446 protein-coding genes, 37 tRNA genes, 5 rRNA genes, 1 other RNA gene, 4 pseudogenes, 4 riboswitches and 3 other annotated features (2 of these 500 cut by a window edge) are annotated in these 461,373 nt (G+C 34.1%); of the genes and pseudogenes, 402 read left to right on the top strand and 91 right to left on the bottom strand.

Features of this window, described 5'->3' with window-relative positions:
- The 27 genes from DYE31_RS04215 to fabZ all read left to right on the top strand — a co-directional run.
- Positions 1 to 968 carry the 3' portion of a UDP-N-acetylglucosamine 1-carboxyvinyltransferase gene (locus DYE31_RS04215; protein ID WP_015900873.1) on the top strand. The gene continues 292 nt to the left of window position 1, outside the view, so 968 of the gene's 1,260 nt are visible here — the last part of the coding sequence; its start codon lies off the left edge, out of view; it ends in the stop codon at positions 966 to 968.
- Positions 969 to 1,032: 64 nt separating this feature from the next.
- Positions 1,033 to 1,368, top strand: coding sequence for a winged helix-turn-helix transcriptional regulator (locus DYE31_RS04220; RefSeq protein WP_015900872.1), 336 nt, complete (start codon positions 1,033 to 1,035; stop codon positions 1,366 to 1,368).
- A gap of 124 nt (positions 1,369 to 1,492) precedes the next feature.
- Positions 1,493 to 2,920, top strand: coding sequence for an aldehyde dehydrogenase family protein (locus tag DYE31_RS04225; RefSeq protein WP_015900871.1), 1,428 nt, complete (start codon positions 1,493 to 1,495; stop codon positions 2,918 to 2,920).
- A 216-nt stretch (positions 2,921 to 3,136) separates the two neighbouring features.
- Positions 3,137 to 4,453 carry a transcription termination factor Rho gene (gene rho, locus DYE31_RS04230; protein ID WP_015900870.1) on the top strand — a complete coding sequence of 439 codons (1,317 nt, stop codon included), beginning with the start codon at positions 3,137 to 3,139 and terminating at the stop codon, positions 4,451 to 4,453.
- A gap of 131 nt (positions 4,454 to 4,584) precedes the next feature.
- Positions 4,585 to 4,848, top strand: coding sequence for a type B 50S ribosomal protein L31 (locus DYE31_RS04235; RefSeq protein ID WP_015900869.1), 264 nt, complete (start codon positions 4,585 to 4,587; stop codon positions 4,846 to 4,848).
- A gap of 135 nt (positions 4,849 to 4,983) precedes the next feature.
- Entirely contained in the window at positions 4,984 to 5,583 is a 600-nt protein-coding gene (locus tag DYE31_RS04240) for a thymidine kinase (protein ID WP_015900868.1), read from the top strand.
- Positions 5,583 to 6,659 (top strand): peptide chain release factor 1, encoded by a 1,077-nt coding sequence (gene prfA / locus DYE31_RS04245; protein ID WP_053464695.1) that lies wholly within the window; start codon positions 5,583 to 5,585, stop codon positions 6,657 to 6,659. Before DYE31_RS04240 ends, prfA begins: the two co-directional genes overlap by 1 nt.
- The gene (prmC, locus tag DYE31_RS04250; protein ID WP_041613002.1) at positions 6,649 to 7,491 is read left to right on the top strand and encodes a peptide chain release factor N(5)-glutamine methyltransferase; all 843 of its coding nucleotides are present in this window, start codon (positions 6,649 to 6,651) and stop codon (positions 7,489 to 7,491) included. Before prfA ends, prmC begins: the two co-directional genes overlap by 11 nt.
- A gap of 94 nt (positions 7,492 to 7,585) precedes the next feature.
- Positions 7,586 to 8,629: an L-threonylcarbamoyladenylate synthase gene (locus DYE31_RS04255; protein WP_041613126.1), complete on the top strand. Its 1,044-nt coding sequence runs from the start codon at positions 7,586 to 7,588 to the stop codon at positions 8,627 to 8,629.
- On the top strand, positions 8,626 to 9,051 hold the full coding sequence (locus tag DYE31_RS04260) for a low molecular weight protein arginine phosphatase (protein WP_015900864.1): 426 nt from the start codon (positions 8,626 to 8,628) through the stop codon (positions 9,049 to 9,051). The genes DYE31_RS04255 and DYE31_RS04260 overlap by 4 nt, the downstream gene beginning before the upstream one ends.
- Before the next feature lie 144 nt (positions 9,052 to 9,195).
- Positions 9,196 to 9,723, top strand: coding sequence for a TIGR01440 family protein (locus DYE31_RS04265; protein ID WP_015900863.1), 528 nt, complete (start codon positions 9,196 to 9,198; stop codon positions 9,721 to 9,723).
- A 25-nt stretch (positions 9,724 to 9,748) separates the two neighbouring features.
- Positions 9,749 to 10,987: a serine hydroxymethyltransferase gene (glyA, locus tag DYE31_RS04270; RefSeq protein WP_015900862.1), complete on the top strand. Its 1,239-nt coding sequence runs from the start codon at positions 9,749 to 9,751 to the stop codon at positions 10,985 to 10,987.
- A 24-nt stretch (positions 10,988 to 11,011) separates the two neighbouring features.
- Positions 11,012 to 11,641 (top strand): uracil phosphoribosyltransferase, encoded by a 630-nt coding sequence (gene upp, locus DYE31_RS04275; RefSeq protein ID WP_015900861.1) that lies wholly within the window; start codon positions 11,012 to 11,014, stop codon positions 11,639 to 11,641.
- Between the two features lie 181 nt (positions 11,642 to 11,822).
- A complete protein-coding gene (gene wecB / locus DYE31_RS04280; RefSeq protein ID WP_015900860.1) occupies positions 11,823 to 12,974 on the top strand; it encodes a non-hydrolyzing UDP-N-acetylglucosamine 2-epimerase in 1,152 nt (383 codons plus the stop codon).
- A 160-nt stretch (positions 12,975 to 13,134) separates the two neighbouring features.
- Positions 13,135 to 13,485: an ATP synthase subunit I gene (locus DYE31_RS04285; protein WP_041613001.1), complete on the top strand. Its 351-nt coding sequence runs from the start codon at positions 13,135 to 13,137 to the stop codon at positions 13,483 to 13,485.
- Between the two features lie 33 nt (positions 13,486 to 13,518).
- Positions 13,519 to 14,244 (top strand): F0F1 ATP synthase subunit A, encoded by a 726-nt coding sequence (atpB, locus tag DYE31_RS04290; protein ID WP_015900859.1) that lies wholly within the window; start codon positions 13,519 to 13,521, stop codon positions 14,242 to 14,244.
- Between the two features lie 43 nt (positions 14,245 to 14,287).
- A complete protein-coding gene (atpE, locus tag DYE31_RS04295) occupies positions 14,288 to 14,500 on the top strand; it encodes a F0F1 ATP synthase subunit C (RefSeq protein ID WP_015900858.1) in 213 nt (70 codons plus the stop codon).
- 115 nt (positions 14,501 to 14,615) lie between these two features.
- Positions 14,616 to 15,140 carry a F0F1 ATP synthase subunit B gene (locus DYE31_RS04300; RefSeq protein WP_015900857.1) on the top strand — a complete coding sequence of 175 codons (525 nt, stop codon included), beginning with the start codon at positions 14,616 to 14,618 and terminating at the stop codon, positions 15,138 to 15,140.
- Positions 15,140 to 15,679, top strand: a complete 540-nt coding sequence (locus tag DYE31_RS04305; protein ID WP_015900856.1) for a F0F1 ATP synthase subunit delta — start codon at positions 15,140 to 15,142, stop codon at positions 15,677 to 15,679. Before DYE31_RS04300 ends, DYE31_RS04305 begins: the two co-directional genes overlap by 1 nt.
- Positions 15,680 to 15,702: 23 nt before the next feature.
- Complete coding sequence (atpA, locus tag DYE31_RS04310; RefSeq protein ID WP_053464692.1) at positions 15,703 to 17,211, top strand: F0F1 ATP synthase subunit alpha; 1,509 nt, start codon at positions 15,703 to 15,705, stop codon at positions 17,209 to 17,211.
- 35 nt (positions 17,212 to 17,246) lie between these two features.
- The gene (gene atpG, locus DYE31_RS04315) at positions 17,247 to 18,110 is read left to right on the top strand and encodes an ATP synthase F1 subunit gamma (protein ID WP_015900853.1); all 864 of its coding nucleotides are present in this window, start codon (positions 17,247 to 17,249) and stop codon (positions 18,108 to 18,110) included.
- A gap of 22 nt (positions 18,111 to 18,132) precedes the next feature.
- A complete protein-coding gene (gene atpD, locus DYE31_RS04320; protein WP_015900852.1) occupies positions 18,133 to 19,548 on the top strand; it encodes a F0F1 ATP synthase subunit beta in 1,416 nt (471 codons plus the stop codon).
- A gap of 20 nt (positions 19,549 to 19,568) precedes the next feature.
- A complete protein-coding gene (locus tag DYE31_RS04325) occupies positions 19,569 to 19,976 on the top strand; it encodes a F0F1 ATP synthase subunit epsilon (RefSeq protein ID WP_015900851.1) in 408 nt (135 codons plus the stop codon).
- 180 nt (positions 19,977 to 20,156) lie between these two features.
- Positions 20,157 to 20,390, top strand: coding sequence for a DUF1146 family protein (locus tag DYE31_RS04330; RefSeq protein WP_015900850.1), 234 nt, complete (start codon positions 20,157 to 20,159; stop codon positions 20,388 to 20,390).
- Positions 20,391 to 20,500: 110 nt separating this feature from the next.
- A complete protein-coding gene (murA, locus tag DYE31_RS04335; protein WP_015900849.1) occupies positions 20,501 to 21,772 on the top strand; it encodes a UDP-N-acetylglucosamine 1-carboxyvinyltransferase in 1,272 nt (423 codons plus the stop codon).
- A 34-nt stretch (positions 21,773 to 21,806) separates the two neighbouring features.
- Positions 21,807 to 21,971 (top strand): DNA-directed RNA polymerase subunit beta, encoded by a 165-nt coding sequence (locus DYE31_RS13030; RefSeq protein WP_366515868.1) that lies wholly within the window; start codon positions 21,807 to 21,809, stop codon positions 21,969 to 21,971.
- A gap of 5 nt (positions 21,972 to 21,976) precedes the next feature.
- Positions 21,977 to 22,414: a 3-hydroxyacyl-ACP dehydratase FabZ gene (fabZ, locus tag DYE31_RS04345; RefSeq protein WP_015900848.1), complete on the top strand. Its 438-nt coding sequence runs from the start codon at positions 21,977 to 21,979 to the stop codon at positions 22,412 to 22,414.
- 50 nt (positions 22,415 to 22,464) lie between these two features.
- On the opposite strand, the gene DYE31_RS04350 is transcribed toward fabZ, so the two are convergent.
- Positions 22,465 to 22,914 carry a YwpF family protein gene (locus DYE31_RS04350; protein ID WP_015900847.1) on the bottom strand — a complete coding sequence of 150 codons (450 nt, stop codon included), beginning with the start codon at positions 22,912 to 22,914 and terminating at the stop codon, positions 22,465 to 22,467.
- A 188-nt stretch (positions 22,915 to 23,102) separates the two neighbouring features.
- On the opposite strand from DYE31_RS04350, the gene DYE31_RS04355 reads away from it, so the two are divergent.
- The 11 genes from DYE31_RS04355 to DYE31_RS04400 all read left to right on the top strand — a co-directional run bounded on the left by DYE31_RS04355 (position 23,103) and on the right by DYE31_RS04400 (position 31,326).
- A complete protein-coding gene (locus DYE31_RS04355) occupies positions 23,103 to 23,540 on the top strand; it encodes a single-stranded DNA-binding protein (RefSeq protein ID WP_015900846.1) in 438 nt (145 codons plus the stop codon).
- A gap of 530 nt (positions 23,541 to 24,070) precedes the next feature.
- Positions 24,071 to 24,769: a transglycosylase family protein gene (locus DYE31_RS04360; protein WP_015900845.1), complete on the top strand. Its 699-nt coding sequence runs from the start codon at positions 24,071 to 24,073 to the stop codon at positions 24,767 to 24,769.
- 212 nt (positions 24,770 to 24,981) lie between these two features.
- A complete protein-coding gene (locus tag DYE31_RS04365) occupies positions 24,982 to 25,695 on the top strand; it encodes an aggregation-promoting factor C-terminal-like domain-containing protein (protein WP_015900844.1) in 714 nt (237 codons plus the stop codon).
- Between the two features lie 218 nt (positions 25,696 to 25,913).
- Positions 25,914 to 26,132, top strand: a complete 219-nt coding sequence (locus tag DYE31_RS12885) for a hypothetical protein (RefSeq protein ID WP_015900843.1) — start codon at positions 25,914 to 25,916, stop codon at positions 26,130 to 26,132.
- Between the two features lie 229 nt (positions 26,133 to 26,361).
- Positions 26,362 to 26,538 (top strand): transglycosylase family protein, encoded by a 177-nt coding sequence (locus tag DYE31_RS12890; protein ID WP_231635413.1) that lies wholly within the window; start codon positions 26,362 to 26,364, stop codon positions 26,536 to 26,538.
- A gap of 112 nt (positions 26,539 to 26,650) precedes the next feature.
- Positions 26,651 to 26,748, top strand: a riboswitch (TPP riboswitch).
- 66 nt (positions 26,749 to 26,814) lie between these two features.
- Positions 26,815 to 27,501, top strand: coding sequence for a thiaminase II (tenA, locus tag DYE31_RS04375; RefSeq protein WP_015900841.1), 687 nt, complete (start codon positions 26,815 to 26,817; stop codon positions 27,499 to 27,501).
- The gene (gene thiD, locus DYE31_RS04380; protein ID WP_015900840.1) at positions 27,498 to 28,319 is read left to right on the top strand and encodes a bifunctional hydroxymethylpyrimidine kinase/phosphomethylpyrimidine kinase; all 822 of its coding nucleotides are present in this window, start codon (positions 27,498 to 27,500) and stop codon (positions 28,317 to 28,319) included. The genes tenA and thiD overlap by 4 nt, the downstream gene beginning before the upstream one ends.
- Positions 28,312 to 29,106 (top strand): hydroxyethylthiazole kinase, encoded by a 795-nt coding sequence (gene thiM / locus DYE31_RS04385; RefSeq protein ID WP_015900839.1) that lies wholly within the window; start codon positions 28,312 to 28,314, stop codon positions 29,104 to 29,106. The genes thiD and thiM overlap by 8 nt, the downstream gene beginning before the upstream one ends.
- Positions 29,107 to 29,745, top strand: a complete 639-nt coding sequence (gene thiE / locus DYE31_RS04390) for a thiamine phosphate synthase (protein ID WP_015900838.1) — start codon at positions 29,107 to 29,109, stop codon at positions 29,743 to 29,745.
- 88 nt (positions 29,746 to 29,833) lie between these two features.
- Entirely contained in the window at positions 29,834 to 30,703 is an 870-nt protein-coding gene (gene yidC, locus DYE31_RS04395) for a membrane protein insertase YidC (protein ID WP_015900837.1), read from the top strand.
- Between the two features lie 110 nt (positions 30,704 to 30,813).
- Positions 30,814 to 31,326, top strand: coding sequence for a GNAT family N-acetyltransferase (locus DYE31_RS04400; protein ID WP_015900836.1), 513 nt, complete (start codon positions 30,814 to 30,816; stop codon positions 31,324 to 31,326).
- Between the two features lie 90 nt (positions 31,327 to 31,416).
- On the opposite strand, the gene DYE31_RS04405 is transcribed toward DYE31_RS04400, so the two are convergent.
- A complete protein-coding gene (locus tag DYE31_RS04405; protein ID WP_015900835.1) occupies positions 31,417 to 32,064 on the bottom strand; it encodes an HD domain-containing protein in 648 nt (215 codons plus the stop codon).
- 24 nt (positions 32,065 to 32,088) lie between these two features.
- Positions 32,089 to 33,570, bottom strand: a complete 1,482-nt coding sequence (gene cls / locus DYE31_RS04410) for a cardiolipin synthase (RefSeq protein ID WP_015900834.1) — start codon at positions 33,568 to 33,570, stop codon at positions 32,089 to 32,091.
- Positions 33,571 to 33,734: 164 nt separating this feature from the next.
- Between cls and csoR the strand changes: the two genes are divergently transcribed.
- The 5 genes from csoR to DYE31_RS12735 all read left to right on the top strand — a co-directional run bounded on the left by csoR (position 33,735) and on the right by DYE31_RS12735 (position 36,984).
- Positions 33,735 to 34,028 carry a copper-sensing transcriptional repressor CsoR gene (csoR, locus tag DYE31_RS04415; protein WP_015900833.1) on the top strand — a complete coding sequence of 98 codons (294 nt, stop codon included), beginning with the start codon at positions 33,735 to 33,737 and terminating at the stop codon, positions 34,026 to 34,028.
- A gap of 11 nt (positions 34,029 to 34,039) precedes the next feature.
- A complete protein-coding gene (gene csoZ, locus DYE31_RS04420; RefSeq protein WP_015900832.1) occupies positions 34,040 to 34,246 on the top strand; it encodes a putative copper chaperone CsoZ in 207 nt (68 codons plus the stop codon).
- A 14-nt stretch (positions 34,247 to 34,260) separates the two neighbouring features.
- The gene (locus tag DYE31_RS04425; RefSeq protein ID WP_015900831.1) at positions 34,261 to 34,470 is read left to right on the top strand and encodes a copper ion binding protein; all 210 of its coding nucleotides are present in this window, start codon (positions 34,261 to 34,263) and stop codon (positions 34,468 to 34,470) included.
- Positions 34,471 to 34,566: 96 nt separating this feature from the next.
- Positions 34,567 to 36,768, top strand: a complete 2,202-nt coding sequence (locus DYE31_RS04430) for a heavy metal translocating P-type ATPase (RefSeq protein ID WP_015900830.1) — start codon at positions 34,567 to 34,569, stop codon at positions 36,766 to 36,768.
- Between the two features lie 75 nt (positions 36,769 to 36,843).
- Positions 36,844 to 36,984, top strand: coding sequence for an Lmo0850 family protein (locus tag DYE31_RS12735; protein WP_167313208.1), 141 nt, complete (start codon positions 36,844 to 36,846; stop codon positions 36,982 to 36,984).
- Between the two features lie 71 nt (positions 36,985 to 37,055).
- Here the strand turns inward: DYE31_RS12735 and DYE31_RS04435 are convergent, their stop codons facing one another.
- The gene (locus DYE31_RS04435; RefSeq protein WP_015900829.1) at positions 37,056 to 38,273 is read right to left on the bottom strand and encodes an FtsW/RodA/SpoVE family cell cycle protein; all 1,218 of its coding nucleotides are present in this window, start codon (positions 38,271 to 38,273) and stop codon (positions 37,056 to 37,058) included.
- A 257-nt stretch (positions 38,274 to 38,530) separates the two neighbouring features.
- Here DYE31_RS04435 and DYE31_RS04440 point away from each other — a divergent pair, with 257 nt between their 5' ends.
- From DYE31_RS04440 to DYE31_RS04535, 20 genes are all read left to right on the top strand, one after another.
- On the top strand, positions 38,531 to 39,601 hold the full coding sequence (locus DYE31_RS04440; RefSeq protein ID WP_015900828.1) for a D-alanine--D-alanine ligase: 1,071 nt from the start codon (positions 38,531 to 38,533) through the stop codon (positions 39,599 to 39,601).
- 12 nt (positions 39,602 to 39,613) lie between these two features.
- Positions 39,614 to 40,978, top strand: coding sequence for a UDP-N-acetylmuramoyl-tripeptide--D-alanyl-D-alanine ligase (locus DYE31_RS04445; RefSeq protein WP_015900827.1), 1,365 nt, complete (start codon positions 39,614 to 39,616; stop codon positions 40,976 to 40,978).
- Between the two features lie 339 nt (positions 40,979 to 41,317).
- On the top strand, positions 41,318 to 42,841 hold the full coding sequence (cshA, locus tag DYE31_RS04450) for a degradosome RNA helicase CshA (protein WP_015900826.1): 1,524 nt from the start codon (positions 41,318 to 41,320) through the stop codon (positions 42,839 to 42,841).
- Between the two features lie 159 nt (positions 42,842 to 43,000).
- A complete protein-coding gene (locus DYE31_RS04455; RefSeq protein WP_015900825.1) occupies positions 43,001 to 43,471 on the top strand; it encodes a PH domain-containing protein in 471 nt (156 codons plus the stop codon).
- Complete coding sequence (locus DYE31_RS04460; protein ID WP_015900824.1) at positions 43,464 to 44,951, top strand: PH domain-containing protein; 1,488 nt, start codon at positions 43,464 to 43,466, stop codon at positions 44,949 to 44,951. The genes DYE31_RS04455 and DYE31_RS04460 overlap by 8 nt, the downstream gene beginning before the upstream one ends.
- Positions 44,941 to 45,441, top strand: coding sequence for a PH domain-containing protein (locus tag DYE31_RS04465; RefSeq protein ID WP_115314364.1), 501 nt, complete (start codon positions 44,941 to 44,943; stop codon positions 45,439 to 45,441). The genes DYE31_RS04460 and DYE31_RS04465 overlap by 11 nt, the downstream gene beginning before the upstream one ends.
- Before the next feature lies 1 nt (position 45,442).
- Positions 45,443 to 45,796: a holo-ACP synthase gene (gene acpS, locus DYE31_RS04470; protein WP_015900822.1), complete on the top strand. Its 354-nt coding sequence runs from the start codon at positions 45,443 to 45,445 to the stop codon at positions 45,794 to 45,796.
- Positions 45,797 to 45,859: 63 nt separating this feature from the next.
- Positions 45,860 to 47,014 carry an alanine racemase gene (alr, locus tag DYE31_RS04475; protein WP_015900821.1) on the top strand — a complete coding sequence of 385 codons (1,155 nt, stop codon included), beginning with the start codon at positions 45,860 to 45,862 and terminating at the stop codon, positions 47,012 to 47,014.
- An 80-nt stretch (positions 47,015 to 47,094) separates the two neighbouring features.
- A complete protein-coding gene (mazE, locus tag DYE31_RS04480; RefSeq protein WP_015900820.1) occupies positions 47,095 to 47,262 on the top strand; it encodes a type II toxin-antitoxin system antitoxin MazE in 168 nt (55 codons plus the stop codon).
- Positions 47,259 to 47,609, top strand: coding sequence for a type II toxin-antitoxin system PemK/MazF family toxin (locus tag DYE31_RS04485; RefSeq protein ID WP_075140914.1), 351 nt, complete (start codon positions 47,259 to 47,261; stop codon positions 47,607 to 47,609). The genes mazE and DYE31_RS04485 overlap by 4 nt, the downstream gene beginning before the upstream one ends.
- 343 nt (positions 47,610 to 47,952) lie before the next feature.
- Positions 47,953 to 48,954: a PP2C family protein-serine/threonine phosphatase gene (locus DYE31_RS04490; protein WP_015900818.1), complete on the top strand. Its 1,002-nt coding sequence runs from the start codon at positions 47,953 to 47,955 to the stop codon at positions 48,952 to 48,954.
- A gap of 75 nt (positions 48,955 to 49,029) precedes the next feature.
- The gene (locus DYE31_RS04495) at positions 49,030 to 49,356 is read left to right on the top strand and encodes an anti-sigma factor antagonist (RefSeq protein WP_015900817.1); all 327 of its coding nucleotides are present in this window, start codon (positions 49,030 to 49,032) and stop codon (positions 49,354 to 49,356) included.
- A 1-nt stretch (position 49,357) separates the two neighbouring features.
- Positions 49,358 to 49,837, top strand: a complete 480-nt coding sequence (gene rsbW / locus DYE31_RS04500; RefSeq protein ID WP_015900816.1) for an anti-sigma B factor RsbW — start codon at positions 49,358 to 49,360, stop codon at positions 49,835 to 49,837.
- Positions 49,812 to 50,582, top strand: a complete 771-nt coding sequence (gene sigB, locus DYE31_RS04505; RefSeq protein WP_015900815.1) for an RNA polymerase sigma factor SigB — start codon at positions 49,812 to 49,814, stop codon at positions 50,580 to 50,582. Before rsbW ends, sigB begins: the two co-directional genes overlap by 26 nt.
- A 108-nt stretch (positions 50,583 to 50,690) precedes the next feature.
- Positions 50,691 to 52,841: a Tex family protein gene (locus DYE31_RS04510; RefSeq protein ID WP_015900814.1), complete on the top strand. Its 2,151-nt coding sequence runs from the start codon at positions 50,691 to 50,693 to the stop codon at positions 52,839 to 52,841.
- 7 nt (positions 52,842 to 52,848) lie between these two features.
- Entirely contained in the window at positions 52,849 to 53,304 is a 456-nt protein-coding gene (locus DYE31_RS04515; RefSeq protein WP_015900813.1) for a SprT family protein, read from the top strand.
- Positions 53,305 to 53,606: 302 nt separating this feature from the next.
- Positions 53,607 to 53,689: transfer RNA gene (locus tag DYE31_RS04520), tRNA-Leu, on the top strand.
- Positions 53,690 to 53,716: 27 nt separating this feature from the next.
- Positions 53,717 to 53,790, top strand: a tRNA-Gly gene (locus DYE31_RS04525).
- A 126-nt stretch (positions 53,791 to 53,916) separates the two neighbouring features.
- A 16S ribosomal RNA gene (locus tag DYE31_RS04530) occupies positions 53,917 to 55,468 on the top strand.
- 244 nt (positions 55,469 to 55,712) lie between these two features.
- Positions 55,713 to 58,638, top strand: a 23S ribosomal RNA gene (locus DYE31_RS04535).
- The 16S and 23S rRNA genes sit together here with 2 tRNA genes alongside, the layout of an rRNA operon.
- A 222-nt stretch (positions 58,639 to 58,860) precedes the next feature.
- Here the strand turns inward: DYE31_RS04535 and ilvA are convergent.
- The 9 genes from ilvA to ilvD are packed head-to-tail and all read right to left on the bottom strand — an operon-like array spanning position 58,861 to position 69,701.
- Positions 58,861 to 60,129 carry a threonine ammonia-lyase IlvA gene (gene ilvA, locus DYE31_RS04540; protein WP_015900812.1) on the bottom strand — a complete coding sequence of 423 codons (1,269 nt, stop codon included), beginning with the start codon at positions 60,127 to 60,129 and terminating at the stop codon, positions 58,861 to 58,863.
- Positions 60,130 to 60,147: 18 nt separating this feature from the next.
- Entirely contained in the window at positions 60,148 to 60,723 is a 576-nt protein-coding gene (leuD, locus tag DYE31_RS04545) for a 3-isopropylmalate dehydratase small subunit (RefSeq protein ID WP_015900811.1), read from the bottom strand.
- Positions 60,716 to 62,098, bottom strand: coding sequence for a 3-isopropylmalate dehydratase large subunit (gene leuC / locus DYE31_RS04550; RefSeq protein WP_015900810.1), 1,383 nt, complete (start codon positions 62,096 to 62,098; stop codon positions 60,716 to 60,718). Before leuC ends, leuD begins: the two co-directional genes overlap by 8 nt.
- A 15-nt stretch (positions 62,099 to 62,113) precedes the next feature.
- Entirely contained in the window at positions 62,114 to 63,154 is a 1,041-nt protein-coding gene (leuB, locus tag DYE31_RS04555) for a 3-isopropylmalate dehydrogenase (RefSeq protein WP_015900809.1), read from the bottom strand.
- On the bottom strand, positions 63,151 to 64,686 hold the full coding sequence (locus tag DYE31_RS04560) for a 2-isopropylmalate synthase (RefSeq protein ID WP_041613124.1): 1,536 nt from the start codon (positions 64,684 to 64,686) through the stop codon (positions 63,151 to 63,153). Before DYE31_RS04560 ends, leuB begins: the two co-directional genes overlap by 4 nt.
- Positions 64,687 to 64,708: 22 nt before the next feature.
- Positions 64,709 to 65,713 (bottom strand): ketol-acid reductoisomerase, encoded by a 1,005-nt coding sequence (gene ilvC, locus DYE31_RS04565; protein ID WP_015900807.1) that lies wholly within the window; start codon positions 65,711 to 65,713, stop codon positions 64,709 to 64,711.
- A 56-nt stretch (positions 65,714 to 65,769) separates the two neighbouring features.
- Positions 65,770 to 66,243, bottom strand: a complete 474-nt coding sequence (gene ilvN, locus DYE31_RS04570) for an acetolactate synthase small subunit (RefSeq protein WP_015900806.1) — start codon at positions 66,241 to 66,243, stop codon at positions 65,770 to 65,772.
- The gene (gene ilvB / locus DYE31_RS04575) at positions 66,240 to 68,000 is read right to left on the bottom strand and encodes a biosynthetic-type acetolactate synthase large subunit (RefSeq protein WP_015900805.1); all 1,761 of its coding nucleotides are present in this window, start codon (positions 67,998 to 68,000) and stop codon (positions 66,240 to 66,242) included. The genes ilvN and ilvB overlap by 4 nt, the downstream gene beginning before the upstream one ends.
- Before the next feature lie 6 nt (positions 68,001 to 68,006).
- A complete protein-coding gene (gene ilvD, locus DYE31_RS04580; protein WP_015900804.1) occupies positions 68,007 to 69,701 on the bottom strand; it encodes a dihydroxy-acid dehydratase in 1,695 nt (564 codons plus the stop codon).
- Positions 69,702 to 70,165: 464 nt separating this feature from the next.
- On the opposite strand from ilvD, the gene tsaE reads away from it, so the two are divergent.
- Genes tsaE through tsaD form a run of 4 tightly spaced genes read left to right on the top strand, consistent with a single transcriptional unit; the run spans position 70,166 to position 72,744 of the window.
- Positions 70,166 to 70,639: a tRNA (adenosine(37)-N6)-threonylcarbamoyltransferase complex ATPase subunit type 1 TsaE gene (gene tsaE / locus DYE31_RS04585; protein ID WP_015900803.1), complete on the top strand. Its 474-nt coding sequence runs from the start codon at positions 70,166 to 70,168 to the stop codon at positions 70,637 to 70,639.
- On the top strand, positions 70,608 to 71,273 hold the full coding sequence (gene tsaB, locus DYE31_RS04590; protein ID WP_041612999.1) for a tRNA (adenosine(37)-N6)-threonylcarbamoyltransferase complex dimerization subunit type 1 TsaB: 666 nt from the start codon (positions 70,608 to 70,610) through the stop codon (positions 71,271 to 71,273). The genes tsaE and tsaB overlap by 32 nt, the downstream gene beginning before the upstream one ends.
- On the top strand, positions 71,249 to 71,716 hold the full coding sequence (gene rimI / locus DYE31_RS04595) for a ribosomal protein S18-alanine N-acetyltransferase (protein ID WP_015900801.1): 468 nt from the start codon (positions 71,249 to 71,251) through the stop codon (positions 71,714 to 71,716). The genes tsaB and rimI overlap by 25 nt, the downstream gene beginning before the upstream one ends.
- The gene (gene tsaD, locus DYE31_RS04600) at positions 71,713 to 72,744 is read left to right on the top strand and encodes a tRNA (adenosine(37)-N6)-threonylcarbamoyltransferase complex transferase subunit TsaD (protein WP_015900800.1); all 1,032 of its coding nucleotides are present in this window, start codon (positions 71,713 to 71,715) and stop codon (positions 72,742 to 72,744) included. The genes rimI and tsaD overlap by 4 nt, the downstream gene beginning before the upstream one ends.
- Positions 72,745 to 73,091: 347 nt before the next feature.
- On the opposite strand, the gene DYE31_RS04605 is transcribed toward tsaD, so the two are convergent.
- The gene (locus tag DYE31_RS04605; protein ID WP_015900799.1) at positions 73,092 to 75,020 is read right to left on the bottom strand and encodes an ABC-F family ATP-binding cassette domain-containing protein; all 1,929 of its coding nucleotides are present in this window, start codon (positions 75,018 to 75,020) and stop codon (positions 73,092 to 73,094) included.
- A 596-nt stretch (positions 75,021 to 75,616) separates the two neighbouring features.
- On the opposite strand from DYE31_RS04605, the gene DYE31_RS04610 reads away from it, so the two are divergent.
- On the top strand, positions 75,617 to 76,261 hold the full coding sequence (locus tag DYE31_RS04610; RefSeq protein WP_015900798.1) for a redox-sensing transcriptional repressor Rex: 645 nt from the start codon (positions 75,617 to 75,619) through the stop codon (positions 76,259 to 76,261).
- Positions 76,262 to 76,310: 49 nt separating this feature from the next.
- Here DYE31_RS04610 and DYE31_RS04615 read toward each other — a convergent pair whose 3' ends face one another.
- Both DYE31_RS04615 and DYE31_RS04620 read right to left on the bottom strand, forming a co-directional pair.
- Positions 76,311 to 76,535 carry a sulfurtransferase TusA family protein gene (locus tag DYE31_RS04615; RefSeq protein WP_015900797.1) on the bottom strand — a complete coding sequence of 75 codons (225 nt, stop codon included), beginning with the start codon at positions 76,533 to 76,535 and terminating at the stop codon, positions 76,311 to 76,313.
- Positions 76,536 to 76,561: 26 nt separating this feature from the next.
- Positions 76,562 to 77,647 carry a YeeE/YedE family protein gene (locus DYE31_RS04620; RefSeq protein ID WP_015900796.1) on the bottom strand — a complete coding sequence of 362 codons (1,086 nt, stop codon included), beginning with the start codon at positions 77,645 to 77,647 and terminating at the stop codon, positions 76,562 to 76,564.
- A gap of 211 nt (positions 77,648 to 77,858) precedes the next feature.
- On the opposite strand from DYE31_RS04620, the gene DYE31_RS04625 reads away from it, so the two are divergent.
- A complete protein-coding gene (locus tag DYE31_RS04625) occupies positions 77,859 to 79,331 on the top strand; it encodes a GH32 C-terminal domain-containing protein (protein ID WP_015900795.1) in 1,473 nt (490 codons plus the stop codon).
- Between the two features lie 46 nt (positions 79,332 to 79,377).
- Here the strand turns inward: DYE31_RS04625 and agrA are convergent, their stop codons facing one another.
- From agrA to DYE31_RS04645, 4 genes and pseudogenes are all read right to left on the bottom strand, one after another.
- Positions 79,378 to 80,094 carry a quorum-sensing response regulator AgrA gene (gene agrA, locus DYE31_RS04630; protein WP_015900794.1) on the bottom strand — a complete coding sequence of 239 codons (717 nt, stop codon included), beginning with the start codon at positions 80,092 to 80,094 and terminating at the stop codon, positions 79,378 to 79,380.
- Between the two features lie 4 nt (positions 80,095 to 80,098).
- Positions 80,099 to 81,394: pseudogene (gene agrC / locus DYE31_RS04635) on the bottom strand (quorum-sensing sensor histidine kinase AgrC).
- 31 nt (positions 81,395 to 81,425) lie between these two features.
- On the bottom strand, positions 81,426 to 81,563 hold the full coding sequence (agrD, locus tag DYE31_RS04640) for a cyclic lactone autoinducer peptide AgrD (protein ID WP_015900791.1): 138 nt from the start codon (positions 81,561 to 81,563) through the stop codon (positions 81,426 to 81,428).
- Positions 81,564 to 81,571: 8 nt separating this feature from the next.
- Complete coding sequence (locus DYE31_RS04645; RefSeq protein ID WP_015900790.1) at positions 81,572 to 82,147, bottom strand: accessory gene regulator AgrB; 576 nt, start codon at positions 82,145 to 82,147, stop codon at positions 81,572 to 81,574.
- Positions 82,148 to 82,644: 497 nt separating this feature from the next.
- On the opposite strand from DYE31_RS04645, the gene DYE31_RS13035 reads away from it, so the two are divergent.
- The gene (locus tag DYE31_RS13035; RefSeq protein ID WP_041612998.1) at positions 82,645 to 82,725 is read left to right on the top strand and encodes a delta-lysin family phenol-soluble modulin; all 81 of its coding nucleotides are present in this window, start codon (positions 82,645 to 82,647) and stop codon (positions 82,723 to 82,725) included.
- Positions 82,726 to 83,037: 312 nt separating this feature from the next.
- On the opposite strand, the gene DYE31_RS04655 is transcribed toward DYE31_RS13035, so the two are convergent.
- A complete protein-coding gene (locus tag DYE31_RS04655) occupies positions 83,038 to 83,838 on the bottom strand; it encodes a carbon-nitrogen family hydrolase (protein WP_015900789.1) in 801 nt (266 codons plus the stop codon).
- A gap of 223 nt (positions 83,839 to 84,061) precedes the next feature.
- On the opposite strand from DYE31_RS04655, the gene DYE31_RS04660 reads away from it, so the two are divergent.
- Entirely contained in the window at positions 84,062 to 85,915 is a 1,854-nt protein-coding gene (locus DYE31_RS04660; RefSeq protein WP_015900788.1) for an SdrH family protein, read from the top strand.
- A gap of 89 nt (positions 85,916 to 86,004) precedes the next feature.
- Here DYE31_RS04660 and mroQ read toward each other — a convergent pair whose 3' ends face one another.
- Positions 86,005 to 86,751 carry an intramembrane glutamic endopeptidase MroQ gene (gene mroQ / locus DYE31_RS04665; RefSeq protein ID WP_015900787.1) on the bottom strand — a complete coding sequence of 249 codons (747 nt, stop codon included), beginning with the start codon at positions 86,749 to 86,751 and terminating at the stop codon, positions 86,005 to 86,007.
- 218 nt (positions 86,752 to 86,969) lie between these two features.
- On the opposite strand from mroQ, the gene groES reads away from it, so the two are divergent.
- Positions 86,970 to 87,254: a co-chaperone GroES gene (gene groES / locus DYE31_RS04670; protein ID WP_015900786.1), complete on the top strand. Its 285-nt coding sequence runs from the start codon at positions 86,970 to 86,972 to the stop codon at positions 87,252 to 87,254.
- Positions 87,255 to 87,295: 41 nt separating this feature from the next.
- Complete coding sequence (gene groL / locus DYE31_RS04675; protein WP_015900785.1) at positions 87,296 to 88,918, top strand: chaperonin GroEL; 1,623 nt, start codon at positions 87,296 to 87,298, stop codon at positions 88,916 to 88,918.
- 68 nt (positions 88,919 to 88,986) lie between these two features.
- On the opposite strand, the gene DYE31_RS04680 is transcribed toward groL, so the two are convergent.
- Together DYE31_RS04680 and DYE31_RS04685 are read right to left on the bottom strand one after the other, a co-directional pair.
- Entirely contained in the window at positions 88,987 to 90,159 is a 1,173-nt protein-coding gene (locus DYE31_RS04680; protein WP_015900784.1) for a tyrosine-type recombinase/integrase, read from the bottom strand.
- An 8-nt stretch (positions 90,160 to 90,167) separates the two neighbouring features.
- Positions 90,168 to 90,800 carry a helix-turn-helix domain-containing protein gene (locus DYE31_RS04685; RefSeq protein WP_115314365.1) on the bottom strand — a complete coding sequence of 211 codons (633 nt, stop codon included), beginning with the start codon at positions 90,798 to 90,800 and terminating at the stop codon, positions 90,168 to 90,170.
- Between the two features lie 172 nt (positions 90,801 to 90,972).
- Here DYE31_RS04685 and DYE31_RS04690 point away from each other — a divergent pair, with 172 nt between their 5' ends.
- The 20 genes from DYE31_RS04690 (at position 90,973) to DYE31_RS04790 (ending at position 103,510) form a co-directional block, all read left to right on the top strand.
- Positions 90,973 to 91,185: a helix-turn-helix domain-containing protein gene (locus DYE31_RS04690; RefSeq protein ID WP_015900781.1), complete on the top strand. Its 213-nt coding sequence runs from the start codon at positions 90,973 to 90,975 to the stop codon at positions 91,183 to 91,185.
- A 3-nt stretch (positions 91,186 to 91,188) separates the two neighbouring features.
- A complete protein-coding gene (locus tag DYE31_RS04695) occupies positions 91,189 to 91,818 on the top strand; it encodes a BRO-N domain-containing protein (RefSeq protein WP_015900780.1) in 630 nt (209 codons plus the stop codon).
- Positions 91,819 to 92,121 (top strand): helix-turn-helix domain-containing protein, encoded by a 303-nt coding sequence (locus tag DYE31_RS04700; protein ID WP_015900779.1) that lies wholly within the window; start codon positions 91,819 to 91,821, stop codon positions 92,119 to 92,121.
- The gene (locus tag DYE31_RS04705; protein ID WP_115314366.1) at positions 92,118 to 92,297 is read left to right on the top strand and encodes a hypothetical protein; all 180 of its coding nucleotides are present in this window, start codon (positions 92,118 to 92,120) and stop codon (positions 92,295 to 92,297) included. The genes DYE31_RS04700 and DYE31_RS04705 overlap by 4 nt, the downstream gene beginning before the upstream one ends.
- 1 nt (position 92,298) lies before the next feature.
- Positions 92,299 to 92,613, top strand: coding sequence for a hypothetical protein (locus DYE31_RS04710; RefSeq protein WP_015900777.1), 315 nt, complete (start codon positions 92,299 to 92,301; stop codon positions 92,611 to 92,613).
- Positions 92,614 to 92,715: 102 nt separating this feature from the next.
- A complete protein-coding gene (locus DYE31_RS04715) occupies positions 92,716 to 93,603 on the top strand; it encodes a primase alpha helix C-terminal domain-containing protein (protein ID WP_015900776.1) in 888 nt (295 codons plus the stop codon).
- A gap of 12 nt (positions 93,604 to 93,615) precedes the next feature.
- Positions 93,616 to 95,136, top strand: coding sequence for a phage/plasmid primase, P4 family (locus DYE31_RS04720; protein WP_015900775.1), 1,521 nt, complete (start codon positions 93,616 to 93,618; stop codon positions 95,134 to 95,136).
- A gap of 511 nt (positions 95,137 to 95,647) precedes the next feature.
- Complete coding sequence (locus DYE31_RS04725) at positions 95,648 to 96,112, top strand: hypothetical protein (RefSeq protein ID WP_015900774.1); 465 nt, start codon at positions 95,648 to 95,650, stop codon at positions 96,110 to 96,112.
- A 193-nt stretch (positions 96,113 to 96,305) separates the two neighbouring features.
- A complete protein-coding gene (locus DYE31_RS04735) occupies positions 96,306 to 96,941 on the top strand; it encodes a hypothetical protein (protein ID WP_015900773.1) in 636 nt (211 codons plus the stop codon).
- Positions 96,942 to 96,953: 12 nt separating this feature from the next.
- Positions 96,954 to 97,412 (top strand): hypothetical protein, encoded by a 459-nt coding sequence (locus DYE31_RS04740; protein ID WP_015900772.1) that lies wholly within the window; start codon positions 96,954 to 96,956, stop codon positions 97,410 to 97,412.
- Between the two features lie 1,181 nt (positions 97,413 to 98,593).
- Positions 98,594 to 98,680, top strand: a complete 87-nt coding sequence (locus DYE31_RS04745; RefSeq protein ID WP_235851284.1) for an HNH endonuclease — start codon at positions 98,594 to 98,596, stop codon at positions 98,678 to 98,680.
- A gap of 262 nt (positions 98,681 to 98,942) precedes the next feature.
- Positions 98,943 to 99,416, top strand: coding sequence for a phage terminase small subunit P27 family (locus DYE31_RS04750; protein ID WP_041612996.1), 474 nt, complete (start codon positions 98,943 to 98,945; stop codon positions 99,414 to 99,416).
- A 27-nt stretch (positions 99,417 to 99,443) separates the two neighbouring features.
- The gene (locus DYE31_RS04755; RefSeq protein WP_015900769.1) at positions 99,444 to 99,980 is read left to right on the top strand and encodes a hypothetical protein; all 537 of its coding nucleotides are present in this window, start codon (positions 99,444 to 99,446) and stop codon (positions 99,978 to 99,980) included.
- Between the two features lie 292 nt (positions 99,981 to 100,272).
- Positions 100,273 to 100,587 carry a hypothetical protein gene (locus DYE31_RS04760; RefSeq protein WP_015900768.1) on the top strand — a complete coding sequence of 105 codons (315 nt, stop codon included), beginning with the start codon at positions 100,273 to 100,275 and terminating at the stop codon, positions 100,585 to 100,587.
- Positions 100,584 to 100,922: a hypothetical protein gene (locus tag DYE31_RS04765; protein ID WP_015900767.1), complete on the top strand. Its 339-nt coding sequence runs from the start codon at positions 100,584 to 100,586 to the stop codon at positions 100,920 to 100,922. The genes DYE31_RS04760 and DYE31_RS04765 overlap by 4 nt, the downstream gene beginning before the upstream one ends.
- Positions 100,923 to 101,043: 121 nt before the next feature.
- On the top strand, positions 101,044 to 101,499 hold the full coding sequence (locus DYE31_RS04770) for a Panacea domain-containing protein (RefSeq protein ID WP_015900766.1): 456 nt from the start codon (positions 101,044 to 101,046) through the stop codon (positions 101,497 to 101,499).
- The gene (locus tag DYE31_RS04775; RefSeq protein ID WP_015900765.1) at positions 101,499 to 102,047 is read left to right on the top strand and encodes a hypothetical protein; all 549 of its coding nucleotides are present in this window, start codon (positions 101,499 to 101,501) and stop codon (positions 102,045 to 102,047) included. Before DYE31_RS04770 ends, DYE31_RS04775 begins: the two co-directional genes overlap by 1 nt.
- A gap of 80 nt (positions 102,048 to 102,127) precedes the next feature.
- Positions 102,128 to 102,856 (top strand): hypothetical protein, encoded by a 729-nt coding sequence (locus DYE31_RS04780; protein ID WP_015900764.1) that lies wholly within the window; start codon positions 102,128 to 102,130, stop codon positions 102,854 to 102,856.
- 48 nt (positions 102,857 to 102,904) lie between these two features.
- Positions 102,905 to 103,096, top strand: a complete 192-nt coding sequence (locus DYE31_RS04785; protein WP_015900763.1) for a hypothetical protein — start codon at positions 102,905 to 102,907, stop codon at positions 103,094 to 103,096.
- 54 nt (positions 103,097 to 103,150) lie between these two features.
- Positions 103,151 to 103,510 carry a YbgA family protein gene (locus tag DYE31_RS04790; RefSeq protein WP_206170642.1) on the top strand — a complete coding sequence of 120 codons (360 nt, stop codon included), beginning with the start codon at positions 103,151 to 103,153 and terminating at the stop codon, positions 103,508 to 103,510.
- Positions 103,511 to 103,560: 50 nt separating this feature from the next.
- Here the strand turns inward: DYE31_RS04790 and DYE31_RS04795 are convergent, their stop codons facing one another.
- The gene (locus tag DYE31_RS04795; protein ID WP_015900761.1) at positions 103,561 to 104,139 is read right to left on the bottom strand and encodes a hypothetical protein; all 579 of its coding nucleotides are present in this window, start codon (positions 104,137 to 104,139) and stop codon (positions 103,561 to 103,563) included.
- A 593-nt stretch (positions 104,140 to 104,732) separates the two neighbouring features.
- On the opposite strand from DYE31_RS04795, the gene DYE31_RS04800 reads away from it, so the two are divergent.
- Entirely contained in the window at positions 104,733 to 105,452 is a 720-nt protein-coding gene (locus tag DYE31_RS04800) for a hypothetical protein (protein WP_015900760.1), read from the top strand.
- 875 nt (positions 105,453 to 106,327) lie between these two features.
- Here the strand turns inward: DYE31_RS04800 and DYE31_RS04805 are convergent.
- Complete coding sequence (locus DYE31_RS04805) at positions 106,328 to 107,353, bottom strand: threonine aldolase family protein (protein WP_015900759.1); 1,026 nt, start codon at positions 107,351 to 107,353, stop codon at positions 106,328 to 106,330.
- 229 nt (positions 107,354 to 107,582) lie between these two features.
- On the opposite strand from DYE31_RS04805, the gene DYE31_RS04810 reads away from it, so the two are divergent.
- Complete coding sequence (locus DYE31_RS04810; RefSeq protein WP_065865283.1) at positions 107,583 to 108,404, top strand: MetQ/NlpA family ABC transporter substrate-binding protein; 822 nt, start codon at positions 107,583 to 107,585, stop codon at positions 108,402 to 108,404.
- A 61-nt stretch (positions 108,405 to 108,465) separates the two neighbouring features.
- Here the strand turns inward: DYE31_RS04810 and DYE31_RS04815 are convergent, their stop codons facing one another.
- Together DYE31_RS04815 and DYE31_RS04820 are read right to left on the bottom strand one after the other, a co-directional pair.
- On the bottom strand, positions 108,466 to 109,764 hold the full coding sequence (locus tag DYE31_RS04815) for a B domain-containing protein (RefSeq protein ID WP_015900756.1): 1,299 nt from the start codon (positions 109,762 to 109,764) through the stop codon (positions 108,466 to 108,468).
- A gap of 241 nt (positions 109,765 to 110,005) precedes the next feature.
- A complete protein-coding gene (locus tag DYE31_RS04820) occupies positions 110,006 to 111,301 on the bottom strand; it encodes an aminotransferase class I/II-fold pyridoxal phosphate-dependent enzyme (protein ID WP_015900754.1) in 1,296 nt (431 codons plus the stop codon).
- Between the two features lie 204 nt (positions 111,302 to 111,505).
- Between DYE31_RS04820 and DYE31_RS04825 the strand changes: the two genes are divergently transcribed.
- The 6 genes from DYE31_RS04825 (at position 111,506) to pmtD (ending at position 115,449) form a co-directional block, all read left to right on the top strand.
- The gene (locus DYE31_RS04825) at positions 111,506 to 111,703 is read left to right on the top strand and encodes an SE1626 family protein (RefSeq protein ID WP_041612993.1); all 198 of its coding nucleotides are present in this window, start codon (positions 111,506 to 111,508) and stop codon (positions 111,701 to 111,703) included.
- A 168-nt stretch (positions 111,704 to 111,871) separates the two neighbouring features.
- Positions 111,872 to 112,252, top strand: a complete 381-nt coding sequence (gene pmtR, locus DYE31_RS04830; protein ID WP_015900753.1) for a PSM export ABC transporter transcriptional regulator PmtR — start codon at positions 111,872 to 111,874, stop codon at positions 112,250 to 112,252.
- Positions 112,249 to 113,139, top strand: coding sequence for a phenol-soluble modulin export ABC transporter ATP-binding protein PmtA (pmtA, locus tag DYE31_RS04835; protein WP_015900752.1), 891 nt, complete (start codon positions 112,249 to 112,251; stop codon positions 113,137 to 113,139). The genes pmtR and pmtA overlap by 4 nt, the downstream gene beginning before the upstream one ends.
- Positions 113,136 to 113,822, top strand: coding sequence for a phenol-soluble modulin export ABC transporter permease subunit PmtB (gene pmtB / locus DYE31_RS04840; RefSeq protein ID WP_015900751.1), 687 nt, complete (start codon positions 113,136 to 113,138; stop codon positions 113,820 to 113,822). The genes pmtA and pmtB overlap by 4 nt, the downstream gene beginning before the upstream one ends.
- A gap of 14 nt (positions 113,823 to 113,836) precedes the next feature.
- The gene (gene pmtC / locus DYE31_RS04845) at positions 113,837 to 114,724 is read left to right on the top strand and encodes a phenol-soluble modulin export ABC transporter ATP-binding protein PmtC (RefSeq protein WP_015900750.1); all 888 of its coding nucleotides are present in this window, start codon (positions 113,837 to 113,839) and stop codon (positions 114,722 to 114,724) included.
- Entirely contained in the window at positions 114,721 to 115,449 is a 729-nt protein-coding gene (gene pmtD, locus DYE31_RS04850; protein ID WP_015900749.1) for a phenol-soluble modulin export ABC transporter permease subunit PmtD, read from the top strand. Before pmtC ends, pmtD begins: the two co-directional genes overlap by 4 nt.
- A gap of 58 nt (positions 115,450 to 115,507) precedes the next feature.
- Here the strand turns inward: pmtD and DYE31_RS04855 are convergent, their stop codons facing one another.
- Positions 115,508 to 116,071: a thioredoxin family protein gene (locus DYE31_RS04855; RefSeq protein WP_015900748.1), complete on the bottom strand. Its 564-nt coding sequence runs from the start codon at positions 116,069 to 116,071 to the stop codon at positions 115,508 to 115,510.
- Positions 116,072 to 116,300: 229 nt separating this feature from the next.
- Between DYE31_RS04855 and DYE31_RS04860 the strand changes: the two genes are divergently transcribed.
- The 4 genes from DYE31_RS04860 (at position 116,301) to DYE31_RS04875 (ending at position 118,345) form a co-directional block, all read left to right on the top strand.
- Positions 116,301 to 116,780, top strand: a complete 480-nt coding sequence (locus DYE31_RS04860) for a hypothetical protein (RefSeq protein WP_015900747.1) — start codon at positions 116,301 to 116,303, stop codon at positions 116,778 to 116,780.
- A gap of 172 nt (positions 116,781 to 116,952) precedes the next feature.
- Positions 116,953 to 117,513 carry an HAAS signaling domain-containing protein gene (locus DYE31_RS04865; protein ID WP_015900746.1) on the top strand — a complete coding sequence of 187 codons (561 nt, stop codon included), beginning with the start codon at positions 116,953 to 116,955 and terminating at the stop codon, positions 117,511 to 117,513.
- Positions 117,510 to 117,704, top strand: coding sequence for a hypothetical protein (locus DYE31_RS04870; RefSeq protein ID WP_041612992.1), 195 nt, complete (start codon positions 117,510 to 117,512; stop codon positions 117,702 to 117,704). Before DYE31_RS04865 ends, DYE31_RS04870 begins: the two co-directional genes overlap by 4 nt.
- Before the next feature lie 26 nt (positions 117,705 to 117,730).
- On the top strand, positions 117,731 to 118,345 hold the full coding sequence (locus tag DYE31_RS04875; protein WP_231839071.1) for a DUF4097 family beta strand repeat-containing protein: 615 nt from the start codon (positions 117,731 to 117,733) through the stop codon (positions 118,343 to 118,345).
- 44 nt (positions 118,346 to 118,389) lie between these two features.
- Here DYE31_RS04875 and DYE31_RS04880 read toward each other — a convergent pair whose 3' ends face one another.
- Positions 118,390 to 119,433 (bottom strand): C45 family autoproteolytic acyltransferase/hydolase, encoded by a 1,044-nt coding sequence (locus tag DYE31_RS04880; RefSeq protein ID WP_015900744.1) that lies wholly within the window; start codon positions 119,431 to 119,433, stop codon positions 118,390 to 118,392.
- 439 nt (positions 119,434 to 119,872) lie between these two features.
- On the opposite strand from DYE31_RS04880, the gene DYE31_RS12740 reads away from it, so the two are divergent.
- Positions 119,873 to 120,046, top strand: coding sequence for a hypothetical protein (locus DYE31_RS12740; protein ID WP_165380052.1), 174 nt, complete (start codon positions 119,873 to 119,875; stop codon positions 120,044 to 120,046).
- A 47-nt stretch (positions 120,047 to 120,093) separates the two neighbouring features.
- On the opposite strand, the gene DYE31_RS04890 is transcribed toward DYE31_RS12740, so the two are convergent.
- Positions 120,094 to 120,504 (bottom strand): YolD-like family protein, encoded by a 411-nt coding sequence (locus tag DYE31_RS04890; protein WP_041612991.1) that lies wholly within the window; start codon positions 120,502 to 120,504, stop codon positions 120,094 to 120,096.
- 165 nt (positions 120,505 to 120,669) lie between these two features.
- On the opposite strand from DYE31_RS04890, the gene pglS reads away from it, so the two are divergent.
- Both pglS and DYE31_RS04900 read left to right on the top strand, forming a co-directional pair.
- Positions 120,670 to 121,704, top strand: coding sequence for a 6-phosphogluconolactonase (gene pglS / locus DYE31_RS04895; RefSeq protein WP_015900741.1), 1,035 nt, complete (start codon positions 120,670 to 120,672; stop codon positions 121,702 to 121,704).
- 232 nt (positions 121,705 to 121,936) lie between these two features.
- Positions 121,937 to 123,499: pseudogene (locus DYE31_RS04900) on the top strand (SLC13 family permease).
- 52 nt (positions 123,500 to 123,551) lie between these two features.
- Here DYE31_RS04900 and DYE31_RS04905 read toward each other — a convergent pair.
- A complete protein-coding gene (locus DYE31_RS04905) occupies positions 123,552 to 124,664 on the bottom strand; it encodes a glycosyl hydrolase family 28-related protein (protein WP_015900738.1) in 1,113 nt (370 codons plus the stop codon).
- A 135-nt stretch (positions 124,665 to 124,799) separates the two neighbouring features.
- On the opposite strand from DYE31_RS04905, the gene DYE31_RS04910 reads away from it, so the two are divergent.
- The 3 genes from DYE31_RS04910 (at position 124,800) to DYE31_RS04920 (ending at position 127,972) form a co-directional block, all read left to right on the top strand.
- Positions 124,800 to 125,351: a cysteine hydrolase family protein gene (locus DYE31_RS04910; protein ID WP_015900737.1), complete on the top strand. Its 552-nt coding sequence runs from the start codon at positions 124,800 to 124,802 to the stop codon at positions 125,349 to 125,351.
- 75 nt (positions 125,352 to 125,426) lie between these two features.
- Entirely contained in the window at positions 125,427 to 126,353 is a 927-nt protein-coding gene (locus DYE31_RS04915; protein ID WP_015900736.1) for a manganese-dependent inorganic pyrophosphatase, read from the top strand.
- A gap of 242 nt (positions 126,354 to 126,595) precedes the next feature.
- Positions 126,596 to 127,972, top strand: coding sequence for an aldehyde dehydrogenase (locus DYE31_RS04920; RefSeq protein ID WP_015900735.1), 1,377 nt, complete (start codon positions 126,596 to 126,598; stop codon positions 127,970 to 127,972).
- A gap of 59 nt (positions 127,973 to 128,031) precedes the next feature.
- Here DYE31_RS04920 and DYE31_RS04925 read toward each other — a convergent pair whose 3' ends face one another.
- From DYE31_RS04925 to DYE31_RS04935, 3 genes are all read right to left on the bottom strand, one after another.
- Complete coding sequence (locus DYE31_RS04925; protein WP_015900734.1) at positions 128,032 to 130,305, bottom strand: ATP-binding cassette domain-containing protein; 2,274 nt, start codon at positions 130,303 to 130,305, stop codon at positions 128,032 to 128,034.
- A 103-nt stretch (positions 130,306 to 130,408) separates the two neighbouring features.
- Positions 130,409 to 131,218 (bottom strand): prephenate dehydratase, encoded by an 810-nt coding sequence (locus tag DYE31_RS04930; RefSeq protein WP_015900733.1) that lies wholly within the window; start codon positions 131,216 to 131,218, stop codon positions 130,409 to 130,411.
- A gap of 33 nt (positions 131,219 to 131,251) precedes the next feature.
- A complete protein-coding gene (locus DYE31_RS04935; RefSeq protein WP_015900732.1) occupies positions 131,252 to 132,325 on the bottom strand; it encodes a nitric oxide synthase oxygenase in 1,074 nt (357 codons plus the stop codon).
- 248 nt (positions 132,326 to 132,573) lie between these two features.
- Here DYE31_RS04935 and DYE31_RS04940 point away from each other — a divergent pair, with 248 nt between their 5' ends.
- The 11 genes from DYE31_RS04940 (at position 132,574) to DYE31_RS04990 (ending at position 145,150) form a co-directional block, all read left to right on the top strand.
- The gene (locus tag DYE31_RS04940) at positions 132,574 to 134,043 is read left to right on the top strand and encodes a nicotinate phosphoribosyltransferase (protein WP_015900731.1); all 1,470 of its coding nucleotides are present in this window, start codon (positions 132,574 to 132,576) and stop codon (positions 134,041 to 134,043) included.
- Positions 134,036 to 134,878 (top strand): ammonia-dependent NAD(+) synthetase, encoded by an 843-nt coding sequence (gene nadE / locus DYE31_RS04945; protein ID WP_041612990.1) that lies wholly within the window; start codon positions 134,036 to 134,038, stop codon positions 134,876 to 134,878. Before DYE31_RS04940 ends, nadE begins: the two co-directional genes overlap by 8 nt.
- 60 nt (positions 134,879 to 134,938) lie before the next feature.
- The gene (locus DYE31_RS04950; RefSeq protein WP_015900729.1) at positions 134,939 to 135,508 is read left to right on the top strand and encodes a DUF2179 domain-containing protein; all 570 of its coding nucleotides are present in this window, start codon (positions 134,939 to 134,941) and stop codon (positions 135,506 to 135,508) included.
- On the top strand, positions 135,498 to 135,674 hold the full coding sequence (locus DYE31_RS04955) for an NETI motif-containing protein (RefSeq protein WP_015900728.1): 177 nt from the start codon (positions 135,498 to 135,500) through the stop codon (positions 135,672 to 135,674). The genes DYE31_RS04950 and DYE31_RS04955 overlap by 11 nt, the downstream gene beginning before the upstream one ends.
- 210 nt (positions 135,675 to 135,884) lie before the next feature.
- Positions 135,885 to 137,183 (top strand): adenylosuccinate lyase, encoded by a 1,299-nt coding sequence (gene purB, locus DYE31_RS04960; protein WP_015900727.1) that lies wholly within the window; start codon positions 135,885 to 135,887, stop codon positions 137,181 to 137,183.
- 120 nt (positions 137,184 to 137,303) lie between these two features.
- On the top strand, positions 137,304 to 137,606 hold the full coding sequence (locus DYE31_RS04965) for a YerC/YecD family TrpR-related protein (protein ID WP_015900726.1): 303 nt from the start codon (positions 137,304 to 137,306) through the stop codon (positions 137,604 to 137,606).
- A gap of 216 nt (positions 137,607 to 137,822) precedes the next feature.
- On the top strand, positions 137,823 to 138,512 hold the full coding sequence (pcrB, locus tag DYE31_RS04970; RefSeq protein ID WP_015900724.1) for a heptaprenylglyceryl phosphate synthase: 690 nt from the start codon (positions 137,823 to 137,825) through the stop codon (positions 138,510 to 138,512).
- Positions 138,513 to 140,708, top strand: coding sequence for a DNA helicase PcrA (gene pcrA / locus DYE31_RS04975; protein ID WP_015900723.1), 2,196 nt, complete (start codon positions 138,513 to 138,515; stop codon positions 140,706 to 140,708).
- 3 nt (positions 140,709 to 140,711) lie between these two features.
- The gene (gene ligA, locus DYE31_RS04980) at positions 140,712 to 142,718 is read left to right on the top strand and encodes an NAD-dependent DNA ligase LigA (protein WP_015900722.1); all 2,007 of its coding nucleotides are present in this window, start codon (positions 140,712 to 140,714) and stop codon (positions 142,716 to 142,718) included.
- A 20-nt stretch (positions 142,719 to 142,738) separates the two neighbouring features.
- Positions 142,739 to 143,941, top strand: a complete 1,203-nt coding sequence (locus DYE31_RS04985; RefSeq protein ID WP_015900721.1) for a CamS family sex pheromone protein — start codon at positions 142,739 to 142,741, stop codon at positions 143,939 to 143,941.
- A 171-nt stretch (positions 143,942 to 144,112) separates the two neighbouring features.
- Positions 144,113 to 145,150 (top strand): NAD-dependent formate dehydrogenase, encoded by a 1,038-nt coding sequence (locus tag DYE31_RS04990; RefSeq protein ID WP_015900720.1) that lies wholly within the window; start codon positions 144,113 to 144,115, stop codon positions 145,148 to 145,150.
- Between the two features lie 62 nt (positions 145,151 to 145,212).
- Here DYE31_RS04990 and putP read toward each other — a convergent pair whose 3' ends face one another.
- Positions 145,213 to 146,754, bottom strand: a complete 1,542-nt coding sequence (putP, locus tag DYE31_RS04995) for a sodium/proline symporter PutP (RefSeq protein ID WP_015900719.1) — start codon at positions 146,752 to 146,754, stop codon at positions 145,213 to 145,215.
- A gap of 388 nt (positions 146,755 to 147,142) precedes the next feature.
- Here putP and gatC point away from each other — a divergent pair, with 388 nt between their 5' ends.
- The 5 genes from gatC to rlmD all read left to right on the top strand — a co-directional run bounded on the left by gatC (position 147,143) and on the right by rlmD (position 152,939).
- Positions 147,143 to 147,445, top strand: coding sequence for an Asp-tRNA(Asn)/Glu-tRNA(Gln) amidotransferase subunit GatC (gatC, locus tag DYE31_RS05005; protein ID WP_015900718.1), 303 nt, complete (start codon positions 147,143 to 147,145; stop codon positions 147,443 to 147,445).
- Positions 147,445 to 148,902: an Asp-tRNA(Asn)/Glu-tRNA(Gln) amidotransferase subunit GatA gene (gatA, locus tag DYE31_RS05010; protein WP_015900717.1), complete on the top strand. Its 1,458-nt coding sequence runs from the start codon at positions 147,445 to 147,447 to the stop codon at positions 148,900 to 148,902. The genes gatC and gatA overlap by 1 nt, the downstream gene beginning before the upstream one ends.
- Positions 148,903 to 148,918: 16 nt before the next feature.
- On the top strand, positions 148,919 to 150,346 hold the full coding sequence (gene gatB / locus DYE31_RS05015) for an Asp-tRNA(Asn)/Glu-tRNA(Gln) amidotransferase subunit GatB (protein ID WP_015900716.1): 1,428 nt from the start codon (positions 148,919 to 148,921) through the stop codon (positions 150,344 to 150,346).
- A 250-nt stretch (positions 150,347 to 150,596) separates the two neighbouring features.
- On the top strand, positions 150,597 to 151,517 hold the full coding sequence (locus DYE31_RS05020; RefSeq protein WP_015900715.1) for a diacylglycerol kinase: 921 nt from the start codon (positions 150,597 to 150,599) through the stop codon (positions 151,515 to 151,517).
- Positions 151,518 to 151,577: 60 nt separating this feature from the next.
- A complete protein-coding gene (rlmD, locus tag DYE31_RS05025) occupies positions 151,578 to 152,939 on the top strand; it encodes a 23S rRNA (uracil(1939)-C(5))-methyltransferase RlmD (protein WP_015900714.1) in 1,362 nt (453 codons plus the stop codon).
- A gap of 80 nt (positions 152,940 to 153,019) precedes the next feature.
- On the opposite strand, the gene DYE31_RS05030 is transcribed toward rlmD, so the two are convergent.
- Positions 153,020 to 153,340 carry a general stress protein gene (locus DYE31_RS05030; RefSeq protein ID WP_015900713.1) on the bottom strand — a complete coding sequence of 107 codons (321 nt, stop codon included), beginning with the start codon at positions 153,338 to 153,340 and terminating at the stop codon, positions 153,020 to 153,022.
- A gap of 275 nt (positions 153,341 to 153,615) precedes the next feature.
- Between DYE31_RS05030 and dinB the strand changes: the two genes are divergently transcribed.
- Positions 153,616 to 154,686: a DNA polymerase IV gene (gene dinB / locus DYE31_RS05035; RefSeq protein WP_015900712.1), complete on the top strand. Its 1,071-nt coding sequence runs from the start codon at positions 153,616 to 153,618 to the stop codon at positions 154,684 to 154,686.
- A gap of 35 nt (positions 154,687 to 154,721) precedes the next feature.
- Here dinB and DYE31_RS05040 read toward each other — a convergent pair whose 3' ends face one another.
- Complete coding sequence (locus DYE31_RS05040; RefSeq protein ID WP_015900711.1) at positions 154,722 to 155,279, bottom strand: 3'-5' exonuclease; 558 nt, start codon at positions 155,277 to 155,279, stop codon at positions 154,722 to 154,724.
- A 168-nt stretch (positions 155,280 to 155,447) separates the two neighbouring features.
- On the opposite strand from DYE31_RS05040, the gene murT reads away from it, so the two are divergent.
- Both murT and gatD read left to right on the top strand, forming a co-directional pair.
- Positions 155,448 to 156,764 carry a lipid II isoglutaminyl synthase subunit MurT gene (gene murT / locus DYE31_RS05045; protein ID WP_015900710.1) on the top strand — a complete coding sequence of 439 codons (1,317 nt, stop codon included), beginning with the start codon at positions 155,448 to 155,450 and terminating at the stop codon, positions 156,762 to 156,764.
- Entirely contained in the window at positions 156,761 to 157,486 is a 726-nt protein-coding gene (gene gatD, locus DYE31_RS05050) for a lipid II isoglutaminyl synthase subunit GatD (protein ID WP_015900709.1), read from the top strand. The genes murT and gatD overlap by 4 nt, the downstream gene beginning before the upstream one ends.
- 49 nt (positions 157,487 to 157,535) lie before the next feature.
- Here gatD and DYE31_RS05055 read toward each other — a convergent pair whose 3' ends face one another.
- On the bottom strand, positions 157,536 to 158,522 hold the full coding sequence (locus DYE31_RS05055; protein ID WP_015900708.1) for an FUSC family protein: 987 nt from the start codon (positions 158,520 to 158,522) through the stop codon (positions 157,536 to 157,538).
- A 251-nt stretch (positions 158,523 to 158,773) separates the two neighbouring features.
- Here DYE31_RS05055 and map point away from each other — a divergent pair, with 251 nt between their 5' ends.
- The 5 genes from map (at position 158,774) to vraR (ending at position 162,446) form a co-directional block, all read left to right on the top strand.
- Positions 158,774 to 159,541: a type I methionyl aminopeptidase gene (gene map / locus DYE31_RS05060; RefSeq protein WP_015900707.1), complete on the top strand. Its 768-nt coding sequence runs from the start codon at positions 158,774 to 158,776 to the stop codon at positions 159,539 to 159,541.
- 133 nt (positions 159,542 to 159,674) lie between these two features.
- Entirely contained in the window at positions 159,675 to 160,070 is a 396-nt protein-coding gene (locus DYE31_RS05065; protein WP_015900706.1) for a hypothetical protein, read from the top strand.
- Positions 160,071 to 160,085: 15 nt separating this feature from the next.
- Positions 160,086 to 160,787, top strand: a complete 702-nt coding sequence (gene vraT, locus DYE31_RS05070) for a cell wall-active antibiotics response protein VraT (protein ID WP_015900705.1) — start codon at positions 160,086 to 160,088, stop codon at positions 160,785 to 160,787.
- Complete coding sequence (vraS, locus tag DYE31_RS05075) at positions 160,784 to 161,827, top strand: sensor histidine kinase VraS (protein WP_015900704.1); 1,044 nt, start codon at positions 160,784 to 160,786, stop codon at positions 161,825 to 161,827. The genes vraT and vraS overlap by 4 nt, the downstream gene beginning before the upstream one ends.
- Positions 161,817 to 162,446, top strand: a complete 630-nt coding sequence (gene vraR, locus DYE31_RS05080; protein WP_041612989.1) for a response regulator transcription factor VraR — start codon at positions 161,817 to 161,819, stop codon at positions 162,444 to 162,446. Before vraS ends, vraR begins: the two co-directional genes overlap by 11 nt.
- Before the next feature lie 49 nt (positions 162,447 to 162,495).
- Here vraR and DYE31_RS05085 read toward each other — a convergent pair whose 3' ends face one another.
- The 4 genes from DYE31_RS05085 to DYE31_RS05100 form a co-directional block, all read right to left on the bottom strand.
- Complete coding sequence (locus DYE31_RS05085; protein ID WP_015900702.1) at positions 162,496 to 163,074, bottom strand: beta-class carbonic anhydrase; 579 nt, start codon at positions 163,072 to 163,074, stop codon at positions 162,496 to 162,498.
- Between the two features lie 209 nt (positions 163,075 to 163,283).
- Complete coding sequence (locus tag DYE31_RS05090; RefSeq protein WP_015900701.1) at positions 163,284 to 164,360, bottom strand: YihY/virulence factor BrkB family protein; 1,077 nt, start codon at positions 164,358 to 164,360, stop codon at positions 163,284 to 163,286.
- 118 nt (positions 164,361 to 164,478) lie between these two features.
- A complete protein-coding gene (locus DYE31_RS05095) occupies positions 164,479 to 164,775 on the bottom strand; it encodes a hypothetical protein (RefSeq protein ID WP_015900700.1) in 297 nt (98 codons plus the stop codon).
- 7 nt (positions 164,776 to 164,782) lie between these two features.
- On the bottom strand, positions 164,783 to 165,247 hold the full coding sequence (locus DYE31_RS05100) for a low molecular weight protein-tyrosine-phosphatase (RefSeq protein WP_015900699.1): 465 nt from the start codon (positions 165,245 to 165,247) through the stop codon (positions 164,783 to 164,785).
- A gap of 235 nt (positions 165,248 to 165,482) precedes the next feature.
- Between DYE31_RS05100 and DYE31_RS05105 the strand changes: the two genes are divergently transcribed.
- From DYE31_RS05105 to DYE31_RS05115, 3 genes are read left to right on the top strand one after another with little or no spacing between them, the layout of a single operon-like run.
- Positions 165,483 to 165,689, top strand: a complete 207-nt coding sequence (locus tag DYE31_RS05105; RefSeq protein WP_015900698.1) for a DUF1128 family protein — start codon at positions 165,483 to 165,485, stop codon at positions 165,687 to 165,689.
- Between the two features lie 38 nt (positions 165,690 to 165,727).
- Entirely contained in the window at positions 165,728 to 166,966 is a 1,239-nt protein-coding gene (locus DYE31_RS05110; protein WP_015900697.1) for an aminopeptidase, read from the top strand.
- Positions 166,967 to 167,020: 54 nt separating this feature from the next.
- Positions 167,021 to 167,518: an acyl-CoA thioesterase gene (locus DYE31_RS05115; RefSeq protein ID WP_103211756.1), complete on the top strand. Its 498-nt coding sequence runs from the start codon at positions 167,021 to 167,023 to the stop codon at positions 167,516 to 167,518.
- Positions 167,519 to 167,568: 50 nt separating this feature from the next.
- On the opposite strand, the gene yfkAB is transcribed toward DYE31_RS05115, so the two are convergent.
- Positions 167,569 to 168,717, bottom strand: coding sequence for a radical SAM/CxCxxxxC motif protein YfkAB (gene yfkAB, locus DYE31_RS05120; protein WP_015900695.1), 1,149 nt, complete (start codon positions 168,715 to 168,717; stop codon positions 167,569 to 167,571).
- A gap of 228 nt (positions 168,718 to 168,945) precedes the next feature.
- Here yfkAB and DYE31_RS12675 point away from each other — a divergent pair, with 228 nt between their 5' ends.
- The 7 genes from DYE31_RS12675 (at position 168,946) to DYE31_RS05150 (ending at position 174,466) form a co-directional block, all read left to right on the top strand.
- Complete coding sequence (locus tag DYE31_RS12675) at positions 168,946 to 169,113, top strand: SE1561 family protein (protein WP_231635415.1); 168 nt, start codon at positions 168,946 to 168,948, stop codon at positions 169,111 to 169,113.
- 124 nt (positions 169,114 to 169,237) lie between these two features.
- Complete coding sequence (locus DYE31_RS05125; protein WP_115314368.1) at positions 169,238 to 169,765, top strand: type 1 glutamine amidotransferase domain-containing protein; 528 nt, start codon at positions 169,238 to 169,240, stop codon at positions 169,763 to 169,765.
- Between the two features lie 192 nt (positions 169,766 to 169,957).
- Positions 169,958 to 170,770: a monofunctional peptidoglycan glycosyltransferase SgtB gene (gene sgtB / locus DYE31_RS05130; protein ID WP_015900692.1), complete on the top strand. Its 813-nt coding sequence runs from the start codon at positions 169,958 to 169,960 to the stop codon at positions 170,768 to 170,770.
- Positions 170,771 to 170,950: 180 nt separating this feature from the next.
- On the top strand, positions 170,951 to 171,754 hold the full coding sequence (gene recX, locus DYE31_RS05135; protein WP_015900691.1) for a recombination regulator RecX: 804 nt from the start codon (positions 170,951 to 170,953) through the stop codon (positions 171,752 to 171,754).
- The gene (locus DYE31_RS05140; protein WP_041612988.1) at positions 171,747 to 172,061 is read left to right on the top strand and encodes a YfhH family protein; all 315 of its coding nucleotides are present in this window, start codon (positions 171,747 to 171,749) and stop codon (positions 172,059 to 172,061) included. The genes recX and DYE31_RS05140 overlap by 8 nt, the downstream gene beginning before the upstream one ends.
- 16 nt (positions 172,062 to 172,077) lie before the next feature.
- Positions 172,078 to 173,604, top strand: coding sequence for an ATP-binding cassette domain-containing protein (locus DYE31_RS05145; protein ID WP_015900689.1), 1,527 nt, complete (start codon positions 172,078 to 172,080; stop codon positions 173,602 to 173,604).
- A 10-nt stretch (positions 173,605 to 173,614) separates the two neighbouring features.
- Complete coding sequence (locus tag DYE31_RS05150) at positions 173,615 to 174,466, top strand: hypothetical protein (protein ID WP_015900688.1); 852 nt, start codon at positions 173,615 to 173,617, stop codon at positions 174,464 to 174,466.
- 38 nt (positions 174,467 to 174,504) lie between these two features.
- Here DYE31_RS05150 and DYE31_RS05155 read toward each other — a convergent pair.
- Positions 174,505 to 175,489, bottom strand: a pseudogene (locus DYE31_RS05155) (metal-dependent hydrolase).
- Positions 175,490 to 175,593: 104 nt separating this feature from the next.
- Here DYE31_RS05155 and mutY point away from each other — a divergent pair.
- The 3 genes from mutY (at position 175,594) to DYE31_RS05170 (ending at position 179,170) form a co-directional block, all read left to right on the top strand.
- The gene (gene mutY, locus DYE31_RS05160; RefSeq protein WP_015900686.1) at positions 175,594 to 176,652 is read left to right on the top strand and encodes an A/G-specific adenine glycosylase; all 1,059 of its coding nucleotides are present in this window, start codon (positions 175,594 to 175,596) and stop codon (positions 176,650 to 176,652) included.
- A gap of 63 nt (positions 176,653 to 176,715) precedes the next feature.
- Complete coding sequence (gene ntdP / locus DYE31_RS05165; RefSeq protein WP_015900685.1) at positions 176,716 to 177,261, top strand: nucleoside tri-diphosphate phosphatase; 546 nt, start codon at positions 176,716 to 176,718, stop codon at positions 177,259 to 177,261.
- A gap of 172 nt (positions 177,262 to 177,433) precedes the next feature.
- Positions 177,434 to 179,170, top strand: a complete 1,737-nt coding sequence (locus tag DYE31_RS05170) for an ABC transporter ATP-binding protein (protein ID WP_015900684.1) — start codon at positions 177,434 to 177,436, stop codon at positions 179,168 to 179,170.
- Between the two features lie 47 nt (positions 179,171 to 179,217).
- On the opposite strand, the gene DYE31_RS05175 is transcribed toward DYE31_RS05170, so the two are convergent.
- Positions 179,218 to 180,318: an FUSC family protein gene (locus DYE31_RS05175; protein WP_015900683.1), complete on the bottom strand. Its 1,101-nt coding sequence runs from the start codon at positions 180,316 to 180,318 to the stop codon at positions 179,218 to 179,220.
- 109 nt (positions 180,319 to 180,427) lie between these two features.
- Entirely contained in the window at positions 180,428 to 181,717 is a 1,290-nt protein-coding gene (locus DYE31_RS05180) for a glutamate-1-semialdehyde 2,1-aminomutase (protein ID WP_015900682.1), read from the bottom strand.
- An 82-nt stretch (positions 181,718 to 181,799) separates the two neighbouring features.
- Here DYE31_RS05180 and bcp point away from each other — a divergent pair, with 82 nt between their 5' ends.
- From bcp to fumC, 41 genes are all read left to right on the top strand, one after another.
- Positions 181,800 to 182,255, top strand: a complete 456-nt coding sequence (gene bcp, locus DYE31_RS05185; protein ID WP_015900681.1) for a thioredoxin-dependent thiol peroxidase — start codon at positions 181,800 to 181,802, stop codon at positions 182,253 to 182,255.
- Between the two features lie 5 nt (positions 182,256 to 182,260).
- Positions 182,261 to 183,211: a phosphoglycerate dehydrogenase gene (locus DYE31_RS05190; RefSeq protein WP_015900680.1), complete on the top strand. Its 951-nt coding sequence runs from the start codon at positions 182,261 to 182,263 to the stop codon at positions 183,209 to 183,211.
- A gap of 94 nt (positions 183,212 to 183,305) precedes the next feature.
- Complete coding sequence (gene perR, locus DYE31_RS05195; RefSeq protein ID WP_015900679.1) at positions 183,306 to 183,761, top strand: peroxide-responsive transcriptional repressor PerR; 456 nt, start codon at positions 183,306 to 183,308, stop codon at positions 183,759 to 183,761.
- Between the two features lie 645 nt (positions 183,762 to 184,406).
- A 16S ribosomal RNA gene (locus tag DYE31_RS05200) occupies positions 184,407 to 185,958 on the top strand.
- Positions 185,959 to 186,051: 93 nt separating this feature from the next.
- A tRNA-Ile gene (locus tag DYE31_RS05205) sits at positions 186,052 to 186,128 on the top strand.
- A gap of 20 nt (positions 186,129 to 186,148) precedes the next feature.
- Positions 186,149 to 186,224: transfer RNA gene (locus DYE31_RS05210), tRNA-Ala, on the top strand.
- Between the two features lie 165 nt (positions 186,225 to 186,389).
- Positions 186,390 to 189,314, top strand: a 23S ribosomal RNA gene (locus tag DYE31_RS05215).
- Positions 189,315 to 189,384: 70 nt separating this feature from the next.
- A 5S ribosomal RNA gene (rrf, locus tag DYE31_RS05220) occupies positions 189,385 to 189,499 on the top strand.
- Between the two features lie 12 nt (positions 189,500 to 189,511).
- Positions 189,512 to 189,587, top strand: a tRNA-Val gene (locus tag DYE31_RS05225).
- Between the two features lie 9 nt (positions 189,588 to 189,596).
- Positions 189,597 to 189,672, top strand: a tRNA-Thr gene (locus tag DYE31_RS05230).
- A gap of 5 nt (positions 189,673 to 189,677) precedes the next feature.
- Positions 189,678 to 189,753 (top strand) — tRNA-Lys (locus tag DYE31_RS05235).
- A gap of 8 nt (positions 189,754 to 189,761) precedes the next feature.
- Positions 189,762 to 189,843, top strand: a tRNA-Leu gene (locus DYE31_RS05240).
- Positions 189,844 to 189,846: 3 nt separating this feature from the next.
- Positions 189,847 to 189,921, top strand: a tRNA-Gly gene (locus tag DYE31_RS05245).
- An 8-nt stretch (positions 189,922 to 189,929) separates the two neighbouring features.
- Positions 189,930 to 190,018 (top strand) — tRNA-Leu (locus DYE31_RS05250).
- Positions 190,019 to 190,028: 10 nt separating this feature from the next.
- A tRNA-Arg gene (locus tag DYE31_RS05255) sits at positions 190,029 to 190,102 on the top strand.
- A gap of 11 nt (positions 190,103 to 190,113) precedes the next feature.
- Positions 190,114 to 190,187: transfer RNA gene (locus DYE31_RS05260), tRNA-Pro, on the top strand.
- A 17-nt stretch (positions 190,188 to 190,204) separates the two neighbouring features.
- A tRNA-Ala gene (locus tag DYE31_RS05265) sits at positions 190,205 to 190,280 on the top strand.
- A 30-nt stretch (positions 190,281 to 190,310) separates the two neighbouring features.
- Positions 190,311 to 190,384: transfer RNA gene (locus DYE31_RS05270), tRNA-Met, on the top strand.
- Positions 190,385 to 190,412: 28 nt separating this feature from the next.
- Positions 190,413 to 190,486: transfer RNA gene (locus DYE31_RS05275), tRNA-Ile, on the top strand.
- 11 nt (positions 190,487 to 190,497) lie between these two features.
- Positions 190,498 to 190,590 (top strand) — tRNA-Ser (locus DYE31_RS05280).
- Positions 190,591 to 190,605: 15 nt separating this feature from the next.
- Positions 190,606 to 190,679: transfer RNA gene (locus DYE31_RS05285), tRNA-Met, on the top strand.
- A gap of 13 nt (positions 190,680 to 190,692) precedes the next feature.
- A tRNA-Asp gene (locus DYE31_RS05290) sits at positions 190,693 to 190,768 on the top strand.
- Positions 190,769 to 190,786: 18 nt separating this feature from the next.
- A tRNA-Phe gene (locus DYE31_RS05295) sits at positions 190,787 to 190,862 on the top strand.
- Positions 190,863 to 190,868: 6 nt separating this feature from the next.
- Positions 190,869 to 190,944, top strand: a tRNA-Thr gene (locus tag DYE31_RS05300).
- 5 nt (positions 190,945 to 190,949) lie between these two features.
- Positions 190,950 to 191,033, top strand: a tRNA-Tyr gene (locus DYE31_RS05305).
- A 17-nt stretch (positions 191,034 to 191,050) separates the two neighbouring features.
- Positions 191,051 to 191,124, top strand: a tRNA-Trp gene (locus DYE31_RS05310).
- A 2-nt stretch (positions 191,125 to 191,126) separates the two neighbouring features.
- Positions 191,127 to 191,199: transfer RNA gene (locus tag DYE31_RS05315), tRNA-His, on the top strand.
- A gap of 12 nt (positions 191,200 to 191,211) precedes the next feature.
- Positions 191,212 to 191,283, top strand: a tRNA-Gln gene (locus tag DYE31_RS05320).
- 7 nt (positions 191,284 to 191,290) lie between these two features.
- Positions 191,291 to 191,365, top strand: a tRNA-Cys gene (locus tag DYE31_RS05325).
- A gap of 8 nt (positions 191,366 to 191,373) precedes the next feature.
- Positions 191,374 to 191,448, top strand: a tRNA-Gly gene (locus tag DYE31_RS12680).
- 8 nt (positions 191,449 to 191,456) lie between these two features.
- Positions 191,457 to 191,531, top strand: a tRNA-Gly gene (locus DYE31_RS12685).
- A gap of 8 nt (positions 191,532 to 191,539) precedes the next feature.
- A tRNA-Gly gene (locus tag DYE31_RS12690) sits at positions 191,540 to 191,614 on the top strand.
- Positions 191,615 to 191,620: 6 nt separating this feature from the next.
- A tRNA-Leu gene (locus DYE31_RS05330) sits at positions 191,621 to 191,705 on the top strand.
- Between the two features lie 169 nt (positions 191,706 to 191,874).
- The gene (locus DYE31_RS05335) at positions 191,875 to 192,921 is read left to right on the top strand and encodes a PTS transporter subunit IIC (RefSeq protein ID WP_015900678.1); all 1,047 of its coding nucleotides are present in this window, start codon (positions 191,875 to 191,877) and stop codon (positions 192,919 to 192,921) included.
- A 145-nt stretch (positions 192,922 to 193,066) separates the two neighbouring features.
- The gene (locus DYE31_RS05340; RefSeq protein WP_015900677.1) at positions 193,067 to 194,542 is read left to right on the top strand and encodes an ABC transporter substrate-binding protein/permease; all 1,476 of its coding nucleotides are present in this window, start codon (positions 193,067 to 193,069) and stop codon (positions 194,540 to 194,542) included.
- The gene (locus DYE31_RS05345) at positions 194,535 to 195,260 is read left to right on the top strand and encodes an amino acid ABC transporter ATP-binding protein (RefSeq protein ID WP_015900676.1); all 726 of its coding nucleotides are present in this window, start codon (positions 194,535 to 194,537) and stop codon (positions 195,258 to 195,260) included. The genes DYE31_RS05340 and DYE31_RS05345 overlap by 8 nt, the downstream gene beginning before the upstream one ends.
- 70 nt (positions 195,261 to 195,330) lie before the next feature.
- Complete coding sequence (gene queG / locus DYE31_RS05350) at positions 195,331 to 196,455, top strand: tRNA epoxyqueuosine(34) reductase QueG (protein WP_041612987.1); 1,125 nt, start codon at positions 195,331 to 195,333, stop codon at positions 196,453 to 196,455.
- A gap of 6 nt (positions 196,456 to 196,461) precedes the next feature.
- Positions 196,462 to 196,932 carry a tRNA (uridine(34)/cytosine(34)/5-carboxymethylaminomethyluridine(34)-2'-O)-methyltransferase TrmL gene (gene trmL, locus DYE31_RS05355; protein WP_015900674.1) on the top strand — a complete coding sequence of 157 codons (471 nt, stop codon included), beginning with the start codon at positions 196,462 to 196,464 and terminating at the stop codon, positions 196,930 to 196,932.
- A 246-nt stretch (positions 196,933 to 197,178) separates the two neighbouring features.
- The gene (locus tag DYE31_RS05360) at positions 197,179 to 197,778 is read left to right on the top strand and encodes a 6-phosphogluconolactonase (protein WP_015900673.1); all 600 of its coding nucleotides are present in this window, start codon (positions 197,179 to 197,181) and stop codon (positions 197,776 to 197,778) included.
- A 145-nt stretch (positions 197,779 to 197,923) separates the two neighbouring features.
- A complete protein-coding gene (locus tag DYE31_RS05365) occupies positions 197,924 to 198,340 on the top strand; it encodes a hypothetical protein (protein WP_015900672.1) in 417 nt (138 codons plus the stop codon).
- A 173-nt stretch (positions 198,341 to 198,513) separates the two neighbouring features.
- A complete protein-coding gene (gene fumC, locus DYE31_RS05370; RefSeq protein WP_015900671.1) occupies positions 198,514 to 199,902 on the top strand; it encodes a class II fumarate hydratase in 1,389 nt (462 codons plus the stop codon).
- A gap of 49 nt (positions 199,903 to 199,951) precedes the next feature.
- On the opposite strand, the gene DYE31_RS05375 is transcribed toward fumC, so the two are convergent.
- On the bottom strand, positions 199,952 to 200,779 hold the full coding sequence (locus tag DYE31_RS05375) for an RluA family pseudouridine synthase (protein ID WP_015900670.1): 828 nt from the start codon (positions 200,777 to 200,779) through the stop codon (positions 199,952 to 199,954).
- Positions 200,780 to 200,916: 137 nt separating this feature from the next.
- On the opposite strand from DYE31_RS05375, the gene DYE31_RS05380 reads away from it, so the two are divergent.
- From DYE31_RS05380 to yhaM, 9 genes are all read left to right on the top strand, one after another.
- On the top strand, positions 200,917 to 202,041 hold the full coding sequence (locus tag DYE31_RS05380) for a GAF domain-containing sensor histidine kinase (RefSeq protein WP_015900669.1): 1,125 nt from the start codon (positions 200,917 to 200,919) through the stop codon (positions 202,039 to 202,041).
- 5 nt (positions 202,042 to 202,046) lie between these two features.
- Positions 202,047 to 202,676, top strand: a complete 630-nt coding sequence (locus tag DYE31_RS05385) for a response regulator (protein ID WP_015900668.1) — start codon at positions 202,047 to 202,049, stop codon at positions 202,674 to 202,676.
- A gap of 148 nt (positions 202,677 to 202,824) precedes the next feature.
- Positions 202,825 to 204,105: a dicarboxylate/amino acid:cation symporter gene (locus DYE31_RS05390; protein WP_015900667.1), complete on the top strand. Its 1,281-nt coding sequence runs from the start codon at positions 202,825 to 202,827 to the stop codon at positions 204,103 to 204,105.
- A gap of 400 nt (positions 204,106 to 204,505) precedes the next feature.
- Positions 204,506 to 204,970 carry an XRE family transcriptional regulator XdrA gene (gene xdrA / locus DYE31_RS05395; protein ID WP_015900666.1) on the top strand — a complete coding sequence of 155 codons (465 nt, stop codon included), beginning with the start codon at positions 204,506 to 204,508 and terminating at the stop codon, positions 204,968 to 204,970.
- A gap of 192 nt (positions 204,971 to 205,162) precedes the next feature.
- Positions 205,163 to 206,293: a DUF445 domain-containing protein gene (locus DYE31_RS05400; protein WP_015900665.1), complete on the top strand. Its 1,131-nt coding sequence runs from the start codon at positions 205,163 to 205,165 to the stop codon at positions 206,291 to 206,293.
- Between the two features lie 157 nt (positions 206,294 to 206,450).
- Positions 206,451 to 206,795 (top strand): YlbF/YmcA family competence regulator, encoded by a 345-nt coding sequence (locus tag DYE31_RS05405; protein ID WP_015900664.1) that lies wholly within the window; start codon positions 206,451 to 206,453, stop codon positions 206,793 to 206,795.
- A gap of 200 nt (positions 206,796 to 206,995) precedes the next feature.
- Positions 206,996 to 208,183 carry a metallophosphoesterase family protein gene (locus DYE31_RS05410; protein ID WP_015900663.1) on the top strand — a complete coding sequence of 396 codons (1,188 nt, stop codon included), beginning with the start codon at positions 206,996 to 206,998 and terminating at the stop codon, positions 208,181 to 208,183.
- On the top strand, positions 208,183 to 211,116 hold the full coding sequence (locus DYE31_RS05415; protein ID WP_015900662.1) for an AAA family ATPase: 2,934 nt from the start codon (positions 208,183 to 208,185) through the stop codon (positions 211,114 to 211,116). Before DYE31_RS05410 ends, DYE31_RS05415 begins: the two co-directional genes overlap by 1 nt.
- Positions 211,116 to 212,057: a 3'-5' exoribonuclease YhaM gene (gene yhaM / locus DYE31_RS05420; protein ID WP_015900661.1), complete on the top strand. Its 942-nt coding sequence runs from the start codon at positions 211,116 to 211,118 to the stop codon at positions 212,055 to 212,057. The genes DYE31_RS05415 and yhaM overlap by 1 nt, the downstream gene beginning before the upstream one ends.
- Positions 212,058 to 212,134: 77 nt before the next feature.
- Here yhaM and prsA read toward each other — a convergent pair whose 3' ends face one another.
- The 4 genes from prsA to DYE31_RS05440 form a co-directional block, all read right to left on the bottom strand.
- Positions 212,135 to 213,127 carry a peptidylprolyl isomerase PrsA gene (gene prsA / locus DYE31_RS05425; protein ID WP_015900660.1) on the bottom strand — a complete coding sequence of 331 codons (993 nt, stop codon included), beginning with the start codon at positions 213,125 to 213,127 and terminating at the stop codon, positions 212,135 to 212,137.
- Positions 213,128 to 213,334: 207 nt separating this feature from the next.
- On the bottom strand, positions 213,335 to 213,901 hold the full coding sequence (locus DYE31_RS05430; RefSeq protein ID WP_015900659.1) for a DUF3267 domain-containing protein: 567 nt from the start codon (positions 213,899 to 213,901) through the stop codon (positions 213,335 to 213,337).
- Positions 213,902 to 214,130: 229 nt separating this feature from the next.
- The gene (locus DYE31_RS05435) at positions 214,131 to 214,607 is read right to left on the bottom strand and encodes a hypothetical protein (protein ID WP_015900658.1); all 477 of its coding nucleotides are present in this window, start codon (positions 214,605 to 214,607) and stop codon (positions 214,131 to 214,133) included.
- Positions 214,608 to 214,676: 69 nt separating this feature from the next.
- Positions 214,677 to 215,102, bottom strand: a complete 426-nt coding sequence (locus DYE31_RS05440; protein ID WP_015900657.1) for an HIT family protein — start codon at positions 215,100 to 215,102, stop codon at positions 214,677 to 214,679.
- 136 nt (positions 215,103 to 215,238) lie between these two features.
- On the opposite strand from DYE31_RS05440, the gene ecsA reads away from it, so the two are divergent.
- Positions 215,239 to 215,976: an ABC transporter ATP-binding protein EcsA gene (gene ecsA, locus DYE31_RS05445; RefSeq protein WP_015900656.1), complete on the top strand. Its 738-nt coding sequence runs from the start codon at positions 215,239 to 215,241 to the stop codon at positions 215,974 to 215,976.
- Complete coding sequence (gene ecsB, locus DYE31_RS05450; protein WP_015900655.1) at positions 215,973 to 217,199, top strand: ABC transporter permease EcsB; 1,227 nt, start codon at positions 215,973 to 215,975, stop codon at positions 217,197 to 217,199. Before ecsA ends, ecsB begins: the two co-directional genes overlap by 4 nt.
- 61 nt (positions 217,200 to 217,260) lie before the next feature.
- On the opposite strand, the gene DYE31_RS05455 is transcribed toward ecsB, so the two are convergent.
- Complete coding sequence (locus tag DYE31_RS05455) at positions 217,261 to 217,764, bottom strand: hypothetical protein (RefSeq protein WP_015900654.1); 504 nt, start codon at positions 217,762 to 217,764, stop codon at positions 217,261 to 217,263.
- A gap of 281 nt (positions 217,765 to 218,045) precedes the next feature.
- On the opposite strand from DYE31_RS05455, the gene hemE reads away from it, so the two are divergent.
- From hemE to DYE31_RS05475, 4 genes are all read left to right on the top strand, one after another.
- The gene (hemE, locus tag DYE31_RS05460) at positions 218,046 to 219,110 is read left to right on the top strand and encodes a uroporphyrinogen decarboxylase (protein WP_115314369.1); all 1,065 of its coding nucleotides are present in this window, start codon (positions 218,046 to 218,048) and stop codon (positions 219,108 to 219,110) included.
- 30 nt (positions 219,111 to 219,140) lie between these two features.
- On the top strand, positions 219,141 to 220,097 hold the full coding sequence (gene hemH / locus DYE31_RS05465; protein ID WP_015900652.1) for a ferrochelatase: 957 nt from the start codon (positions 219,141 to 219,143) through the stop codon (positions 220,095 to 220,097).
- The gene (hemY, locus tag DYE31_RS05470) at positions 220,090 to 221,490 is read left to right on the top strand and encodes a protoporphyrinogen oxidase (RefSeq protein ID WP_015900651.1); all 1,401 of its coding nucleotides are present in this window, start codon (positions 220,090 to 220,092) and stop codon (positions 221,488 to 221,490) included. Before hemH ends, hemY begins: the two co-directional genes overlap by 8 nt.
- Positions 221,491 to 221,709: 219 nt before the next feature.
- The gene (locus tag DYE31_RS05475; RefSeq protein WP_015900650.1) at positions 221,710 to 222,267 is read left to right on the top strand and encodes an RBBP9/YdeN family alpha/beta hydrolase; all 558 of its coding nucleotides are present in this window, start codon (positions 221,710 to 221,712) and stop codon (positions 222,265 to 222,267) included.
- 68 nt (positions 222,268 to 222,335) lie between these two features.
- Here the strand turns inward: DYE31_RS05475 and nadA are convergent, their stop codons facing one another.
- Genes nadA through DYE31_RS05490 form a run of 4 tightly spaced genes read right to left on the bottom strand, consistent with a single transcriptional unit; the run spans position 222,336 to position 225,793 of the window.
- Positions 222,336 to 223,436, bottom strand: a complete 1,101-nt coding sequence (nadA, locus tag DYE31_RS05480; protein WP_015900649.1) for a quinolinate synthase NadA — start codon at positions 223,434 to 223,436, stop codon at positions 222,336 to 222,338.
- Entirely contained in the window at positions 223,436 to 224,269 is an 834-nt protein-coding gene (nadC, locus tag DYE31_RS05485; protein WP_015900648.1) for a carboxylating nicotinate-nucleotide diphosphorylase, read from the bottom strand. Before nadC ends, nadA begins: the two co-directional genes overlap by 1 nt.
- Complete coding sequence (locus tag DYE31_RS12990) at positions 224,220 to 224,453, bottom strand: hypothetical protein (protein ID WP_253718839.1); 234 nt, start codon at positions 224,451 to 224,453, stop codon at positions 224,220 to 224,222. The genes nadC and DYE31_RS12990 overlap by 50 nt, the downstream gene beginning before the upstream one ends.
- Positions 224,450 to 225,793: an L-aspartate oxidase gene (locus DYE31_RS05490; RefSeq protein WP_015900647.1), complete on the bottom strand. Its 1,344-nt coding sequence runs from the start codon at positions 225,791 to 225,793 to the stop codon at positions 224,450 to 224,452. Before DYE31_RS05490 ends, DYE31_RS12990 begins: the two co-directional genes overlap by 4 nt.
- A gap of 101 nt (positions 225,794 to 225,894) precedes the next feature.
- Here DYE31_RS05490 and DYE31_RS05495 point away from each other — a divergent pair, with 101 nt between their 5' ends.
- The 11 genes from DYE31_RS05495 (at position 225,895) to DYE31_RS05550 (ending at position 229,453) form a co-directional block, all read left to right on the top strand.
- Complete coding sequence (locus DYE31_RS05495) at positions 225,895 to 226,998, top strand: cysteine desulfurase family protein (RefSeq protein WP_015900646.1); 1,104 nt, start codon at positions 225,895 to 225,897, stop codon at positions 226,996 to 226,998.
- Positions 226,985 to 227,521: a transcription repressor NadR gene (locus DYE31_RS05500; RefSeq protein ID WP_015900645.1), complete on the top strand. Its 537-nt coding sequence runs from the start codon at positions 226,985 to 226,987 to the stop codon at positions 227,519 to 227,521. The genes DYE31_RS05495 and DYE31_RS05500 overlap by 14 nt, the downstream gene beginning before the upstream one ends.
- Before the next feature lie 171 nt (positions 227,522 to 227,692).
- On the top strand, positions 227,693 to 228,316 hold the full coding sequence (locus DYE31_RS05505; RefSeq protein ID WP_015900644.1) for a class I SAM-dependent methyltransferase: 624 nt from the start codon (positions 227,693 to 227,695) through the stop codon (positions 228,314 to 228,316).
- 397 nt (positions 228,317 to 228,713) lie between these two features.
- A tRNA-Met gene (locus DYE31_RS05515) sits at positions 228,714 to 228,787 on the top strand.
- A gap of 16 nt (positions 228,788 to 228,803) precedes the next feature.
- Positions 228,804 to 228,879 (top strand) — tRNA-Asp (locus DYE31_RS05520).
- A gap of 12 nt (positions 228,880 to 228,891) precedes the next feature.
- Positions 228,892 to 228,964, top strand: a tRNA-Phe gene (locus tag DYE31_RS05525).
- Between the two features lie 19 nt (positions 228,965 to 228,983).
- Positions 228,984 to 229,059, top strand: a tRNA-His gene (locus tag DYE31_RS05530).
- An 11-nt stretch (positions 229,060 to 229,070) separates the two neighbouring features.
- Positions 229,071 to 229,144, top strand: a tRNA-Gly gene (locus DYE31_RS05535).
- Between the two features lie 11 nt (positions 229,145 to 229,155).
- Positions 229,156 to 229,230: transfer RNA gene (locus tag DYE31_RS05540), tRNA-Asn, on the top strand.
- A gap of 1 nt (position 229,231) precedes the next feature.
- Positions 229,232 to 229,303, top strand: a tRNA-Glu gene (locus DYE31_RS05545).
- Between the two features lie 61 nt (positions 229,304 to 229,364).
- Positions 229,365 to 229,453: transfer RNA gene (locus tag DYE31_RS05550), tRNA-Ser, on the top strand.
- Positions 229,454 to 229,554: 101 nt separating this feature from the next.
- Here the strand turns inward: DYE31_RS05550 and DYE31_RS05555 are convergent.
- Together DYE31_RS05555 and DYE31_RS05560 are read right to left on the bottom strand one after the other, a co-directional pair.
- Entirely contained in the window at positions 229,555 to 230,193 is a 639-nt protein-coding gene (locus DYE31_RS05555) for an LptM family lipoprotein (RefSeq protein WP_015900643.1), read from the bottom strand.
- Between the two features lie 267 nt (positions 230,194 to 230,460).
- On the bottom strand, positions 230,461 to 230,985 hold the full coding sequence (locus DYE31_RS05560) for a hypothetical protein (RefSeq protein WP_015900642.1): 525 nt from the start codon (positions 230,983 to 230,985) through the stop codon (positions 230,461 to 230,463).
- A 183-nt stretch (positions 230,986 to 231,168) separates the two neighbouring features.
- On the opposite strand from DYE31_RS05560, the gene DYE31_RS05565 reads away from it, so the two are divergent.
- The 3 genes from DYE31_RS05565 to menC all read left to right on the top strand — a co-directional run bounded on the left by DYE31_RS05565 (position 231,169) and on the right by menC (position 234,406).
- Positions 231,169 to 231,891 carry a hypothetical protein gene (locus DYE31_RS05565; protein ID WP_015900641.1) on the top strand — a complete coding sequence of 241 codons (723 nt, stop codon included), beginning with the start codon at positions 231,169 to 231,171 and terminating at the stop codon, positions 231,889 to 231,891.
- Positions 231,892 to 232,006: 115 nt separating this feature from the next.
- Positions 232,007 to 233,395: an o-succinylbenzoate--CoA ligase gene (menE, locus tag DYE31_RS05570; RefSeq protein WP_015900640.1), complete on the top strand. Its 1,389-nt coding sequence runs from the start codon at positions 232,007 to 232,009 to the stop codon at positions 233,393 to 233,395.
- Between the two features lie 3 nt (positions 233,396 to 233,398).
- Positions 233,399 to 234,406 (top strand): o-succinylbenzoate synthase, encoded by a 1,008-nt coding sequence (gene menC, locus DYE31_RS05575; protein ID WP_015900639.1) that lies wholly within the window; start codon positions 233,399 to 233,401, stop codon positions 234,404 to 234,406.
- On the opposite strand, the gene yidD is transcribed toward menC, so the two are convergent.
- Positions 234,403 to 234,657 (bottom strand): membrane protein insertion efficiency factor YidD, encoded by a 255-nt coding sequence (yidD, locus tag DYE31_RS05580; protein WP_015900638.1) that lies wholly within the window; start codon positions 234,655 to 234,657, stop codon positions 234,403 to 234,405. The genes menC and yidD overlap by 4 nt on opposite strands.
- An 88-nt stretch (positions 234,658 to 234,745) precedes the next feature.
- Between yidD and ytkD the strand changes: the two genes are divergently transcribed.
- Together ytkD and DYE31_RS05590 are read left to right on the top strand one after the other, a co-directional pair.
- Complete coding sequence (gene ytkD / locus DYE31_RS05585) at positions 234,746 to 235,219, top strand: RNA deprotection pyrophosphohydrolase (protein WP_015900637.1); 474 nt, start codon at positions 234,746 to 234,748, stop codon at positions 235,217 to 235,219.
- Positions 235,203 to 235,982 carry an alpha/beta hydrolase family protein gene (locus DYE31_RS05590; RefSeq protein WP_065865379.1) on the top strand — a complete coding sequence of 260 codons (780 nt, stop codon included), beginning with the start codon at positions 235,203 to 235,205 and terminating at the stop codon, positions 235,980 to 235,982. Before ytkD ends, DYE31_RS05590 begins: the two co-directional genes overlap by 17 nt.
- Before the next feature lie 49 nt (positions 235,983 to 236,031).
- On the opposite strand, the gene pckA is transcribed toward DYE31_RS05590, so the two are convergent.
- The gene (gene pckA / locus DYE31_RS05595; RefSeq protein ID WP_015900635.1) at positions 236,032 to 237,624 is read right to left on the bottom strand and encodes a phosphoenolpyruvate carboxykinase (ATP); all 1,593 of its coding nucleotides are present in this window, start codon (positions 237,622 to 237,624) and stop codon (positions 236,032 to 236,034) included.
- A gap of 162 nt (positions 237,625 to 237,786) precedes the next feature.
- Positions 237,787 to 237,902, top strand: a riboswitch (SAM riboswitch).
- A 108-nt stretch (positions 237,903 to 238,010) separates the two neighbouring features.
- Here pckA and metK point away from each other — a divergent pair.
- Together metK and DYE31_RS05605 are read left to right on the top strand one after the other, a co-directional pair.
- Positions 238,011 to 239,207: a methionine adenosyltransferase gene (gene metK, locus DYE31_RS05600; protein ID WP_015900634.1), complete on the top strand. Its 1,197-nt coding sequence runs from the start codon at positions 238,011 to 238,013 to the stop codon at positions 239,205 to 239,207.
- 91 nt (positions 239,208 to 239,298) lie between these two features.
- A complete protein-coding gene (locus DYE31_RS05605; RefSeq protein WP_015900633.1) occupies positions 239,299 to 240,204 on the top strand; it encodes an NERD domain-containing protein in 906 nt (301 codons plus the stop codon).
- Between the two features lie 99 nt (positions 240,205 to 240,303).
- On the opposite strand, the pseudogene DYE31_RS05610 reads toward DYE31_RS05605, so the two are convergent.
- Positions 240,304 to 241,620: pseudogene (locus tag DYE31_RS05610) on the bottom strand (ISL3 family transposase).
- Between the two features lie 197 nt (positions 241,621 to 241,817).
- On the opposite strand from DYE31_RS05610, the gene DYE31_RS05615 reads away from it, so the two are divergent.
- Positions 241,818 to 242,660: an aldo/keto reductase gene (locus DYE31_RS05615; protein ID WP_115314370.1), complete on the top strand. Its 843-nt coding sequence runs from the start codon at positions 241,818 to 241,820 to the stop codon at positions 242,658 to 242,660.
- Positions 242,661 to 242,670: 10 nt separating this feature from the next.
- Positions 242,671 to 243,594, top strand: coding sequence for an ADP-ribosylglycohydrolase family protein (locus DYE31_RS05620; RefSeq protein ID WP_015900629.1), 924 nt, complete (start codon positions 242,671 to 242,673; stop codon positions 243,592 to 243,594).
- A 46-nt stretch (positions 243,595 to 243,640) separates the two neighbouring features.
- Here the strand turns inward: DYE31_RS05620 and DYE31_RS05625 are convergent, their stop codons facing one another.
- The 3 genes from DYE31_RS05625 to DYE31_RS05635 form a co-directional block, all read right to left on the bottom strand.
- The gene (locus DYE31_RS05625) at positions 243,641 to 243,997 is read right to left on the bottom strand and encodes a fluoride efflux transporter FluC (RefSeq protein WP_041612985.1); all 357 of its coding nucleotides are present in this window, start codon (positions 243,995 to 243,997) and stop codon (positions 243,641 to 243,643) included.
- On the bottom strand, positions 243,990 to 244,361 hold the full coding sequence (crcB, locus tag DYE31_RS05630; protein WP_015900627.1) for a fluoride efflux transporter CrcB: 372 nt from the start codon (positions 244,359 to 244,361) through the stop codon (positions 243,990 to 243,992). Before crcB ends, DYE31_RS05625 begins: the two co-directional genes overlap by 8 nt.
- A gap of 70 nt (positions 244,362 to 244,431) precedes the next feature.
- Positions 244,432 to 244,737, bottom strand: coding sequence for a hypothetical protein (locus DYE31_RS05635; RefSeq protein ID WP_015900626.1), 306 nt, complete (start codon positions 244,735 to 244,737; stop codon positions 244,432 to 244,434).
- Positions 244,738 to 244,921: 184 nt separating this feature from the next.
- Here DYE31_RS05635 and DYE31_RS05640 point away from each other — a divergent pair, with 184 nt between their 5' ends.
- Both DYE31_RS05640 and DYE31_RS05645 read left to right on the top strand, forming a co-directional pair.
- The gene (locus tag DYE31_RS05640; RefSeq protein ID WP_015900625.1) at positions 244,922 to 245,638 is read left to right on the top strand and encodes a transaldolase; all 717 of its coding nucleotides are present in this window, start codon (positions 244,922 to 244,924) and stop codon (positions 245,636 to 245,638) included.
- A 127-nt stretch (positions 245,639 to 245,765) separates the two neighbouring features.
- A complete protein-coding gene (locus tag DYE31_RS05645) occupies positions 245,766 to 246,218 on the top strand; it encodes a hypothetical protein (protein ID WP_015900624.1) in 453 nt (150 codons plus the stop codon).
- On the opposite strand, the gene DYE31_RS05650 is transcribed toward DYE31_RS05645, so the two are convergent.
- A complete protein-coding gene (locus DYE31_RS05650) occupies positions 246,202 to 247,137 on the bottom strand; it encodes a sigma-70 family RNA polymerase sigma factor (protein WP_015900623.1) in 936 nt (311 codons plus the stop codon). The genes DYE31_RS05645 and DYE31_RS05650 overlap by 17 nt on opposite strands.
- 202 nt (positions 247,138 to 247,339) lie before the next feature.
- Between DYE31_RS05650 and DYE31_RS05655 the strand changes: the two genes are divergently transcribed.
- The 7 genes from DYE31_RS05655 (at position 247,340) to ribH (ending at position 254,127) form a co-directional block, all read left to right on the top strand.
- The gene (locus DYE31_RS05655) at positions 247,340 to 247,561 is read left to right on the top strand and encodes a hypothetical protein (protein ID WP_015900622.1); all 222 of its coding nucleotides are present in this window, start codon (positions 247,340 to 247,342) and stop codon (positions 247,559 to 247,561) included.
- 319 nt (positions 247,562 to 247,880) lie between these two features.
- Entirely contained in the window at positions 247,881 to 248,726 is an 846-nt protein-coding gene (sagB, locus tag DYE31_RS05660) for a peptidoglycan release complex glucosaminidase SagB (RefSeq protein WP_015900621.1), read from the top strand.
- 137 nt (positions 248,727 to 248,863) lie between these two features.
- On the top strand, positions 248,864 to 250,345 hold the full coding sequence (locus tag DYE31_RS05665) for an FAD/NAD(P)-binding protein (protein WP_015900620.1): 1,482 nt from the start codon (positions 248,864 to 248,866) through the stop codon (positions 250,343 to 250,345).
- Between the two features lie 99 nt (positions 250,346 to 250,444).
- A riboswitch (FMN riboswitch) is annotated at positions 250,445 to 250,576 on the top strand.
- A 174-nt stretch (positions 250,577 to 250,750) separates the two neighbouring features.
- On the top strand, positions 250,751 to 251,800 hold the full coding sequence (gene ribD, locus DYE31_RS05670; RefSeq protein WP_015900619.1) for a bifunctional diaminohydroxyphosphoribosylaminopyrimidine deaminase/5-amino-6-(5-phosphoribosylamino)uracil reductase RibD: 1,050 nt from the start codon (positions 250,751 to 250,753) through the stop codon (positions 251,798 to 251,800).
- Positions 251,801 to 251,806: 6 nt separating this feature from the next.
- Positions 251,807 to 252,439, top strand: coding sequence for a riboflavin synthase (locus tag DYE31_RS05675; RefSeq protein ID WP_015900618.1), 633 nt, complete (start codon positions 251,807 to 251,809; stop codon positions 252,437 to 252,439).
- Positions 252,440 to 252,454: 15 nt separating this feature from the next.
- Positions 252,455 to 253,636, top strand: a complete 1,182-nt coding sequence (locus DYE31_RS05680) for a bifunctional 3,4-dihydroxy-2-butanone-4-phosphate synthase/GTP cyclohydrolase II (protein ID WP_041613118.1) — start codon at positions 252,455 to 252,457, stop codon at positions 253,634 to 253,636.
- A gap of 32 nt (positions 253,637 to 253,668) precedes the next feature.
- On the top strand, positions 253,669 to 254,127 hold the full coding sequence (gene ribH / locus DYE31_RS05685; protein ID WP_015900616.1) for a 6,7-dimethyl-8-ribityllumazine synthase: 459 nt from the start codon (positions 253,669 to 253,671) through the stop codon (positions 254,125 to 254,127).
- 68 nt (positions 254,128 to 254,195) lie between these two features.
- Here the strand turns inward: ribH and DYE31_RS05690 are convergent, their stop codons facing one another.
- Positions 254,196 to 255,191, bottom strand: coding sequence for a proline dehydrogenase family protein (locus tag DYE31_RS05690; protein ID WP_015900615.1), 996 nt, complete (start codon positions 255,189 to 255,191; stop codon positions 254,196 to 254,198).
- A 255-nt stretch (positions 255,192 to 255,446) separates the two neighbouring features.
- Here DYE31_RS05690 and DYE31_RS05695 point away from each other — a divergent pair, with 255 nt between their 5' ends.
- A complete protein-coding gene (locus DYE31_RS05695) occupies positions 255,447 to 256,277 on the top strand; it encodes an alpha/beta fold hydrolase (protein ID WP_015900614.1) in 831 nt (276 codons plus the stop codon).
- 192 nt (positions 256,278 to 256,469) lie between these two features.
- A complete protein-coding gene (locus tag DYE31_RS05700) occupies positions 256,470 to 257,426 on the top strand; it encodes an L-lactate dehydrogenase (RefSeq protein ID WP_015900613.1) in 957 nt (318 codons plus the stop codon).
- A 62-nt stretch (positions 257,427 to 257,488) separates the two neighbouring features.
- Here the strand turns inward: DYE31_RS05700 and mnmM are convergent, their stop codons facing one another.
- The gene (gene mnmM / locus DYE31_RS05705; protein WP_015900612.1) at positions 257,489 to 258,046 is read right to left on the bottom strand and encodes a tRNA 5-(aminomethyl)-2-thiouridylate-methyltransferase MnmM; all 558 of its coding nucleotides are present in this window, start codon (positions 258,044 to 258,046) and stop codon (positions 257,489 to 257,491) included.
- Positions 258,047 to 258,050: 4 nt separating this feature from the next.
- Positions 258,051 to 259,007, bottom strand: coding sequence for a tRNA modification radical SAM protein MnmL/YtqA (gene mnmL / locus DYE31_RS05710; RefSeq protein WP_015900611.1), 957 nt, complete (start codon positions 259,005 to 259,007; stop codon positions 258,051 to 258,053).
- Positions 259,008 to 259,275: 268 nt separating this feature from the next.
- Between mnmL and DYE31_RS05715 the strand changes: the two genes are divergently transcribed.
- From DYE31_RS05715 to DYE31_RS05725, 3 genes are all read left to right on the top strand, one after another.
- On the top strand, positions 259,276 to 260,454 hold the full coding sequence (locus DYE31_RS05715) for an MDR family MFS transporter (RefSeq protein ID WP_015900610.1): 1,179 nt from the start codon (positions 259,276 to 259,278) through the stop codon (positions 260,452 to 260,454).
- 494 nt (positions 260,455 to 260,948) lie between these two features.
- The gene (gene leuS / locus DYE31_RS05720) at positions 260,949 to 263,363 is read left to right on the top strand and encodes a leucine--tRNA ligase (RefSeq protein WP_065865389.1); all 2,415 of its coding nucleotides are present in this window, start codon (positions 260,949 to 260,951) and stop codon (positions 263,361 to 263,363) included.
- A 20-nt stretch (positions 263,364 to 263,383) separates the two neighbouring features.
- Positions 263,384 to 263,701, top strand: coding sequence for a rhodanese-like domain-containing protein (locus tag DYE31_RS05725; protein ID WP_015900607.1), 318 nt, complete (start codon positions 263,384 to 263,386; stop codon positions 263,699 to 263,701).
- 56 nt (positions 263,702 to 263,757) lie between these two features.
- On the opposite strand, the gene DYE31_RS05730 is transcribed toward DYE31_RS05725, so the two are convergent.
- Positions 263,758 to 265,014, bottom strand: a complete 1,257-nt coding sequence (locus DYE31_RS05730) for a BaiN/RdsA family NAD(P)/FAD-dependent oxidoreductase (protein WP_065866053.1) — start codon at positions 265,012 to 265,014, stop codon at positions 263,758 to 263,760.
- Positions 265,015 to 265,295: 281 nt separating this feature from the next.
- On the opposite strand from DYE31_RS05730, the gene DYE31_RS05735 reads away from it, so the two are divergent.
- From DYE31_RS05735 to DYE31_RS05770, 8 genes are all read left to right on the top strand, one after another.
- A complete protein-coding gene (locus tag DYE31_RS05735; RefSeq protein ID WP_015900605.1) occupies positions 265,296 to 266,930 on the top strand; it encodes a putative polysaccharide biosynthesis protein in 1,635 nt (544 codons plus the stop codon).
- Positions 266,930 to 267,625, top strand: a complete 696-nt coding sequence (locus DYE31_RS05740; protein ID WP_046099167.1) for a pseudouridine synthase — start codon at positions 266,930 to 266,932, stop codon at positions 267,623 to 267,625. Before DYE31_RS05735 ends, DYE31_RS05740 begins: the two co-directional genes overlap by 1 nt.
- A gap of 18 nt (positions 267,626 to 267,643) precedes the next feature.
- Complete coding sequence (locus DYE31_RS05745) at positions 267,644 to 268,066, top strand: YtxH domain-containing protein (RefSeq protein ID WP_015900603.1); 423 nt, start codon at positions 267,644 to 267,646, stop codon at positions 268,064 to 268,066.
- 205 nt (positions 268,067 to 268,271) lie between these two features.
- Positions 268,272 to 269,681: a dipeptidase PepV gene (gene pepV, locus DYE31_RS05750; RefSeq protein WP_015900602.1), complete on the top strand. Its 1,410-nt coding sequence runs from the start codon at positions 268,272 to 268,274 to the stop codon at positions 269,679 to 269,681.
- Positions 269,682 to 269,685: 4 nt separating this feature from the next.
- A complete protein-coding gene (dat, locus tag DYE31_RS05755) occupies positions 269,686 to 270,540 on the top strand; it encodes a D-amino-acid transaminase (RefSeq protein ID WP_015900601.1) in 855 nt (284 codons plus the stop codon).
- A gap of 335 nt (positions 270,541 to 270,875) precedes the next feature.
- Positions 270,876 to 271,667, top strand: coding sequence for a phosphotransferase family protein (locus DYE31_RS05760; RefSeq protein WP_046099168.1), 792 nt, complete (start codon positions 270,876 to 270,878; stop codon positions 271,665 to 271,667).
- Between the two features lie 13 nt (positions 271,668 to 271,680).
- Positions 271,681 to 272,316 (top strand): tRNA (guanosine(46)-N7)-methyltransferase TrmB, encoded by a 636-nt coding sequence (trmB, locus tag DYE31_RS05765; RefSeq protein WP_015900599.1) that lies wholly within the window; start codon positions 271,681 to 271,683, stop codon positions 272,314 to 272,316.
- Positions 272,317 to 272,423: 107 nt separating this feature from the next.
- A complete protein-coding gene (locus tag DYE31_RS05770; protein WP_015900598.1) occupies positions 272,424 to 273,248 on the top strand; it encodes a YtnP family quorum-quenching lactonase in 825 nt (274 codons plus the stop codon).
- A 61-nt stretch (positions 273,249 to 273,309) separates the two neighbouring features.
- Here the strand turns inward: DYE31_RS05770 and DYE31_RS05775 are convergent, their stop codons facing one another.
- On the bottom strand, positions 273,310 to 273,621 hold the full coding sequence (locus DYE31_RS05775; RefSeq protein WP_015900597.1) for a hypothetical protein: 312 nt from the start codon (positions 273,619 to 273,621) through the stop codon (positions 273,310 to 273,312).
- 84 nt (positions 273,622 to 273,705) lie between these two features.
- Between DYE31_RS05775 and DYE31_RS05780 the strand changes: the two genes are divergently transcribed.
- From DYE31_RS05780 to ccpA, 10 genes are all read left to right on the top strand, one after another.
- Positions 273,706 to 274,782 (top strand): M42 family metallopeptidase, encoded by a 1,077-nt coding sequence (locus tag DYE31_RS05780; RefSeq protein ID WP_015900596.1) that lies wholly within the window; start codon positions 273,706 to 273,708, stop codon positions 274,780 to 274,782.
- A gap of 21 nt (positions 274,783 to 274,803) precedes the next feature.
- Positions 274,804 to 275,112 (top strand): thioredoxin family protein, encoded by a 309-nt coding sequence (locus DYE31_RS05785; protein ID WP_015900595.1) that lies wholly within the window; start codon positions 274,804 to 274,806, stop codon positions 275,110 to 275,112.
- A gap of 95 nt (positions 275,113 to 275,207) precedes the next feature.
- Positions 275,208 to 276,086 (top strand): DUF1444 domain-containing protein, encoded by an 879-nt coding sequence (locus DYE31_RS05790; RefSeq protein WP_015900594.1) that lies wholly within the window; start codon positions 275,208 to 275,210, stop codon positions 276,084 to 276,086.
- Positions 276,087 to 276,101: 15 nt separating this feature from the next.
- Positions 276,102 to 276,701: a YtpR family tRNA-binding protein gene (ytpR, locus tag DYE31_RS05795; protein WP_015900593.1), complete on the top strand. Its 600-nt coding sequence runs from the start codon at positions 276,102 to 276,104 to the stop codon at positions 276,699 to 276,701.
- Between the two features lie 25 nt (positions 276,702 to 276,726).
- A complete protein-coding gene (locus DYE31_RS05800; RefSeq protein ID WP_015900592.1) occupies positions 276,727 to 280,395 on the top strand; it encodes a DNA translocase FtsK in 3,669 nt (1,222 codons plus the stop codon).
- 18 nt (positions 280,396 to 280,413) lie between these two features.
- The gene (gene murC, locus DYE31_RS05805) at positions 280,414 to 281,727 is read left to right on the top strand and encodes a UDP-N-acetylmuramate--L-alanine ligase (RefSeq protein ID WP_015900591.1); all 1,314 of its coding nucleotides are present in this window, start codon (positions 280,414 to 280,416) and stop codon (positions 281,725 to 281,727) included.
- Positions 281,728 to 281,797: 70 nt separating this feature from the next.
- Positions 281,798 to 282,238 (top strand): DUF948 domain-containing protein, encoded by a 441-nt coding sequence (locus DYE31_RS05810; protein WP_015900590.1) that lies wholly within the window; start codon positions 281,798 to 281,800, stop codon positions 282,236 to 282,238.
- A 136-nt stretch (positions 282,239 to 282,374) separates the two neighbouring features.
- The gene (locus tag DYE31_RS05815) at positions 282,375 to 283,751 is read left to right on the top strand and encodes a hypothetical protein (protein WP_015900589.1); all 1,377 of its coding nucleotides are present in this window, start codon (positions 282,375 to 282,377) and stop codon (positions 283,749 to 283,751) included.
- Positions 283,752 to 284,010: 259 nt separating this feature from the next.
- Positions 284,011 to 285,099 (top strand): bifunctional 3-deoxy-7-phosphoheptulonate synthase/chorismate mutase, encoded by a 1,089-nt coding sequence (locus tag DYE31_RS05820; RefSeq protein WP_015900588.1) that lies wholly within the window; start codon positions 284,011 to 284,013, stop codon positions 285,097 to 285,099.
- Positions 285,100 to 285,383: 284 nt separating this feature from the next.
- On the top strand, positions 285,384 to 286,373 hold the full coding sequence (ccpA, locus tag DYE31_RS05825) for a catabolite control protein A (RefSeq protein WP_015900586.1): 990 nt from the start codon (positions 285,384 to 285,386) through the stop codon (positions 286,371 to 286,373).
- Positions 286,374 to 286,447: 74 nt separating this feature from the next.
- Here the strand turns inward: ccpA and DYE31_RS05830 are convergent, their stop codons facing one another.
- A complete protein-coding gene (locus tag DYE31_RS05830) occupies positions 286,448 to 287,602 on the bottom strand; it encodes an acetoin utilization protein AcuC (RefSeq protein ID WP_046099175.1) in 1,155 nt (384 codons plus the stop codon).
- 12 nt (positions 287,603 to 287,614) lie between these two features.
- Positions 287,615 to 288,247, bottom strand: a complete 633-nt coding sequence (locus tag DYE31_RS05835) for a GNAT family N-acetyltransferase (RefSeq protein WP_015900584.1) — start codon at positions 288,245 to 288,247, stop codon at positions 287,615 to 287,617.
- Between the two features lie 231 nt (positions 288,248 to 288,478).
- Here DYE31_RS05835 and acsA point away from each other — a divergent pair, with 231 nt between their 5' ends.
- Complete coding sequence (gene acsA / locus DYE31_RS05840) at positions 288,479 to 290,191, top strand: acetate--CoA ligase (protein ID WP_046099176.1); 1,713 nt, start codon at positions 288,479 to 288,481, stop codon at positions 290,189 to 290,191.
- 393 nt (positions 290,192 to 290,584) lie between these two features.
- Positions 290,585 to 292,252, top strand: a complete 1,668-nt coding sequence (locus DYE31_RS05845) for a formate--tetrahydrofolate ligase (protein ID WP_115314371.1) — start codon at positions 290,585 to 290,587, stop codon at positions 292,250 to 292,252.
- A gap of 56 nt (positions 292,253 to 292,308) precedes the next feature.
- Here DYE31_RS05845 and DYE31_RS05850 read toward each other — a convergent pair whose 3' ends face one another.
- Entirely contained in the window at positions 292,309 to 293,214 is a 906-nt protein-coding gene (locus DYE31_RS05850) for a biosynthetic peptidoglycan transglycosylase (protein WP_015900581.1), read from the bottom strand.
- A 374-nt stretch (positions 293,215 to 293,588) separates the two neighbouring features.
- On the opposite strand from DYE31_RS05850, the gene tyrS reads away from it, so the two are divergent.
- The gene (tyrS, locus tag DYE31_RS05855) at positions 293,589 to 294,851 is read left to right on the top strand and encodes a tyrosine--tRNA ligase (protein WP_015900580.1); all 1,263 of its coding nucleotides are present in this window, start codon (positions 293,589 to 293,591) and stop codon (positions 294,849 to 294,851) included.
- A 69-nt stretch (positions 294,852 to 294,920) separates the two neighbouring features.
- On the opposite strand, the gene DYE31_RS05860 is transcribed toward tyrS, so the two are convergent.
- Complete coding sequence (locus tag DYE31_RS05860) at positions 294,921 to 296,111, bottom strand: S1C family serine protease (RefSeq protein WP_015900579.1); 1,191 nt, start codon at positions 296,109 to 296,111, stop codon at positions 294,921 to 294,923.
- A 204-nt stretch (positions 296,112 to 296,315) separates the two neighbouring features.
- Between DYE31_RS05860 and DYE31_RS05865 the strand changes: the two genes are divergently transcribed.
- From DYE31_RS05865 to DYE31_RS05875, 3 genes are all read left to right on the top strand, one after another.
- Positions 296,316 to 296,924 (top strand): lysophospholipid acyltransferase family protein, encoded by a 609-nt coding sequence (locus DYE31_RS05865; RefSeq protein WP_015900578.1) that lies wholly within the window; start codon positions 296,316 to 296,318, stop codon positions 296,922 to 296,924.
- Positions 296,925 to 297,055: 131 nt separating this feature from the next.
- Positions 297,056 to 298,540: an N-acetylglucosamine-specific PTS transporter subunit IIBC gene (gene nagE / locus DYE31_RS05870; protein WP_015900577.1), complete on the top strand. Its 1,485-nt coding sequence runs from the start codon at positions 297,056 to 297,058 to the stop codon at positions 298,538 to 298,540.
- A gap of 123 nt (positions 298,541 to 298,663) precedes the next feature.
- Complete coding sequence (locus tag DYE31_RS05875; RefSeq protein ID WP_015900576.1) at positions 298,664 to 299,785, top strand: HAD family hydrolase; 1,122 nt, start codon at positions 298,664 to 298,666, stop codon at positions 299,783 to 299,785.
- A 51-nt stretch (positions 299,786 to 299,836) separates the two neighbouring features.
- Here DYE31_RS05875 and serA read toward each other — a convergent pair whose 3' ends face one another.
- The 3 genes from serA to DYE31_RS05890 form a co-directional block, all read right to left on the bottom strand.
- On the bottom strand, positions 299,837 to 301,429 hold the full coding sequence (gene serA / locus DYE31_RS05880) for a phosphoglycerate dehydrogenase (protein ID WP_015900575.1): 1,593 nt from the start codon (positions 301,427 to 301,429) through the stop codon (positions 299,837 to 299,839).
- Positions 301,422 to 302,579, bottom strand: coding sequence for a pyridoxal-phosphate-dependent aminotransferase family protein (locus DYE31_RS05885; protein WP_015900574.1), 1,158 nt, complete (start codon positions 302,577 to 302,579; stop codon positions 301,422 to 301,424). Before DYE31_RS05885 ends, serA begins: the two co-directional genes overlap by 8 nt.
- A gap of 244 nt (positions 302,580 to 302,823) precedes the next feature.
- Positions 302,824 to 303,264 carry an SACOL1771 family peroxiredoxin gene (locus DYE31_RS05890; RefSeq protein WP_015900573.1) on the bottom strand — a complete coding sequence of 147 codons (441 nt, stop codon included), beginning with the start codon at positions 303,262 to 303,264 and terminating at the stop codon, positions 302,824 to 302,826.
- A 71-nt stretch (positions 303,265 to 303,335) separates the two neighbouring features.
- Here DYE31_RS05890 and DYE31_RS05895 point away from each other — a divergent pair, with 71 nt between their 5' ends.
- Positions 303,336 to 304,085, top strand: coding sequence for a glycerophosphodiester phosphodiesterase (locus DYE31_RS05895; protein ID WP_015900572.1), 750 nt, complete (start codon positions 303,336 to 303,338; stop codon positions 304,083 to 304,085).
- Between the two features lie 317 nt (positions 304,086 to 304,402).
- Here the strand turns inward: DYE31_RS05895 and rpsD are convergent, their stop codons facing one another.
- Positions 304,403 to 305,008: a 30S ribosomal protein S4 gene (rpsD, locus tag DYE31_RS05900; RefSeq protein ID WP_015900571.1), complete on the bottom strand. Its 606-nt coding sequence runs from the start codon at positions 305,006 to 305,008 to the stop codon at positions 304,403 to 304,405.
- A gap of 249 nt (positions 305,009 to 305,257) precedes the next feature.
- A complete protein-coding gene (locus DYE31_RS05905; RefSeq protein WP_046099185.1) occupies positions 305,258 to 305,731 on the bottom strand; it encodes a GAF domain-containing protein in 474 nt (157 codons plus the stop codon).
- A gap of 182 nt (positions 305,732 to 305,913) precedes the next feature.
- Here DYE31_RS05905 and ezrA point away from each other — a divergent pair, with 182 nt between their 5' ends.
- From ezrA to DYE31_RS05940, 7 genes are all read left to right on the top strand, one after another.
- Positions 305,914 to 307,614, top strand: a complete 1,701-nt coding sequence (ezrA, locus tag DYE31_RS05910; protein WP_015900568.1) for a septation ring formation regulator EzrA — start codon at positions 305,914 to 305,916, stop codon at positions 307,612 to 307,614.
- A gap of 139 nt (positions 307,615 to 307,753) precedes the next feature.
- The gene (locus tag DYE31_RS05915; RefSeq protein WP_015900567.1) at positions 307,754 to 308,893 is read left to right on the top strand and encodes a cysteine desulfurase family protein; all 1,140 of its coding nucleotides are present in this window, start codon (positions 307,754 to 307,756) and stop codon (positions 308,891 to 308,893) included.
- Positions 308,890 to 310,113: a tRNA uracil 4-sulfurtransferase ThiI gene (thiI, locus tag DYE31_RS05920; protein ID WP_053463886.1), complete on the top strand. Its 1,224-nt coding sequence runs from the start codon at positions 308,890 to 308,892 to the stop codon at positions 310,111 to 310,113. The genes DYE31_RS05915 and thiI overlap by 4 nt, the downstream gene beginning before the upstream one ends.
- Before the next feature lie 33 nt (positions 310,114 to 310,146).
- Entirely contained in the window at positions 310,147 to 310,920 is a 774-nt protein-coding gene (locus DYE31_RS05925; protein WP_015900564.1) for a TSUP family transporter, read from the top strand.
- A gap of 218 nt (positions 310,921 to 311,138) precedes the next feature.
- Positions 311,139 to 311,639 (top strand): thiol peroxidase, encoded by a 501-nt coding sequence (gene tpx / locus DYE31_RS05930; protein WP_015900563.1) that lies wholly within the window; start codon positions 311,139 to 311,141, stop codon positions 311,637 to 311,639.
- Between the two features lie 107 nt (positions 311,640 to 311,746).
- The gene (locus DYE31_RS05935; RefSeq protein ID WP_015900562.1) at positions 311,747 to 312,694 is read left to right on the top strand and encodes a class I SAM-dependent methyltransferase; all 948 of its coding nucleotides are present in this window, start codon (positions 311,747 to 311,749) and stop codon (positions 312,692 to 312,694) included.
- An 82-nt stretch (positions 312,695 to 312,776) separates the two neighbouring features.
- Positions 312,777 to 313,973 (top strand): acetate kinase, encoded by a 1,197-nt coding sequence (locus DYE31_RS05940; RefSeq protein ID WP_015900561.1) that lies wholly within the window; start codon positions 312,777 to 312,779, stop codon positions 313,971 to 313,973.
- 174 nt (positions 313,974 to 314,147) lie between these two features.
- Here DYE31_RS05940 and DYE31_RS05945 read toward each other — a convergent pair whose 3' ends face one another.
- Positions 314,148 to 314,651 (bottom strand): universal stress protein, encoded by a 504-nt coding sequence (locus DYE31_RS05945; protein WP_015900560.1) that lies wholly within the window; start codon positions 314,649 to 314,651, stop codon positions 314,148 to 314,150.
- Between the two features lie 208 nt (positions 314,652 to 314,859).
- On the opposite strand from DYE31_RS05945, the gene ald reads away from it, so the two are divergent.
- Entirely contained in the window at positions 314,860 to 315,975 is a 1,116-nt protein-coding gene (ald, locus tag DYE31_RS05950) for an alanine dehydrogenase (protein ID WP_015900559.1), read from the top strand.
- Between the two features lie 168 nt (positions 315,976 to 316,143).
- Here the strand turns inward: ald and DYE31_RS05955 are convergent, their stop codons facing one another.
- Positions 316,144 to 317,199, bottom strand: coding sequence for a M24 family metallopeptidase (locus DYE31_RS05955; RefSeq protein WP_015900558.1), 1,056 nt, complete (start codon positions 317,197 to 317,199; stop codon positions 316,144 to 316,146).
- Between the two features lie 140 nt (positions 317,200 to 317,339).
- Between DYE31_RS05955 and DYE31_RS05960 the strand changes: the two genes are divergently transcribed.
- The gene (locus tag DYE31_RS05960; protein ID WP_015900557.1) at positions 317,340 to 318,032 is read left to right on the top strand and encodes a metal-dependent hydrolase; all 693 of its coding nucleotides are present in this window, start codon (positions 317,340 to 317,342) and stop codon (positions 318,030 to 318,032) included.
- 52 nt (positions 318,033 to 318,084) lie between these two features.
- On the opposite strand, the gene DYE31_RS05965 is transcribed toward DYE31_RS05960, so the two are convergent.
- Complete coding sequence (locus DYE31_RS05965) at positions 318,085 to 318,498, bottom strand: universal stress protein (protein WP_015900556.1); 414 nt, start codon at positions 318,496 to 318,498, stop codon at positions 318,085 to 318,087.
- Positions 318,499 to 318,716: 218 nt separating this feature from the next.
- Here DYE31_RS05965 and DYE31_RS05970 point away from each other — a divergent pair, with 218 nt between their 5' ends.
- The 8 genes from DYE31_RS05970 to pyk all read left to right on the top strand — a co-directional run bounded on the left by DYE31_RS05970 (position 318,717) and on the right by pyk (position 330,650).
- Positions 318,717 to 320,012 carry a DRTGG domain-containing protein gene (locus DYE31_RS05970; protein WP_015900555.1) on the top strand — a complete coding sequence of 432 codons (1,296 nt, stop codon included), beginning with the start codon at positions 318,717 to 318,719 and terminating at the stop codon, positions 320,010 to 320,012.
- A gap of 23 nt (positions 320,013 to 320,035) precedes the next feature.
- Positions 320,036 to 320,977, top strand: a complete 942-nt coding sequence (locus DYE31_RS05975) for a DHH family phosphoesterase (RefSeq protein ID WP_015900554.1) — start codon at positions 320,036 to 320,038, stop codon at positions 320,975 to 320,977.
- 25 nt (positions 320,978 to 321,002) lie between these two features.
- Entirely contained in the window at positions 321,003 to 324,206 is a 3,204-nt protein-coding gene (locus DYE31_RS05980) for a DNA polymerase III subunit alpha (RefSeq protein WP_015900553.1), read from the top strand.
- A gap of 255 nt (positions 324,207 to 324,461) precedes the next feature.
- Entirely contained in the window at positions 324,462 to 325,688 is a 1,227-nt protein-coding gene (ystJ, locus tag DYE31_RS05985) for an NADP-dependent malic enzyme (RefSeq protein WP_015900552.1), read from the top strand.
- 71 nt (positions 325,689 to 325,759) lie between these two features.
- A complete protein-coding gene (gene accD / locus DYE31_RS05990; protein WP_015900551.1) occupies positions 325,760 to 326,632 on the top strand; it encodes an acetyl-CoA carboxylase, carboxyltransferase subunit beta in 873 nt (290 codons plus the stop codon).
- Positions 326,625 to 327,572, top strand: coding sequence for an acetyl-CoA carboxylase carboxyltransferase subunit alpha (locus DYE31_RS05995; RefSeq protein WP_015900550.1), 948 nt, complete (start codon positions 326,625 to 326,627; stop codon positions 327,570 to 327,572). The genes accD and DYE31_RS05995 overlap by 8 nt, the downstream gene beginning before the upstream one ends.
- 317 nt (positions 327,573 to 327,889) lie before the next feature.
- A complete protein-coding gene (gene pfkA / locus DYE31_RS06000) occupies positions 327,890 to 328,858 on the top strand; it encodes a 6-phosphofructokinase (protein WP_015900549.1) in 969 nt (322 codons plus the stop codon).
- Between the two features lie 31 nt (positions 328,859 to 328,889).
- Positions 328,890 to 330,650: a pyruvate kinase gene (gene pyk / locus DYE31_RS06005; protein ID WP_015900548.1), complete on the top strand. Its 1,761-nt coding sequence runs from the start codon at positions 328,890 to 328,892 to the stop codon at positions 330,648 to 330,650.
- A gap of 333 nt (positions 330,651 to 330,983) precedes the next feature.
- Here pyk and DYE31_RS06010 read toward each other — a convergent pair whose 3' ends face one another.
- Entirely contained in the window at positions 330,984 to 332,348 is a 1,365-nt protein-coding gene (locus DYE31_RS06010) for an amino acid permease (RefSeq protein WP_041612983.1), read from the bottom strand.
- Between the two features lie 361 nt (positions 332,349 to 332,709).
- Between DYE31_RS06010 and DYE31_RS06015 the strand changes: the two genes are divergently transcribed.
- The 28 genes from DYE31_RS06015 to DYE31_RS06150 all read left to right on the top strand — a co-directional run bounded on the left by DYE31_RS06015 (position 332,710) and on the right by DYE31_RS06150 (position 364,897).
- The gene (locus tag DYE31_RS06015) at positions 332,710 to 333,828 is read left to right on the top strand and encodes a citrate synthase (protein ID WP_046099201.1); all 1,119 of its coding nucleotides are present in this window, start codon (positions 332,710 to 332,712) and stop codon (positions 333,826 to 333,828) included.
- Between the two features lie 63 nt (positions 333,829 to 333,891).
- The gene (gene icd, locus DYE31_RS06020; protein WP_015900545.1) at positions 333,892 to 335,157 is read left to right on the top strand and encodes an NADP-dependent isocitrate dehydrogenase; all 1,266 of its coding nucleotides are present in this window, start codon (positions 333,892 to 333,894) and stop codon (positions 335,155 to 335,157) included.
- A 179-nt stretch (positions 335,158 to 335,336) separates the two neighbouring features.
- Entirely contained in the window at positions 335,337 to 336,053 is a 717-nt protein-coding gene (locus DYE31_RS06025) for a response regulator transcription factor (protein ID WP_015900544.1), read from the top strand.
- Positions 336,050 to 337,759, top strand: coding sequence for a two-component system histidine kinase PnpS (gene pnpS, locus DYE31_RS06030; protein ID WP_015900543.1), 1,710 nt, complete (start codon positions 336,050 to 336,052; stop codon positions 337,757 to 337,759). Before DYE31_RS06025 ends, pnpS begins: the two co-directional genes overlap by 4 nt.
- A gap of 95 nt (positions 337,760 to 337,854) precedes the next feature.
- Entirely contained in the window at positions 337,855 to 340,485 is a 2,631-nt protein-coding gene (gene polA, locus DYE31_RS06035) for a DNA polymerase I (protein WP_015900542.1), read from the top strand.
- Between the two features lie 15 nt (positions 340,486 to 340,500).
- Positions 340,501 to 341,373: a bifunctional DNA-formamidopyrimidine glycosylase/DNA-(apurinic or apyrimidinic site) lyase gene (gene mutM, locus DYE31_RS06040; RefSeq protein WP_015900541.1), complete on the top strand. Its 873-nt coding sequence runs from the start codon at positions 340,501 to 340,503 to the stop codon at positions 341,371 to 341,373.
- A 17-nt stretch (positions 341,374 to 341,390) separates the two neighbouring features.
- On the top strand, positions 341,391 to 342,017 hold the full coding sequence (coaE, locus tag DYE31_RS06045) for a dephospho-CoA kinase (RefSeq protein WP_015900540.1): 627 nt from the start codon (positions 341,391 to 341,393) through the stop codon (positions 342,015 to 342,017).
- Positions 342,018 to 342,173: 156 nt separating this feature from the next.
- Positions 342,174 to 343,196, top strand: a complete 1,023-nt coding sequence (locus DYE31_RS06050) for a glyceraldehyde-3-phosphate dehydrogenase (protein ID WP_046099205.1) — start codon at positions 342,174 to 342,176, stop codon at positions 343,194 to 343,196.
- A gap of 153 nt (positions 343,197 to 343,349) precedes the next feature.
- Positions 343,350 to 343,823 (top strand): transcriptional regulator NrdR, encoded by a 474-nt coding sequence (nrdR, locus tag DYE31_RS06055; RefSeq protein ID WP_015900538.1) that lies wholly within the window; start codon positions 343,350 to 343,352, stop codon positions 343,821 to 343,823.
- A gap of 2 nt (positions 343,824 to 343,825) precedes the next feature.
- Positions 343,826 to 345,247 carry a replication initiation and membrane attachment family protein gene (locus DYE31_RS06060; protein ID WP_015900537.1) on the top strand — a complete coding sequence of 474 codons (1,422 nt, stop codon included), beginning with the start codon at positions 343,826 to 343,828 and terminating at the stop codon, positions 345,245 to 345,247.
- Positions 345,244 to 346,167, top strand: a complete 924-nt coding sequence (dnaI, locus tag DYE31_RS06065; protein WP_015900536.1) for a primosomal protein DnaI — start codon at positions 345,244 to 345,246, stop codon at positions 346,165 to 346,167. The genes DYE31_RS06060 and dnaI overlap by 4 nt, the downstream gene beginning before the upstream one ends.
- A 322-nt stretch (positions 346,168 to 346,489) precedes the next feature.
- Complete coding sequence (thrS, locus tag DYE31_RS06070; protein WP_015900535.1) at positions 346,490 to 348,433, top strand: threonine--tRNA ligase; 1,944 nt, start codon at positions 346,490 to 346,492, stop codon at positions 348,431 to 348,433.
- Between the two features lie 59 nt (positions 348,434 to 348,492).
- Positions 348,493 to 348,667: riboswitch (Lysine riboswitch) on the top strand.
- 93 nt (positions 348,668 to 348,760) lie between these two features.
- Positions 348,761 to 350,248 (top strand): amino acid permease, encoded by a 1,488-nt coding sequence (locus tag DYE31_RS06075; protein WP_015900533.1) that lies wholly within the window; start codon positions 348,761 to 348,763, stop codon positions 350,246 to 350,248.
- A 58-nt stretch (positions 350,249 to 350,306) separates the two neighbouring features.
- Positions 350,307 to 350,446, top strand: a sequence feature (ribosomal protein L20 leader region).
- A gap of 22 nt (positions 350,447 to 350,468) precedes the next feature.
- Complete coding sequence (infC, locus tag DYE31_RS06080; RefSeq protein ID WP_015900532.1) at positions 350,469 to 350,996, top strand: translation initiation factor IF-3; 528 nt, start codon at positions 350,469 to 350,471, stop codon at positions 350,994 to 350,996.
- A gap of 30 nt (positions 350,997 to 351,026) precedes the next feature.
- The gene (rpmI, locus tag DYE31_RS06085; RefSeq protein ID WP_015900531.1) at positions 351,027 to 351,227 is read left to right on the top strand and encodes a 50S ribosomal protein L35; all 201 of its coding nucleotides are present in this window, start codon (positions 351,027 to 351,029) and stop codon (positions 351,225 to 351,227) included.
- A gap of 107 nt (positions 351,228 to 351,334) precedes the next feature.
- A complete protein-coding gene (gene rplT, locus DYE31_RS06090; protein ID WP_015900530.1) occupies positions 351,335 to 351,691 on the top strand; it encodes a 50S ribosomal protein L20 in 357 nt (118 codons plus the stop codon).
- Between the two features lie 147 nt (positions 351,692 to 351,838).
- Positions 351,839 to 352,450 (top strand): NUDIX domain-containing protein, encoded by a 612-nt coding sequence (locus DYE31_RS06095; protein WP_015900529.1) that lies wholly within the window; start codon positions 351,839 to 351,841, stop codon positions 352,448 to 352,450.
- A gap of 15 nt (positions 352,451 to 352,465) precedes the next feature.
- Positions 352,466 to 353,404 (top strand): hypothetical protein, encoded by a 939-nt coding sequence (locus tag DYE31_RS06100; protein WP_015900528.1) that lies wholly within the window; start codon positions 352,466 to 352,468, stop codon positions 353,402 to 353,404.
- Positions 353,405 to 353,568: 164 nt separating this feature from the next.
- Positions 353,569 to 354,891 (top strand): trigger factor, encoded by a 1,323-nt coding sequence (tig, locus tag DYE31_RS06105; protein WP_015900527.1) that lies wholly within the window; start codon positions 353,569 to 353,571, stop codon positions 354,889 to 354,891.
- Between the two features lie 370 nt (positions 354,892 to 355,261).
- A complete protein-coding gene (clpX, locus tag DYE31_RS06110) occupies positions 355,262 to 356,524 on the top strand; it encodes an ATP-dependent Clp protease ATP-binding subunit ClpX (RefSeq protein WP_015900526.1) in 1,263 nt (420 codons plus the stop codon).
- Between the two features lie 150 nt (positions 356,525 to 356,674).
- The gene (yihA, locus tag DYE31_RS06115) at positions 356,675 to 357,262 is read left to right on the top strand and encodes a ribosome biogenesis GTP-binding protein YihA/YsxC (protein WP_015900525.1); all 588 of its coding nucleotides are present in this window, start codon (positions 356,675 to 356,677) and stop codon (positions 357,260 to 357,262) included.
- A 281-nt stretch (positions 357,263 to 357,543) separates the two neighbouring features.
- Positions 357,544 to 358,881: a glutamyl-tRNA reductase gene (hemA, locus tag DYE31_RS06120; RefSeq protein ID WP_015900524.1), complete on the top strand. Its 1,338-nt coding sequence runs from the start codon at positions 357,544 to 357,546 to the stop codon at positions 358,879 to 358,881.
- Between the two features lie 22 nt (positions 358,882 to 358,903).
- Positions 358,904 to 359,728, top strand: a complete 825-nt coding sequence (locus DYE31_RS06125; RefSeq protein ID WP_015900523.1) for a cytochrome C assembly family protein — start codon at positions 358,904 to 358,906, stop codon at positions 359,726 to 359,728.
- A gap of 31 nt (positions 359,729 to 359,759) precedes the next feature.
- Positions 359,760 to 360,686, top strand: coding sequence for a hydroxymethylbilane synthase (hemC, locus tag DYE31_RS06130; RefSeq protein WP_015900522.1), 927 nt, complete (start codon positions 359,760 to 359,762; stop codon positions 360,684 to 360,686).
- Positions 360,687 to 360,712: 26 nt separating this feature from the next.
- Complete coding sequence (locus tag DYE31_RS06135; RefSeq protein ID WP_015900521.1) at positions 360,713 to 361,402, top strand: uroporphyrinogen-III synthase; 690 nt, start codon at positions 360,713 to 360,715, stop codon at positions 361,400 to 361,402.
- The gene (hemB, locus tag DYE31_RS06140; protein ID WP_015900520.1) at positions 361,399 to 362,382 is read left to right on the top strand and encodes a porphobilinogen synthase; all 984 of its coding nucleotides are present in this window, start codon (positions 361,399 to 361,401) and stop codon (positions 362,380 to 362,382) included. Before DYE31_RS06135 ends, hemB begins: the two co-directional genes overlap by 4 nt.
- A 1-nt stretch (position 362,383) precedes the next feature.
- Positions 362,384 to 363,673, top strand: a complete 1,290-nt coding sequence (gene hemL, locus DYE31_RS06145; RefSeq protein ID WP_015900519.1) for a glutamate-1-semialdehyde 2,1-aminomutase — start codon at positions 362,384 to 362,386, stop codon at positions 363,671 to 363,673.
- 147 nt (positions 363,674 to 363,820) lie between these two features.
- On the top strand, positions 363,821 to 364,897 hold the full coding sequence (locus DYE31_RS06150) for an AbrB family transcriptional regulator (RefSeq protein ID WP_015900518.1): 1,077 nt from the start codon (positions 363,821 to 363,823) through the stop codon (positions 364,895 to 364,897).
- Between the two features lie 41 nt (positions 364,898 to 364,938).
- On the opposite strand, the gene pcp is transcribed toward DYE31_RS06150, so the two are convergent.
- Positions 364,939 to 365,580, bottom strand: a complete 642-nt coding sequence (gene pcp / locus DYE31_RS06155; protein WP_015900517.1) for a pyroglutamyl-peptidase I — start codon at positions 365,578 to 365,580, stop codon at positions 364,939 to 364,941.
- A gap of 37 nt (positions 365,581 to 365,617) precedes the next feature.
- Entirely contained in the window at positions 365,618 to 366,178 is a 561-nt protein-coding gene (locus DYE31_RS06160; protein WP_053463905.1) for a DNA-3-methyladenine glycosylase I, read from the bottom strand.
- A gap of 58 nt (positions 366,179 to 366,236) precedes the next feature.
- Positions 366,237 to 366,450 (top strand) — a binding site (T-box leader).
- Between the two features lie 38 nt (positions 366,451 to 366,488).
- On the opposite strand from DYE31_RS06160, the gene DYE31_RS06165 reads away from it, so the two are divergent.
- The 4 genes from DYE31_RS06165 to radC all read left to right on the top strand — a co-directional run bounded on the left by DYE31_RS06165 (position 366,489) and on the right by radC (position 372,008).
- A complete protein-coding gene (locus DYE31_RS06165) occupies positions 366,489 to 369,119 on the top strand; it encodes a valine--tRNA ligase (RefSeq protein ID WP_115314372.1) in 2,631 nt (876 codons plus the stop codon).
- 11 nt (positions 369,120 to 369,130) lie between these two features.
- Positions 369,131 to 370,399, top strand: coding sequence for a bifunctional folylpolyglutamate synthase/dihydrofolate synthase (locus DYE31_RS06170; protein ID WP_046099219.1), 1,269 nt, complete (start codon positions 369,131 to 369,133; stop codon positions 370,397 to 370,399).
- Between the two features lie 238 nt (positions 370,400 to 370,637).
- Positions 370,638 to 371,315, top strand: coding sequence for a prepilin peptidase (locus tag DYE31_RS06175; protein ID WP_050731407.1), 678 nt, complete (start codon positions 370,638 to 370,640; stop codon positions 371,313 to 371,315).
- Positions 371,316 to 371,327: 12 nt separating this feature from the next.
- Positions 371,328 to 372,008, top strand: coding sequence for a RadC family protein (gene radC / locus DYE31_RS06180; protein WP_015900511.1), 681 nt, complete (start codon positions 371,328 to 371,330; stop codon positions 372,006 to 372,008).
- Positions 372,009 to 372,063: 55 nt separating this feature from the next.
- On the opposite strand, the gene DYE31_RS12745 is transcribed toward radC, so the two are convergent.
- Positions 372,064 to 372,234, bottom strand: coding sequence for a hypothetical protein (locus tag DYE31_RS12745; RefSeq protein WP_015900510.1), 171 nt, complete (start codon positions 372,232 to 372,234; stop codon positions 372,064 to 372,066).
- A gap of 148 nt (positions 372,235 to 372,382) precedes the next feature.
- Between DYE31_RS12745 and DYE31_RS06185 the strand changes: the two genes are divergently transcribed.
- The 24 genes from DYE31_RS06185 to DYE31_RS06295 all read left to right on the top strand — a co-directional run bounded on the left by DYE31_RS06185 (position 372,383) and on the right by DYE31_RS06295 (position 395,833).
- The gene (locus DYE31_RS06185; protein WP_015900509.1) at positions 372,383 to 372,847 is read left to right on the top strand and encodes a DUF4930 family protein; all 465 of its coding nucleotides are present in this window, start codon (positions 372,383 to 372,385) and stop codon (positions 372,845 to 372,847) included.
- Positions 372,848 to 372,937: 90 nt separating this feature from the next.
- Complete coding sequence (locus DYE31_RS12750; RefSeq protein ID WP_015900508.1) at positions 372,938 to 373,078, top strand: hypothetical protein; 141 nt, start codon at positions 372,938 to 372,940, stop codon at positions 373,076 to 373,078.
- Positions 373,079 to 373,295: 217 nt separating this feature from the next.
- Positions 373,296 to 374,135, top strand: a complete 840-nt coding sequence (gene mreC, locus DYE31_RS06190) for a rod shape-determining protein MreC (RefSeq protein WP_041612981.1) — start codon at positions 373,296 to 373,298, stop codon at positions 374,133 to 374,135.
- A complete protein-coding gene (mreD, locus tag DYE31_RS06195; RefSeq protein WP_015900506.1) occupies positions 374,135 to 374,656 on the top strand; it encodes a rod shape-determining protein MreD in 522 nt (173 codons plus the stop codon). Before mreC ends, mreD begins: the two co-directional genes overlap by 1 nt.
- Before the next feature lie 32 nt (positions 374,657 to 374,688).
- Positions 374,689 to 374,767: a sequence feature (ribosomal protein L21 leader region), on the top strand.
- 12 nt (positions 374,768 to 374,779) lie between these two features.
- On the top strand, positions 374,780 to 375,088 hold the full coding sequence (gene rplU, locus DYE31_RS06200) for a 50S ribosomal protein L21 (protein ID WP_015900505.1): 309 nt from the start codon (positions 374,780 to 374,782) through the stop codon (positions 375,086 to 375,088).
- A gap of 2 nt (positions 375,089 to 375,090) precedes the next feature.
- Positions 375,091 to 375,411: a ribosomal-processing cysteine protease Prp gene (locus tag DYE31_RS06205; protein WP_015900504.1), complete on the top strand. Its 321-nt coding sequence runs from the start codon at positions 375,091 to 375,093 to the stop codon at positions 375,409 to 375,411.
- Positions 375,412 to 375,422: 11 nt separating this feature from the next.
- Positions 375,423 to 375,707, top strand: a complete 285-nt coding sequence (rpmA, locus tag DYE31_RS06210; RefSeq protein WP_015900503.1) for a 50S ribosomal protein L27 — start codon at positions 375,423 to 375,425, stop codon at positions 375,705 to 375,707.
- Positions 375,708 to 375,838: 131 nt separating this feature from the next.
- On the top strand, positions 375,839 to 377,131 hold the full coding sequence (gene obgE / locus DYE31_RS06215) for a GTPase ObgE (protein WP_015900502.1): 1,293 nt from the start codon (positions 375,839 to 375,841) through the stop codon (positions 377,129 to 377,131).
- Between the two features lie 10 nt (positions 377,132 to 377,141).
- Positions 377,142 to 377,597: an ACT domain-containing protein gene (locus DYE31_RS06220; protein ID WP_015900501.1), complete on the top strand. Its 456-nt coding sequence runs from the start codon at positions 377,142 to 377,144 to the stop codon at positions 377,595 to 377,597.
- Positions 377,598 to 377,609: 12 nt separating this feature from the next.
- The gene (gene ruvA, locus DYE31_RS06225) at positions 377,610 to 378,215 is read left to right on the top strand and encodes a Holliday junction branch migration protein RuvA (protein WP_015900500.1); all 606 of its coding nucleotides are present in this window, start codon (positions 377,610 to 377,612) and stop codon (positions 378,213 to 378,215) included.
- Positions 378,216 to 378,239: 24 nt separating this feature from the next.
- A complete protein-coding gene (ruvB, locus tag DYE31_RS06230; RefSeq protein WP_015900499.1) occupies positions 378,240 to 379,256 on the top strand; it encodes a Holliday junction branch migration DNA helicase RuvB in 1,017 nt (338 codons plus the stop codon).
- Entirely contained in the window at positions 379,246 to 380,271 is a 1,026-nt protein-coding gene (gene queA / locus DYE31_RS06235; RefSeq protein WP_015900498.1) for a tRNA preQ1(34) S-adenosylmethionine ribosyltransferase-isomerase QueA, read from the top strand. Before ruvB ends, queA begins: the two co-directional genes overlap by 11 nt.
- Before the next feature lie 15 nt (positions 380,272 to 380,286).
- Positions 380,287 to 381,429, top strand: coding sequence for a tRNA guanosine(34) transglycosylase Tgt (tgt, locus tag DYE31_RS06240; protein WP_015900497.1), 1,143 nt, complete (start codon positions 380,287 to 380,289; stop codon positions 381,427 to 381,429).
- A 13-nt stretch (positions 381,430 to 381,442) separates the two neighbouring features.
- Entirely contained in the window at positions 381,443 to 381,703 is a 261-nt protein-coding gene (gene yajC / locus DYE31_RS06245; protein ID WP_015900496.1) for a preprotein translocase subunit YajC, read from the top strand.
- A gap of 452 nt (positions 381,704 to 382,155) precedes the next feature.
- The gene (gene secDF, locus DYE31_RS06250) at positions 382,156 to 384,432 is read left to right on the top strand and encodes a protein translocase subunit SecDF (RefSeq protein ID WP_015900495.1); all 2,277 of its coding nucleotides are present in this window, start codon (positions 382,156 to 382,158) and stop codon (positions 384,430 to 384,432) included.
- Between the two features lie 134 nt (positions 384,433 to 384,566).
- A complete protein-coding gene (recJ, locus tag DYE31_RS06255) occupies positions 384,567 to 386,843 on the top strand; it encodes a single-stranded-DNA-specific exonuclease RecJ (RefSeq protein WP_015900494.1) in 2,277 nt (758 codons plus the stop codon).
- A 19-nt stretch (positions 386,844 to 386,862) separates the two neighbouring features.
- The gene (locus tag DYE31_RS06260) at positions 386,863 to 387,381 is read left to right on the top strand and encodes an adenine phosphoribosyltransferase (protein ID WP_015900493.1); all 519 of its coding nucleotides are present in this window, start codon (positions 386,863 to 386,865) and stop codon (positions 387,379 to 387,381) included.
- 373 nt (positions 387,382 to 387,754) lie between these two features.
- Positions 387,755 to 389,944, top strand: a complete 2,190-nt coding sequence (locus DYE31_RS06265) for a RelA/SpoT family protein (RefSeq protein WP_015900492.1) — start codon at positions 387,755 to 387,757, stop codon at positions 389,942 to 389,944.
- 15 nt (positions 389,945 to 389,959) lie between these two features.
- The gene (gene dtd / locus DYE31_RS06270) at positions 389,960 to 390,412 is read left to right on the top strand and encodes a D-aminoacyl-tRNA deacylase (RefSeq protein WP_015900491.1); all 453 of its coding nucleotides are present in this window, start codon (positions 389,960 to 389,962) and stop codon (positions 390,410 to 390,412) included.
- Positions 390,409 to 391,284, top strand: a complete 876-nt coding sequence (locus DYE31_RS06275) for an N-acetylmuramoyl-L-alanine amidase (protein WP_015900490.1) — start codon at positions 390,409 to 390,411, stop codon at positions 391,282 to 391,284. Before dtd ends, DYE31_RS06275 begins: the two co-directional genes overlap by 4 nt.
- 329 nt (positions 391,285 to 391,613) lie before the next feature.
- On the top strand, positions 391,614 to 392,900 hold the full coding sequence (gene hisS / locus DYE31_RS06280) for a histidine--tRNA ligase (RefSeq protein ID WP_015900489.1): 1,287 nt from the start codon (positions 391,614 to 391,616) through the stop codon (positions 392,898 to 392,900).
- 3 nt (positions 392,901 to 392,903) lie between these two features.
- Positions 392,904 to 394,670, top strand: a complete 1,767-nt coding sequence (gene aspS, locus DYE31_RS06285; RefSeq protein ID WP_015900488.1) for an aspartate--tRNA ligase — start codon at positions 392,904 to 392,906, stop codon at positions 394,668 to 394,670.
- 71 nt (positions 394,671 to 394,741) lie between these two features.
- Positions 394,742 to 394,932, top strand: a non-coding RNA gene (gene ssrS / locus DYE31_RS06290) — 6S RNA.
- Positions 394,933 to 395,053: 121 nt separating this feature from the next.
- The gene (locus tag DYE31_RS06295) at positions 395,054 to 395,833 is read left to right on the top strand and encodes a tRNA threonylcarbamoyladenosine dehydratase (protein WP_015900487.1); all 780 of its coding nucleotides are present in this window, start codon (positions 395,054 to 395,056) and stop codon (positions 395,831 to 395,833) included.
- Between the two features lie 69 nt (positions 395,834 to 395,902).
- Here DYE31_RS06295 and DYE31_RS06300 read toward each other — a convergent pair whose 3' ends face one another.
- Positions 395,903 to 397,183, bottom strand: coding sequence for a replication-associated recombination protein A (locus DYE31_RS06300; protein WP_015900486.1), 1,281 nt, complete (start codon positions 397,181 to 397,183; stop codon positions 395,903 to 395,905).
- Positions 397,184 to 397,269: 86 nt separating this feature from the next.
- Here DYE31_RS06300 and cymR point away from each other — a divergent pair, with 86 nt between their 5' ends.
- The 3 genes from cymR (at position 397,270) to DYE31_RS06310 (ending at position 398,293) form a co-directional block, all read left to right on the top strand.
- Positions 397,270 to 397,689 (top strand): cysteine metabolism transcriptional regulator CymR, encoded by a 420-nt coding sequence (gene cymR / locus DYE31_RS06305; protein WP_015900485.1) that lies wholly within the window; start codon positions 397,270 to 397,272, stop codon positions 397,687 to 397,689.
- Between the two features lie 158 nt (positions 397,690 to 397,847).
- Positions 397,848 to 398,018 (top strand): hypothetical protein, encoded by a 171-nt coding sequence (locus DYE31_RS12695; protein WP_015900484.1) that lies wholly within the window; start codon positions 397,848 to 397,850, stop codon positions 398,016 to 398,018.
- Positions 398,019 to 398,086: 68 nt separating this feature from the next.
- Complete coding sequence (locus tag DYE31_RS06310) at positions 398,087 to 398,293, top strand: CsbD family protein (protein ID WP_015900483.1); 207 nt, start codon at positions 398,087 to 398,089, stop codon at positions 398,291 to 398,293.
- 40 nt (positions 398,294 to 398,333) lie between these two features.
- Here DYE31_RS06310 and DYE31_RS06315 read toward each other — a convergent pair whose 3' ends face one another.
- Positions 398,334 to 399,332: an LLM class flavin-dependent oxidoreductase gene (locus tag DYE31_RS06315; RefSeq protein WP_015900482.1), complete on the bottom strand. Its 999-nt coding sequence runs from the start codon at positions 399,330 to 399,332 to the stop codon at positions 398,334 to 398,336.
- A 181-nt stretch (positions 399,333 to 399,513) separates the two neighbouring features.
- Here DYE31_RS06315 and DYE31_RS06320 point away from each other — a divergent pair, with 181 nt between their 5' ends.
- The 27 genes from DYE31_RS06320 (at position 399,514) to holA (ending at position 423,741) form a co-directional block, all read left to right on the top strand.
- Entirely contained in the window at positions 399,514 to 400,653 is a 1,140-nt protein-coding gene (locus tag DYE31_RS06320; protein ID WP_015900481.1) for a cysteine desulfurase family protein, read from the top strand.
- Between the two features lie 2 nt (positions 400,654 to 400,655).
- A complete protein-coding gene (gene mnmA / locus DYE31_RS06325) occupies positions 400,656 to 401,768 on the top strand; it encodes a tRNA 2-thiouridine(34) synthase MnmA (protein ID WP_015900480.1) in 1,113 nt (370 codons plus the stop codon).
- Between the two features lie 107 nt (positions 401,769 to 401,875).
- Positions 401,876 to 402,547 (top strand): tetratricopeptide repeat protein, encoded by a 672-nt coding sequence (locus tag DYE31_RS06330; RefSeq protein ID WP_015900479.1) that lies wholly within the window; start codon positions 401,876 to 401,878, stop codon positions 402,545 to 402,547.
- Positions 402,548 to 402,550: 3 nt separating this feature from the next.
- On the top strand, positions 402,551 to 404,971 hold the full coding sequence (recD2, locus tag DYE31_RS06335; protein ID WP_015900478.1) for an SF1B family DNA helicase RecD2: 2,421 nt from the start codon (positions 402,551 to 402,553) through the stop codon (positions 404,969 to 404,971).
- A 306-nt stretch (positions 404,972 to 405,277) separates the two neighbouring features.
- Complete coding sequence (alaS, locus tag DYE31_RS06340; protein ID WP_015900477.1) at positions 405,278 to 407,908, top strand: alanine--tRNA ligase; 2,631 nt, start codon at positions 405,278 to 405,280, stop codon at positions 407,906 to 407,908.
- A 68-nt stretch (positions 407,909 to 407,976) separates the two neighbouring features.
- A complete protein-coding gene (locus DYE31_RS06345; RefSeq protein WP_015900476.1) occupies positions 407,977 to 408,240 on the top strand; it encodes an IreB family regulatory phosphoprotein in 264 nt (87 codons plus the stop codon).
- Positions 408,241 to 408,242: 2 nt separating this feature from the next.
- Positions 408,243 to 408,671, top strand: a complete 429-nt coding sequence (ruvX, locus tag DYE31_RS06350) for a Holliday junction resolvase RuvX (protein WP_015900475.1) — start codon at positions 408,243 to 408,245, stop codon at positions 408,669 to 408,671.
- Between the two features lie 22 nt (positions 408,672 to 408,693).
- Positions 408,694 to 409,005: a DUF1292 domain-containing protein gene (locus DYE31_RS06355; RefSeq protein WP_015900474.1), complete on the top strand. Its 312-nt coding sequence runs from the start codon at positions 408,694 to 408,696 to the stop codon at positions 409,003 to 409,005.
- A 292-nt stretch (positions 409,006 to 409,297) separates the two neighbouring features.
- Positions 409,298 to 409,939 (top strand): O-methyltransferase, encoded by a 642-nt coding sequence (locus DYE31_RS06360; RefSeq protein ID WP_015900473.1) that lies wholly within the window; start codon positions 409,298 to 409,300, stop codon positions 409,937 to 409,939.
- Entirely contained in the window at positions 409,936 to 410,865 is a 930-nt protein-coding gene (locus DYE31_RS06365) for a peptidase U32 family protein (RefSeq protein WP_015900472.1), read from the top strand. Before DYE31_RS06360 ends, DYE31_RS06365 begins: the two co-directional genes overlap by 4 nt.
- Before the next feature lie 58 nt (positions 410,866 to 410,923).
- Positions 410,924 to 412,147 carry a peptidase U32 family protein gene (locus tag DYE31_RS06370; protein WP_046099526.1) on the top strand — a complete coding sequence of 408 codons (1,224 nt, stop codon included), beginning with the start codon at positions 410,924 to 410,926 and terminating at the stop codon, positions 412,145 to 412,147.
- Positions 412,148 to 412,149: 2 nt separating this feature from the next.
- Positions 412,150 to 412,776, top strand: a complete 627-nt coding sequence (udk, locus tag DYE31_RS06375) for a uridine kinase (RefSeq protein ID WP_015900470.1) — start codon at positions 412,150 to 412,152, stop codon at positions 412,774 to 412,776.
- Positions 412,777 to 412,801: 25 nt separating this feature from the next.
- A complete protein-coding gene (gene greA / locus DYE31_RS06380; protein WP_015900469.1) occupies positions 412,802 to 413,284 on the top strand; it encodes a transcription elongation factor GreA in 483 nt (160 codons plus the stop codon).
- Between the two features lie 249 nt (positions 413,285 to 413,533).
- Positions 413,534 to 414,220, top strand: a complete 687-nt coding sequence (gene mtnN / locus DYE31_RS06385) for a 5'-methylthioadenosine/S-adenosylhomocysteine nucleosidase (RefSeq protein ID WP_015900468.1) — start codon at positions 413,534 to 413,536, stop codon at positions 414,218 to 414,220.
- 19 nt (positions 414,221 to 414,239) lie between these two features.
- The gene (locus DYE31_RS06390) at positions 414,240 to 414,767 is read left to right on the top strand and encodes a YqeG family HAD IIIA-type phosphatase (protein WP_015900467.1); all 528 of its coding nucleotides are present in this window, start codon (positions 414,240 to 414,242) and stop codon (positions 414,765 to 414,767) included.
- Positions 414,768 to 415,868: a ribosome biogenesis GTPase YqeH gene (yqeH, locus tag DYE31_RS06395; protein ID WP_015900466.1), complete on the top strand. Its 1,101-nt coding sequence runs from the start codon at positions 414,768 to 414,770 to the stop codon at positions 415,866 to 415,868.
- Between the two features lie 9 nt (positions 415,869 to 415,877).
- Positions 415,878 to 416,687 (top strand): shikimate dehydrogenase, encoded by an 810-nt coding sequence (gene aroE, locus DYE31_RS06400; RefSeq protein ID WP_015900465.1) that lies wholly within the window; start codon positions 415,878 to 415,880, stop codon positions 416,685 to 416,687.
- Positions 416,688 to 416,978 (top strand): ribosome assembly RNA-binding protein YhbY, encoded by a 291-nt coding sequence (gene yhbY, locus DYE31_RS06405; protein WP_015900464.1) that lies wholly within the window; start codon positions 416,688 to 416,690, stop codon positions 416,976 to 416,978. It abuts the gene before it with no gap.
- A 1-nt stretch (position 416,979) separates the two neighbouring features.
- The gene (locus DYE31_RS06410; RefSeq protein WP_041612979.1) at positions 416,980 to 417,552 is read left to right on the top strand and encodes a nicotinate-nucleotide adenylyltransferase; all 573 of its coding nucleotides are present in this window, start codon (positions 416,980 to 416,982) and stop codon (positions 417,550 to 417,552) included.
- Complete coding sequence (yqeK, locus tag DYE31_RS06415) at positions 417,542 to 418,126, top strand: bis(5'-nucleosyl)-tetraphosphatase (symmetrical) YqeK (protein WP_015900462.1); 585 nt, start codon at positions 417,542 to 417,544, stop codon at positions 418,124 to 418,126. The genes DYE31_RS06410 and yqeK overlap by 11 nt, the downstream gene beginning before the upstream one ends.
- A complete protein-coding gene (gene rsfS / locus DYE31_RS06420; protein WP_015900461.1) occupies positions 418,127 to 418,477 on the top strand; it encodes a ribosome silencing factor in 351 nt (116 codons plus the stop codon).
- Between the two features lie 2 nt (positions 418,478 to 418,479).
- A complete protein-coding gene (locus DYE31_RS06425; protein ID WP_015900460.1) occupies positions 418,480 to 419,196 on the top strand; it encodes a class I SAM-dependent DNA methyltransferase in 717 nt (238 codons plus the stop codon).
- 48 nt (positions 419,197 to 419,244) lie between these two features.
- The gene (locus tag DYE31_RS06430) at positions 419,245 to 419,913 is read left to right on the top strand and encodes a ComEA family DNA-binding protein (RefSeq protein ID WP_015900459.1); all 669 of its coding nucleotides are present in this window, start codon (positions 419,245 to 419,247) and stop codon (positions 419,911 to 419,913) included.
- A 74-nt stretch (positions 419,914 to 419,987) separates the two neighbouring features.
- On the top strand, positions 419,988 to 420,449 hold the full coding sequence (locus DYE31_RS06435; RefSeq protein WP_015900458.1) for a ComE operon protein 2: 462 nt from the start codon (positions 419,988 to 419,990) through the stop codon (positions 420,447 to 420,449).
- Between the two features lie 7 nt (positions 420,450 to 420,456).
- A complete protein-coding gene (locus tag DYE31_RS06440; protein ID WP_015900457.1) occupies positions 420,457 to 422,340 on the top strand; it encodes a ComEC/Rec2 family competence protein in 1,884 nt (627 codons plus the stop codon).
- A gap of 14 nt (positions 422,341 to 422,354) precedes the next feature.
- Positions 422,355 to 422,693: a ComEC/Rec2 family competence protein gene (locus DYE31_RS12755; protein WP_015900456.1), complete on the top strand. Its 339-nt coding sequence runs from the start codon at positions 422,355 to 422,357 to the stop codon at positions 422,691 to 422,693.
- 73 nt (positions 422,694 to 422,766) lie between these two features.
- Positions 422,767 to 423,741 (top strand): DNA polymerase III subunit delta, encoded by a 975-nt coding sequence (gene holA, locus DYE31_RS06445; protein WP_015900455.1) that lies wholly within the window; start codon positions 422,767 to 422,769, stop codon positions 423,739 to 423,741.
- A 32-nt stretch (positions 423,742 to 423,773) separates the two neighbouring features.
- Here holA and rpsT read toward each other — a convergent pair whose 3' ends face one another.
- Positions 423,774 to 424,025 carry a 30S ribosomal protein S20 gene (gene rpsT / locus DYE31_RS06450; protein WP_015900454.1) on the bottom strand — a complete coding sequence of 84 codons (252 nt, stop codon included), beginning with the start codon at positions 424,023 to 424,025 and terminating at the stop codon, positions 423,774 to 423,776.
- A 264-nt stretch (positions 424,026 to 424,289) separates the two neighbouring features.
- Between rpsT and lepA the strand changes: the two genes are divergently transcribed.
- From lepA to recO, 19 genes are all read left to right on the top strand, one after another.
- Positions 424,290 to 426,113, top strand: coding sequence for a translation elongation factor 4 (lepA, locus tag DYE31_RS06455; RefSeq protein WP_015900453.1), 1,824 nt, complete (start codon positions 424,290 to 424,292; stop codon positions 426,111 to 426,113).
- Between the two features lie 68 nt (positions 426,114 to 426,181).
- Positions 426,182 to 427,303, top strand: a complete 1,122-nt coding sequence (gene hemW / locus DYE31_RS06460; protein ID WP_015900452.1) for a radical SAM family heme chaperone HemW — start codon at positions 426,182 to 426,184, stop codon at positions 427,301 to 427,303.
- A 104-nt stretch (positions 427,304 to 427,407) separates the two neighbouring features.
- Positions 427,408 to 428,376: a heat-inducible transcriptional repressor HrcA gene (gene hrcA, locus DYE31_RS06465; protein ID WP_015900451.1), complete on the top strand. Its 969-nt coding sequence runs from the start codon at positions 427,408 to 427,410 to the stop codon at positions 428,374 to 428,376.
- Between the two features lie 27 nt (positions 428,377 to 428,403).
- Complete coding sequence (gene grpE / locus DYE31_RS06470; protein ID WP_015900450.1) at positions 428,404 to 429,000, top strand: nucleotide exchange factor GrpE; 597 nt, start codon at positions 428,404 to 428,406, stop codon at positions 428,998 to 429,000.
- Between the two features lie 52 nt (positions 429,001 to 429,052).
- Positions 429,053 to 430,876: a molecular chaperone DnaK gene (gene dnaK / locus DYE31_RS06475; RefSeq protein ID WP_015900449.1), complete on the top strand. Its 1,824-nt coding sequence runs from the start codon at positions 429,053 to 429,055 to the stop codon at positions 430,874 to 430,876.
- A gap of 178 nt (positions 430,877 to 431,054) precedes the next feature.
- Positions 431,055 to 432,188 carry a molecular chaperone DnaJ gene (gene dnaJ / locus DYE31_RS06480; RefSeq protein WP_015900448.1) on the top strand — a complete coding sequence of 378 codons (1,134 nt, stop codon included), beginning with the start codon at positions 431,055 to 431,057 and terminating at the stop codon, positions 432,186 to 432,188.
- 6 nt (positions 432,189 to 432,194) lie between these two features.
- Entirely contained in the window at positions 432,195 to 433,133 is a 939-nt protein-coding gene (gene prmA, locus DYE31_RS06485; RefSeq protein ID WP_015900447.1) for a 50S ribosomal protein L11 methyltransferase, read from the top strand.
- Position 433,134: 1 nt separating this feature from the next.
- Entirely contained in the window at positions 433,135 to 433,887 is a 753-nt protein-coding gene (locus tag DYE31_RS06490) for a 16S rRNA (uracil(1498)-N(3))-methyltransferase (RefSeq protein ID WP_015900446.1), read from the top strand.
- A 5-nt stretch (positions 433,888 to 433,892) separates the two neighbouring features.
- Positions 433,893 to 435,239 carry a tRNA (N(6)-L-threonylcarbamoyladenosine(37)-C(2))-methylthiotransferase MtaB gene (gene mtaB, locus DYE31_RS06495; RefSeq protein WP_015900445.1) on the top strand — a complete coding sequence of 449 codons (1,347 nt, stop codon included), beginning with the start codon at positions 433,893 to 433,895 and terminating at the stop codon, positions 435,237 to 435,239.
- A gap of 130 nt (positions 435,240 to 435,369) precedes the next feature.
- Entirely contained in the window at positions 435,370 to 435,546 is a 177-nt protein-coding gene (rpsU, locus tag DYE31_RS06500) for a 30S ribosomal protein S21 (RefSeq protein ID WP_000048060.1), read from the top strand.
- Positions 435,547 to 435,815: 269 nt separating this feature from the next.
- Positions 435,816 to 436,469, top strand: coding sequence for an NfeD family protein (locus DYE31_RS06505; RefSeq protein ID WP_371860170.1), 654 nt, complete (start codon positions 435,816 to 435,818; stop codon positions 436,467 to 436,469).
- A gap of 19 nt (positions 436,470 to 436,488) precedes the next feature.
- On the top strand, positions 436,489 to 437,475 hold the full coding sequence (gene floA / locus DYE31_RS06510) for a flotillin-like protein FloA (RefSeq protein WP_015900443.1): 987 nt from the start codon (positions 436,489 to 436,491) through the stop codon (positions 437,473 to 437,475).
- A 13-nt stretch (positions 437,476 to 437,488) separates the two neighbouring features.
- The gene (locus tag DYE31_RS06515; RefSeq protein WP_015900442.1) at positions 437,489 to 438,130 is read left to right on the top strand and encodes a hypothetical protein; all 642 of its coding nucleotides are present in this window, start codon (positions 437,489 to 437,491) and stop codon (positions 438,128 to 438,130) included.
- A gap of 220 nt (positions 438,131 to 438,350) precedes the next feature.
- The gene (locus DYE31_RS06520) at positions 438,351 to 439,298 is read left to right on the top strand and encodes a PhoH family protein (RefSeq protein ID WP_015900441.1); all 948 of its coding nucleotides are present in this window, start codon (positions 438,351 to 438,353) and stop codon (positions 439,296 to 439,298) included.
- 5 nt (positions 439,299 to 439,303) lie between these two features.
- A complete protein-coding gene (gene ybeY / locus DYE31_RS06525) occupies positions 439,304 to 439,765 on the top strand; it encodes an rRNA maturation RNase YbeY (protein WP_015900440.1) in 462 nt (153 codons plus the stop codon).
- 3 nt (positions 439,766 to 439,768) lie between these two features.
- Positions 439,769 to 440,107 (top strand): diacylglycerol kinase family protein, encoded by a 339-nt coding sequence (locus DYE31_RS06530; RefSeq protein WP_015900439.1) that lies wholly within the window; start codon positions 439,769 to 439,771, stop codon positions 440,105 to 440,107.
- 20 nt (positions 440,108 to 440,127) lie between these two features.
- On the top strand, positions 440,128 to 440,535 hold the full coding sequence (gene cdd / locus DYE31_RS06535; RefSeq protein ID WP_015900438.1) for a cytidine deaminase: 408 nt from the start codon (positions 440,128 to 440,130) through the stop codon (positions 440,533 to 440,535).
- Complete coding sequence (gene era, locus DYE31_RS06540; RefSeq protein ID WP_015900437.1) at positions 440,532 to 441,431, top strand: GTPase Era; 900 nt, start codon at positions 440,532 to 440,534, stop codon at positions 441,429 to 441,431. The genes cdd and era overlap by 4 nt, the downstream gene beginning before the upstream one ends.
- A gap of 25 nt (positions 441,432 to 441,456) precedes the next feature.
- Positions 441,457 to 442,212 carry a DNA repair protein RecO gene (gene recO, locus DYE31_RS06545; protein ID WP_015900436.1) on the top strand — a complete coding sequence of 252 codons (756 nt, stop codon included), beginning with the start codon at positions 441,457 to 441,459 and terminating at the stop codon, positions 442,210 to 442,212.
- A 48-nt stretch (positions 442,213 to 442,260) separates the two neighbouring features.
- Here the strand turns inward: recO and DYE31_RS06550 are convergent, their stop codons facing one another.
- The gene (locus DYE31_RS06550; protein WP_015900435.1) at positions 442,261 to 443,652 is read right to left on the bottom strand and encodes a glycine--tRNA ligase; all 1,392 of its coding nucleotides are present in this window, start codon (positions 443,650 to 443,652) and stop codon (positions 442,261 to 442,263) included.
- A 498-nt stretch (positions 443,653 to 444,150) separates the two neighbouring features.
- Here DYE31_RS06550 and DYE31_RS06555 point away from each other — a divergent pair, with 498 nt between their 5' ends.
- The 17 genes from DYE31_RS06555 to DYE31_RS06635 all read left to right on the top strand — a co-directional run.
- Positions 444,151 to 444,774, top strand: coding sequence for a helix-turn-helix transcriptional regulator (locus tag DYE31_RS06555; protein WP_081427461.1), 624 nt, complete (start codon positions 444,151 to 444,153; stop codon positions 444,772 to 444,774).
- A gap of 12 nt (positions 444,775 to 444,786) precedes the next feature.
- Complete coding sequence (locus tag DYE31_RS06560; RefSeq protein WP_015900433.1) at positions 444,787 to 445,617, top strand: pyruvate, water dikinase regulatory protein; 831 nt, start codon at positions 444,787 to 444,789, stop codon at positions 445,615 to 445,617.
- A 121-nt stretch (positions 445,618 to 445,738) separates the two neighbouring features.
- Complete coding sequence (dnaG, locus tag DYE31_RS06565) at positions 445,739 to 447,517, top strand: DNA primase (RefSeq protein ID WP_015900432.1); 1,779 nt, start codon at positions 445,739 to 445,741, stop codon at positions 447,515 to 447,517.
- A 91-nt stretch (positions 447,518 to 447,608) separates the two neighbouring features.
- A complete protein-coding gene (gene rpoD / locus DYE31_RS06570; protein WP_015900431.1) occupies positions 447,609 to 448,718 on the top strand; it encodes an RNA polymerase sigma factor RpoD in 1,110 nt (369 codons plus the stop codon).
- A gap of 148 nt (positions 448,719 to 448,866) precedes the next feature.
- Positions 448,867 to 449,541 carry a tRNA (adenine(22)-N(1))-methyltransferase gene (locus DYE31_RS06575; protein WP_015900430.1) on the top strand — a complete coding sequence of 225 codons (675 nt, stop codon included), beginning with the start codon at positions 448,867 to 448,869 and terminating at the stop codon, positions 449,539 to 449,541.
- Positions 449,538 to 450,632, top strand: coding sequence for a Nif3-like dinuclear metal center hexameric protein (locus DYE31_RS06580; RefSeq protein WP_015900429.1), 1,095 nt, complete (start codon positions 449,538 to 449,540; stop codon positions 450,630 to 450,632). Before DYE31_RS06575 ends, DYE31_RS06580 begins: the two co-directional genes overlap by 4 nt.
- Positions 450,633 to 450,655: 23 nt before the next feature.
- Positions 450,656 to 451,996 (top strand): DEAD/DEAH box helicase, encoded by a 1,341-nt coding sequence (locus DYE31_RS06585; RefSeq protein WP_015900428.1) that lies wholly within the window; start codon positions 450,656 to 450,658, stop codon positions 451,994 to 451,996.
- Positions 451,997 to 452,013: 17 nt separating this feature from the next.
- A complete protein-coding gene (locus DYE31_RS06590) occupies positions 452,014 to 452,904 on the top strand; it encodes a deoxyribonuclease IV (RefSeq protein ID WP_015900427.1) in 891 nt (296 codons plus the stop codon).
- 115 nt (positions 452,905 to 453,019) lie between these two features.
- Positions 453,020 to 453,790 (top strand): metal ABC transporter ATP-binding protein, encoded by a 771-nt coding sequence (locus tag DYE31_RS06595; RefSeq protein WP_015900426.1) that lies wholly within the window; start codon positions 453,020 to 453,022, stop codon positions 453,788 to 453,790.
- Positions 453,790 to 454,638, top strand: a complete 849-nt coding sequence (locus DYE31_RS06600) for a metal ABC transporter permease (RefSeq protein ID WP_015900425.1) — start codon at positions 453,790 to 453,792, stop codon at positions 454,636 to 454,638. Before DYE31_RS06595 ends, DYE31_RS06600 begins: the two co-directional genes overlap by 1 nt.
- A gap of 1 nt (position 454,639) precedes the next feature.
- Positions 454,640 to 455,047, top strand: a complete 408-nt coding sequence (locus DYE31_RS06605; RefSeq protein WP_015900424.1) for a Fur family transcriptional regulator — start codon at positions 454,640 to 454,642, stop codon at positions 455,045 to 455,047.
- Between the two features lie 199 nt (positions 455,048 to 455,246).
- Entirely contained in the window at positions 455,247 to 455,852 is a 606-nt protein-coding gene (locus DYE31_RS06610; RefSeq protein WP_015900423.1) for a superoxide dismutase, read from the top strand.
- Between the two features lie 200 nt (positions 455,853 to 456,052).
- A complete protein-coding gene (locus DYE31_RS06615) occupies positions 456,053 to 458,098 on the top strand; it encodes a peptidoglycan D,D-transpeptidase FtsI family protein (RefSeq protein ID WP_015900422.1) in 2,046 nt (681 codons plus the stop codon).
- Between the two features lie 177 nt (positions 458,099 to 458,275).
- A complete protein-coding gene (locus tag DYE31_RS06620; protein WP_015900421.1) occupies positions 458,276 to 458,818 on the top strand; it encodes a 5-formyltetrahydrofolate cyclo-ligase in 543 nt (180 codons plus the stop codon).
- Between the two features lie 16 nt (positions 458,819 to 458,834).
- Positions 458,835 to 460,295 (top strand): rhomboid family protein, encoded by a 1,461-nt coding sequence (locus DYE31_RS06625; protein WP_015900420.1) that lies wholly within the window; start codon positions 458,835 to 458,837, stop codon positions 460,293 to 460,295.
- Positions 460,276 to 460,476 carry a YqgQ family protein gene (locus tag DYE31_RS06630; RefSeq protein WP_015900419.1) on the top strand — a complete coding sequence of 67 codons (201 nt, stop codon included), beginning with the start codon at positions 460,276 to 460,278 and terminating at the stop codon, positions 460,474 to 460,476. The genes DYE31_RS06625 and DYE31_RS06630 overlap by 20 nt, the downstream gene beginning before the upstream one ends.
- On the top strand, positions 460,476 to 461,373 hold the 5' portion of the coding sequence (locus DYE31_RS06635; RefSeq protein WP_015900418.1) for an ROK family glucokinase. The gene runs 89 nt beyond the window's last position; only the first 898 of its 987 coding nucleotides appear in the window; the start codon lies at positions 460,476 to 460,478; the stop codon falls past the right edge of the window. The genes DYE31_RS06630 and DYE31_RS06635 overlap by 1 nt, the downstream gene beginning before the upstream one ends.

A 461,373-nucleotide genomic window follows, 5' to 3' on the forward strand; every position in this document is an offset into this window, starting at 1 on the left:
ATATGATGGGTGCAATGCTTGGACGTTTTAAAAAATGTGTGATTGGTTTGCCGGGCGGTTGTCCATTAGGACCAAGACCAATTGATCAACATATCAAAGGGTTTAAAGCGTTAGGTGCTAAAATCGATGAATCAAGCCCGACTTCTATGAAGATTGAAGCAGACGAATTAAAAGGTGCAAATATCTTCTTAGATATGGTAAGTGTTGGTGCAACAATCAATATTATGCTGGCTGCAGTAAGAGCAGAAGGTCAGACTGTGATTGAAAATGCTGCGAAAGAACCTGAAGTTGTGGATGTTGCTACGTTCTTAACAGGAATGGGTGCCAAAATTAAAGGTGCAGGTACGAGCACAATCAAAATTACTGGTGTACAGCATTTACATGGTGTTTCTCATCAAATTATTCCAGATCGTATTGAAGCGGGTACTTATATGTGTATGGCTGCTGCATGCGGTACTGAAGTCGAATTAGAGAATATTATTCCTAAACACATTGAACCTTTGACTGTTAAACTTCGTGAATTAGGTGCAGATGTTGAAATGAATGATGACAGCGCGATTATAAGAAGTAAGAAACCATATGAAAGCGTGAATATCAAAACATTAGTATATCCAGGTTTTGCGACGGACTTACAACAGCCTATTACACCATTATTGTTCTTAGCAGATGGACCTTCATTTGTGACAGATACAATTTATCCTGAGCGTTTTAAACATATTGATGAACTTCAAAAAATGGGCGGCAATATTCATGTAGATCAAGGAACAGCTACAATTAAACCTTCTCAATTGCATGGTGCTGCTGTATATGCAAGTGACTTGCGTGCAGGTGCTTGTTTGATGGTTGCCGGTTTGATTGCTGAAGGTGTCACTACAATTTATAATGTGAACCATATTTATAGAGGTTACACAAATATTGTGGAAAACTTAAAATCACTTGGTGCAGATATTTGGAGTGAAAAACTCTAAAATTTGTGATATACTTTGTATACTAAAACTAATCATGATTGTAAATCATGGAGAGGTGATTTAAATGGAAGTATGTCCTTATTTAGAAGAAACATTTAAAGTCATCGGCAGAAGTTGGAATGGATTAATTATTAACTATCTTTCAAGATGTCCCGAAAGTTCAGCACATTTCAGTGATATGAAAAAAGATTTGAAACCAATTACGCCACGTGCGTTAAGTTTAAAATTAACTGAATTGATGGATTGGGATTTAGTTGATAAAAATATCATTTCAAAAGCACCGCTCTCAATTGTTTATCAACTTACTGAGAAAGGCGAAGCTTTGGCTGAAGCTTTAAAACCGATGGAAGAATGGGCTCAAAAATATGTAGAACTTGAAAATAATCAAGCAGAAGTATAAATAACAAACAGTATGTTCATTATTTGAATGTACTGTTTTTTTGTTTTGAGCAGATTCGTTTAAAAATCACAAATTACGGTTAAAATATACAATATAAGTCGTATTTTCTAAGGAGTGACTATAATTGAGAATTCAAACTAAACAATATATCAATGGCGAATGGGTGGACAGTGCAAGTGGTGAAACACTTGATGTTATTAACCCAGCTAATGAAGAAGTATTAGGTAAAATTGCAAAAGGCAATAAAGAAGATGTAGATAAAGCAGTAGATGCTGCAAATGATGTTTACCTTGAATTCCGTCACAGTAGTGTAGAATTTAGAAGAGATTTATTAGATAAAATCGTACAAGAGTATAAAAATAGAAAAGATGATATTGTAGAAGCAATTACAGATGAATTAGGTTCACCGCTTGAAGTTTCTAAGAATGTGCATTACGAAATGGGTCTTGCGCACTTTACTGAGGCAAGAGATGCATTAGATAACTTCGAATTTGAAGAAAAACGCGGTGATGACTTAGTTGTGAAAGAAGCGATTGGTGTAGCAGGTTTAATTACACCTTGGAACTTCCCAACAAACCAAACATCTTTAAAATTAGCAGCTGCGTTTGCAGCAGGCTCTCCAGTTGTGTTGAAACCTTCTGAAATGACACCATTTGCTGCAATTATTTTAGCAGAAATCTTTGACAAAGTCGGCGTACCAAAAGGTGTGTTCAACTTAGTAAATGGTGATGGCGAAGGTGTCGGCAATCCATTAAGTGAAAATCCAAAAGTACGTATGATGTCATTTACTGGTTCCGGCCCGACTGGTGCTAAAATCATGAAAAAAGCTGCGGATGACTTCAAGAAAGTATCATTAGAATTAGGTGGTAAATCTCCTTATATTATTCTTGATGATTCAGATATTGATGGTGCGGCTGAAGCGGCAGTAGGTAAAGTCTATAACAATACGGGTCAAGTTTGTACAGCAGGTACACGTACAATTGTTCCTGAATCTATGAAAGATGACTTTATCAAAGCAGCTAAAGAAAAAATGAGCCAAGTTAAAGTAGGCGACCCTAGAGAAAAAGGTGTTCAAATGGGCCCTATTATCAGTAAAAAACAATTTGATCAAGTTGAAGACTATATTCAAAAAGGTATCGATGAAGGTGCTGAACTTGTATTAGGCGGTGTCGGCAAACCTGAAGGATTAGAAAAAGGTTATTTTGCTAAACCAACTATCTTTGCTAATGTGACAAATGATATGACAATTGCACAAGAAGAAATCTTCGGTCCTGTAATGTCAATTATCACTTACAAAGACTTAAATGAAGCAATTAAAATCGCAAATGACACTAAATATGGTCTTGCTGGCTATGTTTATGGTAAAGACTTGAATACTTTAAGAAAAGTAGCACGTGAAATTGAAGCAGGCACAATCGAAATCAATGAAGCTGGTCGTAAACCAGACTTACCATTCGGCGGTTATAAACAATCAGGTCTTGGCCGTGAATGGGGTGACTACGGAATTGAAGAATTCCTAGAAATTAAATCAATCGCAGGTTATTATGAATAATTAATAAATCAATTTAATAGATGTTTTAAGTTCTGAACCAGGGATTAATTCCCTGGTTTTTATTATTTTAAGAAAAATTCAACCGATGTATCAGTTAATATTATTATTTGAACAGATTGATTTTGTAATTAAAATCAAAATTTGCTATAGTAAGTCTAGTATAATTACTTGCTCACGAGTAATTAATCCGAATCTATAATGAAATGAGTGTCAATCATGACTGAAAGAGTGCGTACATCTCCTCAATATGAGTCTTTTCATGAGTTGTACAAGAACAATACAACGAAAGTTTTAACTGAAAAGGCTAAAGCGTTGAAATTAACAAATTATAGTAAATTAAATAAAAAAGAATTAGTTTTAGCCATCATGGAAGCACAGATGGAAAAAGATGGTAATTATTATATGGAAGGTATCTTAGATGATATTCAGCCGGATGGATACGGTTTTTTAAGAACAGTCAACTATTCTAAAGGTGAAAAAGATATCTATATTTCAGCCAGCCAAATTCGACGCTTTGAAATTAAACTGGGTGACAAAGTCACTGGTAAAGTAAGAAAACCTAAGGACAATGAAAAATACTATGGTTTGCTTCAAGTTGATTTCGTCAACGATCATAATGCTGAGGAAGTAAAGAAAAGACCCCACTTCCAAGCTCTAACTCCACTTTATCCCGAAGAAAGAATCAAATTAGAAACAGAACCCACTAATTATTCAACAAGAATTATGGATTTAGTTGCGCCAATCGGTTTAGGTCAACGTGGATTGATTGTAGCACCTCCAAAAGCAGGTAAAACATCATTATTAAAAGAAATTGCAAATGCAATTACAACAAATAAACCTGATGCTAAATTATTTATCCTCTTAGTAGGAGAACGTCCTGAAGAGGTTACAGACATTGAACGCTCAAGCGAAGATGCTGAAGTAGTACACTCAACATTTGATGAACCGCCGCAACACCATGTTAAAGTTGCTGAATTACTATTAGAACGTGCGAAACGTTTAGTTGAAATTGGTGAGGATGTCATTATTTTAATGGATTCTATTACACGTTTAGCACGTGCTTATAACTTAGTCATTCCACCAAGTGGTCGTACATTATCAGGCGGTTTAGATCCTGCTTCACTGTACAAACCTAAAAACTTTTTCGGTGCTGCTAGAAATATTGAAGCTGGCGGAAGCTTGACTATTCTTGCTACAGCGTTGGTAGATACAGGTTCTAGAATGGACGATGTCATTTATGAAGAGTTTAAAGGTACGGGTAACATGGAATTGCACCTTGACCGAAAACTTTCTGAACGCCGTATTTTCCCAGCAATTGATATCGCTAGAAGTTCTACACGTAAAGAAGAATTATTGGTGGATAAAAAAGAATTAGACAGTCTATGGCAATTACGTAATATGTTCCGTGATACAACTGACTTTACTGAACGTTTTATTCGTAAATTGAAAAAATCAAAAACAAACAAAGAGTTTTTCGAACAATTACAGGATGCAGCTATAGAAAGTAAGAAAACAGGCAAGCCGATTATCTAATAATTTCTTTTAGAAGAATTTGAGAATGGGTTGCAATTTATACTGCTACCAATTATAATTACTAAGTATTGGGTAAAAACTCACAAATAACTCTGTTCCAGATGGTTCAGGGCAAAGGAGCTGAAATAATAATGAGACAAGGAATTCATCCTGAATACCACAAAGTTATTTTCTTAGATACAACAACTAACTTTAAATTTTTAAGTGGTTCAACTAAAACATCATCAGAAACTATGGAATGGGAAGACGGTAACGAATATCCAGTAATTCGTTTAGATATCTCTTCTGATTCACATCCATTCTACACTGGTCGTCAAAAATTCGCTGCTGCGGATGGCCGTGTTGAACGTTTCAACAAAAAATTTGGTCTTAAATCATCAAATGATAACGAATAATTTAGAATTTCGAAACTCCCGCTTTGGCGGGAGTTTTTTTATTTTGTCTCATTTAAGTTGAAATTAGGTACGCTATCAAAATTAAAAATATGATATAATGAGATGATTTTGATTTGAAAAGGAAGGAAAAGCATAATGTACGAAACTTATCATTCCGGATGGATTGAATGTATCACAGGCAGTATGTTCAGCGGAAAATCTGAAGAACTGATTCGCAGATTAAAGCGGGGCATTTTTGCGAAACAAAAAGTGGTAGTATTCAAACCTACAATAGACGATCGTTACCATAAAGAAAAAGTGGTATCTCATAATGGCAATGCAATTGAAGCAATCAATATCCAAAAAGCTGAAGAGATTCTAGAACATGACTTAACTCAAGTAGATGTTATTGGAATTGATGAAGTTCAATTTTTTGAAAATAAAATCGTAGAAATTGCTCAAGATTTAGCAGAACAAGGCCACCGTGTCATTGTTGCAGGACTAGACATGGATTTTAAAGGCAGACCTTTTGAACCTATGCCGCAACTTTTGGCAGTGAGTGAACTTGTTACAAAGCTCCAAGCAGTTTGTGCTGTATGCGGTGCACCGGCCAGCAGAACACAGCGTCTTATTAATGGCAGACCTGCAAAAGCTGATGACCCTGTTATTATGGTTGGAGCAGATGAGAGTTATGAACCAAGATGCCGAGCGCACCATATTGTAGCGCCGAGTGAATCTGAGAAGGAGGAATTGTGATGTTTGACCAGTTAGATATTGTTGAAGAACGTTATGAACAATTAAATGAATTACTAAGTGATCCAGATGTAGTGAGTGATTCGAATAAACTTCGTGAATATTCTAAAGAACAATCTGATTTACAAAAGACTGTAGATGTTTATCGTCAATATAAACAAAACAAAGAAGATATTGATGAAATCGTAGAAATGCTGTCTGAAACATCAGATAAAGAAGAAGTAGATATGTTGAAAGCTGACATGAATGAACTCAAAGATACATTGCCAGGTTTAGAGGAAGAGTTGAAAATGCTGCTTATCCCTAAAGACCCTAATGATGACAAAAACGTTGTGGTTGAAATCAGAGCGGCTGCCGGCGGTGACGAAGCTGCTATCTTTGCTGGAGATTTATATCGTATGTACACACGTTTCAGTGAAGGACTTGGTTATAAAACAGAAGTGATTGAAATGAACGATAGCGACCATGGCGGATTTAAAGAGATCAGTTTCACAATTAATGGACAAGGTGCTTATTCTAAATTGAAATATGAAAACGGAGCTCACCGTGTGCAACGTGTGCCAGAAACTGAATCTGGCGGCCGTATTCATACTTCTACAGCAACAGTTGCTGTATTGCCTGAAGCAGAAGACGTAGAAGTGGATATTAAAGATGCAGATTTAAAAATCGAAACATATCGTTCAAGTGGTGCCGGTGGACAGCACGTCAATACAACTGACTCAGCTGTACGTATTACCCACTTGCCGACTGGTATTATTGCGACTTCTTCTGAAAAATCTCAAATTCAAAACCGTGAAAAAGCTTTAAAAGTATTAAAAGCACGTGTTTATGATATGAAATTGCAAGAAGAACAAGAAAAATATGATTCAGAACGTAAATCTGCAGTAGGTACTGGAGATCGTTCAGAACGTATTCGTACGTATAACTATCCTCAAAACCGTGTAACAGATCACCGTATCGGTTTAACAATTCAAAAGCTTGATCAAATTGTTGAAGGTAAATTAGATGAAATCATTGATGCTTTAACAATGTCTGAACAAACTGAGAAATTGAAAGAATTGAATAACGTTGACCTATAGGGAAGCTGTGCGGAAAGCTTCAGAAGAAGCAGTTGCCAAGGGCTTTGAGCCTAAACGTGCAGAATGGCTGCTGATGGATTTATTCGACTGGTCATTTACAGATTATGTCATGAAAAGAGAAGAAAAGGTTTCAGATGATGAGTTGAAACGTTTTAATGATGCTGTGGACCGTATGCTTTCAGGCGAACCGATTCAATACATTACAGGATTTCAAACTTTTTTAGGCGAGAAATTCACTGTAGATTATCGTTGTTTGATTCCGCGCCCTGAAACAGAAGAAGTATTGATGCATTTTATAGAACGTTGTCAACAAGGTGATGTTGTAGCAGATATCGGAACAGGAAGCGGTATTATAGCTGTGATGTTGAAACAATTACGTCCTGATTTGAAAGTATATGCCACAGATTTGTACGATGGACCTTTACAAATAGCTCAACAAAATGCAGATGCACACCATACAGAAATTACTTTTTTAAAAGGCAATGCTTTAGAGCCGTTAGTTGAAAACAATATTCGTTTAGATGGACTGATTTCAAATCCGCCTTATATTGATTTTGCAGATGCTTCAGAAATGACAGAAACAGTTTTAGATTATGAACCGCATCAAGCATTGTTTGCGGAAAATCATGGCTTAGCGATTTATGCTGCTATCATTGAACAGCTCCCATTCGTAATGCAGAACGGGGCAATCGTAGTATTTGAAATCGGTTTTGAACAAGGGCCGACATTGAAAAGAATGATAGAAGAAAAATATCCTCATATTGAGGTTGAGGTAATTGCAGATATCAACGGTAATGATCGTATCGTATCATTTCAATGGAAATCTGTATAAAAAGTTATGGAGAGTTGGGAATGTTATTAAATTCCTGATTCTCGCATAACTTTTTCTTTTGCTTTAAAATAATGATGAAAGGACGTGTCATATGATGCAGACAAAAATATGGGATTTACGCGGAGAGGTTGATTCACCGAATGCAAAAGCAGCAATAGAAGAAATTGCTGAAGTATATCGTGAAGGCGAGTTAGTCGCAATCCCGACAGAAACAGTCTATGGATTAGGTGCTAATGCTAAAGATGATGCAACTGTTAAAAAAATCTATGAAGCAAAAGGCCGTCCGTCAGATAATCCATTAATTGTACATATTTATGATGAAGCGCAAATGGATGATTTTATTACTGAGATTCCTGAAAAAGCTCAACAATTGATGGATGTGTTTTGGCCAGGACCTATTTCATTTATTTTGCCACTAAAAGAAGGATTTTTATGCAAAAGAGTGTCGGGCGGTTTATCGTCTATTGCTGTCAGAATGCCGAGTCATCCGGTTGGACGTGCTATTTTGAAGGCAGTACGATTGCCGATTGCAGCACCAAGCGCAAATTTAAGCGGGCGCCCATCACCAACAACATTTGAACATGTTAATCATGATTTGAATGGCAAAGTAGCAGGTATTGTCAATGGCGACCAAAGTGAAGAGGGTTTGGAAAGTACAGTGTTGGATTGTACGCAGTACCCATTCAGAATAGCACGTCCGGGTGCCATTACAGCTGAAATGATTGAACAAGTGATTCCTGGAAGTATAGATACTGACTCTGTGTTAAATACAGACAAACCAATTGCACCTGGTATGAAATATAAACACTATTCTCCGGATACACCAGTAGCGATGCTGACAAATTTAAATACAGCAATTACATCTCAGAATAATTGGGAAAGTACTTTGTTTGCTGTACCGGCTACGTTAAGAAAATATATTCCTGAAAATGCTGTATACCGAGAATTAAGTGTAGATGAAACAGATTTAAAAAATGCCAATCATAATTTGTATCAAATACTGCATGAATTAGATACAGATACAAATATCGAACAAGGTTATATATTCAAATTTGATAAAACGGATGAAAGCAATGCATTTCTTAATCGTTTAGAAAAAGCAACTGGAAATCAAATAGTAGGAGCAGAACAGTTATGAAAATAATTTTTGTCTGTACAGGCAATACATGCCGCAGTCCAATGGCAGAAAGTATTGCAAAAAAACTTTTGCCTGAACATACAATTGAATCACGCGGTTTATTTGCAATGGATGGACAAGCAACTTCTATCTATACAGAAGAAATTTTAGAACAAGAAAATTTTGATGCTCCAACATTGGCACAACAATGGCGTGATACAGATACTGATGCAGATTTAATTTTGACAATGACAACAAGTCATAAGCAGCAACTTGAAATGATGTATCCGGAAACATTACCTATTTATACGTTATATGAATATGCTGAACAAGACGGCGAAGTTTCAGATCCTATCGGCGGTAATTATTCAGATTACCAAAATGTGTATAAGGAATTGTATTATTTAATCACAGAATTGAAACATCGTATCGAGTTTCTATGAATAATTAGTATAAGTTAAGGTACAAATGCGTTATAATATTCCCATAAAGCATCGTTTGCTTATATTAGAAATAAGTTAGTAAGAAAAGTTGATTTTTTTAGGAACTTATTTCAATGTCATCAAAAAACAAAGGGGTGGAATTAAATGGAAAATTTGGAGTTATTGCTAGATGAATTGAAAGAACAAGATTTCTTTAAAGCTGGTGAAATTTGTGTAATCGGCTGCTCTACATCTGAAGTGATCGGGGAAAGAATCGGTTCTGTAGGTTCAATTGATGTTGCACAGCAAATCTTTGACGCTTTAATGAAAGTAAGTAATGAGACAGGCGTTATTTTCGCATTCCAAGGATGTGAGCACATTAATAGGGCAATTACGATCGAACGCGAACATTTCAATCCACTTACAATGGAAGAGGTAACAGTTGTACCTGCTGTACATGCTGGAGGCAGTATGTCTACTTATGCTTATCGGCATATGAAAAATCCGATGGTAGTTGAAGAAATTACAGCTGCATGCGGAATTGATATTGGACAAACTATGATTGGTATGCATATTAAACACGTTGCTATACCAATTCGTACTTCAGTAAAAACAGTAGGGGATGCAATTGTCACGATTGCTTCTTCCAGACCGAAATTGATTGGCGGCGAACGTGCTCATTATACTTTATAACTAATCGAATTGGGGGAATGATGTCATGTCATTTATCGAAAAGGAAGACAAAGCAGTATTTGAAGCTATTCAAAATGAATACAACCGCCAGAACAACAACATTGAATTAATCGCATCTGAAAACTTTGTATCTGAAGCAGTTATGGAGGCACAAGGTTCGGTATTAACGAATAAGTACGCTGAAGGATATCCAGGTCGTCGTTACTACGGTGGCTGCCAATATGTAGATATTACTGAAACATTAGCAATTGAACGTGCTAAAGAATTATTCGGTGCAGAACATGTAAATGTTCAACCGCATTCAGGTTCACAAGCAAATATGGCAGTTTATTTAGTAGCGTTAGATCATGGAGATACTGTATTAGGTATGAATTTGAGCCATGGTGGTCATTTAACTCATGGTTCTCCAGTTAATTTCAGCGGTAAGTTTTATAACTTTGTTGAATATGGAGTAGATAAAGAAACAGAACGTATCGACTATGAAGAAGTACGTCGCCTTGCAAAAGAAAACAAACCAAAGTTAATTGTTGCAGGCGCATCTGCTTACCCTCGTGAAATCGACTTTAAGAAATTTAAAGAAATTGCTGATGAAGTCGGTGCTAAATTAATGGTAGATATGGCACATATTGCTGGTCTTGTAGCTGCAGGCTTACATCAAAATCCTGTAGATTATGCTGATTTTGTTACAACAACAACGCATAAAACTTTAAGAGGGCCACGTGGTGGTATGATTCTTACTAAAGAAGAATATGCAAAACAAATTGATAAAACAATCTTCCCAGGTATTCAAGGTGGACCTTTAGAGCATGTTATTGCTGCAAAAGCAGTAGCGTTCGGTGAAGCTTTAAATCCTGATTTCAAAGATTATCAAGAACAAGTTGTCAAAAATGCAAAAGCATTAGCTGATACATTGATTGAAGAAGGTTTCAGAGTTGTATCAGGCGGTACTGATAACCACTTAGTTGCAGTTGACGTAAAAGGTTCATTTGGTATTACAGGTAAAGAAGCGGAAGAAGCATTAGATGAAGTGGGTATTACTTGTAATAAAAACACAATTCCATTCGACCAAGAAAAACCATTTGTAACTAGCGGTTTACGTTTAGGTACACCTGCAGCTACAACACGCGGATTCGAAGAAGCAGATTTTGAAGAAGTAGCTAAAATCATTAGCTTGGTTGTTCAAAATCCTAAAGATGAAGCTAAGTTGAAAGAAGCGAGTGATCGTGTAGCAGCATTGACTTCAAAACATCCATTATATAAATAAGATTAACTAGGAGGCAACACCGTTATGGGTAAAGTACATGTATTTGATCATCCACTCATTCAACATAAAATGAGCTATATCCGTGATGCTAACACAGGCACTAAAGAATTCAGAGAACTTGTTGATGAAGTAGGCATGTTGATGGCTTATGAAGTAACAAGAGATTTGGAACTTCAAGATGTTGAAATTGAAACACCAGTAACAAAAACAACAGCAAAAAGATTGTCAGGTAAAAAACTGGCTTTCGTACCTATTTTAAGAGCTGGTTTAGGTATGACTCAAGGTATTTTAAGCTTGATTCCAGCAGCTCGTGTAGGTCATGTTGGTTTGTATCGTGATCCAGAAACTTTAGAAGCGGTTGAATATTTTGTGAAATTACCACAAGATATTGAAGAACGTGAAATTGTAGTTGTGGATCCAATGTTAGCTACGGGTGCTTCTGCAATTGAAGCAATTAATTCATTGAAAAACCGTGGTGCTAAAAACATTCGTTTCATGTGTTTAATTGCTGCACTCGAAGGTGTTGAAAAATTACAAGAGGCACATCCAGATGTAGATATCTTTATTGCAGCGCTTGATGAAAAGTTGAATGATAAAGCTTATATTACACCAGGATTAGGCGATGCTGGCGACCGTTTATTCGGAACAAAATAATTGGACACAGCAAGACGCTTCCGTTTATAACATCAATAACGGTGTAACTAGTGTCTTTTGTTTATAAAATATTGAATACGTAACAGAGTATGCAGGTGATTAGCATTGTGCCATTTAAAAAGGTCTCATTTAAATGTTAAGTAGCCATGCATACTTTCTTTTGTATTTAAGGAGAATTTTTATGAAGAAAATAATGACTGTATTCGGAACAAGGCCAGAAGCAATTAAAATGGCCCCTCTTGTTGACCAACTGAAAAAAGAACCATCTTTAGAAGCTGTTGTAACAGTAACTGCTCAACACCGTGAAATGCTTGATTCTGTTTTAGAAACATTTGATATTCATCCTGATTATGATTTGAATGTGATGCAAGCAGGACAAACACTTTCTGACATTACATCGAGAGTATTGAAAGGGCTGGAAGCGGTTATTAAAGAGGAAAAACCGGATATGATATTGGTTCATGGAGATACCATGACAACATTTGCAAGTGCTCTAGCTGCATTTTATAACCAAGTTGCAATTGGTCATGTAGAAGCTGGGTTGCGGACATGGGATAAGTATTCACCATATCCTGAAGAAATGAATAGACAAATGGTAAGTGATCTTGCAGATATTCATTTTGCACCGACAAACCAAGCAGCAGAAAATTTATTAAAAGAAAATCATCCTGCTGATTCAATCGTTGTCACAGGAAATACTGCTATTGATGCCATGACTACTACGATTCAAAGTGATTATCAGTCTGAGATTATTAGCAAACATCAAGATAAACGAATCATATTGCTGACAGCGCATCGACGAGAAAATATCGGTGAACCGATGGAACATATTTTTAAAGCAGTAAGAAAAATCGTAGAACAGCATGATGATGTTGTAGCGGTATATCCGATGCATAAGAATCCTAAAGTAAGAGAGATTGCCGAAAAATATTTAGATAATCATGAACGTATTGAATTAATAGAACCGCTTGAAGTGATTGATTTTCATAATTTTGCGCATCAATCTTATTTGATTTTGACAGATTCAGGGGGAATACAAGAAGAGGCGCCATCACTTGGGAAACCGGTACTTGTTTTAAGAGATACAACAGAACGACCAGAAGGCGTAGAAGCGGGTACACTTAAATTAGTAGGTACAAATGAAGAAAGTATCTATCAAGCAGCAAATGAATTACTAACAAATGAAGCTATTTATCAAACAATGAGCGAAACTGAAAATCCATATGGTGATGGACATGCAGCCGAACGTATTTGTGACAATATAAAGTACTATTTTGGGCTAACTTGTGAAAAACCGTATGATTTTGGAGAAAATAAAGACAATTTTGAATAAATCTCGAATTTTGTGTCTAAAATGTGACAATTGTTAAACGTAAGAATAGCTTATTTTGAATGTAATTGACACGAGCAAGAGTGCTATATTATCATTAAAAATGTATGGATGAAATGGTTTTCAGATGATTCGTATTTCCATGTGAAATGAGGCACAATAAATGAAGCAATTCAACATAATTTTCAAGAAGTATCTTCAATATTACATTTATTGGTTGTCAGTATTGGTGATTATTGCATTAATAATACCAAAACCTTTCATTTATGGCCTTATAATCGGTTCATTTGGTTCTTTGATCAATACATACATCTTTGAATTATATTTATCTAAGGCGCAGAAAGAGGAGACGTCTCAGGTATCAACAGGCGGTTTTTGGCGGTATCTCGTTGCATTTCTTGCCTGCTGCACCTGGCTTTTCTTTAAAAACCAAGTGAATATTATTGGTGTAATGATTGGTTTGATGATTTCATATATTTTAATCGTCTTGCGACCATTTCTTCACAAAATGTAATACAAATCAATGGATGAAAGAGGTGAGTATTATATGCAACATAAAAGCCCTGTAGTTACTTGGGATTTGTTCGGTTTGGATATTAAGTTCAACTTAGCAAGTATTTTAATGGTAATCATTACTTCGCTTATTGTTTTAGTGATAGCTATAGCTTGTACACGTAACTTGCAGAAACGTCCAACCGGCAAACAAAACTTTATCGAGTGGGTCTTTGACTTTGTAAGAGGCATTATCGAGAGTAACTTAGCTTGGAAAAAAGGAGGACAATTCCATTTCTTGACTGTTACATTGATTTTGTTCATATTTGTCGGAAATATGCTCGGATTACCTTTTGCAATTGTAATTGATCATACATTGTGGTGGAAATCTCCAACTGCTGATGCTACTGTTACCTTAACTTTAGCAACTATGGTAATTCTTTTAACACATTACTATGGTATTAAAATGCGTGGAACTAAAAACTACTTCAAAAATTATGGTCAACCATTCCTTGCATTAACACCTGTTAATATATTTGAAGAATTTACAAATACATTGACACTCGGCTTACGTTTGTATGGTAACATTTACGCAGGTGAGATTTTAATCGGCTTATTATCATCCTTGATAATCGGTCATGCAGCTTGGGGTTGGATTATTGGAGTACCTGGCTTGATAGCTTGGCAGGCATTCTCAATTTTCATCGGTACTATCCAAGCGTATATCTTTATCATGTTATCCATGGTATACATGTCCCATAAAATTGCGGACGATCACTAGTTTTTATTAAATATTTTAAACACATTTAGGAGGATTTTTTGATATGAATTTAATCGCAGCGGCAATCGCAATTGGTTTATCAGCACTTGGTGCAGGTATTGGTAACGGTCTTATTGTATCTAGAACAGTTGAAGGTGTAGCACGTCAACCAGAAGCACGTGGACAATTAATGTCAATCATGTTCATCGGTATCGGTTTGGTTGAGGCATTACCTATCCTTGGTCTTGTAATTTCATTCATTGTTTTATTCCAGTAATAAATACAATCGAGGCAAGCGGCGAAGTCAACAATCGGCTTTCGCCATTTCTTTCGTAATAGATTAACACTATATGCCAATAGAGGACTTTGAATGAAAGGAGTGTCCAAGTACTGTGACTGCGACTACAAATAATTTAGTTCTTGGTGCTGCAGGCGGCGGTGTTGAATGGGGTTCAGTATTAGTAACATTAATTACTTTCTTAATCCTATTAGCATTGCTTAAAAAGTTCGCATGGGGTCCATTAAAACAAGTAATGGATAAACGTGAACAAGATATCAATAAAGATATCGATGATGCAGAACAAGCTAAAATAAATGCTCAAAAACTTGAAGAAGAAAACAGACAAACTCTAAGAGAAACTCAAAACGAGGTTCAAAAAATCTTAGAAGAAGCAAAAGTGCAAGCACGTGATCAACACGAACAAATCATCCATGAAGCTAACCAACGCGCAAATGGCATGATTGAAACTGCGCAAAGTGAAATCAACAGCCAAAAAGAACGTGCAATCTCTGAAATCAATGATGAAGTTTCTAAGTTGTCAGTTCTGATTGCGTCTAAAATTTTACAAAAAGACATTTCAGAGAAAGATCAAAAAGAATTGATCGACAAGTACATTAAAGAGGTAGGGGATAAATAATGGCAATTATTGCTAAAAAATATGCCCAAGCGCTGTATGAAACGTCACTCGACAAAGATGTTTTAGATTTAATGTACGATGAATTTGCTGCAGTTGATGAAGCAGTAATTCCTAATCAAGACAAATTGAAAGCTTTTGATTCAGACCCTAAAAATATTGCTGAAGATCGTAATAGCTTAGTAGAATCAGCATTTAAAGGTATTAATGAATACTTGAAAAATATGTTGTTTGTAATGGCTGAAAACCGTCATTTATCTATTTTGCCAGAAGTATTCAAAGCATTTGAAGGTCTATATAATCAGTATTACAATCAAGACTTTGCAACTGTTGAATCAGTTCACGAACTATCTCAAGATGAGTTAGATAAAGTCGGTGAAGCTTTGATACAACGTACAGGGTTGTCAAAATTAATCATTACAAATGTAATTAATAAATCACTTATTGGCGGTATAAGAGCTAAAGTGGGTACAAAAGTCTTTGATGGAAGCATTCAAAATGATCTTGCTCAAATCGAAAGAAAATTTATCAGAACGAAATAATTTATTAAAGAGGAGTGACATAGATGGCCATAAAAGCTGAAGAAATTAGTGCATTACTTCGCTCACAAATCGAAAATTATGAGTCAGAGATGTCTGTTACTGATGTCGGTACTGTAATTCAGATTGGTGATGGTATTGCATTAGTTCACGGATTAAACGACGTTATGGCTGGTGAGTTAGTAGAGTTCCACAATGGTGTTCTTGGATTAGCTCAAAACCTAGAAGAATCAAACGTTGGTATCGTTATTTTAGGACCATATACAGATATTAAAGAGGGCGATGAAGTTAAACGTACAGGACGTATCATGGAAGTACCTGTAGGTGAAGAACTTATCGGACGTGTGGTTAACCCATTAGGTCAACCATTAGATGGACAAGGTCCAATCAAAACTGATAAAACACGCCCAGTTGAAGAAAAAGCAACTGGTGTTATGGCGAGACAATCAGTAGATGAACCATTACAAACTGGTATTAAAGCAATCGATGCTTTAGTTCCAATCGGCCGTGGTCAACGTGAGTTAATCATCGGTGACCGTCAAACAGGTAAAACTACAATTGCTATTGATACAATCTTGAACCAAGCAGATCAAGATATGATTTGTATCTATGTAGCTATTGGACAAAAAGAATCTACAGTTCGTGCAACTGTTGAAAAATTAAGACAAAGCGGTGCTTTAGATTACACAATCGTAGTTACAGCATCAGCAGCTGACCCAGCTCCATTATTGTATATTGCACCATACTCAGGTGTAACAATGGGTGAAGAATTTATGTTCAACGGTAAACAAGTTTTAATCGTTTATGATGATTTAACTAAACAAGCTGCTGCTTACCGTGAACTTTCATTATTACTTCGCAGACCACCAGGTCGTGAAGCTTACCCAGGTGACGTTTTCTATCTACATAGTAGATTATTAGAACGTGCTGCAAAACTAAACGATAGCCTAGGCGGTGGTTCAATTACTGCATTGCCTATTATTGAAACACAAGCTGGTGACATTTCAGCTTATGTACCAACTAACGTTATTTCAATCACTGACGGACAAATTTTCTTAGAATCTGACTTGTTCTTCTCTGGCGTTCGTCCAGCGATTAACGCAGGTTTCTCTGTATCACGTGTTGGTGGTTCAGCTCAAATTAAAGCGATGAAAAAAGTTGCAGGTACATTACGTTTAGACTTAGCTTCTTACCGTGAATTAGAATCATTTGCTCAATTCGGTTCTGATTTAGATGAATTCACAGCTAGAAAATTAGAACGTGGTAAACGTACGGTTGAAGTCTTGAAACAACCTCAAGGCGCACCACTACCTGTTCAAAATGAAGTATTAATTATCTATGCATTAGTTAATGGTTTCTTAGATGATATTCCTGTTGAAGATGTAATCCGTTTTGAAAATGAATTATTCAACTGGGCTAAAAATAATGCATCAGACTTATTAGACCAAATCAAAGACAAAGGTACTTTACCAGATAAAGAAGCAATGAACAGCGCTATTGAAAACTTCAAACGCAGTTTCAGTGTATCTGAGTAATAAAGAAGCGAAGTATTAAATAAGGTGGTGAAATAATGGGATCTCTAAAGGATATTGATTCAAGAATCAAATCGACGAAGAAAATGAATCAAATCACTAAGGCAATGAACATGGTAGCGAGTTCTAAATTGAACAAAGCTCAACGTAATTCAAATCAGTTCAAACCTTATATGGATAAATTGCAAAATGCAATTACTGCTGTAGCAGGTCAAACGACATCTAATCATCCGATGCTTGTAGAACGACCAGTAAAAAAACGTGGTTACTTAGTTATCTCAAGTGACCGTGGATTAGCAGGTGCATATAACGCAAATATCTTACGTAAAGTATTACAAGATATTCAAGAACGCGGCGAAAATCCTAGTGATTATAAATTGTTAGTTCTTGGTAAAGTAGGGATAGACTTCTTCAAAAATAGAAGTATTGAAGTTGAATACGCATTGCCTGATGTACCAGATCAGCCAACATTCAAATCAATCGAACCTGTTACAAAGAAAGCAATTGATTTATATGAAAACGGCGATATTGATGAATTGAATATTTACTATAATAAATTCATCAACGTTCTTGAAAGCAAACCGACTGCTAAAAGAGTATTACCATTAAGTAAAGAAGATGCAAGTTCAGGTCTTGGACAAATGTCTTCATATGAATTTGAACCTGATAAAGAATCAATCTTGAATATTATTTTGCCGCAATATGTAGAAGGCTTAATTTATGGCACGATTTTAAATGCTAAAGCAAGTGAACATGCAATGCGTATGACTGCTATGAAAAATGCTTCTGACAATGCGAGCGACCTTATTGACGATTTATCATTACAATATAACCGAGCACGTCAAGCTGCAATCACTCAACAAATTACTGAGATTGTCGGTGGCGCAACTGCTCTTGAATAGTATTTAAAGGAGGAAAAAAAGAATGGGTGTAGGCCGCGTAACACAAATCATGGGTCCAGTAATCGATGTAAGATTTAATCATGACGAACTTCCTAAGATTAATAACGCATTAGTGCTAGATGTACCTAAAAAAGATGGCACTACTGAATCTCTTACATTAGAAGTAGCACTTGAATTAGGCGATGATGTTGTTAGAACAATCGCTATGGACTCAACTGACGGAATCAAACGTGGTGACGATGTTAAGGATACAGGTCGTCCAATCAGTGTTCCTGTCGGAGATGACACATTAGGAAGAGTATTTAATGTATTGGGTGATCCTATTGATAATGCAGGTCCAATTCCTGAATCAGTACCACGTGAACCAATTCATAGACAACCACCACCATTTGATGAATTATCAACTAAAGTTGAAATTTTAGAAACTGGTATTAAAGTTGTTGACTTATTAGCACCATATATTAAAGGTGGTAAAGTTGGACTATTCGGTGGTGCCGGTGTTGGTAAAACTGTATTAATCCAAGAATTAATTAACAACATCGCTCAAGAACACGGCGGTATTTCAGTATTTGCTGGTGTTGGGGAACGTACACGTGAAGGTAATGACTTGTACTTTGAAATGAGCGATAGTGGCGTAATCAAAAAAACAGCAATGGTATTCGGACAAATGAACGAGCCGCCTGGTGCACGTATGCGTGTAGCTTTATCAGGTTTAACAATGGCTGAATATTTCCGTGATGTTAAAGGACAAGATGTTCTTTTATTCATCGATAATATCTTCCGTTTTACACAAGCAGGTTCAGAAGTATCTGCATTGCTTGGTCGTATGCCATCAGCCGTTGGTTACCAACCAACACTTGCTACTGAAATGGGTCAATTACAAGAACGTATCACATCAACAATGAAAGGTTCTATCACGTCTATCCAAGCAGTATTCGTACCTGCCGATGACTATACTGACCCTGCGCCAGCTACAGCATTTGCTCACTTAGATGCAACAACTAACTTGGAACGTAAATTAACAGAAATGGGTATTTATCCAGCTGTGGATCCATTAGCATCTACTTCAAGAGCACTTGAACCATCAATTGTTGGTCAAGAACACTATGATGTTGCTCGTCGTGTGCAAGCTACATTACAAAAATACAGAGAATTACAAGACATTATCGCTATCTTAGGTATGGACGAATTGTCTGATGAAGATAAGAGTACAGTTGAACGCGCAAGACGTATTCAATTCTTCTTATCTCAAAACTTCCACGTAGCAGAACAATTTACTGGTCAAAAAGGTTCTTATGTTTCTGTAAAACGTACAGTTGAAGACTTCAAAGATATCTTAGAAGGTAAATATGATCATATTCCTGAAGATGCATTCCGTTTAGTCGGCAGCATGGATGATGTATTAGAGAAAGCTAAAGACATGGGTGTTGAAGTTTAAATATTAGGAGGTAAAGTTTAATGAACACAATGAACGTTAATATTGTTACTCCTAATGGTTCTGTTTATAACCAAGATAATGTTGAAATTACTGTTTTACAAACAGTTGGCGGTGACATGGGTGTTATGTATGGTCATATTCCGACTGTGACAGCAATTCATACTGGTTATGTTAAAGTACATTATACAGATGGAATTGATTACATCGCTGTAAGTGATGGATTCGTAGAAATCAGACAAGAAAAAACGTCAATAATTGTACAAACAGCAGAAAAAGCTGAAGATATTGATGTCAGACGTGCTGAATCGGCTAAAGAACGAGCAGAATCACATTTGAATAACAATGACGAAGATACTGACATTAACAGAGCAAAACGAGCTTTAGAGCGTGCTGAAAACCGTCTCAAAGTTTCGGATTTACTAAAATAATGCACCATTAATTATAGGATATATCTCAAAATGAGATATATCCTATTTTTTTCGCTTTATCAAAAATTCCGTTTGTAAAATAATTGAAGCTTTTTTGTTATTATATTCAAGATTGTATGATTTTTAGTCAATATAATGTACAATGTTAGTCAGTAAACATTTGAGGAGAAGGCATAAATTATGGATTATTTAGGTCAATTTGCAATTGCACACTTAATATTACATGTTGTTTGTATATGTGTAGCTTTTTGGGCACTCAATGCTTTGAGATTAGAACAATTTTTTAAAAAAGGATATCCTGTGCAGGTACAAGTCTTAATTATTTTCGTTGCTATATTAATAGGCACAGGCGTCAGCAACTTTATAATAGATTTGCTTCAATTCTCAACTCAATTGAAATACTTAGGGAAGTAAGCGATTAAGTGTAATTCAATAGTAATTCCATATATAATAAAGTTATAGTAGAAGTGAAGGATTGTCTGAATTGAAGATGTTCAGAGGAGTTAAAAAGTGGAGGAGTAATAATGACTAGAGATAGAATTGTAATAAATGGTGGAAATCGTCTTGAAGGAGAAGTTCAAGTCGAAGGAGCAAAAAATGCAGTATTACCAGTACTAACTGCATCATTGCTAGCTTCAAAGGGAGTTAGTACATTACATAATGTTCCAGAATTAAGTGATGTAGAAACGATTAACAATGTATTATCAACATTAAATGCAGATATTACGTACAATAAAGAAAATAATAGCGTTACAGTAGATGCTACAAAGAAACTTAATTTTGAAGCACCTTATGAATATGTAAGTAAAATGCGTGCAAGCATTTTGGTAATGGGTCCATTATTAGCAAGACTTGGTCACGCGAAAGTAGCGTTACCAGGCGGTTGTGCAATTGGCAGCAGACCTATCGAACAACATATCAAAGGTTTTGAAGCACTTGGTGCAGAAATTCATTTAGAAAATGGTTTTATTTTTGCAGAAACAGAAAATGGTTTAAAAGGAACAGAAATTCATTTAGATTTCCCAAGTGTAGGTGCTACCCAAAATATTATTATGGCAGCTTCTTTAGCTGAGGGGAAAACAGTACTTGAAAATGTAGCACGTGAACCTGAAATTGTTGATCTTGCAAATTACATTAATGAAATGGGCGGTAATGTATCTGGAGCAGGTACAGATACTATTACAATATATGGTGTTAAAGAGCTGCATGGTGTTGAGCACGCAATTATTCCTGACCGTATTGAAGCGGGAACACTTATCATTGCAGGTGCTATTACACGTGGTGATGTTTTTGTTCGAGGTGCAATTAAAGAACATATGACAAGTCTTCTATATAAATTAGAAGAAATGGGTGTAAATTTAGATTATCAAGAAGATGGTATTCGCGTTTCAGCAGAAGGCGAATTAAAGGCAGTTGATGTTAAGACATTACCTCATCCTGGCTTCCCAACAGATATGCAGTCTCAAATTATGGCTTTATTATTAACTGCAGAAGGCCATAAAGTTATAACTGAAACAGTATTTGAAAATCGTTTCATGCATGTAGGTGAATTTAAACGTATGAACGCTCAAATTACTGTTGAAGGCAGAAATGCTAAAATTACTGGAAAAAGTAAATTGCAAGGTGCACAGGTAAAGGCTACAGATTTACGTGCAGGTGCCGCATTGATTTTAGCTGGATTAGTGGCTGAAGGTACAACAGAAGTTTCTGAATTGAAACACTTAGATAGAGGTTATGTGAACTTCAATGGTAAATTAAAATCACTCGGTGCAGATATCGAACGTGTAAGTGAATAGGAGATTCTAGATGATTAAGTCTGTATATAGAAAAATGAGACATCTTCCAATAGGATTTGGTATAATAATTATCGTTATATTGATAATATTGATGTTCCTTGTTGGAATCATTATCGGTTATCTGCTTAATCATGAGAATCCTTTATCGTTTTTTGATTACCAGACATGGCGACATTTCAAACAGCTTTTTGGAGGTTAAGAGTAATGGAAACAGTTTTTGACTACAATCAAATTAAAGAGATTATCCCACATAGACAACCATTTTTATTAATTGATAGAGTTGTTGAATATGAAGAAGGACAACGTTGTGTTGCAATTAAACAAGTTTCAGGAAACGAGCCGTTTTTCCAAGGTCATTTTCCTGACTATGCGGTAATGCCGGGTGTATTAATTACTGAAGCATTGGCACAAACTGGAGCAGTTGCATTGTTAAATAGCGAACAAAACAAAGGTAAAATTGCTTTATTTGCAGGAATCGATAAATGTCGATTTAAAAGACAAGTAACGCCAGGGGATACATTAACTTTAGAAGTTGAGATCACTAAAATGCGTGGACCAATTGGTAAAGGTACAGCTAAAGCTACAGTTGACGGACAACTTGCATGCAGTTGTGAACTTACTTTTGCAATACAAGATGTATAAAAAAATGCGTTATACTTTCATGGAAACATGATAAAGTATAACGCGTTTTTTTATTCTTCTCGTCGCTCATCTTTAAGTCGCGGTTTAGATTGCATCATTCTATTAAATGATTTTTTTAATTCTTCACCTTCAATGCCTTCATCTACAAGTTGAGCTAATAAATTTTCAGCATAGACTTGTCTGAGCGTATAGACATGGCAATCAAAAATAACAGACATGTTTTCATTTTCATTTCCATATAATGAAATGTTTTTAATCGTGGCATCAAATAGTGCAGGATCATTAGATGGTCGAGTGATGACTACACGAATATCAAGTAAAGCTTCATCGTCCATATATTCTTTCATTATGTCGTAATGATTGCTGGAAATAACGATTTCTAATAACCAACCAGTACCACTTTGTTCTTTATTAATAATCACACCATCATATAGCTCGTATTCTATAACCCCGCCATTTTTAGTGACAATTTGGAATCTGACTGCTTTAAATGTTTTCAATAGGAAGTCACTCCAATCTTTTTGAAATTCTGCAAAATATTAAAATACTAATACTAGTATAGCTCAAAAACCGAAAAAAATTCAGTTGATATGTAAAAAATGACTAGAAAAGTGCATCTATAAATTCATTTTTGAACTTTGACTAAAAATAATGAAGTGAATATGATATATACATAGGAGGTGAAAAATTGTTAAATAAGATCGTAATTGTAGGACGATTAACGCGTAACCCTCAATTAACAGAAAAGGAGGGAAGTGAAATTGCCAGTTTTAGTGTAGCAACAGAAAGAAATTATAATTATCAAGGTCAAACCCAACAAGCAGTTGATTATATCTTTTGTAAAGCATATGGAAAGATAGCAATCAATATTGCTAAATATACTAAGAAGGGTTCACTCGTAGGGATTACGGGTCATATGCGTTCTTATAAGTATGAAAAAGACAAACAGACACATTTTATAACTGAATTAGTTGTTGAAACAATCAAATTTATTTCAAATCCAAACTCTAATGAAAGTTCCTCTTCAAATCAATCTACTATAACTGATGACTTTGACGGTAGCCCTGCCTTACAAGAAAATCAGTTACTTTCAGTTTCAACTGAACCTCAAACTCAAAATCAATAGATTATTTCCTATCTAAATGAATCATCCCAAATTCTTAAAGCATAAACTCTAAATTATTATTCACAAATTCATAGCTATTCTTAACTTATCTCAATCAAAGATGTAAAATCACATTATTTCATTCATTCTAATTCTCAATTTATATGAAAATACTCATCCAGACTCTACATATTAATTATGTGGGGTCTTTTTTGGGTCTTGAAATTATGAAAATAGATAAATTTTTGGGATTTCTGCTTAAAATTAAGGTGTAAAAATAAACTAAAACACAATTCAATTATCTGAATAATTACATGAATGTTACATAGTTGCAAACTTGTTTCTAGCTATAGACGTTGTCATGAAAGTCTATAAACTGACCGTTAGCTACCTAAGTAAAATGTATTAACGTAATTTAAGCGTAAAAGACAGTCTGTTTTTTTTATTTGGCTGTAACCTACATCCCTTTTTCAGATGATATAGTTATAACTGCAAATTGATGATATTAATCACGCGAAAAAAACAATTACCTTATAGGAGGATTTTCAGAAATGAAAAAATTATTAGTAGCTTCATCAGCATCAGCAGCATTATTTGCAGTAGGAGTAGGCGCAAACGCACATGCAGCCGAAGATAACAATGTAAATCAAGATCAATTAGCTCAAACAGCTTTAAATAATACACAACAATTAAACGATGCACCTGTTCAAGAAGGCGCTTATAATATTGCATTTGACAACTCAGGTTACAACTTCAACTTTAACTCAGATGGTACTAACTGGAGTTGGAGTTATAATGCAGACAGTTCAGCTCAACAAGCACCAGCACAATCAACTACTCAAGAACAAGCACCAGCAGCTCAACAAGCACCAGCACAATCAACTACTCAAGAACAAGCACCAGCAGCTCAACAAGCACCAGCACAAGAACAAACTCAACAACCAGCTCAACAACCAGCTCAACAACAAACTCAACAACCAGCTCAACAATCAGCTGATTCTGGTTCAAACGTACAAGTTAACGATCACTTAAAAGCAATTGCTCAACGTGAATCAGGTGGCGACATCCATGCGATTAACTCATCATCAGGTGCAGCAGGTAAATACCAATTCTTACAAACTACTTGGGATTCAGTAGCTCCTGCAGAATATCAAGGTAAACCAGCATCAGAAGCTCCTGAAGCAGTACAAGATGCAGCAGCTCAAAAATTATATGACACAGCTGGCCCAAGCCAATGGGTAACTGCATAAGTTAGAGACTTATTATATTTGAATATTAGCAATTAATTTGAGAGCGGATTATCATTCTATGGATGGTAATCCGCTTTTTGTTTGTAATATTCATGTAAAATTTGATACATACTATTTATATTGTTGTAACCTATGATAACTTTTTTGGTGCTATTATGAATACAGCAAATTAATCATATAAACTTTTTACCTTATAGGAGGATTTATTTTAAATGAAAAAATTATTAGTAGTATCATCAGTAGCCACTGCCGCATTCTTAGCAACAGGAGCAGCTTCACATAACGCTCACGCAGCAGAAGTAAGCCAATCACAACAACAATTAGCTGAAACAGCGCTTAATAATCCATCAGAATTAAACCAACACCCTGTTCAAGCAGGTGCTTATAATATTGATTTCGTATATAACGGAAATGAATTCCATTTTGAATCAGACGGTCAACACTTTAGCTGGAATTACACAGCAGCAGGTTCTAATGCATCAGCTCAACCAACACAAGCTACAACAACTCAAGCAGCACCAGCACAACAAGCTGCACCAGTAGCACAACAAACTCAAACATACAGCACTACAACTCAAACTACACAAACTACAACTAGCTACAGTGCTCCTGTACAACAACAAAGTTACAGTGCTCCAGCACGTAGTTACAGCACAGCATCAGTTTCAACTGGCGGTTCAACTAAAGCTCAATTCTTAGCTGCAGGTGGGACTGAAGATATGTGGAATACTATTGTAATGCCAGAATCAGGTGGTAACCCGAACGCAGTAAGTCCAAATGGATACATGGGCCTTGGTCAAACTAAAGAAGGTTGGGGAACTGGATCAGTTTCAGCTCAAACTAAAGGTATGATCAATTATGCAAACTCACGTTATGGTTCACTTTCAAACGCAACTGCTTTCCGTGCATCTCACGGTTGGTGGTAAGCCGATTACTTTTTAAAAGTAAATTTAACTTAATAATTTACATCCAAAAAGCGGACTCCGTTCTTATTCTAAGAGTGGAATCCGCTTTTTGTAATACATATGTAACGAATGAAACAAAACGTTTATATTATTGTAACCTATGTTATTGTGCTAAATGCTATTATAAATACAGCGAATAAATCATATATGTAATTACCTTATAGGAGGATTTTAATTAAATGAAGAAACTTTTAGTGACATCATCAGTAGCGGCAGCAGCATTTTTAGCAACAGGAGTGGCATCACATAATGCGGATGCGGCTGAGTTAAATACAACAGAACAAGCTAAATTAGTAGAAACAGCATTAAATAATCCTGCAGAATTAAATCAACACCCTTTGGGAGTGGAGTTACGCAGCAGTTGGAACTGTTCAACAACCAGTTCAATCAACTTCTAAAGCAGTTTCAGTTCAAAAACAAGCAGCTCCAGTAGCACAACAAACACAAACTTATAATACACAACAAACACAATCATACAATAATGCAAATTACAGCTATAACACACAATCAACTAGTTATACTGCACCTAGACAATCTTATACAGCATCAAATTCAGGTAGCTATGGAAATATTCCAGCAGCATTACAAGCAATTGTATACCGTGAATCTCGTGGAGATATCCATGCAATCAACCCTGATTCAGGTGCGGCAGGTAAATACCAATTCTTACAATCTACTTGGGATGCAGTAGCTCCAGCAGGTTGGAGAGGCGTAAACCCAGCTAGTGCTCCAGAATATATTCAAGACCAAGCAGCGCTTACTCTTTGGGATAATGGTAACGGTGCAGGACACTGGGCATATTAATATTTAAACTTTAGTCGAGACTTTTGTCTCGGCTTTTTTGTTTTCAACCCTTTAATATTGCATAACACAAAGGGGTTTGATACATTTAAATTGTATTAAAAACTAAACTTTATAAAATTGCTAGGGGCGCCTTTTGGCTGAGATAGTTTGACTAGACCCTTATAACCTGATTTGGTTCGTACCAACGTAGGAAAGTAGTATATTCAGAATAAATATTCTAAATATTAAACTGCAATCCTATGAAGGTTTGCAGTTTTTTTATTGGAGGATTTAGGAATGAATTTTGCAGAAACATTAGAGAGAGATGCACAACCGATTATTGATGAAATTTATCAAGATCATTTTATTCAAGAACTTTTAAAAGGGGACATTAAAAAAGAAGCCTTACGTCAGTATTTACGTGCAGATGCTTCTTATTTAAGAGAGTTTGCAAATATCTATGCATTATTAATACCAATAATGCCAGATTTAGAAAGTGTGCGTTTTTTAGTTGATCAAATTCAATTTATAGTAAATGGTGAAGTAGAAGCACATGAATATATGGCTGATTATATTGGTGAAAACTATAATGAAATCGTACAAAAAAAGGTTTGGCCGCCTAGTGGTGACCATTATATTAAACATATGTACTACAACGTATATGCGCATGAAAACGCAGCGTATGCAATTGCTGCAATGGCACCATGTCCATATGTTTATGCGATGATTGCAAAGCGTGCAATGAAAGATCCGAATTTAAATAAATCCTCGATTTTAGCAAAGTGGTTTGAGTTTTATAACACAGAAATGGATCCGTTGATTGAAGTATTAGATGATTTAATGAATCAATTAACTGCAAATATGTCTGAAACTGAAAAAAATGAAGTGCGAGAAAATTACTTGCAAAGTACAGTGCACGAATTGAACTTTTTCAACATGGCTTATACAAGTGAAAAATGGCAATTTGGAGGAGAGAGAGTATGAACAAACCTAAAATAGCTTTAACAATTGCTGGTACAGACCCTACAGGCGGTGCAGGTGTCATGGCAGATTTGAAATCATTTCATGCTTGTGGTGTATATGGGATGGCAGCTATTACAAGCATTGTTGCCCAAAATACAAAAGGGGTGCAACATATTCATAATTTAGATATTACGTGGTTAAAAGAACAATTAGATAGTATTTTTGATGATGAATTACCTCAAGCAATTAAAACGGGTATGATTGCAACAAAAGAAATGATGGAATTGATTCGCAGTTATTTAGAAAAATATCCAGATATTCCATATGTGATAGATCCTGTTATGCTTGCTAAAAGTGGAGATTCATTAATGGATGATGCTGGAAAACATGCATTGCAAGAAATATTATTGCCGCTTGCTGATGTTGCCACTCCGAATTTACCAGAAGCTGAAGAAATTGTAGGTTTCAAACTTGATACTGAAGAAGCAATCAAAAAAGCAGGTGATATCTTTATTAATGAAATAGGCAGTAAAGGTGTAGTCATAAAAGGCGGTCATATTGAAGATAAAAATATTGCCAAAGATTATCTATTTACAAAAGATGGCTTAGAGGTATTTGAAAGTGAACGCTATGATACAAAACACACTCATGGAACAGGTTGTACTTTTTCAGCAGTTATTACTGCCGAATTAGCTAAAGGAAAAACAATTTATGAAGCTGTTAAAAAAGCAAAAGACTTTATTGCTTTAAGCATTAAATATACTCCTGAAATTGGCCAAGGAAGAGGCCCAGTTAATCATTTTGCGTATATGAAGAAAGTAGGGTTAGACGATGAATAAAATTTTAGACCAAATTAGAACTGAACACCCGTTAGTCATTTGTTATACCAATGATGTAGTAAAAAATTTCACAGCAAATGGCTTGTTAAGCCTAGGTGCCAGTCCAACTATGAGTGAAGCACCACAAGAAGCTGAAGACTTTTATCCTGTAGCTGGCAGTGTCTTAATTAACATTGGAACTTTAACAAAACACCATGAGCATGCGATGCTGGAAAATGCCAAGATAGCTAACGAAACCGAAACACCCCTAGTATTTGATCCTGTAGCTGTAGGTGCTTCAAAATATCGAAAAGACTTTTGCAAATACTTTTTGAAAAAAATTAAACCAACAGTGATAAAAGGGAATGCTTCAGAAATTTTGGCTTTGATAGATGATACAGCAACTATGAAAGGGACAGATAGTGCTGATAATTTGGATGTTGTCGATATTGCAGAAAAAGCATATAAAGAATATCAAACAGCTATTATATTAACAGGGGAAACAGATGTTATTGTCCAAGATAACAAGGTCGTAAAATTAAGTAATGGTTCTCATTTTCTTGCTAAAATTACAGGAGCAGGATGTTTATTAGGTGCAGTTGTAGGTGCATTTTTATTTAGAAATACGCATCCTTCAATTGAAACTTTGATTGAAGCAGTGTCAGTGTATAATATTGCAGCTGAACGTGCTGAACAATTAAGTGATAGTAAAGGTCCGGGCACATTTTTAACACAATTTATTGATGCGCTTTACCGTATTGATTCGGATGCAGTTGCAGAAAATTGCAACTTAGAAGAGGTGAAATAAGTGTTTCAATCTAAAGATTTAAATGTCTATTTTATTTGCGGGACCCAAGATATACCAGAAGGCAGAACTATTCAAGAAGTTTTGAAAGAAGCTTTAGAAGGTGGAATCACACTTTATCAATTTCGTGAAAAAGGAAATGGTGCAAAAACTGGTCAAGACAAAGTAGCGCTTGCTAAAGAATTACAAGCGTTATGTAAATCTTACAATGTTCCTTTCATTGTGAATGATGACGTTGCATTAGCAGAAGAAATTGATGCAGATGGTATACATGTCGGTCAAGATGATGAAGCGGTAGATGATTTTAATAATCGATTTGAAGGAAAAATTATTGGATTAAGTATTGGTAATTTAGAAGAATTAAATGCTTCTGATTTAACATATGTTGACTATATTGGTGTTGGTCCTATTTTCGCTACACCTTCTAAAGATGATGCAAGTGAACCAGTAGGTCCAAAAATGATTGAAACACTTCGTAAAGAAGTCGGAGATTTGCCGATTGTAGCAATTGGCGGAATTTCATTAGATAATGTGCAAGAAGTTGCAAAAACATCAGCAGATGGTGTTTCTGTTATCTCAGCGATTGCAAGAAGCCCTCATGTTACAGAAACTGTGCACAAATTCTTACAATATTTTAAATAGTTAACGGTTTCACATATTTTTGTTTTCTACCTCTCGTAGATTATGGTAAAATTATTTTTATGTGAATAATACCAATAGAGGTGGAAAAATGAAGAAAAAAGCATTATTACCTTTGCTTTTAGGGATTATGGTTTTTCTTGCTGGTTGTGATTACTCAAAACCTGAGAATCGCACAGGCTTTTTTTATAATACATTTGTAAAAAATATGGATAACATAATCCACTGGCTAGGTGCTAGTTTTAATAACGATTATGGATTAGCAATTATCGTATTGGTACTCGCTATCCGTATTATCGTATTGCCATTTATGTTATCAAACTATAAAAATAGTCATATGATGCGTGAGAAAATGATAATTGCAAAACCAGACATGGATGCAGTTAAAGAAAAAGTACAACGTGCACGTACACAAGAAGATAAAATGGCTGCAAACCAAGAAATGATGGAAGTTTATAAGAAATATGATATGAATCCAATGCAAAGCATGTTAGGATGCTTGCCGATGCTGATTCAAATGCCGATTATCATGGGATTATTCTTTGTATTAAAATACCCATCACCAGGCGGCATTACTGAGCATTCTCATTTCTTATGGTTCAATTTAGCAAAACCTGATATTTGGATAACAGTGATTGCGGGTGTTTTATACTTTTTACAAGCATATGTATCTACATTCAGCATGCCTCCAGAGCAAAAACAAATGAGTTACATGATGATGATTATTTCTCCAATCATGATCATTTGGGTTTCATTAAGCTCTGCAGCTGCACTTGGTTTATATTGGTCAGTGAGTGCGGCATTCTTGATTGTACAAACATACATTGCTAATGCTTATTATTCTAAAAAAGCGAAAGAAGAAGTAGCGCCAATGATAGCTGCCTATGAAAAAGAACACGGCGGTTCAGGTAATTCTAAAGGTGCAAAAGTTGTATCTAAGAAAAATAAAAAGAAAAAATAATCGATCGTAAAGAGGATCAGTTGTAATATAAAAGTTGCAGCTGATTTTCTTTATTTTCGATGAAATAGGGAATAAATTTGAAAAGGGTTATTTTATAGGAGGGGCAAAAAATGAAAATTGTTAAAGTAACAACTGACGATATTAAAGAATTACAAACAATCAGTTTTAGAACATTTGATGATACTTTTAGAGAAATGAATCATCCAGACAATTTGAAAGATTATCTTAATAAAGCTTTTACCTATGATAAATTACAACGAGAATTAGAACACCCCAACTCATATTTTTACTTTTTATACGACAATGATAAGGTCGTAGGATATTTAAAATTAAATGTGGGTTCAGCACAAACTGAAGACATTGCATCAGATTCTTTAGAAATAGAAAGACTTTATATTTTGAAAAATTATCAAAACTACGGATATGGCAAAAAACTAATGAACTTTGCAATTAATTTTGCCGTTGACGAAAATAAGAAGAGTGTTTGGTTGGGAGTATGGGAAAAAAATAAAAAGGCAATTGAATTTTATAAACGCTCAGGTTTTAAAAAAGTTACAGAACATAAATTCCAAATGGGTGATGAAACACAAACTGATATCATAATGGCTCATTCCTTAAAATAATAAAATGATTGATAAAATAAGCCCCTATAAAGCTGGCACTTAAAAAGTGAAACTTTATAGGGGCAATACTAATTCAAAAAAACTTTCAATTTAGTTTGTGAAATCCCATTCTTTAAAGAATTGAGCAACGAAATATTCCATAAAGCGATGGCGTTCTTCAGCAATAGCTTGTGCTGTTTCAGTATGCATTAAATCTTTCAATTTAAAAAGTTTATCATAAAAATGTTTGATTGCTGAAGGAGAATAATCATCTAAGTCATATTCTCCAGAAATACTATCAGGTATTTCTCCAACCCACATAGGTTCATTAAAATGACCAGCAAATTGGAAGGTGCGGGCAATGCCAATTGCACCAATAGCATCTAAACGGTCTGCATCTCTCACAATATAACCTTCGCGAGACATTTCAATATCATTATTCTTACCGCTTCTATAACTCATATGTTCTATGATTTCTAAAATTTTATCCTTCATTTGAGCTGACACATCGATTTTATCTAAAAACGTATCCAAATCTTGATAAGCTTTACTTTCATCTGTTAGTTTTGAATCCACTGTATCATGCAATAAGGCAGCCATTTGTATCATGTAAGGATTACCGCCGCCTTCTTGTTCTGCTATGAATAACGCCATTTTTACAACACGCATCACATGTTCTATGTCATGTCCAGTCGCATCATCACTATGATGCGACTTCATATATTTTTCTGCTTCTTTTAATTGTTGATATTGATTCATTTCAACGTCTAGGCTCCTTTACTACTACAAAATAGGTGAAATGAGGTAAGATATGCCTTCTTTAAATTTCACCCAAAGACTTCGATTTTTATACTTTTCAAGAGTGAACTGTGAACTCTTTTCTAAATCCTTATTGAACTGTTCACTCAATTGAATAGATGTAGATTGATCATAAATAAAAGCATTCACTTCAAAGTTAAGCGTAAAGCTTCGATGATCCATATTTGTTGTGCCGACACTCGCCACTTCATCATCAATGACCATCATTTTAGAATGTAAAAAGCCATTTTCATAATGATGAATTTTAACACCAGAAGCAAGCAATGAGGCTACATTTTTTTGAGTAGCCCAATAAACAAATGGATGATCCGGTTTGTTCGGAATCATAATTGTTACATCAACACCACCTAAAGCAGCTATAGAAACAGCATCTAAAAAGGCTTGGTCTGGAATAAAATAAGGTGTCTGGATTTTAATATATCTTTTAGCAGAGGTTATCATTTTTAAATAACCGTATTTAATTTGTTCCCAATCTTCATCAGGTCCGCTTGAAGCAATTTGAATACCAGTCGATTCACCTGTATCAATATCTGGGAAATAACGATCTGAATAAGTAATATTGTGACGTTTGGCTTGCGAATTCCAATCTAAAATAAATCTAAGCTGCAACGCGTTAACTGCATCTCCTACAATACGAAGGTGCGTATCTCTCCAATATCCGAATCTTTTAGACATACCCAGATATTCTTTTCCGACATTAAAACCACCTACATAACCAATAACACCGTCAATCACTACAATTTTACGATGGTTGCGGTAATTAAGACGGAAATTGATTAATGGCAATTTAGAAGGGAAGAAAGACTCAACTTGTCCGCCTTTTTTTCTGAATTCATCAAAGTCTTTTAAAGTTAAACCTCTAGAACCCATGTCATCGTAAAGCATTTTTACTTCAAGGCCCTCATCTAATTTGTCTTCCAATGCTTTAAGTATGCGTTTGCCTAGAATGTCATTACGGAAAATATAATATTCGATATGAATATAGGATTGTGCATTTTCAATATCATGAATCAAAGCTTCGAACTTTTCTTTACCGTCATTATAAATCGTCAAAGCATTATCAGTGGTTAAGAAAGCTGAATTATTATAAAGCAGCATTTGAACCATAGATTTGTGTTTGACAATGACATGATTTCCTTTTGAAAATTCATCATTCTTTAACGCTTCAGCTTGTTCTTGAACAATCATTTCTAATCCTGTTTTATCTTCTTCATTGATTTTGAAAATATGCTCTCTTTGAATTTGTCTGCCGAATAAGAGATAAATAATGAATCCTAAAATAGGTAAAAAAGCTAAAACGAACAGCCAGGCCCAAATTGAACCAGGAGATCTCCGTTCTAAGAAAACAATTGTAAAGCTGAAAAATAAGTTCAAAATAAATAGTGCAATTAAGATAATATTGAAAACCAGGTTTGTTTGCTGCAGCAGCAATTCAAGATAATACATGTCTTAAACCTCCGAATTATCAATAAACAACGAGTTTTTACCCGGCTAATATTGTTGTTAATGCTTTTTATTGTAACACAGCTAAAACAGAATAGGTATAGGTTGACGTATACCTCACTAGGGTATATGATGGTGTTGAAAGCTACACGAACGGGGGTTATAAAATGACCGAAAATGATAAAGCGCACCATTCAGAACAAATCAAATCCAACTTGAAAGCACGACTCAATCGAATTGAAGGACAAGTCAGAGCAATTAACCGAATGATTGAAGAGGATGTATATTGTGATGATGTACTCACACAAATCCGTGCAACACGTTCAGCTTTGAACAGTGTGGCAGTACGATTGCTTGATCATCACATGAAAGGTTGTATCATGCATAAAGTTGAGGATGGTCACGCTGAAGAAGCGATGGAAGAATTGCTTGTTACCGTTCAAAAATTGATTAAAGATTAAAGGAGACTGTCATGCAAAATAGTGTAATTAAAATTGATGGAATGGAAACTGAAGAAGAACAGCATAAATTGCATCAACATCTTATAGAAATGACAGGTGTATCTGCAGTGCAAGTGGATATGGATTCAAATGAAGTCAGAATCAGTTATGAAACACCTGTAAATCTCAATAATCTTGAAAAAGAAATCTATGATGCAGGTTATCAAATATTAAATTAGAGGAGTGTTTATAAATGGAAGAGAAACAATTAAAAGTTGAAGGTATGAGTTGCGGACATTGTAAATCAGCGGTTGAATCAGCAGTGGGTAACATTGAAGGTGTTGATAACGTTAATGCAAGTCCGGAAAATGATACAGTAGATGTGAAATTTAACGGCGAAGCTAATGTATTATCTGAAATAGAAAAAGCAATTTATGATGCTGGATATGACGTCGTAAAATAAGTTGAATAACATAAATAGGCAAGTTCTCTATTTTAAAAAGAACTTTGCCTTTATTTTTAAAACGAAATATACCATTATAGGGTATAAGGAGTGAGGATGTTGGAAAAAGCGGAATTTAAAATTTCAGGTATGACGTGTGCCGCATGTTCTGCAAGGATAGAGCGCGTTTTAAATAGAACTGAAGGTGTTGATAGTGCCAATGTCAATTTGGTAACCGAAAAAGCAGCGGTTGATTTTAAGGGCAATGATATCGATATAAATGAAATCTTTGAAAAAGTAAAAAATTTAGGATATGAACCCATTGCGATTGAGACCGCTGAAGAAACACAAAAAAGAAAGAAAAAAGAATTAGATAAGCAAAAATACAAATTCATCATATCTCTTATTCTATCTTTACCCCTTATTTATACCATGGTGGGGCATTTTAGTTTTCTAAGTTTCTTGCCGTTACCTCATTTTATGGTGCAACCGTGGTTCCAATTCATTTTAGCGACGCCTGTTCAATTTATTCTAGGTTGGCAATTTTATAAAGGTGCTTACAGTTCACTGAGAAATAAAAGTGCCAACATGGATGTGCTTGTTGCCCTAGGTACTTCAGCAGCTTATTTTTATAGTATTTATTTAGCCATTATTCATTATGGTGAATCGCATATTCCTTTATACTTTGAGACAAGTGCTGTCTTAATTACATTAATTTTATTAGGAAAATACTTTGAAGCTAAAGCTAAAGGTCATGCGAGTGATGCAATAAATAAATTACTATCGCTGCAAGTTAAAGAAGCACGTGTTGAAAGAAATGGTGAAGCGGTAGAAGTTCCTGTTGACCAAGTTGAAAAAGGAGATATCTTGCTTGTTAAAAGCGGTGAGTATATTCCATTAGATGGTGAAATTATTGAAGGTAACACAAGTATAGATGAATCTATGCTGACTGGAGAAAGTATTCCAGTTGATAAAGAAAAAGATGATGAAGTGATTGGTGCAACGCTCAATCATGGAAACTTTATTAAAGTAAAAGTCACTCAAACAGGCGATGATTTAGTTTTAAATCAAATTATTCGTATTGTGGAAGAAGCACAAGGTGAAAAACCTAATATTCAACGATTAGCAGATAAAATTTCCGGTATTTTTGTGCCGACGGTATTAATTATCGCATTGATTGTATTTATAGTTTGGTTCAGTTTAATTACACCACTTGATTTTCAATCTAGCTTAGAGGTCTTCATTGCGGTAATAGTTATTGCTTGTCCTTGCGCATTAGGTCTTGCGACGCCGACATCAATTATGGCGGGATCTGGACGTGCAGCTGAACTCGGTGTATTATTCAAATCTTCAGAATCATTAGAGCAAACTCAAAATGTAGACACAATAGTTTTTGATAAAACAGGTACTTTAACAGAAGGGCACCCAACTGTCTATAAAGTCATTGATAATACGGATAATCAACAGTTCGGAACTTTAGTAAAAAGTATGGAACAACAATCAGAACATCCACTTTCTCAAGCAATTACTGAATACTATGCAGATACACCATCTGTTCCGGTTGAACACTATCAAACACATGCAGGTAATGGAATAAGCGGTGAAATTAACGGACAAAAAATCCAAATTGGATCTATTAGTTTTATTAAGCCTGTTTTAGATAATTGGGATAATCAAATAGAAGAAGAAATTGAAGGATTGCAAAAACAAGGTGCGACTGTTGTATTAGCAGCGATTGATAAAAAATTTGCGGGTATGATTGCTTTACGTGATGAGCCTAAAGAAACTGCTAAAAACCTTATCCATCAATTACGTGATGAATATGACATTATTATGCTGAGCGGCGACACTCAAACGACAGCTGAATCGATTGCTTTTGAATTAGGTATTGAACATGTAATCGCTGGCGTTAAACCAGATGATAAAGCAAACCAAATTGGACGTCTGCAAGATGAAGGCAAGAATGTCATGATGGTAGGCGATGGTATTAATGATGCACCTGCATTAGCTAAAAGTAATATTGGTTTAGCAATGGGCACTGGTTCTGATATCGCAATCGAAGCGGGCGATATTATGATTGTCGGCGGAGATATCCAAAAAGTAGATATTGCGCTTGATATGAGTAAGAAAACATTGAAAAATATCAAAGAAAATCTGTTCTTCGCATTTTGTTATAATGCAATAGGCATCCCAGTAGCAGCGTTCGGTTTATTAGCGCCATGGATAGCCGGAACAGCGATGGCTTTCAGTTCAGTTTCTGTAGTGCTCAATGCTTTGCGACTTCAAAAAGTTAAATACCAGAAAAATTTACAAAAATAATGTAGTAAATGAATATATTTTAGGGTAGAATGAAAGTAACTTATATATAAGTAATTCGAAGATGGGGTGAACATAATGAATAAAAGTACAGATAAATTACGTAATGTCGTTCAATTATTGTCTTCGCTCGGTGTCAATATTAAGAAAACTAAATCACGCTTAGAGATTATGCACACGTTACCCAATACATCCGTAGCAACACCAAAATTAAAATAATTTTATTTTAAATTGAAAACAGGTTATCAGAAAACATTCTAAAGAATGTTTCGCTCTGATAACCTGTTTTTTTAATTTTTACTTGGATTAGCTGATTTTGATCGTAACAGATCAGGTTGATAAGGTGTAGGCTGATGGTAATAGATAGATAACACAATACCAATACCAACCATTAAACTCCAAAGCGAGCTTCCTCCGTAACTGATGAATGGAAGCGGGATACCAGTAATAGGAAGTAACTGTATGGTCATACCCATATTTTGTACGGCATGGAACAAAATTAATGATACAAAGCCGATAATATATGTTTTATTGTAAATACTGTCTGTTTTACTTGCTAATCTTACAAGATGGAAAAGTAAAACTAAGAAGACAATAATAACAGCAACTGCTCCTATAAAACCGAACTCTTCTCCGATGACAGAGAAAATAAAGTCGGTATGGTTTTCTGGTATATACACTTCACCGTGATTTAAACCTTTACCGAATAATTGACCTGAACCAATTGCTTTTAATGATTCAGTCAGGTGGTAACCATCACCAGAACTATATGCATACGGATCAAGCCATGACGCAATACGACCTAACTGATACGTTTTGATGCCGAAGCCGCTTTCTATCAAGGAAGGCTTATATATAATGGAAAGAATAAAGAACCCGCCTACAAACATGATTGTAAGAAAAATAGGTGCTAAAATTTTCCAAGTAATACCACTGACGATTAAAACGCCGACGATAATCGCGAGACAAACCAAAGTAGTTCCTAAGTCATTTTGCAATAGTATGAGTACCATTGGTAAAGCAGAGACTAAAATAATTTTCATAAAGAGTTTGAAATCAGATTCTAATGACTTATTAAACGTGTATTTATTATGTCTCGATACAATTTTGGCTAAAGCTAAAATCAAGATGATTTTCATGAATTCAGAAGGTTGGATGCTGATTGGTCCGAAACTATACCAACTTTTCGCGCCGTTTATAATCGGTGTGATAGGTGTTTCTGGTAAAACCAGCAATCCTATTAATAGGATACAAATGATGAAATACAATGTATAAGTGTATTTCATGATACGTTTAGGTGAAATTAACATAATTGCAAAGGCAATAATGCCACCAAGTATGTAATATAAAATTTGACGGATACTGAAGTTAGAACTATATTGACCGCCACCCATAGCAGATTGAATAAACAATACACTGATAGCAGCCATAACAATTAAAATGCCGATCAGTACCCAATCGATACGCCGCAGCCATGATTTGCTGGGCTTTTGACGTGTTGCTTTCATTGGTAAGTTCCCCTTTTAAATTGCTATTTCTTTTTTCTTAAGTATATACCTTTATTTAAAAAGATAGAATCATCGTTGTTAATAATTTAAAAAATCATTATAACTCAAACTATAGCATATTTGCGATTTAAGCTGTACCTATATATAGTCTATCGGTTATTAAAAATTTGTGAATTCAAATTTACCCAGTTATCACATGCAATCTGATTTGAAATCGTGATAAAATAAAGTTTAACAATGCGTTTGGAGGAAAGAATATGGCTAAAGAAAACATATGCATCATTTATGGTGGAAAAAGCGCAGAACACGATGTATCCATTTTAACTGCGCAAAATGTATTAAATGCAATCAATAAAGATGACTATCAAGTCGATATCATTTATATCACAAATGATGGAGCTTGGAAGAAAAAAGATGACATTACTGAAAATGTGGAAGATGTAGATAGTTTACGTCTAGAGGAAGTTGAAGAAGGTGAAATTTCTAACTTGCTCACTAACAGCAGTTCAGGTCAGCCATATGCAGCAGTATTCCCATTGCTACACGGTCCAAATGGAGAAGACGGTACAATTCAAGGTTTATTCGAAGTATTAGATTTACCATATGTAGGAAATGGTGTACTCGCCGCTTCTAGTACAATGGACAAATTAGTGATGAAACAATTATTTGCTCATAGAGGATTACCGCAACTTCCTTATGTCAGCTTCTTAAGAAGTGAATATGAAAAATATCAAAGCAATATTTTAAAATTGGTTAAAGACAAACTTGAATTCCCAGTGTTCGTAAAACCAGCTAACTTAGGCTCAAGTGTCGGAATCAGCAAATGTAATAACGAAGAGGAATTAAAATCTGGTATTGAAGAAGCGTTCCAATTCGACAGAAAATTAGTGATTGAGCAAGGTATTGAAGCACGAGAAATCGAAGTCGCTGTTTTAGGTAATGACTATCCAGAAACAACACAACCAGGAGAAGTGGTTAAAGATGTCGCTTTCTATGACTATAAATCTAAATACTTAGATGGAAAAGTACAATTATCAATTCCAGCAGAGTTAGATTCTGAAGTTCAAACAACTTTACGCAACATGGCTGCTGAAGCATTTAAAGCAACAGATTGTTCAGGACTTTTACGTGCAGACTTCTTTGTGACAGAAGATAACCAAATCTTTATCAATGAAACGAATGCAATGCCAGGATTTACACAATACAGCATGTATCCAAGTTTATGGGAAAACATGGGCTTATCTTATGCAGACTTGATTACAAAATTAATTGAACTTGCTAAAGAAAAACATGTTGAAAAACAAAAGAATAAATACAAAATTGATTAAGGTAGTGCTTTTATGATTGATGTAACTTTAAAACAAATTAAAGAATGGATTCCCTGTGAAATTGACGATCAATATTTACAACATAAAATACACGGTGTATCAATCGACTCTAGAAATATAGACGAAAACAACTTGTTTGTTCCGTTCAAAGGTGAAAATACAGATGGCCATCGATTTGTTGAACAAGCTTTAGAAGATGGCGCAGGTGCAGCATTTTATCAAAATGATGCTAAACCTGATCATGAGATAGAGGGACCTATTATTTGGGTCGATGATACATTATTGGCTTTGCAGGAATTAGCCAAAGCATACTTAAAGCATGTTAATCCAAAGGTCATTGCAGTGACAGGATCGAATGGTAAAACAACAACTAAAGATATGATTGAAAGTGTGTTGAAACCAGCTTTCAAAGTGAAAAAAACACAAGGAAATTATAATAATGAAATTGGTATGCCGCTTACCATTTTACAACTGGATGAAGATACAGAAATCTCTATTTTAGAGATGGGAATGTCTGGTTTCCACGAAATTGAATTACTTTCAGAAATTGCACATCCTGATATTGCAGTGATTACTAATATCGGTGAATCACATATGCAAGATTTAGGTTCAAGAGAAGGTATTGCACGCGCTAAATTTGAAATTGTGTCAGGTTTAAAACCAGGCGGCGTCTTTATTTATGATGGTGATGAACCTTTATTAAAACCGCATGTTGATACTTTGAAAGATACAGAAGCTATTAGTATCGGACTCGCACAAGATAACAGTGTTGTATGCAGCGTTGAACAACACGATGCGATGGGCATAGCTTTTACCTTAAATACAAACGAACATTACCAAATACCGATTTTAGGTACACATAATATGCGTAATGCTGCTATCGCGATTTCAATTGGAAAAATACTTGGTCTTTCTTATGAAGAAATTCAAGAAAATATTTCAAAAGTAAAATTGACAGGTATGCGTATGGAATTACATCGTACGGATTCAAATATCTCAGTTATTAATGATGCTTATAATGCAAGTCCTACGAGTATGAAAGCTGCAATTGATACTTTAGCGGCAATGGATGGACGTAAAATCCTGATTTTAGCGGATGTTTTAGAATTAGGTGAAAATAGTGCTGAAATGCATGCTTCAGTTGGTGATTATTTACAAGACAAAGGCATTAACCTTTTATTAACATTCGGTGATGAAGCGGTTCATATTTATGAAAATGGTAAAGCTAACGTCGATGAAGCGCACCACTTCAATCATAAAAATGAATTGATTGAATTCATTACACAACATGCACAAGCAGAAGATGAAATTTTAATTAAAGGGTCTCGGGGTATGAAATTAGAAGAGGTCTCAGATGCTTTAATTCACAACAATTAAAAAAATTATAAATATAAGTTAGTAAGATGATAATAGCTTTAACTACAGTAATTCATATCATTTTACTAACTTTTTTATATTAACATTGAAAATTGCTTCGTTGCTATAATAGGCGCTAGGTGGTATTATATAGAAGTTGATGAAAATTAAAGACAAGGTGGGGGCGGGTGCTCGTCGTTATTAGAGTTCTTATGAAAATAACGAAAATATTTGAAATTTGACCGCTCATTTTTTATCATTTTTTAGATAAAAGGTAAGCTTATAGATGACGTATATCGACCGAATTGAAGAGCACACGATCATCAAAGTCGTCTCGACCATATATAAAGGAGAATTAATTTGCAAAAATTTAAAGATTTAGGTGTTTCAGATAAAACTGCAGAAACACTTGGTAATATGGGTTTTGAAGAACCGACTCCAATCCAAACAGATAGTATCCCTTACGCTTTACACGGATTAGATATCTTAGGACAAGCGCAAACAGGTACTGGTAAAACAGGGGCATTCGGTATCCCATTAATAGAAAAAGTAGTAGATAAAGAAGGCGTACAAGCGTTAATTTTAGCTCCGACTCGTGAATTGGCAATGCAAGTTGCAGAACAATTAAGAGCATTCAGTCGTGGACAACGTGTCCAAGTTGCGACAGTATTCGGTGGTATGCCGATTGGACGTCAAATTAAAGCATTGAAAAAAGGTCCGCAAATTGTTGTAGGTACACCAGGTCGTGTGATTGACCATTTAAATCGTCGTACTTTGAAAACTGACGATATTAAAACATTGATCATTGATGAAGCGGATGAAATGATGAACATGGGATTCATTGATGATATGAGATTTATTATGGATCACTTACCATCTGAAGACAGACAAACAATGTTGTTCTCGGCAACTATGCCGAAAGCAATTCAAACACTTGTTCAACAATTTATGAAATCACCAAAAATTGTTAAAACAATGAATAACGAAATGTCAGATCCTCAAATTGATGAGTATTATACAATTGTAAAAGAATTAGAGAAATTTGAAACATTTACTAATTTCTTAGATGTACATCAACCTGAATTGGCGATTGTATTCGGTCGTACAAAACGTCGTGTAGATGAGTTGACTAGTGCGTTAATTTCTAAAGGTTATAAAGCAGAAGGCTTGCATGGTGATATCACTCAAGCAAAACGTTTAGAAGTATTGAAAAAATTCAAAAATGATCAAATCGACATTTTAGTTGCAACAGATGTTGCTGCACGTGGATTAGACATTTCAGGTGTCAGCCATGTATACAATTTCGATATTCCTCAAGATACTGAAAGTTACACACACCGTATTGGTCGTACAGGTCGTGCTGGTAAAAAAGGTATCGCTGTTACATTTGTGAATCCGATTGAAATGGATTATATCCGTCAAATCGAACAAACAAATGACCGTCGCATGAGAGCTTTACGTCCGCCGCATCGTAAAGAAGTTTTACGTGCACGTGAAAATGACATTAAAGAAAAAGTTGAAAAATGGATGTCTCAAGAACATTCAGAACGTTTACAAGATATTTCTTCTCAATTGTTAAATGAATATAATGATGTAGAACTTGTATCAGCTTTATTACAAGAATTAGTTGAAGCTAATGATGAAGTAGAAGTACAATTAACATTTGAAAAACCGCTTGCGCGTAAAGGTGGCCGTCATAACTCAAAAGGACCACGTAGAAGCGGCAAACCTAATAAACGTTCAAATAATAAATTTGATAATAAAAACCGTCGCGGTAAAGGTAATAAAGGCGGTAAAAACAACGGTGGCAAGAAATTTAAAAACGATAAAAAAGATCATAAAAAACCAATTAAAGGACGTACATTTGCAGACATGCAAAAATAGTTGGTTGGTTATATAAATGATGAAAAGCATTGATTCGAAACTATCGAATCAGTGCTTTTTTGTTTTAAAAACAAAATTATAAAATTCTCCAAATTTGTTTCGGTTATTGTTAGAATATAACTATATGTATAAATATTTTATGATAGGAGAGGCAACTTAATGGAATCTCGACAGCAAAGTCCTAGAATAGTCTTAGGTTACTATTATTTAAGTTTCACTCTAAGATTTTTGATTGTTTTCATAATAGCTCTAGGTTTCAGCATCTTTTCTTATTATTTTAATTGGTCACCGTGGGTTATATATAGTGTTGGTATATTACTACTGCTGCAATTGTTGTTTTTTGCAGTACAACCATGGATTTTATACCATCATAGATATTTCACTCTTAAAGATAACCACATCATGATTATTAACACCTTCTTTTTTAAAAAAGAAGCAGTCATTAAATTGGACAGAGTGCAATATTTAGAGCGTAAAACAGGACCGTTATTAAATCGATTCGGGTTATGTAAAAATCATATTGTGACGGCGGGACATAAAATTGTCCTTCCTTTAATCGACAAAAGTACAACAAAAGATATGGAAGAATATTGTATGAATTACTTAGAAAAGGTAGATGCAGATGTTTAAACCACAAAAGTTACATCCGATTTCATATTTGTCAGGTTTAATTAAAACAATAAAACAAAATTTCATTGTCATAATTTTGTTCTTTATTAATATTAAAGATTTTCATTTTGCTGATTTAAAACAGTACCTTTGGCCTGGCTTTTTGCTTATTTTATTTATAGCTTCATTTATTATCAATGCTGCAAAAGTTTTTACAACTAGGTATTGGATTGAAGATAATCATTTCATCGTTACATATGGTGTATTTAATAAAAAGCGAAAAGAGTTAGATATACAACGTATACAATCTGTCGATACTTCTCAAGACATCGTTAATAGATTGTTTGGTGGTTTAATTTTAGAAATAAAAGTACCAAGTGACAGTATAAAGCTTGAAATAGTATCTAAGGCACAGAGTGAATATATCGAACAACAAATTAAAAAGGTTCAAAATACAATTGATGCAGCAGATGATATTGTTACTGAGAATGAAGAAGGACCAATCAATGCAGAATATAATCAAGATCAAAAAACAATTTTCCGTTTAACTTTAAAAGAACTAACTTTAATGTCATTGACAAGCGGTTCTATTGTGCTTGCAATATTAACAATTATGCCCATCCTAGGAAGTTTTCAAAGTGTCATACCTTGGGAACGTATTTTTAATCAATTTCAGCATATTGCTCAAGCAGCTTATATCGTAACATCATTACTTATTATAATCGGTTTGCTGATAGCTTACATCATTGGGGTAATTATTGAATTCACAAGATATTATGGTTATACATTAAAAGAAGAGAATCACCAATTAAAAATTAGGTATGGGTTATTTAATGTGAAAAGTCTGACAGTCCCTACAATACGCATTCAAGCTGTTGTTGAAAAGCAATCATTTTTACGTAGATTGATTGGGTATACAACGATTTATTTTGTGATTACAAGTGATGGAGTGAATAAAATGGAAAGTGAAAATGCTTCTGGCGAAGTTGTCATATTGCCTTTTATGAAAAGAAAAAATGCATATGACATGCTACATTATTTAGTACCATCTTTAAAGTTTCAATCTGTTGAAACAGGATTGCCTAAAGGCGGCATTCGTCGTAATGCTCAAATCATTGTAGGAATCATTCTTATTGCTGGAATAGCAGGGAATTATTTTTGGAATGTCTGGTCTTTAGTAATTGCTTTATTATTAATAGTGCTTGTAATTATTAACAGTATTATAACTGTGAAGTATTCAGGATTGCTTATTTCATCTGATGAATTGACATTGAAACATTCCCAATTAGTTCGGACGCGTTATTACTATACAAAGAAAAATAAACTTGTTGGTTTTGAGAAAAGGCAAAATCCATTTTTAAAAAAAGCAGAACTTGCACATTTTAATTTTATTACAGCAAAAGGTGCAGGGAGTCTAAACATAGGTTTGCGCTTCGTTCAAAATAATGAAGCAGATGAACTGAAAATATGGTACTTGAAGGAGAGAAATTATGAAACTTAATCGCATGTCTTCTAAAGGGAAAAGAGTGTTGGTTATCGGTGCGATAATACGAACGGTTATCATTGCGGTATGTTTAATTGCTGCATTAGTAATTGAACATGTGTGGTTGCATTGGCTTAGCAATACACCTTTTAAAATTACTTGTATTATTGTAGCAGGGCTTATTTTGTTGCAAATTATTTGGGATTGCTTATTACGTCCATGGTTAATGAATCGACAACATGGTTATTTATTGAAAACACATGCTATTACCGTTCAAGAAGGCATGTGGTTTGTAAAACATTTGCAAATTCCTTTGTTTCGTATTCAAAATGTAGATATAGAAGAAGGATGGCTAATGCGCAAATATCAACTTGCGACTTTGAATCTTTCGACAGCTGGCGGTAATGCGGAAATTTTATTAATCGACAAAACCACAGCTCAACAAATTATGGATAATATCAAACATTCTTCATTAAATATAAGTGAAGAATTAGAAGTAGGTGAATAAGTTGATATATGGTATTGGAATCGACTTGATTGAAATTGGTCGGATTAAAACTTTGATGGAACGTCAAAAAAAGTTGCCTGAGCGCATTTTGAGTAAAGATGAATTAACTAAATTTGAAAGTTTTTCTCATGAACAACGGCGGGCTGAATTCTTAGCAGGACGCTTTGCATGTAAAGAAGCATTCAGCAAAGCATTAGGCACAGGGTTAGGAAAGCATGTAAGTTTCCAAGATATTAATTGTCAAAATGATGAATTGGGACGTCCTTATATTCGATATGAAGGGTTTAAAGTACATGTAAGTATCACACACACTGAAAATTATGCCGCGAGTCAGGTGATTCTTGAGAAAATGTAATATAATAGCAGTATTGTTGAATTAAACCGAAAGAGACGGTTTAAAATAAAGGAGTTGAAGATCATGGCGGATAAATTTTATCGGCCTACGTATCTTAAGGTAGATTTAGAAGCAATATTAAAAAACTATCAAGTACTAGGCAAATTACAACCTAATAAAACAGTTATGCCGGTTATCAAAGCGAATGCATATGGAATGGGCAGTGTAAATGTAGGCCATTATTTAAAAAAACATGGTGCTGAATTTTTCGCTGTTGCCACTTTGGATGAAGCAATTGAATTAAGAATGCACGGAATTGATACGAAAATATTAATTTTAGGCGTTGTAATGCCTAAAGACATCAATAAAGCAATTCAGCATCGTGTTGCTTTAACAGTACCTTCATATGCATGGTTAAATGAAGCAATTAAATATCTTGATGAAGACTTAGAAAAGGATTTATGGCTGCATGTCAAAATCGATACAGGTATGGGACGCTTAGGTGTAAAATCAGCAGAAGACTATCAAAAAACAGTAGCTTTGATACAGTCACATGAGCATTTGATTTTTGAAGGTGTATTTACGCATTTTGCACAAGCAGATGAGGATAGTCCACATACAAAAGAGCAATATGAAATTTTTGAAAATTGGGTGGACACAATCCCGCATCCATCGTATGTTCATGCTCAAAATTCTGCAGGTACGATTTTGTTTGATGCACCTATTTGCAACATGGTACGAACTGGTATTTCTTTATATGGCTACTATCCATCTGAATATGTTGAAGAACAGACAAATGCTGAATTGTATCCTAGTGCAGAATGGATAACTGAAATTGTAGATATTAAGTATTTGAACATAGGAGACACTGTAAGTTATGGTTCCACTTATACCGCAGAAAAATCTGAAAAAATTGCGATTTTACCTGTTGGTTATGCAGATGGTTTCCCAAGAATGATGCAAGGTACAAATGTGGAAGTGAATGGACAGCAATGCACGATTATCGGCCGTGTTTGCATGGATCAGATGATGATTGCATTACCTGAAAATGAAGACATTAATGTCGGAGATAAAGTAACTTTATTAAATCGTGAACATAGCGGTCCGCAATCATTATTATCACACGCGAAACAGCAGCAAACCATTAATTATGAAGTGCTTTGCCGTATCGGAAGACGTGTTCCAAGAATTTATGAACCAGAAAAAGTATTTGATATTGTTAACGAATTGCAAAAATAGTATGGTCAGGTATTTTGAAATTTGTTATTATAAGTTTGAATATTAAATTAGTATTTCTTTAATTCTTGGAGGTCTTACTCATGTCAACTTTTAATCAGAATAGAAGTTATAGTTTAGAACAGTCACTGAAAGAAGGCTATGCACAGATGGCTGACTTAAATCTCTCCCTCGCAACGGAGGCATTTTCAGTAGAATGTGAAGCCTGTGATTGCAATGAATCATATTTAGCTTTTGACAAGGATGAATGATGAGGAGAGGCGATGTTTACTTAGCTGATTTATCACCAGTGCAAGGTTCTGAACAAGGGGGAGTTAGGCCTGTTGTAATTATACAAAATGACACTGGAAATAAGTATAGTCCGACAGTTATTGTGGCAGCAATTACTGGACGGATTAATAAAGCAAAAATTCCTACTCATGTTGAAATTGAAAAAAGTAAATATAAATTGGACAAAGATTCTGTTATATTACTTGAACAGATTAGAACAGTCGATAAAAAGCGACTTAAAGAAAAACTGACATATTTATCAGACGAAAAGATGAAAGAAATTGATAATGCGATTCAAATCAGCTTAGGCTTGACACATCGCAATTAATTGAAGTTTAAACGACACAATTAAATTACAAAAGGTTGAGGCAAGATGTAGATGTCTGCCTTACAACTTTGTTCAGACTTGCACACTTAGTATAGCCTGAACCAAACGTTTAAAGAGGCAGAGAAACAATTTCAGCTTATGGTACACGTATGACTTTATTGCTCGACTATCAATATAGTGTAATATGGCGTTCCTAGAGATGCTGATATTGATTTTTGCCTCTTTTTTACATAAAAAATATAATAGAGGCCGGACTTTTTCATTGAGCAAATACTGTGATAAGGTGTCTATCCCTTTTGTAATTAAGATTTAAGAAGAGAATTCAGAAAGAAGGACGATACAAGTGGAAGAATTTAAAGAAAAATATTTGCGAATGTTGCAATTATATGTAGAGTCCTATAATAAGCAAGCTGTGCTTAATCAATTCAAAGATTTCGGACAAGAAATTTTAGAAAAACACATTCATGCTGAAAATGTACTGGACATCCATAAAGCGTGTGCAAGTGAATTGGATTTATCTAGAGAGCAGATTTTAATGTCTTTAGAAATTTTAAAAACGATTGCTCAAACTTATGGATACAGTTATAAGGACTATCAAGAATTAGTTGATAAGTTGTACTATCATGATAAAGAAATGGATTTAGCTTCTCGTTTACAACAAACCATGCTGCAAACAGAAATTCCTCAATTCGACAGTATTCAAATCGGGGTGATTTCTGTTGCTGCCCAAAAAGTAAGCGGTGATTATTTTAATCTGATTGATCATAAAGATGGAACGATGAGTTTTGCTGTCGCTGATGTAATTGGGAAAGGGATTCCAGCTGCCTTAGCAATGAGTATGATCAAGTTCGGTATGGATTCATATGGTCATTCACAATTACCAAGTGATGGATTAAAACGTTTAAACCGCGTTGTGGAAAAAAATGTCAATCAAGATATGTTTGTGACAATGTTTTATGGTCTTTATGAAGAAATGAATCACTTGCTTTATTGCAGTTCGGCTGGTCATGAACCCGGATATGTATTTAGAGCCGAACAAGATGAGTTTGAAGAAATTGACGTCAGAGGACGTGTATTAGGTGTCAAACAACTTGAGCGCTATAAACAACAAGAAATCCCTATTTACTTAAATGATTTAATTATTATTTTTACAGATGGTGTGACAGAAATACGTGATGAAAATGGTAAGTTTATCGATATTGATTACTTGCTTGATTTCATACATAAATATAAAGACTTGCATCCTCAAGATATTGTTCAATTATTGTATGAAGAATTACTTGGCATACAAAAGTCGGGGAAACGCGATGATTTGACGATTTTAATTATTAAGCGTGTAAATTAACAAAAAATGATTAAACCCTATTAACAAAGGGTATATGAGTGATTGAAATATGAACAGACTGGAGTGTAACACTTAATGAACTTAAATATAGAGACACAAAAATATGACGATTATTACGAGATTAAAGTTGGAGGAGAGTTAGACGTATACACAGTTCCAGATTTGGAAAAAGTATTAACTCCAATTAAACAAGAAGGTACACATGATGTACATGTCAACTTGGCAAATGTTAGTTATATGGATTCAACTGGATTAGGCTTATTCGTGGGTACATTAAAAGCTTTAAACCAAAATGACAAAGAACTATATATTATCGGCGCTTCAGATCGTATCAGCCGTTTGTTTGAAATTACTGGTTTAAGCGACTTGATGCACGTAAATGAAGGATCGGAGGTAGAATGACATGCAAGCCAAGCGGAATGTAATTGAAATGAAGTTACCTGCAGAAGCTGAATATGTCAGCTTGATTCGTTTAACTTTATCAGGTGTATTTTCTCGTGCGGGGGCTTCATATGATGATATTGAAGATGCAAAAATCGCAGTTAGCGAAGCAGTTACTAATGCAGTAAAACATGCTTATAAAGGTGAAGATGTCGATGCTGCTATTTATTTGTGTTTCGAAATTTATGAAGATAAAATTAGAGTTGTAGTTTCTGATCAAGGCCAAAGCTTTGATTACGAAGAGAAGAAGAAAGAGTTAGGCCCTTATCAAGAAGATGAGAATATTGATTTCTTAAGAGAAGGCGGCTTAGGGTTATTCTTGATTGAATCATTAATGGATGAAGTAAAAGTCAACAAAGATAATGGCGTAACGATAAGTATGATTAAGTATATAAAAAAAGAGCAGGTGCGAAATAATGGCGAAAGAGTCGAAATCAGTTAACGATATTTCACCTGAACAAATCAATGAGTGGATTAGACAACATCAAAATGATGAAAACACAGACGCCCAAGATAAGCTCGTTAAACATTATCAAAAGTTGATTGAATCTTTAGCATTTAAGTATTCCAAAGGTCAATCACATCATGAAGATTTAGTACAAGTAGGAATGGTGGGATTAATTGGAGCGATTAATCGTTTCGATATCAACTTTGGAAGAAAGTTTGAGGCTTTTTTGGTGCCTACTGTGATAGGTGAAATCAAACGATATTTAAGAGATAAGACTTGGAGTGTTCATGTTCCAAGAAGAATTAAAGAAATCGGACCAAGAATTAAAAAAACTACAGATGAATTAACTAACGAACTTGAACGTTCGCCATCAATTAGTGAGATTGCCGAAAGATTAGAAGTAACGGATGAAGAAGTATTAGAAGCGATGGAGATGGGACAAAGTTATAATGCTTTGAGTGTTGATCATTCAATTGAAGCGGATAAAGATGGTTCAACAGTTACCTTGTTAGATATCATGGGTGAACAAGAAGGCGGCTATGACTTAACTGAAAAACGTATGATTCTAGAGAGAATTTTACCAATTCTTACGGATAGAGAAAGAGAAATCATTCAATGTACATTTATTGAAGGATTAAGCCAAAAAGAAACTGGTGAACGTATTGGTTTAAGTCAAATGCATGTATCTCGTTTGCAGCGTAATGCAATTAAGAAGTTGCAGCAAGCCGCGAAAAAATAAGTTGAATTAAATATCAAGTTAAATTAGGACTGAAACACTATATAGTGTTTCAGTCCTAATTTGTGATTTGTGATAAAATTGATGTATTAATAATTAGGAGTGGAGACATTGGATTCGCAATTGATTAAAACGATAGAACAACAATATAATTTTTCAAAAAAACAAATTACGGCTGTTCTTTCTTTATTAGAAGAGAATAACACAGTACCTTTTATTGCGCGTTATCGTAAAGAACGTACAGGCGGATTAGATGAAGTTGAAATTAAAAAAATTGCTGATGAGTATCACTATATGGAACAATTACAGAAAAGAAAAGAAGAAGTGATACATAATATAGAACAACAAGGTATGCTCACTGATGATCTGAAAGCAGATATTTTAAAGCAAACTAAATTACAGCGTGTCGAAGATTTATATCGTCCATATAAACAAAAAAAGAAAACAAGAGCAACAGAGGCGAAAAGAAAAGGCCTTGAACCTTTAGCTAAATGGTTAAAACAATCTGAGATAAATGAAAAACCTGAAGTTTATGCTGAACAATTTATAAATGATGAGATAACTACCGTACAAGAATCCTTGTCGGGTGCACAAGATATTATTGCTGAATGGATTTCTGATAATCCTAAATATCGAAATAAAATTTTAAATGATACATTAAAAAGAGGGCTTATTACAACCCAGAAAAAGAAAAAAGCTGAAGATGAGAAACAAACATTTGAAATGTATTATGATTTCTCTGAACCTGTCAATAAGATTGCTAATCATAGAATTTTAGCAATGAACCGTGGTGAAAAAGAAAAAGTACTTTCTATTAAAGTTGAAATGGATACAGAGAAAATTGAACAAGATATAGAAAGACAAGAAGTGAAAAATAATCATGAAGGTGCCCGTTATATTAAAGAAGCAATTAAAGATAGTTTGAAACGTTTGATAATGCCTTCTATTGAAAGAGAAATTCGTTCGGATTTAACTGAAAAAGCAGAAACACACGCGATAGAAGTATTTAGTGTCAATTTAAAACATCTTCTATTACAACCTCCACTTAAAGGAAAACAAATATTAGGTGTAGACCCTGCTTTTAGAACTGGTTGTAAGCTGGCAGTAATAAATCCGTTCGGTTCTTTTGTGGCAAAAGGTGTGATGTATCCACATCCACCAGTATCGAAAACAAAGGAAGCTGAAAATACGCTTCTTCAATTCATTAATGATTATAATGTAAGTTTAATTGCAATTGGTAATGGAACGGCAAGTCGAGAAACAGAACAATTTATTGCAGATTTAATACAAAAACATCATTTAGACGTGCAATTTATTATTGTTAATGAAGCGGGTGCTTCAGTATATTCTGCTTCAGATGTTGCTCGTGCAGAATTCCCGGATTTCCAAGTGGAAGAGAGAAGTGCAGTTTCTATCGGACGCCGCGTTCAAGATCCTTTAAGTGAACTCGTAAAAATTGACCCTAAATCAATAGGTGTCGGTCAATACCAACATGATGTGAATCAAAAATCACTTGAAAGTGCATTGGATTTCGTAGTTGAAACAGCTGTTAACCAAGTTGGGGTGGATGTGAATACTGCTTCACAATCATTATTGCAGCACGTAGCCGGTTTATCTCCACAAATTGCACAGAACATTATTGCTTATCGAGAAGAAAATGGTGCTTTGACACATCATAAACAAATCAGCAAAGTTAAACGTCTAGGACCTAAAACTTTTGAACAAAGTATTGGCTTCTTACGTATTGTTAATGGAAAAGAACCGCTTGATAACACGGCGATTCATCCAGAAAGTTATGAAGTTGCGTATCAATTGTTGAAAGAAGAGGGACTGACAGAAGCGGATATCGGCAGTAAATTATTAAAAGATAAACTTAGTGATTTAGATATACAAACTGCTGCAGAGAAATTAAATGTGGGTGTTCCTACATTAGAGGATATAGTAGCAGCATTAGTTGCACCAAACAGAGATCCGCGTGATGAATATGAAACACCGATATTAAAATCTAATGTCTTATCTATTGAAGATTTAACTAAAGGAATGAAATTGAGTGGAACGGTTAGAAATGTCGTTGATTTTGGGGCATTTGTGGACATCGGAGTAAAACAAGATGGCCTTGTACATGTTTCTCAATTATCTAAGCGCTTTGTGAAGAACCCGATGGATATTGTAAATGTAGGAGATATTGTTGATGTTTGGGTATTAAGTGCAGATGCACAGAAGAATAAAGTTTCATTAACAATGATTAATCCGAATGAATGATGAAATAATGGATAATATTAAACTACAAAAATTGACTGAAAGTATTTCTGAATCTGATTTCGGCTTGTCGTTTAAACATACAGCGTATTTTAATCCTAGGCTTCGAACAACTGGTGGTCGATATTTGTTGGGATCTCATGATATAGAGATTAATCCTAAGCAATTTGAAAAATTTGGCGAAACTGCTTTAATTGATATCATCAAACATGAATTATGCCATTACCATCTTCATATACAGAGAAAAGGTTATAAGCATAAAGATGCAGATTTTAAAAAATTAAGTCAAAAAGTAGGGGCACCGAGATTCTGCGCTGCCATTGAAAACTATGAAGAACGTGCAAACTATATTTATAAGTGTCTTGGTTGCGGAGAAACGTTTAAAAGGATCAGAAAAGTAAATACGAGAAAAATGGTGTGTGGGAAGTGTAAAGGAAAATTACACTTGCACAAACATATAAAATAGTTTAGAATATAGAATCTGTGATACAAGAAGTTGTTAAGTATTGCAGGTTCTTTTGTGTTATTAGAATATATATAAAGCACTCTTGAAAAAAATCAAAAAAAAGATTGATAAAAGTGTTGACTTTGTATGATGTATGTTATATGATAGTAAATGTCCTAAAAAAACGGGATTAAAATTTCAAGACAAATTTTAAGAACTTATAAAAAGTTTTAAAAAAGTGTTGACAATGTATTACAAAGGTGTTAAAATAAAATACGTTGTGAAAATAACAAATATTTTTTCTTAATGATTAGCAAACCCAAGCGGTCGTGGCGGAATGGCAGACGCGCTAGGTTGAGGGCCTAGTGGGAGAAATCCCGTGGAGGTTCAAGTCCTCTCGGCCGCATCAAATATCATTAAGGGAGACGCATCTGCGGGTGTAGTTTAATGGCAAAACCTCAGCCTTCCAAGCTGATGTTGTGGGTTCGATTCCCATCACCCGCTCCATTGAATAATTTAAATGAACATTGAAAACTGAATGACAATATGTCAACGTTAATTCCAAATTAACAAACGTCTTAGGACGTTTTAAAACAAATTAGTTTTTATGAGCTAGTCAAACAAATCATAACTTTTATGGAGAGTTTGATCCTGGCTCAGGATGAACGCTGGCGGCGTGCCTAATACATGCAAGTCGAGCGAACAGACGAGGAGCTTGCTCCTCTGACGTTAGCGGCGGACGGGTGAGTAACACGTGGGTAACCTACCTATAAGACTGGAATAACTCCGGGAAACCGGGGCTAATGCCGGATAATATGCAGAACCGCATGGTTCTGCAATGAAAGACGGTTTTGCTGTCACTTATAGATGGACCCGCGCCGTATTAGCTAGTTGGTAAGGTAACGGCTTACCAAGGCAACGATACGTAGCCGACCTGAGAGGGTGATCGGCCACACTGGAACTGAGACACGGTCCAGACTCCTACGGGAGGCAGCAGTAGGGAATCTTCCGCAATGGGCGAAAGCCTGACGGAGCAACGCCGCGTGAGTGATGAAGGTCTTCGGATCGTAAAACTCTGTTATTAGGGAAGAACAAGTGCGTAGGTAACTATGCGCACCTTGACGGTACCTAATCAGAAAGCCACGGCTAACTACGTGCCAGCAGCCGCGGTAATACGTAGGTGGCAAGCGTTATCCGGAATTATTGGGCGTAAAGCGCGCGTAGGCGGTTTTTTAAGTCTGATGTGAAAGCCCACGGCTCAACCGTGGAGGGTCATTGGAAACTGGAAAACTTGAGTGCAGAAGAGGAAAGTGGAATTCCATGTGTAGCGGTGAAATGCGCAGAGATATGGAGGAACACCAGTGGCGAAGGCGACTTTCTGGTCTGCAACTGACGCTGATGTGCGAAAGCGTGGGGATCAAACAGGATTAGATACCCTGGTAGTCCACGCCGTAAACGATGAGTGCTAAGTGTTAGGGGGTTTCCGCCCCTTAGTGCTGCAGCTAACGCATTAAGCACTCCGCCTGGGGAGTACGGCCGCAAGGCTGAAACTCAAAGGAATTGACGGGGACCCGCACAAGCGGTGGAGCATGTGGTTTAATTCGAAGCAACGCGAAGAACCTTACCAAATCTTGACATCCTTTGACCGCTCTAGAGATAGAGTCTTCCCCTTCGGGGGACAAAGTGACAGGTGGTGCATGGTTGTCGTCAGCTCGTGTCGTGAGATGTTGGGTTAAGTCCCGCAACGAGCGCAACCCTTAAGCTTAGTTGCCAGCATTAAGTTGGGCACTCTAAGTTGACTGCCGGTGACAAACCGGAGGAAGGTGGGGATGACGTCAAATCATCATGCCCCTTATGATTTGGGCTACACACGTGCTACAATGGACAGTACAAAGGGCAGCGAAACCGCGAGGTCAAGCAAATCCCATAAAGTTGTTCTCAGTTCGGATTGTAGTCTGCAACTCGACTACATGAAGCTGGAATCGCTAGTAATCGTAGATCAGCATGCTACGGTGAATACGTTCCCGGGTCTTGTACACACCGCCCGTCACACCACGAGAGTTCGTAACACCCGAAGCCGGTGGAGTAACCTTTTAGGAGCTAGCCGTCGAAGGTGGGACGAATGATTGGGGTGAAGTCGTAACAAGGTAGCCGTATCGGAAGGTGCGGCTGGATCACCTCCTTTCTAAGGATATATACGGAACAGTTTCAACAGAAACTGACGGATTAACGTGACATATTGTATTCAGTTTTGAATGCTCATTCGAGTATTCATGATTGTACCTTGAAAACTAGATAAGTAAGTAATAAATAGATTTTACCAAGCAAAACCGAGTGAATTAGAGTTTTAAAAGCTTTATTCATTTAAATGAATCGCTAGTAATCGATTTGCCGATGGCAAAGAAGATTACTCACATAATTAATAACGTGATTAAGTTATTAAGGGCGCACGGTGGATGCCTTGGCACTAGAAGCTGATGAAGGACGTTACTAACGACGATATGCTTTGGGTAGCTGTAAGTAAGCGTTGATCCAGAGATTTCCGAATGGGGGAACCCAGCACAAGTTATGTTGTGTTATCGACATGTGAATACATAGCATGTCTGAAGGCAGACGCGGAGAACTGAAACATCTTAGTACCCGCAGGAAGAGAAAGAAAACTCGATTCCCTGAGTAGCGGCGAGCGAAACGGGAAGAGCCCAAACCAATGAGCTTGCTCATTGGGGTTGTAGGACACTCTATATGGAGTTACAAAAGAATCGATTAGACGAACCGTACTGGAAAGTTGGACCAGAGAAGGTAAAAGTCCTGTAGTCGAAAGTCGGTTCTCTCCTGAGTGGATCCTGAGTACGACGGAGCACGTGGAATTCCGTCGGAATCCGGGAGGACCATCTCCCAAGGCTAAATACTCTCTAGTGACCGATAGTGAACCAGTACCGTGAGGGAAAGGTGAAAAGTACCCCGGAAGGGGAGTGAAAGAGAACTTGAAACCGTGTGCTTACAAGTAGTCAGATCCCGTTAATGGGTGATGGCGTGCCTTTTGTAGAATGAACCGGCGAGTTACGATCTGATGCAAGGTTAAGCAGCGAATGCGGAGCCGCAGCGAAAGCGAGTCTGAATAGGGCGTTGAGTATTTGGTCGTAGACCCGAAACCAGGTGATCTACCCTTGGTCAGGTTGAAGTTCAGGTAACACTGAATGGAGGACCGAACCGACTTACGTTGAAAAGTGAGCGGATGAACTGAGGGTAGCGGAGAAATTCCAATCGAACCTGGAGATAGCTGGTTCTCTCCGAAATAGCTTTAGGGCTAGCCTCAAGTGATGATTGTTGGAGGTAGAGCACTGTTTGGACGAGGGGCCCTTCTCGGGTTACCGAATTCAGACAAACTCCGAATGCCAATCAATTTAACTTGGGAGTCAGAACGTGGGTGATAAGGTCCATGTTCGAAAGGGAAACAGCCCAGACCACCAGCTAAGGTCCCAAAATATATGTTAAGTGGCAAAGGATGTGGTATTGCCCAGACAACTAGGATGTTGGCTTAGAAGCAGCCATCATTTAAAGAGTGCGTAATAGCTCACTAGTCGAGTGACACTGCGCCGAAAATGTACCGGGGCTAAACATATTACCGAAGCTGTGGACTGTCCTTCGGACAGTGGTAGGAGAGCGTTCTAAGGGCGTCGAAGCATGATCGCAAGGACATGTGGAGCGCTTAGAAGTGAGAATGCCGGTGTGAGTAGCGAAAGATGGGTGAGAATCCCATCCACCGATTGACTAAGGTTTCCAGAGGAAGGCTCGTCCGCTCTGGGTTAGTCGGGTCCTAAGCCGAGGCCGACAGGCGTAGGCGATGGATAACAGGTTGATATTCCTGTACCGCCAAGGATCGTTTTAAGCGATGGGGGGGACACAGTAGGATAGGCGAAGCGTGCTGTTGGAGTGCACGTCCAAGCAGTGAGACTGAATAGTAGGCAAATCCGCTATTCTCAAGGTCAAGCTGTGATGGGGAGAGGAAACATGTTTTCCTCGAGTCGTTGATTTCACACTGTCGAGAAAAGCCTCTAGCTAGTGATTTGGCGCCCGTACCGCAAACCGACACAGGTAGTCAAGATGAGAATTCTAAGGTGAGCGAGAGAACTCTCGTTAAGGAACTCGGCAAAATGACCCCGTAACTTCGGGAGAAGGGGTGCTCTTTAGGGTTCACGCTCTGAAGAGCCGCAGTGAATAGGCCCAAGCGACTGTTTATCAAAAACACAGGTCTCTGCTAAACCGTAAGGTGATGTATAGGGGCTGACGCCTGCCCGGTGCTGGAAGGTTAAGAGGAGTGGTTAGCTTCTGCGAAGCTACGAATCGAAGCCCCAGTAAACGGCGGCCGTAACTATAACGGTCCTAAGGTAGCGAAATTCCTTGTCGGGTAAGTTCCGACCCGCACGAAAGGCGTAACGATTTGGGCACTGTCTCAACGAGAGACTCGGTGAAATCATAGTACCTGTGAAGATGCAGGTTACCCGCGACAGGACGGAAAGACCCCGTGGAGCTTTACTGTAGCCTGATATTGAAATTCGGCACAGCTTGTACAGGATAGGTAGGAGCCTTAGAAACGTGAGCGCCAGCTTACGTGGAGGCGTTGGTGGGATACTACCCTAGCTGTGTTGGATTTCTAACCCGCGCCATTTATCATGGCGGGAGACAGTGTCAGGCGGGCAGTTTGACTGGGGCGGTCGCCTCCTAAAGTGTAACGGAGGCGCTCAAAGGTTCCCTCAGAATGGTTGGAAATCATTCATAGAGTGTAAAGGCATAAGGGAGCTTGACTGCGAGACTTACAAGTCGAGCAGGGTCGAAAGACGGACTTAGTGATCCGGTGGTTCCGCATGGAAGGGCCATCGCTCAACGGATAAAAGCTACCCCGGGGATAACAGGCTTATCTCCCCCAAGAGTTCACATCGACGGGGAGGTTTGGCACCTCGATGTCGGCTCATCGCATCCTGGGGCTGTAGTCGGTCCCAAGGGTTGGGCTGTTCGCCCATTAAAGCGGTACGCGAGCTGGGTTCAGAACGTCGTGAGACAGTTCGGTCCCTATCCGTCGTGGGCGCAGGAAGTTTGAGAGGAGCTGTCCTTAGTACGAGAGGACCGGGATGGACATACCTCTGGTGTACCAGTTGTCGTGCCAACGGCATAGCTGGGTAGCTATGTATGGACGGGATAAGTGCTGAAAGCATCTAAGCATGAAGCCCCCCTCAAGATGAGACTTCCCAACTTCGGTTATAAGATCCCTCAAAGATGATGAGGTTAATAGGTTCGGGGTGGAAGCATAGCGATATGTGGAGCTGACGAATACTAATCGATCGAAGACTTAATCCAATTTCAAGTTTTGATTGGTTGAATTGATAATTACTTACTATCTAGTTTTGAATGTATAATCGTAAGTTATATATTTATGGATGCGATGAGCCGCATTGAGATCTCGAGTTCGAGGTTTTTTTTTATTGCTCATTTTTCCACTAAAATTAGAAAGCTGGATATCTTACACTACAAAAATATAGTATAAGATATCCAGCTTTGTTGTTTAATATGTGTTTTCAGTTAAATAAGCAAGGAGTATAGCATTTTATTATCATTAATATAAATGTTTGATGGATCAAATTCTTGAACTTTTTCTTTCAATCTAGGGAGGTCATTATGATTTTTTAACTGTATTCCAATAATTACTGTACCTGTATTTTGTGATGACTTTTTAAGATATTCAAACTTGGTAATATCATCATTTGGTCCTAAAACATCATTAACAAATTCTTTCAAAGCACCTGGTCTTTGAGGGAAATTAAAGATAAAGTAATGTTTCATTTTTTCATATAAAAGTGATCTTTCTTCGATTTCTTTCATACGGTTGATATCATTATTACCGCCGCTAATTATACAAACTACTGTTTTACCTTTGATTTCATCTTTGTGCGCTTCTAAAGCAGCGACACTTAAAGCACCTGCAGGTTCTGCAATGATAGCTTGTTTAGAATACATATCTAAAATTGTGGAACAAACAGCACCTTCATCAATTTGTAAATAATCATCTACAACTTGTTGTGCGATATCATAAGTAATTCTGCCAACTTGTGCAACAGAAGCACCATCCACAAATTTATCAATTTCAGGTAATTTAACACGTTGTTTTTCTAATACAACAGAAGTAAACATACTTGCTGCACCAAGTGGTTCTACACCTACGATTTTAGTACTAGGTGATTCAGATTTGAAGTATGTGCCTACTCCAGAAATTAAACCACCACCGCCGATTGCAGCATATAGATAATCTATATCTAAATTTTCTTCTTCGGCTTGATCTAAAATTTCAGCAGCTATTGTGCCTTGTCCGGCAATAGTATTGACATTATCAAAGGGATCAATGAAGTTCATTTTATGCTCATCAGTATATTCTAAAGCTTCTTTTAAACAATCATCGAATGTATCACCGACTAGAATAATTTCTACGTTATCTCCACCGAAAAATTTTACTTGATTGATTTTTTGTAGAGGGGTAGTGACAGGCATAAAGATAACAGCATTTAAATTAAGTTTTTTTGCTGTAAATGCAACTCCCTGTGCATGGTTTCCTGCACTTGCACATGTAATTCCTTTTGCTTTTTCATTATCTGTCAATGCTTCAATTGCGTTATAAGCGCCTCTCAATTTAAAAGATCTTACCCATTGTAAGTCTTCTCTTTTCAAATAAACATTACAATCATATTTTAAAGATAAATAATGATCTCTTTCTAAAGGTGTTTGTTTTACAATCGGCTGCAATGTTAAAAAAGCATCTTCTATTTCTTTGGCTGATACAGCAGTTTGTACAGTCATTCCGCTCACTCCTTATATTTATTGATATGATTCTTCGTATTTTTTGATTTCATCATCATATTGCAACGTAACTGCAATATCATCTAACCCTTGGACAAGTTTATTTTTCCAAGTAGAATCAATATCAAAATGAATTTCTTTATCTGGTGTTATTACTTTTTGATTCGGTAAATCTATTTTCAGTTCTTTAAATTCAGATAGATATTCTCGTTCTTTTCGATCTAATGCAATTGGAAGAATCGCATTTTTAGTACAGTTCATATAAAAAATATCACTGAAACTACCGGCAATGATAATTTGAATACCATAGTCCTTAAGTGCCCAAGCTGCATGTTCACGGCTTGAACCACATCCAAAATTATCACCAGTAATTAAAATTGATGCACCACGATATTGCGGTTGATTTAATTCAAAATCAGGATTTTCACTGCCATCTTCTAAATAACGCCATTCATCAAAGGCAAAAGGGCCTAAGCCTGTTTTAGAAACGCCTTTTAAATGTACTTTAGGTATGATTTGGTCAGTATCAATGTTGTCATTAAACAATACTCCAACTTTTCCTTCAAATTGTGTAATGGGTTCAATCTTAAGCATTAATGACCGCCTCCCAATTTCTGACATCTATAAAGCGTCCTTCAATTGCTGCAGCTGCTGCCATAGCAGGGGAAACTAAGTGTGTGCGTGCACCTTTACCTTGTCTTCCTTCGAAGTTACGGTTACTTGTTGAAGCACAATGTACTCCAGCAGGTACTTGGTCTGGATTCATACCTAGACACATTGAACAACCAGGTTCTCTCCATTGGAAGCCTGCATCTTTAAATATTTTATCAATACCCAATGCTTCAGCTTGATGTTTTACACTTCTTGAACCAGGTACGACAATTGCAGTAATATTCGGGTGTACTTGATGTCCTTTTACAAATTTACTTGCTTCAACTAAGTCTGATAGACGTGCATTTGTACATGAACCTAAAAAGACGTAACCAAGTTCAATATCTTCTGCTTTTTCACCTGGTTTTAGTCCCATATATTGATAAGCACGTTCATCATTTATATTTTCAATAGCAGGGAAAGGGGTGCTGAAACTTACGCCCATTTCTGGGCTTGTTCCCCAAGTTACTTGAGGTTCAAGTTGAGTAACATCTAATTCGATGACACAATCAAATTGTGCATCTTCATCACTATAAAGTGTTTTCCAGTATTCCAATTTTTCTGGTGTCAAATCAGCATAAGGTCTATCTTTTACATATTCCAAAGTTGTTTCATCAGGTTGAACGAGCCCATATTTTGCACCAGCTTCAATGGCCATGTTGCAAATCGTCATTCTTTCATCCATTGAAAGATTACGCATTGTAGAGCCACCGAATTCTAATGCATATCCAGTCCCGAAATCAACACCATATTGATTGATTAAATGTAAAATAATATCCTTAGCATAAACACCTTGAGGCAATTTACCATTAATATCAATCAATAGATTTTTAGGCTTTGTTTGCCATAATGATTGCGTAGCAAAGACATGCTCAACTTCACTAGTACCGATACCGAATGCAATAGCGCCGAACGCACCATGTGTTGCAGTATGGGAGTCACCGCATACAATCGTTTTGCCAGGTTGTGTTAATCCCATTTCTGGACCGACCATATGTACGATACCTTGTTGATCTGTACCATTATCAAATAGTTTTACATCAAATTCAGCACAATTATTTTGCAAAGTTTTAATTTGCGTTGCTGCAATCTCATCTCTGATATTGAAAATATCTTCAGTTGGAACATTATGATCAATCGTTGCGAAAGTTAAGTCAGGACGGCGTAATGGTCGTTTTTGAATTCTAAGACCTTCAAAGGCTTGAGGTGAAGTGACTTCATGAATAAGATGAAGATCGATATATAATAATTGCGGTTCACCTTCTTTACCAGTGAGCACATGACGATTCCAAATTTTGTCGAAAAGTGTTTGTCCCATCTTAATCACCATCCTTTAAAGTTGTTGTAAAATTTGATTGAATATATCTTCAGTACTTGCTTTACCACCCAAATCTGGTGTAGTGATACCGTCTTTAATCAGTTGATAAACAATATTTTCTAATTCATCAGCTGCTTCATTTTGGTTAAATGTCTCGCGGAAACACATAGCTAATGAGAGCACCATACCTGTTGGATTGGCTATGTTTTTACCAGCTATATCAGGTGCTGAACCATGAATAGGTTCATAAAGTTTAGTTCCTTTTTGACCATAACTCACTGAAGGGGAGAGACCTAAAGAACCAGGTATTACTGACGCTTCATCACTTAATATATCTCCAAATAAATTTTCTGTAACAATCACATCGAATTGAGTAGGTCGCGTGATTAAATGCATACTGCATGCATCAACCAATAAATGTTCGACCTCAACATTTGGATAATTCTCAGATACTTTATTTATCGTTTGTCTCCATAACTTACTTGAAGCTAATACATTTTCTTTATCAACAGAAGCTAATTTATTATTTCTGTTTTCAGCTAATTGAAAGGCAGCATGAGCGATGCGTTCAATTTCATCTTTTGTATAGGTTAATGAATCAATAGCTTGGTTTTCCTCTAGTTTTTTAGGTTCGCCAAAATAAAGTCCGCCAGTTAATTCACGTACAATAACAAAGTCAGTACCTGCAACGCGTTCTTCTTTCAAGGGAGAAAATCGAGTTGCGCCTTCAACAACCTTAGTTGGCCGCAAATTGGCATAAAGTTCCAAATTCTTACGTAAAGCCAGCAAACCAGCTTCTGGACGTTTCGGATGATCGTTCCATTTCGGACCGCCGATTGCACCGAGAAGGATTGCATCTGATTTCTCACATGCTTCAAGCGTTGAAGTTGGAAGTGGGTCGCCATAGTTATCTATAGCGGCCCCTCCAAAATCATAAGTCTCAAGGTTATAGTCAATATGGTATTTCTTACTTAATTTTTCAAGTATTTGCAAAGTGCCTGATAAAATTTCAGGACCAATACCATCACCTGGGAGGGCTGTTATTTGGTAGGTCATGAAACAACGCCGTCCTTTCTTGCTGTATCAGCTAGGTGATTTGAATTGGCTTCTACATATGCCTTACATGATGCAAGCAAGACGTCATGGTCAACGCCAATACCGTAATATGTTTTACCATCGATACGGATTTCAACATTTACTTGAGCTTGTGCATCTGAACCTTCTGTTACTGATGTAATTTGGTAATTCAATAATTCAGAAGGAGCTTTGAAAATCTGATCGACTGCATTATAGACTGCAACGATTGAACCAGTTCCAATTGCTGCTGAAGGATATTCTTTACCTTCGTGGTCTTTAAGAACCACAACTGCACTTTGTACACCTTCAGAAACAAATTGTAATTGCAATGTTTCAACTTGATAAGCAGCATTAGTTTCGTGTGAATGACCTTGAACAAGTGCATGTACATCATGATCAGAAACATTTTTCTTTTTATCAGCAATTGATTTAAATTGTTTGAACAATTCTACTTGTTTTTCGGCTGTGATGTCATAGCCTAATTGTTTAAGTTTTTCAGCAAACGCATGTTTACCAGACAATTTACCAAGTGGCAATTCTGATGATTTAATACCAACGAGTTGCGGTGTCATAATTTCATAAGTTTCAGGATGTTTTAAGAATCCATCTTGATGGATACCTGATTCATGACTGAATGCATTTTGTCCTACAATTGCTTTGTTGCGTGGAACTCGAATTCCTGCAAAGCTTGCTACTAAATCAGAAGTTGCTTTTGTTTCATCTAATTTTAGATTTGTTTCAATTCCATAATGATCACGTCGAACATAAAGACCAAGTGCAACTTCTTCCAAAGCTGTGTTACCTGCACGTTCACCAATACCATTTACTGCACCTTCGATACGCGTTGCACCATTTTCAATAGCTGCCATACTATTTGCAACAGCAAGTCCCAAGTCATCGTGACAATGAGCACTATAAGTGACTTCATGATCAGATTTGACATTTTCAATAAGCACTTTAAAAATATTTCCAAATTCAGAAGGGTAACTAAATCCAACAGTATCAGGAATGTTGATAATCGATGCGCCCGCATCTACTGCTGTTTGCACACATTTAACTAAAAAGTCTAAATCAGTACGTGTTGCATCTTCTGGTGAAAATTGGACTACATCGAATAAAGATTTGCCGTAACTTACATTTTCTGTAATGTTTTCTAGCAACTCTTCTTGAGTCATTTTAAGTTTATGCTCTAAGTGGATAGGGCTGGATGCAATAAAAACATGTAATTGTGGATATTTAGCATCTTTCGTTGCTTCATATACTGCATCGATATCACTTTTCTTACAACGTGCTAAACCGACCACAGCTGTTTTTGTTAAAGTTTCTGAAATTGCTTTTACAGAATCGAAGCTTCCTTGACTTGAAGCAGGGAAACCAGCTTCGATAACATCGACACCCCATTTTTCTAATTGCTTTGCAATTGTTAGCCTTTCATCAAATGAAAAGCTGACCCCCGGTGTTTGTTCACCATCTCTTAGTGTTGTATCAAATACTTGAATATGACTCATAATAATCAACCTCCTGATTTTTCAATTATTTTTCAATAGTTTTATTTTCAACAAAAGGCATCATTTCACGAAGTTCTTTACCAACTTCTTGAATTTGATGATCTTGTGCTTCTTCACGCAATTTGTAGAACTCTTTGAAACCATTTTTATTATCTTCAATGAAACTGTTTGCGAATTTACCGTTTTGGATATCTTCTAAGACAGCTTTCATGTTTTGTTTAACATCATCAGTGATGACACGTGGACCAGAAACATAATCGCCGTATTCTGCTGTATTTGAGATAGAATAACGCATTGTTTCCATTCCGCCTTCATACATTAAATCAACGATTAATTTCATTTCATGTAATACTTCAAAATAAGCTAATTCTGGTTGGTAACCAGCTTCAACTAATGTTTCAAATCCACTTTGGATTAATCTTGTTACACCGCCGCAAAGTACAGCTTGTTCACCAAATAAATCAGTTTCAGTTTCTTCTTTAAATGTAGTTTCGATAACCCCAGCTTTTGTTGCTCCGATACCTTTTGCATAACTTAAAGCTAAGTTGAAAGCATTGCCAGAAGCATCTTGTTCTACACCGAATAGGGCAGGTACTGAGCTTCCTTCAGTAAATGTACGTCTTACTAAATGTCCTGGTCCTTTAGGGGCAACTAAGAATACATCAACATCTTCAGGTGGTTGGATAACATCAAAGTGGATGTTGAAGCCATGTGCAAAAGCTAAAGCGTTGCCAGCTTCTAAGTTTGGTGCGATTTCTTCTTCATATACTTTACCTTGGATTTCATCAGGTAATAATACCATTACTACATCAGCTTGTTTCACTGCTTCATCAACTGGATATACATCAAAGCCGTCTTTTTTAGCTTTATCGAAAGAATTACCTGGGCGGATACCGATTACAACGTCATAACCATTGTCTTTTAAGTTTTGTGCATGAGCATGGCCTTGAGAACCATAACCAACTACTGCAATTTTTTTACCTTTTAAAGCATCTTCTTTTACTGTTTCGTCATAATAAACTGTTGTCATAATAAATTCCTCCAAATTTTCGTTGTTTTGATTTTAAAATATTTAGAATTTTCAAATTATAGTAAAGCTGCTGTTCCTGTTCGAGAAACTTGTTTGATCTCTAATGATGATAGTTGTTCAAGCAATTGATTTAAAGCAGTTTCACTACCGGCTGCTTGCAAGTAAGTGAAACCATCTTCTTCTTTCAATACTGAAACTAGCGCATCACTTTGTTGGATAAATTCGTGTAAAGTTTCATCTTCAGAAGGTGTTGCAACTTTTACTAATAATAATTCTACGCTGTAAGTGCTTGTATCTGTGATATCTTGTACAGTTAAAACATTCACTTGTTTTTCCAGGTGGCGAATCAATGATTGGACTTGATCCGCTTCGTCAAGCTCAGCTACAAAAGTTAAATCTGAAATACCTGGGGTTGTACTTGGCGTAACACTTAACGTTACAATATTGAATTGTCTGCGTAAAAATGTACTTGTTAAACGGTTTAAAGTACCTGATTTATCTAATACTTGTGTTTTAAATGTGCGTCTCATAGTACACCCTCCATTTCATGATTTGCTTTGCCGCTAGGCACCATTGGTAAAACAGGTTCTTTTGGTGAGATTCTAACTTCAATTAGAGCTGGACCTTCATATGCAAATGCGTTATCAAGTTCTGATTCCAATTGAGCAGGATCTTCAATTAAGAAACCTTTAACTCCATAAGCTTCAGATAATTTTTGGAAGTCCGGTTGACCGTTGAACACTGAATGTGAAAAACGTTGGTTGAAAAATTTATCTTGCCATTGTTTAACCATACCGAGTGTGCCGTTATTGATTAAAACAATCTTGATATCTAAACCGTATTCATTCAGAATTGCCATTTCTTGGTTAGTCATTTGGAATCCGCCATCACCCACGAAACAAACAACTGTTTTATCTGGCGATGCAAGTTTTGCACCGATTGCTGATGGAATACCGAAGCCCATTGTTCCTAATCCACCGCTTGTAACGAATTGATTGTGGTCTTTGAAAGGGTAGAATTGTGCAGCCCACATTTGATGTTGACCCACATCAGTCGTAACAATCGCATCACCATTTGTAATTTCGCCGATATATTCAATCGCTCTTTGTGGTTTGTTGAAAACATCTGCTTCTTCATCTGTATAAGCGAATGGATGATCTTTTTTATTGTTCAAACAATATTCAACCCAATTTTCGTGATCTGTATAATGATTACTTTCATTTAATAGTGATTCAAGTACAAGTTTGCAATCAGCAACAATGCCTAAATCAGTTTTGATAATCTTATCGATTTCTGAAGCATCGATATCAACATGTACAACTGTCGCATGCTTAGCAAATTCTTCTGGATTACTTGCTAATCTATCATCAAAACGACTGCCTAAATTGATAAGCAAGTCACAATCTGAAAGTGCCATGTTAGCTGCATATGAACCATGCATACCTCCCATACCTAAGAAGAGGGGATTTTCATAAGGAATTGTACCTAAACCATGTAAAGTAGTAACTACTGGAATCTGATGTCTTTCAGCAAACTCAGTCAATTGCGGTCCAGATTGTGAATGTCTTACACCAGCGCCTACTAATAATACTGGTTTTTTAGCATCTTTCAACTTAGCTAATACATAATCAATATCTGATGGTTCTGGTGCATCTGCTAAGTGATATCCTGGTAAATCAAGTTCATCTGTCACATCGACTTCAGATTTTAAGATACCTACATCTTTAGGGAAGTCGATGACTACAGGACCCTTACGTCCTGTATTTGCAATGTGAAAGGCTTGATGTACAACACTTGGGATTTCATCAGGATGTTTAACTTGGAAATTATGCTTTGTGATTGGTGTTGTCATCGATAATAAGTCTGCTTCTTGGAAAGCATCTTTACCAATTCCAGGTGTTGCAACTTGTCCTGTAAAGACTACAAGCGGTAATGAGTCACTGTATGCATCTGCAATACCAGTAATAACGTTTGTTGAACCTGGGCCGCTTGTTACAACTACAACACCAGGTTTGCCAGAAACTCTGGCATAACCTTCTGCTGCATGTACGGCACCTTGCTCATGTCTTGCTAAGATATGTCTGATTTTACCGTCATAAAATGTGTCATATAATGGAAGCACTGCACCGCCAGGGTAACCGAAGATTTGTTCAGTACCTTCTTTGACTAGTGCTTCTACTAGTAATTCTGAACCGCTTCTTTCAGTGGGCTTTGTTTCTGCCGTCAGTCGGTCTGCTTGAGTGTCAGTTGTATGATTTTCGTGTTCAGTCATTTGTGGGTTAGACATAATACTTCACTCCTCGATTAAATATTCAGGTACTTTCATTACGCCGCCTGTGTTAGCACTTGTCACTAGAGCTGTATAACGTGCAAGATAACCTGTTTTAACTTTTGCTTTAAATGGTTTACGTTCTGATTTGCGTTGTTCTAATACTTCATCTGAAACTTCAACGTCTAATGTTCTATTTGTTAAGTCGATAGTAATTTCATCACCGTCGTGGATTAAACCGATTGGTCCGCCTGAGGCAGCTTCTGGTGATACATGGCCGACTGCGATACCGCGTGTCGCACCTGAGAAGCGGCCATCAGTGATAAGAGCTACATCTTTTCCGAGACCTCTGCCGACGATAGAAGAAGTAGGGGCAAGCATCTCTGGCATGCCTGGTCCGCCTTTAGGTCCTTCATAACGAATGACAACCACGTGACCTTCTCTTACTGTATGATTATCGATGGCTTCAACAGCTTCATCGTGAGAATCAAAACAAATTGCTTTTCCTTTGAATGTTTTGATTTCTGGATCTACACCGCCGACTTTGATAACTGCACCATTAGGAGCTAAGTTGCCGTATAGAATTGATAATCCGCCTTCTTTGTCGTAAGGGTTATCTAATGGATGAATAACATCTTCGTTTTGAATTTCTTTGCCTTCATTATTTTCTCGAAGTGTTTTACCTGTAACAGTAACTCTATCTGGATGTAATGTACCTTCTTTTTTCATTAACTCATTGATAATAGCAGGTACACCGCCAGCTTCATGTACATCGTGCATTGAATATGAAGAACTTGGTGCAATCTTAGAAAGATATGGTGTACGTTTAGCGATTTCATTAATTCGTTTTAAATCGTAATCAACACCTGCTTCATTCGCAATCGCTAATGTATGAAGTACAGTGTTTGTTGAACCGCCCATTGCCATATCTAATGCGAACGCATCATCTAAAGCTTCTTTTGTTACAATGTCTCGAGGTTTTAAATCATTTTTAATATTTTCAACTAATTGGAAAGCAGCTTGTCTGATCATTTCTCTTCTTTGGTCTGAGACAGCAAGTGCAGTACCGTTATATGGTAATGCTAAGCCGAGTACTTCCATTAAACAGTTCATTGAGTTCGCTGTGAACATTCCAGCACATGAACCGCAAGTAGGGCAGGCATTTTGTTCCATATCTAAGAATTCCTCTTGGGTCATTGAACCGCCTTTAAATGCACCGACAGCTTCGAACATAGATGAAAGTGTGAGTGCTTTACCTTGTGCAGATAAACCAGCTTTCATCGGTCCGCCTGAGCAAAAGATTGCTGGAACATTGGTTCTTACTGCTGCCATTAACATGCCGGGTGTGATCTTATCACAGTTCGGAATGTAGAATACACCATCGAACCAGTGTGCATTGATAACTGTTTCTGCTGCATCAGCAATGATTTCTCTTGATGGTAATGAGTAACGCATTCCAATGTGTCCCATAGCGATACCGTCATCTACGCCGATAGTATTGAATTCGAAGGGGATAGCACCCGCTTCTCTAATGGCTTCCTTAGCAATATTTGCTAATTCTCTGAGATGAACATGTCCTGGAACGATATCGATATAAGAGTTGCAAATTGCAACGAATGGTTTATTCATATCTGTCGGTTCTTTAATTTGTCCTGTGGCATGAAGTAAACTTCTAGCCGGAGCTTGTTGATCTCCTTTTTTGATTTGATCGCTTCTCACAAATATTCCCCCCGTAAATTCAAATAAAAAAACGTCCCAACAAGAATTGGAACGTTCAAAAGTCCCATTCAATCGGAAATAGGACTTAAACATTTAGTAGATACAATTACTAAAGTTCGAGTCCTAGCAAATAATTAAAATGACTAAAATATTTGTTGTTGTCGGTAGAGTGTTTGCAGTTGTGGTGTTAGTCATTTTAATTATCTCCTTTCGAATGGTTTATATCATTAAATTGAATTGTCTAAAAATTTGATAAATTCAATTTACTACATAGCGCGGGTGATGTCAATACATTTATTAGAATTTTTTTAAAATTAGTTCGATTTTTTTATTTATAGCACTTTGGAATAAGATATTTAATGCTGTGCAGAAATGGGTTTTATTTTTCAGTGAAAGTTGCATAGCGTGTTACAATATAGAAGATAAAAATTTTCTGTATTACACAGATTTATAGGAGATTTAAAATGATTAAAATCAACACTATTGATCAAATGAATCATTTTGCTGAAATCTTAGCAAAGTATGTAGAACCAGGAGATTTAATTTTATTGGACGGCAATCTAGGTGCAGGTAAAACGACTTTAAGTCAATTTATCGGTAAGCACTTGGGGGTAAAACGTACAATTAATTCTCCTACGTTTAATATTATTAAATCTTACAAAGGTACAAATATGAAGTTTCATCATATGGATTGTTATCGTTTAGAAGACGCTGAAGAAGATTTAGGATTTGAAGAGTACTTTAATGACCATGCCTTAACAGTCATTGAATGGAGCGAATTTATTTCTGATTTTCTGCCTGAAGATGCTTTACGTATTTCGATAGAAGCACAAGATGAAACTACACGTATCATTTCATTAGAAGCAAATGGAAAACGATATGATAAATTGAAGGAGGAAGTAGAACGTGAATTACTTGCTGCTGGATACATCGAATAAACCGATGTCGCTTGCTGTGATGCAAGATGATAATGTTCTAATTGAACATACAACGAATTTAAAACGCAATCATTCTATTCAATTGATGCCTGCAATACAAAATATTTTGCAAGAAGCAAATATAGATAAAAAAGATATTGATGCCATTATTACAGCTAAAGGGCCTGGTTCTTACACAGGATTACGTATCGGCGTGACAACAGCGAAAACTTTAGCTTACGCACTTCAAACTGATTTATACGGTGTTTCTTCATTAGCAGCGTTAGCCGCAGTGATGCCTGATATAAAAGAAGGTTTATTAATAGCGCCTGTAATGGATGCAAGACGTGAAGCGGTTTATACAGGTGTATATCGATATACTGAAGGCCAATTAGAAAGTGTATTAGATGATCAATATATGACAATTGAAGATTTAAATATGTATCTAAATGAGAGCGAACAAGATTATGTTTTCGTTGGGAATGATTTAGAAAAAGTAGAGCCGTTGTTAGATGGAAAAGTTATTATAACACTACCGCAAGCACATAAGATGAAATCACTGATCAATCAACCTGAAAACATCCACACATTCAAACCAGATTATTTAAAATTGTCGGAGGCAGAACGCAATTGGTTGAACAACCAGAAGTCTTAGATGATTTAAATATTCGTCTGATGTCATTAGAAGACGTACCGAAAGTCTTTGATCTAGAACGTATGTGTTTTAATGACAGTTCATGGACAATTGATGCGTTTTATCATGAGGTAGAACGCAATAAATTTGCACGATATTTTGTCATGGAATTTGAAAAAGAAATAATCGGTTATATTGGAATGTGGACAGTTGTAGATCAAGCGCAAATTACGACCGTTGCAATCACAGAATCTATGAGAGGTTATGGTCTGGGTCAACTGATTGTAAAATATGCGATGAGTTATGCACGTCAAACTTGTGATGTGATGAGTTTAGAAGTGAGAGTTGAAAATGGTGCGGCACGTCATGTTTATGAAAATTTAGGATTTAATTATGGCGGTAAACGTAAGAATTATTATGGAGAAGGTGAGGATGCACTCGTGATGTGGGTGGATTTAAAATGAGTAAAGATACATTAATATTAGCTATAGAATCAAGTTGTGATGAAACCAGTGCCAGTGTAATTAAAAATGGTAAAGAAATCTTAAGTAACACTGTTTTAAGTCAAATTGAAAGCCATAAACGTTTTGGCGGAGTGGTACCTGAAGTTGCAAGCCGCCATCATGTGGAAGGTATTACGACAACAATTGAAGAAGCATTAAATACAGCTGATACATCTATGGAAGAAATTGACGCTGTGGCAGTAACAGAAGGTCCTGGTTTAATCGGTGCATTATTAATCGGTATTAATGCAGCAAAAGCATTAGCTTTTGCATATGACAAACCGCTAGTACCAGTTCATCATATTGCAGGTCACATATATGCCAATAATTTAGAAGAACCTTTTGAATTTCCTTTAATGGCATTAATTGTATCAGGTGGACATACAGAATTAGTTTATATGAAAGACCATTTGAGTTTTGAAGTAATTGGAGAAACACGTGATGATGCTGTAGGTGAAGCGTACGATAAAGTCGCACGTACAATCGGCTTGTCTTATCCAGGCGGTCCGCAAGTCGATAAATTAGCAGCTGAAGGTGAAGACACTTATGATTTTCCGCGTGTATGGTTAGAACAAGACAGTTTTGATTTCAGTTTCAGCGGCTTGAAAAGTGCGGTCATTAATAAGTTGCATAATTTAAAACAAAAAAATGAAGCTATTATTCCTGAAAATGTCGCGACAAGTTTTCAAAATAGTGTTGTAGAAGTATTAGTCGGTAAAGCAATTAAGGCTTGCGAAACTTATAATGTGCATCAGCTGATTGTTGCAGGCGGTGTCGCAAGCAATAAAGGTCTGCGTCAAGAATTGAAAAAAGCGTGTGCTGAACATGATATCAAGTTATCAATACCGAGTCCGAAATTATGTACTGATAATGCAGCAATGATTGGGGCAGCAGGCCATTATATGTATGAAGCAGGTATGCGAAGTGATATGCACTTGAACGGTCATAGCAGTCTAGATATTGAAGATTTTTCAGTTGAGAAGGAATAAATGGAATATCAATAAGAGAGATGTTAACAAGAGTTAGCGTCTCTTTTTTTGTATGTTTACATTTTTAATCAACTTAATACAATATTAATAATTGTCAATAGCGAACGTGCGTACTTATCAACAATCGGTGTATAAATTGTGGATAAGTGTGGATATTGTTGTGTATAGCAGTAGTTTTTCATGTGAATAGGAGAGAAAAGAGTTGCTTATTACTTGTGGATAACTAGGATAACTTTGTGGATAGCTGATGTGGTGGGGTTTGATGTGTGTATAAAATTGTTAAATTTTTGTAATAAAAGAGGTGTGAAATGTAATTCTCATTTCAGCACCTCTGTAATATTTATGGATTATATTATTTTTTCTTGTAATTCTTCCCAACGTATCATAATTTGTTCTAGTTGCTGTTCGGTGTTGTTTTTTTCATCAGCTAATTCTCCAGCTTTTTCAGGATCACTGAAAATTTCAGGTTGTGTCAGCTGTTCATTAATATCTGCGATTTTTTGTTCGCATGCTTCGATTTCTGCTTCGCAATTTTCAATTTGACGTTCGATTTGACGCTGCTCTCGCTTTTGCGCTTTTTGATCTGAATAAGAATTTGAAGTCGAAATTTGTGCTTTTTCTTCAGCTTGTTCTGCTTCAGCTTTAGCTTGCAATGCAGCTTTTTCTTCTGTTTTATCAAGATAGTATTGATAATCTCCAGCATAAATCGTACCGCCTGTTTCATCCATATCGAAGATTTTATTAGCTAGTTGGTTAATAAAATATCTGTCATGTGATACAAAGATTAAGGTACCTTCAAAGTGTTGCAATGCTTGCTCTAACATTTCTTTAGAATCAATATCTAAGTGGTTAGTCGGTTCATCTAAAATAAGTACATTATTGCGTTCTAACATTAAGAGTGCCAGCTGCAAACGTGCTTTTTCGCCACCAGATAAATCATTAATGATTTTCTTCACATCATCTTGAACAAATAAGAAACGTCCTAATACAGCACGTACGTCTTTTTCTGGCATAGTCGGATATTGGTCCCAAACATAATCTAAGATCGTCTTGTTCGATTTGAATTCTGCTTGTTTTTGGTCATAATAACCGACACGTAAATTAGCACCGTGGGTAATCTCACCGTTTATTTTAGGAATGCGTTCTGCAATGGTTTTAATAAAAGTAGATTTGCCAATACCATTCGGGCCAATCACTGCAATATGATCACCTTTAGAAACTTCAAGTGTAATAGGGGAAGTAACGGGTTGATCATGATAGCCGATTTCTAAGTTGCGAATATGGTATACATCATTACCAGTATTGCGGTCGAAATCAAATTGAATATTTGCACTTCTGGCATCTAACATCGGTTTATCAATACGTTCGATTTTTTCTAATACTTTTCGGCGACTTTTGGCCATACCGCTTGTAGAGGCACGTGTAATATTTTTTTCTACGAAGGTTTCAAGACGTTTTATCTCAGCTTGTTGACGTTCGTATTCTTGCATACGCTTTTCATAATATTGGTCGCGTTGCGTGATGAATTTGCTGTAGTTGCCGACGTAATGTTGAACAGCACCTAGAGCGACATCATAAATCTGATTTACCGTTTTATCGAGGAAGAAGCGGTCATGGCTGATAATTACGATTGCACCTTTAAAATAGTTTAGATAATCTTCTAGCCATTGTGTCGTTTCCATGTCTAAGTGGTTGGTCGGTTCATCCAGTAATAATAAATCTGGCTCACTTAATAGCATTTGAGCTAGTGAGAGGCGTGTTTTTTGTCCGCCGCTGAAATCGTTGACGGGACGATGGAAATCGTCTTCTGAAAAGTCCAAACCATGCAATACAGTTTTAATTTTACTTTCGTATTGATAACCTTCTAATCGCTCAAACTGATTGGAAAGTGTTTCGTATTTAGACATATGTGTTTTAAATGTTTCTGTTTCATATTCATCTGCATGTTCAGCTAACCAAGCAGTTTCTGCTTGCATATCTGCTTCCATTTGTTTTAATTTAGCAAAGGGTTTTGACATTTCTTCCCATACAGTGTGGTTTGTATCTAGTGTCATTTGTTGTGTCAGATACCCGACTTTTAAATTTTTGATTTTAGAAATATTGCCTTCATCATATCCATCGACTCCAGCTATAATTTTCATTAAAGTAGACTTGCCGGCACCATTTCGACCGACGATACCTATTTTTTCATGGCTCTTTACTTCGAAGTGAACATCATTAAAGATTTCTTCGCCATCGAAAGATTTAGAGACATTGTTGAGTTGTAATAAAATCATGTCGTATGTTTACGAGTCAGACTGTTAAGTTAAAACTGGCTCGTAGACCTCCTTTCTTATCGCTCTATATAATGACTTACTTTCCATTATAAGTGGAAATAGTGGTTATGCCTATTAAATATCATGAATTTCCTTCATTGAAAATAAGAATCGTTTTACATCAAAACAGACAATAAATATTCAATTGTATTAAATTTGTTACAAAATCATGTGTTCAAATTATATATTTAAACGTATAATAGTAACTACATCACTGATAATAGCTGGAGAATATCAACTATAATCTGCGTTATTAACGTTTGAATTGTTCATAGAAAGTTACTTTTACAGTTATTTATTTTTAGAGGTGTATAAGGTATACTTAGTTAATAAAAATGCTTTAATCCTTTAATTTAAGAAGATTAATGTAGTTGCAATATAAATTAAAAACTATTTGAACATGGTAATATCCTCAAAAGAAAAAGGCTAAGAACTGCAAAGAGTATTTTTTTCTGAACTTCATATTTTTCACAATCAACAAAGTCTATTACAGTATTTACATGAGAGATTAGAACTTGTTCAGACATAATAGTTTTGAAGATGTGGGGGTAAACAAATTGAGTAATCAAAAAAATAATATTCCTCGTGCGACCTTAAAACGTTTGCCGCTTTATTACAGACTTGTCAATCAGCTTCACGAAAAAGGAATTGACCGAGTTAATTCTAAAACAATCAGTGAAGCGTTAGATATTGATTCTGCTTCAATTAGAAGAGACTTTTCTTATTTTGGAGAATTAGGTAAGAAAGGTTACGGCTATAATGTCGAAAGTTTGTTAGAATTTTTCAAAAGCAAAATCAGCGAGAGCGATACGATTAAAATCGGTTTGGTCGGAGTGGGGAATTTAGGTAAAGCATTGCTTTCATATAATTTTTCTATCCATGATGAAATGGTTATTACCGAAGCTTTTGATATTCGTGATGATATCGTCGGTACAAAAGTTGGTAAAGTCATCGTAAATAAAATGGAAGACTTGCAATCAATTTTGAAAAGTGCAGAATTGGATGTAGTTATTTTAACAACTCCAGGAAGTGCAGCCCAAGAAGCTGCAGATCAAATTGTGGATAGCGGCGTGAAAGGTATTTTGAATTTTACACCAACGCGAATTAATGTACCAGACGATGTCTCTGTTCATCAGATTGATCTAGGTATTGAGCTGCAATCGCTTTTATTCTTTATGAACAATCTTCGAAACAGCAATTAAAAAAAGCGTTCCAAATTCAGGTTTGGAACGCTTTTTCTAATTGCTTAAGTTATGCTTTTTGAACTGTAATTGTCCAAGATGCATCGCCGATTTGTTCATAATTAGTAACTGGATAATTTTTTTCTGCAGCCCAGTTTGGAATAGCTTCTGTTGCTTGCGTGCAGTCAAAGTCGATTTTTAGTTCATCACCGATATTTAACGTTTCCATTTTTTTCTGTGCTTCAATTAATGGAAAAGGACATACCATACCTACTGTTCCCAATTCATATAACATATAAACGCCCCTTAATTATTTTGAAATTATGATTGTGCAGCTGGACGTGCTGCGTTTTGTTTAGATGATTTTTGCATTGCTTTCATAGGTTTTACAAATAAGAAGTAACTCATAAATCTTGTACCCAAAATCATAGCGGCTAAAGCAATCCAACCTTGCCATGAAAGTGCTGCTGTTGCAACTAAACCGTTTCCGATTGAACAACCACCAGCTACTGAGGCACCAAATCCCATAAAAGCACCGCCGATAACACTATTACGAAGTGTCTTTTTATCAGGTAGTCTCCAAGCGAATTCTCTAGAGCCTTTTGCAGCAATATAAGATCCGATAAAGATACCGAGAACTAAGAATACGCCCCAATCTAAAAATGATGTTTTACCAGATAAAATAAACTGTACTAGATTTGAAGAAGGGGTAGTAATACCAAGTCCTCCTTCTCGGCCTGTTGAATAACTCATTGGCCAAGCAAGTAATGCGATTAAACCTACTGCGATTGCTGCAACAAAAGGATGGAATTTCTTCTCGAAGAAGAAATGACGAATCCCTGTATAACGTTGTTTTAACTTTGGAATTGCAATTTTAGGTTTAGGTTTGCGTAATGTTCTTACAACAAGATAACCTGTAACTGCTACGAGTCCGATTACAAATATCCATGCAGGAATTCCTGTGCTCGTAGACATATCTGCATTAACATTCGTTTTTGAATTCAATTTTTCCATCACAGGTTTAAGCAAACCTGCTTTTGTAATAGCTGAGAAGATAGCATAAGAAATTAAAGCAAGCCAACTTCCTATTAATCCTTCTCCAGCTCTGTAGTACGTACCAGTGGCACAACCGCCTGCGAGTACAATGCCTACACCAAAAATAAATGAACCGATTACTGTGCCTACTATAGGGAAAGTCCCGTTATCTAAAGGTTTTCCGATAATAGCAGTAAATGCTAATAAGCCGATAGCTTGTACAGAAATAGCAATTAATAAGGCATAAAACATTTTATTGTTTTTTTGAACATACATATCACGAAATCCGCCTGCTAAGCAAAACCGAGTTCGCTGCATTACAAAACCAAGCAAGCCGCCAACAATAAGACCGCTTAAAATCATCCAGATCATTAAAATTCCCTCTTTTCCGATAATGTTAGTAAGTTTTATAATAATAAAGAATGATATTAATTGCAAGAGGAGTTTTTTTATGCTTTGAACTTTAATTCATTTTTTGGTAAATATAATTTGTTTTAGGTCATAAAATGAGATATATGGTGACAAAAAAATATGATAAAATATTGATAATAACGATTAATGATAGAAATAGGGGGTTACCTTCATGCAACCATGGTCAAATGAAGCAGCGTATCAACGCATAGAACAAACATCAACTGAAATGTTGTCAGAAATGAAGCAGCAAGTCAGTCAATCATTATATACTCAAACTTTTCATCTCCAACCCCCATTTGGTGCAGCAGGGAAACCAAATGGCATGATTTTCTATAAAGGGAAATATTATATTTCACATGAATGGTATCCTTTTTATTCAAAGCAGGGGCTAAGTTATGGTTATCAATATGAATCATCAGATTTGGTACATTTTAATACAGACGGCAGTGTATTAAAACCAGATTCACAATATGATAATTATGGTATTAAAGGTGGAAGTACTTTCGTTTATCAAAATAATTTGCATTTTCTTTATACAGGACTTGGACTGAGCCGTGAAAAGTTATTGTTTCCGTATCAGTTATTAGCTTTTATCAACAATCATCACCAAGCGAATAAATACCCTAAACCTGTTGTAGAAAATCCGCCAGAAAACTTTTTGCCGAGCTTGCAAGATCCTAGTGTTTTTGAAAAGAATGGTCAATACTATGCATTATTTGGTGCACAAACTGAAGAGATGCAAGGCAGAATTTTAGTTTATCATGCGGACAATCCATTGAATTGGCAATATGTAAAACCCATTAAAACACAACTGACAGATTTTGGAAATGTGTGGACTTCACCTGATTATTTTACTTTAAATGGATATGATATCTTGATGTTTACTGCACAACATGAAGAAGGCTCAACTCAAGCTGGTTTTTTACTAGGACATTTAGATTTTAATAATTTTCATATGAATCATGGTGATTTTAAATTATTGGATGAAGGATTCGGCTTCACATCACCTCAAACTTTTGTGGATAACACAGGTGAGATCGTTTTAATGGGATTGCTTGAAGCACAAGGAGATATTGAACTACTTAATCAAGCTGATTTGGCACCATGTCTATCACTTCCTAGAACATTATCTATTGAACAAGGGAAGTTATATCAGCGTCCATATAAAGCGTATGAAACGTTGAGATATAATGAAGAAACAGCCTTAGGTTATGCTAATAAATTCATGAGACAGCTGCATCCTTATGAAGGGGAGCAGTTTGAAATGTGTATTGATATTCTAGAAAATGAAGCGACTGAAATATATTTTGAATTACGTACATCTAGAAATAATGCGACACTTATTACTTATAATACGCATTCTAGACTAGTAACATTGGATTGTAGTGAAAGCGGGGCATTACCTCAAGGTGATTTTGGAACTAAATGTTCTGTACAACTGGCAAAACCGCTTGAGCAGCTTCGAATATTTGTAGATTCATCAAGTATAGAAATCTTTTGTAATGATGGAGAACGCGTTATGTCTTCACGAATTTTCCCTGCAAAAGATAGTACAGGTATTCGTACAGCAACTGAATCCGGCCAAGTCTATTTGAAGTTTACAAAATATAATTTGAATTCAATCTTTGATTTGGAGCTATAACAAAATGCCTACTAAGTGACGATTTGTACTTAGTAGGCATTTTAATTTATATTTTTTTAAGGTTACGGACAGAGACATAGCAATGTTCGCCGTTTTTAAAGTGAATTTCACGTTCTTTTGAAATCACTTCTTCGATATTATTGAGGTTGATTACAAAGCTGTTGTGACAACGGAAGAAGCGTTCATCAATATTACTGAGTTCTTTCAAACTTCCATAAAACTCAATTTGACGATTATCTAAATGTGCAATCAATCTATGAGATTTAGTGGATGATTCGAAAAACATTACATCATCGTAATTAACATAGACAGAATTACTGCCTCTTTTAAGTTCGATTGTTTCAACGTTGCTTTCTTTAGATAATAGCTGCAAACGTGTAAGTGCTGTTTCAATGCAATCAATAATCCGTGATTTCATTTCGCTAGGATCATCTTTAAAGATAAAATCCATTGCTGCTACTTTATAAACAAAAGTTAAGTAAGTCAATTCGCTATAACTTGTCACAAAAACAATATTCCCAACCGTATCAAATTTACGTAACTCACTACCGAGTTTAATCCCATTTATATCTGCGTCAAGTTGAATATCTAAGAAGTAACAACAAATGTCATTTGTATTTTTAGCGTATTCAATTACTTCATATGGATCATTAGTTGAGAGAGCAATTTCTAATGGCTTTTCTTCAATCATTGTATAGTTATTGATAATTTCTTCGATATGTGCGCGTTGTTGCTGGTCGTCTTCACAAATAATAATTTTCATAGCCTCACTCCTTACGATTGGTATTGATGATCTCTAATTTTTGTATAAAGTAATGATTTTCAATCACTGTATCCAGCAAGACATTATCTTTACTTTCGGATATTTCTTTTAATGTAGAAAGGCCAAGGCCTCTATTATTACCTTTAGTTGAAAAACTTTCTTGGAAAAGTTCGTGTACTTTTGGTATATCTTTTGCGCACTTATTCATAATAATGATAACCACAGAATTTTCTTCTTTCATAAAACCGATTTGAATGAGCGGGTCTTCAATTTCCAATGAAGCTTCAATAGCATTATCTAAAATAATGCCCACCATTCTGGATAAATCAATCATATTTATTGAAATATGGTCGATTTCATCAGGCACTTCAACGCTTACTCGAATTTTATTTTCTTGAGCTTGAATAATCTTAGTTGTTAATAAACCTTTGAGTTCTCGTATTTTCAGACGTTCAATACCATTGATTTTGAATGAATTGGTTTGGATACTGTCTTTTAAAGGAACAATATTCTAATCAAAATAAGACTTCAAACCGGGCATGTCATCATCACGAATATATTCTGACATAGATAATAAAATGTTGATGTAATCATGTCGAAACTTACGCATATCATTATTTATCTTTTCGATACGTAATGTGTATTTATAATAATGATCAATTTCCTGCATTTGTCGTTTATAGCGCATTTCTCGCAGTACTGAAATAGAAATAACAATAACTAATATAACTATTGCTAAGATAAAGGCTACATATACTACAATTACAAGTTTGAATGTACTTGATTTATCAATGCTTGATGGCATAAAACTAAAAAGTATTATAAATGTAAAGAATAAAAATAACGCTACAATCGTTATGTAGATCTTATTTGTCGACAAATAAGATTGTCTTAAAATTTTAATTAGGTATCTCAGAAATAATGAACAAACTATTGATACAGATGCAAATATTAATACATAAACTAAATTAACTATAATTATATTGAAGCTGCGTATATCAAATAATAAAAACATCAACAGGCTAGCCATACTACTTAGATATAGAATTAATATGCTTCCAATTATAGTCAGAAAAGAATAGAGTTTCACTTTTTTATAAAAATAGAAAATAGCAGCTAATATTACTATAAATAATGCAAAACGATTAAAGAAGTAGTAACAGATACTACCACTTAAAATGATAAGCAAGATATATAATAAATCTTTAGCTGCATATTTCATGTTTAAAATTATTTTTGCAATTATAAAAAGCATAACTCCTTGAAAAATTGTTATAAATGAGCCATTTAAAAGTTCCATGTTTTTTCACACTTTCTAAATAAGAAAAAACTTATTTTTGTTCGTCTAATAATTCGCTAGGTACTTCTGGTTCATCGAAATATCCAACACAAGGATTGTATTTAGCAATGTTACCGATTTGTTCAAAGATAAAAGCGAAAAATTTAAAAATACCATTTAAAATGTCCATATTAAAATTCATCCTTCTTTCGTTTGTTTTGGAAAAAATATAGGCAATTGAGCAGCACCGATTAAAACGATGCCTAATTGTACTAACTCATTAAAAGGTTGTTTTATAAAAAACGAAATAATGAGTAAAATACCTGCTACAAAAATGGCCGTAATTTTTTTCTTTTTTCTCATATGATTAGGTATAGGTTGTTTACGCGTAATGGCAGGGGAGTACAAACATATTAAAATAAATGCAACCGCTGCCAAAACAATCATAAAAATTTGTGGTATATCAACTTTAATTAATATCCACGGCAGAATCACAAATAAGATAATACTTTCTATATAACATGCAAAAGTTGACTTTGCATGTGCACCATGTGCATAGTGTCGAATAGCGAAATAGCTTAAATGAACAGTTAAAGTGTATAAGAAAACATGGAATAGAAGAGCAAGTCCATAAACAACAATTGTTTTGAACAAATTGTTGAAGAAAACTTCTAAACCCAATTTGATTTTTAAATAAGCAATTCGGTCTAGGTTGTTTCTTTTTTGTAAGGCTTGTGCCCAAGCATCAATTTTTCTCTCTAAAACCTTTTGCATAGCCTCACTCTCCTTATATACATTATACAATCTAAGTACATGCAATGTTCATTTATTGCCCAACTGTTCATTTATAATTCCTAACTGTTTGATACTTGCTAATATTGATATTTTAACATAATTTCAGATACAGTTTTGTAGAAAAAACAATTGTTTAGGGAATTTTTAACAAAAGATTTAAATGAGGTGTTTTAATAAAGATGTATCACAGAGATGTGATAGAAATTAAGCAAGATTTTTACTTAAAGACATTTTTGATTATGTCTTAACCTCAAATTCGAGAGGAGGCGTCAAGATGACAGGCAACATTGTAGATACAGTTAAAAGCTTTGTTAACTTGATTCTAGACACTGTAAAAAAATATGCTAAATAATGCGTAACCAAATTAATTACTGCAAAGCAACACAGTTTTAGGAATGCATTGTTGATATTCTTCGTTAAAAAATAATGCATTAAACTGACTGATCATCCATATTATTGTAAAGGAGGTATGTAACATGGCAGGCGATATCGTAGGTACAATCGGTGACTTCGTTAAATTAATCATCGAAACTGTAAACAAATTCACTAACAAATAATCCCTTTGTTTTATTGTCCTTTGAGTATAAGCACTAAATTGTTTAATCCTTTTCAGGAGGAAATGTTTGTCCTTGCATTTCCTTCTGGTCCTTATTATTTGTACGCCGGATAGAAAATTTGGTGTACATATTAGAATAATAAATTATCGTGAGCATCATTAAAATTTATCAAATATCGGTAAATTCACTAAAATTTTTCATAATTAATAACATCCCCAAAAATAGATAGAAAAATAACTGTAAACATTCCCTTAATAATAAGTTTAATAGCCCGTGAGTTCCTCCCAAACTCACGGGCATTGCTTTGTATAATTAATTATCATATTGATATAAAGCAGGTTTACGATTTTCAAAAACAGGAATATTTTTTCGTTGTGTTTCAACTTCTGACAAGTCAATGTCTACAGTAAGTACTTCTTCTTTCTCACCAGCTTCAGCTATAATTTCACCATTTGGATTGATTACCATTGAATGTCCCGCATATTCTGTACCATCTTCTTTTTCAAAACCACAGCTATTACATGCTATTACGAAGATATCATTTTCAATTGCTCTGCTTTGTAATAATGTTCTCCAATGATTTAGACGGGCTTTTGGCCATTCAGCAACATAAAAGAGAATATCTGCGCCATTAACAGCAGGGTGTCTTGCAATTTCTGGAAATCTCAAGTCATAACAAATAATTTGAGAAGCTTTTACTTCTGGTGTTAATTGAAAAGCATACGGCACTTTTTCTCCTCCATTTAGGAATAAATGCTCATCTAGCATAGGAACAAGATGGATTTTATCATATTGGTAAAGCAGTTCTCCGTTTTTATCTACAGTAAAAGTTGTATTATAAACGTGGTTATTTCTGCTATTAGAAACAGAGCCGGCCACAATTGTAACATGATATTTTTGGCTTAATTTCTGAATAAAAGGCAAGTTTTCTTTTAAATCTTTATCTGCAAGGTTGTGAAGTTCTTCTAATGCGTAACTGTTATTCCACATTTCGGGAATGACTGCAATTTCTGTATCTGAGTCCAGTTGATCTGAAAACAAAGATTCAATTTTATTTTGGTTAGCCTTTGTATCTGCAGGTTGCAAGTTGAATTGGAAAAGTTGTATTTTCATTTTAGCGTCATCTCCCTTTCATTTCCTTCTACTTTACTAAAATACTCACTGAAATTCCAACGTTGTGAATATTCAAATAACTTAAAATTAATAACTTCAATATTACAAAATATTAATTATATTAATAGTTCATTTCAATCAATCTAGCTTATAGAATTTATGAACATCTTCTTATATACTTAAATTGAATACTATATTTTAGAGTAGAAAAGGGGGTGCTGTTATGAAAATCAATCATATATTAAAAAATGCTACTTATTCTATTGTGGCAGCAGGATTTTTCTTTCCTTGTGTTTCATTGAATGTATTAGCTGCAGAATCAAAAGATGTAGAACAAAGTAATCAAACAAGTACGCAGCAAGTTGAAAATGCTGAACAGGCACAACAAACTTCTAATCAAAATACAAATGATATAAAAAATCAAAACACTACTGATCAGTCTCAAGCAGAAAAAGGTCAGTCAGAAAAAAATACAGATAATAATAATGAAAGTAATCAGAGTTCTGGAACGCAGAGTAACATAGATAATACTCCCGGGGATAATACAAATTCAGATAATAACAATGAGTCGACTACCGGAAACTCTGATAATCCAGCAAATCAAACTAACGGTGAGTCTAGTTCTATGAATAACACGAGTCAAAATGCAACAGATAGTTCAGATAGTACAGATTCATCAAATAGCTCAGATAACGATACAGACAGCAATGATAATAGTACTTCAAACCCAGATGCAAATGATCAAAACAACCCAGGAACAAATACTGGAGAATCAAACACTGATAATGGGGACACTTCAGAAAATACAGATAATCAAACCAACAGTTCTGGAGGACAAACTAATACAGAAAATAATAGTGGCTCTCAAGAAAATTCAAATGGCCAAAATTCGGCGCCTAATGAGAAGCCTGATAACAATCCAAACAATAGCAATACAAATAGTTCAGAATCTACTCCAAGTGATTCTCAAAATGGCGGAGACAATACTAACCCTTCGGATAATAAAAATGAACAGGGTTCAGGAAATGTTATACCGCAAATAGGTAAAGATACTTCAAAAGGTGAAGATTCAAAAGACCAAAATACATCACCGGAAAAAGATACTAACCAGCCATCAACAAAACCGAATAATAGTAAAGATACTAACAAAAATGATACCAAAGAAGGTTCAAATTCAGGTCAAGAGTCACCTGATTCGTCTAGTGGCAGAACTAAACCAAAAGATAGCACCCAAAATTATCCAGGTCAGAAATCACAGTACCCCGGAAATACGCCTCAACAAAATATTAATAGAAATGATACTAATAGGGGTAATGGTAACAATAATAAGGGAACTGAAACACAATCAATTCGTAAGTGGAATGATTCTCATGTTTCAAACAAAAGCGGTATGAACCCGAGAAATAATGACAAAAGCGCTAATACAGCACCTTCTTGGAAAGGCAATATATATAACAATCTGACTCGAACAGATACGGAGAGTTCAGATGAGAAAACAAATAAACCAAGCCAATATCTTGTACCTTTTACAACGATGAATTTAGCAGAAGAGCGTTTCGGTCATCTTATTCAAGGTTCATTTAAATATAATCCGTTTGTAGTTAATCAAATAAGTCGAATGAGTGAAGATGGTAACACTTCTGAACAAGATATTAATAAAGTTTTAGAACGCAATAATTTTGCAAGTAATCGAGAGTTAAATAATCTGCAAGAAAACACAGGTTATTTTAAATACCAGTACTTTAATCCGCTTGATGCACAGCAATACTATGATAATTTAGACGTACAAGTCTTGGGATTGATAACAGGTGATATTGGTTCAATGCCAGATTTGAAGCAAACGAAAAAAAGCGCAGACTTTGAAGTAGGGTCAACAAATCATGCAAAAGATTACACAGAAAAGATTGATAAAAGAGAAAAAGATTCAAAAACTACAGAAACAGAAAGCGACGATAGCAGCAAAAGTCATCCTCGTATAATCGGAACACTGCTAGCTGCATTTGGTGCTGCTTTTATATGGTTTATTATTTTAATGATCATGAAGAAAAGAAAAAAACAAGAAAATGAAGAGGAATAGTCGAGATACCGTCAGAGCAGTTTAACTTTGACGGTATTTTCATACAAAAAACCTGACATACGTTTGAATTGTATGTCAGGTGATATGTGTTAGATAAGAAAGAAATGTAGGATTGTTTGCATGGATTCTTGCATCTCTTTGATTTTATCAGCAAATAGTAATTGAATAACAACAACGTAGCTGTTCATCAAGATATGAATACATATTGGTACAGCTATCCGCTTTGAATAGACATAAAAACCAGATAGAATGAAGCCCATTCCGAAGTAGATAATAATAAAGGAAGGATCATTGTGTGCAGTAGCAAATAAGGCTGAACTGACCGTTGCTGCTATAATGAAACGAATTACTTTGTTTCCTTTTAATTTTTCAAAGATATTACCGAATATAACCTTACGGAATACAAATTCTTCTAAAAGAGGACCAGCAATTGTCACTAAAACAATGAAAATCGGAGCATCTTGAATCATTCGCATAATACCTGTCGTATTAGGGCTTGGTTGATCTACCTTGAATACAAATTGATTAATCAAAGATGCTATGACCTGATAGATTAAGACAACTATCAAACCTACAATGGCCCAAGGGATTATATAACGCCTTTTGATTTTATCAGGTGCGTTGTCTAAGTAAGTTGGATTTTTTACATGGGCATTCATCCATAACACAATGATTGCAGCTGCAATCATTAATCCGACTTGTGTATAAGATGTTGCAAGCATTAATGATTTGCCTTGCAAGCCGTTATATACACCTGCACTATAAAGCCCTTGTACGCCGAAAAGTGCACATGCATATACGATTAAGGTAAGTATTGAAAACCATAAACGTGACATTTTGTTTCAATCCTCCAATTTTAATGATTATCTCTATTCTATACTAAAAATGAGGTGGACGAAAATATAATTCTTAATGCTTGATGTATTGACCAATTTTGATTAATATAGAATGTGAATTAGCACTCAATAATCAAGAGTGCTAACAAGACTTTGTAATTAAAAATAAAATGATGATTTTGAATTTAATATGCAACTTATCAGAGGAGGAAATATCCATGCTAAAACCATTAGGAAATCGTGTGATTATTAAAAGAGTCGAAAGTGAACAAACAACTAAGAGTGGCATTGTGTTAACTGAAAAGGCTAAAGAAAAGTCTAATGAAGGTAAAGTTATCGCAGTCGGACCTGGTAGATTACTAGATAATGGTGAGCGTGTAACTCCAGAAGTAAAAGAAGGAGACACTGTTGTTTTTGAACAATATGCTGGCAGTGAAGTGCAAGTAGGAGAAGACAAATATCTTGTAATCAGCGAAGAAGAAGTTCTTGCGATTGTGCAATAATCAATCAATTTTAATAATACAAATACAGGAGGCTATATTTTATGGCTAAAGAAATCAAATTTTCTGAAGATGCGCGTCAATCTATGCTTCGTGGAGTGGATCAACTTGCGAATGCAGTTAAAGTTACAATCGGACCAAAAGGGCGAAATGTTGTATTAGATAAAGAATATGGTGCACCCTTAATTACAAATGATGGTGTTACGATTGCAAAAGAAATCGAACTTGAAGATCCATACGAAAATATGGGTGCTAAACTTGTTCAAGAAGTAGCTAATAAAACAAATGAGATTGCTGGTGATGGGACAACTACTGCAACTGTTTTAGCACAAGCAATGATTCAAGAAGGCTTGAAAAACGTAACAAGTGGTGCTAATCCGGTCGGGTTACGTAAAGGTATCGATAAAGCGGTAACTGAAGCGGTTAAATCACTTCACGAACAATCCCAAAAAGTAGAAAATAAAAATGAAATTGCCCAAGTTGGTGCCATTTCAGCAGCTGATGAAGAAATTGGTCAATATATATCTGAAGCAATGGATAAAGTAGGTAACGATGGTGTTATCAGTATCGAAGAATCTAATGGTTTCAATACTGAATTAGAAGTAGTAGAAGGTATGCAGTTTGATCGTGGATATCAATCTCCTTATATGGTAACTGATTCAGAAAAAATGGAAGCGGATTTAGAACGTCCATATATTTTAGTGACTGATAAAAAAATCAGCTCATTCCAAGATATTCTTCCATTATTAGAACAAATTGTTCAATCTAATCGTCCAATCTTAATCATCGCAGATGAAGTAGAAGGTGATGCATTAACTAATATCGTATTAAACCGTATGCGCGGCACATTCACAGCTGTCGCTGTTAAAGCTCCTGGATTCGGAGATCGCCGTAAATCAATGTTAGAAGATATTGCAATTTTAACAGGTGCACAATTCATCACAGATGATTTAGGTTATGATTTAAAAGATGCTACTGTAGATATGTTAGGTACTGCGAATAAAGTAGAAGTTACTAAAGACAATACTACAATCGTTAATGGTGATGGAGATAAAAATTCAATTGATGCACGTGTTACACAATTGAAATCACAAATTGAAGAAACAAATTCAGATTTCGACCGTGAAAAATTACAAGAACGCTTAGCTAAATTAACAGGTGGCGTTGCTGTTATTAAAGTTGGTGCAGCAAGTGAAACTGAGTTAAAAGAACGTAAATTACGTATCGAAGATGCATTAAACTCAACACGTGCAGCTGTTGGAGAAGGTATAGTAGCTGGTGGTGGTACTGCTCTAGTGAATGTATATAAACAAGTTTCAGAAATCGAAGCAGAAGGCGATGTTGAAACAGGTATTAATATTGTGTTGAAAGCACTAGAAGCTCCAGTTCGTCAAATTGCTGAAAACGCTGGCTTAGAAGGTTCAATCATTGTTGAAAAACTTAAACATGCAGAACCAGGTATCGGTTACAATGCAGCTACTGATGAATGGGTAAATATGTTAGATGCAGGTATTGTAGATCCTACTAAAGTAACACGTTCAGCATTACAAAACGCAGCAAGCGTTGCAGCAATGTTCTTAACTACAGAAGCAGTAGTTGCCAAATTACCTGAAGAAAATAATGATGCAGGCGGTCCAGCAATGGGCGGAATGTCGGGTATGATGTAAAATAGCTTATAAACGTTGATTTAAAGGCGTTTGGTTATTCCTTATGACATAATAATGACATAAAAATTCTAAAATAATTCTTTACTGACGTTTTCCATGAGTTGACTAAACTTTTGGGAAGCGTCTTTTTTGTATGAATCTGTAATTTTAGCGTAGATGTTCATAGTTGTATTTATGTCTTTGTGACGTAATCGTTCTTGTATTTCTTTAATATGTACACCGGCTTCTATAAGCAACGCACAATGTGTGTATCTGAATGAGTGTGTTGTTATATTTTTATCAATATTAGTTTTTGACATAATAGATTGAATCCATTGTGATAATTTCTTAATCACAAGTGGGTAACCATTATTATCAGTAAACACAAAATTATTATCTACATATAATTCGTTTTTCCATTTATCTTGTACATTTACTTTGTAATCTTTCAATAATTTAATAACGTGTGGATCAATAGATAGTTTGCCAATAGATGCATTTGTCTTTGGTGTAAGAATTTGATAGTTTTTCTTATTGTTATTTGGATTGTAATAAGTTTTAGTTATGTTAATAGTATAGTTATCAAAATCAACATCAGACCACTTTAATGCTAAAATCTCACCAGCACGACAACCTGAATAAGCCATTAATGTAAATAACTCAAAGCTATTTAATGGTGGGTGGTCATTTTTAGCTACATTTAAAAACTCAAATAACTCCTCTTTTTCAAGAAACTTTTGCTTTAATTCAGTATGTTCCAATTCCTCAACAGTAACTTTTTGTTTAGGTCGTTTTATGCCTTCATTAGGTAGCTTCTTTAATAAATTCATATCTAACGCATATTTAAATACAAGGTTGGTAGAAGCCACAATACTATCTACATAATTCTTACTAAAACGTGTGCTTATATCGTCCACAAATTGCTGATACTGGTGTTTAGTAATGCTTTGTATAGCTTTATCGCCAAATGCTACTTTAGCATGCTTTATGGCTTTCTCACGCGCTCTCACACTGCTTACTTTAGCATCTTTTCTATAATGATTTATAAATTCGTCAGCTATGTAACTAAATGTATGTGCTGATGGGGCAATATATTCATTATTCCTAATTTGTCGTTCAACCATTTCAGCATGATGTTTTGCATCAGATTTACGTTGAAAGCCAGTTTTAGATATATATTCATATTTGCCAGTTTGTGGGTTCTTACCTAATGAAATACGGTAACGCCAGTTGTTTTTAGCGATTTGGTCATAGCTTGCCATGTGATCACCTACTTAATACGGAATTTTTTTAAGGTTTCAAATTCACTATCTGGAAATAATTTCAAAGCGATATAATCATTTAATTGAAATTGAATAGTCGTGTAACCACCTATAAGTTCGGAAGATTGTTTATTTATAACCAAGTCTTTTAATTGTGATTTAACTTTTGTGATTAGTTTGTTGATGAATTCTGTTCGGAAAGAAATGCTCATATTGGAAAGAAACGTATAAAATTCATTTTCAGTGTAATGATCTGATCCTTGTAATACTAGAGCGATGTAATAATCGAACTCTCCATTTTTTAAAGGTATATCATACGAATCTCCACTATAAACAAACAAGTCTAAGTTGAAATATTTTTCGTAATGTTGTTTTTTTATTTTGATTTCAAATCCATCTATGTGACCTTCGCTAAAATTACTATTTTTGATTTCAACTATATATGGAGAATAATCGAAAAATTCGCACGGAGTGACGCCTAAAAAATTACACAATTTATCAACAGTATCAAACTGAACTCCTTTACCAGTATTTTCAGCTATTGCCATTAAAGTAGTTTTTGATATTCCGGTTTCTTCATATAAATCAGAAATTTTCAGACCTCGTTCAGCCATCAATACAGACAATCTACTTTGAATCATATTTTTTACCTCCTTTATTTTCACAATAATGTTACTATAAGTCGCTAAAAAAATACAGAGTTTACTAATATATTTTTGAGTATTGACATTTGTTTTTATCGAGTATACAATGTAATTAATAACAGACTACAAAAAAATATTACAAATATCTGTTATAAAGGAGTGAGATGATATGGAAAATAAATTTAGAGTGATACTTGCTATAAAAAAACTTTCAATAGCTGATGTATTTGAAGGTACTGGAATAGCAAAAACAACATTATACGGTTTGTATCATGAAAAGACTAAGAATCCTGATACTTCCACAATTTTGAAAGTTTGTAATTATCTTAATATTACACCTAATGAATTTTTTGGAATTGATAATAATGAAAAGGAGGCATAACCAATGATTAAGCAAATTTTCAATGATAAAGAAATTCGTTTTATTGAAAAAGACGATGAGTATTGGGCAGTAGCTGGTGATGTAGCAAAGGTATTAGGGTATTCGCAAACATCAAATATGTTAAGAATGATAGATAAAGAAGATGTGACTACTCACAATGTGAAGGTCACCTCAAATAGTAAGTTCGCAAGAAAGACACAACCAGCAAGTGTCATTTCTGAATATGGTATTTACGAAGCTATTTGGAATAGTAGACGAGATGAAGCTCAAGAATTTAAGAAATGGGTTAAGCAGGTTATTAAAGAATTACGACAAGCCACAGGACTTAAAGGATATGAAGCCTTCCGCATGCTAGATAAACAAAAGCAAAAAGAAGCTATGGCTATTATTCAAAGAGCGTATAAATCAGATAAACAAATCAACTACATTAAAGCCAATGCTATTGCAAATAAAGCTGTATCAACTGCTTTTGGATATAAAAAGATGATTGTCAAAGAAGAAATGACACCGGATATGTTAGAGGTGCGTCAAGTTATTCTTGATGATGTTGTTAAGCTAACTGAAACGAAAAATCAATTTAATCTTGATATTAAAGTAAGTAAAAGTATTTATGACAAGTATGGGGTGAGTTAAATGTTCAATATCAATATTGACGAAGATGAAGCACGTGAAATGATGCAACGAGCGATTGATAAGCGTATCGAAGAGTTAGCACATGAGCATTACTTTATGACTTATAAAGAGTTAGCTGAATACCTAAATTTAAGTAAACCAACGATTGAGGAACTACTTATTAATAACGGTATGAAGTATTACATGGTAGGCAGCACGTATCGTTTTAAAAAGTCTGATGTAGATGATTTCATGGATCACATTACTTCGCAGATGGATATTACTAACAACGATTTAAAAAGTTTAAAGAAGGTGAAATCATGAAATTATTCTCAACACTTATCACAGCAAGCTCATTGACTTCATTTGCAGTAGGTTATGTGACGGAAGATATTTTTAATAGTATGGCTTTATATAGTCCACTAGCTATTACATCATGGGCAATAACAGAATGGTTTAATGATAGAAAAATTAGAAAACAATTATTGGAGGAAAAATAATATGAATTATTCACAAAAAATAGAAGAAACAGTGGAATGTACAGATTTAGGAAATAAGATCCAATCGTGTATGGATTATCTTACAACAGAGATTGAAGCAGTAGAACAAACTAGAGAATGGGCAATCAAAAATAATGAATTTAGGTTACAACAAGAAATTAATAATGCTTGGAAGTCGCATTATGTTGCGTTATCTATTTTAAAAAGCATTAGAGAAGATAACGAACGTATGAATGATGAAATAGTAATGATTGTTAAAAATGAGCAAGAAAAAAGCGCATCTGTACAGTCGGCAAACGGAACAGATAACGCCTAAACGCAATTTGAAATTTTTATTAAAAACAAGCATGGAACGGCTTATTTATATATTAATTATACCATTTCATGCCTTGTTTTTACAGTAGGAGGGGCAAAATAAATGGGTTTTGAACAAGTCAAATTACAACATGACTTCAAAATAAACGTGATAGAATACAAAAATTTATATTCCGATTCCTTTGTTCAAAGTAATAAGTTACTTTGGTCGGAATGGATCAATAGATTACAAACACCTATGAATAATGGTGATAAATATAAGCGTGGATTAGTCCTTTACGGTGATGTAAAAGATATGGAAAAAGATGGAAAACTTATCCAAAAATACCGTAATGATGAAAATATTATAAACAGAAATACACTAGCACTTGATTATGACGATATTACAGATTTCAAAGGATTATATAAATCAATTTGTAAGCAATTAGAGGGCTATGCGTGGGCTTTCCACACAACGTATAACCACACTACAGATAATCCTAGAATACGCCTTATTGTGCCTATAAACGAACCAGTAAGTGCAGACGACTATAGAAAGTATACACAAGCCTTAGCACATCAAATAGGATACAAAATTGATGAAGGTAGTTATCAACCATCAAGAGCTATGGCATTACCAGTAAGACCCGATAAAGATATACCTTACATCTTTAAATATAACGATGCACCAGCAATAACTATTGATGATTTAAATCAGTTGTCCACAAATCTGGACAACGTTCAAGCAGATAAACCATTTACCATAAACTACTCAAGTCAATATAAAAAACGTGATTCATCATATTGGCGTGATATAGCCTTCGGTGTAGGAGAAGGTGAACGTAATCAAACATTAGCATCATTAATTGGATACTTATTGCGTAGGTATGTAGATGTAAATTTAGTTTATGGCTTAGCGATAGCTTGGGCGCAGCAGTGTACACCAGCGATTGATGATAAAGAAGTAAACAACACATTTAAATCAATATTGAAAAAGGACTTGAATAAATAGAGGGGGCATTGCATGGTAGATATTTATGGCTTCGTAGAAGAAGAGACCGACAAATTAATAGAAGAGTATCAACATCAATTACAAACTGTGCAAAAAGAAAAAGGTAATATTAAATATTTTCTTAAACAATTACGCAAAGAAGAATTGGAAATTATGCGTCAACAGTGGGAACAAGCTAAAGAAAAGGGCGAAGCATCAGGCGCACCTCCAAAAACAATTAGCCCAAATAGATGTGCTGTGCTATTAAATGAGCATCTTACCTTTATATTATTTGATATCGAAGAAGGTACCAGATTAGCGTTTTATAGGCAAGATGAAGGTATATACACACAAAATTATACGTATATCAAGCGTGTCATAAGTTGGTTAGAACCTAGTTATAATCAGAGAAAGGCTGAAGATGTGATATTTCATTTAACTAATATGGTAAAAATTGTACCTCGAACAAACGAACCACATTTAATACCAGTCAATAATGGTGTGTTTAATAGAGAAACTAAAAAGCTTGAATCATTTACACCAGATTATGTATTTACGACTAAAATAACAACCAATTATATAGAAGGCGCTGTGCAGCCAACAATTAGTGGTTGGAGTTTTGATAACTGGTTAGATGAAGTCGCATGTGGTGATAGAGAAGTATTCACATTGTTGTGGCAAGTTATTAATGATTCGTTGAACGGAAACTATACACGTAAAAAAGCAATATTTCTTGTTGGTGATGGCAATAACGGCAAAGGTACATTTCAAACATTGTTATCTAATCTTATAGGTTTTGATAATGTTGCAAGTCTAAAAGTAAACGAATTTGACCACGAATTTAAGCCAAGTGTATTAGAAGGAAAAACATTAGTCATTGGTGATGATGTGCCTGTAGGTGTGAACATTGAGGATAGTTCAAATTTTAATAGTGTTGTAACTGGAGATTCTATTTTAGTGAACGTAAAGAAAAAGCAGCCATATAGAGCAGTTTTTAGATGTACAGTAATTCAATCAACAAATGGTATGCCTAGGTTTAAAAATAAAACAGGTGGTACAAATAGACGACTATTAATAGTACCATTCAATGCTGATTTCAATGGTACAAAAGAGAATCCAGACATTAAAGAAAAGTATTTAAATAATAAAGAGGTGCTTGAATATGTTTTATACAAAGCTATTAACCTAGACTTTGGGAAATTTATAGTGCCTAAAGTATCAGCAGACATGTTAGAAGAATATAAACAGGATAACGACCCTGTATATGATTTTAAAGTTACTGAATTCGATACATGGAAAATTGATAAAGTACCTAAATCGGTCGTTTATTATAGATACAAAGTTTTCTGTGAGAATAGTGGTTATCATGCACTATCGGAAAGAAAATTCTACAAAACGTTTAACCAATATCTAAGCAAGAACTGGGAAGAGGAAAGAGCTAGATTTTATTCAGTAGCAGACATGCAAAAAAAAGTTGGTTATTTTGAGCCAACACTTGTACCTAATGGAGAATTAAAACGATCATATATAAATAACAAATTAAAAGTAGTGTGACAGAAACTGTGACTGAACTGGTAAAAATATATTTATTTCGGTCACACCTATAAACACTGATATGACAAGCTTAAAACAAGATTCTCCATATTTACTGTGACTGAACTAAATTATTTCGGTCACACCTATAAACACTGATATATCAACGTTTATAGCAAAAAGTGTGACTGAAATCATAATGATTACTAACTTCAAACATAATTAAATAAAATATAGCCTATTAATTAATGTGTAAGTAACTTGGGATATTTCGGTCACTCCGTCACACTTTTACGGTCTATCCCTTGTGGCAGTACGGAAAATAGGTGTGACTGAACTGTGACTAGTGTGACTGAACTGGAGTTTTTAGAAAAATTCGGTCACACCTAACATAAAAAAAGGAGATTAAGAAAATGAGATACCTATACAACAGTGGCAATAGATTTGGAACAGTAAGTACTAATAATAATGTACATCGCGTGGTTAATGCATTAATTTATTAAATATTTCAAAATAGGAGGACTTATAAATTATGAAAAATCATTTAATGCCAACAGATTCATTAAAATTAAATAAGAAGAAACTCAACTTTAATGATATTAAGAATTTAGAAAATGCTAACAGACCTATTTGTCACATCTATAAAACACAGGGCAAGTATCAGTATTTAGAAATAGACTTTATAACATGTGATTGGTGCTTATCCAGTTTAGGACAAGCAACGCTGCAATCAAGGTTAAACACTGAATCAATCTTCTTGTGGTTAAGAGGATACAATTTGAAACTCAACTATAACAGTGTAGGGCATATGACAATATATTTACGTGGTGATCATTTAGCGATTAATTATTTACTAGATGAAATTAATAAACTCACTGCAGATGCTAAATATTGGCAGAAATACAGAGATGGTAAACGTATGTTAGAAATTGATAGAAATAGTCACTATGTTATGCCGACACACCATATTAAAGGTAATACACAGAAAATAAGTTAAGGGAGTGTTTCCATGAATCACAAACGGATAGCACATCAGATTCTAGCTCGTTTACCTACCCATGTGAACAATGTATCGAATAGATATATTAATTCATTGATTAAACAACACACTAGAAAAGAACAAGATTTTAAAGAAATAAAACGAATTATAAATCAATACAAAAAACACAAAGCGAAAGAGGTAATCACTTATGGCAAAATTAAAAGAACAAGCAATTGAAATCTTCGACAATGAAATCTACGCAAAGAGTTTACAATCTAAAGAGTTAAATAAAGACTACAACGACTTAACATCTCAATTACGTGAGTTAGATCATAAAATTGAATACTATCGTAGAGATGGGGACTATGCAGAAGTAACGAAGTTAAAACGCAAACAATCAGAGTTAGAAAATGAAATTGTTAAGTTGGACGATAAACTCAATACAGATAACTTTGTTGTAACAGAAGATGAATTTGAAAGATTTTACAGTGCATTTGATTCAGAACTATCAGAGTATAAAGCTAAACATCAAGCATTGAAAAGTGAGATGAATAAGCAAATAGATGCGCTTAAAAAGACGTATCATGAGTTAGTGGAGAATAAAAACAATGCAGGTCGTATTATTTCACGTGAGCGTTATGTAGCAAATGAAAAATCTAATCCGGGCAATATTAATAATCTTTATAAAGGCCAAATGTTAGCCCACGAAATTAATTTAGGTGATGGCAACAAGTACGACGAACAAACGACTCCTAGAGGCTATGCATGGCAACTGGAGAAAGCATTAGATGCCGTTTCTCATGATGACTTCCAGAAATATCACTTCGGCAAAAAGAAATGGTAAGGAGGTAATGCAATGATTACAGCTATTAGATACAAAGGAAACAGGGCAAAGGTAACTGAAAACGGCGAAGATTTAATGATATTGGCTAGTTCAAGTAGTGTGCCTGTAGAACTGGCTGATGCAGATAATAAGTTAAACATTGTAAGCGCCTTTGAAGAAGGAGAAATCGAACCACAAGCAGTTAAAAAGATTAAGTTTAATAAAAACAGTTGTGTGATGATGAATGGTAATTTGAACTTTATCATTGCTTCAAGTCAGAGAAATAATAGAGAGTTTATAGTTAAGAAAAATCATACACTCGTTCATGCTTGGAAGAGTGGCGATAATGCAAAAGATAAAGCATTTGATCAAATCAAGGGTAATAAAGTGGATAGTGTTGACGTGTATGTAAAAAATGCAGAAGGTAAAGATAATAGAGTGAGTCACATGGGTGAAATCTTAGCAGTTTCTATTAATTTGAATGGTGCTTAAAATAGCGCGGTTGAGCTTTCTATGTTATAATAAAGGTATTAAAGATGATAATTATCTTTAATAACAAGCGCTCTTTATTAAAGTCTAAAATAGCCATGAGTTACTCCTTCATTTGTGCACATGCTGTTCTAACTCTAAAGCACGTTTACAAGGTCATCACTTCAATATATGTGGTGGCCTTTCTTTTATAAGTGGTCTCATGCATGAGTGCTACAGTGAGTTACTTAGTAGGAAGCTATGTAAAGATAGATAGGTAAAGGCAAACAAAAACTTTATGTTGGAATTAATATGTGGCAGATTATATTAACCGTATAGTATAGATAACTCAACAGTATACAACCAAACAGTCTATAGGTTAGTTATAGGTTAGGCATACAATGTAGAGGTAACTATCCTACAGCACAAGCAAATAGCCGCTATATATTAGTAGCCTCATATTAGTTACAGGGCTATGATTGCATAACTGCATCAAAATATACACTGCATGTATAAAGGTCTGGGTATTAACCTATAGCATTAAGGTGATCGCTTGCTAAAGTGTATAGGCAATACACATAGATTATATACTTAAATGTATGTGAGTAAGCAAATAAGTTTTGAAGATATTAATTAGAATGAATTAGAAGAAACAATCATGTTTGTGAGGTTGTTTGTGTTCAATATCAAATAAGTTTTGAAGATATTAATTAGAATGAATTAGAAGAGACAATTATCTTTTATGTTAGAAGACGAAAGAGTTAAGAAGATAATTAGTCGATTGAACAAAAGTGAAGTTGATGTTTGATTAAAGATAATAGAATGAAAGTTTAAATGTAAATGAGAAGTCAGAAAGTATTTTAAAATTCAGAAAGTGAAATAGAATTTTGAAATAAGAAATGAAACTAAAAAAATAATTTGAATTTGTTTTGTGATTTCGATTTGTAGTTTTGCTTTCAAGATAAAAAAATATTTAGATCAAGAGAGAAGAAATTATAAATAAAAAAGAATGAAGAATAATTATAGAAATGTTGAGAGAACAAACATAAATAGAATAGTTTGAATTGCAATTTCAGGCTTATTGTAAGAAAGATAGGAACAAATAGGATTAAAAGAGTAAGGAACTGGTTAAAAGCTGATGACAGGCTTATATGAAGCAATTAGAGAGCATGGTAATTAGTGAGATAAATATATCAATATAGATAATGCTGGGGGACTGGATTAAAAGACTGGATACCGAAAATTTAGAGGTGGTATGTTTTAGCTGCCACAATAAAATTCACGGCAGATAAAATTTTGAAGTTTTATTTTTTGAAATTATTTTTTGGAAAATATTTTTTGCGGGGTGAAGAAAAACCGGGTGGGTGTTGAGAGAACGCTGAAAACGAGTCGACCTTAAACGTAACCAAAAGTTGAAAATAAAAGGTAAAAATGCGGGAAATAAAACAGTCAATTTAGGAAATAACAGCACATTTTAAGAATATAGTATTTCACGAATACCATAAAAACTACTGAATTTAATAATCAAGTCAAAATAAAGGGAGATGACATATGATGGCACAAAGAAAATTGTTATCGCAACAGAAAAGTAGACTAACGAAAGAAGCTCAAGACAATAAGCGAGATACAGAAAAAGCAATGCGACAACTCACATCTTTAGCACCTGAGCCACCAGAATGGTTAGATGATACAGCCACAGATGAATGGCATAGAATACATCCATTACTTGAAGAATTGCCTGTTGCTAGTCTTGATCTAATGCTTGTGAGTACATATTGCCAAGCCTATTCTGATTATATCAATGCTACAAAGCGTATGAACAATAGCGATGTGATTATAGAAACAGAACGTGGTACAAAGTTAAATCAGAATCACACCATTAAACGTGATGCATTATCACAATTAAATAGTATTGCCCCTAAGTTAGGTTTAACAGTGGAATCGAGATTAAAAATACTAGAGCCTAAGCAAGATACAAAAAGTGATAAGTCAGTATATGAAATGTTTGGTATTGAGGATAATGATTAAATAAAAAAAGTTCTAGGGAGGTCTACAATGATTTTAAAAAGAAGTAAAAATATTCTTTGGTATTATGAAGAACCTAAGATTACCGAATATGAGCTTTTAACACAATACTCCCCCATGATGATTAATAGCAAATTACGAGTGATACAAGAGCAAATAGATGCAATGTACCACTTGAACACATCTCACATGTGTTGTGATGAAGTTGAAGGCGTGATTACTGTTTCCTATCCATTAGAAAAGTTAGTATTTTGGATAATACAACAAAAAGAAGAATTAGATCGTTTTAAAAATAACAGTACTAAGAAACTAAACTTGTTGAAAAAAATCATTCGTAGATATACACCTAGAGAACAAAAAGAAGTAATGAGATATTTCCAAACAAATGGCAGCGATAGACCACATAAGACAATTGATAAGCTGCAAGAAGATTTATATAAAGTGCATCATAATGAACGTATAGAACGCAATAAACAACGTCAAAAAGAGAGTGAAGTAATATATAAAAACTTTTTAGCCGAAACGAAAGCATCATTAAATCAAGAACGTGAGGAGTTAGTAATTTAATTAGCGAGAACGTGTATAAGACATCCAATAATTAAACATCACATTACAAGCTAAAGACTTAATAGGTGATATACGAGGATGAGCGAAAGAGAATCAGAAAAAAGCTGCTGATAGAACTAACGAACTTAAAGATGGAAGTTTACGCTTTGATTCAGCTGAACAAAAGCGTGTATCAAGCAATCAGCACAATACGCCAGTACATGAAAATAAAGAAATCGCAAAACTATCTGGTGTATCTGAATCAATGGTAACTGAATGAAAAATTAAATATTTAACGTGAGGAGTTAGTAATATGACCGATGTAGATTATCCTATTTTAGAACGATACATGCGCAATTATCACAGTATGGTAGATATTTATAAGAATAAACCTAGTGATATGGATGAACTTCAATATATGAACCTAGAATCGATTGTAAAGGGCATTACAGAGGTGTATAACGATAGTGAAGTTAAAATACAACAGATTATAAAGCTCACGTGGTGGGATGATAAGAAGTATACAGATGAAGTGATTGCCGATGTGATAGGTGTAAGTGAGTTAACATTAAGACACGCTAGAGAAGTTATATTAAAGCGTGTGGCAAAGGCAGTAGATTATGTATGAGGTATGATAAAGCAACAGTGAAAGAGTTTATATTGAACTACCACAAAACAATAAATAGTAGTGATGCCTATAATGAAGATATTGATATAGATGATTTCTTTAATGTGAATGATCAAGCAGAAACTCACGATATAGATAATAATATTGAAGAAAGTATATTTTATAATGAACTAGAAGCTGTTGTAGAAAGAGTAGCGACTGAAAAAGAACACAATTTATTTTTATTATTATGCAATGGTGTGAGTTTTGAAAAGGCTGGGAGTATATTTGGTGTCAAAGAAGCAAGAGCTAAACAAATGTTGAATAAATTGCTGGATAAGTTGGAGTTAGTATAAATATATTAAATAATACTATTCAAGAGAGGAGAAATGCTATACTATATATAAGTAAATAATCAAAAACCAAATTATTTTTCAATATAGTATTCGAAAAAGTATATTCTAAGGAGGTAATAATATGAGTAATGAATTAAAAAAAATTGTTGAATGGTTTTTGTCACAACAATCAATGTCTCCTAAAAAATTACAGAAAATGCTTTATTACGCACAAGCGTGGTGTGTAACATTATCTAATGAGACATCAGAAGAAATTGAAAATAAATTATTTGATGATAAATTTGAAGCTTGGGTACACGGGCCTGTTATTCCAGAAGTTTATCAAACATATAAGAAGTATGGCTATAATAACATCCCTAAAATAGATGAAAATATTCAGTTAGAAGAAGATATAGAAGATGTTTTGATTCAAGTTATGGATGTGTATGGAAATTTTAATGGTAATCAACTAGAAAATATTACACACCAAGAAAAACCCTGGATAGATGCACGTATAGGCTATTCACCATTAGAGAATTGCAATGAAATTATAACTGAAGAAGAAATGTTTGATTATTATATAAAGCAGGCAAATTGATGGGAAAGAAAAAGGTAAAATCTAGTCAAAAAATACAATATAACGTCAGTAATGATAAAAATATAGTTGATAACTTTAAAGTAGTAATTAATAGTAGCGAATGGTTAAAATCTTGTGTAATAAAAGAAATTAATTTTTCAAATAAGTATCATGATTATAAAGAAATGGCTCAAACATTGACCAAAGTGATGACTGAAGTTATTTTTGACATACAACAAAATGGTTTCGATATATTCAATAAGAATAGTATATACTATCAAAGAAATCATCATTGTCATATAATTGATGGAGAAAAGAAAGAAATTGTTAAAAAAATACTTGATGAAATTTATACTAATAAATTAGACATAGATAGCGATGAAGAAAAAAAGCTTTGGCAGTATGGAGTAACTTCAGGTTTGAGAATTATTTGTTTATATGATCAGGCGAATTGTTTAGTACATCCACTGTTTATTGATCCATATCATTTAATATACCCTAGCGAAAAATATAATAAAAAAGATGTAATGAAAAATAGTTTTTGTCCTATCGAAAGTTTTATAATTTAGAGCTAATTAGTCACAATTAATAGGGTGAACACTTATGTGTTTGCCCTATTTTTTTAATTTTATATTAAGGAGAAAACAAGATGTTGAAAAAATTTTTTAAAACAATTGGGTGTATCTTAATAATTATATTAAGTGTTTTCTTAGTATGGTATTTAAATATTTTTGTATTAAAGACTTTCAGTATAACTGGAAAAAACAATGATTTTTATACAGGAAACGCGACAATACTTGCAGCAATTATAGCTGTTGTAGGTGTGTTCTTTACTATAAAACACAATAATGAAACCAAAAGAAAAGAACTATTGGATAATCTAGATTCAAAATCAGAATGGCGTAAACAATTATACGACGTTGCTTCAAAAACCATTTTAACAACAGATGATGTGTATAGAGTATTGGCTTCTTTAAGATATATACCCAAAGATTCTGAAGACATAGCAGAAAGTAAACAAAAGCATTTTGACGTTGCTACAAGAGAAATATTTGAAGATTTATATAAAATTATTAAAGATATGAACATAAAAAAATTAGAAAATGAATGCATGAAGGGAGAAGAAGTGGAGACCAATCTTTCTTTTGAAAACGGAGAAATTGTGAAAATATACGTAAAATATTTGTTGAAACATCATTGGGAATATAATCAAGACAATCCTAAAAAATACCATGATAGCAAAGAAAAAGATGACTTTTATGCAGCAAAACAGGAAATTAAATATATAAAAAATAATGGTATTAAATGTTATTTAGAAGTGATGTCCAATTTATCTAATAAGAGAGGTTGTCTTAAATTGGAAAAACATAAAAAATAATTTACATATACGAACAAGCGTTCTATTATATTCATGAGGTGATTATAAATGGAACCAAATTTAGACTGGAATAAAGATTTCCAAGAATTCCAGGATATTTTGAATTCAGGAATACATCCCGAATGGCTATATAACGCAAAAGCAAATATGATACTCAACCCTTCATACACAGGACAGGGCAAACAATTTTTCTTTACTAAAGATATTATTAAAGCTAGTAAAATAGTTCCTTTTTATTAAATAGAACATTGAAAGAAGGTATATAACATTAACAAACAATTTCAAAAAGAAAAACTGTGGAGTAGATATAAATACGAAGTTTTATGGCATGATCAAAACGCTTATAATGATATTAGATTTTTGATGAATAATGATGTTGAAATTGAAATAATTCAACAAAAAATTCAATATGCTCTAAATAAGCAACCTTCTAAAGGATCAATAATAAATGCTTATTGCCATATGTGGGGATATTTTAAAAAAATAAGTACTGAACAAGAAAAGCAGTTATTTAAAAAACTAAAGACAGATTTTGAAAATCATATTATAACAGAAAAAGTATTAATTGATTTTATCAAGAAATTAGCCGACTTATATGAAGTAACTTATTTAAAACAATCTACTATTATAAATAAAGCCCACCTAAATGAATAGGTGGGTTTATTTAATAAAAATATATATACATAGAAGTGTGATCTTAAATATTATTGACTATATTTATTTTGATAATATTTTAAAGCTGCTAGTTTTTGCTCTGCGTCTTCAACTTCATATTGATTATTTTCAATTGCATACATAGTTTGCTTTTCGCCAGATGAAAGACCATCACCAGTGTTTTTACGCCATTCTTGGTCAGGCATGTTCATATATGGATTATTAGGGTCATATCCGTTAGCTTGTTGATTTTCTTGTTGTGTTTGTTGCGTGTTAGCATTGTCTTGTTGTTGGTCAGTATTCATTTGTTGATTTTGTTGGTCCTGTTGATCTGAATTAGCTTGTTGTGTATTGCTAGTAGTTTGATTTTGATTATCTACGTTAGTTTGTTGGTCATCACTATTTTGTGATTGGCTGTGATTGCTAGTAGTTTGATTATTGTTATCAGAGTTATCTTCTTTATCAGTTTTTTTATCCTTAGATGCCTTTTTATCATCATTTGATTTCTTGTTTTCATTTTTTGATGATGATTTCGTTTCTTTCTTATCTTCTGATTTACTTTCTTCGCTATTCCCACATGCTGCTAAAACTAAGAAACTTGCCAATAATAAACTAAATACTTTTTTCATTATTCATTCCCCTTAAAAATTAAAATATTATACTTTTAATTGTACTATACATAAAAATAATGTGTGATAACAAAAAGTTATAACTAAAATTTATTAAATGTGAATTTACTTATATTTAGCTATAAATCAAAGATAATTGTAGAACATTAAACGAACAACTATACATAAATTCATTTCTCGATGCAGCACAGGGCGAATGTCAGAGTAGATAATTAAATAGATTTGGTAATTTTGGTGTAATATTTTAAAATAGATGTGTGATATTACTTAAAGATCAGTAACATTGGTCGTACAAAAATGTTTAACCAAAAGTATGTACTCAAAAATGAGTGTGTAAAAAGTACACACAAAAAAGTTTATGTGCTATTACTCAAAAATTAGTATGAGGTTTGGTTTCTCAAGAAAGAGCAACCAATGTACACGGTCAAAAATGACCACATACTTTTATCCAAAAAAGACGATAGCAAAAGGACGAAAAAGTCCAATTGTATATAAATGAAAAGTAAATAGTAATATTATTTCTTAATTCATCTTGTATTAGTGTGCTTTTTAGAAGATAATTAAAATGACAATAATTAAGAGGTGAGTAGAACTTGAATAGATTGGATGGCAAAACTGTCATAACTATTATTGGTGTAATTGGTTTAATGATATTCGCTTTTATTTTTACGATTGGCTACATATTAAGTAATATAGACCCTGAAAATAAGTTGGAAGGTTATACAATAGCGATTAGTTTTATTGGAATATTTGCCACATTTGGTGGTGCTTATTTAGGTGCTAAAATATCAGGGGATAAAGCTAGAGAACAGTCACAAGTCGAACTTAATGCGAAAATAGAATATGATTTTTACTTGAAAAACTATGATATGATAAAAATATTAGAAGAAAAAGTGAATCCTATTATAAACAAATTAAACAATGATTATGTGAAGTATAAAGATAATGACTGCTTCAGTAATATGTTTATATCAAACTTACGTGAAAAAAATTGCGACTTATTTCGTGAAGCTACTAATACAATTGATGTCACTGAGAATAAATTTTATGAAATAAAGCTAAATGATATTATTGAAATTTCACAAGAAATCAAAATTATTTTAAATGATATAAGTGAATCTTTAGAAATAAAAAAAGCTTTTGAAGAATATAATAAAACAAGAAGTAAATCTTCTGAGAAAAAACTTGAAAAAAGTGTATATCAACCTACTCGATATACACTAGGTAGAATGAATAAGATAATTAATATTTACAATGAATTAAAAATAACTAAAGTAGAAGATATAAAAATTGATCACAGATTAATATTTTAAACATATGTAAAGATATTTAGAGTGCACAAATTTATGTTGTTTTACAATTTTAACATTTTACACTTGAATATAAAGAACTGTAAACGTTGGTATATAATACTTTAAATTGAAATATAATATATAAATTCTTTTTTTGAAATTATAAGAAAATACAATTTGTATTTTAAAAGGGATAAAGATAAAATAAGAATATAAGGAAGTAATACATAATGCGTTGGAGTCGTTGTCCAAGATGCAATTCCGGTAGGGTGGTTCAAAGATCTAGTGGATGTTTATCTAAACTAGCGCTGATATCTTTATTGTTCGCTGCTATGTCAATCTTTGGAATGTTTATGTCGGGAGATTATGCAAAGTCACCTTTTGAATTAATAGCGCCGTTTGTGATGGCAATTTTAATACCTGTATTTTTTATATTTATTTACATAAAGTTCGGTCGTTCACTATTTTGCAGAGACTGTTATTATAATTTCAGACCAAAAAAAGAGTAAATAAAATTTTATATGTTAAAACTGATATTATAAGTACAATAGTAGTTTCTGTCATGACATAATTATGACATAATGGAATGGAAAAACTGAAATAAATGGTATGTATCAAAATATAAAACGTTGATTTAACAGTGTTTTATCCATATATTTATAGTGGTTTTTGTATATACAGAATGCCAGGTATGATGTAATAGTACAATAGTTAGGTAAAGCAACCTTTTGAGACGTTTCCTTGAGATTACTAAATCTTTAGGAAACGTCTTTTTTGTCTAGTTTCATATTATTATCATTGTTGAATTTGTAAAAAATATATAATTTTACATTTATCAACAGTTCGGAATCAGATAAAAACAAAACCACCTGTTCTTACAAGTGGTTTTAAATGATTCAAATTTGTTCTATTAGAAAATCCACGTCTTTTTTACGTGTTGCCCAACTAGTAGCGAACCGAACAATTTTATGATTGTCATCATATTTTTCCCAACATGTAAATTTTACTTTCTTGCTGAGCTCTTTGATTTTTTTATTATCAATCAAGAAAAACTGTTGGTTTGTTGGTGAATCAATATAGAGTTGGTATCCCTTACTTACAAAAGCCTTTTTTATTTTTAATGCCATTTCTACAGCATGCATACTGATATTAAAATATAAATCATCTGAAAATAATGCGGAAAATTGAACACCTACTAGTCTGCTTTTAGCTAATAGAGCGCCGTGTTGCTTGATGATAGAAACAAAATGACTAGGGTTATAACCTTCTGTAAATACAATAGCTTCTCCACATAGTGCACCAATTTTTGTACCGCCTATGTAAAATATGTCCGCTAAATTGGCAATATCTTTAATATCTAAATCAGCTTCGTCACTTACTAAACCATAACCTAAACGTGCACCATCTATATAAAGAGGAATGTTGAAGGTTTTACATGTGTTTGATAATTCCACAAGTTCTGGTTTTGTATAGAGTGTGCCGTATTCTGTTGGATAAGTAATGTAAACCATTCCTGGTGTGACCATATGTGTATAGTTAGAGTCTTCATACAAATCGTTAATATATTTTTTTACTTGGGCTGCTGTGATTTTTCCATTTTCAGATGGGAGTGTAATGACTTTGTGACCTGAAAACTCAATTGCACCTGCCTCATGAACATTAATATGACTTGTATCTGCTCCGATTACACCTTCATATTTTTTAAGAACAGCATCGATAACTACTTGATTTGTTTGAGTACCTCCGCCTAAAAAATAGACAGATGAGTCTGGTTGATTTATTGTTTGTTTGATTTTTTCAATGGCTTCTTTACTGAATTCATCATTACCATAACCGGGTTCTTGTATATAATTAGTTTCAACAATTTTTTCTAAAACCTTTTCATGTGCGCCTTCTAGATAGTCGTTTTCAAAAGAAATCATTTTTTCGCCCTCCATTTTTAGAGAATTGGTTTTTAATGTTATATATTTTAACAGAAAAAGAGAGGATATTGCTTGTAATTTTTGTCAATATTCAGAAAATTATCATAATCAATTTTTAGCATAAAGCAGAATGTTAGAATGCCTGAAAATTGCGCTATAATTAACGTTGTAAACATGATAGTATATTAAACATAGTGGTTTAATAAGATAAACAAAGGGAGATTTCAGCATGAGAAAACTTTTAGTATTATTATCAATTATTTTGGCTGTTGTTCTTGTAGGTTGCGGAAAACAAGAGACAGATAAACCCAAGCAAAAGAAATTCACGATTGCATTTGGGGTAGGAACATATGAAGAACAATTCAGAAAAGGTATTTTACCAATATTGAAAAAAGAAGGTTATGATGTGAAAATAAAAACTTTTTCGCAAAATGATCAAATTGACCCAGCTATGATTAAAGGGGATGTAGATGCTTCGGTTTTCCAAAGTAGAGCTTATATGGAAAGTATTAATGATAAAATGAATGGTCATATGATTGTTAATAATGATGTGCCAACTGCACCACAATCACTATGGTCTAAGAAGCATAAATCTTTAAAAGATATTAAAAACGGACAAACTATCGCCATTCCTAATGATCCAGTCAACCAAGAACGCGCTTTCCGAATTTTCGAGAAGGAAGGTTGGGTTAAAATCGATAAGGATGCCGGTACGGTCAATTTCAATCAAAACAGTGTAAAACCAGGTAAATATGATTTGAAATTCAAAGAGTTACATCCGGCTCAGATATTACGTTCTTTAGATGATGTTGATTACGGAGTTGTTAATGGAAATTATATCGCTGATTCAAAACGTGTTATAGCAGATGGTTTACTCGTTGAAAAAACGCCACAACAACACAAGGTTGTTTTAACGATTAATGAAAGTAATAAAGATACTGACTGGGCAAAAGCATTAAAAAGAGCATATTATTCAAAAGAATTCCAAAAATGGTATGAAAAACAAGATAAATATAAAGGTTTCATTGTGCCGAAAGAGTGGAAAAAATAATCAAAAAAAACAACTCGGTTTCATGGTTTAATTTTCATGAAAATCGAGTTGTTTTTATAGGTTACTTCGAGAAACCGAAAAATGATGAGATTGAAGAAAATATATTACTTGTCACTTTAGCTGTTTTGATAGCTAGTTCAACTTTAGTAGGGTTTTCTTTATAGAAAGTATATAAAGAAGATACTGTTTGATACGTATTGTAATAGCTGTTATAAGTATTTTGGACTGTTGTGAATGCATTCGCAGCACCTACACTTAAATAAGTAAATGGATACTTAATATAATCGTAAGTAGTTGATTGATCATTTAATGTAGGATAAGCAGCTAATTTTTGTGTTGTTGATTTTAAATTTTGAGTACCAAGAGTTAGATTAACTACTTTATCAATGATGTTTTGATTCTCAGAATATAGTGAATAGAATTTTTTAGCTGTTGTATATTTGTTAACTAAACTATTGTAGAAACCTGAAACTGAATTATAGGCACTGTTATAGTAACTTTTAACTGAGTTATAGTATTGATTTGTTGTTGTTGTAATACATTGAGAAATTCTTTCCCAAGTACTTGGTTGTGTAATTTTTGTTTCCGGAAGTACTTCAGGCACGTTATTTTTACCAACATTGTCTTCACTACCAGTATTTTCGAATGAAGGTACTATTGTCATCGGTGGTTCAGGAACATTTTCACTATCTAACTTAGGTGGTTGTTCGCTTTTTTCTTCTTTTTTAGCTGTGTCAGTTGATTCTTCCTTCTTAGCAGAGTCTTTTAAATCTTCTTTTTTATTATCTTCTTCTTTAGAAACATCAGGTTTTTCTGTTTTTTGAGTCGAATCTTCTGAATTATCTCCAACTGTATCTTCAATACCAGGATTACCGAATAAAGGAATTGTTATCATTGGAGGTTCAGGTACATTTTCAGTGTCTAATTTAGGTGGTTGTTCATTTTTTTCTTCTTTTGGTAATTCGGGCTTATCAATATTGTTTAGATTTTGTTGTTTTAATGATTTTGTAAAAATATTTTGAGCGCGATCTGGGTGATCTTTTAGTTCTTCGATTAATACATCTTTTTGTTCGTTTATTAAATGTTCATTATGATAAATATTTACAAATGCATTTTGTTGACCGTCACGTACTTCAGTACTGTTACGGTTTTCTTTAATTGCTGAAGCGAATACTTCTTGGCTTGCTTGCGGATTTACTTTGATAGTGTCAATATAATCATTTTTTCGTTGTTCTGTAAGATTATCCATTTTTAATAACTCATAAAAAGCTTGTTGTTGGCCTGTTACACCTGTTTCTGGGTTAACGAGAGTATAATCTTTGTCGTATGATTGATCTGCATTATCATTTTTTTTCTGCAACTTGTGCTGCATTTCCGCATGCAAGCAGGGCAGCTAATGTTGCGCTTGCAATTCCCATTTTAATTAAACTGATTCTATGCTGTTTCTTATTCAATTTTGTTCCTTCTTTCTGTTTAATAGATATCTTGTACAATAATAATTTTATAATGATTTTGTAGATAAACCTATTAACAGAATATTAATTATTATTAATAAAAAAGGTACTGGTCTACATTATTGTAGTTCAGTACCTTTTTGGGAATTATGCTTTTAAATCTTCAATACCTTTAGCAATTGAATCAAACACATGCGGAATATCATCTTTTTCAATGCAGCTGAATGCTACACGAATATCAGTATCGTTTAAAGCAATTGTACCAATTGAATATTTCTCAATTAAATGTTTGCGTAAAGTTTCAGCATTTACACCATTAACTTGGATTGCCATGAAATAACCAGAGTTAAAATCGTATGTTTTCCAGTCATCTTTATACTTTTCATCATAGACAACAGATTTTGTTACTTCATAACGTTCTTTAAGCGTGTCAATGTGTTTTTGAATATCTTTTTCAAATTGTTCACGATGTTCAGGTTGCAATACATATTTGACAGCACTTTGAGAAGGCATTGGGCCACTAGAAATGTTACTGCGGATTAATCCTTTAACCTTAGCTTCAAGAACTGCTTTTGTCATTTCATCTTTAATACCGAAAGTGATAAATCCAACTCGTAAGCCCCAAGCAAAGAATTCTTTAGTTGCACCGTCAAGTCTTACAGGCAGGATATTTGGTGATTCAATTTGAGTTAAAGCTGAGAAGATAGATTGTGTATAAACATCTTCATAGAAAAGACCGAAGTATGCATCATCAATAATCGCAATTACTTTTGTTCCTCTATCTGCAAGATTCTTAATTGCTTTTGAAATTTCTTCTACTTCACTTGCTGTTGGTGTATAACCAGTAGGATTATTTGGATAATTCAATAATAAAATCACTTTATCATTGTTATAATTTTCAAGTGCACTTACGAACCCATCAGTCGTATAATGATTATCTTCATCAAAGATTGAATATGTTTGTAATTCTGCACCGTGACGTGTATTGAAAATTAGTTTGTAGTTACCCCAATTTTGTTTTGGAAGTAAAACAGTGTCTCCAGAATTAACAAATAAGTCTGCTAACAATGATAAGCCATGTGTTAGTGCATTTGTTACAATAGGGCGAGAAATTTGTTTTTGAGTTAAGTCTGTATTTTCTTGAAGAATTTTTTCTTCCCAAAGTCCACGTAACTCTTCAATACCTTGAGGCGGTGCATATGGGAAAATTTCTTCAGGATCAAGATGTTGGTATAGATCAAAGATAGTTTGTGAATATAATTTTCCACTGTCATCAGTGGCCATACCGATAGTTGCGTTATACTTAGTTGATTTGGCTTCTGCAGATTGGGATAAAATGCCTTTTGGATAAAACATATGTTTACCTAAATCAGAAAGCATATCCAATATGACAGGGTTTGATTGAGTCAGTTGCTCGTTTAAATCTAGCGCTAATGGGTTCATAATTAATTCAGCCTCACTTTTTTAAGTCTTCATTTATTACTATCTTATCTTGAATACGTTGAAATATAAAGCATAGTTATAGAATTTTCTAATAATAGTACAGATTTTTTCTCTAAAGAAGAAATGAAAAAGCTTTCATATCATATGAGGGTTATGAATTAATTCGTATTATTTGTTATAATCAATTTGTTTGAGGTGAAAAGAATGAAACATTTAACAAAAATATTTGTGGTAATCGCGATACTTTCTTTTTTAGTAAGTGTTTATTTCCAAACAACTCATCAAGAAAGCTCAGGCATTAAGCTAATGTTGGCTGCGATTATGTTTATGATATGCGCATTTATTAGCCGTAATAATGATCGGAGAAAAAAAGAAAGAGATATGCAAAATAAAAAGAAGTAACTGCATTTATGATAATAAGTGCAGTACTTTTTTTTAGCTATGTATATATACAATATATACACTTTAGGTTATTTTTTTAATAGAAAATCCCTATGAACTATTTAAAATATCTAGACATAGCATATATATGTGTGTATACTGTGTATATACAGTTAGGGAGGAAGTTAAATGAAAATACTGCTTAAAAACAATAGTGAATATCCGATTTATGAACAAATCAAGCAGCAAATTAAAGAAAATATCCTTAAAGGGTATATTTCTCCCGGGGAACATCTTCCATCTATGAGAGAACTTGCAAAGGATTTACGTGTCAGCTTGATTACAACCAAACGTGCTTACGAAGACTTAGAAAAGGATGGATTTGTTACTACAGTCAGAGGAAGAGGTACTTTTGTTAAGGAACAAGATAATGCAATTTTGAAAGAAAAACAATTTATTGTTATTGAAGACTTAACAAAATCGATCGTGAAAGAGGCAAAAACTATTGGGATGTCACTTGAGGAGCTGACTGAAATCGTAACATTAATCTATGAGGAGGAAAGTGAATGAATCAAAATGCCATTGATGTTAAGCAACTTAATTATAAAACCAACAACTTTGAACTCAATGATATTACATTTCGCGTTCCGAAAGGTTATGTTACTGGATTTATCGGTTCAAATGGTGCTGGGAAAACTACACTCATTCGCTTGATAATGAATTTAATCCGACCTGATTCAGGCAACATAGAAATGTTAGGATTCGAAATGTCGAATTTTGAAGGTGAAATCAAAGAAAAGATTGGATTCATTTATTCGGAATTATATCTGAATGATAAATGGACAGTTAAAAAGTGCGAGCAGTGTATTAGTCCCATGTATGAAGAGTGGGATGAGTCATTGTTTAAACATTACATCCAAAAGTTTAATTTGCCCTTGAATAAGAAAATCAAAACTTTTTCAACAGGCATGAAAATGAAATTATCTTTTGCCATTGCATTCAGTCATCATGCAGAGCTATACATCTTAGATGAACCAACCTCAGGATTAGACCCTGTAGCACGAAATGAAGTTCTGGAAATTATTCAACAAGAATTGATTGATGAAAATAAATCTGTTTTCTTTTCGACACATATTATTTCTGATATTGAAAAAATTGCTGATCATCTTGTTTATTTGAAAGATGGACAAATTATTTTTGATGAACAAAAGCATATTTTATTGAAAGAGTATCAAATGATTCGTGGTAATACGGCTGACTTAGATGAGGAACTTAAGGGTTATATTATCAATCTTAAAATGAAACAAACGGGTTTTGAAGGATTGACTAAAGAAGCTGACGCTTTTATAGAGTTATTTGGTGATCGCGTTGTCATTACTCGACCTAGTATTGAAGAGTTGATGGTCAATATTGAACAAGGTGATTTAAGCTCAGATAAGCTAGGTGATGCACTATGAAACAATTAATACTTAGAAATTTAAAATTAAGAAAAGTATCGTTGATTATTTATGCAGCACTTATTATTGTATCTCCTTTTTATCATTTGTTTTTAAATAAGCATACTGTTTTTGGAGGCATCATCTATTCAATATTATCTGTATTTGTTATGTTCATTTCGCTTTTTGATTGTGGAAATGCATTCAGATTACAGTTTAAATTAGGAGGAAATAAGGCATACTATTTTAATCATAGTCTTCCTTTTTCAGCTCAAGAACAATTGAATGCGCATTATTTAACTACAGTCCTAATGTCCGTTGCAGGAGCGATTGTTTTAACAGACTATTACAATGTTCCGATGGGCGGAGAAATAAATGGTGTAGAAATGACTACGCCAATGTATTTTATCGCAATTAATTTAATAGGACATGCAATCGCATTTCCGAAATATTCTGAAGTCAGAAGGGATTTTATCCCTTATTGGGGATTTGTAGTTGTGGTGAATTTCATCGTGCCAGTGATTTTCAGCATGTCCTTGCTACTGATTGCAATCACAACCCATAGCTTTAAACTGATAGATAATGTTTTAGATTACTCTATTAATATCTTTGGAATCGTATTTATTATCTTTGGAATTATACTATTTGGTTTGACATACTTTAAACAACTTAAAAAAATCAATGAAGCAGAACAAACGTATTAAAGGAGGTTTTTTTAATGAAGCTAGAACATATTACGAAACAATATGGTGAAAACAAAGTCTTAGATAATATTGATTTTGATTTTAATCAAAGCCGTATTGTCGGATTGATTGGTAAAAATGGTGTCGGTAAAACGACTTTGATGAAAATAATGAATGGCAATATCATTAATTATAAAGGTAAGGTTGATATAAAACCTGAAGAACGAATTGGTTATTTAATTGAACATCCTAAATTATATGATAATAAAACTGGTTTATATAACCTGAAAATATTTGCTCAAGTTTTAGGGAGCGGCTTTGATAAAGCATATGCACAAAAAATTATTGATGCTTTTGGAATGTCGCCATACATTAAAAAGAAAGTTAAAAAATACTCTATGGGAATGAAACAAAAACTAGCAATAGCTGTTTCATTAATGAACAAACCTAAGTACTTAATTTTAGATGAACCTACAAATGGTATGGACCCAGATGGTTCAATCGATGTTTTAGAAACAATCCAAAAGTTAGTTAATGATTTGGATATGCATATCTTAATATCCAGTCATAAACTAGAAGATATCGAATTGATTTGCGATAGAGCTGTCTTCTTAAGTGATGCGCACTTTGTTCAAGATGTAGATATGTCGAAAGGAACACCTCAAGATACAACTGTTTTAATGTTAGGTAAAGATTTAACAGATGATCAATTTAAACAAGTATTAGATTATCTGACAGTGCATTATAAAATTTTGCAAAGTCATAAAGAGTCAGGAGAAATTTCTCTTAAAGCAATTAGAGATTACAAACCTTTACTCAAAGGCTTGGCAGGTTTAGAAGTATTTCCTGAATATATTGAAACACGCAAAACTTCTTTACGTGATACTTACTTTAATATTAATCAAAGAGGTGAGCATAAGTGAATATCTTCCAACTTGTAAAACATGACATCATTAGTATTGTAAAAAGCCCTTTAACATATTTAGCCCTTATATTGACTTTCATTCCGCTTATTGGAGTAACTGCTTTAATTAATCAGCAAATGCATAAAGTGAATGCCGATATGATTATGTCAGCAGGCAGTTGGTTCTTTTCTATAGTCGGTTTACTCTTTGTGATTAAAACAATTACTAGAGATATTGGCCAAGGAACGATTCAACTATATTTAAATAAAGTAAGCAATCGTATTAAATACTTTATTGCGAAAGTAATTTCTATTGTTTTCATCTCATTTTTAATGACAGGTATTTTAGATTTATTTGTATTTATTATACAAAGTGCAACAAAAGGACCAGACCTTAAAGATGAAAAGTTTATTCAAATCTTATGGTTCTATTTGATTTTCTTCTTATTCTTCGGTCTATTATTATTTTTAATTTCTCTTATTGCACCTAAGCCTGCATTGATATATGCACTAGGGATTTTCTTGATACTTATCGTTCCATTTGCAGAACCATTCTTACCAATGATTCCAAAAATTGGAGATAATATCCAAAAATCTTTAAAATATATTCCATTCAGTTATTTAACAAGTAAGACAACATCAGGAAATTATACATTTTCAAACTGGCAGTGGTTCATATCTTCAGCTTCAATCGTAGTATTATTTATAGCCAATGCGCTTTATATTACACGTAAAGATATTTAATATAAAAGCCGGAATGATGGTCAATATAACCAAAATTCCGGCTTTAAATATTGTTGGTTTATGGATTAAGCAATTTATCTATAATGGAATCATAAACATCTTTCCAAAGATTTGAATCTGTTTTAAATCGATTAGAGATAGCTTTGTGTACTTGTTGTGCTTTTTCATCATATGAAGGATCGTCTTTGTCTGGTAAAAAATCAGAACGTGTTTTTTCAACAAACTTTTGTACAGGCTTTGCACGTGGCCCCCATACGTTTTCTTGTTCAAAGTTATCATTAAGAAAAACAAAGATAGGTATTGAACGTGATTTTCCGTTTGTTAAATATTGATCTATTAAATCAGTATCTTGATCTCGGTGGAAAACGTGTACTTCTAAATTTAACAATTCGCTGATATGTTTCAGAATTGCAATGTTCATCATGGCATCCCCACACCAATCTTCTGAAATCACAAGTACTTTACTATAATCTTTTTGTTTAATTTTATTAATACGTTCATCATTTTGAGGAACAGAGAAGTCATTATAAATACTAAGTAATCCTTCCTTATTTTCACTCATTTGATCAATGTACGTATTCAAATCTTGGCTGTTTTTATAATATGTTTCTAAGTTTGCCATACACATAACCCCCTTTGTATATTGCTAATATTATAGCAATTTTTGATAGATATTAAAAAGGAAAACTTTAGAAAATTCAAATATCTGTATTTTATTCACAAATAAGTGATTATTTATTGAAAAAAATACTTATTTATGGGGAATATGAAGTGCAAGGTAACAAAAAGTAGTATGATAGATATGAAAAAATGACATAACATCAATTCAACAGAAGAAAGTGGTGAACTTTATGAGAAATAGACTGGTTGCAATTATTGTTTTCACAATAATGAGTGTAGTAGTTTTATTGATATCAGGGTATATCAATAATACAAAGTCAGTCAATTTATCAGAACTGAAAATTAATAATATGCAAGTTAATGAAAAATTTAATGAAAAAGGTTTTAAAGTGAATCATGAGATTCAAATCGATCGTTATAAATTTTATTATAATGAAAAACATCCAGATTTGATTGTCAAAGTAGATAAAAAATCTCACAAAATTAAAGGGATTATGCTGATTAAAGACAGCAAAATAAAAACAAACAAAAACTTTACGGTCGGTGATTCGATTGATGATGCTATTCAAGCATTAGGCAGCAGTTACCAAATGAGTAAAGGTAAACATGGTTATAAAACCTTAACTTATTCAGATAAAGAAGACCATCTTAGTTTAAAAGTATTATACCAAGATGATGAGATTCGCCGTATCGAGTTCTATAAATGGTAAACATGCTATTAAAGGTGGTGCATTTCAATATTTTAAAGCGCCATCTTTTTTAGTGGAGAAATTATTTTAAGAGTGTGACCAATTAAAAGTTTTTGTATTTATATAAGGATTAAACATTTTAATATTATTTAGATTTAAAGTATAATCTAAGAAAATGTGGGAGGTGAGCCGAGTGAATAAAATAACATTTTTAAATGACTTAGAGAGTGAGTTAAGATGGTTGCCTAGAAAAGAACAAGATAGAATTATGTTTAAATATGAAGATATATTCTATGAAGGAGAACGTAATGGCCGCTCTGAAGCTGAAATACTAGAAAGCATGGAACCTCCTAAAAAAATTGCGAAAGAAATTTATGCTCAGCATGCGATAGATAATGCTGAAAGTGCTCCCAATGCGCAGAATGTAACCAAAGCGGTATTAGCTACAATCGGGATAGGATTAATGACCTTGATTATCATCCTGATCCCTTTAATATTTGTGGTTATTATTATATTAGCTCTGTTACTTACATCGTTAGTATTATTATTAGCACCGATTATTATGGCACTTGCAAATATATTGGATGGTTTTTCGCATTTTTTATTCAGCGATTTTCTTTTCTCGATCAGCTACACAGGACTCGGTATCATTTTGATTGTGTTGATTTTTAAACTTGCTGAAATCCTGTATAAATTGATTTTGAAATACTTGCGTTGGAATTTAAAAATAATAAAAGGGAGCATACAAGGATGAAAAAATTACTCATAATTGGAATAGTCATGTTTGTTGCTTTCTTTTCACTTGGATCACTTGTTTGGTTTGTACATGATAAAAATATCTTACCTAATGAAGAAGTACATAAAACATTTTCAGACGAAAATGTTCAAGATATCACAGTGAGCGGAAAAAATCGAATATCAAAGTTGTACAAGGTAATCAACTGAAATTAAATTACAATGGCGAAAAGCCGATTAATTATTCAATCCATAATGGTATTTTAAAAATATCAGAAAAACAAAAAAATGATATTGCACCGTCTATTAATCCATTCAAGAAAAACAAGCAAAACATGACAATTGAAGTTCCAAAGAAAAAGTTAAACGATGTAAATATTTCAACTGATGTGGGGGATATTGATTTTGAAGGAGTCCGTGCTAATACAGCAACGATTTGGAATAATATTTCTGATGTAAATTTCAATAGGAGTCAAATCAATAGTGTGGAGATTAAATCTGAATCTTCTCGTCTGAACTTTAACCATACCAGCTTCAACAATGGCAATGTTAAAATTGATAATGGATCAATAAAAGGGGATAATTCCATTGTCAGAGATAGCGTGTTTATCATTGAAAGAGGCAATATTAATTTGAAAAACATGGAAAAAACATGTGATTTAAAAGCATTTGCAAAAAATGGCAGTATTAATTTTGACTATCAAGATAAGCCTAAAGATACTTTATTGAAATTAAATCCATCTGATGGTAAAAAAGTTGTGAATAACCCCAATTTTGAAGATGAAAAAACGGGTAATGGAAAAAATATTCTTGAATTTTACACCAATCATGGCGATATCAAAATAAATTAGCAAAGAAGAAGCACGTACGAAATTTTTTCGTACGTGCTTAAATATTATTTAGAGGCAAATTGTATTTCAGTATCAATATAGCCGTCAAATGAATGAATATTGAGTTCATTTCCAGCTAACCATTTATTAAAATCAATTTGAACCGGTGTACCATTTTCACCTAATGCAATCCATGCTTCCATTGTTTCAGGATTATACATACTTGTGTGTATCGTACCAGACCAGCTGCTGAATAATTTACTGTAAATTTCATATTCAGGGTTATTAAATAATTCAAATGCTTTTCTTTTATCCATTTGAATATCAGTTTGTTTCAAAGTGCGTGCAAGGCGTTCTTTCGACTCTTTAGTATAGTTTCTATTTTCGTGCGTAAGTAATTTAAAATGATTAGTACATGTCCGATCGTAGCGTACATTAATATCTCTGGGAGAAACTTCAACGATAGCATGATTTAAATTTTTATCCATCATAATATAGCTGAATGAACTGCGATGTGGAATTTCTGACAGTAGTTGAATTGCTTCCTCTGTATTTTTACATAGTTCTAGAATCAGTCTTCCAATCATATAGCAAACAAAGCCATTAGCTGGTTTTTTGCGATGCATAAAATTATAACCCATTGCAAGTCCTTCTCCGTTTAAACCATCCATTCTTCCTGTCACTCTAGAAGTAGGTCCTATTTGTGCGTACCCTCCATCATTAGGCTGATAAAGCAGGTAACGGCCATCATAAGTAGCAGGATGATAATCATAGTTTCTAACAAGGTAATCATTACCTAAAAAAACTGTACAACCACTGTCTTTTTTTATAGGTGTAAAACGATAATGGGCAAAGTTGAATACAATTTGGCGAATCGGCAGTTCAAGAACTTCTCGCATTCCGATCAATTCTTCCCAAATTTGCGGCGCATAGGTTTGAAATATTGAATGAGTTTCATTAGCATCAATATCAAAGCGAGGTAGCCGTTTTTTCCATTCTTTTTCTCTATTTTGAAGCAAACGTGTCTGTTTCATCCATTTTCCAGTTTCCACACCTAAATCAAAGTGGGAACCTCGAAATGTCATGATATCCGATTGAACTTTCTGCATTGAAATATCTCCTTAATTTTTTGTTTTTACAATTGTCATAATAATGTAATTTTTTATTAATAGACTTGGGAAATAATTGTGTATTACAATATAGTTAGTAAAGGAACAGTGTATACAGTGTCAATGTCACTTGAAACGCGGAGTAAACGTTCAGGGGTGATAGCTATGTTTCAAGATTATTATAACAAAGCGTACTCTGCTGTATATAGATGGTGGAGAGGCGTTTAATCAGTAATCTTACAATCAACGAAATAATTAACTTTCCGTTAGGTAAGTAAGTTATTTCGTTTTTTACATATTTAAAGTATATATTTCACTTAATTTTTTAGTAACTAAAATGCTTGAATTAAAACATATCAGGGTATATGTTTTAATGATGAAATTAAGTGTGCTATTATTACAATATGCAGGCTATTATTTTTATAGAGGTGAGAGTAAAATGTTAGACTTTATTAAAGGCTTTTTCAAGTTTTTCTTCGGCTTAGCACTTATCGTGTCATTAGTTGTTGGCGTAGGTGTAGCAGTATTTGCTTATGTCTTTAAGAAAGATTTTGAAGACATTGAAAGAAGAACAAAAGAAATCGTTTCAGATATCGAATCTGGAAATGAATAATTAAGAGATAGCACTTGCTGGTTGATTCAGCAAGTGCATTTTCTGTTTTAGAGGCGAATTAAAGAAATTTGAGTAACGTCTAATAAAGAAAGTTTTACATTTTGTTTTGTTTTTAACTCCTGTCCAATCAATAATTGTTCTAAGGAGTCAATTTTTTTAGGCATCATATTCATCATGAGAATTCTTCCATTGTAAAAATAGCGTACTTTGATAGGGCAGTTCTTGTTGAAAGCAATATAAATTTTTTGGTTGAGTTCATGGATTTGATCTTCAGATAGTACAGGGCGTTCTACTTTTGTTTGATCTGTTACATATTGATGTAAACGTTCGAATTGTTCTGGTAAGGTGGCAAATGGTGCCCATTTTACCATTCCTCTTCCTTGAGGAATATTCGTCTCTAATTGGCTGCGTGGAATCTTCCGATAATCTGTTTCTGAATTTGAATATTTCAAAGTCATCACCTGCTCATTGTTCAAGTTGATAATTTAATTATACGAACACTTGTTCGCTATTTTAAGTAGATTTATGCTTATTTTAGATATAAAGTCGAACAACTAATATCGAAGTATTATCTTTTTGTACAAGAATATCTTACAATGATTAGTAATAGAGGAGGTTAAATAATGACGAAAGCAGGTTATATTGGATCTTATACAAAAAAAGAAGGAAAGGGCATTTATCGTTTCGTATTGGACGAAGCGAAAGCTGCAATTGAAAAAGTAGAAACAGGATTTGAAATTGAAGCATCAACTTATCTAGCAAGAAAAAATCAATTTTTATATGCGATAACAAAAGAAGGAGAACGTTGTGGCATAGCGAGCTTCCGTGTAGAAAATGACGGTCAGTTATTTTTGTTAAATAAATGTTTAGATTCTGTTGAAGGTACTGGGTGCTATATCTCAGTATCTGATGATGGAGATTATTTGTTTGAAGCGGTATATGGTGCAGGAATTATCCGATTATATGAATTAGATTCATCAACTGGAGAAGTAGTGAGATTGATTGAGGAATTGAAACATAATTATAAAACCGGACCAAATGAAAGACAGGACCATCCTCATGTACATTACGCACATCAAACGCCTGACAAAAAATTTGTAGCTGCTTGTGACTTGGGAACAGATCGTATTGTTAGTTATTCATTTAATAAAAATGGATATGATGTAGCAGCAGTTTCTGAGTTTAAAGCAGGCTTTGGTCCTCGCCATATTGAATTTAATAATAATGGAAAATATGCTTACGTAGTGCATGAATTAGCCAATAAAGTCAGCGTAACAAAATATGTAAACGGTCATTTTGAAGAGATTGCTAGTTATTCAACAGTACCTGAAGATTTCAAAGGTGAAAGTAAACTAGCAGGTGTACATTTATCACACGACCAACGTTTCCTATATATCAGCAATAGAGGGCATGATAGCATTGCTGTGTTTGCTGTAAATGATAAAGGTGATGAATTAGAGTTGGTAGAAATTGTGCCAAGCGGTGATGAATTTCCACGTGACTTTAACATTACAGAAGATGATAAATATTTAGTTTGTGCACATCAAGAAGGAGATTACAAAGTGACAGTCTTTGAACGTCACCCTGAAAGCGGCAAGTTGAGTTTAACAGATGGTCAACATCATGCTGCAGAAGGGGTTTGTGTAATCTTTGATTAATTATGACTTAGATAAAATACCGATGCTTAAATTGCATCGGTGTTTTTTTATGCTCTGCAATAAAAAGCACTTATTAAAACGATAAACAAAATTTATGTATACGTTTACATAATTTTAGTTAAATATCCAGAAAATTATGATAAACTTAATAAAACAATAGCATGTTTACTCAATAGAAATATTTATTTTATTAAAAATTAAAAGCAGCTATTGAATTAAAGGGGGGATTGTTATGCTGAAACAACATAACAGTAATTTTTTCATGACAGGCAGTCTGACATTCTTTTCCAATAAAAAGAAAAATAAGCCTTATAATTTAGGACAGTTGATAGGCCTTATCCTTGGTCCAGTTTTATTTGCGCTAATTTTATTGTTTGTACATCCTGAAGGTTTGGGTTACAAAGGGGTATTTGTAATGGCCAGCACAGCTTGGATTGCAGTTTGGTGGATTACAGAAGCCATACCTATTCCGGCGACCAGCTTAATGCCGTTAGTACTAATGCCGATAGGGCATGTAATGGATCCAGCACAAGTTACTTCAGAATATGGAAATGATATTATCTTCTTATTTTTAGGAGGATTTATCTTAGCAATTGCAATGGAAAGATGGAACTTACATACACGGGTAGCATTAATTATTATTAATAGTATTGGAACAAGCACAGGGAAAATATTGCTTGGTTTTATGTTAGCAACAGGTGGTTTATCCATGTTTGTTTCTAATACTGCAGCTGTTATGATTATGATTCCAATCGGATTAGCAATCATAGCAGAAGCAAAAGCATTAAATGAAAAAGAAGCTCATCAGGCAAGTTTATCAAAATTTGAACAGTCTTTAGTACTTGCTATTGGGTATGCAGGAACAATTGGTGGTATGGGGACACTCATTGGAACACCGCCATTAATCATTTTAAAGGGTCAATACCACGCTGCTTTTGGACATGAAATTAGTTTTGCAAAATGGATGATTATCGGTATACCTACAGTTATTGTCTTATTGTTCTTAACGTGGTTATATTTGCGTTTTATCGCATTTAAACAAGAATTGAAATATCTTCCAGGTGGAGATGCTTTAATAAAAACGAAATTAAAAGATTTAGGTAAAATCACCTATGAAGAAAAAGTCGTATTTACAGTATTTACAATGGCCAGTATTCTTTGGATTATCCGGGAATTTGTTTTAAAACAATGGGGACCCACTTCATTAGTTCAAGATGGAACTATTGCGATGTTTGTATCGATTTTACTCTTTATTATCCCATCTAAAAATACAAAAGAGCATAAACGTATTATTGATTGGGAAGTTGCGAAAGAATTACCTTGGGGTGTTTTAATCTTATTTGGAGGCGGTCTAGCGCTTGCAAAAGGGATTTCAGAAAGTGGATTAGCAAAGTGGTTAGGTGAACAACTCGTTGCATTGAACGGTGTGAGTCCGCTTCTCATCGTTATTGTCATCACGATGTTTGTTTTATTCTTAACTGAAGTCACCTCTAATACTGCGACAGCAACCATGATACTGCCGATTTTAGCTACGCTCTCAGTTGCTATCGGCGTACACCCGTTATTATTGATGGTACCAGCCGCTATGGCTTCTAACTGTGCGTATATGATGCCAGTCGGAACACCGCCGAACGCTATCGTATTTGGTACAGGTTTGATTTCAATCAAGAAAATGGCCAGCGTCGGGTTCTGAGTTAATATGATTAGTGCCATTTTAATTATATTAGTGGTTTACTTCTTAATGCCGTTTGCATTAGGTATTGATATCAACGAACCCTTAAAATTAGTGAAATAAATAAGAAACATGCGCCTGCGACATATTAAAGCGTCACAAGCGCATGTTTTTTCTATTTCAAAAAAAGGGTTTCACTCGTAATATTTTTTAAAGTCACTTGCTTTAAAGACAACTCTGGTTGATCGACAATAAGTTGATTAATATCTTCTAAATGAATCGCTTGTTGTGAATTCCCAAAATAATTATCAGCAATCAGCACACTTTGATGCTGCACGTTTCGATAATTACGAATATGAATGGCATCTTTTTGCATGGCACCTTCGAAGCGGTTATTAATAATATTGAGATCAGAACCGCCTTGAGGGCCAGTAACCCTTCCTGATTGAACATCGGCAGTATTCTTATCATCCTTAGTACCAAGAAAACGAATACCGCCATTACAATCAATAAAATGATTATCCATAATATAAGTGTCTTTATATTTAAGTGGCGTTAACGCATAGTCACCTGTTTGATGAAAAGTATTTTTAGAAATAAAAATATTTGTATAGTATTTATTATTGCGAGAAGCATGTGACCCGACAGCACGATTCCAACTACTGAAACCAGGTGTTTCTGACGGACCGAAATAACACTCAGAAATCGATACATTTTGAGTAATAGTACCATCACGTGTACCGAATTTCGGAAATGCTCCTGGTACTTGAATATCAAGTTGAATCGCTTCTGAAAAACTGCGATCACCATTCACGTCTAAAAAGCCCTCGAAATTACAGCGAGTAATCACTAATCCATCAACACCGCAGGCATCAATACCATGACCACCTACCACATCTTTGATAGTGACATTATATAACAATATATCTTTTGCATGTCCCATGCACATCGTAGTATTATTGTCTGGAATACGAGAACCATTCATATCAAATGTCCCGCCGATAATATGGATATGACTGTTACCATGATAGCCATAGTACTGACCGTAACGCCATCCATTTTTTAATAAGGTATCTTTACAGTGGCGTTGTAAAACCGCTTCTTCATTTAAAAACAAAGTAGTTCCTTCAAAAATCGTCAAAGCACGTTTTATATAATACGTGCCAGCAGGTATATAAACAATACTGCCAGGATGTTTTTTAGCCAAGTTTAAAGCGCGTTGCAATGCTTTCGTGTCTTTATGTTTATGTTTTCCGGTAAGACCAAAATGAACAGGGTTGATAATCATAAGCCGCCTCCTGCTTTCCAAAAATTTCATTTTCAAAATAAGTACGCTATGTAAGGTCGATAATTTGTACAAAGTAGGTTATTCTAATTATAAACAAGATAGTATTAGTATAAACAAAAATGGGGGTCGTGCATAATGACAAAGCATGCTTTAATTGTTGTGGATTATTCATATGATTTTGTAGCACCAGATGGCAAGTTGACTTGCGGTGAACCTGGACAAGCTATCGATAATTTTATTGCAAAACGCATGGAAACATTTGATGCAAAAGGGGATGAGATTTTTATCATGATGGATTTACATTATGAGAATGACGAAAACCATCCTGAAAGTAAGTTATTCCCGCCGCACAATATTGAAGGCACACCAGGTAGAGAATTATATGGCAAAGTTAAAGATGTTTATGACAAAATTAAAAATCATAATAATGTACATTTCTTAGATAAACGCCGCTATGATTCTTTCTTTGGCACGCCATTAGACAGCTTGCTGCGTGAACGTGATATTAAAGAAATTGAAATAGTAGGAGTATGTACAGATATTTGTGTACTGCATACAGCTGTTTCAGCATATAATAAAGGGTATGATGTTACTATACCTGAAAGTGGTGTAGCATCATTTAATCCAGCAGGTCACGATTTTGCCTTGGAACATTTTAAAAATGTACTAGGTGCAAAGGTAGAATAACTATTTCGACTCGTGATAAAATAGTAGTAATGAAGTATGAATTACAAAATTTAATGACAAGGAGTGTCTCAGGACATGGAAAGTACTTACATTTTCGGGCATAAAAGTCCAGATACTGATGCAATTAACTCAGCAATTATCATGGCTGAATTTGAAAAATTAAATGGTAATGATTCTGCGAAAGCATATCGTTTAGGGAAAGTGAACCCTGAAACACAATATGCTTTAGATTATTTTAAAGCAGAAGCACCAGAATTATTGACTGAAGATTTAACAGATAAAGATGTTATCTTAGTCGATCACAATGAATTCCAACAAAGCGCAGATACAATTGAAAGCGCGAAGATTCGCCACGTTGTGGATCATCACAGAATTGCTAACTTCCATACTGCAGCACCTTTATACTATCGTGCTGAACCGCTTGGATGTACAGCAACAATTCTTTATAAAATGTTTAAAGAACAAGGATTTGAAATTAAACCGCAAATTGCAAGTTTAATGTTATCAGCAATTATTTCTGATAGTTTATTATTCAAATCACCAACTTGCACTGAACAAGATAAAGCAGCAGCACAAGCTTTAGAAAATATTGCAGGTGTGGATGCACAAGAATATGGTTTAGAAATGTTGAAAGCAGGTGCTTCAACAGTAGATAAATCACCTGTTGAAATCATCAATGCAGATGCAAAAACATTTAATATGGGAGACTATTCTGTAAGAATCGGTCAAGTCAACACTGTAGACGTAAATGAAATTCTTGCACGTCAAGCTGAATTAGAACAAGCGATTACTGAAACATTAAGCGGTGCAGAATATGACATCTTCGTATTGGTTGCAACTGATATCTTGAATAGTGACTCAACAATTCTTGTACTTGGTAAAGACAAAGATAAAATTGCAAAAGCATTTGATGTTGAATTAGATAACAACACTGCATTCTTACCAGGTGTTGTATCACGTAAAAAACAAATTGTACCACCAATCACAGCTGCATTATCATAATTTTTAATAGAGATATTTAATTTATAGCAGAAACACTGCAGCTGAATATTAATAGATTTATAAACCGGAATAAGTTAAGATGATAAGAATGAAGCATTTCCATTCGACGCACTGACTTATTCTGGTTTTTTATTTCTTAAAACAATAAAATCTGAAGTATATTAAGATATAAAGAAGAGTTGTAAAGGGTAAAGAGACATAAAACTCATGATGAATGGAAAATGAAGGGAGTATTATAATCATTGAAAACGATTCAAGAACGATTTAATGACTGCCAAGGTTATTATAAAACCCAAATTACAAAAGATATTAAATATCGCAGAAAACAATTAAAAAACTTGAAAAAAGCAATCAATCAACATGAAAAGCAATTACTAGCAGCGTTGCATTTAGATTTAGGAAAAAACAAAGTAGAAGCATATGCTACTGAAATAGGTATGGTATTGAAAAGCATCAGCAATGCTCGAAAAGAAATACATAAATGGACTAAAACGAAACAAGTCAATACACCTTTATATCTCTTCCCGGCAAAAAGCTATATTAAAAAAGAACCGCTTGGGACAGTATTGATAATCGGGCCGTTTAATTATCCTGTACAACTTGTTTTTGAGCCGCTGATCGGAGCGATTGCGGCGGGGAATACAGCTATTGTAAAACCTTCTGAATTAACTCCTAATGTAGCTAATGTTATTTCTAAAATAATTGAGGATGCATTTGAAGAAGCATATATTACAACGGTTGAAGGCGGCGTAGAAGAAACGCAGATGTTATTAGAACAACCGTTTGATTATATATTCTTTACAGGCAGTGAAAAAGTAGGAAAGATTGTATATGAAGCGGCAAGCAAACAATTGATACCTGTGACTTTGGAGTTAGGTGGCAAATCTCCTGTTATTATTGATGAAACAGCTAACTTGAAAGTAGCAAGCGAACGTATTGCGATGGGGAAATTTACTAATGCGGGTCAAACATGTGTCGCACCAGATTACATTTTAATTCAAGAATCAGTGCAAGATGAATTTATCCAGGCATTAAGTAAAACCATTGAAGAATTTTATGGAAGAAATCCAGAAAACAGTCCGGATTTTGGCCGTATTGTGAATCGTAAACATTTTGCGCGCTTGCAGCATTTACTGCAAGATAGCACTGGAGATGTTGTAATCGGTGGAGAGACTAATCCAGAAAGCCGTTATGTGTCACCGACTATTGTAAAAGATGTTAAAGCAGAGGATCCGTTGATGCAAGAGGAAATTTTTGGTCCGATATTACCGTTGATGACATATACAGAATTAGATACGGCCATTGATTTTATTGCAGAGCGTCCTAAACCATTAGCGTTATATTTATTCAGCGAGGATGAAAATTGTACAGATCGCGTGTTGAATGAATTGTCATTCGGCGGTGGTGCTATCAATGATACAATGCTTCAATTAGCAAATCCGAACTTGCCGTTCGGCGGTGTAGGTGCTTCTGGATTTGGTAAATATCATGGTAAGTACTCATTCTATACTTTTACACATGAAAAATCTTATATTTATAAAACAACGCGTTTAGAATCAGGTTTGATTTTCCCTCCTTATAAAGGCAAATTCTCTTATGTTAAAAATTTATTTAAATGAATATAATTGAAAGTCCCTATGCAGCACGCAAAATAGTGCAGCACAGGGACTTTCTTTGTTTAATCAGCGAGATAACGACGCAAATGTTGCGCGGTTACAGATTGGTCGACTTCAAGTAATTTATTAGGAAGACCTTCAAATAATAATTTGCCACCTTTGGAACCTGCATAAGGTCCGATGTCAATAATCCAATCCGCTTCAGTCATCATCGTTAAATTATGTTCGATGAGTATGACTGTGTTGTTTTGGGCAATCAAATGGTTAAAACTATCTAATAAAATAGGAATGTCATCTTCATGAAGGCCAGTTGTCGGTTCATCAAAGATGAAGATTTGGTTTTCCACAGAGGCTGATTCTGTTAGATAGCGGCTGAGTTTAACGCGTTGGATTTCACCGCCGGATAGTGTATCTAAGGATTGTCCGAGTGTCATGTAATCTAAGCCTGTAGCTTTGAGTGCTTGAAGCGGTTCGGCAATTTTTGGATTGCTGTTAAAGAATGCGATGGCTTCGTCTACTGTAAGAGATAAGATGTCAGCGATTGAATAACCGTCTACTTTAGCTTCTAGTACTTCTGGACGGTATCTTGTTCCGTTGCAGACATCACATATTTGAGTGAAGTCTGGCATAAAGGCAAGTTCAGTTTTTAATACACCTTTGCCGTGGCATTGAGGACAAGCGCCTTCTGAATTATAGCTGAACATACTTTTTTTCATGCCTGTCTCTTTGCTGAAGAAACTTCTTACATCATCAAAAATATTTAAATAGGTCAATAGATTAGAACGATTAGAAGCATGTACAGGTTTTTGATCGATAAATGTTACGTTGTCTTGGTGTTCGAAACCAGCACTTATTAATGAACTTTTTCCTGAACCGGCAACACCTGTAACTACTGTCATCGCATTTTTAGGGAGTTCAACTGACACATCTTGAATATTGTTTCTAGAGATGTGCGATAAATGAATTTTATCTTCATTTTGAATAGGGTGCTTTTTCAGATGATGTTTACGTCTTAACGCTTTGCCAGTACTTGTATCAGATGAAAGTAATGCTTCATAAGTACCTTCGAAAGTAATCTTGCCGCCGTTTTTTCCAGCAAATGGTCCTAAATCTACAACATGATCTGCTATTTTAATGACATCTGGATCGTGTTCGACAACGAGTACGGTATTTCCTTTTTCTTTTAAAGAAATAATAATTTCGTTAATGCGTTGAATATCTTCTGGGTGCAAACCGACACTTGGTTCGTCGATAATATAAACTAAATCACTGAGTGGGCTGTTAAGGTGTCGAATTAATTTAATTCTTTGGGATTCACCGCCTGATAAAGTAGGCGTTTCTCTTGAAAGTGATAAATAATTTAAACCGATATAACTCAAAGACTTTAATTGCTGCATTAAAGGCTCAATAATATATTTTGCTTTCGTTGAATCAATCTGTTCTAAAAATGCAATTGCTTCGTCGATAGGCAAGTTAGTAAAATCAGCAATATCTAAACCATTAATTTTACAGCTCAATACCTTTTGGTTTAATCGTTTGCCATGACAAGTAGGACATACTTTAGAAGTTACTACACGATCAATATCACTACGGAATTTATTTTTCTCAAAATTATCATTTAGTAAGAAAGAGCGTCTGAATCGATGAATTAACCCTTCGAATTTAGCAGTGCGTGGCCAATTGCTAGGTGGATTTTTTAATTTAGTCGGTTCAGTATATAAAAATGTATTCATTTCTTCCTCTGTGTAATCTTTTAATTTTTTATCATTATCAAATAATCCTGAATATAAATAGCGTTTACCACGCCAGCTATCTGGTCTAAAAGAAGGGAATTTAATTGCATCTTCATTTAATGATTTATTATAATCAAGCAATTCATTTAAATCGATATCTTCAACATAACCTAAACCAGAACAAGTTTCGCACATGCCTTTCGGATTATTAAAAGAAAAAATATCAGAATAGCCGACAAAAGGTGTTCCGATTCTAGACCATAATAAACGAACAGAAGCATAAATATCAGATATTGTTCCGACTGTAGAGCGCGAGTTGCCGCCTAAGCGCTTTTGATTGATAATCATCGCTACAGGAAGATTTTCAATTAAATCTACATCAGGTTTTTCATATTGTGTAAGTTGATTTTGAATATATGTAGAGTACGTCTCATTTAATAAACGTTCGGACTCTGCTGCTAAAGTGCTGAAAACTAAAGAAGATTTACCAGAACCAGAACGTCCTGTAAATACTGTGATTTCATGTTTAGGAATATCGAGTGAGACATCCTTTAAATTGTTTTGTCTTGCGCCATGTACGCGTATTGTATCCGTTTTAACCATATCATTAACTCCTTATTGAAATTCATACCCTTGAATTTAATTTGCTATGTATATGAAAAAACTTCCTTTCAAAAATGTTCGATTTGGAAGGAAGTTAGATGATTTATGCTTTTTTATTGAAAGAACCAATAAGTTTAACTTGATGATCAAGGGTTTCTAAGATTTTTATCACTTTATTCAACTCATCATTTAAGGATGTGTCTGCTTGTACGAAAAAGTGATACATGCCAAGCTGTGTTTTTAATGGTCGTGATTCAATCCAAGACAAATTAATATTGAAAATAGCAAAGGTATTTAAGATAGTTGCTAATAAACCTGCACGATCTTCTTTAGGTGTAATCAATAACATAGTATCTGTCGCTGTTTCTGACAGTTCTAATTGGCTTCCAATTACTAAAAAGCGTGTGACATTATGCGGAAAATCTTCGATATTTTCTGCTAAAGGCATGTAGGTATGGTTGTCGCTTTCGGTCATACCTAATGGTGCAATAGCACCTGTGTGTTCATCAATATGATCTAAGCTTTGTACAGTACTGTCTGCATAGCCGATTTTAAATTGATGCGTTTTTATAAATTGGCTTGTTTGGCTGATTGCTGGTGCGATGGAATAGACGGTATCTAATTGGCTTAAATCTGTATCTTTTAATCCATATAGTGCAAATTGAATATTTAAATGGATTTCATCTAAGGCATAAATGTTTTGATTGGCAAGTCCATCGGCGATGATATTAATAGTGCCTTCGATTGAATTTTCGATAGGGACTATACCAATACTGCCTGGATGATCTTGAACAGATTGCACCACTTCGTATAGGTTGGTTTTGGGTATATAATCTGCTGTTTCATCACCTAAATATTTTTGTGAAGCAAGGTATGAAAATGTGCCTCTTGGACCTAAGTAATATAAATTCATCTGCAATTCCCCTTTGGCGGTATACGTCACTGATCAGTGAAAAGGGCACCCTTGTTTTTCAGCTTTCTTTTTATAGAAAAAGTTTGGTTCTCTCATTTCGTTTGAATATCCATGGTGATAATTCGGAACCAAAGTAGGCGAAAGTGATGGGACTAACCATGACCATTTTCCTGTCACTTTTCGATGTGCATGTTCTTCATTGCGTTCAAAGTGTTCAAACTGCTTAGCAGCGGTTAAATGATCAACTATTGAAACGCCGTTCTTTTTAAATGAATGATATACAGCATCGTTCAATTCAACGACGATACGATCTTTATTAAATGAAGTATTTTTAAGTGTATCAAATTCGAACGCATCTGCAACCTTTTCTATTAAATTATAGCGATAACTATCAGTGAAATTACGCACAGCGATCTCATTAACCATGTACCAGCCGTTAAAAGGAACGGTACCATAAGTGATACCTCCGATTTTAAGGTCCATATTAGAAATAATAGGAACTGCATACCACTTAATTCCTAATTCTTTTAATCTAGGATAGTTGCGATGTTCAATAGGGACCTCAAGTACTAATTCTGAAGGTAGTTCATACATACGCATTTGATTTTCATGAGGCAGTTTGTAGATGAGCGGAAGTACATCGAAGTCTGTACCTTCTCCTTGCCATCCTAAATGCTCAGCGAGCTGTGTAATTTCTTTTTCAGCAGGATCGCCTTTATCTTCATATCCTGCATAGCGGATTAATTGGTTATTATAGATTGTAGGCGGATTGTCTTGAGAAAACACAGTAATATAAGATTTAATTTTTCCGCCATTTGTAGCTTCTTTTAAATGGGTGTTGATAGCATCGATAAATGCTTCATTTGATTCAACATCCCTTGCATCTTGAACGATAAGTGTTTCCCAGAATAATCTTCCAATACATCTGTTAGAATTTCGCCACGCCATGCGTGCACCATAAGTTAATTCCTCTGTCGTATGTCGATATGTCCCGCTTTCGTTTATTTCATTTTCAATTTCGTTTAATCGCTTCGTTTTTTCTTCTTGAGAATAGTCTAATTCGTCATACATCGTGTTAATAAATTCTGTCGCTTTTTCTAATAACATTCCGCATTCACCTCATAAACTATTATAGATTTTTTCAACATAAAGCCCTAATAAAACTATATGAATTATGAATGTAATTTCCATAATTTCAACAAAATTTTTACATTGCTGCACATACTATTTACAAACTATCTTTCACATGGTTTTTGTTTTATACACAATAAAAGTCTATAAAGGTAACCAGAACGTATAAAACAAAATAGTAATGTGATAAACTAAACACAAAACGGTTGATTGGGGAGAGAGTTATGTATCAATACAAAGATGATAGCTTAATGCTTCATAATGATTTATACCAAATAAACATGGCTGAAAGTTATTGGTATGATAATGTTCACGAAAGAAAGGCAGTCTTTGATTTATATTTCCGTAAAATGCCTTTTGATAGTGGGTATGCTGTATTTAATGGATTGCGCAGAGTGATTCAATTCATTGAAAAATTTCATTTTACAGAATCAGATATTGAATATTTAAGATCAATTGGATATAAAGAAGATTTTTTAGATTATTTAAAAGATTTGCGCTTTACGGGCAGTATCAGAGCGATGGAAGAAGGAGAGGTCTGCTTCAATAATGAACCGCTTCTAAGAGTAGAAGCACCGCTTATTCAAGCACAATTAATTGAAACAATTCTCTTAAACGTGGTGAACTTCCATACTTTAATTTCAACGAAAGCAAGCCGTATTAAACAAGTTGCACCTAACGATACATTAATGGAATTCGGAACACGCCGTGCCCAAGAAGAAGATGCGGCACTTTGGGGTGCCAGAGCGGCTATTATCGGCGGCTTTGACTCAACAAGTAATGTACGTGCAGGCAAGTTGTTCGGTATTCCTGTTTCAGGTACACATGCTCATGCTTTTGTTCAAACTTATGGCGATGAATATATTGCATTTAAAAAATACGCAGAGCGTCATAAAGATTGCGTCTTTTTAGTGGATACTTTCCATACATTAAAATCAGGCGTGCCTTCAGCAATTCAAGTAGCGAAAGAACTTGGAGATAAAATTAATTTTATCGGCATTCGCTTAGACTCTGGCGATATTGCTTATCTTTCTAAAAAAGCACGTCAAATGCTTGATGACGCTGGATTTACAGATGCCAAAATTATTGCTTCTAATGACTTGGACGAACAAACAATCATGAGCTTGAAAGCTCAAGGTGCTAAAGTGGATTCATGGGGCATCGGTACGAAATTAATTACAGGAAATGACCAACCTGCATTAGGCGCAGTATATAAATTAGTGGCCGTTGAAGATGAAAATGGTGAGTATCAAGACCGCATCAAATTATCAAACAATGCTGAAAAGGTAACAACGCCTGGTAAGAAAAATGTATATCGTATTATTAATAAGAAAACAGGCAAAGCTGAAGGGGATTACATTACTTTAGCATATGAAAATCCAGATGATGAAAAACCATTAAAATTATTCCATCCGGTTCATACTTATAAAAGTAAGACTGTTAAATCATTTGATGCAATTGATTTACACAAAGATATTTATAAAGATGGTAAATTGGTTTACGACCTTCCTGATGAAAAGACAGCACAAAAATTCTTGGAAAGTAATTTAAGTCATCTTTGGGAAGAGAATAAACGTTTCTTAAATCCGCAAGAATATCCAGTCGATTTAAGCCAAGCTTGCTGGGATAATAAACAGCAGAAAATTTTTGAGGTTGCAGAAAACGTCAAAGAAATGGAGGAACGACATGAGTGAATTGCGCGACATCATTGTAAATGAAATGAAGGTAAAACCTGAAATCGATAGTGAAACAGAGGTTCGCAGTATTATTCGATTTATCAAAGAATATGTACAATCACATGGCTTTATTAAATCGCTTGTTTTAGGTATTTCAGGAGGACAAGATTCTACATTGGCAGGACGTTTGGCAGAAATTGCAGTACGTGAACTGCGTTCAGAAGGCAGAGAGTGTCATTTCATCGCAGTTAAACTGCCTTATGGTATTCAAAAAGATGCAGATGAAGTAGAAGATGCATTGAACTTTATTGAACCTGACCAGACTGTCACAGTTAATATCAAACCCGCTGTCGACCAAGGTGTTAAAGCATTGGAAGAAGCAGGATTTCATTTAACGGATTTTCAAAGAGGCAATGAAAAGGCGCGAGAACGCATGAAAGTTCAATTTGCAATTGCTGCGAATACTAGCGGAATTGTTATCGGCACAGATCATTCAGCTGAAAACATTACAGGCTTCTTTACAAAATATGGGGATGGTGCAGCAGATATTGCACCGTTATTTGGTTTAGATAAACGTCAAGGCAGACAATTATTAGAATATCTTGGTGCACCGAAACATTTATATGAAAAAGTACCGACTGCAGATTTAGAAGATGACAAACCTCAGTTGCCTGATGAAGATGCATTAGGTGTGACTTATCAAGCTATTGATGATTATTTAGAAGGACGTCCTGTTTCTGAAGCGGATCAAAAAGTGATAGAAAAACATTATTTACGCAATGCGCATAAAAGAGAGCTTGCTTATACACGTTATACTTGGCCGAAAACTGAATCTGATAAAGAAAAAGAGTGACAAAAATTTTTGTGACTGATAAAATAGTGTGAATCAAAAATTGAAAAGAGGTATGTTATATTGTCAGTCATATCAGCAAACCCTTGGCTGATGTTGCTTGCAATCTTTGTCATTAACGTGGCATACGTCACATGCTTAACAGTCCGTACGATTCTTACATTAAAAGGCTATCGTTATGTAGCTGCTGCTGTAAGTTTTATAGAAGTATTAATCTATATTATCGGTTTAGGACTTGTTATGGCGAACTTAGATAAATTCCAAAACATTATTGCTTATGCTTTAGGTTTCTCTGTCGGTATTATTGTCGGCATGAAAATTGAAGAAAAGCTTGCTTTGGGATATTCAGTGGTCAATGTGACAACCGCTAATTATGAATTAGATTTGCCCACACAGTTAAGAAATCTAGGTTATGGTGTTACCCATTTCCCAGCATACGGAAGAGATGGAGAACGTTTAGTGATGCAAATCCTTACACCTAGACGTTTCGAATTGAAGTTAATGGACACAATTAAGCAAATTGACGAAAAAGCTTTTGTCATTGCATACGAAGCACGTACATTGCATGGCGGCTTCTGGGTTAAAGGTGTTCGAAGTAAAAAATTGAAAGCGTATGATACAGATGAAATTTGAAGTCAGAGAAGATGAAACAATTCAAGATTGTTTGCAGCGTATGCGTGAAGCGGGATACATGCCGGTAAAGCGTTTCGAAAAACCTGTCTATCGCGAAAATAAAGATGGCAGTATAGAAGTCGAACGCCAATTTATTCAATTTGTCGGTAAGAAAATAGAAGAATAATTAAAATGCCCAATCAGAGATGGAAATAACATAGCTGATTGGGCGTTTTGTTGAAAAAGTTCTTGAAATCCTTATACTTTTAGAAAATATTCTGTTAAAATAGAGAGTATAAGAATAAAAAGTCGAACGTTTTGATTAAAAAATATGATAATGTACATATAAAGCGGACGATAAATTTAAAAATCAAACTTTAAGATAGGAGTTTATGAAATGATTGAACGTTATTCTCGAGAAGAAATGTCTCAAATTTGGACAGACCAAAATCGTTATGAAGCATGGTTAGAGGTAGAAATTTTAGCATGCGAAGCTTGGAGTAAATTAGGTTTCATCCCAGAGGAAGACGTTAAAAAAATTCGTGAAAATGCACGTGTAGATGTTGATCGTGCAAAAGAAATTGAATTAGAAACTCGTCACGATGTTGTAGCTTTTACACGCCAAGTATCTGAAACTTTAGGTGAAGAACGTAAATGGGTACACTATGGTTTAACTTCTACTGATGTAGTAGATACTGCATTAAGCTATCAAATTAAACAAGCAAACGATATTTTAGAAAAAGACATTGAACGTTTTATCGAAGTATTAGCTGCTAAAGCAAAAAAATATAAATATACTTTAATGATGGGCCGTACACATGGTGTACACGCTGAACCTACTACTTTCGGTGTGAAAATGGCATTATGGTATCAAGAAATGTTGCGTAACTTGAAACGTTTCAAAGCAGTGAGAGAAGAAATTGAAGTTGGTAAAATGAGTGGGGCAGTTGGTACTTTTGCTAATATCCCTCCCGAAATTGAAGCATATGTAACTGAACATTTAGGACTTGGGGCAGCACCAGTTTCTACACAAACATTGCAACGTGACCGTCATGCATACTATATTGCGACACTTGCATTAATTGCAACTTCTATGGAAAAATTTGCAGTTGAGGTACGTGGATTGCAAAAAACTGAAACACGTGAAGTAGAAGAAGCGTTTGCTAAAGGTCAAAAAGGTTCTTCAGCTATGCCGCATAAACGTAACCCGATCGGTTCTGAAAACATTACAGGTATTTCTCGTGTTATCCGCGGTTATATTACAACTGCATATGAAGATGTGCCATTATGGCATGAACGTGATATTTCACATTCATCTGCAGAACGTATTATGTTGCCTGATGTTACAATCGCATTAGATTACGCGATGAATCGTTTCACAAACATTATTGATCGATTAACTGTGTTTGAAGACAATATGATGGAAAACATCAACAAAACTTTCGGCTTAATTTATTCACAACGTGTGTTATTGACACTTATTAATAAAGGAATGGTTCGTGAACAAGCATATGATTTAGTACAACCAAAAGCGATGGAATCATGGGAAACTAAAACACCATTCCGTGAATTGCTTGAACAAGATTCACAAATTACTGATGTATTAAGTAAAGAAGATTTAGACAAAGCATTTGATCCTAAACATCACTTGAATCAAGTGGACACAATTTTTGAACGTGCAGGATTAGCTGACTAATTTTCTATGTTATAATTGAATAAATTTACAAAAACAACTCCTCTTCGTATTGGATTACTACACTTTAACGTATTAGTACGTTAAAATAGGTATGAATATAAAGAACAGGAGTTGTTTGATATGCAAATTGAAAAATTACGCGGCAAGGCATTAGATGAGTTATTTGATGCAATTTTAACGCTTGAAAATAGAGAAGAATGTTACGAATTTTTCGATGATTTATGTACAGTCAACGAAATTCAATCGTTATCTCAAAGACTCCAAGTCGCAAAAATGATTAAGCAAGGTTATACTTACGCAACAATTGAAAAAGAAACTGGCGCATCAACAGCGACTATTTCCAGAGTGAAACGCTCATTACAATGGGGCAATGATGCCTATACTGTCGTTTTAGACAGAATGAATATTGAAACAAACGAATAATTTTGATATACCGAAACCCATTCCATTATTTTTAGTGCGAATGGGTTTTATATGTACTCTTGTGTTTGAAAATAAGGATGTTGAAAATGAATAAAGTCATATTTTGATAGATATTTCATTTTACAAAGCTTTAATGATTTTCATATACATCCACTTAGAATATAGACCTTAAAAATGATATAATCATATGTATGTTATGAGAAGGAGACCGGTGAAATGTACGACATTAAAAAGTGGAAACATGTATTTAAATTAGATCCTGCGAAAACGATCAGTGATGAGGATTTGGATAAAATCTGCATGTCAGAGACGGATGCTATTATTATTGGCGGAACTGATAATGTAACCGAAGATAATGTCATTCAGTTGATGAGTCGTGTCCGCCGATATCCGCTTCCATTGGTACTTGAAATTTCAAATTTGGAAAGTACAATGCCTGGTTTTGATTTTTATTTTGCTCCAATGGTACTGAACAGCCGAGATGTTACATATCATAATGGAATCTTATTAGAAGCTTTAAAAGAATATGGACATATGATGGATTTTGACGAAGTGATTTTCCAAGGTTACGTAGTATTGAATCCTGATTCTAAAGTGGCTGAAAAAACACAAGCGAACACTGACATAGATACACAAGATATTGAAGCATATGCCTTAATGACAGATAAAGTTTACCGCTTTCCGATAATGTACATAGAATACAGCGGAACTTTTGGAGATATGGAAAAAGTGCGTGCTGCAAAGGATAACTTAGAAGAAGCGCATATTTTTTATGGCGGCGGTATTTCATCAATAAGCGATGCAAAAGCAGCTGCTGGCGTGGCAGATACCATTGTGGTCGGTAATTTAGTATATAACGATATCAAACAAGCGTTAAAAACTGTGAAAATAAAGGGGAAATCGTAAATGAATGCGTTATTAGACAATATGAATACGGAACAGAGTGAAGCGGTGCGTACAACAGAAGGCCCGCTTTTAATCATGGCCGGAGCAGGTTCAGGTAAAACGAGAGTACTAACGCATCGAATTGCTTACTTGTTAGATGAAAAAGGAGTTTCTCCTTATAATGTATTGGCCATTACATTCACGAATAAAGCAGCACGTGAAATGAAAGAACGTGTTGAAAAACTTGTAGGAGAAGAAGCACAAGCAATTTGGATGTCTACTTTCCACTCGATGTGCGTTCGTATTTTGCGTAGAGATGCAGATCGTATCGGAATTGAACGCAACTTTACAATCATTGATCCGACAGACCAAAAATCAGTCATTAAAGATGTATTGAAACGAGAAAATATTGATCCTAAACGTTATGAGCCAAGAATGTTTATCGGGGCAATCAGCAATTTGAAAAATGAATTGAAAACACCAGAAGACGCGGTAGCAGAAGCAACCGACTTCATGTCTGATATGGTAGCGCGTGTATATGAAGGCTATCAACGCCAGTTGTCACGAAACGCAGCATTAGACTTTGATGATTTGATTATGACAACAATTACATTATTTGAACGTGTACCAGACGTATTAGAATATTACCAAAATAAATTCCAATATATTCATGTGGACGAATACCAAGATACAAACCGCGCGCAATATACATTAGTTCAATTACTCGCAAAGAAATTTAAAAACTTGTGTGTTGTAGGGGACTCTGACCAATCAATTTACGGTTGGCGCGGTGCTGATATTCAAAACATTTTATCTTTTGAAGAAGATTATCCTAATGCAAAAACTATCTTCTTAGAACAAAATTATCGTTCAACAAAAGTAATTTTAAATGCAGCTAATGAAGTGATTAAAAACAATACAGAGCGTAAACCTAAAGGATTATGGACAGCAAATAATGAAGGTAAGAAAATCAATTATTATGAAGCGGTCACTGAAAAAGATGAAGCACAATATGTTGTGAAGGAAATCATGCGTCAACAACGCGAAAATAATAAAAGCTTTAATGATATGGCAATTTTATATCGTACGAATGCACAATCTCGTGTACTTGAAGAAACATTTATGAAAGCCAATATTCCATACACAATGGTTGGAGGACATAAGTTCTATGACCGTAAAGAAATCAAAGATTTATTAAGTTATTTACGTTTAGTTGCCAACAGTAATGATGATATCAGTTTACAACGTATTATTAACGTACCAAAACGCGGAATTGGTCCTACATCTGTAGAAAAAATCCAAAATTATGCGCAACAAAATGATATTAGTATGTTTGATGCATTAGCAGAAGCAGATTTTATCGGATTATCTAAAAAGGTAGTAAAAGAAGCATTAGTATTTTACAATTTAATTTCTAATTTGATTAAAGAACAAGAATTCTTGGAAATCACTGAAATTGTTGAAGAAATCTTAGAAAAATCTGGTTATAAAGAAATGTTAGAACGTGATCAATCACTAGAATCACGCAGTCGTTTAGAAAATATCGAAGAGTTCATGTCTGTACCAATGGATTATGAAAAAAATATACCATTAGAAGAACAGTCATTAATCAACTTCTTAACAGATTTATCACTTGTTGCTGATATTGATGAAGCAGATATTGAAAACGGTGTAACATTAATGACTATGCACTCAGCAAAAGGATTGGAGTTCCCAATTGTATTTATCATGGGTATGGAAGAATCTATCTTCCCGCACATCCGTTCAATTAAAAGTGATGATGAGCACGAAATGGAAGAAGAACGTCGTATCTGTTATGTAGCAATTACGCGTGCAGAAGAAGAACTTTATCTGACACATGCAACGTCTAGAACTTTATTCGGCCGTATTCAATCAAATGCTGAATCAAGATTTTTAAAAGAAATACCTGAAGATTTATTGAATAAGGGTATGAAAAAAGAGAGTAAAATCGGCAGTTCATTCGGTGGTAAAAAACCAGCTAAACGTGGACCAAGCCGTCGTGTTTCTAGAAATGCAGCAGTATCTTCAAGCGATTGGAAAGTAGGAGATAAAGTCATGCATAAATCATGGGGCGAAGGTATGGTCAGCAATGTGAATGAAAAAAATGGTTCAGTAGAATTAGATATTATTTTTAAATCCCAAGGACCTAAACGATTGTTAGCGAATTTTGCTCCGATTGAGAAGAAGGAGGATTAATAAATGGCCGAACTTGCAACACGCGTTCAAGAATTACATCATCTTTTGAATAAATATAGTCATGAATATTACGTTCAAGACAATCCGTCAGTACCAGATAGTGAGTATGATAAATTACTGCGTGAACTAATTGATATTGAAAATGCCCATCCTGAATATAAAACAGAAGATTCACCGACAGTCAGAGTAGGTGGAGAAGCACAAGCGACTTTTAATAAAGTACGTCATGACACGCCGATGTTAAGTTTAGGTAATGCATTTAATGAAGAAGAATTACGACGCTTTGATGCACGTGTACGTGAAAAAGCAGGCAAAGTTGAGTATATGTGCGAGTTGAAAATTGATGGATTAGCAGTTTCATTAAAATATGAAAATGGCCGTTTTGTTCAAGGACTTACACGTGGTGACGGTACAATTGGTGAGGATATTACAGCCAATTTACGTACCATTCGTGCGATACCTTTACGCATCAATAAACCGCTGACGTTTGAAGTGCGTGGTGAAGCATATATGCCGAAGAAATCTTTTGAGCATTTGAATCAACAAAAAGAAGAAGCAGGAGAACAAGCTTTTGCTAACCCAAGAAATGCTGCAGCAGGTTCACTGCGTCAGTTAGATTCCAAACTTGCTGCTAAACGCAGACTCAGTATCTTTTTATATAGTGTCAATGACTTTACAAATTTCCATGCTGAATCTCAAAGTGAAGCATTAGATGAATTGGATGAACTAGGATTTAAAACCAATCAAAATCGTAAACGCGTTTCAGATATTGATGGTGTATTAGAGTACATCAAATACTGGACAGCACATCGGGAAGAATTGCCCTATGATATAGATGGTATTGTGATAAAAGTTAATGACTTGGAAGAACAAGAAGAACTTGGTTATACTCAAAAATCTCCTAGATGGGCAATTGCTTATAAGTTCCCAGCTGAAGAAGTGGTCACGAAATTATTAGATATTGAATTAAGCATCGGCAGAACGGGTGTTGTTACACCAACTGCTGTATTAGAGCCGGTTCGAGTTGCGGGTACGACTGTTTCGCGTGCTTCGTTGCATAATGAAGATTTGATTCATGAAAAAGACATCCGTATCGGCGATAGTGTAGTGATTAAAAAAGCGGGAGACATCATTCCGGAAGTAATTCGCAGTCTTCCAGATCGACGTCCTGAAGGCACAGAACCATATCATATGCCGACACACTGTCCAAGCTGCGGACATGAGTTAGTTCGCTTAGATGGTGAAGTCGCGTTACGTTGTATAAATCCGAAATGCCCAGCTCAGTTAGTAGAAGGCATGATTCATTTTGTATCCAGACAAGCGATGAATATTGACGGGTTAGGTACTAAAATTATTATGCAGCTTTATGAAAATGAAATTATTAAAGATGTCGGCGACCTTTATTACTTAACTAAAGATGATTTATTACCGCTTGAAAGAATGGGTGAAAAGAAAGCAGATAATCTGCTTAATGCAATTGAAGCTTCTAAGAAAAATTCACTTGAGCATTTATTGTTTGGATTAGGTATCAGACACCTTGGTGTGAAAGCGAGCCAAGTGATTGCTGAGCGCTTTGAAACAATGGATAGACTGTTTAAAGTAACTGAAGAAGAGTTATTAGAAATTCATGATATCGGCGATAAATTAGCAACTTCTCTTATTACTTATTTAAATAATAAAGATATTATCGCTTTAATTGAAAAACTTCGCAGAAAAAATGTTAATATGACATATGAAGGTATAAAAACTTCAGAAATTCAGACTGATTCTGAATTTAATGGTAAAACAGTCGTCTTAACTGGCAAGTTGCACAACATGACACGAACAGAAGCTTCAAAATGGCTTGAAGCACAAGGGGCTAAAACAACAAGCAGCGTGACAAAAAATACTGACCTTGTTATTGCAGGTGAAGATGCCGGTTCTAAGTTGACTAAAGCTGAAAAGCTTGGAACAGAAGTCTGGTCTGAAGATGAATTTATTCAAAAACAAAAAGAAGTTGAAAATAAATAAACAATAGAGGAGATTGGGGCATGAAGCGGACATTTGTATTACTCATCTCTCTCTTATTGATTCTCACAGCGTGTGGCAATAAGGATGAGCAAGATAAATCAGATAAAAATGAAAGCAGTAACAAGACAGATTCGAATAATGTAAAACAAATTGCAACGGATAAAGATGTTCAAGGCGATGATTATCGTATGATTCTACCGTTTAAAGAAAGCCAAGCAAGAGGCCTCCTGCAACAAAATATGGCTAGTGGTTATAATGGTGAAGATTTCGAAGACGGCTTACTCAAACAAAGCAAAGAAGTTTTCCCAACAGATAAATATCTTTACCAAGATGGACAATATTTAGATAAAGATACGATTAATTCTTACTTAGATCCTAAATATACGAAGTCTGAAATTGATAAAATGTCAGGTGATGAAAAAGAAGAGAAAAATGCAAATGAGAATTTAGGCTTGAATCCATCTCATAACGGCGAAAAAGATGAAAAGAAAATTGCAGAGAAATCACCTGCTTATTTATCTAATATTCTTGAGCAAGATTTTTATAGCAACAGAGATACTGAAGGCAAGAAAATCAAAGGTATGACAATTGGTCTTGCAATGAATAGTGTGTACTATTACCAAAAAGAAAAAGACGGCGAAACTTTCAGCAAGAAATTAGATAGAGCTAAAGTGGAAAAAGAAGGTAAACGTATGTCAGATGAAATTTTATCTCGCTTACGTGAAAATAAAGCTTTAAAAGATATTCCGATTCATTTTGCAATTTACATTCAATCAGGTGAAGATGAAATTATTCCTGGGGAATTTGTAGCAGGAGCAACAGCTGATGACGGACAAACTCGCATTAATAACTGGAAATCAATTGATGAGAAAACAGTATTATTGCCTTCTCAAGAAGCAGGAGATTTAGACGAAGGTTTAAATAATAACTTCAAGCAGTTTAATGATAATCTGCAGTCTTATTTCACAAACTTTACCCAAGCAGTAGGTAAAGCAAAATTTGTTAATAAAAAGCCAAAACAAGTATCAATTGACTTGCCGATTGACTACTATGGTAAAGCGGAATTAACAGGTATTACACAATATGTAACAGAACAAGCAGATAAATATTTCAGTAATATAGATGAATATGAAATTCATATTAAAGATGGTAACAATGCTCGAGCATTAATTACTAAAACAAAAGATGATAAAAAACCGCAAGTACATATTTATAAAAATTAATGTGTATGGTTGTAACTTAAAAGATACCTTTTCAGGTATCTTTTTTAATTCTTATGACAAAAATTTGAAAATACTCACTCCATTTGTTTAAACGAAAGTGTTAAGGGAATTTTAAAATTAATATGACTAACTTTTTAAATCACAAAATATATGAAAAAAAGGTGATTATAAATGAAAATTGTAGCATTATTTCCTAAAGCAACTGAAGGAGAAACAGAAAACAATATACTAGACGACCAAACTGCATTGAACTTACGTCCTTTCTTAGAAGAAAAAGGGCATGAACTTGTAGTTCTAAAAAATGGAGAAGAGGATTTAGATAAACACCTTAAAGATATGGATGTTGTAATCAGTGCGCCTTTCTATCCAGCATATATGACTGCTGAACGTATCGAAAAAGCACCGAATTTAAAAATTGCGATTACAGCAGGCGTTGGTTCTGATCATGTGGATTTGGAAGCGGCAAGTAAACATGATATCTCTGTTGTAGAAGTTACAGATTCTAACACTGTAAGTGTTGCAGAACATATTGTAATGACGACTTTAATTTTAGTTCGTAATTATGAAGAAGGGCATCATCAATCTGAAGATGGCACTTGGAATTTAACAAAAGTGACAAATCATGCATTTGAACTGCAAAATAAAACGATTGGTATTTTTGGTTTAGGCCGCATTGGACGTTTAGTAGGGGAACGTTTAAAACCATTTGATGTGAACATTCAACATTATAGACGTTCAAGTCAAGAAGATACAGACTTCTCAAAATACGTTGATTTTGACCAACTTGTTGAGACAAGCGATGTGTTAATTATTACTTCACCATTAACACCAGAAACAGACAATTTATTTGATTATGATACTATCAGCAGAATGAAAGATGGCAGTTATATAGTCAACTGTGCCCGCGGTAAAATTGTTAATAAAGACGAAATCGTACAAATGGTTAAAGAAAATCATATTCAAGGTTATGGCGGCGATGTATGGTATCCGCAACCTGCTCCGGCTGATCATCCTTGGAGAAAAATGCCGCGTAATGCGATGACTATACATTATTCAGGTATGGTTATTGAAGCGCTATACCGTATTGAAGAAGGCGTTAAGAACTTGTTAACTGATTTCTTTGAAGAGAAACCATTCCCTGAAAAAGATGTGATTGTGAATGGTGGTCAAATCACAAGTAAGTCATATGCAAAGAATGATAAAAAATAATTATTGAAAACAAAAACAAAGCATCATCGCCACAAAGTGTGGCGATGATGCTTTGTTTTTGTTTATTTAGTATGAAGAATTTGTTTTACTTCATCTAATTCCCCAATAGTACGTTCACTTGGTTTTTGAGTTAATTTACTTACTGCATAAGTTACTATCACACTGATAATAAATCCTGGAATAATCTCATACATACCAAAGATTTCATTAATATTAGCCATTGGTTTGATGAATACAATCCAGACAATAACTGTTGCTGCACCAGCAATCATACCACTGATTGCACCAGCTCTAGTTAATCCTTTCCAATACAATGAGAAAAGAACAAGCGGACTGAATGAAGCTCCAAATCCTGCCCAAGCATTACCAACAAGATTTAAAATTGTATCATTTGGTGTCCATGCAATCCAAATAGCGACAAATGCTACAACCATTACAGAAATACGGCCGACAAGTACAAATTCTTTTTCATGTTTTTTAGGATCTGCCTTTTTACCACGAATCAATTTGTAAAAATCTTCAGTAAGAGAACTTGAAGTTACAAGCAATTGAGAAGAAATTGTACTCATGATTGCAGCTAAAATTGCTGCAAGTAAGAATCCGCCAACAAGAGGGTGGAAGAGTACTTGTCCCATAATGATGAATAAAGTCTCAGGATCTTTAAGTGTAATATGATATTCAGGTACGAACGCAATTCCTGTAAGTCCGACTAAACATGCACCTGCAAGGCCGATGACCATCCATGCAATTCCGATACGACGTGCTTTTGGTAACAATTTAAAAGATTTGATAGACATGAAACGAACGATAATGTGCGGCTGTCCAAAGTAACCCAATCCCCATGAGAACAATGAAATAATACCAAGTACTGTAGTGCCACGGAATAAATCCAAGTTTGTAGGTTTCATATCTGCCACTTGATGGAATGTATCTAACCCGTTTAATTTTAAAAGTGCAACAATAGGTACCATGACCATCGCTATTAACATAATCACACCTTGGAAGAAATCTGTGATAGATACAGCAAGATATCCGCCTAGGAAAGTATAGAAAATAACGATAACAGCAACCATGATTAAACCATAGCGGTAATTTAAACCGAATGCTGTTTCAAATAATTTTCCTCCTGAAACAAATCCTGAGTATGTGTATAAAGTAAAGAAAATAACGATAATAGAACCAGATATAATTTTAATAATATTTGAATGATCATCCAATCTATTTTTAAAGAAATCTGGCAGCGTAATCGCATCACCTGCAAGTTCAGTATAAACACGCAATCTTGGCGCAACTATGAAGTAGTTCAAATATGCACCTAAACTCAATCCGATAGTAATCCAAATTGCTGATAAACCAGTAGTATATACAGAACCTGGCAATCCCATAATCATCCAACCACTCATATCAGACGCCCCAGCAGACAAGGCAGTGATGTACGGTCCGATGCTACGTCCTCCCAACATATACTCGCTTAGATTGCCTGTTGATTGCTTATAACCATAAATCCCGATGATTACAAGTATTAAAAAATACACGCCAATCATAATGTACGTTTGCCAGTTCGCATCAATTTGGCTACTTACTGAAGTCCCTAAGATAAACATCGTGTTTTCCCCCTTTTCCCATTGAAATTTCAATGTATACGCATTATTATACAATAATTCTGAAATATGGGGTATAAAAATTTTAAATGTTGTGAAAATTTTTAAAGGCATGATGACAGTTAGTAAAGCGTTTACATATTTTGTATAAAAGCAAAAATTCCAATCGTTATAATCAGTATTTTTATAATTTAGAATGCATAAAATTATAATGAGACAATTCAAGTGTATTTTCGAGATATATAAAAGCTTGCATTAGGACTTGATTATGATTAAGTTAAAAGGGACGAAGTTACTGACAGAATGGTTTTGAAAGCGAAAAAATTTAGATTTTCAACCAGATTTTTGATACAATTTAGTGATGAAGTATTATTAAGGAGGCAATTCATTAATGGCTAGAGTATCACGTGAAGAAGTTGAACATATTGCAAATTTATCTAAACTTCATATTTCACCAGAAGAAACTACTGAAATGCAAGACACATTAGAAACAATTTTAAACTTTGCCCAACAAATCGATACAGCAGATACAAGTTCGGTTGAACCGACTTATCATGTATTAGATTTACAAAACGTTTTAAGAGAGGACAAAGCAATTCCAGGCATTCCTCAATCACTTGCACTTAAAAATGCAAAAGAAACAGAAGATGGCCAATTTAAAGTACCATCAATCATCAGCGGGGAGGATGCGTAATGTCTATTCGTTATGAATCAGTTGAAAAATTAAGCGAAATGATTAAGAACAAAGAAATCAAACCTTCAGAAGTTGTCAAAGATATCTATGACGCGATTGAAGAAACTGATCCAACTATTAAATCATTTTTAGCATTAGATAAAGAAAATGCAATGAAAAAAGCAGAAGAATTAGATGAATTGCAAGCGAAAGATCAAATGGAAGGTAAGTTATTCGGTATTCCTATGGGAATCAAAGATAACATTATCACAGAAGGTCTTGAAACTACTTGTGCCAGTAAAATGCTGGAAGGATTCGTTCCTATTTATGAGTCTACTGTAATGAATAAGTTGCATGATGAAAATGCTGTGTTAATCGGTAAACTCAACATGGATGAATTCGCAATGGGCGGTTCAACAGAAACTTCTTATTACAAAAAGACAGTGAACCCATTTGACCACACAGCGGTACCAGGCGGATCTTCAGGCGGTTCAGCAGCAGCAGTGGCAGCTGGATTAGTACCATTCAGCTTAGGTTCTGATACTGGCGGTTCTATTCGTCAACCAGCAGCTTATTGCGGTATTGTTGGTATGAAACCGACATATGGCCGTGTATCTCGTTTTGGTTTAGTTGCTTTCGCATCTTCATTAGACCAAATCGGACCTTTAACACGTAACGTTAAAGATAATGCGATTGTTTTAGAAACAATTGTAGGTGAAGATAAACACGATTCAACAAGTGCACCAGTTGCAGATAATGATTTCACTTCAGATATCGGTAAAGATATCAGAGGTATGAAAATTGCGTTGCCTAAAGAATATTTAGGTGAAGGTGTAAATGATGAAGTAAAAGAAGCAGTTCGAAATGCTGTTGAAATTTTAGAAGGTGAAGGTGCTATTGTTGAAGAAGTATCACTTCCAAATACAGGATATGGTATTCCTTCATACTATGTTATTGCATCTTCAGAAGCTTCATCTAACCTGTCACGCTTTGATGGTATTCGTTATGGTTTCCACTCTAAAGAAGCAAACACTTTGGATGAATTATATAAATTATCACGTAGTGAAGGATTCGGTAAAGAAGTTAAACGTCGTATCTTATTAGGTACTTTCGCTTTAAGTTCAGGTTACTATGATGCTTACTACAAAAAATCTCAAAAAGTAAGAACATTGATTCGTCAAGACTTCGAACGTGTATTCGAAGACTACGATGTGGTTGTAGGTCCAACTACGCCGACACCTGCCTTTAATTTAGGTGAGGAAATCAATGATCCGTTAACAATGTATGCAAACGATTTATTAACTACTCCAGTCAATCTTGCTGGCTTACCAGGTATTTCAATACCTTGCGGCCAAACAAATGACAGACCAATCGGATTGCAGTTTATCGGCAAACCATTCGATGAAAAAACACTTTATCGTGTTGCTTATCAATTCGAACAACAATATAACTTACATGATCAATATCAAAATTTATAAGGAGTGTTAAATAATCATGCATTTTGAAACAGTGATTGGACTTGAAGTCCATGTTGAGTTGAAAACAGACTCTAAAATGTTCTCTCCATCACCTGCGCATTTCGGAGCAGAACCAAACTCAAATACAAATGTAATCGACCTAGCATACCCAGGTGTCTTGCCAGTTGTAAACAGACGTGCTGTAGACTGGGCAATGCGTGCATCAATGGCTTTAAATATGGAAATTGCGACAGAATCAAAATTCGACCGTAAAAACTATTTTTATCCAGATAATCCGAAAGCTTACCAAATTTCTCAATTTGACCAACCAATCGGAGAACACGGTTATATTGATATCGAAGTAGACGGCGAAACAAAACGTATCGGTATTACACGTCTTCATATGGAAGAAGATGCTGGTAAATCAACACATAAAGATGGTTACTCATTAGTTGACTTAAACCGTCAAGGTACGCCATTAATTGAAATTGTTTCAGAACCAGATATCCGTTCACCTCAAGAAGCTTATGCATATCTTGAAAAATTACGTTCTATTATCCAGTATACAGGTGTTTCTGACTGTAAAATGGAAGAAGGTTCATTACGTTGCGATGCGAACATTTCATTACGTCCTTATGGCCAAGAAGAATTCGGTACAAAAGCTGAATTGAAAAACTTGAACTCATTCAACTATGTTCGAAAAGGTCTTGAATATGAAGAAAAACGCCAAGAAGAAGAATTATTGAATGGCGGAGAAGTATTGCAAGAAACACGTCGTTTTGATGAATCAACTGGTAAAACTATTTTAATGCGTGTTAAAGAAGGATCAGATGATTACCGTTACTTCCCAGAACCAGATATCGTACCATTGTACGTTGATGAAGCATGGAAAGAGCGCGTACGTCAAACAATCCCTGAATTACCAGATGCACGTAAAGAAAAATACGTGAATGAATATGGCTTACCTGCATATGATGCACATGTTTTAACTTTAACTAAGGAAATGTCTGATTTCTTTGAAGGTGCTGTAGAAGCAGGTGCAGATGTTAAATTGACATCTAACTGGTTAATGGGTGGTGTAAATGAGTACTTGAATAAAAACCAAGTTGAACTTCAAGATACTAAATTAACACCTGAAAACCTTGCTGGCATGATTAAATTAATTGAAGACGGTACTATGAGCAGTAAAATTGCTAAAAAAGTTTTCCCAGAATTAGCTGAAAATGGCGGCGATGCTAAACAAATTATGGAAGATAAAGGTTTAGTTCAAATCTCAGATGAATCTGTATTATTAAACTTCGTTAACGAAGCTTTAGATAATAATCCTCAATCTGTTGAAGACTTTAAAAACGGTAAAGGCCGTGCAAAAGGCTTCTTAGTTGGACAAATCATGAAAGCTTCTAAAGGACAAGCTAACCCGCAAATGGTAAATAAATTGTTACAACAAGAATTAGATAAACGCTGATTTAAACTGTAACTGTTGAAATTATCCTACTATTGAGTGCTATCAAAGTGCTTAATGGTAGGATTTTTTATAGTATATTTTGTTTAGTTTTTTAACAAAAAATCATGGATATGTAGGAGATATCTCTTTGATATTAGATACTTAAAATAGTTTGCAATTGTTTAATTTTTCAAATCCGACCATTAATACTTTTAACTCTCGGAGAAATCATATAAAATTAAATATGAGTAAAAATGATGAGGGATTATTTATGAGAAAACGTGCAAGAATTATTTATAATCCGACTTCAGGTAAAGAATTGTTCAAAAGAATGCTTCCTGAAGTTTTGGTGAAAATGGAAAAAGCAGGATTCGAAACAAGTGCATATGCAACACAAAAAGCAGGGGATGCTACAATTGAATCTAAACGTGCTTTGCAAGAAGATTATGAAATGCTCATTGTTGCAGGCGGTGACGGTACATTAAACGAAGTTGTAAATGGTATCGCTGAACATCCAAAACGTCCTAAGATTGGTGTTATACCAATGGGGACAGTTAACGACTTCGGACGTGCATTACACTTGCCAACTGATATTTTAAAAGCTGTGGACGTTATTATTGAAGGTCATTCAGTCAAAGTTGATATTGGTAAAATGAATAGTCGTTATTTCATTAATTTAGCAGCAGGTGGACGTATTACAGAGGTTTCCTATGAGACTTCAAGTAAGTTAAAAACATTTGTAGGACCATTTGCATATTATATTAAAGGGATGGAAATGCTGCCTCAAATGACAAATGTAGATGTACGTATTGAATATGATGGCCAAGTATTCCAAGGTGAGATTTTATTATTCTTATTAGGTTTAACCAATTCGATGGCAGGTTTTGAAAAACTAGTGCCGGATGCACGTCTTGATGACGGTTATTTCACGTTGATTATTGTTCAAAAAGCAAACCTTGCAGAATTAGGACATATAATGACGTTAGCTTCTCGCGGAGAACACATTAAACATCCTAAAGTAATATATGAAAAAGCAAAGTCTGTGAATATATCTTCATTTGAACAGATGCCTCTCAATGTTGATGGTGAATATGGCGGTCAATTACCTGCTAATTTCTTGAACTTGAAACAGCATATAGAGGTATACACACCTAAAGATGTAAAAAATACTGAATTAATTCAACAAGATTGATAATCGAAAGGTTAGGAATAATCATTTTAATCCTGACCTTTTTTCTATGGAGGTAAGAAAGTGGAAGCAATAAAAAAGAATGAAGTGAGAAAAGGACATGTCGTTGATCTGACACATGAAGGTCATGGTGTGGTTAAAATTGACAGATATCCTGTGTTTATACCTCAAGCGCTCACCGGTGAAGAGATTGAATATAAACTAATTAAAGTGAATAAGAATTTTGCGATTGGAAAATTATTGCAGATATTTGAAGAAAGTCCAGAACGTGTAGAACCTCCTTGTATTTATTATTATAAATGCGGAGGTTGCCAGTTGCAGCATCTTGCATATGATGCCCAACTTGAAATGAAACGTAATCAAGTGATAAACCTATTCCATAGAAAAGGGAAATATACAGATACGATTATCAATGAAACAATCGGCATGATGAATCCGTGGTCATATCGTAATAAGTCTCAAATTCCAGTCGGTAAAAATAAAGATGGTAAAACAGTTATGGGATTTTATAGACAACGTAGTCATGACATTATTGATATGGATGAATGTATTATTCAAGACAGCATACAAAATCAGCTTATGGTCATGATTAAAGAATTGCTCAATAAATATAAAGTTTCGATTTATAATGAAAAATCTAAAGAAGGTTTGTTGCGCCACGTCATTATTAGAGTAGGGTATACTTCACGAGAAGTTATGGTTGTTTTCGTAACAAATGGCAAAAAATTCAAACAAGCGTCTGTAATTATTGAAAAGTTAGTAGAAGCGGTGCCTAATATTAAAAGTGTGATTCAAAATATCAATGAATCACATTCAAATGTCATTATGGGACGCCATTCAAAAACGCTATTTGGCAAAGATGAAATTGAAGACGATTTAGATTCTGTAGAATTTAAAATCAGCGATCAATCATTCTATCAAATCAATTCTGAGCAAACTGTTAAATTATATAATAAAGCATTGGAATATGCTCAGCTAAATGGAGATGAAACAGTTTTAGATACGTATTGCGGTATCGGTACGATTGGATTATATATGGCAGAAAAAGCAAAACATGTATATGGAGTAGAAGTGGTGCCAGCTGCTATAGAAGATGCAAAACAAAACGCTGAATTAAATAGTTTCAATAACACGACTTTTGTTTGTGGAAAAGCAGAAGAAGTCATTATGCAATGGAAAGCAGATGGAATTCAACCGGATGTAGTAATGGTCGATCCGCCACGCAAAGGTTGCGATGAACAATTCTTAAAAACATTATTAGAATTGAATCCTAAACGAATTGTCTATATCTCATGCAATCCTTCTACACAACAACGAGATGCAGGTATCTTGACTGAACAATATCAATTAAAGGAAATAACACCAGTTGATATGTTTCCTCAAACAACACATATTGAGACCGTTGCTTTATTTGAACATAAATAAGATGAGCTGACAGGGAAGCCTGTCAGCTTTTCAAATTAAAAGAGGGCAAACTTTTAAGTTTAGCCCTCAAAATATTTTATTTATTTTTCGTATTTAGAGTTGCCTTCTCCGCCTTTACGTCCAATGTCTTCATAAAATTCTTTGCCTTTTTCTTTTGCTGTAGCGTCTCCGCCTTTTTTACCGATTTCTTCGTAATACTCTCTGTCATGTTCGCTTGCCGTTTTTTCTCCGCCTTCTTTGCCTATTTCTTCGTAAAATTCTTTGCCTTTTTCACTTGCAGTTTTTTCTCCGCCTTCGCGTCCGATTTCTTGATAATGATCTTTATCGAACTCTTTTGAAGTTTTCTCTCCGCCTAATTTACCCGCTTCTGAATGACTCATTTTGTTATCTTTGTCAGCCATTTACAAAACCTCCCAAGAATTTTAGAATACTAGACCTAAAACAAACTAATGACTTCAAGTCTATTTAGTTCTACCACGCATTGATACCTATAAACGATAATTCAATATTCCTTTACAAGAACAAAAAATATCAAAAATAAATTTTATTTAATTCCGAATAATGTATTTGAAACACATAAATTACTAATCAACTTGATGAGCAAACAACATGTTCTGAAGCGCTTGCCAAATGTAATATAATAGAGATAAGTGATAGAGAAAGAGAGGTGGACAAAATGGGTGAACGACGCATCATTCACATCGATATGGATTATTTTTTTGCGCAAGTAGAAATGAGAGATAAACCTGAATTAAAAGGAAAACCAGTGATTGTCGGCGGAAAAGCGAGCGGGCGAGGCGTTGTATCTACAGCTTCTTATGAGGCACGTAAATTCGGTGTTCATTCAGCAATGCCAATGGCACAAGCACATAAATTATGTCCAGACGGCTATTATGTCCAACCTCGTTTTGAAGTATATAAAGAAACTTCTCAAATCATTATGGATATCTTTAAAAGTTATACAGAAATAGTAGAACCTATGTCACTAGATGAAGCATACTTAGATATAACACATTTAGTACGACCGGATTTATCCGCATCTGCAATTGCACAATTTATTCGCAGAGACATATGGGAAAAAACAGGGCTGACTTCATCAGCGGGGATTTCATATAATAAATTTTTAGCAAAATTAGCAAGCGGAATGAATAAACCTAACGGAATCACTGTTATCCATTATAATAACGTTAATGAAATATTGATGAATTTGGATATCGGTGATTTTCCAGGTGTAGGTAAAGCGACTAAAGAAGTAATGCATACTAATGGCATTTATAATGGTCAAGACTTATATAATAAAGATGAGAGAGAATTGATTCGTATTTTCGGCAAACGTGGTCATGGATTATACCAAAAAGCACGCGGAATTGATCATAAGCCAGTTAAAAATTTCCGTATTCGTAAATCAGTTGGTACTGAACGTACATTTGCGACAGATATTAACGATGATGAAGAAATTCTGTTGAAAGTAAGAGAGTTAAGTGAGAAAACTGCAGAAAGATTGAGTCGGATTCAAAAGTCAGGAAAAACTGTAACTGTTAAAATTAAAACCTATCAATTCGAAACACTTTCGAGACAACGCAGCTTGAGAGACCCCATCAGAAGTGATATTGACATTTATAATACGGCCTATTCACTTTATAATGAATTGAAAGACCCAGACGTACCGATACGACTTATTGGCGTGACAGTTGGTAATTTAGAAGCAACAGAATATGAAAATATGTCAATTTACGACTTTCTATAAAAAATCGATTGTGCATCTAAAAATGTCACAATCGATTAACCTTTATCTATTAAATTTTTACCATAAACAGCAAGCATATCATTTAGACTATCGTAATTCTTTAGTAATCGAAAAGTTATCATTGCACATGCTTTAGCATCATTTAATGCATCATGATGGCCATGGAAATCTAAATGATAATATTCCATCATATGATTCAAACCATAACGATTAGCATTGACTGTACGTCTTGCTAATTGTAAGGAACAAAAGTAAGTCATTTCTGGTGTGTCTAAACCAAGTGCTTGAATACTAGCATGTAACACGGTCATATCAAAAGCGGCATTATGTGCAACAACAGGCAAGTTTTCAATAAATTGAAGCATATACGGCAGCACAAAATTAAAAACTGGAGCAGTTGCTACATCTTCAGGTTGAATACCATGTACATTGATATTTTGTTGTGAAAAATAATCATTAGGATTTACAAGGGTATAAAACGTTTCAACGATTTCATTATCGACCACTTTTACCATACCTACAGAACATATGCTTGTACGTTTACCATTTGCAGTTTCAAAGTCTAAAGCGACAAATGCATTTTTGTCATTCATAATTGCAAACGACCTTTCTAACCATACTTAATATAGAATAGTAAAATATTACTGGAAAATAAATCGTACGTCAAGGAATTAAGATTCTTAAAATAAAACGTAAATATTTTTTTTATCTTACGGATACACATGTTATAATTAGCTAGGAAATTTAGAGGAGTGAAGTGCATGAGACAATGGACGGCGATTAACTTGGCGAAACTTGCGCGCAAAGCAAGCCGAGCTGTCGGCAAACGCGGTACAGATTTGCCAGGTCAAGTTGCAAGAAGAATTGATAAAGATATTTTAAGAAACTTAGCTGAAAAAGTAGATGATGTTGTATTTATCAGTGGTACAAATGGTAAAACAACTACATCGAATTTAATTGGCCACACTTTAAAAGCCAATAACATAGATATTATTCATAATAACGAAGGCGCAAATATGGCTGCAGGTATCACATCTGCATTTATTGTACAATCCAATCCAAATACTAAAATAGCGGTTATTGAAATTGATGAAGGATCAATCCCACGTGTATTAAAAGAAATGACACCTACAATGATGGTGTTCACAAACTTTTTCCGTGATCAAATGGATCGCTTCGGTGAAATTGATATTATGGTGAATAATATTGCTGAAGCAATTAGTCATAAAGGTATCAAGTTGATATTAAATGCTGATGATCCTTTCGTAAGCAGATTGAAAATTGCGAGTGAATCAAATGTATACTACGGCATGAAAGCTCATGCTCACGAATTTGAACAAAGTACAATGAACGAAAGTAAATACTGTCCAAATTGCGGACGACTGCTTGCTTATGATTACATACATTATAATCAAATCGGTCATTATCACTGTGTGTGCGGCTTCAAACGTGAAAAACCAAAATATGAAGTTTCGAAATTTACAATTTCACCGTTTATTCATTTAACAATCGGAGATACAACATTTGATATGAAAATAGCTGGTGATTTCAATGCATATAATGCAATTGCTGCATACAGTGTCTTAAGAGAACTCGGCTTAAATGATGCATCGATTAAAAATGGTTTTGAAACGTATACTTCAGACAATGGACGTATGCAGTACTTTAAATCCGGCAGCAAAGAAGCGATGATTAATTTAGCGAAAAATCCGGCTGGGATGAATGCAAGTTTATCAATGGGTGAACAATTAGAAGGTAAGAAAGTTTATGCCATCAGTTTAAACGATAATCCTGCAGATGGTCGTGATATTTCTTGGATTTACGATGCCGATTTTGAAAAATTAAGCAACCAAGATATTGAAACAATTATTGTCACAGGTTCTCGTGCAGAAGAATTGCAGTTGCGATTAAAACTAGCTGAAGTCAATGTACAAGTTATTGTCGAAAAAGATATTTATAAAGCAACAGCACGTACTATGGATTATTCAGGCAAAACGGTCGCAATTCCAAACTATACATCGCTTGAACCGATGCTTGAACAATTGAACCGTTCATTTGAAATGAGGGAAAATCAATGAATGAATTAACTGTCTATCATTTTATGCCAGATAAATTGAATTTATATAGTGATATCGGTAATATCATTGCTTTAAAACAACGCGCTAAATGGCGTAATATTAAATTGAATGTGGTTGAAGTCAATGAAACTGAAGGAGTAACGTTAGATAATTGCGATATTTTCTTCATCGGAGGCGGTAGTGACCGTGAACAAGCGTTAGCTACTGAAGAACTTAGTAAAATTAAAGGTCAACTGAAAACAGCAATTGAAGATGGCATGCCAGGCCTAACAATTTGCGGAGGTTATCAATTCTTAGGTACAAAGTATATCACCCCAGATGGCACAGAACTTGAAGGGCTTGGTATTTTAGACTTTTATACTAAATCTCAAAAAGAACGTTTAACAGGGGACATTGTGATTGAAAGTGATACCTTTGGTACTATCGTAGGATTTGAAAACCACGGCGGCCGAACTTATCATGATTTCGGTACATTCGGCAAAGTGAAATATGGTTTTGGAAATAATGAAGAAGACCAACGTGAAGGTATTCATTATAAAAATCTATTAGGTACTTATCTTCATGGTCCTGTATTACCGAAAAACCATGAAATTACAGATTACTTACTGAAAAAAGCATGTGAAAGAAAAGGTATTCCTTTTGAACCTGAAGCTTTAGATAACACTGAAGAAGAAGCAGCTAAACAAGCAATTGTTGAGCGTTTAGAAAAACAACATAAATAATATGAAAATAGCGGATGACCTGATTTGAAGTTGGTCATCCGCTTTTTCATTATGCATAACGATTGTCTAAGATACGATAAGTTAACAAAATCTCATAAATTAAATGGCTTTTTAATTGTTCTTTATCAAATTCATCCAAATGTGTGACAGATGTTTTTAATAATCTTGCTTCTGCTTCCTCACGTTCAAAATAACCTGTTGCGATAATTTCAGAAATGCTTTTGGCAATTTTTAATATCGCTGCGCGTTCTTCTGAATTGAAAACGACAAAGGTGTCTTTAGGTAAATAGATAATATTAGATAAATGCGTAATAAATAAACGGTCGATGTGCGCACGATTTGTTAACGCTTTTAATAAAACCCAATCTTCTTCATGTTTATGGTAAGATAATTCATCTTTTTGATAACGAATCAGAGTTTCAACATGCATACTTTTAGTCAGCAATTTTTCGAGTTTTTTATTACTTTGAGTAGAGTGAAACTTTCCGATTACGAGTTCATGCAATCTTTCACTATATAATTGGTACATGTCTTTTTCAGTTTGTAAGGCAGATTCTTCTACTTGATTATAGTATTTTGGCGGCAAAATAACTAAGTTGACCAAACCTGCTGTAACAAGTCCGATAACAGCTGTAAGTAGTCGAGAGAAGAAATTGAAGAAATAAGCATCGCCAATCCCTGGAATCATTGCCATTGCCGTTAAAGTCGCTACTGTAATACCGTCATGCAATTTTAATTTTGCACAAATAAAGATAGTGCAGGTTGCGCTGAATGCATAAGCGAGAGCTGATTTGTCACTGAAGATATATGTAAAGAGTACTGCTAATAACGCACCGATGACTGTTGCCGGAAGTCTTTTGTAGCCTTTTTTTAAAGATGCTTTAGCTGTCGGTTCTATTGTTACAATTGCGGAAAGTGTTGCATAAATTGGATTTAAATGGAGTGACATACAAAAAAATGCTGTTAAAAAAGTCGCTAATCCTGTTTTGATTGTTCTTGCTCCGATGATTTTGGTATACCATTTGTCGTTTGTCATAATTAAAAACCTCTCTTGGATGAAGCACTTGCATTAAAAATTAATATATATAAATGTGTTCATACTGCTTTAAAATTTCCTACGTTTAGTATATCAGATTAATTTTGGTATAATAAGGTGGAATGAGTGCTGAATTGTGATGAGTTTATTTAATTTTTTCGCATGACAGCAATGAAAAGTTTGAGACGGAGTGAGCAAATTAAGCGTCTTGCTTTTTCAAATTAATTTTTAAAAAAGGAAAGGGATCACACATGATTGTAAAAACAGAAGAAGAATTGCAAGGATTGAAAGAAATCGGATATATCTGTGCTTTAGTCAGAGATAAAATGCAAGCAGCGACTAAACCAGGTGTAACGACTAAAGAACTAGATGACATCGCAAAAGAATTGTTTGAAGAACACGGAGCGTTGTCTGCGCCAATTCATGATGAAAATTTCCCTGGCCAAACATGTATCAGTGTGAATGAAGAAGTCGCACATGGTATCCCAGGTAAACGAAAAATCCGCGAAGGCGATTTAGTGAATATTGATGTTTCAGCATTGAAAAATGGTTTATATGCAGATACAGGTATTTCATTTGTAGTAGGTGAACCATCAGATCCAATGAAAGAAAAAGTTTGCGAAGTAGCTGAAGAAGCTTTTGATAATGCGATGAAAAAAGTAAAACCAGGCAGTAAATTAAGCCAAATCGGTAAAGCCGTTCATGCGACTGCACGCAAAAATGACTTGAAAGTGATTCGTAATTTAACAGGTCATGGTGTCGGCAGTTCATTACATGAAGCACCAAGTTATGTATTGAATTACTTTGATCCTAAAGATAAAACTTTATTAAAAGAAGGACTTGTATTAGCTGTTGAACCATTTATTTCATCAAATGCTACATTTGTAACTGAAGGTAAAAATGAATGGGCATTTGAAACAAGCGATAAAAGTTATGTAGCACAAATTGAACATACTGTTATCGTTACAAAAGATGGTCCATTACTTACAACTAAAATCGACTATGATAAAGAATCATAATACTGTTGAAACCGCACTGTAATAAACTTGAAGCGGTTTAGGACTAAAGTATGAATGAAAGATGGTTCCGGAGACTATCCCGTTGTCTCCGGCTTTCTTTTATAATGGAATCAACATTGAATGAGGTGGTTCCATGAACTTGTTTACAGTATATCTAGAAAAAATTTATCAAAACACAATTAAAAGCAGTATTGTAAACTGCCAAGAAAACTTAAATAAAAAACTGCATTCAACAAAGCAGTATATTCAATATTTAAATCGTAAAAGAGTATACATTGTTGAATTAATAGAAAAGCTTACGCTTGAAATTGAAAATAAATATATTGATTTATTAGATCAATATCAAATTTCTAACATCCAACGTATGGAGAATATTGAAAATGCAGAACTCAATGCGTTGATGAAGGAATTAAATGAGGCAGAAACTGATTGTGCTAGAATTGAAGCTGATTTAACATATCAAAACAAAACACGAATTACTTTAGAAAGAGAATGTGATATGATTGCACAAATGAGTTTAGTTGCTTAGAAAAGGTGGCGAAAAATGACAAATAAATATATCTCAACTGAGATGTTGATTGTTTTCACTGCATTAATGATTATAGCCAATTTTTATTATATCTTTTTTGAAAAAATTGGCTTTTTACTCGTCTTATTATTAGGAATTATATTAATATATGTCGGCTACCTTTATTTCCATAAAGTTAGAGGATTATTAGCCTTTTGGATAGGTGTTTTACTTGTTGCATTCACCTTATTCTCAAATAAATACACGATAATTATATTATTCTTGTTTTTGCTGCTGCTGATTATTCGTTATATCATTTTTAAGTTTAAACCGCTTAAAATTATCGCATCTGATAAAGAGGTTACCTCTCCAGAGTTTATAAAACAAAAATGGTTCGGCAATCAAAAAACACCCGTATATGTTTATAAATGGGAAGACATGCAAATTCAGCATGGTATCGGTGATATTCATATTGATTTGACGAAAGCAGCCAATATTAAAGAAAACAATACAATTGTTGTGCGTCATTTCATTGGTAAAATTCTTATTATTGTACCTACAAATTACAATGTAAACTTGCATTTCGCTGCTTTTTACGGCAATGCATCGATTAATCAAGAAACAATCAAAGTTGAAAATAATCATATCCAAATGAAAGAAGAAACGAAAGCAGAAAATTACAATATCAATATTTATGCTTCTACATTTATCGGAGATGTAGAGGTGGTTTATCGATGAACCATTATATAAGAGCTATAGGTTCAATGTTAATACTGATTTACAGTATTTTAGCCATATTCTTTTTCATTGATAAAGTCTTTGTAAATATTATCTTTTTTCAAGGAATGTTCTATACACAAATTTTTGGGATTCCGGTATTTTTGTTTTTAAATATCATTGTGATACTTATGTCTATTATCGTAGGTTCTGTTTTAGCATATAAGGTCAACCAGCAAAACCACTGGATTAAAGATCAAATTGAACATTCAATTGAAGGTGAAGTAGTTGGAATAAATGATCAACATATCGAACTTTATCAAGAAACACTCGATATTTACCATATGCTAGTACCTTTAAACCAAGAATTACATCGCTTACGTATCAAGACACAAGATTTAACGAATGAAACTTATAATTTGAATGATACAAAAGTGAAGAAAATTATAGAAGATGAACGTCAGCGTTTGGCCAGAGAATTGCATGACTCAGTCAGTCAGCAATTATTTGCTGCGAGTATGATGTTATCTGCTATTAAAGAAACGAAGTTAGAACCGCCTTTAGATCAGCAAATTCCAACACTTGAAAAAATGATTCAAGATTCACAACTTGAAATGCGTGCTTTATTACTCCATTTGCGTCCGTTAGGCTTGAAGGATCGCTCATTAGGAGAAGGTATTAAAGACTTGGTTGTGGACTTGCAGAAAAAAGTGCCGATGAAAGTAGTATATGACATCGAAGATTTTGAAGTACCAAAAGGGATTGAAGATCATTTATTTCGTATTACCCAAGAAGGTATTTCAAATACGCTAAGACATGCTGAAGGTTCAAAATTAACAATAGATTTATATAATAAAGACGATTACTTACTTTTACGTATTCAAGATGATGGTAAAGGTTTTGATGTAGATGAAAAAATGGAAAAAAGTTATGGATTAAAAAATATGCGAGAACGCGCATTAGAAATCGGAGCAACACTGCATATTGTATCATTGCCTGGTGCAGGGACAAGAATTGAAGTGAAAGCGCCGTTGAACAAGGAGGAATTCGATGACGATTAAAGTGCTATTTGTTGATGACCATGAAATGGTGCGTATCGGCATTTCAAGTTATTTATCAACACAACCAGATATTGAAGTAGTAGGGGAAGGTAAATCTGGTAAAGAAGCTATTGAAAAAGCACATGAACTACATCCTGATTTAATTTTGATGGATTTATTGATGGAGGATATGGATGGTGTTGAAGCAACACAGCAAATCAAAAAAGATTTACCGAATATTAAAGTGTTGATGTTAACAAGTTACATTGAAGATAACGAAGTATATCGTGCATTAGATGCAGGGGTAGACAGTTATATCCTTAAAACAACCAGTGCAAGCGACATTGCAGAGGCAATCAGAAAAACACAACATAATGAATCTGTATTTGAAGCGGAAGTACTCGTTAAAATGCGTAATCGCATGAATCAACGTGCGGAATTATATGAAATGCTAACAGATAGAGAAATGGAAATTCTTTTATTAATTGCAAATGGATATTCTAACCAAGAAATTGCAAGTGCATCACACATAACTATTAAAACAGTAAAAACGCATGTAAGTAATATATTAAGTAAATTAGAAGTACAAGATAGAACACAAGCTGTGATATATGCATTCCAACATGATTTGATTCAATAAGAAAAGCTGAGCCCAAATGAAATGGGTTCAGCTTTTTAACGTTCTATATTTATTTATTTTGAGCAGCTAATTCATAGCCGTCTTGAATTAAATCTAATTCCCCCGTATGAGGATCGATGACTAAGCCGTGAATAGGTACGGATTTATCAAATAAGGGATGATTATATACCATATCGATATTTCTGCGGACATTTTCTTCAGCATCTTTGAAACCTTGTAAAAAGCTGTCTACATCTACACCAGAATGTTCGATGATTTTAAATGTTTCTTCTGTTACGCCACGTTCTTTCATTGCGTCTTTAACAGTGCTGACATCAAGACAACCCATTCCGCAATCTTTATGTGCCATAATAATAATTTCTTCAGCACCTAATGCATAAATACCTACTAGTAAGCTTTTTATAGTTGAACCATATGGGTGCGTGATAATTGCACCTGCATTTTTAACAACTTTCAAGTCACCATTATTAAAACCGAGTGCTTTTGTACCTAAATCTTGCAAACGTGTATCCATACATGTAAATAACACTGCTTTTTTATCTGGTTTTTTACTTGTTGTATAGTTTTCAAATTCTTTGTTGCCGACAAAATCTTTATTATAAGCTAAAATGCTTTCTAATAACGTCATTTTTTTACACTTCCTGTTTCCTTAAAATTTAATGATTTAAGCTTTTTCAAGATGTATTAAATTTCGGCTTGCAACTATTAAAATTTATGTATTGTTAGTTTTCTAGCCAATGAATAGTATACCCTAAATGTTCTTTCTGTGAACATTTTATGAAAAATTTATCCAAAAAAATAGATGCACAACAATAGTATTGCGCATCTTGAAATTGCTTAAGAACGCTCATTGTGCGGGTTTTGAAGCTCCGCCATTTTGAATTCACGTTCTTCTAATGAATCTGCATTTTTTAAAGTACGGCGTTGATTAATGATAGCATTGATTTCAGCACCAACGATAATGATAAAACCAGTGATGTATAACCATAACATTAATACGATAATACCACCGATACTGCCATATGTTTTAGAATAGTTCGCAAAGTTGCTGACATAAAGTCCAAATGCTGCAGTCCCTAAAATCCAAACTACTGAAGCAAATAGAGCACCTGGAATTACAGATTTCATTTTAATTTTAATATTTGGCGCTAATGTATAAAGCGTTACAAATAAAAGGAAAATGACAACAAATGGTAATGCATAACTGAGAATATTAAAAATCCATTTTATCTGACTATCTAATCCAAGCGGTCCAAATAATAAATGGCCGATTTGTTGGCCGAATACTGGGAAAATCATTGCGGCGATAAATACAGCACCCATTATCACTGTAAATAAAACGCTGATTAATTTGAGGACAATTGGATTACGACCATCTTCTACATCATAAGCCACATTAAATGCATTCATTAATGCTGTCATACCATTTGATGCGGACCATAATGCTAAAATTAAACCGACAGATAAAATACTTCCGCTTGCATTTTTCATTATATCACCGATAATGCCTGTTAATAAATCGGCAGTTGAAGCGGGAGCATTATTCGCAATCATATTTACGATTTTATCACGGTCTATTTTAAATAATGGTAATAATGACATTAAGAATAATAGCATTGGGAATAGCGACAACATGAAATAATAAGAGAGCTGTGCTGCTAGTCCTGAAGCATCATCTTTACCGATTCTATAAATCAAATATGATAATAAGTTTGAATCTTTAGTATATTTAGCTGGTTTATTATTCTTAGCTACAAAGAAAGTTTGGTTTGGTTTCTTCGGTGTTTTAGATTGAAATTCTTGTGGCGGCACATATTTATTGTCTTGTTGATGCGTGACTTCAGCCGACTTTTCTTTCACCTTATCTAGTAAACCAGAGTTGCTTTCTTTGTTATGATCTTTTTTCTTAGCCATAACGTAAACTCCTTTGGTACATTGATATTAATTTTTTAATTGAAAAAAGGGGGATAGAGCATGCCTAAATATAGGTGTGCTTATCCCTTAAGATGATTCATATTAAATTGGCAATGTATTAGCCATTTAAGTGTTTATCGTTCTTTTTGCGCTCTTGGAAAGTGTTTTTTGCATCTTTAAGCGCACGTTCTAACTCTGGATTGTTGCGACGAATTTCTTCAACTGCATCTTTCCAGTACATAATTTCGTCTTTAAGAACGTTGAATTTAGAAGGTTGTGCATTTTCATTGCGTTTACCTTCTTTAAGATTTGAATAACTATTTTTTAACGCTGTACGTGTATTTTTATCAGCAAGTGTAATTGCACCGCCGACAACAGCGCCTAAAAGGATTCCTGGTACTAATTTGTTTTTCATAACTCATCTACCCCTCTTTTAAATTTGAATCTTTAAGAATATAATCGATAAGATTATCACAAGATGATTGTATCATATCGAAGACACCCTCAAAGTTATTAGTGTAATAAGGATCAGGTACATCTTGTTCATCCATATCACTGAAATCCAGCAATTTATATAATTGACCTTTCAAATGTGGATTTATCTGTTTAATATTATCCACATTACTTTGATCCATTGCAATAATGTAATCAAAGTCATCAGATGGCTCGAATAACTCACTAATCATACCGTCAAATGGAATGTTATGCTTACGAAGAATTTGTTGTGTGCCTTCATGAGGCGGTTCACCTATATTCCATTTACCCGTTCCGCATGAAGTTACTTCAATACCGCTGATTTTTCTACCTTTTAATCGCTGTTTCATAATGGCTTCAGCCATAGGCGAACGGCAAATATTGCCTAAGCAGACAAATGCAACTGTTACCATGTTTTACCTCCAAAAGATATTTTGTTGGGTAAATATTAAATACATATGTTAGCTTATACAAGGTATACCTATCGTTCCATAGATTGTATTTACCCGAACATTTATGAAATATACCTATATATCACTATTTTATCGGTTTTTGGCTCATATCTAAAGAGAGAATTTCTCTTTTTTCGTTAAAAGTTTTCATTAAATCCGTACTTTGATAGAATAAAAAAATAAAGAGGTGAAAAATATGGCGTCAAATAATAAAGAAATGATTGAAGAAATACGTAAACAATTGAATGTTGTAAACGTACAACTAATCGATCCAGATAAATTTGAGGATGCTGATGAAGAAAAAGTGAAAGAAATTCATTCTTTTGTTACATCAAAAGATAATTTTTCTCCAAGTGAAGTTACGGCAATCGCTTCTGAACTCGGTGAATTACGCCAGTCATAAGAAATAACATCGAATAGATTATAAGGGGGAATTTACGAATGACACAATTAGAAGAAAAATTAAAACAGTATGCACAATTAATCGTAGATGTAGGGATGAATGTACAAGAAGGACAACCCGTTTTTATACGTTCATCTGTAGATGCTTTAGAACTTACACATGATATTGTAGAAGCGGCGTATGAACGTGGTGCTTCTGATGTACGTGTTAAGTATGCAGATGATGCATTGACTAAATTAAAATTCAAATATGAAGATGCTGAATTTTTTGCTGAAAAAAGCTTAAAGCCGTATGACGTTGATGAACGAATGGATTATGTTGAACGTGGTGCTGCAAACTTAGCATTAATCAGCAGCGATCCAGATTTGTTGAGCGGTGTTGATAGTGATAAAAAAGCAGCATTCAGCAATGCGTATTCTAAAGGCTTTAAAGGGTACATGGAAGCAAGTCAAAATAATGATTTCCCTTGGTGTGTTGTCGTATATCCGAATAAACCATGGGCACAACGTGTATATCCAGAATTAAGTGAAGAAGAAGCTTATGAAAAATTCATTGATGAATTATTAGATATTGTTCGTGTGGATGGTAATAACCCGGTTGAAAATTGGAATAAGCATATTGAGAACTTAAGTAAACACGCAAAATATTTACAAGACAAACATTACTCAGCTTTACATTATATTTCTGAAGGAACAGATTTAACAATTGGTCTTCCTGAAAATCATTTATGGCAAGATGCTACAAGCTTTACAAATGATGGACAAGAATTTATCGCAAATATTCCTACTGAGGAAGTATTCACAGCTCCAGACAGAAATCGTGTAAATGGACATGTAACGAACAAGCTTCCATTAAGTTATAACGGAAGTTTGATTGATGGTTTCACATTAACTTTTAAAGATGGTAAAGTAATTGATTTTACTGCGGAAAAAGGGGAAGATGTATTACGCAACTTACTTGAGACAGATGAAGGTTCAAAATATTTGGGGGAAGTTGCTTTAGTACCAGATGATTCTCCAATTTCAAATCGAAATCGAGTTTTTTATAATACATTGTTAGATGAAAATGCTTCTTGCCATATTGCTTTAGGTGCAGGTTATCCATTTACAATTAAAGATGGGACATCAATGTCTAGAGAAGAGTTAAGTTCTGAAGGATTAAATGATGCTTTTATCCATGAAGACTTTATGATTGGAAGTTCAGACTTAACAATTTATGGCATTACACAAGATGGAAAAGAAGAAATCGTATTTAAAGATGGAAATTGGGCATATTAATTAAAAATAAAACCAAAAAGGAGACCTATTGTGGAAGATAGAGAAAAAAGACCAATGTCGGCTTCATTAAGTATTAAGGATCGTCAAGTTTATCCTCAAGACACCAATCATCATCATACAATGTTTGGTGGTTTACTGATGGCTAATATTGATGAAATTGCTGCAATTTGTGCAATGAAACATAGTAGTGCACCTGTAGTAACAGCTTCAACTGACTCAGTAGACTTTTTATTACCAATCAGAACAGGTGATGTTATTTCGTATGAAGCCATGGTATCATATGCTGGTTCTACTTCTATGGAAGTGTGTGTACAGATTATACTTGAAGATATAATGGAAGATAAAAAGTATATGGCAGCATTGAGTTTCTTAACATTTGTTGCTTTAGACGATAATGGAAAGCCTAAACAAGTACCTGGAGTATATCCAGAAAACGAAATTCAAGAATGGTTCCATAATACTGCACCTGCCCGTGTTAAACGAAGAAAAGAAAGAAGACAAGAAAGTAAAGAAACATTAGAATTCTTAACACGTACAAGACATATCCAATAAAGAGACAAAATAGAGGTTGCGCAAAAAAGCGCAACCTCTATTTTTTGAAATTATTGTTGGAAAATTCGATGCATCATTTTTTCATTTTCTCGAAAATCAGTATTTGGATAATACATATTTTTAACTAAGACATTTGGACCTAAACAATGATAAGGTTCACAATGACAATTTAAACTTTGTGCTAAATCTGATTTTAACCATTGTTCATAAACATCATTTAATTTATCTGTTTTGATATTAGAAATAGTTCCATTTTCATCACCAAAGTCAGTAACAATCACATTTCCAGTAAATACATTGACATTTAAACGACTACGTCCATCCGGATCATTTCTTAATGAAACATTTTCAGCATTTCGCAACGCATCAAATAATGCTTTATCGTCTTCATCTTGAATACATGGATAGATTGGTAAAGTACCAAACAGCATCCAAGTATCTTTATCACGTATTTTAAGCAGATGACGGATTGTATCTTTGATTTCTCCTAAGCTTAATACACTTAATTGACTTGCAAAATCTGAAGGGTACATTGGATGTATTTCGTGGCGACTGCATTTCATATCATGTACGACTTCATTATGAATTTTTTCTAAATAAGGACGAGTACTTTTATTTAACATTGTTTCAGCAGATACAAACATACCTTGTTCAGATAGAGTTCTTGAGTTTTCTATCATTTGCTCGTAGAGTTTCAATTTTGCTTTTAATGGAGGTTGTTTTTCCATCGCTCCAAATCCAACCTCAGCAAATTCATCTGTTGTACCCCAGTTATGTGAGATGTGCATTACATCTATGTATTCAGCAATATCAAGATAACGATCTTGAGGTAGTGTTAAATTGGAATTCATTTGAGTATAAATACCGCGATTATACGCATATTTTAATAATGGTTTTACAACATTTCGAATAGACTTTTTGGAAAACATAGGTTCCCCGCCTGTTATAGACAGTGTACGTAAGTTTGGAATCTCATCTAAACGCTTAAAAATTAATTCCATCGGTAATGGATCGGGATCTTGGGTTTGAAGTGTATATCCGACAGCACAATGGCTGCAACGCATATTACATAAATTTGTTGTCGTGAATTCAATATTGCTTAGCTGAAGGTTTCCAAATTCTTCGACATCATTATAGGCTTCCCATGGGTCGTTATGAATGGTAATGGGTTGCTTGATGTGAGTGGAATAATCAATCATCAGTTTGCCTTCTTTCTATATCATTATAATTAATTATTATACTTTTTGAATGGTAGTCTTGAAAAGGGGTATGAGAGTTTTGAGACTATTAAAATTCTTTCTATACGTTATTTATAAATTATTGAAAGTTAATTTCAACCAAACCATATTATTAATATCTTAGTGATTTTTGTCAAATTCATGTTAGAATATTGGTATATTTTTTAAAAGGAGCGCTTGAAAATGAAAATGAGCGAAAAAGAATTAATTTCACATATCCAAACAAGATTGTCGGAATTTGTAGATGAAATCAATCACGTTGATCCTGATAAAGTCAGTGTTGAAGATGTAGATGAATGGATTGGATTACTTGATCAATTAGAAGAAAAAGTAAAAACTGTTCAACATGAAAAATAATTCTTAGTTTAAAGATATGTTTAAAAATGGCTGATTTGGTCTAAATAATAGTATATGTCAATTAAGAACATTGATTAATATTCACACTATCTAATTTAAATATAAATTGAAAGGTGATAATTTTATGACTAAACTAGTAGCAATTATTTTAGCAAATGATTTTGAAGATATTGAATTAACTAGCCCTAAAGAGGCAATTGAAGAAGCAGGTTATAAAACTGTTATTATCGGCCATGAAGCAGGTGAAGAAGTTGTAGGTAAACATGGTACGAAAGCTAAAGTCGGTGTAGGTATCGGCTCTGCAGAACCTTCAGAATACTCAGCTTTATTCATTCCTGGCGGATTTTCACCAGACCACTTGCGCGGCGATGTAGATGGACGTTATGGTACATTCGCAAAAGCGTTTATGAAAGATAACAAACCAGTCTTTGCTATCTGCCATGGACCGCAAGTTTTAATCGACACAGATGATTTAAAAGGTCGCACATTAACTGCAGTCTTAAATGTACGTAAAGATTTATCAAATGCAGGAGCACATGTAAAAGATGAATCAGTAGTTGTAGATGGTAATCTTGTAACAAGTCGTACACCTGATGATTTAAATGATTTCAATCATGCTATTGTTGAATTACTAAACAAAGATTACAAATAAATTGAAGTTTATTTAAATAACTGACGGGCATTTCTTTTGAAATGCTCGTTTTTTACATATCTAGACTTAATGCAAGGTACTTCTTGAGACTGATTTTTACTTAATTTAGTGAATTATTATTTTAAGACGAACGTTTCTCAATTATAATATGTAATGAAGTACAAATTACAATTGAGGAGATAGTGTGTCACTATGAAAAGAAGCGAAAGGCTATCTAGAGAGTCGAAAAATGCTAGAACGAACACACAAAATGCACCACACTATAATACGTATTATCAACCTGTTGGCGCACCGCCGAAAAAACAAAAAGGCAAAGGTTTATTTTTTAAAATAGTAATAGGTCTTATTATCATTGTCGCTATATTTTTCGGAGTAATGTATGCTATGTCATCAAAAGCCAATGTTGATGATTTAAAAACAATTAAAGATAAATCAACGTATGTACCTGTATCAGATATGCCTAATTATACAAAAGGTGCTTTTATATCTATGGAAGATGAACGTTTTTATGATCATGGCGCATTTGATGTGAAAGGAATATTCAGAGCTTTATTTTCAACTTTAAGTGATCATAATGTTCAGGGCGGAAGTACCATAAGTCAACAAGTAGTGAAAAATTACTATTATGATAATGAACAAAGTTTCACTCGTAAGGTAAAAGAAATTATGGTAGCAAGTCGTATGGAACATGAATATTCAAAGAATGAAATTTTAAGTTTTTATATCAATAATATATATTATGGTGACAATCAATATACAATTGAAGGTGCTGCGAACCATTACTTTGGGACAACTACTGTGAAAGACAGTCAGAATATGCCAACAATTACAGTATTGCAAAGTGCTATTTTAGCAAGTAAAATCAATGCACCAAGTGTGTATGATGTTAATGATATGTCGCAAAACTATGTGAATCGTGTAAAAATTAATTTAGAAAAAATGAAACAACAAGGATATATTAACGAAGAACAATATAAAACAGCGCTCGCACAATTGGGTGTTTAAAGAGCTATTATAAGTCACAGATAAGTCTGAAAAGCTTATCTGTTTTTATTTTGATCTGAAAAGCTGATTTACTGAAATTCTTTCTGATATTTAAGTAAAGTATAACGCTATAAAACTCAGCAAATTTGTTTTACAATATGTATTGAATAGAATTTAATGAATTTAAAGCGAGTTGAAAGTATGCCGAAAGTTACTAAAATTGAAGTTCAAAAAAAGAATAAAGAACGATTTAATTTGTATTTAGATGAAAGCTTTGAAATGGGTATTGATATGGATACGTTAGTTCATTTCAATCTGAAAAAAGGCGACGTCTTAACTGCAGCCAATATGGAAGACATTCAAAAATATGAACATTTTCGTTTCGGCTTGCATTTAGCCATACAATATCTTTCTTATCGAAAACGCACTGAACAAGAAGTGGTTCAGCATCTTCAAAAACATGAAATCAGTGAATCAGCAATTGCAGAAGTGATTGATTATTGTAATAGAGAAGGTTATATCGATCATGAGGATTATGCTGAAAGTTTAAAAAATACGATGATTCGTACTACAGATAAAGGTCCTGAAATATTCCGCCAAAAATTAATTAAAGCTGGCATCGAGAAATCATTAGTTGAAAACTATACTGCTAAATATGAAGAAGAACAGCCACTTGAAGATGTTGAAATACTCGCTGATAAGTTATTACATCAGAAAAAAGGTCCTAAGAAGAAAAGAATTGATAAAGTGAAGCAGTCATTACTTCAAAAAGGCTATTCGTTTGAAGTGATTAATGAAGCAATGCAAAATCTTGATTTCGAACCTGACAGCGAAGAAATTGATTTGCTTTTACAAAGAGAATTAGAAAAGGTATTTCGTAAATATGAACGTAAATATGAGGGTAGACAATTAGAGATGAAAACCATTGAAGCTTTGCTTCGAAAAGGTTATGAGTATGATACAATTAAAGATAAAATGAGAGAAAGCGGGATTGGCGATGAGTGAGAAAAGTTTAAGCAAAATGACTAAAAATGAAATTTTGGATGAAATTCAAAAATATAAAGAAAAAATGCGAAAAGCAGAAATGAATGGTATCTTAAATGAATACGATGTTTATCGTACTAAAGTGATTATTGCTGAAAGTTATTTAGTAGATCAAAGTAAAATCGAATTTGGAAAAATATATGAATTAAACGATGGTACTAAACGATATATGCGAGTTGATCGTATGAAAGGTATTTTTGCGTGGGGAAAAATTTTACATAGCAGTCAAAAGGAAGAAGGCCTACCAGTCGCATTATTAAAATTATAGAAGGATGTAAGCAGATATGGCGAGTTCAATTGTATTAAAATTACTGAATATTACGCATTACTATCGCAGAAAAAATCGAAAAAAATGGTATCTGCCTTACGGTTATGATGCTGAAGATATTGAATTAAATAACGTTTCATTATATTTATATCAAGGGGAATCTTTAGGTATTATTGGTGAGCCGGGCGCTTCTAAAACTTTAATCGGCAGAATACTAGCAGGTGAAGTAAATCCTGATAAAGGTCGTGTGAACCGAACAGGCAGTTTATTTTTCGGCGATTTGGAGGATAAGCATTTACATGAAGAAACAGTGGAAGCTTATGTTCAAAATGCTGTAGAACTATTTACATACAAAGGTTCAGATCATAAGACAGAACAAATCATTCGATATGCAGGTTTAAATGATATAAAAGAAAAGGCTGTGTACCAATTAACTGATCGACAATATGCACAATTAATTTTGAGTTTAGCTCGTACTTCAAAAGCTGAGATTGTAGTTTTCAATCACGTACTTCATTATTTAGATGAAACATTTTTGAATCGAGCTGTCGAATTAGCTGATGATTATATTGATAATGAATTAACGTTAATTACAATCGATGATGATTTAGACGTTATTCGCAAAGTCAGCAACTATGCTGTTTGGATTTCTCATGGTCAAGTACGTATGGAAGGTGCTTTAAGCAAAGTACTTCCAGCCTTTACAGAACATGAAAATGATCGAAAATCATTAGAAACTGATGAAGAAAAGAAAAACTTTGATGTTGATTGGAAGAAAAAAAGAACAAGAATTCCTGAAATGACATATAATTTCAGAAGGATAGAACGATATAAACATGCAAAGCCTACGCCGTTTTTGGCTAGAGTCATCGGTTGGAGCATAGCTTTAGTTTTAGGATTTATAATAACTGCCGCACTTCTTTTTACCAATCAAGGGATTGTGCAGTTTGCGCAAAATACAGAACAGACAAAATTACAATCAAGTTCTAAACAGACTTTCGAAGATAAATTATCTTATGGAATTGTGACTGAAAAGCAACTAGATGCTAAAGCTGAAAAAGGGGATAGTACCTTAAAAATACCTCATTATGCGTTAGTAACGATAACAGGTGAAAATGACAATAAATATCGTATAGATGTTGATGGAAAAGATTATGATACGAGTAAGGGAAATATCCGATATTTTAATCCTGCAGGATTGTATGAAACCCATGGCAAAGCTGCTTTAGAAGATTATATGAAATCAAACTATATTAATTATATTGATTTTTATAATAGTCATCTTGGTCAATCAAAGGAAAAAGCAGAAAAATCATTAGTACCTGAAAATGACAACCGTTTTGTTGTACCGATTACACAGCAACCCGTCAGTATGTTATTTAATGATTCAAAACACCTTACAGGTTTTGTGTATCCAATGGTTAGTAAAGATAAGTTCAAAGATAAATTTAATGTTCAAAGTGATATTTGGATTTGTAAATCAGGAAAAGGTTATTACATTGCAGATATGAAAAATAATAAATGGATATATATAGAATTGTAGGTGAAGCATTATGATAGATAAGATTATTAATAATACAATTAATTTTTACTACAGCTTGCCGCAATTACTTAGACATTTAAGCGGCAGTTTGAAAAGAAATTGGAAATGGTTAATTGCCCCTTTAGTAACGTCGATTATCTTGTTGGTTGTAATGCTGATAGGATTTAAAATCAATAAAACCACTGAAGAAACACAAGCAGTTTGGTATTATCGTTACATTGGTTTAATAAGCCTTATATGGACGCTTGTGACACTTTACTTTAATATAATGCGTTATCGCAGAGATTATTATGAATATAAAAACTTTGATTATCCTGCTTCGTTCAAGACAATCATTTATACGGTTATTTTTTCAATTGGATTACTGATTTCAATAACTGTAGTCGTATTTGCTAAGCCTGTGAATTTAGATAGTTCCTTTTTTGCGATTGCCTTTTATTGGCTGATGTGGAATATATTTATTATTTTAGTATCACAAGTATTAGGCTTGATTCGCATGGTCAGCCGATATAAATTATTTGATATTATTTTATATATTATGTTTGCAGTGATGTTTTTGACAGTTCCTATCATTTTTATTCCTTCTGAGAAACCGTCAATTGTGATGCATATATTAATGTTGAATCCTTTATTTTATCTTGTTTCTGGAATTGAAGAGGCAGTTATTATAGGGATTAACAGTTTAGGTAATATACCATATCACTTTTTCTTTTTAGTGTGGATAGGCATTGCTGCATTATTGCTTTATATTTTCCGACCACATATTGCTTATGAAAAATTCAGAATGACGCGTAATCGTTCAATACATTTAAAAAATACTGCCGACCCTGAAAAAGTAAAATCAACAAATATAACAACCTGAAAAAACGGAGTGGATTTGGTTTCCACTCCGTTTTTTTATTAATGTGCATATAATTTTTTCATTAGTTTTTGTTCACTGAATACCCAGCCTGTATAAGAGTGTGTAATATGCATATCCTTATCTAAATGAGCTATTGCCACAAAAGAATAATGGTCGTTTTTTAGATATCTTAAATCTATAAAACGTACTTCATAAATATTATCGCTTAATTGTTTGGCCATCCCATCGATAAATAGAAGAGAAATTTAAAAAGGCTTTAATATTCGGGTCTTTTCTTAATGATGTCATTAATGCTTCATCAGGGAATTCTTGTCGTTTAACTTTATCTGCAAAAACAATATTTCGGCCATAACTCTTTCCGACATAATCATGTGTTGCTGTTTGGACAGCTACGCGCCATTCCATAAATTTTATTGTCGGAGCCACGAAGACTTTTACTAAGTGCGCTTTATCCTGGCTGCTTACCATGCGAAGTACTTGTTTTTTAATAGCAGATCGGAAGATAAAACGAACGACATAGTAAAAGAAAAGAATGATAAATATTGGAATAAATACTACATAAGCATTCAATCCAAATGCCCATAGCACAATTCCTAAACACCATAATATAAAAATATAAGGATCGAATGTATTAATCACACTTAATTGTATCCATTTATTTGAAAAAGGCCGCAATGCTTGGGTGCCGTAAGAATTAAATATATCAACAAAGACATGGAGAAATACACCAAGCTGTGCCCAAAGCCAAATGTGCATTGGATTTACGCCTTTTGAGAAAGTGAATACTAATAAAGTGATTAAAATCGGCCATAATAGGGTGAAAGGGATTGAATGTGTTATCCCTCTGTGATTAGATATATAGGCAGCATTATTTTTAAGTTTTAAAACAGTATCGCTGTCAGGAACTAGTGAACTAGCAATTAGTGTAGTTGCAGCAACACCAAAATGACCTGACATAGAAGGGTCGTGCATCGCTAATGCAGTAAGGCCGATACCCATTACTATATGTGTTCCTGTATCCATAATCGTTCACTCATTTCAAATAGTCTTATATCTATTATAAATGATAAACTTGAATAACAAAATTGATAAAGCTGTGTAAGATGCTAAAGGAGAAGTATATTGATATGTTACATCCCGATACTTTTAAGGAAAACCTCTTAGATTGGTTTAAAATAAATCAACGTGAAATGCCGTGGCGAGAGACTACAAACCCATATTATATATGGATAAGCGAAGTGATGCTTCAGCAGACACAAGTTAAAACAGTGATTGATTATTATCATCGTTTTACGGAAAGATTTCCTACAGTAGAAGAATTAAGTAAAGCAAACCAAGATGAAGTACTGAAATATTGGGAAGGACTTGGTTATTATAGCAGAGCCCGAAATTTCCATACTGCAATTCAAGAAGTTGCCGAGTCTTATCAGGGAAAAGTGCCTGATAGTCCTGAGCTTTTTGAAAAGCTTAAAGGAGTCGGACCCTATACGAAAGCAGCAGTTATGAGTATCGCTTTCGATTTACCATTGCCGACTGTTGATGGGAATGTATTTCGTGTATGGTCCAGGTTGAATAATGATTTCAGTGATACAGCTAAACAATCTACAAGAAAAGCGTTTGAAGCTGAATTGCTGCCGTATGTTGAAAGTGAAGCGGGTCAATTTAACCAAGCTATGATGGAATTAGGTGCGTTAATCTGCACACCCAAATCACCGCTTTGTTTGTTTTGTCCAGTACAATCACATTGTGAAGCATTTCAACAAGGTACTGTAGAAGAATTGCCTGTTAAAACTAAAAAAGTTAAAAAGAAAACAATACAACAAGATTGTTTCATCATCCGAAATTCAAAAGGAGAATACTTAATAGAACAGAGACAAGAAAAACTGCTGAACGGTATGTGGGAATTTCCGATGTATGAACATAAAGAAAGTCAACAAAAAGTGAATAAACTGTTAGATGATAATGTAGAAATCCCAGACAAACCAATCTATCAACTTAAACATCAATTCACACATCTAACGTGGAATATAAAGGTATATGAAATTAAAGAAACAATATCTTTTGAACAATTGACTTCAAACCCGCAATTTTGTTGGTTAAATTTATCTGATAGAAATCAGTTTAATTTCCCAGCTTCAATGCATAAAATTTTAGATCATCTGGAAAAGCAAAATAGCGAAGACTGAGAAGGGCAAGGCTTTATGTTATAATAAGTTTTGTGTAAACAAGCTAGCGAGGAGGTGTGGTGCATGGTAAAAGAAACCATACCGAAAGAAGGAGAAAATATAAAAATTCAGAGTTATAAGCATGATGGCAACATTCATCGTGTTTGGTCAGAAACTACCATTTTAAAAGGTACAGATCATGTGGTGATTGGTGGAAATGATCATACGCTTGTAACTGAAAGTGATGGTCGAACATGGATAACACGTGAGCCTGCGATTGTATATTTTCATTCAGAATATTGGTTTAACGTGATTTGTATGTTTAGAGAAGATGGCGTTTATTATTATTGCAATCTTTCTTCTCCTTTTGTATGTGATGATGAAGCGCTTAAGTATATTGACTATGATTTGGATGTTAAAGTCTATCCGAATGGAAAGTATCATCTGTTAGATGAAGATGAATATCAGCAACATATGCAGCAGATGAATTATCCAAAGGATATTGATGTCATTTTACGTCGAAATGTAGATATACTGCAACAGTGGATTGAACAGAAAAAAGGACCGTTTGCTCCAGACTTTATAAAGGTATGGAGAGAACGCTACAAAAAACTGCGTCAGAAATCATAATATAAAGCAGATTTCTTTATTCTCTATACAGAATTTCATTATAATGACTATATTAATATATACGGTATAAAACGGGGTTTGAACTTTAGCTTAAAAAAGCAAGGTTCAGCCTCGTTGATTTTTGGTAGCATTCATTTAAAATGAATGAATTGCAAGGGAGGAAAAAAGTAAAATGATACGCAGATATCTAAAGTTTGTTAAACCGTATAAATGGCGTATCGTAGCAACGATCATCATTGGGATTATCAAATTCGGTATTCCAATGTTAATACCGTTACTGATTAAATACGTTATTGATGGTGTGATAAACAACCATGATATAACGATTCATGATAAAATAATTCGCTTAGCAATTTCAATTGGGATTGCTTTATTTATTTTTGCAGTTGTCAGACCGCCTATTGAATATGCAAGACAATATTTAGCACAATGGACAAGTAATAAAATACTCTATGATATTCGAAGACGTTTATATGATCATTTACAAGCGCTCAGTGCACGTTTTTATTCGAATAATAAAGCAGGGGAAGTTATTTCACGTGTTATTAATGACGTGGAACAAACGAAAGACTTTATTTTAACAGGGTTGATGAATATATGGCTGGATTGTGTCACTATCATTATCGCATTATCCATCATGTTCTTCTTAGATGTTAAATTGACACTTGCTGCAATGTTTATCTTCCCGTTTTATATTTTGACAGTTTATTATTTCTTTGGAAGATTAAGAGGTTTAACTAGAGAACGTTCTCAAGCATTAGCAGAAGTTCAAGGGTTTTTACATGAAAGAGTTCAAGGTATTTCAGTAATCAAAAGTTTCGCAATTGAAAAGAATGAAGCGGAAAATTTTGATAAACGCAATAAACATTTCTTACATCGTGCATTTAATCATACACGCTGGAATGCATACTCATTTGCAGCAATAAACACAGTTACTGACTTAGGCCCGATTATTGTAATTGGTGTTGGTGGTTATTTAGCCGTAAATGGCTCTATTACTGTAGGTACACTTGCAGCATTTGTGGGTTACTTAGAACAACTATTCGGACCACTACGACGTCTTGTTTCTTCATTTACAACTTTAACGCAAAGTTTTGCTTCAATGGACCGTGTGTTCCAGTTGTTAGATGAAGATTATGATGTTAAAGACGAGCCGTATGCTAAACCTATCAGAATAGACCATGGTGATATCGACATTCAAAATGTATCATTTCGCTATAATCAACATGCACCGAAAGTATTGGATGATATCTCATTAAATGTAAAACAAGGTGAAACTGTTGCATTTGTTGGAATGTCTGGTGGCGGTAAATCTACATTGATTAATTTAATCCCTAGATTTTACGATGTAACAGAAGGTGTCATTACTATTGATAACCACCCGGTTAAAAATTTCTTGCTTTCAAGTCTGCGTAATCAAATCGGCTTAGTACAGCAAGATAATATTTTATTCTCAGATACAATTAGAGAAAATATTTTGCTTGGTAAACCTGGCGCAAGCGATGAAGAGGTAGTTGAAGCAGCAAAACTTGCTAATGCACATGATTTTATTATGAGCTTGCCAGACGGATACGAAACTGAAGTAGGGGAACGCGGTGTTAAATTGTCAGGAGGACAAAAACAACGTATTTCACTTGCACGTATTTTCTTGAATAATCCACCAATTATTATTTTAGATGAAGCAACGAGTGCTTTAGATTTAGAGAGTGAAGCAATTATTCAAGAAGCATTAGCACATTTAAGTGAAAACAGAACAACATTAATCGTCGCGCATAGACTATCAACGATTACACATGCAGATAAAATTGTGGTGGTTGAAAATGGACGTATTATTGAATCCGGAACACATCAAGAATTACTTGCTAAACAAGGTGCATATCATCATCTTTATACAATTCAAGATCTATAAAAAAGGAGTATAACCGCTAGTAATTTGCGGCTATACTCCTTTTTTTATTATAAATCTAAATCTTCATCATCAATTTCGATTTCAGAATCATCTTTATGATATTCAAAGTAACTTAAAACTAGTCGGTCTAAATGTTCTAAATCGTTACTTAATTCTTCGATTGCTGATATGATTTGCATTAAATTTGAAACAGAGTAAACTGATTCAGGTTTATGCTCCACCATTTCTCGCTTGAATGCCTCTATCAATTCGATTTTTTGCGGATTATCTACAGGCATTTGAAAGTTTTCATAATCATAGCGTGCCTTTTGAGCAATGCTCAACATAATCTGATCATAAGAAGTCATTAAATCATCAAGTTCTAGTTTGATTTGCAACATTAAATCATTACTGACTTGGTGTAAATCATTTTGATATCGATGCATTCTTCTTAAGACATCGTATGCACGTCTTGTTGTTATAACAACTTGTCTGAAAATGATCTTTTTACGGTTTAATTCTGGTAGGTGCTTTTTAAATAAAGGTCGTTCTTCTTTATAATAATCAAAAAGCTGATCCAAATTTTGCAACCGTTTTTTAATTGTCTGAGTATCTTCTTTTACATGATGATATTCTGTCGTGTCATTAAGCACTAATTTGATCCATTTAAACACATCGTTTGCGATGTTCATTGAATTATAATATAGTTTCGTTTCGTATTTTGGTGGAAAGAAAGCTACATTGACAATAAATGAACTAAACACACCAATCATCACTAAAATAAATCGAAAGAATGCAGCAGCGTAGAAATTGCCGGTTGTACTGCCTTGCCCCATGATTATTAATGCTGTAACAGTAGCAAGCGTTGCAACGTGCTGTAATTTGAATTGGAATAACATAGCTATAAGTACAATTACTGTTGCACCCATTATAATGATATTATCTCCAAATAAGCTGACCATAATAACAGCTAAAAATGCACCAATCACGTTACCTTGGAACTGGTCTTTTATCGTCTTATAAGAGCGATAAACGCTCGGCTGCATTGCAACGATGGCACCAATACCAGCTACTGTCGGCATTCCTGCACTTTTTGGAAGCAGGGATGCAATCAACATCGCAAGTACAATAGCAATTCCGGTCTTAAATATTCTGGCACCTAATTTCAAATTTTTTGTGCTCCTTTTTACCTATTTATGAACGGATATATGATGAAATTTCTTTCAACAATATTAACGTATAATAAAGTTATACAATGATTAGTAACGAATTTCAAGTTTATTTCATTTGTGAAAAAGCATAGTCAGCAGCACGTAATGTTTCTTCGATATCTTCATCAGTGTGCTCTGTAGTTAAGAACCAAGCTTCAAATTTAGAAGGGGCTAAATTAATACCTTGATTCAACATTAGTTTGAAGAATTTAGCGAATGCATCGCCATCTGCGTTTTCTGCTTGATCATAATGCGTTACTTTTTCATCAGTAAAATAAAGTGTTAATGAACCGTAAACACGGTTGATTGTAGCAGTGATATCATGTTTGTCGATTAATTCATTTAGTCCATCTTCTAATTTTTTACCTAAACGGTCTAATTCTTCATAAACACCATCTTGTTCTAAGACTTCTAATAAAGCAATACCAGCCTTCATAGAAAGCGGATTTCCTGCCATTGTTCCAGCTTGGTATGCAGGTCCGAGAGGTGCGACTTGTTCCATAATATCTTGACGACCGCCGTATCCTCCGATCGGCAACCCGCCGCCTACAATTTTACCGAATGCAGTTAAGTCTGGATAAACGTTTAATAAATCTTGTGCTGCACCATAATGGAAGCGGAAGGCAGTAATAACTTCATCATATACCACTAAACCGCCATATTCATGGGTGATTTCATTTACAGCTTCTAAGAAACCAGGTTTAGGTTCTACCATTCCGAAGTTGCCGACAATTGGTTCTACAAGTACAGCAGCAACTTCATTACCCCAATGTTTCATCGCTTCTTTATAAGCTTCAATATCATTGAAAGGTACTGTAATGACTTCTTGAGCGACACTTTTAGGCACACCTGCTGAATCTGGAGAACCTAATTGAGAAGGACCGCTGCCTGCAGCAACTAATACTAAATCTGAATGTCCATGATAAGAACCAGCAAATTTAATGATTTTATTACGATTTGTATAAGCACGTGCTACACGAATTGTTGTCATGACTGCTTCAGTTCCTGAGTTTACAAAACGCATTTTTTTTAGTGAAGGTATTGCTTCACGTAATTTTTTCGCAAATTTAATTTCTAATTCAGTAGGTGTGCCGTATAAAACACCTTTTGCAGCTTGTTCTTGAATTGCTTTAGTAATGTGCGGATGCGCATGACCAGTAATAATCGGGCCGTATGCTTGCAGATAGTCAATATAACGATTTCCATCAACATCATATAAATATTGACCTTTACCTTCTTTCATAACGACAGGAGCACCGCCACCTACAGCTTTATATGAACGAGAAGGTGAATTGACACCTCCTAAAATGTATTCATCTGATAAGCTTTGAAGTCGTTCGCTTTCAGTAAATTCCATGATTTATCAACCTCTTTTAATTTAATATTTACGTCTCTTATCGTATCATATAATTAACTATAAGAAGAAGAAGGGTGAGCATATGTTAGAAAAAGGAGAAAAATTTCCAGAATTTGCATTAGAAAATCAAGATGGTGAAGTCATCACTAACGAAACATTAAAAGGTAAAAAAGCGATTCTTTATTTTTATCCAAGAGATAATACACCAGGTTGTACAACAGAGGCATGTGACTTCCGAGACAATATGGCGATGTTTAATGATTTAGATATTGCTGTATATGGTATAAGTGGTGATTCAAAGAAAAAACATCAAAATTTTATTGCTAAACATGATTTAAACTTTGACTTGCTTGTAGATGAAGATTATAAGTTGGCTGAACAAACAGGTGTTTATCAATTGAAGAAAAGTTTTGGGAAAGAATCTATGGGTATCGTAAGAACAACATTCGTAATTGATGAAAATGGTGTCGTAACACATGTTATAGAAAAAGTTAAAGTTAAGGAACAAATGGATCAACTAAAAGAGATGTTGGGGTGAGGAATTTGAAAGTTCTATCATTAAATAGATTAAAAGATGCTGAAAAAATGTTAGAAGAAACATTTCCTGAGATAGAGTTTGTGTTCCGTAAAAATATTGATGAAATAGATGAAGCGGATAAAAAAGATGCTGAAATAGTAATTGGATATAGTGGAAAAGCCGATCAAGCTTTCTTTGAAGAAATGCCAACGCTGAGATGGGTGGCTTGGTATGCTGCAGGTGTTAACAATCTACCTTTAGAGTATTTTAAAGAAAAAAGCATTTTGTTAACGAATGCTTCAGGTGTACATGCTAAGCAAATGAGTCAGTTTATCTTTGCGTATATATTGGATGATTATAAGAAAATGGCAGTTTCAAGACGTAATCAAGAAAATAGAGTTTACGATTCCAAGCTAACAGGAGAAAGAGTAGATGGACAAACTATTCTTCTACTAGGAACAGGAACAATACCTCAGCAAACTGCTCACTTAGCCCAAGCATTTGGGATGAATGTTGAAGGGGTAAATACATCTGGGCATTCAGTAAAAGATTTCGATAAAGTGTATCCAATAAAAGATTTAGATAAAGCATTACGTTCGGCTGATATTGTAGTAAATGTATTGCCTGAAACAAAAGACACTTATCATTTGTTAGGAAAAAAAGAATTTGAAACTATGAAAGATAGTGCATTGTTTATTAATGTAGGAAGAGGAACTATTACTTCAGAAAAGACATTGATAGAAGCACTGAATAATCATCAAATTCGCCATGCCTATGCAGATGTATTTGAAAATGAACCTTTAAACAGTGATAGTCCTTTATATGATGTTGAAAATATAACTATCACAGCACATATCACTGGGAATTATAGAGAGAATTTTAAAGATGCAAGTGAAATATTTATTAAGAACTTCAAACATTTTCTCAATGATGGAGATGTAGTTGAGAATAAAGTAGATTTAAATAAAGGTTATTAAGCAAAAAATTGTACAATCATTGACATTTCGCTATCTCAACCGTTATATTTATAGTAAGTAATAATTATTATTAAGTAGAAAGACGGTGGATTAGATGAGTGCAGAAATGGAATCTATTGAACATCAATTAGAGGACTCGATTGCATCTTTAAGAAATGCCGGAATCAGAATTACACCGCAAAGACAAGCTATCTTAAGATTTTTGATTTCAAGTGATACTCATCCAACTGCAGATGAAATTTATCAGGCACTGTCACCAGATTTTCCAAACATAAGTGTTGCGACAATTTATAATAACTTGCGCGTGTTTAAGAAAACAGGTATCGTCAACGAACTGACATATGGAGATGCATCTAGTCGCTTTGATTTTAATACGCATAATCATTATCACGTTATTTGTGAGAATTGTGGAAAGATCGTTGATTTCCATTATCCACAACTTCACGAAGTTGAACATTTAGCTCAGCACGTAACTGGTTTTAAAATATCTCATCATAGAATGGAGATTTATGGTTTATGTCCTGAATGTCAGGAAAAAGAAAGCCAATAATACTTTGAAACTAAATAACCGATTGTGTTTGAAAAGGCTGTAACTTTAAAAGTTCAGTCTTTTTTTCGTATATAAAGACATATGGATATATGAGTTTTAACATTGATTTAATAAAGAAGCGGGGGATTTTCTAATTGAATTAGATAATGCTATTGAATAAATACAACAAATTTGAAAGAACGTATATAACTTAATTACACAAAACACGGTAATTCTTTATAAATACAGGCAAACAATCACGCAATAGGTAATATTATACAAAAATTATTTAAGATAATTATTGACTCATTAACGGTATCTTGATATGATGAATAGGTCGTTGAAACGGCACAGTAAATTTAACATTGAGATTTAAAAAGTTGAATTAAAAACTTTAACAAAGTGTAAATTTTACTATTGATTCTCGCTTGCAAACATTATAAAATATTTATTGTTGAGAAAAACGAACGAGTTGAAACGAAAAAATAATTTAAAAAAGTTCTTGACTTGGTTTTCTCAAAGTGATATAATAGTTAATTGTAACGCGAAAAAAATGAACATTGAAAACTGAATGACAATATGTCAACGTTAATTCCAAATTAACAAACGTCTTAGGACGTTTTAAAACAAATTAGTTTTTATGAGCTAGTCAAACAAATCATAACTTTTATGGAGAGTTTGATCCTGGCTCAGGATGAACGCTGGCGGCGTGCCTAATACATGCAAGTCGAGCGAACAGATGAGGAGCTTGCTCCTCTGATGTTAGCGGCGGACGGGTGAGTAACACGTGGGTAACCTACCTATAAGACTGGAATAACTCCGGGAAACCGGGGCTAATGCCGGATAATATGCAGAACTGCATGGTTCTGCAATGAAAGACGGTTTTGCTGTCACTTATAGATGGACCCGCGCCGTATTAGCTAGTTGGTAAGGTAACGGCTTACCAAGGCAACGATACGTAGCCGACCTGAGAGGGTGATCGGCCACACTGGAACTGAGACACGGTCCAGACTCCTACGGGAGGCAGCAGTAGGGAATCTTCCGCAATGGGCGAAAGCCTGACGGAGCAACGCCGCGTGAGTGATGAAGGTCTTCGGATCGTAAAACTCTGTTATTAGGGAAGAACAAGTGCGTAGGTAACTATGCGCACCTTGACGGTACCTAATCAGAAAGCCACGGCTAACTACGTGCCAGCAGCCGCGGTAATACGTAGGTGGCAAGCGTTATCCGGAATTATTGGGCGTAAAGCGCGCGTAGGCGGTTTTTTAAGTCTGATGTGAAAGCCCACGGCTCAACCGTGGAGGGTCATTGGAAACTGGAAAACTTGAGTGCAGAAGAGGAAAGTGGAATTCCATGTGTAGCGGTGAAATGCGCAGAGATATGGAGGAACACCAGTGGCGAAGGCGACTTTCTGGTCTGCAACTGACGCTGATGTGCGAAAGCGTGGGGATCAAACAGGATTAGATACCCTGGTAGTCCACGCCGTAAACGATGAGTGCTAAGTGTTAGGGGGTTTCCGCCCCTTAGTGCTGCAGCTAACGCATTAAGCACTCCGCCTGGGGAGTACGGCCGCAAGGCTGAAACTCAAAGGAATTGACGGGGACCCGCACAAGCGGTGGAGCATGTGGTTTAATTCGAAGCAACGCGAAGAACCTTACCAAATCTTGACATCCTTTGACCGCTCTAGAGATAGAGTCTTCCCCTTCGGGGGACAAAGTGACAGGTGGTGCATGGTTGTCGTCAGCTCGTGTCGTGAGATGTTGGGTTAAGTCCCGCAACGAGCGCAACCCTTAAGCTTAGTTGCCAGCATTAAGTTGGGCACTCTAAGTTGACTGCCGGTGACAAACCGGAGGAAGGTGGGGATGACGTCAAATCATCATGCCCCTTATGATTTGGGCTACACACGTGCTACAATGGACAGTACAAAGGGCAGCGAAACCGCGAGGTCAAGCAAATCCCATAAAGTTGTTCTCAGTTCGGATTGTAGTCTGCAACTCGACTACATGAAGCTGGAATCGCTAGTAATCGTAGATCAGCATGCTACGGTGAATACGTTCCCGGGTCTTGTACACACCGCCCGTCACACCACGAGAGTTCGTAACACCCGAAGCCGGTGGAGTAACCTTTTAGGAGCTAGCCGTCGAAGGTGGGACGAATGATTGGGGTGAAGTCGTAACAAGGTAGCCGTATCGGAAGGTGCGGCTGGATCACCTCCTTTCTAAGGAGATATACGGAACAGTTTCAACAGAAACTGACGGATTAACGTGGCATATTGTATTCAGTTTTGAATGTTTATTCATTCATTTTAGATGGGCCTATAGCTCAGCTGGTTAGAGCGCACGCCTGATAAGCGTGAGGTCGGTGGTTCGAGTCCACTTAGGCCCACCATTTAAATTTAATACATGTATGGGGGCTTAGCTCAGATGGGAGAGCGCCTGCTTTGCACGCAGGAGGTCAGCGGTTCGATCCCGCTAGTCTCCACCATATAAGATTTAAATTGTACATTGAAAACTAGATAAGTAAGTAATAAATAGATTTTACCAAGCAAAACCGAGTGAATTAGAGTTTTAAAAGCTTTATTCATTTAAATGAATCGCTAGTAATCGATTTGCCGATGGCAAAGAAGATTACTCACATAATTAATAACGTGATTAAGTTATTAAGGGCGCACGGTGGATGCCTTGGCACTAGAAGCTGATGAAGGACGTTACTAACGACGATATGCTTTGGGTAGCTGTAAGTAAGCGTTGATCCAGAGATTTCCGAATGGGGGAACCCAGCACAAGTTATGTTGTGTTATCGACATGTGAATACATAGCATGTCTGAAGGCAGACGCGGAGAACTGAAACATCTTAGTACCCGCAGGAAGAGAAAGAAAACTCGATTCCCTGAGTAGTGGCGAGCGAAACGGGAAGAGCCCAAACCAATGAGCTTGCTCATTGGGGTTGTAGGACACTCTATATGGAGTTACAAAAGAATCGATTAGACAAACCGTACTGGAAAGTTGGACCAGAGAAGGTAAAAGTCCTGTAGTCGAAAATCGATTCTCTCCTGAGTGGATCCTGAGTACGACGGAGCACGTGGAATTCCGTCGGAATCCGGGAGGACCATCTCCCAAGGCTAAATACTCTCTAGTGACCGATAGTGAACCAGTACCGTGAGGGAAAGGTGAAAAGTACCCCGGAAGGGGAGTGAAAGAGAACTTGAAACCGTGTGCTTACAAGTAGTCAGAGCCCGTTAATGGGTGATGGCGTGCCTTTTGTAGAATGAACCGGCGAGTTACGATCTGATGCAAGGTTAAGCAGCGAATGCGGAGCCGCAGCGAAAGCGAGTCTGAATAGGGCGTTGAGTATTTGGTCGTAGACCCGAAACCAGGTGATCTACCCTTGGTCAGGTTGAAGTTCAGGTAACACTGAATGGAGGACCGAACCGACTTACGTTGAAAAGTGAGCGGATGAACTGAGGGTAGCGGAGAAATTCCAATCGAACTTGGAGATAGCTGGTTCTCTCCGAAATAGCTTTAGGGCTAGCCTCAAGTGATGATTGTTGGAGGTAGAGCACTGTTTGGACGAGGGGCCCTTCTCGGGTTACCGAATTCAGACAAACTCCGAATGCCAATCAATTTAACTTGGGAGTCAGAACGTGGGTGATAAGGTCCATGTTCGAAAGGGAAACAGCCCAGACCACCAGCTAAGGTCCCAAAATATATGTTAAGTGGCAAAGGATGTGATATTGCCCAGACAACTAGGATGTTGGCTTAGAAGCAGCCATCATTTAAAGAGTGCGTAATAGCTCACTAGTCGAGTGACACTGCGCCGAAAATGTACCGGGGCTAAACATATTACCGAAGCTGTGGACTGTCCTTCGGACAGTGGTAGGAGAGCGTTCTAAGGGCGTCGAAGCATGATCGCAAGGACATGTGGAGCGCTTAGAAGTGAGAATGCCGGTGTGAGTAGCGAAAGATGGGTGAGAATCCCATCCACCGATTGACTAAGGTTTCCAGAGGAAGGCTCGTCCGCTCTGGGTTAGTCGGGTCCTAAGCCGAGGCCGACAGGCGTAGGCGATGGATAACAGGTTGATATTCCTGTACCGCCAAGGATCGTTTTAAGCGATGGGGGGACACAGTAGGATAGGCGAAGCGTGCTGTTGGAGTGCACGTCCAAGCAGTGAGACTGAATAGTAGGCAAATCCGCTATTCTCAAGGTCAAGCTGTGATGGGGAGAGGAAACATGTTTTCCTCGAGTCGTTGATTTCACACTGTCGAGAAAAGCCTCTAGCTAGTGATTTGGCGCCCGTACCGCAAACCGACACAGGTAGTCAAGATGAGAATTCTAAGGTGAGCGAGAGAACTCTCGTTAAGGAACTCGGCAAAATGACCCCGTAACTTCGGGAGAAGGGGTGCTCTTTAGGGTTCACGCTCTGAAGAGCCGCAGTGAATAGGCCCAAGCGACTGTTTATCAAAAACACAGGTCTCTGCTAAACCGTAAGGTGATGTATAGGGGCTGACGCCTGCCCGGTGCTGGAAGGTTAAGAGGAGTGGTTAGCTTCTGCGAAGCTACGAATCGAAGCCCCAGTAAACGGCGGCCGTAACTATAACGGTCCTAAGGTAGCGAAATTCCTTGTCGGGTAAGTTCCGACCCGCACGAAAGGCGTAACGATTTGGGCACTGTCTCAACGAGAGACTCGGTGAAATCATAGTACCTGTGAAGATGCAGGTTACCCGCGACAGGACGGAAAGACCCCGTGGAGCTTTACTGTAGCCTGATATTGAAATTCGGCACAGCTTGTACAGGATAGGTAGGAGCCTTAGAAACGTGAGCGCCAGCTTACGTGGAGGCGTTGGTGGGATACTACCCTAGCTGTGTTGGATTTCTAACCCGCGCCATTTATCATGGCGGGAGACAGTGTCAGGCGGGCAGTTTGACTGGGGCGGTCGCCTCCTAAAGTGTAACGGAGGCGCTCAAAGGTTCCCTCAGAATGGTTGGAAATCATTCATAGAGTGTAAAGGCATAAGGGAGCTTGACTGCGAGACTTACAAGTCGAGCAGGGTCGAAAGACGGACTTAGTGATCCGGTGGTTCCGCATGGAAGGGCCATCGCTCAACGGATAAAAGCTACCCCGGGGATAACAGGCTTATCTCCCCCAAGAGTTCACATCGACGGGGAGGTTTGGCACCTCGATGTCGGCTCATCGCATCCTGGGGCTGTAGTCGGTCCCAAGGGTTGGGCTGTTCGCCCATTAAAGCGGTACGCGAGCTGGGTTCAGAACGTCGTGAGACAGTTCGGTCCCTATCCGTCGTGGGCGCAGGAAGTTTGAGAGGAGCTGTCCTTAGTACGAGAGGACCGGGATGGACATACCTCTGGTGTACCAGTTGTCGTGCCAACGGCATAGCTGGGTAGCTATGTATGGACGGGATAAGTGCTGAAAGCATCTAAGCATGAAGCCCCCCTCAAGATGAGACTTCCCAACTTCGGTTATAAGATCCCTCAAAGATGATGAGGTTAATAGGTTCGGGGTGGAAGCATAGCGATATGTGGAGCTGACGAATACTAATCGATCGAAGACTTAATCCAATTTCAAGTTTTGATTGGTTGAATTGATAATTACTTACTATCTAGTTTTGAATGTATAATCATTCTATTGTCTGGTGACAATGGCAAAGAGGTCACACCTGTTCCCATGCCGAACACAGTAGTTAAGCTCTTTAGCGCCGATGGTAGTCGGACTTACGTTCCGCAAGAGTAGGACGTTGCCAGGCAATAATAAAAATGGAGAATTAGCTCAGCTGGGAGAGCATCTGCCTTACAAGCAGAGGGTCGGCGGTTCGAACCCGTCATTCTCCACCATTTTAAATAGCCGGCCTAGCTCAACTGGTAGAGCAACTGACTTGTAATCAGTAGGTTGGGGGTTCAAGTCCTCTGGCCGGCACCATCTCAGAGCCATTAGCTCAGTTGGTAGAGCATCTGACTTTTAATCAGAGGGTCAGAGGTTCGAATCCTCTATGGCTCACCATTTGAATAGCGGGTGTGGCGGAATTGGCAGACGCACTAGACTTAGGATCTAGCGCCGCAAGGCGTGGGGGTTCGACTCCCTTCACCCGCATTTGCAGAAGTAGTTCAGCGGTAGAATACGACCTTGCCAAGGTCGGGGTCGCGGGTTCGAATCCCGTCTTCTGCTCCATTATTTTTGCCGGGGTGGCGGAACTGGCAGACGCACAGGACTTAAAATCCTGCGATAAGTGATTATCGTACCGGTTCGATTCCGGTCCTCGGCACCAATTAAATAATGCGCCCGTAGCTCAACTGGATAGAGCGTTTGACTACGGATCAAGAGGTTATGGGTTCGACTCCTATCGGGCGCGCTTTATTTCTACGGGAAGTAGCTCAGCTTGGTAGAGCACTTGGTTTGGGACCAAGGGGTCGTAGGTTCGAATCCTGTCTTCCCGATAACCTTAGATTAATATGGGGGCTTAGCTCAGATGGGAGAGCGCCTGCTTTGCACGCAGGAGGTCAGCGGTTCGATCCCGCTAGTCTCCACCATATTTATTATTTACAACATAACTTTACAATGGCGGTGTAGCTCAGCTGGCTAGAGCGTACGGTTCATACCCGTGAGGTCGGGGGTTCGATCCCCTCCACCGCCACTCATTATTAGTTGTAGAATTATATATTGGACCTTTAGCTCAGTTGGTTAGAGCTAACGGCTCATAACCGTTCGGTCGCAGGTTCGAGTCCTGCAAGGTCCATATAATTTTTTGGAGGAATACCCAAGTCTGGCTGAAGGGATCGGTCTTGAAAACCGACAGGGGCTTAACGGCTCGCGGGGGTTCGAATCCCTCTTCCTCCGCCATTATAATTTTATTACCGCGGGATGGAGCAGTTCGGTAGCTCGTCGGGCTCATAACCCGAAGGTCGGTGGTTCAAATCCGCCTCCCGCAATTTTATTATGTTTGGTCTCGTAGTGTAGCGGTTAACACGCCTGCCTGTCACGCAGGAGATCGCGGGTTCGATTCCCGTCGAGACCGCCATTATAATTTAATAGTAGTGGTTCAGTAGCTCAGTTGGTAGAGCAATGGATTGAAGCTCCATGTGTCGGCAGTTCGACTCTGTCCTGAACCACCATTTTAAGCCGGCCTAGCTCAACTGGTAGAGCAACTGACTTGTAATCAGTAGGTTGGGGGTTCAAGTCCTCTGGCCGGCACCATCTCTGGAGGGGTAGCGAAGTGGCTAAACGCGGCGGACTGTAAATCCGCTCCTTCGGGTTCGGCAGTTCGAATCTGCCCCCCTCCACCATCTTTTATTAATTAAATAGGGGCATAGTTCAACGGTAGAATAGAGGTCTCCAAAACCTTTGATGTGGGTTCGATTCCTACTGCCCCTGCCATGGCGACTGTGGTGAAGTGGTTAACACATCGGATTGTGGTTCCGACATTCGTGGGTTCGATTCCCATCAGTCGCCCTTTAATATTAATGGGCTATAGCCAAGCGGTAAGGCAACGGACTTTGACTCCGTCACTCACTGGTTCGAATCCAGTTAGCCCAGTTACTTTGGCGGCATAGCCAAGTGGTAAGGCCAAGGTCTGCAAAACCTTTATTCACCGGTTCAAATCCGGTTGCCGCCTCCATGAAATTTGCGGGAGTAGTTCAACTCTTAGAACACGTTCCTTCCCGGAACGAGGTATAGGTGTAAATCCTATTTTCCGCTCCATAAATTATGCGGGAGTATTTCAACTTTCAGAATTCATTCCTTCCCGGAATGAGGTATAGGTGCAAATCCTATCTTCCGCTCCATGAAATTTGCGGGAGTAGTTCAACTCTTAGAACACGTTCCTTCCCGGAACGAGGTATAGGTGTAAATCCTATCTTCCGCTCCATATTATGCCGGCGTGGCGGAATTGGCAGACGCGCGGGACTCAAAATCCCGTTCCAGTCAATGGAGTGTCGGTTCGACCCCGACCGCCGGTACTGAAAGAATAATACAACGTATTGTTCGAAAAGCAGAAACGTTATCTTGTATAGCGTTTCTGCTTTTTTTATGACTAATTATAGATATTGAAAATTTACATTGTAGCACGTGTTAGTTTGTTATAGAATATTATACATAGTTTAAGAACGGAGGAAATATTAATTACTCATGGCTAAATCAAAAGTATTTTTCAGTAATATTTTGAATGCTGTAGGTGCAGGAGTAGTCATTGCTTTATTGCCTAATGCATTGCTAGGTGAGCTTTTAAAATTTTTTAAAGATGGAAATCAATACTTAGAAGTTATTTATCAAATTGTTATCGTTATACAATCATTTATGGCATTTATTATCGGAGTTTTAGCAGCTCATCAGTTCAAATTTAATGGTGCTGGAGCTACTATGATCGGAACTTCAGCAATGATCGGGTCGGGTGCTGTTGTAATTAGCAAGCAAGGAATTGCCTTAAAGGGTATCGGCGACATTATTAATATTATTGTTGTAGTCATTATTGCGTGTTTATTATTCTTGATATTATCAGGTAGACTAGGTTCTCTTGAAATGATTTTACTTCCTGTGATTATACCCGTTGTTTCAGGTTTTATAGGTTTGATAACTTTACCTTATATTTCACATATAACGAAAGCAATTGGAAGTTTAATTAATTCATTTACGGAATTGAATCCTTTATTAATGAGTATTTTGATTTCTATAACATATTCACTATTAATGGTTACACCGATTTCATTAGTGGCAATTGCTACAGCTATCGGTTTAACCGGCTTAGGAAGTGGGGCAGCGAATTTAGGTATCGTGGCTTCTTGTATTACTTTCTTATGGGGTTCACTGCGTGTTAATAAATTAGGAGTTAATCTTATCCTCATCATCGGTGCAGCGAAAATGATGATTCCAGTTTATTTCAAACATTTAATTATTGCTATACCTTTGATATTAAATGGACTGATTACTGGAATTATTGCATACGTATTAAAAGTACAGGGAACACCTATGTCAGCAGGTTTTGGTTATACAGGCTTAGTAGGTCCTATTAATGCATTTTCTCGTATGCAAGGAGATCCAACTACGAATATCATTTTATTGGCTTTTGGCTACTTTATAATACCGTTTGTATTAGGTTTCTTAGTTCATCAATTATGTAAAAAAGTTATTCCTGGCTATAATGATGATATTTATAAATTTGAATTGCCTAAAGATTAGTTACGAAGTTGCCCATCTGTTTTTGCAGATGGGCTTTTTTATGTGAATATCTTAATACTACTAAATTTCAGAAAATTTAAAAATTATTATTGCATATTAATACGTTTATATGTATAATAATTCTGTAACCAGGAGGGGTGTAAATATGATAAGTAATAAATTATTTAAAACATTGGTAACCGTAACTTGTTTGCTTTTATCATTTGCTTTAGTTTTCGGAAGTTTAGGATCAAAAGTAAACGCAGCTGTACAAGATAAAACATGGGAGGAAATTAAAAAGAGAGGAGTATTGAAGGTAGGATTGTCAGCTGATTATGCACCATTAGAATTTGAAAGCCATAAAAATGGCAAACGTGAATATGTAGGAATAGATATAGATATTGCTAAAAAAATTGCAAAAGATAATGGATTAAAATTAGAAATTGTGAATATGAACTTTGATAGTTTGTTAGGTGCTTTAAAGACTGGGAAAATAGATATGATTATTTCAGGAATGACGCCCACACCAGAGCGTAAAAAAGAAGTAGACTTTTCTGATTCATATTTAAAATCTGGACAGACTATGGTCGTAAAAAAGACAAATATCGATAAGTACAAATCTTTAAAGGACTTTGCAAATAAACGTATAGGTGCTCAAAAGCAAACAACACAAGAAGAGCTTGCAAAAAATGAAATCGAAAATGCAGATATTCAATCAATGACACGTTTGCCAGAAGTAATTATGGCTTTAAAAAGCGGAAAAACAGATGGCGCCATTATTGAAGGACCTGTCGCTGAAGCGTATTTACAACAAAATCCTGAACTAGGATTTGCAAAAGTAAAATTTTCAGAGCCTGATAAAGACACTTGCATCGCTTTACCTAAAGAATCACCTATTTTTTTAGATAAATTAAATACTTCAATTAAAGATATCAAAGATAAAGGATTAATAACTAAATATAAAGAATCAGCAGCACAAGCCATGGAAGATGACGGTAGCTTCTTTACAAAATACAGTTCATTTTTTATAACAGGTATTAAAAATACAATTTTAATATCAATTATAGGCGTTGTATTAGGAGCAGTGTTTGGAGCAATCCTTGCATTGATGAAATTAAGTTCATTTAAACCGTTAAAATGGTTAGCAACTGTTTATATTGAATTTATTAGAGGTACACCATTGCTTGTTCAAGTATTTTTAGTATTCTTTGGTACAACTGCAGCATTAGGATTGGATATATCAGCAATGATATGCGGGATGATTGCCATGGTTATTAACTGTGCAGCCTATATTGCTGAGATTATTAGAGCAGGTATCAATGCGGTGGATAAGGGACAAACTGAAGCAGCCAGAAGTTTAGGGCTGGGTTATGGCCAAACGATGAAAACAATTATTTTACCTCAGGCAATCAAGAATATTTTGCCGGCATTAGGTAATGAATTTGTCACTGTTATTAAAGAGTCATCAATTGTATCTGTAATTGGTGTCAGTGAAATTATGTTTAATGCGCAAGTAGTTCAGGGTGCATCTTTTGATCCATTTACACCTTTATTAGTTGCAGCAATTTTATACTTCATTTTGACATTTGTCTTATCAAGAGTGATGTATTTCTTTGAAGGGAGAATGAAAGTCAGTGATTAATATAAAACAACTTAAAAAGAGTTTTGGAACAAATGACGTGTTGAAAAATATCAATTTAAATGTAGAAAATGGAGAAGTAGTCGCAATAATTGGACCATCAGGCGGAGGGAAAAGTACTTTACTAAGATGCATAAACTTATTAGAACAGCCTGATAGTGGGGAAATTATTTTTGAAGGAGATAATATTTTAAATAAAAATATAAGTTTGAATCATTTACGTCAAAAAATGGGAATGGTTTTTCAAAACTTTAATCTTTTCCCTCACAAAACTGTAAAAGAAAACATCATGTTAGCACCGCAATTATTAAAAAAGAATGATACTGCATCATTAAAATCAGAAGCAGAAGAATTACTGAAAAAAGTTGGCTTAGAAGATAAAGGTGACAGCTATCCTTCACAACTTTCTGGCGGTCAAAAACAAAGGGTAGCAATTGCACGTGCTTTAGCAATGCACCCGGATGTACTGTTATTTGATGAACCTACATCAGCGCTTGATCCTGAAGTAGTAGGTGATGTATTGCATGTTATGAAAAAATTGGCAAAAGAAGGTATGACAATGGTGGTTGTAACACATGAAATGAACTTCGCACGTGACGTAAGCGATAAAGTTATATTTATGGCGGACGGTGTTGTAGCAGAATATGGAACTCCAACAGAAATATTTGAAAACCCAAAAAATGAAAGAACAAAACAATTCTTACAACGTGTGCTTAATTAAATATTGATAAAGCTTTTCTTAGACTGTTGTGTTAAAATACAAAATGGACGATTTAAATGGAGGCACTATGTTGGATTATAAACAATTAAAAAAAGATATTATTGAATATGCCTATCAAATTGGAATTGACAGCATAGGATTTACAACAGCAGACCCATTTGATGAATTAAAGCAAAAATTAGTAGATTATCATGCCAAAGGTTATGCATCAGGATTTGAAGAATCTGATATTGATTTACGTGTAAATCCCAAGTTATCAATGCCCACAGTACGATCAATAATTGCAATTGCCGTAGGTTATCCCAATAAATTAAAAGGTGCTCCGCGCAGTGTCAGAGGAGATCGCAGAGGCATGTTTGCAAGAGCATCATGGGGACAAGACTATCACACTATTATGCGAAAACGATTGGATAAACTGGCTGAATATATAAAAACGCGAGTTCCTGATGTTGAAATGATGTCAATGGTTGATACAGGCGTTTTATCAGACAGAGCAGTTGCAGAAAGAGCAGGATTGGGTTATACAGGAAGAAATGGTTTTGTAATTAATCCTGACTTAGGTACGTGGACATATTTAGGAGAAATGCTAGTCAGCATTCCTTTTGAACCTGATGATCCGCTTTTAGACAGTTGCGGTGATTGTACAATTTGTGTGGATCGATGTCCGACAGGCGCACTAGTCGGAGATGGTCAATTAAATAGTCAAAAATGTATCAGTTTTTTAACACAGACAAAAGGTTATCTTCCAGATGAATATCGTTCTAAAATTGGTAATAGGCTTTATGGATGTGATACTTGCCAACAAGTATGCCCTAGAAACCGCGGTATCAATACAGAACACGATGATATTGTTTTAGAACCTGAGATTTTAAAGCCGAGACTCATACCTTTATTGCAAATGAGTAATAAAGAGTTTAAAAATACGTATGGCCATTTAGCAGGCGCTTGGAGAGGCAAAAAGCCGATTCAACGTAATGCAATTATTGCCTTAGCGCATTTTAAAGAAGAAACAGCTATACCAGAATTAAAAGAAGTAGCAATTAATGATCCCCGGCCTATGATACGTGGTACTGCATATTGGGCAATTGGACAAATTGCAGGGGAAACTGAGCGAGACTTTATTGAACAGCATTTAGCAGATGAGCTTGATGAAGTTCAAGAGGAAATGGTAAAAGGATTAGAAAAGAGGAATTAAGTTAAAATGACAAATCATGTCGTATTATTTCAACCAGAAATTCCTGCTAATACAGGAAATATAGCAAGAACTTGTGCAGGTACAAATACACATTTACATCTTATTAAACCTTTAGGATTCAGTACAGATGATAAAATGTTAAAACGTGCAGGTCTTGATTATTGGGAGCATGTTAATATTACTTATTATGAAAATATCGAACAGTTTTTTGACCAAACAGATGGACATTATTATTTAATCACTAAATTCGGTTCTACTACTTTTACGGATTTTGATTATTCAAATCCAGAAGAGGACCATTATTTTGTTTTTGGACGTGAAACAACAGGTTTGCCAGATTGGGTAAAAGAAAAATATCATGATACGGCTTTAAGAATTCCCATGAACGATCACATTCGTTCATTGAATTTATCAAATACAGCAGCCATTTTAGTTTATGAAGCTTTAAGACAGCAAAATTATCCAGGTATGCATTAAGAATTAACGCGATATTAGTGAAATTAAATAATGATATCGGTATAATTAAGATGAACATCGAAATTATTCTGAGGGTTTATATATAAATTCTGCAGGGTATTACAAATATCAATGGGTATACTTAAATATATGGGATATTATAATCCCATTTCAGTAAGAAGGAATTTCTATGATTCCTAATCTTTATATTGAAAGTATACATTGAAACAATATACTAACTGAGAACAATTAGAGGAGTGTACATTTATGGCAATGAACTTTAAAGTATTTCCATCAGCAGATACAACTGCACGCTATGCTGCAGATATAATTAGAAAACAATTCAATAATAATCCTACAACAATTATGGGTGTACATTTAGCAGATGATAATGCACCTGTACTTGAAGATTTAAAACAAAACGTTTTAAGACACCCAGTGGATTTTAGTCAAATTAACATTTTTGATTATGATGATAACAAGTCATATTATGAAACTCTAGGTGTTCCTGCAACTCAAATTTATGAATTATCTTATAATGATAATCCAGTTGAAAAGATTGAAGAAAATATCAAATCTAAAGAAAACAAAGCAAAATTCACAATGCAAGTTTTATCAATTAATAGCAAAGGTGAATTAGATGTGTCTGTTAAAACTGGACTTATGCCAGCGAGAGAAATTGTCCTTGTAATTACAGGTGCTGAAAAAGCAGAACTTGTTAAAAAATTATATGAAGAAAATGGCAACTCTAGTTATGTTCCTTCAGACTTAAAAGCACACCGTATGGTTAACGTTCTTTTAGATGAAGCTGCAGCAGAAGGTTTGCCTGAAGATGTACGCCAGTATTTTACTGAACGCTTTGCATAAAACATTATAATTATAAAGTGGTGATTTTCCGACAAAGTACTTGGTGTTTCTTAACCAATTACTTGTCGGATTTTTGTTTGTTTTTATTGCGTAATTCATATATATTTTAAGAAGTGATTATTTATAGAAAGGATAAATTAAAGTAATGCAGAATTTACATAAACATTGGAAACTATTAATGATATTGACAGTGATAGTTGGTTTTTTATCAATTAAGGGTTTTCCTATTGCATTAGGCGCACTCTATTTACCAGTTTTATTCCGTGTAGTTAAATTACAAATGAACTTATCTAAGGGTCTTATCAATGAAAGAGATCCTCAAATGTTTATAAAAAGTAATCAAAAAGGTGTAATTATCAGCGTTGTGTGCTGTATAGCAGTTACTTTTATCTTAATGAAAGGAATAAGTGATTTTTATGCTGGGTTAACTGGTATTTTAGGCACTCTCATAGCAATCAGTCCAGTAACATTAGTCATAAGCATCATATTATATATTCTTTCTGCTATTGCTGTTATACAAGCAGTTAAACTGCATTTTGGTAATAACAAAATAGTAGACTGAAAAACTGCTGAGTGAGAGACGTAAAAGTTTCTGCTCAGTTTTTTTGTTACATAATGCCATTTTCAGAGAATTTTGAACCATAAATGAAAGCGTTAACGTTATAGAGATTTTAATATAAATAATTTAATGCTATACTGAAATTAAATATCACTCATAAAGGGGAGAAAAGTCAAATGTCAGTAAGAATTGAACATGATACTTTTGGAGAAATCGAAGTACCCGGCGATAAATTTTGGGGTGCTCAAACAGAACGAAGCAAACGTAATTTCCCAGTTGGAAAAGAACGTATGCCGATTGAAGTGGTTTATGGGTTTGCACAATTAAAACGTGCAGCGGCTTTGGCAAACTATGATTTAGGTAAATTAAGCGAAGCTAAAAAAGAGGCAATTGTATTTGCTTGCGACCGTGTTATCAAAGGGGAACTAGATGAACACTTCCCGCTAGTTGTATGGCAAACAGGAAGCGGTACACAAAGTAATATGAACGTAAACGAAGTGGTCAGCTATGTAGCAAATGACTATTTGAAAAAGCACGGTAGTGAAGAAACAGTTCACCCGAATGATGATGTGAATAAATCTCAAAGTTCAAATGATACTTTCCCAACTGCTATGCATATTGCTTTATACCATGAAATTGAATCAAATCTTGAACCAGCATTAAAACAACTTCGTGATACTTTCGAGAAAAAAGAAAAAGATTTCCACGATATTATTAAAATCGGTCGTACGCATTTACAAGATGCAACACCGATTCGTCTAGGTCAAGAAATCAGTGGTTGGCGTTATATGTTAGATAAATGTGATGAATTATTAAAAGAATCTAAAGCGCATTTATTAAACTTAGCAATTGGCGGTACTGCTGTAGGTACAGGTATCAATGCACATCCTGAATTTGGTGACCGTGTTGCTGAAAAAATTAGAGAAAATACAGGTTATCCTTTTGTATCGTCAGAAAATAAATTCCATGCATTAACTGCACATGATGAAGTCGTACAATTACATGGTTCATTAAAAGCATTAGCTGCTGACTTAATGAAAATTGCAAATGATGTACGTTGGTTAGCTTCTGGTCCTCGTGCTGGACTTGCTGAAATCAGTATTCCAGAAAACGAACCAGGTTCATCTATCATGCCAGGTAAAGTAAACCCTACACAGTGTGAAATGTTAACAATGGTGGCAGTTCAAGTAATGGGTAATGATACAGTTGTAGGTATTGCAGCATCTCAAGGTAACTTTGAGTTGAATGTATTCAAACCTGTTATTATGAATGATACATTACAATCAATTTATCTTTTAGCAGATGGTATGAGAACATTTGACGAAAATTGTGCTCAAGGCATCGAACCGATTGAAGAAAATATCGATCAATATTTAAATCGTTCATTAATGCTTGTTACAGCATTAAATCCACATATTGGTTATGAAAAAGCAGCTTCAATTGCAAAAAATGCACACAAAAAAGGTATTACTTTAAAACAATCTGCAATTGATTCAGGTTATTTAACTGAAGAACAATTTGACGAATGGATTAAACCAGAAAACATGGTTGAACCTAACGCTTAATCAACATTAATAGAAGCCGTGCTCTTTTGAGGAGAGCACGGCTTCTTTGTTATTTTTCATCATCTAATGAAACTGAAATTTTTTCTTTTGTCAGTGGGTGTGTAAATTCAATTTGGTGACTATGCAGTTGCAATTGTCTTAATTTAGAATCTCCATAGAGCGGATCACCTAAAACAGGGTGACCAATGGCTGCAAGGTGGACACGAATTTGATGTGTACGTCCTGTATCGAGTTTAATATCTAATTCGCACTCATTTTCTTTAATCATTCTAGAATCTAAAATATGTGTAATTGCATGTTGACCAGTTGGTGAAACACGACGACGATTTGAATGGAATTTATCTTTCCCAATCGGTTTATCAATTGTCTGTGGTTTTAATGGCAATTGACTTTTGACACGTGCTTTATAAATTCTAGAAATTTGGTTATCTTCTAACATACGATCTAATAACTTTTTCATTAATGGGTTTTTAGCTACGATTAAAAGTCCAACAGTTTCTTGGTCTAAACGGTGAATAGGTTCTGCATACTCGCTATCAAGTGTATAAATAACATGATTCATTAAAGTGTTGCTTTCTTTTAAATCATTAGGATGTGTTTTAACACCTTTAGGTTTTTTAATAATAGCAATGTCATTGTCCTCATAGAATATTTCGGCATAACGATAACTTGGCAGATAATTACTTTTTTCATCAGGAGTCGGAATAAATGCAGTATCACCTGTATGCACTTTATCCGTTAATTTTGCTTCGTCATTATTGATTTTGATTTCTTTTGACATATTTAGTTGATGTAATTCTTTTTTAGGTAATTTAACATCTTGAAAAATTTCTCGTAAAGAATAGTTATTATATTGTTCAGGTACTTTAAATTCCATATTTTCCTCCCTCAATCATTACTTCCTATCATAACACAATTTGACTTTTTAAAGAGCGATGAAACAATAGAATACTATCGTTCACAGTTTTTAGAATGTATAATGAAATAAAGTTGTTTTACGAGAGGGATGAGCAGATGGTTAAACCTACACGTCTAGCATTACTAAAGGAAATAGCTGAATATTTGAATGAAGAGACTGAAATCTATGCGATGATGCATGGTGCTTTAAAACGTTTAATCGAAGGCAGTTCTTTTTCTACAGGCTGGATTTTCTTTATCAATGCAGAGGGTATTCAAGAAATGGTTGCAGATTACCATCTTCCTCAATCGCTTATGAAGGAAGATTGCAAAAGTATGAATGAAGGGACATGCTGGTGCGTACAAGCTTATAATAGTCAGCGTTTGACGAAGGCATCTAATATTATTCATTGCTCGAGAATTAGTGCTGCAAATAAGAAATACCATAATGAATCAGAAGGTATCACGCATCATGCTACAGTGCCGCTGAAATCTGGTGATGAAAAATTTGGTTTGTTGAATGTTGCGTCACCATTTACAGAAAAATATTCAGAAGAGGATTTAGAACTGCTTGAATCTGTTGCTTTTCAAATTGGTTCAACAATTAAGCGTATTGAGTTGACAAATCAAGAAAAAGAAGCGGCAAGACTTAATGAACGAAACCGTTTGGCACGTGATTTACATGATTCTGTCAATCAGATGTTATTTTCACTAAAAATAACAGCACATGCTGCTTATGGAATGACGAATGAACCTATTGCTAAAAAAGCGCTTCAAACTATTGAAACGACCAGCCAACAAGCTGTTAATGAAATGCGTTCATTGATTTGGCAATTGAAACCAGTAGGTTTAGAACATGGTCTTGTAAGTGCGGTTAAACGGTATTGTGAACTGATAGGTGTGCAGCCGGAAATACAGGTTGAAGGCCTCATCAATTTATCTAGCAGTATTGAAGAACATGTTTATAGAATTGTGCAAGAAGCGGTAAACAATATAAAAAAACATGCGCAAACAGACCAAGTTAAAATTAAGTTGATTCAAAAGAATAATAACTTTACTGTGAAAATAAGTGACCAAGGAACAGGGTTTAATTCTGAATTTATAAGTGAAGAATCTCATGGTATACACAACATGAAACAAAGAATTAAACAAATTCATGGTCAACTCGATATACAATCTACAATAGGAAAAGGAACGCTTATAATTATGGAGATTCCTGTGATTAGAATAGATAAGGAGTAAGAACAATGGCAAATCGCGTAACATTAATAGATGATCATTATATCGTTAGACAAGGTTTAGAATTTTTAATTTCAACTATAGATAACCTGATTGTTGAAGGTTCCTATTCAAATGGAAAGCAATTTTTTGAAGATTTACATGCTCAAAAAATTCTGCCTGATATTGTACTTTTAGATCTTGTTATGCCTGAAATGAACGGCATAGAAGTAACTGAAAAATTAAAAAAAGAATTTCCATCTATTAAAATTTTAGTTTTGACAAGTTATGCAGATGATGAACATGTTATTTCAGCAATTAATAAAGGCGCAGACGGATATGAAATGAAAGATGTAGAGCCAGATGAACTCATTCAATCTATACATAAAGTGTTAGAAGGTAATAAAATAATCCATCCTGAAGTGCAAAAGGTTATAGAAGATGTGGCAAAGAAACCACATCATATAAACAAACTATCTAATAGAGAAACCGAAGTCTTAAAAGAAATGGCTAAAGGTAAAACGAATAAAGAAATTGCAGAAGCGTTATATGTTTCTGAAAAAACTGTAAAGACACATGTCAGTCATATTTTTTCGAAATTACAAGTTACAGATAGAACGCAAGCTGCAATTTATGCAATGGAAAATAAATTAATTTGATTTTTATTGATACGTGTTCAATATGCAACGATACAGCATTTGTGTACACGTATTTTATTTGTGAATAATTTTACAAATAAAATACCATTTTCTTTTTCTGAAAAATCTGATTATAATATACTTAAAGGATTTTAAGGGGGGATGGAAAATGAAAAGTAAACACTTAACGTTAAACATCGTGATTGCACTTATTTTAGGGATTGTTATTGGTTCTATATGTGATATTTTTTCGCAATCTGGTACAGTTAAATTCATTGACCAATATTTCTTTAATACTGTAGGTCAAATATTCTTAAACTTAATCTTTATGCTAGTAGTACCAGTAGTTTTTGTTTCCATTGTTTTAGGAGTCGTCGGAGTGGGAGATCCAAAATTATTAGGAGGAATAGGATTAAAGACACTTATTTTCTTCTTATGTACGACAGCAATAGCTATCACAATTGCTATACTTTTAGCCTTGGCAGTAAAACCAGGTGCTGGACATTCTGATTTAATGAAAAGTGCGGATGTATCCTCTTATCAAAAAACTTTGGATAAGCAGAATGAAGGGGCAGAAGCACCTGCTAAACAAACTTTTGATCAAACATTAATTAATTTATTCCCGAAAAACCCGATTGAAGCAATGACACAAGGAAATATGCTTCAAGTTATTACTTTTTCAATATTTATAGGAATAGGGATTATGGTAATGGGTGAAAAAGCGCTCATTGTTAAACAATTTTTCGAACAATTTAATGATGTACTAATGTATATCATTTCAATGATCATGACTGTTTTTGCTCCAATTGGGACATTCTGTTTAGTTGCACATGCCTTTACTGGAGCTGGATTAGGTGCCATTAAGCAATTAGGATTATATTTCATTGTAGTACTTGTAGCACTAATCCTGCATTTCTTTCTTATTTATGGTGGGACAATTAAATTCTTGGCTAAAGATAGCCCGATTAAATTCTTTAAAGGATTTATTCCTGCAATTACAATTGGGTTCGGCGGTTCTAGTTCAAATGCTGCATTACCAGTTTCAATGGAATGCACGAAAAAAATGGGAGTACGACCGGAGATTGCTTCATTTGTACAACCATTAGGTGCAACAATAAATATGGATGGTACAGCAATAATGCAAGGGGTTGCAACAATATTTATTGCTCAAATATCAGGTGCTCAATTATCAATTGTACAAATTTTGACAGTTATTGTGATAGCAGTTGTAGCAAGTATTGGTACAGCAGGTGTACCAGGAGTCGGACTTATCATGCTTGCTATGGTTTTAACTGCAGTAGATTTAAATCCAGCTGCGATTGGTATTATAATTGGTATTGACAGACTGTTAGATATGACGAGAACAGCAGTTAATATAACGGGGGATGCTGCTTGTGCATTCATGATTTCTAAACAAGAGGACAGAAAGCTTGCTAAAAAAGCAAATTAACATTTAAGACTAAGATGCAGTTATAAACTGTACCTTAGTATTTTTTGTTGGTTAAATTTAATGAGGTTTAAAACTCCTTTTTTAAGGTAAAATTAAATTAAAATAAAAAAATGACTTGAAAAAATGTCGATATTCGCCATAATAGAGAATGAAGTACTTACCCCTTTACATATCAATAAAATAGAGAGATTAACAGCATATGTAATTTAAATGGGAAACATAAAAGATATGTTTGATAATTCAGGCAATTTCGGCTTTAATGAAATACGTTAAAAAATACGTATTCACTCTTTTAATTTTGTTGATTTTGTATTAAGATGTAATTTGTGTTTCAAGAAATGTGTATAATTGCAATTTCTTGTGTCCGGTGAAATTTCACAATAGAAAGGTAGATAATATAATGGATAGACAAAGTTTTACAGATTTAATTCAAACAAAGTTCAAGATGGTTAGAATAGAAGCAGGTTATACACAAGATACAATGGCTCAAACTATCGGCTTATCAAAGAAAACACTTGTTCAAATTGAAAAAGAGCGTGTGTTGCCGAACTGGACAACTTGTGTGTCGATTTGTGCATTATTCAGAGATTCAGATGTTTTGAACAGCACATTCGGTTGTGATCCATTAGAAATAGTACAAACAATTTCAAGAAATCATTGTGCATATCCTAAACATCCAACTACTAGCGATATCTATTGGAATACATTAGATTCTCGCAACGGATATATCTTACAAAGCAATAAAGTAAGTGAAATCTACCGTGTCTTGAACCAAGATAAACAACCTATTTTCGGAACTTCTAAATTAAGAGAAGCAGAAACATACTTTGGAAGAATTTCTAAAGACGAATTAGTTCATGCTTAAGACTTGTTTTGAATAAGTTATAACAGAATCTCACAGTGAGATTAATATACTTAATCCATAGATAAGTAAGTAATAAAAAGATTGATGGCTACAGAAGGTCATCAATCTTTTTTTGCGATTTTAAAATTATGCTCGTAATCAAAAATGCGGTAAAATATATTGTACGAATGTTTTTTAAAAGGAGATACGAAAATGCATGCATTTTTAGTCATATTATTTATGATTGTAATAGGTGCGTTGATTGGCGGAATAACTAATATTATTGCAATTAAAATGTTGTTCCATCCACAGCGTGCTTATCATATTGGTAAATGGCGTATTCCATTTACACCAGGTTTAGTACCTAAAAGAAGAGAAGAAATTGCTTATAAAATTGGTAATGTCATAGAAGAACATCTCATTACTGAATCTTTAATTAAAGAAAAAATCAGCTCTCTAAGTGCACGTGAAGCTATTGAAAGTTTTATTACTCAACAAATCCAAAAGCTGAAAAAAGATAATGCGACATTGCAAAATTTTGCTGGTTATTTTGGAATCGATTTAGCTAAAACTGCCGAAGACAAATTAAGCAATCTAATAGATGAAAAATTAGCACAGTATTATCAAGATCATAATCAAGAGCCGCTAAAATCATTGATTCCTTCAGAACTAGAAGTGGAACTTGATGAAAAAATTGAAGCACTAACACCGTTATTATGTGATCGTGCAAGAATTTACTTATCATCGGCTAAAGGGGAACAAGATATCTATAATATGCTTGATACATTTTTTGCTGAAAAAGGTAAAATTATCGGCTTATTACAGATGTTTATGACAAAAGAAAATATTGCAGAACGTATTCAAATGGAATTGATTCGTTTAACTAACCACCCAAAAGCACGTGAAATAGTTGCACAGTTAATTAACAATGAGTATATGACGTTAAAAAATAAATCTTTAGGTGGAGTAGTTAGCCCAGAACAATTCAATAATATTAAAGAGAAATTCACGCCGCTAATATTATCTTATGCTGATATTTCTGCTAGAGTAAACCAACCAATAAAAGATTTGGCTCCAAGTATAGTAAAATATGCTGAACAACACGCCGCAACTTGGACAACAAACTTGATTGTAGAAAAAGCCGCAGAACATCTTTCTTCAATTATGAAACAAGTCAATTTAAGCGGAATTGTGGAAGAACAAATAAATTCGTTTGATTTAGACTATATTGAAAGATTAATCATTGAAATAGCGAATAAAGAATTGAAATTGATTATGCTTCTCGGTTTCTTATTAGGCGGAATCATTGGTTGCTTACAAGGAATTATTGCTTTATTTGTTTAAAGAGCTCAAATAGAGGAATGTAAACAGTAAGAGTCGTAATTAAAAAGTGTTTAATATTAAAATGCTTGCCTACAATGACTAAATGTTTCGACAGTTGTCGCGATTTATGTTATTGTAATGACGGCGTAGTTACACAAATGTTAAGGAGTGAGTTTAAATGGCAGTAAATTTACAAGAACATGCACACAAACTAGAAGATGCGTTAAGAAATAGCGAAGAATATAAAGCAATCAAAGATGCATACGACAAAGTTAAAGCGCATGAAGAATCTAAAAAATTATTCGATGAGTTCCGTGAAACTCAATTGAAATTCCAACAAATGCAAATGCAAGGCGAACAAATCGAAGAAGAAGATTTGAAAAAAGCCCAAGAACAAGCTCAAGCAATTGAAAAAGATGAAAATATTGCTGAATTAATGGCTGCAGAACAACAAATGAGCCAAGTATTCCAAGAAATCAACCAAATTATTGTTAAACCATTAGACGAAGTTTACGCTGACTAATTTAACAATCAGGTTGTAGTTAAAAACTGCTGAACAATTTGTTCAGCAGTTTTTTTATACTTTTTTAAGCCGTATGTTCTTTAGACTACTATGTTTAAAATATGGTAAAATAAAGTGATACTTTTATTCACAAACTATAATTTTTACATAAAAGTGCCGTATAAAAAAAGAAATTTATCTCAAAAGGGGATTTTCGACATATGGTGAAATTTATTCATTGTGCAGATTTGCATTTAGACAGTCCATTCAAATCACATTCGCATTTAAGCCCTAATATTTATGAAGATGTTAAGAAAAGTACATATGAAAGCTTTAAGTCAATTATCGACCATGCTTTGCGTGAAGAGGTCGATTTTATTGTGATTGCAGGTGATTTATTTGATAAAGAGAACCGTTCATTAAGAGCAGAAGTCTTTTTAAAAGAACAATTTGAAAGACTAGAAAAAGAACAAATATTTGTATATATCAGTCATGGTAATCATGATCCATTATCAGAACTGATTACGACTGAATGGCCAGCAAAAGTTTCAGTTTTTGATAAAAATGTTGAAACATACCAAACGATTACTAAGCATGGTGAAAAAATCCTACTACATGGATTCAGTTATCAAAACGATGAAAGTTATGAAAATAAGCTAGATGAATATCCATCTAGTCAAGGTGAAAAAGGCATGCACATCGGAGTATTGCACGGTACTTATAGTAAAACATCAGATAATCATAGATACACTGAGTTTCTGTTAGAAGATTTGAATACAAAATTATATCATTACTGGGCATTAGGACATATTCATGAACGTTCACAGCTGAATGATATGCCCCCAATTTTTTATCCAGGTAATATTCAAGGACGCCACTTTAATGAACAAGGAGAAAAAGGATTCTTACTTGTAGAAGGCGACGAATTAAAATTAGATATTACTTTTGTACCTACTCAATATATTCGTTTCGATGAAGTGAAGATAGAAACAAGTCAAATTTCAAAACAAGGTCTATATGAAGTACTTCAGAAATTTAAAGATAGTGTCAGAAATCAAGGGAAAGCTTTTTATCGCATTCATTTAGAAATTGATAGTGATGCTCCAGTACCTTCTCAAGATATTCTGCAAGTTGAAGAAATGATTCGTGAATATGAAGAAAATCAAACACAATTCATTTATGTTGAAGATTTGATTGTTACGTATAAAGATGATGAATCCAGACCAATTGCACAAGAATTTTCATCTGAATTAAAAGATGATAATAAGGTATTTGAACATGCAATGAACGATTTATATTTAAATCCAAAAGCTTCAAAATATCTTGATAACTATAATGAATTTGATAAGACTGAATTGATTAATCGAGCAGAATCTTTATTGAAGTCGGACTTAAGAGGTGATAAGTAGTGAGAATCAAGGCATTAGATATCTATGGATACGGAAAGTTTGTTGAACGCAAAATACAGTTCAACAATTCACTAACAGAGATTTTTGGTGAAAATGAAGCAGGGAAGTCTACGATTCAAGCTTTTATACATTCAATTTTATTTGGCTTTCCGACTAAACGTGAAAATGAGCCGCGCTTTGAACCTAGATTAGGAAATCAATACGGCGGTAAATTATATTTAACATTAGATGACGGTCAAGAAATCGAAGTAGAACGCGTTAAAGGTGCTGCACAAGGTGATGTAAAAGTTTACTTAGAAAATGGTGGTATTCGTGATGAAGAGTGGCTTCAAAAAAAGCTGAACTATATCGATAAATCCACTTATAAAGGTATTTATTCATTTGATGTATTAGGATTGCAAAATATCAATCGAAATATGGACGAAAATCAATTACAAGAATATTTATTACAAGCTGGAGCATTAGGTTCAACACAATTTACTACTATGCGTACTCAATTGGCTGAACGCAAAAATGAATTATATAAACGATCAGGTAAAAATCCTATCATTAATCAGCAAGTGGAACAGCTGAATGAATTAGAAAACCAAATTCGTGAACAAGAAAGCAATTTAGGTTCTTACCAACGGTTAATCGATGAGAAAGATAAAGCAGAACGACGTTTGAATCATTTACATCAAAATCTGCAACAACTTTCAAAAATGCATGAAGCTAAACAAAAAGAACTTGCATTACATGACCAAGCACAAGAATGGAAAGCATTAGAGCATGAATTAAATATTGAACCCCTCGATTTTCCAGAACAAGGTATTGAAAGATACGAATCTTCAAAGCAACAAAATAATCAGTTGAAAAAAGATGTTGGTTTACGTCAAGAAAAGTCGAATCAATTGAAGAATGAAAATGATCAGATTGATGTACCTAAAATGTCTGATATAGATGCACTGAATCAAATTGCTAAACAAGAAGATGAAATTAAACAATTAGAAAATGATTTAAAAAGTGTTTCTAAAGAAATTGAAGAAAAAGAACGTGAAATACAAAGCTTAAAATCTAATGTTGGCTGGAAAGAAATGCATGATAATGTTGATGTTTCAGAAAGCGTTAAGAGTTATGTGAGTCGACAAATTTCAGATAAAAATGAACAAACTTCCTATATCACACAACTTAAACGTACTTTAGAAGAACAAAAAATCGAACAAGCAAATGTACAAGAAGAACAAGAAGATGTGAAAAATGCTTTAGTTCCTGATGAAGTGTTCGAAAAGAAACAACAATATAATCAACAATCATTTGAACTAAAAGAGAAAAAGAACTTATATCAAAAAATGAAAGAGGCTTTTGATATTGAGCAGCAGGAAAGAGATCGTAAACAAAAGATGTTGCGGATTACTTTTGTATTATTAGCAATCGTTGGTGCTGGTTTAGCAGTATTTTCTTTTGTAACTCAAGCATTAATATTTGCAATTATTTTTGGTATTGCGGCGATAGGATTTATAATAGGCGCTATTATGGTCAAATCTACTAAAGTAGGTCATAGTGAAGCATTTTCAACTGAAATTTCGCAATTAGAAAAGCAAAATGCTGATCTTGAAAGTAAATATGATTTAAACTTTGATTTAGATGAACAACATCGTTTACGAGAACAAAATCATAACATCAAAAAAGCTAATGAAGTGTTAGATAATAAAATAGCATTAACTCAAGAAAAATTGGATGAAGCTAAAATCAGTTATCAACAACTTGAAGATAACATTTCAGAAATTAAATCAGATTTACATGTTTCACCTAAAATGACTGATAGTTTAATCTTAGATGGTATTAAAACAATTGAACGCATTCAAGTATTAGCAAATCATTTAGAACAATTAAAAGGACAACAAAAAGAGTTGCAGTCTAAAATAAATGAATTTTATGAACATGCAAATCGTGTAACTAAAAATCAAATCACCGACTACAACCAATCTTCATTGTTCCATGATGTAAAACGTTGGTTGAAACAAGCAGAAGACAATCATGCTAAATGGACAAGAAACAATGAAAGTATTGATTTGCTTACTAAAGAATTAAGTCAACTAAATACCCATTTAAATGAAAATACTAACCTTATAGATAAATTATTTAAACATGTAAAAGTTGATAATGAAGAATCTTATTATCGTTATCACAATCGTTATCAAACTTATCAAAGTAACCATAGCCGTTATCATGATTTAAATAAATATTTAGAAAACCAGAATTTTATGTATGATGATGCTTCAAAATTAAGCGATAAAACTAAAGTACAGTTGGAAGATGAAAACACATTATTAGCTAAACAAGTGGATGACTATAACGACCAATTCTTGACATTGCAAAGTGAAGTCAGTGATTTGAATGCACAAATCAAACACATGGAAACAGACGATACATTAACTCAATTAAGACATCGCTATCATATGTTAAAAAATCAGTTTAATGAAAATGCAAAAGACTGGGCAAGTTTAAGTTATTTAGAAGCATTGGTGGATGCGCATATTCAACAAATTAAAGATAAGAGACTTCCTCAAGTTATTGATGAAGCTACTAATATATTCAGTCGTTTAACAAATGGACGTTATACACAAGTCACTTATGCAAATGATAATGTCATGGTTAAACATGAAAATGGTCAGATGTACCAACCTACTGAAATCAGTCAATCTACTAAAGAGCTTTTATATATTTCATTACGTTTAAGCTTAATTAAAATATTACGACCATATTATTCAATGCCAATTATTATTGATGATGCATTTGTACATTTTGATAAGCAACGAAAAGCTGCAATGATGGACTATTTAAAAGAAATGGCTCAAACTTATCAAGTGTTGTACTTTACATGTACAAAAGATAATTTTGTACCTACGAAACAAAAGGTTATATTAGAAAAAATTGAAGAAGGAGGCAAATAATGAGAAATATAGAAAAGCTTCAACCAGGCGACTCAGTAGATCATTTCTTTTTGATTCACCGAGCAACACAAGGTGTCACTGCACAAGGAAAAGATTATATGACTTTATTCTTACAAGATAAAAGCGGTGAAATAGAAGCTAAGGTCTGGACAGTTACAAAGCAAGATATGGAAGTACTAAAACCTGAAACAATCATTCGTGCGAAAGGTGATGTTATTAATTACCGAGGTCGTAAACAAATGAAAGTAAATCAGTTCAAACTTGCTGAAGCCGCAGATAATTTATCTGCAAAAGATTTTATAGATGGTGCACCGCTGACACCAGACGAGATCAAAGAACAAATTGATTATTTCTTATTAGATATTGAAAACAGTAAATTACAAAGAATCACAAGACACTTATTAAAAAAATATAATAACGAGTTCTTTGTCTATCCAGCAGCAAGTTCAATACACCATAATTTTGCGAGTGGTCTGAGTTATCACGTGCTGACAATGTTACAGATAGCTAAAAGTCTATGTGATATTTATCCTTTATTAAATAGAAGTTTATTATATAGTGGTATTATTCTGCACGATATCGGTAAAGTGAAAGAGTTAAGTGGTCCTGTAGCAACTTCATATACAGTAGAAGGTAATTTGTTAGGCCACATTTCTTTAGCAAGCGAGGAAGTTGCGCAAACTGCTGCTGAATTAGGAATTGATGGGGAAGAAGTGATGTTGTTACAACATATGATTCTTTCACATCATGGTAAATTAGAATATGGTTCGCCGAAATTACCGATGTTAAAAGAAGCAGAAATCTTATGTTATATTGATAACATTGATGCTAGAATGAACATGTTTAGTAAAGCCTTTAAAAAGACTGGAAAAGGGCAATTTACTGAAAAAATATTTGCACTTGAACACAGACAATTTTATAATCCTGAAAGTCTAGATTAATTTATTTTGGGGTTTAACAATGAAAAACCTGAATTCCTTATGATTGGAATTCAGGTTTTTTTGTACTTTAATACTTATTAAGGAGTGGAGATACCTTCACCAGAACTTTCGCTGCTAAAACTGCCTTCAGCTCCTCCTTGAGATTGTTGTTTTAATTTGTCTGCATTTAAGATCGAATCGTCAACTGCTTTTTTAATATCTCTATCTTTAAAGTCGACTTTATATTCTTTAAGTAAATCTTTGTATGCATCTACTAAAATTTGAGGATCTTTTTGTACTTTATTTTGGATAATTTGAGATTTCAATTTACTACGTTCAGAAGAGAAATCAGTTGGTTTATCTGCCTTGATGATATGGTAGCCATAATCTGTTTTGACTACATCAGAAATTTGACTGTCTTTCAATTTAAATAATTCTTTATCAAATGGTTTAACCATTTGGCCTTTGATTACATAACCTAAGCTGCCGTCTTTCTTAGCACTTGCTTTGTCCATTGATTCTTTTTTGGCAATTTCACCAAATTTATCAGGATTTTTTTCAACTTCTTTATGGATTTCTTCAGCTTTTTTCTTCGCTTCTTTATCACTTAAGCCTTCTTTATCTTTATCATCTGATTTAACTTTGATTAAGATATGAGATGCTTTTTTAGTGTCATCTTTCAGCTCTTTATCAGAAACTTTCACTTTATCCATTAATAATTGTTTTTGATATGCCTGAAGTTTCTTTTGTTCTTTATAATCATTAAGTGACATGCCTTGTTGTTTCAAGGCACTCTCAAATTGATCTTTACCGCCATACTGCTTTTGTTCATCTTTAATTTGCTGGTCGATATCTTTTGTATCTACTTTATCAGAGTATTTCTTCTCTAATAGTTTTCCAAGTAAAATCTCAAAAGAGCTATTCGCTATTTGATCATTACCAATTTTTTTCATGACATCTTCAACTTTAACGTCTCCGGCTTTAGAAGAAATTAAGACATCTTCTTTTGAGTCAGTTGCATGATTTCCACATGCGCCAAGTAAAACAGCGCTTGCTGTTACAGGAATCATAATCTTCTTAAATGATTTCATCTCTAAACTCCTTTATTAAAATATAACAATGTTAATATACCATATTATCAACCCTACACAAATTAATCTTATACATACTACGACCAAAGTACTATGAAAAGAAGAGGTAGAAGTAATAATTAAACTAAATATGGCTTTCAAATAATAGTTAAATTTATTTACCGAAATTAAAAAAGAGACCCGACATGAGTCGAATCTCTAAATTGATTAATTGAAATGTCTGTCTGTTGGATGATCATATTTATTTAAAATATTAAATCCAGTACAGTGTTCTTCAATATATTTACCTTCATTTGAGAACAAAATAAGTTTCAAATACATCAAATCCATTACTGAAAAACCAGCATTTAAGGCAAGCAAGAACATGAAATAATGACCATATTCCGGAAAAGCTTGACCAAGATATATACAAGCTGCGGTAATTACAACTAATGGCGTGATAAGACAAAGGCAAAAATAATATTTATTAATTGGGTTGTTGATGTACAAATTATATATTGGTATCCAAGCACGTTTAGATAAACGTTTCTTCTTAATATGTTTATAGTAGGGTGCTAGGATGATTAAATGAATTAATTTATGAATTGGATAAAGTAACAGAGCTGCAATTACAAATAAGAAAAAGTGTTGATCTGTTATTTGTTTATCCGAAAAATAAATCATAATTTCATAACTGATTAAAAATGTAATAATTGTAGTAACAATCGCCATAAAAATAATACGCGGTAATCCGAATCTTGTATTGATATCGATTCGGCGAGCACATAAAAACATAACGATACCTCCTCACAAAAGTAATATAAAAAGGGTTTTTATTTACCGTTCTTATAACATACCTACGTATTATCTATCTTTAAGTGAAAAGAGTCAAGAGTTTAATTTGTAATTTTATGTAAAAGATTAAATGGTTTAAATTAAAGAAAGTGAAAGGGGAGATTTTTAGGGGATTTAATTAAAAAATCCGACCAAAATCACAGTGGATTTGGTCGAATTAAATACAGTTTTATTTAGTTTCAGCTTTGTCAGCTTCATTTGAACTTGCTTCGCTAGCTGCAGGTGACTGCTGGTGGTGAATTGTTTCTTGTTTACCATATCCTATAGCAGTTGTTTTAGGGTTGTATGGTGTTATATTTCTTTTAGATGGGCTTTTTGTAGGTTCTTGCATCACTTCAGAAATAACTTCACCACGTTTTTGCAAGTCTTCGATATTTTCTTGAATATGATTAATATTCGGTTTAATATCTTTCATAAAGTCACTAATCAAAGTTTTAACTTCATCAACAATTGTTTTAACTTGTTTTGATTCAACTTTGATTTGATTAAAATAATTAGAAAGGTTGTTTGTTGCTTGTTTTAATTCACGAGTACTGTTATCAAATTCAGTTTGACTCACTTTTGACTCGTTTTTATTAAAAGCAGTGACAGCAAGTCCAGCAGCAGTTCCAGCAGCTAACCCGGCCAATACGCGTATTACTCTCATAAGTTATTCTCCTTAATTAATTTGATGTTCAAAATTGATATAGTTAGATATTACCCTTTTTTAGGTTAATCATTCAAATTGCGCTTGAATCTGTTGGGCAATTTCAGCTTTTTTATCATCATCAATTTCTTCTTCATGTGTAATCCATTTATAACCAAAACCATCGATATCATCTTTGTATCTTGGTAAGAAGTGGAAGTGTAAATGGAATACAGATTGATCTGCATATTCACCATTATTTTGAATGATATTTAAACCATCTGGATTGAACGCTTTTTTAATGGCATTCGCAACTTTAGGTAATGCTGCACCAATATGTTTCATTGTTTCAGGATCTGTTTCGAAAATATTAGGTGATGGCTTTTTAGGAACTAGTAATGTGTGTCCCTTTGTCACTTGTGAAATATCTAAAAATGCATAAACATACTCATCTTCATAAACTTTGAAACTTGGAATTTCGCCATCAATGATTTTGCTGAAAATCGTTTTTGACATCACAATTCACTCCTTAATTTTTATACTTATTTTTAATTATAGCATTCAAATAGAACAAGAGTCATGCAGTGGGGTAAAACTTTAGGGTTTTTCAAAGACTTTTTGGTACAATAAAAAACAGTTGGAGGTTACAAATATGACTGTAAAAGTAGAACACCTAACAGGCGGATATGGTAAAAAGCCTGTCATCAAAGATATTAACTTCGAATTAAAAAATGGAGAAATAGTAGGGCTCATTGGTTTAAATGGAGCCGGAAAAAGTACCACGATTAAACATATGCTAGGTTTGTTAACGCCTAGTTCTGGTGAACTCTCTATATCAGGAACAAATATTAAAGATAACATTGAAGAATATCGACATAAATTATCCTATATTCCGGAAGCGCCGGTTATTTATGAAGAACTAACGTTGCAAGAACATATTGATATGACAGCTATGGCTTATGGAATTGATAAAAATACTGCAATGGAACGTGCAAACCCGCTTCTCAAAACGTTCCGCTTAGAAAATGAACTTCAAATCTTTCCGAGCCATTTTTCTAAAGGCATGAAACAAAAGGTAATGATTATCTGTGCATTTATCGTTAATCCAGAACTTTATATCATAGATGAACCATTCTTAGGTTTAGACCCGCTCGGTATTCAGTCTATGTTAGATTTAATGGTCGAAAAGAAAAATGAAGGTAGAACTGTATTAATGAGTACGCATATTTTAGCAACAGCTGAGCGCTACTGTGATCGTTTTATTATCTTAGACGAAGGAAAAATTGCAGCATTCGGCAACTTAGATGAATTACGTGAACAAACTGGATTGCATGGCAAAACATTAGATGATATCTACATCCATGTCACACGAGGTGGGCAACAAGTATGACAGATCATCGTGCGATTGCATTATTTAATCAAAGACGTCAGGCAATCAGTAAAGAAAAAGCGTATTATAATAAGTTTATTTTTAATGGGCATTTTTCAATATTCCTATTAATTTTACTTGGCGCATTCATGATGGGGTATAATAATTGGCTCAAACATATTCCAGAAGGAATACCATATGCACTTTTTGCAAGTATGGCTGTTGCTGCCATTTCTTTATTCCCACTGCGTACACTATTAAAAGAAGCGGACCGTTTATTTTTATTACCATTTGAACGGCATATGTCGATTTATATGAGATATAGTTTGATTTATAGCTATCTGGGCAGAATTTTGATGCAAGTTGCAGCTTTGGTCATTTTGTTTCCATTATTTAATACATTAGACCACAACAACATTGTTTATTATATTGTGTTCGCTGTAACAGCACTTATTTTTCCATATCTTGGTTTATATGCAAAACTTGAATGGATACAAGCTAGATTATCTGGATGGAGCATTCTTTTAATAGAATGGGTTTGTTTTACATTAACTTATGAACTCATTTTAGGACTACATCAATTATGGGGCGTTTTATTATTAGTTGTATTTATGGCAGGTATTTTAGTATTGAAACGTTCAAATCAGAAAAAATTGTTTGCGTGGGAGACATTAATAGCAATTGAAGCCCAGCATCATATGAATTACTACAAATTCGTTAATATGTTTACTGACGTGAAACATTTACGTTCTCAAGCAGTACGCCGACGTTACTTAGACTTTATACTACCGAGACCAAGTGATAAAAATTATAATGCCGAGCATATGTATTTATTCTTATTTAAGCGCAGTTTCTTAAGAGGTAAAGATGCATTCAATATCATTTTAAGATTAGTGATTATCGCATTGATATTGATGATATGGTTATCGCAAATGTGGATTTCACTGATTGTCGGTGCATTATTTATGTATATTATTTTATTACAAACTGCACAATTTTATACCCAACAAGCATACGGGTTATGGCCGCAAGTATGGCCTGTACCTGAAGAGAATGTGATTAAAGGGTATGGACACTTTTTATATCACATCATGGTTGCAATTGGGCTTATATTATCAATCACATATGTCATTTTATTCCCAGCACAATTTTATGCAGCGATTGTATTCTTTATCGTAGGTTGGTTGACAATCAGAAATATTGTGAAGAAACTTAAATATCAGGAAACATTATTACGTGATTAACATAAAACAACGCCAAATTAACATAAAAGTTAATTGGCGTTGTTTTTAGTTAACTACAGCATTACTTATCATCAACGGGGTAGAGGTAACGTTCAAAGTAACTTGAATGTTGGCCACTAGAACCGAAGAATTGAGATAATGCAGATTTTGAAAAGTTTTCTTGATAAATAGAAGACTCTTTGAAATCTTCATAAGCTTGGCGTTCTGAGAAACCGAAATAAATTTTGTAAGTTGTCCCTTTATCCGGTTTTAAGAAACGATAGCATTTAAAGCCTGGGAACTTATCAAAATCTAATGTTAATCCCATTAATCGTTTTTCTAATTGATACGCATGGTTTTCTGCTGTAGGAATAAATACTACTGCGAAGAAACCATCTTCTTCTAATTCATTAACAGTTGAAAGAATTTCATAAGTAAGCGGTTCTTTTAACGCGCTCGGCATATCTGTTTCTTCAAAAATTAATGATGTATCTTTTGCTGAATATAAATATAAGTGGTGGTCTGGGTTGTTAAGTCTGATTTGGTTGAGGTATCCGAAAGTACCATATGATGCATAAAATTTCATGGTAAATTCCCCCTTTTCTCTTAATTATACGATGTAATAATACGATTTGCTAGCTATATAATTGTGCTAGTAAGTTTATTATATCTTAATAAATCGACTAAGTGGTATTAAAACACAAAAATAGGCTACAGATTTACTGAGTATGTTGAATGAGACTCTACTTAAAGTATGTCATAATATAAGTTGGATTTAAAAAGTTAGGTCATCTTACTATGTCATTTTTATGACATTTAAAAGGTTTAAAATACGCATATTCTAGTGATATGCTATGATAGATTAGAATGATTTTATTGTGGGAGGATACTGAGGTGCATAGTAAAAATAATACAATTTTAAAAATGATTAAGGGAGAAGAGGTAACGCATACACCCGTATGGTTCATGCGTCAGGCTGGAAGATCACAGCCGGAATACCGCGCCTTAAAAGAGAAATATTCGTTATTTGAAATTACACATCAACCTGAATTATGTGCCTATGTTACACATTTGCCTGTTGATAACTATCAAACTGATGCAGCTATTTTATATAAAGATATTATGACACCCCTCAAACCAATAGGGGTAGATGTTGAAATCAAATCAGGTATAGGTCCTGTAATCAGTAATACAATTAAAACAGTACAAGATGTTGAAAAGTTAGGTCAGATTGACCCTAAACGCGACGTGCCTTACGTATTAGATACAATTAAACTGTTAACAGAAGAAAAGTTGAATGTACCATTAATTGGATTTGTAGGTGCACCATTTACATTAGCAAGCTATATGATTGAAGGTGGACCATCTAAAAATTATCATTTCACAAAAGCGATGATGTTTAGAGATGAAGCAACTTGGTTTGCTTTAATGGATCATTTAGTAGATATGTCTATTACTTATGCAAGTGCACAGATTGAAGCAGGTGCAGAGCTGATTCAAATCTTTGATTCTTGGATTGGTGCTTTAAATGCAGTTGATTTCAATTATTATATTAAACCATCAATGGAACGTTTGATTAAAGGAATAAAAGCACAGCACGATGTTCCTATTATATTATTCGGTGTAAATGCAACGCATCTTATTGAAGAATGGAATAATTTACCGATTGATGTTTTAGGCATTGATTGGCGCACAACGATAAAAGAAACATCAGATTCTGGTGTAGCAAAGACGATTCAAGGGAACTTAGACCCTTCATTATTACTAGCACCATGGGATGTAATACAACCAAGATTAGATAAGATATTAGATGAAGGTATGCAGCATGGAAAACATATCTTTAATTTAGGACACGGTGTTTTCCCTGAAGTGAATCCGGATACGTTGAAACAAATTACAGCATATGTTCATGATTATACGAAAAGAAAGTAAGAAAATAGATTGGTAAAGGAAGGGTTTAGAATGACTAAAACAGTTGGTCTATTAGTGATGGCTTATGGAACGCCATATAAAGAAAGTGATATAGAGGCGTACTATACAGATATACGTCACGGTAAAAAACCTTCACCAGAAGAAGTGCAAGATTTAAAAGATCGTTATAAATTTATCGGTGGTATCTCACCACTTGCAAAAATTACAGATGAGCAAGCCGAAGCATTAAAAGATAATTTAAATTTAATGTATAAAGATAAGGACATAGAATTTAAATTATATGTTGGTCTGAAACATATACATCCTTATATTGAAGATGCGTTAAAACAAATGAATGAAGATGGTATTGAAGAAGCAGTTACAATTGTACTTGCACCTCATTTTTCTAATTTTTCCGTTGGTTCATATGATAAAAGAGCGGATGAAGAAGCAGAAAAATATGGTATCCGTTTAATGCATGTTAAAAGCTTTTATCAACAACCTAAATTTATTCAATACTGGGTTAAGCAAATTAATAAAACATTATCTGATATACCAGAAGAAGAACAAGATGACACTGTTCTCGTGGTATCAGCACATAGTTTGCCTGAGAAAATGATTGTTGAATCTCATGATCCATATCCGCATCAATTAGCAGATACTAAAAATTTACTTGAAGAATTGTCTAATGTTAAACATGCAGCACAAGGATGGCAATCTGAAGGCAATACAGGTACACCATGGTTAGGACCAGATGTACAAGACTTAACACGCACGTTGTACCAAGAACATGGATATAAGCATTTTATTTACACACCAGTCGGATTCGTATGTAATCACCTAGAAGTACTTTATGATAACGATCATGAGTGTAAGGTAGTTTGTGATGAAATCGGTGCAGAATATCATCGTCCACCAATGCCGAATACAGATCCTTTATTTATCGGTGCCATGGCTGATGAAGTTTATTCAGTTTTTTCAGTGAAAGAAGTGGGGCAGCATGACTAAAAAAATTGCAATTATCGGAGCAGGCATTACAGGTTTATCAGCGGCATATTATTTAAAAAAAGAATATCCGCAATTTGATGCTCATGTTATTGAAGCAACAAACCGTGCTGGCGGTAAAATTCAAACGTATCGCAAAGATGGCTATACAATCGAATTGGGTCCGGAATCTTATTTGGGCAGAAAAAAAATCATGACTGAATTAGCGGAAGAAATCGGTTTAGGTGATGATTTAATTACGAATCAAACTGGTCAATCATATATATATGCGAACAATCATTTATATCCTATTCCAGGCGGTTCAATTATGGGTATACCTACAGATGTTAAACCTTTTATCAGTACAAAACTGATTTCTGTTAAAGGTAAGATTCGTGCAGCAATGGATTTATTTAAAAAACCAGTAGCTATGCAAGATGGTGATATTTCTGTAGGACACTTTTTCAGAGAACGTCTTGGCGATGAAGTGCTGGAAAATTTAATTGAACCTTTAATGGGTGGAATTTATGGTACCAATATTGATGATTTGAGTTTAATGAGTACTTTTCCTAATTTCAAAGAACGTGAAGAACAATACAATAGTTTAATTAAAGGTATGCGTCATGAGAAGCAATTACGACAAAGTCAGAAAAAACTCTATCCTGGTGCGCCTAAAGGTCAGTTTAAACAATTCAGACATGGTTTAAGTTCATTTATTGAAGCGCTCGAACAAGCTGTAAAAAATCAAGGTACTGAAATCTTATATAACACTAAAGTAGAAGATATTATCAGTTCGCAACGTGGCTATGATGTTGTTTACAATGGTGAAAAGCATTTTTATGACGGTGTATTAGTGACAGTTCCGCACCAAACATTTATGCAATGGTTCAGTGAAGATCCGGCATTAGATTATTTTAAAACAATGGATAGTACTTCAGTTGCAACTGTTGTATTAGCTTTTGATGAAAAAGATGTTGAAAACACTTATGATGGTACTGGCTTTGTCATAGCAAGAACGTCTGATACACGTATTACTGCATGTACATGGACAAGTAAAAAATGGCCATTTACGACACCGGAAGGCAAGGTGTTGTTGCGCGCTTATGTAGGTAAGCCTGGTGATCATATCTTAGAAGAAATGAATGATGAACAAATCGTTTCTACTGTGAGAAAAGATTTGAGCCAAATGATGACAATTAAAGGTAATCCTGAATTTTCTATTGTAAATAGATTACCTAAAAGTATGCCGCAATATCATGTAGGCCACATTCAGCGTATTCGTGATATTCAAGCACATATTCGTCAAACCTATCCTCATTTAAGAATAACAGGAGCAGGGTTTGAAGCGGTTGGTTTGCCTGATTGTATCCAGCAAGGTAAAGATGCAGTTGAAGAATTAGCTGCTACCGTGAAATAAAATAAATACAATCTGTGAATATTTTATTAATGGTATTGACCTTTGAAGGTTATAAGAATAATCTATGTCTATTAGAAATACAAATGCGTATTAAATATAACATCTTATAACAAAACAAATGACAATAAAAGAAATGACCTGAAGACAGGTTCTTTGTAGAGATGCAACAAGATGAACCTCAAATTTCAGGTCTTTTTCTATTGAGTGAGGGTGAGTGTTATGACTAAAATTATTTTGATTCATGGTCAAGGAGCCAATGCACATTCCAATTGGTATGAATGGTTAGAACAATCATTGAATTTAGAAGGTTATGATATGGACATTTGTGATATTGAACATTCAACACCTGTTAATATCGATGAATGGTTGGAACAATTAAATGAACAAATTCAAATCGAGAAACATGATACGTATTTTGTCACTCATGGTTTCGGTACATTAGCAGGGTTGAAGTATCTTGATATTCATACTGAAAATCGCATTGAGGGCTTTTTCAGTATCGCTGGTTTTGGTCCTGATGCAAAAGATATCGACAAAGATCTCCAAGTGGATAATGTTACTTTAGATTATGAAAGCTTACGAGAGAGAATTGATTATTTTTATGGCTTATGTTCTACAGATGATCCATACGTGCCATATAAAGATACAGAAGCATTGATAGATAAATTAGGCGGTAAAAGCCGTGTGATTAAAAATGGAGGCCATTTTACTACTGATGATGGCTATGATACGTTTTTAGCTTTAAAAAATAATATGATGAAGAAAATGTCAAAATAATAAAATGACATGCCTGAGCGGGCATGTCATTTTTAATGTGGATTAAATTATTGTGTTTAATATACTTATTAAGTGATGCTTAACATACGGTCTAAGCTTTCTTTTGCATATTTCGCAGTTTCTGCATCAACTTTAATGATGTTGTCTTTGTTGCCATCTAATATTTTATCTAAACACCATGCAAGGTGCGGTAAATCGATACGATTCATTGTTAAACAAGAACACATAAGCGGGTTGAGAGAATCAATTGTAATGTCTGTATATGTTTCTTTTAATCGATTGACTAGATTCATTTCTGTTCCGATTAACCAACGTGAACCTTTAGGTGCGTTTTTAATTGTTTCAATAATATAACGTGTTGAACCCGCGTAATCTGCAGCTTGAACAACTTCAAATTCACATTCTGGGTGAACAATAACATTAATTTCTGGGTCTCGTTCACGTGCCATATCAATATGTGCTTTATGGAATTTTTCATGTACAGAACAATGACCTTTCCACAAAACAATACGCAAGTCTTCTAAATCACCTTCATAAATCAACTCTTTCGCTATTGGATCCCATACTGCCATTTGTTCTAGTGGAATGCCTAAATCATAAGCTGTATTGCGACCTAAATGCTGGTCAGGTAAGAATAAAATGACTTTGCCTTGGTTTAAAGCCCAATCTACGACAGATTTAGCATTACCACTTGTGACACATGAACCGCCGTGTTCTCCTACAAATTTTTTAATAGCTGCTGTTGAATTGACATATGTTAAAGGTAATATATCTAAATGAAATTTTTCTGTAAGAACGTCATAACCATGCAGAGCTTGTGTGATATTAGCCATATCGGCCATTGAACAGCCCGCAGATAAATCTGGTAAATATATATCTTGGCTGTCATCAGTTAAGATGTCTGCAGTCTCTGCCATAAAATGAACGCCGTTAAATACAAAGTATTCCGCTTCAGTATTTTCTTTACAGATTCTTGCTAATTCCAAAGAATCTCCTGTAATATCAGCAAACTGTACAACTTCATTTTTTTGATAATGATGTGTCGGCATAAATAAACGATTGCCTAATTGATCTTTAATTGCTTGAATATGATTTTCTAATTCTTCTTGTGACATTTGTAAATATTTTTCAGGAATTGATTTTGATACAGATAATATTGGATTAAACATCAGATCACAACCTTTGCAGAAATATCGAGCGCACTTTGCGCATAAAATAGGGAACCCATTGAAATAAAATCAACACCAGTTTCAGCATAAGCTACAACATTTGAAGCATTAATATTTCCAGATGCTTCAGTTTGAATCGTATTCGGAACTAAATTTAAATGCTCAGCAATCCATTCTGGTTTTTGATTATCGAACATTATAATATCTACTTGATTTTCAATCGCTGTTTTCAGCATTTCTTCATTTTCTATTTCAACTTCAATTTTATCCATTGGTCCAATGACTTTTTTGGCATTAGCAATTGCAGTTTCCATAGATTGGCTAAAAGCAATGTGATTATCTTTTAGCATCAAACCATCATTTAAAGAACGTCTGTGGTTTAAACCACCGCCAACTGTCACTGCAAACTTTTCGAAAATACCTAAACCTGGTGTAGTTTTTCTAGTATCTACAATATTCGTTGAGGTATGAGAAATTTTGTCTACAATCTGTCTTGTTTGTGTTGCGATGCCTGACATGCGTTGAATCAAGTTTAATACAATACGTTCCATCGTTAATAATACATATACAGGACCTTTAATTTCAGTGATAATATCACCAGGATATACAGCTTCTCCATCTTTTACTTTTAGATTAATCACAACATTTGAATCGAGTAGGGGAAATGCTTCTTTTATAATCACTTCACCACAAAAAATGCCCTCATCTTTAGATTTTAATGTAAGCGTACCTTCTTGTGTCTGATCAAAGATGTGTGTTGCCAAGTCTCCATATTGGTTATCCTCAATGTAAAATTGAGTGATTTTCTCTCTGACGAGTAACGGGTTTAACATTTTCACTGCCTCCTGAATTCAGTTCTACCTTTAAATTTTGCCAATTTGAATTTTGCATTGGATAATCTGTTCTATAATGCACACCTCTAGATTCCTCTCGTGCAATAGCAGATGCACAAATTATCTGAAGTGTTTTAACAACGCAATAGCGCTGCCAATTTAATTGAGTGATTTGTTCAGTCAATGGGCTGCTTGAGAGTACATGTTGAATTGTTTCAGCATATTTTTCATTTGCTTGCCATTTCTTTCAACACCTAAAATATCAAAGCTTTGCTGTTGTATTTGATGTATCGTTTCTTCTGAAACATCTGGTATTTTAAATCCTGCATGAAAATGAGAGGAATCTATGTGTTTAATGTCAGTATTCACTGTATTAGCACATTTCGCTCCCATGACCAGGCCTTCTAATAAAGAATTGCTCGCTAGGCGGTTTGCACCATGAAAATTTGTACAAGCTACTTCACCAATTGCATAAACATTTTTTAAATTTGTTTTGCCGTTTATTTCACTTTGAATACCTCCGACAGTATAATGTGCTCCAGGTGTTACTGGAATACGCTGTTTTTTAAGCGCATCCGGATAATGTTTTTGTACAGCCGCATAAATCGTAGGAAAGCGTTGTTCAAAATGAGAAATTGAGCTGATATCTAAAAAGCAATCATGTCCTTGCATTTGTTGGTGGTATAAGGCTCTGCTTGTAATATCTCTCGGCGCCAAACTTTTCATAGGGTGTATAGCATCCATAAAACGGACATTTAATTCATTGACTAAAATTGCACCTGCACCTCTTACTGCTTCAGAAACTAAACTATAAGCTTCGTAAGGCTTACCTAATAAAGTAGGGTGGAATTGAATCATTTCCATACTTTCTAGAGGCAGATGATGGTGTAATGCTATGACTGGACCAGATGTTAAAGTATGTGGAATGTTAGAATGTGTTGGAAACACATTGTTAATACCGCCTGTTGCTAAAATGACTGCATCTCCTTCAATGGTATGCAATTCATCATCATTTCCAAGTGTTAAAACACCGCACACTTCATTATCGGTATTTTTTATCAAATCGATAACTTCAGTTTCTTCCATAATTGTGAGGTGTGGATGAGATAAGTGTGCAACCATATGCTTAGCGATGTATTTTCCGGTTTGATCACCGCCAGCATGTAATATTCTTGGTTTAGAGTGTGCGCCTTCCATCGCATAATCTAATTCGTTGTTTGCTGTGTTAGTATCAAAAGGGAGACCTTCATCTATTAATTGCTGAATTAATGGATAGCTTTCGGTGATGACGTTTTGAATGACTTTCAAATTTCCCATTTTTGAACCAGCTTCATATGTATCTAAACTATGTGCTAGGCCGTCATCTTGTTCGTTCATTGAAAAACAGATTCCACCTTGGGCAAAATTACTGTTGTTTTCTGAGAGTTTTTCTTTAGTTATACAAATGACTTCAATTTCGTGCTTAATGTGACGAATGAATGAAAGTGCAGCAATACCACTTCCAACGACTATAACCCGTGTCATGTTTACACCTCTATTTACAATAATATATACAAATATGTTAACATGAATGTATGCAATGATTTTGTCATATAATCAAGATAAATGTAAGTGGGGGAAGCGGTATGATTTATTTAGATAATGCATCAACAACACAACCAGCAAAAGAAGTGTTGGATATTTATCAAGAAGCGCAACAAGCGTTGTTTTATAATAGTGAGAGTTTACATGCAGGCGGAGAGATGGTGCGCGAAGCTTTAAATTCTAGCAGAAAATTCATTCAAGAACATTTTAATACTAAAAAAGAAGTTATTTTTACTACAAGTGGTTCTCATGCTAATCAAATTGCAATCAGTACTTATTTACAGCAAGCACCTGAAGGGCGCGTGATTGTATCGCCATATGAACATCCATCGATAGCTGCAGCTTTAGAACCATTTCGCAAACAATTTGAGATAGTTGAAATGCCGCTCGATAAAAATGGTGAAATTGATTTAGTGGGATTAAAATCTTTAATAACAGATGAAACGGTTTTGTTAGTTGCACAGCATGTTAGTTCAGAAACAGGTTATAAATTGCCTGTAAATGAAATCGCACTGATTGGAGAAACTCAAAATATACCGCTTCATGTAGATGGTGTTCAAGCTGTTCATAAAGTTTCAGATATCAATATCGATAAGTTTTCTTCTTATACTTTTTCAGGACATAAGTTTAATGGGACAAAGGGAAGCGGAGCATTACTGATTGAACATAAATCTGTAAGACCTATTAATATTCATTATTTTCATGAAGAGGGTACTAGAAATGGCACGTTAGATGTACCAAGTATTTTAGCGATGACAAAAGCTTTATCTCTGAATCCTCAACATGAACATTTATTAAACTTATATCAGCATGCAAAAAAACGTGCAAAAACAGCAGGTTTTACAATTTTGGAATATGACCTTCATGCGCCGCATATTTTAGGGATGTTGACACCTTTTTATGAAGGTCAATATGTTATGCAGACACTTTCAAGCAGAAATGTATGTATTTCTACTGGAACAGCATGTGGTCATGGTTTATTATTAAGTGACGGATTAGTGCATAAAATTGAAACAACACAACATGAAGCAGATCAGTATGTTAGAGTTTCTTTTTCAAAAAATACAACGCTAAATGAAATAGATCAATGTTTTGATCAGTTAGAGAATATATTAAAAGAGGTGGCCCTAGATGAGCCAAGCTGATGAAAGAAGAGAGGAAATTGTAGAACTGTTAAAAATGACAAGTGAACCGATTAAAGGATCGGAATTAAGCCAGAGATTTGGTGTTTCTCGCCAAATTATTGTGAAAGATATCTCTCACTTAAAAACAAAAGATTATGCAATCAATTCTACAAGCAAAGGATACTTTTTAGATATAGAACCTCAAGGAAAAGCACATAAACGTTTAATTATGTGCCAACATGATTTTGATGAAATGGAAAAAGAACTGTCTATCATTGTTGAGAATGGTGCAATGGTAGATGATGTATCCGTAGAACATCCAGTCTATGGAAATATTAGAGCAGAATTGATGATTGAAACACAAGAAGATATTACAACGTTTATAGAAGAAATGACAAAGTTTAAAGGTACAATGTTAGCAAAATTGACAGATGGTTTTCATCTGCATACAATTTCAGCGGATACTGAAAAGATTTTGGAAAATGCGATTGCAGATTTAGAACAACAAGGATTTATTGCTAATACTGAAGAAATAGTAGAGTAATTGATAAAGCACCAGCATTATGTTGGTGTTTTTATTTTCGCAAAAATATTAGAATTGCATTTAAATTCAGAGTATTAAAACTTTTATATTGTGGATAATTTGTTTTGTTTTTGAAATACTTATGAGCTATAATATATATCGAAATACTCGGAATTGAGGTGTTATCGGGAAATGGAATTTATGGAAATTTTTAAAAAGTGGGCACCAGAATATGATGCCACTGTTAACGGGGAGAACGAAGAATATAGAGATGTCTTTATCAATTATTCTGAAATGTTGAATGAACTTGCAAGTACAGCAGAAGGCAGAGTGCTTGAGATTGGTGCTGGTACTGGTAATTTAACACTGATGTTAAAAGATAAAGGCAGAGAGGTGTCAGCTATAGATCCATCTGATGATATGAGAGCAATTGCGAATGAAACTAAAAATTTGGATGTACAATATGGTCATTTCTTTGATATACCATTTGATCAACCATTCGATTATATTGTAACTTCGTTTGCGTTCCATCATGTAAAACCAGAAGAAAAATCTGATGCAATCAAAACAATGATGCACTCATTAACAGATGATGGAAAATTATTAATCTTAGATACCATGTTTGAAAGTGAAAAATACAAGCAAGACTTAATTAAATATTATAACAATCAAGAATTCTATAACTTAACTGAGGATTTACAAACTGAGTATTACACTTATATTGAAAACTTAAAAGATATTGTAAATGATCTAGGATTGAATTTAGATATGGTACAAAAAAATAAATTTGCTTGGTTAGCCACTATTTCAAAATAAATAGTTATTCAGCATCAAAAAGGTCGGAATAAAGCTATAAATGCTTTTTTCGATCTTTTTATTTATGAAATAGGGGAGATTAACTTAAAAATATAAGAAATTTAAACGTAAAGTTAAGGAGCAAATGATAAAAAACAAGCAGAATTGTGGTCAATTGCTCACTAAAAATAAAAATTTATAGTAATTATATATTTATTACACTTATTTATGTTGGAATGTGGTTGACTCAAGGGATAAAAGTTAATATACTAGTTATTGTCTTGAAAAAAGAGATTACAAATACGAAACAAGATTTAAGTTTTAAAAATAAAATTCATATTTTGTTAAAAAAAGATTTGACATTACTTAACAATACATGATATACTAATAAAGTAGTTCAAATTACTAATAATATTACCGCGGGATGGAGCAGTTCGGTAGCTCGTCGGGCTCATAACCCGAAGGTCGGTGGTTCAAATCCGCCTCCCGCAATACATAGTTTTTCTCTGGTCTCGTAGTGTAGCGGTTAACACGCCTGCCTGTCACGCAGGAGATCGCGGGTTCGATTCCCGTCGAGACCGCCATTTTAAATATAAGGTTCAGTAGCTCAGTTGGTAGAGCAATGGATTGAAGCTCCATGTGTCGGCAGTTCGACTCTGTCCTGAACCATTCTTTTAAACTTTGTCTGGCGGTTGTGGTGAAGTGGTTAACACATCGGATTGTGGTTCCGACATTCGTGGGTTCGATTCCCATCAGCCGCCCCATAATCGTTAATGCGGGTGTAGTTTAATGGCAAAACCTCAGCCTTCCAAGCTGATGTTGTGGGTTCGATTCCCATCACCCGCTCCATTTTTAATTAATCCACAGTAGCTCAGTGGTAGAGCTATCGGCTGTTAACCGATCGGTCGTAGGTTCGAGTCCTACCTGTGGAGCCATGGCTCCTTGGTCAAGCGGTTAAGACACCGCCCTTTCACGGCGGTAACACGGGTTCGAGTCCCGTAGGAGTCATTCAATCAGAAACGAAGTATCGTTTCTGATTTTTTATTTAATTACATAAATTTTAATAAATGGAGAGTTGTCCGAGCTGGCCGAAGGAGCACGCCTGGAAAGTGTGTAGGCGCCACAAGCGTCTCGAGGGTTCGAATCCCTCACTCTCCGCTCAATTTTAGACCCCTTTGTTTTCTGTCTTATTACATGAAAGCAAAGGGGTTTTTGAATTAGATATAAAACCGTGCTGATGAAAATTTTATTCGTTATAGTTAGTAGGATTGGCGTGCTGCTTCAATCAATTTAGTTGTGTATCTAAAATATTTTTCCGAAACGTCCATGTTATGTTTAAAAACATCAGTTTGTTCGATTAATTCATGTTTAGAAAATTGTTTTTTATGCTCGATGACATTTTCAAGGTCTTTGAAGGAGTTATAAAAAATTTCAATGGATTTAAAGTAATTCTCATCCATATCTTTAAATTGTGTAGGAACTTCTTTGTCTCTATTTTTTCTATCATCCAATGCTTGTTTCAATTCTTTCAATGCTGGATCTATTTCTGATTTCACTTCTTTAGTATCAGCCTCATCAATACGGTCATCATTTTGCTTCAAATTATTGACCATTTGATGAACCTTAGAATTGGTATCCGTAAGAGGTTGTGCCTCTCTTTGAAAAATTTGGCCATACTCATAATCATCATAATATTTACTAGAATCAAATTTGCCGTTTCGTTTTTCGTCTCTGACTTTAGCAGCTTTATCTTTAACTTCTTCTTCAGTACCGATAGGGTGGTAACTGTATTTTTTAATTTCCGGCTTCTGATTTTCTTGACTATGATCTTTTCCTTTTTCACCGCAACCAGCTAACACAATGAGACTAACTAAAAACAACCATATAAGTTTTTTCATGATTTTTCCTCTATTCTATTTTTATTTGTAATTTAGAGAATAAAACAGGGGTAATGATAATGTTTTGTAGAACTATCGTGCTATTTATTAATAATCATAAATAATAATGAACTAAATTTCAATTAATATTTTGAAAATTGCGAAAAATAAATATCGAAACGAACTTCAACACCATAAAACACTATGAAATAAGTTGAGATTTATCATGTAATACCAACATGAAATAACCACAGTAGTGTACAAGACTAGCTACCGTGGTTACTTTTTTTATTTTGGCTTGTTAGATTCTTTTTCTTTAAGTTCTTCTATAGAAATGGGTTGGTTAATCTCACTGACACTTTTTCGGCTAAAATGATACATTTTGACCATAGCTGGTTTAGATAGGGCTAAAAAAGATAAAAACGTAGCAATAAAAGAAAAATGTGTTACATTCAACACAAACAAGAGTGGAATGAAAATCAACGCAAATAATGCTGAAAAGATTACGATTGGCAATACTTTTAACAATATCTTTTTTAATCGCCCGTTTATTATTCTAGACAAAAGAAAAAGTACTAAACCAATTAATAATAAAGGGATAATAATAGTGGTTAAAGTAGCAGTATATGCATTTGCATAACCTTTCCAATCTAAATGAATAAGGTAGTACATCGAAGAATTTTTAGGAACATCCAATTGGAAAAGATTTGTACCGTAATTGACATATAAAAAGTAAATAATGATAAAAACAAGCAGACATGTTATCGTATATTTAATGTAATAATTAAAATTTTTTGGTGGTTTTGAATGCAATTATGTTCCCTCATTTCAAACAAGTATCTAAACTATTATCTTATAAATTAGGCACCATCGCAATGCGGAATATTTTAACATATAGGACTTTTATACGAGGGTTATCTTTTTGTTAAATGGTATACTAAAGGTAATAAATATTAATTTTTCACTAAATAAAAAATGGAAATAAGGTGATTTAAAATGAGAAGATCTGATCGAAATAATCATGATTATGATAATCACAGAGATAATCGTCGCGATGATTATTACCGTAATAACCGAGATGACTATAGAGATGGTGAGTATGACAGACCTCATGAAGATAGTCGAGAAGCAGAATACCGTCGTCGTTCAGATGAAGACGGCCGTTATTATAACGAACGCGATTATCGCAGAGAACGTATGTTAGAAGAAGAAAATCGTAAAAGCAACAAAGGAAAAAAATGGTTAGCAGCAATTGTAGTCATCTTATTAATTGTTGTTGCCATCTTTATCGTAAGGAACATGATGCAACCGAAAAACGATGATCAAACTGCAAACCAAAATCAACAGTCAGAACAAGCACAACAATCTAATAATCAAAATAAACCTAATGTGACTAACAACTATAAAGAAGTTATTAAAGAAAAAGAAACGGTAATCAAAGAAAAGATTGAAAGTGCTAAAAATAATATCCAAAACGGACAAAATAGTCAAAATGCAATTGATTCTGCGCAAAGTGAAGTCAATCAATTGAAAGATAAAGCAACAAATAATGGTGATAATAACTTAACTGATCAATATCAGAATGCGGTAGATAAATTAAAAGAGGCTAATCAAGCCCAACAAAATGGTGAAAATCAATCTAAAGTAGACGGGCTGCTTAATGATATTGACAGTAAATTACAAAGTATTAAAGATAAACTTAATCAATTATTTAATTAAACTGTAAATCCGGGAGTATCAACTCTCGGGTTTATTATGTTTTAAAACAGAATAGCATCGTAAGTATATATTCTTTGATAAAATAGAAAGTGCAGAGAAATAAGGAGGAAAATTGATGGATTTATGGTTAAAACAAAGTGCAGAAAAAGTTCCTGAAAACATTGCACTTGAAGATCACAACACACAACTTACATATATGAACGTTTATAAAACGGCTTTACAATATGCACATGTATTGCACCAACTTAATCGAAAACGTATCGCATTTTATATAGATAACCGTCTTGATTCAGCTCTCATTATTTATGGTGCTTGGTTAGCGGGAATTGAGGCAGTAATGATTAATACAAGATTAACGGATAAAGAAATAACTGCACAATTAAAATCCGTAGATACTGATACGATTATCGCAATCCTTCCGTTAAATATAGATGGTTTCAATATTATTTCATGGTCAGAGCTCGAAGCGAAGCGAGGAACTGAAACATATGAAATTCCTATGGATTTAGAACGAATCGCTTCAATCATGTTTACCTCAGGCACAACAGGACTACAAAAAGCAGTGCCGCAAACTTTTAATAATCATCTTGCCAGTGCAACCGGATGTAAAGAAAGTTTAGGTTTCGATCAAAATACCAAATGGTTATCTGTATTGCCGATATATCATATCTCAGGTTTGAGCGTCTTATTGCGAAGTATGATTGAAGGTTTTACAGTTAGAATTGTGAATAAATTTGATGCAGATCAAATACTTGAAATTATTAAGGGTGAAAATATTACACACATTTCACTTGTACCGCAAACTTTGAAATGGATGATGGATGCAGGATTAACTGAACCTTATCATTTAGAAAAAATACTCTTGGGCGGTGCTAAACTTTCTCACGCTTTAATTGAAGAGGCTCTCCAGAATCATTTACCAATTTATAATTCATTTGGTATGACAGAAACTTGTTCACAATTTTTAACCGCTTCTCCTGCTATGTTGAAATTCAATCCAGACACAGTTGGCAAACCGAGCCCAAATGTAGATGTCAAAATCACCAAACCTAATCATGAAGGCCATGGAGAACTTTTGATAAAAGGTGACAATGTAATTAATGGATATCTATATCCGAAAAATTTAACAGATACTTTCGAAAATGGTTATTTTAAAACAGGTGATATTGCTAAAATTGATTCAGAAGACAATGTGATGATTTATGATCGTCGAAAGGATCTAATCATCAGCGGGGGAGAAAATATTTATCCATTTGAAATTGAGAGTGCTGCTAAACGTTATAAAAATGTGAATGATGCGATGTGTATCGGTGTCGAGGATATAGAATGGGGACAAGTACCGAAATTGTATTATGTGAGTGAATCCGATATTGATAAAAATAAACTCCAATATTTTTTACAACAAGAATTAGCAAAATATAAAGTGCCGAAAACTTATCAGCGCGTAGATACTTTACCTTATACTTCTACTGGAAAGTTGAAACGTGGTTCAATTGAGGAATAAAAAATGAGATTTAAAACGATAAATTTTTATATTTTTGAAGCGCCTTTTAAAAATCCTATTAAAACACCTAAGGTTGAAATGGATACGCGAAAGGTGTTAATCGCTGAATTGATTGATCAAGAAGGCTGCAGTTACTTTGGTGAATGCAATGCCTTTGAAACAGATTGGTACGATAAAGAAACGATAACATCTGTGCATAACGCATTGAAATCCTGGTTTGATGAAGAAGTATTGGGTAAAGATATTGATGATTTTAATGCAGCCCAAACAATTTTAGATAAAATATCAACGCAACCAGCTGCAAGAAGTACTGCAGCTATGGCTCTCTATCAAGCATTTTATAATTTGGAATCATTTTCTGTTGAATATGGTGCGACAGCAAGTGGATTATCTGATAAACAGTTCGAAGTACTACAAAAAACAGAACCCAAAAGGGTTAAGTTGAAATGGTCAGATAATGTAGTTGATGATTTAAAAAAGCTACAGCGATTGCAATCATCTCCACTTCTGGCATTAGATGCTAACGAATCACTGGATCAAGATGATATTTCAATATTGCAAGGAATCAAAAGCAGTTTTGATATTATATACATTGAAGAACCTTTTAGACACTTAAATAGTTTGAAACATGTAGAAAAAGAGACGATTCCGCCTGTAGCACTAGATGAAAAAGCTGTAGATATAGCATCAATTCTTCGATATATTGAAGCGTACAATGTCGATATCGTTATATTAAAGCCATTTCGCCTAGGTGGTATAGATCGTATGTTGGAAGCTATTAAAATATTACAGCAGAGAAGTATTAAAGTAGTTATAGGAGGTATGTATGAATATGGACTCAGTCGTTATTTCACAGCGTACCTTAGTCGATTAGGTGATTATCCTGGTGATATTACGCCATATGGTTACTATTTTGCAGAAGAGTTTACAGAAAAGAACGGTATATTAAACAAGGGACACATTGAATTTGTGCCCCCAGTAATCAACAAAAATCAGTTGAAACGTTATTAATGATGATGGTGTTCGCAATGTTGGTGGTTATTGTCCTTTTTCAAAGGAACAGGATCGAAACCACCTTTATGAAGCGGATGACATTTTGAAATACGTTTTATACCTAACCATGCGCCTTTAATAGGACCATGTACTTCAATTGCTTCTTTTGTATAATTAGAACAAGTAGGATAGAAACGACAAGATGGAGGAGTAAGCGGTGATATAAACCGTTGATACACCCAAATCAAGCCGAGAAAGAGTTTTTTCAATGTTATCCCTCCAACTCTTTAGAATAAAGTAAATCCAACTCATAACGATTTATATTTTAGCATATTAACCAAAGGAATGTGATAGAACGTGATTACTAATGATCAATTTAATAATAAGATTGAGATGCAATTTACAAATCCTGATGATCAAGCAAATGGAGAACACGTTCTTGCAATACCGCTATATCAAGGGAAGTATATATTAACAAACCATAAAAAGCGTGGTATAGAATTTCCTGGCGGTAAAATAGAAAAGAATGAAACAAGTGAAAATGCGATAAAGCGTGAATTATTTGAAGAAACGGGTGCAATTGTTCAAGATATGCAGTATATTGCGCAATATACTGTATATCATCCGAACGGCAAAAGATGGTTTACAAAAGATGTATTTGCTGTGAATGTGAAAAAAATTGAAAGTAAACAAGATTATTTAGAAACAAATGGACCAGTAATAGTTCATACTTTGGATGCGATTGATGAGCATGAAAAGAGCTATTTGCTCACAGATGAAGTGATATTAAAATGTGCGGAAAGAGTGAATCAACTTGGACTTTATCAATAAAAAACGCATGCCGATTGATTTAAAGACACACATCGGCGAAGAAGTAACTTATAGAGTCGATCAGCTGAATGTCAAAGGTCTTATGCTTACTCCAAAGCAAGATGTAAAACGGATTGTAATTTATTTGCGTGGCGGAAAAGGGAAAGTCGGACGTGTCCGCACTGGTCGACTATTGCAATTTTCAGATCCTAATACATTAGTATTCGGTCCTTACTACAGAGGCAATAACGGCAGTGAAGGAAGAGATGAGTTTTCAGGAAAAGACTTGCACGATGTGACAAAAGCAATGGATATATTAAAATCACTATATCCTGATGCATACGTTCATGTTGTTGGTTTTTCACGTGGTGGATTGCAAGGATTATTAGCATTTCAGCATTTGCCAGCAAATAGTTATATCATTTGGGGCGGTGTTACAGATTTACATTTAATGTATGAAGAACGTGTAGACTTACGTGGAATGTTGCGGCGAATGGTAGGGCATCCTAAAAAAGATGAAGAAGCTTATCAAAAACGAGAGGCTTTGCAATATATTAATTCAAATAGTCCTCCTATACTGATTGTCCATGGCGGTAAAGATCATCAAGTAGGGATACACCAAGGTTATCATTTAGAAGAGTATTTAGAGAAAATAGGTCATAATTACCAAACATTTTATCAAATGGAAGAAGGTCATGTTCCGAGACCTAAAGCACTAAGCGAAGTACTTAAAGTGATTCATCAATGGATGGAAAATGTTGAACAGGAAAATAATAAGGTATGAGAAAACCCGGAATGGATATGAATCCTTTCCGGGTTTGAAAATGCATTTATTAAGCTTTAAATCCACCTTGTTCAGCAATATCTTTACTGTCATCGCCGAATTTTTTGAAGTTTTCTACGAAACGTGAAATTAAATCTTGTGCTTGTTCACGGTAAGCATCTTGATTACTCCAAGCATTAATAGGTTGTAAGATGGATTTTGGAACGTCTTTAATATCTTTAGGTACACTTAATCCGAATACTTCATCTTTTTCGAATTCAGCATTTTTTAATTCGCCTTTAATCGCTGCATCTACCATACGACGTGTATATTTTAAGCTGATACGACGACCAACGCCGTATTTACCACCAGTCCAACCAGTGTTAACTAAATATACTTCAACTTCATGCTTATCGATTAATTGACCAAGCAATTCAGCATATCTCTTCGGATTTAATGGCAAGAATGGTGCACCGAAACATGTTGAGAATGAAGGTACTGGTTCTGTAATACCACGTTCTGTACCAGCTAATTTTGAAGTGAATCCACTTAAGAAATGATATAATGCTTGTTCTTTAGTTAATTTAGAGATTGGAGGCAATACTCCGAATGCATCTGCAGTTAAGAATAAAATTGTATTAGGATGCGCAGCTTTTGAAGGTTTTGCAATGTTATCGATATAATCGATCGGATATGCTGCACGTGTATTTTCTGTGTATTTATTATCATCGAAGTCAACATTTCCATCTTCTTCAACAACTACGTTTTCTAAAATTGTACCGTAACGAATAGCATCATAAATTTGAGGTTCTTTTTCTTTTGAAAGATTGATTGCTTTAGCATAGCAGCCGCCTTCAATATTGAAGATACCATTTTTGTTCCAACCATGTTCATCGTCACCGATTAATTTACGATCTGGTGCTGCAGATAAAGTTGTTTTACCTGTACCTGATAAACCGAAGAATAAAGCAACATCGCCTTTTTCGCCTACGTTAGCAGAGCAATGCATACTCATAATATCTTGTTGAGGTAATAAGTAGTTCATAACTGAGAAAATACCTTTTTTCATTTCACCTGCATATTCAGTTCCCCCAATAAGAATGATACGGTGTTTGAAAGAGATAATTACAAATGTTTCAGAAGCTGTACCATCTTCTTCAGGGTTAGCTTTGAAGTGCGGTGCTGAAACAATTGTGAAGTTTGGTTTTATTTTTTCTGCTTCATCCTTTGAACTAGGGCGGATAAACATATTATGTGCAAACAAGTTATGCCAAGCCATTTCGTTTACAACTGTCAAACGAAGTTGTGTATCTTGGTCACTTCCTGCATAACCGTTAAAGACGTATAACTCGTCTTTTTGATCTAAGTAATCTAAAACTTTATCAGAAAGTCTCAAGAATTTTTCTTCTTCAATTGGTTGGTTGACTGAACCCCAGTCAATTGCATCTCTATAGGAAGGTTCGTTTACAATAAACTTATCTTTAGGAGAGCGTCCAGTGTATTGACCAGTCAATTGGTTTATTGCTCCTAATTCTGTCAGTTCGCCTTCATTATTGTCTAAAATCTTGTTGTAAAGTTGCGTTTTAGTGAGTTGAAATAGTGATGATGGTTTCTCAATCAAATGATTCAACTTTTGTAAATTTGTTTGTGCATCTACTGCCATTTTAAAAAACCCCTCCAGCGCGTAAGTAATATAATAAATTGTAAGCCTTTACATTTTCATAGTATAACATAATATGGTCATTATTCCACAACGGATTTGTGAAATTCAATTCGTCTAATTGACAATTTAAATCTGTTTGGGTAGTATTATTTGTAACGGATTCTCTTATCCTGAGTGGCGGAGGGACATGGACCCAACGAAGCCCAGCAACCTCTCCTAAGCGGAGAAAGGTGCCAAACCGTTTGCAAATGTCATAGAAGACGTTTGAACGATAAGAGCGAAAGGACGTCAAAGGGCTTTCTCTCTATGTTTATAGTGGAAAGCCCTTTTTAATTTGAGCTCGTAGATAGAGAATTTTCGTAATTAAAAATCAGAAGGAGTCAGTTATGTCGAATAATAGAAGATTATTTACGTCAGAATCTGTTACAGAAGGGCATCCTGATAAAATAGCAGACCAAATTTCAGATGCTATTTTGGATGAATTATTGAAAAAGGATCCGGATGCCAGAGTTGCATGCGAAACAGTAGTCACTACGGGAATGGCTATGATTGTCGGGGAGATTTCTACAGCAACTTATGTTGATTTTCCAAAAGTAGTAAGAGATACAGTTGAGGAAATCGGCTATACGAGAGCTAAATATGGTTATGACAGCCAAACAATGGCAGTTATGTCAGCAATTGATGAACAATCACCTGATATCGCACAAGCGGTTGATCGTGCATTAGAATATAGAAATGAAATCAGTGAGGAAGAAATCGAAGCTACTGGTGCAGGAGACCAAGGTTTAATGTTCGGTTTTGCGACGAATGAAACTGATACGTATATGCCGACGCCGATTTACTTTTCACACCAATTAGCGAAACGTCTTTCAGATGTACGCAAAGATGGTACTTTAAAATACTTGCGCCCAGACGGTAAAGTACAAGTCACAGTAGAATATGATGAAAATGATAAACCAGTTCGAATTGATACAATTGTAATTTCAACACAACATGCTGAAGATGTAACACTTGATCAAATTCAAGAAGACATCCGTAAACATGTGATTGATCCGATTGTACCTGCATCATTATTAGATGATGAAACTAAATTCTTTATCAATCCTACAGGCCGTTTTGTAATTGGCGGACCACAAGGTGATGCTGGTTTAACAGGCCGTAAAATCATTGTAGATACTTATGGTGGTTTTGCACGCCATGGCGGAGGATGCTTCAGTGGTAAAGATCCAACAAAAGTTGACCGTTCAGCAGCTTATGCAGCACGTTATGTAGCTAAAAATATCGTTGCAGCAGGTTTAGCTGATAAATGTGAAGTGCAACTTGCTTATGCTATCGGTGTAGCAGAGCCTGTTTCAATTTCAATTGATACTTTCGGCACAGGCAAAGTTCCTGAAAGTAAATTAGTTGAAGCTGTGCGTGATAATTTTGATTTACGTCCAGCTGGTATTATTAAAATGTTAGATTTAAAACGTCCTATTTATAAACAAACAGCTGCATATGGTCACTTCGGCCGTACAGATGTTGCATTACCTTGGGAACGCGTGGACAAAGTAGATGTATTGAAAGAAGCGGTCCAAGCATAATTTCTGCAATTTTCAAATGAAATTCAGGATTATTATCGATAGAATCGAAACTTTCCTTTATAATGATATTTAAGACAAGTAAAGGAGCGGAATGTGTATGGGACCATTGGAAATTGGTTTAGTTGCAGCGATAGTTATAGCTGTTATTTTCTTAATATTATTCTTAACTGCATTAAGCAGCAAAAAGAAAGCACAACAACAAGCAGAAGAACAATATGAAGCGAAAGAAAAAAGCTTGAAAGATAATTACGAAGATGAGCTTGAAAAAGAGCGTGTCGAACATAAGAAAACGGTAACGAAGCAACGAGCTGATTTTGATGCTACTGTAGATTCGAAAGACCGTGAAATCGACGCACTGAAACTTTTTTCAAAAAATCACAGTGAATACATCACTGATATGCGTTTGATAGGTATCAGAGAACGATTAGTAAAAGAAAAACGCATTCGTCCAGAAGATATGCATATTATGGCTAATATCTTCTTGCCTAAAAATGATATGAACGATATTGAACGAATCAGTCATTTAGTCTTAACACGCACAGGTTTATACATTATTGATTCTCAACTGTTAAAAGGACATGTATACAATGGCATCAGTAATAAACAATTTGCTGAATTACCGACAATTGAACATGTCTTTGATGTACTGGATTTAGATCCACGTACACCGCAAACATTAGTTTTAGATGAAAATGATGATAAACAATCTGCATCGTTTGTGAACTATTCAAATCAACTTCATTATGTTGAACAGTTAGCAGATGCATTACGTCGTAAATTAGATTTGAAATATACACCAATGGCTTTGCTATATTTCAATCCTAAAAATGAAGGCGCTGTGACTATTTCTAACTACGTTCAAAACACAAATACTAAAGTATTGGTAGGGCCAGAACAATTAGATGAATACTTTAATAAGTTTGTATTCCATGGACGTATTCAATATAATGTTGAAGATTTAGCTCGTGTTATGGAAGAAATAGAATCATTCAATTAATGAGTAAAAGCACTATTTACGTATATTACGTGGATAGTGCTTTTTGTTTTAAAGTTTGGGCTCTCTGTCAAATAGGACTGGTGGCTCAAATTAAAGAGGTTAGGCAGCTTTTAGCTGCTTAATCTCTTTTTTAGGATTTGAGGAAAAAAGTCTCGTACATAAAATAATACGATTGCGCAAATTAGTGAAGTTTCTATAACCGAAAGAAACCTTTTTTATCAGTTTGATTTTATTATTAATACCTTCGAGCGGACCGTTGGTCAGATTCGAATATTCCAAAGTATTCAATATCATGTCGTGATGATTTTTAAGTGTTCTGACGGCAATTTTAAGTTTGGGGGCGATGGTCCCCATGTTGATTGCCTGTATGGTTGATGTATATAATTGTTCATCATTTTCTTTTAATGCATAACGCAGCTGGTGGACGTAGTAATGAGTATTTAACAGTTTATCATCAAAATCCAATAAGAAATCTACGATTCCTTTGGTTGTTTTCCATTGTTTGAACAAAGGAACTTTATTATATTCGAACATCTCCAATTGTTCATAAGGTTTCAAAAGCAGTTTCCAATAACGTTTATATTTATTGTAAAGCGGTCTGTCGTTATTTCGGAAAGTATTCATAACACTGACACGAGTCATATTCAAAGCGCGATTCAATGATTGTACAATATGAAATCGGTCTATAATAATTCTGGCATTAGGGAATACTTCATTAATCAAAGACATATAGGGTTCGTACATATCGATAGATACAGTCTTTACACGTTGTCTTTCAGCAAGTGAATAACGATAAAAGTGCGTTTTCAGAGCTGCCAATCTGCGATCGGGAACAATATCTACGATACGGTGAGTCACGGCATCAGCATAAATAAAACTCATATTATGGCTGACATGCTTGACGTTCTTGAATTCATCCATCATTAAATGTTCAGGCAAAGCACTGAACGGCTTTTGAGCAATCTGAGAAGCAGATTTATCTATCATCCGAGCAACTGTAGAAGCCCCGACAGCACAAGATTCAGCAATTGACTTTTGAGAACGGATTTCGGTAGCTTTCTGCAAAACAGCTAAACGTATATGATCTGAAATATGGCAATATCTTTCAACTATTTTTGTTTCAGCAGTGAAGTGCGTACAGCAGTGCTTACAGTAAAAACGCTGCTTTTTCAGATTCAAATAGGCTTGTCTTTCAGATACCTTAGGTATCGTAATACGGGAATTCTTCATTCCATTTTTTATAATGGAATAGTCGGTGTTTTTAAATCCGCAGTTTTCGCAGTGCTCAGGAACCTACGTCAATTTCCCAAAGTAGAATAGACATATTTTTCCTTTATACTCTTTTTCTTCAATCTTAGTGTCGAATTCTATATTTTTATCTTTAATTTCCAGTGTAGTTGATATAAAATGATTCATAGGCGCAACTTATCTCCTTTAATTTTGGTGTGGTTACTTTAAATTATAGAGATAATTGCGCTATTTTTATATCAAAAAATCGGACGAGTGATTTTCTCACCAGTCCGATTTAGTATAGAACCAAAGTTTGAATAGATGCAACAGAGGACAAACATAAGGTATAGTTGAATTATTAATAATAGGGAGTGTTGAATATTATGGAATATGTTGAATTTTATAACGGAAATAAAATGCCGATTGTCGGCTTAGGTACATTCCGTGTTGAAAATGATGAACAAGCTAAAGAAACGGTACAATATGCAATTGAAAATGGATATAGAAGTATTGATACTGCGATGATATATGAAAATGAAGAAAAGGTTGGAGAAGGAATTAAGGCAGGATTGGAATCTACTGGTTTAAAACGTTCTGACTTATTTATCACATCTAAATTATGGTTAGATGATTACGGTAGAAAAAATGTTGCAGATGCATACCAAACGTCTTTAGATAAATTAGGATTAGATTACTTAGATTTATACTTAGTTCATTGGCCAGGTATGGATGAAGAGGTAATGATTGATACATGGAAAGGTATGGAAGATTTACTCAAAGATAATAAAGTGAAAAATATTGGTGTGAGCAACTTCAAACCGCATCATTTCGAAACATTGCTTTCTCATGCGTCTGTTAAACCAGTGATTGATCAAGTAGAATTTCACCCTTATTTAACACAAGAGGATTTAAGAAAATACTTACAAGCACAACATATTCAAATGGAATCTTGGTCACCTTTAATGAATGCTCAAATTTTAGAGAATGATACTGTGAAAAAAATCGCTGATGAAGTAGGAAAATCACCCGCACAAGTCATCATTCGTTGGAATATTCAACATGATGTTGTAGTGATACCTAAATCAGTGACACCTTCACGTATTAAAGAAAATTTAGATGTGTTTGATTTTGAATTATCAGATTCACAAATGGAACAATTAGATAATTTAAACGAAGATAAACGTGTTGGACCAGATCCTGATAACTATTCTGGACATAATAAATAGGGTGTTTTAAATGGCTGATTATAAAGGAATGCTATATGGTGCAATGGTAGGAGATGCATTAGGAGTGCCTGTCGAGTTCGAAGATAGAGGCAGTTTTAACATTGACAGCATGATTGGTTATGGTACATGCAATCAACCGCCTGGAACTTGGTCAGACGATAGTTCATTGACATTATGTTTAGCCGAAAATATTAATGAGCAGAATAATATAGACGGTTTAATGCGAAAATTTGTCTGTTACCTTAATGAAGGGTACATGACTCCTTTTGGCATTGCATTCGGTGTTGGCAATTCTACAAAACAAGCGATAAAACGATATGAAGATGGAATTCCAGCAGAACAGTGCGGAGGTACATCAGAATATAATAACGGGAATGGTGCTTTAATGAGAATAGCACCTTTAATAAAATGCTTTCCGCCAGAAATGTCTTTAGATCACGTTATAGAAAAAGTAATAGCATATACACGCATTACACATGGTCATCCTCGTGCTATTATGGCATCAATCATTTATATTGAGATATTGCGACAAATTGCCATAGGATATTCCTTTAAAGTCAGTGTTGAAAATACAGAAAAAGAATTAAACAAATATTTGAAAAGTAACCCTGTGCTTTTTAATGAATTCGAAAGTTATTATGAGAGAATATTTCAGCCGGAATTCTATCAATTGCCTCAAAGTTATATAAATTCTTCCGGCTACGTTGTTGATACTTTAGAAGCTGCTTTATGGTGTATTGGAAACACAGATAATTTTAAAGATGCTGTACTTAAAGCAGTTAACTTAGGAGAAGATACCGATACCGTAGGATCTGTTGCTGGAGCGATTGCAGGTTTATTATATGGATTCGATACGATTCCTGAAAAATGGGTTGAAACGCTTGTTAGTAAAGCGGATTTTGAACCGATTATCCTGACTTTTATAAAAGATTAAAAAAGACACACTTGAACGTAATTTCATACGTCTCAAGTGTGTTTTATTAATGAGCAATGATATATCCAAGCCAACAAGCTGCAAAACAAAGAATATATTGCAATGCACTATATAAAATAAATACTGCAGGTTTTGTTTGTTCAGTTAATAGGTTCTTCAACTCTAAAGATAAAGTAGAAAAAGTAGTTAAGCCACCTAGAAATCCAACAATTAATAATGGAGAAGCCCAATGATTGGAAAGGGCAAAACCGCTTAATAGACTAATTGCAAAACTACCTGCTAAGTTAACAATTAACGTAGCTACTGGAATTTCAGAAGGTATACGGCTGCATGCTTGTGTAATAGCAGCCCGAACGACTGCACCTAAACCGCCACCAAGCATGATAAGCAAAATTTTAATCATGACTTAGCGCACCTCCTATTTTTCCTCCGAGATAGCATAATAGAATTCCGAATATATAACTTGTAATGGCATAAATCCCGAGCAATACATAGTTATGCTGCTCTAACATATGTACAAGTTCGAATTGAAAAGTAGAAAAGGTAGTCAACGCGCCTAAAAATCCTGTCGTTATACCTTTTTTTAAAAGCGGATTATTTTGGAATGTTTTTAAAATCAGTGCTGTGATTAATCCCATTAAAAAGGCACCCGCTAAATTAGCGATAAAAGTACCAGTAGGAAAACCATTTCCCTGATTAAAATGTGATAATCCGAATCTTATCAGTGCGCCTAATGCGCCACCAATAAAAACATATAAATATTGCACTTTACCGCCTCATTCTTGATTAATAATTAAATTATTGTACGATTCAATCGCTTTGTCAAACTGTAATTGATTATTTTAAGAGACCGAATGATACAAGTGATGCTGCGATATGAAGGATAATCGTAATTAATAAAAGATAAGGTAAAAATTTGCTTGCAGTTCTAATCCAATCAGGTCTGTCTTTTGAAAGTTTCATAGATTTATCTGCAAAAATAATTGCAACAATTAAGATGATTGCATTTACAATACTGCTGATTAATATTTTTTTAACGATAGAATCAAACTGATTATTGAATATAGGATTACGCATGTTGAAATAAAAGCTGATAACAATCAAAATCAGCGTAATATAAAAATATAGTTTAGATTTTGCCATTTTGACCTCCATTTCTATCCATTCTTACATATTATCATATTGAAATAGTGATAAACCATTTCTTTACAAAACTCTAAAAATTATATGATTGAGTTCGCAAAATCGCCTTTTATTTTTGTGCGTGTTATAATTTAATTATTCTAAAGGAATGAAAGTTGTAGTAATGATAGGAGGAACTCATTCTATGGTAAAAGCAGATTTAAATGTAGAAGTATTCGCAGATGGTGCAGATATTGAAGAAATGAAAGCAGCCTACAAAAATAATGAAGTAGACGGTTTCACAACAAACCCAAGCTTAATGGCAAAAGCAGGTGTAACAGATTACAAAACATTTGCTGAAGAAGCGGTCCGTGAAATTCCAGATGCTTCAATTTCATTTGAAGTATTTGCTGATGATTTAGAAACAATGGCAAAAGAAGCAGAAATTTTAAAACAATATGGTAAAAACGTATTTGTTAAAATTCCGATTGTTACAACTAGCGGTGAATCAACAATTCCATTAATTAAAAAATTATCAGCTGATAATGTTCAAGTGAATGTAACTGCGGTTTATACTTTAGATCAAGTTAAAGCAATTACAGAAGCAGTAACAGAAGGTGTTCCAACTTATATTTCAGTATTTGCTGGTCGTATTGCAGATACTGGTGTAGATCCACTTCCATTAATGAAAGAAGCTGTGGAAATTGCACATTCAAAAGAAGGCGTTAAATTGTTATGGGCAAGCTGCCGTGAATTATTAAACGTCATTCAAGCAGATGAAATCGGTGCTGACATTATTACATGTCCATCAGGTGTTATCAGTAAAATTCCTAATATCGGCAGAGATGTCAATGAATTATCAGTAGATACAGTTAAAGGATTCGCAAAAGATATTCAAAAATCTGATCTTTCAATCCTATAATTAAAAAAAGAGTATCTCTATAATACAGAATATATTAAAATAGAGGCAGAAATAGTCATTAAGTCTGATTGTCTTAAGCTATTTCCGCCTCTTTTTTAATGTAAATCAAGGGCAGGTGTATAAGTGTATGAAAAGAGAAGTATTCGAAACCAAAGTGAAAAAGCGTCTTTGGTTTTTGAATAAAAAAGAAAAAATAAAATTAAATCAATTTTTAACAGAAGCACAAAATAACCAAGCAAATTCTAAAATATTGAACCAACCTGTTAAATTTTCAAACGTATTTTTAAAGCAGCGTGTTTTTTCTGATAAAACACATGGTATGAATTTCTTATTTATAATGGTGGTTGGTATGTTACTTTCTAATGCTTTGTTACTCGGACTATTTCTTTTTGGATTGTTAACAAGTCTGAATGTGGTCAATTACTTTATTGATCCGCAAACGCATTTATCAACAACACAACTTGTAATTATCATGTTAGGTGCAATAGCAGCAATTGTTATTTCTTGTTACTTTATTAGAAAAGTTACCGCATTTTTCACAAAAAAGTTATTAGAATATCGTTTTAATCATGTCCGATAAAAATAAAGTGATGCAGGAAAATACATTCTAACCACTTGCGATGGATAAAATTATAGGGTGCTTTGATAACAAGATGCTTACCATTAGTAAAAATCAGCCGTGTTTGCTGATTTTCTTTTTTTATACCCGTGATTTGCATGCCATTTATAAAATATTGCATTTGAGCACGTTTGTGTTTGATTGGAAATAAAATGGTTGCATCATTAATCACAATGGGTAAGTGCTTACGTATGTTCAATACTTGTTTTAATTCTGTTGAAACTACATTTTTCGGCAATGGATACATGCGTGCCAGTAAGTTCAAATAGTGTTTGATTGAATTTTTCGTCAACTTTCTAAAGATGTTGTACACACATTCTACTTGAAAACATTGATGGGGATAATTGGCCATATACAAAATGATAGGATGCGTTTTTGTGTCATGCATGAAGGAAACCCCTTTGATAAAAGTGCGAAGCGGTTCTAATTTACTACGTACGCAATTTTGATATTTTCGTATTGTAGTTGCTGATTTGTTCATTAATTGTTGTATCTCAAATTGCTTATAACCATAGAGTTTTAAATTAAGCCATATGCGTTCTTGTTCATTGAGTAGATGATAATAGTCATTAACAATTAATGGGAATGAAGTCTGTGAAATCATGGGACACCTTTTTGTTTCATTTAGCGTAGTCTCTAATGTACATGTATTAAGCTGTCGACTCTTTTTTCTGAAGATATCTACTAGATAAAAATGAAGTCTTTGAAATAAATAACGACTCATGCTATCATGTATGGACGTGTCAAATTGACGAATCAAATTCCACATTTTGATTGTAAGTAACTGAGCATATTCATCTGTATCATAACGGATGTTATATTTACGCAAGAGTGAAAATATAATCCTTTTATGATGATTGATTTGATATTCAATATTCACCGATGTTACCTCATATAGAAATGTAAATATCTGACTATTTCTGGTTATAATCATCTTAAATGATTCATTAATGACTTTCATTTGCTTAATATGTAAAATAGGTGTTAAATAGAAGGACAGAAATAAAAAATTTATAATGATTCAACCTAAAAATTAACTAATTATTGAAATTCAGCAACATTTAAAAAGACGGGAGGATTCTATGGATTACGCACATTTGAACTTAGAACACTTTTTTGCACGTCACGACGAGTTAGATATGATTAAAGATTGCTCGGATTTTGTAATGATAAATAATATGACTAATGAAATGATGTATCGCGATGGTACAATTGAAGGCACTATTGATTTAAATCGTTACTATTATAAAAATAAGTCTGAAGCAGCAAGCTTTATTATGATGGACTATAAACGTCCAGAATAAGTTGCAATAAATCTTAATTTGTTGATACGGCTTAAATAATAAAGAATAAAATGTAACCTGTTTACGACAGTAATAAGCTGTGCGAAACAGGTTATTTTAATTTTTTGTTGAGAAATTCCATCAAAATGTTACTGAAAATATCAAAATATTAGGCAGAGAATACAACAATATTACATTCTGACTTCAAAGCCATGACATCAGCTAAGATATGATAAGATAATTGGTGGAGAGTTTGAAATATTTTATACTTAATAGAGCGATAAAATATAATAACAAAATTTATAATTTAATAATTCAACTTGACCTAAGAGGTGTAATTATGACGAAACACAAGAAGGGCTCTATTATTTCGATTATAGGGTTACTTGTAATTTTAGCTGCAGCTGGCTGGATATTCTTTTCAATGATATCTGATCAGATTTTGTTTAAACATGTAAAGAAAGTTGAAACTGTTGAACATTTAAATGTCACACTTGATAAAGCAGCTAAAAAGCAAATTGACAACTATACAAGCCAGCAAGTATCAGACAAAAATAATATATGGCATGACGCTACGGGTACAGAAATCAAAAAGGCGATGGATAGTAAAAACTTTATTAATAATAAAGTTCAAAGATATCAGTTCTTAGATTTATCAAAATATCAAGGTATTGATAAAAACCGTATTAAACGTATGTTAGCTGACCGTCCGACATTGCTTGCACACACGGATGATTTTATAAAAGCAGCTAAAAAGCGTCATGTTAATGAAGTATATTTAATTTCACATGCTATATTAGAAACAGGTGCAGTTAAGAGTGATTTATCAAAGGGTGTCGAAATAGATGGTAAGAAATATTATAATTTCTATGGTGTCGGCGCATTAGATAAAGATCCAATCAAAACTGGTGCAGAGTATGCGAAAAAACATAACTGGGATACGCCTGAAAAAGCAATCGATGGCGGTGCTGATTTTATTCATTCCCATTTCTTATCTAATCCAGATCAAAATACCCTTTACAGTATGAGATGGAATCCGAAAAATCCTGGAGAACATCAATATGCTACTGATATTAAATGGGCAGAAAGTAATGCATCTTTAATTGCAGATTTTTATAAGAAAATTAATACTGAAGGTAAGTATTATAAATTGTTTGTCTATAAAGATGATAAACAACATCAATAACAATAGATGATTATAATTATTAAAGCGAAACAATTAAAACAAAACAGTTTTAATTGTTTCGCTTTATTTATTTTTGTTGCATAATAGGAAGTAATACGAGAGAGTAATATGTTGAATCGAATAGAGGAGGTATTATTATGCGTGTCGCGATTATTGGAATGGGGACGGCCGGAGTAAGTATTTTGCGTCAATTAGAATCCCATTCGTATTTTAAAGAACTAGACATCGATGTGTACGATGATCCTCAAAATATGGGGCAAGGTGTACCATTTCAAAATGACAGTTCACAGTTATTAATTAATTTACCGAGTAAGGATATGTCGTTGAATTTTAATGATGCTGCTGAATTTTTCAAATGGTATGAAAATCAAAATCAATTCAAATTTGATAATGCTACATATCTGCCAAGATTTGTTTTTGGCCACTATATGAAAAGTTATTTAGAAAAGTTTGATCAAGAATATGATAATATTCACTTAATTACTGAAAAAGCGACTGAGATGTACCTTGAACAAGGTTTTGAAAAAGATGCCAAAATACAATACTTCGTATGTACAAATCATCAGCAAGAAGCATGCAGGCAATATGATTATGTATTTTTAACAGTAGGTACAATGGCTTATCATGACCCATATCATTTAAAAGGCTTAAAAGGATATATTAAGTCACCTTATCCTACATACGAAACTTTAAACGATGTTAAAGATACAGATAATATCGCAATTATTGGAACTGGGTTATCAAGTTTAGATGTCATTCGATATGTCGTAAAACATCATCCTAACTTGCCAATCACTGCAACAAGTCGGCATGGTGAATTTCCGAGTGTACGCGGAAATATGATTGATATTACCCTCAAACATATTACGAAAGAGAATTTCGATAAAATCTTACGTTCGCATTTTGGAGTAGTTCCATTAGAATCTATGATTCGACTGTTCGAAAAGGAATGCGAAACATATGATATTCCGTTAGAAGCATTAATTCACAGAAAAGTTGGAGATCCTATTAAAGACTTGAAATATGATTTAGCACACCCTGAGATTTTAGGAGTTTTCCAAAGTTTGCTTGAAACCATAAAAGAAAATATGAATTGGATATGGAATAGCTTGAGTTTACAAGACCAAGAAGCCTTTATGAAAAAATATATGCCAATTTTAAAAGCTAATTCTAATCCGATGCCGCCTAGAACGGCACGACTGTTGATAGAAGAAATTGAAATCGGACATGTTGTAGTTAAAAAAGGTTTAGAAGATGTTCGATATGAAAATGAAGAATATGTATTTGAATACCCAGATCAAGGTGAACCCGATTATTATAACGTGGTTATCAATGCTACTGGACCAAAAACACAATTAAAAGATTTGGATGATGATGATGCATTTATAGTAGACATTGCAAATCGTCAAATTGTGCAAGCACATCCTATGGGCGGTATTCAAATCGTTCCAGAAACGAACCAAGTCATTAGCCCAAGGCATGGAACATTGCCGCATTTGATTGCGATTGGCCAAATTACTAATGGTATAAATCAAGCGCGAAATGGTGTCAATATGATTGTACGTCAATCAGTTCAAGCTGTAGAAAGCCTTTATGCATTTCACCAAGAAAATAGGTGAGTAAGTTTTTATTATTGTAAGAATGATTATTTTGAGATATGATTAAAACATGAGTTTAGATTATATATAACTCAAATTGATTCAGAAACAATTTCATAAAAATTCTTTCGGGGCAGGGTGAAATTCCCAACCGGCAGTAAATTAAGCCTGCGACCTGTGTTCTTTAGAGAACATGGCTGATCTAGTGAGAATCTAGAGCCGACAGTATAGTCTGGATGGGAGAAAGAATGAAGACGTCATTAAATATGAAACTCATTTATTAATATTATATATGAGGTTTAATTTGATTCGGCTTATTTAAGTACGCAATTTTATCGAATTACCTTTTAATATTAATAAATCATCATAAATTCTTTCCCGTTGCCCAATTTTATTTGGCAGCGGGTTTTTTAATGAGGTGATTGTTTGAATCGATTTTTAGAAAATGCAATACAACTGGCAAAAATGGCTGAAGGACAAACAGGTGTAAATCCTGCTGTAGGTTCTGTGGTTGTTAATCATGGTCGAATTGTCGGACTCGGTGCACATTTGAAACAGGGTGAACGACATGCTGAAGTTCAAGCTTTAGATATGGCAGGAGATCAAGCACGCGGAGGCACTATTTATGTTTCATTAGAACCTTGTACACATTATGGATCCACACCGCCTTGTGTTAATAAGATTATTGAAGCTGGAATATCAAAAGTAGTGTACGCAATGAAGGATATCACATTAGATTCACCAGGTGATGAAATTCTAAAATCAGCTGGCATTGAAGTGGTATATCAACATGAAGTTGAAGCGGAAAAGATGTATAAAGATTTCTTTGCTGCTAAAGTTTCTAAAATTCCAGAAGTTACATTAAAGGTAAGTGTGAGTTTGGATGGTAAGCAGGCGACAGATTCTGGTCAGAGTCAATGGATTACTAATCCAGGTGTAAAGCAAGACGTTCTGAAAAATCGTGCACGCCATGATGCGATATTGACTGGAGCAGGAACAGTTGAAGCAGATAACCCGAGTTTAACAGTCCGAATAGAAGGCGAACGCCAACCTATCCGAGTGATCTTGGATAAAAGCGGCAGTTTAAGCTTTCAAGAAAATATTTTTCATGATCAATTAACGCCAGTTTGGTTGTATACAGAAAATAATGCAGTACAAAATAAAGAACATCTTGATAATATCAATATTATTCAATTAGAAGAATGTTCTGTTCATAATATCTTACGTGATTTATATAATAAAGGTATCGGTTCACTTTATGTAGAAGCCGGACCGAATGTATCTTCACAATTTCTCCAATCAGAGTGTGTCCAAACACTTATTATTTACTACGCCCCGAAAGTTATTGGAGGTTCAGGGAAATACCAATTCTATCAAACAGAAGAAGTACTTTCTTTGGATAAAATTCCTCAATTTGAAATTGCCAATTCTGAAATCATCGATCAAAATATTAAAGTTTCACTAAGAAAGAAGTGATTTAATATGTTTACTGGCATTGTAGAAGAAGTAGGTACAGTTGTTCAAACTTCTTCAAAGCAAAATGTCATGAATCTGACAATTGAATGCGATGATATTTTAAAAGATATCCATATCGGTGATTCTATCAGTGTAAATGGCGCTTGCTTAACTGTAATTTCTTTTACTGACAAAACATTTGATGTTCAAGTCATCAAAGGAACTGAAAATAAAACATATCTTTCTGAACTGCGCAAAGGCAGTGAAGTGAATTTAGAACGCGCAATGCCAAGTCAAGGACGTTTTGGCGGTCATTTTGTACTGGGTCATGTTGATGAAGTAGGTACAATTAAGCGGATTCAACCTTCAGCAAATTCTAATATTGTAACCATACAATGTACTTCTGATTTAACGAATCAAATGGTCCAACAAGGTTCTATTACTGTTGATGGCGTGAGTTTAACTATTTTTAGATTAGGCGAGGGTCAATTTGACATTCATTTAATACCTGAAACGAAACGCGCAACAATTCTAAGTACGAAAAAAATTGGAGACAAAGTGCATTTAGAAGCGGATATGTTATTTAAATATGTACAAAAGGCAATTTCAAAAGATGAATCTGGATTAACGAGAGAAAAATTGAGTCAGTTCGGATTTTAAGAGGAGTGAATGGATATGATGTTCGATAGTATAGAAGCAGCTGTTGAAGAATTAAGAAAAGGCAACAGTGTCATTGTAGTAGATAATGAAGATCGTGAAAACGAAGGCGATTTGATAGCTGTGACGGAATTTATGGATGATAATACTGTGAATTTCATGGCTCAAGAAGGGCGAGGACTTATTTGTGCGCCTTTAGCACCTTCACTAGCTAAAAAATTAAATTTAACGCCGATGGTTAAAGATAATAGTGATGCATTCGGTACTGCTTTTACTGAAAGTGTTGATCATATTGATACAACGACAGGAATCAGTGCAAATGAAAGAATGTTAACAGCAAAAGCACTTATTTCTGATGAAGCTCAGCCAGAAGATTTTAATCGTCCTGGTCATCTTTTTCCGCTTATCGCAAGAACAGGCGGTGTTTTAGTGAGAAACGGACATACTGAAGCAGCTGTTGATTTAGCGAGTATGACAGGTGCCAAACTTGCTGGATTGATTTGCGAAATCATGAATGAAGATGGAACAATGGCTAAAGGTGAGCAATTACAAAGTTTTAAAGAAAAACACAATTTAAAAATGATTACCATTGAAGAATTGGTTCATTACCGCAGAACACATGAACAACATATGCACGCTAAAGCGAAAGTGCAGTTACCGACTGATTTCGGCACTTTTGATATGTATGGTTTTGAATCTGACTATTCACATGAAGAAATTGTTGCGATTGTTAAAGGCGATATTAAAAAAGTAGAAAATGTCCGCATTCATTCTTCATGTCTGACAGGCGACATCTTCCATAGTCAAAGATGTGATTGCGGTGCACAATTAGAAGCATCTATGAAATATATAGATGAAAATGATGGCATGATTATTTATTTACCTCAAGAAGGCCGAGGTATCGGATTGATTAATAAGTTGAAAGCTTACGAATTGATTGAGCAAGGTTATGATACTGTAACAGCAAATCTTGCGCTCGGCTTTGATGAAGATTTACGTGATTATTATCATGCTGCTGAAATACTAAAACATTTTGGTATCGAGAAAATCAATTTATTAAGTAATAATCCAGAAAAATTCAAAGGTATGCAGCACTATGGTATTGAGGTCGCAGATAGAATTGAATTAATTGTTCCAGAATGTGAACATAACCATGATTATATGCAAACTAAAAAAGAAAAAATGGGTCATATGCTTTAAGTACTATATATGAAAAAATGGAGGAATAGACAATGAACTTTGAAGGAAAATTATTAGGACAAGATTTAAAAATAGGAATTGTAGTATCAAGATTTAATGACTTTATTACAGGACGTTTATTAGACGGTGCTAAAGATGTACTTGTTAGACACGAAGTAGAAAGTGAAAAAATCGATGTAGCCTTTGTACCTGGTGCATTTGAAATTCCTTTAGCTGCTAAAAAACTTGCTGAAACTGGAAAATATGATGCAGTGATTACACTTGGTTGTGTCATTCGTGGTGCAACATCTCATTATGATTATGTTTGTAATGAAGTTGCAAAAGGTGTATCAAAAGTCAGTGATACAACTGGATTACCAGTTATTTTCGGTGTGCTTACAACTGAAACAATAGAACAAGCAGTTGAACGTGCAGGTACTAAAGCAGGAAATAAAGGGGCAGAAGCTGCGATGGCTGCAATAGAAATGGCAAACTTGCTGAAATCAATTTAAGTTTATAACTTTAAAAAAGGAAGAAACACAGAGTTTTGATAACTTGGTTTCTTCCTTTTTATTTTTATTTATCTTTTTTTAATTAAAGCAGTAGCTGCTGAAGTCACTCCTATAACTGCTGCGATTGCACCAGCTGTTATTGCAAGTGATTTAGGTTTAACAAATTCTTTGACTGCTAAATTCAAGTTTTGAGGACGTTCTGCTAATCGTCTCATAAAGTAGCCAAACCAATCATCGCCGAATGGTACATAAATGCAGAAGTTGTAATTATCATCTGCAATTGCATAAGCGAGGTCTGTACGGAAACCAAATAGCATTTGGAATTCAAAATCATCTCTGCTGATATTGTTTTCCTCAACAAATTTTTTCACGTGATCAATAATTTTGTCATCGTGAGTTGCGATAGATGTAAAATTCTTCGCATTTTTCAGTCTTTTTTCGATTAAAGAAATGTAATTTGCATCAATATCCTCTTTATTTTGGTAAGCAATAGATGCATTTTCTTTATAGGCACCTTTAACAAGTCTTAATCGAATATGAGGATATTTTTCGACCATATCAGTAGCTGTGTAAAGATATGCTTGGATTACAGTGCCAACATTATCATAATCTTTTGAAATGTCATCTAACACATGTAAGATATCATCAAGACCGGCAAATTTTTCTGTATCAATATTTACATGTCTATTATCTAATTCTTTTGCTTTAGCAACAATTTCTCTGAGATTTTTTTCTGCTAAATCTAAATCAAATTCAGCGCCCAACTGACTGATTTTAATAGATAGATGAGCTTTGACATCATTGTCGTGCATGGCCTGCAAAACTTTTAAGATAATATTTTTTTCAATTAAACTTTCTTCTTCTGTACCAACGAATTCACCAAGACAGTCAACAGTCACTGTAATTCCCTTATCGTTTAGTTCGCGGATTGTTTTGATAAGATCATCTAATGAGTTGCCAACTACAACTTTGCTCGCCCCAAGCACTGGCCCGTATTTCTTAGCTGAATTGTTTAAAAATGTATTATTAGATAATCCGATAAAAAAATCTTTGACAAGTGACATAGTAATTCCTCCCATACAACTATATTGGAATTAGTGTATCATGTTTCAATAATGTATGAAAACGTTAACAATATATAAAAATACACCATTTATCAAAATATTACAAAAACAGTAAACAATGTTAGATTAATTTTTCATCATATGATTTAAATAATACTTATTTTAAAAGAAGAGAACTAGGTTCAAAATAGATTTTATTGACTTTATTTTGATACAATAGATTTAAATATTAATAGTAGAAGGGTAGTCGTTGATATGTGGAAGTGGGAAACAGAAAGTGAAGCAAAAGGAGTTATTGTTATTGCTCATAATTTATTAGAACATACTGGGAGATATGCTTATGTCATTACTTCTTTAAGACGAAATGGTTATCATGTGATTATGGGTGATTTGCCAGGGCAGGGACAAACATCACGTTCTAATAAAGGTCAAATTGACAACTTTGAAGTCTATCACGAACATATCCTGGAATGGTTAAGAATTGCTAGTGAATATAAGTTGCCTACATTTTTAATGGGTGTAGGTTTAGGTGGCTTAATTACATTAAATTTACTTGAAAGAACAGAATTGCCAATTGAAGGCATTATTCTTTTATCTCCACTTGCAGCTTTTCAAAAAAATAATAAAACACGCAAAAACATGCTTACTTCAAATGTGGGCGCAGGTGTTAAAGATATGCGTTTTAATTTAGGTATTGAGCCTGAACATTTAACTCGAAATGAAGAAGTTATAGAAGAAACAAAACAAGATGGATTGATGTTGAAAAAAGTTTCTTATCATTGGTATAAAGAAGTTGTTAATGTGATGAAAAAAACAATGGAGCATTTGGAAGATATTCAAAGCATTCCAATGTGCTTAATGTACGGTAAAGATGACAAAATAGTTGAAACTGAAGCTATTTTAGAAATTAAAAATCGTGTTAAATCTGATGAACTTTATTTTAAAGCTTGGGATGGCTTATACCATGAAATTCATAATGAACCAGAGCGACCTTTAGTCATGCGATATATTTTAAGTTATTTAAATAATAAGGTGAATGCCTTAGGGTTTATACCGAATGATGTTGATGATCAAATCGAAATTTAAAATGGAGTAACCAGCAACTTTTTCAAATGTGTTGCTGGTTTTTTTAATGTTTTTTCTAAATGAAAAATTAAAAAAATCAATATACTCAGTTTGAATAAAAAAGATTGATTTTCATTATAGAAACTGGTATCTTTATTATGTGAAATAAATCATATAAGGAAAGTGATTTTCGAAAAAGGAAGGGTAAGTAATATGAAAAATATAAAAGCGAATAAAGTAGTATTAGTGGGCGATGGTGCTGTAGGTTCAAGTTATGCTTTTGCTATGGTAGCACAAGGTGTAGCTGATGAATTTGTCATTGTTGATATTGCCGTAGATAAAGTAAAAGGTGATGTGCTTGATTTAAATCATGGAATGCCTTACGGTGAATCGCCATCTATCATTAAAGCAGGATCATATGAAGATTGTTCAGATGCGGATTTAGTTGTAATTACAGCTGGTGCTCCCCAAAAACCAGGTGAAACACGACTTGATTTAGTTGAAAAAAACACTAAAATTTTCAAATCAATTGTTGGTCAAATTATGGATAGCGGATTTGATGGTATTTTCTTAATTGCAGCAAACCCAGTTGATGTATTAACTTATGTTACTAAAAAAGTTTCTGGTTTACCTAAAGAACGCGTTATTGGTTCTGGTACTATTTTAGATACAGCACGCTTCAAATATGAATTAGGTGCAGAATTCGGCATTGCACCTGAAAGTGTTAATGCAAGTATTATTGGTGAACATGGTGATTCTGAATTAGCGGTTTGGTCACAAACAAGCATTGCTGGACAAAATCTATACGATATTTTAAAAAGTAATCCTGAAAAAGAAAAACGTATTGAAGAAATTTTCTTAAATACACGTGATGCAGCGTATGATATCATTCAAGCTAAAGGTGCAACATATTATGGTATTGCAATGGGACTGCTTCACATTTCTAAAGCAATTTTACGAAATCAAAATCTTGTATTGACTGTGTCTAGTTATTTAGAAGGTGAATATGGTAACGAAGATGTTTATATTGGTGTTCCGACACTTGTTAACCGTGCAGGTGCAGTGAAAATTTATGAAACATCATTAAATGAAAAAGAAACTAAAGAGTTCAATCACTCAGTTGAAGTTTTAAAAGACATTACAAAAAGTGTAGATAAATTATTTCAATAATTAACAATTAGCAAAACGTCCGCAGATTTTTAATTTTTGCGGACGTTTTGCTCTGTTGTTTTTTATCTTTTTTCAATGGCACAAATATAAGGCGGGTTATTACGTTGATTAATAAAACCATATTGTAATATATGTGCTTTTTGTTGATCGAAATTTTTAAGATACTGATATACTGTCTCACTCTCAATTTTCCCTTCAGGATGTCCTGGATAGATAACGAGAACAATAATTCCTTCAGGTGAAAGCATTTTGAAAATGTTTTCTATGGCTGTGATAGTAGTATCGGCTTCTGTGACAATGTGTTTATCGCCTTTAGGTAAATAGCCTAAATTAAAGATAGCGGCATCGACAGGATAGTCATTAGATTCAATGTATTGTTCAATATTTTCATGCCCATCATGAATTAAAATAGTGTTGTTGAGGTCTCTGACTTTTAACTGTGCAGCTTTAATGGCTTCTTCTTGAATATCAAAGCCATAAACTTTTCCATTTGGAACGTGTTCAGCTAAAAATAATGTGTCGTGTCCATTTCCGCATGTTGCATCTATTACTGTACTGCTTTCATTAATATGCGATAAGATAAGTGACTTAGCAAAAGGTAATATGCGTTCTACTTTCATTTGGTTATTTTACTTCCTGCTTTTTCTTGAAATGTTGACCTTGAGCAGAATGGCGTCTTGCAAGTTCTGCATCGATTGCGTTAAGAACTTCCCATTTATTAACACTCCACATTGGGCCTACCATTAAATCAATAGGACCATCTCCAGTAATACGGTGGATAATCATTTCAGGTGGTATTACTTCTAATTGATCACATACAAGACTGACATATTCTTCTTGTGTCATAAATTCAAGCATACCTTTTTCGTATTGTTTTACCATTGGTGTTCCTTTTAATAAATGAAGTAAATGGATTTTTAAACCTTGTACATCCATTTGCGCTACTGTTTTTGCTGTTTCCATCATCATATCGTAGTCTTCACCTGGCAAACCATTGATAATATGAGAGCATACATTAATATTATACTTTCTCAATTTAGCTACTCCATCATAATATGTTTGCATATCGTGAGCGCGATTAATTAAGTCAGATGTTTCTTGATGTACTGTTTGTAAACCAAGTTCAACCCATAAATACGTACGTTTATTTAAATCAGCTAAATATTCGACTACATCATCTGGCAAGCAATCAGGACGTGTACCAATTGATAAACCAACAACACCAGGTTCTTTTAAAACAGGTTCGAATTTCTCTTTTAGCACCTCGACAGGTGCATGTGTATTTGTGAAAGCTTGGAAATAAGCAATATATTGTCCATCGTGCCATTTTTCATGCATTTTTTCTTTGATTTCTTTAAATTGTACGTCAATTGGATCTGCACGGTTACCGGCAAAATCTCCGCTTCCTGCTGCAGAACAAAATGTACAACCTCCGTGAGCAACTGTACCGTCACGGTTTGGGCAGTCAAAACCGCCATCTAATGCAACTTTAAAAATTTTGCGACCAAATTTATTTTTTAAATGGTAATTCCATGTATGGTAACGTTTATCTTCAAATGCATACGTAAAATAATTACCCATATGACATTTTCCTTTCTATAAATTAATCCATTTTAAGATTTTACCATAATTTCAGTAGTTATGTTTGAAGAGATTAAGATAAAAGGGTTTAATAACTCTTGCAAGTGTAGTATTATTTACTAGTTGCAAAAAATCACATTTAACTTAATTGGTTTACTTAGAAATTTTCGTTGCACTTCAATCGAGTGTATACGGAAATTTTCTTTGATTTTTTAATAAAAAATATGTCACATATATTCTAAAAATAGACAGAAAGCGGGTGTTGCAGATGAACATGCCTAAAGAAGTATGGTGGCTTGTAATAGGTATGGCAATTAATATCACAGGGGCAAGTTTTTTGTGGCCTTTAAATACAATTTATATGAGTCAAGAATTAGATAAAAGTTTGACTACAGCCGGAATAGTTTTGATGGTGAATTCGCTTGGGATGGTAGTTGGAAACTTATTAGGCGGAACATTATTCGATAAACTAGGCGGTTTTAGAACTATCATGTTAGGGACAGTTATATGTTTATGTGCTACGACATTACTTAACTTTTTTCATGGATGGCCTTGGTATGCTGTATGGCTAGTAATGCTCGGATTCGGCGGGGGAATAATTATTCCTGCAATATATGCAATGGCTGGAGTAGTTTGGCCCAATGGAGGACGTCAAACATTCAACGCTATTTATTTAGCTCAAAATTTAGGCGTTGCATTCGGTGCAGCAATGGGCGGCTTCGTAGCAGAACTCAGTTTTAATTACATCTTTATCGCCAATTTGTTAATGTATGTTTCATTCTTTATTGTTGCAGTCACACAATTCAATATTAAGTATAAAGGTAAAGTGAAAATACCAGATACAAATGAGTGGGCTGCTAAAAAGTATCGTAAACGATTTATAGCGCTTTTGCTACTTTGTGTCATGTTCGCAATTTGCTGGATTGCATACATCCAATGGGAAAGTACGATTGCTTCATTCACTCAAGAATTAAAAATTTCTATGAGCCAATATAGTTTGCTTTGGACTGTAAATGGTATCATGATTTTGGTAGCACAACCTTTAATATATCCAGTTATACGCCTTTTAAAAGGAAACTTAAAAATGCAGATGCTTGTTGGTATTTTTGTATTTATTTTATCTTTCTTTATCACAAGTTTTGCAGAACAATTTTCAATATTTATGGTCGGTATGATTATTCTCACATTAGGTGAAATGTTCGTATGGCCCGCTGTACCGACAATTGCAAATCAACTCGCACCAGAAGGTCGTCAAGGTTCGTACCAAGGTATTGTCAACTCAGCTTCAACTGTTGGTAAAGCCTTCGGTCCGTTAATTGGCGGTGTGTTGGTAGATACATTTAATATGCAGGTAATGTTTTTATCGATGATGGGACTGTTAGCAATTTCAATATTCTTCTTAATGATTTATGATAAAAACTTAGACAAAAAAGAGCTGAATAATTAAAATAATTAAAATTAACGTGTGTTTCTTATACAGAAAGAACGCACGTTTTTTTCTATTAAAAACCGAATGTCATATTCATTATGGCTTTAGTTAAAAACAAAGTTGTTAAAGTGATCAAAACGTACAGAGTAAATCCTGAATGTTTTAAAAATAATATTACTTAAAACCGCTTAATATCGTTTAATATATTAATTGCATTGCCATAATCGATAACGTTAAGAGCTTGCATTTAAAGTGAGAATAAAATATAGTAATAGATGTATATGGAGTAGTAGTTTAAAAAACTCATGAAGAGAGCTAGTGGTCGGTGCGAACTAGATGAGTCGTTTAAATGAACTTACCAACGAATAAATTTATGAATAATACAGCTCGAGCTATTATGGATGAGGTGCGTAGAAATACGAATGAAGGTGGTACCGCGGCAAATGTCGTCCTTCATAAGACAAAATCATAATGGTTTGGGTTGTATTTTTTATTGATTAGGAGGAAGCAAAGTGAGTTTTAATCATCAAGAAATTGAAAAGAAATGGCAAGATTATTGGGCAGATCATAAAACATTCAAAACAAATGATAATCTTGGCCAAAAGAAATTTTATGCTTTAGACATGTTCCCATATCCTTCAGGTGCTGGATTGCATGTTGGACATCCAGAGGGGTATACAGCAACAGATATTATTTCTCGTTATAAACGTATGCAAGGATACAATGTATTACATCCAATGGGATGGGATGCATTTGGTCTGCCTGCAGAGCAATATGCATTGAATACAGGAAATAATCCTCGTGAATTTACGAACCAAAATATTCAAACGTTTAAACGTCAAATTCAAGAATTAGGATTCAGTTATGATTGGGATCGTGAAGTCAATACAACAGATCCGGATTATTATAAATGGACTCAATGGATTTTTATCCAGTTATATAATAAAGGTTTGGCTTATGTAGATGAAGTTGCAGTTAACTGGTGTCCAGAATTGAAAGCAGTTCTATCAAATGAAGAAGTTGTTGATGGTGTTTCTGAACGTGGCGGATATCCTGTATACCGCAGACCAATGCGTCAATGGGTACTGAAAATTACAGAGTATGCTGATCGTTTATTAGAAGATTTAGATGATTTAGATTGGCCAGAATCCATCAAAGATATGCAACGTAACTGGATTGGTCGTTCAGAAGGGGCAAAAGTTGCTTTTGAAATTGAAGGTCGTCCTGAAAAAATCGAAGTATTTACTACAAGACCGGATACAATTTACGGAGCTTCATTTGCGGTATTGAGTCCGGAACATGAACTTGTAAATGAAATTACAACACCAGAACACCAAGAAGAAGTCAAAGCATATCAAAAAGAAGCTTCCATGAAATCAGATTTAGAAAGAACTGATTTAGCAAAAGATAAATCTGGTGTATTCACAGGTGCTTATGCAATTAATCCATTATCTGGTGAAAGATTACCGATTTGGATTGCTGATTATGTATTGTCTTCATATGGTACGGGAGCTGTAATGGCTGTTCCTGCTCATGACGAACGTGATTATGAATTTGCTCAAAAATTTGATTTGCCTATTAAAGAAGTTATTGAAGGCGGAGATGTTTCAAAAGAAGCTTATACAGGCGACGGTCCTCATATTAATTCAGGTGACTTAGATGGATTAAACAACGAAGAAGCCATTAAACGTGCAATTCAATTACTTGAAGAAAAAGGTGCCGGAGAGAAAAAAGTGAATTATAAATTGCGTGATTGGTTATTCAGCCGTCAACGTTATTGGGGCGAACCAATTCCTATCATTCACTGGGAAGATGGAACAATGACAACTGTACCGACAGATGAATTGCCTTTATTGCTTCCTGAGACTGATTCAATTGAACCATCTGGAACAGGAGAATCTCCTTTAGCAAACATCGATGAATTTGTGAATGTTGTAGATCCTGAAACAGGTATGAAAGGGCGCCGTGAAACAAATACAATGCCGCAATGGGCTGGAAGTTGCTGGTATTACTTGCGTTATATCGACCCGCATAATGAAGAAATGTTGGCTGACCCTGAAAAATTAAAACATTGGTTGCCGGTGGATTTATATATCGGTGGTGTGGAACACGCTGTACTTCACTTGTTATATGCTAGATTTTGGCATAAAGTGCTTTATGATATGGGCGTTGTACCTACTAAAGAACCATTCCAAAAATTATTCAACCAAGGTATGATTTTGGGTGAAGGTAATGAAAAAATGAGTAAATCTCGCGGTAATGTCGTTAACCCTGATGATATCGTGCGTTCACATGGTGCAGATACTTTAAGATTATATGAAATGTTTATGGGACCGCTTGATGCAGCGATTGCTTGGAGTGAAAAAGGATTAGATGGTTCTCGTCGTTTCTTAGATCGCGTATGGAGATTGCTTATTAATGAAGATGGTTCATTAACATCGAAAGTTGTAGACACTGATGATAAATCATTGCAAAAAGTTTATAACCAAACTGTTAAAAAAGTGACAGAAGACTTTGAAACGCTTAACTTTAATACAGCTATCAGTCAATTAATGGTGTTCATCAATGAAAGTTATAAAGCAGAGCAATTGTACAAACCTTACGTTGAAGGATTTGTAAAAATGTTAGCACCGATTGCACCTCACTTAGGTGAAGAGTTATGGTCAAAACTTGGTCATGATGAAACAATCACATACCAACCATGGCCTGATTATGATGAAGCCTTCCTTGTAGATGATGAAGTAGAAATCGTAATTCAAGTTAACGGTAAAGTAAGAGCAAAAGCATTTATCCCTAAAGATGCATCAAAAGAACAAATGGAAGACATTGCATTGACAAATGAAAATGTTAAATTAGATATTGGGGATAAAGACATTAAGAAAGTGATTGCCGTTCCTCAAAAATTAGTCAATATTGTTGCAAAATAATTAAGGAAGGGGAAATAAAAATGGAATCTATTACTACGGATGAATTAAAAAAGAAAATATTAGATCATTCACCGGTACATGTTGTGGATGTAAGAACAGATGAGGAAACTGCTACTGGCATTATTCCGAATGCCACTACAATTCCTATGGATCAAATTCCAGAACATTTAGATGACTTTAATGATCACGATACGTATTACTTTATTTGTGCTGCAGGTGTAAGAAGCGGCAGAATAGTTGAATATTTGAATCAACATAAACCTGAAGTGCATGCAGTGAATGTCGAAGGCGGCATGAAAGCATGGGGAGACGAAGGTCTAGAAATAGATAGTATTTAATTAAAATTTGAGCCGAGTCAGTTATCAACTGGCCCGGCTCATTTTTATATTGATTTTTAATTTTGATAGATACCAGCATTCATTCCAGAAACACGTCCTGTAACTAATGCACTAGTGATATTATATCCACCAGTATAGCCGTGGATATCTAAAACTTCACCACATAAAAATAATCCAGAGGTTTTTTTAGACATCATTGTATGAGGTTCTATTTCTTTTATGGAGACACCGCCGCCTGTTACAAATGCTTTTTCAATCGACAAAGTCCCGTTAACTGTAAAGGTAAATGATTTAAACAGATGTGCGATTTCTGCAATTTGTTGATTTGAGATATGATGTCCTGTTGTTTCTTCTTCGATTCCTGCTTGTTCTAAAATGAAATTGAGATAACGTTCTTCAATCATTCCTCGCAAACTGTTTTTGATATATTTATCAGGTGTTTCGTGTATTTGCTTTTTAATTCTGTTTTGCAATTCATTTTCTTTTTCATCTGGGAAGACGTCTAGCTTCATTTGTATTTCTTGCTTTTTCTGAGACTTTTGTTCTTTATAAACAAACTGACTGCATCTAAGTGCACCAGGTCCGCTTACGCCAAAATGTGTAAAGAGCATGTCCATACGATGCGTAATGCGCGGTTTTCCGTTTTTCCGTAATACAGATAAAGATACATCTTTAAGGCTTAATCCTTTTAAAGTTTTTCTGATAATAAATGGTTCTTTAGATGTAATAGGTACTTCGGTTGGAAAAAGTTCTGTTATTGTATGTCCCAATTCTTTTGCGAATTTATAACCGTCTCCAGTTGAGCCAGTTTGAGGTACGCTTGTACCGCCTGTGGCAATTACGACTGTTTTAGAAGTGTATTCATTGCCTTCAGCATCGATAATTATGAAGTGATCATCTGACTTTTTGATAGTTTTGATTGCGGTTTCTTCTAACACTTCTACGTTATTGGTTGATAACTCATTTATCAGTGCATCGACTACATCTTGAGCACGGTTAGACACAGGGAACATTCGGCCATGATCTTCTTCTTTTAATTGAACACCACGTGATTCAAAAAATTCAATAATGGATTCATTATCAAAGACTGAAAAGGGGCTGTAGAGGAATTTGCCATTCCCAGGTATATGGCGAATAATTTCATCATAGGGCAGACGATTTGTAACGTTACAACGACCACCGCCAGAAATTTTCAGTTTTCTGCCAAGTCCTTTTTTCTTTTCTATTAATAATACTTTGTCTGAATGTTGACTGGCCGCAGCAGCAGACATCAAACCACTAGGACCACCGCCGATTACAATTGTTTGATACATATTTAGATAATACACAATCTGCATAAAACAGTTGGATATGTGTATTTTGCCTCCTTTAAATTTGATTTTTATAATGAAAATGCGTTAACGTAAGTTTTCGAATGTATAAATGATTTACTTTACTGTTATATTATGGCATAGTCAAAACTGTTGTTTAATTCTTTGAATTTTCATTTCTGTTAAGGCTATTTTAGGCTATAATACATATGAAAAAAAGTAGTTGCCAACAAATGTTGGTGGTAAAATAAAATTAAATCTTAATATCAGATAGGAAGAGTGTCATGAATGAAAGTCAAGAACTAGTAAGAGGGACCTTTCTACTTACACTGAGTATATTGATTACCAAAATACTTGGTGTGCTCTTTATTATACCGTTCTATGCAATTATAGGCGGTGAAGAGAATTTGGCCCCATTCAACTATGCATATGCGCCTTATAATATCGCAATTGCAGTGGCAACAGCTGGTGTACCATTAGCCGCTTCTAAATATGTTGCCAAGTACAATGCATTAGGCGCGTATCACGTCAGTCAGAAATTATATCGCTCAAGTTTTATAGTGATGAGTATTACAGGTGTGTTAGGTTTTATTATTCTATATGCCTTATCACCAATGATTGCTACTTTAACATTAGCACATGAATCTAATGTTAAAGGCGGTTGGACTGTTGCCGACATCACTTGGATTATTAGAATTATCAGTATGGTAGTTATTTTTATCCCATTGCTCGCAACATGGCGCGGAGTGTTTCAAGGTTATAAATCAATGGGACCAACAGCGGTTTCGGAAGTTACAGAACAAATTGCACGTATTATCTTTATTTTAGTTGGAAGCTATCTCGTTTTAAATGTCTTCCATGGTTCTGTTTTATTAGCCAATGGTGTCGCAACGTTCGCCGCTGCAATCGGTGCAATTGCGGGTATCTTAACCCTTTGGTATTATTGGCGAAAAAGAAAACCATTTATTGATGAAATGACTGCTTCAGATCATACTGGGATTGATGTACCTTATACACAAATGTATAAAGAAATCATTTCATACAGTATTCCGTTTGTCATCGTGAGTTTGAACTTCCCATTATTTAACATCGTAGACCAATTAACACATAATAACGCATTAGATATTGCAGGAGTACCACAACAACTTCATGATTATTTCTTTACAATTCTTAATATGACAACGAATAAAATTGTAATGATTCCAACATCATTAGCAGCAGGTTTTGCCATTAGTTTGATTCCATATATTACAAAGACATATGAATCTGGCCAATTACATGAGATGCATAGACAAATTCGTACATCACTTGGTGTGCTGATGTTTATTACAGTACCAGCAAGTTTAGGAATTATGGCACTTTCATCACCGTTGTATACAGTGTTCTATAGTTACAATGGCGATGGCAGCATGTTGTTATTTTATTATGCACCAGTCGCTATCTTAATTTCGTTATTAAGTATTACGGCTTCTATGTTGCAAGGTATTGATAAACAAAAATTGACAGTATTTGTGATTGTTGCAGCTGTTGTTTTAAAAGCAGTATTAAATATTCCGTTAATTGTAGCATTCCATACAGCGGGGGCAATTTTAAGTACTGCAATTGCACTGTTGTTTGCTAATATTTGCAACTTTATCATACTGAAAAAATACGCTAAGTTCACTTTTACAGAAACATTTATTCAATTCGCTAAAATATTCATCTATGGTTTCATTATGATGATTGGTGTTGAATTAACATTTTGGTTATTGCAATTATTTATTTCACCGCAATCAAAAATCGGCAGTTTAATTATTCTCTTAGCAGGTGTCATTGTAGGTGTAGTTATCTATGGAGGTATCACATTGAAAACAAGATTAGCTGATCAATTCTTAGGTGATTTGCCTGGTAAAATTCGTAGAAAGTTAAGAATTTCATAATGCGGCTTGATAAATATTTAGCTAACATGGGTGTTGGCACACGCAGTGAAGTGAAACAGTTATTAAAGAAAAATAAAGTTCAAGTGAACGGGAAAAATGAAAAGCAGAGTAAAGCGCATATTAATCCCGATACTGATGAAATCACAGTGGATGGCAACTTGATAGAGTATGTGGATAAAGTTTATATTATGTTGAATAAACCAGCAGGTTATATTTCTGCTACGGAAGATGAAGAACAATCTACCATCGTGAGTTTGATTAAAGACTTTCAGCACATGAAAATTTTCCCAGTCGGAAGACTAGACAAAGATACTGAAGGGTTGATATTGTTAACCAACGATGGTCAATTTAATCATGACATCATGAGCCCGAATAAACATGTTTCTAAAATTTATCGTGTGGAAGCAAAAAATCCAATCACAGATGATGATATTAAGCAATTTGCTGAAGGTGTTGAATTATCTGATGGTAAAACTAAACCAGCACAATTGGAGCGTACAGAGAATGAAAAAGTAGCATTTGTTTCAATTCGAGAAGGTCGTTACCATCAAGTAAAAAGGATGTTTCATGCCATCGATAATGAGGTACTGAATTTAAAGCGGGTTCAAATTGGAAAACTCAAACTGGATTCTAATCTTCCTAAAGGTTCCTATAGAGAACTCACACAAGAAGAAATAGAATTAGTGAAACAATAAAAAGTGAAGGTGATAGTTATGGCAAAAGGAAGTAATTTTTTAAAAGCAGTTGTAGGTATTGGTGCAGCAGCTGCAGCAGTTTTATTAACAAGAAAAGACAGCAGAGAAAAATTAAAAAATGAATATGATAAATATAAAGAGAACCCTGAATCTTATAAACAAAACGCAAAAGATTTAGCTTCTCAAATCGCATCAAATGCATCGGAAACTTTTAATGAAGTTAAAGAAAATCCTAAAGAATATGCAGAAAAAGTAAAACAAGATCCTAAAGGATTTGTAAAAGAACAAAAAGAACGTTTCAGTAATGGAAATCAAGATGCTTCAGCACCTACTTTAGATGATGCAAAGCAATCTGATGAACCAAGACATAATATCAGAATTGTAACTGATGAAGATTTAAAGAATAATGAAAATAAATCTTCTGATAATGACACAAAATAATATGATATCACAGCGCCTTAGTTTTAATAGCTAAGGCACTTTTTTTATACTTAAAACTCGAAATTTAAAATTTAATCTTATAAATCCTTTCAAATCAGGCTTGGATAAAATTGACAGAAAATTTATTGAGTTACTACTGTTGTTTGAGAATTAGTTAGGGTAAAATAGAGAGTGAACTAAAAATTGAGAAGGAAGTTGATCACGAATGTGGAAAGAAAAAGTGCAAGAATATGAAGATCAAATTATAGCTGATTTATCCGGATTACTATCTATAGAAAGTGTTAGAGATGATAGTAAAGCAACATCTGATGCACCGCTCGGACCAGGACCAAAAGCTGCGCTTGATTATATGTATCAACTCGCAGAACGTGATGGATTTGCTACACATGATGTAGATCATGTGGCAGGAAGAATCGAAGTCGGTAAAGGTGAAGATTTATTCGGCATTCTTTGTCACGTCGATGTTGTCCCTGCTGGAGAAGGATGGGATACACCACCTTTTGAACCTACAGTTACAGATGACGCGATTATCGCTAGAGGCACTTTAGATGATAAAGGACCTACAATCGCAGCATATTATGCAGTTAAAATTTTGAATGATATGAATGTTGATTGGAAAAAACGTGTACACATTATTGTAGGTACAGATGAAGAGTCAGATTGGATTGGCGTAAACCGTTATTTTGAATCTGAAGAAATGCCTGCTTTAGGTTTTGCGCCTGATGCTGAATTCCCTGCAATTCATGGTGAAAAAGGTATCACTACATTTGATATTAAACAAGAAAATAAAACAGCTGATGAACAAGGTGCAGATGTCGTATTGGAATCATTTGAATCAGGACAACGTTATAATATGGTACCTGATGAAGCGGTTGCACGTCTGACTGTGAAAGCAGATGATCTTGATATTACAGAACTGTACCAAAATTATTTAGATGCGCATGACTTAAATGGTACAAGTGAGTTAGATGGAGATACTTTAGTTTTACGCTTAAAAGGTAAAGCAGTTCATGGTATGGATCCTTCAATAGGATTAAATGCTGGTTTATTCTTGATTCATTTCTTAAATGAATTGAATCTAGATAGTCAAGCAGCAAAATTTACGGACTTAAGTGAAAGATATTTATTTGAATCACACTTTGGAGAAAAAATGGGTATGAAATTCCATACTGATAAAATGGGAGATTTAACAACAAATATCGGTATTATTTCATATTCAAAAGATAAAGGCGGAGAATACGGCATTAATTTACGTTATCCGGAAGGATTTGAATTTGATGACGCAATTAAACGTTTTGCAAATGAAGTAAATGAATTGGGATTTGAATTAGATTTAGGTAAGGTACAACGCCCTCATTATGTTGATAAAAACGATCCGTTTGTACAAACACTTGTACAAGCATATCGTAACCAAACAGGGGATATGACAGAACCGTATACAATTGGCGGCGGCACATATGCACGTAACCTAGATAAAGGCGTAGCATTCGGAGCGATGTTCAGCGACTCAGAGGACTTAATGCATCAAAGAAATGAATACATCACTAAAAAACAATTATTTAATGCAACTAGCATTTATTTAGAAGCGCTATATGCATTATGTGTGGAGGAATGACTATATGACTAATAAAGTGTTATTGAATGGCCGATTTGTAGATGAGAAGGACGCAAACATCCCGTATAACGATAGAGGATATAATTTTGGCGATGGTATTTATGAATACATTCGTGTTTATGACGGAACGTTGTTTACTGTTAAAGAACACTTTGAAAGATTTTTACGCAGTGCTGCAGAAATCGATATCGATTTAGAAGAAACTGTTGAATCTTTAACTCAAACAGTTCAATCATTAATTGACGAAAATAATGTTCAAAATGGCGGAATATATATCCAAGCAACTAGAGGCGCATCACCTAGAGATCATGCTTTCCCTGGACCAGATGTAAAACCGCAAATAATGGCATTTACAAAGAGTTATGGCAGACCATTTGAAGAACTTGAAAATGGTATCTTTGCAGTAACAGTTGAAGATATTCGTTGGTTGCGTTGCGATATTAAAAGCTTGAATTTACTGGGCAATGTATTAGCGAAAGAATACGCAGTGAAATATAATGCAGCAGAAGCTATTCAACATCGTGGAGATACAGTAACTGAAGGTGCTTCAAGTAATGTCTATGCGATTAAAGATGGTGTGATTTATACACATCCAATTAATAATTATATTCTTAACGGTATTACACGTCAGGTAATTAAAAATGTGGCAGAAGAAGCAGATATACCATTTAAAGAAGAAACATTTACTGTTGATTTCTTGAAAAATGCAGATGAAATTATCGTTTCAAGTACTTCTGTTGAAGTAATGCCAGTTATTAAGTTAGATGGTGAAGCAGTAGGCGAAGGTAAAGTCGGTCCGATAACACGTAAGCTTCAAGAAGGCTTTAATCAGAAAATTGAAGAAAGTCACAATAAATAAATTTTAAATATATGAACATAAAATCCAACGTTTAACACTGATTTGTGTTATAATTTTTAATTGTCGCTGCATTGTAAAGAATGAATATCTGTAGCAGCAATTCGAGTAAATAAAGAATACAAATTAATTAAAAATGTACTTAATATGAATGTTTCATAGAAGGTAAAATGTGTCTTTTAGTTTCTCATTTTTGGTTGAAATGATAGGTTAAAAACTATAAAATTAACAATGAGTGCTAAAGGATTGAACGGATTAAAATGTATTTTTAAAATGTAAAATATGGCTCTTGAAATACTATTCTTGAGCCATTTTCTATTGAAAGCGAGGTGAACGTGTTGGAGCAGTTTTATCAGTTAGGGTGGACATTGGATTCTGCTGGCGGTGCATCTGGTGAAGCCTATATGGCAGAACAAGATGGTCAAAAATTATTTTTAAAAAGAAACTCAAATCCTTTTATCGCAGCTTTATCTGCAGAAGGTATTGTACCTAAACTAGTTTGGACTAAGCGGATAGAAACTGGGGAAGTTGTAACCGCACAACATTGGAAAAATGGGCGAGAACTTACTTTTGAAGAGATGAATCAAACAAGAGTAGCCAAGTTGCTAAAAAAGATTCATAGCTCTAAAACGCTTTTGACAATGTTGAAGCGCATGGAAATGGAACCTATAACTCCAGATATTTTATATCAAAAAATCAACACTTCGCTTTCAAGACAAGTGCTTTCTCATCATGTTATTAGAAAAGCGTTAACTTATCTTGAAGAACATAAACCTAATTTAGATCCTCGTTTTTATACTGTAGTTCACGGTGATGTTAACCATAATAATTGGTTATTGTCAGATCATGATGAATTATATCTTGTTGATTGGGAAGGTGCGATGTTAGCAGATCCAGCGATTGATATCGGTATGCTGCTTTACAATTACGTTCCTCAAAGTGAATGGTCTGAATGGCTTGAAAAATACGGTGCAAAAGAATCATTAGATTTAAGCAAACGTATGAAATGGTATACAGTTATTCAAGCTATTGGATTAGTGGAATGGAATGAAGAACAAAAACGTTATAAAGATATGAATATTTGGCTGAAATTCTTAAATGAAGTAATGAACAGCAACGTATTTATTTGAGGAGAATTATCAAATGAGATTAAGAAATAAACCTTGGGCCGAGGATTATTTACGTAAACATAATACAGTTGTGGATCTTGATGGTACTCATGCTGGAAAGATGTCTGAGTGGTTTGAAAAAGACCAACCTATATATATAGAAGTTGGTTCTGGCATGGGACAGTTCATTACGGAACTTGCTGCTCAACATCCAGAAGTTAACTTTGTATCATTAGAACGAGACAAAAATGTTATGATTCGTGTGTTAGACAAAGTTTTGGAAAAAGATTTACAAAACATTAAATTAATTTGTAATGATGCTATGGAATTAACGGATTATTTCAAAGATGGCGAAGTAGACCGCGTATATTTGAACTTTTCAGATCCATGGCCTAAAAAACGACATGCGAAACGTCGTCTCACTTATCACTCATTTTTAGCTTTATATAAAGCAATTTTAAAAGATGAAGGTGAGATACATTTTAAAACAGATAATCGCGGACTTTTTGCTTATAGTTTAGAAAGTATGTCTCAGTTTGGAATGTATTTTACTAAGATTAATTTAAATCTTCACGATGAAGATGATGAAGATAATATTGAAACTGAATATGAACTGAAATTTGCTGATAAAGGATCACGTATTTATCGTATGGAAGCAAAGTTCCATTAAACAATGAACTGCATTCGATTGAATGCGGTTTTTTTGGTTTGATGCATTTGAAATTCAATAATACAAGCCATATACTTAAGTTAAATAGTTTCAAATGGAGGGGTATTATGGAATTAGGGGATTTTAAAATCCATTATTTGAATGGTGGTATGACAAATATGGATGGCGGAACAATGTTTGGCGCTGTTCCTAAACCATTATGGTCACGCAAACTAGAGCCTAATGATAAAAATCAGGTCAGAATGTCTACACATCCTATCCTTGTTTTGACGGAAGACAAAAACATTTTAATTGATACGGGTTTAGGTAATGGTAAATTGACTGATAAACAAAAGCGCAATTCTGGCGTTGAGAATGAAAGCTTTGTTAAAGAAGAATTAGCGGATTATAATCTTTCACCTGAAGATATAGATATTGTATTGATGACCCACATGCATTATGATCATGCAGCAGGATTAACAGACAATGAAGGTCATGCTCAATTTCCAAATGCAATTCACTATATCCAGCAAGATGAGTGGCATGAGTTCAATGCACCTAATATTAGAAGTAAAGCTACATATTGGCCGCAGAACCAAGGAGATTATAAAGAGAATATCATATTATTTGAAAATGACATAGAACCTTATCCTGGTATTAAAATGCAGCATACAGGCGGTCATAGTTTTGGCCATAGCATTATAACGTTTGAAAGCAAGGGTGAACATGCTGTGCATATGGCAGATATCTTACCATCACATGCACATTCAAACCCATTATGGTTAACTTCATATGATGATTATCCAATGCAAAGTATACGAGAAAAAGAACGTTTAATACCTTACTTTATCCTAAATGATTATTGGTTCTTGTTTTATCATGATGCAGATTATTTTGCAGTTAAATTTGATAAAAAGGATAAAACAATAAAGGAAACAATCAAGAGAAAATAAAAAACGATGCTTTCTTTTTTAGAAAGCATCGTTGATTATTAAGTAATTAAGCACTAATGAATTATACTTCTTTTATGTTAATAATCTTACCATTTGTGGCATCTGCAACAAATTCATAATTGCTGACTTTACCATGGTTTTCAGTAGTCACTCCGCCACGATATACTTCATATTCGATACCGTCTTGTTCAAAAGGCTGAGGTTCTGAGACGATGTATGACCCAGTTACATTCATAAAGTAACTTTTAACCTCTTCAATGAGTTTGAATGGGTTATACTTTTTAGTGCCAAGGATAGTGAGGTAAACAAATACACCGCTCACTAAAACTGTGATTGGTAAAACTAACAATAACCAAATTTTTTTTCGAGACATCTCAATTTATACCTCCACTTACGTTATATTAATATTCTATCATAAGTGAAGGGCATTAATGAATAAATAAGGAGGGTCCTTAATATGGACTTAACAAAAAAAGAAACATTAAAACAAATGAAAATATTAACTGAATTCCACAGTGCACCTGGATTCGAAAATGATTTGAAAGACTACATAAAAAGTGAGATGGAGCCTTACGCTGACGATTTCGTTTATAACAAAATGGGCGGGTTTTACGCAGTTAAACGATCAGAAAATCCGAATGCTAAAAAAGTGATGATAGCTGCACATATGGACGAGGTCGGCTTTATGATTACGCATATAACAGATAATGGAATGATTCAATTCACCAATTTAGGTGGTGTTGCAGCTGATATTTGGCAAGGTCAAAGATTAAAAGTTAAGAATCGTAATAATGAAATCATAACTGGTGTCGTTGCAAGTATCCCAAAACATTTCAGATCTGGTAATGAAGGCTTGCCTGAAATCAAAGATTTAATGTTAGATATCGGTAGTGAATCAGCAAATGAGGTTAGAGAACGCGGTATTGAAATAGGTGATTCAATTGTCCCTGATACCGAATTTATTCAACTATCTGAAAATCGCTATGCAGGAAAAGCGTGGGATAATCGTTATGGTTGTTTATTGGCAATAGAAATTTTAAAATTATTTAAAGATATACAATTAGACGTTGATTTATATGTCGGTGCTAATGTACAAGAAGAAGTAGGATTGCGCGGCGCACGTGCAGCTGCAGAACAAATTGACCCTGATATTGCTTTTGTTGTGGATTGTTCACCAGCAAATGATATGAAAGGTGCACAGCAATTGTCAGGTCAATTAGGCGGAGGCACACTAATTCGTATCAAAGATGGCACAATGATTTTGAAACCATCATTTAGAGATTATCTGCTTCAATTATGTGATAAACAAAATATTAATCACCAATATTATATTTCACCAGGCGGCACTGATGGCGGTGAAATTCATAAAGCTAATAGTGGTATACCTACAGCTGTAATTGGGGTATGTGCGAGATATATTCATAGTTCTGATTCAGTGTTTGATATTCGTGACTACTATGCAGCACGACAATTATTATTTGAATCAGTCAAATCACTAGATAATCAACAAATTGAACGATTACAATATTCTTAAACCAAGAAAGAAGAGAAAAAAATGAAAACATTAGAATCTGTTGAACAATTTGAAGAATTAAAACAAGGTAAAACTGTATTTATGTTTACGGCTGATTGGTGTGTAGATTGTCGATTTATTAAACCAAGACTACCTGAATTAGAAGAAAATCATAAAGATTTTACATTTGTATCAGTCGATAGAGATAAATTCATCGATTTATGTGTCGACCTTGGAATTATGGGAATCCCAAGTTTTCTAGTATATGAAAATGGCGAACAAGTAGGTAGTTATGTAAGTAAAGATCGCAAAACAATTGAACAAATCGATGAATTTATAAATAATATTTAAATCAAAATACCCTTAGGAAATTACGCATTTTTTCTGTTCCTAAGGGTATTTTTACGGTAAACTATATAAAGGTATGTAATTAGGAGTGTTAAAATATGAATGTCTTTCAAATGAGAGATAAATTAAAAGAACGTTTAAAACATTTAAATGTGAATTTTTCATTTAATCGTGATGAAGATACGTTGCGCATTGCAAGGAAAGATAACGGTAAAGGCGTAACAATTAGATTAACACCGATTGTTGCCAAATATAATGATAAAAAAGAAACAATTGTTGATGAAATCGTTTATTATGTTACAGAAACGATTGAACAAATGAGCGAGCAAGCTCAAAATGAAATTCAAAATTTGAAAATTATGCCTGTTATGCGTGCAGCAAGTTTTGAAAAAGAAACAAAAGAAGGGCATAAATTTGTTATAGATGAACATACAGCTGAAACTAATATCTATTACGCTTTAGATTTAGGAAAATCATATCGTCTAATCGATGAAAGTATGTTGAAACAATTGAATGCTACTGCACAACAAGTGAAAGAAATGGCATTATTTAATGTTCGTAAGCTTGATACCTCATATAAAACAGATGAAGTTAAAGGTAATATCTTTTACTTTATCAATACAAATGATGGTTACGATGCGAGCAGAATATTAAATACACCGTTGCTTAACCAATTTGAAGAAAAAGCTGAAGGTGAGATGCTTGTTGCAATACCTCATCAAGATGTATTGATTATTGCAGATATTCGTAATAAAACAGGTTATGATGTGATGGCACATCTTACGATGGAATTCTTCACTAATGGACTAGTTCCAATCACTTCCTTGTCATTTGCATATGATAAAGGTCATTTTGAACCTATCTTTATCTTAGCTAAAAATAATAAAGCTAAAAAAGACAGCAGTCCTAATGTAGTGCAAGAATTAAGTGCTGTTAAAGACAATAAAAACAACAAAAATAATAAAAACAACAAATAGTAAGGAGATATAACAATGAATTTATTTTATAATAAAAATGGTGTCGGAGACGTCGCATTTTTACAATTAGATCCTGCTCAAGGAGAGTTTGAATACAAACAATACGGCGATGTAGTTCGTATTACACAAGAAAACGATGTAGTTGGCTACAATATTTTTAACGCCTCAAATCATTTATCTTTAGATGGTAATGGGCATATTAAATTAACACCTGAACTGGTTGATCAATTACAACAAACACTCAAAGATGCTGGTATTGAAGATAAATTAGATTCAGATTTATCACCTAAATTTGTAGTAGGATATGTTGAAACAAAAGAAAAACATCCAAATGCAGATAAATTAAGCATTTTAAAAGTAAATGTAGGCAATGAGGAATTACAAATTGTTTGCGGCGCACCTAATGTTGAAGCAGGACAAAAGGTTGTTGTAGCTAAAGTAGGTGCTGTTATGCCTAGTGGCATGGTTATCAAAGATGCAGAGTTAAGAGGCATAGCATCAAGCGGCATGGTATGCTCAATGAAAGAGTTAGATTTACCAAATGCTCCAAAAGAAAAAGGGATTATGGTCTTATCTGACGAGTATCAAGTTGGACAACCATTTTTTGAAGAATAATTAAATTTTGGAAGGAAGTGAATTTATGAGCTGGTTCGATAAACTATTTAGTGATGAAGATGACGAAGAAGTATACCAACGAAAATATAGTCAACGTCGACAAAAATTAGAAGAAAAAGAACGTCATCGTCAATCATTGCTTCCTGAAAATAATGATATTTATAATCGTCCGAAAGGCAACTTTCGTTTTCCTCTGCATGTTGATAATCCTGAAAATAGCGAAGATGAAGCATATGCATCTTATACGGATACACAAGCTTCACATGCTGAGGAAAGATCCCAAGAAGCAAATTTTCAACAGGATAATCGACGTCATAGAAGACGCCGGAATTTTGAAGAAAACAGCAATTCAGAACAAAGTGATTTCAGATCGTCTAGAAGTTCACGCTCACGTTATAGCCAGAAACAACATAATAATGCAAATGAACCATCACACACATCAAATAAAAGACGCGTTCAAAATTATACTTCCACGTATGACACAAAAGATGTGTATTACAGAAGTGGTGAATTCAGAGCTGAAGAAGTACCTTCTGCAATATTCGGTACTAAAAAACGCCATCCTTTGGAAAATGATGTAATCAAAAGTGACGGCACATTTAAAAAAGAAGAAGAAACCCAAAAACATGAGCGTATTCCGACAGATCCTTTAAATGGTGCAAGAAGTTATGAAAAAACAGAAGACAAAAAATCATCTGACCATCAAAATGATGAGACAGCTGCAACATCTTCAAAATCAAAAGAAGAACTTCAGCATACAATGAAAGAAACACCGAATTATTCTAAAGCAGATAATACAATTAACATTAATAATATTTATGCTTCTCAAATTGTCGAGGAAATCAGACGTGAAAGGGAACGCAAATTCTTAAAACGTAAAAAGTTCAAAGAAGCTTTACAGCAAAAGCGTGAACAAGAAGATACTGATTCAATTCAAAAAGCAATTGATGATATGTATGCTAAACAAGCCAAACAATATGTAGAAGATTCAGTGTTCCATGAAAATGATTCTGCTGCTGAAAATACCAAGCAAGACCAAGAAGATTTCAAGGATCCTTCAGAGACATCTATAGGTGATGAAGCAAAAACAATTGTTTCCGAAGAGGAACATGATTTAAATTCAGATTTTGACTATGAAGAAATCAATTTAGATGACGTTCAACAGGTTCAATCTATAGATGATAAGGATGTAGAAATTATAAATGATGATAACGAAGCTCAAAACGAAATTAAATCTGATGAGTTTGAAAATAAGATTGATTCAGAAGCATCTTCGAAATCAACCGAAGCAGCACAACCATTAAAAAATGAGGAACATGAAATTACTGAAGCGCAATATACCGAGATGGATGATGCTCCAGCTGAAAAAACAGAAGAACTTGACAGTAAAACAGAAACAAGTTCTCAATTAACTGAAGATGTGCCTGTAGCAACATCAGAGTATGATAAACATCTAGAAGTTCAAGAACCTACTTCAATAAATGAACCTTCATTAAAACCAGACAACCAATCGAAAGAAGAGGTTAAAACTCAGTCTAGTCTTCAAAACACAGAAGATAAAAGTGTTAAATCTCAGGAAGGTTCTAAATCATTAGAACCAGAATTGAAACCTTCTTATACAAAAGAAGCACCAGTCGATAAAACAGCGCATCCAAATGAACAAAAATCTGAAACTGAATCATTAGAACCGCGACTTACACCTGAGCAGCCATCAAACAACAAAGATGAAGCGGAAAAAGAAGAAGAAGAAAAACAAGAGGATATCTCAGATACTGAAACATTAGAAGAATCAATTTCTGAAGATGAAGAAACGCAAAATGAAATTGATACCCATGATAAGCAAGAAAACAATGAAAATGAAGTAGAAGACAAAAGTAAACAGAGCGCTGATTCTGAAATTAAACGACCTCTACGTAAAGGTGCTAAACCATTTAATGTAATGATGACACCTTCAGATAAAAGAAGAATGCAAAGAGCAAACAAAAATAACAACGCATCCACATTAAGACCTGATATTAAAAAAGAATCAGAATCAACAAGAGAAAATAAACCAGAACAAGAACAGGTTCAGGATGCAGATGTTGAAAAACTTCAAGGAGAGCAACGAAATAATGTTCCTGAAAATAATGTGAAGCAGGAAGAAGCGGGTCATATTACAGAAAGTATGAATCAATTGCGTGCTGAACAAAACACTGCAGCGGAGATGCCTCAGACTGAACTAACAGAACAAAAACAAGAGACGAGTTCAGAAGACAATATTAAATCAACTAAACCTGTTGCACATGAAGGTATTCGAAAAGGACCTAATTTAAAACTGCCAAGTGTAGAGTTGCTTGATGATCCAGAAATCCATGAGATAGATGAGGAATGGATTGAAGAGAAAAAACAAGAACTTAATGATGCTTTCTATTACTTCAATGTTCCAGCAGAAGTTAAAAATGTAACAGAAGGTCCAAGTGTCACTCGTTTTGAACTATCAGTAGAAAAGGGCGTTAAAGTCTCACGTATCACTGCATTACAAGACGATTTAAAAATGGCATTAGCAGCTAAAGATATTAGAATTGAAGCTCCAATTCCTGGTACAAGTTTAGTAGGTATAGAAGTGCCAAATGTTTCACCTACTAAAGTTAATTTACGATCCATTATAGAAAGCGCTAAATTTAAAAATGCTGAATCTAAATTAACAGTAGCTATGGGTAATAGAATTAATAATGAACCATTATTAATGGATATTGCTAAAACACCACATGCGCTCATTGCGGGTGCTACGGGTTCAGGTAAGTCCGTTGCAATCAACAGTATGCTGCTTTCTTTACTTTATAAAAACCATCCTGAAGAACTTAAGTTGCTTCTAATAGACCCTAAAATGGTTGAATTGGCACCTTATAATGGATTGCCTCATTTAGTGTCACCAGTTATTACAGATGTAAAAGCAGCTACTCAAAGTTTAAAATGGGCTGTAGATGAGATGGAAAAGCGTTATAAATTATTTGCACAATACCATGTACGTAATATTACAGCATTTAATAAAAAAGCATCGTATGAGCAGCGCTTACCGAAAATTGTTATCGTCATCGATGAATTAGCAGATTTAATGATGATGGCTCCTCAAGAAGTTGAACAATCTATTGCAAGAATTGCTCAAAAAGCACGTGCATGCGGTATTCATATGCTTGTTGCAACACAAAGACCGTCTGTAAATGTAATTACTGGATTAATCAAAGCAAATATTCCAACACGTATTGCATTTATGGTATCATCTAGTGTGGATTCAAGAACGATACTTGATAGTGGCGGTGCTGAACGGTTATTAGGATATGGCGATATGTTGTATCTTGGTAATGGTATGAATAAACCGATTCGTGTTCAAGGCAGTTTTGTTTCAGACGATGAAATTGATGCTGTTGTTGACTTTATCAAAGAACAGCGTCAACCAGAGTACTTGTTTGAAGAAAAAGAATTATTAAAACAAACGAAAGCCCAATCAAAAGATGATTTGTTTGATGAAGTATGCAGATTTATGGTGGCAGAAGACCATATATCTACATCATTAATCCAACGACATTTCCAAATTGGATATAACAGGGCAGCAAGAATTGTTGACCAATTAGAAGAATTGGGATATATTTCAGGCTCCAATGGTTCAAAACCAAGAGAAGTTTATTTAACTTCAGCTGAAATAAATGAGGAATAAGAAAGAAGGAGTGTTAATATGACACACTATCATTTTGTCGGAATTAAAGGTTCTGGGATGAGTTCTTTGGCTCAAATAATGCATGATTTGGGTCATGAAGTTCAAGGTTCCGACATAGACCAATATGTGTTTACAGAAAAAGCATTAAGAAATAAAGGAATTAAAATATTACCTTTCAATCCTGATAATATTGAAAAGGGCATGACAATTATTCAAGGGAATGCCTTTTCAGATACACATGAAGAAATTGTACGTGCACATGAGTTAGACTTGGAAGTTATTGATTACCCAACATTTTTAGGGCATGTAATTGAGCAATATATTTCAATTGCAGTAACTGGCGCTCATGGTAAAACATCTACAACTGGTCTGTTATCTCATGTTATGAATGGAGATAAAAGAACTTCTTTCTTAATTGGTGATGGTACTGGCTTAGGTATTCCACAAAGTGAATTTTTTGCATTTGAAGCTTGTGAATATAGACGTCACTTTTTAAGTTATCACCCTGACTATGCAATAATGACAAACATTGATTTTGATCATCCTGATTATTTTAAAGATGTGGATGATGTTACAAATGCCTTCCAAGAAATGGCATATAATGTCAAAAAAGGAATTGTTGCATGGGGTAAAGACGAACACTTACGTAAAATTAAAGCGGATGTTCCAATTTATTATTATGGATTAGAAAAAAATGAAGATATTTATGCTGATAATATTCAAATTACAGAGCATGGAACACAGTTTGATGTTTATATCGATGGTAAATATTTTGATCAATTCTTATCTCCGCAATATGGTGACCATAATATTTTAAATACGTTAGCGGTTATTATGGTTTGTCACTTAGAAGGACTTGATATTGAGAATATCAAAGAAGCATTAGAGACATTTGGAGGGGTAAAAAGACGCTTCAATGAAACAAAGTTACATAATCAAGTATTAGTTGATGATTATGCCCACCATCCACGTGAAATTAATGCTACAATTGAGACAGCAAGGAAAAAATATCCGAACAAAGAAGTAATTGCTGTTTTCCAACCTCATACTTTTTCAAGAACGAAAGCATTCTTGGAAGAGTTTGCTGAGAGCTTGAGCAAAGCAGATCGAGTATTCTTGTGTGATATCTTTGGATCAATCAGAGAACACGATGGTAGTTTAACTATTCAAGATTTAATTGATCGTATTCCAGGTGCTCAGCTAATCGGTGAAAACAATGTAAATATATTAAATGAATTTGATAATGCGGTTATTTTATTTATGGGTGCAGGAGACATTCAAAAAATCGAACGCGCTTATATGGAAAATAATGGCGTGACAAATGAATTTTAATATGTTTATACTATTTTTGCTTTGGGTATTTTAAAAAAATAAGACATAAGCTATTTAGGAGGCGTTTTTAATGGACTGGATTTTACCTGTAGCAGGTCTAATTGCAGCACTAGCATTTTTAGTTTTAGTAATCGGAATTGTGCTAGTCTTAGTATCTGTTAAGAAGAATTTAGACTATGTTGCTAAAACTCTTGACGGAATTGAAGGACAAGTACAAGGGATTACTCGTGAATCAACAGACTTACTTCACAAAGCTAACCGCTTAACTGAAGATATTCAAGATAAAGTGGACCGCTTAAATTCTGTAGTTGATGGAGTAAAAGGAATCGGTGATTCTATCCAAGATTTAGATGGATCAGTGGACCGAGTAACAAACTCAATTGCACATAATATTTCTCAAAATGAAGACAAAATTTCACAAGTCATCCAATGGTCTAATGTTGCTATGGAAATTGCTGATAAATGGCAATATAGAAAGCAACAAAGAGAAAGTGCAAACTACAGAGGCTAAATGGTATAATGTAGTTCGATTGAACTGTATACCTCATCTGTAGGCTCAAACATAATCAATTATAGTACTTACAAATTGCACTTAAATGAGGTTGATTCAACTTTGTTTAAGTGCTTTTATTTATAGGAGGCAAAACATGAGAAAGAAAAATGATGAAGCTAAATTAGAAATCTATGAAGTTGAAGCCATGGCTGACACAGTACGCAAAGATTTCGTATCTGGATTTATTGCAGGCGCTTTTATCGGATCAGCAGTAGGGTTCATTTTAAATCAAGTTAAAAAACGTAAACAACAAGAAAAACAATTTGAAGAAAAATTTGAACAAGATAAACCATCTATGAAAGAAAAAGTAAGTGCACAAACTGATGCTTTAAAAGCGAACGCACAAGACCAACTTCAAGGTATGAAAGATGTAGCGCAACAAATTAGAAATGAAGTTGCACAAAAATTAAAAGATGACGAACAAGAATATGATGTTGAAACATTACGAGCTGAAAAACAAGCAATCAGAAATGAAGCTGCTAGTCATGACTTAGCAGATGTTTCTCCGAAAGCGCAAGAGGAAGTTTCTGGTGATAGCAATGCTTCAACTGATTCAAAAGATGATGTTTCTGCAACACTTGAATTCACAGCTTCAGGAAATGCAAAAGCAGCAAAAGAAAAAGCTAAATTGATTGAAAATGATAATACTGTAGCTGCAAAAGTAAGTGAACTATTTAAAGAAGCGCCTGTTAAATCAAGTGCTTTTGCAACGGTTCCTGTTCTTGTAACAGTTACAAAAGCAGTAGCTGAATCAGATAAAAAAGCAGATACTAAAACAACAAAACCTGAAAAATCTAAATCAGCATCAAAAGCAGCACCTAAACCAGCAGAGAAACGTACAAATCAAACACATGAAAAAGCATCAATGGACAAGGGCGTTATTACACATGATAAAGCAACTGCAAATCATGCAACTGAAGGTAAAAATGTCGCTGGTCATACAGTAGTAATTGCTAAAAAAGATGATGATTCAGCAGTAAAAGTAGCTGCCAAAGAAGAAGGTCAACCTGAAGAAAAAGTTAATACAACTAAAGTAGATAGCGGTTCAAACAAAAAAGCGGCTGCTCAAAAAGAAACAACAGCTAAGAAAGAAGAACCTACAGCAAAAGTAGAATCAAAAACAGTGAATAATACTACTACAACTAAAACAGAAACTAGTAAAACAACAGACACTCCTAAAAAGACAGCAGCAACAACTACTAAACAAGCTAAAGCGTCATCATCTAAAGATGCTACAAAAACAACGACTAAAACTACAAGAAAGCCTGCTGCTAAAGGAAGTAAAACAACAACACAAAAAACAACAACAAAAACTAAATCACAAGGTCAAAATAATTCACAAAAATCATCAGCTAAGAACAAAACTACTGGATCAGCTAATAAAGCACAATCAACAACTAAACAAACAACAAATCAACCTAAAGGTGAAGCAACTAAGAAAAAAATTGAAAAGAAAACATTCAATGATTAAGAGCGATGATTATAAATCAGCCTTGCAAAGGCAAGGCTGATTTATTTTTATTATATTAAGGTGGATATAAAGAGAAAAACATAGTATCATGACTTTATAATTATGTGAAAATTGTAAATTGTTTAAAATGTGAGATTATTTGGCTGTAAAGGTTGAAATTTAATGAACTTACTGCTACAATACATGTTAAATTCAATTTTTTACCGCTTTAAAGTGTAATAAGTTGGATGCAAAATAATTACATAGAGGTGACCAGGTAATGAATAAGTTGGAACAGTACAGAAATGAAATCGAAGACATTAATGAGCAAATTTTAGATCTTCTTGTAAAACGTGGAAAACTTGCACAAAAAATTGGAGAAGAAAAACGTAAGCAGGGTACTAAAGTATATGATCCTGAACGTGAAAAAGTAATGTTAAATGCATTAATTGAGAAAAATAATGGTCCATTTAATGACAATGTAATTAAACAATTATTCAAAGAAATTTTTAAAGCATCCATAGATTTACAAAAAGCAGATCACGAAAAACACTTAATTGTATCAAGAAAGTTAAAACCTGAAGATACAATTGTGAAATTTGAAAATGGCGGCGTAATTGGAGATGGTAATAAATCATTTATCTTCGGTCCTTGTTCAGTAGAATCACAAGAACAAGTAGACAAAGTTGCTGCTGATTTACAAAATAAAGGTTTGAAATTCATTCGTGGCGGTGCTTTCAAACCACGTACATCACCATATGATTTCCAAGGATTAGGATTGGAAGGGTTGAAAATCCTCAAAAATGTGAAAGATAAATACGGTTTGAATGTAGTCAGTGAAATTGTAACACCTGCTGATTTAGAATTAGCAGATGATTACTTAGATGTATTCCAAATCGGTGCGCGTAACATGCAAAACTTTGAATTATTAAAAGAAGCAGGACGTACAAATAAACCTATTTTGTTAAAAAGAGGGATGTCAGCAACTATTGAAGAATTTATCTTTGCTGCAGAATACATTGCTTCTCAAGGTAATAGCAATATCATCTTATGTGAACGCGGTATCAGAACATATGAAAAAGCAACAAGAAATACTCTAGATATTTCTGCAGTACCTATTTTAAAACAAGGTACTCATTTACCGGTAATGGTTGATGTTACACACAGTACTGGAAGAAAAGACATAATGTTACCGACTGCAAAAGCAGCTTTAGCTGTTGGAGCAGATGGTGTAATGGCAGAAGTGCATCCAGATCCAGCGGTAGCGCTTAGTGATAGCGGCCAACAAATGGATTTAGAACAGTTTGATAAATTCTATAATGAGTTGAAACCATTAGCAGATATGTATGATAACAATCAATTACGCTAAAAATTGTTTTAAAATCAGTTGATTTGTATTATATAACTCCTTCCAAAAATAATTGCTGATATGCAGGAATTTTGGGAGGGGTTTATTTCTGTGTAAATTTTTACTTCAAAATTAAAGTATTGAAAAAATATATTTGGAATTCATTTATTAATTTCGTTTTTTTGACAAATAGGTGACAAAGAGATTATATTAATTTAAGTCTGAAAGAATTTGTGGTAAACTTTGAAAATGCTATAAAAACTTACTATAATAGTATTTGAACCGCTTACAGAAAGGATGATAACATGACCGTAACGATATACGATGTTGCAAGAGAAGCCCGAGTATCAATGGCAACAGTTTCTCGCGTAGTAAATGGCAACCAAAATGTAAAACCTGAAACGAGAGATAAAGTTAACGAAGTCATTAAAAAGTTAAACTACAGACCCAACGCGGTCGCTAGAGGCTTAGCAAGCAAGAAAACAACAACAGTAGGGGTAATTATACCAGATATTTCAAATGTCTATTATTCACAGCTCGCACGTGGGTTGGAAGATATTGCAACAATGTATAAATATCATTCAATCATTTCTAATTCTGATAATGATCCAGAAAAAGCAAAAGAGATATTTAATAATCTACTTAGTAAACAAGTAGATGGTATCATCTTCTTAGGTGGTACGTTGGATGATGAATTAGAAAAACTTATTGAAACATCATCAGTGCCTGTTGTAGTATCAGGTACAAGCGATGATGATCATAGTATTGCTTCAGTTAATATTGACTATAAACAAGCAGCAAAAGAAGTCACTGAACATTTAATTGAGACAGGTGCAAAACAATTCGCATTTGTAGGTGGAAATAATTCTGAAAAAGCAGAGGCAGATGTTTTAGAAGGATTACAAGAAGTTCTGCAACAACATCAATTATCTTTAGATGATAATTTGAAATTCACTGGCAAAGAGACATACAAAGATGGATTGAATGCATTTGAGACAATTTCACAATTTAAACCTGATGCTATTCTTTCTATTAGTGATGAACAAGCAATTGGTATCGTACACGCTGCTTTAGATGCTGATGTAAAAATCCCAGAAAATCTGCAAGTTGTGAGTTTTAATAATACACGACTCGTTGAAATGGTTCGTCCGCAATTATCAAGTGTTATCCAGCCATTATACGACATAGGAGCAGTTGGTATGCGTTTATTAACGAAGTATATGAATAATGAAGACATTACGGAATCTAATGTTATCTTACCTTATAGAATAGAATATCGTGGTACAACGCGATAATGCTTATATAAATATTAAAGCACTTGAAATCGACACATTTAATAATGGCGATATTCCAAGTGCTTTTTTAATTGTTAAAACCAGCTTGCTACTTGATTAGCATGTTTTAAATTTTTTGCTGAAATCTCTGCAGTTCTAGGAATCTCCATATAGTCTAAACGTTTATCATCCCACGTTGTTGGTAAATCAAGAGGGGAGTAATGTTGCCACTTTTCAACCCATTCTTTTGGCAAATCACCATGCTGGATAGGTTGATCCATTAAACTTAAAAACACATGACTCCATGCTCTTGGTACAACACGCCAAATATTATAACCGCCGCCGCCAAACATCATAACTTTTCCATTTGTATAAGTATCTGCAAGAGATTTAATATAGTATGGTACTTCATAAAGTGCATCTAAAGTACAATTCATGTGTGTCAGCGGATCTAAATAATGGATATCGACTCCATGTACACTTAAAAGAATATCAGGTTGATATGATTTAACGACAGGTGTCACTGTTTTTTTAAAACATTCTACAAAAGAGGCGTCTTCTGTATAAGGCTCAAGTGGCACATTTACAGAATAACTAAACCCTTGTTCTTTACCTCGTTCTGTATAATGGCCTGACCCTGGAAATAAAAATTTTCCGGTTTCATGTATTGAGTAATTGAGAATATCATTATCAGTATAAAAACTCCATTGCACGCCATCCCCATGATGTGCATCTGTATCTATGACCATTACGCGTAAACCATATTTTTTGGAGAGATACTTTGCAGTAATAGCTACATCGTTATATATACAAAATCCATTTGCTCTACCTGGTAAAGCATGATGTAATCCTCCGCCTAAATGACAGCCATTTTGTAATTCATCATTCACAATCATATCAGCAAGTTTCAACGCACCCCCAACAATGCGTGCACTATGCTGATGCATATGTTTGAATTGTGAAGTGTCTTCATCAGCTAAACCGTATTTTTTAGCTTCAGAAGGACTTAATATCCCATGAGAAGCATGCTTAATCGCATTAACATAGTCATAGGAGTGAATTAGTGTCAATTCGTCATCTGTAGCAATACGCGGTGTTATAATTTGGTCTGGTGTTAATAAACCAGCATCGATTAATAATTCCGTAGTTAGTTTCAGTCTCATCTGGTTAAAAGGATGATCATTACTAAACCGATATTGCATAAGTTGATTGGAATAGACATACCCCGTTTGTTTGTTTTTTTGACTCATAAAATCTCCCCTTTAGTAGAAAAATCGGTTCATAAAACGTACATCATCGAAAGCTTTTATCTGATCTAAACTAATACGCGAACCGATTCTTGCCATCAAACAATTAGCTGGGTGACCTGTAATTTCAGGATCATCCGTAGCAAAAATCTCTAATCCTCCTTGTGCCATTAGATTTTGCATTAATTTTTTATATTCATAAACGTCTAGTTTTGAATTTTTCAAGTCCCAATGCCAATAATACTCAGTTGTTAAAATAATATAGTCTTCAAACTCATCTTCACTTAAACTTTGTTTAATTAATTCACTGCCAAGTCCAGTACCACGATAAGGAAGTGCTACCTCAATGGCTCCGAGTTCAACTAAGTAGGGTAAATTACCCGTAGACCAACGCTCAAGAGGGTCTGGATAATGATAAGTAACATAACCTACAATCTTATTATCTTTGCGCAATACGTAGATACGACCTTCAGGTAATTCACTAATTTCTTGAATCGCTTCAAATTGTTCAATAGGCTTCCTGAAAGCATCAAGACCATCATCGTAACTCATAGTTTCAAGTTTTTCTCGCGGTACTGGACCTTCAATGACATATTGTTGACCATCGCGTGTATATTCTTGCTTTACATATGTTTTGATATGTTCCATATATCGCCACTTCCTTTTAAATATTAAAAACACAAATAGACGATTACATTCTCTTTGATTTACTTAAAGCTTAACTATTCATTCTATCTTCGTGTATTTATTACTATTATAATGTTTTTTACACGCAATTAACACAAAAATCAGAATTATCATAATTATATTTTGAATGTTGGCTTATGTTTTTGTATAATAGCCATATGAAAACGATTTCAAACGAAGGGGGCAATTCAAATGAAAGTCGATGTATACAAAGGGGGAGAAGGTAATTTTAACCTTCAAGATTACGAAGAAACATACAAGAACTTTGATTGGAAAGAGGTAGAAAAAGCATTTTCTTGGTACGATACTGGAAAAGTCAATATGGCTTATGAATGTATCGACCGTCATGTAGATGATGGTAAAGGCGATAAAACTGCATTGAATTATAAAGATGCTGAACGTCAGGAAAGTTATACATTTAAGGAAATGCAAGAATACTCAAATAAAGCAGCCAATGTTTTGAAAGATAAAGCAAATGTAGAAAAAGGTGACCGTGTATTTATCTTTATGCCAAGAACACCTGAATTATACTTTGCATTATTTGGTATCTTAAAAATTGGTGCAATTGTTGGACCATTGTTTGAAGCATTTATGGAAAAAGCAGTGGCAGATCGTTTGGAAAATAGCGATGCTAAAGTTATTGTAACAACAAAAGACTTATTAGATCGTATTCCGCAAGACAAACTGCCTAATTTAGAAACAATCGTTGTTGTAGATGATGACGAAGTTGATGATAAATATGTAGATTTCAAAAAAGATCTTAAAGAGGCTAGTGATCAATTTGATATTGAATGGCTAGATAGAGAAGATGGTTTGATTCTTCACTATACTTCAGGCTCTACTGGACAACCTAAAGGCGTATTACATGTACAAGACGCTATGATTTTACAATATATCTCAGGTAAATATGTATTAGATTTACAAGAAGATGATATTTATTGGTGTACTGCCGATCCGGGTTGGGTTACAGGAACATCATACGGTATTTTTGCGCCATGGTTGAATGGCGTAACAAACTGTATTGCTGGAGGCAGATTCTCTCCAGAAGCTTGGTATGGCATGATTGAAGAATTCAAAGTAACTGTTTGGTATACAGCGCCTACAGCATTACGAATGTTGATGAGTGCCGGTGACGATGTTGTTAAGAAATACGACTTATCTTCATTACGTGAAGTTTTATCTGTAGGTGAACCGCTTAACCCAGAAGTTATTAAATGGGCAAAAGAAGTACTTGGTCACACTGTATTAGATACTTGGTGGATGACTGAAACGGGCGGTCATATGATTGTGAATTATCCTTCTATGGATGTCAAACTTGGCTCAATGGGTAAACCATTACCAGGAATTGAAGCTGCTATTGTTGATGACCAAGGTAACGAATTACCGCCAAACCGCATGGGTAATTTGGCGATTAAAAAAGGTTGGCCGTCAATGATGCGTAAAATTTGGAAAAACCCTGAAAAATATGATTCTTACTTCATCGGTGACTGGTATGTTTCAGGAGATTCAGCATATCAAGATGAAGATGGTTATTTCTGGTTCCAAGGACGTGTTGATGATGTAATTATGACTGCAGGTGAACGTGTAGGACCGTTCGAAGTGGAATCTAAATTAGTAGAACACCCTGCAGTATCAGAAGCTGGGGTTATCGGGAAACCTGACCCAGTACGCGGTGAAATCATCAAAGCATTTGTGGCATTAAACCCAGGTTATGAACCAGATGATGAATTAAAAGAAGATATTCGACAATTTGTTAAAACTGGATTATCTGGACATGCTGCGCCTAGAGAAATTGAATTTAAAGATAAACTTCCAAAAACACGTTCAGGTAAAATTATGAGACGTGTACTTAAAGCTTGGGAATTAGATTTACCAGAAGGCGATTTAAGTACAATGGAAGATTAAATAGTCATTACCAACTTTTAAGGGATAGGCTTTAAGCTTATCTCTTTTTTGAATGCGCTAATTCCAAGAAAGCGCTTGCATTTATTGCCATAAAAATACAATAAAATTATTATAGAGTATTTTGAATGGAACTTTTACATTAAAAGAAAGAAAGCTAAAAAAATAATTGATGAATATGTTCGACAATAAATATATAATTCGTTATTATTGAACATGTAAAAGCTTTTCCTACAGTTGAAACATTGCCTGTTAGCGAGATTTCATTTGAATCAGTGAATTCTAACGCAACGGCTTTGTTATTGAGGGAAAAGGCGGTTGTGTTATTTATTAAAACCGTTCAACAGACAGTTGTCGATACTGTAACTTTATTACTTTAGTAAGGGGCTGAATGAATTGACTCATTTATCAGATTTAGACATAGCAAACCAAGCTACGATTAAACCAATTTCAGAAATTGCTGAAAAGATTGGTATTCCTGAAGATGCTTTAGAACAATATGGTCATTACAAAGCAAAAATAGACATCAATAAGCTGGATGACAAAGGAGATAGGGGTAAAGTCGTACTTGTTACTGCAATGAGCCCGACACCAGCAGGTGAAGGTAAATCTACAGTAACAGTTGGTTTGGCCGATGCTTTCCATGAATTAGGAGAAAATGTCATGATGGCACTCCGTGAACCTGCTTTAGGTCCGGTATTCGGTATTAAAGGTGGCGCAACAGGCGGCGGTTACGCTCAAGTTTTGCCTATGGAAGATATTAACTTGCACTTTAATGGGGACTTCCATGCAATTACAACAGCAAATAATGCTTTAGCTGCATTTATTGATAACCATATCCACCAAGGTAATGAACTCGGTATTGATCAACGTCGTATTGAATGGAAACGTGTACTTGATATGAACGACCGTGAATTAAGAAAAGTAGTTGTCGGACTTGGCGGTCCTACACAAGGTGTACCAAGAGAAGATGGCTTCAATATTACGGTAGCATCAGAAATTATGGCAATTCTTTGCTTAAGTACTGGATTAAAAGATTTGAAAGCAAGTATTGCAAATATCACTATTGGTTACACACGTGACCGTAAACCAGTGACAGTTGCAGATTTAAAAGTTGAGGGCGCGCTTGCTATGATCTTAAAAGATGCTATTAAACCTAACTTGGTACAATCAATCGAAGGTACTCCAGCATTAATTCATGGCGGACCATTTGCAAACATTGCACATGGATGTAACTCAATTATCGCAACTGAAACAGCACGTAAACTTGCTGATATTGTGGTAACAGAAGCAGGTTTCGGTTCAGATTTAGGTGCTGAAAAATTCATGAATATCAAAGCGCGTAAAGCAGGATTTGAGCCAAGTGCTGCTGTTGTTGTAGCGACAATTCGTGCTTTAAAAATGCACGGCGGTGTAGCAAAAGACGACTTGAAAGAAGAAAATGTTCAAGCTGTCAGAGATGGCTTAGCTAACTTAGAACGTCATATCGAAAACATTCGTTCATTCGGTGTTGAACCAGTTGTCGCATTAAACGCATTTGTTTCAGATACTGAAGCTGAAGAACAAGTCGTTGAAGATTGGGCTAAAGAACATGGCGTACGTATCGCTTTAACAGAAGTGTGGGAAAAAGGCGGTAAAGGCGGCGTTGAATTAGCGAAACAAGTACAAGAAGTATTGAATGAAAAACATGATTTCAAACATACTTATGATTTAGATTTACCAATCGAAGAAAAAATTGAGAAAGTTGTTACTAATATTTATGGCGGTAATAAAGTGACATTTACAAGTGGAGCTTTAAAACAACTAAAACAAATTAAAGAAAACGGTTGGGATAATTATCCGGTATGTATGGCTAAAACACAATATTCATTTACTGATGACAAAGATCGTTTAGGTGCACCAGATGACTTTGAAATTACAATCAGAGAATTGCAACCTAAAACAGGCGCAGGTTTCATTGTTGCATTAACTGGTGCAATTATGACAATGCCTGGTTTACCTAAAAAACCAGCTGCACTTAATATGGATGTCACTGAAGATGGACATGCTAAAGGTTTATTCTAATTAAAATAAACTAAGACCCTGATTGAAAGTGGAATTACATTTGTAATCCGCTTTTATCAGGGTCTTTTTGTCATTAAATGCGTTTTTATATCAAATTTCTCTGCTTGATGAAATTCTTTGTCGCTGATTTCTCCTTCTACTTTCATACGCCATAATACGTAATGTTGTCTTTTTAAACTGATTTGTAAATCAGTATCTTTTTTTAATGTACCATCTTCGTTATAAGGTGTATATGTGTAGGGACTTTGAACCAGTCCAATAAGATAAGCAGCTTCTGGTAAATTCACATCACTCGGTGGTTTGCCGAAAAGGCTGTATGAAGCGGATGAAATACCTGTAATATTATCTCCATTATAATCTCGACCGAAAGGCACGATGTTTAAATAGATATACATAATTTCTTCTTTTGACATAATACGTTCGAGCTTCATTGCTAATACAATTTCGTTAGCTTTGCGATTGTAAGTTTTTTCGTTATTCAAGACTTGATTTTTAATCACTTGCTGTGTAATTGTGCTGCCGCCTGAAGATGCTTCTGTGTTGAAGATATCTTGAAATATAGCTCGCAATAATGCTTTAGGTAAAATGCCATCGTGCTTATAATATAGTGAATCCTCAGACGCAACCAAAGCTTTAGGAATCACAGCATTGACGCTTTTAGGACCTACAAGTAATGGATTTAATGAATCATCATATTGCTTTAAGAAATCTTTTTGCTTATAGTTAATTTGTTCATCACCTGGAACACGTAGAACGTGAGCACGTAATTGTGCATTTGTTATATTTTCAGAGTTTGCTGTCATACTCATGAAAAAGCCTAATAATAAGCCGGCTGATAAACTAATAACAAGCAAGATGATGACAAATATAGTCACAAAGAAATATTTTATTCTCTTATACCAAAGTTCAAACAATTTGAGAGCTTTGGTAGTATCAGAATGGCTAGGTTGTGGTGTGCTCATGATTGACCTCCAATATTAAAGTTAGTATATCATAATCCAATTGAAGTTGACTTTTAATAAGCTGTTACTTATACTTGAATTAAAATTATATGTTTTGGATAAGGAAAAGTAACTGATTTAGCTGTTTTCAGAGAGTTAGTGGGTGCTGTGAACTAACAATAGCGAATGAGCGAATACACCTGGTGCCTTATGATTCATAAGTATCCGACGTTTGATTTAATGAACGTATCATTAAGTAGAGAAACCTTAAGTATGGTGGTACCGTGCATGTTATGCGCCCTTACAGTAATTGAACTGTAAGGGTTTTTTATTTTTCAAAAATCCAAAAGATATAAATTATTATTAGCGATCAAAAAAAGAGGAGGCAACAATTCATGACAAATGAATTATTAAAAGACTTAGAATGGCGCGGTCTTATTTATCAACAAACAGATGCTGAAGGCTTAGAAAATATTTTAAATAAAGAACAAGTTACTTTGTATTGCGGTGTAGATCCAACTGCAGACAGTATGCATATCGGTCATTTATTACCATTATTAACTTTACGTCGTTTTCAAAATCATGGGCATAAACCGATTGTATTGATCGGTGGCGGTACAGGTATGATTGGAGATCCATCAGGTAAAACAGATGAACGTGTTTTACAAACAGAAGAACAAGTAGAACAAAATGTTCGTGGTATCGGTAATCAAATGGATAAAATATTTGATTTCTCTGGTAAAGAAGCAGCTCAATTAGTGAATAACAGAGATTGGTTAGGTAAAATTTCTTTAATCGATTTCTTAAGAGATTATGGTAAACATGTTGGTGTAAATTACATGTTAGGCAAAGATTCAGTACAATCTCGTTTAGAAAATGGTATTTCATATACTGAATTTACTTATATGATTTTACAAGCTATCGATTTTGGTCATTTAAACCGCGAATACAATTGTAAAGTGCAAATCGGTGGTTCTGACCAATGGGGCAATATTACAAGTGGTATTGAATTAATGCGTCGTATGTATGGTCAAACTGAGGCATATGGTATTACGATTCCTTTAGTTACAAAAGCGGATGGTAAAAAATTCGGTAAATCAGAAGCTGGTACAGTTTGGTTAGATGCTGAAAAAACAAGTCCTTATGAGTTATACCAATTTTGGATTAATACAACAGATGCAGATGTTATTAAATTCTTGAAATACTTTACTTTCTTAGATAAAGAAGAGATAGAACGTCTTGAACAATCTAAAGAAGAAGCTCCGCATTTACGTGAAGCTCAAAAAGCATTGGCTGAAAATGTAGTACGTTTCATTCATGGCGAAGGTGCACTTAATGATGCAATCCGTATTTCAGAAGCGTTGTTCAGCGGTGATTTGAAAGCATTGAGCAGCGATGAATTACGTGAAGGTTTTAAAGATGTACCACAAGCAGAAGTCAGCAATGCAACGACTAATATTGTAGACTTTATTGTTGAAGCGGGTATTTCTTCTTCTAAAAGACAAGCGAGAGAAGATGTATCAAATGGTGCAATTTACATTAATGGCGAACGTGAGCAAGATTTGAAATATGAAATTTCTGAAGCTGATAAGATTGATAATGAATTTACAATTGTAAGACGCGGTAAGAAAAAATACTTTATGGTTAAGTATAAATAACTGAAAAACAAAAGGGGCTCTGGATTCTGATTTTTATATCAGGTTATCCAGAGCCTTTTTAATACCATATTATTTTTTACCAAGTGTTACAGTAACTTCTTTTTCTTTACCATCACGTATAATAGTGAGTTTCATTGTATCGCCCGGCTTTTTATTTGCATATAGGTATGAGCGTAAAGCTGCATCATCTTTGATTGCTTTGCCGTCAGCTTTAATGATAATATCACCTTTTTTAATAGCATCTTGATGGGAAACTTTTGCAACATAAACACCATCAGTACGATCAGTGTGCAAGTCGTTTTTATAGCGGTCTGGTATATCGCTTAAATTAATTAAGCCTAAACCAATTGATGGTCTTTCAACTTTGCCGTGTTTGACAAGTTGTTCAATTGTTATTTTCACTTCATTACTTGGGATAGCAAAACCGATACCTTCTACTTGATCACTAGAAATTTTCATAGAGTTGATACCAACTAAGTCGCCATTGATATTGACTAATGCGCCACCTGAGTTACCAGGATTGATTGCTGCATCTGTTTGTAATACATTAACTTTATTTGTTCCATCAGCAGTCTGAGTATCAATTGTACGTTCATTAGCAGAGATGATACCTGATGTAACAGTGTTTGCAAACTCTAATCCAAGAGGATTACCAATTGCAAATACACTATCGCCAGTTTTAACTTTTGAAGAATCAGCAAAAGATATTGCTTTAGTACCAGGTGCATTATCAATTTTAAGTACAGCAATATCTGTTAAAGCATCTTTTCCTATAAGACGCGCTTTAACTTGTTTAGAGTCATGAAGCTGTACTTTAATTTCACTTGCACCGTCTACTACATGATTATTTGTCACAATATAAGCGTCATTTCCAGATTTTTGGTAGATAACACCTGAACCGATTCCGACTTCCTGTGATTTGCCAGCACTGCCATTAAAGAAATCTTCTAGGCTCTGAGCCTTTTGCATATTAATTACACCAACTATAGATGGTGAAACATCATTCAGCATTTGGTTAACCGTTTTATATTTATCGCTTTTACCATCTAAGACATTTCCGCCTTTACTTTGTGAGGATTCATTAACTTGAGATCCTTTGTTTGCTTGATCGGTTATAATGCTGCCAATTTTAAATGCGCCAAGTACTAAAAGTGCACCGATAATACCAGAAAGTAAGGCAATTAAAACAACACGGAACCATGGGAATTTTTTTCTGGGTGGTGGGGTGTTCTCATTATTTTGATTATAATAATCTGTCATTTTATACCTCCGTTTATTATTCTTATTTATATTATCTAATGATTTAAAGTCTATTTCCAGTATTTTGATAATAATTTAAACGAATTAGTGTATTTTCATTTAATAAAACTAGGAAAGAAAGGAAAGGTTTATAAATTATCTTGTTGTCCTGAAGGCATAATGATAAAATTTGAGTAGCAAACATTCAATATAGTAGGTGACAAAATGTACAAATTTATCAGCAGCATTCTGTATTGGTTATTAGTCAAAAAGTGTAAATCACTCAAAGTTCATGGGAAAAAGAATGTACCGCAATTACATCGTTATGTGGTGACTTGTAATCATGAAAGTTATAATGAAGTGATTATGCTAGGAATGGCTTTATACCCAAATCAAATTCATTACATGGCTAAAAAAGAACTTTTTAACAATAAATTTTTTGGTAGTTTTTTGAAGTCTCTTAATGCTTTTCCAGTAGATCGTGAAAATCCAGGACCAAGCACAATTAAAACACCAGTTAATTTACTGAAAAAGAACAAAACAATTGGTATGTTTCCTGCTGGTCATAGAACAACAGAAGAAACACCTTTAAAACGCGGTGCTGCAACGATTGCAATGCTAGCTAAAGTACCGATTGTTCCAGCAGCATATGTAGGCCCGGATAAAATTATGGGATTGATTACAGGTAAAGCACATATCAAATTTGGTGAACCGATTGATACAGCAAATTTACCAGAGCATTTGAAAAAGCGTAATGAAAAAGTTGATTATATTACGCAAGAAGTAACAAAAAGAACTAGAGAATTACAAAAAGAATTAAATGAATTATTGTAATACGTAATTGAGATAGTGTTTTTGTATGATGTTGAACGATGAATAATTTCAATAACATCAAAAAACACTATCTTTTTTTACTGTTTTAATAAAACGTTTTCATACATAATAAATAGAAAAAGGTGAAGTGAATGTTTAATTTTTTACAGCGTTTGGGACGTTCTTTGATGCTGCCAGTTGCCGTATTACCTGCTGCAGCTATCTTGATTGGAATTGGTAATGCTATTAAAGCTTTTCAAGCCAATTCAGTAATTGGACAATTTATTTTCAATTGCGGTTTTGTAATTATGGAAAATCTCGGCATACTCTTTGCAATTGGTGTAGCACTCGGTATGGCTAAGAAAAATGACGGAGCTGTAACATTGGCTGCAGTTGTCGGTTTCTTTGTAGTAACAGGTGTTTTATCTCCCGATAAACTAACCGAATTATTACATGTTAAGGCAGATAAACTCAATGAAGCTTTTACTGCTATGAATGGACAAAATGTATTTGTAGGTCTGATCGTCGGATTGGTTGCTGCTTATTCTTATAACAAGTTCAGCGGAACAGAATTGCCTACGGCATTATCTTTCTTCAGCGGTAAACGCTTGGTTCCGATTATGACAGCATTGTTTTCATCTGTCGTAGCTATTATTTTCTTTTTCGTATGGCCATTTGTTTATGATGCTATTGTAGCGTTTGGTAAGTGGATTATTAATTTTGGTCCTTTCGGTGCATTTTTATATGGATTCTTTAACCGATTATTAATACCGACAGGACTGCATCATGCTTTAAATTCAGTGTTTTGGTTTAATCTTGCAGGTATTGATGATGTTGCCAAATTCCAAACAGGTCATGATGCAGTAAAAGGTATTACAGGTCGTTATATGGCTGGTTTCTTCCCAGTTATGATGTTTGGTATTCCAGCAGCTGCTTTAGCAATGTATCATACGGCAAAAACAGAACAGAAAAAGCGCGTAGCAGGGTTGATGCTTGCTGGTTCAATTTCTGCTTTCTTTGTAGGTGTGACTGAACCAATTGAATTTGCATTCATGTTTGTAGCTCCTGTGCTTTTTGTTATTCATGCATTGTTAACAGGATTATCACTATTTATTGCAGCAATTTTTCATTGGACTGCAGGTTTTGCATTTAGTGCAGGACTGATTGATTTTGTTTTATCATTGTTAAATCCTGTAGCCAATCATCCAATGATGCTGATGGTTCAAGGACTAGTATTCTTTGTAATTTATTATGTTGTGTTCCGAGCAGTTATTCAAATCTTCAACTTAAATACACCAGGACGTGGAGATGATGAAATTGCTGATCCGGTTGTGGAAACAGCAAATGGAGCACCAGCTGGAAGTATAAGTTCAGAAGGTGAACCACGTAAATATGAAAAAATGTCTTCTCAAATTATTGAAGGGCTGGGTGGAAAAGAAAATATTACATCACTTACAAATTGCGCTACGAGATTGCGATTAGAAGTTGCAGATATCAATCAATTAGATAAAAATAAAATTACTCAAGCAGGCGCAGTAGGTGTGACGACAAGCGGTCAGCATAACGCACAAGTCATTATTGGCACTCAAGTTCAACAAGTTGCTGATGAGGTTGAATTGCAAATGGAAACAAATTAAAGTCAATAATTAGAGCAAAGCATAAATCTTTTAAAAAGGTTTGCTTCGCTCTATTGCTTATTTAAGTATTCATTTGTATAATGATACTCATTAATCTGAATTTTCTGAAGTAGGTGCGTAATTATGAAAGCAGTATTATTTGATGTTGATGGTGTATTTTTAAGTGAAGAGCGCTGTTTTGATGTATCAGCATTAACAGTATATGAAATTTTGATGAGTCATCAATTTTTGAAATTAATGCAGAATGTCAAATTCAATAAAATCGCTAATAGTGATATTACCCTGATTCGTCAGGTTGTATTTGACCAAGATAAAATACTAAATGCAATGAAGTCACGTGGTTTGAATTCTAATTGGGACATGCTGTTTATTGCCTTATCAATTCATTTGATTGATTTATTAAAAAATGTCTCTCCGGAAGAAAAGGAAGCATTTTTGACAGCACATCCATTTACAGATGTAACACTACAAGAGCTTGGAGAGAATTTAAATGACCATACTCTAGATTTTGTAAAACCATTAAATTTTATGGAAAATGCTGAATCAGGAAAATCACAAATTTATCGTGATTTAAGAAAATATGCTGAACAAGAATTGAATACTACTCATACTGAACTGTTTGAAATTAGAAGTCCATTGTGGGAAATTGCTCAAGAGGTTTATCAAGAATGGTATTTAGGACATCGTTTATATCGTAAGGTAGAAAATAAAACACCACGCAGTGATTTTAAAACTGGCTATATTTATCAAGAATCAGAATTAGCTCCTATTGATCAAATTCAAAAGCTGCTCAGTGATTTAAAAGAAGCAGGTTATCAACTTGCGATTGCGACGGGGCGCCCTAGAACAGAAACTCTTGTTCCATTTGAAGATAAAGGACTAGCTTCTTTCTTTGATCCACACCATATAGCAACTGCTTCTGAAGTGTTAAAAGCAGAAGAACGATTTCCAGAATTAAAGCCTTTAGGCAAACCTAATCCATTTAGTTATATTACTGCATATAATGGTAATGATGAATCAAATTATCGTGAATACGCTGAACAACAAGAAAATATATTCTCTGATCAGGAAATATTTATAGTAGGGGATTCTTTAGCGGATTTATTTAGTGCTGATACAACTGATGCAACTTTTATAGGAACTTTGACAGGTTTGAAAGGTAAAGCAGCGAAAGATGAATTAGCAGTACATCAAGCAGATTACATCGTTGATAATGTATTAGATATTCGAAAAATATTATTATAAAAATTTTAAAACCAGCTGGAGAGATCTTCTCCCAGCTGGTTTTTATAATGATTATTTACTTAAATCTACAAACTGAATATTTTTGAAACCATCAATTTGGAAAAGTGCTTTGATGATATCTTCAGAAACTGTATGGTCGACTGATATAATCATCATTGCATCGCCGCCTTCTTCTGCACGGCCTAAATGCATTGAAGCAATATTAATATCATATTCTCCTAAAATCTGTCCCGTTCTACCTACAATACCAGGTCGGTCTGTATGATTAATAATTAATTGGTATTCGGCAGGTTTAAAATCAACAGGGTAGTCGTTGATTCTTACAATACGAGGACCATAACCATTTAGTACTGTAGCACCAACCGTAACGACTTGGTCACGATTAATCATTGTTAATTCGATGTAATTATTAAATGAACGTGATTTAGCATCTTTTTCGACATTATATACGACATTTTGTTCATTTAATAAGAAGAGTGAGTTCACAAGATTTACGCGATCTCCTAAATCTTGAGATAATACGCCTTTAGCAATAGTACGTGTCAAAATATTTGTATCTTCTTTGACAAGTTGACCGCTGAATTTAATTTTAAGTTCACGCGGTGCTTTTCCAAGAAGCTGAATACAAACTTTACCCGCCATATCACAAAGATCGATATAATCTTGTAATTCTTTATCTTCCTCTCCAAAAATCATTTTCGGTGCATTAATTGCATGACGAACATTACCAGTATGGAAAAATTCTGCAATCTCATTAGAAACTGAAACGGCTACTTTTTCTTGTGCTTCAACAGTAGAAGCTCCTAGATGTGGTGTTACAATTACTTTATCATGTTTAACTAAAGGTGAATTGGTAGCAGGTTCATGTGTGAATACATCAATTGCAGCACGTGCGATTAGCCCTTTATCTAATGCTTCAACTAATTCTTCTTCATCGATAATACCGCCACGTGCTACGTTGATAATTTGTAATTGCGGTTTTGCTTGTTCAAAAAACTCTTTACCAATCATACCCTTAGTTTTAGCAGTAAGGGGAGTATGAACTGTAACAAAATCAGCCTTTTGTGCAATTTCCTCAACACTTGCACGTTCGATATCTAACTCTTGAGCTTTTTCAGCAGTTAAATATGGATCAAAGGCAATGATTTTCATACCAAAGCTTTTTGCGCGTTTAGCAACACCTAATCCAATTCTGCCAGTTCCGATTACGCCCAAAGTTTTATGATAAAGTTCAGTACCTTTAAATTCAGAACGATTCCATTTTCCTTCTTTAAGAGATTGATGTGCCATCGGAATTTGACGAGCCATAGCTAAAATCATAGCCATTGAATGTTCTGTTGCAGAAATTGTATTTCCATCCGGTGCATTGATGACCAAAACACCGCGTTTTGTTGCGGCATCTTTATTTATATTATCTACACCCACACCAGCGCGAGCAATTATTTTTAAATTATCCGCTGCCTCAATGACATCTTCAGTGACTTGAGTTTGGCTTCTCACAATGAGTCCATCGTATGCTTTGATTTTTTCAATTAGTTCATCTGGAGAAAGTGATGTATCTATATCCACTTCAAATTGTTCATCATCTAATAAAGTTTGCAACCCGTCCTTAGCGATAGGGTCTGATACTAAAATTTTATACATAATCTTTAATCACCTCTAAATAAGCTTTTGTACCTTTACCAATATAAGATTCATTTCTTAAGTCACTTAAAATAACTTCTAAAGCACTTACGCATTGTAATATGTCAGCTGTATCAATGGTTCCTAGATGACCAATACGTAAGATTTTTCCTTTTAATTTTCCTTGACCCCCAGCAATTGTAATGTTGAAGCGATTTAACAATTGATTTTTAATTGAGGAAATTTCCTCAGATGTTGGTGGAACAAAGGCTGTAACAGTAGGTGAAGCATATTCATCTTCCACAAGAAGTGGTAAATCTAACGCTTTTAGCGCAGCACGTAAACCGTCACGTATTACATAATGTCTTTTGATTACATTGTTGAATCCCTCATCTTCAACAAGTTCTGCATATGCAGCTACACCTTTATATAAACTTACGTTTGGTGTGAAAGGTGTTGAATTATTTTCAGCAGATGCAATATATTTATTAAAATCTAAATAAAAACGTGGTGTTTCTACTTCAGCAAAACGATCTTTTGCTCTATCTGAATATGCAGCAAAAGCCAATCCAGGTGGTAACATTAATGCTTTTTGGCTCCCTGCAACTAGTACATCGATATTGTCGCGTTTAAGGTTGACATCAACTGCGCCCACACAGCTGACACCATCAACTACAAAATAAGTTTCAGGATATTTTTCATGTATTGCTTTGCCTAATTCATGAATAGGGTGTACTACAGTTGTTGATGTCTCACAGTATTGTGTATATACTGCAGTCACATCTTCAGTCAATGAATTTAAATAATCCATAAATTCATTGACATTAACTGCTTCTCCCCATGTAACATTGTAAACATGTACATGATTAAAATACGTTTCTGCAATTTGTTTGAAACGATTGCCGAATGTTCCAGAAACTATAACAACAACATGGTCATCTGGATTAACCAAATTGACCATGCTTGCTTCTAAAGCACTCGTACCGCTGGATGTAAAAATAAGTACGTCATTTTCTGAACCGAAAACAGGCTTCAACCCTTTATAAGCCTTTTCAGCAACTTTCTCAAATTCTTTTGTACGATGACCAATCATTGGTTCTTGGATGACGCGTTGAATACGGTCCGGAATCGGAGTTGGTCCCGGTGTTAATAACAATGGATGATGATACATATAGATTTCCCCCTAACAACAAGATTGTTTCATTTTATCAAATATTCTGAAAATAAGGAAGTGAATTTATGTGTAAATATGGAGTATTTGCAACAATTTAACACTTCAACAGATTGTAAGCGGTTACTCTTATTTGGGCTATAAATATATTTTTGAAAAGAGCAATTTTAGTGTTTTTTGTAGCTTTTTAATTAAAAAGAGACCAAACAAAATAAATCTACTTTGCTTGGCCATTCTTAGTGAGTTATAAAATAGTTGGTTCTATTTTAATTTCTACATTACCTCGTATAGAATTTGAAATCATACAGTTGTTATCTGCGATTTTTAATAATGAATTGAGGCGTTTTTCAAGTTGTTCTTTTTCAGTTCTATTTACAGTGATTTGCGGTTTATGTGTAATACGTTCCATTTTAAATTTACCGTTATTAAGTGAAGCAGTTCCTATAGATTGTTGATTAATAGATACAGAAGTAAAACGAGCACGTTCTAAAGCTGCAGCAAGTGAAATTATATAGCAAGAAGAAGCTGCAGCTACAAGCATTTCATCTGGGTTAGTGCCTACACCTTGGCCTCCTAATGAGCCTGGGATAGAAATTTCTTCGTTAATCACATTACCTTGAGCACGTCCCACTTCATCACGGCCACCACTCCATTGCGTATTTATAATAAAATCATGTTCTGGCATTTTTCTTTTACCCCCCATTTTATATATGATAAATTATTTTTAAAGCTTATTAACAAAAAAGGATGGATTACATGCATAAAATCAAACCAGACGATGAACTTAAAATAATCGCACATCGCGGTTTTAATATTGATTATCCTGAAAATACACTGCTTGCTTACAAAGCAGCATTAAATACGAATATAAATATGTTGGAAATAGATGTTCATTTGACCAAAGATCAAGAATTAGTAGTGATTCATGATGATAGAATTGACCGAACATCTAACGGTTCTGGTTATATTAAAAATTATACATTAGATGAATTGAAAAGCTATGATTTCGGGTTATGGAAGGATAGCACTTTTGAGGGAACTAGAATCATGACATTTGGAGAGGTTGTTAAACTTATACAACCATATGATATAACTTTATTGATAGAAATTAAAAAGCCGAGTCAATATCCTAATATTGAAGAAATATTGTTGCGTGAACTTAAAGAATATCGCTTGAATCCTGAACGTGCTATCTTACAATCATTTGATGAAAAGAGTATCCAGAAAATTGCCGAAATCACGCGGGAATATGAATTAGGGTTACTTTTAAGTAAGAAGAAATATTTAATGAGAATGCCTAACTTCAATAAAATAGCTAAATTCTGTGAATATGTAAATCCGAACTATCAATTAGTGAACCGTAAATTTGTTGAAAGGGCACATGCACATCGTTTAAAAGTAATGCCTTATACAGTCAATAATGTTGAAGAAATACAAAAATTAATAGATCTTGGTGTAGACGGTATTATAACTGATGGGCCTAATTATTATTTTGAATTAGATTGATGAAAATTATTGTATAATAATATTAGGATATCAAATAGGAGGAAGAGCGAAAGACATCAAGTAAAAACAAAAGATTTCTTTCCTCAGATTATTGTTATGAAAATTAATTTGAAATTTGAAAGTAAAAAAGAATTAGCAAGTTGGATTATTGTAATTGTTGGCGTAGTAATCTACAGAATTATTAAAACTAAAAAGAATAAGTAAGAGGGAAAAGCGAGAAAACTAGAAAATAGTTTCTCGCTTTCTCATTTTTTAGATTGGATTTACATCAAAAAAGCACTGCTCTCCAATTGGAAAGCAGTGCTTGAAAAGTTCTATTATTTACCTGAGTAGTACTCAACGATAAGTTGTTCGTTGATTTCAGCAGGTAATTCGCTACGTTCAGGAACGCGTACGAAAGTACCAGATAATTTTTCTTCGTCAAAGTCTAAGTATTCAGGAACAAAGTTGTTAATTTCAACTGATTCTTGAATGATGTCTAGTTTTTGAGATTTTTCTCTAACTGAGACAACTTGACCTGGTTTTAAAGTATAAGATGGAATGTTTACACGTTTACCATCTACTTCAATGTGCCCATGACCTACTAATTGACGAGCTTGACGACGAGTACGTGCTAAACCTAAAGCATATACGACAGCGTCTAAACGTCTAGCTAATAAGCGCATGAAGTTTTCACCATGCACACCAGATTGTTTACCGGCTTCGATAAATGTATTGTGGAATTGTCTTTCAGTAATTCCATACAAGTAACGTAATTTTTGTTTTTCACGCAATTGAATTGCATATTCTGATAATTTTTTTCTTTGGTTAGGACCATGTTGTCCTGGTGCGTAAGGGCGTTTTTCTAATTCTTTACCAGTACCGCTTAAAGAAATACCTAAACGACGAGATTTTTTCCAGTTTGAACCTCTGAATCGAGCCATATTAAGACTCCTCCTTTTGTTTTTTTAAATTTGTAATGAAAAAACAAAAAAGAGTGTTGTATGCTTATTAAGATATGTTGTTTTATGTGTCCTCGCCTCATAGCTACGGTTACACGGCACGTCCGCGTTGGGAACAACATAGCGCCTAATAATATACAACTGCTACTTTCGTTAATTCACACAAAGAGTATTGTACCATTTACACCGGTAAAGTCAATACATTTATAGAAAATAGTAGAATCTATCGTATTATTTCACCGTTTGAGCAATTTGTTTTTCTAATATTTTCATGATGGATTCTAAACCAACTTGATCATCTACTGTAAAACGTTCTTTGATTGGCGCATCAATATCTAATAATCCGATAACTTCTCCATTGCGATGCATGGGTATCACAATTTCAGATTGGCTACGCGCATCACAAGCAATATGACCAGGGAATGCATGTACATCATCCACACGTTGTGTGATATCTTTTTCAACAGAAGTGCCGCATACACCTTTACCAATTTGAATAGGTGTACAAGCAGGGCGTCCTTGGAATGGACCTAAAATCAATTGCCCGTCTTCGATTAAATAAAAACCTAACCAGTTAATATTAGACAAATTTTCATTTAATAAAGCAGAAGTATTGCTTAATAATGTAATCATATATTTTTCATCAGCATTTAAACCTTCAAGCTGCTGCTGAATAGATTTATAATTAGTTGTAGTTTGAGTCACTTAAAAGACCTCTTTTCCATCTATAATTTTCCATATTATAATATGTTTTCTAAAATTATTTCAATTCAAATCGCTTTTTAGTTCAAATGTAAGGAGATTGTTATAAGAAAGTTAAGATTTTTATTTTAATGAGACCCAAAATTACGCTATAATAAGAAGTGATTAAATAGGAGGAGAAAACAATGGCACTGTATATCATTTTAGCAGTTATCATTATAGCATTGGTAGTTGTCGGTATCATGTTCTATCTCCGTTCTTCAAAACGTCAAGTGGTTGAGCAAACGGAAGAGCGCAAGATAGAGGTTGAAAAACTAACTTTAGATGATCGTTTAAGTGAATTAGACGAGTTAAATCTAAAAGGGGAAACACAACAAGAACACGACCGCTTAAAGCGCGAATCATTAAATAATATTAATGAGAATTTAAGCCCGGTTGAAGAGAAAATTCATAATGCTGAGGAAAACTTTGATAAGTTCAAATTCTCAGCAGCCCAATCCGAACTTGACGATGCAAATACTTTAATGGATCGCTACGAGTCGCAACATAGTAAACTTTCAGAAGAAGTTGACAATATTCTTTCTTTACATAAAGACAGCGATCGACTTTATGAAGAAAGTAAGAATAATTATCGTGAGATGAAACGAGATGTACTCGCGAATCGTCATCAATTTGGAGAAGCAGCAGATCCATTAGAAAAAGAAATTGAATCCTTTGAGCCTGAATTGATTAAATATACAGAGCTTAAAGAGGATGGGAATTATCGTCAAGCTCATGAACACATCGCTACTTTAAATGAAGACATGAACTATTTGAAAAAGGATATGGAAGAAATACCAGAATTAATTCGTGAAGCACAAAAAGAATTACCTGGTCAATTCCAAGATTTAAAATATGGTTGTCGTGATTTGAAAGTAGAAGGTTATGATTTAGACCATGTGAAAATTGACAGCACACTTCAAACACTCAAAACAGAATTGAGTTTTGTAGAACCAATGATTAGTCGTTTAGAACTTGAAGAAGCAAATAATAAATTGATCGGAATCAATGATCAATTAGATGAAATGTATGACCTTATTGAACATGAAGTAAAAGCTAAGAATAAAGTAGATGAAACAAAAGAAGTCATCACGAGTGATTTATTCAAAGCAAAAGATATGAACTACACACTTCAAACTGAAATTGAATATGTACGTGAAAACTACTATATCAATGAAACAGATATTCAAAATGTACGTCAATTCGAAAATGAAATTCAAAATCTGATTGCCGTATATGATGATATTTTAAGAGAGATGGCTAAATCAGCTGTTCGATATAGTGAAGTTCAAGATAATTTGGCCTACATCGAAGATCATGTTCAAGTGATTAATGAAAAACAAGAAAAACTTCAAAATCACTTGATTCAATTGCGTGAAGATGAAGCTGAAGCAGAAGATAATATTTTACGTGTACAATCTAAAAAAGAAGAAGTATACCGACGTTTACTTGCTTCGAATTTAACGAGTGTTCCAGAACGATTCATTATTATGAAAAATGAAATTGATCATGAAGTTCGTGAAATCAATAGTCAATTCAGTGAACGTCCAATCAACGTAAAACACTTGAAAGATAAAGTGACAAAAGTTGTGCTGCATATGAATAATTTTGAAAATGAAGCAACAGACGTACTTGTAAATGCAGTACTTGCTGAAAAATTGATTCAATACGGCAACCGTTATCGTAAAGATGACAGCAGTATAGATAAGAGCTTGAATGAAGCGGAACGTTTATTTAAAAACAACCGTTACAAACGTGCAATCGAAATTGCAGAACAAGCATTAGATTCAGTGGATCCTGGTATTTCACAACGTATTGAAGACGAAGTTATCTCACAAAACCAATAGTTAAGCGTTAAAATCCTGAGGCTATCTTAAGCTTCAGGATTTTTTGTGTATTGAGAAATTACTGAGGTATGGTAAAATATAAAAATTGGAAGTGAGTCGGAACAGAGAAAGAATTAAACTAAGTGGAAGTGACTTAAAAGTGATTTATCTAGATAATGCAGCGACAACAAAACCTGCACAAGATGTATTAAATACGTATGTTAAAGTGAACCAAGATTTATACTTTAATCCAAACAGCCCGCATAAAGCAGGGTTGCAGGCAGAGCAATTATTGCAGCAAGCTAAAGTACAAATTAATCAGATATTAGGACTTGAAGATCGCTTTGATATCATATTTACAAGCGGTGCAACTGAGTCTAATAACATGGTATTAAAAGGAGCAGCTTATAATAGAAAGCCTTATGCTGATGAAATTATCGTTTCAGTTATAGAACATCCTTCTGTATTAGAAGTAATGCGTCAATTAGAAGAAGAAGGATTTAATTTGAAATATGTCAATGTTACTAAAGAAGGTAAGATTGATTTAGAACATCTAAAAACATTAATGACTAATCGTGTCGGCTTAGTCACATGTATGCAAGTGAATAATATTACAGGCCAAGAACAACCAATTACTGAAATTGCAGAACTATTAGAAGATTATCCTAAAGCACATTTTCATGTTGATGCAGTACAAGCAATCGGTAAAGTGCCACTAACCTTTAATCGTGTAGATAGTATGAGTTTCAGTGGACATAAATTTAATGGACTAAAAGGGCAAGGGTTACTACTAGTACGCAATATTCATAATCTTGAACCTGTTATCCACGGTGGCGGACAAGAATACGGTTTAAGAAGCGGTACAGTAAATCTTCCTATAGACATTGCGATTGTTAAAGCGTTAAAACACGCTGTACAAGAACGTGAAGCATTAAATAGTCGTTTACGTAATTATAATGAGGACTTACGTCAATTCATGCAAAACTATAAAGGTGTGAAAATAAATTCACCTCAAAACAGTGCCCCTCATATTTTAAATGTAGGTTTTGATGGCGTAAAAGGCGAAGTATTAGTAAATGCATTTTCTAAACAAGATGTTATGCTCTCTACAACAAGTGCATGCTCTTCTAAACGCGGTCATCTTAATGAAGTCCTTTTATCTATGGGGATTTCAGAATCACGTATTGAAGGAAGTATTCGTATTTCTATGGGAGATTTAACGTCTGCTGATGATATTAAAGGATTTAAAATTGCATTTGAAAAAGTATATGAAGAAATGAAGGAGTTGCTAAAACCATGATGTATGATCATATATTAGTCAGATATGGCGAATTGACGTTAAAAGGCGCGAATCGTAAGATGTTTGTTAACAAATTACGTTCGAATGTGAAACAAGCGTTAATGCCGCTTCAAGGCTACAATGTAAAAGCAAACAGAGACAGAATGTATATAGAAGTGACACCAGAAGCTGATATTGAAGAAATGATGCGTCGCATCAGCAAAGTGTTTGGTGTTAAATCTATCAGTCCAGTGATGAAAATCGAAAAAGATTTAGAAGTAGCAAAAGCACAAGCAAGTGACTTTGCGAAAACATATGCAGAAGGCGACTCTTTTAAAATTGATGTAAAACGTTCAGATAAACAATTTCCTTATGACACATATCAATTACAACGTATTTTAGGCGGTGCAGTTTTAGAAAACAACCCGCAAGTTCATGTAAACGTTCGTCAACCAGATCACATTATTAAAACAGAAGTCCGTTTAGATGCAATTTATATCTATGATCGTGTGATTGATGGTGCAGGCGGATTGCCAGTTGGAACAGGCGGTAAAACATTACTTATGCTTTCAGGCGGTATTGATTCTCCTGTAGCTGGAATGGAAATAATGCGTCGCGGTGTTACAATTGAAGCAATTCATTTCCACAGTCCGCCATTTACAAGTGAAAAAGCTAAAGAAAAAGTGATTGAACTGACTCGTATTTTAGCTGAACATGTAGGACCGATTAAACTGCATATTGTACCTTTTACCGAAGTACAAAAACAAATCAACAAGGTGGTTTATGATCGTTATACAATGACATCAACGCGTCGAATGATGATGCGTATTGCAGATAAAGTGGTGCATAATATCGGGGCAGATGCAATCGTAAACGGTGAAAATTTGGGGCAAGTTGCGAGTCAAACACTGAAAAGTATGTATGCGATTAATCATGTGACAACAACACCAGTTTTAAGACCTTTACTTACTTTAGATAAAGAAGATATTGTCATTAAAGCGAAAGAGTATGGAACTTACGAAACATCTATTCAACCATTTGAAGATTGTTGTACTATTTTCACACCGAAAAATCCAGTTACGGAACCGGATTTTAAAAAAGTTGAAAAATATGAAGGGGTTTTCGACTTCAGTGAAATGATTGAACGTGCAGTTAATAACGTTGAAACAATTGAAATCACTAAAGATTATCAAAGTCAAAAAGATAAAGATACTGAAACGTTAATGCAAGATTTATTTTAAGAGCATCGTTTTAACAAAGGGGAAAAAGACGTCATGGAATGGGACTTAACATTAATTATTGTTATCGTTTTATTTGGTTTCTTAGCTGCTTTTATTGATTCGGTAGTTGGAGGCGGCGGATTAATTTCTACACCTGCTTTATTAGCCGTCGGTCTGCCACCTGCTGTAGCACTAGGAACTAATAAATTAGCAAGTTCATTCGGTTCACTGACTAGCGCATTGAAGTTTATTCGCTCCGGTAAGGTCGATTTGAAAATTGTCGGGAAGTTATTTCCATTTATTTTCATTGCTGCAGCGGGCGGTGCCAGTTTGGCATCATTTTTACCTGCGTCAGTTTTAAAACCGCTTGTGATTATAATCTTAACTGTGGTGATGATTTATACTTTGATGCGTAAAGACTGGGGTAGTATCAGAACGTATCAAAAACTATCACCAGGCAAAGCCGTTATATTTACCATTATATTGTTATGTATTGGATTTTATGATGGATTTTTAGGCGGCGGCACAGGTTCATTTTTCCTATTTACATTATTAATTGTCGGCTTTGACTTTTTGAGTGCAGCAGGGAATGCGAAAGTTTTAAATTTTGCATCTAATGTAGGGGCATTAGTACTGTTTATGATTTTAGGGAAAGTGGATTATGGCATTGGATTATTGATGGCAGTGAGCATGATAATCGGTTCATATGCAGGTGCGCAATTTGCTTTGCGACAAGGTGTAGGCTATGTTAAAGCATTGTTTGTAATTGTTACAAGTGCTTTGATTTTAAAAAATATATATGATTATGTACAGCAATGGCTGTCATAGGATAACAAGATGTGTTCAACTTATACAAAGAGATGAACACATCTTTTTTAATGGAAAAGTGTAAATCTTATTTTGTATAGGAAATTGTGGCATTTATGATGATTGAGTACCAAAAAATTATATTTGTATGAACCATAATCATTGGTCATCTAAGATTGATATCGTTATAATTAGGGTAGTAGAAATAAATAACAGAATCTTAGGAGGTCGTTTATTTTATGGTACAAATTACATTCGGCGGAGATCCCGTAACATTATCAGGCAATCCAGTGGAAGAAGGTCAAACAGCACCAGATTTCACAGTTGTAAACAACGATTTAGAAGAAGTGACACTAAAAGATTATGATGGCAAGAAAAAATTAATCAGTGCAGTACCTTCAATTGATACTGGTGTATGTGACAAACAAACACGTAAATTCAATGAAGAAGCTTCTTCAGAAGAAGGCGGCGTTGTGTTAACAATCTCTGAAGACTTGCCTTTCGCACAAAAAAGATGGTGTGCAGCAAGCGGATTAGATAACGTTATTTTATTAAGTGATTACCAAAAACATTCATTTGGTAAAAACTTTGGTGTGCTAATGGAAGGCTTAGAATTATTAGCACGTTCTGTATTCGTATTAGATAAAGACAACAAAGTTGTTTATTCTGAAATTGTAAGTGAAGGAACTGATTTCCCAGACTTTGAATCAGCTTTAAAAGCTTATAAAGAATTGGACTAATAAACAAGATATAAAGATCTTTTAAATAAATATAAGATTAGACTGCTCATAATTAGTGCTAGTAGTACTTATTGATTATGAGCAGTTTTTTTAGGAAGGGTTTTAATATGGCTGAAGAAAAAACTATAATGGAACGATTGTTCCAAGAATTAGATAGCAAAACAAAAGCATTGAACGAGGAAAACGGACAAAGTTTTATTGAAAATCTTGGATTGGCAATGGAAGATATTTACCAAAATAATCGTGAATTATTAGAACAAGCAACGTTAGCTGATCGACGTAAAGCTTTTCAATTTGCATACCTTAGTCTAATGCAGCAACAAGAAATTCAAGCCAACCATCAAATTACACCGGATTCAATTGGTTTGATTTTGGGCTATTTGGTTGAAAGATTTACTGAAGGCAAAAAAGAATTAAATATTGTTGATTTGACAAGTGGAAGCGGTCATTTAAGTGCAACTGTTCATGAGGTATTAAAAGATCAAACATTAATGCATCATTTAGTTGAGGTAGATCCTGTATTATCACGTGTCAGTGTACATCTTGCGAATTTCTTAGAAATACCTTTTGATGTTTATCCTCAAGATGCAATTATGCCATTACCTTTCGAAGAAGCAGATGTAGTAATCGGGGATCTTCCAGTGGGCTATTATCCAGTTGATGATCGAAGTCATGAAATGAAACTTGGTTTTGAAGAAGGACATAGTTATGCACATTATCTATTAATTGAACAAGCTGTAGAAGCATTGAGAGGAAGCGGGTATGCTTTCTTGGTAGTGCCTAGCAATATTTTTGAAGGAGAGAATGTAAAACAGCTTGAAAAATTCATTGCAACAGATACAGAAATGCAGGCATTTTTGAACCTTCCCAAAACATTATTCAAAAGTGAAAATTCACGTAAATCTATATTGATATTACAGAAAAAGGAACGTGACGTAACGCTCTCTGTTGAGGTATTGCTTGCTAATATTCCTGATTTTAAAGATCCTCAGCAATTCCAAAAATTCATGGGTGAATTGAACGAGTGGCTGCAACAAAATCATCACAAAAATTAACTGTAACAATCTTGTATTTAAACTGTATTAATGGTTAAATAGATATGGTAAAAGAAAATGGAAAAATTGGAGGCATAATCTTATGTCAAATTTAGTTTTAGCGATTAACGCAGGCAGCTCATCATTGAAATTTCAACTTATCGAAATACCTGAAGAGAAATTAGTCAGTAAAGGATTAATTGAAAGAATCGGACTCAAAGGTTCAAAGATAACTGTTGAATATGATGGTCGTAAATTTACGGATGAAAAAGAAATCAATGACCATGTGCAAGCTGTAAACATTATGTTAGATAATTTAATCGATTTAGGTATTATTCGTGATATCAATGACATCGATGGAACAGGACACCGTGTTGTACACGGCGGTGAACTTTTCCCTGAATCAGCTTTAGTTACAAATAATGTTGAAAAACAAATTGAATCACTTACTGAACTTGCGCCGTTGCATAATCCGGCAAACTTAATGGGTATACGCGCGTTCCGTAAGTTATTGCCAGGTATTCCTCATGTAGCAGTATTTGATACATCATTCCACCAAACAATGCCAGAGCAAGCATATTTATATAGTTTACCGTTCCATTATTATAAAGATTACGGTATTCGTAAGTACGGCTTCCATGGTACAAGCCATAAATATGTATCTCAGCGTGCTGCTGAAATTTTAGGAAAACCAATTGAAGAATTACGTATTATTTCTTGTCATATCGGAAATGGTGCTTCTATCGCTGCAATCGACGGCGGCGAATCAGTTGATACTTCAATGGGCTTTACACCATTAGCAGGGGTTACAATGGGTACACGTTCAGGTGACATTGACCCGGCATTAATTCCTTATATTATGGAAAAAACAGGTAAGAGCGCAGAAGCTGTATTAGATATCTTGAATAAAGAATCAGGTTTACTTGGTATTTCAGGTACTTCAAGTGACTTGAGAGATTTGGAGCAAGATGCTGAAGAGGGTAAAACTCGCGCTCAACTTGCATTAGATGTTTTTGCATCTAGAATCCATAAATATATCGGTTCTTATGCAGCTAAAATGCATGGTGTAGATGTTGTTATTTTCACAGCTGGAGTAGGAGAGAACTCTGATGAAGTACGTGCGCGTGTATTAGAAGGACTAGAATTCATGGGTGTGTATTGGGATCCTAAGAAAAATTCTCAATTGCATGGTACTGAAGGATTTATCAATTATCCTCACTCACCAGTTAAAGTTATTGTTATTCCAACAAATGAAGAAGTTATGATTGCAAGAGATGCAGTTAAATTCGGCAGCTTGTAATTAAAAAATAATCCAGTTGATAGCTTATTTGTCTTTTAATTAAGAAAAAGCTATCAACTGGATTAATTTTATTTTGTATTTAAATATTTTACCAAAACAAAACCAGGGCAGATTTTATATCATCTGTCCTGGTTATTTTTAACTTAAATATTCACTGGAAGTAATAATTGATAATTATTTTGCTTGATATTGTTTGCGTAATTCTTCAGTAGCAACTTGTGGTTGGAAATCTTCAGGAATTTCTTCTGTACGAACAACCAACACATCACAAGGAGAGTGGCGTACAATTGCTTCAGATACTGAGCCCACAATAAATCTTTCAACAGCATTTAAACCAGATGTACCACAAATTACTAAGTCTGCATCTACTTCTTTAGCAATTTTTTTAGGGATAATTGCTTTAGGAGAACCAAACTCTAATAATGTTTCTACATCTTTTACGCCTTCTTTATGCGCAAAATCTTTATAGCCTTTTAATAATTCTTCTGAGAATTGTTTTGATTTCTCAGTGAATTGAACATCGTACACCTCATAAGAAGTATAAGTTCTTGAATCAATAACATTTGTAATAATGAGTTTAGCATCATTACGCTTTGCAACTTCCACCGCTTTATTGAATGCCCATTCTGCTTCTTGTGATCCATCAACGGCGATTAAAATATGTTTGTAAGTTAACATCGTAAATGACCTCCTTCTTCTATTCATGTTTATTTTATCACAGTTGACAGAATATTAGAAATGATTATATAAAACAAAATTTTTACAATTAAGTGAAGGTTGCAATAATCTTATTATTCGTAATAATTTAAACTTATCAATAATTGTCGGCATAATGATTGCGCTTTCATCACATTCGCGTTACGATAATGCATGGGAGGTGTACGGAATGAAAATAGGTATTCCAAAAGAGATAAAAAACAATGAAAACAGAGTAGGTTTATCACCAAGTGGTGTGCATGCATTAGTTGAGAAAGGGCATACTGTGCTTGTCGAACACACTGCTGGAGAAGGTTCATTCTTTACGGATGAAGATTATAAAGCTGTAGGTGCTGAAATTGTAAATAGCGCTGGAGAAGCTTGGGATGTAGAAATGGTTATTAAGGTTAAAGAACCAATCAAAGAAGAATATCAATACTTCAGAGAGGATTTAATCTTATTCACTTATTTACACTTGGCAAACGACAAAGAATTGACTGAAGCATTAGCTGACAACAAAGTTGTAGCAATTGCTTATGAAACAGTTCAATTGCCAGATAACTCATTACCATTATTAACACCAATGAGTGAAGTTGCAGGAAGAATGGCAGCGCAAATCGGTGCGCAATTCTTGCAAAAATTCTACGGAGGTAAAGGTATTTTACTTTCTGGTATTCCTGGTGTTCCTAAAGGTAATGTAACAATTATCGGTGGTGGCCAAGCAGGTACAAATGCTGCTAAAATCGCTTTAGGTTTAGGTGCAAACGTAACAATCTTAGACGTTAACCCTAAACGTTTACAAGAGCTTGAAGATTTATTTGATGGACGTGTTAACACTATCATGTCTAACCCATTAAATATTGAAGAAGCTGTAGTAAACAGTGACTTTGTAATCGGTGCAGTATTAATTCCTGGTGCTAAAGCGCCTAAATTAGTTACTGAAGATATGGTTAAACAAATGAAAGACGGTTCAGTTATGGTTGATATCGCGATTGACCAAGGCGGAATCTTCGAAACTTCAGACCATGTCACTACTCATGATGATCCAACTTATATCAAACATGGTGTAGTTCACTATGCAGTAGCTAACATGCCAGGTGCGGTTCCACGTACTTCTACAGTTGGTTTAAACAATGCAACTTTACCTTATGCATTGCAAATTGCTAATAAAGGTTACTTAAATGCATTACGTGATAACCAACCATTATCATTAGGATTAAACGTTTATGACGGCAAAGTTACAAACGAAGGTGTCGCAAAAGCGCTTGATCTTCCGTATACACCAGTAGATAAAGCATTAATTTAATTCAATTAGAATAATTAATGGGATGTCAAAGAGGAGATGAATTAATTTTCCTCAGTAAACATCAATTTAAAAGCTCCAGCAATTCTGTTTAGGGTTTTACAGAATATGCTGGAGTTTTTTGTATAAAAAAACAGATTTGCAAACTTGCAAATCTGTTTTGGAAATTATTTATTTTTCGTAATGTGTTAATATTTCATGACCATCTTCTGTAACTAAAATATCATCTTCAATTCGAACGCCTACTTCGTTAGGAACGTAAATACCTGGTTCAACTGTTACTACCATTCCAGGGACAAATTTATTTGTATTATGCGCTGCTACATCTTGATATTCATGTTCTTCTAAGCCTAATCCATGTCCTAAACGGTGTACGAAATATTCGCCATAACCTGCTTCAGTAATAATACCGCGTGCTTTTTTATCAACATCACCAATTACTACACCTGGTTTAATCATATCAATTGCTTCTTTTTCAGCTTTAAGAACAATATCATATACTTCTTTAGCTTTTTCATCAGGTGTACCGAATGGTACTGTACGTGTCATATCACTGCAGTATTGTTCATATACGACTCCTAAATCAAAGAGTACATATTCATCTTTTTGAAGTGCGCGATCTCCAGGTACACCATGAGGTGAAGCAGCATGATCACCGAATAATACCATTGTGTCGAAACTCATTTGATCTACACCGTAATTTGTTTGAATTTCATATTCGATATGGCGTACAACTTGTTTTTCAGTTACGCCTTCTTTTAAGAAATTGACGCCGATTTCAATACATTTATCAGCAAGTTCAGCTGCTTTTTTAATTTTATCAATTTCTTCAGGTGTTTTAACATTTCGAAGTGCTTTAATTGTACCGTCGATATCTCCGAATGTTTCAACCCCAAAACCTTCAATTAATTCTTTCTGGCGTTTTAATGTTAAATGTTCATTTTCAACAAGTAATTTATCAAAATGATAATCAACAAGTTTAAATGGATCTTCTCCATCTGCATTTCCCACAACTTTGCCTTTAAATGGAGATGCTTTTACTTCTTCTACTTCAAGTTTTGGAACAAATAGAACTTGTTCGCCCTCAGCAGTAATTAAAAGGGCTAATAAACGTTCATGCGGTTCACTTAAGTAGCCCGTAAAATAAAAAACATTTAATGGTGTAGTAATCCAAGCAGCACCAGCGTCTTGGTTACGTATTTCTTTTACTATTTCATCTGTCTTCACAATCCATCAACCTCCATATTTTTAATTAACTATAGTTTAGTCTACATTCGTAGATAATTCAAAAGGTGAGGGATTGTTTTTTGTGAAAAGAGGGAAGATGTTATAATATAATCAACAAAATGAACATAGGGGGATTATTAATGAAATTATCATTCCATGGACAATCAACTATTTATTTTGAAGCAAACGGCAAGAAAGTCATCGTAGATCCATTTATTACAGGTAATGAATTATCTGATTTGAATGCAGAAGATGTTGAAGTCGATTATATCGTATTAACACATGGTCACGGAGATCATTTTGGGGATACGGTAGAAATTGCTAAAAAAAATAATGCCACTGTAGTAGGTTTAGCAGAAGTTGCAGATTACTTATCAACATCACAAGGCGTTGAAAATGTGCATCCTATGAATATCGGCGGCAAGTGGGAATTTGAATTTGGTTCTGTAAAATATGTACAAGCATTTCATAGTTCAAGTTTAACGAATGAAGATGGAATTCCTGTTTATTTAGGTGCATCTACAGGATTGATTTTAGAAGTAGATGGCAAAACAATTTATCATTGCGGTGACACTGGTTTATTCAGTGATATGAAACTGATTGCAGATCGTCATCCGGTAGATATATGCTTTGTTCCGATTGGTGATAACTTTACTATGGGAATTGAAGATGCAAGCTATGCGATTAATGAATTTATCCAACCTAAAATCTCAGTACCAATTCATTATGATACTTTCCCTTATATTGAACAAAATCCTGAAGACTTCAAAAAATTAGTGAATAAAGGTGAAGTTCAAATATTAAAACCAGGTGAAGAAGTAAAATTCGATTAAGTTAAACAAAATAAAAATGCTTGTACAGTTTTTTGCTGTACAAGCATTTTTATTATTTAACAATTAATACAGGGATTTGAGCACGTTTGGCTACTTTGTGACTGACGCTGCCTAATACAAATTTCTTTTTCTCTTGAGCTTTACGGTTACTAACAACTAAAATGTCATAGTCGCCGCTGTTTGCAAATTTTACAAGTTCTTCTTTAGGATTACCACGTACAATGATTTCATCGTAGTCAATGCCATACTCATCTAAAGTATCACGAGTTGGTTGCAAATCTTTACTTCGATCGGCAGTTAATTCATTTAAATGAACTCCGCCTTTAATAGATGCTTGTGCATCTTGTTCTGAAATCGCATTCAAAATTGTAACGATTGTACCTTCCCCAGATAATTTTTGAACATTTTGAAGCACTTTTTTATTTTCTAAATCCGTGTCAACACCGAGTAATATGTTTTTATACATCTCAATCCCTCCTTAGTTTCTATTCTAATAAAGATGTAACAATTTTTCCAATTAAATTTATGAACAAATTATTAAAAAGCTTTTTCTTGCTAAATTAAATTCTTATATTAGAGAAGGTTTCAATCAAATGTTAAAATCACTTGTGATATTGTTTCGATTTTTAGAGTAAAGCAAGTTATAATAAATAATAAGAGAAAGCAGAGAATGAGGGAAGTAAGATGACAAAACATGAGCAAATTCTGGCGCATATTGATTCTTTGGCTGTAGGAAAGAAAATCTCTGTAAGAAAAATTGCGAAAGATTTAGAGGTTTCAGAAGGTACAGCATATCGCGCTATTAAAGATGCTGAACAATTGGGATTAGTTGCAACAATAGATAGAGTTGGCACAGTAAGAATCGAAAAGAAAAGTCGCGAACAAATCGAACATCTTACATTTGGTGAAATCGTAAAGATTATAGATGGTCAGGTTTTAGCAGGTAGAAATGGATTGCACAATACATTGACTAAATTTGCGATAGCAGCGATGAAACTTGAAAATGTCGTTAAATATTTAACCAAACATACATTGTTAATAGTCGGCAACCGAACAGATGTACAAATGGAAGCTTTAAAACATGGCAGTGCAGTGCTTATAACGGGTGGTTTCAATACTACACCGGAAATCAAAAAGTATGCTGACGAACATAATCTACCGATTCTATCATCAAATTATGATTCATATCTAGTAGCCAATATGATTAATAGAGCAATGTACAATCAAATTATTCGAAAAGAAATTTTGATTGTTGAAGATATCGTTAAACCAGTTTCAGAAGAAACAGTGGCAAAAGAAGATATGTTAGTATCAGATTTGAAAAAGCGTTCACAACAAACGGGACACTCTAGATTCCCAGTAGTAGATGACGACTGGAAACTTGTTGGTATTGTAACAAGTAAAGATATCATTGCGAAAGATTCTGATGAGAGTATTCAAAAAGTGATGACAAAGCCTGTTTTAAACGTGCAGAATTCAACGACAGTTGCAAGTTGTGCACATATGATGATTTGGGAAGGAATTGAACTCTTGCCAGTCACAACTATCAATAAAAAGTTATTAGGTGTCGTCTCTCGTGAAGATGTTTTAAGAGCAATGCAATTAATTGGCAGACAACCGCAAGTAGGCGAAACGATTAATGATCAAGTCGCTAAGTATATTTCTATAAATAAAGATAGTATTACTGTCGATGTCGCGCCTCAATTAACAAGTCAATACGGTACATTAAGCAAAGGTGCTTTTGTGGCAATCATTGAAGAAACGATTCGTTATAAAATGCGCCAATTAAAAAAACAAGAAGTTATGATTGAGAGTTTAAGTATTATGTATTTAAAAACAGTTTCGATTGAGACTGAATTAGAAATACAATACAACATGTTAGATATAGGAAGACATTTTGCTAAAATAGAAGTTAGTATGATGAACGGACAAACACCAGTGGCAAAAGCATTGACAATATGTCAGATGCTGGAAAGCTAGATAGAAGAGGAGATTGAACCAAGATGAACAACTTTAATGAAATTATGAATACAATTGCAGAAACAGAAACAATCATTATTCACAGACATGTACGTCCAGACCCTGATGCATATGGGTCACAATTAGGATTGAAATCATATCTTCAATTAAAATTTCCTGATAAAACAATCTATGCAGTAGGAGAAAGTGAACCTTCATTAGATTTCATGGGAACTTTTGATGCAGTGAAAGATGATGATTATAAAGATGCACTTGTCATTGTCTGCGATACTGCAAATGCGCCAAGAATTGATGACCAACGTTTTGATAATGGTCAAAAATTGATTAAAATCGATCACCATCCACCAGTTGATCAATACGGAGATTTAAACTATGTCAATACAGATGCTTCATCTACAAGTGAAATTATTTTTGATATAATTTCATATTTTAATGATGCATCTATTATCAATGAAAATACAGCGAGACTTTTGTATTTAGGAATTGTCGGAGATACAGGCCGCTTCTTCTTTAACAATACAACACCGCATACGATGCAAGTTGCAGCTGATTTATTGAAATATCATTTCGACCATAGTGCAGAATTAAATAAAATGGCTGAGAAAGACCCTAAACTAGCACCATTCCAAGGCTATGTTTTACAAAACTTTGACTTGAATGAAAATGGATTTGCTAAAGTACAAATTACTGAAGATGTATTGAAGCAGTATGGTTTAGTTCCTAATGAAGCTTCTCAATTTGTCAATACAATTTCAGATTTACGAGGTTTGAAAGTATGGGTGTTTGCTGTGGATGAAGGTTCTGAAATTCGTTGCAGATTACGTTCAAAAGGTATTGTTATCAATGATATCGCTCAAAAATTCGGAGGCGGAGGTCATCCGAATGCGTCTGGTGTTTCAGTAGATAATTGGCAAGAATTTGATGCACTTGCAGCTGAATTGAATAAAAGAGCTGAAGAGAATTAATGATTAAAAAGGGGGAATGGTCGCAGTGAAGGCACATCTCAACATTCATACCGCCTATGACTTGCTTAATTCAAGTTTAAAAGTTCCGGATATTATTCAAAAGGCTGTGCAAGAAGGTTATGAAACGTTAGCAATTACAGATACGAACGTACTGCATGCTGTTCCTCAATTTTATGATGCAAGCATCAAAGCAGGCATTAAACCTGTTTTTGGTATGACTATTTATTTAAGTGATGGACTTACTGAGTTAGAGACGGTATTGCTTGCCAAAAATGAAGCGGGATTGAAATCACTTTATCAACTATCCTCTGCTATTAAAGTACAAGAAAAATACGCAACACCAATTGAATGGTTGAAAAAGTATCAAGATAACCTTGTCATTATTTTTAAAAACGTTACATCGGAACAATTAAATCTGGTTCATCATTTTGAGAAACATCCTGATTTGTATGTTGATCATCAAAGCAGCGGTGCGGCTGAAAGGTTAGATTTGAATATGGTGTATATGCAGGAGGCAAGGTACCTCAATGCTGAAGATGCAGATACACTCAGTGCTTTAAATGCAATCAAAGACAATCAAACTATAGATTTAGTAAATACAGGAAGTAATCATCATGCTCATTTTTATACACAAAACGAAGTAAATGATTTAGGGTTGTCTGCAGATGTAATTGAAAATACTGAGACACTAGCAGAGTTATGTACAACAGAAATTGAGTATCATCAGCCGCTTCTACCTCAATACCAAACACCAGATAATAGTTCCTCTAAAACATATTTATGGCATTTATTAGAGCAATCATTAGAAAAAATGGAGTTCGATCAATCGCAATATCGTGAACGACTAGAATATGAATTTAACATCATTACTGAAATGGGTTATGAAGACTACTTTTTAATCGTAAGTGACTTAATCCATTATGCCAAAACACACAATGTCATGGTAGGACCTGGTCGTGGTTCTTCTGCAGGTTCATTAGTCAGTTATTTGTTGAATATTACAACAATAGACCCGCTGCGTTATAACCTGCTTTTCGAACGTTTCTTAAACCCGGAGCGTGTCACAATGCCTGATATTGACATTGATTTCGAGGATACAAGACGTGAAAAAGTCATTCAATATGTGCAAGAGAAATACGGTGATTATCATGTCTCTGGAATTGTGACATTCGGCCATCTGCTCGCAAAAGCAGTTGCGAGAGATGTTGGCAGAATCATGGGCTTTGAAGAATCAACATTAAGTGAAATTTCTAAGTTGATTCCATCTAAATTAGGTATTACGCTCAGTGAAGCTTATCAAAATGAGAGCTTTAAAGAATTTGTACATCGAAATCACCGACATGAAAAATGGTTTGAGTTAAGTAAAAAATTAGAAGGCTTGCCAAGACATACGTCAACACATGCCGCTGGTATTATCATCAATGATCGACCATTATATGAGCATGTCCCATTATTTATGGGTGATACAGGATTACTGACTCAATGGACAATGACAGAAGATGAAAAATTAGGTTTATTGAAAATTGACTTTTTAGGTTTGAAAAATTTATCCATTATTCATCAGATTATTGATCAAGTAAAGAAAGATTTAAATGTTTCTATTGATATTGAAGCGATTCCTTTTGATGATCCTAAAGTTTTTGAAATGCTATCACGAGGAGATACAACGGGTCTTTTCCAATTAGAGTCTGATGGTGTGAGACAGGCATTGAAAAGACTGCAGCCTCAACATTTTGAGGATATTGTTGCCATGACTTCACTTTATCGTCCCGGACCTATGGAAGAAATTCCGACTTATATTACAAGACGACATGTTCCATCAAAAGTACAATATCTGCATCCTGATTTGGAACCTATCCTTAAAAATACTTACGGTGTCATTATTTACCAAGAACAAATAATGCAGATTGCCAGTAAATTCGCAGGATTCAGTTATGGTGAAGCGGATATTTTACGACGTGCGATGAGTAAGAAAAATAGAGCTATGCTCGAAAACGAGAGACAACACTTTGTCGATGGTGCGAATCAGAATGGTTACTCAGAACAGTTGAGCAAGCAAATTTTTGATTTGATTTTAAAATTTGCAGATTATGGTTTCCCGAGAGCGCATGCTGTCAGTTATTCAAAAATTGCATACACAATGGCTTATTTAAAAGTTCATTATCCTAACTATTTTTATGCAAATATACTTACTAACTCAATCGGTAATGATAAGAAAACTGAACTTATGGTAACTGAAGCTAAATCAATGAATTTGAAAATACTTCCACCTGATATTAATGAGAGTCATTGGTACTATAGAGCAACTTCTAAAGGTATTTATTTATCACTCGGTGCAGTAAAGGGTGTTGGATACCAAAGTGTGAAAGCAATTGTTGAAGAAAGGTACGAAAATGGAAAATATAAAGACTTCTTTGATTTAACCAGAAGATTGCCGAATAGAGTTAAAACTCGCAAATTGTTAGAATCACTTATTTTAGTCGGTGCATTTGATCAATTCAATGAAAATCGTGCAACGCTTCTATCAACCTTAGACCAAGTTTTAGATGGTGCAAGCAATGTGGAACAAGATGAGCTGTTATTTGAATTTGTGACACCTAAAGAAAGTTATCAAGCAAAAGAAGAATTGCCGGATAAGGTGTTGAGCGATTTTGAAAAAGAACATCTCGGTTTCTATATTTCAAAACATCCCGTCGAAAAAATATTTGAAAATAAACAACTGTTAGGAATATACAAACTTTCAAATGCGAAGAACAACCAACCTATATTAGTGCAAATTGATAAGATGAATCGTATTCGTACTAAAAATGGACAACCTATGGCATTTGTAACTTTAAATGATGGAACTAAAACATTAGATGGTGTAATATTCCCGAACGTCTTTAAACAAATTGAGAATATTTTGGAAGACAATGACACCTTTATTGTGAGCGGCAAATTTGAAGAACGCCAAAATCAAACACAGTTAATCATCAATCAATTAGAAACTTTGGAACACTTTGAAAATCAGAAATTCAAGTTTGCCAGAATGTTAGTATTGCGCAATGTTGAAGCGTCTAATCTAGATTTTGACAGTTTTAAAACAGAAAATAATCAAGATACGATTCCGGTAAATTTGTATCATGTAGCAGCTAATAAAATGGAACAGATTGGTTTAATAAAAAGAGATATAGAGACAATAGAAACGTTTATTCAGAAGATACCACCTGAAAATGTGAGAATCATTTAACTTGATGCTAAGCAGTTTGCTTAGCATTTTTAATGCAATCATATGACGAAAGATTAGTGTATTTAATAGAAACCTTTCTTAGCAATAAGGATAATTGTGTTATAATCGTTCTAGATTTTGAAATTAAAAACAAAACTTGTATGATAAAAAGACACAAACACTCATTTAAAAAATAAATCATATATACATTTTAATTACAGATGAACCAAGTTTCATTTGGTTTTGTAAAACCGTTAAAACAAAGGAGCGATTAACTTGTCTTTAAGAGATGAAGCACTTGAAATGCATAAAAAGAATCAAGGAAAATTAGAAGTTACACCTAAAGTGAAAGTGACTAACAAAGAAGAATTAAGCTTAGCTTACTCTCCAGGCGTTGCAGAACCCTGCAAAGAAATATATGAAGATCCTCGTAAAGTATATGATTATACAGCAAAAGGCAATACAGTAGCTGTTATTACTGATGGTACAGCTGTTTTAGGTCTAGGTAATATTGGCGCTGAAGCAAGTATACCTGTTATGGAAGGTAAAGCCGTCTTATTTAAAAGTTTTGCTGGCATTAATGGCGTTCCGATTGCTTTAGATACCACAGATACTGAAGAAATCATTAAAACTGTAAAATATTTACAACCTAATTATGGCGGTATCAACTTAGAAGATATTTCAGCACCGCGTTGTTTTGAAATTGAAAACAGATTGAAGAAAGAAACAAAGATACCAGTTTTCCATGATGATCAGCATGGTACTGCGATTGTCACAATGGCAGGTTTAATTAATGCATTGAGAATTACAGATAAATCGCTGTCAGATATTAAAGTGGTTTTAAATGGTGCAGGTGCAGCGGGTATCGCAATTGTTAAATTATTATATTCATATGGTGTAAGAAATATGATTATGTGTGATTCTAAAGGAGCTATCTATGAAGGTCGTCCTTATGGTATGAATCCGACTAAAGATTTTGTAGCGGAATGGACGAATAAGGATAAGCAAGAAGGCAAACTTTCTGATGTGATTAAAGGGGCTGATGTCTTTATCGGTGTGTCTGTTGCAAACGCACTTTCTCAAGATATGGTAAAATCAATGAATGAAGACAGTATTATTTTTGCAATGGCAAATCCTAATCCTGAAATCACTCCTGATGATGCTAAAGCTGCGGGGGCTAAAGTAGTGGGAACTGGACGTTCAGATTTTCCTAACCAAATCAATAATGTTTTAGCATTTCCGGGTATTTTCAGAGGTGCATTAGATGTTGAAGCAACGCATATTAATGAAAAAATGAAACAAGCAGCTGTTTCAGCAATTGCAGATTTAATTCAGCCTGATGAATTATCACCGGATTATTGTATTCCAGCACCTTTTGATAGACGTGTTGCACCATCAGTTGCGCGCAATGTAGCAAAAGCTGCTATGGAATCTGGAGTATCTAGGGTTGAAGTTGACCCAGATGAAATATACAATAAAACGATGAGATTAACTGATATTTAATTAGGAAATTTATTTTTCAAAGAGCTGTTATGCGGTTAGAAGCGGCATAATAGTGGTGTGGAGGTTGACCAATGTTTAAAGATTTTTTTAATCGAGGCAGTAAAAAGAAAAAATATGTTACTGTGCAAGATTCAAAACAGAACGATGTTCCAACAGGTATCATGACTAAATGCCCAAAATGCAAAAAAATCATGTACACTAAAGAACTTTCTGAAAATCTCAATGTATGTTTCAATTGTGACCATCACTTATCATTGACTGCATATAAACGTATTGAGGCAATTTCAGATGAAGGAACTTTTAAAGAATTTGATAAAGGGATGACTTCTGCCAATCCTTTAGATTTTCCGGGATATGAAGAAAAAATAAAAAAAGACCAAGAAAAAACTGGTTTAGACGAAGCAGTTGTGACGGGTACTGCTGAATTAGGCGGTATAGAATACGGTGTTGCTGTCATGGATGCTCGATTCAGAATGGGCAGTATGGGTTCAGTAGTCGGTGAGAAAATTTGTCGTATTATAGATTACTGTACTGAACACCGTCTACCGTTCATTTTATTTTCAGCAAGTGGTGGTGCCAGGATGCAAGAAGGTATTATTTCATTGATGCAGATGGGTAAAACAAGTGTGTCATTGAAACGTCATTCTGATGCTGGATTATTATATATTTCTTACATTACGAATCCGACAACGGGTGGCGTATCTGCAAGTTTCGCTTCTGTTGGAGATATTAATTTATCTGAACCGAAAGCATTAATCGGATTTGCAGGCCGCAGAGTTATCGAACAGACAATTAATGAAAAATTGCCGGATGATTTCCAAACTGCAGAATTCTTATTGGAACACGGTCAACTAGATAAAGTGGTACATCGTAAAGAAATGCGCAGTACTTTAGAATCTATTTTAAAAATGCATGCTGGACAAGAGGTGAATAAAGATGCTTGATTTTGAAAAGCCATTATTTGAAATTAAAAATAAGATAGATGCTTTGAAAGAATCACAAGAAAAAAATGATGTTGATTTACAAGAAGAAATTGACATGCTAGAAGCGTCTTTAGAACGAGAAACTGAAAAAATTTACATGCATTTAAAACCATGGGACCGTGTACAATTAGCTAGATTACAAGAAAGGCCTACAACTTTAGATTATATTTCATATATCTTTGATGAATTTATAGAGTTACATGGGGATAGAAATTATCGTGATGATCCTGCGATGGTTGGCGGCATCGGCTATTTAAATGGTCAACCTGTTACAGTAATCGGACAACAGCGCGGTAAAGATACAAAAGATAATATTTATCGTAATTTTGGTATGGCACATCCTGAAGGTTACAGAAAGGCATTGCGTTTAATGAAACAAGCTGAGAAATTCGGTCGTCCGATATTCACATTCATTGACACTAAAGGTGCCTATCCAGGTAAAGCAGCTGAAGAGAGAGGTCAAAGTGAGTCTATCGCCAAAAATTTAATTGAAATGGCAAGTCTGAAAGTACCTGTGATTTCATTAGTAATTGGTGAAGGCGGAAGTGGTGGTGCACTCGGTATTGGTATTGCCAATCGTGTGCTTATGTTAGAAAACAGTACTTACTCTGTAATTTCACCTGAAGGTGCAGCTGCATTGTTATGGAAAGATAGTAATTTATCTAAAATTGCTGCTGAAACAATGAAAATAACTGCTCCGGATTTAAAAGAATTGCAAATCATAGATGATGTTATCAATGAGCCTCTTGGTGGTGCGCATAAAGATGTCGCATTACAAGCTGAACGTATTAAAGAGGCATTCACAAAACAATTATCAGAGTTAGAAAAATTAAATGGGCAAGAACTTGCTGATGATCGTTTTGAAAAATTCCGCCAAATCGGTGAATTTAAAGAACAATAAGGGTAGAGAGATTCTATACGCTATTTTTAGCGTCATAGAATCTCTTTTTTTACAACTACAATACTTTTTTGAATAAAAAGATATACATGACTTAAGCTGACTGCAAAAATACGATAAGAATATAGTGTATTGTTTCCTGAAAAATATAGTAGAATTATCTATTGATTTTTACAAGAATATAATAAAGAATGTGGCTATATTTCGAAATCATAAATATAAAACGTTTACATTATAGAATGCATTGTATTTCTATGGATAAGCCTCTATTTTTATGGTATTTTTAATGTAAATCATACAAGTTAGGAAGGTCAGTCGTCATGAAAAAAATTGCAGTTTTAACAAGTGGCGGAGACGCACCGGGAATGAATGCTGCTATTCGAGCAGTTGTGCGTACAGCTATTTATAATGGGATTGAAGTTTATGGTGTGTATCAAGGCTATCTAGGATTAATCAATGATGATCTTAAGAAACTTGAATTAGGATCAGTGGGAGATACGATTCAAAGAGGCGGTACATTCTTATATTCTGCACGTTGTCCAGAATTCAAGGACAAAGAAGTTCGTGCAAAAGCAATTGAGAATTTGCGTTCTAGAGGAATTGATGGACTCGTTGTAATAGGTGGAGACGGTAGTTATCGCGGTGCACAACGCATCAGTGAAGAATGTCCAGAAATACAAACTATCGGTATCCCTGGTACAATTGACAATGACATTCCAGGAACTGATTACACAATCGGTTTTGATTCAGCATTAAATACAATTATTGAATCTGTGGATAAAATCAGAGATACAGCTTCAAGCCATGCACGTACTTTTATTGTTGAAGTAATGGGCCGAGATTGTGGTGATCTTGCATTGTGGGCTGGTTTAGCTGTCGGAGCAGAGACAATTATTGTTCCTGAAGAAAAAGTAGATATTAAAGATGTTGCTGAAAAAATTGAATCTGGTATTAAACGTGGCAAAAAACACTCTATTGTCGTGGTGGCAGAAGGTGTTATGGGCGGCCAACTATGTGCTGATGAATTAGCAAAATACATTCACGTCGATGCCCGTGTATCAGTTTTAGGTCATATCCAACGTGGAGGAAGCCCAACAGGTCAAGATAGAGTACTGGCATCAAGATTAGGTGGACATGCAGTTGAATTATTGATGGATGGAAAAACGGCGTTAGGTGTAGGTATCAAACAAAATCAACTTACACAAACAAAGTTTGAGGACATTTTCAATAACAAGGGAAGTAAATTTGATAAACAGATGTATAAACTTGCACAAGAATTATCAATTTAATTTATAGTGAATTTATTAGGAGGCTTTAATAATGAGAAAAACTAAAATCGTTTGTACGATTGGACCTGCATCAGAATCTGAAGAAATGTTAGAAAAATTAATGAAAGCTGGAATGAACGTTGCGCGTTTGAACTTCTCACACGGTGATCATGCAGAACATAAAGCGCGTATCGAGCGTATTCGTGAAGTATCTCAACGTTTAAACAAAACTATCGCTATTATGCTTGATACAAAAGGACCAGAAATTCGTACTCATGATATGGAAAACGGCGTTATTAATTTAGAAAAAGGTAATGATGTTATTGTCAGCATGAATCAAGTTTTAGGTACTGCTGATAAATTTTCAGTGACTTACGAAGACCTTATTAATGACGTTGAAATCGGTTCTTTCATCTTACTTGATGACGGTCTTGTAGAATTAGAAGTTAAAGCTAAAGATAAAGAAAAAGGCGAAGTATTATGTGAAGTCTTAAACTCTGGTGAAATTAAAAATAAAAAAGGTGTTAACTTGCCAAATGTAAAAGTTAATTTACCAGGTATCACAGAAAAAGATGCAGATGATATCCGCTTTGGTATTGATGAGCATGTTGATTTTATCGCTGCTAGTTTTGTTCGTCGTCCAAGTGATGTTTTGGATATTCGTAAAATTTTAGAAGAAGAACGCAATACAAATATCAGCATTCTTCCTAAAATCGAAAACCAAGAAGGTATCGACAATATTAAAGAAATTCTAGAAGTTTCTGATGGCTTAATGGTAGCTCGTGGTGATATGGGTGTTGAAATTCCACCTGAGAATGTACCAGTTATCCAAAAAGATTTAATCAGACAATGTAACAAATTAGGTAAACCAGTTATCACAGCTACTCAAATGTTAGATTCTATGCAACGTAACCCGCGTGCTACAAGAGCAGAAGCAAGTGATGTAGCCAATGCTATCTATGATGGTACAGATGCAGTTATGTTATCTGGTGAAACTGCTGCTGGTTTATATCCTGAAGAAGCGGTTAAAGCAATGAGAAACATTGCAGTTGCTGCTGAAGCTGCACAAGATTATAAAAAATTATTGAATGACAGAACTAAACTGGAAGAAACAAACTTAGTAAATGCTATTGGTGTTTCTGTAGCTCATACAGCTTTAAACTTGAAAGTTAAAGCAATCGTAGCGGCTACTGAAAGTGGATCAACAGCTAAAACAATTTCTAAATTCCGTCCTCATTCAGACATTATTGCTGTAACTCCAAGTCCAGAAACTGCGCGCCAATTGGCATTAGTATGGGGTGTGTTCCCAGTAGTTAAAAAAGGACGTAAAACTACAGATGCTTTATTAAACAATGCTGTTGCTACTGCAATTGAAACTGGTCGTGTACAAAATGGTGACTTATTAATTATCACTGCTGGTGTACCAACTGGTGAAAAAGGTACAACTAACATGATGAAATTACATTTAGTTGGTGACGAAATTGTTAAAGGTCAAGGTGTCGGCCGTAATTCAGTAGTAGGAAATGCAATTGTTGTTCAAGATGCAATTGAGTTAGAAGGAAGAGATCTTTCAAACAAAATTATTGTAACGCATTCAACTGATGAAACATTCGTTCCATATATTGAACAAGCAGCTGGTTTAGTAGCTGAAGAAGGCGGTATTACTTCTCCAAGCGCAATCATCGGCTTAGAACAAGGTATCCCAACAATTGTTGGCGCTAGCAATGCAACTAAATTAATCGCAAATGACGTTGTGATTACTGTTGATGCCAACACTGGTCGTGTATATGATGGTTATGCAAACGTACTTTAATCCTATAAATTATATTGAATAATCAATGAAAAGAAAGAGCTCAAACTTATTTTTGAAATAGGTTTGAGCTCTTTTCCATACATATAAATTACATCATAATTAAATTCTATGCTAAATCGGATTGGTAAGAAAATCACTCGTCCGATTTTTAGTACAATAAAGCGCAATTATCTCTATTATATAAAGTGAACAAACCCAAATTAAAGGAGATAAGTTGCGCGTATGAATCATTTTTTATCATTACACTTTTTGTATTTAATCAAAAAAGAACGAGTGACCTCAGAAGTAGGTACCCGTTCTTTTAGTGAAATAAAGGTGCTGAATTATTAAAACTTATCCTTGGTGTTTTTTAACTTGTTGTGTATATCTCCAATACATGAATCCTAAAAGAATAAACCAAACTGGTGAGATAAAGATTGCTACACGTGTTACTGGGTTTACAAATAGTAACGCAAACACAAAGACGAAGAATAATAAGATAATGTAACCAGAAATTCTGCCACCTGGTAATTTATAAGGTGAATTTTTGTGTTGTTCTGGTTCACGTTTTTGATATCTGATGTATGCATAGATGATTAATCCCCATACAACTAAGAATAACACTGTTGAAATAGTAGTTACATACGTAAATACTAATGTTGCATCAGGGAAGATATAGTTCAATAATGCTGCAATTAATAATAGCGCACAAGAAACAAAAATTGCGATATGAGGTACACCATTTTTATTTGTAGATCTGAAAAGAGGTGGTGCTTGTTCTTGTCTCGCTAAACCAAATAACATACGACTGTTTGAGAAAATACCACTGTTACAAGATGGTGCAGCTGCTGTTAAAACAACAAAGTTGATGATACCAGCTGCGAATGGAATACCTACTAAAGCAAATAAGCGAACGAATGGACTTTCTGAAGGGTCCATTTTATTCCATGGAATAATAGACATGATAACTGCTAATGAACCAACGTAGAACAATAGAATACGCATCGGAACACTATTGATAGCTTTTGGTATTGTTTTAGTTGGATCTTTAGTTTCTCCAGCTGTTACCCCAATGATTTCAATCCCTACAAATGAGAATAATGCCATTTGGAAGGACATGAAGAATCCTGTTGCACCTTTAGGGAAAATACCATGTTCATATAAGTTAGTAAATGAAGCATGACCGAATTGAGTTTTATATGCAAATAAAATCATAACTAGTCCCACAACAATCAATACAATAATTGTTGTAACTTTGATAATTGCAAACCAAAATTCTAATTCCCCGAAAATTTTGGCACTAAATAAGTTAAATGCCATAAGTAATAATACACAGAATAATGCACTTACCCAGTTAGGAATTTGTGGCCACCAGAAGCTTACATACTTTGCAACAGCAGTAACTTCTGCCATACCAGTAATTATCCAACAGAACCAATACGTCCATCCTGTTACAAATCCTGCAAAAGGCCCGATATATTCATTTGTAACATCTGCAAATGATTTGAAGTTCGTGTTGGAAATTAAAATTTCTCCTAATCCTCTCATAAACATAAACAACATTAATCCAATGATAATGTATGTTAATAATATGGAAGGACCTGTCATAGCAATCGTTTGTCCTGCCCCTAAAAATAGCCCCGTTCCGATTGCGCCGCCAATTGCAATCAGTTGAATGTGACGATTGCTCAGTTCTCTTTGTAAATTATTATTTGCCATATTCATAACAACTCCCTTTTTGCACCTCATCAATATTATGCACATATTTATAAGTAATGACAAATGTTTTTTGCAAATAATGCAAATTTTCATGCAATTCACAATGAATTATAGTTATAATGAATGATAAATATTTAAAATGACACATCATAAAAAGTGGATTTTAATGAACTAAAAACAATTAAAATGTAATAAGTGTACGAGTGGAGGGCGTTTTGGGGGTAAAAACCTTTTAGATACTAGCTTTGTATGTATATTTACATGTTTATAAGAGTTGCTTAATTGTTCACAAAATCGCGATAATTGGATATAATAACAAATGAAAGCCATTTCAATTTGTTATAGAAAAGGGGAAATTAATATGGCAGAATTGCAAAAAGGTTTAGAAGGGGTAATTGCAGCTGAAACGAAAGTGAGCTCAATTATCGATAGCCAACTGACATATGCGGGTTACGACATCGATGATTTAGCAGAAAATGCTTCATTTGAAGAAATTATCTTCTTACTATGGAATTACAGACTTCCAACACAAGAAGAACTAGATGAGTTGAAAAGTAAGTTGTATGAATATGGTACATTAGATGACAAAGTATATGAACACTTTGAAGACTATGCTACTAATCATGTACATCCAATGACAGCTTTAAGAACATCTGTTTCTTACATTGCGCATTTTGATGAAAATGCCGAAAGTGAAACTGATGAAGAAAAATTAGAACGTGCAATTAGAATTCAAGCTAAAATGGCTTCATTAGTAGCTTCATTCCAACGTGTTCGTGAAGGTAAAGAACCAGTTAAACCTAAAGAAGGTTTAAGCTATGCAGCTAACTTCTTATATATGTTACGTGGGGAAGTACCTACTGACATTGAAGAAGAAGCATTTAACAAAGCTTTAGTATTACATGCGGACCATGAGTTGAACGCATCAGCATTCACAGCTCGTTGTGCTGTATCTTCATTATCAGATATGTACTCAGGAATTGTTGCTGCAGTAGGTTCATTAAAAGGACCATTGCATGGTGGTGCAAACGAACGTGTTATGAATATGTTATCTGAAATCAAATCAGTTGATGATGTAGAACCATATTTAGACAAAAAATTCGAAAATAAAGAAAAAATCATGGGCTTTGGTCACCGTGTTTATAAAAACGGCGATCCACGTGCGAAATATTTAAAAACAATGAGTAAGAAAATTACAGATGAAACAGGTCAAAAACACTTATATGATATCTCAGTGAAAATTGAAGATATTATGAAAGAACGTACAGGCATTATTGCTAACGTTGACTTCTATAGTGCGACTGTTTATCATAGCATGAATATTCCACACGACTTATTTACACCAATCTTTGCAATCAGCCGTACTTCAGGTTGGTTAGCACATATCTTTGAACAATATAGAGATAACCGTATTATGAGACCTCGTGCGAAGTATATCGGTGAAACTAATCGTGTATATGTTCCAATTGAAGAAAGATAGGTCATAGTGTTTTAGTATATGAAATGCAAAAACTTATAATTTTAAGTAACGGAGGAATTATTAATGGCACCAGAAAAAATTGTTAAACAAGAAGACGGTTTATTAGTACCAAACAACCCAATTATCCCATTCATTATCGGAGACGGAATTGGACCAGATATCTGGAGAGCATCACGTCGTGTTTTAGATGCTGCTGTAGAAAAAGCTTATAATGGTGAAAAGCAAATTGAATGGAAAGAAATTCTAGCAGGTCAAAAAGCGTACGATACTACTGGAGAATGGTTACCACAAGAAACACTTGATGCAATTGAAGAATATTTAATTGCTATCAAAGGACCTCTTACTACACCAATCGGTGGCGGTATCCGTTCATTAAACGTAGCTTTACGTCAAACATTAGATTTGTTTGCTTGCTTACGTCCTGTACGTTGGTTCAAAGGTGTACCATCACCAGTTAAACGTCCAGAAGATACTGATATGGTTATTTTCCGTGAAAATACTGAAGATATTTATGCAGGTATCGAATTTAAAGAAGGTACTCCGGAAGCTGAGAAATTAATCAAATTCTTACAAGATGAAATGGGTGCAACAAATATCCGTTTCCCTGAAACTTCTGGTATTGGTGTTAAACCAGTATCTAAAGAAGGTACAGAACGTTTAGTTCGTTCAGCTATCCAATATGCAATCGATAACGATCGTAAATCTGTAACTCTAGTACACAAAGGTAATATCATGAAATTTACTGAAGGTGCTTTCAAACAATGGGGTTATGATTTAGCTGAAAATGAATTTGGAGATAAAGTATTCACTTGGCAACAATATGATCGTTTAGTTGATGAAAAAGGTAAAGACGAAGCAAACAAAATTCAAGATCAAGCAGTTGCAGACGGTAAAATTATCATTAAAGATTCTATCGCTGACATCTTCTTGCAACAAATTTTAACTCGTCCAGCTGAATACGATGTAGTAGCAACTATGAACTTAAATGGTGACTATATCTCTGATGCATTAGCTGCACAAGTTGGCGGCATCGGTATTGCACCAGGTGCAAACATTAACTATGACACTGGCCATGCTATCTTTGAAGCAACTCACGGTACAGCACCTAAATATGCAGATTTAGATAAAGTAAACCCTTCATCTGAATTATTAAGTGCAGTATTAATGTTAGAACACTTAGGTTGGCAAGAAGCTGCAGATTTAATTACAGCTTCAATTGAAAAAACAATCGCTTCTAAAGTTGTAACTTACGACTTTGCACGTATGATGGATGGCGCTACTGAAGTTAAAACATCAGAATTCGCTGATGAATTGATTAAAAATCTGTAATCAAAATCCATTACAGCTATACTGTCTACTCAGGCAGTATAGCTTTTTTTATTATTTGAAATCGCAAAAATTCAGATTATGAACTAATTGTTAAGTTTCTGTAAAGTTAATACATAGTATGTTATCTTTATGAAAATATAAGTTATAATTAGGTTGAAAAATACACAGGGGGTACGACCATGTCTCAAAAAATTTTAGTAGTCGACGATGAACAATCAATTGTAACTTTACTGAAATACAACTTGGAAACTGCAGGTTATATTGTTGAAGTTGCATATGATGGAGAAGAAGCACTTCAAAAGTTAGATGCAGTACAACCGGATTTAGTAGTTTTAGATGTAATGCTTCCAAAACTGGATGGAATTGAAGTATGCAAAACAATTCGTTCTGATAAGAACTTAGTTCCTATCTTAATGTTGACTGCCAAAGATGATGAATTTGATCGTGTACTAGGCTTAGAGCTTGGTGCAGATGATTATATGACTAAACCATTTTCACCTAGAGAAGTAGTTGCACGTGTAAAAGCCATTTTAAGGCGTTCTCAACAAGTTCAAAGTGTCAAAGAGGACGAGAATGATAACGAGGATGTTATTATTGGTTCCATCAAGATTAGACCCGAGTATTTTGAAGTATATAAAAATAATGAATTATTAGAATTAACACCTAAAGAATTCGAATTATTATTGTATTTGATTGAACGCCAAGGCAGAGTCATTACAAGGGAACATATGTTGAATTCTGTATGGAATTATGAATTTACAGGTGATTCACGTATTGTTGATGTGCATATCAGTCATTTAAGAGATAAATTGGAAGAAAACCCTAAGCAGCCGAAACTTATTAAAACTGTCCGTGGTTTAGGCTATAAATTAGAAAGACCGAAATCTGCTAATTGAAGTTTTATACAAGATTACTGCTTACGCTCGTAACATTGATTGTCTCTTGTCTCATTGCTTTAGGATTACTGATTAATCATGCTATTTATACCACTATTTCAGGTAGAGATAGTGAAAATTTAAAAAATGATGCAGAAAGAGTCAATGAGTCTTATCAAGCACATCAAGATAATGCTATTAGGGAATATGCACGCTTGAATGATTTTGCGATTACTGTACATAGAAATTCTGATCATAAAGTTTTATTCAAAGCTGGAAACAATGTACCGGCGAATGAGAACATCAATGTTGTCGGAAATCCATCCAATTTAATTTATGACACACACAAAGGTAATCATCGATTTACCTATAAATATATTGATAATGATCATCACATTATTATCTCAGGGTATAATAATGAAATTTCACAACTTCAATTTGAAGCATGGAAGTATATTGTGATTATAGGTATGTTTATATTAGCAGTCGTATTTTTAATTGTTAGAAATATCAACAGAACTTATATCCGTCCAATTAATGATGTTACTTATGCTACGAAATTATTAGCGCAAGGTCATTATCATATCCGTGTTCCTGAAAGTAATGTGAAAGAAACAAGAGCATTATTTGTAACGACCAATGAATTAGCACGTCGATTACAAAAAATGCATAACGAACAAAAAATTCAATCAAATCGATTGAAAACTACGTTAGAAAATATACCAAGTTCAGTTTTAATGATTGATAAATACGGTAAAATTGTTGTAGCGAATACAGCTTATTACGATATGTTCAATCCGGAAACAAGTGTTGTAAATAAAAATTACAATAGAGTTATTCAAGGAAAATTAAACACATTGATTATCAATGCTTTTAAAACTGAAAAAACGATTAATGAGCAAGTTGAAATATATATTAATAATGTACATGAAAAATATTTTGATACTGCTTGTGTACCAATTTTGTCGCGCAATAAAAAAAGACTGCAAGGTATGGTAGTTGTATTGCATGATATTACAAGTCTTAAAAAACTTGAAAACTTACGTCGGGAATTTGTAGCGAATGTTTCGCATGAATTGAAAACACCGATTACATCGATTAAAGGTTTTGCTGAAACATTGATTGATGGTGCGAAAAATGACGAGAATTCTTTAGATGAGTTTTTAAATATTATTCTGAAAGAGTCGAATCGTATTGAATCATTAGTTGAAGATTTATTAGATTTGTCTCATATTGAGCAACAAACTGAAATCAGAACTGAACGTGTTGATTTATCAGAAGTGACACAAACCACTGTAAATACGCTGTATGCTTATGCTCAAAGGAAAGCAATAGAAATCGATGCTGAAATTCAAAATCACGTCATGATTGATGCTGAAGCTTCAAAAATTGCACAGGTCGTGACGAACTTAGTCAGTAATGCGATTAATTATTCTTCAGATGAAAGCACCGTTTATGTACGCGTTTATCAAAAAGATGATAAACGTATATTAGAGGTGGAAGACCATGGTATCGGTATAGCGCCTGAAGAACAAAAGCATGTGTTCGAACGTTTCTACAGAGTAGACAAAGCACGCAGCAGGGATTCTGGTGGAACAGGACTTGGTTTATCGATCACCAAACATATTGTGGAAGCCTACCAAGGCCGGATACAAATTGAAAGTGAACCAGATGTAGGTACTACATTCCGTATTATTTTCTTTGATAATAAAACACGAAATTCATAATTAATATATGCGTCGGAAGTGATTCCGGCGCTTATTTTGTGAGTGAATTATGACTTATGATAAAATGGAATTAAATCAATTCAGGAGGTTATCACGTGGAAAAATTAGTATTGATTGATGGAAATAGTTTAAGTTTCCGCGCATTTTATGCTTTACCTCTTTTGACAAATCGTGCAGGTATCCATACAAATGCTGTATATGGATTCGCAATGTTATTAGAAAAAATTAAAAAAGAAGAACAGCCGACAAATTTTTTAGTTGCATTTGATGCAGGCAAAACAACATTCAGACATGAAACATTCGGTGATTATAAAGGCGGCAGACAAAAGACACCACCAGAATTGAGCGAACAATTTCCTTTAATTCGCCAATTATTAGATGCTTATCAGATTAAACATTATGAATTAGAGAACTATGAAGCGGATGATATCATAGGGACATTAAGTAAAGAAGCTGATAAAGCGGGTATCCAAACGATTATTGTTACAGGAGACAGAGATTTAACACAACTGGCTTCTGATAATGTAACAATTTATTATACGAAAAAAGGGGTTACAGATGTAGACCACTATACACCTGAATTTATTGCTGAAAAGTATAATGGTTTAAAACCTTCTCAAATCATTGATATGAAAGGATTAATGGGTGATACATCTGATAATATTCCAGGTATTGCTGGTGTTGGCGAAAAAACAGCCATTAAGCTCTTAAATCAATTCGAAACTGTTGAAAATTTATATGAACATATTGATGAAGTGTCTGGCAAAAAATTAAAAGAAAAACTTGAAAATGGACAAGAAGATGCATTCATGAGCAAACAATTAGCTACAATTAAACGAGATAGTCCAATTGAAGTTTCATTAAAAGATACAAAACTACCTGACGATGTAGATCAAACTGCAAAAATAGATTTGTTTAAAGAATTAGATTTTAAACAAATGCTTAATCAAATCGACGTAAGTGCAGAAGATAAAACAGAAGAAAAAAGAGAATACGAAGTAGAACACAACTTCGAAAATATCAACTTCAACGATTTATCAGAAGCATCAATTCATTTTGAAGTGGATGAAGGAGACTATTTAACAGCAGATATTCTTAAGTTCGGCATTCAAGCTGATGGACATTTTGTTGTCATTAATGCGGAACAAATTAATGACTATCCTGAATTAGTTGAATGGTTAGAGAATGATCAAACAAGAAAACGTGTATATGATGCTAAAAAAACTTATGCTGAAGCGCATCGCCTGAATATCGATATTAAAAATGTTTCATTCGATATTATGTTAGCAAGTTATATATTAGACCCATCAAGAAGTATTGATGATGTTTATTCAGTTGTTCATAATTACGGTCAAAATTACGTGGCTGAAGAAGTAAATATTTACGGTAAAGGACGTAAAAGACAAATACCTGAAGATGAGGTACTTGATACCTATATCGCTTCTATTTTAGATGCAATTTCTGAAAGTACACCAATTATGTATGATCAGCTTGAAGAGTTTAATCAACTTGATTTATTTGAATCATTAGAGCTTCCGCTCGCGCGTATTTTAGGAGAAATGGAAGAACTTGGTATTTATACAGATGTTGATGAACTAAAAGAAATGGAAAAAGAAATTCAAGGTAAATTAGATACCTTGATTACACGTATACATGATGCTGCAGGTGAAGACTTTAATATTAATTCACCTAAACAGTTAGGTGTAGTACTTTTTGAAAATCTCAAATTGCCTGTTATTAAAAAAACAAAAACTGGTTATTCAACTGCTGTAGATGTACTTGAGCAATTACAAGGTGAACATCCTATTATTGATGATATACTCGAATATCGTCAGCTTTCTAAATTACAATCAACGTATATCGAAGGTTTACAAAAAGTAATTCAAAATGACCATCGGATTCATACGCACTTCAATCAAACATTAGCTCAAACCGGAAGATTGTCTTCTGTGGATCCAAATTTACAAAATATACCAGTAAGATTAGAAGAAGGACGCAGAATCCGTAAAGCATTCAAACCGGCAGAACCAGGAAATGTTATCTTGTCAGCTGACTATTCACAAATCGAATTACGCGTGCTTGCGCATATTACTCAAGATGAAAGTATGATAAAGGCATTTAGAGAAGGGCATGATATTCATACGGCAACTGCAATGAAAGTATTCGGTGTAGAACCAGACGAAGTAGATAGTTTAATGCGCAGACAAGCGAAAGCAGTCAACTTTGGTATTGTTTATGGAATCAGTGATTACGGTTTAAGTCAAAGTCTTGGTATTACTAGAAAAGCTGCAAAGCAATTTATTGATGATTATTTAGATAGCTTCCCTGGTGTAAAACAATATATGAGCGATATTGTAAAAGATGCCAAAGCTAAAGGATACGTAGAAACTTTATTACACCGCCGTAGATATATTCCGGATATTACAAGCCGTAATTTTAATCGTAGAAGCTTCGCGGAACGAACAGCTATGAATACACCAATTCAAGGCAGTGCTGCTGATATTATAAAATTAGCCATGGTGAACTTTGATAAAGAAATTAAAAATAAAGATTTTCATGCGCATTTACTTTTACAAGTGCACGATGAGTTGATATTTGAACTTCCTGAAGAAGAAGTAGAAGCATTCAGTGCATTTATTGAAGATATAATGGATAATGCTATAGATTTAGACGTACCATTGCAAGTGGACACAAATTATGGCCCAACATGGTATGATGCAAAATAGAAAGAAGGAATTTGAATGCCGGAATTACCAGAAGTTGAACATGTAAAACGCGGCATTGAACCGTTAGTATTAAATCAACGTATTGAAGAAGTTGAGTTCTCAAATGCTGTCATTAACGGAAAAGAAATTGGAAAAGATACGATTATTAAACAAATAGATTTACCAATGTTTAAATTATATTCAGAAGGATATAAAATTACACGGGTGGAACGAAGAAGTAAATATATCCTTTTTCACATTGAAACAAATGATGATCAAAGGGTATTGGTAAGCCATTTAGGAATGTCAGGCGGGTTCTTTGTTGTTGATACATTAGATGATATTATTGTTCCAAATTATAAAAAACATTGGCATGTCAATTTTAAATTAAGTAATGGTAAACAACTTATTTATTCAGATATACGCCGTTTCGGTGAAATCAAGAATGTAGCAGATTTATCTGCGCATTCTTCTTTTTCCGATATGGCCCCTGAACCATTTGATGAAAATGCCTTTGCTCATTTTAAGCATCAATTAGAAACGAAAACATATCATAAAAAACCAATTAAACAAGTGATTTTAGATCATAAAGTTATCGCAGGATGTGGAAATATATACGCTTGTGAAGCTTTATTTAATGCAAAAATCAATCCTGAACGCAGTGCAGATTCATTAAATGATGATGAACAAAAACGTGTATTTGATGAAGTAGTGAAAGTATTACGTTTGGGTATTGAAAATGGCGGCACAAGTATTTCTTCATATCGCCATGCTGATGGTAAAACAGGTCAAATGCAAAATTACTTGCAAGTATATAAAAAGAAAGTTTGCCCAGTTTGCGGCGGACCGATTCAAACAAAAGTCATTGCGGGCAGAAACACACATTATTGTCCCCAATGCCAAAAATAGTATGAAGGAGTCATTTTATGGGGAAAGTGATAGGATTAACAGGCGGAATTGGTACAGGAAAATCTACTGTATCTAATTTATTGGAAGTTCATGGTTTTAAAATCGTGGATGCAGATGTCGCATCGAGAGAAGCGGTTGAAAAGGGCTCTGAAGGTTTACAACAAATAAAACAAGTATTCGGTGATAAAGCCATTGATCAAAATGGAGAAATGGACCGTAAATATATTGGCGAAATTGTATTTAATGATGCCAAAAAACGTAAAGAACTTAACCAAATTGTACATCCTATTGTCAGAGAAATTATGGATGAACAAAAAGAGCAATATTTAAGCGAAGGTTATAATGTCATTATGGATATACCATTACTATTTGAAAATAATCTTCAAGATACAGTTGATGAAACTTGGTTGGTCTATGCATCTGAAAGCATCCAAGTAGAAAGATTGATGGAACGTAATGACTTGTCTCAAGAAGAGGCAAAAGCAAGAGTTTACAGCCAAATTTCTATTGATAAAAAACGACGCATGGCTGATCATGTAATTGACAACAGAGGTACACTATTAGAATTGAAACAAAATTTAGAACAACTGTTGATGGATGAAGGTTATATCCAACAAGCTGACTATAACCAAGAGGAAGAATAAGTAAGCCTTTTCATTTGTTTTAGCACACTTTAAATTACTTATCATTTACGATAAGTAATTTTTTTGTTTATTTTTGTAAAACGCTTTCATTTTTAAATTATTATGCTATACTGATTCCATAAAGTATAACACATATAAAAACGAGGGGTGCTTTTTATGACAACGAATATTGCAATTAATGGAATGGGACGCATTGGACGTATGGTATTACGTATTGCTTCTAAAAATGATGATTTAAACGTAGTAGCAATTAATGCGAGTTATCCCCCAGAAACAATTGCACATTTAGTAAAATACGATACGACTCATGGTAAATATGATGGTGAGGTAGTACCTACTGAAAATGGTATTCGTATCGATGGTCATGATATTAAATTAGTTTCAGACCGTAATCCAGAAAACTTACCTTGGAAAGATTTAGATATCGATATTGTCATAGAAGCTACAGGTAAATTCAACCATGGCGATAAAGCAATTGCTCATATCAATGCCGGTGCTAAAAAAGTATTATTGACAGGACCTTCAAAAGGCGGACATGTTCAAATGGTTGTTAAAGGCGTAAACAATGATAGCCTTGATGTTGAAGAGTATGACATTTTCAGTAATGCTTCATGTACTACAAACTGCATTGGTCCAGTTGCTAAAGTATTAAATGATAACTTTGGAATTGAAAACGGCCTAATGACAACTGTACATGCTATTACAAATGATCAAAAAAATATTGACAATCCTCATAAAGATTTACGTCGTGCACGTTCATGCAACGAAAGCATCATCCCAACTTCGACAGGTGCTGCGAAAGCACTTAAAGAAGTATTACCAGAATTAGAAGGTAAATTACATGGTATGGCGCTTCGTGTACCAACTAAAAACGTTTCACTAGTTGACTTAGTTGTAGATTTGAAGAAAGATGTAACAGCTGAAGAAGTGAATAAAGCCTTTGAAGATGCAGATTTAGACGGTGTTTTAGCTGTTTCTGACGAACCATTAGTTTCAGTTGACTTCAATACAAATCCTAACTCAGCAATTGTTGATTCAATGTCAACTTTAGTTATGGATGATAAAAAAGTAAAAGTTATTGCATGGTATGACAACGAATGGGGTTATTCAAACCGCGTTGTAGACATTGCAGTACAAATTGGCGAATTATTAAATGCTAAAGAAAAAGCAACAGCATAATTACACATATTCAAATATATTTTCACCAGCTGATTGGAAGTAGGGCTCCAGTCGGCTGGTTTTTTATGTAATAAATCAGAAATGTTTCGCTTTCTTTTGTGTGAAGAAAGATTATAGTATAATAGGCATAATTAATGTGAGAGGTGAAAATGAATGAAATGCCCAAAATGTAATTCGACGCATTCTCGTGTAGTTGATTCCAGACATGCTGACGAAGCAAATGCAATTCGCAGACGCCGGGAATGTGAAAATTGCGGCACACGTTTTACAACATTTGAACATATAGAGATGAGTCCATTGATTGTTGTTAAAAAAGATGGAACACGCGAACAGTTTTTAAGAGAAAAGATTTTAAATGGGCTAGTTCGTTCATGTGAAAAACGTCCGGTCGGTTATCAGCAATTAGAAGATATTACAAATAAAGTTGAATGGCGCTTGCGTGATGAAGGCCAAGCGGAAGTATCTTCACGAGAAATAGGGAAACATGTTATGAATCTACTGATGCATGTCGATCAAGTATCGTATGTACGTTTCGCCTCAGTCTATAAGGAGTTTAAAGATGTTGATCAGTTGCTCGAATCTATGCAAGGTATTTTGCAAGAAAAGAATAAACGGAGTGACAATTAAGTATGTTCAATCAAGATGATTTTGGTATTCGACCGCAAGATCCGTTTAATGTATTTCAACCTGATAAACTTTCAGTTACACAATTAGAAGTATTGAATCGATTGATTACACCTTTAATTGGAACACAAGCCATAGGTGTTTATCATTACTTATCACAATTTGCAAACTCAAGCGTTAATCATTCAACCAGTCATTACGTTATTATGAGCGAATTGAAAATTAATCTTGGGGATTTTCGTGAAGAAATGAATCGGCTTGAAGCTATTGGATTAATTAAAACTTATGTTAAACATGGAAAAGAAAACTCTCATTTTGTGTACGAATTGATTCAACCGCCGACACCTAAGCAATTTTTCAATGATCCTATGCTTTCTGTTTATCTTTATAAAGAAGTGGATAAAAAACGTTTTCAAGAATTAAAACATTATTTTGAGCGACAACAAATGGATTTAAGCAATTATCAAGAAGTGACTCGCAACTTTACTGATGTGTTTAAAGTACCTAATCAAGCTTTTGATGCGATTCAAAAAAATGATATCCCTCAAACTGCTTCTTATAAAGGGATTAATTTAGATAGAGTCCATTTTGATTTTGAAACGCTGTATCAACTATTAAGCAATCATTTTGTCAGTTCAGAAATTGTCGAAGAACAAGCAAAAGGTCTGATTACTCAGCTTGCCGTTTTATATGGTATTACTCCAGAAGGCATGAAAGGGTTGATTTTAAAATCATTAACAAGCGGACAACGCATTTCTTATGAAGAATTAAGAAAACAAGCTCGCTCTTTCTATGCTATAGAACATGAGAATCAATTGCCGGCTTTAGAATCTAAAGTTGATATACAACCTTCTCCAGTGCAAAAACAAGAAGTTGTTGAATTAACCCAAGCCCCGCAAACTCCTGAAGAGTTTGAAAGCTGGTTTGAATTAATGGATTCAACGAGCCCGATTGATATGCTAGCAAGCTGGTCAAAATCCGAACCTACATTGAAACAAAAATATATGATTGAAGATTTGATGGTAAGGGAACAATTGCCGTTCGGTGTTATTAATATATTATTGCAATATGTGATGTTGAATAATGATATGCAGTTGCCGAAATCTTATATTCAAGAAATTGCATCTAATTGGAAAAAGAAAGAATTGGCATCAGCTGAACAAGCGTATCATCACGTAAAAGAAATGAAAAAAGCGGAAAAACAACGTAAAACCAAACAAAACAATAACCAACGCAACTTTAAGAATTATGGTCAGCAAGTTGCATCAAAAGAAATTACTCCAGAATGGCTGATTAGAGGAGATCATAAAAAAAGACGCGGCAAACAAAATAAACCGCAAACCGATTCTGGCGATCAAAGTTTAGCTCAAGATAGAGCGGAGTTTTTAAAACATTTAAATGAAACATGGAAGGAGGATGACGAATGAAGCGGTTCAGTAATATAATGCAGACATCTCCTGATTTTCAAAAGCGATTTGAAAAAATCAAGAAAGATGTTATTAACGATCCAGATGTAAAACAATTTTTAGAAACGCATCAATCAGAATTAACGAATCGAATGATTGATGAAGATTTGAACATTTTACAAGAATACAAAGACCAGCAAAAACATTATGATGGTCATGATTTTGCAGACTGCCCGAATTTTGTTAAAGGGCATGTGCCAGAACTTTATATTGAAAACGACCGTATTAAAATCAAATATTTACCTTGTCCTTGTAAAATTAAACATGATGAAGCTCAACGAGAAGCACATCTTATTACATCACATCATATGCAGCGAGATACATTGAATGCTAAATTAAAAGATATTTATATGGACAAACGTGATAGATTAAATGTTGCGATGGTTGCTGATAAGTTTTGTAAAGATGTAATTGCAGAAAAGGAAAATGTAAAAGGTTTATATCTATATGGATCTTTTGGGACAGGGAAGTCCTTTATTTTAGGCGCAATTGCGAATCAATTGAAATCAAAGAAAATACCTTCAACCATTGTTTATTTACCAGAGTTTATTCGTACTTTAAAAAATGGCTTTAAAGATGGTTCATATGAAAAGAAATTACAACGAATCAGAGAAGCCAACATATTAATGTTAGATGACATTGGTGCAGAAGAAGTGACACCGTGGGTAAGAGATGAAGTCATCGGTCCATTACTTCACTATCGTATGGTGCATGAACTTCCGACATTGTTCAGCTCGAACTTAGATTTTAATGCACTTGAACATCATCTTTCTATTACACGCAACGGTGCAGAAGAGACCAAAGCTGCTAGAATTATGGAGCGTATTAAATCTTTAGCAACACCGTATGAACTTGTTGGAGAGAACTATCGTGACGATTGAAATTTTGAAAAAATGAGTTATAATAAAGATAAATCTGAATTAACGTAAAAAATCGAGGATAAGATAGATTGCTTCTTGGTACACAGAAAACTGTTGTTGATGAGAATACAGTTATCATCGTAATTTGTTACTCCCTCGTTGATATCGATATTCGTAATGAATATCCGGCTCAAGACCGTTATCTTATGCAGAGATAGATAAATTCATGTGGGAATCATGTTTTTATCTGAACTAGGGTGGTATCGCGATAACCTCGTCCCTTTATTAGGGAGGAGGTTTTTTTGTTTTTACGTAGAGGATTATATATTGGAGGCGTTTATGAATGGATAAAATCAATATTACTTTCCCAGACGGAAACAGTACAGAGTTTGATAAAGGAATTACTACTGAGGAAATTGCTCAATCAATCAGTCCAGGACTTCGTAAAAAAGCCGTGGCTGGTAAATTCAATGACAAAATGGTGGATTTAACTCGTCCATTAGAAGAAGATGGATCAATTGAGATTGTGACACCGGGCAGTGATGAAGCACTAGAAGTTTTACGTCATTCTACTGCTCATTTAATGGCACAAGCATTAAAACGTTTGTATGGGGATGTTAAATTCGGAGTTGGACCAGTTATTGATGGCGGCTTCTATTATGACTTTGATACAGATGTTAAAATTTCTTCTGATGATTTCCCTGAAATCGAAAAAACAATGAAACAAATTGTGAATGAAAATTATAAAATTGAACGTAAAGTAGTGAGTCGTGAAGAAGCAAAGGAATTCTTTAAAGATGATCCTTATAAATTAGAATTAATTGATGCGATTCCTGAAGATGAGTCAGTGACATTATATTCACAAGGTGAATTTACTGATTTATGCCGTGGAGTACATGTGCCATCAACTTCTAAAATTAAAGAATTTAAATTATTATCAACTGCAGGTGCTTACTGGAGAGGCGACAGCAATAATAAAATGCTGCAACGTATTTACGGTACTGCTTTCTTCGATAAAAAAGATTTGAAAGCACACTTGAAAATGTTGGAAGAACGAAAAGAACGCGATCACCGTAAAATCGGTAAAGAATTAGACTTGTTTATGAATAGCCAACTTGTTGGTGCTGGTTTACCACTATGGTTGCCAAACGGTGCAACAATTCGTCGTGAAATCGAACGTTATATTGTTGATAAAGAAGTTGCACTAGGTTATGACCATGTTTATACTCCTGTAATGGCCAATGTAGAACTTTATAAAACATCTGGACACTGGGATCACTATCAAGATGACATGTTCCCACCAATGAAATTAGACGAAACAGAAGAAATGGTACTTAGACCTATGAACTGTCCGCACCATATGATGATTTATAAAAATAAACCTCATTCTTATAGAGAATTGCCAATTCGTATTGCAGAATTAGGTACAATGCATCGTTATGAAGCAAGTGGTGCTGTATCTGGACTTCAACGTGTCCGCGGTATGACTTTGAATGACTCTCATATCTTTGTAAGACCGGATCAAATTAAAGAAGAATTCAAACGTGTTGTTGAATTGATTCTTGATGTATATGAAGACTTTGGTTTTGAAAATTACAGTTTCCGATTAAGTTATCGTGATCCTGAAGATAAAGAAAAATACTTTGACGATGATGAAATGTGGGAAAGAGCAGAATCAATGTTGAAAGAAGCAGTTGATGAAATGGGCTTGCCATATGAAGAAGCAATTGGTGAAGCAGCTTTCTACGGCCCTAAACTTGATGTACAAGTTAAAACTGCAATGGGTAAAGAAGAAACTTTATCAACAGCACAACTTGACTTCTTATTACCTGAAAGATTTGACCTTGCTTACATTGGTAAAGATGGTGAAGAACATCGTCCTGTAGTTATTCACCGTGGTGTAGTTTCTACTATGGAGCGTTTTGTTGCATTCTTAACTGAAGAAACAAAAGGTGCTTTTCCAACTTGGTTAGCGCCAAAACAAGTTGAAATCATCCCTGTTAATGTTGATTTGCATTATGATTATGCAAGACAAATTCAAGATGAATTGAAATCTCAAGGTGTACGTGTAGAAATTGATGATCGTAACGAAAAAATGGGATACAAAATCCGTGAAGCACAAATGCATAAAATACCTTATCAACTTGTAATTGGTGATAAAGAGATTGAAAACAATGAAGTAAATGTAAGAAAATATGGTTCAAAAGATCAAGAAACTGTAGAAAAAGATGAATTTATCTGGAATTTAGTAGATGAAATTCGTTTAAAAAAACAAAGACAAAATTAAGACCTTGAAATATATGATTGTTTAAGGTATATTACAATGTAGTTGAATAAATATTAAAAAAAAGTGTTAGAGGTTGCATCTTTGATAATTAACTTGTCAGAAGCTTTATGGAGCGAATGTTGAATGAGTCAAAGGCAAAGATGCCGAAATATATAATAACCATAACTATTGTATATTGGGACAGTTTCCGAATAGGAGCTGGACTGTCACATAATGTGATGTGCTACCGTATATTTATAAAGTCGAACAATGGTTGCATATCTTGGAATTGCAACCATTGTTTTTTTATTTAATTGCAAGCCTCTAATCCTAAGAAAGGATACGTTTATGGAAAATAAAAGTAGTCAAGATGCAGGCATCCAAAGAGGCCTGAAAGATCGTCATATTTCCATGATTGCGATAGGCGGTTGTATCGGAACAGGTTTATTCGTTACTTCTGGCGGCGCAATTCATGATGCAGGGCCTTTAGGGGCGCTGCTGGCATATGCGATTATTGGTATAATGGTATTCTTCTTAATGACATCATTAGGAGAAATGGCTACGTATTTACCTGTTTCAGGTTCATTTAGTACGTACGCAACACGATTTGTCGATCCTTCACTTGGATTTGCATTAGGATGGAACTATTGGTTTAACTGGGTAATTACAGTAGCAGCCGATGTAACAATTGCTGCACAAGTTATTCAATATTGGTCACCAATGAAAGGGATGCCCGCATGGGGTTGGAGTATTTTATTCTTATTAATTATATTCGCACTTAACTCATTATCAGTTAGAGTTTATGGTGAAAGTGAATATTGGTTCGCTCTAATAAAAGTAGTAACTGTTATTGTATTTATAATTATTGGTATCTTAACTATTTTAGGTATCATGGGCGGTAAATTTATTGGATTTGAAACATTTAATTCTGGAGAAGGACCAATCCTTGGCGGAAGCCTAGGTGGAAGTTTACTGTCAATACTTGGTGTATTCTTAATTGCAGGGTTCTCATTCCAAGGTACTGAATTGATCGGTATCACAGCAGGGGAATCTGAAAATCCTGAACGAGCTGTACCTAAAGCAATTAAACAAGTATTCTGGAGAATTTTACTGTTTTATATTTTAGCTATTTTTGTAATCGGTATGATTATTCCTTACACAAGTCCAGCTTTAATGGGCGGCGGTGATGATATTGCAACGTCTCCATTTACATTAGTATTTAAAAATGCTGGTTTAGCTTTTGCTGCTTCATTTATGAATGCTGTTATCTTAACATCAGTATTATCAGCTGGTAACTCTGGCATGTATGCTTCAACAAGAATGCTTTATTCTATGAGTAAAGATAAATTAGCTTCCGATGTTTTCGGCAAAACTTCTAAAAGCGGCGTGCCGTTTATTGCATTATTAGCAACTGGTATTGTAGTTGTGGCTATATTCTTACTACAAAAATTAAGCGGCGGTGCTTATGAATATATCGTTGCAGCAAGTGGTATGACTGGATTTATCGCTTGGGTCGGTATTGCAATCAGCCATTACAGATTCAGACGCGCATTCAAAGTACAAAACTATAATAAACATGAATTGAAATATAAAGCGAAATGGTTCCCATTCGGTCCAATTTTTGCAGGCGTTTTATGTGTAATTGTTATTATCGGTCAAGATGTTGATTTCATTAAAACTGGTAACTTTGATTTTAATCGTTTCCTCATCACTTATATGGGAATTCCAGTATTCTTAGCTTTCTTTATCTATCATAAATTAAGATATAGAACTAAAAAAATCCCATTAAAAGATGTAGATTTACGTCAAGATATGGACATGAGCCAATTTAAATAAAAATAATGATTGACTTTATAATTCTAAGTTGATATGATTATATACGTTGAATACGAAACGAACCAAGTAGAAGCTTCCCGCTTCTCACCTGTAGCGACGCATCATAGCTGTTGGCAGGTCCAATACAACGTGATAATCTAATCATGTTGACTAATGGAAAAAGAGCGGGCACTTCTGTGCCCGCTCTTTTTACTTGGGATATTTCGTAAATATAACGGAGGTGTTAACCATAGCAAAGGATCAAACGCAAGTTAACGAAAGAATTCGCGCAAGAGAAATTCGTGTCATTGGTCAAGACGGTGAACAAATCGGTGTAAAACAAAAACGTGAAGCATTAGAAATGGCTGAACGTGTAGGTTTAGATTTAGTAGTTGTCGCACCAAATGCTAAACCTCCTGTTGCTCGTATTATGGATTACGGCAAATACAAATTCGAGCAACAGAAAAAAGAAAAAGAAATGAAGAAAAAACAAAAAGTTATCAATGTTAAAGAAATTCGTCTAAGTCCAACAATTGAGGAACATGATTTCCAAACTAAGTTGAAAAACGGACGTAAATTCTTAAACAAAGGCGATAAATGTAAAGTTTCAATTCGTTTCCGGGGACGTGCTATTACTCATAAGGAAATTGGTCAACGTGTATTAGAAAAATTTGCTGATGAATGCAAAGATATCGCTACAGTTGAACAACGTCCTAAAATGGAAGGCCGTCAAATGTTTATCATGCTTGCACCAATAGCAGAAAAATAATTTTTATAATTTTACAGGAGGAATTTCATTATGCCTAAAATGAAAACACACCGCGGAGCAGCTAAACGTGTTAAAAGAACTGCTTCTGGTAAATTAAAACGTTCAAGAGCTTTCACATCTCACTTATTTGCTAACAAAAGTACTAAACAAAAACGTAAATTACGTAAAGCTAGCTTAGTTTCTAAAAGTGATATGAAACGCGTAAAACAATTATTAGCTTACAAAAAATAATTGAGTGATTCAGAAATAAAAGGGCAACAGCTTTTTCAATAAAGGTTGCTTTCGTCATAATTAATTAAAATATAAGTGTTATTAACATAACCAAGGAGGAATTCAATATGCCACGTGTTAAAGGTGGAACAGTAACAAGAGCACGTCGTAAAAAAGTAATCAAATTAGCAAAAGGTTACTTCGGCGCAAAACGTACTTTATATAAAACAGCAAAACAACAAGTAATGAAATCAGGTCAATACGCATTCCGTGACCGTCGTCAAAGAAAACGTGATTTCCGTAAATTATGGATTACACGTATCAATGCAGCAGCTCGCAACCACGGTATGAGCTACTCTAAATTGATGAACGGCTTGAAACAAGCTGATATCGATATCAACCGTAAAATGCTTTCTGAAATCGCTATTTCAGACGACAAAGCTTTCGGTGAATTAGTAGAAAAAGCAAAAGCTGCTTTAAAATAAGCTTATCTTAAAAAACACTCAATCATTGATAGAAATTCGATGGTTGAGTGTTTTTTGTTTAAAAGGAAGTCGCTTCGTCTTTACTGTATTTTCAAATCTTTGATAAAATACAAGCAAGTACATAACAAAAGAATAAAGGAGAAACTCATGTCAAAATTTGATGAAAAAATTATCGTAGTTCCAAGAGAAATTGTTTTTAATCACGAGAAAAATGCATTTAATGGATTTTTGTCTAAAAACGTTCCGATGGGTGAAAAAATCTTTGATACACTTGATCAATATGAAGTAAAAAGACGTGGAGATATGGAAGAAGACCCAGCATATAAACAACTCATTTCTTATTGCCTATTAGAAAATGAAAATGGTGAAACATTAGTATATGAACGTCTTTCAGGCGGCGGTGAAGAACGTTTGCATGGTCAATCTTCAATTGGTGTCGGCGGACACATGAATGACGTATTAGATGCGCAAAATGTTAATGAAGTATTACGTGTAAATGCGCAAAGAGAGCTAGAAGAAGAAATAGGTTTAAGTTCTAGTAAAACTCAAAATATGGAATATTTAGGTTTTATTAACGATGATACAAATGAAGTAGGAGAAGTTCATTTAGGTATCGTATTTAAGATTCGTGTTGATACAGAAAATGTAGAAGTGAAAGAAACAGATACACTTAAAATTAAATGGATGCATCAAGGACGTATTGACAACTATGATGACTTTGAAACATGGAGTGCCTTAATACTGAAAGCATTTAACTAAAAGCAGGTGTAATCAATGTCAGATATTATTCCGTTTCCGCAAAACAATGAAAAGTTAATCAAAGATATTAAAACTTTTTTTGAACAAGAAAAATATGAACAAATGTATGATGCTTTCATGAACTATGAAAGGGAGTTTGAATTAACAACAGAACTTGCTTTATTAAAATGTGAAATGTTGCTGCGAATGGAACAATATTTAGAATTACGAGAAGAAGCAATCGTATTATTGAAACAAGGATATGATGCGTATGATAAATTAATGGTTTATTATATGACGAGCTTACATGGCTTGGGCCAATATTTTGAATGTGTGGAAGTATTTAACCAAATTATTGACCAAGTGAAAGACCATAATATCCGTATGCAATTGTTTCCTATTAAAGAAGATGCTCAAATGCAATTAAATGAAAATAAAAAGCGATATATTGCAAGAATGAAACAGTTTCCTGACTTAAAGGTAGATCAGCAATTATATTTGATTTTTGATTTGATGCATGAAGGACAATTTGGTTTTACAGATACGTTTGCTGAGTTATTATCTACACATCCATTCCATACAAATGTTCAAACAATCATCTTAGAATACTTAAAAAAAGGTCAATATAATAAAGAAGTTAAATTCACTAAATATGAAGCTGAATTTACGGTGCAGCCTGATCAATTACCTGGTCTTGAGTATGCAGTGTTCACACAACAAGTAATTCCTAATGTAATGGAAAGATTTGAAAATAATTACGGAGACCAATTACGCAGTGAAATCGCACAAATGCTCCAAAATTTTTCAATCGCTTTGTATCCGCTTGAAATAGAAAAAGTTGCTTCTATAAAAATATGGATAGATAGTTTCTATGTATATTTAGAGAAAATGTTGAATTTATCATTTAGCCCAACTGAAAACATTAATGATAAAGTAAATAATTGGATTGAAAAAGTACAAAAGAATATTAAATAGTAAATAGGGTATTTGATTAATATTGTAGAGCAAGAGTCACTTTATCCGTTTTGCGTGTAATCATGGTTAAACACACTAATCACAACGTTTGTAACCGTATTATACGTATGATATAATGATGAAGTTGAAAAATTAAAATAGGATTATCATGGAGGTTTTTATACATGACAGCAACATGGGAAAAAAAGGAAGGTAACCAAGGCGTATTATCAGTTACTGTTCCAGCTAAAAAAGTAGATCAAGCAATTGATCAAGCATTCAAGAAAGTAGTAAAACAAGTAAACATTCCTGGTTTCCGTAAAGGGAAAGTACCTCGTCAAATTTTTGAACAACGTTTTGGCGTAGAAGCTTTATACCAAGATGCAGTAGACATTTTGCTTCCTGAAGCATATGGTGAAGCAATCGAAGAAACTGGTATTAAACCAGTTGATCAACCAGAAATCGAAGTTAATCAAATCGAAAAAGGTAAAGATTTAAAATTCGATGCAACTGTAACTGTTCAACCAGAAGTAAAACTTGGTGAATACAAAGGTCTTGAAATCGAAAAACAAAACGCTGATTTAACTGACGAAGAATTACAAGAAGCAATTGATCACAGTTTAGGTCACTTGGCTGAAATGGTAATTAAAGAAGATGGTTCAGTTGAAGAAGGCGACACTGTTAACATCGACTTTGATGGTTATGTTGATGGCGAACAATTCGAAGGCGGACAAGCTGAAAGTTACGATTTAGAAATCGGTTCAGGTATGTTTATCCCAGGCTTCGAAGAACAATTAGTAGGATTAAAAACTGGTGATGAAAAAGACGTTAAAGTTACGTTCCCAGAAGAATATCATGCTGAAGAATTAGCTGGTAAAGAAGCTACATTCAAAGTTAAAATCAATGAAATCAAATATAAAAACGTTCCAGAATTAGATGATGAAATTGCTAACGAATTAGATTCTGATGCTGATAATGTTGAAGAATACAAAGAAAATCTTCGTAAACGTTTATCTGAAGAAAAGAAAGTCAATGCTGAAAATGTTGAAAAAGAAGAAGCTATCAACAAAGCAGTAAATAATGCTGAAGTTGATATTCCAGAAGCAATGATTAACAATGAATTAGATCGTATGATGCAAGAATTTGCTCAACGTATTCAACAATCAGGCTTGAACTTAGAAACTTACTTCCAAATTTCTGGACAAGATGAATCTCAATTAAGAGAACAAATGAAAGATGACGCTGAAGAACGCGTTAAAACTAACTTGACTTTAAATGCAATTGCAAATGCTGAAGAAGTTGAAGCTACTGAAGAAGACATTGATAAAGAATTAGAAGCAATGAGCACACAATTCAATATCTCTGTTGAAGACATTAAGAAAACACTTGGCAGCACTGATATCGTAAAAGACGATGTTCGTGTTAAAAAAGTGATTGACTTATTATTAGATGACGCTAAATTAGTTGAACCTTCAGAAGACGCTGAAGAAGAATCTGAAGATAAATAATCTATAAAAAATCATTTGTATAATTAAACATGTAGAGGGTGAGATAGTTATTCAATTGCTATCTCATCCTCTACAGTTGATTTATAATCGGAATAATTTCGATTTAAAATTACTTATGCTATAGTGTTTGTAAGCAACATTGTTGCATAAGTTGGTATTCATGATATATTCGGATTATGAGAAATATATCAAGGACATAAGATTTAATTTAAATAGACATATATACTGAATCGCCTTTATAGAGACTTTATTACCCAAGTTAATATGAAAAGGTGCAAGTTTAGTATTATTTATAAAGGTTATAAACACATCAATTGCAACATTGAGAGTGTTTTAGTATAGTCTTTATGGAATAGGGGTGTAAAAAATAATGTTCAAATTCAATGAAGATGAAGAAAAATTAAAATGCTCATTCTGTGGCAAGGACCAAGATCAAGTTAAAAAACTTGTTGCTGGAAGCGGTGTTTACATCTGTAATGAATGTATCGAATTATGCTCGGAAATCGTAGAAGAAGAGCTAGCGCAAACAGCTACAGAAGAATTTACAGACTTACCGACTCCTAAAGAAATTATGGATCAACTTAATAATTATGTTATTGGCCAAGATAAAGCGAAAAAATCTTTATCTGTTGCTGTTTATAATCACTATAAACGTATTCAACAGCTTGGACCAAAAGATAATGAAGTTGAATTGCAAAAAAGTAATGTGGCATTAATCGGACCAACTGGTAGTGGTAAAACATTACTAGCACAAACTTTAGCTAAAACATTAAATGTACCATTTGCAATTGCAGATGCTACTAGCTTAACTGAAGCAGGTTATGTTGGTGAAGATGTAGAAAACATCTTGTTACGTTTAATCCAAGCAGCAGACTTTGACATCGATAAAGCTGAAAAAGGTATTATCTATGTCGATGAAATAGATAAAATTGCACGTAAATCTGAAAACACATCAATTACACGTGATGTTTCTGGTGAAGGTGTACAACAAGCGTTGCTTAAAATTCTTGAAGGAACTACTGCAAGTGTACCGCCACAAGGTGGACGTAAGCATCCAAACCAAGAATTCATTCAAATTGATACAACAAATATCTTATTCATCTTAGGCGGAGCTTTTGATGGTATTGATGAAGTCATCAAACGTCGTTTAGGTGAAAAAGTAATTGGTTTTGCAAGCAATGAAGCAGCTAAATATGACGAAAGTGCTTTACTTGAACACATTCGTCCTGAAGATTTACAATCATATGGTTTAATTCCAGAATTTATTGGTCGTATTCCAATCGTTGCAAACTTAGAAACATTAGATATTGCTGCATTGAAAAATATCTTAACTCAACCTAAGAATGCATTAGTTAAACAATACAAAAAAATGCTTGAGTTAGACCATGTAGAACTTGAGTTTACTGAAGAAGCGCTTACTGCTATTGCAGAAAAAGCAATCGAACGTAAAACAGGTGCACGTGGATTACGCTCAATCATTGAAGAATCATTAATTGAAATTATGTATGATATCCCATCATCTGATGATGTTGCAAAAGTTGTCATTACAGATAATACAATTAATAATGAAGCTAATCCGGAATTATATGATGCTGAAGGTAACGAAGTTAATTTAGAAAAAACTTCAGCTTAGTTGATTAATTAACCTTACACTTCGAATTACTCAATACTGAGTAGTTTGAAGTGTATTTTTTTGTTGTTGGAATTATATCAATTTTGTGTGGTTATCTGATATAATGTAACGCGACAATGGTGAGAAAGATAATGAGAAAAGAGGGAAAACATGAAAGTTAATCCAAATAATATTGAATTGCTAATCAGCGCTGTTAAACCAGAACAATATCCTGAAACAGGGTTAGAAGAAGTCGCATTAGCTGGTCGTTCAAACGTAGGTAAATCTACCTTTATCAATAGTATGATAGGCCGCAAAAATATGGCACGTACTTCACAACAGCCTGGAAAAACGCAAACATTAAATTTTTATAATATTGATGATCAAATGATATTTGTAGATGTTCCTGGATATGGTTATGCGAAAGTAAGTAAAAAACAGCGTGAACAATTTGGTAAAATGATTGAAAAATATATTACGCAGCGTGAGCAATTAAAAGTGGTTGTTCAATTAATTGATATCAGACATAATCCAACAGAAGACGATGTACTTATGTATGATTTCTTAAAATATTATGATCTTCCCGTTTTAATCATTGCAACTAAGGAAGATAAAATCGCAAAAGGTAAAGTTCAAAAACACTTAAAAAATATAAAAGATAAATTGGAACTAGAAGAAGAAGATACAATTATCAGTTATTCTTCAGTAACCAATAAAAATCAGCAAGTTATTTGGGATGCTATCGAAAGATATTTATAATGATTATTACATGATAATATTATTAAAAAAGCGACTATTATTTTTCTCGAAACAGGGAAATGTAATTATAATTGATAGTTAGAACCTGTTTAATTTAAAAATATCAAAATCAGTGTCGTTTTTTTGTCTTATTAAGTAAGTAACAACCATAATTTTGTCGAAATTATGAATGGATAAATTGCTAGATTAGAATATTTATCATTAATATGAATTGATATCTTTATGGCTTAATCATGTGTGTTATAATGATAGTATTGTCAATAGTATGGAGGGCGTTATAAATGCATATAATTGCGATAAGCATCAACCATCGTACCGCTGATGTAGCACTTAGAGAAAAAGTTGCTTTCAAAGCTGATGCCATACGTGAATCGCATCTCGATTTATTCGAAACTAAATCGATATTAGAAAATGTTATCTTATCAACTTGTAACCGTACTGAAGTTTATGCGGTTGCAGACCAAATACACACTGGACGTTATTATATCCAACGCTTTTTAGCGCGTAAGTTCGGTTTAGAAGTTGATGAAATCAAAGAGATGTCTGAAGTTTTTGTCGGGGATGAAGCTGTAGAGCATATATTTAGAGTTACTGCTGGACTAGATTCTATTGTGTTGGGGGAAACGCAGATTTTAGGCCAAATGCGTGATGCATTCTTTATAGCTCAAGAAGAAGGTACGACTGGAACAATTTTCAATCATTTGTTCAAGCAAGCGATTACTTTCGCAAAACGTGCGCATCATGAGACTGATATTGCTGATAATGCAGTCAGTGTTTCATATGCGGCAGTAGAATTAGCTAAAAAAGTGTTTGGAAACTTAAAATCAAAACATGCTGTAATTGTAGGAGCAGGCGAGATGAGCGAACTTTCATTGCTTAACTTGTTGGGTGCTGGAATCGATAATATTACAGTTGTGAACAGAACTAAAGAACGTGCACAGCAACTTGCTGAAAAACATCAAACACAATATGCAGATTTAAGTAATTTAAATGAATTACTTGTTAATGCTGATATTGTAATCAGTTCAACAAGTGCACAAAATTATGTAATTACTCAAGAAATGATGAATAATGTTTTAGACCAACGTCGTCATGAGCCTATGGTGTTAATAGATATTGCGGTACCTAGAGATATAGATCCAGCAATTGAATTAGATATGAATGTATTCAGCTACGATATAGATGATTTGAAAGGCTTAGTAGATGCAAACTTAAGAGAACGTCAAGCAGCTGCAGATCAAATTGCTGAACAAATACCAGCAGAGATTAATGAACATAACGATTGGGTTAATATGTTAGGTGTGGTTCCTGTAATCCGTGCACTTCGCGAAAAAGCAATGCATATTCAACAAGATACAATGGATAGCATTGATCGAAAATTACCGGATTTAAGCGAACGCGAACGTAAAGTGATTTCTAAACATACTAAAAGTATTATCAATCAAATGTTGAAAGACCCTATTAAACAGGCTAAAGAATTGAGTAATGATAAGAATAGCAGTGAAAAATTAGAGCTGTTTCAAAACATTTTCGATATCGAAGCTGAAAGTGAATATAAAAAGAGTCTAGCGAAAAAAGAACGAAAACTCTCGGCAAGACATATTTTAGGTTTTGAATAAACAGCCTTAGTATGGTGATGATATGCAAGATATATTTTTCGTACGCTTCCATGAAGTAACGTTGCTAATTTATTTACTCAGTATTTCTTGCTACTTTTATGATTTTTTTAAGAAGAATCATAAAATTAGAATGTTAGGTTTTTATACATTGGGGATTGTTTGGTTGTTTCAAACAATCTCTTTGTCTTTATATGTGAATAGTGTGCAATCGGTTCCTTTAGGTTCCGTTTTTGATGTATTCTATTTTTTAAATTGGCTGATATTATCTATTTCGATAGTAATCAGTGTTGTTAAACAACTGGATTTTTCGATATTTTTGTTCAATGCAATTGGCTTTGTTGTTATGACCATTCATACATTCCGACCGAATGAAACGTTTATTCAGCATGCTGAGTTTAATGTGAATCATGAGTTATTAATTATTCATGTATCATTGGCTATTATCAGTTATGCATTATTTTCATTAGCGTTTGTTAACGGTGCTCTATATGTACTTCAGTATCGTAACCTTAAACAAAAGCATTTTGACCAAAAATATTTTAGAATAGGCAGTGTGTATAACCTGGAAAAAATGATGTTTTATTCAACACTCATCGGTTTAATTATTTTGGTTATCGGTGTAATTCTAGGTGCACAGTGGGGCTTTCAAACAATTGGTTTAGCAATCTTACTTGATCCAAAAGTCATTTCATCTATTATTTTAATGATTTGCTATGCCGTATATATAATTTTGCGTACTAAAAAATGGGTAAGTCCTTTAAACCAAGTCTTATTTAATATGTTGATATATATGTTCAGTATGTTTAACTTAATATTTATCTCTCACTTCCCAAACTTTTTTGGTTAGTGAATGACCAGATTGAATTGGAGGAATAAACATGCGTAAGCTTGTGGTTGGTTCGCGCAGAAGTAAATTAGCATTGACGCAAAGTCGTCAATTTATTGAAAGATTAAAGAAAGTAGAACCTGACTTAGATATAGAAATAAAGGAAATAGTAACTAAGGGCGACCGTATCGTAGATAAACAATTATCTAAAGTTGGCGGTAAAGGTTTATTTGTGAAAGAAATCCAACAAGAGTTGTTCGATCATGAAATAGATATGGCCATTCACTCATTAAAAGATGTGCCAAGCGAATTGCCAGATGGATTAACTTTAGGATGTATTCCTGATAGAGAAATTCCACTTGATGCATTTATCTCGAAAAATCATGTTCAATTAGCAGATTTACCAGATGGAAGTATTGTAGGAACAAGTTCTTTACGACGCGGTGCTCAAATTTTAGCGAAATATCCTAATTTAGAAATTAAATGGATTCGTGGTAATATTGATACGCGTTTGAGTAAATTAGAAACTGAAGACTACGACGCAATCATTTTAGCAGCAGCTGGATTACGCAGAATGGGTTGGTCTGATGATATTGTAACTGAATATTTAGATCCTGAATTACTTGTACCAGCTATCGGCCAAGGTGCACTTGGAATAGAATGCAGAAGCGATGATACAGAACTTCTTGACTTATTGAGTAAAGTTCATAATCAAGAAGTTGCTGAGTGTGTCACTGCTGAGCGAACATTCTTGAAAGAAATGAACGGAAGCTGTCAAGTTCCAATCGGAGGATATGCGACAATTGATGATAATGGACGCTTAACTTTTACTGGGTTAATTATGTCTCCAGACGGCAAACAACGCTTTGAGCAAACTGCAACTGGAAACGACCCCGTTGAACTTGGTAAAGAAGTCAGCGACATATTAAAAGAACAGGGTGCAAAAGAAATTATTGACGCTCTGAATGAAGAGTCGTAATTCATAAACATCGGAGTTGATTACAAATGCAGACACCAGTGATTATGACACAATCCAGCAATATAAAAAGTGAAGATGAGGATATTATTCATCTTCCTTTTATTAAGATTAAACCATTGTCTTTTAACGAAGCGCTTTTAAATCATCATTATGACTGGATTATATTTTCATCAAAAAATGCGGTGAAATATTTCCGTGATTATTTTCAACAATTAAACGTTGATTACGTTGCTGCTATTGGTGAAAAAACGAAAGATTACTGTAATCAAGTTGGAATTTCTGTTGATTTCTTTCCTAAAAATTTTTCGCAAGAAGGATTTATAGATGAGTTCAAAGTGAATCAAGGGGATAGGATAATTATTCCGAGCAGTGCAGCTGCACGTCCATTTTTACAAAAAGAACTTCAAGAAAAAAATGCAGAAGTCGTCAAAATAGATTTATATGAACCAGAGGCATACACTGAAAATATATTACAAGCAATTTCTTTATTAAAAAGAAATCTTGCGAATGGCATAGCATTTGCAAGTTCTTCTGCTGCAGATAATTTTTTCAAAGAAGCTGAAAACTTAAATCTTGATTCAAATTATAATTATTATGCTATTGGTAGACCTACTTTTGAAAAGATAGAAGAATATGGTTATACCGCAAAAATAGCTGAAGAGCAAACGATTGATGGATTATTAAAAATAATTAAAGAAAGTAGGAATCGTAAATGAGTTTTGATAGACATAGAAGACTACGTGCAAATAAAACAATTCGTAGCCTTGTCAGAGAAAATCACGTTAGAAAAGAAGATTTGATTTATCCAATATTTGTTGTGGAAAGAGATGACGTTAAAGAAGAAATTCCTTCCATGCCAGGTATTTATCAAATCAGCTTGAATCGTTTGGATGAAGAATTAAAAGAAGCTTATGATTTAGGTATCAGAGCCGTTATTTTCTTCGGAGTTCCAAATGAAAAGGATTCCGTAGGTACTGGCGCTTATGCGCATGAAGGTATTGTTCAACAAGCAACACGTAAATCTAAAAAATTATATCCAGATATGTTAGTCATTGCTGATACTTGCTTATGTGAATATACAGATCATGGTCATTGCGGTTTAATTGATGAACATACTCATGATGTTGATAATGACAAATCATTACCGCTTCTTGTAAAAACAGCAGTTTCTCAAGTTGAAGCGGGTGCAGATATTATCGCACCAAGTAATATGATGGACGGTTTCGTCACAGAAATCAGAAAAGGTTTAGATGAAGCAGGATATTACAATATTCCAATTATGAGTTATGGTATTAAATACGCTTCAAGCTTCTATGGTCCATTCCGTGATGCTGCAGAATCAACACCTTCATTTGGGGACCGTAAAACTTATCAAATGGATCCATCAAATCGCCGTGAAGCTTTATTAGAATTAGAAAGTGATTTGCATGAAGGTGCAGATATGATGATTGTAAAACCATCATTAAGTTTCTTAGATATCATTAGAGATGTAAGAGAGAGAACGAATGTACCAGTCATTGCTTATAATGTAAGTGGTGAATACAGCATGACTAAAGCTGCTGCATTACAAGGTTGGATTGATGAAGAACAAATCGTAATGGAACAAATGACATCTATGAAACGTGCAGGCGCAGATATGATTATTACTTATTTCTCTAAAGATATCTGCCGTTATTTAGATAAGAAGGAGGATTAAGATGGGTTACGAAAAATCTATTGAAGCCTATAAAAAAGCAGAACAACTTATGCCGGGTGGTGTAAACAGCCCCGTTCGTGCATTTAAATCTGTAGATATGCCAGCTATTTTTATGGATCATGGTAAAGGTTCAAAAATTTACGATATCGATGGCAATGAATATATTGATTACGTACTAAGCTGGGGTCCTTTAATTCTAGGACACGAAAATCCGCAAGTAATTGAAAACTTGCATAAAGCAGTTGATAAAGGAACAAGTTTTGGTGCTTCAACACTTGAAGAAATCAAACTTGCTGAATTAGTGATAGATCGCGTTCCTTCTATTGAAAAAGTCAGAATGGTATCTTCTGGTACAGAAGCTACACAAGATACAATTCGTTTGGCTCGTGGTTATACTGGAAGAGACAAAATTGTAAAATTTGAAGGTTGCTACCATGGTCACAGTGATTCATTATTAATCAAAGCTGGTTCTGGTGTCGCAACTTTAGGTTTACCTGATTCTCCAGGAGTACCTGAAGGCACTGCCAAAAGTACAATAACTGTTCCTTACAATGATTTAGATGCTATTCGTAAAGCTTTTGAATTGTATGGTGACGATATTGCAGGAGTTATCGTTGAGCCTGTTGCAGGAAACATGGGTGTTGTACCGCCAGTTGAAGGTTTCTTACAAGGCTTACGCGATATTACGAATGAATATGGTTCTTTACTAATCTTTGATGAAGTTATGACTGGTTTCAGAGTAGGTTATAACTGTGCACAAGGTTATTTTGACGTCATTCCAGATTTAACTTGCTTAGGTAAAGTTATTGGAGGCGGCTTACCTGTAGGTGCATTCGGTGGTAAAAAAGAAATCATGGATGAAATTGCTCCTGTTGGTACAATTTATCAAGCAGGTACATTATCAGGAAACCCATTAGCAATGACAAGTGGTTATGAAACATTAAGTCAGCTTACACCTGAAAGTTATGAATACTTCAATGAATTAGGAGATATGTTAGAAGATGGCTTGAAAAAAGTAGCTGCTAAGCATAATGTTCCGATGACTGTAAATAGAGCAGGTTCTATGATCGGTTATTTCTTAAATGATGGACCTGTGACTAACTTTGAACAAGCGAATAAAAGTGATTTGAAATTATTCTCTGAAATGTATCGTGAAATGGCTAAAGAAGGTGTCTTCTTACCACCATCTCAATTTGAAGGTACTTTCTTATCAACCGCACATACAAAAGAAGATATTGAACGTACAATCGAAGCGTTTGATAAAACATTTGAAAGAATAACTAATAAATAATTATTAAATTCAAATTTGAAATCTATAAAAGTGCATACCTTTAGGTATGTGCTTTTATTTTTGGGCAATTTTGTAACGAGAAATAATGAAAAATGTTATCATTAACGTATCGAAAGAGAAGTCGCGGATTTAAGGGTAGTGATAAAAGTGAATAAAAAATGGCTTAATAATATGATTGTTTTATTATTAGCAGTAGTTATTAGTTTAATTTTTTCAGCTTTGCATATCATGCTGCCATTTATGTTTGGTCCGATCATTGCCAGTATTATATGTATCAGAGTATTTAAAATGGATATACAATGGCCATTTTGGATCAGCCAACTTGGATTGATTTTACTTGGGGTGCAAATCGGTTCAACGTTTACCAAAACAGTAGTCAATGATATCGCACAGAATTGGTTTTCTATTATTTTAGTTACAGTATTATTGCTGGTATTAGCAATTTTGATTGCTTATTTCTTTAAAAAAATTGCACATGTTAATACTGAAACTGCGTTATTAAGTGTAATTCCTGGTGCTTTAAGTCAAATGTTGATTATGGCTGAAGAAGATAAACGTGCAAATATTTTAGTTGTAAGTCTCACTCAGACCTCACGTATTATATTTGTTGTGATTTTAATTCCAATGCTTTCATATTTTATGTCCAGTGGAAGTTCAGCAGGCGGTGCAGCAAAAGCAGTGAAATTGAAACCGCTCAGCGAAGCACTTTCAATTTGGCAAATTGTCTTCTTAATTGTAGCTGTAGCAGTTGTTTATATTTTGATGGATAAAATTAATTTCCCAACTAAGCAATTATTAGCACCAATTGTAGTTTTAATTGCATGGAATATGATTACAAATGCGACATTTACTTTAGACAATTATCTTATTGCAGGTGCACAAGTTGCATATATGATTCGAATCGGAATTCAAATTTCTAAATTATTAAGTGATTTGAAAGGTAGAGTTGCTGTGGCAATTGCCTTTCAAAATATCATGTTGATTTTATGTGCGTTCGTTATGGTATATTTTGTTCATTTATTTAACCACATGTCATTAAATGATTTATTCTTAGGTGCTGCACCTGGAGGAATGAGTCAAATTGTACTCGTTGCATTAGAAACTCATGCTGATGTAGCGATTATATCTAGTTTCCACATCTTTAGAATATTCTTCATCTTATTCCTTATTGCACCAGCTATAAAGTATTTCTTGAACTACACAGAACGGTCAACCAAAAAATAAACAAAACTGCCTCTGAATTGAAAAGAGGCAGTTTTTCTATATTATTGAATTTCACCTAGTGCTTCTTTAATATCTTGATTATCTTCAGAAATGGCACCAATTGCAGCTTCTAACCCTGTTACAATACTGCTTAAGGCCATAGAAGGTTTATCAGGTTTATCAACAACTTGTTCTGGAATAAATGGAACATGAATAAATCCAAATTTAATATCAGGATATCGTGTCGCTTGCAAATATCCGAGTTGATAAAGAATATGATTACATACGAAAGTACCAGCAGTATTTGATAAAGCAGCTGGAATACCAGCATCTTTAATTGCTTGCGTCATTTTTTTGACTGGTAAGTTAGAAAAATATGCAGGTGCGCCATCTTGTTGAATCGGTATATCAATCGGCTGATTGTTTTCATTATCAGGAATACGTGCATCATCGATATTAATACCGACACGTTCAGGTGTTAGATTATAACGACCGCCAGCTTGTCCGATTGCAATAACCGCATCAAAGTGTTCTGCTTTTAATTTGTCAGCTATTTTATCTGAAGATTTATGAAAGACAGTAGGGATCTCTAATTTTGTAATTTGATGATTTTTGATTTGTTCTGGCAATAACTTTATAGCCTCTAATGCAGGGTTCTTCTTTTCTCCGCCAAACGGATCAAAAGCTGTAATTAAAATTTTCATTATATACATCTCCGTTTAAAAGATTTAATTTATATATTTAATGTTTTGAAGGCTTAAAAGGGCAATCTTCTAAGTGTGCATCATATAAACCAGCCGCTTCTAGAAATGAGAACATGGTCACAGGTCCCATAAATTTAAAACCATATTTTTTTAAATCCTTAGACATCTGTTTAGCGCGTTCATCTACAGTAATGCGATCAGCTGGTGTTTTATATTTTAGGTCAATCGGCTGATCATTAACATATGACCATAAAAATTTACTGAAACTGCCATGTTTCTTTTCAATTTCTAAATAACCTTTAGCTTGACTCACAATGGCTTCTAATTTTTTGCGATAATGAACGATTCCTGGAAACTCCATAACCTTATCGATATCTGCATTTGTCATAGAGGCGATTTTTTCAGGGTCAAAATTGTAAAAAGCTTCACGGTAAGCAGGGCGCTTTTTCAAAATAGTAAGCCAAGAAAGCCCTGCATGTTGGGATTCTAAAGCCATTAATTCAAAAAGTTTTCTGCTGTCATGAAGCGGTTGTCCCCATTCTTTATCATGATATTCTATATATACTGGATCAGTTGTTCCAAAAGCACAATCTGTCATATTTTTTTACCACCTCATTGACTTATTTTGTAGTTCTATTATACTATAAATAAGTAAGTGAATAATAGAAATCGGGAAGAGTATGCAGATATTTATTTTATAGAGAGTACATGGTTGGTGAGAATGTATAATAATACTGCTGAAGGTAGCCCGCTAGAATCTTTATTTGAAACAAAGTAGGATAAAGCGTAATTGAGCGTTAATCAATATAAGTGCTTCATAGCAGATGCTATGTTGAATTTAGGTGGTACCACGGAACATCCGTCCTATGTTTAGGAACGGGTGTTTTTATTTTTAAGGAGGAAATTCAATGGAAATGAAACCAAAATATAATCCGACTGAAGTAGAAGCCGGACGTTATCAAGAATGGGTTGAAAAAGGTTATTTCAGACCAAGTGGTGACAAATCAAAAGAAACATATACAATTGTTATTCCGCCTCCGAATGTAACGGGTAAATTGCATTTAGGACACGCATGGGATACAACTTTACAAGATATTCTTACTAGAATGAAACGTATGCAAGGCTACGATACATTATATTTACCAGGTATGGACCATGCGGGTATTGCTACTCAAGCTAAAGTAGAAGCAAAATTAAATGAACAAGGTATTTCTAGACATGATATCGGCCGTGAAAAATTCCTTGAAGAAGTATGGAGTTGGAAAGATGAATATGCATCTTTCATTCGTCAGCAATGGGCGAAACTAGGTTTAGGATTAGATTATGACAGAGAACGTTTTACATTAGATGAAGGTTTAAGTAAAGCGGTTAGAAAAGTATTTGTTGATATGTATAATAAAGGACTAATTTACCGCGGTGAGCGCATTATCAACTGGGATCCTGAAGCACGTACTGCATTATCAGATATTGAAGTTGTGCATGAAGATGTAGAAGGTAAATTTTATCATTTCAAATATCCATACGCGGATGGAGAAGGATATATTGAAATAGCAACTACACGTCCAGAAACGATGTTAGGTGATACAGCTATTGTCGTTAATCCTGATGACGAACGATATAAAGATGTAATCGGCAAAAAAGTAATCCTACCGATTGTAAATCGCGAACTACCAATCCTTGCAGATGAATATGTAGATGTTGAATTTGGTAGTGGTGCGATGAAAGTAACACCTGCTCATGACCCTAATGACTTTGAAATTGGTCAAAGACACAATTTGGAATCAATTATTGTAATGGATGAAGAAGGTAAAATGAACGATAAAGCAGGCAAATATGAAGGTATGGACCGCTTTGAATGTCGTGCTCAATTAGTAGAAGATTTAAAAGAACAAGATTTAGTGATTAAAATTGAAGACCATGTTCATGCAGTGGGCCACTCTGAGAGAACAGGCGCAGTTGTTGAACCATATTTATCTACACAATGGTTTGTAAATATGGAACCTTTAGCAAAACAAGCACTAGATAATCAAAAAACGGATAACCGTATTAATTTTGTACCAGAACGTTTCGAACATACATTTAATCAATGGATGGAAAACATCAGAGATTGGACTATTTCTCGTCAATTATGGTGGGGTCATCAAATACCGGCTTGGTATCATAAAGAAACTGGAGAAATCTATGTAGGTGAAACTGAACCAGAAGATGCAGAGAATTGGGTACAAGATGAAGATGTTTTAGATACTTGGTTCTCAAGCGGATTATGGCCATTCTCAACTTTAGGTTGGCCTGACGTTGAATCTGAAGATTATCAACGCTATTATCCTACAAATGCACTTGTAACAGGTTATGATATTATTTTCTTCTGGGTAGCTCGTATGATCTTCCAAGGTCTTGAATTTACAGGAGAACGTCCATTTGATGATGTTTTATTACATGGCTTAGTTCGTGCTGAAGATGGTCGCAAAATGAGTAAATCATTAGGCAACGGTGTAGATCCTATGGATGTTATCAATGAATATGGTGCAGACAGTTTACGCTATTTCTTAGCTACAGGCTCATCACCAGGTCATGATTTACGTTATTCAACAGAAAAAGTAGAATCTGTTTGGAACTTTATCAATAAAATTTGGAATGCTGCACGTTTCAGTATTATGAATATCGGCGAAGAATTTAAATTTGAAGATATTGATTTAAGTAAAAATCTTTCATTAGCTGATAAATGGATTTTGACACGTTTAAATGAAACGATTAAGACGGTTACTGATTTAAGCGATCGCTATGAATTTGGTGAAGTCGGCCGTGCTTTATATAACTTTATTTGGGATGAATTCTGTGATTGGTATATTGAAATGAGTAAAATACCGATGAATGGTGAAGATGAAGCGCAAAAACAAGTGACACGTTCAGTTTTAAGTTATGTTTTAGAACGTCCAATGCGCATGCTGCATCCATATATGCCATTTGTTACTGAAGAAATTTGGCAAAACTTGCCGCATGTCGGTGAAACAATTGTGACTAGTGCTTGGCCTGAAGTTGAAGAAGCTTATATGTTCGAAGAAAGTAAACAAGCAATGCAATATGTGGTTGAAATCATCAAAGCTGTGAGACAAGCACGTTCAGAAGTTAACACACCACTTTCTAAAGCAATTCCGATTTATATTAAAACGAAAGATGCTGAAATCAAACAAATGCTAGATGAAAATCAGCATTATCTTGAAAGATTCGGACATCCAAGTGAACTTGTAATTTCTACTGATATTGAAACACCTGATAAAGCTATGACTTCAGTTGTCGGTGCGGGTGAAGTTATCTTACCATTAGAAGGTCTAATTGATATGGATAAAGAAATTGCACGTTTAGAAAAAGAAATTGATAAATGGCAAAGTGAGTTAGATCGTGTAGATAAAAAATTATCTAATGAAAACTTTGTTAATAAAGCTCCAGAAAAAATCATCAATGAAGAAAAAGCTAAAAAGCATGATTATCAAGAAAAATTCGATAGCGTTAAAGCTAGAATTGAACAATTAAAAGCATAGGAGTCCTGATTATGAATTACCTAGACAGCTTATATTGGATCCATGAAAGGAATAAGTTTGGTATTAAACCAGGCACTAAGCGTATGGAATGGATGTTGCAACGTTTAGGCAATCCTGAAAACCATATAAATGGTATCCATGTAGGGGGAACAAACGGCAAAGGTTCTACTGTTGCTTATTTACGTTCAGCCTTAGTCGAAAATGGTTATGATGTCGGTACATTTACTTCACCATATATTGAAACCTTTAATGAACGTATTAGTTTGAATGGGGAACCTGTCAGTAATGACGTGATTGTGGAGTTGGTATCACGTGTTAAACCAGTGAGTGAAGCTTTAGAAGCAGAGACTGAGTATGGTACTGCTACTGAATTTGAAATTATCACTACAATGATGTTTTTATATTTTGGAGAAATTCGTCCAGTCGATTTTGTGGTGATAGAAGCGGGATTAGGTATTAAAAATGATTCCACTAATGTATTTGCACCAATCATGTCTATTATCACAAGCATTGGTTTAGATCATACTGATTTACTGGGTTCTAGTTATTTGGATATCGCAAAAGATAAAGGCGATATTATTAAAAATCATGTACCTTTTGTATATGCAGTCAAAAATGAAGAAGCTTTAAAGTATTTACGAGAATATGCCGAGAAGCAAGATGCGCCTGCATATGAATTAGATAGAGATATTTCAATAGTTTCTGAAGAAGATGAATTTATTTATCGCTTTAAAGGTTATGAACTTGAAAATATCGCTTTAAATATGTTGGGAGAGCATCAAAAGGAAAACGCTGCTCTTGCAATTACTGCACTTATTATTTTATTTGAACAAGGTCAAATTGAACTCGATTTCAATAAAATGATTAATGCGATTGAAAAGGTAAGCTGGACTGGAAGAATTGAAAAAGTAAAAGAAGAACCATTAATGATTATTGATGGAGCTCATAATAATGAAAGTGTTGATGCACTGATTGACACAATGAAAAAATATTATGACAAAGAAAACGTAGATATTTTATTCTCTGCAGTAAGCGGCAAACCGATTTCACATATGCTAGAAGAATTGAAAACAATTTCTGATCATATTTATGTGACTGACTTTGATTTCCATAGAGCCAAACCGAAAGAAGAAATTGCAGCAGAGGCTGAAACATTTGAACCTATTCTTGTTGATAATTATGTTGATTTTATCGAAAATTATCAAGGTGATGCTTTAATTATTACAGGTAGTTTGTATTTTATCAGTGAAGTTAAAGCAAAAGTGAATTTTAATTCTTAAATATATAAAGAAGAGATGAAACGCAAATAAATTTGTGTTTCATCTTTTTTATTAGTATTTTAAATGCTTCATACATGTATAAAATCAAAATATAGAGTATATTCGCCCCATTTTGTTAAAAAATATTTTTTATAATTAAAATAATTGATTCGATTATTTGAAGTCGTTATAATCAGCTATATTAAGCATACAAGTGAGGTTTCAGATATTGTCAATTATTTTTTCAGGAGTTCTATGTGTGATTTTAGAAAGTTTTCTTTTACAATTTTGTCATATAAATAGGCTGGACTTTACTTATTTGAAAAGACGTTCAAGATGTGAAAAATGTAATCATACTTTACAGTTCTTGGATTTAATTCCGATAATCAGTTTTATTTTTTTAAAAGGAAAATGTCGCTATTGTAATGAGAATATTCCTTTTATCCACTTTGCAGGAGAGTTGGTCGCCTGGCTTCCTGTCATATTACTTTACAATCATCTTCTTGGTATGAATTCTAATCTTTTTTTAGCTTTCTATCTTCTGTTATTAACCGCGGCACTATATGATATTCAAACGTTTTCTATCCCGCTACACTTTCTTCTTATTATGTATATCGTAATAATTGTATTATCAGAACATATTTTCATTAATCAAATTGGTTTAATAATCCTCTTACATTTACTTTTCTTTTTCTCAAAATCCAGTATAGGATATGGTGATATTGCGGTATTTTCACTTTTTGTTCTGGTAACACCTTATCAATTTTTCTTCTTGTTATTTTGTATTACTTTCATAGTTGCAGGCGTATTTTCGCTTTTTATTATGTATATATGGAGAAAGAAAATCTTCAAAATTCCACTTGTTCCGTATATTTTTTTATCTTTTTTATTTGTTTCTGTTTTTTATCCCTTTTTAGTTAGATATTTTTATTTGTAGGAGTGCATGCACATGATGATTAAACAATTACCAGAAAATGATAAACCGAAAGAAAAACTCATTGCCAAGGGAGCAGCGCATTTAGCTGATTCAGAATTACTCGCTATATTAATTAATACAGGCAGAAAAGGCCATTCGAGTATTGAAGTAGCACAAGATTTGATAAAGATGGCAAGGAGTTTGAAAGAACTTAAATTATTATCGTTAAATGATATTATGAAAGTTAAAGGAATAGGTTTGAATAAAGCAATCATTTTAAAAGCAGCTTTTGAATTAGGAGAGAGAATGTATATTCCGGATTTAGATACAAAAGTAAAAATAACTTCACCTCAGGATGCAGCTGATTATTTTTTATCCAGAATGATGCATTTAACACATGAGCAATTTGAAGTTTTATTTTTAAATTCAAAAAATGTTGTAATACGTCATGAAGTGATATTTGTAGGGACTTTAAATTCTTCTATTGTACATCCGAGGGAAGTATTTAAAGCAGCAATCAAATGGTCGAGTAATGCGATAATCGTAGTTCATAATCATCCTTCAGGAGATGTCACACCTTCTAAAGAAGACATTCTGACTACAAAGCGATTGCAAGAATGCGGGAGAGTTTTAGGTATAGAATTGTTAGATCATATTATAATTGGGGATGCAAAATATTTAAGTATGGTTGAAGGTGGATACTTTGACGATTAAAAATAACCTAATTACTTAAACGCAATTAGGTTTTGTCTTTTAATTTATAATATAATTAAAGCGGATGGTTTTGTATATATGCCATAATCCAAATGACACCTTGGTAAGCTAGATATATAATTAATACAAGTATTCCAGCTTTAATTAAAAATCTTAAAATTGACAATCCAACTCTAAATAGTAAAACTACAAGCAATACAAGTAATATTAATGATAAAATTGTCATCGATGCCACTCCTTTTATTTAATTTTAGCTTATTTATTGATTATATGCATCAGTCCAGAGTCATATTATAGTTATCATTCTCTAGGCCGATGTATAAATTCAAACTATATTTTAAAATGAATGGATAAGAATAATAGGCGGTGCAAAAATGAGGTTTATTTTAAATTTGATAAAAAATATCATCGCTGTAGCAGGTATCATTGTTATCGTGTTTTTTGCATTGAAGTATGCTCCGTTTTTAAAAGATCAAGAGTGGAATCCTGTAGGTAATAAAGGGGCTCATTCATCTTATAGTACTGAAAGCGTTCCAGTTGATGAATTTAAACCAGGTCAACATTATGCAGTGGAAGAAAATGATTTGCTTAACAATATGCCCACAAGCCAAACTAAAAATATATTTAATATGATAAATAAAAAAGAATTTATGCATGTCAGCGATTTAAGTAAAATGGGTTATAATGACCGATACTTAATTGGACAACGAGGCAACCAATTTATAATGTATCAATTCGGATCCGATGAAATCCGTGTTTATGCGACTGAAATTGAATTGCAACAAGATTTAAATGCACTCCATCAAAATATTGAAATGAAACCGATGAATGCGTATTAGAATTTTGTTGTCTCATAGTGATTATCTTGAAAAAGAAATATGATTAAGTTAACCTATGGTTGAATCAATTTTAGAGAGGGCTGGTTATGTATGAGTAAGCAAAATAACGGAAAGAATGCTGACGAACAATCAAAAGCTCAAAAATTATTCGAGCAATGGAGAAAAGAAGAAACACTATATAAAGAAGACGAAAAAGATAGTGACAAAAGTGATGAAAAATCAAAAAAATAGTTTTAATAGCTTAAAATAATATTTTAGTCTTTTATTAAGTTAAATAAAAAGGGCTAGTTATTCATAGAGTATCAGCAAATTTAGAAGCAATAAATTTGCTGATACTCCTTTTTTTGTAAAGTATATATAAATAAAAGGGGTTAGTGCTTTAATTACTTGGTACAGTAATATAAAATAAGTTATGATATGAAATTTTGAGGTATTAGAGGTGTTCAGGTTGTCCAAGTTTTTTAAGAATAACAAGTTAATTGTTATTTTCTGTTCTCTAATTCTATTTATTGCTTTGATAGGATTATCGATCAGATCACATCATCAATCTTCTGTGGAACAATATGTAGGTGATACAGTATCTGTTCCGCAACGTGCAATATCCTATCCAATACATATCGTTACAGGATCAATTAACGGATTGTTTGATGGGGGAAGTTCTAAGAAAGATGCTAATAAAATTAAGCAATTAGAAACAGAAAACCAACGTTTAAAAGCAGAAAATAAAGATTTTCGAAAAGAATTAAAAATCAAAGACATTTCAGAATACGATCCAATTAGTTCAACTGTTATTGCTCGAAACCCAGACCAATGGATGAATAAAGCAATTATTGACAAAGGTGAGAAAGCTGGAGTAAAAAACAACATGGCAGTAATTACCTCTGAAGGATTAGTTGGCCGTATTTCTAAAGTAAACCAATTTTCATCTCAGGTTGATTTGCTTTCTACAAATTCAAGATCTGGGAAAATTTCAGTGAATATTCAGCATAAATCTGATAATGTTTTTGGATTGATTAATCATTACGATCGTAAAACTAACGAACTCGTGATAAGTGATATTGATAATAAAGATAAAATCAGTAAAGGTGATAAGGTAGTAACAAGTGGTCTAGCAAATCAACTTCCTAGTAATTTATATATTGGTGAAGTTACGAAAGTTGATAATGATGAATACGGACTTGCTAAAGAAGTACGTGTTAAAACAGCTGCAAACTTAAGTGATTTAGATCATGTATATGTTGCAAAGAGAAATCCAAAGACGTTACCAGATGAAAGCGGTGAGCAATAATGCGCACATTCTGCTATTTTTTATTTGGTGCATTTCTATTTTACGTTGATTCGATAATTGCACTGATAATACCTATGGATATAGGAAGTAAGGAAATCATCTTTGTACCGCATCTGTTACTGATGTATTTACTGATTCTTACTATATATAAGAAACCAAGTATTGCGGTTACTTTAGCAATTATATTCGGACTGACTACAGATTTGTATTATGGAACAATTTATGGACTTAATACTTTCGGATATTTACTATTTGTTATTTTGATGGATTATTTCTTTAAAGTATATTATCGAGATCACACAATGGTTTTCTTTGGAATTTGGATTTTTATCATTATTTTTGAAATTTATACAACTATCATTTATGGCTTGTTAGGCATTATACAATTCAACTTCTTTGATTTTATCCTTTTCAGAATCATACCAACAGCAGTAATTAATTTATTATTATTACTCATTCTATTTGTGCCAACAAGAAAACTTATTAAAAAATTAGATTCTCCAATTGACAGAAAGGCTTGAGGATGGTAAGCTTTAGCAGTTGAGTAGTTTATAGCTACATACAACCGCTCAAATATAGGTATAAGTATATTGATAAAATATCACCTATATATGGCGTGACTTATTATATAGGAGGTGCAAAGTATGTTTGCTATTATCGAAACAGGCGGTAAACAAATTAAAGTAGAAGAAGGTCAAGAAATCTACGTAGAAAAATTAGACGTAAATGAAGGCGATGCTTTTACTTTTGACAAAGTATTATTTGTAGGTGGAGACGCTGTAAAAGTTGGTGCTCCAACAGTAGAAGGTGCTACAGTATCTGCTACAGTAAATAAACAAGGTCGCGGTAAAAAAATTACTGTATTTACTTACAGACGTCGTAAAGACTCTAAACGTAAAAAAGGCCATCGTCAACCATACACTAAATTAACAATTGACAAAATCAACGCTTAATAATGATTAATATTGACATATCGTTAAATGAAGAAGGTCAAGTAACAGATGTCATCATGGATGGTCATGCTGAACATGGCGAGTATGGTCATGATATTGTCTGTGCTGGTGCCTCAGCAGTTTTGTTTGGAAGTGTTAACGCCATCATGGGATTAACATCTGAAAGACCTGATATTGATTACGATGATGATGGAGGATATTTCCATTACAGAAGTGTTCAACTTAACGATGAAAAAGCGCAATTAATCTTGCAAGCAATGCTCGTCTCACTTCAAACGATTGAAGATGAGTATCACGATAATATAAAATTAAATTATAAGTGAGGTGTACTCAGATGTTAAAATTAAACTTGCAATTCTTCGCATCTAAAAAAGGGGTAAGTTCTACAAAAAACGGACGTGACTCTGAATCTAAACGTCTTGGCGCTAAACGTGCTGACGGTCAATTCGTAACAGGCGGTTCTATTTTATTCCGTCAACGCGGAACTAAAATCTACGCTGGTGAAAATGTAGGTCGTGGTGGCGACGATACATTATTCGCTAAAATCGACGGCGTTGTTAAATTCGAACGCAAAGGCCGTGACAAAAAACAAGTTTCAGTATACGCTGTAGCTGAGTAATTTTTGTTAACGTAACACCAGAAGTCATACTTCTGGTGTTTTATTTTTGTCTTTATTTCTCTGTATACGGGAAAAATGATATAATAATTAAGATATTTCAAACAGAAAATAATAAAAAAGAGGTGAGAAACATGTTTGTCGATCAAGTCAAAATATTATTAAAAGCCGGAGACGGTGGTAATGGAATTACAGCATACAGAAGAGAGAAATATGTTCCATTCGGAGGGCCAGCAGGCGGAGACGGCGGTCGTGGTGCTTCTGTTATATTTGAAGTTGATGAAGGTTTAAGAACATTACTTGATTTCAGATACCAGCGTCAATTCAAAGCAAAACGCGGTGAAGGCGGACAAGGCAGCAACATGCACGGGAAGAATGCAGAAGATCTTGTGCTTAAAGTACCGCCAGGTACTTTAATTAAAGATGCAGAAACTGAAGAAGTACTAGCAGATTTAGTAGAAGCAGGTCAACGTGCAGTAGTCGCTAAAGGCGGTCGTGGCGGCCGTGGTAATTCACGTTTTGCTACTCCGAGAAACCCAGCACCAGATTTCAGTGAGAATGGCGAACCAGGTGAAGAAATAGAGGTAACTTTAGAACTGAAATTATTAGCAGATGTTGGTTTAGTAGGTTTTCCAAGTGTAGGAAAATCAACGTTGCTATCTGTTGTTTCAAAAGCAAAACCTAAAATAGGCGCTTACCACTTCACAACAATTAAACCAAACTTAGGTGTCGTATCTACACCAGATGGTAGAAGTTTTGTATTAGCAGATTTGCCTGGTTTAATTGAAGGTGCTTCAGAAGGTGTCGGTTTGGGACATCAATTTTTACGACATGTTGAAAGAACAAAAGTAATTGTGCATGTTATAGATATGAGCGGATCGGAAGGAAGAGATCCATTAGAGGACTACAAAACAATCAATAAAGAATTGGAGTCTTATGGTCAACACTTAGAAGATAGACCTCAAATTGTTGTAGCGAATAAAATGGACTTGCTTGATGCTGAAGATAATTTAGAATTATTTAAAGAAGAAGTAGGCGATGATGTAGAGATTATCCCGATTTCTGCTTATACTAAAGAAAATATTGATCAATTACTTTATGCAATTGCTGATAAGTTAGATGAATATAAGGACGTTGACTTTACTAAAGAAGATGATGAAGCACTCGGTGTTAACAGAGTGTTATATAAACATACTCCATCACAAGATACATTTACAATTACACGTGATGATGATGCAGCATATGTTGTGAGCGGTAAAGCAATTGAACGTATGTTCAAGATGACTGACTTTAATAGTGATCCGGCTGTAAGAAGATTCGCTCGTCAAATGCGTTCAATGGGTATTGATGATGCACTTAGAGAACGCGGTGCTAAAAATGGCGACATTGTTAGAATACTTGGCGGAGAGTTTGAATTTGTGGAATAGAGGTGTCTAAGTGGACGAGAAAAATGTTAAAAAGTTCTATTTGATACGAGAAGATGTGTTGCCAGAGTCTGTTATTAAGACATTGCAAATTAAGGATGCACTTAAAGAAAATCCGGAACTCTCAATATATGAAGCTGTAAGAGAATTTGGGCTATCTCGTAGTGCTTTTTATAAATATAAAGATACAATTTTTCCCTTAGATGAAAAAGTTGAAGAAACTAAAGAGTTTACAATTATACTTTACGTACATGATAAAGTTGGAATGCTTGCTCAAGTTTTGAATACTATTTCGCAGATTCATATGTCCGTGCTTACGATTCATCAAAGTATACCTATGGAAGATAAAGCAACTATTACGTTATCTATCAATTCAGCTGGAAGTCCAACTTCAATTGAAGATGTAATTTTTGAATTACGCAATATAGATAATGTGTATAAAGTTGAAATAATCAGTATGTCTATGTAAGGAAGTGACCACGTGTACGCATATATAAAAGGTAAGTTATCACAATTATTTCCAACTCACGTTGTTGTAGAAACAAATGGAGTGGGTTATGAAATTCAAACACCCAATTCATACAGATTTCAACAGTATTATCAACAAGAAGTCACAATATACACTTCTTTAGTTGTAAGAGAAGATGCACAATTACTGTATGGATTTATGAGTGAAGAAGAAAAAGGCATGTTTTTAAGCTTAAATAAAGTGACGGGTATCGGACCCAAGTCTGCTTTAGCGATTTTGGCTGCAAGTACACCTAATGAAGTGAAAATCGGTATAGAAAATGAAAATGAGACTTATTTAACGAAATTCCCTGGAATCGGTAAAAAAACGGCGCGACAAATTATTTTAGATTTAAAAGGCAAAGTTCAAATTACGGAAGAAAATCCAGAAACATTACTCAACTTTGAAGGTTCAGAATCTAACCAAACATCTCCTATATTAGATGAGGCTTTATTAGCTTTAGAAGCTTTAGGTTATTCTAAACGTGAGTTGAATAAAGTTGAGAAAAAACTTCAAGCTGAATCATATACTTCAGTTGATGAAGCAGTAAAAGCAGGCTTGAAAATACTTGTTTCATAATAATACGAAATGGAGGGGACAGAGATGGATGATAGAATGGTAGACCAATCACAACATGAAGATGAATCATCATTTGAATTATCATTAAGACCTCATTTCTTAAAACAATATATTGGTCAAGCTTCTATTAAATCGAATTTGGAAGTATTTATAAAAGCCGCTAAGTTAAGAGAAGAACCGCTCGATCATGTTTTATTATTTGGTCCCCCAGGTTTAGGTAAAACAACGCTATCAAATATTATTGCTAATGAAATGAATGTCAATATTCGTACTGTAACAGGGCCTGCGATTGAACGTCCTGGAGATTTAGCAGCTATATTGTCTGGATTACAACCTGGCGATGTGTTGTTTATAGATGAAATACATCGACTTAGCAGTGTAGTGGAAGAAGTTTTATATCCAGCAATGGAAGACTTTTATTTAGATATTGTAATTGGTAAAGGTGAAGAAGCTAGAAGTATTCGTATTGATTTACCTCCTTTTACTCTTGTTGGGGCAACAACAAGAGCCGGCAGTTTAACAGGGCCGCTTCGCGATCGCTTCGGTGTACACTTGCGTTTAGAATATTATAAAGAATCTGAGTTGAAGGACATCATTATTCGAACAGCTGAAGTTCTGAATACAGAAATTGATGAAGAAAGTGCTGTCGAACTCGCTAAAAGAAGCCGTGGTACACCTCGTATAGCTAACCGTCTCTTAAAACGTGTCCGGGACTTCCAACAAGTCAATGAAGATGACATGATATACATTGAAACAACAAAACGTGCGTTGCAATTATTGCAAGTAGATGATTATGGATTAGATTATATTGATCATAAAATGATGAGTTGTATTATCAATCAATATAATGGCGGTCCAGTCGGATTAGATACGATTGCTGTTTCAATCGGAGAAGAAAGAATTACAATTGAAGATGTATATGAACCGTTTCTAATACAAAAAGGTTTCCTAGAACGTACACCAAGAGGGCGCAAGGCAACGCCATTAGCATACGAACATTTTGAAGCGAAGAATGGAAAGAGGGACAATTTTGAATATTGAAGAATTTGATTATGATTTACCAGAAGAATTGATAGCACAAACACCTTTAAAAGACCGAGATACAAGTCGGTTACTAGTGCTGCATAAAGAAAATGGTGAATTAGAACATCGTCATTTTAAAGACATTATTGAATACATCAATTCAGGCGATACCTTAGTATTAAATGATACGAAAGTGATGCCTGCCAGATTATTCGGTGTTAAACAAGAAACTAAAGCTAAAGTTGAAATGTTAATGCTGACACAAATTGAAGGCGATGATTGGGAAGTATTACTTAAACCAGCAAAAAGAATTAAAGTAGGTCAAAAATTATCATTTGGTGAAGGAAAAATAGAAGCTGAATGTATAGAGGAATTGGACCAAGGCGGCAGAATAATGCGTCTTTCATATGAAGGTATTTTACAAGAACGCTTAGATGAACTTGGTGAAATGCCTTTACCTCCATACATCAAAGAAAGATTAGAAGACCAAGATAGGTATCAGACTGTCTATGCTAAAGCAACAGGTTCAGCTGCTGCACCAACAGCAGGTCTTCACTTCACAGATGAATTACTAGACGAACTTAAAGCTAAAGGTGTAAATCTTGCTTTTATCACTTTACATGTAGGTTTAGGCACATTCAGACCGGTCAGTGTAGATAATATAGACGACCATGAAATGCATAGCGAATATTATCAAATGACGCAAGAAACAGCAGATTTATTAAATCAAACCAAACAAAACGGCAAACGTATTATCTCTGTCGGAACAACATCTACACGAACACTTGAAACGATTCGCCGAGATTATGATACATTTACTGCTGCAAGCGGATGGACTGATATTTTTATTTATCCTGGATTTGAATTCAAAGCAATTGATGGATTGATTACAAACTTCCATTTGCCGAAATCAACTTTAGTGATGCTGGTCTCTGCTTTCAGTTCAAGACAGTATATTTTAAATGCATACCGAACAGCCGTAGAAATGAAATATCGTTTCTTCAGTTTCGGCGATGCGATGCTAATTATTTAAGGGAGTTGAAAACAGGTGAAGCCTGCAGTAACATATGAACACATTAAAACGTGTAAACAATCTGGAGCTAGATTAGGTATTGTACACACACCTCATGGTTCTTTTGAAACACCTATGTTTATGCCAGTAGGAACAAAAGCTACTGTAAAAACAATGAGTCCAGAAGAATTGCATGATATCAACGCAAAAATCATTTTAGGTAATACATACCATTTATGGTTGCAACCTGGAAATGAATTAATTAAACGTGCAGGTGGACTGCATCAATTTATGAATTGGGATGGACCGATTTTAACGGATTCTGGCGGTTTCCAAGTATTCAGTTTGAGTAATTTAAGAAAAATCACAGAAGAAGGTGTTTATTTCAGACACCATAAAAATGGTTCTAAGCTATTTTTAAGTCCTGAAAAATCAATGGAAATCCAAAATGATTTAGGATCAGATATCATGATGGCATTTGATGAATGTCCTCCGATGCCTGCTGAATATAAATATGTCAAAGATTCTATTGAAAGAACTACAAGATGGGCTGAACGTTGCTTAAAAGCACATGCACGTCCTGAAGACCAAGCGTTATTCGGGATTATTCAAGGTGGCGAATATAAAGATTTACGCCAGCAAAGTGCTGAAGAATTGGTCAAATTAGATTTTCCTGGTTATGCTATCGGCGGATTATCGGTGGGTGAACCTAAACCTGTTATGTATGATATGGTAGAGCACACTGAACAATTTATGCCGAAAGATAAACCGCGTTATTTAATGGGGGTAGGTTCGCCAGATGCATTAATTGAATGCAGTATCCGCGGAATGGATATGTTTGATTGTGTATTACCGACACGTATTGCACGTAATGGGACTTGTATGACATCAGAAGGTCGCGTTGTCATTAAAAATGCGAAATATGCAGATGATTTAGGTCCGCTCGATCCTAATTGTGATTGCTATACATGCCGAAATTATTCACGTGCATATCTAAGACATTTAATTAAAGCTGAAGAAACATTCGGTATACGTCTTACTACTTACCATAATCTCTATTTTCTGTTAAAATTAATGGAGGATATCAGACAGGCCATTAGGGAAGATCGTCTTTTAGATTTTAAAGAGGAATTCTTTGAGCAATATGGATTGAATGTAGAAAATCCTAAAAACTTTTAAAGGAGTAATGTTTGTGAATTTAACTGGTCTTATATTACCTATAGCATTATTAGCTCTTATGTGGTTCTTTATGATTCGACCACAACAAAAACGTCAAAAAGAACACCGTGAAATGATTAATCGTTTAGAAGTGGGACAACATGTTACTACTATCGGTGGTATTAAAGGTGTTGTACGTTCTTTAGATGAAACTTCAGTCGTGATTTCTGTTAATGATAAAGGTACTCAATTAACTTTTGAAAAACCTGCAATCAAACAAGTAAATCCAGACTAATTACTAAAACAATATTGAATGCGTATAGGTTACAAGAATAAGGGCTTACCTATACATAATATTGATGATACAAACACCTCTTACTTTATCTTCGGGATAAAATAAGAGGTGTTTTTAATTTTGTAAGGAATATTACTTTTAGTTTGCGATTTCAAGACAATGTTTAAAAAAGAAAAAATAGCGTGTATAATGTAGCATTGGTACACGACTTAACTCGAAATTTAATAATATAATTAACACTTAATGTATTGTGTTGTCTAAATGAAAACATCGACGGCGATTAAATTAATGCAATCGTGTGTTTTGAAAGTTAGGTAAAGTTATAGTACGCTTGTAAAGTTCATTCAATTACTGTAATTGAACGAGAAACGTGGTATTTGTTCTGTTTTGACTTGCAGTAGGTTTGAATAATCGAGTATGCTATTTACATAAGTAAATAATGAGGTGTTCATGTGAAGAAAAACAGTAGAATAATTGCATTCTTACTGTTGGTTGTTCTGCTTTTTGCAGGTATGGCAGCAACCTATAAGAGTGTAGTTAAAGACGTCCGTTTAGGATTGGACCTTCAGGGTGGATTTGAAGTTTTATATCAAGTTAATCCACTTGAAAAAGGTGAGAAAATTGACGATAAGGCTGTTCAAGCGACAGCTAAAACTTTAGAAAACAGGGTCAATGTACTCGGGGTTTCCGAACCTAAAATTCAAGTTGAGAATAATAATCGGATTCGTGTTCAATTAGCCGGTGTTAAAAATCAAAATGAAGCACGAGACATCTTATCTTCTCAAGCTAATTTAACAATTCGTGATTCTGACGATCATGTTAAATTAACAGGGAAAGATTTAGTCCAAGGTTCTGCAAAACAAGAATTTAAACAAAATACTAACCAACCTGCAGTTACTTTTAAATTGAAAGACAGCAAGAAATTCAAAAAAGTAACAGAAGAGATTTCTAAACGAAAAGATAACGTGATGGTCGTTTGGTTAGATTATGAAAAAGGCGACAGTTATCAAAAAGAAAAAGATAAAAAAGATCCTAAATATGTATCTGCTGCATCTGTAGATCAGCCAATCAATTCAGATAGTGTTGAAATTTCTGGTGGATTCAATGGTGAAAAAGGTGTTCAAAAAGCAAAACAAATTGCAGACTTATTGAACTCAGGTTCATTACCAGTTCACTTGAAAGAATTGTATTCTAACTCTGTTGGTGCACAGTTCGGTCAAGATGCATTAGATAAAACGATTTTCGGTTCATTATTAGGTGTCGGTATTATCTACTTATTCATAGTAGGTTTTTACAGATTACCAGGTATTATTGCTGTTATTACATTAACAACATATATTTACATCACGCTTGTAGCATTTAACTTTATACATGGTGTGTTAACATTGCCAGGTTTAGCCGCATTGGTTTTAGGTGTCGGTATGGCAGTGGATGCCAACATTATCATGTATGAACGGATTAAAGATGAATTGAGGATTGGCAGAACTCTCAAACAAGCATTCAATAAAGCGAATAAAAGCTCCTTTATTACAATACTTGATGCCAACTTGACAACTGTATTAGCTGCAGCTGTATTATTCTTCTTTGGTGAAAGTGCGGTAAAAGGTTTCGCAACAATGTTATTACTCGCAATTTTAATGAGTTTCGTTACAGCCGTGTTCTTAACACGTATCTTATTATCATTGCTTGTACAATCTAATTACTTCAAGAAAAGCTTTTGGTTGTTCGGTGTTAGCAAGAAAGATAGACACGATATCAATGAAGGTATTGATGTATACGAATTGAAAACACCTTATGATCATTGGAACTTTATGAAACTTGCTAAACCATTATTCTGGTTCAGCGGTATCATCATTTTAGCAGGTGTAGTCATTCTCTTTATCTTTAAGTTGAACTTAGGTATCGACTTTACGAGTGGTACACGTGTTGATATGAAAGCAGATCACAAAATCACACAGCAAAGTGTCACAAATACGTTAGATAAAGTAGGTATGAAACCTGATCAAGTATCACTTTCTGGAAACAATGACAGTGCATCTGTTCAATTTAAACATGATTTAAGTAAAAATGAAGTAGCTAAAGTTAAGGACACAATTAGCAAAAAATTCGGTAATGATCCGACTGTCAATACTGTTTCTCCAGTAATTGGACAAGAAATTGCTAAGAACGCATTACTATCATTAATATATGCTTCAATCGGTATGATTATTTACATCTCATTACGATTTGAATGGCGTATGGGACTTTCATCAATTTTGGCGTTATTACATGATGCCTTTATGATTGTTGCAGTGTTCAGCTTATTCAGATTAGAAGTAGATGTTACATTCATCGCAGCAGTTCTGACGATTATTGGTTATTCAATTAACGATACAATTGTTACGTTCGACAGGGTTCGTGAAAACTTGCGTAAAATTAAGGTGATCACAGAACCAGAACAAATTGATCGTATTGTTAACCATTCAATCAGACAAACAATGACAAGATCTATAAATACGGTGTTAACAGTTGTAATTGTAGTAGTTGCACTCTTAATATTCGGTGCATCTAGTATCTTCAACTTCTCATTAGCGTTGCTAATCGGTTTAGTTTCTGGTGTATTCTCATCTATCTTTATAGCTGTTCCATTATGGGGCATGATGAAGAAACGTCAACTTAAGAAATCACCAGATCATAAATTAGTGGTTTATCGTGAAAAACGCAGTAACGATGAAAAAATACTTGTATAATTTATACTTGTTTTTTGACTCCCGGAATACTTTCCGGGAGTTTTTCTATTTAAAAAATGTTAAGATAGAGAAGTTGCTTTTTATTTAAAGCGTTCTTTTGTATAATGACATGTGGAAATGAGGGAAGCCGATTTATGATTAAAGCTAAATTTAAATGGGACCTACAACAAAATACAAATCAAATTTCTGATGAAATTGCATCAGAAATGAAACTGACACCTATTGTTCGTAAAATTTTGGAGAGCAAAAATATTACGGATAAACAAGATATTGAAGCCTTATTAAAAAAATCTACGATTAAGCACGATCCTTATACAATGAGTGATATGAAAAAAGCGATTGAGCGTATTAATAAAGCGATTGATAATCATGAACGTATTTTAATATATGGAGATTATGATGCCGATGGTGTGACATCAACTACTATCTTAGTTTCTGTTTTACAGGAATTAGGGGCTGAAGTCGGCTGGTACATACCTAATCGTTTTACAGAAGGTTACGGGCCTAATGAAGCGGCATTTAAGAATGCATACGATGAAGGTATCAACCTTATCATCACTGTGGATAATGGTATACAAGGTCATCATGAAATTAAAACAGCGCAAGAATTAGGGATGGATGTCATACTCACAGACCACCATGAAATTGGAGAAACATTACCAGAAGCTTTCGCAATCGTTCACCCAATGCACCCAGAATTTAACTATCCTTTTAAATATTTAAGCGGAGCAGGTGTGGCTTTAAAAATAGCACAAGCTTTATTAGATCATCCTTCTCCATACTACACAGCACTAGCAGCCATCGGTACGATTGCTGATTTAGTATCATTAACAGATGAAAACCGCGCAATTGTGCAAGATGGATTAGATATATTAAATCAAACGCAATTCCCATCAATCCAAGCGCTTTTAAATAATGCAAGTTATAAAGATACTATAACTGAAGAAACAATTGGATTTGTAATTGGTCCAAGATTAAATGCTGTCGGCAGATTAGATGATGCAAGTTTAGCAGCTGAATTATTAATGTCTGATAATGATGAAGAAGCAGAATTTTTAGCTGAGCAAGTTGAACATTTTAATCAAGAAAGAAAAGATATTGTGAAAGAAATATCTGATGAAGCTGTATTAATGGCAGCTGAACAAGTGGAGAATGGTAATCAGTTTCTTGTTTTAGCACAAGAAAATTGGCACGAAGGTGTTTTGGGTATAGCGGCATCTAAGGTTGTTGAAACATTTGGATTACCAACGATTATCTTAAATATTGATACTGTACAAAATTTCGCAAAAGGGTCAGCGCGGAGTATTGAGCAAGTTTCTATGTACGATATTTTAGATAAAGAACGCACATTAATTACCAAATTCGGCGGTCATCATATGGCTGCAGGAATGACTTTGCCTATTGAAAATATAGAGAAGCTGAGAGAAGCCTTGAATGTGCATATGGCTGAAATTTCAAAAGAAAAAGATCTTTCTCCTCGTAAGAAGGTAGATTTACTTTTAGATGAAGCGGAAATTACGGTTAAAAACATCAGAGATATTCAAAAGTTGCGACCTTTTGGGACAGATTTTACAAGTCCGCTTTTTCAATTGAATAATGCTAAAATTATTCAAGCAAAGGGAATAGGACAAGAAGGCAAGCACCTTAAAATGACCATTGGTGATTCTAAAATTCAAAGTCTTTATTGGCAACATGGAGAATATGCAAATCAAATCGAACCTAATCAGCCCATAAATATGATTGGAACTTTACAAATCAATGAATGGAATGGGAATCAATCACCTCAATTTATGGTTCAAGACATGGCCTCAGAGGCACTGCAAATTTTAGATTTCAGAGGTAAGGCTAGACAACAAATTCTAGCAAATGATGATTTGCCTACAGCAGAAATTGTTAACAAGAAATCAAATAAAGATCATGAGCACCAATATTTTTATGGAGATACAATTCCAGAACAATATGAGCGCTATGTTTTTAAAGAATTACCACTTACAATAGAATCTATGCAATCGACATTAGCTTCTATTGTTGAAAGTCAAATTATTTTAGAGTTGAATCATCAAAACTCAATTTATTTTGATGGATTACCGCATTTGGATAAATTTAAAGCTTGTTATAAAGCATTGCTTGCAAAAAATGAAGTGAATTTAAAACAGGATGGAATGCAATTATGTGATTACCTGAATGTTAAACCGCAAGTCTTAATTTTTATGCTTAAGGTCTTTAATGAATTGAATTTCATTCATGACAATAATGGTATAATAACTGTGAACAAAGATGTAGAAAAGAAAGAAATTACTTCTAGTCGTCTTTATCAAGCAAGTATGAAACGTATTGATGTAGAAAAATTTTTACTTTACGATGACTTCTCAAAAGTAAAAGTATGGATAAAAGAGCAGCTAGCAAAGTAATTAGGAGGATATAGATAATATGGATTTAAAACAATATGTGTCAGAAGTACAAGATTGGCCAAAAGAAGGTGTCGACTTTAAAGACATCACAACAATCATGGATAATGGAGAAGCATATGGTTATGCAACAGATCAAATTGTAGAATTTGCTCGAGAAAAAGAAGTAGATATTGTTGTCGGACCTGAAGCACGTGGATTTATCATTGGTTGTCCAGTTGCTTATTCAATGGGAATCGGCTTTGCTCCTGTTAGAAAAGAAGGAAAATTACCGCGTGAAGTCATTCGTTATGAATATGATTTAGAGTATGGCACAAATGTACTTACGATGCATAAAGATGCTATTAAACCAGGACAACGTGTGTTGATTACTGATGATTTGCTAGCTACTGGCGGAACAATCGAAGCTACAATTAAACTTGTTGAAGAATTAGGCGGTATTGTTGTAGGTATTGCATTTATTATCGAATTAAAATATTTGCACGGTATCGATAAACTTGATGGCTACGATGTTTTAAGTTTAATTTCTTACGATGAATAATTAAATAGGAATATGTTTATAAATCGCTTACTCGAATGTCGTGGTAGGCGATTTATTGTTATTATTTTCGCTTTTTAATTGTGTATAATTGACAGTGGAAATATGAGCTGAATTAAAATAAAAGCCATACAAACGTGCTTCATGATACGTATATAAATGCAAAAGGTTCAATTATCTTTCCATTTATAGTAATATAGATGTATTATTTAATAAATGTGGATAATAGGTAAATTAGGTTCGAGGTAAAGTGTTTAAGCGAGAGTTGGTAACCTTTCGCCGTTTTTTAAATACTTAAATAAATTCAATTTGGATTCTATTTAACATACCTCATAAGAACATTAAAAAGATAAACGAATATGTGGGGGTGTCTAATGTGAATAATGAATATCCATACAGTGCAGACGAAGTGTTGTATAAAGCCAAATCATATTTAAGTGAGGAAGAATACGAACACGTGCTGAAAAGCTATCATATTGCTTATGAAGCACATCAAGGACAATTTAGAAAAAATGGTCTGCCGTATATCATGCATCCTATTCAAGTAGCGGGAATCTTAACAGAAATGCACTTGGATGGACCAACAATTGTTGCTGGTTTTTTACATGATGTGATTGAGGATACTCCATACACATTTGATGATGTAAAAGCGATGTTTAATGACGAAGTTGCAATGATAGTAGAAGGCGTAACAAAACTTAAGAAAGTTAAATATCGTTCAAAAGAAGAACAGCAAGCTGAAAATCACCGTAAGTTATTTATTGCGATTGCAAAAGATGTACGTGTTATTTTAGTTAAATTAGCTGATAGATTGCATAATATGAGAACGTTAAAAGCAATGCCGCGTGAAAAACAAATTCGCATTTCTAAAGAAACTCTAGAAATATATGCACCATTAGCGCATCGATTAGGTATTAACACGATTAAATGGGAACTTGAAGATATAGCGTTGCGTTACATTGACGGTGTTCAATATTTCAGAATTGTTAATCTGATGAAAAAGAAACGCAGCGAACGAGAAGCATATATTGCTAATGCTATAGATAGAATCAGTGCTGAAATGGATAAAATGCATATCAGCGGTGAAATCAATGGTCGTCCTAAACACATATACAGTATTTATCGAAAAATGATGAAACAAAAGAAACAATTCGATCAAATTTTCGATTTACTAGCTGTCCGTATTATTGTCGACTCTATTAAGGATTGTTATGCCGTACTTGGTTTAGTGCATACTTTATGGAAACCGATGCCAGGACGATTTAAAGATTATATTGCTATGCCGAAACAAAATATGTATCAATCCTTGCATACTACTGTAGTTGGTCCGAACGGTGATCCTTTAGAAATTCAAATTCGTACACAAGAAATGCATGAAATTGCTGAACATGGTGTTGCAGCACATTGGGCATATAAAGAAGGTAAAAAAGTAACGGATGATAATTCAGGATATGCGCAAAAATTATCGTGGCTTAAAGATTTAGCAGAAGCTGATAAAACAGCAAATGATGCTCAAGAATTCATGGAATCATTGAAATTTGATTTACAAAGCGATAAAGTTTATGCATTTACACCACAAAGTGATGTCATTGAATTACCGTATGGAGCAGTGCCGATTGATTTTGCTTATGCAGTCCATAGTGAGGTCGGCAATAAAATGATCGGCGCTAAAGTGAATGGTAAAATTGAACCGATTGATTATGTATTGCAAACTGGGGATATTGTTGAAATCAGAACAAGTAAACATTCATATGGACCAAGTAGAGACTGGTTGAAAATTGTAAAATCCTCAAGTGCTAAAAGTAAAATTAAAAGCTTTTTCAAAAAACAAGATCGATCTTCCAACATTGAAAAAGGTAAATTTATGGTTGAAGCTGAAATCAAAGATCAAGGATTTAAAGTTGAAGACGTCTTGACTGAAGAAAATATTGAAGCGGTTAATCAAAAATACAACTTTTCAAATGAAGATGATTTATTTGCAGCAGTTGGATTTGGTGGGGTTACCTCATCTCAAATTGTGAATAAATTGACTGAAAAACAACGTATTTTGGATAAACAAAAGGCGTTGAATGCGGCACAAGAGGTTACAAAATCAGTACCGATTAAAGATCATATCACAACAGACAGCGGTGTATATGTTGAAGGAATTGAAAACGTTCTAATCAAGTTATCAAAATGTTGTAACCCAATTCCAGGTGATGATATTGTAGGATATATTACCAAAGGACACGGAATTAAAGTCCATCGCACAGATTGCCCTAATATTAAAAGTGAAACAGAGCGGTTAATTGATGTCGAATGGGTGAAATCAAAAGATTCTACACAAAGATATCAAGTTGATTTAGAAGTAACTGCTTATGATCGCAACGGATTATTGAATGAAGTTTTACAAGCAGTCAATGCGACAGACAGCAATCTAGTTAAAGTGTCAGGTAAATCTGATGTTGAAAAAAATGCGATTATTAATTTAAGTGTCATGGTAAAAAATGTAAATGAAGTCTTTAAAGTTGTAGAACGTATTAAGCAACTTGGAGATGTTTATACTGTAACAAGAGTTTGGAACTAACTGAGGTGTTAAGATATGAAAATAGTAGTACAACGTGTAAAACAAGCATCTGTTACTAATGAATCTATTCATGAAGAAATCGGGAAGGGCCTTTGTCTATTAGTAGGTGTCGGTCAAGATTCAACTGAAAAAGATGTTGAAGCAGTTGCCAAAAAAATTGTAAATGCACGTATATTTGAAGATGAGAATGGCAAATTAAACTTAAATGTACAGCAAGTTGGCGGTGCCATTTTATCAATTTCACAATTTACACTGTACGCAGATGTAAAAAAAGGAAATCGTCCCGGTTTTACTAATTCAAAACCACCAGAAGAAGCGAATCGATTATATGAAGCATTTAACGAAGCTTTATGTCAGTATGGCGTGGAAGTGAAAACAGGGGAGTTCGGCACTGATATGCTTGTTGATATTGCAAATGATGGTCCTGTTACAATCATTTACGAAAGTCAGGACGGCAAAATTATATGAATCGAATAGAAAATTGGTTTAAGAAACGTAAGCTCAAATCGATTCCTATATTTATCGCATTGATTGCTTTGATTGTCTTAATTTTTATCATTATTATAGTCGCAAATTATCAGGCTGATCATAATGATAAAGTAACAATGAAAGAAGATGCTGAGTTACGAACTGGGCCGAATGCAGTCTATCCTGAAATCTTCCCTGCAGATAAAGGAGAAACGTTTAAACAGCTTGATAAAAAAGGAAAATGGTTGTATGTTTCTACTCAAGATGGCAAGGAAAAAGGATGGGTTGCTGGTTGGCATACTAATTTGAATATCCCACCAGATAACGACCCGAATGCAAAACCCTTAAAAAATAAAGTGATTGTACTGGATCCTGGTCATGGAGGCGGTGACCAGGGTGCCTCCAGTTCAACTCCTTCTAAATCTTTAGAAAAAGTTTACACCCTTAAAACTGGTTTAGAACTAAAGAAGTTGCTTGAACAAGAAGGTGCAAAAGTCAAAATGACGCGTGATAAAGATGAATATGTCAAACTTAAGGATAGAAATTTAAGTGGAGATGCATTTATCAGTTTACATAATGATGCGCTGAAATCTTCTGGTGCAAATGGCGTTACAGTCTATTGGTATAAAAAACAACAAGAAGGCTTGGCTGAAGCACTAAGCATGAGTATTCAAAAGAAAGCAATACTTTCTCCAAAAGGCGCAAGACAAGAAAACTATCAAGTACTGCGTCAATCAAAAATACCAGCAGTATTGATTGAATTAGGTTATATTAGCAACCCTACAGATGAGATGATGATTACTGATAAACTTCATCGTCATATTGTTGAACAAGCTATTGTAGATGGACTTAGAACATACTTCTCAAATTAAATAGTTGCAATCAACGGTCAAAATCGTTATGATAGTATCTGAATAAAATAATTAAAACCGTTATAATTCTTGAATAGACATTAAGAAATGCAAATAGAGAAATAATCCTTGGCTGAAAGATTATTCAGAGTAATTTTGTCACTATTGAACACAAGAAGAGGTGAAGTTTGACTGGTAAAAGTCAGCTTCCGTCCAACATACGTTAATTGTTTAAAGTGGAGTCTGATTTTTTAATTCGGCTCAATTAGGGTGGCAACACGGAATATTCGTCCCTTGTGTGATAGCGATATCATGCAAGGGCTTTTTTATTTACAAAAGGAAGTGACATTATGATTAAAATCCCTCGTGGAACGCAAGATATTCTACCTGATCAAAGTAGAAAATGGAGATATATCGAAGCTAAACTTGATGAATTAATGGAATTATATAATTATAAAGAAATACGAACACCTATTTTTGAAAGCACTGACTTATTCGCAAGAGGTGTGGGCGACTCAACAGATGTAGTTCAAAAAGAGATGTATACATTCAAAGATAAAGGTGATAGAAGTATCACACTTCGTCCTGAAGGAACAGCTGCAGTTGTGCGATCATACATTGAAAATAAAATGCAAGGTGATCCAAATCAACCTATTAAACTTTACTATAATGGACCGATGTTCCGTTATGAACGTAAACAAAAAGGACGTTATCGTCAATTTAATCAATTTGGTGTAGAAGCAATTGGTGCCCAAGACCCTAGTATTGATGCGGAAATTCTTGCTATGGTTATGCACATTTACCAATCATTTGGTTTGAAACACCTTAAACTTGTAATTAATAGTGTGGGTGATTTTGATTCACGCAAAGAATATAATAAAGCATTGATTGAACACTTTGAACCTGTTATTGATACTTTTTGTAATGATTGCCAAGCGCGTTTGTATACAAATCCAATGCGTATTTTAGATTGTAAAGTGGATAGAGATAAAGAAGCGGTGAAAACTGCACCTCGAATTACTGATTATTTGAATGAAGAATCAAAAGAATATTTCAACCAAGTAAAACAATATTTGGATGACTTGAATATTCCTTACGTTGAGGATCCGAACCTAGTTCGTGGACTTGATTATTATACACATACTGCTTTTGAGTTAATGATTGATAGTCCTGATTATGACGGTGCTATCACTACATTGTGCGGCGGAGGTCGTTATAATGGCTTGCTTGAATTATTAGATGGCCCTAAACAAACTGGTATCGGTTTCGCATTAAGTATTGAACGTTTATTATTGGCTTTAGAAGAAGAAGGTATCGAGATCGAAGAAGATGAACACTTAGATTTATTCATTGTAACGATGGGTGAAAAAGCTGATAGATATGCTGTCAATTTATTAAACGATTTACGTCACCACGGTATCAAAGCCGATAAAGATTATTTGAAACGAAAAATTAAAGGTCAAATGAAACAAGCAAACCGTGTTGGTGCTGAATATACAATTGTTATCGGAGAACAGGAACTTGAAGATGGCAATATTGATATTAAACATATGGATAGCGGAGAAACAGATTCTATTCATTTAGCTGACTTAGTTTCTTATTTTGAAAATAAGAAAGAAAAACAAGGAGAGAAGTAATTTATGAGTAAAAGAACAACATATTGTGGTCTAGTAACTGAAGATTTATTAGGACAGCGTGTTACATTAAAAGGTTGGGTGCATAACCGCAGAGACTTAGGTGGTTTGATTTTCGTAGATTTACGTGACCGTGAAGGTTATGTACAAATCGTATTCAACCCAGACTTTTCAAAAGAAGCATTAGAAATTGCAGAATCTATTCGTAGTGAATATGTAATTGAAGTTGAAGGTACAGTTACTAAACGTGATCCTGAAACAGTAAACCCTAAAATCAAAACTGGTAATGTGGAAGTACAAGTTGATCATATTAATATCATTAACAAAGCACAAACACCTCCATTTTCAATCAATGATGAAAACCAGCAAGTTGATGAAAACATTCGCTTAAAATACCGTTATTTAGACTTGAGAAGACAAGAACTTGCTCAAACAATTAAAATGCGTCATCAAATTACACGTTCAGTACGTGAGTTCTTAGATAGAGACGGCTTCTTTGATATCGAAACTCCTGTATTAACAAAATCTACACCAGAAGGTGCACGTGACTATCTTGTACCATCTCGTGTTCATGAAGGACAATTTTATGCATTACCGCAATCACCGCAATTATTTAAACAACTGCTAATGATCAGCGGTTTTGATAAATATTATCAAATCGTTAAATGTTTCCGTGATGAAGATTTACGTGCAGATAGACAACCAGAGTTCACTCAAGTCGACGTAGAAATGAGCTTCGTTGATCAAGAAGACGTTATGGAAATGGGTGAAGCATTACTTAAAAAAGTAGTGAAAGATGTTAAAGGTATCGACCTTACTGAGCAATTCCCACGCATGACATATGCTGAAGCAATGTCTCGTTATGGTTCTGACAAACCTGATACGCGTTTTGAAATGGAATTAAAAGATGTTTCAGAACTAGGTCGCACTATGGATTTCAAAGTATTCAAAGATACTGTTGAAAAAGGCGGAGAAGTTAAAGCGCTTGCTGCTAAAGGTGCCGCTGATAAATATACACGTAAAGACATGGATGCTTTAACAGAATTTGTAAACATTTATGGAGCAAAAGGTTTAGCTTGGGTAAAAGTTGTTGAAGACGGCTTTAGCGGTCCGATTGCAAGATTCTTTGAAGATAAAGATGTTGAAAAAGTTAAAGAATTAACTGGTGCTGAAACAGGTGACCTAGTGATGTTCGTAGCAGACAAACCTAGTGTTGTTGCTCAAAGTTTAGGTGCATTACGTGTGAAATTAGCTCATGAATTAGGATTAATTGATAATAACAAACTTAACTTCCTATGGGTAACAGATTGGCCATTACTTGAATATGACGAAGATGAAAAACGTTATGTGGCAGCCCATCACCCATTCACTTCACCAAAAGATGAAGACTTAGATAAATTAGATTCAGCACCTGAGAAAGCACAAGCTAAAGCATATGATATCGTATTAAATGGATATGAGCTTGGTGGCGGTTCAATCAGAATTCATAACGCAGACATCCAATCAAAAATGTTTGAAGTACTTGGATTTACAAAAGAACAAGCACAAGAACAATTTGGCTTCTTATTAGATGCCTTTAAATATGGTGCACCTCCACATGGCGGTATCGCATTAGGTTTAGACCGTTTCGTAATGTTGCTTGCTGGACGTAACAACTTACGTGATACAATCGCATTCCCTAAAACAGCCTCAGCTGTTTCATTAATGACACAAGCACCTAGTGAAGTTTCTGATAAACAATTAGAAGAATTATCACTACGTATTCGTCACTAATAAAAAATTTAAACTTTCGATGGTTTAAATTTGCAATTAAGGTAGAATGTGGTAATATTAACTCATAAGATAGTCGTCTGAAATATTCGTAGTTTGCTGTATGTATTTTGACCTAACACTCTTTGATCAGGGAGCCCAATAGGTTTTCTTGCAGCGCACACGCCTCTATAGGAGGACTTGCAAAACAAGAAACAGGGCACCCACCTGTATATAGCAGGCCAAAATGATCAAGCTATTATAACTACGGTACAACGGATTCTATCGTACGCAGAACTTCGGTTCTGCGTATTTTTTTATTTACAAAAATTTAGCAGTGGTATACTTAAATTTAGAATTTGCTATAATGAATAGATGTAAAAGTAGAAATAAAGGAGTATTTTTTAATGAAGCATCAATTTTCACGCAATGAATTGGCCTATGGTAAGGAAGGGTTAGATTTACTCAAAAATCAAACAGTCGCAGTTTTAGGTGTCGGCGGCGTTGGATCATTCGCTGCAGAGGCACTTGCTCGAACAAATATCGGCCATATTATTTTAATAGACAAAGATAATGTAGACATTACTAATGTCAATCGTCAAATACATGCATTAACAACTACAATTGGTCAAAGTAAAGTAACATTAATGGAAGAACGAATTAAATTAATCAATCCAGACTGCAAAGTAACATCGTTACATATGTTTTATAATGAAGATACGTATGAAGCATTATTTAATGATTACGATATTGATTATTTTATCGATGCAAGTGATACGATTATGTATAAAATACATTTGATGAAAGAATGTTTGAAACGTGATGTTAAATTGATTTCAAGTATGGGCGCAGCAAATAAAACGGATCCGACTAGATTCCAAGTTGCAGATATTTCAAAAACAAATACAGATCCGATTGCTAAAATTATCCGTCAAAAATTGAAAAAAGATGGTATTAAAAAAGGTGTGCCTGTCGTATTTTCTGATGAAAGTCCTATTGTAATTCGTGAAGATGTAAAAGAAACAGTTGGGGATAAAAATGCGGCGACAAGAAAAGGACAAATCCCACCTTCATCTAATGCATTTGTACCAAGTGTAGTAGGATTAATTTGTGCGGGTTATGTGATTAATGATATTTTAAAAGATATACCAGTTACGCGTATTAAAGATCGTAAACAAGATAAATAAAAGGCTGTATAACAGAAATGCTGAGAACATAGTATGACTATGTCTCGGCTTTTCATTATACAACCTTTTTTATAGACTCTTTTGTTGTTTAGAAATATTATCATAGATCTGTTTGAATTGTTGTTCAGCTTTAGAGGTAGATTTGGGATGATAATACTGTCTGTTTTTTAATTTATCCGGCAAATATTGTTGTGGAATAAAACCATTTTCAGAGTTATGCGGATATTGGTATCCAATGGCTCGACCCAACTTTTTTGCGCCCGTATAATGACCGTCTTTGATATGATCAGGTACTTGGCCTGCATTTCCTTTGCGAATATCGGATAGTGCAGCATCTATGGCTGTAATACCGGAGTTAGATTTAGGTGATAAGCACAATTCGATAACAGCTTGACTAAGTGGAATACGTGCTTCAGGGAAACCTAAACGTTCTGCAGCTTCTATTGCTGCTAATGTACGTTGTCCAGCACCAGGTGATGCCAAACCTATATCCTCATAACTGATTACAAGTAATCGTCTTGCGATAGTCGGCAAATCGCCAGCTTCTATTAAGCGTGCTAAATAATGTAATGCAGCATCTGTATCACTGCCGCGTATTGATTTTTGGAATGCACTCATTACATCATAGTGCATATCACCGTCTTTATCGCTCATAAAACTGCCTTTTTGCAAACAATCCTCAGCATCTTGCAATGTAATATGAACTTCACCGTTTTCATCAGGATTTGTACTTAATACAGCAAGTTCTAATGCATTTAATGCAGCTCTCACATCTCCTTGACTTTGGGTTGAGAAATATTGAAGTGCATCATCATCAATATTGACATTATAATCAGCTAAACCGCGATCTTTTTCAGAAAGCGCACGTTCTAAAGCAATACGTATATCATTTTCGTCTAAAGCATAAAGTTCAAAGATTTGTGCACGGGAACGAATTGCAGGATTGATAGCATGATAAGGATTAGAAGTAGTGGCACCTATTAATACAATTTTGCCATTTTCTAAATGAGGCAATAAAAAATCTTGTTTGGCTTTATCTAATCTATGGATTTCATCTAACAATAAAATGACTTGGCCTGACATTTTAGCTTCTTCCACTACCATCTGCATGTCTTTTTTTGTATTGGTAACAGCATTGAGCTGTCTGAATTTGAATTGAGTAGAACCTGCAATGGCTTTAGCAATACTTGTTTTGCCAATACCTGGCGGTCCATAAAATATCATGGACGTAAGACGTTTAGAATCAACCATTCTTCTAATAATTCCTTTTGGACCGACAAGGTGTTGCTGTGAAATAATCTCATCCAGGTTCTGTGGACGCATTCTTGAAGCTAGAGGTTCATTATTCAATCTAGAATCACACCTTTCTGTTACTATATTAACGTAAAAAATGCTAAAATTGAATAAAACTAAATCGGATTAAGCGAGGTAATAACATGAAAATTTCAACAAAAGGGAGATATGGTCTGACCTTGATGATTTCTCTTGCTAAAAGAGAAGGGCAAGGTTGTGTATCATTAAAGACAATAGCTGAAGAGAATAATCTTAGTGATCTATACTTAGAACAATTAGTTGGACCGTTAAGAAATGCTGGTTTAATTAGAAGTGTCCGCGGCGCAAAAGGCGGATATCAACTTCGTGTACCAGCTGATGAGATAAAAGCAGGCGATATTATCCGTCTATTAGAAGGTCCGATTTCATTTGTTGAAAGTATAGATTCTGAACCACCAGCACAAAAAGAATTATGGTTACGTATGCGTGATGCAGTCAGAGAAGTACTCGACGGCACAACGCTTAAATACTTAGCAGAATTTAATGATTCAGATAAACTCGATAATTATATGTTTTATATCTAATTTTAAAAAGTTTGCCAACTGACGTTAGGTTGGTAAACTTTTTTGTGCTAATATATAATATTTTTATTTCTTTTGTTTGTATATTATTCTAGACGGGTATATCATTTAATATAGCAGCAACGCCATACATCATAGAGTGTAACCTAAGGAGGAAGATAATGATGAAAGATGAAAAAAATAAAATAAAAGATTATGAAGATTATGCAAGAAAACATGCAGATCCGAAAAAAATGGAAGAACATCATTCCAAAAAAGAAAAAGGTCAACATGTGATGGATGAAATGCATGATGAATTAGTTAAACATGGCGGTCCTGATAAACCGGAATAATGTTTTAAGCATGAACTGAATGGATAATATAAAATACAAATTAAAATAAACTTTTGGAGGGATTTCTAATGGCTAATCGCGAAGAAGATAAATTAGAACAAGCAAAAGGTAATGTTAAAGAAACAGTAGGAAATGCTACTGATAATAAGGATTTAGAAAAAGAAGGTAAAGCAGATAAAACTTCTGGTAAAATGAACGAAAAAATCGATGAAGTTGCTGATAAAGCAAAAGGCTTCACTGATAAACTAAAAGATAAATTTAACAAAGATAAATAATATTTATAAAAAAACGGCGCCTATCGCAGGCGCCGTTTTTTTATAAATCTTGGATTACTTTTTTCAAACGTTTGTAAGAGTCGATTTGTTTTTCTTGATCGTAAATGTAGCTTATAGCCATCAATTCATCGATTTCACCATAGAAATCAATAAAATCTTCAATTTGAGCTTTGACTGTTTCTTCTGAGCCGATTAAAGCGTCTTGAGCGCGTTTTTCAGCCATTTGTAATTCAGCAGGTGTTAAAACAGATGCTAAATCATCAGTTGGTGGTTGAAGCGGCTCCATTCTTCCTCGTGCGATGCTAATCATCACTTGTGCTAAAGAAGTGGACAATTTTTTCGCTTCTTCGTCAGTTTCAGCTACAATTGCATTTAAACATACAATAACGTATGGTTTATCGAGTACATCAGAAGGTTCAAATAAGTCTTTATAAATCGCAATTGCTTCTTTCATTTGCTGCGGTGCAAAGTGTCCGGCAAATACATACGGCAATCCTTGTCTTGCAGCTAAGTGAGCTGAATCCGTTGAAGAACCCAAAATATACAATGGAACATTTTTATCAACAGCTGGATAAGCTCTTACATAACCTTGCTGCTTTTCAGGACCAAAGAATTTTTTTAATTGTGCTACTTCTTCTGGGAAAGCATAAACACCATTATGCTGATCACGTCTCAAAGCGCTTGCTGTCATCATGTCAGTACCCGGTGCTCTTCCTAAGCCTAAATCCACTCGATTTGGATAAATTGTTTCTAATGTACCGAATTGTTCAGCCACTACTAAAGGTGCATGGTTTGGAAGCATGATGCCGCCAGAACCTACTCGTATTTTAGAAGTGTGTTCTAATGTGTGCTGAATCAGCAATACAGTTGCAGAGCTGACTAAATTAGGTGCATTGTGATGTTCTGCAATCCAGTAACGTTCATAACCTAAATCATCTAAATTTTGAGCAAGCGTTACCATGTCTTCAATTGCTTCTTTTTCATCTCCGCCTTCACGAATAGGCACCAAGTTTAAAGCTGAAAATTTAATATCACTCACAACATTTACCTCCTTTTGTAATTGTGACTCAATTATAACAGTGGTATTCAAAAGAAAGTATTTAACTGCTTATCAACTAATTTTCAGAAGTTATAATGAAAATGAAACAGAGCACTAGAAAAATTGACATGATGGTGCTAGAATTGGAACATTGATAAAATTGTGAGGAAGTGTCTGACTAATGGAAGTATATGCAGATTATGCAGCAACCACTCCTATAAAACCGGAAGTTATAGAAAAAATGATGGAGATGTATCAGCATCATTATGGCAATCCATCATCTATTCATAGCGTCGGCAGAGATGCACGTCAATATTTAGATGCAGCACGCAGAGATATCGCTTCTTTTCTAGGTGCTAAACCGAATGAAGTTATTTTTACCAGTGGCGCAACTGAATCAAATAATACTGCGATTAAAGGCTTAGCGTATGCCAATCAACATAAAGGCAAGCATATTATTACTTCTAAGATTGAACACCATTCAGTATTACATGTATTTGAACAGCTTGAAAAAGAAGGTTTTGAAGTTACTTATTTAGACGTAAATAAAGAAGGAATAGTGGATTTAACACAACTAAAAAACGTAATGCGAGAAGATACAATTTTAGTATCTATTATGTTTGTAAATAATGAAGTCGGCACTGTTCAGCCGATGTATGATATAGAAGAAATTGTAAAGCAATATGATGCAATGCTGCATGTAGATGCAGTGCAAGCAATTGAACATTTACCCATCAAATTTGATGACTTTGAATTTGATACAATGAGTATTACTGCGCATAAATTCGGTGGACCGAAAGGTGTAGGAATCTTGCTCGTAAAAGAGAAAACACCTATTAGATTCTCGCAGCTTGGCGGCAGCCAGGAAACTAAGCGTCGTGCAGGTACTGAAAATGTACCTCAAATTGCAGGAATGGCTGAAGCGTTGAAACTTGCAGATGCACATCGCGATGAAAACAATGTACATCTAATGAATTTGAAGGAATTATTTTTGGTACAACTGCAAGAACGCAGTATTCCATTTGAAGTAAATGGTTCTATGACGGATACGACTGGGCATATATTAAATTTATACTTCCCATTTATAGACGTAGAAACCATGCTGACTTTATTAGATTTAGCCAACATCAGCGTTTCATCTGGATCAGCTTGTACAGCAGGGTCTACAATGCCTTCTCACGTACTAGAAGCTATGTATGGAGATGACCCTAGAACAAAACAATCTATCCGCTTCAGTTTCAATGAATTAACAACTGAATTGGAAATTAAATATATCGTAGCAGAAATTCAAAAGATTTATCATAGATTTAAGGAGGAATAAACTTGAGCAACCAAGATACAAGAGTTGTAGTCGGTATGTCTGGCGGCGTTGACAGTTCAGTCACAGCCTACTTGCTGAAAGAACAAGGATACGATGTTATCGGTATCTTCATGAAAAACTGGGATGATACTGATGAAAATGGTGTTTGTACTGCAACTGAAGATTACAATGATGTAATAGCAGTTTGTAACCAAATCGGCATTCCATATTATGCCGTCAACTTTGAACAAGAATACTGGGATAAAGTATTTACTTATTTCCTAGATGAATATAAAAAAGGCCGCACACCGAATCCTGATGTGATGTGTAATAAAGAAATTAAATTCAAAGCATTTTTAGATCACGCCATGAAATTAGGTGCTGATTATGTTGCAACAGGTCATTATGCACAAGTAAGACGTGATGCAGATGGTAACGTAGAAATGCTTCGCGGTGTCGATAACAATAAAGATCAAACGTATTTCTTAAATCAATTGACACATGAACAATTATCAAAAGTCATGTTCCCATTAGGCGGAATGGAAAAATCTGAAGTACGTCGCATCGCAGCTGAACAAGATTTAGCAACAGCTAAGAAAAAAGATTCTACAGGTATCTGCTTTATTGGCGAACGTAATTTCAAAGAATTTTTATCTAACTATTTACCAGCGCAATCAGGCGATATGCGTACATTGAACGGTAAAAAAATGGGCACTCATAGCGGATTAATGTATTATACAATTGGTCAACGTCATGGTTTAGGTATCGGCGGAGATGGAGACCCATGGTTTGTTGTAGGTAAAAACTTGGAAGATAATGTTTTGTATGTCGAACAAGGATTCCATCACGATGCATTATATAGTGATTACTTAATCGCATCAGATGTTTCGCTTGTAAACGATATCGATTTAACAGATGGATTAGAATGTACTGCGAAATTCAGATATCGTCAAAAAGATACAAAAGTGACAGTCACTCGTATTGATGAAAACCAAATCCGTGTTGATTTTGATCAACCAGTACGTGCTATCACACCAGGTCAAGCAGTAGTATTGTATGACGGAGATGTATGTCTTGGCGGTGCGACAATCGATGATGTATATAAAGAAGCAGGACAATTAACATATATTGTTTAGATGAATAGTATAGAGACGAGAATATTACCTCGTCTCTTTTTTTACATAATATACATCATTTCTGTTAAAATATATATTTGAAATGAGATAGAAATGAGGATTAAAAAATGAAACAAGAAGCAATCTATCAACTCATTAAAGAAGGTAAGTTTGAAGCAGCTTTAAAAGCGCTTTTTGAAAATATAGAGAAAAATCCTGAAGCAATTGAAAATTACATCAACTCAGGTATATTGCTTGCTGAAGCGGGAGAAGTAGAAAAAGCAGAGAAGTTTTTCCAAAAAGCTTTAACATTAAATCCAGACAATGGCGCAATTTATTATAATCTGGCCAATGTTTACTATAATGCGGAAAGTTTCAATGATGCGATTAAACTGTATCAGCAAGCCTTGCAAAAAGGTGTTGTAGATGAAGCGGATACCAATTACATGATCGGTATGTCGTTCAATCAATTAGGCGCATTTAAAGAAGCAATGCCGTTTTTAATGCGTGCATCAGAACTTGATGATAAAAACGATGAAGAAATTCAATTTCAATATGGACTAGTGCTGTGCCACTTAGAAATGTTTGAAGCAGCCGTCGCGCAATTAGATAAAGTGCTTGCACAAAATCCTGAAAATACAGATGCACTTTATAACCGCGGTTTAGCAGGATACATGAAGACGGAAAATACAGAGGATGCACTGCCATATTTTGAACGCGCAGTTGAAATTGACCCTAAACATTTATTGAGCCAACATGCGATAAAAACGTTCAAACAACTTGATCAAGAGGGGGAATAACATTTGAGCAACCCTACATTATTTGATTATTCAATGGTCAAAGGTACAGTTGAAGCCATTTTGTTTCAAAACAAAGAAAACTTCTACACTGTACTCAAAGTAGATCCGATCGAGACAAATGAAGAATTTGATAGTATGCCGACCGTTGTAGGGTTCTTTCCTGAAATTGCGGAAGGAGATGTTTATACTTTTAAAGGTCAAGCTGTCACTCATCCTCGATATGGTAAACAATTAAAAGCAGAGACATTTGAAAAAGAATTACCTCAGACCAAAGATGCGATTGTAAGTTATCTCTCAAGTGATCTATTCAAAGGCATCGGAAAGAAAACAGCCGAAAATATTGTAGATACACTTGGGGAAAATGCGATCAATAAAATTCTTGATGATGAACAAGCTTTAGCAGAAGTACCGCACCTGTCTAAGAAAAAGCAAAAACAAATTGCAGAACAAATTTACAGTAATCAAGAAGTTGAAAAAATCATGATTCGCCTGCATGATTTAGGATTCGGTCCTAAATTATCGATGAATATCTATCAAGTCTACCAAGTTGAGACTCTTACTGAAATTGAGGAAAATCCGTATCAGCTTGTCTATGATGTTAAAGGGGTCGGCTTTAATAAAGCTGATACATTAGCTAAAAATTTAGGGATAGAATATAACGATCCTGAAAGATTAAAAGCTGGATTATTATATACAATTGAAGAAGAATGCATTAAACAAGGACATACGTACTTGCCGAAAGATTATGTGATTGAAGCATCTCAAGATACATTATCTCAAGTACATAGTGAATCAATTGATGCTCAATTGTTAGAAGAGATGATTGTACAGTTGACTGAAGAAGAGAAGCTTGTAGAAGCAGATGAAACACTCTCTGTACCAAGTTTATATTATTCGGAAGTTAAAAGTGTCCAAAATTTGTATCGAATTGAAGCTCATCAAACAAAACTAGAAACAATTGAACAATCAGACTTGCAGATGCATATCGGAGAAATAGAAGATGTTAATAACGTAAATTATGCTGCATCTCAAAAAGAAGCACTTGAAACTGCTATTAATTCTAAAGTCATGTTGCTAACAGGTGGGCCAGGTACAGGTAAAACAACAGTGATAAAAGGTATTGTAGAATTATATGCAGAAATTCATGGACTGTCTCTTGATTATGATGATTATAACGAAGATGATTATCCTGTCGCTTTAGCAGCACCAACAGGCAGAGCAGCTAAAAGACTGCAAGAATCTACGGGATTAGAAGCCATGACGATACATCGGTTAATCGGTTGGAGTCAAGAAACAAAACCAGAAGACGTTCTTGAAAATGAAATTAACGCTAAGCTGATTATTATCGACGAAATGTCGATGGTCGACACCTGGTTATTCCACCAATTTTTAAATGCGGTGCCAATTGATGCACAAGTTATCCTAGTAGGTGATGAAGATCAATTACCTTCAGTAGGTCCAGGACAAGTATTTAAAGATTTAATTGATTCTAAAGTAGTGCCGCGTGTGAACTTGACTGAAGTTTATCGTCAGCAAGACGGATCAAGCATTATCGAATTAGCACATAAAATGAAATTAGGGCAGCCGATTGATATTACACAACGTTTTCATGACCGCAGCTTTATTCCGTGCAGTGCAGATCAAATACCGGATGTAGTTAATAAAGTGGTCACTTCTGCTGTGAAAAAAGGTTACGATATGAGTGATATTCAGGTACTTGCACCGATGTACAGAGGTAGTGCTGGTATTAAACGATTGAATAAAGTACTTCAAGACATTTTAAACCCTAAACAAGAAGATACACGTGAAATTGAATTCGGCGATGTCGTTTTTCGAAAAGGCGATAAAGTACTCCAATTAGTTAATCGACCGAGTGATAATATTTTCAATGGAGATATCGGGGTGATTCAAGGTATCTTTTGGGCAAGAGAAAATGAATTGAATAAAGACGTATTAGTCGTTGATTTTGACGGTAATGAAATTACATTTACCAAACAAGATATGATGGAACTTACGCATGCCTATTGTACTTCCATTCATAAAGCACAAGGATCAGAATTTCCAATTGTGATAATGCCGATAGTTAAACAATATTACCGCATGCTGCAAAGACCGATTATTTATACTGGTTTGACACGAGCAAAACAATCTTTGGTTTTTCTAGGTGACAGCCAAGCTTTCGATATCGGCATGCAAACCTATGGCCAAGTGCGAATGACACGTATGGCACAGTTATTGCGCGATTACTTCGGTGCAGAAACAAGTGAATCATCTGATGAAACCGAAAGCGATGCAGACACAAATACAGTCATTGCTGAGCGGAATTCAAAAGTTATTGAGTTATCGGAAGAAACATTATTTGAAATTGACCCTATGATTGGCATGGGCAATGTCACACCTTATAGCTTTGCGAATGAAAAATAAAAATACCTTCGAAACGACATATAATTGACATTTAAGCACCATCCATCTAAAATAAAACTAAATTCGCATAAAGATGAGTAGTCAATGTACTATGCTTGAGAGAGATGCCGGTTGGTGTGAGGTATCGCAAACATTGATGAACGCTACTTTATGTCAGTCCGTATAAAACAATGAGTGATGTGCTGTGTTGAATCACACACATAACTAGGGTGGTACCGCGATACATTCGTCCCTTTACAGGATGAATGTATTTTTTTATGCAAAACTATACGGAGCTTATCATCGTAAATTAGGAGTGAGAATTTTATGAAGCAGTTGAAAGCAAGTGAAATTAGACAAAATTTTATTGATTATTTCAAAGAACAAGGACACATGGTAGAACCTTCTGCACCGCTTGTACCGATTGATGATGATTCTTTATTATGGATCAACTCAGGTGTTGCAACACTGAAAAAATATTTTGATGGCCGAGAAATTCCCAAAAAACCAAGAATTGTGAACTCTCAAAAAGCAATCAGAACAAACGATATTGAAAATGTAGGCTTTACAGCACGCCACCATACATTTTTTGAAATGTTAGGTAACTTTTCTATCGGTGATTACTTCAAACGTGAAGCAATTGAATTTGCATGGGAATTCTTAACAAGCGATCGTTGGATGGGGATGGAACCAGAAAAATTATATGTAACCATCCATCCTGAAGATACAGAAGCTTATGATTTATGGCATGATGTGATCGGATTAGAAGAAAGCCGCATTATCCGTATTGAAGGCAACTTCTGGGATATCGGTGAAGGTCCATCTGGTCCAAATACAGAAATTTTCTATGATCGCGGTCCAGAATATGGTAAAGATGATCCAGCGGAAGAAATGTATCCTGGCGGTGAAAACGAACGTTATCTTGAAGTATGGAACTTGGTATTCAGTGAATTCAACCATAATAAAGATCATACGTATACACCGCTTCCTAATAAAAATATTGATACCGGCATGGGGCTGGAACGTATGGCTTCTATTGCACAAAATGTACGTACAAACTATGAAACAGACTTATTTATGCCGATTATTGAAGATGTAGAAAAAATTTCTGGTAAAAAATATCAAGAAGATGCAGACCAAGACGTTGCTTTCAAAGTTATTGCAGACCATATTCGTACAATTGCTTTTGCGATTGGTGACGGTGCTTTACCTGCAAACGAAGGCCGCGGTTATGTATTACGTCGTTTATTACGCCGTGCAGTACGTTTCAGTCAGTCTTTAGATATTAATGAACCATTTATGTATCAATTAGTCGATGCTGTCGCAGATATCATGGAACCTTATTATCCAGAAGTGAAACAAAAAGCAGATTTCATCAAACGTGTAATTAAATCTGAAGAAGAACGTTTCCATGAAACATTAGAAGAAGGTCTAGCAATCTTAAATGATATGATTAAAGATGCTAAAGCTGGCGGCAATGTTATCAATGGTAAAGATGCATTCAAACTTTATGACACATATGGTTTCCCAATTGAACTGACAGAAGAAATTGCGGATAACGAAGGCTTAACTGTAGATATGAAGACATTTGAAGCGGAAATGCAAAAACAAAGAGACCGCGCACGTCAAGCACGTCAAAAATCAGAATCTATGCAAATTCAAAGTGAAGTATTAAAAAATATTACAACGCAAAGTACCTTTACAGGTTACGATGTGATGGATCAAAATACTAAAATCACAGATATCATTGTAAATGGAGAACGTGTAGAAAAAGCAGATGCAGGAGATACTGTATTCTTTGTATTGGAAGCAACACCATTTTACGCTGTCAGCGGTGGTCAAGTTGCAGACCAAGGTACAGTGAGCAATGAAAACTTTGAAATTGAAGTGACAGAAGTTACAAATGCGCCAAACGGTCAGAACTTGCATAAAGGTGCCGTTCAATTCGGTCAAGTAGCTGAAGGTGCTGAAGTAGAAGCATCTGTAAACCATGCAGACCGTCGCGATATCAAGAAAAACCACAGTGCTACACACTTATTGCATGCTGCATTAAAAGAAGTTTTAGGCGACCATGTCAACCAAGCAGGTTCTCTTGTTGAAGGAGACCGCTTACGTTTTGACTTCTCTCATTTCGGTCCGGTAACTGAAGAAGAATTAGAACAAGTTGAACGACGTGTCAACGAAGAAATTTGGAAAGGTATTGACGTTACAATCAAAGAAATGCCGATTGAAGAAGCTAAAGCATCTGGTGCTATGGCTTTATTCGGAGAAAAATACGGAGATGTCGTACGTGTTGTAGATATGTCTCCATTCTCAATTGAATTATGCGGCGGTATTCATGTCCAAAACACATCTGAAATTGGATTGTTCAAGATTGTCAGCGAATCAGGTACTGGTGCAGGTGTACGTCGTATCGAAGCATTAACAGGCAAAGCTGCATTCTTATACCTTGAAGAAATTCAAAATAAATTCAAAGCAGTCAAACATCAAGTGAAAGCAAAACAAGATGAACAGGTTGCTGAAAAAGTCAGTCAGCTCATCGACAACGAAAAACAATTGCATAAACAATTAGAACAGCGCAACCAAGAAATCACTGCATTGAAAATGGGCAGTATCGATGACCAAATCGAAGAAATTAATGGATTAAAAGTCTTGGCATTGCAAGTTGATGCAGAGAATGCAAAAGCATTGAGACAAACAATGGATGATTTCAAATCTAAATTACAAGATTCAGTGATTATTTTAGCGAGTGATGTCGGAGATAAAGTCGCTTTAGTCGCAACTGTTCCTAAATCAGAAACAGATAAAGTAAAAGCAGGAGACTTAATTAAAAATATGGCACCTGTTGTCGGTGGTAAAGGCGGCGGCCGTCCAGATATGGCTCAAGGCGGCGGCAGTGAACCAAGCAAGATAACAGAGGCATTACAATTCATTAAAAACTATATTAAATCGCTATAACTTCAGCGCACTCTCATGTAGAATGGTATATGTATCAGCCTACTAATGTAGAAGGAGTGTGTAAGAATATGAACAATTATGATAAAACAATGCGCTTTAATCTTGATGATGTTCCAAAAGAAAATGTTAAATCAGTGCTGACTAATGTATATAATACCTTGAAAGAACGCGGTTACGATCCTGTAAACCAAATTGTTGGATATCTCTTATCTGGAGATCCAGCTTATATTCCGCGTCATAATGAGGCAAGAAATCAAATCAGAAGAATCGACCGCGACGAAATTATGGAAGAACTTGTTTCAAATTACTTGAATGCGTCTAAAGATAACTAATTATGTTAACACATAAGATTATAGGTTTAGATGTTGGCAGTAAAACAGTCGGCGTTGCTGTCAGTGATTTAATGGGTTGGACCGCTCAAGGCTTAGATACACTCCGAATCAATGAAGAAGAAAATGAATTAGGTATTACAAAGTTAGCAGAAATCATAAAAAAAGAAGATGCAGACACTGTTGTAATAGGATTACCGAAAAACATGAATAATTCTATTGGATTTAGAGGCGAAGCTTCGTTAAAATACAAGGAAGAACTTCTGAAGATATTACCTGACATTAATGTGGTAATGTGGGATGAACGCCTTAGTACCATGGCAGCAGAAAGATCATTATTAGAAGCGGATGTTTCTAGAAGCAAACGAAAAAAAGTAATTGATAAAATGGCTGCTGTGTTTATATTGCAAGGTTATTTAGATTCACTACAATAAACCTGAAAAAGGAGCGTTATTTATGTCTGAAAAAAACAATAATCAAGATGCAGAATTACAAATCAATAATGATGAGGAACTTTTAACTTTATACGATGAAGAAGGTAATGAAGTATTATATCGTAAAGTATTAGAATTCTATCATCCTGAATTCGACAAAGAATATGTGATTTTAGCTGAAGAAGGCGAATCCACTGATGACGACGATATGATCGAATTGATTCCGATGATTAATGTACCAGATGAAGAAGGTGACGGCGGTAAATTCTTACCAGTCGACACTGAAGAAGAATGGGATATGATTGAAGAAGTCGTTAACACTGAAATGGAATAATCTAATCAAGTTTGAAAAGGCGGAGCATCAAGCTTCGTCTTTTCTTTTTAACTAACACAGAACAAACGTTCTCCCCTCCGTGTTTTTCGCATTTTCCATCAAAATTGCGGTAGTATTTTAACGTAAAAGATAATTTTACAACAATCTGAAGTCAGTACTTAAATTTAAGACATTTTTATGGTAAAATATGTAAAGTTAAATTATAAGAAAAAGTTTATGAAGTTGGTAACATCATTAAATCAGTCATAAAGGCTGATTTCTTTTTGTTAATTTTCGATGAAGGAAGCGTATTATGGATAAAAATGAGAATTACTTAATTAATTTATCGCAGAAACATCCGCATGAATTAGAAGCGTTAAGACCTTACGCTGAAGAAAATAATGTTCCGATAATCCATCCTTTGTCGTTGGATATGATTAAACAGTTAATACGAATTCATCATTCTAAACAAATTTTAGAAATCGGAACTGCAATCGGCTATAGTGCGATGCATTTTGCATCTGTCAATCAAGATATACAAGTGTGGACCATCGAAAGAGATGAAACAATGCAAGCGACTGCTAAAGAAAACCTTGCAAATTTCTCATACGGTTCGCAAGTTCATATGATTAAAGGAGATGCAAGAGAGACATTTGAGGATGTTCAAGACAAAACATTCGATATGATTTTTATTGATGCCGCTAAAGCACAATCTCAAAAATTTTTCGAACTCTATACACCACTGCTCAAAGAAGGCGGACTCGTCATTATAGATAACATCTTATACCATGATTTTGTAGCTGATATTGATGTGGTCAGAAGTCGTAATGTAAAACAGATGGTAAAGAAAATTCAAAAGTTTAATACATGGTTGAATGATAATCCACACTTTGAAACAAACTTTTTAGATATAGAAGATGGATTAGCTATCGCAATAAAAGGAGAGTCAAAATGACAGAACTACTTGTGACACCTAAATCAGTAGAACATATCAATGTGCTGATTGAAAAAGGTGCAGATGCCTTTGTAATCGGCGAACAAAAATTCGGTCTGCGTCTTGCCGGCGAGTTTGATCGCGAGGCAATGAAAGAAGCAGTACAACTTATTCATGAGAACGGTAAAAAAGCATACGCTGCAGTCAATGGTATTTTCCATAATTATCATTTAAATGCTTTAGAAGACTATATTCAATTCTTGCATGACATCAAAGTCGACCGCATTATTTTCGGTGATCCGGCTGTTGTGATGTATGTTAAAGCTCAAGAAAACCCTATACCTTTGAATTGGGACGCTGAGACAATCGTCACAAATTATTTTCAATGTAATTATTGGGGGAAACGCGGTGCCAAACGTGCGGTACTCGCCCGTGAATTGAGTTTAGAAGAAATTTTAAATATTAAAGCGCATGCGGATGTAGAAATTGAAGTACAAGTACATGGTATGACTTGTATGTTCCAATCAAAACGTATGCTGCTCGGCAACTATTACACATTCCAAGACCGTCAAATGAAAATTCAACGCAATCATGAAGATAATGATAAACAATTATTGCTTTATGATGAAGAACGTGAAAATCAATATCCTGTATTTGAAGACTATAATGGCACACATATTATGTCTCCGAATGATATTTGCTTGATAGAAGAATTGGAGCCGTTATTAGAAGCAGGCATTGACAGTTTGAAAATAGAAGGTGTATTACATACAGAAGAATATATCAATGTATGTACTGAACAATACAGAGAAGCAATTGATTTGTATCAAGAAGACCCTGAAGCCTATGAAGATGAAAAATTCATGCTTGTAGATCCGATTGAAGCAATTCAACCAGAACATAGACCATTTGATGAAGGTTTCTTATTCAAACATACAGTATATTAAGGGAGGCGATGGCTTGATTACGCAAGCTGAAAAAGCAGAGTCAAAACCAAAAAGCCAAATGAAAAAACCTGAGCTGCTGGCACCTGCCGGAAACTTAGAAAAATTAAAAATCGCAGTACATTATGGTGCAGATGCGGTATTCTTGGGCGGCCAAGAATATGGACTACGCTCAAATGCTGATAACTTTACGATGGAAGAAATCAAAGAAGGTGTAGAATTTGCTGACCGTTATGGCGCTAAAATCTACGTCACAACGAACATCATTGCACATGATGAAAACATGGACGGCTTAGAAGATTATTTAAGAAATCTTGAAGCCACTGGTGCAACAGGTATTATTGTGGCAGACCCATTGATTATTGAAACATGTAAAGCAGTCGCACCTAAATTAGAAATCCACCTTTCTACTCAACAATCACTCAGCAACTATAAAGCGATTGAATACTGGAAAGAAGAAGGGTTAGATCGTGTAGTACTTGCGCGTGAAACAGGCGCAATGGAAATGAAGGAAATGAAAGAAAAAGTCGATATTGAAATCGAAGCCTTTATTCATGGTGCAATGTGTATCGCATATTCAGGCCGTTGTACATTAAGCAACCATATGACAGCACGAGATTCTAATAGAGGCGGATGCTGTCAAAGCTGTCGCTGGGATTATGATTTATTAGAAGTAGATGAAGATGGAGAACTTGATTTATTGTATAAAGATGAAGCAGTGACACCATTTGCGATGAGCCCTAAAGATTTGAAATTAATCGAATCTATTCCTAATATGATGGATTTAGGCATCGATTCACTTAAAATTGAAGGTCGTATGAAATCAATTCATTACATTGCAACTGTTGTTTCTGTCTACCGTAAAGTGATTGATGCATATGCTGAAGATCCGCAAAACTTCAAAATCAAACCAGAATGGTTAATAGAACTTGATAAATGTGCCAACAGAGATACAGCATCATCATTCTTTGAAGGCACACCAGGCTATCAACAGCAAATGTTCGGCAATGAATCTAATAAAAAATCACCTTATGATTTCTGCGGTCTAGTGTTAGATTATGACGAAGCAACAAAAATTGCGACAATCCAACAACGCAATCACTTCAAACCTGGACAAGAAGTAGAATTTTTCGGTCCGGAAATCGAAGGTTTCAAACAAATCGTTGATACTATTTATGATGAAGAAGGCAATGAATTAGACGCAGCACGCCATCCATTGCAAATCGTACAATTCAAAGTCGATCATCCAATTTATCCAAACAACATGATGCGAAAGGAAGTATAATCATGAATGCTACAACGATTATCGGTATCGCCGGTGGTTCAGGTTCAGGTAAAACCTCTGTAACCAATGAAATTTTGCATAATTTAGAAGGTCACAGTGTTGCATTAATTGCACAAGACTACTATTATAAAGACCAATCCCATTTAACTTTTGAAGAACGATTGAAAACCAACTATGATCATCCATTCGCATTCGATAATGATTTATTAATTCAAAATTTAATGGATTTACGAAATGGCATTCCAGTAGAGGTACCGACATATGATTATGTCAATCACACAAGAAGTGCTGAAACCATTGCATTTCAACCTAAAGATGTTATTATCGTAGAAGGAATATTTGCACTAGAAAACAAAACATTAAGAGATTTAATGGATGTGAAGATTTATGTCGATACAGATGCGGATTTACGTATCTTAAGACGATTGATGCGCGATACTAAAGAACGCGGTCGTTCTATGGAATCGGTTATCGAACAATATTTAAATGTGGTGCGTCCGATGCACAATCAATTTATCGAACCGACGAAAAGATATGCCGATATTATTATTCCAGAAGGTGGAAGCAATAAAGTCGCAATCGACATAATGACAACTAAAATCCAATCATTGATTAACAATCAACAGTAACTTTTGAGTAAAGGAAGATGCCAATATGGAAAACCAAAAACAATATCCAATGACACAAGAAGGTTTTGAGAAGTTAGAACAAGAACTAGAAGAATTAAAAACAGTTAAACGACCAGAAGTCGTTGAAAAAATTAAAGTCGCACGTTCTTTCGGTGACCTATCTGAGAACTCAGAGTATGATGCTGCGAAAGATGAACAAGGATTTATCGAACAAGATATTCAACGTATCGAGCATATGATCAGAAATGCTTTGATCATTGAAGATTCAGGTGACAACAATGTCGTTCAAATCGGTAAAACAGTCACATTTATTGAAATCCCAGACGGTGAAGAAGAAGTTTACCAAATTGTAGGGTCTGCAGAAGCTGATGCATTCAACGGCAAAATCTCAAATGAATCTCCGATTGCTAAAAGCTTAATCGGCAAACATTTAGATGATGAAGTACGTGTGCCGCTTCCAAACGGTGCTGAAATCAAAGTTAAAATCACTAACATTCAATCACAATAAGATACTCAAAATTCTTGTATTTCAAGAAACATAAAAACTGAATGTGCATGATAAAGTTGGCGGTACTTTATATGAGATGAAGGCTTATGTGTTTTACAGGTTTTCTCCACTCATCATAAAGCGTCAACTTTTTTTGTGCTTAAAAGATGCGATTAAAAAATTGTGTTGAAGCGGAAAACAGCTTCATTCGTGGCATCTTAGAAATTATGATAAAATAAGCGTGATACAGATAAGAAAGGGGAAGAAGTCATGATAGGTATTATTGGTGCTATGGAAGAAGAGATTTTAATATTAAAAGAAAAAATAACAGATCTCGAAGAAATTTCAATTGCACATGTAAAATTTTATAAAGGTTATATTGATAACCAAGAGGTCGTCTTAACACTGAGCGGCATCGGCAAAGTAAATGCTGCGATTTCTACAACTTTATTAATTAATACATTCTCTCCAGATGTTATTTTAAATACAGGGTCAGCAGGCGCATTAGATCACTCATTAAATATCGGTGATGTATTAATCAGTACAGAAGCAACATATCATGATGCCGATGCAACTGCATTCGGTTATGAGTTAGGACAAATTCCGAATATGCCTATCGCATATGCTGCAGATGATGATTTAGTAACATTAGCCCAATCTGTTGTTGAACAACAAGAAATGAATGGAAAATTAGGTTTAATTGTCAGCGGCGACAGCTTTATTGGTGAAGTCAGCCAAAGAGAGACAATTAAAACCAACTTCCCAGATGCAATGGCTGTCGAAATGGAAGCCACTGCCATCGCACAAACATGTTATCAATTCAAAGTACCGTTTATTATCACAAGAGCAGTATCAGATTTAGCCAATGGCGAAGCAAATATGACATTTGATGAATTTATCGGAGAAGCAGCTAAGTCTTCAAGTGAAATCGTCTTAGAAATGTTGAAATCTTTATAAGGATAAGGTGAAATCAGTAATGGGTATTTTAAGTAAACTTTGTATGCCGAATGCTTACGTACAAAATATTCATCAAATTAATTTTGACGAATTAGCACAATCAGGTATCCGCGGTGTAATTACAGATTTAGATAATACGCTTGTAGGATGGGATGAAGCAGATCCGACACCTGCTGTCATACATTGGTTTAATAAATTAAATGAATTAAATATTAAAGTAACAGTCGTTTCAAATAACCATCAAAAGCGTGTTGCTAGCTTCTGCACACCGTTGAATGTTGATTATATCTTTGAAGCACGAAAACCAATGGGCAAATCATTTAAACGTGCTTGTGAGCATATGGACTTAAAACCAGAAGAAACAGTAGTCATCGGCGATCAGATGATGACAGATGTAATCGGCGGCAACCGTCGCGGTATGTATACGATTATGGTTGTGCCTGTTAAGAAAACAGACGGTTTTATTACCAAATTCAATCGTTTGATCGAACGCAGATTGTTAAACAGATATAAAAGAAAAGGCTATATTAAATGGGAGGAAAATTGATTGACTGAAACGCTTAAATGTATCGGTTGCGGTGCACCGCTGCAATCAGAAGATCCTAAGAAACCAGGTTACGTTCCAGCACACAGCTTGCATAAAGAAGACGTTATCTGCCAACGCTGCTTCAGATTAAAAAATTATAATGAAGTACAAGATGTAGGAATGGATAGTGAGGATTTCTTAGATTTATTAAATAACTTAGCAGATAAAAAAGGACTTGTGGTCAATGTATGCGATATCTTTGATTTCGAAGGTTCATTTATCCATGCTCTAAAACGCATTGTCGGCAATAAAAAAGTCATTTTAGCAGCGAATAAAATTGATTTGCTGCCGAAACAAATTAATAAACGCCGTGTCAAAGAATGGTTGAAAAAAACTGCTAAGAAATATGGATTAGATCCAGAAGCTGTAATTCTGCTCTCTGCACAAAAAGGTTATGGCATAGATGAGCTGTTAGAAGCCATCGATAAATACCGCAACCATGAAGACGTCTATATTGTCGGTACTACTAATGTCGGAAAATCCACTTTAATTAATAAGTTGATTGAACATAGCGTTGGTGAAAAAGATGTTGTAACAACATCTCGTTTCCCAGGTACTACTTTAGACATGATAGATATACCATTAGATGAAAACACCTTTATGTTTGATACACCTGGTATTATTCAAGAACATCAAATGACACATTATGTTTCAGATAAAGAATTGAAACAAATCATGCCGAATAAAGAGATTAAGCAGCGTGTTTATCAGCTGAATGAAAATCAGACATTATTCTTCGGCGGTTTAGCACGAATTGATTATGTTTCTGGCGGCAAACGCCCGCTCGTTTGCTATTTCTCTAATAATTTGAATATACATCGTACAAAAACAGAAAAAGCAGATACTTTATGGCAGACACAACTAGGCAATCTTTTAACACCCCCGAATCATTCTGATCACTTTGATTTAAATGATATTAAAGCAGTACGTTTAGAAACGGGTAAAGAAAAGCGTGATGTTATGATTTCTGGTCTTGGATTTATTACAATCGGCCCTGGTGCTAAGGTAGTGGTACATGTACCGAAATCTGTTGATGTTGTGCTTAGAAATTCAATCATGTAGGTGATAGTTATGAAATTTGCAGTCATCGGCCATCCTATTAAACATTCTTTATCTCCAGTTATGCATCAGGCCAATTTTGAAGCTTTAGGACGTGATGATTCGTATGAAGCACTCAACATTCCGCCAAAGCATTTCCACTTAATTAAAGAAATTATGGCAGAAAAAGAGATAGATGGATTTAATATTACAATACCGCATAAAGAACGTATTATTCCATATTTAGATGCAATGGATGCACATGCCAAAACAATTGGTGCAATTAATACGGTTAAAATAGAAGATGGCAAATGGATAGGTTACAATACGGACGGTATCGGTTATGTTCAAGGTTTAAAAAATGTCTATCCGAATTTAAAAGAAGCACGTATTTTGCTGATAGGAGCAGGTGGTGCAAGCAAAGGACTTGCTGCTGCATTGAATGAAGCAGCAGACCATACATTGTCTGTTGCTAATCGCACGATGTCTCGATTCGATAATTGGGATCTGAAAGTTCATACTTTAACTTTGGAAGAGGCGGAAAAGCAGCTTGGTGATTTTGATATTGTGATTAATACAACACCAGCAGGTATGAGTGAGAATCAAGATGTGGTGATTGCTTTAGATCATCTTGCACCTGATACTTTGGTGAGCGATATTGTCTATATTCCTTATAAAACACCTATCTTAAAATTAGCAGAAGCTAAAGGGAATCCTATTTATAACGGACTTGATATGTTTGTGAATCAAGGTGCTGAAAGTTTTAAAATATGGACAGGTGAAACAGCAGATACAAAAGCAATGAAAAATACTGTGTTACAGCAATTACAAAGGAGAGATTAAATGTTAACAGGAAAACAAAAGAGATATTTAAGAAGTCAAGCCCATCATGTGACTCCGACTTTCCAAATCGGGAAATCGGGTTTGAATGATAATATGATTGAGCAATTGAATGAAATACTAGAAAATCGTGAATTGATCAAAATTCACATTCTGCAAAATAATATGGATGATAAAAAAGAATTGGCTGAAGCGGTAAGTGATAAAACTGATAGTGAATTAGTTCAAATCATCGGTTCTATGATTGTCTTATACAAAGAATCGAATGAAAATAAACAAATCGAATTACCTTAATATGACACAATCTGTTGTTTTATATGGAGGCCAATTCAATCCAGTTCATACTGCGCACGCTGCTGTTGCAAGTGAAGTTTATCATACTTTAAAACCTGACCGTTTTTTGTTTCTGCCGAGTTATATGTCGCCTTTAAAAGCGCATCGTTCTGAATTGAATACCGAACATCGTGTCCATATGTTAGAACTTGCTGCAGCTGAACTTGGTTTTGGTGAAGTTTGTCTTGCTGAAATTGAGCGCAAGGGGGAAAGTTATACGTATGATACGATTCGAGCTTTGAAATCGGAATTAGGTGATGCAGATCTTTATTTTGTGATTGGTACAGATCAATATGAACAATTAGATCGCTGGTATCACATTGAGGCGTTGAAAGAACTTGTGACTTTTGTGGTTGTGAATAGAGGGAAGGCAGAACAGGAGATAGAAGCGGGAATGATCGGTGTTCAGATTCCAAGAATAGATATCAGTTCTTCACTCATTAGAGAAAGAATCAAAAATAATCAAACGATTGAAGTCTTGGTACCTAGAAAAGTTGAAGACTATATCAGGGAGGAGCGATTATATGAAAGCTAAGAAGGCAATAAAGCTTATAGAGGATAAATTACCAGAAAAACGTTATAAGCACTCTCTACGTGTGGCTGAGACTGCTAAGAAATTAGCTGAAATTCATGATGGGGATGTCAAAAAAGCAAAACTAGCTGGTATATTACATGATTATGCGAAATATGAGGATTTAGGTACAATGTATCAAATTGTACGTCAATATGATTTGGATAGTGATTTATTAAGCTATGGTTCTGAAATTTTACATGGACCTGTCTGTGCGGTTATGATGAAAGAACAATACGATATTGATGATGAAGAGGTATTACTTGCAATAAAATATCACACTACTGGACGCGCTCATATGACAAAGACTGAAAAAATTGTCTTTATTGCTGATTATATCGAGCCTAAAAGAACGATTCCTGGTGTGGAAGAAATTAGAGAAATGGCTTTTAAACCTGGCAACCTGGATAAAACAATTTATGAAATTTCTAAAAGAACAGTTTTATTCTTAATTGGTAATGATATCAGTGTTTATAAGGCGACTATTGATTGCTTGAATTACTATAATTTCAGTGATGAAAGAATAGAGGATGATTAAATGCAAAAAGAAGAAATTTTAAAATTGGCAGTTGAAGCTGTTGAAAGTAAAAGAGCAGAAGAGGTTATTTCGTTAAATTTAGAAGGTATTAATGATATGGCAGATTATTTTGTGATTTGTCATGGTAATAACGAACGTCAAGTACAGGCTATCGCACGCGCGGTAAAAGAAGCTGCGGATAAAGCTGGTGTTGACATTACTGTGTTTGAAGGCTTGAATGAAGCAAGATGGGTACTTCTTGATTTATCAGGAGTAATTGTTCACATTTTCCATAAAGATGAACGTAGTTACTATAATATTGAAAAACTTTATCGTGATGCACCTATGCAAATGTATGAGGAAGCTTATTAAAAATGGAGCAATATCAAGATTTCAGTCAATATTATGATGAACTCACTTTAGATCAACCATATGAATCGTGGTTGGAACTTGTAAAATCTGTTACCAATCATAAAGTTTCAATATTAGATTTAGGATGTGGAACTGGTAGTTTGACACATCAACTAACTGGACTGGGTTCAGTTACAGGAATGGATTTAAGTCCAGATATGTTAGTTATTGCATCGCAAAAGTCTGATGAAGTGAGATGGCTCGAAGGTGATATGTCCAATTTTAATCTCAATGAAACATTTGATGTTATAACTATTTTTTGTGATTCATTAAATTATTTAAATAGTTATAATGCTGTAATGGATACATTCAAACATGTATATGAACATCTAAAAGAAGATGGTGTTTTTCTATTTGATGTCCATACTGTCTTTAAAATGGAAACATTGTTTAATAATCAAACTTATATAGATGAAACAGAACATGTTTTTCTTGGATGGGATGCTGTAGCTGGTGAAGAACCAAATAGTGTTTGGCATTATATGACTTTCTTTGAAAAACAAAATGATGGCAGTTATCGTCGATTTGATGAAGAACATTATCAAAAAACATATGACGAAAATGAATACAAAAATATATTGAAGCAAGTTGGATTTAAAAATATAAGAACATTGTATGATTTTGATTCTGAAAACCATAATCCAGAAAGTAACAGATTATTTTTTATTGTAAAAAAATAAAGTAAAATCACTCCTTTGATCGTTTATATATTGAAGGAGTGATTTTTAATGTTGGAGAAATTGAAACTATATATTGAAAATTACAAGCAATATAGATATTTGATAATAATATTGGTTTTATTGGTTATTATATTATTAATATTCATTAAGCCAGATGAGTCATCTACAAAAATAGAAGAGAAAAGCAATGTAGATATCCAGGGCAATACTGACAAGAAATATCCAAACGATGGTCAACCAGCAAGTAAGAAATCAACTGACTCTTACAATAAATCTAAGAAAGTTATGGTTGATATAAAAGGTGCTGTTAAACATCCTAATGTATACGAAATGTCAGACACTCAAAGAGTAAAAGATGTACTCTCAAAGGCAATACCCACTGAAAAAGCTGATTTGAATTTAATTAACTTATCAGAGAAACTTGTAGATCAGAAAATGATATATATACCTGAAAAAGGAAAGGAAACTACAATTCGACAAGCATCTATTAGCAGTGGGACAACAAGTAGTATTTCAACAAATCAACAAAAAGTGAATGTGAATACCGCTAAAGAAAGTGAATTAACATCAATAACTGGTTTAGGTCCAACGAAAGCAAAGGCAATTATTGAATACAGAGAGAATAAAGGTAGTTTTAATAAAATTGAACAACTGAAAGAAATAAAAGGTTTTGGTGACAAAACATACGAAAAGCTCAAAGATTATTTGACAGTTTAGTAATTCCGATATGAAATATACATGAAATGTAATAAAATAGTATTATTCTAAGTTTAGCGACAGGAGGCTAATAGATGGACAGAATAAAATGGGAAGAATACTTTATGGCACAGAGTCATCTATTATCATTAAGATCAACATGTACTAGGTTATCTGTTGGGGCAACAATTGTAAAAGACAATAGAATAATTGCTGGAGGATACAATGGATCAGTAGCAGGTGAGGTTCACTGTATTGATGAAGGATGCCTCATGGAAGATAATCATTGTATTAGAACAATACATGCTGAAATGAACGCCTTATTGCAATGTACAAAACAAGGTGTTTCTACTGAAGGTGCAACCATATATGTAACACATTTTCCTTGTTTAAATTGTACTAAATCAATAATTCAAGCTGGAATTAAAAGAATATATTATGCTCAAGATTATCATAATCATGAATATGCAATTCAACTGCTAAAACAATCAGGAATAGAATATAAAAAGATACCATTTGATGCGAGACAAGTAGCAGAATACCTAACGAAGAAGTGACAACTAATTGATATATATTGCTTTAGCATTTTTAGATGGCATCTTGCTAATTTATAATAAGCCGCTTGCTATTACGCTTGCTGGCTTATTAATATTGATTATAATAAGAAGAAAAGTTCACATTTTACTAACAATATTTATATTATGTCAACTTATAATAAGTAATTATTGGTTTTCTAATTACGAAAATACTCAATCCAAAAAAATGGATTGGTTTAAGAATGATCGAAAAGTCAGCGGTACGTATTCTATTTTTGATATTCACGTAAAAAATAAGAAGTTCATTTTAGGTAAGGTTCAAATTAATGATGAAGAAATTACTTTTACTTATTTTCCAAAAAAATTATCAGAGCTTAAAGCTTTAGAAAATCTTCCTAATTATTCTAATTGCTTTGTATTAGGAAAAATTAAAAATGATGTAACTATCAGTATCAAACCTACAGTAACATTTAACAAGTTTGATATTTCTAGTTGCAAATTTGAAACATCAAACGACATATCAACTTATATCGCACTCCATAAACAATATTCATTAAAAAGGTTACGTGACTTTACACCATATTGGCAAAATACTTTTGCAATGATAACAGGGGATGTTAGTTATATAAGTCCTGAAATTTTAGATGTCGAAAAAGAATTAGGAATTTATCATTTGCTAGCGGTAAGTAGCTCGCACGTTGTAGTTATAGCTGCTATTTTTTATTTCTTTTTAAATAGATTTAATGTCCCTAAGTTTACCACACAATTTTTAATTATATTTACTTTGTTTCTATTTGCTTACTACACGAATTTTGCTCCGAGTGCTTTAAGAGCAATATTATGTATGACTTTTGTAATTTTACTCCCCAAAAAGTTTTATACATCCTTAATTGATATTCTCTCAATTGTATTTATCCTCTTGTGCATTTCATCCCCAAATATCATATTTGATATTGGTTTTCAATTTTCTTTCTTAATAACATTCTTTATCCTTATTTCATCACCAATTTTAAAGTCTTTAAAAAGTATACAGTCTGTTTTAGCTATTACTTTTATTTCGCAAGTTTCATCTTTTGTTATTAGTGCTTATTATTTTAATCAAATTCAATGGATTGGCTTTTTTTCAAACCTGCTATTTATACCATACTATTCTTTAATACTGTTTCCTCTCGCAATTTTCACTTATCTCTACATTCAATTATTCACCACAAATCACTTTCTTATAAGTTTAATTAATTTCTTTTATTCGTTACACGATCAATATTTAATAAAAATGTTCAAGTATTTTGAGCAGTTGCGTTGGTTTATTGGTGAACTAAATCATGTTTACGTAACTTATATGGTAATTTGGATAATAATTATTGCTTTATTTACTAACAACTTTATCAAAAGTTCTATTATAATTTTTATTATAGGTAGTATTTTAATTACAAAATTAACGACTCAGCCACAAACTAGATTTACAGCATTAAATGTTGGCCAAGGAGATTCTTTTCTTTTTGAAACTAATAATAAACATCGTATTTTAATTGATACTGGTGGGAAAGCTGACAAAGAAGGAGATATTTTTGAATTTGGTAAAGATAAAGAAAAAAATTCTAATTCTATAAGTAAATATCATATTATGCCCACTTTAAAAAAGAGGGGAATTAGTAATTTGGATTATATTATTATTACTCATCCACATGCAGATCATATTGGTGAACTAGAATATTTAATCAATCACATCAAAATCAAAAATATTATTGTAAATTTACAAAGCTATAATAATAAATTGTTATATTCACTTAAAGATATCTGTGATAAAAATCATATCAAATTACTAAATTCTTCCGACATCAACCAAATTACAATCGATGATAATAAAATTCAATTTCTAGATACTTCTTTTAATGAAAGTAAAGATATTTAAATGACCATTCAATTATGGCAATCATTAAAACACGTAAATATAATATACTAACCACTGGTGATGCAACTGTTAAAAATGAATCAAAATTATTAGCTAATTACTTAATTCCTAGAATTGATATTTTGAAAGTAGGCCATCATGGCAGTAAAACAAGTTCTAGTGAAAAGTTTATAAATAGTATCCATCCTCATTATAGCGTTATTTCGAGTGGTAAAAACAACGCATATAAACTTCCAAATAAAGAAGTAATAGGCCGTCTAAATAAAGTAAATTCTCAAATATATAATACTCAAAAAAATGGACAGATAACATTTAATCTAGATGATGAAATACAAGTATTAACAGAACAATAATAAATCATAGTGTGAATATTCTTTCGTAAATGCTATAATTTTAAAGTATGTAATTTGTTGAGAGGTGCTATTTGTGAAAGAAAACATCATTACAATATATGGAGAAGTACCTGAGCTAATCGAAAAAAAATCAAAAGAAATAGTGGATTCTTATTTACAAGAACCCAAGGATGATTTTAATTTTGTTAGCTTTGACCTAGCAGAAACAGAAATCAATATTTGTATTGAAGAAATTCTCACTCTTCCTTTTTTCTCTGATAAAAAAGTCGTTGTTATAAAAAATGCATATTTATTCACTGGAGAAAAAGGACCAAAAGATCTTAACCAAAATACGGACCAATTATTGGAATTTATTCAAAAATACGATGGCCAAACTTTAGTTGTATTTGAAGTTTATAATCCAAAATTGGATGAGCGAAAAAAATTAGTTAAAACTTTAAAAAAAGAAACTAAACTTATTAAAATTGAACAAATGTCTGAAGATGAAATAAAGAATTGGGTTAAAAATGAACTCAATCAACAATACAAAGATATAAAACAAGATGCTTTAAACCTTTTTATTGAACTGACTGGTATTAATTTTAATTTAATTAAACAAGAACTTGAAAAAATGGTTTTATTTTTAGGAGATCGACCTACGATTGTAAAACAAGATGTGGAGACAATAGTTAATAGAAGTTTAGAACAAAATGTGTTTTTATTAACTGATTACATTCAAAAAGGGCAAAAATCAGAAGCCATTAATTTAGTTAATGACTTAATTATTATGAAAGAAGAACCTATCAAATTGTTGGCCTTAATTACAAGCAATTTCAGATTGTATTATCAATGTAAAATCCTAGCAAATAAAGGTTATAGTCAACAGCAAATTGCTAAAACAGTCGGGGCGCATCCATTTCGTGTTAAGCTTGCCCTTAGAACATCTCGTCAATATGAATTAAGGCAATTAATGAGTATAATAAATGCCTGTGCTGAGACTGATTACAAACTTAAGTCTTCATATATGGATAAACAACTGATTTTAGAATTATTTATCTTATCAATATAAAAAAAGTTCAAGCGATTGCTTGAACTTTTTCATTATTTGTCTGCGCTCATTAATTGTGATTTAATGCGGTCAGCTTTGTTATTGTGGATTAAGTTAGCTTGAGCTGTTTTATCTACTTTCTTAACAGCAACACGTACTAATTCTTGTTTGTTATCAGCATTTTCAGCGATAGCTGCTTTTGCATGTTTCACTGCTGAACGCATGTCATTTTTTTGAGAAATATTTCTTGCTTCAGCTGTTTCATTTGTTCTTACACGTTTAATAGCAGATTTAATATTTGGCATTGAATGTCACCTCCTAAAAGTGATCTATGCTCATCAAATAAATATTTGATTACAACAAGAAATATTTTATCAAATGTACTATTAAACTGCAATCATTTATTTTAACTATGGGTTTCAAGATGACGTAATTTAAAGTAAAATAGAGACTAATGATGGCAATTCTTAATAGATTAAGATAAGTTGCATTAAATACGTAAACACGTTATTATATCAAAGATATCATACATAACGGTCTATTGAATAATACGAAAGTGAGTAGATAGAATGAACAATGAAGAACGTTTAGAACGTCAAAAAAATATACGAAATTTTTCTATCATTGCACATATTGACCACGGAAAGTCGACATTGGCTGATAGAATTTTAGAAAATACAAAAAGTGTAGAAACTAGAGATATGCAAGCGCAATTACTAGACTCAATGGATTTAGAGCGTGAGCGCGGTATTACAATTAAATTAAATGCAGTAAAGCTTAAATATGAAGCTAAAAATGGAGAATCTTATATTTTCCACTTGATTGATACACCAGGACACGTCGATTTTTCCTATGAAGTGTCACGTTCATTAGCAGCATGTGAAGGAGCTATTCTCGTTGTTGATGCTGCTCAAGGCATTGAAGCTCAAACATTAGCAAATGTTTATCTTGCTTTAGATAATGATTTAGAACTGCTTCCTGTCGTGAATAAAATCGATTTGCCAGCTGCAGAACCAGAACGTGTCAAACAAGAATTAGAAGACGTAATAGGTATAGATCAAGATGATGTGGTTCTTGCAAGTGCAAAATCAAACATTGGTATCGATGAAATTTTGGAAAAAATAGTTGAAACTATTCCAGCACCAAGCGGAGACCCATCTGCACCACTTAAAGCACTAATCTTTGATTCGGAATATGATCCATACAGAGGGGTTATTTCATCTATACGAATTGTAGATGGTGTGGTTAAAGCTGGAGATAAAATAAAAATGATGGCAAGCGGTAAAGAATTTGAAGTTACTGAAGTCGGTATTAATACACCTAAACAATTACCAGTTGATGAATTAACAGTAGGTGATGTAGGTTATATCACTGCAAGCATAAAAAATGTAGATGATTCACGTGTAGGTGACACTATTACACACGCTGACCAACCGGCAGAACAACCTTTAAAAGGTTATAAAAAAATGAATCCAATGGTTTATTGTGGTTTATTCCCAATCGATAATAAAAAATATAATGATCTTCGAGAAGCTTTAGAAAAGTTGCAATTAAATGATGCCTCACTTGAGTTTGAACCAGAAACTTCACAAGCATTAGGTTTTGGTTTCCGTACTGGATTCTTAGGCATGTTGCATATGGAGATAATTCAAGAACGTATTGAAAGGGAGTTTGGAATTGAATTAATTGCAACGGCTCCATCTGTAATATATGAATGTATCTTAAAAAATGGAGACAAGGTTATTGTAGATAATCCTTCTAAAATGCCTGAAAGAGACCAAATCGAAGAAATATATGAACCTTATGTTCGAGCGACTATTATGGTGCCGAATGATTATGTAGGGGCAGTAATGGAACTATGTCAACGTAAACGTGGGCAATTTATTAATATGGACTACTTGGATGATATTCGTGTAAATATCATATATGATATACCTTTATCTGAAGTCGTATTTGACTTTTTTGACCAAATTAAATCAAACACTAAAGGGTATGCATCTTTTGATTACGAATTAACAGGCTATAAAGAAAGTAATCTAGTTAAAATGGATATACTTCTCAATGGAGATAAGGTAGATGCATTAAGTTTTATTGTGCATAAGGAATTTGCGTATGAACGTGGTAAAGCCTTAGTAGAGAGGTTAAAAACGTTAATTCCACGACAACAATTCGAAGTACCTGTACAAGCCGCTGTAGGTCAAAAAATAGTTGCTCGTACAAATATAAAATCAATGGGTAAAAATGTATTATCTAAATGTTATGGTGGGGATATTAGCCGTAAACGTAAACTATTAGAAAAACAAAAAGCCGGTAAAGCTAAAATGAAAGCAGTCGGAAATGTTGAAATTCCTCAAGATGCCTTTTTAGCTGTATTAAAAATGGATGAAGATTAATAAAAGGTTGGGGCGATTTACATGTCCCACCTTTTTATTTTGAAGTTCAATCCCTAAGGAGTTAAAAAATGGAAACCAAAAGTGCTTATATTCATATTCCATTTTGTGTGCGAATATGTACATATTGCGATTTCAATAAGTATTTTATTCAAAATCAACCTGTGGACGAATATTTAAATTGTTTAATCAAGGAATTAAGTCAACCAAATAAGAAAGAATTAAATACAATGTTTGTCGGCGGCGGAACACCGACAGCTTTAAGTACTCAACAATTAGAAAAATTATTAAAAGCTATTAATGATAATTATATTATTAAAAATGAATATACATTTGAAGCAAATCCTGATGAGCTAACAAATGAAAAAGTGCAATTATTAAAAGATTATGGTGTCAATCGCCTTTCTATGGGGGTACAAACATTCGATCAATCTTTATTAAAAATACTTGGTAGAACACATAATACAAATGATATTTACCAAGCAGTGAATCTAGCAAACAAATTTGATATTAATTCAATTAGTTTAGATTTAATGTATCATTTACCTGGACAAACAATACATCAATTTGAAGAAAGTTTAGATATAGCATTATCAATGGATATTAATCATATTTCAAGCTATGGTTTAATTCTTGAACCCAAAACACAATTTTACAATATGTACAGAAAAGGTAAATTAAAACTGCCTAATGAAGATTTGGGAGAAGAAATGTATGATTTACTCCTTGATAAAATTCAAAATTCAAATATGCACCAGTATGAAATTTCAAATTTTAGCCAAGTCAATCATGAATCAGAACATAATAAAGTTTATTGGAAAAATGAATATTACTATGGGTTTGGCGCAGGTGCAAGCGGATATGTAGATGGTGTAAGATATTCTAATGTTAACCCAGTTAATCATTATATTAAAAAAATTAAAAATGGAGAAAAACCAATTCTTCAGTCTACAATACCTAATTTTAAAGAACAAATTGAAGAACAAATGTTTTTAGGACTAAGAATGAACAAAGGTGTTTCCAAAAAAACATTTGAAAATAGATTTGATAAACGCCTTGATGATATCTATTCAAATGAATTAAATGATTTGATTAGCAAAGGATTAATCGAAGATAAAGGTGAATATGTCAAATTGACTGAAAGAGGAAAAGTAATAGGAAATGAAGTCTTCGAGGCTTTTTTGATTGATTAAAAAGAACATTTTTCACTACTAATGCTTTAACATTGACTTACTTTGACCAATTTGATAAATTATAATTAGCACTTGAGAGAAGAGAGTGCTAATGAGGTGGAAACATGATTACCAATAGACAACAAAGCATTCTGAATGCCATTGTTGAAGATTATGTTGATTATGGTTTGCCTGTGGGATCTAAAACAGTAATTGAAAGACACCAAGTAAATGTAAGTCCGGCGACAATTCGAAATGAAATGAAAATTTTAGAAGGTATGGGATTGATTGAAAAAGCCCATGCTTCTTCCGGTAGATCGCCATCGATTAAAGGTTTTAGGTACTATGTGGACCAATTGTTGGAAAATACTTCTCCTCGGACAGAATTTAATAATCAGCGTCTCAATAAACTTTTAGCTGATTATAATTACAATTTATCAAATGCATTGAGCGTTTATGCAAATGAATTGTCAATGTCAACTAAATATACTACGTTGATTATGAAACCGAATCAGTCGAAAGATTTAATAACTGATGTTCATTTATTTAACACAGTTGCTCATTTAGTTATAATGGTAATTGTGTTTGAATCAGGCAATGTAGAACACCTGCAATTAGCAGTCCCTGAAAAAATTTCTAAAAATCGGTTAGTTCAAATAGCTAACTATATTAAGAGTATATTTAATGCTGATATGAGAAATGATTTTTCAGATGAGACATTTATGCATTCAAATGACTATTTGATTGTTAATCAATTAATCGATTTGTTAAATCAACGATTAAATGATATTACTACTGATATTTTTTTTGGTGGTAAAGCGAATTTAATAGATACTTTGAATGAACAAAATGTTAACTCTATCCAACAAATTCTTCAATATTTAGAGTCCAATAAGATATTGAAATTATTTGAAGATGATAATCACTCTGGTATCGATGTAAAAATCGGTCAAGAAATTGATAATGGTTTAGAAGATATTTCGATTATTCTAAGCGATTATCACATTGACAATCATCTTAAAGGGCACGTAGCAGTTATTGGACCGACAGCTATGCGTTATCAAAATGTGATTCAATTACTATATAAAGTCTAGTAATTAAGTAGTATTGGAGGACAGAAAATGACAGAAAAAGATCAATCAGTTAATAATGAAGAATTTGCTGAAAAAGAAGATAACACAGCAAAAGATTCGAATACTGACGAACAAATTGAAAAAACTGCAAGTGAAGATGATGTACAAAATGATTCTTCAGCAGTTGATGACAAAGAAAAAGAAATCCAACAATTAAAAGAAGAAGTAAACGAACAAGAAGAAAAGTATTTACGTCTTTACGCAGAATTTGAAAATTACAAAAGACGTATTCAAAATGAAAATCAAACATTAAAAACTTATCAAGCTCAGTGTGTTCTAACAGATATCCTTCCTACAATCGATAATATAGAACGTGCGCTTCAAATTGAAGGTGAGGATGAATCATTTAAATCTCTTCAAAAAGGAGTTCAGATGGTTTATGAAAGCTTATTGAGAGCTTTAGAAGAAAACGGTTTAGAAAAAATTGAAGCTGTTGGTCAGCAATTTGATCCAAATTTCCATCAAGCAGTTATGCAAGATGAAGATGATTCGTTTGAATCAAATGCTGTTACTCAAGAACTTCAAACTGGTTATAAGTTGAAAGATCGTGTATTACGACCTTCAATGGTAAAAGTAAACCAATAATAATTTTTATAATTAACTATACAACAAATGAAAATAGGAGGAATTTTTAGTTATGGGTAAAATTATAGGTATTGACTTAGGTACAACAAATTCTTGCGTGGCTGTTTTAGAAGGCGACGAACCTAAAGTTATTCAAAATCCAGAAGGTGCTCGCACAACTCCATCAGTTGTAGCATTCAAAAACGGCGAAACACAAGTAGGTGAAGTTGCTAAACGTCAAGCAATCACAAATCCTAATACTATCCAATCTATTAAACGTGAAATGGGTACTGATTACAAAGTAGACGTTGATGGAAAAAATTATACACCACAAGAAATTTCAGCAATGATTTTACAAAACTTAAAAAGCACTGCTGAAAGCTATTTAGGTGATAAAGTAGATAAAGCCGTTATTACAGTTCCAGCTTATTTTAATGATGCTGAGCGTCAAGCAACAAAAGATGCTGGTAAAATCGCAGGTCTAGAGGTAGAACGTATTATTAATGAACCAACTGCCGCAGCTTTAGCATATGGTCTAGATAAAACTGAACAAGACGAAAAAGTATTAGTATTTGACCTTGGTGGCGGTACTTTCGACGTTTCTATTCTTGAATTAGGAGATGGCGTATTCGAAGTATTATCTACTGCTGGTGACAATAAATTAGGTGGCGATGATTTCGACCAAGTTATTATTGACTACCTTGTTGAAGAATTCAAAAAAGAAAATGGTATCGACTTATCTCAAGATAAAATGGCGTTACAACGTTTGAAAGATGCTGCTGAAAAAGCTAAAAAAGATTTGTCTGGTGTCTCTCAAACTCAAATTTCATTACCATTTATCTCAGCGGGAGAAAGTGGTCCATTACACTTAGAAATTACATTAACTCGTTCTAAATTTGAAGAGTTATCAGATGAATTAGTACGTCGTACTATGGGGCCAACTCGTCAAGCATTAAGCGATGCTGGTTTATCAAGTAATGATATTGATGAAGTAATATTAGTTGGTGGTTCAACTCGTATTCCAGCTGTACAAGAAGCTGTTAAAAAAGAAGTTGGAAAAGAACCAAATAAAAGTGTTAACCCAGATGAAGTTGTTGCAATGGGTGCAGCTATCCAAGGCGGCGTGATTTCTGGCGATGTTAAAGACGTAGTATTATTAGACGTTACACCATTATCATTAGGTATTGAAATCATGGGCGGACGTATGAACACATTAATCGAAAGAAATACAACTATCCCAACATCTAAATCACAAGTATACTCAACTGCTGCAGATAACCAACCTGCTGTTGATATTCATGTATTACAAGGTGAACGCCCAATGGCATCTGACAATAAAACATTAGGAAGATTTTCATTAACTGATATTCCACCAGCTCCACGTGGTGTTCCTCAAATCGAAGTAACTTTCGATATTGATAAAAACGGTATCGTTAATGTAACTGCTAAAGATTTAGGAACTAATAAAGAGCAAAACATTACTATCGAATCAAGTTCTGCTTTATCAGATGATGAAATCGATCGCATGGTTAAAGATGCTGAACAAAATGCTGAAGAAGATAAAAAACGTCGTGAAGAAAGTGACCTTAGAAATGAAGCAGACAGCTTAGTATTCCAAGTTGATAAAACTCTAAAAGATTTAGGTGATAATGTTTCTGAAGATGACAAAAAACAAGCTGAAGATAAAAAAGAAGCATTAAAATCAGCACTTGAAGGTCAAGATTTAGAAGACATTAAAACTAAAAAAGAAGAACTTGAAAAAGTCGTTCAAGAACTATCTATGAAAGTTTATCAACAAGCTCAACAAGGCGATGCTGCAGGTTCAAATCAAAGCGACGTTGAAGATGCTGAGTACACTGAAGTTAAAGACGATGATGATAAAAAAGACAATAAATAATTGATTTTCATATCAATTTTTAAAGCTGCAATAAAATAGAATATTCTTTGCGGCTTCTTGAATTAAAATTTAAGTCAAAGCCAATGAACAATTGGCTTTGACTTTTTATTATTTAACCAACTATACTTTATAAGTGTAAAAATTGAAAAATGTATTTAATAGATAAGGAGAGATCACAGTGGCAAAAAGAGACTATTATGAAGTCTTGGGTGTCAGCAAAGATGCGTCAAAAGACGAAATCAAAAAAGCTTACCGTAAATTGTCCAAAAAATATCACCCAGATATTAACCAAGAAGAAGGCGCCGAAGAAAAATTTAAAGAGATATCAGAAGCTTATGAAGTATTGAGTGATGAAAATAAGCGTGCTAATTATGACCAATTCGGCCACGATGGTCCCCAAGGTGGTTTTGGAGGACAAGGATTTGGTGGCGGCCAAGACTTTGGTGGTTTTGGTGGCGGCTTCGAAGATATATTCAGCTCATTCTTTGGCGGAGGTGCACAACGAGACCCTAATGTACCACGCAAAGGTGATGATTTACAATATACAATGACGGTAACCTTTGAAGAAGCTGCATTTGGTACTGAAAAAGAAATTTCTATTCGTAAGCAAGTAAAATGTGAGACTTGCGATGGATCTGGTGCTAAACCAGGTTCTAAGAAAAAAACTTGCCATTATTGTAATGGTTCAGGTCATGTTTCAGTAGAGCAAAATACTATTTTGGGACGTGTAAGAACTGAAAAAGTTTGTCCTGTTTGTAATGGAACAGGAGAAGAAATAGAAGAACCTTGTCCAACATGTCATGGTAAGGGAACTGAAACTAAAAATGTTAAAATTAAAGTTAAAGTACCAGAAGGTGTTGACAATGACCAACAAATCCGTTTAGCTGGTGAAGGCGCTCCAGGTCACAATGGCGGACCTCAAGGTGACTTATACGTTGTATTCCGTGTGGAACCTTCTGATACTTTCGAACGTGAAGGTGACGATATTTTCTATAACTTAAACGTCAGCTTCCCTCAAGCTGCTTTAGGAGATGAAATCAAAGTTCCTACCTTGAAAGGGCATGTTATGCTAAGTGTTCCTGAAGGTACTCAAAATGGCAAACAATTCCGTATGAAAGAAAAAGGTATTAAGAATGTTCATGGTTATGGATATGGTGATTTATTTATCAATATTAATGTAGTAACACCTACAAAATTAAATGATAAACAAAAATCTATAATGCGCGAATTTGCAGAAGTAAGCGGTGAAGAAATCACTGAGCAACCAACTAATTTCAAAGAACGAGCTCGTAGATTCTTTAAAGGAGAATAGATACCTATGAACTGGATGGAAGTTTCAATTGTTATTAATCATGAAGTACAAGAGTTTGTAACGAGTATACTTGAAGAAAATGAATCTAATGGAGTAGTAATTGAAGACTCTAAAGATTTAGATGGAGAATTAGCCGATAAATTCGGTGAGATTTATGAACTAGACCCAAATGATTATCCTGATACAGGCGTTCGTGTTAAAGCTTATTTTAATGAAATAGATTATTCTGAAGAGCTTAAAAATCAGCTTTTACGTAATATACAAGAACTTGCAGAACTAGATAAAAATATTTTTGATTATAATGAACAAATAATAAAAGAATCCGACTGGGAAAATGAATGGAAAAATTATTTTCATCCTTTTAAAGCATCTAAAAACTTTACAATAGTACCTAGTTGGGAAACTTATCAAAAAGAAAGTGATTCTGAACTTTGTATAGAATTAGATCCTGGTATGGCATTTGGTACTGGTGATCATCCAACTACAAGTATGTGTTTAAATGCTATAGAACAATATGTAAAACCAAGTGACAGTGTGATCGATGTAGGTACTGGCTCAGGAATCTTAAGTATCGCTTGCCACTTGCTTGGTGTAAGACATATTAAAGCTGTCGATTTGGATGAATTAGCTGTAAGAGTAGCTAAAGAAAATTTCGAAAAAAATTCATGTGAAAATGCAATTGAAACGACAACCGGCAATTTATTAAAAGGTGAAACAAATAAATATGATGTTGTTATTGCAAATATCTTAGCTCATATTATTGAAGAAATGATAGAAGACGCTTATAATACTTTAAATGAAGAGGGTCGCTTTATCACTTCAGGTATTATTATAGAGAAGAGCGATGAAATAATTGAACATATGAAGCGTGTAGGTTTCAATATCATTTCTATTAATCACGACAACGGTTGGGCATGTATCGTTGGAGAGAAAGTGAGCAATTAATATGCAAAGATATTTTATAAATCAAAACGCTGATATAAATCAGCGTTTTTTTATTACTGAAAAAGAAGATATTCACCATATTAGTACTGTAATGAGAAATCAACCTAATGATTTTATCATCGTTACATTTAATCATGGTAAAGTTTATAAGTGTAAAATAATCTCTATACATAATGAAGAGATAGAAATTGAATTAAATGAAGAACTTAATTCTGATACTGAACTACCAGTTGAGGTTACAATTTGCAGTGGCTTATTAAAAGCTGACAAATATGAATGGTTACTACAAAAATGTACTGAACTTGGAGCTTCTCATTTTATTCCTGTACAAATGGATCGGTCTATTGTGAAACTGAACCAAAACAAAATCGAGAAAAAATTAGTAAGATGGAATAAAATTGTTAAAGAAGCAGCTGAACAAAGTTACCGTCTAATTATACCTACATTCGAATTTATATCGAATTTAAAGCAAGTATATGTTAATATAGATAAATATGATTATGTGCTTGTCGCATACGAAGATGCTGCAAAAGAAGGAGAAATTAGTCAATTAAAAAAGACACTGCAACAATTCCAAAGTGGCAATCGTATTTTAATAGTTTTTGGTCCAGAAGGTGGGCTAAGTGAAGAAGAAGTTGCATTATTCCAAGGAAATAGTGAAATAGTTGGTCTAGGCAAACGGATTCTTCGAGCTGAAACTGCTCCATTGTATGCGTTAAGTGCTATAAGTTATGAAAAAGAATTAATGGGGTGAAAATGATGTCAACAGTAGCTTTTCATACCTTAGGTTGTAAAGTTAACCATTATGAAACTGAAGCGATTTGGCAATTATTTAAAGATGCTGGTTATGATCGTGTAGAATTCGATACTAACGCCGATGTCTTTGTTATAAATACATGTACTGTAACGAATACTGGAGATAAAAAGAGTAGACAAATTATAAGACGAGCTATTCGAAAAAATCCAGATGCGGTTGTTTGTGTTACAGGTTGTTATGCACAAACGTCGTCTGCTGAAATAATGGAAATTCCTGGGGTCGACGTTGTTGTAGGTACACAAGACCGTACAAAACTACTTGATTATATTGAAGAATTTAAGGTTGAACGCCAACCTATTAATGGTGTTGGAAATATTATGAAAAATAGAAAATATGAAGAATTAGAAGTGCCATACTTTACTGATAGAACACGTGCTTCTCTTAAAATACAAGAAGGTTGTAATAACTTCTGTACTTTTTGTATAATTCCTTGGGCACGCGGTTTAATGCGATCTAGAGATCCTGAAAAAGTAGTTGAACAAGCAACAACATTAGTGAATTCTGGATACAAAGAGATTGTACTAACAGGTATTCATACAGGTGGTTATGGTCAAGATTTGAAAGATTATAATTTAGCTCAATTATTACGTGATCTTGAAACAATTGATGGACTCGAGCGTATTAGAATTTCTTCAATTGAAGCTAGTCAATTAACTGATGAAGTTATTAATGTTATTTCAAATTCTAATAAAGTAGTACGTCATCTGCATGTACCACTTCAATCAGGTTCAGATAGTGTTCTTAAAAGAATGCGAAGAAAATATTCAATGGCGCATTTTTCCGAACGCCTGATGAAATTACATGAAGCATTGCCTGGGTTAGCTGTTACAAGTGATGTTATTGTAGGATTCCCTGGAGAAACAGAAGAAGAATTCCAAGAAACATATGATTTCATTTTAAAACATCACTTTTCTGAACTGCATGTTTTCCCTTATTCTGCACGTACTGGTACACCGGCGGCTAGAATGGATGACCAAATTGATGAAAGTATTAAAAATGAACGTGTTCATAAACTAATTGAATTAAGCAATCAGTTAGCTAAAGAATATGCTTCTCATTTTGAAAATGAAGTATTAGAAGTAATACCAGAAGAAGCTGGAGAAGCACCTGGTACTCTTGTTGGGTATGCCGATAATTACATGAAAGTTGAATTTGAAGGTGACGATTCATTAATAGGAGAGTTGGTTCGTGTTAAAATTACACAAGCTGGATATCCATTGAATCAAGGACATGTAGTTAGAGTTATTGACCATGCATCTAACCGTAGTGAATTTACTGCTATTATTTAAGATTCAAAAAATTAATTATTCTAATTGACCCCAACTATCATATATATTATACTTATGAATGCGTAGCATATAGTTATGCTATGTATATGAAAATAAAGTTCCGTTGATATTTGGAGGGAGGGAAATACAGATGTCTAAAACAGTAGTCCGTAAAAACGAATCACTTGAAGATGCTTTACGCCGTTTCAAACGCTCAGTTTCAAAAAGCGGTACAATTCAAGAAGTACGTAAACGTGAATTTTACGAAAAACCAAGTGTTAAACGTAAAAAGAAATCAGAAGCTGCACGTAAACGTAAATTTAAATAATTGATATGTCTGTTGACTCCCTCAACAACAAATATGAATTATATAAATGCAGTTTTCGAAGGTCATATATATTACCAATTCAGGTAGTATTTATGGCCTTTTTCTTTTATTTTAAAATCAAAATATATTTTCTATAAATTCACTCTTTTATAACTATAATTCCTTTAAGTAGTCATGTATAATGAAAATGAGAGCGAGGTGAATTTATGTCACATCCAACTGGAATTTTACATAATATTTCAGTGTTTCAGACTAGTCAAAGCCCCTTTATGCAATATTTAGGTGAGATTATTACAAGTCCTCTTGTATCGTTAATCTTGACTTGCATCATTTTTCTTGGTTTCCTATATCAACTTTATTCAAAACGTACAAATTTTGCTGGAATTATTGCCGCGCTAGCCTTATTAATCCTTTTTTTAGGTTATTTAATTCAAGGAGAAGTATCATTAATTTCAATCGGTCTTTTTATAATTGGCATAATACTTCTTATTATTGAATTTTTTATAGTCGGAGCGATTATTGGGATAATCGGTATTGTTTTGATTGCGATAAGTATGATTATGTTAGGCAATAATATTTTATGGATGTTAATAAATGTTGTTATTGCATTTATTTTATCAATTATTGAATGGGTGATATTGGTGAAAGGGTTTAATAAAAAGCTGTCTTTATTTGAAAAAGTTATATTAAGGGATTCTACGACTTCTGAAGCCGGATATACTTCACATGATGACCGCTCTGATTTAGTAGGTCAAATTGCTGAAACTCTTACAGAACTTCGACCAGCAGGTATAATATCTTTGAATGATGAACGTATTGATGCTGTTTCGGACGGCACATTTATTCAACGCGGTGTCAAAGTAAAAGTAACCCAAGTTGAAGGTACAAGAGTAGTAGTAAGGGAATTACCTCAAAATAGTTAAATTATAAAGGAGAGTCTATATGTTAATACCACTTATTATTATTATTGTGATTGCGATAATTGCATTATTGATCTTATTTTCATTTGTGCCGATTGGGTTATGGATTTCAGCAATTGCTGCAGGCGTAAAAGTAAATATCGGTACATTAATTGGAATGCGCTTAAGACGCGTTTCACCTCGAAAAGTAATTGCTCCATTAATCAAAGCTCATAAAGCAGGTTTAAATCTTACTACAAATCAACTTGAGTCACATTACTTAGCAGGAGGAAATGTGGATAGAGTTGTAGATGCTAACATTGCTGCACAACGTGCTGACATTAATCTTCCATTTGAACGAGGTGCTGCTATTGATTTAGCTGGACGTGATGTACTTGAGGCTGTTCAAATGTCAGTAAATCCTAAAGTAATTGAAACACCATTTATTACAGGTGTAGCAATGAATGGTATTGAAGTAAAAGCTAAAGCAAGAATCACAGTACGCGCTAACATTTCTAGATTAGTTGGTGGTGCTGGCGAAGAAACAATTATTGCTCGTGTAGGTGAGGGTATAGTTTCGACAATCGGTTCTAGTGAGCACCATACTGTAGTTTTAGAAAATCCTGACAATATTTCTAAAACTGTTTTAAGTAAAGGTCTGGATTCTGGTACAGCCTTTGAAATTTTATCAATTGATATTGCTGATGTAGACATTGGTAAGAATATCGGTGCAGACTTACAAACTGAACAAGCACTGGCTGATAAAAATATTGCACAAGCAAAAGCTGAAGAACGTCGTGCAATGGCTGTAGCTTCTGAACAAGAAATGAAAGCAAAAGTACAAGAAATGCGTGCGAAAGTTGTAGAAGCAGAATCTGAGGTTCCGCTAGCAATGTCTGAGGCGCTTAGAAAAGGTAATATCGGTGTAAAAGATTATTATAATTTAAAGAATATTGAAGCTGATACAGGAATGCGCGAATCTATTAATCAAAGAACACATTCAGATGATAACGAGTCACCAGATAAGTAAAAGAGGTGATTAAATGAGTATTGGTCTCATAATTTTTATTATAAGTATTGTTATTTCATTAATTACTGCAATCAATGATAAAAGCCATAAAAAGCGCCAAAATCAACAACCTAGAACTCAACAACCACGTCAACAACCAAGCGCTGAAAGAAAAGAGAAAAAAAGCATTTTCGAACAATTAGGAGAAACATTTGAAGAATTACAAAAGGAATTTGATGATTCTTCAAAAAATGTTTCAAATGACAAAAAGCCTAATACAAGTCAATCCAGAAGAATTGAAAATGTTGATCGTAGTCGCGACAGAACAAACCGCCAAGTCGAAGAGAACAGAACACAATCCAGAAATGTCAGCCAAAAGGATTTGGAGGCTATCCAGGAATTGAATGATTCATTAAATAATGAATTGACATCTTATAGATCTGACATAGATCGAGAAAAAGAAAAGCAACTAGCTATAATTGAAAGACGTGCTCAAAAAATTATCAATGATAAATACCTTTCAAATAGAGCTAAACAAGTAAGGTTGAAACAATTATTTTCTGACAGAAACATGCTAGGAAATCAACAAAATCAAAACTTACGCTTTGACGATAATGAAATATTGAATGGTATTATATGGTCAGAAATTTTAAAAAAGCCGAAACAACTTCAATAAAAATTTATTAAGATTAGGTGCCAATTTTTGGTACCTAATTTTTTTAGGTTCGACCATAATCATTATCGGATTATAAATACAAGAGAACATGATATAATAAGGGCATGAATATGTAGGAATTATAGCTAAGTCCGTAAATTCCGTTCGAAATAATATTCTGCATCTTAAATTTAATACTACAGACTACAAGATAGCTGTATTTACGAAAAGGAGTTAATGTATGCCAGGAATAATAGTTATTGATGATATCAATCAAGCCCAAGCTCTAATTGGAAATAACGATGAAAACATACAAGCAATTGAAGAAGCATTTGAAGTTATTATACATGCGAGAGGGCAAGAAATAGCTGTAAAAGGGCAACAACAAGAGGAAATTGAAAAAGCAGAAGCTGTTATCAAAAACTTACTTAAAGTAATTGATCAAGGTGTGACAATCAATCTCAAAGATGTAGAAGCAGCAATTAAAATGGCCCAGAAAGGTTCAATCAATCATTTAGTCGATTTATATGATGAATCGATTACAAAAGATGCATATGGTAAAACAATTCGTGCTAAAACTATGGGTCAAAGACTATATTTAAATGCGATGAAACATAATGATTTAGTATTTGGTATTGGACCTGCGGGGACAGGTAAAACATTCTTAGCTGTTGTTTATGCTGCAAAAGAATTAAGACAAGGTAATGTGAAAAGAATAGTGTTGACTCGTCCTGCTGTTGAAGCTGGTGAATCACTTGGATTTTTACCAGGTGATTTAAAAGAAAAAGTTGATCCTTATTTGCGACCTTTATATGATGGTTTGCATACGGTTTTAGGACCTGAGCAAACTGCTAGATTTATTGAAAGAGGTATAATAGAAGTCGCGCCATTAGCTTATATGCGTGGACGCACTTTAGATGATGCATTTGTTATTTTAGATGAAGCACAAAACACAACTCATGCACAAATGAAAATGTTTTTAACTAGATTAGGTTTCGGATCTAAAATGGTTGTGACAGGTGATATGACACAAGTTGATTTACCACGCGGAATTAAAAGTGGTTTAAAACAGGCGGTTAAAAGACTGGCTGGTGTAAAAGGCATTAGTGTTCAAAAATTAGACCAAAGTGATGTTGTACGTCATCCACTGGTAAGTAAAATTATCGACCGTTATGAAGGGGATGAATAATCAAAATGTTTACAATTGATTTTACAGATCATACTGGCGAAGTAAATTCAGAATGGTATCAACAAATAGATAACTTGCTTACTTTTGCAAAAAAGGAAGAAAAAATTGAAGATGATGCAGAATTATCTGTTACTTTCGTAAATAAGCAAGAAATTCAAGAAATTAATAGAGACTATAGAAATAAAGATAAAGTTACAGATGTAATTTCATTTGCACTAGAAGAAGATGAACCGGATATTGAAGGTTTAGATATGCCAAGAGTTCTTGGAGATATAATAATTTGTGCTGATGTCGCTAAAGAACAAGCAGAAGAATATGGCCACTCCTTCGAAAGGGAGTTAGGGTTTTTAGCACTGCATGGTTTTCTACATTTACTTGGGTATGATCATATGAATGAAGCAGATGAAAAAGAGATGTTTGGACGTCAAAAACTAATTTTAGATAATTATGGTTTGACGAGAGATTAGCAAATGAAACGATTTAAATACCCTATTCATGGTTTTATAACTATTATAAAAAAAGATAAGAATTATTTACTACATCTTTTAACTGCAATTGTAGTTATATCAGCAGGTATTTTATTTGGCATCTCAAAAATAGAATGGTTAGTAATCATACTTTTAATTGCACTAGTATTATCATTTGAGGCAATAAATACTGCAGTAGAGTATGTAGTAGATTTAGTAACGGATGAATATAAGCCACTTGCTAAGCGAGCAAAAGATACAGCAGCTTTAAGCGTACTTGTCATCTCAATTGCTGCGGGTATTATTGGTCTTATAATTTTTATCCCTTACATTTTTAAATAATCAATAAAAGAGGGAATTATATGGCTTATACAAATGAACATTTTAAAAAGGTAAGAGAAGCTCAAAGCCGTTCTTATTCACCGTATAGCAAATTTAAAGTAGGCGCATATCTACGTACGAAAGACGGGAATGAATTTTATGGTGCAAACGTTGAAAATGCTGCATATGGAGAGGCCATTTGTGCTGAACGCTCAAGTCTAGTCGCAGCAATCAGCCAAGGCTATAATCCTGGTGACTTTGAATCTCTTACAATTACAGTAGATGCAGATAATCCATCATCACCTTGTGGTTCTTGTCGCCAAGTAATTAAAGAGTTATGTGATGATGATATGCCAATTTACTTAACCAATCATAAAGGCGATATGATTGAAACTAATATTAACGACTTACTTCCATTAGGATTTTCAGGAAAGGATTTGAATATATGACAGAACATAAATCTGGGTTTGTTGCTATTATTGGCAGACCCAATGTAGGTAAATCTACATTTATGAACAGGGTTCTTGGACATAAAATTGCAATTATGTCTGATAAAGCTCAAACAACAAGAAATAAAATACATGGGGTTATGACAGAAGACGATGCTCAAATAATTTTTGTAGATACTCCAGGTATTCACAAGCCCAAACATAAATTGGGTGATTATATGATGAAAGTTGCTAAAAATACACTTACGGAAGTAGATGCAGTCATTTTTATGGTCAATGCTAATGAAGAAATAGGCCGTGGCGATGAATATATCATGGAGATGTTAAAAAATATTAAAACTCCAGTATTTTTAGTTATTAATAAAATTGATCTTGTGCATCCAGACCAAATTATGCCTATCATTGAAAGCTACGAGAAACATATGCATTTTACTGAAGCTGTACCAATGTCAGCGTTGGAAGGATTAAATGTAGACCACTTTATTAATGTACTAAAATCATATATGCCAGAAGGCCCTCAGTATTATCCAGATGGACAAATTTCTGACCATCCTGAACAATTTGTAGTGAGTGAATTAATACGTGAAAAAGTATTACATCTAACAAGTGAAGAAATTCCACACTCAATTGGTGTCAATGTAGACCGTATGGTAAAACAATCTGAAGACAGAGTTAGAATTGAAGCAACAATTTATGTTGAAAGAGATTCTCAAAAAGGGATTGTAATTGGCAAAGGTGGTAAAAAATTAAAAGAAATTGGCAAGAGGGCCAGAATTGATATTGAAAACTTGTTAGGATCAAAAGTTTATCTTGACCTCTGGGTAAAAGTTCAAAAAGATTGGCGTAACAAAGTCAATTTTATCCGTCAAATGGGTTATATTGAAGACCAAGATTAATTAGAAAAGGTCGGTGAATCCTCTAATGTTGATGAAACAGAAGGGAATTATCATTAAATCAGTCGACTATGGAGAATCCGATAAAATCATCACGATTTTAAACGAAAATGGTGCTAAAGTGCCATTAATGGTTAAAAGAGCTAAAAAAAGCAAAACAGGTTTGCAAGCAAATACACAATTATTTGTTCATGGATTATTTATCTATGCTAAGTTGAGAGGTCTCGGTATATTAAACTCGATAGATGTTATCAATCAAAATTATCAGTTGAGACTAGATATTTATGATAGTAGTTTTGCAGCATTGTGTGCTGAAATAATAGATAAATCAATGGAAGATGAAGAAATTTCTAATTTCAATTTTAAACTTTTAGAATTTTGTTTAAATCGAATCAAAGAGAAAGATAGCGCGCAATTGATGTCGATAATTGTATTGCTAAAAAAAATGCCATCTTTTGGCTTCAGTATTGATTTTGATAAATGTTCAATTTCAGAAGAAAACGATCAATCTAAATTAATTGCTTTTAGTTTTAAATATCATGGTGTTATTTCTGAACAATATATTGATCGTGATCCTCATGCTATTAATATTTCAAATAAAACATTATATTTAATGGATATTCTACAAAAATTACCCATAGACAACATGAATCATCTAAATATACATCAAAATATTCTAAATGAAATGTCTGATTTATTAATTATGTTGTATAGAGAGTATTCTGGTATTTTCTTCAAAAGTCAGAAACTAATAAACCAATTAAAACGTTTGGAAGCTAAATGAAAAGAACGCCGTATCTGTTAATCTACGGCGTTCTTTTCTTCATTTATATTAGAATCTTACTTTTTCAGAAATGAAATCATTCAGTTCTGAAATAGGCATACGTACTTGTTCCATTGAATCTCTGTCACGAACTGTAACTTGTTGATCTTCAAGAGAATCAAAATCAAAAGTGATACAGTAAGGTGTACCAATCTCATCTTGACGACGATAACGTTTACCAATTGATTGAGATTCATCAAAATCAACTGTGAAGTTCTCGCTTAACTGTTCATATACTTTAATTGCTTCTTCTGATAATTTTTTACTTAATGGTAAAACAGCTGCTTTATACGGCGCAATTGCAGGGTGGAAGTGTAATACTGTTCTTTCATCTTTACTACCTTCGACGCCTTCACGATCATAAGCATCACAAAGGAAAGCTAATGTTACACGGTCAGCACCTAGTGAAGGCTCAATGCAATACGGAATGTATTTTTCATTAGTTTCTGGATCGTGATATTTGAAATCGTCGCCTGAAAATTCACTATGTTGTTTTAAGTCATAATCAGTACGGCTTGCAATTCCCCATAGTTCTCCCCAACCAAACGGGAATTTATATTCAATATCAGTAGTTGCATTAGAATAGTGAGATAATTCATCTTCATCATGATCACGAAGACGAATACTATCATTTTTGATACCTAAGTCTAAAAGCCATTTTTCAGCAAATGTTTTCCAATAGTTTTGCCATTCGATTTCTTCTCCTGGTTTGCAGAAGAATTCTAATTCCATTTGTTCGAATTCACGAGTTCTGAAGATAAAATTACCTGGTGTTATTTCATTACGGAATGATTTACCAATTTGACCAATACCAAATGGTAATTTCTTACGCATAGAACGTTGCACATTTTTATAATTTACAAATATACCTTGCGCTGTTTCTGGACGTAAAAATATTTCATTAGTTGAATCTTCAGTAACACCTTGGAAAGTTTTAAACATTAAATTGAATTGTCTAATATCAGTCCAATTTGAAGTGCCGCTAACTGGGTCTTTAATTCCTTCTTCATCAATAATACGTTTCATTTCATCAAAGCTTAATCCATCAGCAATGAAATTTTCGTCACCTTTTTCATTTTGCATATAATCTTCGATTAGCTTATCTGCTCGATAACGGATTTTGCTATCTTTGTTATCGATCATTGGATCATTAAAGTTCCCTAAATGACCTGATGCTTCCCATGTTCTAGGGTTCATTAAAATAGCAGCATCTAGTCCGACATTATATGGTGATTGAGAAATGAATTTTTTCCACCATGCTTGTTTAATATTATTTTTTAATTCGACACCTAAAGGACCATAGTCCCATGTGTTTGATAAACCACCATAAATTTCACTACCTGGAAAAACGAAACCTCTATGCTTCGCAAGTTGTACAACAGAATCCATATCTTTTGCCATTTTTCAACACTCCTCTTTTTAAATAAAAAAAACGCCCCAAGATAACGAAATAAGCATTTCGAAATCTTGGGACGAGTTATTTTAAATTATCATAATTAATTATAACCCGCGGTTCCACCCAAATTAGTGTAGACACTCGCTTAAATTATTAAATTTTCAGGCCAATTTGTTTGTTAAGCTCTCACCGTCCTTAACTCGCTTCATATCTCATTCTAATGCATCTCAAATTTAAATACAAGTAAATATATCATTTGCTATCCAAAAGATAATATTGTTTGAGTAACCAGTTAATCAATATGTTTAAAATGGTTTAAATTATAAAAATTATTGGATTAAGTAAGTCAATAGAATATTAAAAAACTCAATATCTGAATTACACTTCATATTGTCTCCAAATAATGAGATAATAATTATTGGAAAATTAGTATGACTCATTATATAATACATTTCGAAGAAAAAAAGTAATAATAGTAGGGTGATGAGAAGGGGTGAAGACATATAGAACTGAGTAATAGGCAAAGTGAAATAGTTGAAATAGTAAAACACAATGGCCCAATAACTGGAGAAAAAATTGCCGAACAATTAAGTTTAACTAGGGCTACATTAAGACCAGATTTAGCAATCCTCACAATGTCAGGATTTTTAGAAGCAAGACCACGTGTCGGTTATTTCTATTCTGGAAAGTCAACTAATCAATTGTTAACTGAGAAATTAAGACAATATATTGTAAAAGATTATCAATCACTTCCAATTATATTAAAAAGTGATATGTCAGTGTATGAAGCAATATGTACTATTTTCCTTGAAGACGTCAGTACATTGTTTGTTGTTAATCAGAACAATGATTTCATTGGTGTTTGCTCCAGAAAAGATTTATTAAGAGCATCGATGATTGGGGAAGATATACATACTATGCCAATAAGTGTTATAATGACACGCATGCCAAATCTAACATACGTAAAAGAAAATGATTTACTCGTATTAGCTGCTCAATTAATGATAGAAAAAGAAATCGATTCTATACCTATCGTGAGAGGTAAAGATAATGGCAAGCTCGAAGCAATCGGCCGTATATCCAAAACAACAATTACAAAATTATTTGTATCTATTTTTGACGAGTAGGTGAATTTTTTAATGCAAAAGATAAAAATAATTATTGCATCTGATTCAGTAGGGGAAACAGCAGAACAAGTTGCAAAGGCGTGTGTTTCCCAATTCAATTCCAAAAACTTCAAAAGCGAAATTGTACGTTATCCTTATATAGAAACAATTGAAAATGTAGATGAAGTTATTGAAATAGCTAAAGAAAACGAATTAAATATTGTAGTATTTACATTGGTCAAACCAGATATTAAACAGTATATGGAGGAGCGTTTGGCTGAAAATAAAATCAAACATGTTGATATAATGGGCCCGCTCATGAGTATACTTACAGACAAAATTGATGAACAACCTTATTGCGAACCGGGTATAGTGCATAAACTTGATGAAGCATATTTCAAAAAAATTGAAGCCATCGAATTTGCAGTTAAATACGATGATGGAAAAGATCCTAAAGGTTTACCGAAAGCTGATATTGTTTTAATAGGTATTTCTCGAACTTCTAAAACACCGTTATCTCAATTCTTAGCGCACAAAAGATATAAAGTAATGAATATCCCAATTGTTCCTGAAATCAATCCACCTGAAGCATTATTTGAAATTGACCCGAAAAAATGTATTGCTTTAAAAATAAGCGAAGAAAAACTCAATAAAATTAGAAAAGAACGATTAAAGCAACTAGGTTTAGGTGACTCGGCAAGATATGCAACCGGTCAACGAATCCAAGAAGAATTAGAGTATTTTGATAACATCGTTAATAAAATTGGTTGCCCAGTAATTGATGTTTCTGATAAAGCAATTGAAGAAACTGCAAACGATATTATGTACATTATTGAGCAAAATAAAACAAATAAATCTGAATAACATTAAAAACGCTGATAACACAAATCAGCGTTTTTGAATTCAATATATTTTTAAGCAAAATCCTTTCTTAGATCACATAAAATGTTATAATTATATAACTAAATCTATGCAGGTGGTTAGTTTGCGAATTGAACAATCAGTAATCAATGAAATAAAAGATAAAACAGATATATTAGACATAGTGAGCGAATATGTAAAGTTAGAAAAACGGGGACGCAATTATATTGGTTTGTGTCCTTTTCATGATGAAAAAACACCTTCTTTCACAGTTTCTGAAGACAAACAAATTTGTCACTGTTTTGGTTGCAAAAAAGGTGGGAATGTTTTTCAATTCACGCAAGAAATTAGAGGTGTTTCGTTCGTAGAAGCTGTTAAAGAGCTAGGAGAAAGGGTAAATATAAAAGTAGATGTCGGTGAATCTGGTGCGCAAAATCAAATTGCGTCTGATGATTTAATGATGATAAAAATGCATGAACTTATGGAAGATTATTATCATTATATTCTGATGAAAACTGTTGAAGGAGAAGAAGCATTAAATTATTTGAAATCCAGAGGTTTTACAGAAGAATTATTGAATGAAAGAAAAATAGGTTATGCACCAGACAGCTCACATTTTTGTCACGATTTTTTACAAAAAAAGGGATATGATATCGAATTAGCTTATGAAGCAGGTTTACTTTCAAGAAACGAAGAAAATTTTAGCTATTACGATAGATTTCGAGACCGCATTATGTTTCCGCTGAATAACGCTCAAGGACGAACAGTAGGTTATTCTGGACGAACATATAAAAATCAGGAACCAAAATATTTAAATAGTCCTGAAACACCAATTTTCCAAAAGAGAAAATTATTATATAATATAGACCGTGCAAGAAGGACTATACGTCAAAAGAATGAATTAATACTTTTAGAAGGATTTATGGATGTCATTAAAGCTGACCAAGCTGGTGTTAAACAAGTAGTAGCTAGTATGGGAACTCAAATTTCACAGGAGCATACGTCATTTATAAGAAAATTAACTTCCAATGTTACTTTGTTATTTGATGGTGACTTTGCAGGTCAAGAAGCAACCTTGAAAACAGGACAATCTCTATTGCAAGAAGGAATGAATGTTTTTGTAGTTCAAATGCCTTCAAAAATGGATCCGGATGAATATATTACTAAATATGGACAAGAAGCATTTAAAAACTATTTAGATCATGAAAGAAAGGCGTTTGTGTTATACAAAGTAAATTTGCATAAAGATGAAATTGAACATAATGATATGGCATATGAAAAATATCTTAAAGAAATAACGGATGATATTTCATTAATGCAATCTGGAATTTTACAAAAAAAAGTATTGCAAGACGTATCTGAATTGTTTAAAGTAAGCTTTGATAGTCTAATTAATGAAGTAGCTATGCACTCACCACAAACTCCTCAAAATTATTCATCTCAGGGAACAAATTTTTCTACTAAGCCTAAGCAATATACAAAAAAAGAGGATGCAGAACGTAAATTATTAAAACATTTTATGTTTAATAAAGACGTTTTTTTGGAATTTAATGAAGAATTGGAAGCAGAAGACTTTACAAATAGTCAGTTTCAGAGTATATTTAATATTTTGCACGACTATTATGCAGAAAATGATCATTATGATTTGAGCACTGCATTATTATATAGTAATCAAGAAGGCGATAGAGAAGCTTTAATATCTCTCGAAAATCTTCTACTAAATAGAAACCCTTACGAACATGAGGTTCAAGATTACCTTAATATTATTACTGAAAATCGTAATGATGAAACCCCTGAATCCCTTAACGAAAAGCTAAGAGAAGCAGCTCGAATAGGTGATTTAGAATTACAAAAATATTATCTCGAAAAGATAATATTAATAAATAAGAATAGAATGAAATGAGAATTAGTTATTTAATGTATTAACAAATATGAAGTGTATTTATTTTTGATAATTAAAGAATGTGCTTATATTAATTTCGGGAGGCCTTTTTATGTCTGAAAACCAAGTGAAAGTAGTTAAGAAACAAACCATCGATCCCACATTGACTTTGGAAGATGTTAAAAAGCAATTATTAGATAAAGGTAAAAAAGAAGGTCATCTGAGCCATGAAGAAATAGCTGAAAAACTTCAGAATTTCGATATGGATTCTGATCAAATGGATGAGTTCTTTGACCAAATTAATGATAATGATATCAATCTTGTCAATGAAAAAGACAGCTCAGATACAGACGAAAAATTAAATCCTCATGATTTGAGTGCGCCTCCAGGAGTAAAAATAAATGATCCAGTGCGTATGTATTTAAAAGAAATCGGACGAGTTGACTTATTAAATGCGCAAGAAGAAATTGAATTAGCAAAACGTATTGAACAAGGTGACGAAGTGGCGAAAGCCCGTTTAGCCGAGGCAAATTTACGTTTAGTTGTAAGCATTGCCAAAAGATACGTAGGACGCGGAATGCTATTTCTAGATTTGATTCAAGAAGGTAATATGGGATTAATCAAAGCTGTAGAAAAATTTGATTTCAGCAAAGGGTTCAAATTTTCTACGTATGCGACATGGTGGATTCGTCAAGCAATCACACGTGCTATTGCAGACCAAGCAAGAACTATTCGTATACCAGTACACATGGTCGAAACAATCAACAAATTAATTCGTGTACAACGTCAACTTCTTCAAGATTTAGGTAGAGATCCTGCCCCAGAAGAAATTGGTGAAGAAATGGATTTACCGCCTGAAAAAGTACGCGAAATTTTAAAAATTGCTCAAGAACCAGTTTCTCTAGAAACACCAATTGGTGAAGAAGATGACAGTCATTTAGGCGATTTTATTGAGGACCAAGAAGTACAAAGCCCTTCAGACCATGCTGCATATGAATTGTTGAAGGAACAATTAGAAGATGTATTAGACACATTAACAGATAGAGAAGAAAATGTATTGAGATTACGTTTTGGTTTAGATGATGGTAGAACTCGTACCTTAGAAGAAGTCGGTAAAGTTTTTGGTGTTACAAGAGAACGTATCCGACAAATCGAAGCTAAGGCATTAAGAAAACTAAGACATCCTAGTCGTAGTAAACGATTAAAAGATTTTATGGACTAATGATGGAAAACTAAGCGAGACAATAAGCTGAATATGTTTGGCTAAGAAGGTCTTAATTAAAAGTCTCTTCTTAATGCATGTATTGTACTTGCATCCAAACATAACAGTTTTATTGTTTCGCTTTTTAATATTTTGAGGAGAATTAAACATGAATTCAATCAACCAAAGATTACAAAAAGTTAGCCAGTATATAAAGGGTGAAACTATTGCTGATATAGGTTCTGATCATGCATACCTACCGATTTATGCAATTAAAAATCATCTTTGTCAATTTGCTGTGGCGGGAGAAGTAGTTAAAGGCCCATTTGAAGCTGCCAAAATTAATGTTAAAAAATATGGTCTTGATAATAGTATTGATGTTAAACTTGGAAATGGATTAGAAGTTCTCGATCAAGAGAATAATATCGATTCAATAACAATATGCGGTATGGGTGGACCTCTAATCGCTTCAATAATTGAAAAAGGTAAATCAAAATTACAAAATCACCCTCGACTCATTTTACAGAGCAATATCCAAACAATTACACTTAGACAAGCTCTATCAAATATTAATTATCATATAATTGATGAATCGTTAATTGAGGAAAACGGTCATATTTATGAAATAGTTGTAGCTGAATATGGAAACCAATTTATGGATGATTTCGATTTAAAATTCGGACCAATTTTATTACGACAAAAAAATAATTTATTCACTAAAAAGTGGAATAGAGAATTACAAGCATTAGAAAAAATTAAGCGAAATTTAGATGAAGATAAACATTTCAACAGGTTAAATGAGATTAATAAGGAAATAAAAATGGTTCAAGAGGTGATATTATGATAACTTCGGAATTACTAAATATTATTAATCGACATGTTCCTTTTTCATCCGCTGAAGATTGGGATAATGTGGGTTTACTTATAGGAGATAAAAACAAAGATATTACCGGCATTTTAACTGCATTAGATTGCACAGCTGAAGTTGTGGATGAAGCTATTGAAAAAAATATTAATACAATTATTGCTCATCATCCTCTTATTTTCAAAGGAGTACAAAATATAAATGAAGGTGGCTACGGAACTATTATCAGACGACTTATTAAACACGATATTCAACTCATAGCACTTCATACTAACTTAGACGTCTATGAACATGGTGTAAACGCAATGTTAGCAAAAGCATTAGATGTCTTAAATACTGAAATACTTGAACCTCAATTTGAAAATTACTATAAAGTACAAGTGTTTATACCAGAAAAGAATGCATCAGAATTCAAACAAAAAATGAGTGATGCCGGTTTTGCGTCAGAAGGTAATTATAAATATTGTTTCTTTTCTTCTAAAGGAAACGGACAATTCAAACCAACTGGAAATGCCAATCCTCATATTGGCAAAATAAATGAAGTAGAAACAGTTAATGAAGTTAAAATTGAATTTATGATTCAAAATCAACAACGTGAAAAAGCAGAAAAGTATATTCAATCCCTTCATCCTTATGAAACACCAGTATACGACTTTATCCCTCTCACTAAAAAATTAAATAGAGGTTTAGGTGTAATCGGAGAATTAGATAACCAAATCACATTAAAAGAATTTGCTTTGAAAGCTAAAGAAAATTTAAACATACCGAGCGTGAGATTTACAGGCAATCCAAATGCACTTGTTAAAAAAGTTGCAATAATAGGAGGGTCTGGTATCGGTTATGAAGAATACGCTAAAAGTAAAGGTTCAGATGTTTTCGTAACAGGTGACATAAAGCATCATGATGCTTTAGATGCTGAAATAGAAAACATAAATTTATTGGACATAAATCATTATAGTGAATATGTAATGAAAAAAGGGCTCAAAAAATTACTAGAAGAGTGGTTAGAACAACCAAAATTTCAAATTTTAGCTTCTAAAATTAATACAGATCCATTTAATTACTTATAAAAAATAAAAAAGGAGGGATTCTTATGGCAAAACAGCACCCATTTGAACAATTTGGATTAGACCCAAAACTTATTGACGCTGTATCAGATCTTAACTTCAATCAGCCAACAGAAATCCAACAAAGAGTTATTCCAAAAATTTTAAAAGGTACAAGTATTATCGGTCAATCTCAAACAGGCACAGGTAAATCACATGCATTTTTACTGCCATTAATTGAAAGAATTGATCCTTCAATTCAAGAACCACAAGCTATAGTTGTAGCCCCTACGAGAGAATTAGCGCAGCAATTATATAAAGCAGCTCAACATTTAACTGAATTTAAAAAAGATGTAAAAGTGTCACTATTTATCGGTGGTACAGATTTTGAAAGAGATAAACAACGTTGTAATGTTCAACCTCAATTAGTTATCGGTACGCCCACTAGAATCAATGACTTATCGAAAGACGGAACATTACATGCTCATTTAGCAAATTATTTGGTTGTGGATGAAGCTGATTTGATGATTGATTTAGGGTTAATTGAAGATGTTGATCATATTGCAGCTAGATTAGAAGATAATGCGAATATAGCAGTATTCAGTGCAACTATTCCTAAGTCATTACATCCATTTTTAAATAAATATTTAAACCAACCAGAATTAATAGAGGTAAATAGCAAAACTCAAAATAAAAAGAACATTGATTTTTATCTAATACCTACAAAAGGCGCAGCGAAAGTTGATAAAACCAAAGCTCTTATTGATATTTTGAATCCATACCTATGTATCATTTTCTGTAATAGCAGAGAGAGTGCAGACGAATTAGCCGAAGAACTGATTGCAGATGGATTGAAAATAGGAATGATTCATGGAGGATTGTCTCCACGTGAACGTAAACAACAAATGAAGAGAATCAGAAATTTAGATTTCCAATTTGTTATAGCAAGTGATTTAGCTTCAAGAGGTATTGATATTGAGGGAGTTAGTCACGTTATTAATTTTGATGTGCCTAAAGACATAGATTTCTTTACACATCGTGTTGGTCGTACTGGTCGTGGACAATACAAAGGTGAAGCTTTTACATTATTTACACCTGATGAAGAAGAATTAGTCGGTGAAATTGAAGATAGAGGTTATCAATTCAAAGATGTAGATCTCAAAAATGGGGAAATTAAACCTATCAAAGCTCATAATACTCGTAAAACTCGAACAAAAAAAGATGATCATTTGACTACACAAGTTAAACGTAAAATCAAACGTGGCAATAAGAAAAAAGTTAAACCGGGATACAAGAAAAAGTTTAAAAGAGAATTAGAAGATTTAAAAAGAAAAGAACGAAAACAATACAGCAAAAGAAAAAATAGAGAGCAACGTAAAAATAAATAAGGGTAAGGTGGAAAAAAGTGTTAATAGGTTCTCATGTTTCTATGAATGGTAAAAAAATGCTGCAAGGTTCAGCTGAAGAAGCACATCGATTAAACGAAAAAACATTTATGATTTATACAGGTGCACCACAAAATACACGTCGTAAAGCTATTGAAGATTTAAATATTGAGGCTGGACATGAAGCTATGAAAGAGTATGGTTTATCAAACATCGTTGTTCATGCTCCATATATTATCAACATCGCAAACACACAAAAACCTCATGTATTCGAATTAGGTGTTGATTTCTTACAAAAAGAAATAGAGCGAACTGAAGCTATAGGTGCAAAAGATATAGTACTGCATCCTGGTTCTCATGTAGGAGCTGGTTCAGAAGCAGGTATCAAAAAAATAATCGAGGGCCTAAATGAAGTATTAACAAATGATAATGATGTTCGTATTGCTTTAGAAACAATGGCTGGTAAAGGTTCAGAAGTTGGAAGAACTTTTGAAGAATTAGCACAAATTATAGAGGGTGTTAACCATAATGAACGTCTATCTATATGTTTTGATACATGCCATACTCATGATGCGGGTTATAAAGTAAAAGATGATTTCGATTCTGTATTAGAGGAATTTGACAACGTCATAGGATTAGATAGAATCAAAGTATTGCATGTAAATGACAGTAAAAATGAAATAGGCGCACATAAAGACCGTCATGAAAATATTGGTTTCGGTCATATTGGTTTTGATGCTTTAAATTATATAGTACATCACGAGGTCTTTGAAAACATACCAAAAATATTAGAAACACCATTTGTTGGTGAAGATAAGAAAAATAAGCGTCCACCGTATAAACATGAAATCGAAATGTTAGAAACTGAAACATTTAATCCGAATATGAAAGAAATTATAATGTCAGAATAATTTACTTTTGATAATAAGGCAAAATAATTTTGCCTTATTATTTTATCGTGTTAATCGTAAGCATTACAATTTACACAATTATGAAACAAGGTTATATTTGTAGCGAGGTGAAAGCATGGCAACCCCTGTGTTTGAATTAAAAAATATTAACTACCATTTTGGTACTAAACAAGTTTTAGACAATATTAATATCAAAATCTATAAAGGTGATTTCTTAGCAATAGTGGGCCCAAACGGCGCTGGAAAATCTACTTTACTTAAAGTGATGCTGGGACTATTACCATTACAAACTGGTGAGATGTTTATTGATGGAATTAAATATCAAAGAAGGGCATCTGATTTGAAAATAAGTTATGTTTCTCAAAAAGCATCTGCTTTCAATGCCGGATTCCCAGCCAGTGTTAAAGAAGTCGTATTAAGCGGATTAACCAAACAAAAACATTTATTCCAGTGGTTTAATAAAAAAGATGTACAAAAAGTAAAAGATATCTTAAAACGTTTAAACATTGAAGCATTGTTCCATAAAAATATTGCTGAGTTATCTGGAGGGCAGCAACAACGTGTTTTAATTGCACGAGCTTTAATATCAAATCCGTCCGTACTGATATTAGATGAACCAACCAATGGTATCGACGCGAAGCATGTAAGTGAATTCTACGATACATTAGAACAGCTTAAAAAAGAAGGTGTAACAATAATTTTAGTTACACATGATATAGGGGTAGTTGTTGATACTGCTACTCAAGTTGCTTGCTTAAATAAACATTTACATTTCCATGGATCTGCAAAAGCATTCAAATCCTTAGACCAAGTTGAAATTTCTAAAATTTATGGTTATCCAGTTAAATTCGTAGATCATCAACACGAAAGGGAGTGCTGTAAATAATGATTGACGCGTTATTAAATTTTGATTTTATGAGGTACTCTCTAATAAGTGGTATTCTAATAGGATTTATCGCACCTTTTATCGGTGCATTTATCGTTGTACGTAGATTATCTTTAATTGCAGATGCATTAAGCCATGTTACATTAGGTGGTATATCGTTTGGCATGCTACTTACCACATTATCGCCATTATTTGCATCAATTAATCCTATGTGGGGCGGAATTTTCTTTGCGGTGGTCGGTGCCCTGTTAATAGAAAAATTAAGAACATCTTATAAAAATTATCAAGAAATCGCAATACCTATCATAATGAGTGCAGGTATTGGTTTAAGTGCAATTTTCATATCTTTAGCTGATGGTTTTAACCAAGAACTTGTAGGTTTATTATTCGGTTCTATAAGTGCTGTATCTTTAAGTGATATGGTAACTGTATTAATTGTTGCTATTATTGTAATGATATTTATTTTTTCATTTTACAAAGAATTATTTATTCTTTCTTTTGATGAAGAATATAGTAATGTTATAGGTATTCCTAAATGGATACAATTTTTATTTATTATAATTGTGGCGATGGTTGTTTCAGCATCAATGCGTGTGGTTGGTATACTTTTAGTGAGTGCGCTTATGACACTTCCGGTTGCAATTGCTATGCGCATAACAAAAGGATTTAAACAACTTATTGTTTTTAGTATTATATTAGGAGAAGCTTCAGTTATTGGCGGTCTTATTATAGCCTTTTACTTAAACTTATCTCCTGGTGGGGTCATAGTAGTTCTATTAGTATTGATTTTAGTAGCCACAATGCTTTTACAAACATTACGTGTAAAGTTTAAAAAAGGAGTTAATTAGTATGAATACAACTGATGCTATTAAAATTTTAAAAGATGAAGGTCACAAATATACCGATAAAAGAAAAATGATTCTCGACATTTTTGTAAACGAAGATAAATATATCAGTGCAAAATTAATACAACAACGAATGGATTCTAAATTTCCGGGTATTTCATTTGATACTATTTATAGAAACCTTTATTTATTTAAAGATTTGGGTATCATTGAAAATACAGAACTTGATGGTGAAATGAAATTCAGAATTGCATGTGCACATCATCATCATCATCATTTTATTTGTGAAGTATGCGGTGAAACTAAGATAATAGATTATTGTCCTATGGAGCAAATTCAATCACAATTACCTGGTGTCTTAATTCATACTCATAAATTAGAAGTTTACGGAATATGTGAAAACTGCCAATAAACAACAATTACTTTTAAACAGATTCTAGCTATTTTTCTTTTAGGATCTATTTTTTAATGTTTAAAAATCACAATAAGGTGATAAATAATTAAAGGAAGCAAAAGAAGTCATTAAGACAATAATATTAAGCAGATATATTGTAACGCTTTAAATGACTTGATATAGTAAAGATGAAAACAATTTAGGAGGATGATTATTTATGGCTTTTGAATTACCAAATTTACCATACGAGTTTGATGCATTGGAACCATATATCGATAAAGAAACAATGGAAATCCATCATGACAAACATCATAATACTTATGTAACAAAATTAAATGCAGCAATCGAAGGTACTGATTTAGAAAATAAATCTATCGAAGAGATCGTTGCTAATTTAGACAGCGTACCATCTGACATCCAAACTGCAGTTCGTAATAACGGTGGTGGACATTTAAACCATTCATTATTCTGGCAACTTCTAACACCTAATTCTGAAGAAAAAGGTACAGTAATTGATAAAATCAAAGAAGAATGGGGTTCTTTAGACAAATTTAAAGATGAATTTGCTAAAAAAGCTGCTGGACAATTTGGTTCAGGTTGGGCATGGCTAGTTGTAGATAAAGACGGTAAACTAGAAATCGTTTCTACTCCTAACCAAGACAATCCAATCACAGAAGGCAAAACTCCTATTTTAGGACTTGATGTTTGGGAACACGCTTACTATCTTAAATATCAAAATAAACGTCCAGATTATATCGATGCATTCTGGAACGTTGTTAACTGGAATAAAGTTGATGAACTTTATGAAGCAGCAACAAAATAATTCATGATTAAATGAATTGTTTTATACTGAAAACAGCAATCGGATTACCGATTGCTGTTTTTTCTATTACATATTTCATATAATCTTTAACTTGAGTTATATTTTTAAATTTATACGAAGAAATCTATGTAAATCATAGAAAAAAGTTCAGTTTTCATATATCATTTGTTTAGAGAACTGTTGAATTGAGGTAGGTTGGATTGTTAAAAAGATTAAAAGAAAAAACAAATGATGAAAAAACTAGAAATTTGATGGACAAAAGAATCAATTTCTTCTTTGGTTTAGTCGTCATAGTCTTTGTAATTATTGTCTTAAGATTAGGTTACTTACAAATTGCACAAGGTTCTCATTACAAGCAACTAATCAAAAACGATGAAAACATTACTGTCAATGAGTCTGTACCAAGAGGAAGAATACTTGATCGAAACGGTAAAATTCTAGTAGATAATGCTTCTAAAAAGTCTATTACATACACAAGGGGACGAAAAACATCACAAACAGAGATTCTCGATACTGCAAAACGCTTATCTAAACTTATTAAAATGGATACTGATCATATAACTACTAGAGATAAACAAGATTTTTGGACTCAATTACATCCTGATAAAGCTGCAGATATGATGAAAAAAGAAGAAAAAATGTTAAACAACGGGGAAATATCACAAGATCAATACGATGAAGAACTACATCAAAAAATTAAGAAAAAACAATTAAATCAGTTAACAAAAAAAGATTTACAAGTGTTAGCAATTTATAGAGAAATGATGGCAGGTTCTACCTTGAATCCTCAAACAATTAAAAATTCAGGTGTAACCGATAAAGAATATGCTGCAGTTTCTCAACAATTATCCAAATTACCTGGTATTAATACTTCAATGGATTGGGATAGAAAATATCCATATGGAGACTTATTAAGAGGTCTATATGGTGATGTTTCTACAACACAAGAAGGTATACCTAAAGAGTTGACCGACTATTATTTATCAAAAGGATATTCTCGAAATGATCGAGTTGGAAAATCATATTTAGAGTATCAATACGAAAGTATTTTAAGAGGAAAGAAAAAGGAAATGAAATATACCACTGATAAATCAGGGGCGATTACAAACACAGAAGTTATCAATCCGGGTTCACGTGGTGATGATTTAGTACTATCAATCGATATTGATTTACAGAAAAAAGTTGAAGATTTATTAGAAAAACAAATCAATAAGTTACGCGGTGAAGGCGCTAAAAATATGGATACTGCGATGATTGTAGTACAAGATCCTAAAAATGGTGATATTTTAGCAATGGCTGGTAAGAAAATAAAACCAAATGGAGAAATGACTGATTATGATATTGGTAACTTTACCTCTCAATATACAGTTGGCTCTTCAGTTAAGGGTGGTACTTTACTTGCTGGTTACCAAAATGGTGCAATACATGTTGGTGAAGAAATGGTTGATGAACCATTGCATTTCCAAGGCGGATTAACTAAACGCTCATACTTCAATCAAAACGGTAAAGTTACAATTAATGACAAAGAAGCATTGATGCACTCATCCAATGTCTACATGTTTAAAACAGCATTAAAATTAGCTAAGGACCCATATCACTATAATATGGCTCTTCCAAATAATATTTCTGACGCTGGACAAAAGCTAAGAAAAGGGTTAAATCAAGTAGGATTGGGTGTTAAAACAGGCATTGATTTGCCAAATGAAGTTGCTGGACAGATAGAGAAATTGGATACAAATAGCGGTAATTATCTCGATTTAGCAATAGGACAATATGATACTTATTCACCACTGCAACTTTCACAATATGTATCTACTATTGCAAATAATGGTTATCGTATACAACCTCATGTTGGCTTAGAAATTAGGAAAGCAACAAACAAAGATAATTTAGGACCTGTCAAACATAAAATAAACGGCAATGTTTTAAATAGAGTAAATAATACACCTGATCAAGTCAAAGAGGTTCAAAAAGGTTTTGATATGGCATTCAATAAAGTACCAGGTACAGGCTACCAAAGTTTCCATAACACTGTAGTTCCTTCAGCAGGAAAAACAGGTACCGCTGAGGTATTCCAAGATGGAGAACCTAGAGTTAACTCCACATACATCGGATATGCGCCTCAGAAGAATCCAAAGCTTGCTTTTTCAATTGTATATACAAACCAACCTGTTCCAGAACCTTGGTTACAAGGTGGAGATTTAGGTAGAGATGTTATCAATTATTACTTTAAGGATAAAAAATAATTAAACTGATACTCATAAAAAGATAATTTTCCTGTAAAGCAAACAGTGAAAAGTAATTGGTTTACAGGGAAGTTATCAAAATGTTGAGTATCAGTTTTTTGCTTTTCACTTTAATGACACTCAGTCTGAGAAACGTTATAATATACATATCAATTAAAATTGAAAAGCAGGTGGATTATGAGAAAGTCTGATTTAAGAAAAGAAACTTTGCAATATATGAAAAACATGGATCCTAGTATTAAGAATCATGCTGATCAATGGCTTGCAGAACAACTTTATGCAACAAAAGAATTTAAAGAAGCACAAAAAATAGGCATAGTTTTAGCTATGAACCATGAAGTTAATACATATCCAATTATTGAAGAAACAATACGTCTTAATAAGCAAATTTTTGTTCCTTCGACAGAGTATACAACTAAGAAAATGACTTTCCAAAACCTAACAGACATGCATAGTTTATCTGTTGATGAAAAAGGCATCAAATTTGTTGATTCTGATACTGAAAAAACAAATGATTTAGATTTAATAATTGTACCTGGCGTAGTTTTCAACGAACAAGGTTATCGTATTGGGTATGGCGGTGGTTATTTTGATAAATTTTTAAATAAACATAAAACAAAGACACTAAGTCTTATTTATGACCTTCAAATAAATAACGATTTTGTACCTGAAAATCATGATGAGAAGGTTGAACGTTTGATAATAGCAAAAACAAAGTAAGTTATTTGGAGGCAACATGACTATAGAAAAACAATTTTGGAAACTTATTTTTTATTGGGTAAAGTATTTAAACTATCAAATTGTATATAGAGCTAAAGAAGATACTGAAATTTGGTTAAGTAATAAACAAAAACAAAAATTAGTTATTTTCAAAACGGAAGTAGGCAGTTCTCAAGAAATACGTTTTGATAAAAGTCGCATTTTAGAACATCAAGATGAAATAAATAACTATACTGGTTTCAAAACAAGAGAAGTCGAATTTAATTATCTAACAGAAAAAATATTTACTTATGAAAGTCTCAACGAAATACATCCAATAAGAATGAAATTTAATGTAATTCGTAATATGAAAGAGTTAACTAATATATTTCCCAATCGACTATTTAAATATATATATTCAAAAAATGATGATAAAACTTCTCTTTATTATAAAAGAAGAGTACTAAGTTCTAATCCTCTTGAAAAATATATGTTGAAATTTGCGCCAGTAACATATGGTTTAATAACTATAAATATTATAGTTTGGCTCTTTATGTTTTTAGTTTTAAATGCCTTCTCAGATACGCGCTTAATTGATTTAGGTGGATTAGTGCATTTTAATGTAGTACATGGAGAGTGGTATCGTCTTGTTACTTCAATGTTTTTACATTTCAACTTTGAACATATATTGATGAATATGCTTTCACTATTTATTTTCGGTAAATTAGTTGAAGCAATAGTTGGTCATTGGAAAATGCTGGGAATATACTTGATTTCAGGAATATTTGGTAATTTGGTTTCATTAGCTATAGATAATTCATCCATATCCGTTGGTGCTAGCGGAGCTATATTTGGACTAATCGGTTCACTTTTCGCTATGATGTACATAAGTAAGCAATATGACCGTAAGTCGTTATTTCAACTTATTGGTGTACTACTTATATTGACATTTGTTTCTTTATTTATCACAAACGTTAATATTTATGCTCATATCGGCGGATTTATCGGTGGCATTTTAATAACACTTACCGGCTACTATTTCAATATAGAACGAAGAAAATTTTGGATAACTTTAGGAATATTTATCTTGATAACTATTATCCTTATTATAAGAATTTTAACTATCAAAGAAGACAATATTTATGATAAGTTAATAAAAGATGAAATGAACCAAGGCAATTATAACAAAGCGGCAAAACTTGTAGAACATACAATGAACAAAGGTTACGAAGATGATGAAACTTATTATTTGAGCGGGCTGATTAAAGCAACTAACGATTCAAAAGCTGAAGGAATTTCTACTTGGGAACGAGGGCTCAAATATTTCCCGAATTCAAGTGTTCTAAATTATGAACTCGCAATTGCAAATCGGTCGTTAGGCGATAAAAAATCTGCTTTAAAACATGTTAATGTTGCTTATAAAAATAATCCACAAAATAAAAGATATAAATATCTAAAAGAAGAGTTGACTAAAGAGAATGAATCGAAAGATAAATAATTTTTATGATGTGCAACAACTATTAAAGCAATTTGGATTTATTATCTATTTTAAAGATAAACAAGATATGCTCGAAATGATGGAACAAGAAATAAGGGAACTCCATGAATATCAACTTATATCCAAGGACACGTTCATTAAATGTATATTAATTATCAATCAAAGAAGGATGAGTAAGTAATGAAAAATTTAATATTGGCAGCTGATGTTGGCGGGACAACATGTAAATTAGGAATATTTGATAATCATCTAGATAGACTAGCAAAGTGGTCAATACAAACAGATGTCAGTGATCCGACAGGCGTTGTATTACTCAAAACAATTTATAGTGCTTTTGTTCAAAAATTAAATGAACTTAACCTTAAAATGGAAGATGTGATTGGGCTAGGCGTAGGTGTACCAGGCCCTGTTGATTTTGAGACTGGTATAGTTCACGGAGCAGTAAATTTAAATTGGCCGGGAGACGTTAATATTAGAGAGATTTTATCACAATTTGTTAATTTTCCGATTTACGTTGATAATGATGCTAACGCAGCAGCATTAGGTGAAAAACATAAAGGCGCTGGCCACAATGCTGATGATGTTGTTGCTATTACACTTGGTACAGGTGTAGGTGGTGGTATAATTTCAAATGGGAAATTAGTGCATGGACATAACGGTTCTGGTGCAGAAATTGGACATTTCCGTGTAGATTTTGATCAAAGATTTGCTTGTAATTGTGGAAAATACGGTTGTTTAGAAACTGTTGCATCTGCAACAGGTGTTGTTAATTTAGTGAAATTTTATCATCCTAAACTAACTATTAAATCTTCAATTTTAGAACTTATTAAAGAAGATCGTGTTACAGCTAAAGATGTGTTTGATGCTTCGAAAAAGGGAGACTTATTCTGTTTATTTATAACTGAAAGAGTTGCTAACTATATTGCGTATGCTTGTAGCATCATCAGTGTTATGAGTAACCCAAAATATATTATTTTAGGTGGCGGTATGTCTGAAGCAGGAGACATCTTAATTGAAAATATTAAAACAGAATACCGTAACCTTACATTCACCCCAGCTCAAAATGGAACAGAAATTG

Origin of the sequence: Staphylococcus carnosus, from assembly GCF_900458435.1 — a bacterium.
Lineage (GTDB): Bacteria > Bacillota > Bacilli > Staphylococcales > Staphylococcaceae > Staphylococcus > Staphylococcus carnosus.

Excerpts from the sequence above, each read along its gene's own strand:
- DYE31_RS04220 (WP_015900872.1), top strand. The coding sequence starts at position 1,033 with ATGGAAGTATGTCCTTATTTAGAAGAAACATTTAAAGTCATCGGCAGA.
- rho (WP_015900870.1), top strand. The coding sequence starts at position 3,137 with ATGACTGAAAGAGTGCGTACATCTCCTCAATATGAGTCTTTTCATGAG.
- DYE31_RS04235 (WP_015900869.1), top strand. The coding sequence starts at position 4,585 with ATGAGACAAGGAATTCATCCTGAATACCACAAAGTTATTTTCTTAGAT.
- DYE31_RS04240 (WP_015900868.1), top strand. The coding sequence starts at position 4,984 with ATGTACGAAACTTATCATTCCGGATGGATTGAATGTATCACAGGCAGT.
- prfA (WP_053464695.1), top strand. The coding sequence starts at position 5,583 with ATGTTTGACCAGTTAGATATTGTTGAAGAACGTTATGAACAATTAAAT.
- DYE31_RS04255 (WP_041613126.1), top strand. The coding sequence starts at position 7,586 with ATGCAGACAAAAATATGGGATTTACGCGGAGAGGTTGATTCACCGAAT.
- DYE31_RS04260 (WP_015900864.1), top strand. The coding sequence starts at position 8,626 with ATGAAAATAATTTTTGTCTGTACAGGCAATACATGCCGCAGTCCAATG.
- DYE31_RS04265 (WP_015900863.1), top strand. The coding sequence starts at position 9,196 with ATGGAAAATTTGGAGTTATTGCTAGATGAATTGAAAGAACAAGATTTC.
- glyA (WP_015900862.1), top strand. The coding sequence starts at position 9,749 with ATGTCATTTATCGAAAAGGAAGACAAAGCAGTATTTGAAGCTATTCAA.
- upp (WP_015900861.1), top strand. The coding sequence starts at position 11,012 with ATGGGTAAAGTACATGTATTTGATCATCCACTCATTCAACATAAAATG.
- wecB (WP_015900860.1), top strand. The coding sequence starts at position 11,823 with ATGAAGAAAATAATGACTGTATTCGGAACAAGGCCAGAAGCAATTAAA.
- DYE31_RS04285 (WP_041613001.1), top strand. The coding sequence starts at position 13,135 with ATGAAGCAATTCAACATAATTTTCAAGAAGTATCTTCAATATTACATT.
- atpB (WP_015900859.1), top strand. The coding sequence starts at position 13,519 with ATGCAACATAAAAGCCCTGTAGTTACTTGGGATTTGTTCGGTTTGGAT.
- atpE (WP_015900858.1), top strand. The coding sequence starts at position 14,288 with ATGAATTTAATCGCAGCGGCAATCGCAATTGGTTTATCAGCACTTGGT.
- DYE31_RS04305 (WP_015900856.1), top strand. The coding sequence starts at position 15,140 with ATGGCAATTATTGCTAAAAAATATGCCCAAGCGCTGTATGAAACGTCA.
- atpA (WP_053464692.1), top strand. The coding sequence starts at position 15,703 with ATGGCCATAAAAGCTGAAGAAATTAGTGCATTACTTCGCTCACAAATC.
- atpG (WP_015900853.1), top strand. The coding sequence starts at position 17,247 with ATGGGATCTCTAAAGGATATTGATTCAAGAATCAAATCGACGAAGAAA.
- atpD (WP_015900852.1), top strand. The coding sequence starts at position 18,133 with ATGGGTGTAGGCCGCGTAACACAAATCATGGGTCCAGTAATCGATGTA.
- DYE31_RS04325 (WP_015900851.1), top strand. The coding sequence starts at position 19,569 with ATGAACACAATGAACGTTAATATTGTTACTCCTAATGGTTCTGTTTAT.
- DYE31_RS04330 (WP_015900850.1), top strand. The coding sequence starts at position 20,157 with ATGGATTATTTAGGTCAATTTGCAATTGCACACTTAATATTACATGTT.
- murA (WP_015900849.1), top strand. The coding sequence starts at position 20,501 with ATGACTAGAGATAGAATTGTAATAAATGGTGGAAATCGTCTTGAAGGA.
- DYE31_RS13030 (WP_366515868.1), top strand. The coding sequence starts at position 21,807 with ATGAGACATCTTCCAATAGGATTTGGTATAATAATTATCGTTATATTG.
- fabZ (WP_015900848.1), top strand. The coding sequence starts at position 21,977 with ATGGAAACAGTTTTTGACTACAATCAAATTAAAGAGATTATCCCACAT.
- DYE31_RS04360 (WP_015900845.1), top strand. The coding sequence starts at position 24,071 with ATGAAAAAATTATTAGTAGCTTCATCAGCATCAGCAGCATTATTTGCA.
- DYE31_RS04365 (WP_015900844.1), top strand. The coding sequence starts at position 24,982 with ATGAAAAAATTATTAGTAGTATCATCAGTAGCCACTGCCGCATTCTTA.
- DYE31_RS12885 (WP_015900843.1), top strand. The coding sequence starts at position 25,914 with ATGAAGAAACTTTTAGTGACATCATCAGTAGCGGCAGCAGCATTTTTA.
- tenA (WP_015900841.1), top strand. The coding sequence starts at position 26,815 with ATGAATTTTGCAGAAACATTAGAGAGAGATGCACAACCGATTATTGAT.
- thiD (WP_015900840.1), top strand. The coding sequence starts at position 27,498 with ATGAACAAACCTAAAATAGCTTTAACAATTGCTGGTACAGACCCTACA.
- thiM (WP_015900839.1), top strand. The coding sequence starts at position 28,312 with ATGAATAAAATTTTAGACCAAATTAGAACTGAACACCCGTTAGTCATT.
- yidC (WP_015900837.1), top strand. The coding sequence starts at position 29,834 with ATGAAGAAAAAAGCATTATTACCTTTGCTTTTAGGGATTATGGTTTTT.
- DYE31_RS04400 (WP_015900836.1), top strand. The coding sequence starts at position 30,814 with ATGAAAATTGTTAAAGTAACAACTGACGATATTAAAGAATTACAAACA.
- DYE31_RS04405 (WP_015900835.1), bottom strand. The coding sequence starts at position 32,064 with ATGAATCAATATCAACAATTAAAAGAAGCAGAAAAATATATGAAGTCG.
- cls (WP_015900834.1), bottom strand. The coding sequence starts at position 33,570 with ATGTATTATCTTGAATTGCTGCTGCAGCAAACAAACCTGGTTTTCAAT.
- csoR (WP_015900833.1), top strand. The coding sequence starts at position 33,735 with ATGACCGAAAATGATAAAGCGCACCATTCAGAACAAATCAAATCCAAC.
- csoZ (WP_015900832.1), top strand. The coding sequence starts at position 34,040 with ATGCAAAATAGTGTAATTAAAATTGATGGAATGGAAACTGAAGAAGAA.
- DYE31_RS04425 (WP_015900831.1), top strand. The coding sequence starts at position 34,261 with ATGGAAGAGAAACAATTAAAAGTTGAAGGTATGAGTTGCGGACATTGT.
- DYE31_RS04430 (WP_015900830.1), top strand. The coding sequence starts at position 34,567 with ATGTTGGAAAAAGCGGAATTTAAAATTTCAGGTATGACGTGTGCCGCA.
- DYE31_RS12735 (WP_167313208.1), top strand. The coding sequence starts at position 36,844 with ATGAATAAAAGTACAGATAAATTACGTAATGTCGTTCAATTATTGTCT.
- DYE31_RS04435 (WP_015900829.1), bottom strand. The coding sequence starts at position 38,273 with ATGAAAGCAACACGTCAAAAGCCCAGCAAATCATGGCTGCGGCGTATC.
- DYE31_RS04440 (WP_015900828.1), top strand. The coding sequence starts at position 38,531 with ATGGCTAAAGAAAACATATGCATCATTTATGGTGGAAAAAGCGCAGAA.
- DYE31_RS04445 (WP_015900827.1), top strand. The coding sequence starts at position 39,614 with ATGATTGATGTAACTTTAAAACAAATTAAAGAATGGATTCCCTGTGAA.
- DYE31_RS04455 (WP_015900825.1), top strand. The coding sequence starts at position 43,001 with ATGGAATCTCGACAGCAAAGTCCTAGAATAGTCTTAGGTTACTATTAT.
- DYE31_RS04460 (WP_015900824.1), top strand. The coding sequence starts at position 43,464 with ATGTTTAAACCACAAAAGTTACATCCGATTTCATATTTGTCAGGTTTA.
- DYE31_RS04465 (WP_115314364.1), top strand. The coding sequence starts at position 44,941 with ATGAAACTTAATCGCATGTCTTCTAAAGGGAAAAGAGTGTTGGTTATC.
- alr (WP_015900821.1), top strand. The coding sequence starts at position 45,860 with ATGGCGGATAAATTTTATCGGCCTACGTATCTTAAGGTAGATTTAGAA.
- mazE (WP_015900820.1), top strand. The coding sequence starts at position 47,095 with ATGTCAACTTTTAATCAGAATAGAAGTTATAGTTTAGAACAGTCACTG.
- DYE31_RS04485 (WP_075140914.1), top strand. The coding sequence starts at position 47,259 with ATGATGAGGAGAGGCGATGTTTACTTAGCTGATTTATCACCAGTGCAA.
- DYE31_RS04495 (WP_015900817.1), top strand. The coding sequence starts at position 49,030 with ATGAACTTAAATATAGAGACACAAAAATATGACGATTATTACGAGATT.
- rsbW (WP_015900816.1), top strand. The coding sequence starts at position 49,358 with ATGCAAGCCAAGCGGAATGTAATTGAAATGAAGTTACCTGCAGAAGCT.
- sigB (WP_015900815.1), top strand. The coding sequence starts at position 49,812 with ATGGCGAAAGAGTCGAAATCAGTTAACGATATTTCACCTGAACAAATC.
- DYE31_RS04515 (WP_015900813.1), top strand. The coding sequence starts at position 52,849 with ATGGATAATATTAAACTACAAAAATTGACTGAAAGTATTTCTGAATCT.
- ilvA (WP_015900812.1), bottom strand. The coding sequence starts at position 60,129 with ATGACTGTACAAACTGCTGTATCAGCCAAAGAAATAGAAGATGCTTTT.
- leuD (WP_015900811.1), bottom strand. The coding sequence starts at position 60,723 with ATGCTTAAGATTGAACCCATTACACAATTTGAAGGAAAAGTTGGAGTA.
- leuC (WP_015900810.1), bottom strand. The coding sequence starts at position 62,098 with ATGGGACAAACACTTTTCGACAAAATTTGGAATCGTCATGTGCTCACT.
- leuB (WP_015900809.1), bottom strand. The coding sequence starts at position 63,154 with ATGACCTACCAAATAACAGCCCTCCCAGGTGATGGTATTGGTCCTGAA.
- ilvC (WP_015900807.1), bottom strand. The coding sequence starts at position 65,713 with ATGACAACAGTTTATTATGACGAAACAGTAAAAGAAGATGCTTTAAAA.
- ilvN (WP_015900806.1), bottom strand. The coding sequence starts at position 66,243 with ATGAGACGCACATTTAAAACACAAGTATTAGATAAATCAGGTACTTTA.
- ilvB (WP_015900805.1), bottom strand. The coding sequence starts at position 68,000 with ATGTCTAACCCACAAATGACTGAACACGAAAATCATACAACTGACACT.
- tsaE (WP_015900803.1), top strand. The coding sequence starts at position 70,166 with ATGATTAAAATCAACACTATTGATCAAATGAATCATTTTGCTGAAATC.
- tsaD (WP_015900800.1), top strand. The coding sequence starts at position 71,713 with ATGAGTAAAGATACATTAATATTAGCTATAGAATCAAGTTGTGATGAA.
- DYE31_RS04605 (WP_015900799.1), bottom strand. The coding sequence starts at position 75,020 with ATGATTTTATTACAACTCAACAATGTCTCTAAATCTTTCGATGGCGAA.
- DYE31_RS04615 (WP_015900797.1), bottom strand. The coding sequence starts at position 76,535 with ATGTTATATGAATTGGGAACAGTAGGTATGGTATGTCCTTTTCCATTA.
- DYE31_RS04620 (WP_015900796.1), bottom strand. The coding sequence starts at position 77,647 with ATGATCTGGATGATTTTAAGCGGTCTTATTGTTGGCGGCTTGCTTGGT.
- DYE31_RS04625 (WP_015900795.1), top strand. The coding sequence starts at position 77,859 with ATGCAACCATGGTCAAATGAAGCAGCGTATCAACGCATAGAACAAACA.
- agrA (WP_015900794.1), bottom strand. The coding sequence starts at position 80,094 with ATGAAAATTATTATTTGTGAAGACGACCAGCAACAACGCGCACATATC.
- agrD (WP_015900791.1), bottom strand. The coding sequence starts at position 81,563 with ATGGACATTTTAAATGGTATTTTTAAATTTTTCGCTTTTATCTTTGAA.
- DYE31_RS04645 (WP_015900790.1), bottom strand. The coding sequence starts at position 82,147 with ATGCAAAAGGTTTTAGAGAGAAAAATTGATGCTTGGGCACAAGCCTTA.
- DYE31_RS13035 (WP_041612998.1), top strand. The coding sequence starts at position 82,645 with ATGGCAGGCGATATCGTAGGTACAATCGGTGACTTCGTTAAATTAATC.
- DYE31_RS04655 (WP_015900789.1), bottom strand. The coding sequence starts at position 83,838 with ATGAAAATACAACTTTTCCAATTCAACTTGCAACCTGCAGATACAAAG.
- DYE31_RS04660 (WP_015900788.1), top strand. The coding sequence starts at position 84,062 with ATGAAAATCAATCATATATTAAAAAATGCTACTTATTCTATTGTGGCA.
- mroQ (WP_015900787.1), bottom strand. The coding sequence starts at position 86,751 with ATGTCACGTTTATGGTTTTCAATACTTACCTTAATCGTATATGCATGT.
- groES (WP_015900786.1), top strand. The coding sequence starts at position 86,970 with ATGCTAAAACCATTAGGAAATCGTGTGATTATTAAAAGAGTCGAAAGT.
- groL (WP_015900785.1), top strand. The coding sequence starts at position 87,296 with ATGGCTAAAGAAATCAAATTTTCTGAAGATGCGCGTCAATCTATGCTT.
- DYE31_RS04680 (WP_015900784.1), bottom strand. The coding sequence starts at position 90,159 with ATGGCAAGCTATGACCAAATCGCTAAAAACAACTGGCGTTACCGTATT.
- DYE31_RS04685 (WP_115314365.1), bottom strand. The coding sequence starts at position 90,800 with ATGATTCAAAGTAGATTGTCTGTATTGATGGCTGAACGAGGTCTGAAA.
- DYE31_RS04690 (WP_015900781.1), top strand. The coding sequence starts at position 90,973 with ATGGAAAATAAATTTAGAGTGATACTTGCTATAAAAAAACTTTCAATA.
- DYE31_RS04695 (WP_015900780.1), top strand. The coding sequence starts at position 91,189 with ATGATTAAGCAAATTTTCAATGATAAAGAAATTCGTTTTATTGAAAAA.
- DYE31_RS04700 (WP_015900779.1), top strand. The coding sequence starts at position 91,819 with ATGTTCAATATCAATATTGACGAAGATGAAGCACGTGAAATGATGCAA.
- DYE31_RS04705 (WP_115314366.1), top strand. The coding sequence starts at position 92,118 with ATGAAATTATTCTCAACACTTATCACAGCAAGCTCATTGACTTCATTT.
- DYE31_RS04710 (WP_015900777.1), top strand. The coding sequence starts at position 92,299 with ATGAATTATTCACAAAAAATAGAAGAAACAGTGGAATGTACAGATTTA.
- DYE31_RS04715 (WP_015900776.1), top strand. The coding sequence starts at position 92,716 with ATGGGTTTTGAACAAGTCAAATTACAACATGACTTCAAAATAAACGTG.
- DYE31_RS04720 (WP_015900775.1), top strand. The coding sequence starts at position 93,616 with ATGGTAGATATTTATGGCTTCGTAGAAGAAGAGACCGACAAATTAATA.
- DYE31_RS04725 (WP_015900774.1), top strand. The coding sequence starts at position 95,648 with ATGAAAAATCATTTAATGCCAACAGATTCATTAAAATTAAATAAGAAG.
- DYE31_RS04735 (WP_015900773.1), top strand. The coding sequence starts at position 96,306 with ATGGCAAAATTAAAAGAACAAGCAATTGAAATCTTCGACAATGAAATC.
- DYE31_RS04740 (WP_015900772.1), top strand. The coding sequence starts at position 96,954 with ATGATTACAGCTATTAGATACAAAGGAAACAGGGCAAAGGTAACTGAA.
- DYE31_RS04745 (WP_235851284.1), top strand. The coding sequence starts at position 98,594 with ATGCTGGGGGACTGGATTAAAAGACTGGATACCGAAAATTTAGAGGTG.
- DYE31_RS04750 (WP_041612996.1), top strand. The coding sequence starts at position 98,943 with ATGGCACAAAGAAAATTGTTATCGCAACAGAAAAGTAGACTAACGAAA.
- DYE31_RS04755 (WP_015900769.1), top strand. The coding sequence starts at position 99,444 with ATGATTTTAAAAAGAAGTAAAAATATTCTTTGGTATTATGAAGAACCT.
- DYE31_RS04760 (WP_015900768.1), top strand. The coding sequence starts at position 100,273 with ATGACCGATGTAGATTATCCTATTTTAGAACGATACATGCGCAATTAT.
- DYE31_RS04765 (WP_015900767.1), top strand. The coding sequence starts at position 100,584 with ATGAGGTATGATAAAGCAACAGTGAAAGAGTTTATATTGAACTACCAC.
- DYE31_RS04770 (WP_015900766.1), top strand. The coding sequence starts at position 101,044 with ATGAGTAATGAATTAAAAAAAATTGTTGAATGGTTTTTGTCACAACAA.
- DYE31_RS04775 (WP_015900765.1), top strand. The coding sequence starts at position 101,499 with ATGGGAAAGAAAAAGGTAAAATCTAGTCAAAAAATACAATATAACGTC.
- DYE31_RS04780 (WP_015900764.1), top strand. The coding sequence starts at position 102,128 with ATGTTGAAAAAATTTTTTAAAACAATTGGGTGTATCTTAATAATTATA.
- DYE31_RS04785 (WP_015900763.1), top strand. The coding sequence starts at position 102,905 with ATGGAACCAAATTTAGACTGGAATAAAGATTTCCAAGAATTCCAGGAT.
- DYE31_RS04795 (WP_015900761.1), bottom strand. The coding sequence starts at position 104,139 with ATGAAAAAAGTATTTAGTTTATTATTGGCAAGTTTCTTAGTTTTAGCA.
- DYE31_RS04805 (WP_015900759.1), bottom strand. The coding sequence starts at position 107,353 with ATGATTTCTTTTGAAAACGACTATCTAGAAGGCGCACATGAAAAGGTT.
- DYE31_RS04810 (WP_065865283.1), top strand. The coding sequence starts at position 107,583 with ATGAGAAAACTTTTAGTATTATTATCAATTATTTTGGCTGTTGTTCTT.
- DYE31_RS04820 (WP_015900754.1), bottom strand. The coding sequence starts at position 111,301 with ATGAACCCATTAGCGCTAGATTTAAACGAGCAACTGACTCAATCAAAC.
- DYE31_RS04825 (WP_041612993.1), top strand. The coding sequence starts at position 111,506 with ATGAAACATTTAACAAAAATATTTGTGGTAATCGCGATACTTTCTTTT.
- pmtR (WP_015900753.1), top strand. The coding sequence starts at position 111,872 with ATGAAAATACTGCTTAAAAACAATAGTGAATATCCGATTTATGAACAA.
- pmtA (WP_015900752.1), top strand. The coding sequence starts at position 112,249 with ATGAATCAAAATGCCATTGATGTTAAGCAACTTAATTATAAAACCAAC.
- pmtB (WP_015900751.1), top strand. The coding sequence starts at position 113,136 with ATGAAACAATTAATACTTAGAAATTTAAAATTAAGAAAAGTATCGTTG.
- pmtC (WP_015900750.1), top strand. The coding sequence starts at position 113,837 with ATGAAGCTAGAACATATTACGAAACAATATGGTGAAAACAAAGTCTTA.
- DYE31_RS04855 (WP_015900748.1), bottom strand. The coding sequence starts at position 116,071 with ATGGCAAACTTAGAAACATATTATAAAAACAGCCAAGATTTGAATACG.
- DYE31_RS04860 (WP_015900747.1), top strand. The coding sequence starts at position 116,301 with ATGAGAAATAGACTGGTTGCAATTATTGTTTTCACAATAATGAGTGTA.
- DYE31_RS04870 (WP_041612992.1), top strand. The coding sequence starts at position 117,510 with ATGAAAAAATTACTCATAATTGGAATAGTCATGTTTGTTGCTTTCTTT.
- DYE31_RS04880 (WP_015900744.1), bottom strand. The coding sequence starts at position 119,433 with ATGCAGAAAGTTCAATCGGATATCATGACATTTCGAGGTTCCCACTTT.
- DYE31_RS12740 (WP_165380052.1), top strand. The coding sequence starts at position 119,873 with ATGTTAGACTTTATTAAAGGCTTTTTCAAGTTTTTCTTCGGCTTAGCA.
- DYE31_RS04890 (WP_041612991.1), bottom strand. The coding sequence starts at position 120,504 with ATGACTTTGAAATATTCAAATTCAGAAACAGATTATCGGAAGATTCCA.
- pglS (WP_015900741.1), top strand. The coding sequence starts at position 120,670 with ATGACGAAAGCAGGTTATATTGGATCTTATACAAAAAAAGAAGGAAAG.
- DYE31_RS04905 (WP_015900738.1), bottom strand. The coding sequence starts at position 124,664 with ATGATTATCAACCCTGTTCATTTTGGTCTTACCGGAAAACATAAACAT.
- DYE31_RS04910 (WP_015900737.1), top strand. The coding sequence starts at position 124,800 with ATGACAAAGCATGCTTTAATTGTTGTGGATTATTCATATGATTTTGTA.
- DYE31_RS04915 (WP_015900736.1), top strand. The coding sequence starts at position 125,427 with ATGGAAAGTACTTACATTTTCGGGCATAAAAGTCCAGATACTGATGCA.
- DYE31_RS04925 (WP_015900734.1), bottom strand. The coding sequence starts at position 130,305 with ATGGTTAAAACGGATACAATACGCGTACATGGCGCAAGACAAAACAAT.
- DYE31_RS04930 (WP_015900733.1), bottom strand. The coding sequence starts at position 131,218 with ATGAATTTATATTACTTAGGTCCAAGAGGCACATTTTCATACCTTGCT.
- DYE31_RS04935 (WP_015900732.1), bottom strand. The coding sequence starts at position 132,325 with ATGTTATTAGAAAAAGCGACAGAATTTATTAACACGATGTATGACGAA.
- DYE31_RS04940 (WP_015900731.1), top strand. The coding sequence starts at position 132,574 with ATGTATCAATACAAAGATGATAGCTTAATGCTTCATAATGATTTATAC.
- nadE (WP_041612990.1), top strand. The coding sequence starts at position 134,036 with ATGAGTGAATTGCGCGACATCATTGTAAATGAAATGAAGGTAAAACCT.
- DYE31_RS04955 (WP_015900728.1), top strand. The coding sequence starts at position 135,498 with ATGAAATTTGAAGTCAGAGAAGATGAAACAATTCAAGATTGTTTGCAG.
- purB (WP_015900727.1), top strand. The coding sequence starts at position 135,885 with ATGATTGAACGTTATTCTCGAGAAGAAATGTCTCAAATTTGGACAGAC.
- DYE31_RS04965 (WP_015900726.1), top strand. The coding sequence starts at position 137,304 with ATGCAAATTGAAAAATTACGCGGCAAGGCATTAGATGAGTTATTTGAT.
- pcrB (WP_015900724.1), top strand. The coding sequence starts at position 137,823 with ATGTACGACATTAAAAAGTGGAAACATGTATTTAAATTAGATCCTGCG.
- pcrA (WP_015900723.1), top strand. The coding sequence starts at position 138,513 with ATGAATGCGTTATTAGACAATATGAATACGGAACAGAGTGAAGCGGTG.
- ligA (WP_015900722.1), top strand. The coding sequence starts at position 140,712 with ATGGCCGAACTTGCAACACGCGTTCAAGAATTACATCATCTTTTGAAT.
- DYE31_RS04985 (WP_015900721.1), top strand. The coding sequence starts at position 142,739 with ATGAAGCGGACATTTGTATTACTCATCTCTCTCTTATTGATTCTCACA.
- DYE31_RS04990 (WP_015900720.1), top strand. The coding sequence starts at position 144,113 with ATGAAAATTGTAGCATTATTTCCTAAAGCAACTGAAGGAGAAACAGAA.
- putP (WP_015900719.1), bottom strand. The coding sequence starts at position 146,754 with ATGTTTATCTTAGGGACTTCAGTAAGTAGCCAAATTGATGCGAACTGG.
- gatC (WP_015900718.1), top strand. The coding sequence starts at position 147,143 with ATGGCTAGAGTATCACGTGAAGAAGTTGAACATATTGCAAATTTATCT.
- gatA (WP_015900717.1), top strand. The coding sequence starts at position 147,445 with ATGTCTATTCGTTATGAATCAGTTGAAAAATTAAGCGAAATGATTAAG.
- gatB (WP_015900716.1), top strand. The coding sequence starts at position 148,919 with ATGCATTTTGAAACAGTGATTGGACTTGAAGTCCATGTTGAGTTGAAA.
- DYE31_RS05020 (WP_015900715.1), top strand. The coding sequence starts at position 150,597 with ATGAGAAAACGTGCAAGAATTATTTATAATCCGACTTCAGGTAAAGAA.
- DYE31_RS05030 (WP_015900713.1), bottom strand. The coding sequence starts at position 153,340 with ATGGCTGACAAAGATAACAAAATGAGTCATTCAGAAGCGGGTAAATTA.
- dinB (WP_015900712.1), top strand. The coding sequence starts at position 153,616 with ATGGGTGAACGACGCATCATTCACATCGATATGGATTATTTTTTTGCG.
- DYE31_RS05040 (WP_015900711.1), bottom strand. The coding sequence starts at position 155,279 with ATGAATGACAAAAATGCATTTGTCGCTTTAGACTTTGAAACTGCAAAT.
- murT (WP_015900710.1), top strand. The coding sequence starts at position 155,448 with ATGAGACAATGGACGGCGATTAACTTGGCGAAACTTGCGCGCAAAGCA.
- gatD (WP_015900709.1), top strand. The coding sequence starts at position 156,761 with ATGAATGAATTAACTGTCTATCATTTTATGCCAGATAAATTGAATTTA.
- DYE31_RS05055 (WP_015900708.1), bottom strand. The coding sequence starts at position 158,522 with ATGACAAACGACAAATGGTATACCAAAATCATCGGAGCAAGAACAATC.
- map (WP_015900707.1), top strand. The coding sequence starts at position 158,774 with ATGATTGTAAAAACAGAAGAAGAATTGCAAGGATTGAAAGAAATCGGA.
- DYE31_RS05065 (WP_015900706.1), top strand. The coding sequence starts at position 159,675 with ATGAACTTGTTTACAGTATATCTAGAAAAAATTTATCAAAACACAATT.
- vraT (WP_015900705.1), top strand. The coding sequence starts at position 160,086 with ATGACAAATAAATATATCTCAACTGAGATGTTGATTGTTTTCACTGCA.
- vraS (WP_015900704.1), top strand. The coding sequence starts at position 160,784 with ATGAACCATTATATAAGAGCTATAGGTTCAATGTTAATACTGATTTAC.
- vraR (WP_041612989.1), top strand. The coding sequence starts at position 161,817 with ATGACGATTAAAGTGCTATTTGTTGATGACCATGAAATGGTGCGTATC.
- DYE31_RS05085 (WP_015900702.1), bottom strand. The coding sequence starts at position 163,074 with ATGACGTTATTAGAAAGCATTTTAGCTTATAATAAAGATTTTGTCGGC.
- DYE31_RS05090 (WP_015900701.1), bottom strand. The coding sequence starts at position 164,360 with ATGGCTAAGAAAAAAGATCATAACAAAGAAAGCAACTCTGGTTTACTA.
- DYE31_RS05095 (WP_015900700.1), bottom strand. The coding sequence starts at position 164,775 with ATGAAAAACAAATTAGTACCAGGAATCCTTTTAGGCGCTGTTGTCGGC.
- DYE31_RS05100 (WP_015900699.1), bottom strand. The coding sequence starts at position 165,247 with ATGGTAACAGTTGCATTTGTCTGCTTAGGCAATATTTGCCGTTCGCCT.
- DYE31_RS05105 (WP_015900698.1), top strand. The coding sequence starts at position 165,483 with ATGGCGTCAAATAATAAAGAAATGATTGAAGAAATACGTAAACAATTG.
- DYE31_RS05110 (WP_015900697.1), top strand. The coding sequence starts at position 165,728 with ATGACACAATTAGAAGAAAAATTAAAACAGTATGCACAATTAATCGTA.
- DYE31_RS05115 (WP_103211756.1), top strand. The coding sequence starts at position 167,021 with ATGTCGGCTTCATTAAGTATTAAGGATCGTCAAGTTTATCCTCAAGAC.
- yfkAB (WP_015900695.1), bottom strand. The coding sequence starts at position 168,717 with ATGATTGATTATTCCACTCACATCAAGCAACCCATTACCATTCATAAC.
- DYE31_RS12675 (WP_231635415.1), top strand. The coding sequence starts at position 168,946 with ATGAGCGAAAAAGAATTAATTTCACATATCCAAACAAGATTGTCGGAA.
- DYE31_RS05125 (WP_115314368.1), top strand. The coding sequence starts at position 169,238 with ATGACTAAACTAGTAGCAATTATTTTAGCAAATGATTTTGAAGATATT.
- sgtB (WP_015900692.1), top strand. The coding sequence starts at position 169,958 with ATGAAAAGAAGCGAAAGGCTATCTAGAGAGTCGAAAAATGCTAGAACG.
- recX (WP_015900691.1), top strand. The coding sequence starts at position 170,951 with ATGCCGAAAGTTACTAAAATTGAAGTTCAAAAAAAGAATAAAGAACGA.
- DYE31_RS05140 (WP_041612988.1), top strand. The coding sequence starts at position 171,747 with ATGAGTGAGAAAAGTTTAAGCAAAATGACTAAAAATGAAATTTTGGAT.
- DYE31_RS05145 (WP_015900689.1), top strand. The coding sequence starts at position 172,078 with ATGGCGAGTTCAATTGTATTAAAATTACTGAATATTACGCATTACTAT.
- DYE31_RS05150 (WP_015900688.1), top strand. The coding sequence starts at position 173,615 with ATGATAGATAAGATTATTAATAATACAATTAATTTTTACTACAGCTTG.
- mutY (WP_015900686.1), top strand. The coding sequence starts at position 175,594 with ATGTTACATCCCGATACTTTTAAGGAAAACCTCTTAGATTGGTTTAAA.
- ntdP (WP_015900685.1), top strand. The coding sequence starts at position 176,716 with ATGGTAAAAGAAACCATACCGAAAGAAGGAGAAAATATAAAAATTCAG.
- DYE31_RS05170 (WP_015900684.1), top strand. The coding sequence starts at position 177,434 with ATGATACGCAGATATCTAAAGTTTGTTAAACCGTATAAATGGCGTATC.
- DYE31_RS05180 (WP_015900682.1), bottom strand. The coding sequence starts at position 181,717 with ATGGAATTTACTGAAAGCGAACGACTTCAAAGCTTATCAGATGAATAC.
- bcp (WP_015900681.1), top strand. The coding sequence starts at position 181,800 with ATGTTAGAAAAAGGAGAAAAATTTCCAGAATTTGCATTAGAAAATCAA.
- perR (WP_015900679.1), top strand. The coding sequence starts at position 183,306 with ATGAGTGCAGAAATGGAATCTATTGAACATCAATTAGAGGACTCGATT.
- DYE31_RS05335 (WP_015900678.1), top strand. The coding sequence starts at position 191,875 with ATGGCTAAATCAAAAGTATTTTTCAGTAATATTTTGAATGCTGTAGGT.
- DYE31_RS05340 (WP_015900677.1), top strand. The coding sequence starts at position 193,067 with ATGATAAGTAATAAATTATTTAAAACATTGGTAACCGTAACTTGTTTG.
- trmL (WP_015900674.1), top strand. The coding sequence starts at position 196,462 with ATGACAAATCATGTCGTATTATTTCAACCAGAAATTCCTGCTAATACA.
- DYE31_RS05360 (WP_015900673.1), top strand. The coding sequence starts at position 197,179 with ATGGCAATGAACTTTAAAGTATTTCCATCAGCAGATACAACTGCACGC.
- DYE31_RS05365 (WP_015900672.1), top strand. The coding sequence starts at position 197,924 with ATGCAGAATTTACATAAACATTGGAAACTATTAATGATATTGACAGTG.
- fumC (WP_015900671.1), top strand. The coding sequence starts at position 198,514 with ATGTCAGTAAGAATTGAACATGATACTTTTGGAGAAATCGAAGTACCC.
- DYE31_RS05375 (WP_015900670.1), bottom strand. The coding sequence starts at position 200,779 with ATGGAATTTAAAGTACCTGAACAATATAATAACTATTCTTTACGAGAA.
- DYE31_RS05380 (WP_015900669.1), top strand. The coding sequence starts at position 200,917 with ATGGTTAAACCTACACGTCTAGCATTACTAAAGGAAATAGCTGAATAT.
- DYE31_RS05385 (WP_015900668.1), top strand. The coding sequence starts at position 202,047 with ATGGCAAATCGCGTAACATTAATAGATGATCATTATATCGTTAGACAA.
- DYE31_RS05390 (WP_015900667.1), top strand. The coding sequence starts at position 202,825 with ATGAAAAGTAAACACTTAACGTTAAACATCGTGATTGCACTTATTTTA.
- xdrA (WP_015900666.1), top strand. The coding sequence starts at position 204,506 with ATGGATAGACAAAGTTTTACAGATTTAATTCAAACAAAGTTCAAGATG.
- DYE31_RS05400 (WP_015900665.1), top strand. The coding sequence starts at position 205,163 with ATGCATGCATTTTTAGTCATATTATTTATGATTGTAATAGGTGCGTTG.
- DYE31_RS05405 (WP_015900664.1), top strand. The coding sequence starts at position 206,451 with ATGGCAGTAAATTTACAAGAACATGCACACAAACTAGAAGATGCGTTA.
- DYE31_RS05410 (WP_015900663.1), top strand. The coding sequence starts at position 206,996 with ATGGTGAAATTTATTCATTGTGCAGATTTGCATTTAGACAGTCCATTC.
- yhaM (WP_015900661.1), top strand. The coding sequence starts at position 211,116 with ATGAGAAATATAGAAAAGCTTCAACCAGGCGACTCAGTAGATCATTTC.
- prsA (WP_015900660.1), bottom strand. The coding sequence starts at position 213,127 with ATGAAATCATTTAAGAAGATTATGATTCCTGTAACAGCAAGCGCTGTT.
- DYE31_RS05430 (WP_015900659.1), bottom strand. The coding sequence starts at position 213,901 with ATGTTTTTATGTGCTCGCCGAATCGATATCAATACAAGATTCGGATTA.
- DYE31_RS05435 (WP_015900658.1), bottom strand. The coding sequence starts at position 214,607 with ATGAGAGTAATACGCGTATTGGCCGGGTTAGCTGCTGGAACTGCTGCT.
- DYE31_RS05440 (WP_015900657.1), bottom strand. The coding sequence starts at position 215,102 with ATGTCAAAAACGATTTTCAGCAAAATCATTGATGGCGAAATTCCAAGT.
- ecsA (WP_015900656.1), top strand. The coding sequence starts at position 215,239 with ATGACTGTAAAAGTAGAACACCTAACAGGCGGATATGGTAAAAAGCCT.
- ecsB (WP_015900655.1), top strand. The coding sequence starts at position 215,973 with ATGACAGATCATCGTGCGATTGCATTATTTAATCAAAGACGTCAGGCA.
- DYE31_RS05455 (WP_015900654.1), bottom strand. The coding sequence starts at position 217,764 with ATGAAATTTTATGCATCATATGGTACTTTCGGATACCTCAACCAAATC.
- hemE (WP_115314369.1), top strand. The coding sequence starts at position 218,046 with ATGATTTTATTGTGGGAGGATACTGAGGTGCATAGTAAAAATAATACA.
- hemH (WP_015900652.1), top strand. The coding sequence starts at position 219,141 with ATGACTAAAACAGTTGGTCTATTAGTGATGGCTTATGGAACGCCATAT.
- hemY (WP_015900651.1), top strand. The coding sequence starts at position 220,090 with ATGACTAAAAAAATTGCAATTATCGGAGCAGGCATTACAGGTTTATCA.
- DYE31_RS05475 (WP_015900650.1), top strand. The coding sequence starts at position 221,710 with ATGACTAAAATTATTTTGATTCATGGTCAAGGAGCCAATGCACATTCC.
- nadA (WP_015900649.1), bottom strand. The coding sequence starts at position 223,436 with ATGTTTAATCCAATATTATCTGTATCAAAATCAATTCCTGAAAAATAT.
- nadC (WP_015900648.1), bottom strand. The coding sequence starts at position 224,269 with ATGTTAAACCCGTTACTCGTCAGAGAGAAAATCACTCAATTTTACATT.
- DYE31_RS05490 (WP_015900647.1), bottom strand. The coding sequence starts at position 225,793 with ATGACACGGGTTATAGTCGTTGGAAGTGGTATTGCTGCACTTTCATTC.
- DYE31_RS05495 (WP_015900646.1), top strand. The coding sequence starts at position 225,895 with ATGATTTATTTAGATAATGCATCAACAACACAACCAGCAAAAGAAGTG.
- DYE31_RS05500 (WP_015900645.1), top strand. The coding sequence starts at position 226,985 with ATGAGCCAAGCTGATGAAAGAAGAGAGGAAATTGTAGAACTGTTAAAA.
- DYE31_RS05505 (WP_015900644.1), top strand. The coding sequence starts at position 227,693 with ATGGAATTTATGGAAATTTTTAAAAAGTGGGCACCAGAATATGATGCC.
- DYE31_RS05555 (WP_015900643.1), bottom strand. The coding sequence starts at position 230,193 with ATGAAAAAACTTATATGGTTGTTTTTAGTTAGTCTCATTGTGTTAGCT.
- DYE31_RS05565 (WP_015900641.1), top strand. The coding sequence starts at position 231,169 with ATGAGAAGATCTGATCGAAATAATCATGATTATGATAATCACAGAGAT.
- menE (WP_015900640.1), top strand. The coding sequence starts at position 232,007 with ATGGATTTATGGTTAAAACAAAGTGCAGAAAAAGTTCCTGAAAACATT.
- menC (WP_015900639.1), top strand. The coding sequence starts at position 233,399 with ATGAGATTTAAAACGATAAATTTTTATATTTTTGAAGCGCCTTTTAAA.
- pckA (WP_015900635.1), bottom strand. The coding sequence starts at position 237,624 with ATGGCAGTAGATGCACAAACAAATTTACAAAAGTTGAATCATTTGATT.
- metK (WP_015900634.1), top strand. The coding sequence starts at position 238,011 with ATGTCGAATAATAGAAGATTATTTACGTCAGAATCTGTTACAGAAGGG.
- DYE31_RS05605 (WP_015900633.1), top strand. The coding sequence starts at position 239,299 with ATGTGTATGGGACCATTGGAAATTGGTTTAGTTGCAGCGATAGTTATA.
- DYE31_RS05615 (WP_115314370.1), top strand. The coding sequence starts at position 241,818 with ATGGAATATGTTGAATTTTATAACGGAAATAAAATGCCGATTGTCGGC.
- DYE31_RS05620 (WP_015900629.1), top strand. The coding sequence starts at position 242,671 with ATGGCTGATTATAAAGGAATGCTATATGGTGCAATGGTAGGAGATGCA.
- DYE31_RS05625 (WP_041612985.1), bottom strand. The coding sequence starts at position 243,997 with ATGATTAAAATTTTGCTTATCATGCTTGGTGGCGGTTTAGGTGCAGTC.
- DYE31_RS05635 (WP_015900626.1), bottom strand. The coding sequence starts at position 244,737 with ATGGCAAAATCTAAACTATATTTTTATATTACGCTGATTTTGATTGTT.
- DYE31_RS05640 (WP_015900625.1), top strand. The coding sequence starts at position 244,922 with ATGGTAAAAGCAGATTTAAATGTAGAAGTATTCGCAGATGGTGCAGAT.
- DYE31_RS05645 (WP_015900624.1), top strand. The coding sequence starts at position 245,766 with ATGAAAAGAGAAGTATTCGAAACCAAAGTGAAAAAGCGTCTTTGGTTT.
- DYE31_RS05655 (WP_015900622.1), top strand. The coding sequence starts at position 247,340 with ATGGATTACGCACATTTGAACTTAGAACACTTTTTTGCACGTCACGAC.
- sagB (WP_015900621.1), top strand. The coding sequence starts at position 247,881 with ATGACGAAACACAAGAAGGGCTCTATTATTTCGATTATAGGGTTACTT.
- DYE31_RS05665 (WP_015900620.1), top strand. The coding sequence starts at position 248,864 with ATGCGTGTCGCGATTATTGGAATGGGGACGGCCGGAGTAAGTATTTTG.
- DYE31_RS05675 (WP_015900618.1), top strand. The coding sequence starts at position 251,807 with ATGTTTACTGGCATTGTAGAAGAAGTAGGTACAGTTGTTCAAACTTCT.
- DYE31_RS05680 (WP_041613118.1), top strand. The coding sequence starts at position 252,455 with ATGATGTTCGATAGTATAGAAGCAGCTGTTGAAGAATTAAGAAAAGGC.
- ribH (WP_015900616.1), top strand. The coding sequence starts at position 253,669 with ATGAACTTTGAAGGAAAATTATTAGGACAAGATTTAAAAATAGGAATT.
- DYE31_RS05690 (WP_015900615.1), bottom strand. The coding sequence starts at position 255,191 with ATGTCACTTGTCAAAGATTTTTTTATCGGATTATCTAATAATACATTT.
- DYE31_RS05695 (WP_015900614.1), top strand. The coding sequence starts at position 255,447 with ATGTGGAAGTGGGAAACAGAAAGTGAAGCAAAAGGAGTTATTGTTATT.
- DYE31_RS05700 (WP_015900613.1), top strand. The coding sequence starts at position 256,470 with ATGAAAAATATAAAAGCGAATAAAGTAGTATTAGTGGGCGATGGTGCT.
- mnmM (WP_015900612.1), bottom strand. The coding sequence starts at position 258,046 with ATGAAAGTAGAACGCATATTACCTTTTGCTAAGTCACTTATCTTATCG.
- mnmL (WP_015900611.1), bottom strand. The coding sequence starts at position 259,007 with ATGGGTAATTATTTTACGTATGCATTTGAAGATAAACGTTACCATACA.
- DYE31_RS05715 (WP_015900610.1), top strand. The coding sequence starts at position 259,276 with ATGAACATGCCTAAAGAAGTATGGTGGCTTGTAATAGGTATGGCAATT.
- DYE31_RS05725 (WP_015900607.1), top strand. The coding sequence starts at position 263,384 with ATGGAATCTATTACTACGGATGAATTAAAAAAGAAAATATTAGATCAT.
- DYE31_RS05730 (WP_065866053.1), bottom strand. The coding sequence starts at position 265,014 with ATGTATCAAACAATTGTAATCGGCGGTGGTCCTAGTGGTTTGATGTCT.
- DYE31_RS05735 (WP_015900605.1), top strand. The coding sequence starts at position 265,296 with ATGAATGAAAGTCAAGAACTAGTAAGAGGGACCTTTCTACTTACACTG.
- DYE31_RS05740 (WP_046099167.1), top strand. The coding sequence starts at position 266,930 with ATGCGGCTTGATAAATATTTAGCTAACATGGGTGTTGGCACACGCAGT.
- DYE31_RS05745 (WP_015900603.1), top strand. The coding sequence starts at position 267,644 with ATGGCAAAAGGAAGTAATTTTTTAAAAGCAGTTGTAGGTATTGGTGCA.
- pepV (WP_015900602.1), top strand. The coding sequence starts at position 268,272 with ATGTGGAAAGAAAAAGTGCAAGAATATGAAGATCAAATTATAGCTGAT.
- dat (WP_015900601.1), top strand. The coding sequence starts at position 269,686 with ATGACTAATAAAGTGTTATTGAATGGCCGATTTGTAGATGAGAAGGAC.
- trmB (WP_015900599.1), top strand. The coding sequence starts at position 271,681 with ATGAGATTAAGAAATAAACCTTGGGCCGAGGATTATTTACGTAAACAT.
- DYE31_RS05770 (WP_015900598.1), top strand. The coding sequence starts at position 272,424 with ATGGAATTAGGGGATTTTAAAATCCATTATTTGAATGGTGGTATGACA.
- DYE31_RS05775 (WP_015900597.1), bottom strand. The coding sequence starts at position 273,621 with ATGTCTCGAAAAAAAATTTGGTTATTGTTAGTTTTACCAATCACAGTT.
- DYE31_RS05780 (WP_015900596.1), top strand. The coding sequence starts at position 273,706 with ATGGACTTAACAAAAAAAGAAACATTAAAACAAATGAAAATATTAACT.
- DYE31_RS05785 (WP_015900595.1), top strand. The coding sequence starts at position 274,804 with ATGAAAACATTAGAATCTGTTGAACAATTTGAAGAATTAAAACAAGGT.
- DYE31_RS05790 (WP_015900594.1), top strand. The coding sequence starts at position 275,208 with ATGAATGTCTTTCAAATGAGAGATAAATTAAAAGAACGTTTAAAACAT.
- ytpR (WP_015900593.1), top strand. The coding sequence starts at position 276,102 with ATGAATTTATTTTATAATAAAAATGGTGTCGGAGACGTCGCATTTTTA.
- DYE31_RS05800 (WP_015900592.1), top strand. The coding sequence starts at position 276,727 with ATGAGCTGGTTCGATAAACTATTTAGTGATGAAGATGACGAAGAAGTA.
- murC (WP_015900591.1), top strand. The coding sequence starts at position 280,414 with ATGACACACTATCATTTTGTCGGAATTAAAGGTTCTGGGATGAGTTCT.
- DYE31_RS05810 (WP_015900590.1), top strand. The coding sequence starts at position 281,798 with ATGGACTGGATTTTACCTGTAGCAGGTCTAATTGCAGCACTAGCATTT.
- DYE31_RS05815 (WP_015900589.1), top strand. The coding sequence starts at position 282,375 with ATGAGAAAGAAAAATGATGAAGCTAAATTAGAAATCTATGAAGTTGAA.
- DYE31_RS05820 (WP_015900588.1), top strand. The coding sequence starts at position 284,011 with ATGAATAAGTTGGAACAGTACAGAAATGAAATCGAAGACATTAATGAG.
- ccpA (WP_015900586.1), top strand. The coding sequence starts at position 285,384 with ATGACCGTAACGATATACGATGTTGCAAGAGAAGCCCGAGTATCAATG.
- DYE31_RS05830 (WP_046099175.1), bottom strand. The coding sequence starts at position 287,602 with ATGAGTCAAAAAAACAAACAAACGGGGTATGTCTATTCCAATCAACTT.
- DYE31_RS05835 (WP_015900584.1), bottom strand. The coding sequence starts at position 288,247 with ATGGAACATATCAAAACATATGTAAAGCAAGAATATACACGCGATGGT.
- acsA (WP_046099176.1), top strand. The coding sequence starts at position 288,479 with ATGAAAGTCGATGTATACAAAGGGGGAGAAGGTAATTTTAACCTTCAA.
- DYE31_RS05850 (WP_015900581.1), bottom strand. The coding sequence starts at position 293,214 with ATGAGCACACCACAACCTAGCCATTCTGATACTACCAAAGCTCTCAAA.
- tyrS (WP_015900580.1), top strand. The coding sequence starts at position 293,589 with ATGACAAATGAATTATTAAAAGACTTAGAATGGCGCGGTCTTATTTAT.
- DYE31_RS05860 (WP_015900579.1), bottom strand. The coding sequence starts at position 296,111 with ATGACAGATTATTATAATCAAAATAATGAGAACACCCCACCACCCAGA.
- DYE31_RS05865 (WP_015900578.1), top strand. The coding sequence starts at position 296,316 with ATGTACAAATTTATCAGCAGCATTCTGTATTGGTTATTAGTCAAAAAG.
- nagE (WP_015900577.1), top strand. The coding sequence starts at position 297,056 with ATGTTTAATTTTTTACAGCGTTTGGGACGTTCTTTGATGCTGCCAGTT.
- DYE31_RS05875 (WP_015900576.1), top strand. The coding sequence starts at position 298,664 with ATGAAAGCAGTATTATTTGATGTTGATGGTGTATTTTTAAGTGAAGAG.
- serA (WP_015900575.1), bottom strand. The coding sequence starts at position 301,429 with ATGTATAAAATTTTAGTATCAGACCCTATCGCTAAGGACGGGTTGCAA.
- DYE31_RS05885 (WP_015900574.1), bottom strand. The coding sequence starts at position 302,579 with ATGTATCATCATCCATTGTTATTAACACCGGGACCAACTCCGATTCCG.
- DYE31_RS05890 (WP_015900573.1), bottom strand. The coding sequence starts at position 303,264 with ATGCCAGAACATGATTTTATTATAAATACGCAATGGAGTGGTGGCCGT.
- DYE31_RS05895 (WP_015900572.1), top strand. The coding sequence starts at position 303,336 with ATGCATAAAATCAAACCAGACGATGAACTTAAAATAATCGCACATCGC.
- rpsD (WP_015900571.1), bottom strand. The coding sequence starts at position 305,008 with ATGGCTCGATTCAGAGGTTCAAACTGGAAAAAATCTCGTCGTTTAGGT.
- ezrA (WP_015900568.1), top strand. The coding sequence starts at position 305,914 with ATGGCACTGTATATCATTTTAGCAGTTATCATTATAGCATTGGTAGTT.
- thiI (WP_053463886.1), top strand. The coding sequence starts at position 308,890 with ATGATGTATGATCATATATTAGTCAGATATGGCGAATTGACGTTAAAA.
- DYE31_RS05925 (WP_015900564.1), top strand. The coding sequence starts at position 310,147 with ATGGAATGGGACTTAACATTAATTATTGTTATCGTTTTATTTGGTTTC.
- tpx (WP_015900563.1), top strand. The coding sequence starts at position 311,139 with ATGGTACAAATTACATTCGGCGGAGATCCCGTAACATTATCAGGCAAT.
- DYE31_RS05935 (WP_015900562.1), top strand. The coding sequence starts at position 311,747 with ATGGCTGAAGAAAAAACTATAATGGAACGATTGTTCCAAGAATTAGAT.
- DYE31_RS05940 (WP_015900561.1), top strand. The coding sequence starts at position 312,777 with ATGTCAAATTTAGTTTTAGCGATTAACGCAGGCAGCTCATCATTGAAA.
- DYE31_RS05945 (WP_015900560.1), bottom strand. The coding sequence starts at position 314,651 with ATGTTAACTTACAAACATATTTTAATCGCCGTTGATGGATCACAAGAA.
- ald (WP_015900559.1), top strand. The coding sequence starts at position 314,860 with ATGAAAATAGGTATTCCAAAAGAGATAAAAAACAATGAAAACAGAGTA.
- DYE31_RS05960 (WP_015900557.1), top strand. The coding sequence starts at position 317,340 with ATGAAATTATCATTCCATGGACAATCAACTATTTATTTTGAAGCAAAC.
- DYE31_RS05965 (WP_015900556.1), bottom strand. The coding sequence starts at position 318,498 with ATGTATAAAAACATATTACTCGGTGTTGACACGGATTTAGAAAATAAA.
- DYE31_RS05970 (WP_015900555.1), top strand. The coding sequence starts at position 318,717 with ATGACAAAACATGAGCAAATTCTGGCGCATATTGATTCTTTGGCTGTA.
- DYE31_RS05975 (WP_015900554.1), top strand. The coding sequence starts at position 320,036 with ATGAACAACTTTAATGAAATTATGAATACAATTGCAGAAACAGAAACA.
- accD (WP_015900551.1), top strand. The coding sequence starts at position 325,760 with ATGTTTAAAGATTTTTTTAATCGAGGCAGTAAAAAGAAAAAATATGTT.
- DYE31_RS05995 (WP_015900550.1), top strand. The coding sequence starts at position 326,625 with ATGCTTGATTTTGAAAAGCCATTATTTGAAATTAAAAATAAGATAGAT.
- pfkA (WP_015900549.1), top strand. The coding sequence starts at position 327,890 with ATGAAAAAAATTGCAGTTTTAACAAGTGGCGGAGACGCACCGGGAATG.
- pyk (WP_015900548.1), top strand. The coding sequence starts at position 328,890 with ATGAGAAAAACTAAAATCGTTTGTACGATTGGACCTGCATCAGAATCT.
- DYE31_RS06010 (WP_041612983.1), bottom strand. The coding sequence starts at position 332,348 with ATGGCAAATAATAATTTACAAAGAGAACTGAGCAATCGTCACATTCAA.
- DYE31_RS06015 (WP_046099201.1), top strand. The coding sequence starts at position 332,710 with ATGGCAGAATTGCAAAAAGGTTTAGAAGGGGTAATTGCAGCTGAAACG.
- icd (WP_015900545.1), top strand. The coding sequence starts at position 333,892 with ATGGCACCAGAAAAAATTGTTAAACAAGAAGACGGTTTATTAGTACCA.
- DYE31_RS06025 (WP_015900544.1), top strand. The coding sequence starts at position 335,337 with ATGTCTCAAAAAATTTTAGTAGTCGACGATGAACAATCAATTGTAACT.
- mutM (WP_015900541.1), top strand. The coding sequence starts at position 340,501 with ATGCCGGAATTACCAGAAGTTGAACATGTAAAACGCGGCATTGAACCG.
- coaE (WP_015900540.1), top strand. The coding sequence starts at position 341,391 with ATGGGGAAAGTGATAGGATTAACAGGCGGAATTGGTACAGGAAAATCT.
- DYE31_RS06050 (WP_046099205.1), top strand. The coding sequence starts at position 342,174 with ATGACAACGAATATTGCAATTAATGGAATGGGACGCATTGGACGTATG.
- nrdR (WP_015900538.1), top strand. The coding sequence starts at position 343,350 with ATGAAATGCCCAAAATGTAATTCGACGCATTCTCGTGTAGTTGATTCC.
- DYE31_RS06060 (WP_015900537.1), top strand. The coding sequence starts at position 343,826 with ATGTTCAATCAAGATGATTTTGGTATTCGACCGCAAGATCCGTTTAAT.
- dnaI (WP_015900536.1), top strand. The coding sequence starts at position 345,244 with ATGAAGCGGTTCAGTAATATAATGCAGACATCTCCTGATTTTCAAAAG.
- thrS (WP_015900535.1), top strand. The coding sequence starts at position 346,490 with ATGGATAAAATCAATATTACTTTCCCAGACGGAAACAGTACAGAGTTT.
- DYE31_RS06075 (WP_015900533.1), top strand. The coding sequence starts at position 348,761 with ATGGAAAATAAAAGTAGTCAAGATGCAGGCATCCAAAGAGGCCTGAAA.
- rpmI (WP_015900531.1), top strand. The coding sequence starts at position 351,027 with ATGCCTAAAATGAAAACACACCGCGGAGCAGCTAAACGTGTTAAAAGA.
- rplT (WP_015900530.1), top strand. The coding sequence starts at position 351,335 with ATGCCACGTGTTAAAGGTGGAACAGTAACAAGAGCACGTCGTAAAAAA.
- DYE31_RS06095 (WP_015900529.1), top strand. The coding sequence starts at position 351,839 with ATGTCAAAATTTGATGAAAAAATTATCGTAGTTCCAAGAGAAATTGTT.
- DYE31_RS06100 (WP_015900528.1), top strand. The coding sequence starts at position 352,466 with ATGTCAGATATTATTCCGTTTCCGCAAAACAATGAAAAGTTAATCAAA.
- tig (WP_015900527.1), top strand. The coding sequence starts at position 353,569 with ATGACAGCAACATGGGAAAAAAAGGAAGGTAACCAAGGCGTATTATCA.
- clpX (WP_015900526.1), top strand. The coding sequence starts at position 355,262 with ATGTTCAAATTCAATGAAGATGAAGAAAAATTAAAATGCTCATTCTGT.
- yihA (WP_015900525.1), top strand. The coding sequence starts at position 356,675 with ATGAAAGTTAATCCAAATAATATTGAATTGCTAATCAGCGCTGTTAAA.
- hemA (WP_015900524.1), top strand. The coding sequence starts at position 357,544 with ATGCATATAATTGCGATAAGCATCAACCATCGTACCGCTGATGTAGCA.
- DYE31_RS06125 (WP_015900523.1), top strand. The coding sequence starts at position 358,904 with ATGCAAGATATATTTTTCGTACGCTTCCATGAAGTAACGTTGCTAATT.
- hemC (WP_015900522.1), top strand. The coding sequence starts at position 359,760 with ATGCGTAAGCTTGTGGTTGGTTCGCGCAGAAGTAAATTAGCATTGACG.
- DYE31_RS06135 (WP_015900521.1), top strand. The coding sequence starts at position 360,713 with ATGCAGACACCAGTGATTATGACACAATCCAGCAATATAAAAAGTGAA.
- hemB (WP_015900520.1), top strand. The coding sequence starts at position 361,399 with ATGAGTTTTGATAGACATAGAAGACTACGTGCAAATAAAACAATTCGT.
- hemL (WP_015900519.1), top strand. The coding sequence starts at position 362,384 with ATGGGTTACGAAAAATCTATTGAAGCCTATAAAAAAGCAGAACAACTT.
- pcp (WP_015900517.1), bottom strand. The coding sequence starts at position 365,580 with ATGAAAATTTTAATTACAGCTTTTGATCCGTTTGGCGGAGAAAAGAAG.
- DYE31_RS06160 (WP_053463905.1), bottom strand. The coding sequence starts at position 366,178 with ATGACAGATTGTGCTTTTGGAACAACTGATCCAGTATATATAGAATAT.
- DYE31_RS06165 (WP_115314372.1), top strand. The coding sequence starts at position 366,489 with ATGGAAATGAAACCAAAATATAATCCGACTGAAGTAGAAGCCGGACGT.
- DYE31_RS06170 (WP_046099219.1), top strand. The coding sequence starts at position 369,131 with ATGAATTACCTAGACAGCTTATATTGGATCCATGAAAGGAATAAGTTT.
- radC (WP_015900511.1), top strand. The coding sequence starts at position 371,328 with ATGATGATTAAACAATTACCAGAAAATGATAAACCGAAAGAAAAACTC.
- DYE31_RS12745 (WP_015900510.1), bottom strand. The coding sequence starts at position 372,234 with ATGACAATTTTATCATTAATATTACTTGTATTGCTTGTAGTTTTACTA.
- DYE31_RS06185 (WP_015900509.1), top strand. The coding sequence starts at position 372,383 with ATGAGGTTTATTTTAAATTTGATAAAAAATATCATCGCTGTAGCAGGT.
- DYE31_RS12750 (WP_015900508.1), top strand. The coding sequence starts at position 372,938 with ATGAGTAAGCAAAATAACGGAAAGAATGCTGACGAACAATCAAAAGCT.
- mreD (WP_015900506.1), top strand. The coding sequence starts at position 374,135 with ATGCGCACATTCTGCTATTTTTTATTTGGTGCATTTCTATTTTACGTT.
- rplU (WP_015900505.1), top strand. The coding sequence starts at position 374,780 with ATGTTTGCTATTATCGAAACAGGCGGTAAACAAATTAAAGTAGAAGAA.
- DYE31_RS06205 (WP_015900504.1), top strand. The coding sequence starts at position 375,091 with ATGATTAATATTGACATATCGTTAAATGAAGAAGGTCAAGTAACAGAT.
- rpmA (WP_015900503.1), top strand. The coding sequence starts at position 375,423 with ATGTTAAAATTAAACTTGCAATTCTTCGCATCTAAAAAAGGGGTAAGT.
- obgE (WP_015900502.1), top strand. The coding sequence starts at position 375,839 with ATGTTTGTCGATCAAGTCAAAATATTATTAAAAGCCGGAGACGGTGGT.
- ruvB (WP_015900499.1), top strand. The coding sequence starts at position 378,240 with ATGGATGATAGAATGGTAGACCAATCACAACATGAAGATGAATCATCA.
- recJ (WP_015900494.1), top strand. The coding sequence starts at position 384,567 with ATGATTAAAGCTAAATTTAAATGGGACCTACAACAAAATACAAATCAA.
- DYE31_RS06260 (WP_015900493.1), top strand. The coding sequence starts at position 386,863 with ATGGATTTAAAACAATATGTGTCAGAAGTACAAGATTGGCCAAAAGAA.
- dtd (WP_015900491.1), top strand. The coding sequence starts at position 389,960 with ATGAAAATAGTAGTACAACGTGTAAAACAAGCATCTGTTACTAATGAA.
- DYE31_RS06275 (WP_015900490.1), top strand. The coding sequence starts at position 390,409 with ATGAATCGAATAGAAAATTGGTTTAAGAAACGTAAGCTCAAATCGATT.
- hisS (WP_015900489.1), top strand. The coding sequence starts at position 391,614 with ATGATTAAAATCCCTCGTGGAACGCAAGATATTCTACCTGATCAAAGT.
- aspS (WP_015900488.1), top strand. The coding sequence starts at position 392,904 with ATGAGTAAAAGAACAACATATTGTGGTCTAGTAACTGAAGATTTATTA.
- DYE31_RS06295 (WP_015900487.1), top strand. The coding sequence starts at position 395,054 with ATGAAGCATCAATTTTCACGCAATGAATTGGCCTATGGTAAGGAAGGG.
- cymR (WP_015900485.1), top strand. The coding sequence starts at position 397,270 with ATGAAAATTTCAACAAAAGGGAGATATGGTCTGACCTTGATGATTTCT.
- DYE31_RS12695 (WP_015900484.1), top strand. The coding sequence starts at position 397,848 with ATGATGAAAGATGAAAAAAATAAAATAAAAGATTATGAAGATTATGCA.
- DYE31_RS06310 (WP_015900483.1), top strand. The coding sequence starts at position 398,087 with ATGGCTAATCGCGAAGAAGATAAATTAGAACAAGCAAAAGGTAATGTT.
- DYE31_RS06320 (WP_015900481.1), top strand. The coding sequence starts at position 399,514 with ATGGAAGTATATGCAGATTATGCAGCAACCACTCCTATAAAACCGGAA.
- DYE31_RS06330 (WP_015900479.1), top strand. The coding sequence starts at position 401,876 with ATGAAACAAGAAGCAATCTATCAACTCATTAAAGAAGGTAAGTTTGAA.
- alaS (WP_015900477.1), top strand. The coding sequence starts at position 405,278 with ATGAAGCAGTTGAAAGCAAGTGAAATTAGACAAAATTTTATTGATTAT.
- DYE31_RS06345 (WP_015900476.1), top strand. The coding sequence starts at position 407,977 with ATGAACAATTATGATAAAACAATGCGCTTTAATCTTGATGATGTTCCA.
- ruvX (WP_015900475.1), top strand. The coding sequence starts at position 408,243 with ATGTTAACACATAAGATTATAGGTTTAGATGTTGGCAGTAAAACAGTC.
- DYE31_RS06355 (WP_015900474.1), top strand. The coding sequence starts at position 408,694 with ATGTCTGAAAAAAACAATAATCAAGATGCAGAATTACAAATCAATAAT.
- DYE31_RS06360 (WP_015900473.1), top strand. The coding sequence starts at position 409,298 with ATGGATAAAAATGAGAATTACTTAATTAATTTATCGCAGAAACATCCG.
- DYE31_RS06365 (WP_015900472.1), top strand. The coding sequence starts at position 409,936 with ATGACAGAACTACTTGTGACACCTAAATCAGTAGAACATATCAATGTG.
- DYE31_RS06370 (WP_046099526.1), top strand. The coding sequence starts at position 410,924 with ATGAAAAAACCTGAGCTGCTGGCACCTGCCGGAAACTTAGAAAAATTA.
- udk (WP_015900470.1), top strand. The coding sequence starts at position 412,150 with ATGAATGCTACAACGATTATCGGTATCGCCGGTGGTTCAGGTTCAGGT.
- greA (WP_015900469.1), top strand. The coding sequence starts at position 412,802 with ATGGAAAACCAAAAACAATATCCAATGACACAAGAAGGTTTTGAGAAG.
- mtnN (WP_015900468.1), top strand. The coding sequence starts at position 413,534 with ATGATAGGTATTATTGGTGCTATGGAAGAAGAGATTTTAATATTAAAA.
- DYE31_RS06390 (WP_015900467.1), top strand. The coding sequence starts at position 414,240 with ATGGGTATTTTAAGTAAACTTTGTATGCCGAATGCTTACGTACAAAAT.
- aroE (WP_015900465.1), top strand. The coding sequence starts at position 415,878 with ATGAAATTTGCAGTCATCGGCCATCCTATTAAACATTCTTTATCTCCA.
- yhbY (WP_015900464.1), top strand. The coding sequence starts at position 416,688 with ATGTTAACAGGAAAACAAAAGAGATATTTAAGAAGTCAAGCCCATCAT.
- DYE31_RS06410 (WP_041612979.1), top strand. The coding sequence starts at position 416,980 with ATGACACAATCTGTTGTTTTATATGGAGGCCAATTCAATCCAGTTCAT.
- yqeK (WP_015900462.1), top strand. The coding sequence starts at position 417,542 with ATGAAAGCTAAGAAGGCAATAAAGCTTATAGAGGATAAATTACCAGAA.
- rsfS (WP_015900461.1), top strand. The coding sequence starts at position 418,127 with ATGCAAAAAGAAGAAATTTTAAAATTGGCAGTTGAAGCTGTTGAAAGT.
- DYE31_RS06425 (WP_015900460.1), top strand. The coding sequence starts at position 418,480 with ATGGAGCAATATCAAGATTTCAGTCAATATTATGATGAACTCACTTTA.
- DYE31_RS06430 (WP_015900459.1), top strand. The coding sequence starts at position 419,245 with ATGTTGGAGAAATTGAAACTATATATTGAAAATTACAAGCAATATAGA.
- DYE31_RS06435 (WP_015900458.1), top strand. The coding sequence starts at position 419,988 with ATGGACAGAATAAAATGGGAAGAATACTTTATGGCACAGAGTCATCTA.
- DYE31_RS12755 (WP_015900456.1), top strand. The coding sequence starts at position 422,355 with ATGGCAATCATTAAAACACGTAAATATAATATACTAACCACTGGTGAT.
- rpsT (WP_015900454.1), bottom strand. The coding sequence starts at position 424,025 with ATGCCAAATATTAAATCTGCTATTAAACGTGTAAGAACAAATGAAACA.
- lepA (WP_015900453.1), top strand. The coding sequence starts at position 424,290 with ATGAACAATGAAGAACGTTTAGAACGTCAAAAAAATATACGAAATTTT.
- hemW (WP_015900452.1), top strand. The coding sequence starts at position 426,182 with ATGGAAACCAAAAGTGCTTATATTCATATTCCATTTTGTGTGCGAATA.
- hrcA (WP_015900451.1), top strand. The coding sequence starts at position 427,408 with ATGATTACCAATAGACAACAAAGCATTCTGAATGCCATTGTTGAAGAT.
- grpE (WP_015900450.1), top strand. The coding sequence starts at position 428,404 with ATGACAGAAAAAGATCAATCAGTTAATAATGAAGAATTTGCTGAAAAA.
- dnaK (WP_015900449.1), top strand. The coding sequence starts at position 429,053 with ATGGGTAAAATTATAGGTATTGACTTAGGTACAACAAATTCTTGCGTG.
- prmA (WP_015900447.1), top strand. The coding sequence starts at position 432,195 with ATGAACTGGATGGAAGTTTCAATTGTTATTAATCATGAAGTACAAGAG.
- DYE31_RS06490 (WP_015900446.1), top strand. The coding sequence starts at position 433,135 with ATGCAAAGATATTTTATAAATCAAAACGCTGATATAAATCAGCGTTTT.
- mtaB (WP_015900445.1), top strand. The coding sequence starts at position 433,893 with ATGTCAACAGTAGCTTTTCATACCTTAGGTTGTAAAGTTAACCATTAT.
- rpsU (WP_000048060.1), top strand. The coding sequence starts at position 435,370 with ATGTCTAAAACAGTAGTCCGTAAAAACGAATCACTTGAAGATGCTTTA.
- DYE31_RS06505 (WP_371860170.1), top strand. The coding sequence starts at position 435,816 with ATGCAATATTTAGGTGAGATTATTACAAGTCCTCTTGTATCGTTAATC.
- floA (WP_015900443.1), top strand. The coding sequence starts at position 436,489 with ATGTTAATACCACTTATTATTATTATTGTGATTGCGATAATTGCATTA.
- DYE31_RS06515 (WP_015900442.1), top strand. The coding sequence starts at position 437,489 with ATGAGTATTGGTCTCATAATTTTTATTATAAGTATTGTTATTTCATTA.
- DYE31_RS06520 (WP_015900441.1), top strand. The coding sequence starts at position 438,351 with ATGCCAGGAATAATAGTTATTGATGATATCAATCAAGCCCAAGCTCTA.
- ybeY (WP_015900440.1), top strand. The coding sequence starts at position 439,304 with ATGTTTACAATTGATTTTACAGATCATACTGGCGAAGTAAATTCAGAA.
- DYE31_RS06530 (WP_015900439.1), top strand. The coding sequence starts at position 439,769 with ATGAAACGATTTAAATACCCTATTCATGGTTTTATAACTATTATAAAA.
- cdd (WP_015900438.1), top strand. The coding sequence starts at position 440,128 with ATGGCTTATACAAATGAACATTTTAAAAAGGTAAGAGAAGCTCAAAGC.
- era (WP_015900437.1), top strand. The coding sequence starts at position 440,532 with ATGACAGAACATAAATCTGGGTTTGTTGCTATTATTGGCAGACCCAAT.
- recO (WP_015900436.1), top strand. The coding sequence starts at position 441,457 with ATGTTGATGAAACAGAAGGGAATTATCATTAAATCAGTCGACTATGGA.
- DYE31_RS06550 (WP_015900435.1), bottom strand. The coding sequence starts at position 443,652 with ATGGCAAAAGATATGGATTCTGTTGTACAACTTGCGAAGCATAGAGGT.
- DYE31_RS06560 (WP_015900433.1), top strand. The coding sequence starts at position 444,787 with ATGCAAAAGATAAAAATAATTATTGCATCTGATTCAGTAGGGGAAACA.
- rpoD (WP_015900431.1), top strand. The coding sequence starts at position 447,609 with ATGTCTGAAAACCAAGTGAAAGTAGTTAAGAAACAAACCATCGATCCC.
- DYE31_RS06575 (WP_015900430.1), top strand. The coding sequence starts at position 448,867 with ATGAATTCAATCAACCAAAGATTACAAAAAGTTAGCCAGTATATAAAG.
- DYE31_RS06580 (WP_015900429.1), top strand. The coding sequence starts at position 449,538 with ATGATAACTTCGGAATTACTAAATATTATTAATCGACATGTTCCTTTT.
- DYE31_RS06585 (WP_015900428.1), top strand. The coding sequence starts at position 450,656 with ATGGCAAAACAGCACCCATTTGAACAATTTGGATTAGACCCAAAACTT.
- DYE31_RS06595 (WP_015900426.1), top strand. The coding sequence starts at position 453,020 with ATGGCAACCCCTGTGTTTGAATTAAAAAATATTAACTACCATTTTGGT.
- DYE31_RS06600 (WP_015900425.1), top strand. The coding sequence starts at position 453,790 with ATGATTGACGCGTTATTAAATTTTGATTTTATGAGGTACTCTCTAATA.
- DYE31_RS06605 (WP_015900424.1), top strand. The coding sequence starts at position 454,640 with ATGAATACAACTGATGCTATTAAAATTTTAAAAGATGAAGGTCACAAA.
- DYE31_RS06610 (WP_015900423.1), top strand. The coding sequence starts at position 455,247 with ATGGCTTTTGAATTACCAAATTTACCATACGAGTTTGATGCATTGGAA.
- DYE31_RS06620 (WP_015900421.1), top strand. The coding sequence starts at position 458,276 with ATGAGAAAGTCTGATTTAAGAAAAGAAACTTTGCAATATATGAAAAAC.
- DYE31_RS06625 (WP_015900420.1), top strand. The coding sequence starts at position 458,835 with ATGACTATAGAAAAACAATTTTGGAAACTTATTTTTTATTGGGTAAAG.
- DYE31_RS06630 (WP_015900419.1), top strand. The coding sequence starts at position 460,276 with ATGAATCGAAAGATAAATAATTTTTATGATGTGCAACAACTATTAAAG.